Origin of the sequence: Sinomonas atrocyanea, from assembly GCF_001577305.1 — a bacterium.
Classification (GTDB): domain Bacteria; phylum Actinomycetota; class Actinomycetes; order Actinomycetales; family Micrococcaceae; genus Sinomonas; species Sinomonas atrocyanea.
Window position 1 is genome coordinate 3058176 of record NZ_CP014518.1, and the last position, 451840, is coordinate 3510015.

Below are 451840 nucleotides of genomic sequence, written 5' to 3' on the forward strand. Positions count from 1 at the left end.
GAGCCCGTCCACGAGCCCGGCCTCCAGCCAGCGGCGCACCTCGGCGTGGCTCTCCTCGAACACCCACGGCACCTCGACGCGCACGCCGGCGAGGGTGTTCACGGCGAAGAAGCGGCGGTAGTTCAGGCGGTCGTCCGCCTCGCGCCACGGGACGAGCCGGTAGTGCTGGCGCTCGTGCACGGCCTCCGCCGAATCGCCGTCGGCGTAGGTGCCCGGAGCGAGCGGGTAGGAATGCTCGTAGTACCAGAGCCGCTCGCCCTCGACCTTGAGCAGGCCGAGGTCCTCGGCCGAGCCGAGGACGGGCAGGAGCACCTTCCCGTCCCCGGCGTCCCAGTCCACATCGAAGGCCTCGGCGTAGCGGGAGCCGCGGCCCTCGCGGAGCAGGTCCCACCACCAGGGGGTCTCCTCGGGGACCTCGACGCCGAGGTGGTTCGGCACGATGTCCACGAGGATCCCCATCCCCGCCCCGTGCGCTGCGGCCGCGACCCGCTCGAGCGCCTCGCGCCCGCCCCGCTCCCGGTCCACCCGGGAGGGGTCCGAGACGTCGTAGCCGTGCTCGGAGGCGCCCACCGACTCCAGCAGCGGGGAGAGGTAGAGCCAGTTCACGCCGAGGGAGGCCAGGTACGGCACGAGCCGCGCGGCGTCGTCCAGCGTGAACTCGGGGCGGATCTGGAGGCGGTAGGTCGAGGCGGGGATCTTCACGGGACTCCTTCGCGTGGCCGGGGCTACTGGCCGGCGGTGCTGATGGACGGCTGGTTCGTGGTGGCGGAGCCGGCCTGGGCGGCCAGGGACGCCGCCACGGAGTGGTCCACTTCCTCCTCGTGGTTCTCGTGGGCCCGCAGGACGGCGAGGCTCTTGGCGGGCACGGTGAGGATCTCCTCCGCCTTGATCTCCTGCTCCCCCGCGGACTGGCCCGAGGTGTCCAGCATCACGTCCCACCCGGGCGCGTACTCCTGCCCGGGGAGGCAGAAGTCCACGTCGGAGTCGTCGGCGTTGAAGTACAGCAGGAAGTGCGCGTCCGCGATGGACTGGCCGTACATGTCCTGTCCGTGGATGCCGTGCCCGTTGAGGAACACGCCCACACTGCGGCCCAGGGCCTCGTCCCAGTCCTCGGGGACCATGGGCAGGCCCTCGGTCCCGAGCCACTCGATGTCCGGCAGCGGCTGCCCCTCGCCGCGGCGCACCGGCCGGCCGTCGAAGAAGCGGCTGCGGCGGAACGTCGGGTGCTCGGCGCGCAGCCGGGTCACGGCGGCCGTGAACTCCACGAGCGGGTTGTCCGCGTTGGCCCAGTCGATCCAGGAGAGCTCGTTGTCCTGGCAGTAGACGTTGTTGTTGCCCTGCTGGGTGCGGCCCAGCTCGTCGCCGTGGGCGATCATGGGCACGCCTTGGGAGAGCAGGAGCGTGGCGATGAAGTTGCGCTGCTGGCGGGCACGCATCTCGAGCACGGCCGGGTCGTCCGTGGGGCCCTCGGCCCCGCAGTTCCAGGAGCGGTTGTGGCTCTCGCCGTCGTTGTTGTCCTCGCCGTTGGCCTCGTTGTGCTTCTCGTTGTAGGAGACGAGGTCGCGCAGGGTGAAGCCATCGTGCGCCGTGACGAAGTTGACCGAGGCCACGGGCCGCCGGCCGCTGTTCTCGTACAGGTCCGCGGAGCCGGTGAGACGGGAGGCGAACTCGCCCAGAGTGGAGGGTTCTCCACGCCAGAAGTCGCGGACGGTGTCGCGGTACTTGCCGTTCCACTCCGTCCACTGCGGCGGGAAGTTGCCCACCTGGTAGCCGCCGGGGCCCACATCCCAGGGCTCGGCGATGAGCTTGACCTGGGAGACCACCGGGTCCTGCTGAATGAGCTCGAAGAAGGTGGAGAGCTTGTCCACGTCGTAGAACTCGCGGGCCAGGGTCGCGGCGAGGTCGAACCGGAAGCCGTCTACGTGCATCTCGGTGACCCAGTACCGCAGCGAGTCCATGATGAGCTGCAGCGAGTGGGGGTGGCGGACGTTGAGGGAGTTGCCCGTGCCCGTGTAGTCCATGTAGTACTGCAGGTCGTCCTCGACCAGGCGGTAGTACGCGCCGTTGTCGATGCCGCGGAAGGACAGGGTGGGGCCCAGGTGGTTGCCCTCGGCGGTGTGGTTGTAGACCACGTCGAGGATCACCTCGATGCCGGCGCGGTGCAGGGTGCGCACCATGGCCTTGAACTCCTGCACCTGCTGGCCGGTGTCCCCGCTCGAGGCGTACCCGGCGTGCGGGGCGAAGAAGCCGATGGTGTTGTAGCCCCAGTAGTTGTGCAGGCCCTTGTCCTGCAGCGTGGAATCGTCCACGAACTGGTGCACGGGCATGAGCTCGATGGCGGTCACCCCGAGCTTGGTGAGGTGATTGACGACGGCGGGGTGGGCCACGCCGGCGTAGGTTCCCCGCAGCTCCTCGGGAACCTCGGGATGCTGCTCGGTGAGCCCCTTCACGTGCGCCTCGTAGACCACGGTGCGGTGGTACGGCACGCGCAGCTGGGAGTCGCCCTGCCAGTCGAAGAAGGGGCTCGTGACCACGCCGAGCATCATGTGCGGCGCGGAGTCCTCATCGTTGCGGCTGTTCGGGTCGCCGAAGTTGTAGGAGAACAGCGGCTGGGCCCAGTCCGGCTGGCCCATGACGGCCTTGGCGTACGGGTCAAGGAGCAGCTTGTTGGGGTTGCAGCGCTGCCCGGTGCCGGGGTCGTAGCCGCCGTGGACGCGGTAGCCGTACAGCTGGCCGGGCTGGACGTGCGGCAGGTAGCAGTGCCACACGAACCCGTCCACCTCGGTCAGCTCGAAGCGCTGCTCGTTGCGCTCCTCGTCGAAGAGGCACAGCTCGACCTTCTCGGCAGCCTCGCTGAAGATCGCGAAGTTCGTGCCGGTGCCGTCGAACGTGGCGCCGAGGGGGTAGGCCGTACCCGGCCAGATGTCCTTCTCCATGGTGCAAGCTCCTTGCTGTGCGGCCCTCTTGGGGCCGGGTGGGGGCATCCCCCGCGAGTCTAGGCGACCTTTATCCGGGGGCGGCGCGTGTGACACATCTTCAGGCGATGGCCTCGCGGAAGGCCTCCTCGGCGGCCCGGCGCCGCACGCGGTCCAGGACCCGGCGCAGGAGCCGGGAGACCTGCATCTGGCTGACCCCGATCACCGTGGCGATCTCGCTCTGGCTCATCTCGTCCACGAAGCGCAGCACGAGGAGGCGCTGCTCCTGGGCCGTGAGGCCCGCGAGCAGGCTCCGGAGCACCTCGCGCGTCTCGACCTGCTCGTAGCCCTCCTCGACCGTGGAGAGCACTGACCAGGCGTGGGCGGGCTGGCCGTCGTCCGGGTCCACCGGCTGGATGGGCACCGCGGAGAGGGCAGCATTGGCGGACTGGGCCTCGGCGACCCGCTCGGCGCTGGTGCCCGTCTCGCGGGCCAGTTCGGCGTCGGTGGGCTCGTGGCCGAGCTCCTGGGAGAGCCGGCGGCGGGCGGCGTTGACCTCGAGCCGCAGCTCCTGCACCTGGCGCGGGGGCCGTACCGCCCAGGAGGTGTCGCGGATGTGGTGCTTGATCACGCCGGTGATGGTGGGCACGGCGTAGGCGGCGAACCCGCTGCCGTGGCTCTCCTCGTAGCGGTTGGCAGCCATGACGAGCCCCATCCGGGCCACCTGCCGGAGGTCCTCGGGGTCGTGGCCCGGGTAGCGGTGGCGGGCGGCGACGGCGTCGGCGACCGCGAGGTGCTCGAGCGCGAGGTGGGCCGGGTTCACGAGGCCACCAGCCCGGCGTCGTGCGATCCGGGGAACGGCAGCGGAATGAGGCCGGCGTCGAGGCGGAAGCCGCAGCGGCAGCGCCAGTCCAGCGGTGCGCCCTCCCCCGAGGGGTCGGAGGTGCCGGCGGACGCGGCGAGCCGCATGGGCTCCTGGCAGTGGGTGGGTGCGCCGGACGGGGTGGCCGCCGGCTCGGCGGGAGCGAGGGGATCGAGCAGCATGCGCCTCTCCTTAAAGCTAGACCTTCGTGTTAGTAGCTAGCCTAGCTAGTTATATATGAGCAGAAGGGTGAAGTCGAGTCGCAGGGGGAAAGAGTTAATGACGCTATGATGGATTGCTAGATGATCTAGCTATCTCGGGAGGGTGGAGATGCAGACGCGCCATGCAGCGGGCTATTGGTACCAGCAGGACACCGCGCAGAAGACGCGCGCGGTCCGCGTGCTCAACGCGCTGCGCGACTACAAGGCCGCCGAGTCGGCGATGCGCCGGCGCACCCGGGACTCGATGTCCATGGGCGAGACCGACCTCCTGGCGCTCCGCTACCTCCTCGAGGCGGACTCCCGCGGGCAGCAGCTCAGCCCCAAGGATCTTGCCGTGCGCCTGGGCATCACCTCCGCGTCGATGACGAGCCTCATCGACCGGCTGGTCCGCAGCGGCCACGTCCGCCGCGAGCCCCATCCCACGGACCGCCGGGCCCTCGTGCTCCGCCCCACCCCCGGCTCGGACGAGGAGGTCCGCAAGACCCTCGGGGCCATGCACGAGCGGATGATCGCCGCCGCCGGCGCCCTCAGCGAGGACGAGGCGGAGACGGTGATCGGCTTCCTCGAGGGCATCCGCGCGGCGGTGGACCAGATCGAGCCCGCCAAGCACGCCTGACGCGGCGCGGGCGGGGCGGGCCGGCCGCATAATTATGACGAGTGATTGCTTCTCCGAAGGGACTCGAACAGAATCAGAAAGCGGCCTCGCGTTCGACTGATCCAGGCCGCGGGGGTCGAGCAGCGTGCCCGGACCGATGTATCCCGTGTCGAGGAGGACGCGTCCATGCCGCACCGGTGGCCTCGGAAGGCCCAAGAGCTGCTCAGTGACTTCGTCGAGCGGGCCCAGGAGCTGCTGCGCGTCCAGGGCCATATGAACAACCTCATGGGCGCGATCGTGTCGATGACCGAGGACCTCAGCCTGCCGTCCGTGCTCGAGAGCGTGGCGGAGTCCGCGGCGGACATCGTGGGAGCACGCTCGGCGGCCATCGGCGTGATCGACGACAGGGGCGTGCTCAGCGACTTCATCACGGTGGGCCCGGACGAGGACGCCGCCCGCCTGATCGGGCACGGTGCCCTCAACGAGCCCGTGGGGGACGCCCAGCCCGACCGGCTCAGGGACCTGGGGCAGCACCCGCTCGCCGACGGCACGCCCGAGGACGAGCCGCCACTGCACTTCCTCGGCGTCCCGATCCGGGTCCGGGACACTGCCTTCGGGAACCTCTACCTCATTGAGAAGGCGGACGGGGAGGCCTTCACGGCCGAGGACGAGGAGCTGGCCTCCACCCTGGCCGCCGCCGCCGGCGTGGCGATCCAGAACGCCCGCCTCTACGAGGAGAGCCGCCGGAGCCAGCACTGGCTCGAGGCCGGCATCGAGACCTCCGAATCCCTCATCATGGAGAATTCCCCCACCTCCACGGACGACCTCGCCCTCGTCGCCGAGCACGCCCTGGCGGCCTCCGACTGCCTCCTCGCCGTCATCGCCCACTCCGAGGACGGGGCGCTCAGGGTCAGGGCCGCCGTCGGCGCCGTGGCACTGACCTCCGGCGAGGGCCTCCGCCTCTCCGAGACCCTGCGTAACGCGGCCGAGGAGTCCCGTCCAGCCGTGCTGCGCGACCCCGAGGAGGTCTTCGGCCCGGGGGCCGCGGAAAAGCTCGGGCAGGTTCTGGCGATCCCGCTGGGCCACCGCCCCGCCGAGGACAACATGCTGCTGCTGCTGGCTCACCAGGCCGGCGGGAGGGCCTTCTCCCAGGCCGACCATGACTACGGGGCCGCCTTCGGCTCCCACGTGGGGCTGGCCCTCGAGCTCAACGTCGCCCACCGGCAGCGCGAAGAGGCCCTGCTCTCCGTAGACCGCGACCGGATCGCACAGGACCTGCACGATCTGGTCATCCAGCGTCTCTTCGCGGCCGGCCTGAGCGTGCAGAGCCTTCGCCACTTCACCACCGGGGCCGCCGCCGAGGCCCGCATCGACAGGCTGACCGAGGAGCTCGACGACAGCATCCGCGAGCTCCGCTCCACCATCTACTCGCTCCAGGCCCAGCACAGCGGCCGGGACGACCTGGGCCAGGCGCTGTTCAAGGCCGTCCACGAACCCCTGCGGGACAGCTCAATCACCCCGACGGTCAATGTCGAAGGGCGCATGAGCAGCCTCCCCTCCCCCATTGCCCGCCAGATCCTCGCGGTGGTGACCGAAGCGGTGAGCAACGCCGCGAAGCACTCCGGCGCAGACCACGTGACCGTGGCCATCACGGTGGCCGAGGCCGGGGTGAGAGTGGTCGTCGAGGACGACGGGCAGGGATTCACCAGCCCGGACCGGACCAGCGGGCTGGCCAACATCCGGCGCAGGGCAGCTTCCCTGGGCGGGACCAGCAGCATCGAGAGCAGCCCGGGCCACGGGACGAAGGTCATCTGGTCCACCATCCCCGAGTAGCTCCCCCACCGTCCCTCACACCGGCCGTAAAGGCCCCGCAAAGAACAGGGCAGTACGCGTCAGGAAAGGGTCAAGGACCCCTCCAGGGCCCCGGGCCCGGCGGTTCACTGGTGCCGCAGGGCCGCAGGGTGCGGCCTGCGGAAGGGGCATTGTCATGGCCGATCTGGCCGTCGTGGCGATCTTTCTGGTGCTCGCGGGCCTCATGGCCTGGTCCGTGTCCGCGCTCGCGAAGCTGGTGGACAGGACGTGAGCGGCGAGGTCGTCTCGTGGACGCTGCTGGGCCTGCTGGCCCTGGGCCTGTGCGTCTACCTCCTGGACCAGCTGTTCCGTCCGGGCGGGAGGTAGGCCGTGCAGTTCAGCATCCTGACCTTCCTCACCCTGGTGGCGGTCCTGGCCGTCGCGCTCGCGGCGGTGCACCGGCCGCTGGGCGCCTACCTCGCCGCGGTCGCGGACAGCCCGCGCCACCTCCGGCTCGAGCGGTGGATCTACCGGGCCTCCGGGGTCGCCCCGGAGGGCGAGCAGACCTGGAAAGCCTACGCGCGCAGCGTCGTGGCCTTCTCGGCGGCCGGCGTGGCCCTGCTCTACGCCGCCCAGCGCCTCCAGCCGCTGCTCTCCGGCGCCCAGCTGGCCGGCGTGGACCCGTGGGTCGCGATGAACACCGCGGTTTCCTTCGTCACGAACACGAACTGGCAGGCCTACGCGCCGGAGTCCACCCTCGGGCCCGTGGTGCAGATGGCGTTCCTCGCCGTGCAGAACTTCGTCTCGGCGGCGGCAGGGATCGCCGTGGCCTTCGCGCTCGTGCGCGGCTTCGTCCGGAAGGGTGCCGATTCGCTCGGGAACTTCTGGGTGGACCTGACCCGGATCACGGTCAGGGTCCTGCTCCCCCTCGCTGTGGCCGCCGCCGTCGTGCTCGTCATCGCCGGCGTGGTCCAGGGCTTCTGGCCCACCGAGGTGCACAACCCGCTCACCGGCGCGGCGCAGACCATCCCGGGCGGCCCGGTCGCAAGCCAGGAGGCCATCAAGGAGCTCGGCACGAACGGGGGCGGCTACTTCAACGCGAACTCGGCCCATCCGTTCGAGAACCCCAACGCCGTCACCAATGTCTTCGAGGTCTTCCTGCTCCTCGCGATCCCGTTCTCGCTCCCGTACACGTTCGGGCGGATGGTCGGGAGCCGGAAGCAGGGCTACACGGTCCTGACGGTGATGGGCTCGCTGTGGCTCCTCGCGACCGGGCTCATGGCCTGGGCCGTCGCCGCCTGGCCGACCTCCGGCGAGGGCCTGGAGCAGCGCTTCGGCCCGGCCGCGAGCGGGATCTTCGCGACCGCGACGACCCTGACCTCGACCGGTGCGGTGGACGCCGCGCACGACTCTCTGCCGCCGCTGGCCGGGGGCATGGCGATGTTCGACATGATGCTCGGCGAGGTCGCCCCGGGCGGGGTGGGCTCGGGCCTGTACGGCATGCTGGTCCTCGCCGTCGTCGCGGTGTTCCTCGGCGGCCTGATGGTGGGCCGCACCCCTGAGTACCTGGGCAAGAAGGTCCAGGCCCGGCACATGACGCTCGCGGCCCTGTACCTGCTGGTGACGCCGGTCCTCGTGCTCGTGCTCACCGGGGCCGCGGTCCTCGTCCCCTCCGTGGTGGCCGCCGCCCCGGCCCAGGGCCCGCACCAGTTCAGCGAGCTGCTGTACGCGTTCACGTCGGGGGCGAACAACAACGGCTCGGCCTTCGCCGGCCTGAATGCCTCGGACCCGCTCATCTCCACGCTCATGGACGTGGCCATGTGGGTGGGACGCGTGCTGCCCATGGTCCTGGTCCTGGCTCTGGCCGGGAGCTTCGCGGCGCAGGAGCCGATCCCGCCCTCGCCCGGAACCCTGGCCACCTACGGGCCGCTCTTCGCCGGCCTGCTCGGCACCGTCACCGTCCTGTTCACGGCCCTGAACTACTTCCCGGCGCTCGCGCTCGGACCCATCGCAGAGGGAACCATCCGATGACCACCACCCAGACCCCGGTCCACACGCCCTCACCGCGCGTCACGGAGCTGTCCGGGCACGCCTACAAGCGCCGCAGGGCGTTCGACCGGCGCCTCATCCTCGCCGCGGTCCCCGAGTCCTTCGCCAAACTGGACCCGCGGGAGATGCGCCACTCGCCGGTCATGTTCACGGTGCTCATCGGCACGGTGGCCTCGGCCGTGGCCTGCGCAGTGCAGATCGTCCAGGCGAGCCCCGACGTCGTGTTCAGCATCGTTGTCACGCTCTGGCTGCTCCTGACCGTCCTGTTCGCGAACTTCTCCGAGGCCCTCGCCGAGGGCCGCGGCAAGGCCCAGGCGGACAGCCTGCGCGCCGGACGCGAGGGGCTCATCGCCCGCCGGCTCCGTGGCCCGGCCGAAGAGGCCGTCCCCGCCCCGGACCTGCGCAAGGGAGACCTCGTGGTCTGCGAGGCAGGGGACGTGATCCCCTCCGACGGGGAGATCACCGAGGGCCTCGCGATGGTCGACGAGTCCGCGATCACGGGCGAGTCCGCCCCGGTGATCCGCGAGTCCGGCGGCGACCGCTCGGCGGTGACGGGCGGGACCAAGGTCATCTCGGACCGCATCGTCGTCCGGATCACCGCGGACCCCGGGCAGACGTTCATCGACCGCATGATCGCCCTCGTCGAGGGCGCCGAGCGGCAGAAGACCCCGAACGAGATCGCCCTCCACGTGCTCCTGGTCGCCCTGACCATCGTGTTCCTCGTCGTCACCGTAGCCCTCGTGCCGTTCGCCAACCTCGCCGGCGCGGTCCCCTCCCCCGTGGTCCTCGTGGCCCTGCTCGTGTGCCTGATCCCCACCACGATCGGCGCGCTCGTGCCCGCCATCGGCATCGCGGGGATGGACCGGCTGGTCCGGCACAATGTGCTCGCCACGAGCGGCCGAGCCGTGGAGACCGCCGGGGACATCACCACGCTCCTGCTGGACAAGACCGGCACCATCACCTTCGGCAACCGCCGCGCCGTGGACTTCCTCCCCGCCCCGGGCGTGCCCGTGGGAGAGTTCATCGAGGCCGCGCGGCTGTCCTCCCTCGCGGACGAGACCCCGGAGGGCCGCTCGATCGTGGACCTCGCCGCCGAGCGCGGCGCAGCCGGCCCGACCCTGGACGAGCTCCACCACCGGCGCGGCGGCCACGTGATAGCTGTCGAGTTCACCGCCATGACCCGCATGAGCGGCCTCGACGACGGCCCCCGCCGCTACCGCAAGGGCGCCGCCTCCGCGGTGGCGGCCTGGGTCCGCGAGCTCGGCGGCGACCTGCCGCCCGGGGTGCGCGACGACGTCGATTCGATCGCGGGCGGCGGCGGCACCCCGCTCGTGGTGGCGACGGACGACGGCGGGCGGCCCCGTGTGCTGGGCACCGTCCACCTCGCCGACGTGGTCAAGCCCGGCATCGCCGACCGCTTCGCCGCCCTGCGCCGGATGGGCATCCGGACGGTCATGATCACCGGCGACAACCGGCTCACCGCCGCCGCGATCGCCCGGGAAGCCGGCGTGGACGACTATCTGGCGGAGGCCACGCCCGAGGACAAGCTCACCCGCATCAGGGCCGAGCAGAAGGCCGGCCAGCTCGTGGCCATGACCGGCGACGGCACCAACGACGCGCCGGCCCTCGCGGCCGCGGACGTGGGCGTCGCGATGAACTCCGGGACCCAGGCGGCCAAGGAGGCCGCCAACATGGTGGACCTCGACTCGGACCCGACCAAGCTCATCGACGTCGTGGCGATCGGCAAGCAGCTGCTCATCACCCGCGGATCGCTGACCACCTTCTCGGTGGCCAATGACGTCGCGAAGTACTTCGCGATCATCCCGGCCCTGTTCGTGGCAGCATTCCCCGGACTGGGCGTGCTGAACATCATGGGCCTGGCCAGCCCGAAGAGCGCCATCCTCGCCGCGGTCGTCTTCAACGCGGTCATCATTGTGCTGCTCGTGCCGCTCGCCCTGCGCGGGGTGCGCTACCGGGCGGTGAGCGCCCAGCAGGCCCTGCGCCGGAACCTGCTCGTCTACGGCGTGGGCGGCATCATCGCCCCCTTCATCGGCATCAAGATCATCGACCTGCTCCTGGCCGTCGTGCCGGGGCTGCACTAGGAGGACCCAGGTGAACGCCTACCTCAGACAGCTCGGCACCTCCTTCCGGTTCCTCGCTGTGGCCACGGTGCTGCTCGGCGTGCTCTACCCGCTCGCGGTGGTCGGCGCCGGCCAGGCGGTGGCGCCGGCCCAGGCCAACGGCTCGATTGCCCGGCTCGGAGGCCAGCCGGCCGCCTCGGCGCTCCTCGCCCAGGCCGTGCCCGAGAAGGAGAGCCGGCTCTTCTTCCCGCGGCCCTCCGCGGTGAAGTGGGACCCGGCGGCCTCCGGCGCCTCGAACCTCGGCCCCTCCGATCCGGCCCTGGCGAAGGCAGCAGCCCAGGCCCGTGCCGCGGTTGCGGCGCGGGAGGGGGTGCCGGCGTCGGCCGTCCCGCTCGACGCCGTCACCGCCTCGGCGAGCGGACTGGACCCGGACATCTCCCCGGCCTACGCCCAGCTGCAGCTCCCCCGCGTGGTGCGCGCCACCGGGCTCAGCACCGCTGCGGTGCAGCAGCTCATCGCGGAAGCCACCACCACCCCGGCCCTCGGGCTGCTCGGCCAGCCGGCCGTGAACACCACCACGCTCAACCTCGCCCTCGCCGCGCGGCTCACGTAGCGCGCGAGGATGCTGCGGTCGGGCCGGAAGACATAGAAGAATCGGGAGCATGGACCGCGGCAGCCTCCGCATCTTCCTCGGCGCGGCGCCCGGGGTCGGGAAGACGTACGCGATGCTCGAGGAGGCCCACCGCCTCGCCGCCGCCGGCACCGACGTGGTGGTCGGGGTCGTCATGGACCACGGCCGGGAGCAGACGGCGGCGCTCACCGCGGGGCTCGAGCAGGTGCCGCTGCGGAGCGTCGAGTACCGGGGCACGAGCCTGCCGGAGATGGACGTGGACGCCGTCCTCGAGCGGGCCCCGCACACCGTCCTCGTGGACGAGTACGCCCACACCAACGCCCCGGGCAGCCGGCACGCGAAGCGGTGGGAGGACGTGGACGAGCTCCTCGCGGCGGGGATCGACGTCCTCACCACGGTCAACGTCCAGCACCTGGCCTCGCTCAACGATGTGGTCGAGTCGATCACGGGCACGCGGCAGCAGGAGGTCATCCCGGACGCGATCGTGCGGGCCGCGGACCAGATCGAGCTCGTGGACATCCCGCCCGAGCTGCTGCGCCAGCGGCTCGGCTCGGGCCTCGTCTACGCCCCGGACAAGATCGACGCCGCCCTGGCCAACTACTTCCGCCTCGGCAACCTCGCGGCCCTGCGGGAGATCGCCCTCATCTGGCTCGCCGACCGCGTCGAGGAGGGCCTGGCGGCCTACCGCGAGCGGCACCACATCGAGGACACGTGGCCTGCCCGGGAGAGGGTCGTCGTCGCCCTCACCGGCGGTCCGGAGGGCGAGGCGCTCATCCGCCGCGCGGCCCGGATCCTTTCGCGGGTGAGCGGAGGCGACCTCCTCGCCGTCCACGTGCGCACCCCGGACGGCCTCGCGGAGGGATCCGAGCAGGACCTGGCCGCCCAGCGGAGCCTCGTGGAGGGCCTGGGCGGCAGCTTCCAACAGCTCGCGGGGGACGACATCGCCGCGAGCCTGCTCGACTTCGCCCGCAGCGTCAACGCGACCCAGATCGTGGTGGGCGTCTCGCGCCACACCCGCCTCCAGCAGCTCCTCGGCCGCGGCGGGGTGGGGGCCGCCGTCGTGCGCGACTCCGGCGAGATCGACGTGCACATGGTCACCCACTCCCTCGCCGGGCGGGCGCCCCGGCGCAGGCTGACCCCGTTGCTGGGGCGTCCGCGCACGGTCGCCGGGTACGTGCTCGCGTTCGCCGTGCCGATCGCGATGACCGCGGCGCTCGCACCGTTCCCCGAGATCAACCTCACCACGCAGGCGCTCGCGCACCTGTGCGCGGTCGTTCTTGTGGCGTTCATCGGGGGGCTGTGGCCGGCGGTGGTCGCCGCGGTCTTCGACTCCCTCCTGCTCAACTACTTCGTCACCCCGCCGGTGGGGAACCTCACGATCGCCGACCCGCAGAACTTCTTCGCCCTGGCCGTATTCCTCGCGGTTGCCGTCGCGTTCTCCCTGGTGGTTGGGGTCTCCTCGCGCCGCTCCCGGGACGCCGCCGTGGCGCGGGCGGAGGCGGGCACGCTCACCGAGCTCGCCCGCGGCTCGCTGGCCCGGGACCAGGGCCCGGCGGACTTCCTCGAGCAGCTGCGGCACGAGTTCCAGCTCGCGTCGGTGAGCCTGCTGGCGGCGGACGACGGCGGGTGGACGGTCCGCGCGGATGCCGGCCCGGGTGCCCCGCCAGACCCGGACGGCGCGGACGGGGCGGACCGGATCGGCCCCGGGCTCACCCTCGCGTGGCGCGGCCGGCCGCTCAGCGGCGGCGAGCGGCGCCTGCTGGCCGCGTTCGAGGCGCACCTGGCGGCCCTGCTCGAGCGCCAAGAGCTCGCCACGAGCCTGCGCGAGACGGTCCGGCTCGGCGAGGCCAACCGGATCCGAACCTCGATCCTGCGGGCCGTCTCGCATGACCTGCGCACCCCGCTCGCGGGCATCCGCCTCGCCGTGACGGCCCTCGAGCGGCAGTCCGCCGCGATGAGCGCCGAGGAGCGCGCGGAGATGCTCGCCGCCATCGGCTCCTACGCCGGCCGTCTCGACAGCCTCGTGGCGAACCTGCTGGACATGTCCCGGATCGACAGCGAGGCCTTGTCCGTGCTCCACGAGCCGGTCGCCTGGCGGGAGGTCGTGGCGGAGGTGCTGGCGGAGTTCCCGGCCGGGGCGGTGCGGGTGGACCTTGCGCCGAACCTCCCCGCAATCGATGCCGACCGCGGCCTGCTCGAGCGGGCGCTGGCGAACGTGGTGGAGAACGCCCTCAAGTACGCCCCGGGCAGCGACATCGTGGTAGTCGCGACGGCGGGGGGTCTGCTCGCCCCCGGCATCGGGGACCGCCCGGTGAGCGAGCTGCGCGTGGTGGACCACGGCACCGGCGTGCCCCCCGAGCGCGTCATGGCCATGTTCCAGCCGTTCCAGCGGCTCGGCGACGAGGGGAAGGGGCCAGGGATCGGCCTGGGGCTCGCGGTCGCGAAGGGCTTCGTCGAGGCGATGGGCGGGGTGCTCGCCGCGGAGCCGACCCCGGGCGGCGGGCTGACGATGGTGATCCGTATGCCCCTCTACGCGGGGCCGCACGACGAGGAAGGGGACTGAGGTGAAGAGGGTGCTCGTGGTCGACGACGAGCCGCAGCTGCTGCGCGCCCTGCAGATCAACCTGCGCGCCGAGGGCTACAGCGTGACGGTCGCGGCGAACGGGACCGAGGCCCTGCGCCTGGCCGCCTCGCGACCGCCGGACGTACTCGTGCTGGACCTGGGCCTTCCGGACCTCGACGGGGCCGAGGTGATCCGCGGGATCCGGGGTGGTCCGACATGCCGATCGTGGTCCTCTCCGCCCGGCATGGCTCCGCGGACAAGGTGGAGGCGCTGGACGCCGGGGCGGACGACTACGTGACCAAGCCGTTCGGGCTCGACGAGCTGCTCGCCCGGCTGCGCGCCGTCGAGCGTCGCTCCGCCCACCCCTCCCCGCCGGGGTGGTGGACGCCGGCGACCTCGTGATCGACCTCGGTGCGGCGACCGTGACCCGGGCCGGCGAGCGCGTGCACCTCACCCCGCGCGAGTGGGGCGTCCTGCAGATGCTCGTGGCCCACCGGGGCCGGCTCGTCACCCAGCGGCAGCTGCTCCAGACGGTCTGGGGGCCGGCCTACACGGAGGAGACGCAGTACCTGCGCGTCTACATGGGCCAGCTGCGCCGCAAGCTTGAGACCGACCCGGCCCACCCCCGCCACCTCATCACCGAGGCCGGGCGTGGGTACCGCTTCGAGGTGCCGGCGGCGGGCGAGAGGCCGTCCGAGGACCGGTGAGGATACCGTTGCACTATGGAGATGCGTCTCGAAGTGGTGCAGGTGCCGGTCGCGGACGTCGAGCGGTCCAAGGCGTTCTACGTCGAGAAGCTCGGCTTCGTCCTCGACCACGATGTGGAGCACATCCCGGGCATGCGGGTCGTGCAGCTGACACCGCCCGGCTCCGCGGCCTCGATCGTCATCGGCACGGGCATGACCGGCATGGTCCCCGGCAGCCTCGAAGGACTGCAGCTCGTGGTGCCGGACCTCGCGGCGGTCCGCGCGGAGCTCCTCCGCCGCGGCGCTGAGGTCAGCGAGGTCCAGGACATGGGCGGCGTGCAGTTCGCACACCTGGTCGACCCCGACGGCAACCGTTGGGTCCTCCAGGGCGCCACGCCTCCCGCGGTGAGGGCCGCCCGCCGGGAGTGATCCGCCGCCCCGGGCCCAGGCTGGGGGACTCCCCCAGCTGCGACGGGTACTATGACCGGGCCCTGACCCGGAAGGAGCGCCCGTGCCCAAGCCGTTCGGCGAGCTGTTCGAATTCGCCGGCCCCGGCGCCTTCCGCATCCGCGGCGCGGGCAAGGGCCCCGGCGAGTTCGTCCTGGTCCACGGGATCGGCGCCTCCGCCGCCTACTTCCGCCCGCTCGCCGAGCGGCTCTCCGCCGCCGGCCGGGTCCACGTCATCGAGCTGCCCGGCCACGGCAAGAAGCTCGAGCCCAAGCGCCCCCTGTCGATGGGCGAGTTCGCCCGGGCCACCTGGCGGGTCCTCGAGCGCATGTGCGGCGAGAGCCCCATGCTCGTGGGGCACTCGATGGGCACCCAGGTAGTCGTGGAGATGGCGCTCCAGCGGCCAGACGTCCGCAAGGCCGCGCTCCTGGCCCCCACCGTCAACGAGCGCGAGCGCACGGTGCCCCGCCAGGCGCTCCGCCTCTTCCAGGACGGGCTCATCGAGCCGTGGGGCCTCAAGGCGATCCTCGCCAGGGACTACGCCCTGTGCGGTCCGCGCTGGTGGGCCCTCACCCTCGGCGAGATGATGGCCCACCGCATGGAGGAGCGCATCAGCCACGTCGAGGCGGACCTCCTGCTCATCGCCGGCGAGAAGGACCCCACCTCTCCGCCCTCGTGGTCGCGGGCGCTCGAGCGCGCGGCGCCGCACGCGCGCACCGCCGTGATCCCGGGCGCCCCGCACTCGCTCATGTACCGGGACGCGGACCAGGTGGCGCGGCTGCTGCTCGAGCATGCCGCCGCGCCGGTGGGCTCTTAGCCGGACCTCAAGGGGCGAGCGCGAGCCGGCGGCTGAGCCAGTCCAAGGCCGGCCCCAAGGCGGCGGAAGCCACCCGCCACGAGTGGCCCACCGCCGGAATGCTCTCGGCCTGGACGGTCATTCCGGCACCGGTGGCCGCGGTGGCGACCCTGTGCATGCAGGCGGTGAACTCGGAGTCCTCGGCGCCTGCAGCGAAATAGGCCCAGCTGTGGTGGTAGTGGCGCTTCTTGAGCTGGTGGAGGGGCGTGCGGGCGTCGAAAGCAGCGGTATCCCCGGCGAAGGACTCCTGGATAGTCGCGGCCCGGCTGGGGCCGAGGGCGGGTTCGGCCTCACCGCTGAAATCGAGGGCATTGGAATAGGTGCCCGGATGGAGGGTGGCCATCTGGATGGCGCAGGTGCCGCCGAAGGAGAAGCCCCCGATCGCCCAGCGTTCATGGTCGGTGGTGGCGTCCAGATTGGCGGCGATCCACGCCGGGACATCCGTGGCGAGGTAGGTGTCGGCGCGGGCGATCCGCGAGTCCATGCACATGGTGTTGGCGGTAGCCGTGCCGTTGGCGTCGACCACGACCGTGATGGGGGCCAGTCCCCGGTGGGCCGCCGCGAAGGCGTCGAGCACGGGCTGGAGGCGGCCGGCCGTGAGCCAGTCGGACGGCGAGCCGGGCTGGCCCGAGATGAGCACGAGCACGGGCAGCACCGGGTGCCGCGGGACGCTGTGCGCGGGGGGCAGGTAGATGTAGGCCCTCCGGGCGGTGAAGCCCGAGACCATGCCCCGGATGTGCGCGGACTTGACCCGGCCGTGCTCGGGCATGTCCGGCGGCGGCGCCCATCGGGCCAAGGCCAAGGGTGGGCTCGACGCAGACTCGCCCTCGTGGGAGGCGTTCGTCAGCGGGGCGATATCCGCAGTGCTGGCCCCCGTGACGTCTCCGAGGGTGCGGTAGAAGCCGTAGTACGCGTTGACCTGGAGGGACGCAGCGGCCAGGACGAGGGTTGCCGCAACGGGAGCCAGAACGCGACGGGGCCAACGCCCGCCGCGGAGCCCAGCGCCCGCGAGGATGAGGGCACACGCCGCTGCGGCAATCCAGGCCAGCACCGGCAGGGGCAGCGGATGCGTGCTCAGGCCCGAGGCGACCGTCCACTGCCCCACGGCCCACGCCGTGCCTCCCGCGAGGAGGGCAGCCAGCAGCGGGACCAGCGCCCCTCGGCGCCATCTGCGTGCCAGGAGGAAGACACCGGCCGGGATCGCGAGCAAGACGGCCACCGTCGGCACGGGGCCCTCCACCAGGTCCAGCGCGCTGAGCGGTCCCATGGGCTGTCCTTCCCTCCTGGGCCCCCGCGGTGGTGGTCACGAGTGAATCCGACGGCACGTTGCCCGGGCGTTACCGGGGGGCATCCGACCCGGCGGCCGCCGCGTTCCCGCAGACGACGGCGGCGCCTCGCCGCGCCGGGGCTGTCCCGCCGGCCGCACGGGGCCTAGCCTGTGGCGTATGTCAGCCGCTCCCGTGCCCTACGTCCTGTTCCCCGGCAACGCCCGCGAGGCCCTCGGCTTCTACCACGGCGTCTTCGGCGGCGACCTCGCCCTCTACACGCGCGCCCAGTTCGGCCGCACCGACGAGACGGGCGAGGCGATTGCCCACGGCGAGCTGACCGGCGTCGTCCACCTCTGCGGTGCCGACGCCGACGCCGGGGTCCCGGGCGTGCGGACGGAGGGCCTCATGCTCTCGCTCCTGGGGACTGCGGACGAGCCGACGCTGCGGGCCTGGTTCGACGGCCTGGCCGAGGGCGGCTGCGTGGTCGAGGCGCTGGAGGAGCGTCCGTGGGGCGCCTCGGACGGGCAGGTTGTGGACCGGTTCGGCCTCCACTGGCTGATCGGCTTCGAGCCCTCGTAGGCGCACCGGTGGACCTGGTCCTGCCGCTCGACGACCCGACGGCCGATCTGGAGACGGCCGGCGGCAAGGGCGCCTCGCTGGCCCGGATGGCCCGCGCCGGGCTCCCGGTGCCCAGCGGGTTCTGCGTGACCACGGCGGCCTACCGGGCGTTCGTCGCGGGCTTCCGCGACCAGATCGACCCCGGCGACCCGCACCGCACGGCGGCGCTGTTCGCCGAACACCCGCTGCCAGCCGGGCTCGCCGAGGAGATCCGGGCCGCCTACGGCAGCCTCGGCGAGGACGTCCCGGTCGCGGTGCGCTCCTCGGCCACGGCCGAGGACCTGCCCGGGATGTCCTTCGCCGGGCAGCAGGAATCCTACCTCAACGTCCGCGGCGGGGCCCTGCTCGCGGCCGTGCGGAAGTGCTGGGCCTCGCTGTGGAACCCTCGCGCCGTGGCATACCGCGACCAGCACGGAGTGCCCCACGACGCGGTGGCGCTGGCCGTCGTGGTGCAGGAGCTCGTCGACGCGGACGCGTCCGGGGTGCTGTTCACCGCGGACCCCGTGACCGGCAGCGAGGAGGAGACCCTCATCAACGCCTCGTGGGGGCTGGGCGAGTCGGTGGTCGGCGGGCACGTCATCCCGGACAGCGTCGTCGTCCGCCGCGGCGCCGTGGCGGACGCCACGATCGGTGACAAGGCCGTCATGACCGTGCGCACCGCGCACGGGACCGAGGAGCGGCCCGTGCCGGAGGAGCGGCGCCGCGAGGCCGTCCTCTCTCCCCCGCAGGCGCTCGAGCTGGCCGCGCTCGGGGCGCGGGTGCGGGACCTCTACGGGGTGCCGATGGACGTCGAGTGGGTGCGCCGCGCGGGGCAGTTCGCGATCGTCCAGGCCCGGCCCATCACCGTGCTCGGCCCGGCGCTCGGGGAATGGAACGACACTGCCAAGGGCGAGTACCTGTGGACCTGCGGGAATCTCGGGGAGGCGATCCCGGACGTCATGACCCCGATCACCTGGTCCTTCGTGAAGCTCTTCATCCACGAGGCCATGTCCGCCTCGGCCATCCCCGGTTTCGACCTCGTGGGCAACATCGGCGGCCGGTTCTACCTCAACCTGACCCCCATCTACTCCATGGTAAAGGCCCTGCACGTGAAGGGCTGGGCCAGCACGGTCGCCAACGTGTTCGGGCGCATCCCGGAGGGCCTCGACGTGCCGACCGTGAAGGTCCTCGACTGGCCCACCTTGAAGCGCATGGTGCCCGGGGCGATCCGGGTGCGGCGCCGGGCCCGCGCCAACCTCGTCCAGATGCGCCCGTTCCTGGCCGAGTCGCGCGGCCGCTGTACCGACCTGCGCGCCCGCATCGTAGCCTCCGGCACGGCCGCCGAGCTGGCCGCCCTGTACCGGGAGGAGATCGGGCCGCTCTTCGTCACGGCAGCCCGGATGCTCGAGGCCGCGGGCCGGCAGGGTGGCGGGACGCTGCTCTACACGCGGGAGCGGCTGCGCAAGCTCATGGGCAGCACGGACGCCGAGGCGATGCTGACCGGGGTCAATGCCGACGGCGGGCTGGCCAGCCTCGGCCTGCTGGTCGGCCTGACGCGGCTGGCCCGCGGCGAGATCGGACGGGACGAATTCGCCCGGGAGTATGGGCACCGCGGCCCGCACGAGTGCGAGCTCTCGGCGCCGCGGCCGGGCGAGGACCCCGGCTGGATCGACGCCCAGCTCGCCGGCCTCCACGACCTCCAGCTCAGCACGGACGCCCTGCTCGCCCGCCAGCGGCAGGCCCGGGACGCGGCGTGGCAGCGCTTCGCCGCGCGCTACCCGCGCCGGGAGGCCGCGCTGCGCGAGCAGGTGCGCCGCTGGAACGGGATTGTCCGCGACCGCGAGGCCACCCGCTCGGAGTCGGTGCGCACGTTCTGGGTGGTGCGCGAGTTCGTGCTGCGGGCCGGCGAGCTCACGGGCCGCGGCGACGACCTCTGGCACCTCTACCTCGAGGAACTCCTCGACGTGCTCGATGGGAAGGCCGCCGCGCTCGCCAGGGTGCCTGCGCGGCGCGCCGCCTATGAGCGGTACGCCGCCCTGCCGCCCTATCCGAGGCTCATCGTGGGCCGGTTCGACCCGGTGCGCTGGGCCGCGAGCCCGGAGCGGCGCACCGACCTCTACGACGCCCGCGGTGCCACCGTCCCCGTCGAGGAGGGCATCACCGGCTTCCCGGGCGCCCCCGGGGTGGTGGAGGGCACCGCCCGGGTGATTGCGCGCCCGGAGGACGGCGCGCGGCTGCGAGCCGGCGAGATCCTCGTGACTACGCTGACCAACGTGGGCTGGACGCCGATGTTCCCGCGGGCCGCCGCCGTCGTGACGGACCTGGGCGCGCCGCTCTCGCACGCCTCGATCGTGGCACGCGAGCTCGGCATCCCCGCCGTGGTCGGCACCGGCAACGCGACCATGCTGATTCACGACGGCGACCGCCTCCGCGTCGACGGCGAGCGCGGCACCGTCGAGGTGCTGCAGTGAGGCAGGGGCGCGGCCCGGAGCGGAAGGGCGAGCGGCTTGTCCGCCCGTAGCCCCGTGGCGACACTGGTGGAGTGAGGCAGCCGCGGTGCCCTGTAGTGATCGGCCGCCGGGCCGAGCTGGACGCGCTCCGAGATGCGCTGGAAGGAGCGCTGCGGGGCGACGGACGGTGTGCGGTGCTGCGCGGTGAGCCGGGCGTCGGAAAGTCCCGGCTGGTCCGGGAAGCGGTCGGCTGGGCCGCGGATCTAGGTGTGTCGACCGCAACCGGGCGTGCTGTGCCGGGATCCGGTTCGTCTCCCTACCGCCCCCTTGCCGAAGCACTCACGCAATTGTCGCGTCTGGTGCCCCTGCCCGATGACAGCTCCCTGGGGCCGTGGCTCGCGCTGCTGCGGCCGCTGCTGCCGACGCCCCCGCGCGCCTCCCCACCGCGCGTGGAGGTGCCGCCGGATCTTCGCGCCGAGGCGCTGCTGCGGGTCGTGGAGCGGGTCGGCGGCCCGGGCCTTGTCCTGGTCCTGGAAGACCTCCATTGGGCGGACCCCGAGACCGTGTCCGTCGTGGAGTACCTGGCCGGCAATCTCAGGGGTCAGCGGCTCCTGCTGGTGCTGACCATGAGGGACAGCCCGGCCTCGGCCGCGCTGGAGCTGGCTGGAAGGCTGCGGGGCAGCGCGGACGTGGTGTCCCTGGCGCTGGAGCGCCTGAGCGGGGACGAGTGTGCCGAGATGGTCCGGGCGTGTCGCCCCGATGCCGATCCCGAGACGACGACGAGGGTACAGGAGACGTCAGAGGGGATCCCACTCCTGGTCGAGGACCTCCTCGCCTCACCGGGCGTGCCCGCCGGATTCGCCGCCACGGTCGAGGGCCGCCTCGCCGAGCTCGCCCGGACCGAGCGAGAGGTCGTCGAGGCCGCCGCCGTCCTCGGGCGCCACTTCGACTGGGATCTGCTCCCGGCGATGACGTGCCAGCCCGAGGCCGCAGTGGTCCGCGCGCTCGAAGCAGCGGTGGGCAGCATGCTCATGACGGTGGAGGGCCAGTCGATGGCATTCCGCCACGCCCTCACCCGCGAAGCCGTCCTGGATCGGGTCATCCCGCCCCGCCAGCGGGAACTGGCAAGGGCCGCCCTGGCTGCCCTGGACCGCGCGGAAAGGCCCAGGCAGGGCCGTCGCGAGCTGGCCACGGAGCTGGCGCTGCGGGCCGGCGACCGCCATCGGGCAGGGAGGCTGCTCGCAGAATCCGGGCGGGAATCACTCGCCTGGGGAGCGCTGTCCACCGCCGCCGCAGCGCTGCAGCGCGCCGCCGAACTACTTGACGGGTCTGCAGCGGGGACCAGGGCGGAGCTGGATCTCGTGGAGTCCCTGGCCCTGGCGGGACGGGTCGACGAAGCCGCTCGGGCAGGCGGCCGCCTCCTCGCCCGACTCAGTACGGATCCGCAGGCCTCACACCTCCGGGTGGAGGCTCATCTTCGCCTGGCCCAGGCCGGCGTAGCGTCCTCCCGCTGGCAGATGGCCCGTTATCACCTCGATCTGGCAGCCCGTGATCCGGGCGGCCTCGAGGCCGTGCTGGACCACGGAGCGTGGGCGGCGGTGCTCGAGGCCGACCTCGCGATGTCATCAGGCGACTACGGGGCCGCGACGGCGCTCGCCGAACGGGCGCTCGCCACCGACGGCGTGGCACCTGCCATCAGGTGCCACGCCTACGAGATCCTCGGACGCGCCCGCCGCTCGGCCGATCTGCCCGCGGCCCGCGAAGCGTTCGAAGCTGCACTGCTCACCGCAGAGGCCGCCGACCTTCCGCTGTGGCGCCTGCGCGCCCTGCACGAGCTCGGCACGATCGACCTCTTCGACCATGCAGGCGTCGATCTGCTGCTCCAGGCCCGCCGCGCCGCCGCTGACATGGGAGCGGTCAGCACCGCCGCAGTCCTGGATCTGCAGCTCTCCGCCGCCTTCACCTGCCGCTGGGACCTCGACTCGTGCGACCGCCACGCGTCCTCGGCCATCTCGATCGCCGAGCCCCTCGGGCTGGCACAGGTGCGTGCGAAGGCGCTCGCCATGCTCGCCGGGAGCGCGAGCATGCGGGCAGACGTTGCGTCCACCGAAAGGTACGCGGCCCTGACGCGGGCCGCCGCGCCCCAGGATGCGATGCTGGAGGGCTTCGGGTGGAGTGCGCGCGGGATGGCCCTGCTCCTCAGCGGCAAGGACCGGGAGGCCTTGGGCCCGTGGGGGCACGGGATCATGATCCTGGCCCGGCTGCCCCACGCCGAACCAGCCTCGATGCGGGCGCTCTGGCCCCTCGTCCTCGCCGCCTGCGGGGACCGCCGCGCCCAGGAGGCAATCCAGGAGGCGCGCCGACTCGATGTGGTGTCCTTCGGCCTGAACCGCGCGCTCGTCGGCTACGCAGAGGCGGTGCTGGCCGGAGGCCGCGGCGAAGCGCACCGGGCACAGGAGTTGGCAGCAGCGGCCGACAGGGAGTGGACCAACTGCGAAGGCTGGGCTGACCTCGCCCGGCTCCTCGCCGCTCCGACCGCCCGAGCCGGCGGCTGGGGGGATCCAGTCCAGTGGCTCCGGGGCGCGCCGGAACGCTTCGGGGCCCGCGGGCTCGATGGGATGAGCCGCCGCTGCGGCGAACTCCTCGAGGCCTTCGAGCCGAACCCCTGGGCCGACGTGGGCGTGACCCCGCGGGAGGCGGACGTCTTCCGGCTGATTTCCTTGGGGCTGCCGAACCGGGACATTGCCTCGCAGCTGCGCCTCTCGCCCCGGACGGTCGAGAAGCACGTCGAATCGCTCCTCCGCAAGGCTGGTGCCAGATCCCGCACCGAACTCGTCGCCCGCTTGGCCAGCGGCCAGCCCCCATCGACACCGACCACGTAGCCGGGCCCAGCACTACGTGGTACTCCCGATGCCCGTGCGGATCCCTGAGCGCACGCTGGATGCATCCACCGGAAGATCAGCGAGAAGGGAACCCGAGATGAGCATCCAGACGGCCTTCGAAGCGAAGAGCCTCGAATCCCCCGATGAGACGCACACCATGGAGCACGGCACGCTCGAAGTCGTGAACCTCCAGGGCGCTACCATCGCCCGGGCCGTGTTCCAGCCGGGATGGACCTGGTCCGGGGACATCGCCCCCACTGTCGGCACCGCCTCGTGCCAGGTGTCCCACACCGGCTACGTCGTCTCCGGACGCTTCCACGTGCGCATGGACGACGGCCGCGAGTACGACTTCGGCCCCGGTGACGCCCACGTTGTCGCCCCCGGCCACGACGCCTGGGTGGTCGGCGAGGAGCCTTGCACCATCATCGACTTCGCCGCGACCGGCGGGGCCGCGTCGGGCTACGTAGGGCGCTGCCCCTGCGGGGTGGAGTTCCGCGTCGCAGGCGCCGATCAGCTCGACCACCTGGTGGCCGCCGTCCGCGAGCACGCCCGCGGCACGCACAACCACGAGCTCACCCCTGAGGAGGTCCTGGCCGACATCTCTGCAGCCTGACCACGGAGAGCGCGGCACCGTCGAGGTGCTGCAGTGACGCAGGGGCGCGGCCGGGCCGGACTCAGGCAGGCCTGAAGACCGCGGCGAGGACGTCGCGTACGTTGGCGACGTCGATAGCCCCGTCGGTCTCCCGGGTGAGCAGCTTGCCCAGCCGCCGGGGCGAGACTACATGGACGCCGCGCGTGGCAAAGAAGCCGCCGATCAGCGGCCAATCGGCCTCGACGAAGCAGAGCGCGCCCGTGACCGCCACGTCCGGGAGGTGGGGACGCAGGACGTCGATCTGATTCAGCACCCCGTCGACCAGCTTCGTGCAGTGTCGGCGGCCGACGACGAGCGTCTCGGTGCGCGGCCTCAGGAAGCCGCCCTCGACCTTGAGCTCGGGGCGGCCCTTGTAGCGCTTGGCGTCGATGACCCAGATCCCGCTGGGGGTGATGGCGATGTGGTCGATGTTGGCCTTCGAGCCCGGGATGCGGCGGTCGTGGAGGACAACGATTCCCTGGCCGGCGAAGGAATCGAGCCGGGCGCCGAGGCGTTGCTCGCCGACGGCGCCGGTCTCCCAGGCCTTGGTGCTCTGCCGCTCGTCGGAGAGGGCGACGGCGAGGCCGCCGAGCCGCCCCCATTTCTCGCGGAGCCGCTGCTCGTCCTTGGCCTTGCGGCGCTCGTACTCGCGCCGGGCCGAGGCGCCGGCAACCCCGGACTGGGCGGGTGGCGGCCGCGTGGGTTTCTCCGCGTGCGCTAAACATTCCAGACAGCGGACTGTTTTCGTTTCGCTCTCGTACACGGCCTGTGTGCCGGCCGGAATTGAGGTGCCGCAGAGCCGGCATATTCCGGCGTAGCGCAGTCTCATCTGCTTCATAGTGACGAGGACCCCCGCGGGAAGGATCTGGCCTTCTCCATGAGTGTGCCTCTGCGAGTGCGTGCCACAGATCCCCCATCTCTGATGAGCGTCAGCCTAACGTTCCCTGGCGAGGCGCAAGGACCTCGCGAGCGGAAATTTGCGGCATTGTCGGCTGGACCTCGGGCGGCTAACGTTTACCCAGCCGGTCTTATCGCACTGATCCGGCTTGGGGCTCTGGGGGACTCTTGAAAACGATGTCAGCGCGCATTCGCGCACTTTTTGCCGTGCTCGCTGGAATCGCGCTTCTGGGCGCCGGACTCCTCGGCGGTGCCGCGCCGGCTTCGGCAGCCGATCCCGTCCCCAGCTGGTGGATCATCACGGGCACTCTCTCTCCCGGCAGTACCAACGGCTCCGGAACCATCCCGTACCACGTAACGCTCGGTGCCACCGTCACCTACACGGATCCGCGCTGCGTCCCCATCTCCGTCAGCTACCACCCCAACGGCGTGGTGAACACGACGATCGGAGCCTCGACGTACGCCTCGCCGCCGCTGTCGCAATGGCCGACAACGACGGTCAGCGACACGGCGACGACGTGCCACGACTCCGCCGGCAATCCGATCACCGGCGTAACGGGAGCACGCACCCGCACCTACGGCGACTGGACCCTGGACTACTCCTGCCAGCTGTCCGGCCTGGCCGTAGCCGCCACGCTGAGCGACCCCGATGCGGGCCTGACGGATGCGACCGGGCTGGTCCGCCTCGGCGACCCCACCTACCTCTACGGCCCCGCGATTGTGCCGGACTACCAGGGCGCGCTCCCTGCCTCGTGCCAGCCCTACCCGGCACCCACGCTGGCCCTCTCCACCCTGCCCGATCCGTACGGGGCGCCCGCCGGCGCGACGGTCACCCTGACCGGCACCGGCTACGTCCCCGGGTCAGCTGCGACCATCACCTTCGACACCACCCCCTCGAACACCGTCCCCGTCGGCTCGCCGACTGTGCGTGCGGACGGCACGTTCGCCGCCGACATCACCATTCCCGCCAATGCCTACCAAGGACACCACCGGGTGACGGTCAACTCGCCCGGGAGCCTCACACGGACCGTGATCCTGAACGTGACCGCCGAGCTGAGCTCCTCGCCCACCTCGGGAGGGTTCGGCTCGACCCTCGCTGTGACAGGCAGGGGCTTCCAAGCCGGAGAGCCAATCTCCGTCGACCTCGAAGCCGAGACCTCGGCCTACGGCCTAGTGCTCGGCGAGGTCACCGCGCGTGCCGACGGCACCTTCACCTACACCACCGATGTCCTCCCCCGGGACCTGCCCATCGGCCCGGCCCGACTGCACGCCATCGGCCGCTACAGCCAAGCGGCCGTGCCCTTCACCGTCCTGCCGCCGAACGACGGCCAGGCCATGGACACGAAGGCGGCCGCCTGGGGGCTCGGCGCCTCCACGGGCCCCGTCAGCATCGCCGCCGACGGCTGGGAGTCCCGCACCTACCAGCGCGGCGCCGTCTTCTACGGACTCTACAGAGGCACTAAGAGCCTGATTGCCTCGCGCGGTGCGATCCGCAGCGAATGGCTCGCGGTCACCCCAGAGTCCGGCGGCATCCGCTTCCCTGAGAGCGGCGTCCTCGGCTACCCCACCACCGACGAGGTCAGCGGACTCAAGGACGGGGGCGTGTACCAGCTGTACGAGGGCGGGGCCATCGTCTGGTCGCCCGCCACCGGCGCCCACACCTCCACCGGCGCCATCCGCGCCCGCTACGCCCAACTCGGCTACGAGAACGGCGTCCTCGGCTATCCCACCAGCGACGAGGCCGGAGGGCTCAAGGACGGCGGCATCTACCAGCTGTACCAGGGCGGAGCCATCGTCTGGTCCGCCACCGGAGCGCATGCGTCCCTCGGGGGAATCCGCACCGAGTGGGGCCGCCTCGGGTACGAGAACGGGACCATGGGCTACCCCACCGGCGAGGAGACAGGCGGCCTGTGGAGCGGCGGTGTCTACCAGATGTACCAGGGCGGGGCCATCGTCTGGTCCCCCGCCACCGGCGCCCACGAATCCACCGGCGCCATCCGCACCCGCTACAGCCAGCTCGGCTACGAGACCGGCATCATGGGCTACCCCACCAGCGACGAGATCGGCGGTCTCAAGGGCGGCGGCGTCTACCAGATGTACCAAGGCGGGGCGATCGTCTGGTCCCCGGCCACGGGCGCCCACGCGTCCTCCGGACCGATCCGCACCCGGTACGGCCAGCTCGGCTTCGAGAACGGCCGCCTCGGCTACCCGACCAGCAACATCTACTCCGTTCCCAACGGCACAGCCCAGAACTTCCAGAGCGGCAAAATCACCTACGCCAACGGGTCCATCACCGTCTCGTAGCCACAGAGCTTCTGCAGAAACACCGCTCTTCGACAGAAATTGGGGGAAACACATGAAAAGAATGCTCGCGCCTGTCGCGATCCTGGTATCGGCTGCCGCTGCGCTCACCGGATGCGGAGGGGCAACCGCGACGTCCGCAAGCACGGCCCTGCCGTCATCAGCGTCGGCGTCGTCGGCGCCCGCGGCCCCCGCGCCCACCCCAACCCCGACACCGACACCGACGCCCACTACGAAGGCGTACACGAACGAGGAACTCGCCACGGTCATCGAGGGGCTGAAGGACAGCCAGGGCCGCGCGCTGACGGTGATCCCCGCTGCCCAGATCAACCAGGGCATGATCGTCGCGAAGCAGGCGATCAAGGCCGCCGTGATCACGCCCTCTGTCTGCGCGGCGCTCGCCAACAGCAACGCCCAGATCCCGGAGGGGGCGACCTACGCGGCCGGCCAGAGTATCTCCGTCGCGGACCACACAGTGACCGTCATAACGGCCGTGTCCGCCAAGGACCCCGCGCAGCTGGCCGGCCAGACGAAGCAGTCGGCCGACGCGCTGGGGCAGTGCTCGACCTTCAGGATGGACATCAGCGGCCAGACGGTCATCACCCAGGTCCGGCGGCTCACCGAGGCGACCCACGGGGACCGTTCGGTGGGGTCGCTGATCATCCAGACGCTGCCCACCGGGCAGAAGCAGACCACGCTGACGGTCACGGGGGTCAAGGGCAATCTCGGTGCCACCGCCATCAAGACCGGGGCGAATGTCACGGCCGATTCGGCCGCCGAGCTGATCCCCCTGGTGAACGCCGTCCTCGGCTGACGCCCCCGCCGCGCCGCGGCAGGGCCGCCGTCAGGCGAAGAGTCCCTCCCCGAGGTACCCGTCGCCGTCCTTCACGCCCGGGGGAACGAAGAAGTAGCCGCCGCCGAAGGGCTGGATGTAGTCGGTCATCGGCTCGTCGATGAGGCGGGTCTGCGTGGCCTCGAACTGGGCCTGGATGTCCTGCTGGAAGCTCGCGAAGATCAGGCCGGCCTGCATGTTGCCGTTGAGGTCGATCCCCATCTCGTAGTTGTAGCCCCGGCGCAGCATCCGGGAGCCCGCGGTCTCCGGGGTGCGCGGGTTGGCGAGGCGGATGTGGGCGTCGCGGCGGATCGTCTTCCCGTCGGGGTCCGAGGCGTAGTCCGGTGTGTCGGTCTCGTTCTGCTGGCCCAGGGGTGCGCCCGAGGCGCGGTGCCGGCCGATCATGCCGTCCTGTTCGCCCAGGCCCACGCGGTCCCAGAACTCCACGAGCATGCGGATGATCCTGACCACCATGAACGTGCCACCCTCGGCCCAGGCGGGCTGCCCGGTGCCGCCGCGGACCCAGACGAGCTGCTCGGCCTCGGCGGGGTTGACGATCCCGTCCTTGTAGCCGAAGAGGTTGCGCGGCGCCCCGGCGGGCCGGGGCGCGCTGTGGAAGCCGTTGACCTTCCATTGCAGCTGCAGCTGCCCGCGGGTGGCCTTCATGATGTCCCGCAGCGCGTAGTGGACCATGTCCGCCGAGTCGGCGCACAGCTGGAGGATCAGGTCGCCTCCGGTCCACGCCTCGTCGATGGCGTCGTTGGGGAAGACCTTCATCTCGGTCAGGCCCCGGGGCTTCTTGGACGCGAGCCCGTAGGCCGGGTTGTCGAAGAGGCTGCTGGCGAGCCCGAGCGTGAGGGTGAAGTTCGCCGCGGGGACGTCCTCCCCCATGACGCCGGAGTTGACCGGCGGGGCCCCGTCGACGCCGGTCTGCTCGACCGCGGGGAGCGTATCGGCCGCCTTGTGGCCGCCGCCGAGGAGGCGGGCCTTGACGGTGAGCCGCTGCAGGAGAGCCTTGAGCTCGGCCCGGTCGGCAGCCAGCACGCGGAACGCGGCGAAGCACGAGGCCTGTTGCTGCGCGGCGGGCCGGTAGATCCCGGCCTGGTGGTCACCGTGGAAGTCCACGGTGTCGGAGGGCGCCTGCTCGGCGGCTGTGGGGGCTGCGCAGGAGGCAAGCATGCCGGCTGCGGCCGCTCCCCCGGCTCCGACAAGGAAGGTGCGGCGTTGGAGGTCCACGGTGGTTCTTTCGCTTGGGGTGACGGCCGACGGCGGGGGGCCGGCTCAGTCGTCGATGCCGGGTCAGTCGTCGGTCGAGAACAGCGCTGGGGCCAGGGCGAGCGACTCGAGGGCGCGGCCGATCGCGCCATTGACCCGCTGCCGCTGCGCCAACGGGACCTGGCTGTAGGGGGTCCAGGTTCCGCCGGACTTGGTGGCGTCGATCGCGGCGGCCAGGGAGCCCAGCTGCTGGTCGAGGGCCGCGGGGTATCCGGACCTGAGGCGCTCGAGGAGGCCACGGAGGGTGGCGAGGACCTCTTGGGTGGCCTCGACGTCGGCGCGGGTCAGGGCCAGTGCCATGCCGGAGCCCTGGTCCCCGAGGCCCGAGAGGTGGTCCCGCACCGAGTCCTCGAGGATCTCGTGGAGCCGCAGCGGCATGTCCGCCGGGTCCACGGCGGTCTCCGGAAGGTGGGCCTCGAGGGCATCGAGGTCGGCCAGCAGCTTGGCCACGACGGGCACGAGCTCGCCGGGGCCCTGGCCGTGCCAGAGGCCGTACTCGATGCGCCGCAGCCCTGTGAACCGAGGGCTTGCCGCGCCTCCCTGGAGGCCTCGCGACCCGGGGGCGATGGCGTTGCCGAGGTCGCCGAAGCTGCCGTAGGCGGCGCCCACCCGCTGCCACGTCTGCTGGGCCTCGAGCCAGGTCGCCCTGGCGGCGCCGAGGTCCGCGTTCGCAATCTGGGCCCGCAGCCCCGCGGCCTGCGCGCGTAGCTCCTTCAGGCGCGCGGCGACGTAAACGTGGTAGGCGGCGACGGCGTCGGACATCGTGCTGGGCGGCGCGGCTGCAGGCAAGGGTCACCTCGGCGGGTCGGGATCGGACGCCCGGGCACCCCGAGCAAGGTAAACCTAACCTTACCCAGAATTAGGATGCAAGTTCATGATGTAATTCCCGCCACGACATCTCTCTTGACAATGCAAAACGGTTTGCGCCAGACTGTGATACACAACATACAAAACGTTTTGGAAGCGAGGTGGAAGCGATGGCCAAGGTCGGAATCCGCGACGTGTCGAGGGCAGCCGGCGTGTCCGTCACGACCGTCTCGCACGCGCTCAGCGAGACGCACCAGTCCCGCGTGAACCCCGAAACCCGCGAGCACGTCCAGCAGGTTGCGGCACGCCTGGGCTATGCGCCGAACCGGATCGCCGTCGCCCTGCGCAACCAGCGGTCCCAGCTGCTGGGCTTCGTCAGTGACGAGATCGCGAGCACACCCTTCGCAGGGGAACTGGTTCTGGGCGCCCAGGACGCCGCCTACGAGCGGGGATGGCTTCTCATGCTCGTCGACAGCGGCCGGAACCCGGAGCTGGAGGAGAAGCAGGTCAACACCCTGCTCCAGCATCAGGTGGACGGAATCGTCATCGCGAAGATGTACCACCAGGAGGCCAGTGTTCCCGCCGCCGTGGCGGGGATTCCGGCGGTGCTGCTGGATGCCTTCGACCCCGAGGGCACGCTCTCCTCGGTCGTGCCCGACGAAGTCGGCGCGGCCAGCACCGCCGTCCAGGAGCTGATCGATGCCGGCCACCGGCGGATCGGCTTCATCAACAACAGCGACGACATCCCGGCGGCATTCGGGCGCCTCGAAGGGTACCGCGCGGCGCTCGCCGCCGCGGGGATCGGGTTCGACCCGGATCTCGTGACGCGCCAGGCCCCCGAGGTGCCCGGCGGCCGGGCCGGTGCCGAGAAGCTCCTCGGGCTTGCTGAACCGCCCACTGCGCTGTTCTGCTTCCACGACCGGCAGGCCTTCGGCGCCTACGAGGTCGCAGCCCGGCTGGGACTGCGGATCCCGGACGACCTCTCGGTGGTGAGCATCGACAACTTCGAGATCATCGCCGACGGGCTGTGGCCGGGCCTGACCTCCGTGGCCCTTCCGCACTACGAGATGGGACGCTGGGCCGTCACCCGCCTCCTGGACGAGATCGAGCATCCCGAGGAGGCCGGCGAACCGGTCCATCTCGACTTCGAATGCCCGATTGTCCGGCGGGGGTCGGTGGCCCCGCCCCACTCGAGTTCGCCCGGCCCCGAGGCCTCTTCCTAGGTCCGAGCCGGTTCACCCAGTCGGGGTGCGGCTGCTGCAACAGCCGCACCCCGGTCGGAACCATCCGTCCCCTTCCCATCCATCCACGGAATCGAAAAGGAAAAAGCGCATGAAGACAGCGCTCAGGCGGCTCCTCGCTGCCAGTGTAGCGGCGGCCGCGATCGGCGGAAGCCTGGCCGCGTGCGGCAAGAGCACCACCGGCTCTGGCGATGGAGCCAACGGCACGCTCACCCTCTGGACCCACAACGCGGGCAATGCTGCCGAGCTCGCGGCCGACCAGTCGGTCGTCGACGCGTTCAACAAGAGCCAGAGCAAGGTCCAGATCAAGGTCCAGGCATTTCCCCAGGACTCGTACAACAACTCGGTGGTGGCTGCCGCCGCCGCCCACAAGCTGCCCTGCCTTCTGGACATCGACGAGCCCAACGTCCCCAACTGGGCGTGGTCGAAGTACCTGCAGCCGCTCAACCTGAGCGCCGACCTGTCCAAGAACCTGCCCTCGACCGTCGGCAAGTGGAGCGGGCAGACCTACTCGGTGGGCCTCTACGATGTCTCGCTGGCGATGCTCGCCCGCGCCTCGGACCTCAAGGCTGCCGGAGTGCGCGTCCCGACAACGGACAAGCCCTGGACCAAGGACGAGTTCAGCGCCGCACTCGCCTCGCTGAAGAAGCTCGGCAAGTGGGACCACCCGCTCGACCTCGGCACGGGAGGCACCGGCGAGTGGCTCCCCTACGCCTACTCGCCGTTCCTCCAGTCGTTCGGCGGAGACCTCGTCAACCGCACCGACTACCAGAGCGCGGACGGCGCCCTCAATGGCGACAAGGCAGTCGCGTGGGCCCAGTGGTTCCACGGCCTCGTCAGCAGCGGCTACATGGCACAGAAGAGCGGCCAGGACCCGACGAAGGACTTCCTCAACGGCAAGAGCGCGATCCTCTATACCGGCTCGTGGGCTGCCGACCAGGCGCGCAAGGCCCTCGGGAAGGACCTTGTGGTGCTCCCGCCGCCGGACCTCGGCACGGGCCCGAAGGTGGGCGGCGGTTCCTGGCAGTGGGGCGTCACGGCCGGCTGCCAGAACTCGCAGGCCGCGATGGACTTCCTGTCCTTCATGCTCAAGCCCGAGAACGTCGCCAAGGTCGCCCAGGCCACCGGGACCATCCCCGCGACCGAGGAAGCCTCGGCGCTCGATCCGGCGTACGCGCCGGGCGGGGAAGACAGCATCTTCCGCCAGTTCTCCAAGAGCTACGCCGTGATGCGCCCCGAGACGCCGGCCTACCCGTACATCGCGACTGAGTTCGGCAAGACCGTCCAGGACATCCTCTCCGGCGGTGACCCCAAGTCCGCGCTGGACAAGGCCACCAAGGACATCAACGACAACATCAAGTCCAACAACGGCTACAAGAGCTGACCACCAGGGGGCGCCGCCCACGGCGGCCCCCCCCTGGGCCTCCCTGCTCGCAACTCGTCACGACTGGAACTCCCATGACTGCCAACCACCTTCTCGACCGCGTCCCTCACCGGTCCGGATCCCGCAAGCCTTCCCCGCCTGGACAGGTCCAGGACGCCAGGGCCCGCTCCCGCAGCATTGGCCGCAGCCGCCGCCGGGAGGAGCGCGTCGGGTGGGCCATGCTGGGGCCCGCCGTCCTCCTCCTGATCGTCTTCGTCTTCGTCCCGGCGCTGCTCGCCTTCGGGCTCGCCTTCACGAACGCGCGGCTCCTGGCCCCGTACGCGCCATCGTTCGTGGGCCTGGACAACTTCGTGCGCCTCTTCCAGGACGAGACGTTCTGGCACTCGCTGGCCAACGTCGCCTACTTCGCGGTCGTCGTCGTGCCGGTGCAGTCCGGCCTTGCCCTCGCGATGGCGCTCCTGGTCAATGTGAAGGTGCGCGGCGTCAACTTCTTCCGCACCCTGTACTTCCTGCCCGTGGTGACCTCGATGGTCGTCGTCTCGCTCCTGTGGCTCTTCATCTACCGCCAGGACGGCCTGCTGAACGAGATCATCGACAGGGCCACCTTCGGGCTGGTCCACGGCCCGGACTGGCTCAACAACACCGCCACGGCCATGCCCGCCATCATCCTGATGTCGGTCTGGCAGGCCGCCGGCTTCCATATGATCATCTGGCTCTCAGGCCTGCAGACCATCCCGGCGGACCTCTACGAGGCCGCGGCGATCGACGGCGTGGGCGGGTGGCAGCGCTTCCGGTACATCACCTGGCCCAGCCTGCGCCCCACCCGGAACCTGATCCTCATCACCATCACGATCCAAGCGCTGAGCCTCTTCACGCAGGTCAACGTCATGACCCAGGGCGGCCCCCTGGAATCGACGAGCACGATCGTCTACCAGGCCGTCCAGACCGGGTTCCAGCAGCAGGAGACGTCCTACGCCTCGGCGATCTCGCTCGTCTTCTTCGTCCTGGTGCTCCTCGTCTCCGGCGTCCAGCGCTACCTCACCCGAGAGAAGTCCTGACCATGGCCACCGTCCAGCCCCCTGCCCGCTCCCCGCTGGCCCCACTCCGCCTCCGCAAGCCCGCAGCCCGCGGGCTGCGGCCTGGAACAGGCCTTGGCGGGTGGCTCGTCCGCATCGCCCTCGGCATCGTCTTCAGCTTCCCGCTGCTGTTCATGTTCGTGTCCTCGCTCAAGCCCGACCAGCAGATCTTCGGCGACCTGTCCTCGATCGCGGCGTTCCTGCCTGTCGGCCACCTTTCGCTCGACAACTACTCGGCTGTCTTCGACCGGGTCCCCGCCGCGCGCTTCCTGGTCAACTCGATCGGCATCTCCGTGGTGACGGTGGTGCTCGGGGTGATCATCAACTCGATGGCCGCGTTCGCGCTGTCCCGCATGCGGGTCCGCGGAAAGGCGATCATCCTCACCCTCATCATCGCCACGCTCATCGTGCCCTTCGAAACCCTTGCCCTGCCGCTCGTGTGGTGGGTCAACCAGCTCCCCTGGCTCCAGCTCGACGGATTCAACCTCACCCTCACCACCGGCTGGCTCGACACCTACCGCGTGCAGATCCTCCCCTTCGTCGCCAACGCCTTCTCCATCTACCTCTTCCACCAGTACTTCGAGTCCATCCCGAAGGAACTCGACGAGGCGGCCCGCATGGACGGCGCAGGCTGGTTCACGATCTACCGCCGGGTGGTCATGCCGCTCTCCGGGCCGGCGATCGCCACGGTGGCCATCCTGACGTTCCTCCCGGCGTGGAACTCGTACCTGTGGCCCCTCATGGTGGTGCAGAGTGAGGAGCTCCGCCCCGTGATGATCGGGGTGCAGTACTTCTTCCAGCTCAACGTCTCCTGGGGCCAGGTCATGGCGTACACCTCGATCATCACGCTCCCGGTGGTGGCGCTGTTCGTGGCCTTCCAGCGCGCCTTCGTGAACAGCATTGCCGCCAGCGGGGTCAAGGGATGAACGTCCTTGTCATCGGAGAGAGCCTCGTCGACATCATCCACGCGCCGTCGGGCACCGAGGAGCACCCCGGCGGTTCGCCGGCGAACGTCGCCCTCGGCCTCGCACGGCTCGGGGTCCGGACATCGTTTCTGACGGCGCTGGGCACGGATCGGCGTGGGCAGGCCGTCGCGGACCACCTCGCCGGGGCCGGAGTGGCAGTCCTTGCCGAGTCCTGGTCGGCCCCCGCCACCTCGACTGCCTCGGCGTACATCGCGGACGACGGCGCCGCCCGCTACGCGTTCGACCTCGCCTGGGCGCTCCCCGCGGATATCCGGCTTCCCGTCGCCGACCATGTCCACATCGGGTCGGTGGCGGCGTTCCTCGCACCAGGCGCCCAAAGGGTCGAGGAGATCGTCAGGGCACTGCCCGCCGGAGCGACGGTGAGCTTCGATCCCAACATCCGTCCCGGCCTCGTCGGCGATCAGCGCGAGGCCCAGGAGCGCTTCGAGCGGCTTGCGGCCCTCGCCGACATCGTCAAGCTCAGCGACGATGACGCCGGTTTCCTGTACCCGGGGCTCCCGGCCCGCGAGGCGCTGGGCACCATCGCCGCGCTCGGGCCACGGGTGGTCGCGCTCACCGCCGGCGCCGCCGGTTCGCTGCTGGCGTCACCGCGGGGAACGGCCGACGCCGCCGCGGTGCCTGCCACGGTCGCGGACACCGTAGGCGCGGGCGACAGCTTCATGGCGGCCCTCCTCTTCGCCCTGCTCGGCCCGGGGCGCCCGCTCCTCGACACGCTCAGCGACGCCGCGCTCGCCTCGGCCGGAGCCTTCGCCGCCCGTGCAGCCGCCATCACGGTCTCCCGCACCGGTGCCGAGCCACCGCTCCTCGCCGAGATGGCCGCCGGATCCGTGTCCCCGTCGCACACCCTGCTACAGAACTGACCCATCATGACTTCGATCGCCTCCGCGCCCACGCGCGACCGCTACCGTCCGCGCCTGCACTACACGCCGGCCAGGAATTGGATGAACGATCCGAACGGCCTCATCTTCCACCGCGGCGTGTACCACCTCTTCTACCAGCACAATCCCTTCGGTGCGGACTGGGGCAACATGTCCTGGGGCCACGCAACCTCCACCGACCTGCACACCTGGGCCGAGCAGCCCGTTGCGATCCCCTGCGACGACGAAGAAGCCATCTTCTCCGGAAGCGCTGTGGTGGACGAACGCAACACCTCGGGATTCGGCGATGGCTCTGCAGCACCCATGGTCGCCGTCTACACCAGCGCCTACGGCAAGGAGTCGTCCCGCCCCGGCATCCAGGCCCAGTCCCTCGCCTACAGCCTCGACGAAGGACGGACCTGGACCAAGTACGCCGGCAACCCGGTGCTGGACCGCGGCTCCTCAGACTTCCGCGACCCCAAAGTCTTCTGGTACGAGGGTCCTGCCGGGGCCTACTGGGTCATGGCCGCCGTCGAGGCCGCAGAGCAGCGCGTGCTCCTGTACAAGTCGGCCGACCTCATCCACTGGGAGTACCTCAGCGACTTCGCAGCAGACGGACCTCCTGAGAGCGTCTGGGAATGTCCCGACCTGTTCGAACTGCCCCTTGACGGCGACCCCGAGCGCACCGTGTGGGCGCTCATCGTCAGCGTCAATCCCGGCGGTGTGGCCGGCGGCTCCGGCACCCGGTACTTCCTTGGGTCCTTCGACGGCGTGCGCTTCACCGAACAGTCCACGCAGCCCTCCACGGCGCCTCCCCGCGAGCCGTCACTGCGGGGCTCCTGGCTCGACTGGGGCCGCGACTACTACGCGGCTGTCTCCTTCGGCGGCCTCCCGCACCGCCGCGTCATGATGGGCTGGATGAACAACTGGGACTATGCGGCCGCGACGCCCACAGGCGTCTGGCGGAGCGCCATGTCGCTTCCCCGGGAGATCACGGTGCGGACGGTCAATGGGCATCCTCGCCTCATCCAGACCCCCATCGTCCCGCCAGCAGCCCAGACCACCGATGCCACGGAGGTCCTCGGCGCCGCCGGATCGGGCCGACGCGCCGCCCTCGCAACGCCCGCCCACGGGAAGGTCCACCGCGTGAGCATCAGCGCCACCGCCCCAGCGGCCGGAACGTTCGGACTGCGGATCGGAGGCCCCGGCGCTGAGGGCGCGCGACTGACCGTGGACCCTGCGGCGGGTGAGATCCGGCTCGATCGCCGCGGTTCGGGGCGGGTGGACTTCCACCAGGACTTCCCCTCCATCGAACGCGCTCCGCTCGAGGCTGGCGAGCGGATGGACCTCGAGGTCTACATCGACGCCTGCTCCCTCGAGGTCTTCATCCAGGGCGGCCTGGCGACCATCACGGACCTCGTCTTCCCCCACGGGCGGGACACCGAGATCGAGCTCTTCGCGGACCCCTCAGTCGTCCTGGCCACGGTGGAGGTCGCGGTCCTGGGTTGACACCGAGGGGACCGCGGCGCCGCGCCTCGTCCCTTCTGCCCCTCCCACGCTCAGCGGACGATCTTGAAGTTGAAGGCCGGGCCGCCCAGGGCGCCCCAGAGCCGGAGCCAGACCGGGAGCATCATCTCGGTGCCGCGGGCGGCGGTGATGTCGCCGAGGTCGATCACGTCGCGGTGGCCCAGCTCGGCCAGGAGGCCGGCCACGGCGGCCTTCGCCCCGGCGTCGTTCCCGGCGACGAACACGGTGCCCGGCTCGGGGAGCTGCTCAGGGTGGGCCATGAGCGAGGCGTTGACGGTGTTGAGGGTCTTCACCACGTGGGCCGCGGGGTAGGCGCGCTGGATCTGCTCGCCGAGCGAGTCGGTGTCCTTGACGAACAGGGTGGGCGGCATGCCGTGGCTGAAGTCCAGGGGGTTGGCGACGTCCATGAGGACCTTGCCCGCGAGCTGGTGCGCCCCGGCGAGCTCGAGGACGTCGAGGGAGGCCGCCCCGTTGCTGGCGTTGACCACGAGGCGGGCGGCAGCGGCGGCGTCGGCAAACGTGGCGACGCCCACGGCGCGGTTCCGCGCCGCCCAGTCGCCGAACTCGCCCTCGCCGGTGCGGGCGAGCGTGTCCTTCGGGTCGCGCGTGCCGATCGTGACGGTGTGTCCGAGCTCGGCGAAGCGCGCGGCGAGCGTGCGCCCCACGATGCCGGTGCCGAGGACTGCGATGTCCATGAGGTGTCCCTTCGGAGGAGGTTTCTGGGCTGTGGAAGGTGGGGGCTTCTAGCTGACCTGCGCGCCGCCGTCGACGTCAAGGACCGCGCCGGTCACGAACGTGTTGGCCATGAGGAACAGGGCCGCCGCGGCCACGTCCTCGGGGAGGCCGGCGCGCCCCGCGGGGACGCTGGCGGCGTAGCCGTCGAGCATGCCCTGGCGCATGTCCGCGGGCATCCCGGCGTAGGCGGGGGTGTCGACCAGTCCGGGGGCGATGACGTTGACCCGGATGGGGGCGAGGTCCACGGCGTTGGCCTTGCCGAACGCCTCGAGGGCCGCGTTGATGGCCGCCATCATGGGCCGGCCGGGGGCGTGCTTGCGGCTCGCCGCTCCCCCGACCAGCGTGATCGAGCCTTCCGGAGCGATCCGGCCGGCGGCGGCCCGCACGGCCTCGTAGTAGCCCCAGAACTTGGTGTCCATGTAGGGCCGGGCGGCCTCGGCGGGCAGGTCGCGGACGGTGCCCATCGCGCCGGGGCCGGCCGAGAGGACGAGGTGGTCGAACGCGCCGATCCGGCCGAAGAGGGACTCGACCGAGCTGCCCGAGGTCAGGTCGACGCCCTCGAGCGCGGCGCTGGCGGGCAGGCCCACGCCCTCCGTGGTGCGGGCGGCGGCGGTGACGCGGGCGCCGGCGGCGAGGGAATGCTCGACGACGGCGCGGCCGATCCCCGAGGTGCCGCCGATGACGACGACGTGCTGGCCGGCAAGGTTCTGGGCGCTCATGGCAGCCTCCAAAGTGTTCGGCGTGGATGTGACGGATCGTTCCGTTCCAAGATTGTGACGGATCGTTCCGTCTGTCAAACTGGAAGCCGGAATCGCGGGACGAGATGAAAGCGAGGTGGGCCCGGATGGCTCGCAGGACGGCCGAGGAGAACCGGCGCAACATCCTCGACGTGGCCACGCGCCTGTTCTACCGGCAGGGCATCCGGGCAGTCGGGATGGACGCGGTGGTGAAGGAGTGCGGGGTCGGCAACGCCACGGTCTACCGCCAGTTCCCCACGAAGGACGCCCTCGCCACCGCCTACGTGGAGGGCCGCGCCGACGCCTGGTTCGAGCGCATGGAACAGGCGGCGAGCGAGCACCCCGATCCGCGGCACAAGCTGCTCGCGGTCTTCGAGGTCCTCGCCGAGGACACCGCGGGGGCCGGGTACCGCGGCTGCCCCATGCTGAACACCAACACCGAGTTCCCCGACGGCGGCCACCCGGCGCACCTGACGGCGGTGGCGCACAAGCAGCAGGTGCGGGACTGGTTCCGCTCCCTCGCAGCCGAGGCGGGGACGTCCGAGCCCGACCGGCTCGCCGACGATCTGCTGATCGTCCTCAACGGCGCCTACGCCACGGCCGCCGTCCTCGACGGCGCGGCCTACGGCGGCCGCGCCCTCGACCTGGCCTGGCGCCTCATCGAGGCGGGCTGCCCCGCGGACTGACCCGCCGCCGTCGTGCACGGCCGGCTCCGGAACGGCTCAGCCCCGCGGGCCGCCCAGGTCCTCGGCCTCGCGCACGTACCGTTCGAGGGCCTGCGCGAGCGGGTGCGCGCCGTGGGCCGGCAGGACGAGCTCGAGGGAGACCTCCGGCGAGTCCGCCACGGCGATGTACCGCACGTCCGGGTGGGGGTGCTGGCGTGCCGTGGCGGGCAGGACACCGATGCCGCGCCCGGCCGCGACCATCTCGATCCACTCGTCGTAGTTGCGGCTGCTGACCGCCACCTCGGGCCGCTGGCCGGCGGGCCACATCTCCGGCCCCACGGTGCCGCTGACGGCATTGACCACGAGCGGGTAGGCGGGCAGTTCCGCCCACCGCAGCCGGCGCCGCCGGGCGAGGGGGTGCTCGCGGGCGACGGCGACCACGCGGGCCTCCGTAGCCAGCTCCACGGTGCGCAGCGACGGGAGCGTCCCGGTCCCGCCGTACACGATCGCCGCGTCCGTGCTGCCGTCCGCGACCCCGCCCCACCGGTCGTCCCGGCGCACGAGCTGCACCTGCGCTCCCGTCGCCGCGGCGAGCCCGTCGATCAGGTGCCGGGCGAGCTCGCTGGGCAGCAGCCAGGTGAACCCGAGCCGGAGGACGTCCGCCTCCTTCACCGCCCGCAGCGCCGCATCGAGGCGCGGCAGGACCGCGGCGAGCTCGCCGCGGAGCCGGTCCCCCGCCGTCGTGAGCGCCACGCTGCGGGTGGTCCGGTCCACGAGGCGCGCCCCGAGGGAGCGCTCGATCCGGGCGACGGCGCGGGTGAGCGACGGCTGGCTGACACCCTCGAGGGCGGCGGCCCGCGTGAAGTGCCCCTCCTCGGCCAGGGCCATGAAGAGTCTCAGGTCGCGCAGGCCAGGATCCATGCACTTATTGTATGAATCGGACGGGAACGGCATTTCACTCCGAGGTCTGGGAAGCCTAGCGTCGATCCGGCATTGGACCGGAGGGCATCACGGCGTGCGGGCCGCCCCGGATCCGCAGAGGACGCACGCCGGAAAGCCGTATGCCTCCGTGCTCAGCAACGATGTGCTCCGCTCCACCACCACTCCCCTGGGCGGCCCGGCCTATCCCCAGGGCCCCTACCGGTTCGTCAGCCGGGAGTACCTGAACATCACCTATCGCACGGACCCGGAGGCCCTGCGGGCGATCGTGCCCGAGCCGCTCGAGGTCGCGGACCCGCTGGTCCGCTTCGAGGTGATCCGCATGCCGGACAGCTCGGGGCTCGGCGACTACACCGAGTCGGGACAGGTCCTGCGGGTGCGGCACGAGGGCCGGGACGTGGACTACATCCACAGCATGTACCTCGACAACGGCCCGGCGATCTCCCTCGGCCGCGAGGGCAGCGCCTACCCGAAGAAGCTCGGCAGGCCCCGCCTGTTCACCGACTCGGACACGCTCGTGGGAACCCTCGACTACGGCAGCCTGCGCGTGGCCACGGCCACGATGGGCTTCAAGCACGCGCCCATGGACCCCGAGGAGGCCCGGGCCGAGATCGCCGTCCCGACCCTGATGCTCAAGCTCATGCCCGGCTACGACGGCACGCCCCGCATCGCCGAGCTCGTGCAGACCCAGATCGAGGACCTCACCATCCGCGGGGCCTGGACGGGGCCGGCGCGGCTCGAGCTCTTCGCCCACGCCATGGCGCCGCTCGCCGACCTGCCGGTGCGGGAGATCGTCTCCGCGAGCCACATCCTGACCGACCTCACCCTGCCGCGCGCCGAGCTCGTGCACGACTACCTGGCCGCGTGACCGCTTCCCGGCCCGTGACCACCTCCCAGCCCGTGAACACCACCCAGAACGAGGACCCCCGCATGACCGCACAGACCCCCGCCCCCTTCTCGGACGTCGTCCGCCTCGACCTGGCCGGCCGCACAGCCCTGGTCACCGGGGCCGGCAGCGGGATCGGCCGCGCCATCGCGCTGCGCCTGCCCCGCGCCGGGGCCCACGTGAAGGCCCTGGACATCTCCGCCCCCGCGCTCGAGGAGGTCACCGGGATCACCGGCGGCTCGAGCCACGTCGTCGATCTCTCCGACCTGGACGCGCTCGGGCGCGTCGACCTGGACGCGGACGTGGTGGTCAACTGCGCCGGCATCCAGCACGTCGCCCCCATCACCGAGTTCCCCGAGGAGAAGTTCTCGCTCATCCTGCGGATCATGCTCGAGGCGCCGTTCCGCATCATCAAGGCCGCGCTGCCGGGCATGTACGAGCGCGGCTGGGGCCGGATCATCAACATCTCCTCGGTCCACGGGCTGCGGGCCTCGGAGTTCAAGAGTGCCTACGTTGCGGCCAAGCACGGCCTCGAGGGCCTCTCCAAGGTCGTGGCGCTCGAAGCGGCCGCCCACGGTGTCACCTCCAACTGCGTCAACCCCGGCTACGTCCGCACGCCGCTGGTCGACAAGCAGATCGAGGCGCAGGCCGCGGCCCATGACATCTCCGAGGACGAGGTCCTCAGCGGCGTGATGCTCGCCTCCGCGGCGCTCAAGCGGCTCGTGGAGCCCGAGGAGATTGCCGAGATGGCCGCCTTCCTCTGCAGCCCCATGGCCGCGTCGATGACCGGCACCTCCCTCGTGGCCGACGGCGGCTGGAGCGCCCGCTGACCCCATAACCCGCTGCGGGCTGGCGCCTACGGGCCCGGTCGGGCGAAGGCGGCCTCCGGTGCTGACGGCACGGGTGCCATCCCGAAGCTGCTCGGCAGAGCGCTGCGGAAGGCCTGGCCGGTGGCGCCGTCCTCGGTGGCCGCCCAGTCCACCGTCGGATTGCCGGGCTGGTTCTCCTGCTTGATCCACTCGAACCAGACGGCCAGCCTCAGCCGGGGGAACCGCGCCCGCAGCTGCGGCTCGAAGAGCTGGTCCCACCAGGCCTTCTTGATGCTCAGGGCCGAGGCGCCGTCGGGATGTGAAAGGTTGTAGAAGGCGCCCGTCTCGCAGATGGCGAAGGGCTTGCTGTGCCCGTCCGCGTAGAGGCTGTAGAAGTCTGGCACCGCGGTTTCGTCCACAGAGGCGCTCCGATAGGTGCCGGTGATCTTCCCGATGAGCTTGCCCGGCTCGGGCACCGTGTTCTTGCCCCACGGGTAGGCGGTGCCGAAGTGGTAGACGGAGAGGCCCACCCAGTCCACGGCGTCGTCCCCGGGCCAGTAGGGGCTGTACGGGTCGTCCTCCTGGGTGAGGCGCCCGTCCTTGTCGGTGTCCAGGGCTGTGAAGTCTGCGGTCCCGGGTTTCGCCTCGTACGCTCCTCCCTCGAAGGGGTAGCCGCCGCCCTCGTTGGGGGCCCAGATCGTCCCGGAGCCCGCGGAGCCGTGGACGGCGGCCGCAACCTGCCGGAACTTCTCGATGTACTCCGCCGGCCTCTGCCCCCACGGGTACCAGGAGCCGTTCATCTCCTGCCCGAACCGGACGAGGACGGGCACCCCGAGGCCGTTCCACGCCTGGAGCGACCGGGTGAGCTCTGCCAGCGCCGCTGGCGTCACCGCACCGAGCCCTCCCCGCGGTTCGAGCGTCAGCATGAGCGACGAGCGGCGCTGGGCGAGCTCGTGCGCCTGGGCGTCGATGGACGCCTTGTCTGCGGGCTGGAGGGGGAAGTCGATGTAGAACCCGTAGAGGGCGGGCGCCTGGCCCAGCCGGGCGGCGTAGCCCCCCACCGTGTCGCGCGCGCTGTCCAGCTGGACGCCGAAGTAGGTCTGGGGGCTGCTCTGCGGCGGCGCGGGGGCGCTCTGCCCGTGGGCCACCGTCGCGATGATCCCGGCGGCCAGTGCGAGCGCTGCCATCGCCAGCTTGAGGCGGACGGGCAGGCTCGGCGGCATGCTAGTGCCTCGCTTGGGTCTTCAGGACGATGAGGGCGACCGCCAGTGCGGCCTCCACGACGATGACCGCGGCGAGGACCAGCGCCATGCCGCCCAGGACGGCGCCGGCGCGGAGGGCGGCCGCCAGCGGCAGGAGGACGTACGCCGTCACGACCGCCAGCGCCCCGAGGACCATCAGGAGGCGGCCCGTCAGGGCAGCGAACCGGACTCGGGCGACGGCGGGCGCCGGCTCCTCCGCACGGGGCACGGCCCCCGTCCGGGGGGCGGTGCCGTCCGCCGCGAGGGTGGAGGCGTGCCCCTCTGGTGCGGTCCTGTCATCGACGAGGGTCGTTGCGCTCATGGCCTAGCCTTTCCTGGTCTGGGCGGCATCCGCCTCGAGGGTTTTGGGGGTGGGGACCCAGCTGACGCGCCGTGTCCCACGGGCCCAGGCCAGCACGGCCCACAGCGCCGCGGAGCTCTCGATCAGTCCCGCGATCGGAGCAGCCACCACGGCCCTGGCGATCTCGGTCTTCCGGGTGGACCCGTCCAGGCCGGAATCGGCGAGGTTGTGCCACGCTCCGACGAAGACCGAGCCGATCCACATCATCCCGACCAGGGAGAGCCACGCGCTGGCCGGCCCTGGCAGGGGCGCGGCCTGATTGAGGTAAATCGAGGCGACCGTCTTCGTGAGGAAGGCCGGAAGGACAGCGAAGGACAGGACCGAGACCACACATCCCATGGCAAAGGAGGCGATCCGGTAGCGCGTGCCCCAGAGCAGGGCGAATCTCGTCGTCGCGGAGAGCGCCCCGAACCGGCTGCTGCGCTTGAGGTCCGCGAGGCCCTGCAGCACTCCGAAGACCCAGCGGTACCGCTGCTTGAAGGCACTGCGTACTGAAAAGGGCGGTTGCTCCAGCATGACGCAGCCGTGCCACCCGAAGATGTCCCCTCCGTACCGGGTGAACGCCTTCATGCCGAACACGTAGTCCTCGGCGATGAACGGCTCGCCGTCCAGGCATCCGATATCCCAGCCGATTTCATTCTCGAGGGATTCCTCGATCACCAGATTCGATCCGTGGAGGTGGAGCGGAGTTCCCGCCTCCATCACGTGACGGCATTCGTAGCAGCCAATCGGCCGGTTCGCTTCCATAGAGCGGCACATCGGCGAGGCCTGGAGGTAATCGAGGGGATAGAAGATAGGGCCCTCGAGAATGCTGCTGGGAGTTTCGGCGAGGCACCCCATGAGCTTGCGCAGTTCCCCGGGGACCATCACGCTCTCCTCGTCGTAATGGACAATGAACGTCCTGCCCGGCTTCCTGTTCCACAGCGCACGCCGTTGCTCGACCGCGTAGTGCAGCCCTCGGGCCTTCATCTGCGTCCCCGCCGGAGTCTGGTACTCGGAGGGGATGACGAGGACATCGACCTCCACCGGGGCGTGGGCGAAGGCCTTCAGCAGCCGCTCGCCCTGTGCTTCGGATTCGGTGACGACCTCCACGGAGAGGAACCGCCCATAGAACTCGGGGGCCTCGTCCGCGAGCGCGATCACGTTGTCGATGCCCCGTTCGATGACCTCGAAGCTGCCGGCCGCACCTCGGGTGGTGATCTGGATCTTCACGAAGGGCACCGCCACGGAACGGAGATTCTCCGTGGTGACGGACTCGAGCCGCCGGTACTTCTTCCAGTGGAGCAGGAAGCTCCTCCAATACGAGAACATCCGCCAGCCGATGAACGACACGGCGGCGAAAAGGAGAATTCCGACGCCAGTGAGAATGTCGTCGAAGAACGAGGCCATGGATCCCCCCAGATCATTAGAGCGCGGACCAACGGCCCTCCGGGCATGGACGGAATGTCCGAATGGAAATGCCCGGAGGCGAAGCCGTTTCTTGACTTTCGAGACCGTTGCTTGACTCTAAGCTGCGCAATCGGAGTGATTCACCAGTAGCCCTTACCCGATATTCGCGGGGCGTTACTGGTGCGTTACTGGGCGCCGGCGGACACGGGTACGCGGGCGGCCGCGGGAGGGGTACGGTGCCTGTACGCAACGGGCCGGCGGCGTGCACCGCCGACTACTTACCGAGGGCTCGGTATCGGTTCCATGGGGGCAGCGAAGGTCCTCGAAGCTGTCCTCCCCGGCCGACGTCGGGGAAGAAAGAGCGATGAGCGCCAAACCGGCCTGGGCCATCGAAGACCTCGCCGACCAGTTGCCCTAGCAGCCGCGACCCCTGCCGATCGCCTCCTTCGGCGCCTCTCAACACGCCGGCCCCGGGCACCTACACTTCCCCCTGGAAGTGCCGATCAGCGCTGGTCGGAATGCAGGGGGCTCATCATGATGCTTGTCGACGGGATCCGCGCGTTGAGGGCTGTCTCTGCCCTCGTGGTGGGGTGCGTCGTCCTCGCGGGATGCGGCTCCGGCCAGAGCACCCCGCCGGCCAGGACCGACCCTCCGGGGCAGAACATGACGCTCAGGTCCAAGCGGCCCGATCCGAGCAGCACAGACGCGCACCCGCTGGCGAACCTGCTGAGCGACCCGGTCTTCGCCTCGCTCCCTCCCGGCTCGACCAAGACCGGCGAGCAGAAGACCCCTGCGCACAACGACCCGGTCGTCTTCGGATCCGGCGGAACCTTCGGAGCCAGCTACGAGGTCGACTTCACTTCCACGGCACCTGCATCGGACGTCCTTTCGGACCTCGACAGGCGCGCCCGGGCGGCAGGCTGGGACGCCGTGGCCAAGGACCGCGACGGGAGGACTGCCCAGTGGGCGAAGGCATACCCGGACGGGAGCGGTGCCCGCCTCATGATCTATCCGAACAACCCCGAGAACGCACCCGGTCCGGGCCACTACTCCCTGACCGGCTCGATCTGAGAACCGACAGCGCGGCGGCAGTCGCCGGCCGCGCTCGAAGGCACGTAAGCCCCTCCGGCGTCCTCGTCCGGTCGCAAGCCCGGAGGAGGACGATCGTTGCCACGAACGCTGTAGGCATGGGGTGATCCCGTGGGGCGGGTCCGCGGAAGCCCCCCATGAACGAAACTCCCGCGACCCCGCCACCCTCCGCCAGAGCCAGCGGATCCAATACCGTCCTACCCAATGCGCGACAAGTCAGTCAATTGATTATCCAGAGAATGTCATCTCCGTTTGGGTCGAACCGCCGGCGCGAGGAATGCCTGGGTCCACGGGCGAATCGGCCCGCGGGCTGCTCGAGCACCGTCTCCCGCGGCACGTTTGGCAGTCGCGGAATCGGGCAACGACCGCACTGGCGGGCCGGTGCCCGCCGGCGACGGTGCGGAAGAGCCGCTGTCACTCGGACGGAACCCTCGAGGGGGATCCCATGGGTGCCGAGACCCAGCACGAACCAGCCGGACCGGTGTACGAGGACATCCTCCGCCAGATCGCCCGCGCCAAGACCCACGTATCGTCGCCCACGCCCTCCTTCCGGTCATCATGGCAGCGAGCGCAATCAGCGGCAAAGGGCTAGCGGGGGCAGGGTATGCACCGCTTGCCGGGCACTGCTCGCAAGAGGATTCTTCAGCGGACGACAGTTCGGCCTCGTGGGAAGAATGCCCTCACAGGCAGGAGCAGCCCAAGCAGTGACAGGGCAATGAAGACGACCTGGTGGATGTGGTCCTTGCCCGGCGGCAGTTCGAAGACCAGATGGATGGTCCAGAAAACGGGGTAGAACCAGAGCGCGATCCAGGCCCAGCGCTCGCGCCGGCGGTACGGGATCACCGCGAGGAGGCCGCCGAGCAGGCCCAGTCCGATCGAGGCGAGTCCGTCGGCGCGGTAGAGCAACTCGTCGGCGCCCATCGGCGCGATGGCGATCACTACGCCGAAGCCCATGATGCCGAGGCTCACGACTCCCAGACCGATCCAGCCGATCCGCAAAGGCCACCGCCGCTCACCCACCTGGTTCACCCTACGCTTCGTCCCAACGCGGGATGTCGCCGGGGCCCAGGCGCCGTAGACCAGATGGGAACCTCCACCGCATGCAGGCCCACGCCCGGACCAAGCTCAGCCTCCTGCACAATCTCCACATCTAGGACCGCATCGACCCTGGAAGCTGAGGGGACCCCCGGCATGCGACGGCCCCGACCTTTGCCGAAAGGCCGCCGGTGTCTGCTGTGCGTTCCCGGGTCAGGTGCTGGTGAGCTGTCCGAGGATGAGGTCGAGCTTGCGGCTGAGGGCCGCTTTCAGGTCGAAGCCGGCGGGCTCTTCGAGGAGCCATCGGTTCTGCGTGTCGAAGTAGACCGCGGCGAGGATCTCGGCAACATCCTGGGCCGAGATCCCCTTGAGGAGCTCCCCGGTGGCCGCGCCGTCGTCAAGCGCGGCAGTGAGCGCTGGCGGGATGGGCTGGGGGACGACCATCTGCCCGCGCAGCATCCGGGTCAGCTGGCGTTCACGCTCGTTGACCTCGGCCAGCACGTCGTAGAGGCGGTGCAGCCGCTCGCGCATCGAGCCGGCGCCCAGGACGTCGGCGGCCGCCGCCTCCTGCCTGCGCCGTTCTCCCCAGGCGAGGACGAAGTCCCGCTTGGCCGGGTAGTGGTTCAGCACGGTCTGGCGGGCGACGTCCGCGCGCTCGGCGATCTGGTCGATCGTTGTTGACTCGAAGCCCTGCGCCTCGAACAGCGACAGGGCCGCTTCCAGCAGCCGGGCCCGCATCCTCAGACGCTGCCGCTCGCGCCGGCCCAAGACTGCTTCCGCCATGGGACCGAGTCTGCCACGAAGTCCAGCCTGGAGTATATTTCTAGTCTCCAGACTAGAAATATACTGCCGAAGGAGCTATCCCATGCCCGCAACTGACGACCATCGTGTCGCCCTCGTGACGGGAGCCTCGCGGGGCATCGGCCGCGCGGTTGCCGAGCGCCTCGCCGCAGACGGCTGTTCCCTCGCCCTGGGCTACGGACAGGACGCGGGCGCGGCGGAGGAGGTCGTGGCAGCGGTCGAGGGGCTGGGGTCGCGCGCGGTCCCAGTGCAAGCGGACGTCACCGACCCGGCGGCCGTCGCGGCGCTGTTCGACGCCGCCGAAGAGGCCTTCGGCGGCGTCGACGTCGTCGTCCACGCAGCAGCCCGCATGTCGCTCTCGCCCCTGGCAGAATTCGACCTCGAAGAATTGGAGCGGATGCTGAGGACCAACGTGCTCGGCACCTTCGTCGTGAGCCAGCAGGCTGCCCGAAGGGTCCGCTGCGGCGGCGCGGTCGTGAACTTCTCCTCCTCCGTCATCGGCCGCGTCCTGCCCGGCTACACCGGCTACGCGGCCAGCAAGGCCGCCGTCGAGGCGATGACCTTCGTCCTCGCCCACGAGCTCCGCGGCCGGGACATCACCGTCAACGCCATCGCCCCCGGGCCGACGGCCACCGACATGTTCCTCGAGGGCAAGAGCCCCGAGCAGGTCGAGTTCTTCGCGAACGCCTCGCCCCTGGAGCGCCTCGGCACACCGGAGGACATCGCCAACGCGGTCGCGTTCCTCGTCGGCCCGTCCGGACACTGGATCAACGGTCAGGCCCTCCGCGCAAACGGCGGACTCAACTGACCGCATCCCCTAGGTGTGGGCGCCCTTGGGGGTGATTCAGAGACCGAGTTCGAGTCGGGCTTGTTCCCAGAGCTCGGGTGTGTGGGCCACGAGAAGGCCCGCCCCCCTCCGCCAGGAGCAGGGCGCCAGGCGCATGGTCCCACGGAAGCGTGCGCCAGTACTCGGGCTCGTGGACCGGCGGCCTCCTCGGGCACTCGCTGCCGTTCGCAGAAGGGTGCTGCACGAGTCGCTCTCTGGCCCCCCTCGGGTCTCAGGCTACCCGCCGGCCCCGACGGTCGACGCCGGGACGTCGCCTGCCGCGCCCGGCCGCGGTTTCACCTACTGGCGAGTTGGGTAATCTCCGCCCAATCGGGCCCGCTGGCGCCGCTCAGGCTGCCTTCTTCCGTCCGTTCGCGAGAAACGAGGTGGGATGGCCGAGCATCGCCGCGACGGTGGGGAGCAGGACCTGGTGGGGGGCCGGTACCGGCTGCTCGAGGTGATCGGGCGGGGGTCGACGGCGGTGGTGCACCGGGCGCGCGACGAGTCCCTGGGCCGGGAGGTCGCCGTCAAGGTGATGCAGCCCGGGGCCATGGACGAGGCGGAGCTGCGGCGCAGCGACACGGAGGTGAAGCTCCTCGCCCAGCTCAGCCACCCCGGCCTGGTCACGCTCCTCGACGCCGGGACGGAGCGCACCGCCGGCGGCGCCGCGCGCGTCTACCTCGTCATGGAGCTGGTCACCGGAGCGGACCTGCGCGAGCACCTCCGGCACGGGCCGCTCGAGTCCTCGGCCGTGGCGGAGATCGGCCACGACCTGTGCGAGGCCCTCGCCTACGTCCACGCCCGCGGCGTGGTGCACCGGGACATCAAGCCGGCCAACATCCTCCTGCTGGACCACCCGGAGGAGGCCGCGCGGTTCCACGCCAAGCTCACCGACTTCGGCATCGCCTGGATCCCCGACTCCGAGCTGACGCTCGAGGACGCGGTCTCTGGCACCCCGGCCTTCCTCAGCCCGGAACAGGTCCGCGGCGACCATGCGGGCCCGGAGAGCGACGTCTACTCGCTGGGCCTCGTGCTGCTCCAGTGCCTCACCGGGCGGCTCGCCTTCCCCGGGCCGCCGCTCGAGAGCGCCGTCCGGCGGCTCACCCTCCCGGCGCCCATCCCGGACGACGTCGATCCCCTGTGGCGTCAGCTTCTGGCCGGGATGACGGCCATGGACCCGGCCGCGCGCCCCAGCGCGGCGGAGGCGGCGGCGGCCCTGCAGCGGCTGGCCGCCCTCGGCACCCTCGCGGGTCCGCTGCCCGAGCTCGCGGAGGCGGAGGAGGCGCTGCGCCTGGCAGAGGTGCGCAGCTACGCGGCGCCGGCCAGCGCTCAGTCCGCCGCCTTCGACCGCATCACCCGCCTGGCCTCCCGCGTCCTGGGCGTCCCGATGGCCACCGTGAGCATCGTGGACGCGGACAGGATCTGGTTCCTCTCCACCCACGGCCTCGAGGCGGACCACGTGGACCGGCACCCGGGCCTGTGCGCCTCCGCGGTGCTGCAGGATGACCTCTGGGTGCTCCCCGACGCCGCCGCGGATCCCCTCGCGGTGGCCAACCCGCTCGTGTGCGGGGACCTCGGCGTGCGGTTCTACGCCGCCGTCCCCCTCAAGACCCCCGCCGGGGCGAACATCGGCACGCTGTCCGTCCTGGACCGGGTGCCGCGCACCCTCTCGAGGTCCCACGCGGCGACGCTGCGCGACCTGGCCGGCCTCGTCATGGACCAGCTCGTGCTGCGCCGGGCCACGCTCGAGGCGAGCTCCCCCGCCGTCGTGCCTGCCGCCGTCGTGCCTCCCGCCGTCGTCCCCGCGCCGCAACCGGTACGCACGCCGGAACCGATGCCCGCAGAACAGGCGCCCCTCGTGGGTCTCCCCAACGCGGGCTGACCCCGGGAACCCCGCCCTGGGACTAAAGGCCCTCCAGAGCCGCGGGCATCTCGTGGATCGTTGTCAGTGAACGGTCTTGGGAGGTTCAGGAGGAGAGCCATGAAGGACGTGCCCGCACGCCTGCCCCGCCACCACTGGGCCTCCGCGCCCAGCGACCCGTGGCACGGCCTGCCCCCGCTGCCCCCGGATGCGGACCCGATCGATCCGTACGCCCACCGCCGCCAGGAGCAGCTCCTCGACGACCTGATCCGGGCCGGCCTCAGCGAGGAGCAGGCGCTCGCGCAGCTCGCCCGCCTCGAGGCCGGGGACCTCTGGAGCGGGTAGGCGCGGCGCCTCAGTCCTCCGCGTCGAGCCGCTCCGGCGCCGCCTCGAGCACCACGGCACTGCGGGCGGGGACCGTGTAGACCTCGTTGGCGGCTGCGGTCTCCCCCACGAGGTGGTCGGCGCACGTGGTGAGCACGGTGGTCCACTTGTGCGGGAAGACGCCGCCGGGGATGTGGTAGTCCACGTCGTTGTCCGCGGCGTTGAGGATCACCAGGAAGTCCGAGTCCCCCGGGGCGCCGTGCCGGCCCACGGCGGGCACGGCGTTGCCGTTGAGGAAGAAGGCGAGGGACTTCGCCCAGTCCTCGTCCCAGTCGGCCTGGCCCATCGAGGACCCGTCGGCGTCGATCCACGCGATGTCCGGCAGCGGGTCGCCCTCGGCCGGGTCCACCGGGCAGCCGTCGAAGAAGGCCCGGCGGCGGAACACGGGATGGTCGGCGCGCAGGCGCAGCAGGCGCCGGGTGAAGTCGGCCAGGTCGGTGTCGGCGTGCTCCCAGTCGATCCACGTGGTGGCGTTGTCCTGGCAGTAGGCGTTGTTGTTCCCGCCCTGGGTCCGGCCCAGCTCGTCGCCGTGGGAGAGCATGGGCACGCCTTGGGAGAGCACGAGGGTGAGCAGGATGTTGCGCTGCTGGCGGGCGCGCAGCTCGAGCACCCCGGGATCGTCGGTGGGCCCTTCGACGCCGCAGTTCCACGAGCGGTTGTCGTCGGCGCCGTCGCGGCCGCCCTCGCCGTTGGCCTCGTTGTGCTTGCCGTTGTAGGAGACCAGGTCGCGCAGGGTGAAGCCGTCGTGTGCGGTGACGAAGTTGATCGAGGCGCTGGGCCTGCGCCCGAGCTCCTCGTACAGGTCCGCGGAGCCGGCCACGCGCATGGACAGCTCGCGCAGCGTCCCGGGCTCGCCGCGCCAGAAGTCGCGCACGCAGTCGCGGAACTTGCCGTTCCACTCGGTCCACTGCGGCGGGAAGTTGCCCACCTGGTACCCGCCGGGGCCCACGTCCCACGGCTCGGCGATGAGCTTGGTGCGGGACAGGATGGGGTCCGCGGCCATGAGCTCGAAGAACGGCGAGACCATGTCCACGTTCCCCTCCTCGCGGGCCAGGGTGGCGGCGAGGTCGAACCGGAACCCGTCCACGTGCATCTCGGTGACCCAGTACCGCAGCGAGTCCAGGACCAGCTGGAGGGTGAGCGGGTGGCCCACGTTGAGGGAGTTCCCGGTGCCGGTGTAGTCCATGTAGTAGAACTCGTTGCCGGGCACGAGGTGGTAGTAGGCGGCGTTGTCGATCCCCCGGTAGCTCAGCTGGGGCCCGAGGTGGTTGCCCTCGGCGGTGTGGTTGTAGACCACGTCGAGGAACACCTCGATCCCGGCGCGGTGGTAGGCCTTGACGAGCTCCTTGAACTCGTAGATCTGCTGCCCGTGGTCCCCGGAGGAGGAGTAGAACGAGTGCGGGGCGAAGAAGCCGATCGTGTTGTAGCCCCAGTAGTTGACCAGGCCCTTGTCCAGCAGGGTGGAGTCGTTGACGAACTGGTGGACCGGCATGAGCTCCACGGCGGTGACGCCGAGCTCGGCGAGGTGACGCACGACGGCGGGGTGGGCGGCTCCCGCGTACGTCCCCCGGAGCGCTTCGGGAACCTCGGGGTGCAGCTGGGTGAGGCCCTTGAGGTGCGCCTCGTAGATGACCGTCTCGTTGTACGGGGTGCGCGGGTGGGTGTCCCCCTCCCAGTCGTACTCGCCGTGGTCCACCACCACGGAGAGCATGCTGTGGCCGAGGGAGTCCGAGGTGTCCATGGTGGCGGGGTCGCCGAAGACGTAGGCGTGCATCTGCTGGCCCCACTCGTTGCGGCCGGAGACGGCGAGGGAGTGCGGGTCCAGGAGCAGCTTGGAGGGGTTGAACCGCAGCCCGCGGGCCGGGTCCCAGGGCCCGTGGACGCGGTAGCCGTAGTGCTGGCCGGCGGCGCACGCGGGCACGGTGCCCTCCCAGCGCACGGCCTGCCCCGCGGCGGTGGTGCCGGTGCGGGCGAGGTCGAAGCAGCGCTGCTCCCACGTCTCGTGGTCCACGAGGCAGACCTCCACGCGCTCGGCCTCCGGGGCGGTGGCGAGGGCAAAGTCGGTGCCGGCTGCCGTGGGCCGGGCGCCCCAGTAGGCGTCCTGGGTGTTTGGCTCCATTCGCTGAGGGTAGCGGAGAATCGGCGGCGCGGAGGTGAAGGGTCGCAGGTCCTTGGTCCGCCCCCGGCGCGCGGCTAGGGTGGGGACACCGTGAGCCGTCCATCTGGGAGGAGGCGCACGCATGGATCTGTCCTTCGACGAGGTCGAGGCGCCGCCGGCTCGGCGCACCTGGCTCTGGCTGGGAGTGGGGTGCGTGGGCGTGCTCCTGCTCGTGCTGTTCCTCGTGGCGCCGGCGGCCGCCGCCGTGGCGGGGCTGATCCTGCTCTCGGCGATCCCGCTCGCCGTGCTCGCGGGCACGCAGCGGACGACGGCGCCGCTCGCCGCCGCGGGCGCCGTGGCCCTCGTGGCACTCGGCGGCTCCGCCGTGGCCCTCGCGGTCGAGTCGTACAACGCCGACCGCGCACTCAGGACGGTCACGGCCCACACCCGGCCCGCAGACCCTCCCCCGAGCGACCAGCCCGCCGTCGCGCCGGCTCCCCGCCCGCACACCGCCCCGGCTCCCCCGCCGCGGCCGAAGGCGGCGCCGCGGGCTCCCCAACGCGAGCCGCTCGCGCCCCTCGTGCCGCCGGTGAGGCCGGCCGTCCCGGCGGCGCCGGTGCCCGCCGCTCCCCCGCCGGCAGTGACCGCTGCGCCGACGCCCGCCGCGCCGGTGCCCTCGCCGCCCACGCAGCCGGCCGCCCCGGTCACGCCGCAGATCGTCGACGTGTCCGCGACCGTGGCATGGGGGCGGCTGTCCACCGAGGCCCGCGCGCAGCTGTGCCTGGCGGCGCTCAGGCAGGCCCTCTCGGTCCCGCCGGGCCAGTGCCGCTGACGCGGCGCGTCACACTTCGGCCAGTCCGTTCTCCCCTGTCCGCCGCGGCCCGTCACGGCCTAGCCTTGTCCCGAGGCAACCACTGGCGACGGGAGGCCGGGCGATGGGTTTCAGGCTCCTTGCCCTCGGCGACAAGGTGACGTTCCACGACACGGGGCGGCGCCCGTTCAACGTCCGGGCCGTGTCGCCGGACGGCAGCGTGGTGATCCTCTCCCGCCCCGTGGGGCGCGGGGACGCGGCTGAGTACACGATGATCGACTGGCACCATGAGATGCGCGGCACGGACGGCACCACCGGCGCCGGGATCCGGATCGCCTCCCAGGCCCACCAGCGCCTGCACCGGTTCTTCACCGAGCGGGCCTCGCTCCGCGACGGCGACGTGCCGGCCACCCAGTCCATCCTCGCCTTTGGCGACTGGACGCCGGTGCGGATCGCCACCGTGAACGGCCGCCCCGAGCCCGGAGTGCACCAGGCCACCTCCGAGCACGGGTGAGGTGCAGGAGGCGGCCTGGGGCACTGCAACTAATTCCGCCCGTAGTCCCCTGTAGGGCAGCGGTATGCCGTGCAGGGCAAGGCTAACAGGAGCGGTTCAGTCCGTGGGACCTGAGCAGAAGCAAGACCCCGTCATTTACGAGACTTAGGGCGGTCGATTCGCGCCCAGAAACCCGGATGACCACGGATGCGCGTCGCCCCCACGATGCGAAGGGTCAGGGACACCGGAGCCCCTAGGCGTCCTGTATCCACTTCTTGAAAGGTCCCGCTCGCTTGCCCCTGCCGGGAAGACGGCCGAGTGAACCCAAGCCAACCTCCAAGCTATGTGCCATGGCCAGTACAGGGTTAGCCAAGAACTCGGCGATGCCCGCTCAAGACCAGTTCATCCACCAAGAAACTAGCTTTTCCGCCTCGCGGTACTGGTTGAACTGCTCATCCACGAATCTCTTTGCCTCACCCTTCAAAATATCTCGCGTGCTCGGGTCCTGGAGGTCCATGATCGCCTGCGCGAGACCGACGTGGTCGCCGGGATCAACCGTCCGACCCGTCTCCCCATCCTTAACCAACTCTGGAATTCCCGAAAGATAAGAAGAAACTACCGGAACGCCTAAGGTCATAGCTTCCATGAGGGCAACGGGAATACCGTCTATGTCCCCGTCCGGTGACCGCACCGAAGGAAGCACGAAAACCTGGGATGCTGCAACGGTGGAGAGCACCTTCGAGTGAGGGAGCGAGCCATGCCATTCAAAGAACTCACCCACCCCTGCATCACTAGCCTGCGCTCGCAATTCGCTTTCCAGTGGCCCAGCGCCGATGATGGACCATTTGAAGACCAAGCCCCTGTCCTTCAGCACAGTAGCGGCCCGTATCGCCACATCGACACCCTTCTTACGAACTAGGCGGCCAACGGTCACGATCTTGAACGTTCCGGAAGCGATCGATGTGTCTTGACTACCCCTGGGAATGATACCGCAATGCACAATTCCACTCGGCCGGACCTCAGTCGACAAGAAGAGAGCGCGACCCACCGCTTCACTCGCGGCAAATACTCCATCAACCAGCCTCACAATATCCAACGTACGCTTTGCACTCGGAGGCACGCTTGCGTCCGCAGCGTGCGTTGTGGCCGTCCAGACACGACTGGGAACACCTAGGTCGGCGAGATAGGCAGAAACGTCTAAAGCCCTGCCCAAAAAATGCACATGGACGGCCAGATCCCGCGTACCAAGATTCCGAAGGATACGGGAAAGGACGACAGCATGCCAGACAGCGTACGCCTGTCTGATCATTCGAGCGGCTGAAAAACCCTCAGACAAAAAACGAGTGCGAACTCGGCGGTTAGCTAATGCCTTGGGCACCAGGAGCATCGCGACGATACGCTCGAACTTCGAAACGGAAGCATTGAGGTGAACAACGCGTTCGGAAGAGAGTCCCTCATCTGCTCCGCGCAACGAATAGAGGAAGACATCGTTGCCAGAGGACGCAACCGCTGCGGCTTCATTCACAACGAACGTCTGCGTCCGAGCCGGATACTCTTGGCATACGTATAAGACCTTCAAAGCGCGCTCCCTTTCTCTCGTGAAAAAATCAAAACGCATTGAGCATCGTGGGCGACCCTGGCTCTACAGGCCATCTTGAGACCGCGCGTGGAAGCCTCCGACACTCAATCAGATGACTCTGCAACCTATCCTCTATCGAAACCGCCCAGATTTCGATATTGATCCCGGCCATTCTCCTGTCACCATCAGAGGCGATACTCTAGCGCTCCGGTTCAGGGCGCATAGAACTCGGTGAGTCGTGTCCGTCAAACCTTTCCGGATTGCGGACCCACTCACCGCGAAGTCCGACACCTTTGTGCGGCTTAAAACTTTCCACTGATCCCCGATTGGCTGAAATGCAGATCGTGAGAACAATAGGAAGCGCTACGTACGGACTGTTCAGTCCACTGACAGAGAAACCGTTGGCAAAAGCGATGGCAAAAATGGTCCATGTGACGCGGACCCCCGCACCGCTCCGTCGCAGGCTAAATAGTACGACAAATACTGTCAGAAACAACCCAAACAAGCCAGCATCATATACCACGCGCATGATAAATGCATGAAGTACGACGGAGTAGCAGGTGCCGTCTCCGGTCGACGAAAACAAGCTCGAGTAATACTCCATCGCTGCGCAACCGCCGCTACTGAGAGGCGTGATAGGCGATGTGCCCCAGAGCCAATCTAAAAGATTCCAGTTTGCGGTTTCCCCTAAGAATACAGATAGGAAGTTCAGTCTATCTACGCCACCAGACTCCGCCCGCGCAGCGAAAACATCACTAACGAAGTAAACGATCACGGGCACCACGATCACCAGCAACAAACGCACGGCAACGCGTGCCCTGGCGACATTGATCACCGCGTAAATGATCAAGAGTCCAAACTCCACCGCCCCGCTGCGGGATCCAGATGACATCACCAAGGCACCGAGAGCTAACAGAGTCCAGACCTGCTGGCGTCCTGTCAAACGGGACAGCAGCCCGGCTGCAAGTGCGCAGTACAATGCCAACTCGAAGTTGTTTTCGGTCAGCAGACCAGACCTCTGACTCGGACCAAGGATCGCAATGGTTAATATCGTCTTGACAAGACCTAGGCTTATTAGCACCCACATCACTTTAATCATTGGAAGCAACGGGCCCCAGCTGCGATGCAGCGCAATGACAAATGCGATCAGGTAAAGCAGCCATCGATAGGCTTGGAGAAAATCGGGCACCGGGGAATCATTCGCCACCGCCGCCGCGACCCTCGTCACAAGGTAGGCGACCAGAAAAAGAATGATCATCGTGTGGCGAATGCGCCCAACCCAGACGCTAACACATATAAAGGATATCAGCCACGCATCTAACAACTCATTGACCGGCAGAGGCGAATATCCTCCGAGCGAAAAAACGCTTGCGCATCCCGAGACGACTAGAATCGCGTATAGCGACTTCCTCAGCAGCCCTGGTACCTCGGCGCCGTAACTCGATATATCGGTCACGTATTCATCTCCCACACTCGAGCACCATGGATGAAGCTCCCAGATCCGTCCCGCGGGATTCAGCCGGGCATGCTCCCGACCCCGATACAGAACTGCGCCTAAGGTTCGCTCCGACGCAACCTTGGTCCGACCTCCAGGGGACGCTAACCACGACGTGCGCTCCAAATAAGAGCAAGTCCGTTTCCGCCAGCCTCTGTAGCTGCGCCCTTCGAACGATACGCCCGACGAGCGAACAAGCCACCAAGAGCGGCCGACCCGAGTGAAGCGATTAGCAGCGCTGTCGCCGCTCCAAGGAGACCCCACACCCGATACGTCAGAACAACCAACAGCAAATACACTACGGATACAGCTAATTCCGTCTTGGCAGCGATGCCATCCTGTCCTTTGAACCGGAGGACCTCATTGAGAACTTTTCTAGAGCCCATTGCACCGCCGGCCACGCAAAGTAGGGCTGCAACGACCCTCACGTCATTGAACTGACCGCCGAACAGAAGCGTGATGGCCCAAGGAGCCAGCGGGGCTATGAGTAGGCCGCCCACGAAAGGAGCCAAGACAGCCGCCACCACGCTCTTAACCGCTCCTGGCGAGGAACTCAGCCTCGCGGGAACTACCGTAGCCAGCACCTGGCCAAGCAACTTCGGCAGGTTAGCGAGGGACAGGCCTGCCACGTAGTACCCAAGCGCTGAATTAGACCCGAGTGAGACTACTAAGAGCTGGTCAAGCCTAAAGCTCTCTAACGGCGAGTGAAGCGACAAGAGGCCGCGAAGACCTCGACGCCGAATCGATGATGCCGATCTCACCCTCACCGATGATGGGCTGACGCGGGATGACGCCGCTTTCACTAACAAATAGCCCACTATCGCCCCCACCAATGCAGACAGGTACCACGCGTACATAACCGTCTCTACCGTGAAGGTTCGCAAGATCAGCAGAACCCCCAAAACCAGCGAGTATAGTCCCGGCGGCAGAAATTGCAGCAGCGCTGTCGACGCGTACCGCCGACAGCCCGCAAGCACCCCCATTTGGACCGGTATCACCGCGAACAGGAACGATGAAACGCCCCCGCCGACCACGACCACGGGAGGCATGCCAGCCCATCCGAGGACTAGCGCGGCCGCAGTGCATACGACCAAGCTGATGGGCAGCATTGCCTGCATCGCGTTGCTTGATGTCGCCAGAACATTAGCTCCGCGCGAAACGTGAAGATTCACCAAGCTGGACCCTGAGTTCGCAATCACGAACGACGCGAGCGTGACGACTAACATGGCCGACGCGATCTGGCCACGCCCGAGCGGACCAAGCAATCTAGCTATAAGCAATCCCGACACGAATAGGGCGCACTGGGTTAGCCCAATGCCCACAAAAAGTCGCGTCAACGCGCGCCACATGCTAGCCGCCCCCCACAGGGTGTGGCCGCAGGACTGCCGTCACATACCGCGCGTCCAGACAGAAATAACACCCTACCCCGTTTCTGCAATGAATCTGGCTAATCGATCCCAGCTCAGCTCCTTTTGTGCGAACTTCATCGCGCGCAAACCCGACGCTTTCGTATCAGAAGGATGCCAGAGGGCGCGCTCAAGCGCACCTCTCAACGTGTCGACATCAACCGAGTCGAGAACCTCTCCCGAATCTGCTTCCAAGAGATACTGTCCAGCAGCCACATGCTCACTGACAATCACATGGCACCCTCCCACCATAGCCTCGGCGATCGTAAGTCCGAAGTTTTCGTTTTCAGATGGAAGAACGAAGGTTCCGGACCGACGATAAAGCCAAGCCTTTTGCCTCGAGTCCACAGGCCCGACGAACAGGACACTGTCGAGTACGCCGAGAGATTCGGCAAGGCTACTTAGCTCGGCGTGGGTGATCTCTCCATCGGGGCCCGCGAAGACGAGAAGCGATTTCTCGGGTCGCTTGGCGGCGGCCCACGCCCGCAACAGTAGCTCCGGCCTCTTCTTCAGAGCGAAGCGACCCAAATAGAGCACAGCTTCAGACCGAGAAGGTAGACGGTCAGCTAACGCCGTTATGGGCAATTCTTCCGTTGACAGTTCAGCCCCTAGAGGTATAACCACCGCCTGGTCTTCGGCTACCAGATCCCGAGCGCGCTGAGCTTCGGACGGCGCACTGAAGTGAACATAGGACGCATGTCGAAGAACCCGCTTCCCGATAACGCTGTTGAAGATAAGCTTCCTCTTCTTTGACTTGCTCCGTTCGTACGTCTCCAGCGCTCCGTGCAGTTGTACGCCATAGGGTTTCCGAAATGCCCTACATGCAAGGTAGACAAAAAATTGATGTACTGCGTACTGACCGTGAATATGCACTAGGTCGGCACCTCGCACTGCGGACCAGATGCCGATGCAGAGCAACCAGCTGTTTCGGAGAAAGAAAGGTCGCGATGCCGGAAAGGCACGCACATTCGCGCCGGTGCCCCTAATTGCACTAGGCTTCAAACGATCCCCCTTATCGTTTGCGAGATCAGTAGTGTATATCCTTGCATCGACCCCCAGCTCGTTCAATCGCCTGTTCAATGCGAGCGAGCCCACCGAGGGACCGCCGAATTCTTCAGACACGCTTGAAATAACTTGAAGTACCTTTTTTTGGCTAACCTCTGGTCCCGAAACGGTTCTCTGCGTCTTGCCCAACATTAAGCCCCAACCCAACCTAACCTGACAGTGTGCGAGCGATAGTTCATTTCGAAGCTTCTTGGGACCCCTACACCCAAGGTGCTCCGCTATATAACTGCCGAAGCGTCCCTCCGCCGGATCTCAGACATCTTTACACCGATCTGCCAATAATAGAACGACAACGCCGCCGCATAGTGAAAGCCACTGGTGCCGTCAAGGAAGCCTCGCCGAATTATGTACGAGTAGATGAAGAATATCAGCGGCTTAGCAGGTAGCTTGGCTGCAATTCTCCCAAGTGTCGAACGGTTTTCAACCGCCTCCGCGTCTCGGTCGACCAGCATGTGGGCTTCCCAGTCGCTATAACGATTATGTCGAGCGAAATAGTCGTAGAGCCCGTCCCGATCGTCATGTCCTAGAGGCTTAGAGAGCTGGAGCAATCGTCCCGAAAGCACGCGGGGTTGATAGTGCCCCTCAACTTCCCACATGTGTTCTACATGAAGGTCATTCGGGCGTGGCCATTGGCATCTGCTACGCCGCATGCCGATCCGCTTACGGACCTGATGTCCATGAGCGAGTCGTTTCCCCATCCAGTAGTACTGCAATGGGACCTCGAATGCCGATGCCGTCGGGTCGACCAGGACAGCCGCTATTTCTTCGACGAGATCATCTGGGAAGAACTCATCAGCGTCTAGATAAACCACCCAGTCGTTTTGCGCTGCGCTTAGCGACCATTCCTTCTTCTTGGGGTACGCGCCGTCCCACAGATATTCGACGACCGTTGCTCCAGCCCGGCGGGCGACTTCTTGGGTTTTATCTGTGCTACCCGAATCGACAACGATTACTTCATCGAATGGTTTAGCGCTTTCCACTGCGCGCTGGACACTAGCCTCTTCATTCTTCGTGAGAATCAGAACTGTTGCTGGAATCTTAGTCATTCGAGGTCCTCGAATCGTTTTCACCTTTGAATGAGAACCGTTCAGTGCTCATCAAATCCGGATTCTGACGAACAATGGTGTTTGCCGGGATAGTAGCTTTGGGTCCTATCACGCAGTTTGGCGCAACAACGCTCGACCTCCCAATCGTCGTGCCGCCTAACAACATCGCTCGAGAAGCGATCCAAGCGCCGTCTTCAATCCGAACTGGGCTTGTTATGAGAGCCATATCCCTTCGCATTGCGTGGCTCCCGGTGGAGATGAAGGCCTCCTGTGAGATGGCTACATCATCGCCGATTTGCACCTTGTTCTGATTGTGGATCCAGACGCCCTCGCCGATCCAGCAGCGGTCGCCGATTTCGAGGTGCCAGGGGAATCGCACCCGTGTGCGCGGCCGATAAATAACTCCGTCCCCAATACGCGCCCCGAATAGCCTCAGGGTGGCCACCCGAAGGATCGACGAGACCTGCAATGGATTGGTAACCAAGATTAGTTCGGTTAAACCCCATAGGTATACGAGCCACCTAGGCCGATCCCAGGCCAGCCGCTCCCCCGGCGCCTCGCTGAGATTGACAACCGGCACCAAATCTTCGGCACCACTCTCGGAAAAACTTACCCCCATCACGATTCTCCTCGTCGTTACATGACTGTGGCCTCGGGTAGTATCCCACAGGTGACAGAACCACTCTCAGCGGTGCTGGTCATCGCGCTCAACTACGCCCCTGAGCCGACCGGAAACGCTCCCTACACCACAAAGTTGGTGGAAGGGCTCTGTAACCAGGGCCACGACGTAAGGGTCCTGACGGGCTACCCCCACTACCCGTGGTGGAAGGTCCAGGAGGGCTATACCGGCTTGTCACGGGTCGAGTTTGTGAACGATGTGCCGGTGCGACGCGTCCGCCATACGGTCCCGGCTGTGCCCAAAACGATCTCGAGACTGCTCATGGAGTTCACCTTCGGGCTTCATGCTGTTTCGGTCCGTTGGGGTGAGCCCGATGTCGTCCTCGTCGTGAGCCCCGCCCTGTTTTCGTCCGGCTTGGCAGTGCTGAGGGCCCGTCTGCAGGGCAAGCGTGTGGCCATCTGGGTCCAGGATCTCTACAGCCGCGGCCTCGAGGAGACGGCCGGCAGACGAAGCCTCATGTCGAGGGCGATGCGCAAGGTCGAATCCGCGATCCTCGCGGCGTGCGGGAGCGTCACGGTCATCCACGACAGGTTCAAGGCCTACGTGGTGAACGAATTGCGGGTCCCGGAGACCAAGGTGCACGTGGTCAGGAACTGGTCGCATGTCCGTCTTCCCTCCAAGTTTGACCGCGCACGAGCACGCAGAAGCCTCGGGTGGGTGGACGACGAAGTCATCGCCCTCCACGCGGGCAATATGGGAGTGAAGCAGGGCCTCGAGAACGTGGTCGAAGCTGCTCGACTGGCCAGCGCGCTCGGCAGCCAGGTGAAGTTCGTGCTGCTAGGAGACGGGAATCGCCGGGCGGCCCTCGAAGAAGCAGGTGCTGGCATTCCCAACCTCACGTTCCTCCGTCCGATGGATGATGCAGGCTACTCGGCGGCGCTTCGCGCAGCTGATGTGCTCCTGGTGAATGAGCTGGCAGACGTGCGTGAGATGTCCGTGCCCAGCAAGCTCACGTCCTATTTCGCTACCGGGCTCCCAGTCGTGGCCGCCACCCATGAGGAGAGCGCTACCTCCGACGAGATCCGTCTCTCCGAAGGCGGAGTCCGCGTCGACCCAGAGCGGCCGTCTGTGCTGCTGCGGGCGATCGAAACGCTCGGTACCGATCTAGAGCGCGCCGCGAAGCTCGGCGCGAACGGCCAGAGCTACGCGTCGCGCATGCTCTCGGCCGAGGCGGCGATCACAGCGCATGAGCGCGTGCTCCTGTCTCAAGCGTGAAGCGTCCGTCTCAAAAAACCCATTTGGCTCGTCTGCCACTGCAGGCTCCGGCGCGGCACTGTAAACTCAGCTTGGCCGTTCGCGGCTTCACTACAGGGGAACCATATGGGGGGACACATGCCTAAGAAGGCGCTCATCACCGGCATCACGGGCCAGGACGGCTCGTACCTCGCCGAACTCCTCCTGGCCAAGGGCTACGAGGTCCACGGGCTCATCCGCAGGGCCTCGACCTTCAACACAGCCCGAGTGGACCACCTGTACGTCGACCCGCACGATCCCGAGGCCCGCCTCTTCCTCCACTACGGAGACCTCTCCGACGGCGCACGGCTCGTGACGCTTCTGGCGGACATCCGCCCCGACGAGGTCTACAACCTCGCGGCCCAGTCGCACGTCCGCGTCTCCTTCGACGAGCCCGAGCACACCGGCGACACCACCGGCATGGGCTCCATCCGGCTGCTCGAAGCCGTGCGCATGGCCGGGATTCAGACCCGCTTCTACCAGGCCTCCTCGTCCGAGATGTTCGGCGCGACCCCGCCCCCCCAGGACGAGGAGACCCCCTTCTACCCCCGCTCCCCCTATGGTGCGGCCAAGGTGTACAGCTACTGGGTGACCCGGAACTACCGCGAGGCCTACGGCATGTACGCGGTCAACGGCATCCTCTTCAACCACGAGTCCCCGCGCCGCGGCGAGACCTTCGTGACCCGCAAGATCACCCGTGCGGTGGCCGCGATCAAGGCCGGCGTCCAGTCGGAGCTGTACATGGGGAACCTCGACGCGGTCCGCGACTGGGGCTACGCCGCGGAGTACGTCGAGGGCATGTGGCGCATGCTGCAGGCGGACGAGCCCGAGGACTTCGTCCTCGCCACCGGCGCCGGCTACACCGTCCGAGACTTCCTGGAGTACGCCTTCGGGCACGCCGGCCTCAACTGGGAGGACCATGTCCGCTTCGACGAGCGCTACCTGCGCCCCACCGAAGTCGACGCCCTCATCGGCGACTACTCCAAGGCCGAGCAGAAGCTCGGCTGGACCCCGACCGTCAAGACGCCCGAGCTCGCCCGCCTCATGGTGGACGCCGACGTCGAGGCCCTCAAGCACGCCGGCGGCAAGTGGATCGACAGCGTCAACCTCGACAGCTGGAAGGCCCTCGTCTGATGCCGGAGACCTCCTACGCCCCAAGCGCCCTCGACCGCTCCGCGACCTTCTACGTCGCCGGGCACCGGGGCCTGGTCGGCTCGGCCATCTGGCGCCGGCTCGAGGACGAGGGGTTCAGCAACCTCGTGGGGCGCGCCTCGTCCGAGCTTGACCTCAAGGACCGCGGGGCCGTCTTCGACTTCTTCGCCGCCGAGAAGCCCCGCTATGTGGCCCTCGCCGCAGCCAAGGTGGGCGGGATCCTCGCCAACAACACCTACCCGGTCGACTTCCTCAGCGAGAACCTGCGCATTCAGACCAACGTCATGGACGCGGCCCTCGAGCACGGCGTGGAGCGCCTGCTCTTCCTCGGCTCGTCCTGCATCTACCCGAAGCTCGCCCCGCAGCCCCTCAAGGAGGAGTACCTCCTCACCGGGCACCTGGAGCCCACCAACGACGCCTACGCGATCGCCAAGATCGCCGGCATCCTCCAGGTCCAGGCCGTCCGTCGCCAGTACGGCCTGCCGTGGATCTCCGCCATGCCGACCAACCTCTACGGCCCGGGCGACAACTTCTCGTCCACGGGCTCGCATGTGCTGCCCGCACTGATCCGCCGATACGAGGAGGCGCGCCTCAGCGGCGCCGAGAGCGTCACCAACTGGGGCACGGGATCACCCCTGCGGGAGTTCCTGCACGTCGACGACATGGCAAAGGCCTGCCTCTACCTCCTCGAGAACTACGACGGTCCAGAGCAGGTCAACGTGGGGGTGGGAACTGACGTCACCATCAAGGAGCTCGCCCAGACCGTTGCCGACGCCGTGGGCTACCAGGGCGCGATCGAGTGGGACACCACGAAGCCTGACGGAACACCCCGCAAGCTCATGGATGTCAGCAAGCTCACCGCCCTGGGCTGGAAGGCCAGCATAGGCCTCGACGAGGGCATCCGGCGCACCGTCGAGTGGTTCCGCGAGCACCAGGACGACTTCCGCAAATAATGGGCGGCTACGCACCGCAGGTCTGATTCGGGGGGGAACATGAGGATCAGCGTCATCGGAACCGGCTACCTCGGCGCCACGCACGCCGCCTGCATGGCCGAGCTCGGCTTTGAGGTGCTCGGCGTGGACATCGATCTGGCAAAGATCGAGGCACTCGCGAACGGCGTGCTGCCGTTCCACGAACCGGGGCTCCCTGAGCTCCTGCGCAAACACGTGGCCTCCGGGCGGCTGCGCTTCACCACCTCCTTCGAGGAGGCGGGAGTCTGGGCCGACGTCCACTTCATCGGCGTCGGCACCCCGCAGCGCGCCGGCAAGCACGCCGCGGACCTCACGTTCGTCGACGCCGCCGTACGGTCCTTGGCCGAGAGCATCACGAAGGATGCGCTGATCGTCGGCAAGTCCACGGTTCCGGTGGGCACAGCGCGACGCCTGCGCGAACTGATCGACCGGCACGCCGACGGGGCCCGTCGGATCGGTCTCGCCTGGAACCCCGAGTTCCTGCGCGAGGGCTTCGCCGTGCGTGACACGCTCTCGCCCGACCGGCTCGTCTTCGGGGTGGACAGCACCGAGGACGAGGAGCTGCTCCGCGCCGTCTACGCCGACGCGCTCGCCGCGGACACCCCGCTCATCGTCACCGACTTCGAGACGGCCGAGCTCGTCAAGGTGGCCGCGAACGCCTTCCTGGCCACCAAGATCTCCTTCATCAACGCCTTCTCCGAGATCACCGAGATGGTGGGCGGCGACATCCGCACCCTCGCCGACGCCATCGGCTACGATGCGCGGATCGGCCGGCGCTTCCTCAACGCCGGGGTGGGCTTCGGCGGCGGCTGCCTGCCGAAAGACATCCGGGCGCTCCAGGCGCGGGCCAGCGAACTCGGGCTCGACCGCACCATGCGGTTCCTGTCCGAGGTGGACCTGATCAACCTGCGTCGCCGCGACCGGGTCGTCCACCTCGCTGAGACCATGCTCGGCCCGCTGCTGGGGAAGAAGGTCGCCGTGCTCGGCGTCGCCTTCAAGCCCGACAGCGACGACGTGCGCGACTCCCCGGCCCTCGACATCGCTGTGCGCCTCTTCAACAGCGGCGCCGACGTGGCCGTCTACGACCCCGAGGGCAATGCCAACGCCGCCAAGCGCTTCCCGCGGCTCGGCTACGTAGACTCCCTCGAGGCGGCCGTGACCGACGCGGACCTCGTGCTGCTCCTCACCGAGTGGAACGAGTTCCGCCAGCTCACGCCCGCAGACATGATGCCCCTCACCGAGGGGCGCAAGATCATCGACGGCCGCAACGTCCTGGACCCGGCCGAGTGGGAGCACGCCGGCTGGGACTTCGCGGCCCTGGGCAAGCGCTTTGTGCCGGTGAGCGATCTGGCTGAGGCCTTCGCGGAATGACCGCCCGAGAGACGGCAGCCCGCTCCACCTCCGCGGCGATTCCGCGCACAATGACGCGGTTCAACCTGCTGGGCTGGGCCGATCTAGCCTGCATCGTCTGGGCCACCGTCGGTGCGCAGATGCTCCGCTTCGGCGCCGACGACACCTCGATCCAGGTCAGCCACACGTGGCACGCCCCCTACGCGCTGGTGACCGTGGTGGTGACCGCGGCCTGGTGGCTGGTCCTCGCGGCGGGAGGGACACGGGAGGCCACCATACTGGGCCACGGCCCCGAGGAGTACAAGCGAGTGCTCACCTCCTCGCTGTGGCTCTTCGGCGCGATCGCCATCCTCTCCTACGTCTTCGGCCTGGACACGGCCCGCGGCTACGTGGCCGTGGCGCTCCCGCTCGGCATCGTCTCCCTGCTGGTCGCCCGCTGGGTGCTCCGGGCCGTCCTGGTCCAGTCGCGCAGCGACGGCCGCAACCTGCGCCGCGTCCTCGTCCTCGGCGCCCCCAGCAGCGCGCGCCACCTCGCGCGGCAGCTCGCCAGCAGTCCGGGAGCGGGCTACCGAGCGGCCGCTGCCTATCTGCCGGGGTTCCCGGGGGTGGTCCTCACCGGGGTGGGCCATGAGATCCCCGTGCTGGGCCATCAGGACGACGTCTCCGACATCCTCAGCGCCGTCGCGGAATCCGGCGTGGACACCGTGGCCATCTCTGGATCCGCGCTCGCACCCGAGGAGCTCCGCAAACTGGGCTGGGAGCTCGCGGCCCGCAACGTGGGCATGATCCTGGCGCCGGCGCTCACGGACGTGGCCGGCCCGCGCATCCACATGCAGCCGGTGGGCGGCCTGCCCCTCATCCACGTCACCACCCCCAAGCTCGAGGGCGGCAAGGCCGCGCTCAAGCGCACCCTGGACATCGTCGCCTCGGTCGCCCTCCTCGCGGTCCTCGGCCTGCCCATGCTGGCCGTCGCCGCCGCCGTGAAGCTGGACAGCCCCGGACCGGCACTCTTCCGTCAGACCCGGATTGGCCGCGCTGGCGTCTCCTTCAAGATGCTCAAGTTCCGCTCCATGGTGGTGGACGCCGAGGCCCGGCTCTCCGAGCTCCGCAGCCTCAATGAAGGCGCCGGTCTGCTGTTCAAGATGAAGCATGATCCGCGGGTCACGCAGCTCGGCCGCATCCTGCGCAGGTTCTCCATCGACGAGCTCCCGCAGCTCATCAATGTGCTCCGCGGCGAGATGAGCCTCGTGGGCCCGCGGCCGCCGCTGCCCGCCGAGGTGGCCGGCTACGACGACTTCGCCCACCGCCGCCTGCTCGTCAAGCCCGGCGTGACCGGCCTCTGGCAGGTCTCCGGCCGCAGCGACCTGAGCTGGGAAGAAGCCATCCGCCTCGACCTCTCCTACGTGGAGAACTGGTCCCTGGCCCAGGACCTCGTGATCCTGCTCCGCACGGCCCGCGCCGTGCTCGGCAAGACCGGCGCCTACTAGGCTCCCGCGGCGGCCGACGGCTCCGAGGCGCCGCTGCCCGTCTGCCCCAGGCCGAGGCTCCCGAGCAGCGCGCCGAGCGCCTTCCGGCCCGCCTCGGGCGAGTAGGCGGCCTCCCAGCGGCGGCGGGCGGCAGCCACGGCGTCGTACGCCGGCAGCGCCGCGGCGGCGGCCGTGATCACCTCGGCGAGGTGGCCGGGATCGCCCGCCCGCGCCACCCACGGGTGGTCCGGGCCCACCACCTCCGGCAGCGACCCCGCGTCGCTCACCACCACGGGCACGCCCGAGGCCATCGCGGTCACCGCCGGGAAGCAGAAGCCCCGGGGCTGGACGGCCGGGCAGACCAGCAGGTCCACGGACCCGAGGAACTCGTCCGCCGGCATGTTGTGCACGCTCTGGACCATCGCGCCCAGGGACCTGAGCCGGCCCTCCACCACCACCCGCTCGCGGGCGTCGGCGTAGCGCGTGGGCCCCGTGATGCGGAGCCGGTACCCTTCAGGTGCCCAGCGCCTCAGCTCCCTGAGCGTGTCCGCGAGGACCAGCACCCCGTCCCGCTCCGAGACCGGCCCCATGAAGCCGATCCGCAGCGGGCCGGCGCCGCGCCCGTGGCGGGCGAGTTCAAGGGCGGGGACCGAGGGGGCGAGCACGCGTGCGTCCCTCAGCCGCTCGGCGTCGGCCGCGGAGGGGACGATGGTGGCGAGCGCGCGGGCGCGCGCCGCCGCCCTCCGGACGCTCTTCAGGGGGCCGGGGGCGGCAGTGTCGAAAGCGAGGACCCGCCGCTGCATCCCGGCCGTCGCGAGGGCGGGCAGCGTCCCCTCGCACCACAGCACGCCATCTGGGTTCGCCCGGCGCCACCGGAGCAGGTCGAGCGCGTACTGGGCAGGGTGGGCGGAGGCCAGCGTGTGGACGGGAAGGCCGAGCGCGGAGGCGCGGGCCACGAGGGGGCTGCGTTCCGGCGGACCGACCACGAGGACGTCCTCGCCGAGTGCCGAGAGGCCCTCCGCGACCGAGGCCATCAGGCCCTCCCCGCCGCCGCGCCTGATCCCCGCGGCAATGACATGCCTGGCCGTCATCTCCCCCATTGCTCCTTGCCCGTCCGTAGCGTCTGGATTCAAGGCTAGAGGCGCCTCGGCACGGCCCCGCGGCGGCACGCCGGGTGCGACTCTGTGGCCTGCACGACTCCCGCTGCCCCCGCGCTACCGGTGCAGGTTCAGGAGTATGAACAGCACCACGGCCACCACGGCGACCCCCAGCAGGACGGTCTGCGCCGTGTTGATCCGGCGCTCGTTCCTCAGCAGCCATTGCCGGCGCCGATACTTGCTCTTCCAACCCATTCCACAGCCCCCCTCTTCCTCTGCCGCGGCAACGGAGAGCCCCGGCAGACGCTCTGTGCAGCACCACTCTGACAGTCCTCGGCACGAAACCAAAACAATTGCAAGTCAAATGACGCGGCGCCGCTCGAGGGCCCCCGATTCCGCGGAAATCCGGGCCTGAATGGGGCCTTAAGGCCCTGTGAAGGACCACCGCCAGCGGATAGCGCATGACAGCGCAGAGCATCCGTAGGAGCCTTGGGGCATGAGGGGCACCGCCGTGATCGTCGGGGCCGGGATCGCGGGGCTCGCCGCGGCCCGGTCGCTCACCGCGGGCGGCTGGAACGTGGAGGTCCGCGAGCGCCACCCGCAGCTCTCCACCGCCGGGACGCTCCTGGGCCTGTGGCCGGCCGCGTGGGCCGCGCTCGAGCGCCTCGGCGTCGCGTCCGCCCTCGAGACCGTCAGCCTCAGCTCGGGCGAGCTGCTCCGCCCCGACGGGCGCGTGCTGGTCCGCCTGGCCCTCCCGGGGGCCACCCGCGGCGTGGGGCGGATGGACCTGCTCGAGACCCTCCTCGCCGGGCTGCCCGAGGGCACCGTCCGGTGGGCCTCCCCCGCCTCCTCCCCCGCCGCGCTGCCGGACGCGGACGTGGTGGTGGCGGCCGACGGCGTCCACTCGGCCCTGCGCGCCCGCGCCTTCCCCGCCGCCCGGCTCCGGGACGCCCACGTGGTGGCGTTCCGCGGCGTGGCCCCGCTCGAGACCCGGGAGGGGTTCGAGGCGTGGGGCGCCGGGCTGATCTTCGGCCGCGCCCCCTTCCCGGGCGGCGGCAGCAACTGGTACGCCGGCGTCCGCGCCGACCTCGCCGGCACCCGCGGGAACGATCCGCTCGAGGTCCTCGGCGCGCTCTACCGGGACTGGACCCCGCGCGTCCACGAGGTGCTCGCCACCCTCACCCCCGAGGCGGTGGACCGGCGCCGCATCGAGGACCTGGCCCCGCTGAAGAGCTACGTGGCCGGGAACCTCGTGCTCGTGGGCGACGCCGCCCATGCCATGGCCCCGCACCTGGGCCGCGGCGGCGGCGAGTCCCTCATGGACGGCCTCGCCCTCGCCGACGCCCTCGTGGCCGCCCCGAGCGTCACCGCGGGCCTCGCCCGGTACGACGCCGCGCGGCGCCGCCCGTCCCAGCGCGCCGTGGCCGGCTCACGGCTCATGAACCGGATCTCCAACCAGCTGCGCCACCCCTGGCTCCGCGACACCCTCGTCACCGCCGCCGGCAAGGCGGCAGCGCGGCGCCGCCACACGCCGTCGTCCGCAGGGTGAGACAGCCCCGCCCAGGCGCGCGGGACCCCTCCGTTGGACATGTACAATCCACGTAGCCCGGTCCGCCGGCCCTGCACCCGGCCGGCCGACCGGGCTTCCACTTCGCACCTTTCGAACGAACATTGGGGGCTCCATGGAAGCATCGTCGCTTCGGCAGACCACGGGGAGAGGGCTCCTCGGCAAGGGCGGCATCGCAGCACTCGTGCTGGGCCTGCTCCTCGCACTCACCACCACCGGCGTCGCGCCGCAGACGGCCTCGGCCGGCGGGTACAGCGCGATCGACGCCAAGTACCAGGCCGTGGGCGGCTCCCGCCTCCTCGGCGCGGCGCGCGGTCCCGAGGTCCGCACCAGCACGGGCGCGCACCGCGACTACGCCCGCGGCGCCATCTACTGGTCCTCGCGGACCGGGGCGCACCCGAACGCGGGGCCATCCGCAGCGCCTACGCCGCGCGGGGCTGGGAGCTGGGCTACCTCGGCTACCCGACCACGGACGAGTACAACTACGCCGGCGGCCGTGCCCAGAACTTCCAGAACGGCTACATCACCTGGTCGCCCCGCGGCGGCACCGCCGTGGTGGTCAACGGACGCGTCATCCCGGGCGGGTTCTGCTCGCCCAGCCAGCTCTGGATGAAGGGCGTGGCCTCCAACGGCCGCACCTACACCTGCGGCAGCAAGGGCCGCGACGCCAGCGGCCACTACCACTGGAACGTCTAGCACCTGGCGCCCGGCGCGCCCCTGGCGCAGGGGTACGCCAGCAACGAACGGGGTCCGCGAACGCTTCGCGGGCCCCGTTCGCCGCGCAATGATGGAGTGCATGACCGAGCCAGAGCCCGAGATGCCCGAGATGCCCAAGGTCTTCCAGATCTCCCTGCCCGAGGAGAACATCGAGGGCCGCTTCGCCGACTTCGCCAACCTCTGGCACACGCCCAACGTGTTCGTGCTGGACTTCGTGGCCCTCACCCAGCCCCCGCAGGTGGGCGAGACCGAGGACGGCGACCACGCCGAGGTGATCCCCGGCCGCGTGGTGAGCCGCATCCGCATCCCCCCGGAGCAGGTGTTCGAGCTCGCCGCGGCCCTCACGCGCCAGCTCGGCGTCTGGGAGAGCGAGACCGGCCGCAAGCCCCCGGCCAAGCCGCTCTACGACTCCCAGGGCCGCCAGATCCACATCGACGACGAGGGCGTGGAAGGCCCCGAATGAGGCCCGCCCTCGCGCGGTCCCTCGCTTTCATCCCCGTTCTGCTGCTGCTCGCCTCCTGTTCGGCGCTGGGGACGCACGACGCCGGCTCCTCGCCGAGCGCTGTCCCCTCCCCCGGGTCCTCGACGGCGACAGTCCCCGCGGCGCCGACCGTGGTGAGCGTCCTGGGCGACTCCCACTCGGGCTTCCCCTACTCGTGGTACCGGCTCTCCGTGGGCGACTCCCTCGTGCCCGGGACCTCCCCCGGCGTCCTCTCCTCCCACCCCGGGCGCACCTCCGTGGAGCTGCGCGCCTGGGTCGGCGAGGCCACCGCCCGGGGCGGAGTGGTGCTCGTCCAGGCCGGAACCAACGACATCCTGCGCGACGGCTCCCCGCCCGCCGCGGCCGCGGGCGGGGTCGAGCTCCTGGTCCGGGACGTGCTGGCCCGGCACGTGCGGCCCATCCTCGTCTCGGTGCCGCCCTCGGCGGCGCACCCGGCCTCGACCGTGCAGCTGAACGCGATCCTGCGGGCCTGGGCGGCCGTGCACGCGGTGCCGTGGCTGGACGTCACCACCTCCGTGACCGCCCCGGACGGCACCTGGCTGCCGGGCCTCTCGAGCGACGGCGTGCACGCGAACGAGGCCGGCGGGGCGCTCATGGCCCTCGCCGTACGGGACCAGCTGCCGGGGCTGCTCAGGCGCTAGCGGACCGTTGGGTAGGATCTGCTGTCCGTGGGCACTTCACATCTGCGGGGCCGAGGTCCGGGGGTGGTGGCGGCAGCCATGGCGGCTGTCCTCGCCGCGGTCCTGACGGCGCCGGCCGCCGGGGCGCTGCCCGCGCCGAGCTCGCTGGCCGGGCCGCTCGCCGTGCCTGCCGGGTGCCCGGGCCTGCTGACCCTCGTCTGCCCGCCGAGCCAGCAGTCTCCCGCACCGAGCCCCTCCACGGCACCCCAGCCGGGATCCGGGGGAACCCCGGCGCCGAGCCCCGCCCCCGCCGGGGGCACCGCGCCCACCGTGGCGCCCGCGCCGGCTGCGCCCCAGCCGGCGGCCCCCGCGGCCCCGGCGCCGGCACCCTCCGCGCCGGGCCCCTCGGCGCCGGCCGCCCCCGGCACCGCCCTGCCCGAGCCCGGCGGTTCCGCTGCGACGCCGCCGGCGGCAGCACCGCCGTCGTCCGCGCCACGGACCACCCCGAGCCTGAGCGGCTCCCCCGGGCCCTCGGCGTCCGCCGCCGCGGCCCTCCAGCCGGCCGGCGGCGCGGCGGGACCCTCCGCCGACACCTCGGGACTCCCGGCGCCCCTCCTCCTCCTCGGCCTGGGGCTGCTCCTCACCTCGGCCTCGGCGCTGGGGCTGCGCCGCAACGCGCGCACCCGGGCCGCCCTGCGGGAGGGCGCCGAGGGTTAGGCGCCCCGAACGCGGTCCGAGTTTCCGGGGGGCCGCAGTGCGGGTTCGCGTAATGCGCCTCCCTTGGGATGATGGGACCGAAGGGATCGGCAACGGCCCGTGCGGAAGGACGCCCAGTAATGACACCTGCTCGCGAGACCCACCCCCAGGAGATCCGGCCCTGGCCGGCGCTGTGGGCGCTGGTCATCGGCTTCTTCATGATCCTGATCGACACCACGATCGTCTCGGTCGCGAACCCCTCGATCCAGGCCGGGCTCTCCACGACCACCGACAACGTCATCTGGGTCACCAGCGCCTACCTGCTCACCTACGCGGTCCCGCTGCTCGTCACGGGGCGGCTCGGCGACAGGTTCGGGCCGAAGAACATCTACCTGATCGGCCTCGTGGTCTTCACGCTGGCCTCGCTGTGGTGCGGCCTGTCCGACCTCCTGCCGGGCAGCGGCATCGCGAACCTGATCATCGCCCGCGCGGTGCAGGGCCTCGGAGCGGCGCTCATGACCCCGCAGACCATGGCCGTCATCACCCGCACCTTCGCGCCGGAGAAGCGCGGGGGCGCCATGGCCCTGTGGGGCGCGACGGCGGGCTTCGCCACGCTCGTGGGCCCGGTCCTGGGAGGGCTGCTCGTGGACACCCTCGGGTGGGAGTGGATCTTCTTCATCAACGTCCCGGTCGGGGTGGTGGCCTTCGTGATGGCGGCGGCCCTGGTGCCCCGGCTCGAGACGCACAGCCACACGTTCGACTGGCTCGGGGTGCTGCTCTCGGCCGCCGGCATGTTCTTCCTCGTCTTCGGCCTGCAGGAGTCCAACACCTACGACTGGAACGGCTGGGTGTGGGCCTCCGTCGTCGCCGGCGTTGCCTTCCTCGTGCTGTTCGTCATCTGGCAGGCGCTGAACAAGAAGGAGCCGCTGCTGCCCCTCGGGCTGTTCAAGGACAGGAACTTCTCGCTCGCGAACGCCGCGATCTCCGCCGTGGGCTTCTCGATCACCGCGATGTTCATCCCGGTCGTGTACTTCTTCCAGGCCGTGCGCGGGATGACCCCGCTCGAGTCGGCCCTGATGGGAACGCCCTCGGCAGTCCTGACCATGGTGCTCGCCCCGGTCGCCGGCCGCCTCACCGACAGGGTGCACCCCCGCTACCTCGTGGTGCCCGGCGTCGTCCTGGTGGGGGCCGGCATGTGGCTCTACTCGGTGATGATCTCGCCCATCATCGCGTGGCCCCTGCTGCTCATCCCCTCCTTCGTGATGGGCCTGGGCAGCGCGTTCATGTGGGGGCCCACCGCGACCACCGCGAACCGGAACCTGCCGCTGCGGGCCGCGGGCGCGGGCTCGGGGGTGTTCAACACGACCCGGCAGGTCGGGGCCGTGATCGGCTCGGCAGCCCTCGCGGCGCTCATGACCGGCCGCATCAGCGCCGAGATCCAGGCCGCCCTCCCGCCGGGGAGCAAGGGCGCGGGCGGCCAGCTGGGCAAGTCGAACTCCACGGTCCTGCCCCCGTTCCTCCACGACGCGTTCACGCACGCCATGAGCCAGACGCTCGTCCTGCCCGCGTCCGTGGTGCTGGTCGCCGCGGTGTGCGCGCTCTTCTTCGCCACGCCGCACCACCTCCGTGGCCAGGACGATGCATCGGCCCAAGCGCCGGCCGGGCACGACACCGGGCGCGCCGAGCGCGGGTCCTCGGTTCACGGCTGAGGGGCCGCGGCCCCCTTTGAGCTGACACTCAGACGAGCGACCTAGACTCATAGCGCAGTGCCCCGGCCACCCCCCATGGTCCGGGGCACTGCTTTGTTCCTGCCTATCGGCTGCCCTGATGACCACTTGAGTCACGCCCCGGCCAGCGGTTTCAGGCCCTTTGGCTCCTTTCAGCGCCGTGTACGCGCCCTCACCATTGCCAGTGAGACTGCCCGAACGGCCGCGCTGACACCAGGGCGGCGCGGGAGCCTCCGGATCTGGTTGATCCCTTCCTCTGCAGATCCAGGCCACCCAGACCTGAAAGGGCCTCCTATGTCGCGGAACCATCGACTCGGCGCCCGGTTGGCCGCGCTCGGCGCGGCGCTGATGCTGCTGGCAGGGTGCAGCAGCACGCCCGGCCCGACGGGGACCAGCCCGCCCAGCCCGTCGGTAGGCACCTCGAGCCCGTCAGCGACCACCACGCCCAGCCCGTCGGTAGGCACCTCGAGTCCGACGGCGACCACCACGGCCAGCCCGTCGTCAACCGCCGCCTGCACCGCTGCCAACGCCTTCGGTGACGCCCTCGCCAGCTTCAAGGACGACCTCCAAGCCGGTGCGGCGGTGGCGGATGTCCGAACCGCGCGCGACCAGATGGTCAAGGCCCTCACCGCCCTGAACGCAGCGCCGGGCGATGCCACCCAAGCCCACCTCGACGCGCTCAAGGCCGCTGAGACCCGTCTTGACACGGCCGTGAAAGGCATTTCCGACGACGACATGTTGGCGCAGGCGCTCGGTTCCCTCAACCAAGACGCGAGCACCGTCCAGGCCGCACTGAGCGACGTCCTCGCGGACATCAGCTGCTAGCCAGACGCGCGCATCCGGCCGCGAGCCTCAGTTGATGATGTCGCCCCGCTCGCCGGTGCGGAGCACCGATAGCCGTTCCCGCCATGCCTGCAGCTGCTCCGGTGTCAGCCGCGCCCACTCGGTAATCTCGCCGACGATACGCAGCGGGTCGCTGCTTCGGTACGACCGGGTGGGGTTGCCCGGGAACTTCTTGTCGGTCACGTTCGGGTCGTCCTCGAACGCTCCGGTGGGCTCGACGGCATACACCCGTGGAATCGCAGCTCCCCCTGCGAGCTCCGCGGCGATCTCGGCCGCGAGGCCGGCTCCGTCGGCGAGCGCGGTGAAGTAGACGTGGTTCATCACGACCTCGGGGCGGTAGTTGGATCGGTAGCCGGCCGTCAGCAGGTCGCCCACCTTCAGGTCGGCGACCGTGCCGTGGAAGAACGGGCCCTCATCGAGCGGTGTGGACACCTGGTCTCCCTGCTGGCTTGAGCTGGATCAGCTTCGCGAGTTCGTACGCCGTGTGGCGGTCATCGTCGTTGGCGACGAAGACCCGGCCGATCAGCAGGGCTGCACTGTGGGGCACATCGATCCGGGTCATGCCCGGTGGCGTATCGCCGTGCCATGCGGGTTCGCAGAGGAGGAAGTCGCGGGTGGCGGTTCCGGTGGTGCGTGTCCCCACGTACGCGAAGTTGGCACCGCTGGTCGGGTCGGTGAACTGCACGCTGTAATAGCGCTGTTCCATCTCGGGCACGTGCAGCACCTGTGGTCCGGCGCTGACATCCAACCAGCCGCCACAGTAGAGGACGCTGTCGGTGCCGGTCGCGATGACGCTGCCGGACAGAGCGGACTGGGACGGGCTCTCCGGCACGGCATAAAGGGTGTTCACCGGGATCGGCCCTCCGCCCAGCCCGCGCCGGACAAAAGTCCGTTTGAAGCCGCCCACCGTGATCCGCGGCCAGAAGTAGATGAAGACGAACGTGCCAATCACCCAGATGGCCACAGCCGTCGCAGCCAGCAGAACAATGGAGCTCAGACCGCCGGCCGCGATCCGCCGGTAGGTCACCCAGGCGAAGATCGCGAGGATGGCGATCGTCACTGGCGTGGCGTATTTCAGGATCAGGCGATTCATCGCTCCACCCGAACGACCGGCGGGACCTCGTAGCGGCCGTCCACGATGGCCGCTCCGGGGAGGTAGGCGCGGAGCATGAGCTTGAACCGGCCAGAGGGCGTCGCCACCCAGTTCTGCGCCGCGCCGGATGGCTCATGCGGCTGGAGCAGGATGTCGACTGAGCCATCGGCGTTCGCCACGAGACCGGAGTGGTCGTTCACGCTTGGCCGTCCCGTGGGGGCGTTGACCATATAGCCGACCGTGTCGGTCGCCGTCAGCGACCAGAAGGCGTCAGTCGGTGGAAGCTGGCCTGCCGGGAAGTGGAGGCGGTACGCATGCTCGCCACTGAGACGGTTCCCCCGGTCATCCGTGGTCGCCGTCCAGTAGGCGGCCTCTTCGAACACGTTGACCACCGGGAGCGCCTTCTGCAGGGCCGCACGAACCAGCAGTCCGTTGCCGGGATGGCCGGCTCTGCGGATCGCGCTCCAGCCGTTGACGGTCTCCGTCTCGGTCCTGGCCACGGCGTTCAGGACCAGGACGGTGGTCAGGTACGCGAAGGTCAGGCCCATGATCAGACCCTGCACTATGCCGGAACCCGCGACCCAGGCCAGGAGGCCGCTCACGATGACGCCCTCATCACAGCGCTCCAGTTGCGAACAGCAGGACAACGGTACGGAACCCACGGCTTCCCCATCTGAGGATCCATGAGCAAGAATCTAGCCTCATTCCCGGCCGGCGGCGCGCCTAGGTGATCTCCCTGAGCAGGGCCTGCAGGCGGTCGAGCGCGGCGTGCGCCTGAGTGGGCAGGTTCTGGGTGATGGCACGGGCGCTGGGGTCGAGCGGCTCTCCCGCGAGCACTGGCACGGCTGCGGGTGCTGCGCCGTCCCCAGTGGCGCCGGCCGCCGTCCGCGCGAGGTCGGCCACCTTCCCGATTTCGGCGGCGAGCTCGACATCGGGCTGGCGCAGCCTGGAAGCGGCGTCGCTGAGGGAGCGCGCCGTCGCGACGATGTTCGCCACGAGGGTGAGGCGGCGCCGGATGGCTCGGGGCCGGTTCTCCCAGATCTGGTACCGGGTGAGAGGCTCGCCGACGAGGACGAGCCGGCGCAGCTGATTGTCGGCGGCGATGACGCGCTCGTCGACGGCATTGGCGCTGACGGAGGCCGGGTCGAGGGCGCGATCGTGCAGCGTGCCGAGCAGGTCGGCGACTGCCGCGAGGACAGAGCCCTGGACCACCTTGATCGTGTCGCGGGTGCTGACCGGCGTGACGAGGAGGGCGACGGCGATGCCGACCGCCGCCCCCGCGGCAGTCTCGTCGAGGCGCAGCAGCAGGAGCTCGTCAGAGAACTGGCCGAGGAGGGCGTACAGCTCGCTGAGCATGATCGTGAGGAAGAAGATCATGTATGCGTAGGAGATGCGCATGAGGTAGTTGCCGCAGAAGATGCTCGCCACGATCACGGCGAGTGCGGCGAAGAGGTTCCCGTTGGTGAGACGGGCGACGACGACGCCGGCGACGAGGCCGCCCAGGGTTCCCGCCACGCGCAGCAGCGATTTGCGGGTGGTGTCGAAGCGGGTGCCGGTTCCTGCGAAGGACACGAACGCGGCGATGACCGCCCAGTAGTAGCGCTGCCCGCTGATGAGGCTTCCGACGAGGATTGCGAGGGTTCCGGCGACCGCGACCTGCACTGCCTGCCTGGTGGCGAACTGCAGCCGGGTGAGTGGGTTCCACGCTGCGCCCCGGGGATCGACCTCGGACGCGACGCTGGGGATTCCGGGCAGCTGCCCGAGGACGAGCCCGGCCGCGGGCACGAACTGCGGCTCGTTCTCCTGCACGGTGCGGCTCAGCACCGGCCGGTTGGGCACCGACGTGACAATGCTGATGCCGCGGTGCAGGTCGGCGGCCGCTGCCTGCACGCTGAGGGGCGCGGCGGAGGCCAGCTCCGGGAGGGCCGGTGCGGCTTCGCGGGCGCGGGCGGGATTTGGGGTGGCGAGCGCGCCCAAGGCCTCCACGGCAGCGGCCCGGATCGCCGGGGCGGCGTCGGTCGCGGCGAGCCGCCTGGTTCCAAGAGTGAGGCGGTCGAGACCGAGCTGCAGTTCGAGCAGCCGCGCACGCAGCGTGGACGCCGTCCATCCCTCGGGGAGCGCCGGAGCGTGAGCGGCCCAGCCGTCGCTCATCAGCGCCGCCTCTGTGGCCCTCGCTCGCGCGCGGAAGATCGCCAACGAGGCGCGGTCCGCCCCCGGGCTGCCCGGATCAGCCTCGAGCAGCGCGATGCAGGCCCGTGCGAGGCCGCGCTGGCGGGCGCTCATGCTTCGGAAGACGGCGGCGAGGGTGCGGCGCGGATGCCGGCGGAAGACGGTGCAGCTCAGCAGCAGTACCACCGCCGTCGCGACGATGATGGCCACGAGCATCGCGGGGAGTGCCGGCAGCGTGGTCTTGAGGAAGGACGCGAAGAAGTAGCCGTTCCACAGCATGAAGCCGTAGAAGAAGTAGCCCAGCCCGAACCGGCGCATCCACACGGCCAGGAACATCACGACGACGAAGCCGACGAGCGAGGCCGGCTGGCTCGGTGCGAGCAGCGTGCCGGCCGTGATGCCCGCGCCCATGGCCAGCGGGAAGTACGCGGCCGTGATCGCGTTGGCCCGGATGCGGTGGTCGACGAGTGCGTTGGTGCCGATCATCGCCACCACGCTGCTGAGCAGCATGAACACGACGGTCCCCTGGGCACCCGCGTGGAGCAGCAGGGCGAGCCCGTAGCCGACGACCATGCACACCGCGACGTTGCCGGCCCCGGCCAGGCCGAGCTGGAGCCTCCCGAGCCCCGGGTCCGAGGCCACGGCGATGTCAGCGACCCGGCGCAGAAGGCCTGGTCGGGAGACCTTCGCGACCTCTCGTGCCTCCGGCGACGTACGCGTCCCGCCCAAAGGACTTACGCCGCGTGGTCGGAGTGGGTTGCCCAGCGCGAATGGCCCGAGGCGCGCCGCTCCGGGCGCCCTGCCTGTGCCTGGGCAGCATGGGCCTTGGCGGCGCGGGCCCCGAGGCGGAGCCCATCGTCACTGATCGGCACCCCGGCCCACTGCTGCGCGTGGGACGGTATGAACACGTCTCCAGCGGGGAATGCCCTCCTGCGCTGCCGCCCGGAGGCGACTGCCCAGACAACCTCGATGTATCCGTCCGTTGCGCCGACCGCGTAGCCATGCACTTCCCGGCTGCCGTCATGGGCGACGACCCTCTGCCCGCCGCTCTGCACCCGACCGGCCCCGGACTTGGTGTCCCTATCAAGCTGTCGCATTTCTGACCTCCACTGCCTACTCCTCATACCCCTGCGACGGCGCATCCATTCAGTGTGCTGCCCCGCTGTGTGGGGTCCAGCGTCTCCGGTCGTGGTCAGGGTCCGTCTGGCGTTTTGGTGGGGTCAGGCGGCCATCTTGCGGCGCATGCGGTCCAGGAGCCGGCGCAGCAGGCGCGAGACCTGCATCTGGGACACCCCCAGCTCCGCGGCGATCTCAGACTGGCTCATCTCGTCCACGAACCGCAGCTTCACCAGCAGCCGATCCTGCTCGCTCGCACCCTCCAGCGCGCACGCGACCATCTGCCGCAGCTCCACCTGCTCGAACCCCGCCTCGACCACCGGGACCAGGTGCGCCGTGCGCTCCCCCTCGCCCTCGCCCGAGGAATCCAGCGGCTCGATCGCCGCCGGGCTCATCGCCGCATCCACCGAGCGGGCCTCCGCGACCTGCTCCGGGCTGGCCCCCGTCGCCTCCCCCAGCTCCGCCAGGGACGGCTCCCGGCCCAGCTCCTGCACCAGCCGGCCACGGGCCTCCTTGACCCCCAGCCGCAGCTCCTGCAGCGACCGCGGCGGGCGCACCACCCAGGACTGGTCCCGCAGATAGCGCTTGATCGTCCCGGCAATCGTGGGCACCGCGAACTGCACGAACCCGTGCCCGGCACCCTCCCGGTACCGCTGCGCCGCCATCACCAGCCCCATCCGCGCCACCTGCCGGATGTCCTCGAAGTCATGCCCGGGCACCCGGTGCCGCCGCGCCAGCGCATCCGCCAAACCCAGATGCTCCACCACCAACGCCCCCGCGCCACCGGACGAGGCACCCTCGCGGCCCCCGGCGAGGACCGTCAGGGGACTCCTCGACTCCATCACAGCTGACTCACTCACAGCGACCTACCCTCTCTGCACCGCCCAGCGGCGGTGCCCGGCGTTGATGCTGGCTACCTCGAAGTCTTCAACGAGACAGACCTGTCTGTTCCGTCACGAGGAGTATGCACCGAGACAGACCTGTCTGTCCAGAGGGCTAGGATGGGCCCATGATGGGTGGAGATGCGGGGCAGGCGGGCAGAGGTGCCGTGCGGAAGCCGGCCAAGGAGCGGATCCTCGAGACCGCCTATGGGCTCTTCGCCAGAGGCGGCGTCCGCGCAGTGGGGATCGACGAGATCATCGCCCACTCCGGGGTCGCCAAGGCGACGTTCTACCGGTGCTTCCCCTCGAAGGACGCCCTCGTCCTGGCGTACATGGACCGCTGGTACCAGGTGCGCCACGATGCCATCGAGGATGCGATCACCCATGCCCACGCGCCTGAGGACGCCCTTCTCGCGGCCTTCAACGTGCTCGACGACTGGTTCAGCCGCGGCGCCGCCGAGGTCAACACCTTCCTCCACGTCGTGATCGAGTTCGGCCCGGAGCATCCCCTCGGTCAGGCCGCCATGGCGCACCTCGCGAACATCCGCGGACGCCTCGCCGCCCTCGCCGAGGGTGCCGGGCTCGAGGACCCGGTGGGCTTCGCCTGGTCCTTCCACATCCTCACCAAGGGCGCCATGGTCGCCTCCATCGAAGGAGACCAGCGCGCCGCTCTCCGCGCGCGGGCCCTCGCGCGGGCACTCATCGACCTCCACCGCCCCGACACGCCCGGGCGTCCGCAGTCGCAGCAAGAGGAAGACGACGAGGTCAAGGTCCTTCGGAAGCACGGCCGCGGCTGAGCGCTCCCCCACGCCGGGAGGCGGCGCTGGCCCGGACGCCGCCCCAAGGTTCGGCATGTATCATCGGGGCGCAAGGTGCCGTTCGTTAGCTGAGGCTCCTTCGCGGACACAAGCCAGCGACCCCCAACGTCGAGAGACGCCACAGGTCAGGACAGGCTGCCCCGGGCTAAGGGGCAACCCCGATTGGCTCTCCGGGTCCTCCCCGGGGTCACGACGCGAAGTGCCAAAGGTCTTACGAGGAAGGGCCCGGCCTCTCTGGCTGGCCGCCTGAAGGCACGCGACCCGCGTCCGGAGGAGGTGGCCGACCGTGTCCAGCGGTGACAGTAGTCCCTCCCCGCATACCTGCTGAGCCGCGCTCAGCCCCTCCGCCAATGCCGCGCGCCCACGTCGCGGCCGCGCTGATCCAAGCCCGGCCCGGCGTGTCCGGGCGCGCCCGCTTCACGATCCCCGGCCACCGCCGGGAGGAAGCAGGTCCCCATGACCCCGATGCCGCACGCCCCCGCGCCCACCCGCCCCGCGACCGAGATGCCCGCTCCCTCCGACTCGGCAGTGCTCGACGCGGCCCATGTCGGCGACATCCACGGAGCCTTCGGCACCATCCGCCTCGACGGCCCCTCCTCGCACTCGACCTGGAAGAGGCGCCTCAAGACGCTCCTGGCGATCGCCGGGCCCGGCCTGATCGTCATGGTCGGCGACAACGACGCCGGCGCCTTCGGCACCTACACCCAGGCCGGGCAGAACTACGGCACCTCCCTGCTGTGGACGCTCCTGCTCCTGGTCCCCGTCCTCTACGTGAACCAGGAGATGGTGCTGCGCCTCGGCGTCGTCACCGGCGTGGGTCACGCGCGCCTTATCCTCGAGCGCTTCGGGAAGTTCTGGGGCGCCTTCAGCGCGATCGACCTGTTCATCCTCAACGCTCTGACCATCGTCACCGAGTTCATCGGCATCTCGATCGGTCTCGACTACCTCGGGGTGCCCAAGGTCCCGGGCGTGCTGGTCTCAGCGCTGGTGGTCGTCGCCGCCGCCAGCACCGGCTCGTTCCGGCGCTTCGAGCGGGTCTGCATGGCCCTCGTGGCCGGCTCGCTCCTGCTCGTGCCGGTGTTCTTCATGGCCCGCCCTGACTACGGGCAGATGGCGCACGACTTCGTGGTGCCCGGCATCCCGGCAGGCTCCGACATCGCGGACGTCACCCTGCTCATCATCGCGATCGTGGGCACGACCATCGCCCCGTGGCAGCTGTTCTTCCAGCAGTCCTACGTGATCGACAAGCGCATCACGCCCCGGTACATGAAGTACGAGCGGGTGGACCTGTGGCTCGGAATCGCCATCGTGGTGCTCGGCGCGGCCGCGATCATCGGCTTCACGGCCGCGACCTTCGCGCACGGGCCCGAGGCCGGCCACTTCACCGACGCCGGCGGGGTGGCCCGGGGCCTGGGCTCGCACGTGGGCCGGCTCGCCGGGATCCTGTTCGCCGTCGCCCTCATCGACGCCTCCGTGATCGGGGCGGCGGCCGTGGGCCTCTCCACCTCCTACGCTCTCGGCGACGTCCTGGGCCTCAAGCACTCTCTGCACCGCAAGCCCAGCGACGCCAAGGGCTTCTACGCCGCCTTCGCGGGCATCATCGCCCTCTCCGCCGTGATCGTCATCATCCCCGGCAGCCCCCTCGGGCTCCTCACCGTGGGCGTGCAGGTCCTCGCGGGCGTGCTGCTGCCCTCCGCCACTGTGTTCCTGCTCCTGCTGTGCAACGACCGGCAGGTCATGGGCCCCTGGGTCAACGGCCGGGCCATGAACGTCTTCACCTCCGCGGTGATCGCCGTCCTGGTGATCCTCTCCGTGGTCCTCACCGCCGCGGTGCTGTTCCCGGACATCAGCGGCGCCGCGATCCTGCAGATCCTGGGCGGCGGGGCGCTCCTTGCCCTGCTCGCGGCGGCAGGGATCGCCGTCGTGCGCCTCCGCGCCGCGGCGAGCGGGAAGGCGGCCCCGGCCGCCCCCGTGGACCGTTCCCAGCGGGCCGCCTGGCGGATGCCGCCGCTGGCGCTGCTGGAGCGGCCCCGGCTGTCCGTGGCCCGGCGTGCGGGACTGAGCGTGCTGCGCGTGTACCTGCTCGTGGCGATGGTGCTCGTGATCGTCCGGGTGGTCCAGCTCGCCGTCGCCGCAGGCTAGACGGCCGGCCTCAGGCGCGCCGGAGCCGGCGCAGCACGAGGGCCAGGCCCACGAAGGCCAGGGCATTCGCGACCAGGATCACGGTCACCGCGGCGGCCGGGCTGGCAGCGTAGGCGGCGCCGAGGATGCCGCCGGCGGCGAGCAGGCCGAGGCCGCGGACGAGGGCGAGCCAGCCGAACGCCACCGCGCGGGAGTGCGAGGGGACCAGCTCGGTGACCACGGCCTTGACGGTGGAGTCCAGCACGCCGTTGACAATCCCCCACACCGCAGCGCCCGTCCAGACCAGCGGGGCGCTGGCGCCGAAGGAGATCGCGGCGACGGCGGCCGCGGCGGGGACGGCGAGGAGCACGAGCGGGCCACGGCGGTCGTAGAGCCGCCCCACCACGAGCCCGCTGAGCCCGTCCACGGCCATCGCAACGGCGAAGACCACCGGGACGAGGGCGTCGCCGAGGAGCCAGGTGGTCTGGGCGCGGAAGGCCATGAGCGGGAACGGCGCGACGCCGCAGGAGAGAACCGCCACCGCGGCCGTGTACTGCCAGAACCTAGCCGGCAGGTGGGCCCGGGCCATGCCCTTGGCGTCCGGGCCGCGGGCGGGGGCGGGAGCACCGCCGTCGTGCTCGTAGACGGCTGGGTCCGGCACGCGGGTGCGCAGCCAGGCGAGCATCGCCAGGACGAGCACCCCGGGGACGGCGAGCACGCCGAAGGCGAGCCGGTAGTCGCCCTCGTTCCAGGCCAGGACGGCTGCCAGGAGCAGGGGCCCGAGCATGGCGCCCGTCTGGTCCAGCGCCTGGTGGACGCCGAAGGCGCTGCCGCGGCCGGTCCTGGTCGAGGCGTGGGAGAGGAGCGTGTCCTTGGCCGGGGAGCGGACGGCCTTGCCGAGCCGCTCGGTGCCGTACAGCAGCAGCGCCGGGGCGATCAGGCCCGTGGCCCCGATGAGCGGGACGCTCAGGACGGTGAGGGCGTAGCCGGTGATGGTCCATGCCCAGTAGTGCTGGGTGCGGCGCACCGCCAGGCCGGAGAGCACGCGCAGGCCGTAGCCGATGAACTCCCCCGCCCCGGCCACCAGGCCCACCACGGTGGCGCTGGCGCCGAGCGTGCCCAGGTAGGGGCCGATGATGCTGCGGGCGCCCTCGTAGACCATGTCCGCCAGCAGGCTCACCACCCCGAAGGCGAGGACGAAGTGCCAGGGGCGCAGCAGGGGCGCGCGCTCCTGGGCGGCGGGGCTGCCGTTCGCCATGCGGGGATCTCCTTGGGGGCGGGGAAGCGGGGCTGGCCGAGGCCGGAGGTCAGACTACCGCGCGGACCCGAGCGCGCGCTGCGCTCACCGGCGGGGATTCACCCGCGCAACACGGGGTCCGTGCTAACGGCCGGCCCCTCCCTGCCGACCTGTCTAGAGGGGGGATCAATATCCACTCCCAGACCAAGGAGGAAAACCTTGTCGTTCTTCACCGCGCTCGTCACGAGCAAGCTTGCAGCCGGGGCGCTGGCCGCCGGCACCCTGGCGGTGGGCGGCACCGCCGCAGCCGCCTACGCCGGCGGCCTGCCCGAGCCGCTCCAGCAGGGCGCACATTCCCTCATCGGCGCCCCCGCTCCCAGCACGCTGACCGGCCGCACGCTGAGGGTCGGGGCGGCGACCGCCGCCCCGACCGACACGGCGTCTCCCAGCTCGTCGGCGAACGGCACGGCGACCGCGTCGCCGACGGACACCGCAGCCCCCGCCCCCTCCCCTACCGAGACGGCCGAGCCTGCCGGCGCGGCGGAGCCGACCGAGACGGCCGAGCCTGCCGAACCGGCCACCGAGGCGGCCCACCCTGCCCCGACCGGAGCGGCCCTGGCCGGCCAGTGCAACGCCTATGCCCACGGCGGCCTCGGCGGCGCCGACCTGAGCGCCGAGTGCGAGGGCGTCGCTGCCCCGGGCAATTCGGCCGCCCACCGCCAGGATGGCGAGGCCGAGCACGGTGCGGGCGCCGCTGCCGGGGCTGCTGCCGCGGCGGCCCAGGCCGCGCAGGAGGCGGCAGCCCACCAGCAGGAAGCCGCACAGGAAGCCGCAGCCCACCAGCAGGAAGCCGCACAGGAGGCGGCTTCGCACCAGCAAGAGGCTGCACAGGAGGCGGCTTCGCACCGCGCCTCTGAGGGCGGCAGCCACCACTGACCTCGGGAGAGCGCAGAAAGGGGGAGGTCGCCAGCCTGGCGGTCTCCCCCCTCTCGCTCGGTCAGCGCCACGTGTGCAGGGCTGCCAGCTTCCGGCGGAACAAACCCCTAGGGAGTCAGGAGCGGTCGGCGGAGCCCTGCCCTGTGGGCCGGCCGGGGCACATGCTGGGGCGGTTCGGTCCGGTGTGCCCGGCCGAGCTTCGCCAGGGCCGAGGAGACGCAGGTCTGGGCGGTCTTCTGGGCCACCGCCATCTCGTGGGCGATCTGCCGGTTCGTCAGCCCGCGGTGCAGCAGCTCGAGCACCCGGGATTCCTGGGGGCTCAGGTCGAGGCCCCGGCGCATGACGGCCTCCTCGATCGCGCCCTCGAGGGCCCACTCCTCGTCCTCGGGATCGAAGAGGAGCTCCCCCGCGGCGGCGCGGCCGATCGCCGCGCCGAGGTCCCCGCCGGAGATCTGCTCCGGCAGGCAGCCGCACGCCCCGGCGAGGACGGCCTCCCGGCGGGCCCTCGCGTCCCGGTCCCCGGCCACGATCACGCAGGTGATCGCCGGGTCCGCCGAGCGCACCTGCAGGCAGACCTCGCCGCCTGTTCCGTCGCCGAGGCGGGAATCCAGCACCGCCACGTCCGGCCGCAGCGCGAGGATCTGGGCACAGGCCTCGTCCGCAGAGCCGGCCTCTCCCACAACGGCCATCCCCTGCGCCTCGAGCAGACGCCTGCGCGTATGCCGGGCCGATTCGCGGCCGCTGAGGAGGTAGACCCGAATCGGCACGCCGTCCGTTCCGCTGCGCCCCATCTGCCTGCTCCCTTCCTTGCCTCCTGATTCAAGTGGACGGCCAACGGGAGCTGCGAAGTAGGGGCAATCGTCCCGGGGTCGGGCCTCGGCGGCGTCCGGCGGCGTCCGGGCGGCGGATTCTTCCCCGGAATGCGCCCTCTCGTAGAGTTGAGGGGTCCCTAGCGCGAGCCGAGGAAAGGCGGGTGGGAGCGTGCGCGCAGCATTCCGGCTCTCCCGCGCCGCCGTGGTCACCGCCGCCACCGTCCTGCTCGCCGTCGCCGCCCACACGGCGGCCGGCGGAGCCGTCCCGGACCCGCTGATCCTGCTCGGGCTGCTGGCCCTGACGCTGCTGCCCACGGCGTGGCTCTCGGGCAAGCGCCTCACCCCCGCCACGGTGCTCGGTCTCCTGGGCACCGGGCAGTTCGTCCTGCACTCGGCCTTCGACGGCCTCTCCGAGTCCGCGGCCTCCCTGCAGCTCTCCCCTGCCGCCGGGCACGTCCACGTCCTCGGCGCGGCCTCGCCGGGCGCCCCGGTCGGCCACGTCCACGGGTACAGCCCGGAAATGCTCGCCGCGCACGCGCTCGCGACCCTCGCTGTCGGCCTCCTGATCGCCAGGGGCGAGGCAGCCCTGTGGGCGCTGCTGGCGTGGCTGAGTCCCCTCGTCCGCCTGCTCCTGGTCCGCGCGCTCGCGCCCGCCGCCGCTCTTCCGGCCTACGCCCCGAAGGCGTTCCCGAAGATCTGGCGCGGCCTGCGGCTTCCAGCCCTCCGCGGCCCACCGGCGTCCGCCGCCGCCTGCTGAGGCGGCCTCCGGACACCCGCACACCCGGCGGGCAGCCCATGCCTGCCCGCCTCCGCCCCGGCGCGAGCGCGCCCGGGCGGGCCAAGACGAAGGCCAGGAACACCCATGAAGAGCTCCTTCCGCCGCGCCCTCACGGTCGCGGCCACCACCGCAGCGACCGCCGCACTGATCGGCACCGGCGCCGCGGCCGCCAACGCCCATGTCTCCGTCAGCCCGGACGACACCGGCGCCGGCGGGTTCTCGCACCTCACCTTCAACATCCCCAACGAGTCCCCGACCGCCAAGACCACGAAGGTCGAGGTCAAGCTCCCCACCGACACCCCGTTCACCTCGGTCTCGGTCAAGCCGGTCGAGGGCTGGAGCGCCCAGGTGGTCACCACCACCCTGCCCAAGCCGGTCACCGTGGCCGGCGCAACCGTCACGAAGGCCCCCACCGAGGTGGTCTGGACGGCCGACGCCGCCCACGAGATCGGCCCCAACGAGTACCAGGCCTTCTCCCTCTCCGTCGGCCGGCTCCCCGCCGCCGGCACCACCGTGGTCCTGCCCGCGACCCAGACGTACACCGACGGAAAGGTCGTCACCTGGGACCAGAAGGCGGAGGCGGGCAGGGAGGAGCCGGAGCACCCCGCGCCGTCGTTCACCACCACCGCGGCCGACGACGCCGCCCCGAGCCCATCGGCATCACCGCAGACCGCTGCCCCGGCCTCCCAGACCACGGACGCCACCGCAGCCTGGGGCCTCGGGCTCGGCGTGCTCGGCGCCGTCCTCGGTGCCGCCGCCCTCGGGCTCGTCCTGGCCGGCCGCCGCCGGGCCGCGAAGTAAGGGGGACGAGCCATGCGCACCACTGCACGTGCCCGCCTCCTGCGCACCGCCGCGAGCGTCCTCGTCGCCGCGGCCGCCCTCCTCCCGGCCCCAGCGGCCCAGGCGCACGACGTCATCGAGTCGACCAACCCGGCCGACGGGTCCACTGTGGCGACCCTGCCGGCGTCGGTGGTCCTGACGTTCGACCACACGCCCATCGGGGTGGGCACCGAGATCCTCGTCAAGGACCCCACCGGGACCAACCAGGCGGACGGGCCGGCGAAGATCGTGGACACCAGCGTCACCCAGCCCCTCAAGTCCGGCGCCCCCGCCGGGAAGTACACCGTGGTGTGGCGCGTGGTCTCGGCGGACTCCCACCCCATCGAGGGCACCTTCACGTTCACGGCCAAGGCCGCTGGCGGCGCTGCGGCTGCGGCCTCGGGGGCCCAAAGCGCGGGGGCCCAGAGCACGGGGGCCGCGCAGTCGGCCCCTGCGCAGGCCGCCCCCGCGTCGGGCTCTTCTGCCTCCGGCTCCTCCGGCGGCGCGATGGCGCTGTGGCTGGGCATTGGCGCGGCCGTCCTGGTGCTGGTGGCGCTGGCGGCGTTCTTCGTCCGGCGGGCCCTCAGGCCCGGCCTGGAGGAGTAGCCTCCGCCCGACACCCCGGGAACCCGGCCTCGGGTTCCTGGGGTGCCCCGGCCGGTCACGCCGAGCGCAGCTCGGCCTCGAGGCGTTCCACGTCTGCGCGGTGGCACAGCTCGGTGGCCGGGGTCATCACGGCCGCGCTCCCGGCAGCCACGGCGGCCCTGAAGGCCTCCCCGGCGGGGCGTCCCTGCGCCATCCGCAGGACGAATGCTGCCATGAAGCTGTCCCCGGCGCCGACGGTGCTGACCACCGGCACGCTGGGGACCCGCAGGCGCAGGACGCCGGAGCTCGACGCCAGGGCGGCGCCCCGCGCGCCCAGGGTGAGGGCGACGTACTCGGCTGACCCTCCGGAGACCAGCGCGGCGGCCGCGTCCATCTGGTCCTGTTCGCTCTCGAGGGCCCCGCCCGCGTGCTCCGCGAGCTCGCGCAGGCTGGGCTTGACCAGGAACACGCCCTCACTGAGGGCCCTGCCGAGGGCGGAGCCGGAGGCGTCGACGAGGCAGCGCGCACCGTTCTCCCGCGCGAGGCGGGCCACCCGGGCATAGAAGTCGTCCGGCACCCCCGGCGGCAGGCTCCCGCTGGCCACCACGTACCCGCCCCGTGGGACCGTGTGCGCCACGAGATCGAGGCAGCTGACCCACTCGGCCTCGCTGAGTTCAGGGCCCTCCAGCACGAACCGGTACTGCCGGCCGCTCGAGGTCTCGTCCACGGTGAAGTTCTGGCGCGTGCTGCCCCGGATGGGCACCACGAGGCTGGGGACGCGCTCGGCCTCGACGAGACGGCGGTAGGCCTCCCCGGTGGGGCCGCCCGCGGTGAACAGGGCCACGCTGCGCCCTCCGAGCCGCTGGATCACCCGGGCCACGTTCACGCCGCCCCCGCCCGGGTCCACCCGGCTGGCACCGCACCGGAGCTTGTGGCTGCTCTCCACCTTCGCCGTCGCGGTGCTGATGTCCAGGGCCGGGTTGACCGTCAGCGTCAGGATCTGCCTCGCCCCGGAGGGCTGTGCCCCTTCCATGGCCACAGCTTACGGACCTCCGCAAGGGTGCGTACTGGGCCAGTGGCGGCCGCCGGCGAGGGTACGTACACCTTCTGGGAATCCCCGTGGAATAGCCTGAGCGCAGCCTGAAAAGACGGGTACGGATTACTCGGGCGCCCCATGGGTCCCAATTTTTACGCTCCTTCTACCACGCTGCCGGCACCCGGCCAGCGGCGGCAGGGTAGGGGGGAACCCGCTCATGGAGCCCAGTGGAAGACCCAGCATGCGCGGCGCCCTGCGCCACGTGCTCCGGAGGCCGCCGCGGGCACTCGCAGCGCTCCTGGCCGGGGCCCTCGCCGGTGCGGCACTGCTGACCGGCCCCGCAGCCTCGGCCGACGTCGGGACCATTGCCCACGACACCCTCCGCACCGGGTGGGACAGCGATGAGAGCGCCCTCTCGCCCGCAGGGGTGGCCTCCCCCAACTTCGGCAAGCTGTTCTCCGCCGCGGTGGACGGGCAGGTGTACGCGCAGCCGCTCGTGGTCGGCCAGACGGTCGTCGCGGCCACGGAGAACAACGCCGTCTACGGCCTCGACGCCGCGACCGGCGCGGTCAAGTGGACCCGCTCCGTGGGCCCCGCCTGGCCCGCCGCCGCCATCGGCTGCGGGGACCTGGTGCCCAACATCGGCATCACCTCGACCCCTGTCTACGACGCGGCCACGAGCAGCGTGTTCCTCACCGCGAAGACGAACGACGCCGGGAACGCGCAGCTGCCCCACTGGTACATGCACTCGATCGACGTCACCACCGGCGCCGAGCGGGCCGGCTTCCCGGTGATGATCGACGGCGCCCCGACCAACGATCCGACCCGGCCCTTCAACGCCTTCACGGCCATGCAGCGGCCAGGCCTGCTGCTCATGGGCGGGGTGGTGTACGCCGGCTTCGCGAGCCACTGCGACCACAGCCCGTTCGTGGGCTATGTGGTCGGGGTCTCGACGGCGGGCAAGCAGACCACGATGTGGGCCACCGAGACGCGGATCAGCAATGCCGAGGGCGGCATCTGGCAGTCCGGCGGCGGGCTGGTCTCCGACGGGCCGGGGCGGATCCTGTTCTCGACCGGCAACGGGATCGCCCCACAGAAGTCCCCAGGGACGTCCCCGCCGTCGACCCTCGCGGAGTCCGTGGTGCGGCTGCAGGTCGGCACGGACGGCAACCTGACGGCGAAGGACTTCTTCAGCCCGGCCGCGAACGTGAAGATGAACCAGGATGATGCGGACCTGGGCTCCGGGGCGCCGATCGCGATCCCGGACGGCTACGGCACCTCCGCGCACCCGCACCTGATGGTGCAGACTGGCAAGGACGGGCACATCTACCTGCTCGACCGGGACGCGCTGGGCGGCATGGCCCAAGGGGTCAACGGCACCGACGCGGTCGTGGACACGGCCGGGCCCTACAACGGGGTGTGGGGGCGCTCGGCGTTCCTCGGCACCACGCAGGGCGGGTATGTCTACCAGGTCGAGAACAAGGGCTACCTGCGGGCGTCGAAGCTGGTCCCCAACAGCTCGGGCGGGGTCAAGCTCGCCTCGGTGGGCACCTCCACCGGCACGTTCGGCTACACGTCCGGCTCGCCGGTGGTCACGTCCTCGGGCACGGACGGCTCCTCCGCCCTGGTCTGGGTCATCTACACGGACAACAACACCGGGGCCAACGCCCAGCTGCGCGCGTACCGGGCCATCCCGGACAGCACGGGCAAGCTCGCGCAGGTCTTCAGCGCCCCGATCGGCACGGCCTCGAAGTTCACCTCACCCGCCACCAACTCCGGGAAGGTGTACGTGGGCACCCGGGACGGTCACGTGCTGGGCTTCGGCATCCCGACCAAGGCGGCGGTCGGGTCGACCAGCGGCGACCTGGGCCAGGTCGCGGTCGGCGCGAGCTCCACGACGACCGTGACCATCACGGCAACGCGCGCGGTGACGATCAGCTCGGTCACCACGAGCGCCCCGTTCGGGATCGGGTCCGTGGCCCTCCCGAAGGCCCTGGCCTCCGGCGCGAGCCTCGGCATCCCCGTGACGTTCGCCCCCACGACCACCGGGGAGTCAGACGGCACCCTGACCGTGAAGACCTCGGACGGCGAGACCGTCCTGCTGGGGGTTCACGGGATCGGCACCAAGGACGGCCTCGGCGCCACGCCGACGTCGCTCGCCTTCAGCAACGTGCCGACCGGCACGGTCAGCCAGCAGACCGTCAACATCGTCAACACGGGCACGACGGCGGTGTCGGTCACCGGAGTGACCCTGCCCGCCGATGCGAGCCTCGTCACGGATCCGACCACGGTGCCCGCGATCGGGTCCACGATCCAGCCGCTCGCCTCGGTCCCGGTCTCGATCGCCTTCAAGCCGACCGTCGCTGCGTCGATCACGGACTCCATCACCGTCACGAGCAACCTCGGCGGGGTGACCGTGCCCATCGCGGCGACCTCCATCTCGGGGGCGTCCCACCTGCAGGTGCCCGCGTCCCTCGACTTCGGCGATGTGGCTGTCGGGACCTCGTCCACGCGCTCGTTCCAGATCCAGAACACCGGCAACATCCCGATGACGATCACCAAGGCGAAGGCCCCGCAGGGCGTGTTCACCACCACGACCCCCGTCTCCGAGGGCCTGACCATTCCTCCGGGCGACTCGGTCTTCCAGAGCGTGACCTTCACGCCCACCGCCTTCGGGCAGGCCGGGACCGCGGACACCTACTACCTCATCACGGCCGACGACGGCTCCGGCGCCCAGGAGGTCATGCTCACCGGCAACGGCATCGACGATCCCGTCGCCGCCTACGCGGCGAAGATCGGCGCCGGCCGGTGGGCCTCACCGCTCGGCCAGGCCCTCACCGCCGAATACAGCGTGGGCACCGGCACGTGCCAGGACTACACCTCCGGCATCATCTGCTGGTCCCCGACCACCGGCGCGCACGAGGTGCACGGGGCCATCTACACCCGCTACGCCGCGGCGGGCGGCCCGAGGGGCTACCTCGGCTTCCCGACCACGGACGAGACCAAGACGCCGGACGGCATCGGGGCGTACAACCACTTCTCCGGTTCCAGCGGCGGGTCGATCTACTGGACCTCGGCGCTCGGGGCCCATGAGGTCCACGGTGCGATCCGGGCGCGGTGGGCTGCGAGCGGGTGGGAGAAGGGCCCCTTGGGCTACCCGACCACCGATGAGCTGGGCACCCCGGACGGGGTGGGCCGGTACAACCACTTCAACGGTTCCGGCGGCGCCTCCATCTACTGGTCGCCGAAGACCGGCGCGCACTCGATCCAGGGCGCGATCCGGGCCAAGTGGGCAGAGAAGGGCTGGGAGCGCGGCCCCTTGGGCTACCCGACCACGGACGAGAGCAAGACCCCCGATGGCGTCGGCAGGTACAACCACTTCAACGGCTCCGGCGGCGCCTCGATCTTCTGGTCGCCGACCACGGGGGCGCACTCGATCCGCGGGGCGATCCGGGCCGAATGGGCAGCATCGGGTTGGGAGCACGGCCCGCTGGGCTACCCGATCACCGACGAGAAGGGCACCCCGGACGGCTCGGGCCGCTACAACCACTTCTCCAAGGGAGCCTCGATCTACTGGACCCCATGGACCGGAGCGCACTCGGTGCTCGGCGCGATCCGGGCGACGTGGGCCTCGATGGGCTGGGAGCGCAGCTGGCTCGGCTACCCGACCTCGGACGAGTACTCCGTCCCGGTGGGGCGCGCGGAGGACTTCGAGAGCGGCAGCCTGACCTGGAGCGCCTCCACCGGAAGGGTGAACGCCGCCGGCTGAGCAAAGGTGGCGGCGCAGCTCAGGACAGATTGGACGTCCTCCTGCTGCGCCGCCACCGGACGGCGTCCCGCAGCGCCCACGCCAGGCGGTCCCCGGCGAGGCTGGCCAGGACGTAGCCGCAGGCTCCGGCCCTGAAAGAGGCGGTGATCTCACCGGGGCGGTCCCGGAGCGAGAGCATGACGCACGCGATCATGGGCGCCGCCTCCGTGATCGCCCGGCAAACCTCGATCATGCTCTCTCCGACGAGGCCCAAGGAGAGCAGGCACACGTCCGGGGCCGCGGCGGCGACGGCCCGCACGGTCGCCGCCGCAGCCGGGGAGCGCCCCACGACCTCGAAGCCCTGGTCCTCGAGCAGGTCGCCGAGCGTCTCCCGTGTGAGGGCATGATCCTCGACGATGAACACCTTCAGCCGCAGATCTGCCGGCAGATCCAGTTCCGGGCGCATACGGCCCCCGTCCATCTCGACGATCGACTCTGTCGCAGCCCCCGGGTGCTTGGGGTCCAGCGTCTCCCCAAACCATCGAGCGGCTCAGGGCCGAACGTCCCCCTGATGATCTTCGGAAATTCCCATTCCAAAGATGGGCTTTGGAGGGAAAATGGAATGAGCGCAATGGCCTCGAGCAGCCGGGACCCCCTCGCGCAACGAACAGAGAACCGCGGGCAGCGCCGCCCCGGACCAAGGAAGACCGCCATGCTTCCCCGCAGCAGACAGCCCAGCACCGCCCTCCACGTCAGCAACGCCTCCCGTTGGCCCGAGCACGAGCACGACTTCCCAGCGCGCCCGGCCGGCTTCACTCCTGCACCGCACGACCAGCGGACGCGCCTGCTGCGCGAACTGAGACAGGCCGGGCTCGGCGACACCGAGGCCCAGGCCGAGGCGGACAGGCTCCTGGCGGGAGACATCTGGAGCGGCTGACCACGAAGCCGGCCCTGCTTGGGCCTTTCTGGCGCGGGTAAGGGTGGGACGCCAGCCCATCGCGCCAGGAGGACCCATGACTGACTCTCCCCACCTGCGGCAGGTCGACGACGACGTGCTCGCCAAATACCTGCACAGCCATCTCATCGCCGGCACGTCGGGCACACGGCTCTTCGAGGATGCCGCGAAGGCGTGGGAGGGCACTTTCTACGCGTCTGCCCTGGACAGGCTCGCGAAAGAGGTCAGCGAGGACGCGGAGGAGCTCGGCCGGATGGTGCAGGCCCTCGGGCTGGAGCCTCCGGCCCACCGGAAGGCGGCGGGCTGGGCGGCGGAGCAGGCCGCGAAGATCGACCCGCTCAATCCCACCCATGCGGCCTCGGGACGGGCCGGGCAGCTCCAGCTCGAGTCGCTCCTCACCGCCGCGACCGGAAAGTGCCTCCTGTGGAAGGCGCTCCTCCTCCTCATCGACGAGGGGCTGCCTGTCGACGCGACCAGGCTCCAGCAGCTGCAGGACCGCGCGCTGCACCAGATCAGCACCCTCTCCGAGATCCTGCGCTCGGTGACGGCGGCCAACTTCCGGGCCAAGGGGTTGACCCAGCACTAGGCCGTCCCACTGCAGCGATAGGTCACACCCCCACCGTACGGGTGTCGCTCGACGCGGGCGTCTGCTCCTTCTGCCACGGCCAGCGGCCCGTGATCTCCAGTTCCAGGGAGAAGCTGAGGAAGGTCCGGATCACCACGATCACGGCCAGGACGGCGACGCTCAGCAGAGTGGGAGTGACCGCGACCGTGCGGATGATATCCGCCGCGACCAGGAGCTCGAGGCCCAGGAGGATCGAGCGACCCAGCAGCTGCCGATAGGAGCGGTAGAAGGTAAGGCGGTCATCCCGTTGCCGGCGAATGGCCAAGGGAATGGACACGAGGGCTCCGATGACCACCGTCGCCACCCCTGCAACGTCCACCCATTGGCCCGCGATTTCAATCGCTGCCTTCACGTCCATCTGCGTTCCTCCCCGACCATGTTCTCCCGGTTCACGCCAGGTCCTTGCCCTGGCGGCGCGCACGCTGGTCCTTGAGAATGATGCTCATCTGACCGTCGCCCTCGAGCGCGACCAGCTCCACTTCCTCCAGGCTCGCCATGCCCTGGAGGCGGACCTCCTGCATGATTTCGTCCACGGTGATGTTCTCGGAGCGCATGGCGCGGCGGTTCAGCTTCCCCTTGCTGTAGAGCACCAGCGGGGGCGGGGAAAGGAACTTCTGCACCAGGGGGAACCGGTATCCGAGCCAGTCCAGGACCGCGGCCCAGCCGATGATGACCGCCACGAGGAGCAGCCCGTCCGGGAGCGAGGTGTACTGTCCGGCCATCGCGTTCTGCGCTGCGTCCGCGATGAGGACGATCACCAGCAGGTCGGTGACCCCCACCCCACCCCTCTGGCGGCGGAGCACCAGCCGGAGGAGCGCGTAGAGGCAGAGGTAGACCAGGCTGCCCCGGAGGAAGATCTCCAGCAGCGCGGTGTGCGGGACGAGAAGGTCCTTCCAGTCCACGTCGGTGAGCCATCGCATATCCATGTTGAGTCCATCGCGTACCGAGGGCGCCGACTGGGACGGCGCGAGGTGCTAGTCCGACGCTTCGGTGACCGTCCCGTAGGCGGTCGCCTGGTCGATGACGGCCTGGACGCCGTCCGGGATGGAGCGGATGCGCACGCCGTAGAGCCCCTCCGCCGCGGACTGCTCCATCACCGGGCGGACGGCCTCGACCACCGCTGGATCCTTGCCGTGCAGATAGCGGGCATACCTTCTCGGCAGATCGGTCATGGTGCCTCCCTCGTGTGAACCGGTCAATAGAGACGATGTCTCTTCCTAGGGGCCCTACCCTGCAACGGCTGCCTCGAACAGAAACGCCGACCCCGGTGACGGGAGAAGATCCGCTTCGGCTACCCGTCCGCGCCGAAGAGGGAGTCGAGGCGCTCCGCGCCCCGCACGTCCTGGAAGGCCCTGCGGTCGAGCGCGGCTCCCCTCCTCAGGACGCTGATCTCGCCAGTCGGCTCCAGGACCACGCAGGCCACATCGGCCGGGTCGGCGATGCCGGCGAGGCGCAGGCGCGGCCAGAGGTCCCCTTCCACCAGATGGCTGCGCCTGAGGTTGCCGTGCAGGACCTCGGGGCCGGCCATGAGCAGCAGCGGCGGGCTGTCGAGCACGCGCCGGGGACGGGTCCGGCGCTGGATCTGGCCGGCGATGGCGTGCATCAGGAAGAGCGTCACGAGCGCCACGGCACCCCCCGCCACGTCCGGCGTGTAGCCGAGCGCAGCACGCCCCACGACGGACCCGGCCGCGACCGCACTCGCCAGGCCGTAGCTCGAGACCCGGGCCAGGGGCCCCTGTCCCAGGATCCGGACCAAGATGATGAAGGCCCAGTAGATGAGGGTCGTGGAGGCCACCACCTCAAGGGCCTCCACCGGGGTGAGCGACAGCTCGCGCAGCATCGTCGTCCTCCTTCTGGCAGGGCGCTCCTCGCCCGTCCACCTCTGCTGTAGCTACCCGGACGGACGGAGGGAACACGCACCGGTCTGTGCCCTAAGCCCCTACTGGGCGTCCCGCACCGCGCCTAGCCTCGGCAGCATGGATCCCCTGCTGCCGTCCCGCGGCCCTTCCGGACGGGTGGCCCCGTGGGAACGCCAGAGGGGCTGACGGCGGCGGAGGCCGGCCGGCGTCTCGCCGAGACCGGCAGGAACGAAATCCCCCAGCAGCGTCTGGGGTGGCCGCGGCGGCTCGGCGCGAAGTTCTGGGCCCCCGTTCCGTGGATGCTCGAGGCCACGGCGCTGCTCGAGCTCGTCCTGGGCCGATGGACGGATGCGGCGCTGGTGGCCGCGGTGCTCGGGCTCAACGCCGGGATCGGGTTCGTCCAGGAGGGCCGCGCCCAGGACGCCCTGGCCCTGCTGCGCACCAGGCTCGAGGTCAACGCCCGCGTGCTCAGGGACGGCGCCTGGTCCTCGGCCCCCGCAGCCTCCCTGGTCCCGGGGGACGTCGTCCATGTGCGGATGGGCGACTTCGTCCCGGCCGATGCCCGGGTGCTCGAGGGCGAAGTGCTGGCAGACCAGGCCAGCCTGACGGGGGAATCGGTCCCCCTCGAGCGCGGCCCGGGGGCCGTGCTGTACTCGGGGACCGTGGTTGCCCGGGGCGAGGCCACGGCGCGGGTCGAGGCGACCGGGCCGCGGACGTTCTTCGGCAGGACCGCCCAACTCGTGGGGTCGTCGGCGCCGCTGGAGCACCTCGGCGGCCTGGTGCTGAGGATGGTCCGCGTGTTCATCGCGATCGACCTGGTGATCGCCGCCGCCGGGACCGCGTACCTGGCTTGGAGCGGCGCCGGCCCGGACGCGGTGCTGTCCTTCGCGGTAGTCCTCCTGCTCGCCTCGGTGCCGGTCGCCATGCCCGCGGCGTTCACCCTGGCGGGAGCGCTCGGGGCCCGTCGGCTCGCCCGCGCCGGCATCCTCACCACACGCCTCTCGGTGCTCCAGGACGCGGCGTCGATGCAGGTCCTCTGCGTCGACAAGACGGGAACCCTCACGCGCAATCAGCTCGCCGTCGCCGAGGCGCTCGGGATCGACGGCGCTAGCCCCGCCGAGACGATCCGCCTCGCCGCGGCGGCCTCTGACGCCGCCACGCAGGACCCGATCGACCTGGCGATCCTTGCCGGGGCGGCCCCTGCCGAGGATCTGGGGTGGAGGCGTACGGCGTTCGTCCCGTTCGACCCCGCCACGAAGAGGTCACAGGCGAGTTGGATCGCCGAGGACGGGGCCGCCGTCGACGTCGCGAAGGGGGCCCCTGCCGTCATCTCGGCACTGACCGGCCATCAGGAGGCTGCCGCGCTGGCACGGCTGGCGGCGAGCGGTGCACGGGTGCTCGGCGTCGCGCTGCGGACGGACGACGGCGGGTGGAGGCACCGGGGGCTGGTCGCCCTTGCCGATACACCCCGGGAGGAGGCCGCGGACATGCTGGGCCGCCTGGGCGACCTCGGGGTGCGGGCGATCATGGTCACCGGCGACAGCGCGGCCACAGCGGCCGCCGTCGCGCAGCGCCTCGGCATGCGCGGATCGGTCATCACCCCGGAGCGGCTCGCCGCCGAGCCGCCGGCCTTCCCGGCGTGGCCGCGGTGGCCCAGGTCCTTCCCGAGCACAAGCACGAGCTCGTCCGCAGGCTCCAGGAGGCCGGCACCGTGGTGGGGATGACGGGGGACGGCGTGAACGATGCCCCCGCGCTGAGGCAGGCAGAGGTCGGCATCGCCGTGGAGGGCGCCACCGATGTGGCGAAGGCCGCCGCCGGCGCCGTCCTGACCCGAGGGGGCCTCGGAGACATCGTGGAGCTCGTCGAGGAGAGCCGGCGGATCCACCAGCGCTCACTCACCTACGCGCTGAACGTGAGCGTCAAGAAGATCGAGGTCCCGCTGCTGCTGGCGCTCGGCGTCTTCGCGTGGAAGTCGTTCGTCTTCACCCCGCTGCTGATGGCCCTGCTCCTGCTCGCCAACGACGTGGTCAGCATGGCCGTCACCGGCGACGCCGTCCGCCCTTCCCCGCGCCCGGACACGTGGAGCGCGAGGAAGATCGTCCTGGCGGCCGTCGCAGTCGCGGCGCCCATGCTCGCCGCCTCGGCTGCCGTCCTCGTCCTGGCCCACGGGCCCTGGCTGCATGCACCCGTCGGCACCCTGCGCACTGTGGTCTTCGTGACCCTCGTGCTCAGCAGCCAGGCCACGGTCTACATCGTCCGCACCGCGAGGCCCGCGTGGAAGGACACCCCGTCGCCATGGCTGCTGGGCGCCACGGCTGTGGATGTCGCCCTGGCGGCCGCCCTGGCGCTCACCGGCGCCCTGATGCGCCCGGTGGCCCCCGGCGTCCTGGCCGTCCTCGCCGGTGCGGTCCTCCTCGGCGCCCTGGCCGCGGACGCCGTCAAGGTCCGGGTCTTCCGGCACCTAGGCCTGCACACCGCTGCACGCCCACAATCGGTGTGACAGGCCAGGTCGGCCCCCGGTGGGAGGAGCAGTTCGGATGGAGAGCTACAGGATCGTGGTCGGGGTGGACGGGTCCCCCGCCTCGGGGAAGGCGCTCGACTGGGCGATCGAGGAGGCCCGGCTCCGCGGCGGGAGCCTGCGCGTCATCACGGCGTGGCACTATCCGGTCCTCGGCGATGCCGCCGGCGCCGGCCCTGATGTGGACGTGTTCCGGCAGAGCGCGGCCGATGACCAGGCCGCGCTGCTCTCCGCGGCAGGCGGCGAGCGCAGCGGGCTCAGCGCGGAGGTGATCGAGGGCAGCGCCGTGCAGGTCCTCCTCGATGCGGCCCGAGATGCGGACCTGCTGGTCGTCGGGTCACGCGGGCACGGCGGCTTCGCCGGGCTGCTGCTGGGCTCCGTGTCCGCCCAGCTCGCCCACCACGCGCCCTGTCCGGTGCTCGTGGTGCGGGAGAACGAGGGCGGGCGCGGGACCTCGTCCTGAGCACGCCCTCACCACAACGGCCGCGGGCCAGCGGCGTGGCAGCCGCCGGCCCGCGGCCGTGCAGAAGGTGCTGGGGTTCAGCGCCCGAAGAGGCGAGAGAAGAACGCCGACATCGCGCTGGGCTCGTTCTCGTGGCCCTGGCAGCGCTGGGAGTTCGGGACTCCCCGCATCACCTGCTGGACGTGCTGGCCGCAGCCGGCCCAGGTGACTTTTCCGCATTTCCTGCAGGTGACCTGACGGCACATGGTTGTTCTCCTTCTCTAGTTGCTCTACTTGGTGATGGCCTGGATGGCCACATAGACGGCCACGAGCAGGACGAGGCCCGCGAATCCGCGCTTGAGGACGTGCTCGGGAAGCCGGCGCCCGAAGCGCCCTGCCACGAGCGAGGCGACCATGGCGGCGAGGGCGAAGGCGCCGATCACTGCCCAGTCGAAGTGCATCTCGCCCAGGTGGGCGGCGAGGCCCGCGAGCGAGTTGATGACGATGATCACGAGAGAGGTCCCCACGGTCATCGCCATGGGCAGCCCGAGCACGAGGGCCAGGGCGGGGACGATGAGGAACCCTCCGCCTACCCCGAGGAGCCCCGTGAGGAACCCGACCACGGCGCCGGTGGCGATCGCCTTGGGCAGGCAGGACCGCCAGTTGACCCCACCCGTGGGGAGTGCGCAGGATCCGCCCACGGCCTCGGTCTTCCGGAGCATCCGGAGGCCGGCCACGATCATGATCACGGAGAAGGCGAGCAGGAGGATCTTCTGGTCCATCATCCGGTTGACCGCCGCGCCGAGGTACGCGGTGGCGGTGCCGGCGGCCCCGATGATCAGGGCCAGGCGCCAGTTCACACCCCGCCGGACCCTCGGAAGGACGGCAACGGCGGAGGACGCACCGACCACCACGAGGGAGCCGGGGATGGCGGCCGCGAGCGGCACGCCGACCCCGTACACGAGGGCGGGAACGGCGAGGATCGACCCGCCGCCGCCGACGAGCCCGAGGAGCCCGCCGACGACGGCGCCGAACGCCAGCGCGGTGAGGATCACCGGCTGTCCCCGAGCTGCTGGAGCGCCTGGTGGGCGGTGGGCTCGCTCGCGGAGCGGTTCCACGGCATCTTCGAGAGCATCGCGCCCATGGCGCAGCTGTTGGTCGCGGCGGAGAAGGTCAGGCCCGCGCCGATCCCGCCGGCCACGAGCCGGAGCTTGGGCGAGATGAACCGGCCGCCCAGGATGCTGGCCAGCACGAGCGAGCCGGCGGTCATCCGCACCTGCCGCTCGAGCGCCCAGGTCTGGGCGCCGCGGACGACGTCGCCTCCGGCGGCGGCGAAGGCCGGGACGCCGCCCTCGAGGACGCTGGCGCCGGCGAGGCCGACGGCGGCGAGCCGCTTGCGGGCCTGCTCCGCCCGGGCCCCGGACTGGCAGACCAGGACGACGCGCGTGCCCATCCGGCTGGCGAACTCCTCGGCATGCTCGCTCAGGAGAGGCAGCGGCACGTGGTAGGAGCCGCGGATGTGGAGCGAATCGAACTCGGCGCCGCTGCGGACGTCCACGACCATGAGGTCGTCATGGCGGGCGGCCCACTCCTTGAGGGTGGCGGGTGCGACGGTGGCGGGCATGGTTGCGGTGCTGTCGGTCATTGCTTCTTTCGTTCTGAGTTGCTGGGTGCCTCGGTTGGAGGCGCGGTGAAGGGGCGGGTCAGGCGGTGGGCAGGCCGGCGGACCGCCAGGCGAGCATGCCGCCGACCATGGTCTGGGCGGAGTAGCCGGCTGCGGTGAGCTGGTCGGCCGCGGCGGCGCTGCGCCGGCCGCTGCGGCAGACGGCGATCACCGGACGCGAGCGGTCGAGCTCGTCCAGGCGGGCGCCCAGGTCGCCGAGCGGGATATGCCGGGCGCCGGGGATCATGCCGTCGGCAAGCTCTGCTGCCTCGCGCACGTCGACGATCTGGGTGTCGCCGCCGAGCCTCTCGGCGGTCTGCTGTGGGGTGATGTCCATGGGTCTGTCCTCTCGATGGGGAAGGGTGTGTGTCAGCGGCAGGGTTGGGAGGCCGCGCGCGGGGCGCGGAGGGTCAGTGCGTAGAGGCCGAATGCCGCGAAGACCGCGACGAGCCCCACGCCGACAAGCCCGGTGTCCATGCCCGCCAGCGCGGCCAGCGGGCCGCTGTGGACCTCGAGCAGCTGGGCGGCGGCCGAGGCCAGGCCGGCGGCGCCGACCACGAAGGCGACGGCGACCGACACCGCCGTGACGGCCAGGTTGTAGGCGGCCTTGCGGACCTCGTCCTCCGCGGCCCACCGGTAGATCCGGTTCATGGCGATGCCGTCTGCGCTGTCGAAGAGCGTCATCCCGGCGGTGAAGAGCAGCGGCAGGGCGAGGGCCGCGGCCGGCGGCACTCCGGGGCGGAGCGAGCCCGCCGCAAGCAGCCCCACCGAGGCTGCGGTGTCGAGCCCGAGCCCGAACAGCAGCCCGGTCGGGTACATCTTCCACGGAGCATCCACGAGGCGGCCCAGCGGGCCCAGCACGCGGAAGACGACGCCGCGGGAATCGAGGTGGCGTTCCAGCTCGGCCGGGTCCACGGCGCCGCCGCGCGCCCTCCGCAGGAGCGAGCCCATCCCCCGCAGGGCGGGGACGTTGAGCGCGCCTGCCAGGAGGAGGAACGCCCCGGAGACGGCGGCGCCCCACAGGGAGGCGCCCTGCCGCAGCGGGGACCCCTCGTCCGAGAGCCCCTCGGCGAACGTCCCGAAGCCGGCCAGCACGAGTGCGACGGCGCCGACGACCACGGTCGAGTGCCCCAGCGCGAACCAGAAGCCGGCCGAGACGGGAGGCCGTCCGGCGGCGATCAGGCGGCGGGTGGCGTTGTCGATCGCGGCGATGTGGTCGGCGTCGAACGCGTGCCGGATCCCGAGTGCGTAGGCGCCCACCCCGAGCCCGGCCACGAGGGCCGCGCCGCCGGCTCCGGCGTGGAGGGCGGGCAGCGCGACCGCGGCCAGGAGTCCCCACCCGGCGACGTGCAGGGCGAGGACCACCAGGCCCATCCGGGCCAGGGGCGCCCGGGTCCCGCTCGTGCGCTGTGCAGGAGTCGGCATGGTCTTCCTCTCGATGGTCGTCCTGGCGGTGGCGGAAGGGGCTAGGCCGCGATGGGGAGGCCGGCCGCGGCGGCGCGGTCGAAGGCGTCGTCGACCTGGACGACGTCGTGGCCGGCGCGCTCGAGCAGGCTGGCCGCCACGCCCGAGCGGTAGCCCGAGCCGCAGTGCACCCAGAGTCTTCCGGCGGGGACCTCGTCGAGGCGGGTCAGGAGCTCGTGCAGCGGGATGTTCACGGCGCCCTCGATGCGCGACGCCTCGTACTCGTCGGCGCGGCGGACGTCGAGGATCACCTCGTCCGGGCGCCGCTCGGCCAGCATGCCCTCCCAGTCCACGCGGGGGTACGAGGACACGGCCGCCTCCGGGGCAAGGGCCCGCGGGTCCTCGCCGAGGGCGGCGTCCGGGGAGTCGATGCCGATCCGGGACAGGTCGCGGATGGCGTTCTCGACGTCCTCGCGGGAGCCCACGAGCGTGAGCTTCCTGTCGTAGGGGAAGAGCCAGCCGAGGTAGGTGCTGAAGCTGTTGCCGTTGCCGTACTCGAAGCTGATGGTGCCCTTGAGGTGCTCCGAGGCGTAGGCGACCCGGTTGCGCAGGTCGACCACCCACTCGCCGGCCTCGAGCCGCGTGCGCAGCTCCTTGGGGTCGAGGGACTCGGGCACGCCCAGGTCCGGCTCGCCGGGTCCGGCGGAGTTGCCGGGGCCCATGTGCACGTAGTAGCTGGGGTAGGCGGTGAGGTTGGCGATGAGGTCGCTGACGAAGTGCTCCTCGTCGGCGTCCGTGTAGACGTGGTTGGTCTCGAACTGCTCGCCGAGGGTGGAGCCGCCGGCGCCCGTCGCGGGGCCGGAGGAGCAGAACGAGCCGAAGCCGTGCGTCGGGTAGAGCTCCGCGGCGGCGTCCGCCTCCTTGGCCAGGCGGCGCGCGGAGGCGTACTGGTCGTGGGTGAGGCCGACCATGTGCTCGCGGCCCAGGAGGTCGGTGCGCCCCACGGAGCCGTAGAGCACGCTGCCGCCCGAGAAGACTGCCTGCTGGTCGCCGTGCGAGACGACGAAGGAGAGGTGGTTGTGGGTGTGGCCGGGGGTCGCCACGGCCTTGACGGCCAGCTCGCCGACCTCGACCGTCTCGCCGTCCGCGATGGGGGTCCGCTCGAAGGCGACCTCGTCGGCGGCGTTCACGAGGTAGGCGACCCCGTGCTTGCGGGCGTAGACCAGCCCGCCGGTGAGGTAGTCGTTGTGGATGTGGGTCTCGGCAACGTGCGTGATCTCGACGCCTGCCGCGGAGGCGGCGGCCTCGACGCGGTCGATGTCCCGCTGGGCGTCGATCACGAGCGCGTGCTTCCCATCGTGCACGAGGTAGCTGCGGTCGCCGAGCTGCGGGGTGTCGATGACGATGACGTCCATGATTCGTTCCTCCCTGAAGTCCGAAAGGCCGTTTCCGACCCACTTCCAAAATACCCAGGGGGGTATCCGAAGTCAAACGACGGGACGGGAGCCCAGCAGTGCCACGGCCGGGCCCTGGACGACGAGTTCCACCTGCGCGCCCAGTTCAGGCAAGGGTGAGGAAGAGGCGGCGCAGCTCCTCCATGGTCAGGCCACCGCCCTCGCCCCCGCCGGGAGCCGCGGGGGTGCTCGCGCACTCGCTCATGGCCGCGGAGATCAGCTCGAAGCCGGCCTTGTCCAGGGCGCCGCGTACGGCGGCGAGCTGGGTGATCACGGCCCGGCAGTTCGCCCCCGATTCCACCGCGTCGATGACGGCCTTCAGCTGCCCGTGGGCGCGCTTGAGCCGATTCGCGAGCCGACGCAGCTCGACGGACTGCGGCAGGTCCTGCGGAGCAGACCCCTCGACCGAGACGCCCTTCATGGTGGATCCCCTTCCCGTGCAGGTGCCGGCCAGTGCGGCACCTCTCACAGGATAATACCCACCGGGGTATACCGATCAACCCCCGGGAGGGCCGGTCAGTGCGAGGCGGGCCGGATGAGGTTCTGCGGCGGGGCATCGAAGGCGCCGTGGTCGTAGAACCCGAGGACCTTCTGCATGTAGGTCGCCCACTGAGGGCCGGCAATGTAGGCGCCGTCGATGACGGGGTAGTACTTGCCGTTGACGGTGACGTTGCGCCCCAGGCGGGCGTCGCTACCGTTGAAGGGGTCGCCGAAGAACGACGCCGTCGCGAGGCCCCTCGTGTACCCGACGACCCAGGTCTGGTTGTTGTACTGGTTGGTACCGGTCTTGGCGGCGTCGGGGACCCCGAGCTTCTGCGGGATGAGCAGGCCGGAGCCCTTCTTGATCACGTCCTCGAGCACGTTGGTGGCCGCCTTCGCCGCATCCGGCTTCAGGGCGCCGGCCTGGCAGGACGGCGCCTGGCCGCCGATCTTCTGCCCCTTGGCGTCGTCGACCTCGGTGATGGACATCGGCGCGCAGTAGGTGCCGTCCGCGGCGAAGGTCGCGAACGCGTCTGCCATGGTCAGCGGGGCCACGTTGGAGGCGCCGAGGATGTTGCCGAGCACCGAGAGGTCCAGCTTCTTGCCACCGCCTGCACCGTCGTGCAGGCCCATGGCGTCTGCCGCCCGCTGGATGTCGCAGAAGTCGTCCAGGGCCGCGGCCGAGGCGAACGTTGCGGTGTTGATCGACTGGTAGATGCCCTCGCGCACGGTCATGGGGCGGTACCAGCCGGGCTCGTCGTTCTGGAGGTCCACCGATCCGGCCACGGCCGAGTCGAAGGACCCGCTCACACGCCCGCAGGTCGTCTTCCACGGGTACCCGGGCGGGTACCGCCGCTGGGCCGCGTTCACGATCTGGTCGGTGGGCTTGCCCTCGTCGAGCCATGCCGCCAGGGTTGCGGGCTTCATCGTCGAGCCCGGCTGCATGCCTCCGACGCCGCCGAGCTGGTTGCCGGACGGGTCGGTGCGGTCCACGTTGAAGTTGTAGGACGTGAGGAAGCCCGTGCCCTGGCCCGCGAGCACCCGGGAGTTCTGCGCCATCGCCAGGACCTTGCCGCTGCCCGGCTGCACGGTGACGAGCGAGGCGCCCCATTTGTCCGGATTCGCCCCCGCGGTCGCATCGACCTGGGTCTGGGCCGGCCCCTGCAGGCGCGGGTCGAGGGTGGTCCTGATCGTGAGGCCTCCGCGATCCACGCGCCGCTCGCGGTCCGCCGGGGTCGCCCCATAGGCCGGGTCATTGAGGATCTGGTGGAGCACGTAGTCGCAGAAGTAGGGGGCCTGGGCCGCGTAGGCACAGCCCTGCTTCGGCGGATTCAGCTTCAGCTTCAGCGGGGCCTTGACGGCGTCGTCGTGCTGCGCCTTGGTGATGTACCCGTGCTCGAGCATCGCGTCGAGGACCAGGTTGCGCCGGCCGACGGCCCGGTCGGGATAGGCCACCGGGTCGTAGTAGCCGGGCCCGTTGACGAGCCCGGCAAGGAGGGCCGACTGGGTGAGCGTGAGGTCCTTGGCATCCTCGGAGAAGAAGTACTGGCTGGCCGCCTGGACCCCGTAGGCGTTGCCGCTGAAGGAGACGATGTTCAGGTAGCCCTGGAGGATCTTGTCCTTGGACTCCTTCTTCTCCAGGGAGATGGCGAGCTTCATCTCGCGCAGCTTGTCGCCCACGCCCTTCTGGCCGTTGAGGACCACGTCGGAACCTTGGCCCTGGGCGACGAGGTCCTCGTTGAGCACGTTGGTGACGTACTGCTGCGTCAGCGTCGACGCTCCTTGGTGGGCGCCGCCCACGTCCGAGGCGAACGCACGGAGGATGCCCATGGGGTCGATGCCGCCGTGCTCGTAGAACCGGTAGTCCTCGATGGCGACGATCGCGTCGCGCATGCTCTGGGAGACCTTCTCGAGCGGCACATTGGTGCGGTTCTCGCTGAACACGCTGCCGATCACGGAACCGTCCGCCGCGAGGATCCTCGTGACCTGCGCCGGCGGGGTGACCTCGAGGTCACTCGGCAGGCTGTCGAAGAACTGCACCGAGCCGTTCGTGGCGCTTCCCGCCAGGGCCACGGCGGGTGACATGAGGCCCGCGGTCAGGACCCCACACAGAAGGCTCACGGCCAGGAAGGACAGGATCCTTCCGACGCCGAGCGATGTGGATCGGAGCACTTTCCTGCCAGAAGCCATGGGCGCATGCTAGCGGCTCCCCATGTGAGGAACGCTGGGCGTTTCCGGTGTGCTGCCCCGCTGTGTGGGGTCCAGCGTCTCCGGTCGTGGTCAGGCTCCGTCTGGCGTCTTGGTGGGGTCAGGCGGCCATCTTGCGGCGCATGCGGTCCAGAAGCCGGCGCAGCAGGCGCGAGACCTGCATCTGGGACACCCCCAGCTCCGCGGCGATCTCAGACTGGCTCATCTCGTCCACGAACCGCAGCTTCACCAGCAGCCGGTCCTGCTCGCTCGCACCCTCCAGCGCGCACGCGACCATCTGCCGCAGCTCCACCTGCTCGAACCCCGCCTCGACCACCGGGACCAGGTGCGCCGTGCGCTCCCCCTCGCCCTCGCCCGAGGAATCCAGCGGCTCGATCGCCGCCGGGCTCATCGCCGCATCCACCGAGCGGGCCTCCGCGACCTGCTCCGGGCTGGCCCCGGTCGCCTCCCCCAGCTCCGCCAGGGACGGCTCCCGGCCCAGCTCCTGCACCAGCCGGCCACGGGCCTCCTTGACCCCCAGCCGCAGCTCCTGCAGCGACCGCGGCGGGCGCACCACCCAGGACTGGTCCCGCAGATAGCGCTTGATCGTCCCGGCAATCGTGGGCACCGCGAACTGCACGAACCCGTGCCCGGCACCCTCCCGGTACCGCTGCGCCGCCATCACCAGCCCCATCCGCGCCACCTGCCGGATGTCCTCGAAGTCATGCCCGGGCACCCGGTGCCGCCGCGCCAGCGCATCCGCCAGCCCCAAGTGCTCCACCACCAACGCCCCCGCCACACCGGACCCCGCACCCTCGCCGGCAGCGCCCTCGGACGCACGTCCCGCCTGGGCGGCGTCCTCCGCCAGGTCCCCGGCGAGGAGCCTCAGGGATCCCTTGGACTCGATCACAGCTGACTCACTCACAGCGACCTACCCTCCTCTGCACCGCCCAGCGGCCGCGCCCGGCGTTGATGCTGGCTACCTCGAAGTCTTCAACGAGACAGACCTGTCTGTTCCGCTGAGAAGAGTTATATAGGTAGACAGACCTGTCTGTCCAGCGTGCTACGATTCTGAGCATGGTCGGTCCTGATGACGGCCGGGCCCCTGAGGCCGCGGCACGCAAACCTGCCCGCGAGCGGATCCTTGAGACCGCCTATGGGCTCTTCGCACGACGGGGCGTGAGAGACGTCGGCATCGACGAGATCATCGCCCACTCCGGGGTCGCCAAGGCGACGTTCTACCGGCACTTCCCCTCAAAGGAAGCCCTCGTGCTCGCCTACATGGACCGCTGGTACCAGGTGCGCGAGGACGCGATCGAGGAGGCCATCGCGCACGCGCACAACCCCGACGACGCGATCCTGGCGGCGTTCACGGTGCTGGACGACTGGTTCAGCCGAGGCGCCGCCGAGGTCAACACGTTCCTCCACGTGGTGATCGAGTTCGGGCCGGGCCACCTTCTCGGCCGGGCGGCGATGAGGCACCTCACCGACATCCGCGAGCGCCTCTGCGCCCTGGCCGAGGCGGCCGGGCTCGAGGACCCGGTCGGGTTCGCCTGGTCCTTCCACATCCTCACCAAGGGCGCCATGGTCGCCTCCATCGAGGGGGACCAGCGCGCTGCGGCCCGCGCCCGCAAGCTCGCGCGGGCACTCATCGACCTGCACCGGCCGGACACCCTTGGGACCCCCACCCAAGATCGCGAGGACGTCAAGCGCCAGCTCGACCTCCGCCGCCGCGAGAAGGCCCACCAGAACTAGGACCCCCGTCCGGCCGGACCCCGGCCTCTCCCCGGCACCCAGGCCTGCCCAGCGGCCTGGGCGCCGTTTCGGTTGTGCGCCCACCGGGAAACCTACGTCCCACGATGTCAGGAAGTTGGCAGTGGGAGGGGGCGGGCATGCATCTACAAGTCGCAGTCGCGGCGATGGGTCTGGTCCTTGCGGCCCCGCGGCGGCCCAGGCAGTCCTCGAGGGCACGGATCCTCTCGGCCGCCCAAGGCCTTTTCGCGACCCGGGGCATCCGCGCCGTCGGGGTGGACGAGCTCATCGCGCGCTCGGGGGTCGCGAAGTCCACGTTCTACCGGCAGTTCCGCAGCAAGGACAGGCTCGTCCTGGCCTGCCTCGAGGCCTGGGGCCGTGCCCGGGCAGGCATGGTGCGGACCGCCCGGGACAGCCACGGCAGCGGAAGGGAAGCCCTGCTCGGGGTCTTCGACGACCTCGACGACCTGATCCTCCGCGGGGACCCGCCCGGCCCGCTGGAGCGGGTGATCGTGGAAATGGGCGCCGAGCATCCCCTGAGCCGGGTTGCCGCCGAGCAGCTCGACCCCTCGCTCGCCCACCTGGAGGAGATCGCGGCGGAGGCCGGGCTCGACGACCCCGCCTCGGCGGCGCGCACCTTCCAGACGCTCATCTGCGGGAGCTTCGTGGCCGCCGCGGAGGGCGACCAGCACGCGGCCGCCCGCGCCAGGGACCTCGCAGCCGCGGTGCTGCTGGCCCCGGCGGGCGACGGCTTCGCTGCCAGCAGCCCGGATTCGGCGGCCCTCTGACGCCCTCAGCCCTGTCCCGGGCGGCGCGGGGGCTCCGCGGATCCGAGCCGCGAGAGGGCCTCCCGCACCGCGGGGGCCAGCGCGCCCGCACCGAACGGACCTGACTCGGCCGCCATGCGCCCGGCCGATCCGTGCACGAAGGCCGCGAGCGCCGCCGCCTCCACCGGTCGGAGGCCCCGGGCCGTGGCGAGGAGCGCACCGAGGATCCCCGTGAGCGTGTCGCCGCTGCCCGCCGTCGCCAGGTACGGGTGCCCCTCCCCCTGCACCCACGCCGTGCCGTCCGGGGCGGCGCAGACCGTCGCCGGCCCCTTGAGCAGCACGGTCACCCCCAGCTGGGCCGAGGCCTCGCGCGCCCACCGCACCGGCTCGGCCTCGATCGCCTCGCGGGACGGACCCTCCAGCAGCCGCTCGAGCTCCCCCGCGTGCGGGGTGATCACCACGTGCTCACCGGCCAGCCGGTCCAGGAGCTCGGGCAGCGCGTCGAGCGCGGACGCGTCCACCACCGCGGGGAGCCCCGACTCGAGGGCCACCGCCAGCGCGCGGCGCTGCCCGGCGTCGTCCGCGATCCCCGGCCCGGCCGCCCAGGCCTGCACCCGCCCCGACGGCTCCGACGAGCCCACCACCTCCGGGTGGGCGGCGAGCACGAGCCGGCGCACGGCGTCGGGCGCCACGAGCCGCACCATCCCCACGCCCATGGCGAGCGCACCGGCCGTGGCGAGGACCGCGGCCCCCGGATACGGCTCGGAGCCGGCCACGAGGCCCAGCACCCCCGGGAGTACTTGTGCCAGTCGTCGCGGGGGGCGGGGAGCAGCGCGGCGGCCGATGCTGAGTCGAGGGAGCGCACGTCCGGGTCCGGCAGGTGCGGTCCGAGGCCGATGTCGACGACCTCCACGCGCCCGGCCAAGGCCCGCCCGCGGCCTGCGAGCAGCCCCGTCTTGAGCGCGCCGAAGGTCACCGTGAGATCCGCCGGCCACACCTCGGGACCGGCGGTGCCGGTGTCCGCGTCGAGACCCGAGGGGAGGTCGCAGGCCACCACGAGGGCGTCCGGCCTGGGCAGCGGAGGCGCGTACTCGCCCGAGAAGCCGGTGCCGAGCACCGCGTCGACCACGATCTCCGCAGCCTCGAGCCGTTCTGTGATGCGCCCTCCGGCCCGTGTGAACTCCGCGAGGGCCGCCGGGTGCGCCGTGCCGCCCGCGAGCACGGCCGTGGCGCGCGCCCCGCGGCGGCCCAGCTCGGCGAGGGCCAACAGCGCATCGCCGCCGTTGTTGCCCTTCCCCACGAGCGCCGCCACGCGTGCCCCGGCGACGCTGCCGCCCTCCCGCCGGATCAGGCGCACGACGGCGAGCGCCAGCCCGTGCGCTGCCCTCGCCATCAGGTCGGGGCCGCGCCCGGCGTCGAGGAGCGGCGCCTCTGCGGCGCGGATCTGGGTTCCGGTGAAGGCCTCCGTCATGGGGCGATTGTAATGAGCCCAAGTGGGAGTGGCGGTCCACTCCCTCGACTGTAGAATGAATGAGGCATTACTGGTTTCACTCTAGTAACGCAAGGATCGACACGCCCTGCAGCGCGGGGCAATCAATGGGGGCATTGATGGGGGATTTTCTTGACCGCGGGGCACGTCTATCTGCGGGAGTCGCAGCGGCCGTGATCCTGGCCTCGGCAGTGGCAGCCGCCCTGTCCGAGGAGATCGGGATCATCGTCTGGGCCGCCAGCGGGCTTCTCGGGCTCGTGTACGGCCTGGCCGTGGTCTGGTCGGTCAGGCGGCAGTCTCCGGCACGCGCCGCCGCGCGGGCCGCTTCCAGCGCTCCTGCTGCCTCCAGCGTTCCCGCCGCGGCCCGCGCCTCCGCACAGGCAGTGGCCGCGGCCGAGCAGCTCCTTGCCGCGGCAGCCTCCGATGCTGCCGGCACCCCGGCTCCCGCCCGTCCGGCGCCTGCTCCCTCGTCCTCGGGCCGCCTCGCGGGAGGCTTCCCGACCTCGGCGGGCCACTCGGGCGTCGTCGCCCAGCCCGCATCCGCCTGACCTCTCCCAGCCCTTCCCCGCTACCGGGCGCGCAGCAGCGCGACGAGTTCCTCGGCCTGGGCGAGGTTGCGCGCGAGCTTGTCGCGGCGGCGCTCTGCTTCCTGCAGCAGCGCGGCGACATCCGGGGCGCTCCCCTCATCTGAGGGCCCCAGCAGCAGGCGGAGGAGTTCCGCCATCTCCTCGAGGCTGTAGCCCATCGGCTTCATGCGCTTGATGAGCGTCAGGCGCTCGACGTCGTCCTCTTCGTAGACCCGGAAGCCGCCCTGGGTCCGCATCCGCGCGGGGAGGAGGCCGACGTCGTCGTAGTGGCGGATCGTGCGCAGGGACAGCCCCGTGCGCTCCGCGAGCTCACCGATATGCACCCCAACACTGTAGCCGGATTGCAGGTCTACCCTAACGTTAGGGTAGAGTTCCGGCATCCCCCGACGATGCCCCTGAGGAGATCCATGCCTGCCCTGACCCCCGCGACCGAAACTCCGGAGGAGGCCCAGTCCGTCCTCCGGGCGCTGCGCACCCCCGGCCGCCTGAAGACCGAGGTCCTCGGCGGCCTCGTGGTGGCCCTGGCCCTCATCCCCGAGGCGCTCGCCTTCTCGATCATCGCCGGCGTCGACCCGCGGGTCGGGCTGTTCGCCGCCTTCACCATGGCGGTGACGATCGCCATCGTCGGCGGCCGCCCGGCGATGATCTCTGCCGCGACCGGCTCGGTCGCCCTCGTCATCGCGCCGCTGGTCCGGTCCCACGGCCTGGACTACCTGATCGCCGCAGTGATCCTCGGCGGCGCCCTCCAGATCGCCCTGGGCCTGCTCGGCGTCGCCCGGCTCATGCGCTTCGTGCCCCGCTCGGTCATGGTCGGCTTCGTGAACGCCCTCGCGATCCTGATCTTCTCGGCGCAGGTGCCCGAGCTCATCGGCGTGCCGTGGGCCGTGTACCCGCTCGCCGCCGCGGGCCTGCTGATCGTGTTCGGGCTGCCCCGGCTGACCCGCGCGGTGCCGGCGCCGCTCGTCGCGATCATCCTCCTGACGGTCGCCGTCGTGGTCCTGGGGCTCGATGTCCCTGCCGTCGGCGACAAGGGCCAGCTGCCCCACAGCCTGCCGACCCTGTTCCTCCCGCACGTCCCCCTGACGCTCGAGACCCTGCAGATCATCGGCCCCTACGCCCTGGGCGTCGCCGTCGTCGGCCTGCTCGAAACGCTCATGACCGCCAAGTTCGTCGACGACATCACGGACACCGGCTCCTCGAAGACCCGCGAGGCGTGGGGCCAGGGCATCGCGAACATCGTGACCGGGCTCCTCGGCGGCATGGGCGGGTGCGCGATGATCGGCCAGACCATGATCAACGTCAAGGCCGCCGGCGCCCGCACGCGCCTCTCGACCTTCCTCGCCGGGGCGATCCTGCTCGTCCTCGTCGTACCCCTCGGCGGCATCGTCGCGCTCATCCCCATGGCCGCCCTCGTCGCAGTGATGATCTTCGTCTCGGTCGCCACGTTCGACTGGCACAGCATCCGGCCGTCCACGCTGCGCACCATGCCCAAGAGCGAGACGGCCGTCATGGTGGTGACCGTGGCAGTGGTGGTGGCGACGAACAACCTCGCGATCGGCGTGTGCGCGGGGGTGCTGGTCGCCATGGTCCTCTTCGCCCGCCGCGTGGCGCACTTCGCGACCATCCGCCGGGAGATCGTTGACCGGGACGGGGCCGAGACGGCGGTCTACACGGTGGACGGGGAGCTCTTCTTCGCCTCGTCCAACGACCTCTACACCCAGTTCCGCTACGCCCACGACCCGGAGCGCGTGGAGATCGACCTGCACCGCTCGCACCTCTGGGACGCCTCGACCATCGCCGCCTTGGACGCGGTCACCGAGAAGTACCGGAACCACGGCATCGAGGCCAGGATCATCGGCCTGAACGAGGCCTCGCGCGCCATGCACGAACGCCTCAGCGGCCAGCTCGCCTCGGCCCACTGACTACTGGCGGGCTGACTCCTGGCGGGCCGGGCTCGCCGGATCAGCGCTCGGCGACCACCATCGCCGTGGCGATCCCACCGTCGTGGCTCATGCTCAGGTGCCAGGTCCGCACGCCGCGCTCCTCGGCGACAGCGAGGACGGTGCCCTTGACCTGGATCTCGGGGCCGGCAGGGCCCAGGCCGATCCAGCAGTCCTGCCAGTTCATGCCCGCCGGGGCGCCGAGGACCTTGGCCACGGCCTCCTTCGCGGCGAACCGCGCGGCCAGGGAGCGCACGTGCAGCTCGCGCTCCGCGGGCACGAACAGCCGGTCCCGCAGGCCCGGGGTCCGCTCCAGCTGACGCTCAAACCGTGCGATGTCCACGACGTCCACGCCGATGCCGATGATAGCCATGCGGCTACTCTAGCGGGGCCGCGTCGCTGACCATCACGCAGTTCCGCCCGGCCGACTTCGCGCCGTACAGCGCGGTGTCCGCGCTCGCGATGAGGGCGCCGAGGTCGTCTCCGTGCACCGAGCTGTCCGCCACGCCGAAGCTCGCCGTCGGCACGGTGTACCCGTCCAGGAGGATGCGCTGGGCCGAGAGGACGAACTGGATGCGCTCGGCCACGGCCACGCCGTCCGCCGCGGAGGAGTCGGCCAGCGCCATGATGAACTCCTCGCCGCCGAACCGGCCCACGAGGTCCCGCGAGCGCACGGACTGCCGGCAGGCCACGCCGAACGCCCGGATCACCTCGTCGCCGGTGAGGTGGCCGAAGTCGTCATTGATCGACTTGAACTTGTCCAGGTCCGCCATGATCACGGTCACCTCGCTGCCCTGCTCGTGCGCCCTGCTGAGCATCTCGCCTGCGCGGCGCATGAACTCGGTGCGGTTCAGCAGCCCCGTGAGGGCATCCTTCGTGGCGAGCTGCTGGAAGTGGGCCGTGCGGGTGGCGCTGTTGAGCGCGGCCAGGCTCGTCGCGGCCGCCACGATGAGCGCGATCGCCGCCAGCAGCGAGAAGCCCTGGCCGAACACCGCCCTGAAGGCCGGGTTCACGCCGCCCAGGGCCGCGAGCGCGATCGCGCGGACCAGGTCGTACACGCCGGTGACCGCGGCGATCACCGCGAAGTTCCGGGCCGTCCGCCATGGCACCGTGCGCTGGAGCCGCAGCTCGATGAAGATGGCCGCGCAGAACCCGCCGGAGAGCAGCAGGAGCACCACGGCGCCCCACAGGTCCGGGTCGAGGAAGCGGCCGGCGAATCCGATGAGCCCGGCGGCCAGGACCGCGAGCACCAGGGACACGGCAGGCGTCTCCGGATCGCGTAGGCGGCGCACGCCGGCCCACATCGACGCCACGCCCACCACCATGAGCCCTTGGCCGATGAGGCTGACCACCCCCATGCCGCCGTCGTTGAGGATGCCGGCGGCCGCGAGTGTCGCAAGGGCGAGGCACCACCACCGGGCGGGGGCCGTGGGATTCGCCCGGTATGTGTCGAAGTAGAACAGCACGAGCACGCACAGCGAGACGACCGCCATCACGACGGTGAGCGTGCCCAGGTCCAGAGCGCCCCCCACAGTGTTCCTCCCCGTGCCCGTCAGCGGGCACATCTGTGGCCCAGCGTACCGGCCCGGACGCGGCGCCCGGGGTATGCTCCCAACGTGGCGCCGCCCGGGCGCAGGAGTAATGAAATGAGAGGAGCGGCGTGGATCCCCAGCAGAGCCCCGATGGGACCGACTCTGGCATCAGCTCGCTCTCCTTCGACGAGTCCGGGGTGCTCCGCCTCGTGTGGGATCGCGGGGTCGATATCGACGCACCCCAGGCCGAGGCCGCCATGGCCCGCGTCAACGAGACCGCCGGCCCGGACCGCGTCCCGCTCCTGATCGACATGGCCACGACCTCCTCCGTGAGCCGCTCGGCCCGGGCCGTGTTCGCGCGCCCGTGCGCCGCGGCCGCGATCGCCCTGCTCGGGGCCTCCGCCGTGGACCGCGTCCTCGCCAACTTCTTCCTCGGCGTCTACAAGGCGCCCTGCCCCACCAAGTTCTTCACTGACGAGGCCCGTGCCCGGGCGTGGCTCGCGGAGGCCGCCGATGGCCGCTGAGCCGACGGATGACAGGCTCGAGAAGCTGATCGACCTGATCGTGCGGCTCTCGGCGGGAGACCTCTCCCGGCGGATGGAGACCTCCCCCGCGCGCGACTCCATCGATGCCGTCACCACGGGCATCAACCTGCTCGCCGAGGAGCTGGAGACCCTCTACGACCAGCTCGAGGCCCGCATCGCAACCCGCACCGAGCAGCTCGAGCGAGCCCAGGACGAGCTGCGCCGCCTCGTCGACACCGACGAGCTGACCGGGCTCGCGAGCCGGCGGCTCGTGCGCGAGCGGATCGACGCCGCCCTGCAGACGGCCGACGACGGCGGGCTGGCCGCCGTCGTCATCCTCGCCCTGCGCGGGTTCCGGCTCATCAACGACACCTTCGGCCACTCGGCGGGCGACGCCGTGCTCATCGAGGTGGCCCAGCGGCTGCAGGCCGCGATGGGCGGCGCCGAGGGCGGGGGCCATCTGGTGGGCCGGCTGGGCGGCGACGAGTTCGCGGTGCTCGTGACGGGGCAGGACGCCGAGGGCGTGCTCTGGACCGCGCGGGCCGTCCTCGACACGCTCAAGGAGAGGGTGCTGGTCAACGGCATCCAGGTCAGCCTGCGCGGCAACGTGGGCATCCGGTACGCCGAGCGCCACCTTGCGGTCGAGGAGATGCTCCGCGACGCCGACGCCGCGCTCGAGGCCGGCAAGGCCAAGGGCCACGGCGGCATCAGCGTGTTCACTCCCGCCATGCACGAAGTCGTGGCCCAGCGCGTCCGCGTCGCCTCCGAGCTGCGGGCCGCGTTCTCCAACGGGGAGATCGAGGTCTTCTACCAGCCGATCGTGGGGCTCGCCGACGGCACGCTCGCCGGAGCCGAAGCGCTCGTGCGCTGGCGCCACCCCGTCCGGGGGCTGCAGCCGCCCGCCGCATTCCTCGACATCGCCGAGGACGCAGGGCTCATGGTCGAGCTCGGCCGGTGCGTGCTGACCCAAGTGGTCCAGGCCGCTGGAGACTGGGCGCGCGACCCGGGCCTGCCCGAGCACTTCAGCCTGCACGTGAACATCTCGCCCGCCGAGCTCGCGCACGGGGACCTCACGGCCCACATCCGCAGGCTGCTGGACGAGGCCGGGCTGCCCGGGCCGCGCCTGACCGTGGAGATCACGGAGTCCGCGATCATCAGCGGCGGCCCCGACACACGACTGACCCTGCGCTCCCTCGGCGAGCTCGGCGTCCCCATCGAGATCGACGACTTCGGCACCGGCTACTCCTCCATCAGCTACCTCCGGACGCTTCCCGCGGTGCGGGCCAAGATCGACAAGTCCCTCGTGGACACCCTCGCGAGCGATCCGACCCAGGTCGCGTTCGTCGACGCGATCGTGCGCCTCATCCACGCGGCCGGGCTCACCGTGGTCGCCGAGGGCATCGAGGGCGAGGCCCAGGCCCGGCTCCTGCGCGAGCTGGGCTGCGAGTACGGCCAGGGCTACCTGTTCGCCCGGCCCATGCCCGCCTCCGAGCTGGGCCTGCTCCTGCGGTCCCTGCAGGAAGGAGGCCACGGTGCCGCTCGCTGACAGCATCCGGCTCGTCTCCCGCGTGGCCATCCTCTCGGGCCGGGTCCCCCGCAGCCCCTCCACCGCGTGGGAGCGGTTCTGGGCCGGCATCGCCGAGGGAACCCTGCCCGAGGACGTCCTCTGGGAGGGCGACCCGCGCTCCGAGGCCACCGAGCACGTGGCCCGCGGGATCGACCACCTCGACACGTCCCTGCCCGTGGTCGACGTGGGCTGCGGGTCCGGGTGGCTCTCCGCCGCCCTCGCCGGGGCCTTCCCCCGGGTGCTCGGCCTCGACGCCTCCGCGGCCGCCGTCGACCTCGCCGGGAGGCACCACGGGGAGCCGGGGCGCATCGACTTCCTCACTGCCGACGCGACTGATCCCGAGACCAGCGAGCGGCTCCACGGGCAGCTCGGGGACGCCAACGCCGTCGTGCGCGGGGTGCTCCACGTGCTTACCCCGGCCAAGCAGCGGGCCCTCGCCGCGGGCCTGCGCACGCTCGTGGGGACGCGCGGACGGGTGTACCTCGTCGAGACGAACGTGCCCGGGAACGGGCTCGGCTACCTGCGCGCGCTCGGGGCGAGCGGAGAGTCCATCCCCGCACCGCTCGCCCAGGCCATCCGCACGCTCCCGCAGCCGGGCCACTTCGGCCCCGCCGAGCGGGCGCGGGCCTTCCCCGAGGAGCAGTGGCGGCTCGAGACGGAGGGGTCCACCGCCCTGGCGCTCGCGCTGCCCGCGGACGGCAGCCACCTCCGCGTCCCTGCCTACTGGGCCGTCGCCTCGGCCCGATAGCCTGCCAGCATGGGGAGATGGTTCCAGAGGCTCGTCGGCCTCCTGATCGTCGCGGCCGTGACCGGCGCCGCGCTGCTGCTGTGGTGGGGGGTGGCCGCGAGCCAGCCGCCGCCACTCTGGCGGCCCGCCCAGGTCTCGATCGGCGGGGTATGGAACGTCTTCTACGACGCCCACGCGCCGCAGTGGCGCGTCGTCGCCATGGCAGCGGCAGCGGCGATCCTGCTCGGGGCGGGCGTCGCGCTCCTGGACCGAGCCATTGCCACCCGCTCGCGCCGGGCCTCCGCGCACGTGCGCGCGAGGCCGCTCGCGCCCAGGACCATCATGGCCGCCACCCGCGGCGTGTTCGCCGGGTCCGTGACCGTCACCGTGCTCATCCCGGCGCACAACGAGGAGGCCTCGCTGCCCGCGACCCTCGCCTCGCTCGACGCACAGGCCCACCGGCCGCACCGGGTGATCGTGGTCGCCGACAACTGCACCGACCGCACCGCGGAGATCGCGCGGGACGCCGGCGCCGAAGTCTTCGCGACCCGGGGCAACACGGACAAGAAGGGCGGGGCCCTCAACCAGGCGCTGCGCACCCTGCTCCCCGGCCTCGGCGACAACGACGCGGTGATGGCGATGGACGCCGACACCAAGCTCGGCAGCGAGTTCCTCGCCGAGGCCGTGCGGCGGTTCACCGACGACCGCGCCCTCGTGGCCGTGGGCGGGCTCTTCTACGGCGAGGAGGGGCACGGGCTGATCGGCCAGTTCCAGCGCAACGAGTACATCCGCTACTCGCGCGAGATCCGCCGGCGGCGAGGGCGCGTGTTCGTCCTGACCGGCACCGCGTCCGTGTTCCGGCCCGTGGCGCTGCGCGCCGTCGCCGACGCCCGCGGCACCCAGCTCCCGGGGCGGCACGGCGACGTGTACGACACCGCCGCGCTCACGGAGGACAACGAGCTCACGATTGCGCTCAAGTCCCTCGGGGCGCTCATGGTCTCCCCGCCCGAGTGCGCCGCGGAGACCGAGCTCATGCCCACGTGGCGGATGCTCTGGGCGCAGCGGCTGCGCTGGCAGCGCGGGGCGCTCGAGAACCTCGGCGCCTACGGGGTCACCCCCCAGACCGCGCGGTACTGGTTCCAGCAGCTCGGGATCGGGTACAGCGTGATCGCCCTCGGGACCTACCTGGCCCTCATCGCCCTGATGGCCCTGTCCATGGACACCTGGATCTGGTTCCCGTTCTGGCTCGGGCTCGGGTTCTGGTTCACGCTTGAGCGGCTCGTCACCGCGTGGGGCGGAGGCTGGCGCGCCCGCCTCCTCGCGGCCTGCCTGTTCCCCGAGCTCTTCTTCGACATGTTCCTCAACGTCGTGTACCTCAAGGGCATCGCGGACATCACCGCCGGGCGCAAGGCCGCGTGGAAGCACCTGGTGCGCGATGCCGGGGCCGAGGCTGTCCCTTCCGTGCCCGGCCGCCCCGCCGGCCCCGGTGCCGATGAGGCCGCGCGGTGAGCCCTGTCCGCGTGCCGCTGGGGATCCTCTTCGACGAGTCGATCCTGCAGAGCCCGTTCGTCAACGTGCTCGCGACGTTCGTGGCCCTCAACACGCTCATGTACGCGGTCCTCGCGGTGGCCCGTGTGCTCCCGCGCCCCCGCCTGCGCTGGCGGCGCCGGTACCAGCGCGCCGAGACCCGCAGCATCTATCCCGATGGACGCCGGTAGCGCCCGGCCGCTGAGCCCCGGGGGCCGTGCGCGCTCCGCCGTCCGCTCCTGCCCACTCTGGGGGCGCGCGGGACCCGCAGGACCGGTGTGTCGCGGCCGACACGCGGGGGCAGCCGGGCCAAAGAGGGCAGGAACGGACGGCCCCACTGGCCCTCCACAACGTCCGGCCCCGGCAGGTCGTCCACATGGGACCCGGGCCCGGTGCCCCGGCCCGTCCTGAGCGGATGGCATTGCACCATGGATGCCCTCGAGTACCTCAGATCGCTCGGCGGCGTGGCCCGCACGGCCGCGCTCCTCCGGGCAGGAGCCAGCAAGCGCGAGGTCGCCGCTCTCGCGGCCCTCGGCGTCAAACCAGCACGCGGCATCATTGCCCTTCCGGACTGCAACCCGGACTACCTCTTCGCACTCGTCCACAATGGGCTGCTCACGTGCGGATCCGCGGCCAGAGCGCACGGGCTGTGGATCAGGGACGTGCCCCTGCGCCGGCACCTGGCAGTGGCGCACTCCCGTGTCACGGTCTTCACGGCGCACCGCACCCTCCGGTTCCCCGCCCACGGCACCCTGCCCATTGCCTCGCTGGAGGACACCGTCCTCCACGCACTGGGCTGCCTCCCGCTCTCCGAGGCCGTGTCCATGGCGGAGTGCGCGATCAGGGGCGGCCAGGTCGACCGCGGCATGCTCGAGGACCTCCTCCGGGGACCCCGCAGCGCCCGGGCACGCCGTGCGCTCTCCCTGGCCACGGCCACTGCTGAATCCCAGCCCGAGGTGGAGGCAAGGCTCCTGTTCGTCGCCAGGGGCTGGCGGGTCCAGGTGCAGGCACGCATCCCGGGCGTGGGCCGCGTGGACCTCCTGATCGAGGGCCTGGTGATCGTGGAGATCGACGGGCACGCGTTCCATGCGGACCGCGCAGCGTTCGTCGAAGACCGGCGCCGGCAGAATGAGGCCCTGCGGCAGGGGTACCCGACGCTGCGGTATCCGCCAGAGGTCGTCTGGCGCGACCCCGACCGGCTTCTGCGCGACGTTGAGGAGCTCCTCAGGATCTGGGGTCCTCGCCGTTTCGGCGGGTAGGCCGCTTCCCCCGTCCGTCCCTGCGCACTTTGGCCCGCCCGGCCCGGCGTGGCGGCGGCGACACGCCGTCTCCTGCGCACCCGCCGACGGCCGTAGTGGGCAGGAAGGCACAGCCCTCCGAACGCAGCGCACGCGCACCGGCCCCTCCCGGGACTCTGCGCCCGGGGCATAGGGTGGCCCGCATGAGTGCAGACCAGAACTGGGCCGCGGACATCCTGCTCGACGGCTTCGGGCGGGTCGAGGAGTCGGTGGAGCATGCGCTCCTGGGCCTCTCCCCCGAACAGCTCCTGCAGCGCCCCGGCCCCCACGCCAACCACATCGCCTGGCTCGTGTGGCACCTCACCCGCGTCGAGGACGACCACATCGCCGCCCTCGCCCACGTCCTCGGGGGCCACGAGCCGCCCAAGGCCCGCGCCCGCGAGGTCCCGCCGGGACAGCTGTGGCCCCAGTGGCGTGACCGGTTCGCCCTGCCCTATGGCGAGTGGGCGACCGGCTATGGGCAGTCGAGCGACGAGGTCGGGAACTTCCCGGCGGTGGACTCCGAGGTGCTCCGCGGGTACCACGACGCCGTCCATGCCCGGGTCACCGAGGTCATCAGGGGCCTGCAGCCCGAGGACCTCGGCCGCGTCGTCGACGAGCGCTGGTCCCCGCCGGTCACCGCCGCCGTGCGCCTCGTGAGCCTGCTCAACGACGCGACCCAGCACGTGGGCCAGGCCGCCTACGTCCGCGGCATCGTCCTCGGCTGACCCGACCAAAGTCCCTCGCGCGCCCACTGCCGCGGGCGTACCGTCGTGACCGAGGGGGTTGCACATGGCGGCACTCGGCAGGCGACGGCTCACCGTCATCATCGTGGCCGCGGTGGTGCTTGTCCTCGCGGCGACCGCGGTCGCGATCGTCCTGACCCGCTCGACCTCGCAGCCGACGCCGGCCGCGCCCACCGTGTCGGCCTCCCCCACGGTCCCCGGCTCCGGGACCGCGTCCGCCGCCCCCACGGGTTCCGCAGCCCCGAGCCCCACGTCCGGGCGCCCGACGACGCCCGGCGCCCCCTCCACGTCGCCCGCGCCCACCAAGAAGCCCACCGCCACCGCCGGGCCGCCCCTGCCCCCGATGGCGCTGCCGCCGAACCTCCGGGGGCAGGACCTCGAGCGGATCCCCACCCAGGAGAAGGTCGTGGCCCTGACGTTCGACGCGGGTGGCAACGACGCAGGGCTTGCCTCCATCCTCTCGACCCTCGCGGCGCAGCACGTCCCCGCGACGTTCTTCCTCACGGGGGCGTGGGCCAAGGCGCACCCGGCCGACGTCGCGCAGATCGCCGCGGGCGGGCACCGGGTCGGCAACCACTCGATGACCCATCCGGACATGACCACGCTGACGGATGCGCAGATCGCCGCCGAGCTGTCCGCGGCGCAGGCGGCCATCCGGGCCGCCGGCGTGGATCCCCGGCCGTTCTTCCGCTTCCCCTCCGGCGCCCGCGACGCCCGCACCATCGCCGCCGTCAACGCGAGCGGCTACGCGGCGATCCGCTGGACCGTCGACTCCCTCGGCTGGCAGGGCACCGTGGGCGGCGTCCGCGGGGCGCCCTCGGTGATCCAGCGGGTCATGAACGCGATCCAGCCGGGCGAGATCGTGCTCATGCACGTCGGCTCCAACCCGGATGACGGCTCGACCCTCGACGCCGCCGCACTCCCCGGCATCATCGACCAGATGCACACCGAGGGCTACACCTTCGTCACGCTCGACGCGCTGATCTGACCAGGGCGCCCTCGGCGGACGACGACGGCCGGTCACCTCCCAGCGGAAGGTGACCGGCCGTCGTCGTACGTCAGACCCTGCGTACCCGAAACGGGGTGGCTACTCGACGGTGACGGACTTGGCGAGGTTGCGCGGCTGGTCCACGTCGTAGCCCTTCGCCGAGGCCAGCTCGGCGGCGAAGATCTGCAGCGGGACCGTGGTCAGCAGCGGCATGAGCAGGGTGGGCGTCTCGGGCACATAGAAGACGTGCTCGGCGTAGGCGCGCACGGCCTCGTCTCCCTCCTCCGCGATCACGAGGGTGCGGGCGCCGCGGGCGCGGACCTCCTGGATGTTGGAGACCACCTTGGCGTGCAGCGAGTCGCGGCCGCGCGGGGACGGGACCACCACGAACACGGGCTGGCCCTCGTCGATCAGCGCGATCGGGCCGTGCTTGAGCTCGCCCGCGGCGAAGCCCTCGGCGTGGATGTACGCGATCTCCTTGAGCTTGAGCGCGCCCTCGAGCGCCACCGGGTAGCCCACGTGGCGGCCGAGGAACAGCACGGACTTCTCGTCCTTCATGCTGCGGGCGAGCTCGCGGAGCGGGCCGGCGCCGTCCAGGACGGTCTGGATCTTCTCGGGGATCTTGTTCAGGTCCGCGAGGACGTCCCGGATCTGGCCGGAGAAGATGTTCCCGCGCAGCTGGGCCAGGTACAGGCCGAGCAGGTAGGCCGCGGTGATCTGGGCCAGGAACGCCTTGGTCGAGGCGACGGCGATCTCGGGGCCGGCGTGCGTGTAGAGGACGGCGTCGGACTCGCGCGGGATCGTGGAGCCGTTCGTGTTGCAGATCGAGACGGTCTTGGCGCCCTGCTCGCGGGCATAGCGCACGGCCATGAGGGTGTCCATGGTCTCGCCGGACTGGCTGATGGACACGACCAGGGTGTTGGCGTCCACGATCGGCTCGCGGTAGCGGAACTCGTGCGCGAGCTCGACCTCGGTGGGGATCCGGCACCACTTCTCGATCGCGTACTTGGCCACGAGGCCGGCGTAGGCCGCGGTGCCGCACGCGAGGACGATGATCTTGTTGACCTTCTTGAGCTCTTCCGGGTCGATGCGCAGCTCGTCGAGGACGAGCTTGCCGGACTCGTCGGAGCGGCCCAGGAGGGTGTCGTGCACCGCGGCGGGCTGGTCGTTGATCTCCTTCTCCATGAAGGAGCTGAACCCGCCCTTCTCGGCCGAGGCGGCGTCCCAGGAGACCTCGAACTCCTTGCCGGCCGCGGGGGCGCCGAAGAAGTCGGTCACCACGAAGGACTCCGGGGTGATCGTGACGATCTGGTCCTGGCCGAGCTCGACGGCGCGGCGGGTGTAGTCGATGAAGCCGGAGACGTCGGAGCCGAGGAAGTTCTCCCCGTCGCCGAGGCCGACGACGAGCGGCGAGTTCCGCCGGGCCGCCACCACGACGCCGGGCTGCTCCGCGTGCACGGCCAGCAGGGTGAACGCACCCTCGAGCCGCTGGCAGGCGAGCTGCATCGCGCGGGTGATGTCGCCGTCGGCCTCGCCGCGGTAGTAGTCGCCGATCAGGGCCGCGGCGACCTCGGTGTCCGTCTCGGAGAGGAACGGGACGCCCTTGGCGGCCAGCTCGGCCTTGAGGGTCGCGTAGTTCTCGATGATGCCGTTGTGGATGACGGCGAGGCGGCCGCCGTCGGCCAGGTGCGGATGGGCGTTGGCGTCCGTGGGCCCGCCGTGGGTGGCCCAGCGCGTGTGCCCGATGCCGGTAACGCTCTCCGGGAGGGGTCGCTCGGCGAGCTCGTGCTCGAGGTTCTTCAGCTTCCCGGCCTTCTTCCGGGACTCGATGGCCCCGTCCGCGACGACGGCCACGCCCGCGGAGTCGTAGCCGCGGTACTCGAGGCGCCGCAGGCCTTCGATCACGACATCAAGGGCACTGTGACTGCTGTTGCCGTCCGCGGCTTCGAGCGCGCGGGCGGTACCGACATAGCCGACGATTCCACACATGCGGACCATCCTACCGGCGCGCTCGGACACCCCGGCAGTTCGCGCGGCGCCGTCCCAGTTGACAGAATGCACGGGTGAGTCTGCAGAGAAGCGAGTCGGCCGGCGATGGCGCGTCCCCGTTCGTCGAGCTCGAGCGCGCCACGTGGGCCCGCCTCGCGGACCGCATGGAGCAGCCCCTCAACCAGGACGACATCGACCGCATCCGCGGGCTCGGCGATCCCCTCGACCTCAGGGAGATCCGGGACGTCTACCTGCCGCTGAGCCGGCTGCTCTCCCTCTATGTGGAGGCCTCCGGCGAGCTGCACACGGCCACGCAGACGTTCCTCGGCGAGTCGACCCAGCGCACACCGTTCGTGATCGGCGTGGCCGGGTCCGTGGCCGTGGGGAAGTCCACCATTGCGCGTGTGCTGCGCGAGATGCTGCAGCGCTGGCCGTCGACGCCGAACGTGCAGCTCGTCACCACCGACGGCTTCCTCTATCCCCTCGCCGAGCTGACCCGCCGCGGGGTCCTGGACCGCAAGGGGTTCCCGGAGTCCTACGACCGGCGGGCGCTCCTCCGCTTCGTCGCCGAGATCAAGTCCGGCGCCGAGGAGGTGCGGGCGCCCTGGTACTCGCACCTGACGTACGACATCGTGCCCGGCCGGGAGGTCGTGGTCCGCCGGCCCGACGTGCTGATCGTGGAGGGGCTCAACGTCCTGGCCCCCGCGCGGCCCCGCGGCGACGGCACCACCGGCCTGGCGCTGAGCGACTTCTTCGACTTCTCCCTCTACGTCGACGCCAAGACGAGCTACATCGAGCACTGGTACGTGGAACGGTTCCTCAAGCTGCGCTCGGGCGCGTTCGCCCAGCCCGAGAGCTACTTCCACCGCTACGCCTCGCTCTCCGACGAGGAGGCCGTCACCACGGCCCGGAGCATCTGGAAGCGCATCAACGAGCCCAACCTCATCCAGAACGTCCTGCCGACCCGGGGACGCGCCCAGCTCGTGCTCACCAAGGACGCCGACCACTCCATCCGGAGGATGCTGCTGCGCAAGGTGTGAGCCGGCACATTATGAGCCGGCACAGTGTGGGCCGGCACGGTGTGAGCCGGGCCCTTTCAGCTTGCATTGAGGAGGGTCGCATAACCTACACCCCATGTCCCCTGGCAGCAACAAGTACTTCGACACGTCCACGACCCTGGGCAGGATCCTCGCGTTCGTCGCCGTGAGCGGGCTGTGCGGGGTACTCGTGGCCGGGCTCATGACCCCCGCCGTCGCCCTCACCGGGAACGCGGCGAGCGGCGCCACACAGACGCTGAGCACCTCGGTGCCCGCGAACCTGACGGAGGTCCAGCCGGGCCAGGCGTCGAAGATCGTCGCGGCGGACGGGTCGGTGATCGCAACCCTCTTCAGCGAGAACCGCACCGACGTTCCGCTGGACCAGATGTCCCCGAACATCAAGAACGCGATCGTCGCCATCGAGGACTACCGGTTCTACCAGCACGGCGGCGTGGACCCGCTGGGCATCCTCCGCGCCCTCGTCACCGACGCCGGCGGCGGCCGCCAGGGCGCCTCGACGCTCACCCAGCAGTACGTCACAAACGCCCTCAACGAGCAGCTCATCGCCCAGGGGCAGAGCGCAGACATCGTGCTCAACGGGCAGAAGAGCGTGAGCGACAAGCTGCGCGAGATGGAGCTCTCGATCGGCCTCGAGCAGAAGTTCTCGAAGGACCAGATCCTGGCCGGCTACCTCAACATCGTCCCGTTCAACGCGAACGCCTACGGGATCCAGGCCGCGAGCCAGTACTTCTTCTCCGAGGACGCCAAGGACCTGACCCTCGCCCAGGGCGCGCTCCTCGCCGGCCTCGTCAACGGCCCCGCATACTTCGACCCCTCCCAGCACCCGGACCGGGCCAAGGACCGCCGCAACCTCGTGCTCGACGCCATGCTCCAGCACGGCTACATCACCAAGAGCCAGCACGACGACGCGGTCAAGTCCCCCATCGAGCTGAAGCTGAACCCGCCCAGGCAGGGCTGCCCCTACTCGACGGCGCCCTACTTCTGCGACTACGTGCTCCACCAGATCCTCAACGACCCTGCCTACGGCAAGGACCCCACGGCCAGGATGCAGAAGGTCATGCTCGGCGGCCTGACCATCAAGACCACCCTGGATCCGCGCCTCCAGGGCCCGGCCCAGGCGCAGGTGGACGCGACCGCGGGGTCCAACCCGGACAAGTGGGGCTCCTCGCTCGTGACGGTCCAGCCGGGGACCGGGGACGTCCTCGCCATGGCCCAGAACAGCCGGATGGTGGACGGCCAGGGCACCGGGTTCGTCACGTCCTACAACTTCAACGTCGACTCGACGGACGCGAACGGCGCCGACCTCGGCGGCGCGGGCGGCTACCAGCCGGGTTCCACGATGAAGCCGGTGACCCTCGCGGCGTGGCTGAACGAGGGCAAGCCCACCAACCAGGTCGTGGACGCCACCCGGCGCCGCTACGGGCCGGACTTCCCCTGGAAGTCCACCTGCCGGCCGGTCCACGGCGTCTTCGACAGCACCGTCCCGGGCTCCATCGACCTGCAGAACGACTCCGAGGGCTACTACCGCCCCATGACGGTGCGCGCCGGCATCTACAACTCGATCAACACCGCCACGTTCGCCTCGGCCGCGGACCTGAACGACTTCTGCGACATCCAGCGGGCGGCGGACGCGATGGGGATGCACGACGGCGCGGGGTCGGGGAAGAAGCTCGACCTGTCCACGCTCGGCAACCTCCTCGGCGGCACCAACGTGGCCCCGATGACCATGGCGAGCGCCTTCGCCACCTTCGCGAGCGGCGGAACGTACTGCGCGCCCGTGTCCATCACCGAGGTGGACGACGTCAAGGGCCAGAAGATCGGCGGCCAGACCAGCCAGTGCCAGCAGGGCGCCCTGAGCAAGGACGTGGCGGCCGCGGCCACGAACGTCCTCCAGGACGTGGCGACCAAGGGCTCCGGCCTGCTCATCCCCCAGAAGCTGGATGTCCCGGACGCCATGAAGACCGGCACGAACAACGAGAACAGCCAGACGTGGGTGGTGGGCTACACGCGGGGGCTCGCGACGGCGTCGTACTTCGGCGAGGCCCTCGACGGGCCGGCCGCCCGGACCGGCCGCGACGTGACCGTGAACGGGAAGTTCTACCCGGTGGTCGACGGCGCGTACATCGCGGGCCCGCAGTGGGCCACCTACATGCAGCAGGTGGCCGGGTACTACGACCACGGCGACTTCGACACCCCGCCGCAGAGCCTCATCACCGGCGACGGCGGGAGCAGCACCGGCAACGACAACGGCACCGGAGCGACCGACGGCGCCACCGGCGGCACCGGGAGGGGGAACCAGGGCGACACTGGGAACGGGACCCAGACCGGGGCCGGCACCCAGACTGGCACCGGCACACCGACCGGCACCGGCACCCCGACGGGCCACGGCCACGGGAACGGCAACGGCTGACCCGCCAATGTTTGGCCCGGCCCGCGCCGGGGAGGGTGCCCTGAGGACAACCGCACCGACAGGCAGGAGGAGTCCTCATGAAGGCAGTGGTCTTCAAGGCACCGCGGGAACTGGCCGTGGAGCAGGTCGATGATCCGAGGATCGAGGAGCCGCTCGATGCGGTGATCCGGATCACCACCGCAAACATCTGCGGCTCGGACCTGCACCCCTACGAGGGTCGCGCCGAGCTCGACTCCGGGATGGTCCTCGGCCACGAGAACATGGGCATCGTCGAGGAGGTGGGGCCCGCGGTCAACCGGATCAAGGTCGGCGACCGGGTGTCCGTGCCGTTCAACCTCGCCTGCGGCACGTGCCGCAACTGCAACGACGGCTGGACCTCGGCGTGCCTGCGGGCCAACCCCTCGGGGGACCCGGGCGCCGGCTACGGCTACCCGAAGATGGGGCCCTACTGGGGCGGGCAGGCAGAGCTGCTGAGGGTCCCGTGGGCGGACTTCAACCTGCTCCGCCTGCCGGCCGGCAACGAGCACGAGAACGACTACGCGATGCTCTCGGACATCTTCCCCACCGGGTACCACGGGGCCACGATGGCCCAGGTCTCCCCCGGGAAGACCGTCGCGGTGTTCGGCGCCGGGCCCGTGGGCCTCATGGCGGCGTACAGCTCGCTGCTCAAGGGCGCCGCGCGGGTGTTCGTGGTGGACAAGGAGCCGGACCGGCTCGACCTCGCCGCGCGCATCGGCGCCACGCCGGTGGACTTCTCCGAGACGGATCCGGGCCTCGCGATCATGGACGCCACCGACGGCTTCGGGGTGGACTGCGGCGTCGAGGCGGTGGGCTACCAGGCCCACGATCCCAGCGGCGAGGAGCACCCCGAGATGGTGCTGGACAACCTCATCGAAGTGGTGCGCGCCACCGGCCACATCGGCGTGGTGGGCGTCTACGTCCCCGAGGACCCGGGCGCCGCCTACGGCCTCGCGAAGCAGGGCCGGCTCCCCTTCGAGTACGGGCAGGCCTTCACCAAGGGCATCAGCCTCGCGGGCGGCCAGTGCCCGGTGAAGCGCTACAACCGCGAGCTCCGCGACCTCATCACCGCCGACCGCGCGGCGCCCTCCTGGATCGTCTCCCACGAGGTGCCCCTGGACGACGCCGTGGACGCCTATGCCAAGTTCGACGCGCGCGAGGACGGCTACACCAAGGTGCTGCTCCACCCGTAGGGCCGTCTAGGCTGGTCTTCATGCTCAGTGGATTCAAGTCCTTCATCATGAAGGGCAACGTCATTGACCTTGCCGTCGCCGTGATCATGGGCGCCGCGTTCAGTTCGGTGGTGGACGCCCTCGTCAAGAGCGTCCTCATGCCCGCCATCTCGGTGCTCGTGGGCCAGCCGAACTTCGACAATTTCCTCGTGGTCGGCCCGGTGAAGTTCGGGGTCCTGCTCACCGCGATCGTGAACTTCCTGCTCATCGCCGCGTCGATCTACTTCGTGATCATCGTCCCCATGAACAAGATGATCGAGCACCGCAACCGCAAGCTCGGCATCAAGGAGAAGTCGGCAGAGACCCCCGTCGACCCGCAGATCGCGCTGCTGACCGAGATCCGCGATGCGCTGAAGGCCCCCGACCGCGAGCTCTGACCTGTCCCGCGCACCACGCCGGCCCCTCGCCTCCCGAAGGCGGGGGGCCGGCGTCGTGCTCGCCTCAGGGGACCAGGAGCTCGACGATCCCGTACGCGCCGGTGTCGAGGACGCGGCCGGGCCGGAAGCCCCCGGCCTGACCGAGGGCGAGGTGCTCGGCGGCCGAGCGCTGGCGGCCCTCGGTCTGGGCGAGCATCATGACGTCCGAGATCGAGACTGGGAACTCGGCGGTGTTGCGTTCCTGGAGCCACTCGAGGACCAGCACCCGGGCGCCCGGGGCGGCCGCGGCCCGGACGGTGCGCAGGATCTGGCGGCACTGGTCGTCGTCCCAGTCGTGGAGCACGTCCTTGAGCAGGTACACGTCCGCAGCTGCCTCGAAGCCGGCGAAGATGTCCCCCTCGACCGCGCGGACCCGGCTGCCCACGCCCCGGCCCGCGAGGTACTCCCCCGAGGCCGCGAGGGGGCCCGCCTGGTCCACCAGCACGCCCCTGAGCGCCGGGCGGGCGGAGAGGACGGAGGCGAGCATGGCGCCCACGCCCCCGCCCACATCACACACCGTGCCCCGCTCGGGCCACGGGTACGCGGCCACGATGAGGGGCGCCGCCAGGAGGGTGAGCTCGTGCATGGTGCGGGCGAAGCCGGCCTCCTCGTCCGGGTGCTCGGCAAGGTGGTCCCAGAGGCTCCTGCCCGTGGCGGCGTTGAAGGCCGGCCGCCCGTCCGCAAGGCTCTCGGGCAGGCGCAGCCAGCCGGCCAGCACGGCGTCCGAGGTGGCGTACCGGACCCAGCCGGCCATCGAGCGCGGATGGCCCTCGAGCAGGAGCCGGCCGGTGGCGGTGAGGCCGAAGGCGCCGCGGCGGTCGAGGGTCAGGAGCCCGTAGACTGCGAGGCCGCGGAGGACCCGGTGCGCGGTGTCCGCGTCGAGGCCGAGCTCCTGGGCCACCTGGTCGGCGGTGCGGCGCCCCGCGGCGAGGGGCTCGACGAGCCGGGTGCGGACGGCCGCCCGCATGAGCGCAATGGCCGCGACCCCGCCGGAGACCTCGAGGAAGCGCGCCTGCGGCGGCTGGAGGGCGGCGCCGGCCCGGGTGAGGGCTTGGCTGAGGCGCTGGACGGCCCGGACGGCGGCTGGCGGGGGCGTGCGCATGAGGCGAGCGTACCGTTCTGCTCACGTTGGCGGCCGGGCCCGGCGTGTCGGGACGGGACACGCCGCTCCGCGGGCCCCGCAGACCTGCACAGTGAGCAGGACGGTACGCCGCCGGCCGCCTACTCCCCCACGGACCGGTCGATCGACTCGCGCAGGAGGTCCGCGTGGCCGTTGTGCCGCGCGTACTCCTCCACCATGTGGGTGAGGATCCACCGCAGCGAGAACTGGGTGCGCCCGTCCGGCGGGGCATGGAGGCTACCGAGGGCGTCGGGGCCCTCGGCGAGGAGCCGGTCCGTCACCGCGCGGGAGCGGGCAACGCTCGCGGCCCAGAGTGCCCGGAGCGCATCGCCGGGATCCTGGGCGGCGCTGTGCCAGTCCCAGTCCCGGTCCGCGGTCCAGTCCACGCTGGCCCACGGCTCCGGCTCGGGCGCTCCGCGCGCGACCTCGGTGAACCAGTGGTCCTCCACGAGGGCCAGGTGCTTGAGCAGGCCGCCCAGAGACATGGTGGAGGGCGGGAGCGTGGTCCGCAGCTGATCGTCGGTCAGGCCCCGGGTCTTCCACTCGAGCGTGGCGCGGTGGAAGTCCAGGAAGCCGAGGAGCGTGTCCGCTTCGGTGGCATCGAGCGGCGGCTCGGGCCGGCCGTGGTCGTCGAGGTCAGTCACGCGAGCGAGCGTACCGGGTGCCGCACCGCTCCGCTCCCCGGCGCGGCCGGCTACGCGAGGGCGAGCTGGTTCTGGACCACCTCGGCCAGGCGCCCGGCGACGGCCTGGGCGGTCTCCTCGTCCGCGGCCTCGACCATGACCCGGACCACGGGCTCGGTGCCCGAGGGGCGCAGGAGCACGCGGCCGGTCTCCCCGAGCTCGGCCTCGGCATCGGCCACGGCGGCGGCCACGCCCGGGTCCGCGGAGACGCGGGCCTTGTCCACGCCCTTGACGTTGATGAGGACCTGCGGGAGCCGGGTCATCACGGCCGCGAGCTCCTTGAGCGTCTTGCCCGTGCGGGCCACCTGGGCCGCGATCTGCAGGCCCGTGAGCACGCCGTCGCCGGTGGTGGCGAAGTCGGAGAAGATCACGTGCCCGGACTGCTCGCCGCCGAGGGAGTACCCGCCGGCGCGCATCTCCTCGAGCACGTAGCGGTCCCCCACCGCGGTCTCGCGGATGGTGATGCCCGCATCGCGCAGGGCGATCTTGAGGCCGAGGTTGCTCATGACGGTGGCCACGAGCACGTCGTCCCGCAGCTTGCCGGCGTCCTTGAGGGCGAGGCCGAGGATCGCCATGATCTGGTCGCCGTCCACCACGGTGCCCTCGTGGTCCACGGCGAGGCAGCGGTCGGCGTCGCCGTCGTGCGCCACGCCCAGATCGGCCCCGTGCTCCACGACCGCGGCCTGGAGCTTCTCGAGGTGGGTGGAGCCCACGCCGTCGTTGATGTTGAGCCCGTCAGGGTCGGCGCCGATCACCACGACCTCGGCGCCGGCGTCCTTGAAGACCTGCGGCGAGCAGCCGGACGCGGCACCGTTGGCGCAGTCGAGCACCACGGTGAGCCCGTCGAGGCGGTGCGGGAGGGTGGTGAGCAGGTGGACGATGTAGCGGTCCTCCGCGTCGGAGAAGCGCTGGATGCGGCCCACGCCGGCGCCGGTGGGACGGTGCGGCTCGTCGGCCAGGAGGGCCTCGATCTGGTCCTCGACCTCGTCGGGGAGCTTCTGCCCGCCGCGAGCGAAGAACTTGATGCCGTTGTCCGGGGCCGGGTTGTGGCTCGCGGAGATCATCACCCCGAAGTCGGCACCGAGGTCCGCCACGAGGTAGGCGGCCGCGGGGGTCGGGAGCACACCGGCGTCGTACACGTCCACACCCGCACTCGCGAGGCCGGCCTCGACGGCCGCCCCGAGGAACTCGCCGGAGGCTCGGGGGTCGCGGGCGACGACGGCGCGCGGCCGGGTGCCGTCCGGCACCTGCCGGTGGCCGAGGACGACGGCGGCCGCCTGGGAGAGCTTGAGGGCGAGCTGGGCGTCGAGGAGGCCGTTGGCCAGCCCGCGCACGCCGTCAGTACCGAAGAGCCTAGTCACTCGCCCTAGTTTACTGGGCGCGGGGAACCTCGGCCGCAGCCGGACGGCCGAAGGGCCCTTCCTGGCCGTCGCCGGGGCCGCCCAGAATGGGCCCATGCGCAGATCCGGCCGCCTGACCCCGCTCGGCGTCCTGCGGGACGCGCGGCGGGTGCTGCGGGGCGGCCTCCCTGCCATCGAGGCCCGCCAGCGGGAGCGCCTGGCGGCCCTGCTGCAGCACGCCCGGGCGCATTCGGCCTTCTATGCCCGGCTGTATGCGGGCCTCCCGCAGGATGCGGGCCTGGGGTCGCTCCCGCCGGTGGCCAAGGCCGAGCTGATGGCCCACTTCGACGAGTGGGTGACCGACCCGCAGGTCACCAAGGACGCGCTCGAGCGCTTCACCGCGCGGCAGGACACCATCGGCTCGGACTTCCTCGGCCGCTACGTCGTCTTCACCACGTCGGGGTCCACCGGCGAGCCCACGCTGCTCGTGCAGGACCGGCGCGCCGTCGCCGTGATGAACGGGCTGGCCTACGCCCGGCCGCCCTACGTCCATCCCCGGGTGCTGGTGCGGATGATGGCCAAGGGCATCCGGGCGGCCCTCGTCTTCGCGACCGGCGGCCACTTCCTCACGACGGTCATGTACGCGCGCCGGGTGCGCTCGGTGCCGTTCCGCCGCCGCTATGTGCGCTTCTTCTCCGTGCTCGAGCCGCTGGCGCAGCTGGTGCAGGAGCTGAATGGCTTCCGGCCGGCGATGGTGGCGTCGTACGCGAGCGGGCTCGAGGTGCTGGCCGAGGAACAGGCCGCCGGCCGGCTGCGGATTGCCCCCGCGATCGTGGCGAGCGGCGGGGAGCAGCTGCTGCCAGCCGTGCGGCGGCGCATCGAGGACGTGTTCGGCTGCCCCCTGATGGAGCTGTACAGCGCCTCGGAGGCAACCCCGCTCACGCTGCCGTGCCGCTGGGGCGAGCAGCACCTGAATGCGGACTGGTTCATCCTCGAGCCCATCGACGCTGCCAGCAACTCGGTGCCGCCCGGGGTCCTCTCCCACTCTGTGCTGCTGACCAACTTGGCCAACTTCGTCCAGCCGATCATCCGCTACGAGCTCGGCGACTCCGTCCGCCTCGGAGCCGAACCATGCCACTGCGGGAGCCCGCTGCCCACCGTCCGGATCGAGGGGCGGACGGATGAGGTCCTCCGGCTCGAGGGGCCGGCAGGGACCGTGGCCCTGCTGCCCATGGCCCTGGGCACCGTGGTGGAGGAGACCCCCGGCGTGCACCGATTCCAGGTGCTGCAGACGGGCCCGGCCGCGCTGGCCGTCCGCGTCGAGGCCCTGCCCGGGCACGAGGCGCGCGCCGTCGAGGCCGCGGTGCTCCGGCGCCTGCGCGCCCACCTCGACGGCCAGGGGCTCCCGGGCGTCACCCTGGCCGTGGACCCCGAGCCGATCCTCGTGAACCCCAAGGGCGGAAAGCTGCGGCATGTGCTCCACGCCCCGGCCGGCCGCGGGCAGTAGCCCGAGCATGCGGCGGCGGGAGGGGCCCAAGGTTCCCTCCCGCCGTCGTGCGTCACGCCGCGCCGGGCCCGGCGTCAGGCGAGGCAGCCGTTTCAGGCGAACTGGGATCGCAGCAGCACTTGTCATTCTCCAGCGAGTACGTGTTCTGAAGGCCGCCTGCCACTTGCTCACTACCCGACTGCAAACCCGACTACTTGACTTCCCACAAGCACGTAGAGCCGGTCTCCAACGTCCCCCTACGCTGCTCGCATGAACATCGCGTATGGGGGCCGCCGAACGGTAGGGCCAGCATGATCGCCCTGGACGCCGTCCCGGCGAAGGCGTCGACGAAGAGGACGCTCGGACGGGAACGCTGGGAGACGGCGGGCCTGCTGGCGGGTACCGCTGTGCTGTACCTCTGGAACCTCGGCATCAACGGGTGGGCCAATGCCTTCTACACTGCGGCGGCCTACTCGGGCGCGGACAATGTCACGGCGTTCTTCTTCGGTTCCTCGGATCCGGCCAACGCGATCTCGGTGGACAAGCCGCCGCTGGCACTCTGGGTGATGAGCCTCAGCGTCAAGGCATTCGGGCTGAATTCTTGGAGCCTCCTCGCTCCCGAGGCACTGATGGGCGTGGGGACAGTGTGGCTCATCTACCGGATGGCGGCCCACTACCTCGGCCATCGCTGGGGCCTCCTCGCGGGAGCCCTGATGGCGCTCATGCCCGCGGCAACGGCTGTCTTCCGTTACAACAACCCCGATGCCCTGCTCACCCTGCTGATGACCGCAGCGGCGGCGGCAACGCTTCGTGCCATCCGGACCGGCCGTCAGCGCCATCTTGCCCTCGCAGGCATACTCCTCGGCGCCGGATTCCTCACCAAGCAGCTGCAGGTTGCCCTGGTCGTGCCTGCCCTGCTGGTCGCCGTGATCGGTCTCGGCTCAGGACCGCGTGGTCGGAGAATGCGCGGGGCGGCCCTCGCCGCAGGGGCCGCCTTGGGCACTGCAGGGGCATGGCTTGCGGTTCTTGCCCTGACTCCGGCGGCCTCGCGTCCTTTCATCGGCGGGACGCGCACCAACAGCTTCTGGGAACTGACGTTCGGCTACAACGGCCTCGATCGCCTGACGGGGCTCGACGCGGAGCGTGCGCAGGTATTCGCATCCGTGGACAAGGCCGAGCTGCCCACCGGTCCTCTCCGGTTCCTCACCCCCCAGATGTCGGGCCAGATCGTCTGGGTGCTTCCCCTCGCGCTGGCTGGCATCCTGATGGCCGCCTTCCTGTGGAGGAGTGCACCCGCGCACTCCCGCGCGTTCCTCGCAGTGAATGTGCTGTGGTTCGTCTGCTCCATCACCGTCGTGGCTTTCATGTCAGGAATTGTGCACGGCTACTACGTGATGCCCGCAATTCCGCCGGCGGCGTGCCTTGCAGCTTTGGCATTGAAGAAGCTGGTGGAGAGGAGAGCGTCCCTTCGATATCGATCATTGTTGGCGGGGAGCCTGGCTCTTACATTGTTACTCGATTACGTGGTTGCCATTCAGGGAGCAAATTCCTTCCCGTGGTTTCCGCCGATTGTTCTCGTGACCGGCTCGCTGGCGTCCGTGTTGGCAATACTTCCTCCCCGACGGAATACGGCCGTACCAGGCATGGCACTCACGCTCTCCCTGATCCTCCTCGGTCCGACACTGTGGTCCGGGTTCACCGTTGGCACCGCCCATGAGGGCGCCGGGTTGGCGGGAGGGCCCGCTGTGGGGGGTCATCGTCCCGATGATCCATCCAGCTCCCCCATGCAGAGCCAGGACGAGCCGCAGCTCGACGCCCTGAAATTCGGCGACTTCATTGAACCCTCTGCCGTGGAAGCTGTGACCCGCGAGCCTTCGGATGTCACGTGGGCGGCAGCCGTCATCGGTTCTTCGAGCGCTGCGAAATATGAGATCGCTGCCCGTCGGAGCGTGCTGGCACTGGGAGGATTCGATGGCACCGACCCGTCCCCCACGCTCGAGGATTTCAAGAATCGCGTCACCTCAGGGGAGATCGGGCAGCTGATCGTGGGCACGGTCCCCCCGGCCACCACGCTCGGCTTGGGCGAGGCTGCGCGAATCCTGGCCTGGGTCCAGGCCAACTACACCTGCAGGCCAGCCGGCCACGCGTGCTTGTACCGCCTCGGTGGTCCCCCAGCGTGAAAGACGGAAGGCCCGCCCCACAGGTAGTGGGACGGGCCTCCGGAAGGGCTGAGATCAGCGCTTCGAGTACTGCGGAGCGCGGCGGGCCTTCTTGAGACCAGCCTTCTTGCGCTCGACCACGCGGGCGTCACGGGTCAGGAAGCCGGCCTTCTTCAGGGCCGGACGGTTGTTCTCGACGTCGATCTCGTTAAGCGCGCGCGAGACACCGAGGCGCACAGCACCGGCCTGGCCCGAGGGGCCACCGCCGTGGATGCGGACGATCACGTCGTAGGCGCCCTCGAGGTCGAGGAGCTTGAACGGGTCGTTCACCTCCTGCTGGTGCAGCTTGTTCGGGAAGTAGTTCTCGAGCGTGCGGCCGTTGATGGTCCACTGGCCGGAGCCGGGAACGACGCGGACGCGGGCCACGGCCTCCTTGCGGCGGCCAACGGCTGCACCGGCAACCGTGAGAGCCGGGCGCTCGCGCTTGGCGGTCTCGGCCGCAGCCGGGGCGCTCTCGGACGTGTAGCTGGTGAGGTTCTCCTCAGCCGCGGTGTTCAGCTCTTCGTTCTGAGCCACAGTGTTCTCCTTGATGAATTCTTGAGTAGTGGCCAGGACTACTGGGCAACCTGGTTGATCTCGAAGGTCTTGGGCTGCTGGGCAGCGTGCGGGTGGTTCGGGCCCGCGTAGACCTTGAGCTTGGACAGCTGCTGGGCAGCAAGCTTGTTCTTGGGGAGCATGCCCTTCACGGCCTTCTCCACGGCGCGGACCGGGTTCTTCTCGAGGAGCTCGGCGTAGGTCACGCTGGTGAGGCCGCCCGGGAAGCCCGAGTGGCGGTAGGCGCGCTTCTGCTGGAGCTTGGCGCCGGTGAGGGCCACCTTGTCCGCGTTGATGATGATGACGAAATCGCCCATGTCCATGTGGGACGCAAAGGTCGGCTTGTGCTTCCCGCGCAGCAGCGTTGCGGTCTGGCTGGCAAGACGACCCAGAACGACGTCGGTGGCGTCGATGACGTGCCACTGACGGTCGGCGTCGCCGGGCTTCGGAGTGTACGTACGCACAGTTATTGCCTTCGTTTCTTGGTCTGGTGGGGTGCCGGTGAGATACACCCCGTGCTTCGGTGCGCTACCGGACCAGAGGTGAGGGCTCCCAGACCAGTTATCCCTTGCATCTCGAATGCGCCCGGAAGCCGGCGTCCTGCAACTGGACACTCCCGAGGCGCGTTCCATCGAGTCAGGACACGCACAACGACTATCAAGAGTAGCCCGGCGCGGCGCGCCGGGTCAAAGCGGGGGCCCAGGAGGGCACCCGAAGGGGGCCCGGACCAGTGTACGCACCCCCCTGATTGGACATGTCCAGTACGCAAGTAGTCCGAAGGGGCCCGACTGAGTACCACCCACGCGTCCCTCCACGTGGCCGCCGGGTACCACCGTGAGCGTCAGCCCGGTATTCGGGCACTGTTATAAGGCTGAGATTCACGTATCAATGCTTATGGTGCCAGCCTCCAGGAGGTGGGAGATTTGTGGCACGGGCAGGAATACCGGGGGTGGCCCGCCACAAAGACCCCTTTGACAAATTGCTCCACCTCACGAAAAGGACATTGCCATGGAAAAGCTCTTTGTTTCCGTTCTCACTTTCTGGAACGGCATTGTGAACGGCGAGAAGGAAAAGGGTGCGACCGCCACGGAGTACGCGGTGCTCGTCTCGTTCATCGCGCTGATCATCATCGGGGGGGTGACGATCTTCGGCAACGCGCTCAGCGGCTGGTTCGGCACCCTGGCTGGCAAGGTCGCGCAGTAGCAGGGCCTCTGCGGGCCGGCTGGTCATCCGGCCGGCCCGCAGCCATACCCACCACGGACCAGGAGCCTGAGATGCCGAGAAGACCCCGCCGGAACCGCGAGCGTGGCGCCGCCGCCGTTGAATTCGCGATCGTCGTGCCGCTGCTGCTCGCGCTCGTGCTCGGCATCGTCGAGTTCTCCCGCATCTACAACGTCCAGATCATGGTGACGAACGCGGCGCGCGAAGGTGCCAGGACCATGGCCATCAAGAACGACACGGGGCTCGCCACTACGGCCGTCAACAACTCCGTCACCAACGTCACCCTGTCGAGCATCCAGATCACACCCGGTACGGGCGCCTGCACCAACGGCGCCGAAGCCAACGCCACGGTGACATCGAGCGTGGCGCTGATGACCGGGCCCTGGTTCAACATCGGCTCGAGCATCACCGTCACCGGACAAGGAGCCATGCGATGCGGCGGCTGATCTCTCGTCTGTTTCCCCCGGCGCGCGAGCGAGAGGAGGGCGCCACGATCGCATTCGTTGTCGTGATCCTCGTGGTGATGCTGGGAGCCGGCGCTATTGCCGTCGACTTCGGCCAGCTCGCCGCCGAGCGGGCCCAGCTCCAGAACGGAGCTGACGCCGCAGCCCTCGCCGTCGCGAGCACGTGCGCCAAGTCGCCAGGCACCTGTGCGTCCGGTTCCTCGGCCCTCAGCACTCTGTACGGGAATGCAAATGCCAACGACGGCGCGACGACCATTGCTCCGCCGACTATCGACTTCACGGCTCGCACGGTAACAGCCAACGCTTCGACGCTCACGAGCAGCGGCTCCTCGAGCATGACCCTCAGCTTCGCGCGGTTCCTCGGCATCAACACCGGCAGCGCCAAAGCGTCCGCCACCGCCGCATGGGTTCCCATCGGTAAGGGAACTGGCTTTCCCCTGACCTTTTCGAGCGCGTGCTTCGACATTTCAGCCACGTCCCAGACCGGCGCTGTGCAGCAATTCCAGTACAAGCCCGGCATGTACTGCACCAGCCCCTCTGGCCAGCAGATTCCCGGCGGCTGGGGCTGGCTGGACAGCTCCAACTGCCAGATCAGCACTCAGTCAGGAAGCACCAGCGTCGGCAGCGACCCGGGCAACAACCTGCCACTCGGGTGTTCCACGATCCTGCAGGGTTGGGTCGACACCATCCAGGCCGGCGGCGAGGTCGACGTCGTATTCCCCATCTTCACGAGCTCGACGCAGAACGGCACCAACGGCTCCTATGCCATCAGTGGATACGCCACGCTCAAGATCATCGGCTGGAAACTCGCGGGCGGCGCGAACAAGACCCCTGGGTCCTTCCAGAACACCGCTGGGGCTCTCACTGCGCTGGGCCTGCCCGCGATCTATGCCTGCAGCGGCGGCACTGACCGTTGCGTCATCGCTCAGTTCATCCGCTTCGACGTCGCGGATCCGACCCCCGGTCCCACGCCTGGACAGGACTACGGAACGTCAAGCATCACGCTCACCAAGTAACCGCTACGAAGGGAAATCGTTGTGAGAACCCGCCTACTGGGAGGCGTGGCTGCTCTGATTGTCGCAATCATCGGCACCGTGCTCCTCCTCACCTACGTCAACGGCGCAGACCGCCGCGCCCTCGCCGACGTGCAGACGCAGGACGTCTACGTCGTCCAGAAGTCCATCCCCGCCGGGGCCACGGCAGACGCCGTCACCGCCGCGGTGGCCCTCAAGCCCCTCCCCAAGGCCACGATCCCGGCGGACACGGTCACCGACCTGAACGCCCTCAAGGGGAAGGTCACCTCCGTGGCCCTCGAGCCCGGCGAGCAGCTCCTCTCCAGCCGGCTCGTCGATCCGGCCTTGCTCGGCACGCCGGGCCGCGCCCAGGTCCCCTCCGGCATGCAGGAGCTGACCGTCCGCCTCCCGATCGAGCGCGTCATTGGGGGCGCTCTCGCTCCGGGCGACACGGTCGGCGTCCTGCTCTCCCTCCCCAAGGAGGACAACGCGCCGGCCCAGACCGAGCTCGCCTACCACAAGGTCCTGGTGACCGCGGTCCAGCTCTCGAGCGGCGCCAATGCCAGCGAGGCTGCGGCCGGCTCGCAGCAGAGCGGCGGCAGCAGCGGCGGCGGCCTCAACAGCAGCACTAAGAGCTCCTCGCAGCCTGCCGGCGACTACCTCATCACCCTCGCACGACCTGCCGCAGACGCCGAGCGGATCGTCTACGCGACCGAGTTCGGCAAGGTCTACCTGACCAAGGAGCCGGCGGCCGCCCAGGAGAACACCTCGGGCGTCGTGGACCGGACGAAGGTATTCCGATGAGCCGCTTCGCACTGATCACGCAGGATCCCGACTTCGACCACCGAGTCAGGCTCGCCACCGCGGGGCTCCCGGGCTCCATCCAGGTGTTCCACGCGAACTTCCTGCCCTCGTCGATCGACGACGTCTTCGACCAGCTCGTGGGAGAGCCCCTCGAGGTGCTCGTCCTCGGGCCGGATCTCAGGGCCGAGGACGTGGTGAACTTCGCCGCAGCCGTGGACGTGCGCTTCCCCCACGTGAGCATCGCCTACGCGGCCGAGCCCACCGGGGACCTCGTCGCGGCGGCGATGCGCTCCGGAATCCGCGAATTCATCGATCCCACCGCCACGGCGGACGCCCTGAGGGCACGTCTCGAAGACGCCGCCGCGGCGGCGACCTACCGCCTCTCTGCCGGCCCCGCGCTCGATGCGGCGCCCACCGGTCAGGGCCGCGGAAGGGTCATCGCGGTGATGTCGCCGAAGGGCGGCGTCGGAAAGACGACGATTGCCACCAACATCGCTGTGGGCCTCGCCAGGTCCGCCCCGATGTCCGTGGTGATCGTGGACCTCGACCTCCAGTTCGGCGATGTGGCAAGCGGCCTCATGCTGGATCCCGAGCGCAGCGTGCTGGACGCCGTCAACGGCCCGAAGGACTCGCTGTCCCTGAAGACGTACCTCGCCCACCACTCGACCGATCTCTACGCGCTGTGCGCCCCCCGCAACCCGGCAGATGCCGAGCGCATCACCGCCGACCAGGTGGGCGAGCTCGTCGGCCGGCTCGCGTCGGAGTTCCAGTACGTGGTGGTCGACACCTCTCCCGGGCTCGGCGACCACGTGCTCGCCGTCCTCGACGAGGCCAGCGACGCGGTGTGGGTCTGCGGCATGGACATCCCCAGCGTCCGCGGCCTCAAGACCGGCCTCGAGGTCCTCTCGGAACTGCACCTGCTCCCCGAGCACCGCCATCTCGTGCTCAACATGGCGGACAAGAGGTCCGGCCTCTCCGTCCAGGATGTCGAGGCCACTCTGGGCCTCCCCGTGGATGTGGTGCTCGCGCGCTCCAGGGCCCTCCCGATGGCCACCAACCGCGGAGTCCCTGCCCTGCAGGACGGGCCGCGGGACAGGACCGTCAAGGCGCTCGAACGCCTCGTCGAACGGTTCAAGCCCACGTGGAGCGAGTCGAATCGGCGGGCCGTGCACAAGAGGGTGGTGTTCCAGTGAGCCTCGTCGACCGCCTCCGGGCAGCCAAGGACCTGCCCGCTGAGCCCATCCCTGACGCCGCGGCCCCGCCGACAGTGGAGGACGCTGAACAGCCTGCGAGCCTGGGCATGCGCCTCGAAGCCCATGCGGCCGCAGAGGCCGAGGCCCGCCTTGCCACGGCTCCCACCCACGGGAGCATCGCCTCGAGCCAGGCCCTCCGCGAGCTCAAGGAGAAGTCCACCGAAGAGCTCTTCGAACGGGTCGGCGGGAGAATCACCGACTCCTCGCTGAGCGAGGGAGACCTGCAGGACCTGGTCAAGAGCGAGCTGCGGGCCGTCCTGACGGACCAGCCGGTGCCCCTCACCTCGACGGAACGTGAGCGGCTGCTGAGCGAGATCATGGACGACGTCCTCGGTCTCGGCCCCATCCAGCGCTACATCGACGACCCCAGCGTCACCGAGGTCATGGTCAACCGTCAGGATCAGGTGTACATCGAGCGGCATGGCCGGCTCTATGCCACGGAGACGGTCTTCACCTCGGAGGAGCAGCTGCGCCGGGTCATCGACCGGATCGTCACCCGGGTAGGACGCCGCGTGGACGAGTCCTCGCCGCTCGTCGATGCCCGCCTGGCCGACGGCTCGCGCGTCAACGCCATCATCCCGCCCCTCGCGGTCAACGGCTCGGCGCTCACCATCCGCAAGTTCTCGCGTGAGGCCCTCAGCGTCGAGAAGCTCCAGGAACTGGGCACCCTCACCCCGGAGATGTCGGAGCTGCTCAGGGCCTGCGTCGAGGCGAGGATGAACATCATCGTCTCCGGCGGAACCGGTACCGGAAAGACAACCCTGCTCAATGTTCTCTCGGGCTTCATCCCGGCCACCGAACGGATTGTGACCATCGAGGACGCCGTGGAACTCCAGCTCCAGCAGGAGCACGTGGTCCGGCTCGAGAGCCGGCCGCCCAACATCGAGGGCCACGGCGCCATCTCGATCCGCGACCTCGTGCGGAACTCGCTGCGCATGCGGCCCGATCGGATCGTGGTCGGCGAGGTCCGCGGCGGCGAGACCCTGGACATGCTGCAGGCCATGAACACGGGCCACGACGGGTCACTCTCTACGGTCCACGCCAACTCGCCGCGCGACGCAATCGCCCGCCTCGAAACGCTCGTCCTGATGGCCGGCATGGACCTCCCGCTGCGGGCCATCCGCGAGCAAGTCGCTTCGGCGGTGAACCTCATCGTCCAGCTGGCCCGCCTCCGGGACGGCACCCGCCGGGTGACGCACGTGACCGAGGTGCAGGGCATGGAGGGCGACGTCGTCACGCTCCAGGACGCGTTCGTGTTCGACTACGCGGCCGGCATCGACGCCAACGGCCGCTTCCTCGGCCGGCCGATCTCCACCGGGGTGCGCCCACGCTTCACCGAGCGGTTCGCCGATCTGGGCATCAGAGTCAGCCCGACCCTGTTCGGCCCCCACACAGGGCGGAGGTGAGGACGTGCAGACTCCAGCAGTCCTCATTGCGGGGCTCCTGTGCCTCTACAGCGCCCTCGGCGCCGCGGTGTTCTTCCTCCTCAAGTCCCGGCGCGGCGTCCCCCTTGAACGTCGTCGGCCGGGAGCCCAGAGCTCCGCCTCCGCCCTGACCAAGATGACGGAGAGCGCCGTAGGGGCTCTCAACCAGACTCTCGGCGGCCGCCGCCTCCGGCTCGTCCCTGCGGACAAGTTCGAGCAGGCGGGGGTGAAGATCCGGGCGGCCGACTTCCTCCTGATGTGCGGGGCCGGGGTGCTGGGCGGCGCCGTCTTCGGCTTCCTCCTCGGCGGCGTGGGGCTCGCACTCCTCCTCGCCATCCTCGCGCCGGCTGGGCTCTTCCTCTGGCTAAACCTCAAGGCCTCCCGCCGGCAGGCGAAGTTCGGCGAGCAGCTCCCGGACGCCCTCCAGGGCCTCGCCGGCAGCCTCCGCGCAGGACACAGCCTCCTCCACGCGATCGACGGTGGGGCCGACGACGCCGAGTCGCCGATGCGCGAGGAGCTGCAGCGGGTGATCAACGAGACCCGCATCGGTCGCGACCTCATCGACTCGCTCCTCGACACGGCAGCCAGGATGAAGAGCGAGGACTTCCTCTGGGCGGCTCAGGCCATCGAGACCCAGCGGGAGGTAGGCGGCAATCTCGCGGAGGTCCTCGAGAACGTCAACGAGACCATCCGCGAACGGGCACAGCTGGGCCGCATGGTGAAGTCGCTGAGCGCGGAGGGCCGGACCTCGGCCATTGTCCTCGTGGCCCTGCCCATCGTGATGCTGATCCTGCTCTGCTTCATGAACCCCTTCTATGCGAGCACCTTCTTTGCGAGCGTCCTCGGGTGGATCATGCTGGGCGCCGCGGCGCTCCTGCTCTGCCTCGGCTCGTTCTGGCTCAGCCGACTCATCAAGCCGAAGTACTGAGGGAGGCCATCATGCCGTTCATCATGCTCGCCGCGATCCTCGCGATCGTCGCACCCGCCGCATACCTGACCTGGTCGCTCGCGTCCACAGACCGCTCGGCCCGCAGGGCCATCGCTCAGAACCTCGGCCTCATCAAGGCGAACCAGCCCAAGCAGCTCTCGATGGGAGGCGCGCTCCGCGCAGCGTCCCGGCGCATTACGCCGAGCGGCTACGCAGCCTGGTTGGACAAGAAGCTGGCCGGGGCGGGGCGGCCCAAAGAGTGGCCCCTGGAGAAGGTCATCGCCGTCAAGCCCATCCTGGGCGCCTTCGGCCTGACGCTGGGGATTCTCCTCTTCATGCGCAGTCCAGGGCCGCAGATGGCTGCGCTCACCGTCGGCGCGACAGCTCTGACCTACTTCCTGCCGGACATCCTCCTGCGCAACGTGGCCCAGAAGCGCCGCGAGTCCATGCAATTGGCCCTGCCGAACATGCTCGACCAGATGCTCATTTCCGTCGAGGCAGGCGTCGGCTTCGAGTCGGCCATGACCAAGGCGGCGGAGAACAGCAGCGGCCCGCTCGCCGACGAATTCATCCGCACCCTGCAGGACATCCAGGTGGGCCGCTCGCGGCGTGAGGCGTACCTGGATCTCGCAGTCCGGGCAGCCTTCCCTGAGCTGCGGTCGTTTATCCGGGCCGTGGTCCAGGCCGACCAGTACGGCATCGCGATCGCCAACGTCCTGCGGGCCCAGGCCAAGGAGATGCGGATCAAGCGTCGCCAGCGCGCCGAGGAGCACGCCATGAAGATCCCGGTGAAGATCCTCTTCCCACTGATCTTCTCGATCCTGCCGGCCCTGTTCATCATCATCCTCGGGCCCACGGTCCTCAACATCATCCACATGTTCTCGTGACCGGAAGGAGCCCCAGATGAGCGCGAGCGAGGGAACCGCCCTGAGCGAGCCTGTCGGCGACTCGGAGCGCGGCGCCACGGCCACGGAATACGCGGTGCTGATCGCCTTCATGGTCCTCGCCATCATCGCGGGAGTGACGATCTTCGGGGCCTGGCTGGGCGGCTACTACGCCAGCATGGGCCAGGAACTCCGCGACGTCCTCCGCTGAGCTCGCCCCCGCGGTCCATGCAGCTGGCCCGCGGGGGCGCCCACACCGGGTCCCCTCCCGATGCCCAGAATCGGGAGGGGACCCCTTCACTCGACTCTCAGGAGATGCCATGAGCAGCGACATCGGCGTCCAGACTCCCCCCGTCCATCCCGTCGACTGGGCCTGGTACCGCGAATTCGGCGGCGCGGCGGCCGTGCCGCCCTCGGTCCGGGCACGGAACCGCCGGATCGGCCGCCGGGCGCTGGCCAAGGCCGGCGCACTCGCCGTCGTGGTCGGCGGGATCGTGCTCGGGTCCGGCCTGCTGTGGGTCCGAGGGTCGCTCTCCGGACGCCCGGTCCTGCTCATCGCCCTCTGCGGCACCGCAGGCCTGGCGCTCTACACGCGGGCTGTGGTCAGCCGGGCGCTGACGGCGCGGCGCCGCAACGTGGCCGCTGCCGCCAGGGCAGCGCGGGAAGACAGGATCTTCGGCATCCCGTATGTGGCCGCCGTTCAGGTCGCACGCCCGGGCTTCCCGGTCCCAGCCCTGCGTCCCGCCCGGACCACTGCGGCGCTCCTGGACCTGCTCCTCGCGCTTCCCGGTCCGTCCGTCTTCCACCGGATCGGTCTGCCGGGCGGCAGTACGGCTGACCACGCCGTGGCGTGCGGGAACGCCGTGTTCCTCCTCGACTCGATCCAGCTGCACGGCGGGACGTGGCAGTGGGCGCCGGGCGCCCGGGACGCTCTTGTCCGTGCCGACCGGGCAGCCCAGCCACTCCCGCTTCCGCTGCACGAGGCGGCCGACGAACTGCGCCTGATCCTTGACCCGGACGTCGAGGTCATCCCGATCGTGGTGGTCCATGGCGCGAGGACCGCAGCCGGGCGGGCGAGCCTGTCGCAGCACGGAGTCCATCTGCTCACCGCTTCCGCGGCCCTAGAGCGCCTCGGCAACACCTGCGCGTACGGCTTCGCCGGTACCGCTCCCCTCCCCGGCCCGCAGGAGGCGCTCCAGAACCTGCTCGTCTAACCCGCCGGACCCGCGCGGTCCCTCCAGACCGGGGTTCCCTCCTGATGCCCAGAGTCGGGAGGGAACTCCGCAATGCCGTCTGAGCCGTTGCCTGCCCGCCCACCCGGCGCTTACGCTGAAGGTCACCTCTGGGACATCTGGGCAGGCTACCCCGAGGCCGCGCTCTTCTGGACGGAGAAGACATGGGCCGCGACACCCAGACCCCTGCCGGCGCCACGGCGATGCTGCTGCCATGAGGGCCGTCATGGTCGCCCTCATCTCCTACGGGACCGCGATCAACGGTCTGCTCCTCGGGCTCTGGCTGGCCGCGAAATGGCCCGCCCCGCGCCTGAAGCACTTCGCAATGATGGGCTGGGTGTTCCTCGGCCTGAATATCGGGATGCAGATCCTCATCGCGTAGGAATCCGCCTCCGGATCCTCAGCTGCCCGAAATTTCCTCCCGCAGCGCCCGCGTCAGGTCCGCCCGCGCGGCCATCTCCGCCCCCGACTCCGGGTACCCGACCTCCTCGAGCACGAGCGGGTGCGCCGGCGCGAGCCGCGTCTTGGCATCGCGCACCCGGGCGAGCATCCGCTCGTGGAGCCACCCCACGGACTCGAGCCCCTCCCCCACGCGCAGCGCGGAGCCGATGAGCGCCCGGACCATGTTGTGGCAGAAGGCGTCGGCGCGCACCCGGGCGACCACCACGCCGTCGGCCGTCCGCTCGAACGCGAACTCCTGCAGGGTGCGCACCGTGGTCGACCCCTCCCGCGGCTTGCAGAAGGCGAGGAAGTCCTGCAGGCCCAGCAGCTGGTCCGCGGCGGCGTTCATCCGCCCCACGTCCACCCCAGCTCGGTGCCAGAGCGTGATCCCACGCAGCAGCGGGTCCCAGTTCTCCGGCCGGTCCGCGATCCGGTACGAGTAGCGCCGCCACAGCGCCGAGAAGCGCGCGTCGAACCCGGCGGGAGGCACGACGGCGCTGCGCACCTCGAGCGCGCCCGTCTCCTTCCCGAGCACCCGGCTCAGCGCCCCGCGCAGCCGCCGCACGAGCACCTCCTCGGGCTCCTCAGACGAGCGGCGTACTAGCCCGTCCCACTCCGCGGGCGCCAGGTCCAGGTGCACCACCTGCCCCCGGGCGTGTACCCCGGCATCCGTGCGCCCGGCGACCACCACGCGGATCGGCCGGCGCAGGATCAGGGCGAGTGCCTCCTCGAGGGCCCCCTGCGCCGTGCGGAGCCCTGGCTGCACCGCCCACCCGCTGAACGGGGTGCCGTCGTACGCAAGATCGAGGCGCACGCGCACTGTGGAGGGCTCGGAAGTCATGCCTGCCAGTCTAAGGATTCGCACAGGAACGCCGCCGCCGAAGCGCAGGAACCCCGCGCCAGTCGGGTCCATGTGCTCGCCACGCGTCCCTCGCACCGGCGTGGCATCGTGCCCACGCTACCGGCCTCCGTCCTCCTTCGGCAGGGTGGAGCCGGGGCTGGGGGCGCATCTGGTGTGGTGCCCTGCGCGATCCTCGCCGCGGGCCTGTGCCGTCCTGGGGTCGCCGGGAGCGGCGCTCTTCTCGGGCTCACGACCCGCTGTCATTGGACAGCCGCGAGAGGGTGTGGGGCCCGCACTCGAGGATAGACGGGAGAAACCTTGTCGCAGCAGCTGTGCCCTCTGCACGCAAGCACCGTTCGAGCTGCCCGGCGAGCCCGGCGAGTCGGGAGGCTCCGACCATCGCAGAGGAGGTCCTCAGGCTGAGGGCGGCGTCGTGTGCGGCAGCGTAGTCGTCCTGTCCGAGGGCGGCGATGAGGCTGTCACGGCGGCGCGGCCAGAGGCGTACGAAGGCGCGTGAGAACGACGCCGCCGTCTCGGGGCCGACGTCCTCGGCGAGGATCTGCAGGGCCGCGGGGTTAATGAGTGGCTGGACGCCGCCTGCCCTCTCGGACACTATGCCCGGCGCGGTCACGACGGTCTCCTTCGTGCTCATGTCCTACCGCCCCGACAACGTTGCGATGGTGTTGATGACAGCGGGTCCGAGGATCGCGATGAACAGCACCGGGAAGATGAAGAAGAGCAACGGGAAGAGCACCTTGACGGGAAGCTTCATCGCTTGTTCCTCGGCGCGCTGACGGCGTTTGACGCGCATGGCCTTGGCCTGGATGTGGAGCACCCGGGCGATCGCGATGCCGTAAGCGTCGGCCTGGACGACGGCCTGGACGAAGCTGCGGACCTCTGCTGCTGTGGTGCGTTCGGCGAGGCCGAGGTAGGCCTCGCGCCGGGACCGGCCGACCTGCATGTCCTGGAGGGTGCGCGCGAGTTCTTCAGCGAGCGGGCCCTTGCCGTTCGAGCTCGCCCGGGCGAGGGCCGCTTCGAAGCCGAGGCCGGCTTCGACCGAGATGAGGAGCTGGTCGAGAGTGTTGGGGAGGTCGCGCTGGATGATCTTCTGCCGTTCCATGCCGCGGCTCAGGAGCATGAGGTCGGGAACCATGTATCCGAAGACCACGAGGAACAGTGCGATGAGCCGGAACGTGGGGGTCGAGCCGAGCGAGAGCAAGAGCAGGCCGGACACTGCGCCCAGGATGGCGAGGGCCGGCTTCGCGGCGAGGAGGCGTCCGAGAGGGAGGGACGCCGGTCGGCCCGCGTGCATGAGGAGCCTATCGAGGCGGCGGACGTAGGCTGCGGGAGTGAGCCGGCGCGTGATCGCCTCGAGGAGGGCGCTCAGGCCCGGGCTCGTCTGCGGAGCCGTGGCGGCGGGGGCGATGCCGCGGCCGAGGTTCGTCCGGATTGCGCGGAACCCGGCACGGTCGACCGAGAGGAGGGACCAGCATAGGGCAGCGAGGGAGGCGCCGACGACAGCGGCTGCGAGAAGGGGGATGGCCATTGCTGCTTCCTAGAACTGGATGGTGATGATCTTCTTCAGCCAGAACCCGCCGATGCCCATGAGCACCGCGGAGGCGGCGATCATCGCCCAGCCGAGCGGGTCTGTGAACATGGGGGTCATGTAGCTGGGGTTGACCAGCATGAGCATGACGACGATGCCGATGGGCAGCGCCATGAGTATGTACGCGGAGAACTTGCCTTCCGCGGCCAGGGCCGAGATATGGCCTTTGATCTCGCTTCGCTCGCGGATGGTCTCGTTGACCTGGTCAAGGACGTCGGCGAGGTTGCCACCGACCTCCCGGTTGATCTGGATGGCCTGCGCGACCCAGACGAAGTCCTCGTTCCGCATGCGCGTGGAGGTGTCCTGCAGAGAGGCGAGCAGGTCGCGGCCCAGCGCGGTCTCGTGCACGAGGCGGCGCATCTCGTTCGCCGTCGGCTCCGGGCTCTCGGCTGCGGCCGCGTCGATCGCCCTCAGGATGCTGTGGCCCGCGCGCAGGCCCCCTGCGAGCAGGTTCAGGGTGTCCGGGAGCTGGGTGTCGAACCGCTTGCGGCGCTTGCCGATCCGGGAGCGCACGAGCAGGTGCGGGGCGACCGGCGCGAGGAGCGCGAGCAGGATGCCGATCCCGAGGCTGCCGCCGAGGAGACCGAGGGCGATGCCCATGGCTGCGCCTGCGATCACCCAGATGAGCAGGTCGGCCTGGCGGACGCGCAGCCCGGCGAGGTCGAGTGACTCGGGAGACACGACGCGGAAGCGCCGCACCGAGATCCATCCCTGGAGGGCGTCCGCGAACCCGGCTGCGGCCCGCCCGAAGCCCGATTCGTTCGATGCGGTGGGAGGACGGCGCCGGGAGGCCGGGAGGGCGCGATGCCCCGGGCGCAGGGCCATGAGGGCTGAGATGAGGCCGGCGGCGAGGAGGAGGCCGCACCCGAGCATCACTTCCATGGCTGCTCCTGGGGCTGGGCGGCCGAGGCGAACACACTGGGGCGGACGTGGATGCCGAGGTCCTCGAAACGCTCGAGGAACCGCGGGCGCACTCCCGTGGCGATGGGCTTGCCGAGGAAGCGGCCGTGTGCGTCGACTCCCGCGCCGTAGTCGAAGACGAACGCGTCCTGGAGCGTGACGATCTCGCCCTCCATCCCCTGGACCTCGGTGACGTGGGTGATGCGGCGGGTGCCGTCGCGCAGGCGGGAGATCTGCACGATGAGGTTCACGGCCGAGGCGATCTGCTCGCGGATGGCGCGCAGGGGCAGGTCCATGCCGGCCATGAGCACGAGGGTCTCGAGGCGGGCGATCGCGTCGCGGGGGGAGTTCGAGTGCACGGTCGAGAGTGAGCCGTCGTGGCCGGTGTTCATGGCCTGGAGCATGTCCAGGGACTCCCCTCCGCGGACCTCGCCGACCACGATCCGGTCGGGCCGCATGCGCAGGGAGTTGCGCACGAGGTCGCGGATGGTGATCTCACCCTTGCCCTCGGTGTTCTGCGGCCGGCTCTCGAGCCGGACCACGTGCTCCTGCTGGATCTGCAGCTCCACGGCGTCCTCGATGGTGACAATGCGCTCGTCGTCCGGGATGAAGGAGGAGAGCACGTTCAGCAGGGTCGTCTTTCCCGTGCCGGTGCCTCCCGAGACAATGATGTTCAGCTTGGCCTTGACGCACGCCTGAAGGAGTTCGGCCATCTCGAGCGTGAGGCTCCCGAAGCCGATGAGGTCCCGCACCGTGAGCGGGACCTTTCCGAACTTGCGGATGGTGAGCGAGGAACCACCGACGGCCAGAGGAGGGATCACGGCGTTGACGCGGGAGCCGTCGGCCAGGCGCGCGTCCACGAGGGGCGAGGACTCGTCGATGCGGCGCCCCACGCGGGAGACGATCCGCTCGATGACCGTGCGCAGCTGCTGCTCCGAGCGGAATTGCTGGTCCGCGAGCACGAGGCGGCCCTTGCGCTCGATGTAGATCTGGTCGTGGCGGTTGACCATGATCTCGGTGACCTCGTCGTCGTCCAGGAGTCGCTGGAGCGGACCGTAGCCGAGGACGTCGTCCTCGATGTCGCGCAGCAGGCGCGTCCGCTCGGTCGCACTGAGCGGGACGCGCTCGGCGTCAATGACCTCGGTGAGCTCGTCCCGGGCGGCGGAGCGCAGCTCCTCCTCGGTGGCCCCCGAGTCGCCGAAGCGTGAGCCCATCCGCTCGAACAGGGCCTCGGCCGCGCGCTGCTTGAGGCCAGCGAGGGCGTCCGAGGCGGGCGGCAGGGCGGCGCCCGCCGGGGCCCCGGGCGCCGCGGCGGGAACGATGTGCGCGTCGGGGTCCACGGCACTGAAGGCCGCAGCCGGGGCGGCGGGGGCCGGGTGGCCCTCGGCCAGGCTGATGCGTTCGGAGAGCTTCATGAGACCACAACCCTTCGGTGGAGACGGCGGCGTGCTTTGGCAGTGCCGTCGGGAGTGAACCGGTCGACGACATAGCCGAGAGCGGTCGTCGCCTTGTCACGACGGCTCGACTGGAGGACAGGGACCCCGCGGTTGGTCGAGTAGGAGACCCAGCGCGAGCGGGGGACGCTCACGTCGACCGGGACCCCGACGGTTGCCTCGACGTCACGCACGCTCAGGTCAGCCTTCGCGTCGGCCATGTTGATCACGAGGTGGCGCGTCTCGGGGAGGAGCCCGAGGCGGCCCAGGACATCGAGGCTCGAGCGCAGGCCGCGCACGCCCGGGACATCCATACCGGTGACCCACACGCCGTCGGTGCACTCCTCGAGCGCCGAGAGCGTGCACTCGCCCAGTCCCGGCGCGGTGTCCACGATGACGTATTCGAACTGGTCGGCGAGCTGGCGGACGAGGCGCGCAACCTGCTCCGGCGTGATGTGGTCCGCCTCGACGGGGTCGCGGGGCGCGCACAGGGCGTAGATCCCGGCCGGGTGGAGCGTGAGGAACGCCTTGAGCACGAGCGAGTCCTGGGCCGCCGCGCGGGAGACGGCGTCCGTGACGGTGTGCTCGGGATCGAGATCAAGGCCTGAGGCGACATCGCCGAACTGGAGGTCGAGGTCGATGATCACGACGTTCATGGGCGAGACCTTGCCGAGGCCGACGGCGATGTTCGTCGCGAGCGTCGTCTTGCCGACGCCGCCCTTGGGCGAGAAGACGCCGATGACGCGGCCCCGATGATCCTTGGCGGGGCGGGCACATTCGATTCGCGGCGTCGGCCCTCCGAGGTCTGCACAGAGCGCTGGAGGACAACCCGCAGCTGGTCCGGCTCGACGTTGGCGGACACCACGTCGCGGATGCCGGCCCGCATGGCCTGGAGCATGAGCTCCGCGTCCGCTTCCGCTGCCAGCAGGATGGAGACGTCGGGGAAGCGGACGTCGAAGACCGTTGCGAGGCGCAGCGCGCCGTCGAGGGGTACGCCGGGCCCGAGGACGACGACGGCGGGCTGCACCCCGCCGAGCAGGTCGAAGATCTGCTCGGGCTGCTCGGGGAGTTCCGCGGTGGGGACCGTGTGCACGCCGCCCGGGAGGGCGCCCTCGACCGCTGCCCGCATGCGCTCCGCGAAGTCGGGGCTCGGGGTGATCAGCACGAAGCGGCTCATTGGTACACCTTCGATCGGTCGATCGGGTTGGGAGGCGTCTGCGGGAGGTTGGGCTGTTCCTTGCTCAGCCAGATGGTGCCCCACTGGGCCGCGAAGACGATCTTCGTGGCCTGGGCGTCGTTGACCGCGACGGTCAGCGTGATGCTGCCCGTGGCCGGCTTGGAGCTGTCCGGGCTCTGCGGCTCACCCTGCACCGAGATGACGAGGACCGAGTGGTAAACGAGGGCCGTGGACTCCGGACCGCCGGCGGGGACGGCGCCGTGGTCGAAGGAGAGGAAGACACCCACGGTGTCGCCCGCCTGGAGCTTGCCGCCCACCGCCCGGTCCGCGCTGATCGAGAACGCAACCTGCTGGAGGCCCGCCGGCACCGCCACCGAGCCGGGTGCGGTCAGCGTGCTCGGGTCCGCGAGGTGGTCCGAGAGCAGCTGCTCGCCCGGCTGCATCGCGACCGAGACGACCTTGCCGGACATCCCGTCGAGGGAGTGCAGCGCCGTCGGCGCGACCGCACTGGCTGGGAGCGGCTTCAGCTGCACCGAGTCCGCGATCCCGGCGGCGGGGGCGCCCTGCGGGATCGGCTTGGTGACCACCAGGACGTCGGTGGGCTTCATTCCGGCCTGCGCGCGGGCGTCGGCGCCGTTGGCGTATGCGATCACCAGCACGACGCCGAGGATGGCCGCGACGAGGGCGGCGGCGCCGGCAACGAGTCTGGACTTCACGGTGCTCCTGAGTTCGGTAGTTCGGTGGGGCGGTCAGTTGGTGAGCTTGACGATCGTCGCGCCGAAGCTCGTGGAAGGGCCGAGCTGGTAGACGCTGTCGAGGTCGACGTAGTTGATGAACTGGCCGATGATGCCGCGGCAGTTGCCCGTACAGGCCAGGGCCGAGGAACCGTTGGGGTTCTGGTTGTTGTAGACCGCAGGGCTGTTGCTGCCGAAGTTCCAGCCGATGACACTGAAGGCCGCGAAGCCTGCGAGCGTGTAGACCGCACCACTGCCGGTCCCGGTCACCGCGGTGAAGACCGGCAGGAGGACCACGATCTGCTGGCCGGCCTGGAGCGTGTTCACCCAGTTCTGCATGATCGTGGTGCAGTTCGGGGGCGGGCTGTTGCCCGGGGCGCTGCCGCCCTCGGACGATGCGATGTCGATCGTCGCACCGCACTGGTTCGGATTCTGCACGAGCCAGCCGAACCCTCCTGGGACCACTGCCCCGGAGGGGCCGTAGTTGCAGCTCGGGTTGGCGCCGGAGCCGTGGTCCTGGAGCAGCTGGTAGGCCCCGCCGACCATGCCCTGCACCTGGCACACGGAGAAGGCGAGCGGGAACGGGGCGATGCCCTTGCTGGGGCTGCCCCACGCCGCCGTCGCGGTCGCTCCCAGCGTCGCGCTCGTGATGCCGAGCGTCTGGGCCAGGAACAGCGAGACCGAGCCCGCCTGCATGCCGGGCTGGAGCGGCTGCGTGACGGCGGTGACAGTCTGGGCCGTGGTGTTGACGGCGAGGGACCCGATGCCGGCCTGCGCCTGGTACATGTTGGACTGGGTGAGCGAGGCGGCAAGCGTGGAAGTGCTTGAGCATTGTGGGTCGCTGAGCGACGCGCCGCACTTCTGTGCGACCGCGATAGCCGCAGCATCCGCGCCGCTTTGGAGCTGCGCGCGCTTGGCGTAGAGCATCCCGCCATCGACCGCGAGGGCGCCTGCGGCCAGCAGCACGACCAGGAGCAAGGCCGTCACCACGGCGACAGCCCCTCGCTCGCGGTCCGCCCCGCCGTCGTACGTCGCGATCACCCGCCGCACAGCATGACCCCCTTTCCCTGCAGAGGGAAGGTGCCGAAGAAGCCGGTGCCGGAGAACGTGTAGTTCACGGTGAAGGCCACCTGCGTTCCCGACGTGCACGTCGCCGGCGAGACGGCGAATGACGACGAGGGGAGTTGGCCGAGCGGGGACGCCGCGTTCTGCGCCGCGGCGACCGCCGCTGTCTGGCTGTTCTGCAGGACCATCACGCGCGCCCCGGCGCGGGCCGCGTACGTGAGCGTCTGCTGGGCGCTGAAGATCCGGCCGAAGTCGATGATGCCGAGCACCAGCAGAAGCAGGGCCGGCAGGACGAGTGCGAACTCGACTGCAGCGGCTCCGCGTTCGGGGTGCTGTGCACGCATGGGGACTCCTCTTGGTTCGGGTGAACGGGGTGGACACGAAGAAACCGCCCGGAGCCGGCATGGGACGGGTCCGGGCGGCCTCAGCAGATCACGCGGTCGTGGGAACCTGCCCGGCGACGTTGTTGAACATCGCCTGGAGATTGCCACCAAGAAGGCTGACGGCAACGATGATGACGACGGCGATGAGGGCGACCATGATGCCGTACTCGACAGCGGTAGCACCCTTTTCGCCCGAGAAGAGGCGGCGCATCTTCGGACGGCTCACGCGGTCGTGGGAACCTGGTTGGCAACGTTGTTGAACATCGTCTTGAGGTTGCCACCGAGCAGGGTCACGGCCACGATGATGACGACGGCGATGAGGGCGACCATGATGCCGTACTCAACGGCGGTGGCACCCTTCTCGTCGGAGAGGAAGCGCTCCTTGGCCTTGATACCCAGGACGTGCAGGGAAGCGATGAGAGAAAGCATTGTCTGGCTCCTGTTTTGGGGGTGGTTCCGCTGGCGGTTACCAGCTCCACGATCAACGCTAGGCGCCCCGCCACCGGTGGGCTCCGGACCTCGGGAAAAGCTTGGGAGGACTTGGGGGAATGCTCGGCGAAGTGGTTCCCAGCATCCCTCGGCGGTCCCATCCGCGTGTCAGCACCGGGCTTTCGATGCGAAAAACTGCGGCGCCGGGAGCGCCGGTGGACCTGCCCGGAGCCCTTGCGCCGCTGGGCCCCGGCCCGGGCTCAGGGAATTTCACGGATCGGCCCTTGCCCCGCGTTCCGTACCGGTGCGCTCGCCCGGGGCCCAGGGGCACCCTCATCCCGACTGGGGGCGTCCAGCCCCCCTTCCGAGCCTCCGAGCAGGCCGTCCTCGGGGGCAGGCGCCCGGAAGCTTCGGAGGCATCCCACGCCAGCGGCATACCTGCGCCGACCGGGCGCTGCTGCGCTGCTCGAGAGGACGCCGCCGATCGTCGGTCCCACGATGCCCGAGGAGCCGGAGACATTGCAGGCTCGCGGAGACCGCGGCCGAAGATGCACCCGACGGGTCCGGCGAGGGAGCTGAAGCCGACCTTGGGCCACGGCTGAGGAGGCCGACGCTTTGACGCCGCCGGGTCCGACCACCGACCCATCGCTGCGGGCCCTGACAGGAATCCGGCAGGAAGGCCATGCGCGGGCCGGCCCCTTGCGGATGACGATGCCCAGCTCCGGGCGACTCGGATCCCTCGCCGAGCACTGGCCGGTGCTGATGGACGTGGAACTCAGGGCGCCTGCCTCCCGGCCCTCGTCCAGGGAGGTCATCGCCTCACATTGGCCCGAGATCAGCCGGGAGCGGCCGCCTCACGGTATGGCGTCCGGGGTAGCTGGGCCTATGGGAAGGATCGGGGAGCCGAAGTCAGTGATCGTGTAGCGGCCGCATCGGATGGTGCTGGACGGGGCGGTCTGGGCCACGGGAGGCAGGACGAACTGGGTGGCCTCCGAGTCGGTCAGCACGAAGGACACCCGTACGCTCGAGTAGTCCGCCCGGTCGGTGAGCCACGGGTACTCTCCGAAGTGGCTGTCCACCTGGACGAGCTGGCCAGGCTCGGGAAGGAAGGCCTTGGGGGCACGGATGGCCCAGAACCTTCCCGCACCGATCTCATGGCTTGCGCTCACCCAGGTGCCGACGCAGCGGACATCAGGATCGACGACCGCGGTCGACCGGCTCAGCGCTACCGTCGCCGCTGCCGAGGCACCCAGGCAAGCGACGACGACGCCCACGAGAAGGCCCTTGACCGTCCCCTTGGGAAGGCGTCGGATCAGCGCCGAACCGTGCGCGAAGAGCCTTGGTGCCAACACCAGAGTGCACACGGGAGCGAAATACATCGGCTGAAGGTATCGGATCCAGAATTGGCCCAGCACGACCACTCCGCCGAGGACCGCCAACGGCGCCACCCATCCCAGTCCGCTGATGAGAGCGGCGCCAGCATCACGCACCGCGAGGGACCTGCGGAAGACGATCGCGGAGATGAGGATCAGAGAGACGATGAGTGTCAGCCACACCGCTCCCGCGATGGTCGACGCCCGCTCTGCCAGCATGACTGGGTAGAAGATGGCGGTGAGCCCGGCCACCCCCGGCTTGGCGTATGAGGGGCCGTCCTTGAGGATGAGGGACGCGAAGAGGATTCTTGCCAGAAGACCAAGCCCACTGCCGGCGGCCAAGAGCACGCCGACAAACGCAAATCGGCGCCAGCTGATCACTCGCCGCCACGCGATGAGCCCGAGCACGACAGCGACTGGGAGCACCTCCCACGCCAGGAACAGGGGGTTCGTCAAACTCGAGAGCGCGCCGACGCCCACGAGAGCCAGCTCGAGCCAACGCCAACGGCTCCGAGCTCCGGGCGCGACGAGTCGTGCAGCGAGCCCCGTCGTGGCGACCGAGGCGAGCAGCGTCATGCTGTAGTACGTCGTGGTCGCGAGAAGCGATGCGAGCTCGAAGGTATTGCGGCCAGGGGAGTCCTCCAGGAGCGCCAGGCCCGTGGCCGTCCCGAAGGCGGCAAGCGCACCCACGACCCGGTGGACTCGCGGCCGGTCGTGCTGGACGACACCGCTCACGAATCTGAGCACTCCGTAGAACAGGGTCAGGTTGACGGCTGCGTTGAGCGCGAAGGTGGCCTTGATCCCGAGCCCCAGCGCGGAGAGGGCGAAGTACAGCCCCATCTCTGGGATGAACAGCACAGCCGAGAGGGCCCAATCCTGCGGCTGCCCCGACTGGATCGACCCGCGAACGAGCGCTGGCAGCACCGAGTCTCCGTCGTAGTACAGCATCGACGACCGGTCGGTGGCATCGATGTGCCACACAGTCAGCAGCGCGAACGCGACCGCCACCATCAGACCGATGCACTCGGCGACTCCACCGCGCACGGCGGCCCGGGAAGGGCCTTCGGTCCGGACGCCCACGGCGCCCCTGGGCTTCGGCCACGTCAGGCTGATCATTCCATCCCCCGATTCAACACGTCCGGATGCCCGGGAGGGGGCCGGCACTGTTACTGGAGCGATCATTCCAAGGGAAGAGGGGCCGGGAGCCGATCCGCTGGGAATCCTTGGGCATTGCTTGGCAGAATCTCGGACGCCAACCCGTTGCCCTGTTCCTTCAGGAGTGGACAGCCCGGGGGGCTCCCGCCCTCGTCCGCCACGAACACCGCGACGGTACGCTCGGGCCGCCTACCTCGCGCTAGCCCAGCGGTCCACCGTCCCCGGAGTCCGCAGCTTCATGCAGGCGGTGGTGCAGGCAGACGCCTACGGCATCGCCATCTCCCACGTGCTCCGGCTCCAGGCTGTTCTTCATCTTCCCCGCGAACCCGGGGCGTCGAGGTTTGCGCGCGGCGTCGTGCGGCTGTGGCCGCAGCGGCGCGAGCGGCTCGCCGCGGGCGGCGATGGCTCTGCTGCCTCAGGCGCTCGCCTGCGGCGACGTCACCATCGCCGTCCTGGCGCGGGGGTTCCCCGCCGAAGTGGCAGGCGCGGCTACCGCCGCTGGCTTCAGTCGCTCGTCGGCCGCAGCCGGTAGCCCACGCCCCTGACCGTCACGAGCCAGCGCGGCGCGCGCGGGTCATCGCCGAGCTTGCGGCGCAGGTTGCCGATGTGGACCTCGACCGCGCGTTCGTCCGCCTCGCTCACGTACGCGTCGTCGCGGAACCGGTCGCCGCGCGCCACGCGCACGAGATCCGCCCGCGTCAGCACCCGGCCGGCCCCGCGCAGGAGCGCCTGCAGCAGGTCGAACTCGCTGCGCGTGAGTTCGAGCTCCGCCCCCGCCACGGACGCTGTGCGGGTATGCGGGTCCAGGGCGAGGGCGCCGTTGCGCAGCAGCACCCAGTCGCCGTGCTGGGGCGGTGTCGGCGCGGGATATGGCCGTGCCGGCTCCGGCTGCCGCGGCGCCTGCTCGGACCGGGGCATCAAACCGTGCGCGTGCGTCTGCGGCGGCCGAGGGGCCGCAGACATGATGCCCGCCGTGCCCGCCACATGCCCCGCAATATGACCCACGCGCGGCCGGCGCAGCATGGCGCCAATCCGGGCGCGCAGCTCGCGCGGACGGAACGGCTTGGTGAGGTAATCGTCCGCCCCGGACTGGAGCGCGAAGAGGGCGTCCGGCTCCTCGTCCCGTCCGGAGACCATCACCACGTAGGCATCGCTGGCCCCCCGGATCCGCCGGAGGACCTCGAAGCCGTCGATGTCCGGCAGCCCGACGTCGAGCGTCACCACCGTGGGGTGCTCGGTGCGTGCCAATTCCGCACCCTCTCGCCCCGTCGACGCTGTCCGCACGTCGAAGCCGGCGTGCCCCAACACGGCCTCGAGGAGGCCGCGCACATCTTCGTCATCCTCCACGACCAACGCAATACCCAGACCGTTCACAGTGACCCTCCATACGACCGGGAAGCGACACGGCCTGTCATTGAGACCATGTCCTTATGTCACAGTATCCGCTATGCGTGATAAACAAGTGAAGGGGGCCGTCTCACGTATCGGGGAGTGAACGTGTCTGTCAAGGAGCTGGCCACCGCCAGCCGGGTCCTCCGCTACGTGGACCGGGCCGGGGCACGCACGCGAGTGGTCCTCTGCCAGCTGCCGCTTTCCGTGGCCGTGGCCGTCATTGCCGTCGCCGCGCCTACTGCCTGGGCGGACGCGGCGGCAGCGCCCCTGTTCGCCGCGGGCATCCTCGCCCAGATGGCGGCCGCGCTGGTGTCGCTGCTCCTGCCGTGGGAGCAGCTGGACGCCGCGGCAGCGCTCTGGGTCCCGGTCCTCGACCTCGTCTCCGTGTGGCTCCTGCGCAACGGCGGGCCGCACGGAGCGCTCACCGGAACCGGCGCCCTCGCCGTGTTCCCCGTCATCTGGATTGCCGGCTCGACGCTCTCGGCCCGCATCGCCCTGCCCACGGCGTTGTTCGGGCCCCTCCTCATCACCCTGCCCACGCTGCTCACGCCCGGGGCAGCAGGCCATCCCGTGTTCAGCGATGCCCTGCTCCTGCCGCCCCTCATGCTCACGGTCGCGGTCGCGATCCGGGCCGCCGGGGCGGGCCTGCGCCTGCAGGAGCGTGCACTGCGCGCGCACCAGGCCAAGCTCAAGGAGCTGCTCGAGGAGGCCGTGGAGAAGGAGGCGCTCCTGGCCACGATCCTCGACGCCGCGAGCGTGGGGATCGTCGCCGTGGACCCGGGCGGGCGGCCCGTGCGCTGGAACGAGGCGTTCCGCTCCCTGCTCGAGGGCGTGGGCTGGGAGTCGCCGGCGGACTTCGACATTGCCGACCGCGCCTTCCCCGTGTTCACGAAGGACCGCCGCGCACGCGTCGAGCCGGACCGCCGCGTCCTCCACCGGGCTGCCCGTGGCGAGTCGATCGACGGTGAGATGGTGTGGCTCGGCTGGGGACCGCGCGCCCGGGCGCTGCAGGTGGTGGCGCGGCCCGTCGACGGCGACCGCGGGGGCGCGGTGGTCTCCTACACCGACGTAACCCAGCTGGCCCAGACGGCCGAGGACAAGGCCGAGCTCGTGCGCACCGTCGCCCACGAGTTCCGATCCCCGCTCACGTCCGTGCTCGGCAACCTCGACCTCGCGCTCGAGGCCGAGCTGCCGGCCGCGGCGCGGTCGCGACTTGAGGTCGCCCAGGGCAACGCCGAGCGCCTCATCGAGCTCGCCCGCGACCTCATGGCCTCCTCCGAGGTCACCCTCCCGATCAGGCCCGCCCGGATCGACCTCTCTGCGGTGCTCGCCGCCCGCGCCGAGGCTGTGCAGACGGCAGCCGACGCCGCGCAGGTGCGGCTCGTCGTCGACCTCCCCCCGCAGCTGTGGGTGCAGGCGGACCCGCTGCGCATCGGGCAGGCGGCCGACAACCTGCTCTCGAACGCGGTGAAGTACTCCCCCGACGGCGGGGTGGTCACCCTGTGCGCCGCGGAGGCGTGCGGCTGGGTGCGGGTCGAGGTCGCGGACACCGGCATCGGGATCTCGGCCGAGGACCGTCCGCACATCTTCGACCGGTTCTTCCGCACCGACGCCGCCCGTGGCCTCGACATCCCTGGCGTGGGACTCGGGCTCTCCTTCACGCGGATGGTCGCCGAGCGCCACGGCGGCCGGCTCGAGGTCGAGAGCGAGCCGGGCACGGGCAGCGTGTTCTCCCTCGTCCTCCCGACGGCCGGCCCCAGCTAGGGCCCCTTTCACCGTTACAGAGGACGGAGCCCGGACGACGAGAAGGGCCCCCGTTCCCTGGAGGGGGAACGGGGGCCCTTCGCAGATCAGGCGTCCCGACGGTGCGGGACGGCCGGGAGCCGACTACTTGGCGTCGTCGGCCTTCTCCTCGGCGGGAGCCTCAGCGGCGTCCTCGGCCCGAGCCTCGGTGACCTCAGCCTCGGCGGGAGCCTCAGCGACGGTCTCCTCGGCAGCGGTCTCCTCGGCCGGAGCCTCGACGGTGGCCTCCGCCTTCGGCGCGCTCTTCTCGGCGGCCTTCTCGGCCTCCTTCACCACAGCCTGCTTCGCCGAGACCGGCTCGAGCACGAGCTCGATGACAGCCATGGGGGCGTTGTCGCCCTTGCGGTTGCCGATCTTGGTGATGCGGGTGTAGCCACCGTTGCGCTCCGACAGCTGCGGGGCGATCTCGGTGAAGAGCTCGTGGATGATGCCCTTGTTGGTGTTCGTGCGCGCCGAGATGGCGGCCTGGACACGGCGGCGCGAGGCGAGGTCGCCGCGCTTCGCGAACGTGATGAGGCGCTCGGCAACCGGGCGGAGGCGCTTGGCCTTCGTCACGGTCGTGGTGATGCGCTTGTGCTCGAAGAGCGCAGCGGCGAGGTTGTTGAGCATGAGGCGCTCGTGCGCCGGGCCACCGCCCAGACGCGGACCCTTGGTGGGTGCAGGCATTGTCGTTTCTCCTGTTGTGGACCGCTACCGGCTCTCACCGGCGGCGGGCAAGTTCTTCTTAGAGCTCGTCGTCGCTGTAAGCGGCTTCGTCCTCGTCGGCGGCAGCGCGCGCAGCGAGGGGATCGAACCCGACCGGCGAGTCCTTGAGCGAGAGGCCCAGCTCGAGGAGCTTGGCCTTGACCTCGTCGATCGACTTGGCACCGAAGTTGCGGATGTCCATCAGGTCCGCCTCGGAACGGGCCACGAGCTCGCCCACCGTGTGGATGCCCTCGCGCTTGAGGCAGTTGTACGAACGGACGGTGAGGTCCAGGTCCTCGATCGGCAGGGCCATGTCCGCAGCGAGCGCGGCGTCCGTCGGGGACGGGCCGATCTCGATGCCCTCGGCGGCGGTGTTCAGCTCGCGGGCGAGGCCGAACAGCTCCACGAGCGTGGTGCCGGCCGACGCGACGGCGTCGCGCGGCTTGATGGCCGGCTTCGTCTCCACATCGACGATGAGCTTGTCGAAGTCGGTGCGCTGCTCGACACGGGTCGCCTCGACGCGGAAGGTCACCTTCAGCACCGGGGAGTAGATCGAGTCGACCGGGATGCGGCCGATCTCCGCGTCCGCGGACTTGTTCTGCGCCGCGGAGACGTACCCGCGGCCGCGCTCGATGGTCAGCTCGAGCTCGAACTTGCCCTTGGAGTTCAGGGTGGCGATGTGCAGATCCGGGTTGTGGATCTCCACGCCGGCCGGCGGGGCGATGTCCGCGGCCGTCACGACGCCGGGGCCCTGCTTGCGCAGGTACGCGACGACGGGCTCGTCCTGGTCGGAGGAGATCGAGAGGCTCTTCAGGTTGAGGATGATCTCGGTGACATCCTCCTTGACCCCCTCAACCGTGGTGAATTCGTGCAGCACGCCGTCAATCCGGATGCTGGTGACGGCAGCCCCGGGGATCGAGGACAGCAGGGTGCGGCGCAGCGAGTTGCCGAGGGTGTAGCCGAAGCCCGGCTCCAGCGGCTCGATGACGAAGCGGGAGCGGTTCTCGGATACTACTTCTTCAGACAGGGTGGGGCGCTGTGCAATGAGCACTGGGTTTTCCTTTCAGGAAGCATCCGCTATATGACGCAACACAGATGGATGGAAAAGGTCTGAACTAAGTAATGAAGCCGGGCGGAACAGGCCGCGGGAGGCGAGCCGCGCCGTCGTGCGTTGTCTGTGACGCACGACGGCGAGGGCTCGCCTCGGGCGGACCGGCCCCGCCGGCCCCGAAACCCTGTTAGACGCGGCGGCGCTTCGGCGGGCGGCAGCCGTTGTGCGCGCTCGGGGTCACGTCCTGGATGGACCCGACCTCGAGGCCAGCGGCCTGCAGCGCGCGGATGGCGGTCTCGCGGCCCGAACCCGGACCCTTCACGAAGACGTCGACCTTGCGGAGGCCGTGCTCCTGGGCACGCTTCGCGGCGGACTCGGCGGCCTGCTGCGCAGCGTACGGGGTGGACTTGCGCGAGCCCTTGAAGCCGACCTCACCGGCCGAAGCCCAGGAGATCACAGCACCGGACGGGTCCGTGATGGACACGATGGTGTTGTTGAAGGTGCTCTTGATGTGCGCCTGACCGAGCGCGATGTTCTTCTTGTCCTTGCGGCGCGGCTTGCGGACCGACGTCGCACGAGTCTTTGGGGGCATGTAGCTTCTCCTACCTAAAGTTTTGGGTGACCGCTATCAGCGGCCGGCCTTCTTCTTGCCTGCGACGGTGCGCTTCGGGCCCTTGCGGGTACGAGCGTTGGTCTTGGTGCGCTGGCCGCGGACCGGGAGGCCCCGGCGGTGGCGCAGACCCTCGTAGCTGCCGATCTCGACCTTGCGGCGGATGTCGGCGGCCACCTCGCGGCGGAGGTCACCCTCAACCTTGTAGTTGCCCTCGATGTAGTCACGCAGCTGGACCAGCTCAGCGTCCGTCAGGTCCTTGACCCGGACATCCGCGCTGATGCCCGTGGCAGCGAGCGTTTCCTTCGCACGGGTGCGACCCACGCCGTAGATGTAAGTGAGCGCGATTTCCAGCCGCTTTTCGCGGGGAATGTCAACGCCAGCGAGACGAGCCATATCGGCGGTTCTCCTTGTGCTATCCGGAGGTCGTAGGCAGGACACCCGCTCCGTTCTCGAGCGGCCCCAGCCTCCGGGCCGGGGGTCAGCTGTCCGGGCCCATTCGTCCCAGCGCAGCTTGTGCTGCCTTCTCTAGTTATTGCGTGGGCGTTGCCCGGCCTGATCCTCTCCCTCGCGGGAGGGGATCAGCCCTGGCGCTGCTTGTGGCGCGGGTTCTCGCAGATCACCATGACCCGCCCATTGCGGCGGATCACCTTGCACTTGTCGCAGATCTGCTTGACGCTCGGCTTGACCTTCATGGCTGTGTCCTTTGCGTGTTCTGCAGGTGGTCAGCATTGACGCCCGGGTGCCCCCGGGCGCGGCTGCTTACTTGTAGCGGTAGACGATCCGGCCGCGAGTCAGGTCGTACGGGCTGAGCTCCACCACGACGCGGTCCTCAGGGAGGATGCGGATGTAGTGCTGGCGCATCTTGCCAGAGATGTGAGCGAGTACGACGTGCTTGTTCGTCAGCTCAACGCGGAACATTGCGTTGGGCAGCGCTTCAGTCACGACGCCCTCGATCTCGATGACACCGTCCTTCTTGGCCATAGCCTCCGCTAACTTTCTCTGCCGCCGGGCGCACGGAGCTCCCCGGCGGACGTGTATGGTTTGACGACTGGCTTCCCGCACGCCCCAAATGGGCATGGAAGGGCCGACAGCCAACACACAACTGTACGCCACGTGGGCGCGGAAGTTAAATCCGCCCATGGTACACGCCGTGCCGTTCCCCGGCTCCGTAGGCCCGGGGCGCCCTCCCCCACCTGCGCTCCTCCCCACCCTTGGGTGCAGTGCTCCCCACCTTTGGGTGCACTGCTCTCCAGCAATCCGAGCAGGGCGGCCCGGCACCAGGCCAGCGCGGTCCGCCACCATCGGTGCATGGACCGGGTACTGAAGGCCCTTCGGGAGAACGACGGGGCGGCGCGCCGCTCGGAGCTGCTGGCGGCGGGCGTGACCCAGCACGATCTCGTGTCGGCCATCCGGACAGGAGCAGTGCTCCGACCCACATCGTGGAGCGGTGCCTCGATCTTGAGATCGATGGGAAGACGCACCAGCAGCCCGAGAGCCGGTACAGCGACTACCTGCGGGACGGGGCAGCCCAGGCCCGCGGCTTTGCCGCCCTGCGGGTCAGCTACGCCGACGTGGTCCACCGGACGGCACAGATGGTGCGCCGCGTGGGCGCTGCCGTCTCGGGCCGCCTGGGCCAGGGCAGCCTCCCCGTCTACTGACGTGCCGCCTACTGCCCCGCACCAGCCTCAGCCTCGGCTTTGGCCTTGATCCCAGCCAACAGCTCCTCCTGGCTGCGCTCCGTGAGCTTGATGACCAGCGAATCGACGGCGGCGTCAGCCCAGTTGGACGGGATGACGTCCGACCGCATGCTCAGGCGGGTCCCGCCGTCCTCAGGTGCCACCGCCACCACGAACACCGGCCCGAGCGCGGCCTTGGACGTGAAGTGCTCGTTGGGGACGAACTCCGTGTACTCGTGGGTCGTCTTGAGCGGGATGCCCAGAATCCGCCACGAGGCGGCGAAGGTTGTTCCGACGCCCTCCGGCGCCACCTCGAGGTCTGAGATCTGGACATCCGGCCCCAGCCACACCGTTGGGTCCTTCACCAGGTCGAACACGCGCTCCACCGGGGCCTGGATGCTGACGGCGCCGGACCAGGTCAGCGTGTGGCCGGGCTTCTTCTCGGGCTGGAGGATGGCCTTCTGTCCGGTCTCCACGAGGCTCTTGATGTTGGCGACCAGGCCCTCGATGTCATCCTCGGCCCATCGGGTGAAGAGCGCCTGGAGCGGCACCCGCACGAGCGGGGTCTCGATGTCGAACCCCTGCTCGACGCTCAGCCTCGTCCCGGCGCCGGCGGGTTCGAGGGAGAAGGTGAGCACAGGGCCGGCCGAGGCCTTCGAGACGATCCGCTGGTTGGGGACCACCTCCCGGTACTCGTGGGTCACGGACATGTGGATGCCGAAAATCCTCGCCGCCCACTTCGCCGACGTGCCCACTCCGTCCGGGGCGAGCTGGACGTCCGTGACATCGCTGTCGCCGGGGAAGGCGAGCATCCACCGCGTCGGGTCACTGAGGAACGTGAAGACGGTGTCCACCGGCGCATTGATCTCCACGGTCTTCACGAGGTTCTCAACCATCGCTTCCATCCCCTCTCGCGGCGCGGATCGCTGCACCCAGTCAACCGACCCAGTGCGGCGCCCGCCCAGAGGAGAAGGTCACGGCACGGGGAATCGCTCCCAGGTCCCGGCCGGGGTGGTCACGGCCGTTGCCGAGCGGACCCCGTCCAGGATGGCCTCCCTGACGGCGTTGGCGGCGGCGACCTGCACGGACATGAGGCCGACGACGCGCCCCGCTTCCGAGGAGCGGTCCAGCTCGATGGCCCGCGTGGACACGCCGAAGACCGTGTCCCCGTCCACGAGGGTGTGGCTCGGGTCCAGGGCGCGGGCCAGGCCCGAGTGCGCGGCCGTGGCCAGGCGCTTGCATTCTGCGGGGGTCAGGGAGGCGTTCGTCGCCACGACCACGAGCGTCGTATTGAGGGGGCCCGGCGCCCCGGACGCCCCGGTGCGTCCGGAGGCGCGTCCGGAGCCACCGCCCTCACCGGCCGAGGCCGCCTCCTGCGCAATCTCGGCCTCCCCCTCGGCCGGGGGCGCCGCCACCACGGCCCCCGGGAACACCGGCACCCCGGCGGCGTTCACCACGGCGAGCGCCCCGACCACGATCCCCTCGGGCAGGACCACCGGCGCACCCCCGGGCGGTCCGGGCACGGGGCCGTCCGGCAGGCGCACCGATGCCATCCCCACGCCGCCCTTGTACAGGGCCCTGCCCACCGCCGCCCCGGTGCCGGCGCCGACGCAGCCGCGGAGCCCGCCGTCGGGCGCGTCCTCGAGCCCCACGCACGCGGCCGCCGCCTCGAAGCCCATCGCAGCGTCGGGCCGCGCGGCGAAGTCCCCGCCCCGGCCGAGGTCGAAGATCACCGCGCCGGCGACGATCGGCACCACGCCGCCCACCACGGGGTGCCCCTGGCCCTGCTGCTCGAGCCACAGCTGCACGCCGCTGGCCGCCGCGAGCCCGTACGCGCTCCCCCCGCACAGGGCGATCGCATCGACGGTCTGCACGAGGGTGGACGGGTCGAGGGCATCGGTCTCAATCGTGCCCGGGCCACCGCCGCGGACATCGACCCCGCCGGCGCTGCCGGGAGGGAGCACGACGGCGGTCACCCCGCTCAGCCATCCGTCGTCCGTGCGCTGGGCGTGGCCGACCCGGAGGCCGGGGACATCGAGAAGGGAATCCATGGGCCCATTCAACGCCCGCTCCTGCCCCCGCTCAACGGCGGGTACCCTACGCCCCGGCGCGGCCGTTGGGTGTGGCGCACGCCACTCATTACGCTAACGCAGTGTGAACTCTTGGATACACGGAACGGAATTTGCTGGGGGTGGGGGCAAATTCCGGTCAGGGCCCCCGCTGGGCCGTGGTCCACTACTACGCGGGGGTTTCACGCCCATACCCCAGATCTTGAAGGAATGCTTGTCAATGTCCCATCCCGCTTGCAGGATTCATCCATGAGCGAGTCGACCTTGGAGCGTCACCAGGGCGCCTCCTCCCCATCCCGTCCCGAGCGCAGGCGCCGCCGCTTCTCCGGCCGCAGCCGCCGCGACTTCTTCGTCTTCCTCGCGTTCGCGCTGCCGAACCTGGTCCTCATCGCCGTGTTCACCTACCGGCCCCTGTTCGCGAACCTCCAGTACTCGTTCCTCGACTGGACCCTCGGGTCCAAGACGGCCCGGAACATCGGCTTCGAGAACTACGCGACGTTCTTCGGCAGCGACGACGCCCCGCGCGTCCTCGGCACCACCGCGATCTTCACGGTGCTCACCGTGGGCCTGTCCATGGTGCTCGGCCTCCTCGTCGCGCTCGCGCTGAACGCCAAGGTCCGTGGCACCACGTTCGCCCGGTCGGCAGTGTTCGCCCCCTACGTCCTCTCGGGCGTGGGCGTGGGCCTGGTGTGGATGTTCATCTTCGACCCCGGCTACGGCGCCCTTGCCTGGTTCCTTCGCACGTTCGGCGTCGCGAGCCCGCAGTGGTTCAACGACCCGCAGCTCGCGCTGACCATGGTGATCATCGTCTACATCTGGAAGAACCTCGGCTACTGCGCGGTCGTGTACCTCGCGGGCCTGCAGTCCCTCCCGGGCGACGTCATGGAGGCCGCCGCGATCGACGGCGCCGGGGCGACCCGCCGTTTCCTGAGCATCAGCCTCCCGCTGCTCTCCCCCACCACGTTCTTCCTGCTCATCACCACGATCCTCTCGAGCCTCCAGGCGTTCGACCTCATCCGCATCATGACCCCGCTCGGCAACGGCACGAGCACGCTCATCTACGAGGCGTACATGCAGGCGTTCGGCTCCTACAACCGGGCCGGCTACTCGGCGTCGATCTCGGTGATCCTGTTCGTGATCCTGCTCGTGATCACGGTCGTGCAGATCCGCTTCGTCGAGAGGAAGGTGCACTACGCATGACCGCCCCCGCACCCGTCACCGTCACGGAGACCGCCGGCGAGCCCGAGCGCCCCCGCCCGTTCTCGTCCCAGAACCTGGTCCGCACCATCGCCGGCGGCTACGTTCCGCTCATCATCGCCACGCTCATCGTGGCGCTGCCCCTGCTGTGGATGGTCGTGAGCTCGTTCAAGACCCCCGGCGAGATCGTCACGACAGACCTCAAGGTCCTCCCCCAGTCGGTCAACCTCGACAACTACAAGACGGCGATGACCACGGTCCCGTTCGCGCGGTTCTTCCTCAATTCGACGATCGTCACGGCGGTCGGAGCGGTCGTGAAGGTGACCCTCGCCATCATGACCGCCTACGCACTCGTGTTCGTGCGCTTCCCGTTCAAGAACATCGTCTTCATCCTGATCCTTGTGGCGCTCATGGTGCCCTCCCAGGTCGCGATCCTGCCCAACTACGTGCTCATCGCGAGCATCGGCGGGAAGAACACCCTGTGGGGCATCATCCTGCCCGGCCTCGGCACGGCGTTCGGCACCTTCCTGCTGCGCCAGCACTTCATGACCCTGCCGGGCTCGATCCTCGAGGCCGCCGAGATCGACGGCGCGGGCCACTGGAAGCGGCTCTGGAGCATCGTGGTGCCGGTCTCGGTGCCCTCGATCGCCACTGTGGCGCTCGTGACGATCGTCTCCGAGTGGAACGACTACATCTGGCCGCTCATCATCACGGACAAGCCCGAGGTCATGACCCTCCCGGTGGGGCTGACCCTCCTGCAGAACTCCGAGAGCGGCACCGGCTCCTGGGGCATCCTCATGGCCGGCGCGGTCCTCGTGATCGTGCCCGTCCTCGTCATCTTCGCCATGCTCCAGCGCTACATCGTCGCCGGCCTCACCCAAGGCTCGGTCACCGGGTAGCGGACCGCTCCATCACCTTCCAGCACCTACGAAAGGCACAAGCAATGGCATTCCGACTCGATCGTCGGCACTTCCTCGGCCTCGCCGGCGCCAGCGCGTCCGTAGCGGCCCTCGCCGCGTGCGGCGGCCCCGACACCTCCGGCAGCAGCGCGAGCTCCGCGGTCGCCGACATCGACTTCAAGGACGTCAAGCCGGCGGCGTCGATCGACTTCTGGTCCAGCCACCCGGGCAAGTCCGAGGACATCGAGAAGCAGCTCGTGGCGAAGTTCGAGGCCGCGAACCCGGGCATCAAGGTCAACCTCGTCACGGCCGGGGCCAACTACGAGGAGATCGCCCAGAAGTTCCAGACCGCGCAGGCCGCGAACTCGGGGCTGCCCGGCGTCGTGCTGCTCTCCGACGTGTGGTGGTTCCGCTACTACATCAACGGCAACATCATCCCGATGGACTCCGCGATCAAGCAGCTGGGCATCAAGCTCAGCGACTACCGCGACTCGCTCGTGCAGGACTACCAGTACGCGAACAAGCAGTGGGCCATGCCGTACGCGCGCTCCACGCCGCTGTTCTACTACAACAAGGACCACTTCAAGGCCGCCGGGCTCCCCGACCGGGCCCCGGCCACGTGGTCCGAGTTCGGCGACTGGGCCCCGAAGATCAAGGCCGCCTCGGGCGCCCAGTACGCGTACATGTACCCGGCGCTGGCCGACTACGCGGGCTGGACCCTGCAGAACAACCTGTGGGGCTGGGGCTCGGGCTGGTCCAAGGGCTGGGACATCACGTGCGACTCGGACGACGCCGTCGCCGCGATGCAGTGGATCCAGGACTCGGTGTACAAGGACAAGTGGGCCGGCGTGTCCTCGAAGGACTCCTCGGCGGACTTCGGCGGCGGCATCGCCTCGGCGACGATCTCCTCGACGGGCTCCCTCGTGGGCGTGCTCAAGACGGCCAAGTTCAACGTGGGCGTCGGCTTCCTCCCCGGCGGCCCCAAGGCGACCAAGCCGGTGTGCCCCACGGGCGGCGCGGGCCTCGGCATCCCCTCCGGGATCTCCAAGGAGCAGCAGCTCGCCGCGGCGATGTTCATCAAGTTCGTGGGCCAGCCGGAGAACGCCGCGGCCTTCTCCGGGGCCACGGGGTACATGCCGGTCAACAAGTCCGCGGACATGACGGCCGTGCTGGCCAAGACCCCGCAGATCCAGACGGCGATCGACCAGCTTGCCGTGACCAAGGTCCAGGACAACGCGCGCGTGTTCCTGCCGGGCGCCGACCAGGAGATGGCCAAGGCCGTCTCGAAGATCGTCACCCAGCAGGCCGACGTGAAGTCCACCATGGGCGACCTGAAGAAGACGCTGCAGGGCATCTACGACAAGGACGTGAAGCCCAAGCTCAAGGCGTAGCGCACCCCGGCCACGCACGACGGCGCCGCCCACCTTCCGAAGGGGGGCGGCGCCGTCGTGCGTCAGGCGGGTCGCGTCACGTCAGGGGCGGACCACGAGCTTGCCGCGCACGTGGCCGCCCTCGAGGGTCCGGTACGCGTCGGCGGCCTGCGCGAGCTCGACGAGGTCCGCGACCTCGACCTTGAGCCTGCCGTCGGCGGCGAGCTGGGCGAGCTCGGCGAGGTCGGCCGCATCGGGGCGCACCCAGACGTACTGGCCGCCGTACTCGTCGCGGGCGGCGGGATCGGTGATGGAGGCGGCGGTGCCGCCCGCGCGCAGCAGCTGCGGGACGGTGTCCAGGGCGCCCTTCCCCACGAAGTCGAGGATCACGTCGAAGCCCTCCGGGGCCAGGGCGCGCGCCGCCTCGACGAGGCCCTCGCCGTACGCGATGGGCTCGGCGCCGAGGGAGCGCAGGTAGTCGTGGTTGCCCTCCGAGGCGGTGCCCACCACACGGGCGCCGGCGAGGACTGCCAGCTGGGTCGCGTAGGAGCCCACGCCGCCCGCGGCCGCGTGGATGAGCACGGTGGACCCGGCGGCGACCCCGGCCCGGCGCACGGTCTGCAGCGCGGTGAGGCCCGCGAGCGGCAGCGCCGCGGCGTCCTCGAAGCTGAGGCCCTCGGGCTTGCGGGCCGCGGTGCGCACGGGCACCTCGACGAGCTCGGCGAGGGTGCCGCCGGAGATGACGTCCTTGCGGGCGTAGGCGAGGATCTCGTCGCCCACCGCGAACTCCGGGGTGTCCAGCCCGGCCTTGACCACGACGCCGGCCACGTCCCAGCCCGGGACCACGGGGAAGACGGCGTCGATCACGCCCTGCAGGTAGCCCTCGCGCACCTTGTAGTCCACGGGGTTCAGGCTCGCGGACTTCACCTGGACGAGCACCGAGTCGGAGCCCGGGTGCGGGTCGGGGAGGTCCTTGAGCTCGAGGACGTCGGCGGATCCGAAGTGGTCGTATGCAATGGCCTTCATACCCGGGCCCAACGCGGTGCTACCGGCGGGTATTCCCCGGCGGGTGGCCGGCGTCCGGCGGAACCAGCGGGAACGTCAGGCCGGGATCGGCACGGGAGTCACGCCCAGGGGCGCGAGCTCGGAGGCGCCGCCGTCCGGGGCGGTGAGCACCCAGATGCCCCCGCTGTGCCGCGCCACGGAGTGCTCCCACTGGGACGCCCGCGAGCCGTCCGTCGTGACGACGGTCCACTCGTCGCCCAGGGTCTTCGTCTCGATCGAGCCGCGCACGAGCATCGGCTCGATCGCGAGGGCCATGCCGGGCTTGATCTTCGCCCCGCGGTGGCCGGTGCGGTAGTTGAGCACGTCCGGCGCCATGTGCATCGCGGAGCCGATGCCGTGGCCCACGTAGTCCTCGAGGATGCCCAGCGGCGCACCCTCCTGCGCGGAGACGAAGTCGTCGATCGCGTCCCCGATCTCGCCCACGTAGGAGGCGCGCGCGAAGGCCGCGATGCCGGCCCACACGGCGGCGCGCGTCACCTCGGACAGGCGAACGTCCTCGGGGTCGCCCTCCCCCACGATCACCGTCCGCGCCGAGTCGGCGTTCCAGCCGCGCACCACGCAGCCGCCGTCGATCGAGAGCACGTCGCCCTCGGCGAGCCGGCGCGGTCCGGGGATGCCGTGCACCACCTCGTCATTGACGGAGACGCAGATGTGCTTGGGGTAGCCGTAGTAGCCGAGGAAGTTGTACTGGGCGCCCGCGGCGTCGACCACCTCGGCGAACGCGGCGTCGAGCTCGTCCGTCGTCACCCCGGGCGCCACGGCCGCCACCGCGGCGTCGAGGGCGCGGCTGAGCAGCACCCCGGCCTCCGCCATGATCCGCAGCTGCCCGTTGTTCTTGTACTCGATCTTCCGCTGGCTGCCCACGATGGGCTCCTCCCTCACAAAGTGCGTGCGGCGCCGCCCGGGGGGAATCCCACCGGACGGCGCCGCACGTCGTACTGCTGAAACCGCCTACGAGGCGGACTTGACGGACTCGATGGCCGCCAGGACCCGCTCGGTGACCTCGTCGATGGCGCCGATGCCGTCGACTTTGGTCAGCGTGCCGCGGTCCGCGTACTGGGACACGACCGCCTCGGTCTGCGTGTGGTAGAGCTCGAGGCGGTGACGGATCACGTCCTCGGTGTCGTCGCTGCGGCCCGTCTCCTTGGCGCGGCCGAGCAGTCGGGCTACCAGCTCGTCGTCGTCCGCGGTCAGCTGGAGCACGACGTCGAGCGACTGCCCCTTCTCGGCCAGGATGCCGTCGAGGTACTCGACCTGCGCGACGGTGCGCGGGTACCCGTCGAGGAGGAATCCGCTGGCCGTGTCGTCCTCCGTGAGGCGGTCGCGGACCATCTTGTTCGTCACCGAGTCGGGGACGAAGTCGCCGGCATCCATGTACTTCTTCGCCTCGACGCCGAGCGGGGTCTGCTCCTTGACGTTGTAGCGGAAGATGTCGCCCGTGGAGATCGCGACGATACCGAGGCGGTCCGAGATTCGTTCCGCCTGGGTACCCTTGCCGGAACCGGGAGGGCCAATAAGGAGCATTCTCGTCATCGCAGTAGTCCTTCGTAGTGTCGCTGTTGGAGCTGCGCATCAATCTGCTTGACCGTCTCCAGGCCGACGCCCACCACGATCAGGATCGACGTGCCGCCGAACGGGAAGTTCTGGTTGGCATTGACGAGCACCAGGGCGATGAGCGGGATCAGAGCCACGATGCCGAGGTACAGGGCACCCGGCAGCGTGATGCGCGAGAGTACGTACTGCAGATAGTCCGCAGTGGGCCGGCCGGCACGGATGCCGGGGATGAACCCGCCGTACTTCTTCATGTTGTCGGAGACCTCTTCAGGGTTGAAGGTGATCGCGACGTAGAAGTAGGTGAAGAACACGATCATCACAAAGTAGATGACCATGTAGACCGGATGGTCCCCGCGGGTGAGGTTGTTGTTGATCCACTCGACCCAGCCGGCCGGAGCCGAGCCGTCGTGCGGGGTGTTGAACTGCGCGACGAGCGCGGGGAGGTACAGCATCGACGAGGCGAAGATGACCGGGATGACGCCCGCCATGTTGACCTTGATCGGGATGTACGTGCTCGTGCCGCCCACGGTCCGGCGGCCGATCATGCGCTTGGCGTACTGCACCGGGATCCGGCGCTGCGACTGCTCGACGAAGATGACCAGCGCCATGGTGACGAGGCCGACCACCAGCACGATGAAGAAGGTGCCCGGGCCCTTGGAGGTCCAGATCGCGCCGAGGGAGGCGGGGAACTGCGCCGCGATCGAGGTGAAGATCAGCAGCGACATGCCGTTGCCGATCCCCTTCTCGGTCACGAGCTCGCCCATCCACATGATGAGGCCGGTGCCGGCGGTCAGGGTGATGACCACGAGGACCGTCGCGATGACGGACGTGTCCGGGATGATCTGCAGCTGGCAGTTCGGGAACAGCTGACCCGAGCGCACGAGCGACACCAGCGTGGTGGCGTTCAGCAGGCCCAGCGCGATCGTCAGGTAGCGCGTGTACTGGGTGAGCTTCGTCTGGCCGGCCTGGCCCTCGTCGTAGAGCTCCTGGAACCGGGGGATCACCACGCGCAGCAGCTGCACGATGATGCTCGCCGTGATGTACGGCATGATGCCCAGGGCGAAGATCGAGACCTGCAGCAGAGCGCCGCCGCTGAACAGGTTCAGCATCTGGTAGATGCCGGTCGCCTGTCCGCTCACACCGGGAGAGAGGCAGGCCTTGACGTTCTGGTAGTTCACGCCCGGGGACGGAATGAACGCCCCGAGCCGGAAAATAGCGATGATGCCCAGCGTGAACAGCAGCTTGCGCCGCAGGTCGGGCGTCCGGAAAGCCCGGCCGATCGCAGAAAGCACGCTTCTCCTCCCCCGTGTCGAGGAATGTAGAGTCGACGCTCCGAGACACGGGTCAGTGCTCCGGAGTCTGAGGTCCAGCTCTTGAGTCTAGCCGCACGGGACCCCGAGCCGATAATCGCCCGGGCCGTCCTGCGACGAGCGGCACCCTCCGTGCGGTGGGCGCGCCTTAACGCGAGGGGCCCCGGCCGGCGTCGTGCGGTGTGCACGACGCCGGCCGGGGCCTTGCGCTTCACGGCGTCAGCCGCGCTCCGTCTCGTCTCAGAGGACGGTCGTGGAGCCGCCGGCTGCGGCGATCTTCTCCTCGGCCGAGGCCGAGAAGGCGTGCGCCGTGACATCGACCTTGACGGTGATGTCGCCGGAGCCGAGGACCTTGACCGGCTCGTTCTTGCGAACGGCGCCCTTGGCCACGAGATCCTCGACCGCGATGGTGCCGCCCTCGGGGAACAGCTCCGAGATGCGGTCCAGGTTCACGACCTGGAACTCGACGCGGAACGGGTTCTTGAAGCCGCGGAGCTTCGGCAGGCGCATGTGCAGCGGAAGCTGCCCGCCCGCGAAGCCGGCCTTGACCTGGTAGCGGGCCTTCGTGCCCTTGGTGCCACGGCCGGCGGTCTTGCCCTTGGAGCCCTCACCGCGACCCACACGGGTCTTCGCGGTCTTGGCGCCGATGGCCGGACGCAGGTGGTGGACCTTGAGGGCCGTGTTCTTCTCGGAGCTCTGCTCCTTGGCCTTCTCTGCCATTACTTCGCCTCCTCAACCTTCACGAGGTGCGGAACCGTGTTGATCATGCCCACGGTCACGGCGTCGGCCTTGCGGGTGACCGTGTGGCCGATCCGCTTGAGGCCGAGCGAACGCAGGGTCTCGCGGTGGTTCTGCTTGGCGCCGATGACGCCCTTGATCTGAGTGATCTCCAACGTGGCGTCGGAGGGAGTCAGGTTCTTCGCCATGACTCATGCACCTGCCTTCGTGTTCTGGAGGTTCCGCACGAGTGCAGCCGGAGCAACCTCGTCCAGCGGCAGGCCACGGCGGGCGGCCACGGCCTGCGGCTCCTCGAGGCTCTTGAGCGCCTCCACCGTCGCGTGGACGATGTTGATGGCGTTCGAGGACCCGAGGGACTTCGACAGCACGTCGTGGATGCCGACGCACTCGAGCACGGCGCGCACCGGACCGCCGGCGATCACACCGGTACCCGGGGCAGCCGGACGGAGCATGACCACACCAGCGGCGGCCTCGCCCTGCACCAGGTGCGGGACGGTGGTGCCGACGCGCGGGACGCGGAAGAAGGACTTCTTGGCCTCCTCCACGCCCTTGGCGATGGCCGCGGGGACCTCCTTGGCCTTGCCGTAGCCGACGCCGACCATGCCGTTGCCGTCGCCCACCACCACGAGGGCGGTGAAGCTGAAGCGACGGCCGCCCTTGACGACCTTGGCGACGCGGTTGATGGTCACCACGCGCTCGATGAACTGGCTCTTCTCGGCGTCGCGGCTGTCGCGGCCGCCACGGCCACCGCGATCGCCACGGCCCTGGCCGCGGCCCTCGCCACGACGACCGCCGCGGCGATCCTCGGTAGCGGGAGCGGAGCCGGCAGCCTCGGTTGCATTCTGCTCGGTCACGTTAACCTTCTCGTTGTTCTCAGCGGTCACAGGGCCAGCCCACCTTCACGTGCGCCGTCCGCGATCGCAGCCACGCGGCCGTGGTACTTGTTGCCACCACGGTCGAACACGACGGCCTCGATGCCCGCAGCCTTCGCACGCTCGGCGATGAGCTCGCCGACGCGCTTGGCCTTGGCGGTCTTGTCACCCTCGAACGAGCGGAGGTCGGCCTCGAGCGTGGAGGCGGAGACCAGCGTGACGCCCTTGCTGTCGTCGACAACCTGGACGAACACGTGCCGCGAGGAGCGGTTCACGACCAGACGGGGACGCTCGGCAGAGCCGACGACCTTCTTGCGGAGGCGGAAGTGGCGACGGGACCGAGCCTGCTGCTTGGACTTGGCGGCGCGCTTCTTGTTGATGCCCAGAGCCATGGTTACTTACCAGCCTTTCCGACCTTGCGGCGGACAACCTCGCCGGCGTAGCGGATGCCCTTGCCCTTGTACGGGTCGGGCTTGCGCAGCTTGCGGATGTTGGCAGCCACCTCACCGACCTGCTGCTTGTCGATGCCGGAGACCGAGAACTTCGTCGGTCCCTCGACGGCGAACGTGATGCCCTCGGGGGCAGTGATGTTCACCGGGTGGGAGAAGCCGAGCGCGAACTCGAGGTCCGAGCCCTTGGCCTGCACGCGGTAACCGGTGCCGACGATCTCGAGCTTCTTCTCGTAGCCCTTGGTCACGCCCTCGATCATGTTGAACAGGAGCGTGCGCGTCAGGCCGTGGAGCGAGCGCGAGAGGCGCTCGTCGTTGGGACGGGTCACCGAGAGGGTGGTGTCGTCGAGGGAGACCTCGATGGGGCTGGCCACAGTGTGGACCAGCTCGCCCTTGGCGCCCTTCACGGTCACGACGGGTCCGTCGATCTTGACCTCAACGTCGGACGGGACGGTGATGGGGAGACGTCCAATGCGGGACATATCTTCTTCTTCCTTCCCTTACCAGACGTATGCGAGGACTTCGCCGCCCACGCCCTTCTTGGAGGCCTGACGGTCAGTCAGGAGCCCCGAAGAGGTAGACAGGATGGCGATGCCGAGGCCGCCCAGGACGTGCGGGAGGTTCGTGGACTTCGCGTACACGCGGAGGCCCGGCTTGGAGATGCGGCGGACACCCGCGATGGAGCGCTCGCGGTTCGGACCGAACTTGAGCGTGAGGGTCAGCTTCTTGCCGACCTCGGCGTCCTCTTCCTTCCAGCCGGCGATGTAGCCCTCGGCCTTCAGGATGTCGGCCACGCGCACCTTCAGCTTCGACGACGGCATCGTGACGTCGTCGTGGTAGGCCGCGTTGGCGTTGCGCAGACGAGTAAGCATGTCTGCGACGGGATCAGTCATAGTCATTGTGGGCTCATGCCCTTCCTCGTGCCGGTTTCCGTTCCGGGCTGTGCGCCCGATGCGGACCTGTCACGTAGCGATTCAGTCTTCGGTCTTGAACGGGAAGCCGAGGTGCTTCAGAAGCGCACGGCCCTCGTCGTCGGTCTTCGCGGTGGTGACAACCGTGATGTCCATGCCACGGAGGCGATCGATCTTGTCCTGATCGATCTCGTGGAACATGACCTGCTCGGTGAGGCCGAACGTGTAGTTGCCGTTGCCGTCGAACTGCTTGCCCGAGAGGCCGCGGAAGTCGCGGATACGGGGCAGCGCGAGGGAGACGAGGCGGTCCACGAATTCCCACATGCGGTCGCCGCGGAGCGTCGCGAAGGCGCCGATGGGCATGCCCTCACGCAGCTTGAACTGGGCGATGGACTTGCGGGCCTTGGTGACCTGCGGCTTCTGGCCCGTGATGAGGGTCAGGTCGCGCACAGCGCCCTCGATGAGCTTGGAGTCCTTCGCGGCGTCGCCGACGCCCATGTTGACGACAACCTTGACCAGGCGCGGGACCTGGTTCACGTTCTCGTACTTGAACTCCTCGAGGAGGGCCTGCTTGATGGTCTCCGCGTACTTCGCCTTGAGGCGAGGAACGACCTTGACCGGAGTCTCGACAGTCTCAGTCATCAGATGTCCTTCCCGGTGGCCTTGGAGTAGCGGATGCGGACGGTCTTCTGCACGCCGTCCTTCTCCACGGTCTCGAGGCGGAAGCCGACCCTAGTGGGCTTCTTGGTCTCGGGGTCCACGAGGGCCACGTTCGAGATGTGGATCGGGGCCTCGACCTGCTCGATGCCGCCGGTCTTGGTACCGCGCTGGGACTGGCCCACCTTGGTGTGCTTGGTCACGCGGTTGATGCCCTCAACCAGGACGCGGTTGTCCTCGGGGAACACCTTCAGGACCTTGCCCTGCTTCCCCTTGTCACCGCCCTTGTCCTGCTTGGTGCCGGTGATGACCTGGACGAGGTCGCCCTTCTTGATCTTTGCGGCCATGAGTCAGAGCACCTCCGGAGCCAGCGAGACGATCTTCATGAACTTCTTGTCGCGCAGCTCGCGGCCGACCGGGCCGAAGATACGGGTGCCACGGGGATCCCCGTCGTTCTTGAGGATGACTGCCGCGTTCTCGTCGAACTTGATGTAGGAGCCGTCCGCGCGGCGGCGCTCCTTCTTGGTGCGGACGATGACGGCCTTGACCACGTCGCCCTTCTTGACGTTGCCGCCAGGGATTGCATCCTTGACGGTGGCGACGATGACATCGCCGATACCTGCGTAGCGGCGGCCCGAACCACCGAGAACGCGGATGGTGAGGATTTCCTTCGCACCCGTGTTGTCGGCGACCTTGAGCCGCGACTCCTGCTGAATCACTTCTACTCCTAACGTCTCGCTGGTTCTCGCACCTGCGGTCCTGCTGCAGAGCGAGCCTTGCGGAACGGTTGATGGGGCGTCTCTCGACCCGCCTGGATGTGGCCAGATCGGGCCTGAATCACCGTGCCGCGCGCATGTGTCCCCTTCCTGCCCGAGGACAGCGCCGGGGCGCTCCCCTTCGGCAGAAGGGCATTATGCGGTGGCACGATGGTTCACGAGGTTTTCGACGGCATGGCGAAGCCAGCCGTACAAGCTCAATATCGTAGCACGGCGCGCGTGTCCAGCCCGAATCCCCCAGGGCTCCCGCGCCGGGTTCCCTGCGCCCTCAGTCCCGTTCTCGCCACGAAGTCCGCCTTCAAGCGACTGCACGGCGAGAAGTGCACTTCTCGCCGACCGCCCGCAGCTGAATCGGCACTTCGACGGGTGGGAAGCCAGCGTCACCTGCGCTACAGGGCGAAAGCTGCACTTCGGGATGGGGGGAGACCACTGGCGACCAGCATCGAGCGGAACCTCGCCGGCTGTTCGAGCTCCGCCCACGTCCAGCGGAGCACCGGATGGCCCAGCGCGAGGAGCCGGTTCTCGCGCTTCTTCTCCCTCTTGATCACCGCGACTGGGCTTTCGCCTCCGTTGAGCTCGGAGTCGAAGTACTTGCCCCACCCGTCGAACTCCCCCACCCGCTCCTTGCCGGAGGGCGTCGGGGCGGCCCCCGTTCCGGGGGGCCACGCGAAGTCAGTCCTGCCGATGAGGCCCTGGGCATCCGCGTATTCGCGCTGCAGAACGGGCTCGGGGAAGCCGAACCGCAGCATGAGCGCCCGGCTTACCGATTCGCCAGGCGACTCGGCTCCAGCCCGTGCAAGCGATGCAACAGCCTCGCAGCGCCGCCGATGGGTGGCGTACCGCAGCGCAGTGATGGCCCCGAGGACAGGTGCCCGGTCGAGCAGAGGCGCTTCAGCGTCGAGGCGGAGCACTCCGTCGGCGACCGTGAGCGCGCGGGCGAACTTGGCGTGCACCATCGTCTCGACAAGTGCCTCCACGATGGGCACCGTGAGATAGCCGGGGACTTCCTGCGGCATCGCAGTCGCGTGGAAGTGGCGTCGGAGAGGCGGAGGCGCCGATCCGAGGGCGCGAACCGAGCGTTCCGTCGCGCCCCGGACCGCGAACGACGACGGCCTGATCCCCAAGCGCGTGGTCGACGAGGTCGCGACGTCGATGGTCGGAGGCACCTTGACGACAGGGATGCCCCTGAGGAACAGCGCCGTCTCACCGCAGAACACTGCGTCTGGATGCGTCCAGGCGTGGGCCGCCACTGCAAGCCGGAAGCGTTCGGCATCGGTCAGGGCCAGCCAGACGTCCGTCGGGTAGTAGCAGCCCCGGCGGACCCTCACGAGGTCACCGGCGGCGAAGGCCCTCCGTGGATCCGAGTCACGGGCCAGCAGATCAAGGATGGCTGTGTCCGAGGCCTGTCCGGGTGCGCTCATAGACCCATGCTGGCCGCCGCCCCGGGGCTATCGACGCCGGGCACTGCTCATGTGGGCGACATGCCCTGCCCACCCCCTGTGGAGGACGAATGCCAGGCGCCCGTGGGGGACCCAGTGCGTGCTCCCGAAGTCCCCAGGTCTCCGTGAAGTCCTGATCGCGCGCGGGCTCGGCCTTGGGGAAGTGCTGGTTCAGCCCATGGCCCCGGCGAGAAGTGCACTTCCCGCATCCAAGTCCGCGCAAGGAGGACTGGACGGCGAGATGCGAACTGTCGGTGGGCGCTTCGGGCCGAAGGCGCACTTCGGGGCCGGACCCGGCGCCGTCAGATGGCGATCCGGCAGCGGGAGGCGGGCGACCGCCGTCGTGCGTCCCGCCGTGCCCCCGCCCCAGGTGCCCCCAAAAGAAACCGCCAACGGCGACGGCCCGCCCCCTCGAGAGGGGACGGGCCGTCGGCACGGGTGCGGGAACCGCGAGGGGCGAAGGGTTACTTGGCCTTCTCGAGGATCTCGACGAGGCGCCACCGCTTGGTGGCGGACAGCGGACGGGTCTCCGCGATGAGAACGAGGTCGCCGATGCCGGCGGTGTTGTTCTCGTCGTGGGCCTTGCGCTTCTCGGTGCGGCGGATGACCTTGCCGTACAGCGAGTGCTTCACGCGGTCCTCGACCTCGACGACGATCGTCTTGTCCATCTTGTCGGACACGACGTAGCCGCGGGCCGTCTTGCGGTGGCCGCGCTGCTCGGCAGCGTTCTCCGTCAGGTTCTTCTCTTCGCTCACTTGGCGTCCTCCTCGGCAGCCTCGGCCGGCTCGGCCTTGGCAGCCTTCTTAGCCGCCTTCTTCGTGTCCTTCGTCTCGGCGACCACGGGGGCGGCCTCGGCACGGATGCCGAGCTCGCGCTCGCGCAGGATCGTGTAGATGCGGGCGATGTCCTTCTTGACCGCACGGAGGCGGCCGTGGTTCTCGAGCTGGCCGGTGGCCGACTGGAAGCGCAGGTTGAACAGCTCTTCCTTGGCCTTCTTGAGCTCCTCGAAGAGGCGCTCGTTGTCCAGCTGGTCGAGCTTCTCAGCCGTCATGTCCTTCGAACCGACTGCCATTCTCATTCACCACCTTCGCGGCGCACGATGCGCGCCTTCAACGGGAGCTTGTGGATGGCGAGGCGCAGGGCCTCGCGCGCCACCTCGTCGGACACACCGGAGAGCTCGAAGAGCACGCGGCCCGGCTTGACGTTGGCGACCCACCACTCCGGCGAGCCCTTACCGGAACCCATGCGGGTCTCGGCGGGCTTCTTGGTCAGCGGACGGTCCGGGTAGATGTTGATCCAGACCTTACCGCCACGCTTGATGTGACGGGTCATGGCGATACGAGCGGACTCGATCTGACGGTTGGTCACGTACGCCGGGGAGAGGGCCTGGATGCCGTACTCGCCGAAGGTGACCTTGGTGCCACCGGTGGCAGCGCCCGAGCGACCCGGGTGGTGCTGCTTGCGGTGCTTCACACGACGCGGGATAAGCATTTAAGCCTCTCCTCCTTCTGCTGCCGGAGCAGCGGCCTCGGCAACCGGAGCCTCGGCGGCCGCGGTGGCGGCCTGCGGCTGGCGGTCGCCAGACGGACGACGGCGGCGCTCGCCACCGGGGCGGCCCGCACGGTCGCCGCGGTCACCACGACCGCGGGACGGAGCGGCGGCAGCCTGGGCAGCCAGCTCCTTGGAGGTCACATCGCCCTTGTAGATCCAGACCTTCACGCCGATGCGGCCGAAGGTGGTCTTGGCCTCGTAGAAGCCGTAGTCGATGTTCGCGCGGAGCGTGTGCAGCGGCACACGGCCCTCGCGGTAGAACTCCGAGCGGGACATCTCGGCGCCGCCGAGACGGCCCGAGCAGGCGATGCGGATGCCCTTGGCACCGGCGCGCTGCGCCGACTGCATGGCCTTCTTCATGGCACGGCGGAACGCGACACGGCTCGAGAGCTGCTCCGCGACACCCTGGGCCACCAGCTGGGCCTCGACCTCGGGGTTCTTGACCTCGAGGATGTTCAGCTGGACCTGCTTGCCGGTGAGCTTCTCGAGCTCGCCGCGGATGCGGTCGGCCTCGGCGCCGCGGCGGCCGATCACGATGCCCGGGCGCGCCGTGTGGATGTCCACGCGGACGCGGTCGCGGGTGCGCTCGATCTCGACCTTGGCGATGCCGGCGCGCTCCATGCCGTTGGTCATGAGCTGGCGGATCTTGACGTCCTCACGGACGAAGTCCTTGTAGCGCTGACCGGGCTTGTTGCTGTCGGCAAACCAGTGCGAGACGTGGTCGGTGGTGATGCCGAGTCGGAACCCGTGGGGGTTGACCTTCTGTCCCATTTACCGGACCTCCTCGTTCTCGGGCGTCGCGACGACCACGGTGATGTGGCTGGTGCGCTTCTTGATGCGGTAGGCGCGGCCCTGGGCGCGCGGCTGGAACCGCTTCATGGTCGGACCCTCGTCGACGAACGCCTCAGAGATGTAGAGGTCGCTCTCGTCGAACGCGACACCGTCGCGGTCGGCGAGGACACGGGCGTTGGCCACCGCGGACGCGAGGACCTTGTACACCGGCTCCGAAGCCGCCTGCTGGGCGAACTTCAGGATCGCCAGAGCCTCATTCGCCTGCTTGCCACGAACAAGGTTGACGACGCGCCGGGCCTTCATCGGCGTTACGCGGATGTGACGCGCAATTGCCTTGGCTTCCATTGCTTTCCTTCTCTTTCTCAGAGCTCAGCGCTGCTGCTGCCTTGCGGCAGGGATCAGCGGCGCTTGCCCTTCTTGTCGTCCTTCACGTGGCCGCGGAAAGTCCGCGTCGGGGCGAATTCGCCGAGCTTGTGCCCGACCATCGACTCGGTGACGAAGACCGGGATGTGCTTGCGTCCGTCGTGCACGGCGATCGTGTGCCCGAGCATGTCGGGGACGATCATCGAGCGGCGGGACCAGGTCTTGATGACGTTCTTGGTGCCCTTCTCGTTTTCCCTGGCGACCTTCACAAAGAGGTGCTGGTCAACGAAAGGACCCTTCTTCAGGCTGCGTGGCATGTGTCCAGGCTCCTATCGCTTGTTCTTGCCAGTACGACGACGACGGACGATGAGCTTGTCGCTCGCCTTGTTCGGGCGGCGGGTGCGGCCCTCGGGCTTGCCGTTCGGGTTGACGGGGTGACGGCCACCGGAGGTCTTGCCCTCACCACCACCGTGCGGGTGGTCCACCGGGTTCATGGCGACACCGCGGACGGTCGGGCGGACGCCCTTCCAGCGCATGCGGCCGGCCTTGCCCCAGTTGATGTTCGACTGCTCGGCGTTGCCGACCTCGCCGACCGTCGCGCGGCAGCGGACGTCGACGTTGCGGACCTCGCCCGAGGGGAGGCGGAGCTGGGCATACTTGCCCTCCTTCGCCACCAGCTGGATCGAGGCACCGGCCGAGCGGGCCATCTTCGCGCCGCCACCGGGGCGGAGCTCGACGGCGTGGATGACCGTACCGACCGGGATGTTCCGCAGCGGCAGGTTGTTGCCGGGCTTGATGTCGGCGTCCGGACCGGACTCGACGATGTCGCCCTGGGAGAGCTTGTTCGGCGCGATGATGTAGCGCTTGGTGCCGTCCACGAAGTGCAGCAGCGCGATGCGCGCGGTGCGGTTCGGGTCGTACTCGATGTGCGCGACCTTGGCGTTGACGCCGTCCTTGTCGTGACGACGGAAGTCGATCAGACGGTACTGGCGCTTGTGCCCACCACCCTTGTGGCGCGTGGTGATCTTGCCGGAGTTGTTGCGGCCGCCCTTCTTGGGGAGGGGGCGAACCAGGGACTTCTCCGGCGTCGAGCGCGTGATCTCTGCGAAGTCGGCCACGCTCGAGCCGCGGCGGCCCGGGGTAGTCGGCTTGTAGTTACGGATTGCCATTTACCTGTTCCTCGTTAAAGTGGTCTCCGCTCAGGCGAGCGGACCGCCGAAGATGTCGATCGTGCTGCCGTCCTTGAGAGTGACGATGGCACGCTTGGTGCTCTTGCGCTCGCCCCAGCCGAACTTGGTGCGCTTGCGCTTGCCCGGGCGGTTGAGCGTGTTGATCGAGTCGACCTTGACCGAGAAGATGCGCTCGATCGCGATCTTGATCTCGGTCTTGTTCGAGCGCGGGTCCACCAGGAAGGTGTACTTGCCCTCGTCGATCAGCCCGTAGCTCTTCTCGGAGACGACCGGCGCGAAGATGACGTCGCGCGGGTCCTTGTAGCTGGATGCGCTCACTTGGAGCCCTCCTCATTCTTGGACTTGGACGCCACGAACGCGTCGAACGCAGCCTTCGTGAAGACCACGTCGTCGGAGACGAGAACGTCGTACGTGTTCAGCTGGTCGGCGTAGATCGCGTGCACCTCGGCGAGGTTGCGGACCGAGAGGGCCGCCAGCTCGTCGGCGCGGTCGATCACGACGAGCAGGTTCTTCCGCTCCGAGAGGGCGCGCAGGGTCTCCATGGCGCCCTTCGTGCTCGGCTTCTCGCCGGAGACGAGGGACTCGACGACGTGGATCCGGCCGTTACGGGCCCGGTCCGAGAGGGCGCCGCGGAGGGCAGCGGCCTTCATCTTCTTGGGGGTGCGCTGGCTGTAGTCACGCGGCACGGGGCCGTGGACGACGCCGCCGCCGGTCATGTGCGGGGCGCGGATCGAGCCCTGGCGGGCGCGGCCGGTGCCCTTCTGCTTGAACGGCTTGCGGCCGGCGCCGGAGACCTCGCCGCGGGTCTTCACCTTGTGCGTGCCCTGGCGTGCAGCGGCCAGCTGGGCGACGACGACCTGGTGCAGGAGCGGGATGTTGGTCTGGACGTCGAAGATCTCGGCGGGGAGATCGACCTTGACAGTAGCGTTAGCCATGAGTTCAGGCTCCCTTCACGGCGGTGCGGACGAGGACGACCGAGCCGCGGGCACCGGGGAGGGCGCCCTTGATGAGGAGCAGCGAGTTCTCGGCATCCACGGCGTGGACGGTGAGGTTCATGGTCGTCTGACGGACGTTGCCCATGCGACCGGCCATGCGGAGGCCCTTGAAGACGCGGCCCGGGGTGGCGCAGGCACCGATGGAACCGGGCTTGCGGTGGTTCTTGTGGGCACCGTGGGAGGCACCGACACCGGAGAAGCCGTGACGCTTCATGACACCGGCGAAGCCCTTGCCCTTGGTGGTGCCGACGATGTCGATCTTCTGACCGGCCTCGAAGGTACCCACGGAGAGCTCCTGGCCCACCTCGTAGGAGTCGGCGTCGGCAGTGCGGACCTCGACGAGGTGGCGGCGCGGCGTCACGCCGGCCTTCTCGAAGTGGCCGGTGAGCGGCTTGTTGACCTTGCGCGGGTCAATCTGGCCGTAGCCGATCTGGACGGCGGTGTAGCCGTCGGTCTCGGCGTTGCGGAGCTGGGTGACGACGTTGGAGTCGGCCTTAACGACAGTGACGGGGATGAGCTTGTTGTTCTCGTCCCAGACCTGGGTCATGCCGAGCTTCGTGCCCAGCAGGCCCTTCACATTGCGGGTAGCGGTCATAGTTCTCTCAGCACCTCCCTCTTAGAGCTTGATTTCGATGTTGACGTCGGCCGGCAGGTCGAGACGCATGAGCGAGTCGACAGCCTTGGGCGTCGGGTCGATGATGTCGATCAGCCGCTTGTGCGTGCGCATTTCGAAGTGCTCGCGGCTGTCCTTGTACTTGTGCGGAGAGCGGATGACGCAGTACACGTTCTTCTCCGTGGGAAGCGGGACGGGGCCCACCACCGTTGCGCCTGCGCGCGTGACCGTCTCAACGATCTTCCGAGCCGAAGTGTCGATGACCTCGTGGTCATACGACTTCAGCCGGATGCGGATCTTCTGTCCCGCCATATCGCCTGACTCGCTTTCGTCGTCTTAGCACTGCACTGTTCTGTTGGCTGTGGCTGCCGAAGCATTCAAGGTCACGACCACCACCGGCAGCACTGCCTGAATCCGGAATCCCGGGTTCCTCAGACAGCCGGCCTCTCCGACCCCCGCGGTCGGGCGTGTCGCGCCACTGGCGCACACGGTCCCCTAGCCTCTGTCGCGAAGGTGGGTCATATTTGGGCTCCAGCCTGGACCCTGCACCCGGCATTATCCGGATCGGGACACGAAGGAGCGCTTGAACAACTCATCTAGTCTGCCAGAGATCTCCGCCAGGCGCCAATCGAGCGCGGGCGGCCCGGCGGCGGCGCCCCATTGCCCTCGGGGACTGTGCTGAGGATCATAGTCCCATGCTCCCTGCGGACCAGTCACCGGCTCCCGGCCCCGACCATGGTCCCACAGGGCCGCTCAGTCCTGCCGCCTCGGCCGTGGAGGCGCTGGCCGGCCGGATCCCCGACGGGTTCACGCTCGGAGTGGCGACGGCGGCATTCCAGATCGAGGGGGCCCTTGAGGAGGACGGCCGCGGCCCGTCCGGCTGGGACGAGTTCGCAACGCGTCCCGGCATGATCGCCCACGGGGACTCCCCCGCCGTCGCGTGCGACCACTACCACCGCAGCGAGGAGGACCTCGCGCTGCTCACCGACCTCGGCGTGGACTCCTACCGCTTCTCGATCGCGTGGCCGCGCGTGCAGCCGGACGGCCGCGGCGCGTGGAACGAGAAGGGCTGGGACTTCTACGACCGCCTCATCGACGACATGCTCGCCGCGGGCCTCTCCCCCATGGCCACGCTGTACCACTGGGACACACCGCTCCCCCTCGAGCACGACGGCGGGTGGCTGAGCCGCGAGACCGCGGAACGGTGCGCTGCCTTCGCCGCAGAGGCCGGGCGCCGCTTCGGCGACCGCGTGGACCGATGGGTGACGCTCAACGAGCCGGTGTCGGTGACCCTGAACGGGTACGCGGTGGGCATCCATGCCCCGGGCAAGCAGCTCCTGTTCGACGCCATGCCGGCCGTGCACCACCAGCTGCTGGCCCACGGCCTGTCCGTCCAGGCCCTCCGCGCGTCCGGCGCCCGGGGAGCGATCGGGGTCACGAACATGCACGCCCCCGTGCACCCGGCGGGCGCGAACCCGCTCGACTGGATCCACGCGCGCGTGGTCGACCTCATGGTCAACCGGCTCTACGCGGACCCGATCCTCCTGGGCCGCTACCCGAAGCCGCCCTTCCTCGCGCGCCGGTTCTTCCACGCGCTGCGCGACCCGCGCCCGGAGGACCTCGCCACGATCCACCAGCCGCTCGACTTCTACGGCGTCAACTACTACTACCCCGCGCGCATCCGCTCCGGGCCCGGGCCGACGCCGGAGGGTGTGAAGCCGACGAAGGCCATGACGAAGGTGCCCTTCCACCTCGCCGACTTCCCCGAGTACGCGAGCACCGGCTTCGGCTGGCCCATCTCCCCGAAGTACTGCGGGGTGGTCCTGTCCGAGCTCAAGAAGCGCTACGGCGACGCGCTCCCCCCGATCTACATCACCGAGAGCGGGGCGAGCTTCCCCGAGCCCGCCCAGGCGGACGGGATGGTGTACGACGACGAGCGGATCGCCTACCTCGCCTCGCACCTCGAGGCGGCGCTCGCCGCCGTCGCGCCGGGCGGGGCCGCCGAGGGCGTCGACCTGCGCGGCTGGTATGTGTGGACGCTCATGGACAACTTCGAATGGGCGGCCGGCTACACGCAGCGGTTCGGGCTCGTGCACACGGACTTCGCCACGCTCGAGCGGACGCCCAAGGCCTCCTACTACTGGCTGCGCCGGCTCGCGCGGGCCAGGCACCGGCCCGCCGTCAGCGCCTGACCGGCTGCGGGCCCGGCTCGGCTACCGGAGCAAGGTGCCCCGGGGCCGGCGCTCCAGCCACCAGACGGCCGCCGCGATGAGGGCGAGTCCGAGAATGCCGAGCAGCGCGTAGACATACGCACGGACAGACCACAGCACGCAGGCGACGACTCCCACGGCGCCCCAGGCGGTGAACCGCCGCTCGCCGAGGACCAGCCCCGCGAGCGTCAGGACTGCGAACGCGATGAGCAGCCAGACCTGCTGGGCGTTGTCGCCGGCTGTCGCCGCAACCCAGATCCCGCTGAGACTGAGGAGTGCGGCGCTCCCTTCGAGCCAGATGCGGGCGGCCCGGACCTGGCGCCCCACGTAGTAGCGCAGGAGCGCTATCACAGCCGCACCGACTGCGTACCATTGGGCCAGCCAGAAGGCGCTCGGTTCCTCGTCCCCGGCGAAGACGGCGCGCTGGACGGCCGCGACGAGGAGTACCACGCCGGCCTCGAGCCCAAGCCGGCGCACCCGGGCCGGGAGTTCCGGCACCACCATGGCGACCAGGGCAGCCGCGAGCACCGGGACCAGCACCACGGCGGGCGGATCCCAGGCGGCCCGGGCAGAGAGCACCAGTGCGGCCGCTGCTACCCCGGCGAGCGACCAGCGCCGTATGGGCTCGGCGGCGAAGCGGGCCGCCGTCTCCAGGCGCCGCCCCGCATCGCCGGGCCACCGTGCCGACCAGCGGAGGGCGAGCCCTATGGCGGCTGGCGTGAGCGTGCCCATGAGCACCTGCGCCGGGACCTGCCATGCAGGGGCAAAGCCCTCCACGAGGTCGTGGGCCACGGACGTCCCCGCAGGAAGTGTCAGGAGCACTCCCAGCGGGAAGGTCGCCGAGAGGACCGCGGGCACTCCGCGCCACACATAGCTCGCCGCGAGGAGCACTGCGGCGCAGGCCCCGATGGCCACGCCGCTGACCCACAGGCGCTCGGGCACCGACGCCAGCACCGCGGCCGCGCCGAAGGCGCCCGCGGCTGCCGACCATGGCCATGCGCCGAGGCTGCCCGCCTGCAGCCCGTGCTCCGGCCGCCCGTGCTCCCACCGGGCCATGCCGACGATGTGCAGCAGCGCTACTGCCACGAGCACGAGTGCCACCGCAGTGCCCCCGAGCAGGGGTTCGACGAGGACCTGCCCCGGCTGGAAGCGCAGCAGCGGCCCGAGTGCCACAACGCCGAAGAGGAGGGCGGCGGCACCGAGATAGCCGGCTGCCGGGTGCGCGCGGAGGGTTCCAAGAACGCTCACGACGACGAGGGCGGCCTCGAGCAGCACGACCCACCGGCCGCCCTCGGCCCCTTGCCGTGCGGTGAAGAGGTAGGCAAACGGCAGAGCAAGCTGGCCGACAAGCCCGCTCCAATAGGCAGCCTCCTGGAAGGGAAGGCGGGCGGCTGCGTCCCTGAGGAGCTGCCGCACCAGATGCTGGGCAGCGAGGCCTGCGGCGAGGACAACGCTGACCCAGGTGGGCGACGCGGTGGCATCCTGCGCCACCAGTGCGGCGAGCGCCACCGGGAGGGCCCTCGCAGCCACGAGATGGGCGCCCTTCGAGGCGGTCTGCGGCGCGAGATACACCATCGCCGCCGAGAACACCGCGAACAGCGCGGCGAGGAGCTCGAGCAGCCGCAGGTCGGGCGCCGCGAGCAGACCGGTGAGGACGAGGGCAGCCGGAGCCACAGCCACGGATCCACGCCGGAAGCGCAGGACTGCTCCGGTCAAGGCCGCGGACACCGCGAGCGCCAGGACCAGAACCGAACCGACCGTGCTGACCGTGTCGGGGGTAGCGGTACCGACCCCGAGCGCGGCACCCGCCGTTCCGGGAACCGCGGCAGCCAGGACCACGGTGGCATCGCCCAGCGCCCATGGGAGCGGTTGGCCCGTGCGCCGTCCGCGGAGCTCGACGGCGAGCGGGACGAAGACTTGGACGATGATCACGGCGACCATGGCATCCGCAAGGGTGACCGGCTGCCCGGCGACTGTCGGGGACCAGCCGTGGAGCTGGAGTTCCCAGAAGATTCCGGCGGCGAGCAAGGTGGCTGCCGTCCGGGCCAGCCAGATGTAGCTCCAGCGGCGCAGACGTGCGGCCGCACGCCATGCCGAGGCGCCCAGCACGGCCGTCGCGAGCACGAGGACCGAATTCAGGATGGGCAGCACGGGAAGGGCCAGACTGCCCCGGGCGAAGGCGTACAGCTCGAGGGCGAGGAGGCCCAGAAGAGTTGCCGGTGCCACCTCGCCCACCGAGAGCCGGCCCGCGCGGGGCGGCCGGACGAGGTACAGGCCGACGGCCAGCGCAGCGATCCCGGCGCACAGGACGGACACGGCGGGGCCTAAGAGCGGAGAGACTGCGACGGGGCCGCCTATCCGCGGTCCGGGAGCCGTTCCCTGCGAGAAGCGCATGTCCGCCACACCGACCACAGCGACCGAGATGAGCGCGCAGGCGCCCAGCATCCAGACCATGGCCCTGGGCAGGAATTCCCTCTGCCCCACCGCCCCCAGCACGCCCGTCACCGCCAGCTGCACGGCTGCGGCCGTCGCAATGCCGAACGCGACCGCTGTGACCCGCGCGGGGGAGGGCACGGCGGTACCTGCGAGCACGGCTGCGACCACAGCGGCCGCCGTGGGGATGGAGGCGAGCCGCGCCGCCGCCACGAAATGCACGCGCTCCCAGACGCGGCCGACGTCGTCGGGCTCATGCTCTGCGAGCCGCCACCATCCGGCGCTGGGCCACGCGGCCCGAGCGGCGAAGTAGGAGAATCCGAGCATCAGGAGCCATGCCAGCGGCCACGCCTCGAGGCGCACCAACAAGGCCTCGACGAACGCCACGACGGGCAGCCATTCCGCCTGGCGTCCCCACCGCCAGGCCACCAGCTGCGCAGTCACTGCGAGGAGCGCGGCAGCGGCAAAGGCCGGTTCCCGCGTGAGCGGGCCGCCCGAGGCCGATGCCACCGCGACGAGCCCGGCCTGCAGCACTGTGGCGATCACCTGCTCCGCGCGATCGATGCGCGGGGGCAGCCCGAGTGACCCTGCACGGGCACTGCCAAGGGCCGCTGCCGCGAGGGTCATCGCAGCGATCGCGGCCGACGCGGCGACCGCCCCCGCCGCCGTCGCGGGCCACCGCTCCGAGCCGAAGGCGAAGCCCGCATCGACCGCTTGGGCTGCCCCCACGCCGGCAGCCACCGCTGCCGCCGCCCGGGCCCCCCACCATGACAGACGTCTGGTGAGGCGGCCGTCCGCCAGGAAGGACTGTGCCGCGAGATAGATTCCCATCGCCAACGTCAGGAGCGGGTACTGGCCCCTCTCCAGCGTCCCCGCAGCTACGGTTGCGGCCACGAACGTCGAGGGAACCACCCATGGATGCAGGCGCGCCACGGGCTGGAGGAAGAGGGGCGGAACCCAGCGCGGCGCCGTGGCGGACACGACCGCGAGCAGCGCTGCGGCCGCGATCAGGGCCGCGAAGTCCGCCGCAAGGGCTCCCCCGAGGACCTCGGTGCCCGACCATGCCGCGGAGAACAGGAACGTGAGGCTGAGGAACACCAGCACTCGGCTCTCGAGGCGCAGCGCGGCGAAGCCGAACGCGACCAGCCCGACGGCGCTCGTGATGAGCCACGAGAGGCTCGCATCGTGCAGGACCACGATGTCCAGGCCCAAGCCCGTCACGGGCAGGAGCGCGAGGCCCGTGCCGGCGAACGCGACGGCAGCCGGCCGCAGGCGCACGAACTTCGCATGGACCACGAGTCCCGCGGTGTAGAACAGCGCGGTCACCCCGGCGAGTCCGGCGAGCCGCAGGGACTCCGCCACACTGCTGGACAGGAAGAGCCCAGCCGCGGCGACGATCAGGAGAGCGGCCGCGTAGAGGGCGATATTGGCACTTTGGACGCCGCGCCGTTCCCGGCGCCGGGCGGCCTCCTCGGCGACCTGATCCGCGCTCGCCCCCTCGGGCGCGCTCGTTGCCCGCAGCCGGCCTTGCACAGGTGAGGACTCAGGCGCCCCCGTGTCCGGACCGACTGGCCACTGGCGGCGGATCGTTGTGAGCCACGTCGCGGAGGCGACGCCCTCGGCTGGCGGAGTCTTGGGCCCGGGTTCGGCGGCGGCGCCATGCTTCACGGGCGCACCCGCGGGGGCCGGATCCACTTCCGGGGACTGGGCTCGAACCGCTGCCGGTGCCTCCGGTCGCGCGGCGGCGTCCGGCGGCGCCGCGGGGCCGTGCACCGCATACTCCCACCCGGCCCGGTGCCCTTCGAAATAGCCCGCGCGGTGCCCTTCGGCGTATCCGGCGGCGTACCCGGCAGATTGTCCCGCCGTGTAGCCCTCTGCTCGGCCGGCCGCGTACTCCCCGGAAGGGGAGGCGCCGCCTGCCGGGTCCGCCTCCCCCGGCGCTCCGTGCCCTGCTTCCCTCGCGCCCACGGCTGCCTCCACGGCTCCGCCGCCCGTCGGGCGGGAGTCCATCGTTCGACAAGGCCGACTGTAGGGATCGGCGACGATGGCCCACCAGAGGCGAAAGGACCCCGCCGCACAGAGTGCGACGGGGTCCTTCCAGATCCGGCCCTCAGGCCAGCAGTTCCGCGAGGAACTACTTGATGATCTTGGTCACGCGGCCCGAGCCAACGGTGCGGCCACCCTCGCGGATGGCGAAGCCGAGGCCCTCTTCCATGGCGATGGGCTGGATGAGCTGAACGGTCATCTCAGTGTTGTCGCCGGGCATGACCATCTCGGTGCCCTCGGGGAGGGTGATGACGCCGGTCACGTCCGTGGTACGGAAGTAGAACTGCGGGCGGTAGTTCGAGTAGAACGGGTTGTGACGGCCGCCCTCGTCCTTGGAGAGGATGTAGACGTTCGCCTCGAAGTCGGTGTGCGGGGTGATGGAACCCGGCTTCACGACGACCTGGCCACGCTCGACGTCCTCGCGCTTGATGCCGCGGAGCAGGAGGCCACAGTTCTCGCCGGCCCACGCCTCGTCGAGCTGCTTGTGGAACATCTCGATACCGGTGACCGTGGTCTTCTGGACCGGGCGGATACCGACGATCTCGACCTCGGAGTTGAGGGCGAGGGTGCCACGCTCGGCGCGGCCGGTCACGACCGTGCCACGGCCGGTGATCGTGAAGACGTCCTCGATCGGCATGAGGAACGGCTTGTCGCGGTCACGGACCGGGTCCGGGATGTTCTCGTCGACGGCCTCCATGAGGTCCTCAACCGACTTGACCCACTTCGGGTCGCCCTCGAGAGCCTTGAGGCCCGAGACGCGGATGACCGGAGCGTTGTCGCCATCGAAGCCCTGCGAGGACAGGAGCTCACGGACCTCCATCTCGACGAGATCGAGGAGCTCCTCGTCGTCGACCATGTCGGCCTTGTTCAGCGCGACCAGCAGGTACGGCACGCCGACCTGGCGGGCGAGCAGAACGTGCTCGCGGGTCTGAGCCATCGGACCATCAGTCGCCGCAACCACGAGGATGGCGCCGTCCATCTGCGCCGCACCCGTGATCATGTTCTTGATGTAGTCAGCGTGGCCCGGAGCGTCGACGTGAGCGTAGTGGCGCTTCTCCGTCTGGTACTCGATGTGGGAGATGTTGATGGTGATGCCGCGCTGGCGCTCCTCAGGAGCGGAGTCGATCTGCGCGAAGTCGCGCTTCTCGTTGAGGTCGGGGTACTTGTCGGCAAGCACCTTCGAGATGGCAGCAGTCAGCGTCGTCTTGCCGTGGTCAACGTGGCCGATGGTGCCGATGTTGACGTGCGGCTTAGTCCGCTCGAACTTTGCCTTCGCCACTTGTTCCTCCTAGAACTGGATTCAGAAGACTGCTTCCAGCCGCGCCTTTCGCAACTGAAACTTGTGCAAGTCTACTGTGGGCTGTGTTTTTTCGTGAAATCACGCGGAAGTCGGCTCCCGCGCGGAGGGCGACCCGCCGCCGTCGTGCGTGCCGGCCCCTGGGGACCGGTGCCGGCGGCGGCGGGCCGCGATCGGTGAACTACTCGCCGCGCGACTTCTGGATGATCTCGTCGGCGACGGCCTTCGGGACCTCGGAGTAGCTGTCGAACTGCATCGAGTAGACAGCACGTCCCTGGGTCTTCGAGCGAAGGTCGCCGATGTAGCCGAACATCTCGGACAGCGGCACGAGGGCGCGGATGACCTTGACGCCGACAGCGTCCTCCATGGCCTGGATCTGGCCACGGCGGGAGTTCAGGTCGCCGATGACGTCGCCCATGTACTCCTCGGGCGTACGGACCTCGACGGCCATGAGCGGCTCGAGGAGCACCGGGTTGGCGCGGCGTGCGCCCTCCTTGAACACCTGCGAACCGGCGATCTTGAACGCCATCTCCGAGGAGTCGACGTCGTGGTAGGCACCGTCGGTGAGCGACGCCTTCACGCCCACCATCGGGTAGCCCGCCAGGATGCCGAACTGCATGGCGTCCTGGATGCCCGCGTCCACGCTCGGGATGTACTCGCGCGGGACGCGACCGCCGGTGACGGCGTTCACGAACTCGTAGAACGTGCCCTCCGCCGTGTCGAGCGGCTCGAACGTGACCTGCACCTTCGCGAACTGGCCGGAACCGCCAGTCTGCTTCTTGTGCGTGTAGTCGACCTTCTCGACCTTCTTCTTGATGGTCTCGCGGTAGGCCACCTGCGGCTTGCCCACGTTGGCCTCGACCTTGAACTCGCGGCGCATGCGGTCCACCAGGATGTCAAGGTGGAGCTCGCCCATGCCGCCGATCTCGGTCTGGCCGGTCTCCTCGTTGAGGGAGACGGTGAACGTCGGGTCCTCAGCGGAGAGCTTCTGGATGGCGGTGGAGAGCTTCTCCTGGTCGCCCTTGGTCTTCGGCTCGATGGCCACGAAGATCACGGGCTCGGGGAAGGTCATCGACTCGAGGACGATCGGGTTCGCCATGTCGCACAGCGTGTCGCCGGTCGTGGTGTCCTTGAGGCCGATCACCGCGTAGATGTGGCCAGCGTGGAGCTCCTCGACGGGGTTCTCCTTGTTGGCGTGCATCTGGAAGAGCTTGCCGAGGCGCTCCTTCTTGCCCTTCGTCGAGTTCAGCACCTGCATGCCCGAGGTCGCCTTGCCCGAGTACACGCGGATGAAGTTGAGCTGGCCGAAGAACGGGTGCGAAGCGATCTTGAACGCCAGAGCGGAGAACGGCTCCTCCTCGCTCGGCTTGCGGGTCATCTCGACCGTCTCGTCCTTCGGGTCGTGACCGATCATGGCGGGCACGTCGAGCGGGGACGGGAGGTAGTCGATGACCGCGTCGAGCATCGGCTGGACGCCGCGGTTCTTGAACGCAGAGCCACAGAACACGGGGTAGATCTCCGAGTTGACCGTGAGCTTGCGGATACCGGCCTTGAGCTCCTCGAGGGTGAGCTCCTCGCCCTCGAGGTACTTCTCCATGAGCTCCTCGGAGGCCTCAGCGACGGCCTCGACGAGCTCGTGGCGGTACTGCTCGGCCTTCTCCTGCATGTCCGCGGGGATCTCGCGGGTCTCGTAGGAGGCACCCATGGTCACGTCGCCCTTGGCGTCGCCAGGCCAGACGAGGGCCTTCATGGTGAGCAGGTCCACGACGCCGATGAAGTCGCTCTCGGAGCCGATGGGCAGCTGCATGACGAGCGGCTTGGCACCGAGGCGCTTCACGATGGTGTCGACCGTGAAGTAGAAGTCGGCGCCGAGCTTGTCCATCTTGTTGACGAAGCAGATGCGCGGGACGTCGTACTTGTCGGCCTGGCGCCACACCGTCTCGGACTGCGGCTCGACGCCCTCCTTGCCGTCGAAGACGGCGACGGCGCCGTCGAGCACGCGCAGGGAGCGCTCGACCTCTACCGTGAAGTCCACGTGGCCGGGCGTGTCGATGATGTTGATCTGGTTGTTGTTCCAGAAGCAGGACACGGCGGCAGACGTGATGGTGATGCCGCGCTCCTTCTCCTGCTCCATCCAGTCGGTCGTCGAGGCGCCGTCGTGCGTCTCGCCGATCTTGTGCGTCATGCCCGTGTAGAAGAGAATGCGCTCGGTCGTGGTGGTCTTGCCGGCATCGATGTGCGCCATGATGCCGATGTTGCGGACCCTGCTGAGGTCGGTAAGCACGTCGAGTGCCACGGTGTCTCCCTGTTTGTCCTAAATGGCTGCACGTTCGCCGCCGGCCCTCGTGGGGCCGGCGGCGAACCCTGGCATTACCAGCGGTAGTGGGCGAAGGCCTTGTTGGACTCGGCCATCTTGTGCGTGTCCTCGCGGCGCTTCACAGCGGCACCGAGGCCGTTCGAGGCGTCCAAGATCTCGTTCTGGAGACGCTCGGTCATCGTCTTCTCGCGGCGGGCCTTCGAGTAGCCGACGAGCCAGCGGAGGGCCAGCGCGGTGGCGCGGCCGGGCTTGACCTCGACCGGGACCTGGTAGGTCGCGCCGCCGACGCGGCGGGAGCGGACCTCGAGGGTCGGGCGGACGTTGTCCATGGCCTTCTTGAGCGCCGCGACGGGGTCGTTGCCCGTCTTCTGGCGGGCGCCCTCGAGGGCACCGTAGACGATGCGCTCGGCCGTGGACTTCTTGCCGTCCACGAGGACCTTGTTGATGAGCTGCGTCACGAGCGGCGAACCGTAGACCGGGTCGACGACGAGAGGACGCTTCGGGGCAGGGCCCTTACGAGGCATTACTTCTTCTCCTTCTTGGCGCCGTAGCGGCTGCGGGCCTGCTGGCGGTTCTTGACACCCTGGGTGTCGAGGGCACCGCGGACGATCTTGTAGCGGACACCGGGAAGGTCCTTCACGCGGCCGCCGCGCACGAGCACGATCGAGTGCTCCTGGAGGTTGTGGCCGACGCCGGGGATGTAGGCCGTGACCTCGACGCCGCCGTTGAGGCGGACGCGCGCGACCTTGCGGAGCGCGGAGTTCGGCTTCTTCGGGGTCGTGGTGTACACACGGGTGCACACGCCACGACGCATGGGGCTGCCCTTGAGGGCAGGGGCCTTGGTCTTGGAGACCTTCGGCGTGCGGCCCTTCCGGACCAGCTGCTGAATAGTAGGCACTATCGCTCCGTCTTGTACTTGCGTACGTCGTTGAACTTCCGCCCACGTCTGCCCGTGATGGAGGGATTCGGTGGACGCTCTCGGTTGCTTCGCACTTCTGCGGCAACCGACCGTAGGCGTGCAAAAGTGTGGCATTCGTTGCGCACCAACCCCGCAACCCGGAAACAGGCTCCGTCGTCGCTGGGCCCCAGAGGGCTTTCCCGACGGCCTTCATCCACTGCCACACAGAAACAATCGAAGAAAGCCTATCACGGAGCGGGGGCAGGGCCGAATCGCCCCTCCCCCGCCTCCCGTCCCACCCGCCGAGGTCACCCCGTGGACGCGCGAGATCGGGCCTCCGGTCCCTGCCCGAGACGCACGAGGGCGGCTCCAGGCGGGCGGCCCGTGCTGGGACGCCGGACGGCCGGCACCCTGAGGGGTGCCGGCCGTCCGGTCTGGACCGTGCTGCGGATCAGCGGTAGTCGCCGCCCAGGTCGTAGTCGTCCAGCGGAATCGCGTGGAACTCCTGGACCCCGTCGCCGTTCAGCGGATCGTAGGCGAAGTCGCTGAAGGCGCTCGGACCGGTGAAGAGCGTCGCCTTGGCCTCCTCGGTGGGCTCGACCGTGATGTCGGTGTACCGGGGAAGACCCGTACCGGCCGGGATGAGCTTACCGATGATGACGTTCTCCTTGAGGCCCAGCAGCGGGTCGCTCTTGCCCTCCATGGCCGCCTGCGTGAGCACGCGGGTGGTCTCCTGGAAGGACGCGGCCGAGAGCCAGGACTCCGTGGCCAGCGAGGCCTTGGTGATGCCCATGAGCTCGGGACGGCCCGACGCCGGCCGCTTGCCCTCGGAGACCACGCGGCGGTTCTCGTCTCGGTAGCGGCGGCCCTCCGCGAGCTCGCCCGGCAGCAGGTCCGTGTCGCCCGACTCGATGACCGTGACGCGGCGCAGCATCTGGCGGACGATGACCTCCACGTGCTTGTCGTGGATGCCGATGCCCTGGCTGCGGTACACGCCCTGGACCTCGTCGACGAGGAACTTCTGCGCCTCGCGCGGGCCCTGGATGCGCAGGACCTGCTTCGGGTCGACCGGGCCGTTGACGAGCTTCTGCCCGACGGTGACGCGGTCGCCGTCCTCGACGAGGAGACGCGCACGGCGGGAGACCGGGTAGGCGATCTCCTCGGTGCCGTCGTCCGGGGTGAGGACGATGCGCAGCTGCTTCTCGGTGTCCTCGATCGCCACGCGGCCTGCGGCCTCGGAGATCGGGGCCACACCCTTGGGGGTGCGGGCCTCGAAGAGCTCCTGGATACGGGGCAGACCCTGCGTGATGTCCTCGCCGCCGGACGCCGAGACGGCGCCACCGGTGTGGAACGTACGCATGGTGAGCTGCGTGCCGGGCTCGCCGATGGACTGCGCGGCGATGATGCCGACGGCCTCGCCGATGTCCACGAGCTTGCCGGAGGCCAGCGAGCGGCCGTAGCACTTGGCGCAGGTCCCGACCGCGGACTCGCACGTGAGGACCGAGCGGACCCGGATCTCCGTGATGCCCGCGTTGATGAGCTGGTTGATCAGCACATCGCCCAGGTCGGCGCCGGCCTCGGCGAGGACGGTGCCCTTGGAGTCCGTGACGTCCACCGCGAGCGTGCGGGTGTAGGCCGTGTTCTCGACGTTCTCCTCGCGGGTGAGCTCGCCGTTGTGGTCGGCGACCGCGATCGTGACCATGAGGCCGCGCTCGGTGCCGCAGTCCTCCTCGCGCACGATCACGTCCTGCGAGACGTCGACGAGACGACGCGTCAGGTAGCCCGAGTTGGCGGTACGGAGGGCCGTGTCCGCCAGACCCTTGCGGGCACCGTGCGTGGCGATGAAGTACTCGAGCACCGACAGGCCCTCGCGGTACGAGGACTTGATCGGGCGCGGGATGATCTCGCCCTTCGGGTTCGCCACGAGGCCGCGGATACCGGCGATCTGGCGGACCTGCATCCAGTTGCCTCGGGCACCGGAGGAGACCATGCGATTGATGGTGTTCATCTTCGGCATGGACTCGCGCATGACCGACGCGATCTCGGTGGTCGCCTTGTCCCAGATCTCGATGAGCTCGGAGCGGCGCTCCTCGTCGTCGATGAGACCACGGTCGTACTGGCTCTGGATCTTCGCCGCGCGGTCCTCGTAGCCGGCCAGGATCTCCGGCTTGGCCTCGGGGACGGCGATATCGGAGATCGCGACCGTGACACCCGAACGCGTGGCCCAGTGGAAGCCGGCGTCCTTGAGGTTGTCCAGGGTCTGCGCCACGACGACCTTCGGGTAGCGCTCGGCGAGATCGTTGACGATCTTCGAGAGCTGGCCCTTGTCCGCCACGGCCTCGACCCAGGGGTAGTCCTCGGGCAGGGTCTGGTTGAACACGACCTGGCCCAGCGAGGTGTCCACGAGCGCCGGCGTGCCGGGCTCCCAGCCCTCGGGCGCGGGACGGTCCTTCGAGGGCACAAAGCCCTCGAGCCGGATCTTCACCTGCGCGTTGAGGTGCAGCTCGCGCGCATCGTGCGCCATGATCGCCTCGGCCACCGAGGAGAACACCCGACCCTCGCCGGCCGCACCCTCACGCTTGGTGGTGAGGTGGTACAGGCCGATGATCATGTCCTGCGAGGGCAGGGTGACGGGACGGCCGTCCGACGGCTTGAGGATGTTGTTCGAGGAGAGCATCAGGATGCGCGCCTCCGCCTGGGCCTCGGGGCTCAGCGGCAGGTGCACAGCCATCTGGTCGCCGTCGAAGTCGGCGTTGAACGCCGCGCAGACGAGCGGGTGCAGCTGGATGGCCTTGCCCTCGACGAGCTGCGGCTCGAACGCCTGGATGCCGAGGCGGTGCAGGGTGGGTGCACGGTTGAGCAGCACCGGGTGCTCGGTGATGATCTCCTCGAGCACGTCCCAGACCTGCGGGCGGTACCGCTCCACCATGCGCTTGGCGCTCTTGATGTTCTGCGCGTGGTTGAGGTCCACGAGCCGCTTCATGACGAACGGCTTGAACAGCTCGAGTGCCATCTGCTTCGGCAGGCCGCACTGGTGCAGCTTCAGCTGCGGGCCGACGACGATGACCGAACGGCCCGAGTAGTCGACGCGCTTGCCGAGCAGGTTCTGGCGGAACCGGCCCTGCTTGCCCTTGAGCATGTCCGAGAGCGACTTGAGCGGGCGGTTGCCCGGACCCGTCACCGGACGGCCACGGCGGCCGTTGTCGAACAGCGAGTCCACGGCCTCCTGGAGCATGCGCTTCTCGTTGTTGACGATGATCTCCGGCGCACCGAGGTCAAGCAGGCGCTTGAGGCGGTTGTTGCGGTTGATCACGCGGCGGTACAGGTCGTTCAGGTCGGAGGTCGCGAAGCGGCCGCCGTCGAGCTGCACCATCGGGCGCAGCTCCGGCGGGATCACCGGGACGGCGTCCAGGACCATGCCGGTCGGCTTGTTCTCCGTGGTGAGGAACGCGTTGACGACCTTGAGGCGCTTGAGCGCACGGGTCTTCCGCTGGCCCTTGCCGTTCTGGATGATGTCGCGGAGCGATTCGGCCTCCGCCTCCAGATCGAAGGACTGGAGGCGCTTCTGGATCGCCTCGGCGCCCATCGAGCCCTCGAAGTACATCCCGTAGCGGTCACGGAGCTCGCGGTAGAGAGCCTCGTCGCCCTCGAGGTCGGCGACCTTGAGGTTCTTGAAGCGGTCCCACACGGCCTCGAGGCGCTCGATGTCGGCGTCCGCACGCTTGCGGATCGTGGCCATCGTCTTGTCGGCGAGGTCGCGGGCCTTCTTCTTGTCCGCGGCCTTGGCGCCCTCGGCCTCGAGCTTGCCGAGCTCGCCCTCGAGGTCGCGGGCAACAGCGGCGATGTCGGAGTCGCGGTTGTCGACGAGGCGCTTGCGCTCGAGGTCGTGCTCAGCCTGGAGGTTGGGCAGCTGCTCGTGGCGGCGCTCCTCGTCGACCCGGGTGATCATGTAGGCCGCGAAGTAGATGACCTTCTCGAGGTCCTTCGGGGCCAGGTCGAGCAGGTAGCCGAGGCGCGACGGGACGCCCTTGAAGTACCAGATGTGCGTCACGGGCGCGGCGAGCTCGATGTGGCCCATGCGCTCGCGGCGGACCTTGGCACGGGTGACCTCGACGCCGCAGCGCTCGCAGATGATGCCCTTGAAGCGGACGCGCTTGTACTTGCCGCAGTAGCACTCCCAGTCCCGCGACGGGCCGAAGATCTTCTCGCAGAAGAGGCCGTCCTTCTCGGGCTTGAGGGTGCGGTAGTTGATGGTTTCCGGCTTCTTCACTTCGCCGTGCGACCAGGTGCGGATGTCATCCGCGGTCGCCAGGCCGATCTGCATGAGGCCGAAGGAGGATTCGTTGGACAATGTGGTCCCTTATCTCTCGTGTCTCGAAAGTCTTGCTGCTGCCGGTGCCGGTGGAGGGTCAGACCTCTTCGACGGAGCTGGGCTCGTCGCGGGAGAGGTCGATGCCCAGTTCCTCCGCGGCAGTGAAGACTGCATCATCGGCGTCGCGCATCTCGATCGTCTGGCCGTCGGCGGAGAGGACCTCCACGTTCAGGCACAGCGACTGCATTTCCTTGATGAGGACCTTGAAGGACTCGGGGACGCCCGGCTCGGGGATGTTCTCGCCCTTGACGATCGCCTCGTAGACCTTCACACGGCCGTGGATGTCATCCGACTTGATCGTCAGGAGCTCCTGGAGCGTGTACGCCGCACCGTAGGCCTCGAGGGCCCACACTTCCATCTCGCCGAAGCGCTGGCCGCCGAACTGCGCCTTACCACCGAGCGGCTGCTGGGTGATCATCGAGTACGGGCCAGTGGAACGCGCGTGGATCTTGTCGTCCACGAGGTGGTGCAGCTTCAGGATGTACATGTAGCCGACCGAGACCGGGTCCGGGAACGGCTCGCCGGAGCGGCCGTCGAACAGCTGGGCCTTGCCGGAGGCGCCGATGAGGCGCTCGCCGTCACGCGTGACGTTGGTGGAGTCGAGCAGGCCCGAGATCTCCTCCTCGCGGGCACCGTCGAACACCGGCGTGGCCAGGTTCTGGTTGGGGCCCGTCTCGCGCGGCATGTTCGGCAGGTTCTTGATCCACTCGGGCTCGCCCTCGACCTTCCAGCCGGTCTTGGCGATCCAGCCCAGGTGCAGCTCGAGGACCTGGCCGACGTTCATGCGGCCGGGGACGCCGAGCGGGTTCAGGACGACATCCACCGGGGTCCCGTCGGCGAGGAACGGCATGTCCTCGACCGGCAGGATCTTGGAGATGACGCCCTTGTTGCCGTGGCGGCCGGCGAGCTTGTCGCCGTCGGTGATCTTGCGCTTGGCGGCCACGTACACGCGGACGAGCTGGTTCACGCCCGGGGGCAGCTCGTCGTCGTTGTCGCGGTCGAACACGCGCACGCCGATGACCGTGCCGGACTCGCCGTGGGGGACCTTGAGGGACGTGTCGCGCACCTCGCGCGACTTCTCGCCGAAGATCGCGCGCAGCAGGCGCTCCTCCGGGGTCAGCTCGGTCTCGCCCTTCGGGGTGACCTTGCCGACCAGGATGTCGCCGGCCTCGACCTCGGCGCCGATGTGGATGATGCCGCGCTCGTCGAGCTGGGCAAGCACCTCCTCGGACACGTTGGGGATGTCGCGCGTGATCTCCTCGGCACCCAGCTTGGTGTCGCGGGCATCGATCTCGTGCTCCTCGATGTGGATCGAGGACAGGACGTCCTCGGCCACGATCCGCTGGCTGAGGATGATCGCGTCCTCGAAGTTGTGGCCCTCCCACGACATGAACGCGACGAGGAGGTTCCGGCCGAGGGCGAGCTCGCCCTGGTCGGTGGCCGGCCCGTCGGCGATGATGCCGCCGAGCTCGAGGCGGTCGCCCTCGTTGACGAGCACACGGTGGTTGTAGCAGTTGCCCTGGTTGGAGCGGGAGAACTTGCCGATGCGGTAGTTCGTCTCCGTGCCGTCGTCGTTGAGCATCACCACGAGGTCCGCGGAGACCTCGGTGACGACGCCCGCCTTCTTGGCCACGACGACGTCGCCCGCGTCCACCGCGGCCGAGCGCTCCATGCCGGTGCCGACGAACGGCGCCTCGGAGCGGACGAGCGGCACGGCCTGGCGCTGCATGTTCGCACCCATGAGGGCGCGGTTGGCGTCGTCGTGCTCGAGGAACGGGATGAGGGCCGTCGCGACCGACACCATCTGGCGCGGGGAGACGTCCATGTACTCGACCTCGTCGGCCGGGACGAGCGTGGGCTCGCCGCCGCCGCCGCGCTGGCGGACCAGGACCATCTCCTCGGCGAAGGAGCCGTCCTCGTTCAGCGGCGAGTTCGCCTGGGCGATCTGCACCTCGGCCTCGTCGTCGGCCGTGAGGTAGTCGACCTGGTCCGAGACGATCCCGTTGGACACCTTGCGGTACGGGGTCTCGATGAAGCCGAACGGGTTGATGCGCCCGTAGGACGCGAGCGAGCCGATGAGGCCGATGTTCGGGCCTTCAGGGGTCTCGATGGGGCACATGCGGCCGTAGTGCGACGGGTGCACGTCGCGGACCTCCATGCCCGCGCGGTCGCGGGACAGGCCGCCGGGGCCGAGCGCCGAGAGGCGGCGCTTGTGGGTCAGGCCCGAGAGCGGGTTGTTCTGGTCCATGAACTGCGAGAGCTGGGAGGTTCCGAAGAACTCCTTGATCGCAGCGACGACCGGACGGATGTTGATCAGGGTCTGCGGCGTGATCGCCTCGACGTCCTGCGTGGTCATGCGCTCGCGGACCACGCGCTCCATGCGGGACAGGCCGGTGCGGACCTGGTTCTCGATGAGCTCGCCGACCGCGCGGATGCGGCGGTTGCCGAAGTGGTCGATGTCGTCGACCTCGACGCGGACGTCGATCTCCTCGCCGTCGCGGGTGCCCTTGATCGACTTCTCGCCGGCGTGGAGCGCCACGAGGAACTTGATCATGGCGACGATGTCCTCGATGTGGAGGATGGACGCCGTCGGGTCCGAGAGCGGGCGGTCGATGCCGAGCTTGCGGTTGATCTTGTAGCGGCCGACCTTCGCGAGGTCGTAGCGCTTGACGTTGAAGTACAGGTTGTCAAGCAGGGACTGCGCGGCGTCGACCGTCGGCGGCTCGCCCGGACGGAGCTTGCGGTAGATGTCGAGGAGGGCGTCCTCGCGGGTCTCCGTGGTGTCCTTCTCGAGGGTCGCGCGGATCGAGTCGTACTCGCCGAACTCCTCGAGGATCTGGCCCTCGGTCCACCCGAGCGCCTTGAGCAGGACGGTCACGGACTGCTTGCGCTTGCGGTCGAGGCGCACGCCGACCTGGTCGCGCTTGTCGATTTCGAGCTCGAACCAGGCGCCGCGCGAGGGGATGATCTTCGCCGTGAAGATGTCCTTGTCGCTCGTCTTGTCCGCGGTGCGCTCGAAGTACGCGCCCGGGGAGCGGACGAGCTGGGAGACAACGACACGCTCGGTGCCGTTGACGACGAACGTGCCCTTGTCCGTCATGAGCGGGAAGTCGCCCATGAACACGGTCTGCTGCTTGATCTCGCCCGTGTTGTTGTTCATGAACTCGGCCTTGACGTACAGCGGGGCCGAGTAGGTGGCGTCGCGGTCCTTGCACTCCGCCATGGTGAACTTCGGATCGGCGAACTCCGGGTCCGAGAAGCTCAGGGACATGGTGCCCTGGAAGTCCTCGATCGGGGAGATCTCCTCGAAGATGTCCGAGAGGCCGGACGTCGTCGCCACACTGTCGTCGCCCTTCGCCTGGGCCTCGGCCACGCGGGCCTGCCAGCGCTCGTTGCCGACGAGCCAGTCGAAGCTCTCGGTCTGGAGGGCGAGGAGATTCGGAACATCCAGCGGTTCGTGAATCTTGGCGAATGAGAGCCGGCGGTTTGCACCGTCGGTGGTAGCGGTTTGGGTTTCAGAGGTGCTCGAGGCGACCAAGAGGGATCCTTCCACAGACCTTCAGGATTGTCCGCACCCTCCCCCGACGGGGCCTTGGCCCGCAGAACCTCATGGTTGACCGCGTGACCGTCCCGAGAGCCCACCGCTATATGAAGGCACCACCGGTTAACAGCTGTTAAAAGGGAGAACGCAAAGATTTACCATACCGCAGATGGGCGCACGTGTCTACCGCACACCGCGCGTCGGGTCAAGTGTCCCGCTGGCATCGCCTGGAATCACCCTCGATTCGGCCGCCGTACGAACAGGTCGCGAACCACACTGTACACCCGGCATCCGCCGGCGTCCGGTGGGCGGCCTCTGGCGCTGCCGGGGACCCATGGCTGTAGCCTGATGGACACCACAGGGCTCCGGGGCGCATCCCGGGGACCCGCAGGCACGTCAGATCCGGGAGCGAAGCACCATGAGCAACGACGACGTCGTCATCCTCTCCGCAGCTCGCACGCCGCTGGGCCGCCTCAACGGCCAGCTCGTCTCCTTCACCGCGGTGGAGCTCGGGACCCACGCGATCAGGGCCGCGATCGGTCGCGCCGGAATCGGCGCCGAGGCCGTGGACGCCGTGATCATGGGCCAGGTGCTCCAGGCGGGCGCCGGGCAGAACCCCGCGAGGCAGAGCGCGATCGCGGCGGGCATCGGCTGGGACGTGCCGTGCGTGACCATCAACAAGGTCTGCCTCTCCGGTCTCACCGCCGTGATCGACGCGGCCCGGATGATCCGCGCCGGGGACGCGACCGTGGTGGTGGCCGGCGGCCAGGAGTCGATGTCCCGTGCCCCGCACGTGCTCCCCGGCTCCCGCCAGGGCTGGACCTACGGCACGGTCGGCGCCCTCGACGTCGCCGCCCACGACGGCCTGACGGATGCGTTCGACGGGCAGTCGATGGGCCTGTCCACCGAGATGCGGAACCTGGCCCTCGGCATCGGCCGAGACGCCCAGGACGAGGTCGCCGCCGCCTCCCACGTGCGCGCCGCGGTCGCCCAGAAGGAGGGCGTGTTCGACGACGAGATCGCCCCGATCGAGGTCAAGCAGCGCAAGGGGGACCCGATCCTCCTGTCCGCGGACGAGGGGGTCAGGCCCAACACCTCCCGCGAGACCCTCGCCCCGCTGCGGCCCGCGTTCGCGACCGATGGCACCATCACCGCGGGCAACTCCTCGCCGCTCTCCGACGGCGCCGCGGCCCTGGTCCTGACCAGCCGCGCCTACGCCGAGGAGCACGGTCTTGATTGGCTCGCCGTGGTGGGCAGGCCGGGGCAGGTGGCCGGCCCCGACAACTCGCTCCACTCGCAGCCGTCCCACGCCATCTCGCAGGCCCTCTCCCGCGCTCAGTGGAGCACCGCGGACCTCGACTTCATCGAGATCAACGAGGCCTTCGGCTCGGTGGCCGTCCAGTCGCTCAAGGACCTCGACTACCCGCTCGAGAAGTGCAACATCCACGGCGGCGCGATCGCCCTCGGCCACCCGATCGGCGCCTCGGGCGCCCGGCTCGCCGGCCACGCCGCGCACGAGCTCGCCCGGCGCGGCTCCGGCAAGGCCGCGGTGGCCCTCTGCGGCGGCGGCGGGCAGGGCGAGGCCCTGCTCCTCTACCGGGACTGAGGGGCAGCCATGACGCACGACGGCGCGGGGCCGGCTCCCGCGGCAGGCGAGGGGCCGGCGTCGGCCGCCTCAGGCGACGGCCACGCGAGGTTCCTCGCCGACGCCGCCGCCCACGGGATCGACGTCCAGGTGGCCGAGCGCGGGCGCGCCCGCAGCCTCGAGGAGGCGGCGGCGAACCTCGGGATCGAGCCGCGGGACATCGTGAAGTCGCTCGTAGTCAAGCACCCCGACGGCTCGTTCCTGTTCGCGCTCATCCCGGGCGACCGGCAGATCTCCTGGCCCAAGCTCCGGGGACTGCTCGGGGTCAACCGGCTCTCGATGCCGCCCGCTGACGTGGCCCTTGCGGCGACCGGGTACGAGCGCGGCACCATCACGCCCCTGGGGTCCTCGACGCCGTGGCCGGTGTGGGCCGACGCGTCGATCTCGGGGCGCATCTCCCTCGGGGCCGGGGCGCACGGGCTGAGCGCGTTCGTGGACGCCTCGGAGCTGCTCGCGGCGCTGGGGGCGACGATCGCCGACATCAGCGAGCCCGCCTGACCCACACACGCCGGTGGCAGTCCACGTTTCGCCCAGGCGTGCGCCTTCCGTGGACTACAGGACGAGAAGTGAACTTCCGCAGCTCGCTCGTGCGAGACGTGAACTGTTGCACCACGGTGCGTGCGCAGAGGCCCCCCGGGGGGGGACCTCGCACTCCCCCGGAGGGACCTCGCACTCCCCCGGGTGACCTCGGCGGGGTGAGGGGCGGAGACGCGGAAGGGCCCCGCGGTCCGTGTGGACTGCGGGGCCCTTCGTCCAGAGCCGGGGCTCCGGATCAAGCGGGGAAAACCTACTTGAGGGTGACCGTGGCGCCGGCGGCCTCGAGGGTCTCCTTGGCCTTGTCGGCAGCCTCCTTGGTCGCGCCCTCGAGGACGGCCTTGGGGGCCGAGTCGACGAGGTCCTTGGCCTCCTTCAGGCCGAGGGAGGTCAGGGCGCGCACCTCCTTGATGACCGCGATCTTCTTGTCGCCAGCGGCCTCGAGGATGACGTCGAAGGAGGTCTTCTCCTCCTCGGCAGCGGCCTCGCCGCCGGCAGCGGGGCCCGCGACGGCCACGGCAGCAGCGGTGACCTCGAAGACCTCCTCGAACTTCTTCACGAACTCGGAGAGCTCGATGATGGAGAGCTCCTTGAAGGCCTCGATCAGCTCGTCCTGGGTGAGCTTCGCCATGGTTGGCGTCCTTTCACTTGGGTGGCGTCCGCCCGCAGTGGGCGGGGCGCCGAGAATATGGGGGTGGGGGAAGAGAATCAGTTCTCTTCGGCAGCGGCCGGGGCGGCCTCGGCGGCAGCCGGAGCCTCCTCAGCAGCGGGGGCCTCGGACTCGGCAGCGGGAGCCTCGGCGGCAGCCGGAGCGCCGCCCTCCTCCTCGAGCTTGAGACGCAGGGCGTCGATGATGCGCGCAGCCGCGGCCATGGGCGCCTTGAGGACACCCGCAACCCGTGCGAGCTGCAGCTCGCGGGACTCCAGGGCCGCCAGTGCGGCGACCTCGCTCGCGTCGAGCGCCTTGCCCTCGAAGAAGCCGGTCTTGATGACCAGCTGCTTGTTGTCCTTGGCAAAGTCGGTCAGGCTCTTGGCGGCCGCAACGGCGTCACCCTTGATGAACGCGATCGCGGTGGGGCCGGCAAGCTGGCCGTCGAACGCGTCGACACCCGCTTCCTTGGCAGCGATGGCGGTCAGGGAGTTCTTGACGACCGAGAACTTGTTGTCGGTGCCGAGCGCACGACGCAGCTTCTTGAGCTGGGCGACGGAGAGCCCACGGTATTCGGTCAGGACTGCAGCGTTCGACTCCTGGAAATCCTTGGTGATCTCCTCGACAGCTGCCACCTTGGTAGGCGTTGCCATAACCCTCCTTCCGGGGAACAGAAGCCGGTGGGGGCGGGCCCGTGAAACGTCAAACGCCCCGCGCAAGTGCACGGGGCGTGGTCTGCGCGGCCTGGGGCCGCGAGCATTCGCTCAGTTCACCTGCGCAGGCCGCCCCACGAAATCGGGGACCTTCGGTGGAGGTGCGGGCCGCTTCTCGGCACACACGATCCAACGACCGGCGGTCTTTGGTGCTTCAACTGTACGGGACGATCCTCGGCCCGGCCAAATCGGTGGATGCACGACGCCGGCCGCGCACCCATCGCGGCCCCGCCCGCCTACGTCAGCAGAGACCGCAGCGACTGGATGGTGTCGGCAGCCGCGGGGTCCTTGTCCTCCCGGTACCGCTTCACGCGCGCGAACCGCAGTGCGACGCCGCCGGGGTAGCGGCTCGACCGCTGCACGCCGTCGATGGCGATCTCGACGACCGTGGTGGGCTCGACGAAGACCGTGTGGCCGTCGCGGCGCGCCTCGATGTCCAGGAACCGTTCGGTCTGCCACCGCAGGAGCTCGTCCGTGAGGCCCTTGAACGTCTTCCCGACCATCACGAGGCTGCCGGGCTCGCCGAACTCGCCGCTCGGATCGTAGGCGCCGAGATGAAGGTTCGAGAGCCAGCCCTGCCGGCGGCCGCTGCCCCACTCTGCGGCGAGCACCACGAGGTCGTACGTCGCCACCGGCTTGACCTTGATCCAGCTCGAGCCCCGGCGCCCGGCAGAGTAGAGGGAGCCGATGGCCTTCACCACCACCCCTTCGTGGCCGGCGGCGAGCGCTTCCCGGGAGATCCGTTCGGCCGTGTCCGGGTCGGCGGTGACCTCGCCCGGGACGATGAGGCCCGGCGCGACCCTCGCCAGCTCGGCGCGGCGCACGGCCAGGGGCTCGTCGAGGAGGTCACGCCCGTCGACGTGCAGCACGTCGAAGAACCAGGGGTGCAGGACGGCATCGCGCGCCCGCTCGGCGCCGAAGCGGGACATGGTCTCCTGGAACGGCCTGGGCGCCCCGCCCTCATCGAGGGTGAGCGTCTCGCCGTCGAGGATGGCCTCGCGCACGGGCAGCGCACGCACCACGTGGACGACCTCGGGCACCCGGTGGGTGACGTCGGCCAGGCTCCGGGTGAAGACGCGCACGTCGTCGCCTGAGCGGTGGACCTGGATCCGGGCGCCGTCGAGCTTGAACTCGACCGAGGCCTCCCCGGTGGCGGCCAGGGCCTCGGCGGGCGTCGCCGCCGAGGCGGCGAGCATGGGCAGCACCGGCCGGCCGACGAGGAGGCCGACGCCGCGCAGGTCCTCCTCGGTCCCCATGAGCGCGATCCGCGCCGTCTCCCCCAGATCGCCCGAGAGCATCGCCGCGCGCCGGACCAGCGCGGCCGGCCAGCCCCCGGCGCTCGCGAGAGCGTCCACGAGCACGCCCTCGAGGGCCCCCGTGCGCAGCTCGCCGAGCAGCACGCCGACGATGAACCGCTGCTCGCGTTCCGTGGCGCGCCGCAGGAACGCTGCCAGCAGCCCGGTGCGCACCGCCTCGGACCCCGCCCCCGATGTCGCGGCGAGGCGGTCGAGCAGTGCGTCGAAGCCTTCCACCGTGATCGAGGGCTGGGCTGCGGGCGGTGCCTCGCCGCGGGTGCGGGAGAGCCCGCGCCAGCCGACGCCGACGCGGCCCTGGCGCGGCTTCCCGACGAGCATGGCGACGGCGGTGCCGACCTCGCGTGGGGACTCCTCGGCGATGCGGCGCAGGAGTCCCGCGAGCGCCTCGACCTTGGCCTTCCGGGAACGGGTGGACGCGACCGCGTCGGCGGTGGAGACTAGCTCGGCGAGCAGCATGGGCCCAGTCTCGCACTCGGGGGCGCAGGGACATGACCCCTCAACGCAGGGACATGACCCCTCAACGCAGGGACATGACGCCTCAACGGGATTGGACTGCGCGGCTGCGGCCCATGAGGGCCGCCAGCACGAGGGCCACGAGCGCCGTGGCGACGAGGAGCAGCAGACCGATCGCGTACGAATGCTGCTGTGCGTTGTACGTGGCTCCCATGACGAGCGGCGGGAAGTACCCGCCGAGCCCCCCTGCCGCGCTGACGACCCCGGTGACCGCGCCGACCGTCCCCGCAGGAGCCTGCCTGCCGACCCAGGCGAAGACGCCACCGGTGCCGAGGCCGAGCGCCGCAGCCATGGCCAGGAAGGTCAGCCCCGTGGGGACCTCGGGGGGCGGCTGCATGTTCACGACGAAGGCCAGGACCGCGACACCGGCGAGCGATACGAGCACCACCGACCTCGGCCCGATGCGGTCGGCGATGATGCCGCCGATCGGCCGCGCGATGACAGCGGCGAGTGCGAAGCCTGCCGTGCGCGTCCCGGCGGCCGTGAGGTCGAAGCTGTAGATGTCCCTCAGGTAGGTGGGCAGATAGGTGCTGAACGAGACGAAGCCGCCGAAGACCACGGCGTAGAGGAAGCAGAGCTGCCAGGTGACGGGCATCCTGGCGGCGGCGACGAGCTTGCCGAAGCTGCCGTGCGTGACCGGGGTCCATGTCGGGGACTCGCGCATGAAGAAGAAGACGATCGCCGCCGTGACCACGAGGAGGACGGCGATGATGACGTGCGTGGGCCAGTAGCCGAAGGCCGTGACCAGTCGGGGAGTCAGGAAGGCCGAGAGCGCGGTGCCGCCCATGCCCATCCCGAAGATGCCGGTCGCGAACCCCTGCCGGGTCTTCGGGTACCACGCTGCCGAGAACGGGATTCCGGCGGTGAACACCGTTCCTGCGACGCCGAGGAAGAATCCGACGCCGAGCAGGAGCCCGTATGACTTCAGGCTGCCCGCGAGCGCGACGAGCAGGACGAGAGGTGCGGTCAGCACGAGGATGAGGATCAGGAGGCGCCGGCCGCCGAATTTGTCGGTCAGGACGCCGACGGGCACGCGGCCGACCGCGCCGACGAGCACTGGCATGGCGACGAGCGCGCCCGTCTGCGCCGCGTTGAGCCCTAGGTCATGCGCGTAGCGGGTGCCGAGGGGCGCGATCACCGTCCAGCCCCAGAAGCCCACCACCGAGGCGAGGGTGGCCAGGGTCAGGTTGCGGGCTGCGCCGGGCCGTGCCGTGTCCTGGGCGGCGGCACCGGCCGTGGGGCGGGGAGAGGGATCTCGTGTGCTCACTGTTCCTCCTGGCGTCTGGCGGCCCGGGCCTGGGCTCAGCGGTCCCGGTCGCGGGTGCCGGTGGTCTCCCAGCCTCGCCGGGTGCGGCGGGCGCCGGGCGACACACCCTCGTCGCGGGTGCGGTAGACGATGTAGGGCCGGAACAGGTAGTGGAACGGGGCCGTGAGCGCGTGGACGAGCCGGGTGAACGGCCACAGGGCGAAGAGCGCCATGCCCACGAGGGTGTGCCACTTGAACTCCATCGGCGCCGCCGCCATGGAGGCGACGTCGGGCTGGAACACGAACAGCGACCGGAACCAGGGGCTCACAGTCTCCCGGTAGTCGAAGGCGGCCGAGCCGGGCTGGGCCGCCGAGACGAGCGTGGTCCACACCCCGAGGGCGATCGCGCCGACGAGGAAGACGTACATCGCCTTGTCGTTGCGGGTGGTCGCCATGAACACCGGCCCCGTGCGGCGCCGCCGGACGATGAGCAGCACGATGCCCGCCAGCGTGGAGACTCCCGCAATGAGGCCCACGGAGAGCGCGAGCGCGTGGTAGAGCGCCTCGGACATGCCGACGGCCTGGGTCCAGGCCTTGGGGATCACCAGCCCCACGAAGTGCCCCGCGATGACGAAGACCAGCCCGTAGTGGAAGAGCGGGGATCCGATCCGCAGCAGCCGGGACTCGTACAGCTGCGAGGAGCGGGTGGTCCAGCCGAACTGGTCGTACCGGTACCGCCAGATGCTGCCGCCCACCAGGATGAGCACCATGAGGTACGGGGCAACGCCCCAGAGCAGGACGTCCATCAGCGCGCTCCTTCCGCAAGTTCCCGCGGCGCCCCGGACCGTCGCTCGGCGAGCGGCAGCAGGCGCGGGTCGAACGGTTCGAGGCCAACCTGCTCGACGGGCGGCGGCCCGGCGAGCGCCATCGCCTCTGCCCGACTGGTCGGCGAGGGGCCGGGCAGGGTCGCGCAGATGGCCTCGAGGACAGGGGCGTACACGGGCGAGTCGGCGGCGAGTTCGATCCGCAGCAGCTCGACGCTGGCCCGGTACTCCTGGAGGAGATCACGGCCGGCGGCGAAGTCCACGCGCGCGGTGAACTCCAGGACGAGGGGCAGGAAGTCCGGCAGCTCGCCGCCCAGGTTCACAAGCCAGCCGCTCTCCCGATAGCGCTGCTTGAACTTCCCGAGCGTCTCGCCGCGACGCCTCGTGTCGCCGTCCGTCCAATAGGACAGATGGAGGGCGTGCCTGCGCGAGAGGTCGAAGGTATCGACGTAGCGGCGACAGGCGACCGCCTCGCCGTCGTCCGCGATCTGCGCCGCGGTCCCCTCGAGGAGCCGCGGCAGCGGTCCGGGAAGCTCGGCGAGCGCCGCGCGCACCGTAGGCAGCATCCCGCGGACGCGGGGACCCGGGTAGTCGAGCAGCGCAGCGGCCGCCGCGTACAGGACGCGGCGGTGAGAGTCACTCGCTCGCACTGCCGTCCCCCTTCGGCGGGAAGATGCCTTCCGGGACACCGCGGCCGTCCCAGTTGAGCAGGTTCACGCGGCCGCGCAGGGACCCGGGCTGGACCTCGCTGTCGGTGGTCTGGCGCTCCTTGAGCGCATAGAACGTCTCGACGGCGACCGGCACAGGCTTGCCGCTGCCCTCGCCGAAGGCGTCCGAGGGGTACATGCCGGGCCCGTCCTCGAAGTCGAGGGAGCACCCCATCTCCTCGAGGCCGTGCGCCTGCTCCACGTGCGCGGTCGGAATGACGTAGCGCTCGTTGTACTTCGCGATCGCCATGAGCCGGTACATCTCCTGGACGGTCTTCCCCTCCATGCCGATGTTCGCGGCGATCGACTCGTCAGCCCCGGTTCCGAGCGAGATCCCCCGCATGTAGGCCCTCATGCCGGCGAGTCGACGCAGGACGCCGTCGATAACCTCCGTGTCCCCGGCGGTGAACAGTTCGGCGAGGTAGGCCGAAGGGATCCGCAGCGCGTCGATCGCGCCGAAGAGGGTGCCGGCGGCCTCGGCGTCGTGCCCCTGGCTCGAGAGCAGGTCGACGATCGGGGAGAGCGGGGGGATGTACCAGACCATCGGCATGGTGCGGTACTCGGGGTGCAGGGGAAGGGCCACCCGGTAGACCTTGGCCAGCTTGTAGATCGGGGACCGCCGCGCCGCGTCCATCCAGTCCTCCGGGATCCCGGCGTGGCGCGCGGCCGCGATGACCTCCGGGTCGTTGGGGTCGAGGAGCAGGTCGAGCTGGGCCTGGTACAGGTCCTTCGGATCGGGGGTCGAGGCCGCCGCCGTGACGGCATCGGCGTCGTACAGGAAGATCCCCAAGTACCGCAGACGGCCCACGCACGTCTCCGAGCACACGGTGGGCAGGCCGATCTCGATGCGGGGATAGCAGAAGGTGCACTTCTCGGCCTTGCCGCTCTTGTGGTTGAAGTACATCTTCTTGTAGGGGCATCCCGTGATGCACTGGCGCCAGCCGCGGCAGCGGTCCTGGTCGACGAGCACGATCCCGTCCTCGGCCCGCTTGTAGATCGCGCCCGAGGGGCACGAGGCCATGCACGAGGGGTTCAGGCAGTGCTCGCAGATGCGCGGCAGGTAGAACATGAAGGTCTTCTCGAACTCGAACCTGATCTTCTCGTTCGACTCAGTGCGCAGCTTGGCGACGATGGGATCGAGCTCTCCGTTCTGCATGGACCCACCGAGGTCGTCGTCCCAGTTGGCGCTCCACGTGATCTTCGTGTCCTCGCCAGTGATGAGGGACTTGGGGCGCGCCACGGGAAAGTCGTCGCCGAGGGGCGCCTCGATGAGCGTCTTGTAGTCATAGGTCCAGGGTTCGTAGTAGTCCGCGAGCTCGGGCTGGACTGGACTCGCGAAGATGCCGAGGAGCTTCTTCACGCGGCCACCGCCCTTGAGGCGGAGGCGCCCACGCCGGTTCAGCTCCCACCCGCCGCGCCATCGCTCCTGGTCCTCGTACCTGCGCGGATAGCCCTGTCCGGGCCTCGTCTCGACATTGTTGAACCAGACGTACTCCGTGCCGGCGCGGTTGGTCCACGCCTGCTTGCACGTCACCGAGCACGTGTGGCACCCGATGCACTTGTCCAGGTTCATCACCATCCCGACTTGGGCCATGATCCTCATGACGCCCTCCCCTGCGTGCGGCGGCGAGTACCCATCAGTACGTGACCTCCTGGGATCGCTTGCGGATAGTGCTGACCATGTCCCGCTGGTTGCCAGTCGGGCCAAGGTAGTTGAACGCGTAGGCGAGCTGGGCGTAGCCGCCGATGAGGTGGGTCGGCTTGACGAGGAGGCGGGTGGCCGAGTTGTGGATGCCACCGCGCCGGCCCGTGGCCTCCGACTTCGGCACGTCAATCGTGCGCTCCTGGGCGTGGTACACGTACACGACGCCGGTCGGCATGCGGTGGCTCACGATGGCCCGGCCGACGAACACCCCGTTGGCGTTGACGCACTCGATCCAGTCATTGTCCTCGACGCCGACCGCGGCGGCGTCGTCGGCGCTCATCCAGCAGGTGGGGCCACCGCGCGAGAGCGAGAGCATGAACAGGTTGTCCTGGTACTCGGAGTGGATCGACCACTTGCTGTGCGGCGTGAGGAACCTGACGGTGACCTCCATGCCGTCCTGTCCGAGCCGCGGCTCCCCGAACAGCCGATGCATGTCCAGTGGCGGGCGGTAGATGGGCAGGGCCTCGCCGAGGTCCCTCATCCAATCGTGGTCGAGGAAGAAGTGCATCCGGCCCGTGAGCGTGTGCCAGGGCTTGAGTCGCTCGACGTTGATGGTGAACGGCGCGTACCGGCGCCCGCCGGTCTCGGACCCGGACCACTCCGGCGACGTGATGACCGGGACCGGGGCCGCCTGGGTGTCCGCGAACCGGATGGCCTTCTCTTCGGACCCCTCAGCGAGGTCCGCGAGCCGGCGCCCGGTGCGGCGTTCGAGCTCCTTGAACCCCTGGACCGCGAGCGCGCCGTTCGTGGTCCCGGAGAAGGTCAGGATCGCCTCGGCGAGCTTCGCATCGGTGTCGATCGCCGGCAGGCCGGCCGCAACTCCGTGGGACATGACCCCGTTGGCCCGGGCGAGCCGGTTGAGGGCGTGGTCCAGCTCGAACGTGACCCCTTTGACCGTGAACCCCTTCTCCGCGGCGAGCGGGCCGATGGCCGCGATCTTCTGCCCGATCGCGGTGTAGTCGCGCTCCACGACGCTCACCTGGGGCATGGTCACGCCGGGCACGGCTGGCACGCCCGGGTCACGCCAATCGCGCACCACGCCGCCGGGCTGCGCGATCTGTCCGGGTGTGTCGTGCTGGAGCGGGACGGTGACGAGGTCGCGCCGCGTTCCGAGGTGTGTGCGTGCCAGGCGGGAGAACTCCTGGGCGAGCTGGTGGAACATGTCGAAGTCCGTCTTCGTCTCCCATGGCGGATCGATCGCAGGGCTGAAGGCGTGGACGTAGGGATGCATGTCCGTCGAGGAGAGGTCGTGCTTCTCGTACCACGTCGCGGCCGGGAAGACGATGTCGGAGAGGAGCGTCGTCGAGGTCATGCGGAAGTCTGCCGACATGAGCAGATCGAGCTTGCCCTCCGGCGTCTCCTCCCGCCAGGCCACGTCCCTCGGGTGCGGCATCTGCGACTCGAGCGCAGTGCCCATCACGCTGTGGTGGGTGCCGAGGAGGTTCTTGAGGAAGTACTCATTGCCCTTCGCGGACGAGCCCAGGAGGTTCGAGCGCCAGAGCACGAGCGTGCGGGGCCAGTTCTCCGGGGCATCGACGTCATCGATCGCTGAGTGCAGGGAGCCGCCCTTGAGCTGCGCCGCGACATAGGCGGCCTCGGACTCCGCCGCGCCGGCCTCGACGGCCGCCCGCGCCTCGTCGGCGATGTCCAGCGGGTTGCGGTCGAACTGCGGGTAGAAGGGCATCCAGCCGAGTCTGGCGGACTGCGCGATCGCGTCCGCGGTGTGCATTCCGTCGAGGTTCCCCTCGGCCAGCGGAGAGGCGAGGGACGCGGCCGAGTACCCGTCATTGCGCCACTGGCCGGTGTGCATGTACCAGTACGACGTTCCCGTCATGGTGCGCGGCGGCCGCGACCAGTCGAGCGCGTTCGCGAGGGAGACCCAGCCGGTGAGCGGCCTCGTCTTCTCCTGGCCCACATAGTGCGCCCAGCCGCCCCCGTTGCGGCCCATCGAGCCCGTGAGCAGCAGGAGCGAGAGGATCGAGCGGTAGGTCACGTCTCCGTGGAACCACTGGCAGATGCCCGCCCCCATGATCACCATCGAGCGGCCGTTGGAGTCCTCGGCATTCTTCGCGAACTCACGTGCAACCCGCAGGCACTGGGCCATGGGCACGTTGGTGATGCCTTCCTGCCACGCGGGGGTGTAGGGCACCGAGGCGTCGCCATAGCCTGTGGGCCACTCCCCCGGCAGGCCGGGACGCGCTACGCCGTACTGGGCGAGCATGAGGTCGAAGACGGTGGTGACCGTCTTGCCGGCCACCGTCCGCACGGGAACGCCGCGGCGCAGGACGGACCCCGAGCCGTCTGCCGCCTCGAAGCACGGGAACATCACCTCGGCGACTTCCGACGGCGGAGCCACCCCGCCGCCGTCGGCCGCGGACAGCAGCGGGTCGACGCTGCCGAGATCGAGGTTCCACCGGCCCTCGTCGGCGGAGTTGTAGCGGAAGCCGATCGAACCGTTGGGCACCACGGGCTCCCCGGTGCCGGCATCGAGCAGGACGGTCTTCCAGGCCGAATCGGCCTCGTGTTCATGCCCGGGCAGGTCCGCGGCAGTAAGGAACTTGCCGGGCACAAGGCCAGTGCCGTCCTGGGAGTCGACGAGGGTGATGAGGAAGGGCAGGTCGGTGTACCGCTTGGCGAAGTCGGTGAAGAACGGCACCTCACGGTCGAGATAGAACTCCTTGAGGATCACGTGCCCCATGGCCATGGCGAGCGCCGCATCTGTGCCTGCCTGCGGGGCCATCCACTCGTCGGCGAACTTCGTGTTGTCCGCGTAGTCAGGGCTGACCACCACCACCTTGGTACCGCGGTAGCGGACTTCCGTCATCCAGTGCGCGTCCGGGGTGCGGGTGACCGGGACGTTCGAGCCCCACATCATGAGGTAGGTGGAGTCCCACCAGTCCCCCGATTCCGGGACGTCGGTCTGGTCCCCGAACACCTGCGGGCTCGCGACCGGCAGGTCCGCATACCAGTCGTAGAAGCTCGTCATGACGCCGCCGATGAGCTGGATGAACCGGGTGCCGACGCAGTGGCTCACGATCGACATGGCCGGGATCGGCGAGAATCCCGAACAGCGGTCGGGCCCGTAGGCCTTGATCGTATGGACGTGGGCGGCGGCGGCGATCTCGATGGCTTCGTTCCAGCTCGCTCGCACGAGGCCGCCCTTGCCGCGGGCCTTCTGGTAGCGGCGGCGCCGCTCCGGGTCTGAGACGATGTCCGCCCATGCGGCCACCGGGTCTCGCAGCCGCTGCTTGGCCTCGCGGTACATCTCGAGCAGCGGCCCGCGCACGTAGGGGTAGCGGACGCGGGTCGGCGAGTACGTGTACCAGGAGAACGCCGCACCCCGGGGGCAGCCCCTCGGCTCGTATTCCGGCCGGTCCGGCCCCACGGAGGGGTAGTCGGTCTGCTGCGATTCCCAGGTGATGATGCCGTCCTTGACGTACACCTTCCACGAGCACGAGCCGGTGCAGTTCACCCCGTGGGTCGAACGGACCACCTTGTCGTGGCTCCACCTGTCGCGGTAGAACACGTCTCCCGCGCGCCCGCCTTCGCGGAACACCGCGCGCCCGTCGTCTGTCTCCTCCCATCGGGTGAAGAAGCGCCCCATCGCGAGCATCGCATCGGAGGCACTGCCATCGAGTCCTGGTCGGATCGGTCCGGCTGCCATGGGCCACACTCTAGGGATGCGCCGATCGGAGCGGGAAGGGGACACGGCCTAGAACATGAAAATATGCTCTATTGATGCGAATTTCTTCTCGCCTGGTGGCCGCCCAGTGAAGCGACGTCCTCGTGCCGCCGCACGTCCTCGACCGCGGCCGCTACGTTGCGCGTGAAGAGGACGAGCCATGCCAGCACGACGCCGGCGATCACGAGCTCCATCGCGGTCATGTTGTAGTACCCGAGCGGCCACCAGAGCATGACCGAGACCACGGCCGCGCCCAGCAGCGCGTAGCCCGCCGCGTAGAACGTCCGGCTCAGCCCCGGGACCCACGCCGGCGTCCGGACGAGGAGCAGCGTGAAGGCGGCTGCCATGGAGGTCGCCATGGTGTTGTGCGCCGCCATGAACACGTCCACGGGGATGAGGCCGGTGCACACGAGGAACGCCCCCATCAGCACGAGGCACGCGAGCAGCGGCCGCTCGCGTGTGGCGGGCGTGGCCAGGCCGGCCCGGCGCCGGTGTGCGTCGAGGGCGCGCAGGTCGCGTGTCATGTACTCGGCCAGGAGCGCGATCACGACCCCTGCCGTCACGAGCGTCGCGTTGAAGGCCAGCGCCACCCCGTAGTCCGCGGCCCCGAGCACGCTGAAGTTGACTTCCCACCAGTTGGAGCGGGTCGTCGTCACCATCGACGTGAGGATCCCCGCGCCCAGGAAGGTCGCGAGCAGGTTGGAGAGCACGTAGCTGTCCATGCGCGAGCCCGACTGGTACGCCGCGTAGGCCGCGAGGGCAGCCGACACGGCAGTCAGGAGGGACGCCGCGAACGCGTCCAGCGTCAGCCCGGTGAACGCGCGCTGGAAGATCTGGAAGCTGGCCCAGGCCACCATGAAGGAGATGGCCGCATGCACGAAGGCGAGCGCCACCGTGCCCAGCAGCCGCCGCCACAGGGGACGGCCGGCGAGCCAGCGCCGGTCCGGATCGGCGTACGAGCGCCGGTACGCGACCGGGAACACGATCAGCGCCGCTGCCCCCGCCACGAGCCCGGCGACCTCCCCGACGCCGTGGTCGCCCGAGAGGGCAGGCCTGCGCCCGGCGAAGGCGACGAGCGCCACGACGAGCCCGGCCAGCGCGGCCACGAGGCCGGTGGCGAGCGCCCGCGCCTCCACGGCGGTCGCCGTGGGCTCGGGCCGCAGCCGTTCGCGCGGCGGGCGCTGCGCGGACTCCGCGCCGCGGCGGTTCACCGCAGGCTCCGGTACCACTCGCCATCGTGGCCCGCGGGGCGGAAGCCGATCGCCTCGTTGATGGCTAGCATGTGCGCGTTCTCCTCGGCATTGAAGGTCACGACCTTGGCCGCCTGAGGGTACCTGGCGCGGTACTGCGCCAGGTTCGCGAGCTTGATCCACATCCCGAGGGACCGGCCGCGGTGCCCCGCCCGAACGAGGGTGTCGTCCTGGTCGGCCACGTCCTCCTTGCCGCGCCGGACCCACAGGGCCGTGTACGCGGCGAACTCCCCCGTGGCCCGGTGACGGGCCACGGCGTACAGCGGCACCGTGCCGGCCTCCGCGAGCATCGCCTCGAGCGCGGCGACGCGCTCGGCATCCCAGACCGCGGCGTCCGTCCACGACTCCCCCTGGGGCGCGTCCACGGACATGCGCGCGAACAGCTCCGCCATCCCCGCCCGGTGCTCGGGCGGGACCCCCTCCCAGGTCATGAGTTCGTACTCCGTCGAGGCCTTCGCCGAGGCCGCCGCCGCGAGGGCCGGCCACCCGCCGTCGTGCGCCGCGAGGTCCAGCGCGCTGAAGCGCACCACCTGGTTCAGCGAGAACCCGGCCGCGCGGGCGAAGCGCACCGGCCTCTCGGCTGCCCGCAGGGCGCCGGTGCCGGTCGAGGGCACCACCGCGCCGTCCTCGGCCGGGGAGCCGCCGGAGCCGGCCGGACCGGAGGCGGGGACGGGATGCTCGGTGAACGCGTCCGCGACGGTGCGGCCCCGCCGTCGTGCCTCCTCGAGGGCCGCGTCCAGCAGCGCGCGCCCCAGCCCCCGCCCCGAGAAGTCGTCCAGGACCTCGGCGCGCACCATCGCACGGTCCAGGTCCTCCTTGAGCGAGACCCGGCACCAGGCGCGCCCGGCCATCCGTCCCCCCGCACGGGCGAAGAACAGCGCCGTCTCGTCGTACGGCGAATCCCGCCAGACCCGCAACCGGTACTCCGGCGGCGAGCAGCGGTCCTCGTGCCCCCAGATCTGCCGCTGCACGGCGTCGGTGAGGCGCGAGAACTCCAGGAACTCCTCGGCCTCCGGCCCCTCGAGCCTCGAGGGCAGGCGCAGCCGCTCGATACGGTAGCCAGCGCTCATGTGCGCCAGTCTAGCCGCGCCCGCGCGTGCGGGCGGGAACGCACGAGGGCCCCCTTCCACGGGCGGGAAGGGGGCCCTCGTCAGCGGTGCGAGTGGGGCTGATCAGCCCTCGATGATCACCTTGGTGGCGTTCGGGTCGACCTGGACGCCGGGGCCGAACGTCGTGGCGACGGTGGCCTTCTGGATGTAGCGGCCCTTCGACGCGGACGGCTTGAGGCGGAGCACCTCGTCGAGCGCGGCCGCGTAGTTCTCGGCGAGCTGGCGCGCGTCGAACGAGGTCTTGCCGATGATGAAGTGCAGGTTCGAGTGCTTGTCGACGCGGAAGTCGATCTTGCCGCCCTTGATCTCGTTCACGGCCTTGGCCACGTCCGGGGTCACGGTGCCGGTCTTCGGGTTCGGCATGAGGTTGCGCGGGCCGAGGATCTTGCCGAGGCGGCCGACCTTGCCCATGAGCTCCGGGGTGGCCACGGCGGCGTCGAAGTCCGTCCAGCCGCCCTGGATGCGCTCGATCAGGTCGTCCGAGCCGACCACGTCGGCGCCGGCGGCCTCGGCCGCCGCTGCCTTGTCGCCGGTCGCGAACACGACGACGCGGGCGGTCTTGCCCGTGCCGTGCGGGAGGATGACCGTGCCGCGGACCATCTGGTCCGCCTTGCGCGGATCGACGCCGAGGCGGAACGCGACCTCAACCGTCGCGTCCGTCTTCGACGGGTTGATCTCCTTGGCCAGGGCGACGCCCTCGGCCGGGGAGTACACCTTGCCGGCCTCGATCTTCTCGGCCGCTGCCTGGTATGCCTTGCTGCGCTTTGCCATGCTGCTCTTGATCTCCTTGTGCAGGTGTGGTCATTGTGGGCCGCGCTCGGCCCTGCCACGGACGACGGCGGGACTCGCCGTGCGTCGTTGATGAATGGGGGTGAGGTCTTAGCCCTCGACGGTGATGCCCATGGAGCGGGCGGTGCCGGCGATGATCTTCTTCGCGGCCTCGACGTCGTTGGCGTTGAGGTCCTCGAGCTTGGTCTTGGCAATCTCCTCGACCTGGGCGTCGGAGAGCTTGGCGACCTTCACGGTGTGCGGGGTCGCGGAGCCCTTCTGGACGCCCGCAGCCTTCTTGATCAGCTCAGCGGCCGGCGGGGTCTTGGTGATGAAGGTGAAGGAGCGGTCCTCGTAGACCGTGATCTCCACCGGGATGACGTTGCCACGCTGGGATTCCGTCGCAGCGTTGTACGCCTTGCAGAACTCCATGATGTTGACACCGTGCTGGCCGAGCGCAGGACCGATCGGCGGGGCCGGGTTGGCGGCGCCTGCCTGGATCTGCAGCTTGATGAGGCCGGTGACCTTCTTCTTGGGAGCCAATGTAGGGTCCTTTTCTTCCTTACGCTTCCTGGAGCAGCAGGAGCGCCGCCCAGGTGGTGACCGCCATGGCGAGGCAGTCGACCGCCCCGGCACCGGTAGGCATCCGGTCCCGGGGCGAAGTCTTCAATTGTACAGACGTGGCGTCGGTGCGGCGTCCTAGATCTTCGCGACCTGGTTGAACGCGAGCGTCACGGGGGTCTCGCGCTCGAAGATCGAGACGAGGACCACGAGGGTCTGCGACTCGGGCTTGATCTCCGAGATGGTCGCCGGGAGGGTCTCGAACGGGCCCTCCTTGACGATGACGGACTCGCCGACCTCGAAGTCCACGGCGACCGGCGCGGCCTGGGCCTTCTGGCCGGCCTTGCCTGCGGCCTTCGCCTCGGCAGCCTGCTCCTGCTCGAACACCGGGGCGAGCATCGAGAAGACCTCGTCGAGGGTCAGCGGGACCGGGTTGTGGGCGTTGCCCACGAAGCCGGTGACGCCCGGGGTGTGGCGGACGGCGCCCCACGAGGCGTCGGTCAGGTCCATGCGCACCAGCACGTAGCCCGGGATGCGGACCCGGTTCACGATCTTGCGCTGGGCGTTCTTGATCTCGACGACTTCCTCCATCGGGACCTGGATCTCGAAGATGTAGTCTTCCATGTCCAGCGTCTGGATGCGGGTCTCGAGGTTCGACTTCACGCGGTTCTCGTAGCCCGCGTAGGAGTGGATGACGTACCAGTCGCCCGGCTGGCGGCGCAGCTTGGCACGGAAGTCCTCGGCGGCCTTGGCGGCGGCAGCGGCCGGGTCGATCTCCTCGGCGGCCTCCGCGCCCTCGGCGACGTCCTCGCCCGTGGAGGCGGCGTCGTCGTGCGCGGTCTCCTCGGCGACCGGAGCCTCCTCGGCCTCGGCCTCCTCAGCCGGAGCTTCCTCGGCCTCAGCTTCCTCAGCCGGAGCCTGCTCAGCCTCGTCGGAGACAACCTCGTCGTCGCCGGCCTCGTCAGGGGAAGCGGCAGGGGCAACGGGCGCAGCGGCGTCGGAGAAGGCCGGCTCGAATGCCGACTCCTCGTGCTCGGTCCCGCGATCCTCGAGCTCGTGCTCAGACACTTAGTCTCCTGCTTTCCTCGTGCGACTTACTCGTTGCGACTTAAATGGCTCATCCGCACACCCTGCCCCGTCCCGGTCTCCCGGTTCCGGGCCAGAGGTCTGCGGACCCAGGCCTAGTTGGTGGTGGACGTCCCGCCGAAGACCCAGCCGATGCCGATCCCGAAGAGGAAGTCGAGGACGAACACGACCACCATCATCACTATGACGAACCCCAGCACCACGAGCGTGTAGTTCACCAGCTCCTGACGGGTCGGCGTGACGACCTTGCGGAGCTCGCCGATCACCTGCCGGACAAAGAGCGCGATCCGGCCGAAGAAGCCAAGCTTCCTGGCCTGCTTGGGGCGGCCCGAACTGCTTGAAGCTGTTTCGGTCAACCGATTCCTCGCTCACTCGCTCTGCCCGCAGGACTTCCCCGCCGGATCCGTTCTGTGGGTGCTGGAACAGCCCGGACAAAGCCGGGCTGTGTTCCTGCGCAGGGCAGACAGGACTCGAACCTGCAACCTGCGGTTTTGGAGACCGCTGCGCTACCAATTGCGCCACTGCCCTTCGGTGGAAACCACCTGACGGCGGAATCGCCGTGGACTACCTTACCAAGGATCCTGCGGGGCCGCGCCCAGCAGCGTCCCGGCAGAGGAGACCACGCGCCGCTTCCGGCGCCGAGGATCAAGTCTACGCACAATCCCCGCCGGCGTCGAACTGGGACGGGGGCGGCCGGGGGCGGCAGGGCCCGAGCGCCTAGAGTAGGTACCACCAGCCTCCCGAGAAGAAGGATTGCCCCATGACCTCCGCCCGCGTCTCCCAGCGCATCGGATCCATCGCAGAATCCGCCACCCTGGCCGTCGACGCGAAGGCGAAGGCCCTCAAGGCCGCGGGGCGCCCCGTCATCGGCTTCGGCGCCGGCGAGCCCGACTTCCCGACCCCGCAGTACATCGTGGACGCCGCCATCGAGGCCGCCCGCCAGCCGCGCTTCCACCGGTACTCCCCCGCCGGCGGCCTGCCCGAGCTCAAGGCCGCCATCGCCGCGAAGACCAAGCGGGATTCCGGCTACGAGGCCGAGGCGTCCCAGGTGCTGGTCACCAACGGCGGCAAGCAGGCCGTCTACAACACGTTCGCGACCCTGCTCGACCCGGGCGACGAGGTGCTGCTCCCCACTCCGTACTGGACCACCTACCCCGAGTCCATCCGCCTCGCCGGCGGCGTCCCGGTCGAGGTCTTCGCCGGGCCCGAGCAGGGCTACCTCGTCACCGTGGACCAGCTCGAGGCCGCGCTCACCGAGCGCACCAAGATCCTGCTGTTCGTCTCGCCGTCCAACCCCACCGGCGCGGTGTACTCCCCCGAGCAGGTCAAGGAGATCGGCCAGTGGGCTGCCGCGAAGGGCCTGTGGGTGGTCACCGACGAGATCTACGAGCACCTCACCTACGACGGCGTGCCGTTCACCTCGATCGCGACCGCGGTCCCCGAGCTCGGGGACCGGGTCGTGATCCTCAACGGCGTGGCCAAGACGTACGCGATGACCGGCTGGCGCGTGGGCTGGATGATCGGCCCGGCCGATGTCATCAAGGCGGCTACGAACCTCCAGTCGCACGCCACGAGCAACGTCGCGAACGTCTCCCAGATGGCGGCCCTCGCCGCCGTGTCGGGCCCGCTGGACGCCGTGGAGGAGATGAAGGTCGCCTTCGACCGCCGGCGCAAGACGATGGTGAGCATGCTCTCGGCCATCGAGGGCGTGAACTGCCCGACGCCCAAGGGCGCCTTCTACGTCTACCCCGACGTCCGCGGGATCCTCGGCAAGGAGATCGCCGGCATCCGCCCGGCCACCTCGGCCGAGCTCGCGGCGCTCATCCTCGACAAGGCCGAGGTGGCGATCGTCCCCGGCGAGGCCTTCGGGCCGAGCGGGTTCGTGCGCCTCTCCTACGCGCTCGGCGACGACGACCTCGCCGAGGGTGTGGGCCGCATCCAGGAACTCCTCGGGACGGCCAAGTAGGGCTCGTCCCCTCCTGAAGCACGCCGTCGTCCGTCTGAGAGTCACCTTCTGAAAGTCACCTTCTGAGAGGCAGCTTCTGCGGGTCCACCCACAGGACGTGACCCCCAGAAGGTGACACCCAAACCCCACCCACAGGAGCTGACCCCCAGAAGATGACACCCAAACCCCACCCACAGGAGGCGACCCCCAGAAGGTGACCCCCAGGACGTGACCCCCAGGAGGTGACACCCAGACGGGGCGGGGCTACCAGATGCGGCGGTCTGCGGCCCAGCGCGAGAGCTCGTGCCGATTGGTGAGCTGGAGCTTGCGCAGCACCGCGGAGACGTGGGTCTCGACCGTCTTGACCGAGATGAACAGCTCCTTCGCGGTCTCCTTGTAGGAGTAGCCGCGGGCGATGAGCCGCATGACGTCGAGCTCGCGGGCGGAGAGCTTGTCGAGCTCGTCGTCGGCCACAGACTGGGTGCCGAACGCGTCGAGGACGAAGCCCGCGAGGCGGGGCGAGAACACGGCGTCCCCGTCCGCGACGCGCAGCACGGCGTCGGTGATCTCGCGGCCCGAGGCGGTCTTGGTGACGTAGCCGCGGGCCCCGGCGCGGATCACGGAGACCACGTCCTCGGCCGCATCGGAGACGCTGAGCGCGAGGAAGCGCACCGTCTGCAGGAGCGGCGCGCACCGCGTGAGCACCTCGCGCCCTCCCCCGCCGAGGCCGCCCGGAAGGTGGACGTCCAGGAGGACGACGCGGGGACGGAGCTGCTCGATCGCCTCGACGGCACCCTCGACCGTCCCGGCCTCGCCCACCACGCGCACGCGCTCGTCGAGGTCGGCCTTCAGCCCCGACCGGAAGATGGTGTGGTCGTCCACGATGACGACGTCCACCGGCTCCCGCCCCGATTCCGTGCTCATGTCTCCTCCGTCCTCGGCAGCCGCAGCCGCACCTCGGTGCCGTCCGGTCCGCTCACGATCGCCGCCTCGCCCCCGTGCCGGCGCATGCGCCCGACGATCGACTCCCGCACGCCCAGCCTGTCCTCCGGCACGGCCTCGAGGTCGAAGCCGGGGCCCCGGTCCTTGATGAAGACCTCCGTGGCGTCGCTGCCCGTCTCCGCATAGACCGAGACGGGGCCCGCGCCGTGGCGGACCGCGTTGAGCATCGCCTCGCGGGCGGCCTGCAGGAGGGCGTCCTGGCGGTCGCGGGCCGACGTGCCGCCGGTCCGGGTGGCCTCGGGCTCGCCGACGGTGACGACGTCGATCGGGACGCCGTGCAGGTCCTCGACCTCGCCCGCGAGCGCGGCGATCCTATCCGCGAAGGTGCCCTCGCCGCTGCGGGCATCCCGGTAGAGCCATTCGCGCAGCTCGCGTTCCTGGGCGCGGGCGAGGCGCGTCACGTCCGCCTCGCTGCCGGCGCGGCGCTGGATGAGGGCCAGGGTCTGCAGGACCGAGTCGTGCAGGTGCGCGGCGATCTCGGCCCGCTCCTCCTCCCGCACCCGCGCGGCCCGCTCCGCACCCAGCTCACGCCAGAACTTCAGGCCCCACGGCAGCAGCACGAGGGCCACCCCGGCGAGCACGGCGAACGAGGCCAGCAGCGCCATGCCCAGCACATTCCACTGGCTGCCCGACACGGCCAGGGTCACGCCTGCCACGACCAGGGCGATCCCCGCTCCGAGGCGCAGCCAGCCCGTCCAGCGCTCGGCGCCGGCGCCGCGGACGAGCCTCTCGCGCCGCGCCTCGTCCAGCTGCATCCAGGCCAGCGCCACGCCGCCGAGGATGGCGGCAACGGGCACGATCGTGTCCAGCGGCACCTGGACCCCGATGAGGGACCCGCCCAGCGCCACCGCCCCGAGGAGGAGGACGACGCCGAGCAGCACCTCGCGCGCGTACCGCGCCGCGTGCGGGGCCTGGCGGGGGGCCGCCGGCGGGAGGACCGGCTCGGACACCGCGGGCGCGATGTGCGACGCCGGGCGGCGCGCGGCCCGGCGGGCCGCCTCGGCCGCGGTGGGCACCATGACCCACAGCCAGCCGTACAGGACGATCCCCGCGCCGCCGAGGACCGCGGCGACGGCCATGATCCAGCGGACCACGTCGGTGCGCATCCCCAGGTGCCGTGCGAGCCCGGAGCACACCCCTGCGATGAGGCGGTCGTCTCCTCGTACGAGGGGAGGGCGCACGGGCACGGCGTTCATGGATCCATCCAAGCACTCCTCGGTGCCCTCAGGGGCGCCGCGGCCCCCTTCCCGGGGTCCGTTCAGGGTCCGTTCAGGGTCTCCCCCCATGGGGGCGCGCGGGGCCGGGCGGAAGGATGGGGGCATGAGCACCGATCGGTCCCCCGGCGAGCAGCCGGACCCCCTCCCGCAGCCCGGGCTTCCGCAGCCCGGCCCCGAAGCGCGGCCCACCGCGGAGGGCACCGGCTCTGCGCCCCGCCCCCTCCCGCCCCGCGGGGGCGACTTCTTCGGCTGGATCCGCGGGCTCGGCCTCGTCCGCGGCCGCGACCGCTGGATGGGCGGGGTCGCGAGCGGCCTGGCGCACCGGTGGGGCATCGACCCCATCCTGGTCCGCGGCCTCTTCATCGTCGCCGCGATCTTCCTGGGCGTCGGCGTCCTCGCCTACGGCCTCCTCTGGCTGCTCCTGCCCGAGCCCGACGGCCGCATCCATGCGCAGGAGGCAGCGCACGGGCGCTGGACGGCGGGCATGACGGGCGGCCTCATCGTCACGGTGATCGGCCTCGGCGGGGCCCGGGCGGGGTTCTGGTTCGGAGACCACGGGATCGGCGGGGCGTTCTGGGGCCTGTTCTGGGTCGCCGTCGTGGGCTTCGGGATCTACAGCATCGTGCGCGGGAGCCGGAGGCACACCGCCTCCCGGACGGCCGAGGCGCACCGGCCCGGCGGGACGGTGCCGCCGGCACCGCCGCACCCGGCGGCCGACGCGCGCCAGGACAGCCCCTTCGCTGCAGGCGTACCGAGCGCCGGTGACACCGCCTACACGAAGCCGGGGACACCGCCGTCGTACGCCGATACGTACTCGCCGCAGCCCGGCCCCGCCTACTCCGCGGCCCCCCACTACGCCGCTCCCCACTACGGCCCCTATGTCCCGGCCCCGACCGTGGTGCACCCGCCGCGGCGGCCGCGCGCCTCCGGCCCCTACGTGCTCGTGGTGCTCGGTGCGGCGGCCCTCGCGGCGGGCTCCCTCGGCGCCGTCATCGCCACCGGGGCGGTGCCGCTCGCGATGGGGACGATCTGGACCGCCATCGCGGTGGTCCTCGGCCTCGGCATCCTCGTCGCCGGCCTCCGCGGCCGCCGGGCCGGGGTCCTGACGCTGTTCGCGATCGTCGCGCTCGTCGGCAGCGCCGCCTCGCAGGGGGCCGACCGGCTCGCGAGCGTCCGCTCGAGCCAGGTCGCCTTCGCCCCCGCGAGCCTGCAGGAGGCGGCGAGGGGCTACGACGTCGCGATGGCGAGGGGCAGCCTCGACCTGTCCGGCCTCGACACCGCGCGCCCGCTCCCGTCGGAGACGCTGGTCCCCGTCAAGGCCACGATGAGCGACCTCACGATCACGGTCCCGAAGGACGTCCCCGTCGAGGTGCGCACCTCCACGACGCTCGCGGACGTCACCGCGAACGGCCGGCGCGCCACCGGCCTCAGCCGGCACGACACCACCACCTACAACTCCGGCACGTCCGGGCCCGCGCTCGTCGTCGAACTCGACGCCACCCTGAGCTCGGTCACTGTCAACGAGGAGCGCTGAGATGAGCACCCAGCAGCAGATGCGGCCGGAGGCCACCGGCCCGGCCGTCGGAACGATCGTGTGGGGAGCAGTGGTGATCGTCCTGGGAGCCCTCATGTTCGCCAACCGGCTCGGCTGGCTGACCGTCGATCCCGGATACGCCGCCGCGGGCGTCCTGCTCCTGGCCGGGCTCGGCCTCGTGGTCGGCGGCGTGCTCGCCGCGCGGCGGCGGAGGGCCCTCCCGGACGACGGCGCAGCGGTCGCCCCGGGCGGTGCCGAGCCCTCCCAGCCCGCACCGGGACCCCGTCCGAGCCCGTACGAGGACCTTGGGCCTCGCGGCGACGGCTCAGAGCGCACAGACTGAAGACCCGCAGCATCCCATCAACCCTTCACACCCTAGGGAGAGACCATGGACAAGTTCTTCGACGCGCTCCGCTCGATGGGGCTCAGGCGCGGCCCAAGGCGGATCGTCGGCGGCGTGCTCGGCGGCATCGCCGACAGGCTCAACGTCGACCCCGCCTTCGTGCGGATCGTCTTCGTCATCCTCTGCCTCCTCCCGGGGCCCGCGGTCCTCGTCTACCTTGCGGCGTGGATCGTGGTCCCCGACCAGGACGGGAGGATCATCCTCGAGGACTGGGTCCGGCCCAGGGGCATCGGCCCCGGCGGCCCCGGCCGAGGGCCCGTGGGCCCCGGCGCGGGCGGTCCCGGCGCAGGCGGTCCCGGCGCAGGCGGTCCTGCCGCGTGAGCTGATCCAGCAGCGTGAGCTGATCCGGCAGCGTGAGCTGATCCAGCGGCGGCCGCTCCATCCTGGAGCGGCCGCCGCTGCATCCTGGAGCGGCCGCCGCTGCCCTGGCCGCCGCTGCCCTGGCCGCCGAGAGGTGTCCGGGGAGCGCGCGCCGGCCCGGGCCGAAGGCCTCTGGGAGCCCTGCATCCGCCTGCCGACACTGGAGGCAGTGGGCCGGACCCACGGCTCGGAGGGACAGCATCATGAGCACGGAACAGACCCACGGGCCCGCGGGAGCCCCCTTCCCCGGCCGTCCATCGGGACAGTCGGGCGCAGACTTCTTCACGTGGGTCCGTGCCCTCGGCCTCTCCCGCGGGCCGGACCGGTGGGCGGGAGGCGTGGCGAGCGGCCTCGCCCACCGCTGGGGCGTGGATCCGATCCTGGTGCGCGGCCTGTTCGTCCTCGCGTCGGTCTTCCTCGGCGTCGGACTGCTCGTCTACGGGGTCCTGTGGCTCCTGCTCCCCGAGCCGGACGGCCGCATCTACCTCCAGCAGGCGATGCGGGGCCAATGGACCGGGGGCATGACCGGCGCCCTCATCGCCGTCGTCGTGGGCCTCGGCGGGACCCGCACGGGACTGGCGTTCGAGGCCGGCGGCGACGGCCCGCTCTGGGGGACGGTGTGGGCCCTGTTCTGGCTGGCTGTCGCGGTGCTCGTCGTGACGAGCATCGCCCGGTCGCACCGCTCGCGCAGGGCGCCCGAAGCGCGGTCCACGGCAGGGACGCCGGGGGCGCCCATGGCGTCTGCCGGAGACATGTCCGGGAGCCCCGCGCCGCACCCCGCGGCACCCCCACCGCTCTACCCGCCCCCGCCGCTGTACCCCACCGCTCCGGGCCCCGCCCCGGGTGAACCGGCGCCGTCGGCCGCGGCCCTTCCGCCGCCCGCCCTGCCGCGCCCGTACCGACTCGGGCCCGGTGGCCCCTTCACCACCGTGGTCGTCGGCCTGGCCGTCATCGTCGGCGGGCTCCTGCTGGCGTTCCAGCTCAGCGGCCACCCGCTCGTCGACCCGGCCTCGGGCGCGATCTGGGCCGCCGGCGCCGCCATCATCGGCCTGGGCATCATCGTGGCCGGCCTCCGCGGGCGCTCGGCCGGGATCCTCTCCTTCTTCGCCGTCGCCGCTCTGGCCACCGCCGCCGTCACACAGCCCGCATACCAGTTGAGCCGCTCACCGGGACCCGTCGACCTCTCCCCCACCACCCTGTCCCAGGCGACATCGGGCTATTCGGTCACCGCGGCATCGGGGCAGCTGGACCTGCGGGGGCTCGACGTCGCCGGCCCCCTGTCGGCCACCGCCGTCGTCCCGGTGGAGGCCACCATGAGCCAGCTGACGGTCACGGTCCCCAAGAACATCCCCGTGCGGGTGGAGGCGGACGCGACGATGGGCAATGTCCACTTCGGCTCGAAGTCGGTCGCCGGGCTCACGGCCCAGGACTCCGAGACCTTCAACGCGGGACAGCCGGGCTCCACGCTCGTCGTCCGCATCCACGCCACCATGAGCAACGTCGAGATCCGGCAGGAGCAATGAGATGAGCACTGACTTCGGCGCCCAGGGCGCCCGCGAGGGCGCCCCCGAACGTGGCCCGAGCGTCAGCACGATCGTGTGGGGCGCCGTCGTGGTGGCTGCCGCGGCACTCCTCGTGGCCAGCCGGCTCGGCTGGTTCACCGTCGATCCCGGAGTCGTCACCGTCGCGCTCCTCCTCGTCGCGGGCGTGGGACTCGTCATCGGCGGCGTCGTCGCGGCCAGCCGGAACCGGCGCGGCTCCGGCGGCCACACACCATCCTGACCCCCCTGCGGGGTGCCGGACCGAGCACCCGTTCGGCGGCCGTTCCGTCATGGAACGGCCGCCGCTGCGTGTGGTGTGCATCACCAACAGGCCGCGACTACAATCGGCGTGGGCTCAACGGGGCGCCTCAAGCACACCACCGACGGCCCGCCGCCCCACGGCCCGGCCGCACCCTACGGGAAGGCCCCCTGCATGAAGATCGGCATCCTCACCTCCGGCGGCGACTGCCCCGGCCTCAACGCCGTCATCCGTGGGGCGGTGCTCAAGGGCATCGCCGTGCACGGCCAGGAGTTCGTGGGCTACCGGGACGGCTGGCGCGGGGTCGTCGAGGGGGACGTCATCGAGCTGCCGCGCACCTCGGTCCGCGGCATCGCCAAGCAGGGCGGCACGATCCTGGGGACCTCCCGCACCAACCCGTTCGAGAACAACGGCGGCCCCGAGGTGATCAAGGCCCACATGGAGCGGCTCGGGATCGACGCCATCATCGCGATCGGCGGCGAGGGCACGCTGGCGGCTGCGCGGCGCCTCACGGACGCGGGCCTGAAGATCGTCGGCGTCCCCAAGACCGTCGACAACGACCTCGACGCCACCGACTACACGTTCGGCTTCGACACCGCCGTGGAGATCGCCACCGAGGCGATCGACCGGCTCCGCACCACGGGCGAGTCCCACCACCGCTGCATGATCGCCGAGGTCATGGGCCGCCACGTCGGCTGGATCGCCCTGCACTCCGGGATGGCCTCCGGCGCCCACGCGATCCTCATCCCCGAGCACAAGGTCACCATGGACCAGATCGCCACGTGGGTGAAGCTGGCCCGGGACCGCGGTAGGGCCCCGCTCGTGGTCGTCGCCGAGGGGTTCGTGCTCGAGGGCATGGACGCCCCCCACTCGGAGCGCGGCCTCGACACCTTCGGCCGCCCGCGCCTGGGCGGCATCGCCGAGCAGCTCGCGCCCGAGATCGAGGCGCGCACCGGCATCGAGACGCGGGCGACGATCCTGGGCCACATCCAGCGCGGCGGCGTCCCCACCGCGTTCGACCGCGTCCTCGCCACGCGCCTGGGCATGGCCGCGATCGACTCCGTGGTGGAGGGCCGCTGGGGCACCATGGTCTCGCTGCACGGCACGGAGATCGCCCACGTGGGCTTCGAGGAGGCCCTCGGCCGGCTCAAGGTCGTGCCCCAGCACCGCTACGACGAGGCCGCCGTCCTGTTCGGCTGACGGGCGGCCCGTGGTGTCTCCGACCTTCTCCGCCGGCAGCCGGGGCATCGTCCGGCTGGCCTGGGCGCGCCGGCTCGGCCTCCCCGATCTGAGCTTCGCGGACGACGGCGGCACCCTCCTCGGGTGCCACGACGGCGCGTCCGAGCTGGTCGCCGTCGCGCTCTTCGGCCAGCTCGCCCTCGTCGGCCCCACCGGGCCGGTGGAGGCGGCGGCCGAGCTCGATGCCGAGGAGCTCCTCGGCGGCGGAGCGCTGCTGCGGGCCGCCGGTCCGCGCGCGCACGGGCTGCGCTCCGCGGTGCTCGGCTTCGCCGACGACCTGCCGCTCGAACAGCCGGACACGGAGCCGCAGGTCTCGCGCGGGGCGCCGGAGGCGATCGAGCTCGAGATGCGCTGCCCGCCGGACGACGTCACGTCGGCGGGACTGACCGAGCGCGACCACCGGTTCACGATCATGCTCCCGGAGGGCCCCGCCGCCTGCGCGGCCTACTCGGTCCGGGACGGTCTCCTGGCCGACCTCGGGGTGCTCGTGGCGCCCCCGCTGCGCGGCAGGGGGCTCGGACGGCTGGCCGCCTCCGTCGCCGCCCACGAGGCGCTCGCGGACGGCCTCATCGTGCAGGCCGCCGTCCCGTCCCACGCCCTCGCCGCGCTGCGCCTGGCCGATTCCCTCGGGATCCAGGCGCAGGGACGGTACGCGGCGGTCTCGCTCCCGCCCCGCTGACCGCCCCGCCGCGACGTCACCCCGCGCAGGAACGCGAGATCACCCCGTGGGAGGGAGGAAGGTCAGCGGCGGGACTCGGCCACCGTGTCCTCCGCGGCAGCCGGCCTCCCGACCGCCGGGGGGACCTTCACGAAGAACAGCGCCACCGCCAGGCCGACCACGCCGAGCGCGGCGGGCAGGAGCACGGACTGCCCCATGGCCGCGGAGAAGCCGGCCTGCAGGAACGCCGGAAGGTGGCCGGAGGCGAGCTCGCCGGTCGGGGCGGCGTGGCCGCCGGTGGGGAGCTCGGCCGAGAGCCTGGCCTCCATGAGCGCCGCGATCGCCGCCGAGCCCAGCACGGCGCCCACCTGGCGGGTGGTGTTGTAGATGCCGGACCCGGCGCCGGCCAGCTGCGGCGGGAGGCCGCGCGTGGCCAGGGTGGCGAGCGGCCCCCAGATCCCGGCGTTCGCGACGCCGACCACTGCGCTCGGGATGAGCAGGAGCCAGATGGGCTGCTCGGGCGTCATGAGCACGGCGTAGAGGACGAGCCCGACGGCGAAGACGAGCATGCCGCCGATGTTCATGGCCTTCGCATGGCCGCGGTCCACCAGCCTGCCGGCGAACGGCGCGAGCGCGCCGGAGAACACGGCGAGCGGGATGCTCATCAGCGCGGACTGCGTGGGCGTCATCCCGCGCACGAGCTGGTAGTAGAAGATCGTCGGCAGTCCGAACGAGGTGACGGCGAAGCCGACTGTGGAGATCCCCAGGTTCGCGATCGAGAAGTTCCGGTCGCGGAAGAGCCCCAGCGGCACGAGCGGCTCGGCCTTGTTCACGGCCTGCCAGAGGACGAACAGTGCCATCACCACGACGCCCGCGATGATGAGCGACCACACCGTGAGGGGACCGCTGATGGTGCCCCACGAGTAGGTCTGCCCCTCCTGGATGCCGAAGACGACGAGGAACATGCCCGCCCCGCTGAGGACCACGCCGAGCCAGTCGAAGCGGTGCGAATGCGTGGGGAGCGTCGGGACGAGCCGGGCGGCCAGGATGAAGCCGACGACCCCGACGGGCACATTGATGTAGAACACCCACTCCCAGCCGAAGCCGTCCACGAGGATGCCGCCGAGGATCGGGCCCACCAGCATCGCCACACCGGCGGTAGAGCCCCACACGCTCATCGCTGCACCCCGGCGCTCAGGCGGGAAGATGCGGGTGATGACCGCCATGGTCTGTGGGGTCATGAAGGACGCGCCGAGCCCCTGCACCACGCGCGCGGCGATGAGCGAGGCGATGCTCCCGGACAGGCCGCACCACAGCGAGGACAGGGTGAAGACGACGAGCCCGATCAGGTACACCCGCTTCGGGCCGAACCTGTCGCCGAGCCTGCCGGTGATGAGCAGCGGCACGGCGTACGCGAGCAGGTAGGCGCTCGTGACCCAGATGACGGCATTGATGTCCGCCCCGAGCGCCCGCATGATGGCCGGGTTGGCCACCGAGACGATCGTCGTGTCGATGAGGATCATGAAGAAGCCGATGACGAGTGCCCACAGCGCAGCCCATGGCCGCTGGATGTCTACCACCGGACAAGGGTCTCACTTCCGGCAATCGCCGGCGCTCGGCGGCCGGCCGCCTGTGGTGAGCCTCACGGTTACCAGGTGTAGTTGTTGGTCCGCGCAGTGCCGCCCCGTCCGTCATCGAGCGTCGCCCAACCAGCGGACCAAGGGTTGATGGCGTTGTGCCCGAGATAGCAGCCGGAGTTCTGGTTGAAGTAACCGTTGGCATCCGTCGTTGCGTGGAAGCTCGCGAACACGTGGTCGCCTCCGGCATTGTTCCAGCACTGGACGAAGACCGACGCATTGGGGTGGAAGTTCCGCGCCGTGATGTCAAAGTAATAGCAGGCGTTGGACGCGCACTGCGGGTCGCTTGTCACGCGCGGCCCCTGCGCGAGGCTCGCGCTCGGCGATGCCGTGCGAGCGGAATCGGACTTGCTCGAGCAGTTCGTCGGCTCGCCCTGCACGCAGGCCCTGACGGTGATCGAGTGCGCCTCGTCGGGCCCGTTGCCCACGGTGGCGGCGCCGTCGTTGGCCACGGCGTTGCCGTCGATCGTCACGCTGACGGTGCTGGGCCGGCCGTTGTCGTATCCGCCGGTGTTCCAGGTCATCTTCACGCGGATGCCATCGGTCGCGGCATTGGCCACGGGGGTCTTGGGCTGGCCGTAGGGATTGGCCGAGGCGCGGTTGCTGCTCGGCCCAGGCCCGGCCGAGTTCACGGCTCGGACCAGGAAGGAGTAGGTCGTGCCGTTCTGCAGGCCGCTGACGGTCTTGTCCGACGCGAGTGAGCTCCAGCTGCTGCCCCCGTCGATCGAGTATTGGTAGCCGGAGACGGGGTCACCGTTGGCCGTGGCAGGGCTGAAGGCGAGCTGGACTTGGCCGCCGTTGCCGGTGGTGTTCGCCGGCGCCGCGCTCAGGTTCGACACCGCGCCGGGCCGCCCGTACGGGGTCACCGGGTTGCTGCGGGCACCCTGCGGCGACGCGCCCACGTTGTTGTGGGCCACGAGGGCGAAGGTGTAGGTCGAGGAGGTGTCGAGGCCGGTGACCTGCTGCTGGGTCCCCTGGACACCGGAGACCGTCTTGGCGAGGGACCCGCCGCGGTACACGAGCACGTCGTAGGACGTCACGGGCTCGCCGTTGCTCTTGAGCGGCTCCGAGGCCCAGGCCACGTCGACGACGCCGCCGTTGACGGCCGACGTCGAGCGGGTCGCCGTGGGTGCCGCAGGTGCGAGGGGGGCGCCGGCCGGCTTCGCGGCGGCCGAGAGCGTGGACCAGTCCGACGGGTCCTTCGCCCCGTTCTTGGCCTGGATGCGCGCGCGGTACTCCACGCCGTTGGTGAGGCCCGTCCATGTCAGCTGCGTGACGGCCCCGACGGTGCGCCGCTGGATGCCCTCCTCGGAGGAGAGCTCGATCGTGTAGCTCTGGATCGCGGTGCCCTCGTTCGCGGGCGCGGTCCAGGTCATGGAGATGCTCTTGTCGCCGCGAGACAGCACGGGAGGCCCGGGCTGGGAGGGCTTGGCGTCCGGGGTGATGGGTGCCGAGGCGGGGCTCGGTGCGGAGTCGCCGACGGCGTTGGTCGCCACGACCGTGAAGGTGTACTCAGTGCCGTTGGTGAGCCCCGTGACGGTGCAGGTGGTCGTCGGGCAGGTCTGGCTGCCGCCCGCGTAGTTGACCTTGTAGGCGCTGATCTCGGCGCCGTTGTTCGACGGCGGGGCCCAGTGCAGCACCACCTGCCGGCTCGACATGCCGTCCACGACGGGGGCGCTCGGTGCATCCGGCTTGTCGCGGACCGTCACGGTGAAGGTGCCCTCGACCTCGCGCTCGGTGTCCCCGGTCGCGTCGCCGACGCGGTAGGTGCCGGTCAGCTGGCCGTGGAATCCGGCGGCGGGGGTCACGATCACGTGGTCGCCCTCGACCCTCGCATCGCCGCCGCCGCTGCCGACACCCGCGCGGACCAGCGTGAGCGCTTTGCCGGGGAACGGGTTGGCATCGTTGGCGAGGACGGGGATGTCGACGGGCTTGCCGGCCTGGGCCTCCGGGACCGCATCGGGATTGGCGACGGCGAGCGGCCGGGTCGAGCGGACCACCCGCACCTCGACCGTGCCCTCGGCCTTCCCTCCGCGCCCATCGTCGACCTGGATGCCGACCGTTCCCGAGGTGCCGCGCTGGGCGGAGGTCACCTTGGCCTTGAGGACGGAGCCGTCGAGGGTGACGTCGACGCCCTCGGGAGCGGCGCCGGTGACCTTGAAGGAGGCGCGGTCGATGTCGCCCGGGTCGGGATCGGTCGTTGCGGCGCGGAGGTCGAGCTGCGCGGCGTCCTCGCCCTGGGCCGCCTCGAGGATGCTCGTGGCGAAGGTGGGCGCCGTGTTGGGCTTGTCTGCGGTCGGCTCGACGTCGATCGGAATGGTCAGGACGCTCTTGAGCCCGTCCGAGTCGTCGGGGCCGGAGCCGTCGGTGACCTCGAAGGTGATCGAGGCGCGGCCGCCGTAGTCCTTGCGGGCCGTGTACCGCAGGGTGCCGGCGTCCTTGACGAGGCCGGAGCCGTCGGCGGCGACCGCGGAGACGGCGCCCTCCCCCGTGATCCGCGGGCTCCTGCCGGGCCTCACGGTGACGTAGTCGGCGAGCTTGAGCTCGAGCGGCTCCCCGGCCTTGGAGTGCGCGGGATCGAGCGTCTTGAGCACCGGCCGCTGGTCGCGCAGGCCGGGCACCCAGATGATCGCTGTCGCCTGCAGCCCGTCCACGTCCGTGACGGTGTACGGGATGGCCTGGGGCGCCTCGGTGAGCGCGACGTTCACCCGGCCCCCGTCCACGGTGGTGCCCGGGGCTGCGGCGCTCGGCGGAATGGTGACCTTCAGGTCGCTGGCGACGCCGTCGGGGTCCTCGTCGTTCTTGAGGACGTCCACCGCGAACGTCTTCTTGCCGGCCACGTCCATGGGGTTGACCCGGTCGTCGCGGACGATCGGGGCCTTGAGCGGGGCGTTCGGGTCGACCGTGACGATGATGTTGCCGACGGCCCGGCCGCCGCGGCCGTCGTCGACCGTGTAGCGGACCGTGACCGTGCCGGGCGCCGACGGCGGGGTGACGACGACGCGGCCCTCGTCCACCCTGGCGGTGGTCCCCTGCGGCAGCTCGAAGCCGTCGGCGACGAGGCGCACGGTGTCGCCGTCGGGGTCGGTGTCGTTGGCGAGCGCGTCGACGGAGACCGGACGCCCGGGCCGGACGGAGACCTTGTCGTCGCCCGGGATGGGCTTCTGGTTGGTGTTCGGGACCGCGGCGACGCCGACCAGGACGGTCGCCACGCCGCGGCCGCCGAACCTGTCCTCGACCACGTAGGTGAAGGTGTCCTTGCCGCTGGCGTCGTTGGCCGCCGTGTACTCGATGTACCCGTCCTTGACGATGGCGGTGCCGAGAGCGGGGGGCTTCTCGATGCCCGTGATGGTCACGGAGTCGCCGTCGGGATCGACGCCGTCGAGCGGGACGGCCACCTTCGCGGCATGGCCGGCGAGCACGCGGGCGGTGAGGTTCTTGGGGACGGGCATGCCGTTCTGCGCCGGGTCCGCGGGCCGGATCGTGATGGTGACCTTGGCCGAGTCCTTCTGGCCGGCCGGGTCGACGACCTGGTAGATGCCGTACACGGTCCCGGGGTTCGGCCCGGCCGAGAAGCGCAGCTTGTCCTGGTCGACGAAGAGGTGGCCCGAGGCCGGGTCCGGGACCTCGACGAGCTTGGGGTCGAGCGTGATGGGTGCCCCGTTGGGGTGCGAGTCGTTGGCGAGCACGGGGATCGTCACCGTGTCGCCCGCCCGGACCACCACCGAGTCCGGCTTCGCGACCGGCGGGTCGAGCTTGGCGGGCGGCGGCACCGGTGTCACGGTCACGGTCGAGCTGGCCGTCTTGTCTCCGTTGGAGACCACGTAGCCGAAGGAGAGCGGCTCCTTGAGCCCCCTCGTGTCCGTGATCCGCAGGATCGCGTGGTCGATGACCGAGACGGTGACCGGCGCGTCCTGCGGCAGCGAGATCGACTGGACGACGAGCACGCCGCCGCCCGGGTCGGTGTCGTTCGCGAGGGGGTCGACGAGCACGTTGCCGCCGGAAGGAAGGAGGGCGACGTCGCGCACCGCGACGGGCGCGCCGTCGTCGGCCGTCTTCGCCTCGACATCGATCCGGACGAGCCCCTGCGCGGTGGCCGATCCGTTCGAGGCGAGGTAGACGGCGTAGTACACCTTCGGCTCGGCGGCCTTCGCGGAGAACGTGCCGTCCTCGGAGTTCATGACGACGTCGAGTCCCGGGACGGGCTCGACCTTGAGCAGGCGCAGCCCGGTCCCCGACGGGTCGATGTCGTTGGCAAGCGGGGAGACGACGATGGGCTCGTCCACGCCGGTGCGGACATGGTCCGGCGTGGTCTGCGGCGGCAGGGACCCCCGCGAGCGGACGTCCGCCGTGATCGTCGCCTCGGTGACGTCGCGCCCGTCGGAGACCCTGACGGTGATCTCCTTCTTGCCGAGCGAGGTGCCGCCGTCCGTGAACGTGATGGTGCCGTCGGGCTGGGAGCGCACGGAGTCGCCGGCGCCGGACGTTGCAGCCCCCGCGAGGAACATCTCGTCGCCGTCGGGGTCCACGAAGTCGCCGAGGATGTTCTGCGAGACGGAGGTGCCCTGCTCGACCGCGATGGTGTTGGCCCGCATCTGGCGCGGCGGCGTGTTCGTCGCATTGTCGCGGACCGCGAGGGTGACCTTCGCCGTGGCGGTGCCGCCGCGGCCGTCGGAGACCTCGTACTCGAAGGCGTCGTTGCCCTTCGCGTCCGCGGCCACGACGATCTGCAGGGCCGCGCCGTTGAAGATCGGCTGGACGGCGCCGATGCGCGCGGCCTGTCCGGTGGGGCGCACGGTGAGGACGTCGCCGTCCGGGTCGGAGTCGTTGAGGAGCACGGGCAGGATCACCGTGCGGCCCGGCCGGACCCCGAAGTCGTCCGGCATGGCCGTGGGCGGCTTGTTCTCCTCGTCCCGCTTGGGCAGCTCCTTCTGGAGCATGATCTCGGCGGAGTCCTCCTTGTCGCCGTTCTTGACGGTCTTCTGGGGGACGATCTCCTGCCAGTTGTTGACGAGCTGCATCTGCTCGGTGACGAGCCAGACGTTGCCGCCGTGGACGTCGTTGAGGACCACCACGTCCCGGTTGGTGCGGAACACGAGTTCGGAGTCGGGCCGCGCCGAGGGGATGTCCTTGATCTCGGGCTGGCCCCCGCCGCACTGGCGCAGGTAGATGCCGGTTCCGGCCCAGGCGGAGTGGACGCAGCCGCCCTGCTGCACCGGCCGGGCGGGGAGCCCGGCACGGCCCGCTGCCGCCTCGAGCACGCGCGGGTCGCCGCCTCCCAGTGGGACGGTGACGAGCGCCTTGGCGGTGGCCACCGCCACCGCGTCGGCCGAGGGCCCGGTGTCCTGCAGCTGGGCGTTGCGGAAGTCGTCGCGCGTGATGCGCTGGCCGTTGGGGAGGAAGAGGGTGCCCGCACCGGTGTCGAGCACGACGACGTCCTCCCCGACCGCTGCGACCTGCACCTTCGCTGAGGTGGAGAGCCCGTCGAGCTTCGTGAAGGTCGGGTCACCGTTCTCGGGCACGCGGACGATCTCGGTGCGGGCGGCCGACACCGCGACGACCTCGTTCTGCGCGGATACCGTCGCCACGGCACCGGGGAGGTCCTGGACGGTTGGCTCGGTGTTCTGGGGGGTGAAGCCGCTGAGCCGGTCGAGCGGGAGGGCCCAGAGCCGGCCGGTGCCGGGGTCGGCGAGCGCGGCCGTCGTCGTGCCGAACGCGGAGGTGCCGGTGCCCGCGAACGGGAGGTCACCGGCCAGGCGCACGTCGGCGACGTCGACGGGGCTCAGCGTTGCGACTCCCTTGTCCTGGACGGCGACGGAGCGGCCCTGCTGCACCACGTCGAAGCTGCCCGAGCGGGCGGAGACGCCGCCGTCGAGCACCTTCGAGGAGAAGTTGAGGTGGCCCACCATGTTCACGGAGCCGTTCGTGACCCAGACGCCGCCGTCGTTCAGGTCGGCGGACACGGAGGTGAATCCCGGGTACAGGATTGCCGCGGCTGCGAGCAGGGCCGCGGCCACCCCCATCGCCGTCGATACAACAAGCCTTGTCGCCCGATGGCGCAGCCCCCCGGCTCGTCGCACTGGCCTTCTCCCGTCGATTCGCCGCACCCGCGGGCAGCATTATCGGCGGCCCGGTCCCCTTGCGGTCCAGATGCCGCAGCCCTCCCCGAGAGGGCAGTCGGCACCCCGAGGTTACCAAAGGCCCTTGCGCGCTGCCGAGGCCGTGGGGAGAACTCCCCATGCAGCGGGATGCCTCTGGGTCAGTCCAGGGGCGACGTCGGGGTCCCGCAGGGCGACCTCGCGGTCGCTAGCCTGCGGTGCCGAACCTGTCGACGAGGTCCGACCGGCCGAACATATGGGCCGCCTGCCGGGCGGTGGGGCTCCCCGCATCGGGATCCGCCCCGAGCTCGAGGAGGACCTCCACGACGTCGGCGTGGCCCTTGAACACGGCCCCCGCGAGGGGGGTCTGGCCGCGGTCGTTGGCGACCGCGACGTCGGCCCCGTGCGCGCCGAGGAGGCGGACGGACTCGGCGTGGCCGTGGTAGGCGGCCAGCATGACGAGCGTGTCCCCGGCCTGGTTCGCCAGGGTCGCGGGGGCGCCGGCCTCGAGGTACGCGCGGAGCACGGGGGTGTCCCCGGCTCGGGCGGCGTCGAACAGCTTCCCGGCGAGGGCGATGACGTCCTCGGGCATCCCGGAGGCCCCGGGGGTCTGGGCGTTCTCGCTCACGCGTTCCTCCTGAGCAGTCCTGTGGGCCTGCCGACGACTTGGCCGGCGTCGGGGGCGACGATGGTCTCCTGGGCGGCCGCATACTCCTCGCCCTCGGCCTCGCCGCGGACCACCAGCGTTGCGCCGGGGTCCACGGAGCGCTTGAGGACGGCGAGCGCGATCGGCCCCATCTCATGGTGGAGGGCCGCCGAGGTCACGGTGCCGACCGGCCGCGCCCCTGCGTCGGTGCCCGCGGGGAAGACTGCGCTGCCGGGCGCGGGCAGCGTGTGCGCGGACCCGTCCAGCTGCAGGAGCGTGAGCCGCCGCGGGGGGTGCCCCAGGTTGTGCACGCGGGCCACGGTCTCCTGGCCCTTGTAGCAGCCCTTCGCGAGGTGGACGGCGGTCCGGAGCAGGTCGAGCTCGTGCGGGATGGTGCGTTCGTCGGTCTCGAGGCCCCAGCGCGGGCGCCAGGCGGCGATGCGCAGCGCCTCGGAGGCCATGGTCCCGGCGAGCCCCACGCCGTCGGCCTCCAGCGCTGCCGCGGCCTCGGCGAGGCGCGAGCGCTCCACCACATGCTCGAACCAGGGCCGCTCGAGCCCCGGATGGTGGGCCTCGTCGACCGCGGCGTAGCTGAAGCCGCCCGGGGCGACGTGCGGCCAGGGGTCCTCCCACGTCAGGCCGCGCCCGCCGGGAGCGAACCGGGCGAGCGCCTCGAGGTGGCGGGTCGCACCGAGCACGCCGCAGCGCGCCGAGACGTCCTCGACCTCGACGCGGAGCATGAACTTCATGGACTCGAGCCACGCCGCGAGGCCCTGGGCCTCACCGGACTCGACGAGGAGCCAGGCCCGCTCGCCGTCGTCCACGATCCGCGCATCGAACTCGATGCGGCCCTGGACGCTGAGCAGGAGCAGCTCGCTGGACTGGCCCGGGCGCAGGCCGGAGACCTGCTGCGAGGACAGGGTGGTCAGCCAGGAGAGCCGGTCGGGGCCGGCGACAGTGACGACGCCACGGTAGGACAGGTCCACTGCGGCGCGGCCGGCGGCGAGCGCACGCTGCTCCCGCACCGGGTCTCCGTAGTGGGCGGCCACGCCCTCGTCGGGGCCGTGCGCGGCCACCGCGCCGGGTTGTGCCATGAGGGGGGAAGCCTGGGTCATATCCATTCCAACGAGATCGGGGCCGATTTCACTCCCGGTGCCGTGCCCCGGCGCCACCGCCCGGTCCGCCACGAGGCACTCGGTCCGGGCGGGGCTACTCGGTCGGGACGCGGCCGGACTCGGGCGGGGACACGCGGTGCAGGATCGCCGACGCGTGCGGCGCGAGGGGCTCGCCGCCGGCGGCGACGTCCCAGCGCCAGAAGAGGTCCGAGTTGACGAGGCCGAAGATGCGCGTGGCCGCCTTGTAGTCGCGGGCATGGGCGCCGCGCAGCACGGCGTCGGTGCTGAGCTGGATCTGCGGGCCCCTGATCTGGCCGTAGTACAGCTCGGCGATGCTGCCGGGGTGCACGATCGTCACGGTGATGTCGAAGCCGTCGCTGCTGTTGCGCAGGGACTCGACCTCGTCCGCCGAGGTGTAGGCCGGGACGATGTCCGGGGGCGTGAGCCCCGGACCGCCGTCGGCATCCTGGACCGGACGGTCCAGCTGCCAGTACCCGACCTCGGTGGCGAGCGGCCTGATGCGCTTGCCGTCCTCGTCCGCGAGCCAGCTCTCGGCCGTGTACTTCAGGTAGGGGAAGCCACTGTGGGCGAACACGACGTGCTGGACGAAGTGCTCGTCGTCGCCCTCGCCCGCGCCGAGCCGGCCGCGGCCCTCCCACTCCCCGATGAGCCACGACAGCGGGACGAGCTCGGGGGTCAGGCCGGACGGGATCTCAATGGGCACGTACTGGCTCCTTGGCCGCGGGCGGGGGCTCTAGCTCAGCGCTGGCCCTTGAACAGCTTCCACACGACGAGGCCGGCGAACCAGGCCATGGAGACGGACGCGACGGCAAGGAGGACGAGGAAGAAGATCTCGAAGGCAGCAACGCTCATAGCTGCCATCGTAGCGCCTCTCGGAGGGCCGCCGAGCGTGAGGGGCGCCACAGCGGCCGGGGCCGCCGGAGGGCTCAGACCACCAGCATCCGGTCGAGGAAGTAGGCGATCGCGCCCACCGCGAAGGCGGGGGCGAGGCCCATCGCCACGAACCCGGCGGCGGCCAGGCGGTCCGGGCGGGCGCTGTTGAGGGCGCGGAAGGCCGCGAGCACCGCGCCGATCACCACGCCCGCGATCGTCGCCGGGAGGACGGCGACGTCGGTCAGGACCAGCCCGGCGAGCGGGGCGGCGAGGCCGGCGAAGACCACCGTGGCCGGGGCGATGATGGTGTCCGGCCAGCGGATCATGCCCAGCAGCAGTGCGACCACGGTGCTGATGGCAGCGACGAGGAGCATCGACCCGGCGCCGGTGAGCCTGGCGGTCGCGATCCACCCCGCGCCGAGGGCGCACAGCAGCACGCCGGCGCTGGCCCCGAAGGCGGACTCGAGCCGGTGGCTCTGGCCCGTCCCCCGGAGGAGCTGCACCACCACGACGGCCATGACGCCCACGGCGATCGCCAGGGGCGTCCACGCGAGGTACTGCGGACCGGGCACGAGGGCCGTCACCGCGGCCGAGGCGATTCCCGCGAGGGAAATGACGGCGCCGTTCGTCTTCTTCGCCGGGATCCCCAGGAAATGGGGCCAGCCGAATCCCACCGCCACGGCCACCACTGCGACGCCCACGAACTGCGCCACGACGCCTCCGAGGCCCGTGCCGACGGCCACCGCAATGCCCGCGATGGCGACGGCTCCGCTCGCCACGGAGCGGGTCCAGCCCCTCACCGTGCCGCCCTCTCGTCTGCGCTAGTCACCCTGCCATCCTGCCTCACGTCGGGTGCAAATGTGACACGGGTACCACGGGCGGGCCCGCTGCGCGCCCTATAATCGGCTCATCGGCGAGATAGGCCGCTGCCCGACGCAGTGCAGACAGATCCTTACGGAGGAACCATGTCGCACATCCTGCTTCTGACGAACGCCACCGGCTCGTCGGTCGACATCCTCCCCGCACTCGAGCTGCTCAACCACCGCGTGCACATCCTCCCGGCCGAGCCGACCGCCCTCTTGGACGCGGACCCTTCCGACGTCATCTTCCTCGATGCGCGCAAGGACCTCGTAGGCTCCCGTTCCCTGACGCAGCTGCTGCGGGCCACGGGGCTCAGCGCCCCCCTCATCCTCGTCCTCACCGAGGGCGGCATGGCCGCCGTCTCCCCCGCGTGGAGCGTCGACGACATCGTGCTCGACTCCGCGGGCCCCGCCGAGGTCGAGGCGAGGATCCGCCTTGCCACCTCCCGCGCCGCAACCGTGGAGGAGCCCGAGACCGAGATCCGGGCGGCCGGCGTCGTGATCGATGAGGCGAGCTACACGGCGAAGGTCAACGGCGAGGCGCTCAACCTGACGTTCAAGGAGTTCGAACTGCTCAAGTACCTCGCGCAGCATCCCGGCCGGGTCTTCACCCGCCAGCAGCTGCTCACCGAGGTGTGGGGCTACGACTACTACGGCGGCACCCGGACGGTGGACGTGCATGTGCGGCGGCTCCGCGCGAAGCTCGGCACGGACCACGAGGGCCTCATCGGCACCGTGCGGAACGTCGGCTACCGGCTCACCCTCACCCGCCTGGCCGAGGACGAGCTGAGCGAGGCCTGAGCCGCGGAAACCCGGGGGCGGCGCGGAAACAGCGAAGGCCCCGCACTCACGGTGCGGGGCCAACGCCTCGGTGGAGGACATACGGGTCGAACGTATCAAGGCCACCCCACTGGTGGATCCCCCGTGCCCGCCGGCTTCCCGGCGGCAGACGACGACTCTACCGCACCGCCCGGGGCCCGGCAAACCGTACGGATTCATGCGCCCGTTCGCTAGCCTTGCTCCCATGACCAGCGCATACCCGCAGGATTGGCCAGTCACCGTGGTCGAGGGCCGCATCCCCCAGGCCCTGTGGGCCGAGGCCCGGGCCCTGCTGGAGGCCGCCGAGGACGCCGACGGCAACCCCTCCCTCTCGGAGCAGACGACCGTGCTGATGAAGTCCCCCGAGACGCGGTCGGAGGAGATCCTCACCGTCGCCGTGCACGCCCTGGACGACACGTCCGGGTCGTCGGCGCCCGAGGACCTCGCGGGGATCGCCGGCATCGCCTTCGGGCCCGACGGCGTCGGCGTGGTCGAGCTCGCCGTGCACCCCAACTACCGCAACCAGGGCGTGGGCGTCCGGCTCGTGGAGGCCATCAAGGAGCTGCGCGGCGCCACCGGCCTCGCCGGGCTCAAGGCGTGGTCCCACGGCAACCACGAGGCCGCCGCGGAGCTGGCCACCGCCTACGGGTTCGTCCCCGAGCGCGAGCTGTGGAAGATGGTCCTCGTCCGCCGGCCGCACGAGTCGACGCCGCCCCTGCCCGACGGGGTCCGGATCCGCGCCTTCGAGCCCGGCCGGGACGAGGACGCCTGGCTCGCCGCGAACCGAGCGGCCTTCGCCCACCACCCCGAGCAGGGCCAGCTGCGGCGCAGCGACCTGGAGGCGCGGATGGCCGAAGAGTGGTTCGACCCGCAGGGCTTCTTCCTGGCGGTCGACGACGAGGACCGCATCCTCGGATTCCACTGGACCAAGGTCCATCCGGCCCACGGCGAGCACCGCGCGCTCGGCGAGGTCTACGCCGTCGGCGTGGTCCCCGAGGCCCAGGGCCGCGGGCTCGGGCGCGTCCTGACCCTGCAGGGCATCGACTACCTCCATGCGCTCGGCCTCGGAACCGTCATGCTCTACACCGACGCGGACAACATCCCGGCCGTGGCCATGTACCGGCGCCTGGGCTTCACCGTGTGGGACCGGGACATCCTGTACAGCACGGCTCCGGCCGCAGGGGAAGCGCGCGCCACCCCGGCCGACTAGCTGTACCCGGTCAGCAGGTTGGTTGCAGTCGGCTGGTCGGGGGTTTGCCTCCGAGTGCGCTGTGACAGCGTTCAGTGTTGTAGTGCTCGATCCAGGGCGCAAGGGCTGCTGTCCGCTGCTCGTTGCTGGTGAACGCCTGGCGGTAGGCCCACTCCGTGGCCAGGGTGCGGTTGAGTCTTTCGACTTTGCCGTTCTGCCAGGGGCAGTGGGGGCGGATAAACTTCTGTCTGATCTCCAGTGCGGCGCAGACGCCCTTGAGGTCGTTGGAGTAGCGGTAGGCGAAGGCGTTGTCGGTCATGAGCCGCTCGATCCGGGCGATGCCCTTGGCCGCGAAGTAGGCCGCGGCGCGTTCGAGGAAGCCGGCGCAGGTGGGGCCCTTCTCGTCCGGGAGGATCTCGGAGTAGGCCAGCCGGGAGTGGTCATCGACCAGCGAGTGGACGTAGTCGTAGCCGATCAGTGTCTTCTTGTGCTTGTGGTCCACGGTCGCTTCCCTGCCGAGTGCGCGCCAGCCGCCGCCGTCGGGGATGCGCCCGATCTTCTTCACATCCATATGCACCAGCTCGCCGGGCCGCTGACGCTCGTAGCGGACCGCGGTCTGCTTCGAGGAACGGATCACCTCCCCGGTCATCGGATCGCACTCGCGCAGGCGCGGCACGCCGTGCCGGCGCAGGATCCGCGACACAGTCCTGGCCGGGACGCCGAGTTTCGCCCCGAGCACGTCGGGACCCTGCCGGTGCTCGGCCCGGGCGGCGAGGACCTGCTGCTCGACCTCGGGCGCGGTCCGGGTGGGCATCGAGTGCGGACGTGAGGAGCGGGTTTCCAGGCCGGCCTCGCCCTCGGCCCGGTGCCGGTCGATCCAGGTCTTCACGCACTTGCGGGAGACGCCCATCGCGGCGGCAATGTGGGCCGTCTTCCATCCGGCCCGGTGCCGGTCGACGATCAGCTTTCGGCCATGGACGGTCAGGCGGGCATTACGGTGGGACATGAGAACCTCCGGGTTGGAGTGGGCCTTAGACAAGCCACATCCCACCCGGAGGTTCTCCCTCGTTCAACCAGGCTCGCCGCCACCAACGTCCTGACCGGGTACAACTAGCCCCCGCCCTAGTAGGGTTGGACCAGCACCAGACCGCCCCTTGCGCTCCCGGGAGAACCCATGACTGAAGCCGCCCAGAGCAGCAGCACCGTTGCCGCGCCGTCGCCCGCAGCGGGCACGACGGCGGCCCGCCCCGCCCCCGTCTTCGGCTCCTCCGAGGTGCCCGCCGCCCGGGCCACCGAGGACCGCATCTACATCCCGGAGGCCGAGCCGAGCCTGGCCCCCGAGGGCGAGCACGGACCGGACCGCTTCCTCGACCGCGAGCTCAGCTGGCTCGCGTTCAACGCGCGCGTGCTCGAGCTCGCCGAGGACCCCGACCTGTTCCTGCTCGAGCGGGTCAGCTTCCTGTCCATCTTCGCCTCCAACCTGGACGAGTTCTTCATGGTGCGCGTGGCCGGGCTCAAGCGGCGCATCGCGACCGGCCTCGCGGTGCCCTCTCCTGCCGGTCTCAGCCCGCACGAGGTGCTGGACCAGATCTCCGAGGCGGCCCACGTCCTCCAGGAGCGGCACACCCGGGTCTTCGCCGAGCAGATCCGCCCGGCCCTCGAGGAGTCGGGCATCCGCCTGGTGTCCTGGGGCGACCTCGGCGAGGCCGAGCACGAGCAGCTCAGCGCGATGTTCTCCGAGCAGGTCTTCCCGATCCTGACCCCGCTCGCGGTGGACCCGGCCCACCCCTTCCCCTACATCTCGGGCCTGTCCCTCAACCTCGCGGTGATCGTCCGCAACCCGGTGAGCGAGAAGGAGCTGTTCGCCAGGCTCAAGGTCCCGGACCAGCTCCCGCGCCTGATCTCCGTGGACGGCCCGCGTGCCGGGAGCCGCCGCAGCGCCCGCTTCATCCCGCTCGAGGAGCTCATCGCCGTCCACCTCGACCAGCTCTTCCCCGGCATGGAAGTGCTCGAGCACCACACGTTCCGGGTCACCCGCAACGAGGACCTCGAGGTCGAGGAGGACGACGCCGAGAACCTCCTCCAGGCGCTCGAGAAGGAGCTCCTGCGGCGCCGCTTCGGCCCGCCCGTGCGCCTGGAGGTCACCACGGACATCAGCCCCAACGTCCTCGCGCTGCTGGTGCGCGAGCTCGGGGTCGAGGAGCCGGAGGTGTACTCGCTCCCGGCGCCCCTGGACCTGCGCGGGCTCTCCGTGATCGCCCGGGTCGACCGGCCGGAACTGCACTACCCCAAGCAGCTCGCGCACACCTCGCGGTTCCTGAACGAGTCCGAGACTGCGAAGGCCGCGAACGTGTTCGCCGCGATGCGCCGCCGCGACATCCTCCTGCACCACCCCTACGATTCCTTCTCCACGTCGGTCCAGGCCTTCCTCGAGCAGGCGGCCGCCGATCCGAAGGTGCAGGCGATCAAGCAGACGCTGTACCGCACCTCCGGCGACTCCCCGATCGTGGACGCCCTCATCGACGCCGCCGAGGCCGGCAAGCAGGTCCTGGCCCTCGTGGAGATCAAGGCCCGGTTCGACGAACAGGCCAACATCTCCTGGGCCCGCAAGCTCGAGCAGGCCGGCGTGCACGTGGTGTACGGGATCGTGGGCCTCAAGACCCACTGCAAGCTCTCGCTCGTGGTCCGCCAGGAGAACGACGGCCTGCGCCGCTACTGCCACATCGGCACCGGCAACTACCACCCGCGCACCGCCCGGTACTACGAGGACCTCGGCCTGCTCACGTGCGACGAGCAGGTGGGCGAGGACCTGTCCAAGCTCTTCAACCAGCTCTCCGGCTACGCGCCGAAGTCCACGTTCAAGCGCCTCCTCGTGGCCCCGCGCTCGGTGCGCTCGGGGCTGATCGACCGCATCGAGACGGAGATCCGCAACGCCAGGGCCGGCCTGCGCGCGCGGGTGGTCATCAAGGTCAACTCGATGGTCGACGAGGCGATCATCGACGCGCTCTACCGCGCCTCGCAGGCGGGCGTGAAGGTGGACATCATCGTCCGCGGCATCTGTGCGCTGCGGCCGGGCGTGCCCGGACTGAGCGAGAACATCACCGTCCGCTCGATCCTGGGACGCTTCCTCGAGCACTCCCGCGTCTTCGCGTTCGCCAACGGCGGCAACCCGGTCGTCTACATCGGCTCCGCCGACATGATGCACCGCAACCTGGACCGCCGCGTGGAGGCCCTCGTCCAGCTGCGCAACCGCGAGGACATCGCGGACCTCATCGCCCTCCTCGACCGGTACGTCGCGCCCACCACCGCCTCGTGGCACCTGGACCGGGAGGGCCACTGGACGCGGCACCACGTCGACGAGAGCGGCCGCCCGCTCGAGGACATCCAGTCCTGGCTCCTCGCCTCCCGCGCCCGCCAGCGGGCAGTGAGCATCCGCTGATGTCCGACGCCCCCGTCGTCGACCAGTCCGAACACCCGGGCGAGCTGGTCGCCGTCCGGGCCGCCGGGGCGATCCCGTGGCGGGCCGACGGCGAGGCGCTCAAGGTGCTGCTGATCCACCGCCCCCGCTACGACGACTGGTCCTGGCCCAAGGGCAAGATCGATGCCGGCGAGACCCTCCCCGAGTGCGCCGCCCGGGAGGTCCGCGAGGAGATCGGCGTCGACGCGCGCCTCGGGATCCCCCTGCCCACCGCCCACTACCGGGTGGCGGCCGGCCTCAAGACCGTCCACTACTGGGCCCTGCAGCTCGAGAAGTCCGTCCCGGTGCAGCCGGACGGGGAAGAAGTGGACCAGGTGCACTGGTGCAGCCCGGAGGAGGCCGAGCTGCTCCTGAGCAACCAGTCCGACGTCGCCCCGCTCAAGGCCCTCGTCCGCGCCCATGAGCGGGGCACCCTTGCCACGGTGCCGCTCATCCTCCTGCGGCACGCCAAGGCGAAGCCCCGCAGCTCCTGGACGAAGGCCGAGGGAGACAGGACCCTCGCGGCCAGCGGGGTCCGCCAGGCCCAGGCCGTGGGGCGGCTCCTGACGGTGTGGAAGCCGGTCCGCGTCGTGACGAGCCCGTGGAGGCGCTGTCTCGACACCGTGCTCCCCTACGTGCGCGCCTCCCCGATCAAGGTCAAGATGCGCCTCGTCGACGACCTGACGGAGCACCGCGCGGCGAGGAAGCCGCGGAAGGCTGCGGCCGCCGTCGCACGCCTCTTCGACAAGGGCAAGCCTGCCGTGCTGTGCACGCACCGCCCGGTCCTCCCCGTCCTCCTCGAGGAGTTCCGCGCCCATCTCCGCTCCGGCCTGTCCTCGACGCTGCCCGCCTCCGACCCCTACCTGGCCCCCGGCGAGCTCATCGTGTTCCATGTGCCGGCCGACGGCCGGGGCGACGTCGTGGCGGTCGAGCAGGTGAAGCCCTTCGACGACTGATGCGACTAGGCTGGGAGCCATGATCCCCACCCCCTACGAGGACCTCTTGCGGGACGTGCTCGCGCACGGCGCCCACAAGGGCGACCGCACCGGCACCGGCACCCGCAGCGTGTTCGGCCGGCAGCTGCGCTTCGACCTCGCCGAGGGGTTCCCGCTCGTGACGACGAAGCGGGTGCACTTCAAGTCAGTGGCGCTCGAGCTGCTGTGGTTCCTCCGCGGCGACTCGAATGTGCGCTGGCTCCAGGAGCGGGGGGTGACCATCTGGGACGAGTGGGCGGACGACGCCGGCGAGCTGGGCCCCGTCTACGGCGTCCAGTGGCGCTCGTGGCCCACGCCGGACGGCGGCCACATCGACCAGATCTCCAAGGTCATGGAGTCGCTGCGCACCAACCCGGACTCGCGCCGGCACATCGTCACCGCCTGGAATCCCGCCGAGGTGGACCAGATGGCGCTCCCGCCCTGCCACGCCCTCTTCCAGTTCTACGTCGAGCCCGGCACTGAGGGGCCAGGCGGGACCACGCCGGGCAGGCTCTCCTGCCAGCTGTACCAGCGCAGCGCCGACCTGTTCCTCGGCGTCCCGTTCAACATCGCCTCCTACGCCCTGCTGACCCACCTCGTCGCGGACCAGCTCGGCCTGGGCGTCGGCGAGTTCGTCTGGACCGGCGGCGACTGCCACATCTACGACAACCACCTCGACCAGGTCCAGGAGCAGCTCTCCCGCGAGCCCTACCCGGCTCCGCGCCTCGCGATCGCGCGGACCCCGGCCAGCATCTTCGAGTACCAGTACGAGGACTTCGAGGTGCTCGGCTACCGGCACCACCCCACGATCAAGGCTCCCATCGCCGTATGAGCACCGAGCAGCGCGGCAAAGACGCCAGGATCGGGCTCATCTGGGCCCAGACGCAGCAGGGCGGCGTGATCGGCCGCGACGGATCCATGCCGTGGCACGTCCCCGAGGACATGAAGCACTTCGCCGCGACCACCACCGGCCACCCCGTGGTGATGGGCCGGCGCACGTGGGACTCGATCCCCGAGCGCTTCCGCCCCTTCTCCGGCCGCACCAACATCGTGGTCACCCGCCAGCCCGGCTGGGAGGCGAGCGGCGCCGTCGTCGTCCATTCCCTCGAGGAGGGGCTGCGCGTGGCCCAGGAGTCCGAGGGCGCCGAGCGGGTGTGGGTGATCGGCGGCGGCGAGCTGTTCGAGCAGGCCCTGCCGCTCGCCGACGTCGCGATGGTCACGATCCTCGACCTGGACGTCGACGGCGACACCTTCGCCCCCGATCTGGGTGCCGACTGGCAGCTCGGCTCGGTCCTCCCGGACGACGGCGGGTGGCTCACCTCGTCCACGGGCGTCCCGTACCGCATCGTGGAGTTCCGCCGGAACTAGGCGCAGCTGGCGCGGGCTTCCCCGCCCCATCGAGCCCCTCCGCGTGCGGCGCCCCTCGATGTAGTTAGCTGGTGCCATGACGACGGCGACCCACCCCACCCCCTCCGACGGCACCTCGTCCCGCGACACCTCGGCCGCGGCGCCCGAGCAGATCGGCCTCGGGTTCGCGGAGGTGCTCGCGCTGCTCGCCTTCCACGGCGGCGACTCCGTGGAGGCCACGGCCGCCCTCCTCGGCGTGGACCACTTCGCCCACGTCGAGGACATCATCTCGGCAGGCGCATCCTCCCTCGTCGCGCGCAGCTACGCGCTCGTCGATGCCCGCGGCGAGCTCACGGTCGAGGGGGCGGTGGCGGGCATCGCTGTCGCGCTCGGCGGCGCCGAGCGGCGCATGCTCCTCACCCTCGAGGCCTCCGGATGGACCGACAGGATCGTCCTGCTCGAGGCGCCCGAGGTCGCGATCCTCCTGCGGCCCCGCGCCTACGGCACCTGGTGGGCGCTCCCCCAGCCCGCAGACGTCCCGGGGGCCGAGGCCACCCTCAGCCTCGTCCGCGGCCACCTCGCCGAGCATCCGGCGGGCCGGGTGACCGTCGAGCGGCACCTTGAGGGACAGGGCGTCTCCCTCACCGTCCGGCGGGCGGACGACGGCGGGTGGCTGCTCGGCCAGACCGTGCCCGAGGGCGAGGAGCCGACCGAGTACCCTGCGGACGACGCCGACCTGCTGGTGACGCTCCGGGCCGTCCGCGGCGACCTCCCCTAGGGCACGGGGCCGGATCGCTGGGGCAGCGCGGGGAGGACTCCCCATCGCGCGCCAGCGGGCCGCCCGCCTACGGTGGTGGCTGAGAACAGTGGATGTGAGGGGAAGAGGGGGACGCATGGCCATCCAGCAGGGCGCGAACCCCGAGCAGCTCAGGGCGCTCGGGAAGCAGCTGACGATCAAGTCGACGACCATCCGCAATGCGCAGCGGTCCATCGACCAGCTCACCGCCAGGCTCCCGCAGGTGTGGGCCGGCCAGGACGCCGAGGACTTCGCCCGTGCTTGGGCCCAACTGCACCGGCCCGCGTTCGCGAAGATCGCGGCCGATCTGGCCGACAGCGCGAGGACCCTCGCGGCGAACGCCGACGCCCAGGAGCGCACGAGCGCCGAGCTCAACGGCGGCCAGCGCGGTGGCGCCGACGGCGGCGCAGCCGGTCCGGAAGGATCCGGCACCGCCGCGGGCGGCAAGGACACCCCCTGGCTTCCCGACTGGCTCGAGAACAACCCCTTCTACAACGCCTGGAACGTCTACGGCACCATCAAGGCCTTCCCCAACCTGCGGTTCGGCATCACGGAGCTGGTCCGCCTCGGCCGCGGCCTCGACCTCACGGCGGACTCCGACAAGCTCCTCGTCGGCTTCCGCAACGCCTTCAAGGTCAGCTCGGACATCTTCGACCTGAACTTCAAGGACATCTCGGTGATGGGTGGGCTTGCCGAGAGTTCGAAGTGGGCGAAGGGACTGGACGCCTTCGGCAAGGGCCTCGGCGGCCTCGGGGTGGCCATCGATGGCGTGCAGGCCATCGACCACTTCTCCGACGGAGACTATGGACAGGGCGCCTACTCCCTCGTGAAGGCGGGGCTCGGTGCTGCGTCCTTCCTGCCCCCACCGGCCGGGACGGCGTGCATGGTGGCCAGCGGGGCGCTCGCGCTCTACGACAACGTCCCGGTGATCCACAACGCGGTCAACGCTGTCGGCTCGGGCGTCAAGGACGCCGCGGAGGGCGTCGCGCACGCCGCCGAGAGCGCGTGGGACGGCGCCAAGAGCTTCTTCGGATTCTGAACGACTGAGGGGACCTGACATGATCGAGACCATGACGAACGAGACGAGCCCGACTGCCGACACGCAGTATCCGGAGTCCCTGGGCTTCGGCTTCGCGGAGCTCGTCGCCCTCCTCCAGATGGCGCCGGGCGAGGGCACGGAGGCAAGCGCGGAGGCCCTGCGCCTGACCGAGGAGGTCAAGGACGTGCGCTGCGTCTCCGCTGGCGCCTCATCCCTCGTGGCCCGCGGCCTGGCCACAGCGTCCGAGGACGGCGAACTCTCCATCTCCGGTCCTGTCGCGGCCACCGCGCACACACTCGGCACGGCCCACCGGTGGGTCGAGATCACCCTCCTGGCCCCCGACCGCAACGACCACGTGTTCACCGTCGACGGGGCCGAGTACTCGATCCTGCTCCAGCCGAGGGCCCAGTACAGCTGGTTCGTCATGGCCAGGAACCCCACGCTGGGGCTCGCTGAAGGGGACTTCTCCATCGCCAAGGCGCATCTGGCGAGCCGTGCCCAGGCGGGGGTCTCGTTCCTCAACCGCAGCGACCCGGACCACATGCTGCTCCTGCGGCGTGCGGACGAGCCCGAGCGCTACATCGTCGGGCTCCTCGCGGCCGGCGCAGAGCAGGCGGACGAGTCCGGCCCGCTGGACGAGTCCCAGGTGGTGGCCCGCCTCCGCGAATTCCGGGGCGACGCCGCGTGACGGCCGATCCCGCCCGCGCGGCCCGGGACGAGGCCGCGATCGCCGAGTTCCGCCGCCTCCGCGACGCCGGCGACCGCCGCATCCTGCACCGCTCCGTGGACGGCGAGCTCGTCCTGTACAGGCCCGATGAGCTCGGCTTCCGCCGGAGCGGACCCGCCAACACGATCCGCACCCGTCGCGGGGCCCTGGCGCTCGCGGTCGGCACGGGCATCCTGTGCGCGGTGTGCCTCATCGCGGGTGCCGTCGTGGCCGCGGCAGGCGGACCGGGAGCCGCCATCGCCGTGCCCGGCCTGCTCTTCGGCGCCGTCGCAGCGTGGGCGGCGATCCTTGGCGCCCGCGAACGCCGCGCCGAGGGGGTACGTGCCTCCCGCGGCGTGCCCGAGCCGTCCACCGGGCCCGGTTCCTGATCCTGCCCCGGCCCGCCCGGTGGTCCCCTGGCCGCGGGCGGCGGCGCCCGGCGTCGTCCGCGGCGCAGGGCCGAGGTGAGGCGGACGCCACAGCGGCCCACCGCGCTGCGCTCTAGAATGGTCCCCATGACTTCTTCGGTAGGCTTCGTCGGCTGGCGTGGCATGGTCGGCTCCGTCCTGATGGAGCGCATGCAGGATGAGGGCGACTTCGCCTCGATCGATCCGGTGTTCTTCTCGACGTCCAACGCGGGCGGCGCCGCCCCCGCCTTCGCCGAGGGCGCCGGCGCCCTCCAGGACGCGTACGACCTCGAGGCGCTGAAGAAGCTGCCCATCATCGTCACCGCGCAGGGCGGCGACTACACCAAGCAGGTCCACCCGCAGCTGCGCGCCGCGGGGTGGGACGGCCTCTGGATCGACGCGGCGTCGACGCTGCGGATGAACGAGGACTCGATCATCGTCCTCGACCCGGTGAACCGGAGCGTGATCGACGAGGGCCTCGCCTCGGGCGTGAAGGACTTCGTGGGCGGCAACTGCACCGTCTCCTGCATGCTCATGGGGCTCGGCGGCCTGTTCCGCAACAACCTCGTCGAATGGGGCACGTCGATGACGTACCAGGCCGCCTCCGGCGGCGGGGCGCGGCACATGCGCGAGCTCCTCACCCAGTTCGGCACCCTCAACGGTGCGGTGGCCGCGGAACTGTCCGACCCGGCGTCCGCCATCCTCGAGATCGACCGGAAGGTGCTCGCGGCCCAGCGCGGCGGCGTCGACGCGACCCAGTTCGGGGTGCCGCTCGCGGGCTCGCTCATCCCGTGGATCGACGCCGACCTCGGCAACGGCCAGTCCAAGGAGGAGTGGAAGGCCGGGGTCGAGACCAACAAGATCCTCGGCACCGCTGCCGGGGCCGCGATCGAGCCCGTGATCATGGACGGCCTCTGCGTGCGGATCGGCGCCATGCGCTCGCACTCCCAGGCGCTCACCCTCAAGCTCCGCGAGGACCTCTCCGTGGCGGAGATCGAGCGGATCATCGACGCGGACAACGAGTGGGCGCACGTGGTGCCCAACGAGAAGCAGGCCTCGATGGACCAGCTGACCCCGGTGGCCGCGTCCGGCACCCTCGACATCCCTGTGGGCCGCATCCGCAAGCTCGAGATGGGCCCCCAGTACATCTCCGCCTTCACGGTGGGCGACCAGCTCCTCTGGGGCGCGGCCGAGCCGCTGCGCCGCATGCTCAAGATCGCCACCGGGACGCTCTGACTTTATCGGCCGTCGCCGGCTGGGTTCCGGTTCCGGCGAGGCGACCGGCTGACAAGGGCGGCCCTGGACCGCATGTACGGCCCCGCTCCGGGCCGCTCATGCGGTCAAGGGCCGCCCTTTCCGCTGTGGTGGCTCGCGCATTGTCCTCGGGCCGCTGGCTCCTGCGCGGCCTGGCGGGGTGCCGTGGCTAGGCGGTGCGCCTCCGAGCCCGGGCGATCGCCGCCTCGAGCCGCCGCCGGACCTCTTCCGGCCTCTCGAGGTCGGACCAGCTCAGACGCACAAAGATCCACCCCTGCTCCATGAGCAGGTTCTCGCGGCGGCGCTCGGCCAGCAGGACCTGCGGCGTGGGGGCGTAGTCCATGTACTTCCCCTCGCCGTCGAACTCGATGATGATCCTGAGCTCGATCCACGCGAAGTCCACACGATGTGGGCCTTCGCCCGTCATGAGCCGGAGCTGCGCCACGGGTCGGGCGAAGCCCAGCCGCTCGATCAGCACGCGGGTGCGCGACTCCCCGACCGACTCCGTCTTGGGTTCCAATGCCTCGAGCACAGCGAGGGCCTGCCGCCGCCCCCGCGGTGAGCCGTTCACGATGGCCTCACGGATTTCCTCCCGGGACACTCCGCTGAGAAGCGCGCTGTCCCCGACGACCACAGCCTCCTCGAATGGCAGCAGCCGCGCGCAGTCTGCCGCGGTCCGGGGCTTCGAAGTCACCCTGAGCCGGCGACCACGGCGGATCGCGACAACCACATCCTTCTCGTCCAGGTCGAGTCGGTGGGAGCGCGTGTCGGCGCCCCGACTCGTCGTGGAGCCCGCGTATTCCGTGGCCACATGCACGAGCGGACCGGAGTTCCACACCGAAAGCCCATGGATGATCGCCGCGCTGCCCAGACAGTAGACGGATGCCCCGCCGGTCCCCTCGACGTGGGCGTCGATCCGGGCGGCGTCCTTCTCCCACGGCGGCAGGGCGGCCCATCGCCGCGCGAGGATGTACGCCCCGCGGCGAAGCCGCACGAGCGCCCCGGCCCGGACGGCCTGCGTCAGCAGACGATCGTCAAGCCCAGCATTCCGGAGGGTCGCGGTGGAGGCCACCTCCGTGCGCGGCCACTTCGGGGCGATCAGCAGTTCTGCAGCGCGCTTGTCCATGGGCCGATCCTCGCCCGCTGGCGACGAGCGGGGCAACGCGCCCCGGCTCAGCTGTGGATAACCGCGCGGTCCCGGACGCGGAGGGAGTGCGGCAGGCGTGCTGAGCGATGAGATGGGCTGCCCTGCCCCGCACCAGCGGCCGGGGTCGGGGCCGCTCGTGCGGGTCGGGGCCGCTCGTGCGGGCGGGGCCGCTCCACCCCGACGACCGCCCCGCCCCCGGCGGGATGGACGGTGAGGCGCGGGCGGCCTGACGCGGAGGCGCGGGCGGCCCGGCGGTGCGGCGCCCGGGGCCTGACGCGGCTACCCAGCCCAGTAGGACTCGATGCGGGCCACCGCCCTGGCCAGCGCCGCCGAGGCTGCCGGGCCGAGGTCCTCGAACAGCTCCGGCTCCACCCGGGGTGCCGTGGGCCGGCCGCCCTTGGTCCACGTTCCCACCGCCCGGCCGCCCACCGTGACCATGGCCTTGAAGAGTCCGTTCGTGCCGGGGACCAGCCGCTGCAGATACGGGTCCGGGATCGCCACGGAACGGTCCGGGTAGCCGATCGCCAGCTCGTCGAAGCCGGGCACCGCGGCCACGGCGCGGGCCCCGGTCCGGGAGCCTGCGAGCGCGGCGACCTCCTGGCTGCAGAAGAGGGTGCGGCCGGCGTGCTCCGCTGCGGCGGCCCGGGAAGCCGCCGCTCGGAAGGGACCGCGCACCCGCCCGACCGGCTGCCCGATCCACCAGGCGAAGTCCCGCTCGTCCACCGGCCCGTGCGAGGCGATGTACCGCTCAGCGAGGTGCTCGAGCGCGTCGTCCCCCGCGAGGCCGGGGCCGGGCGGCAGCCACTCGTCGGCGAGCCGGAACTCCTGCTGCCGTCCGCGCAGGGGCCCCTGCACTAGCACCATGCGGTGACTGAGGATCGAGATCAGGTGGATGCCGCGCTGGGCGCCGCTGGGCTGCCCGGCCGCCTCGAAGGCCTCGAACAGTTCGGCCCGGGTCAGGCCCACGCCGCCCGCAAGCCTGTCCTCTGCGACCTTGCGGACCACGGCGACGTCCTCCTCGCTGATCCCGAGGTTCCGGTGGCGCGACGAGGCCGCACGCATGACGCGCTCGTGCGCGAGACCGACGAACGTCCGTGCGTCCTCCGCCGCCACGGTGAACAACGTGCCCCGCATGGTCCAGGTGCGCACGATCGAGCCGTTCGCCAGCGCGCCGGCCACCTCGGACGCTGCGCAGGTCCTCGTCCTGAGGCCGATCGCCAGGAGCCCTGACTGGAGATCCTGGCTCTGCAGGGCTCCCATCCGGCGCACCGCGGCGGCCGGATCGGCCGCCGGCGCGAGCAGGTCCCCTGCCGAGCCGAGCGGAAGCAGCCCCTGCGCGGCGAGCCTGAGGCGCGCCACCGCCGTCGTGCGCAGCCCGTGCGGCACCCCGGAAGACTCCATGCGTCCATGATCGCCCGGGGTGCGGACAGGAGGAGTCCTCTGCGCGCCCGCATTCTGAGGGTCACCTTCTGGGAGTCACATCGGGTGACTCCCAGAAGGTGACCTTCAGAAGGTGACCTCCAGAAGATGACCTCCAGAAGGTGACTTTCAGACGGGGCGGGGTCAGCGCTCGAGGAGCAGCGCGTCGCCCTGTCCCCCGCCGCCGCACAGCGCCACGGCGGCGCGTCCGGAACCGCGGCGCAGCAGCTCGTGCACGGCCGTGACCACCACGCGCGCGCCGGAGGCGCCGATCGGGTGCCCGATCGCGATCGCCCCGCCGTTGACGTTCACGCGGTCCATCGGCACACCCAGCAGGCCCGCGGAGTGCGCGGCGACCGAGGCGAACGCCTCGTTGATCTCCACGAGGTCCAGCTCGTCCGCGGACCAGCCCTCCCGCTCGAGCGCGGCGGAGATGGCCTTGGCCGGCTTGTCCGGGAGCGTGGTGTCCGGCCCGGCGATCTGGCCGTGCGCACGCACGACGGCGAGCACCTCCAGCCCGCGGCGCTCGGCTTCGGCGCGGGTCGTCAGCACGAGCGCCGAGGCCCCGTCGGAGATGGGCGAGGCGTTCCCCGCGGTGACGGTCCCGTCCGGGGAGAAGGCGGGCCGCAGCTTCGCGAGGGTCTTGGGGGTCGAGCCGGGCCGGATGCCCTCGTCCTCGGCCACCTCGAGCACCGCGCCCTTGCGCTGCGGGACCTTGACGGGCACGATCTCTTCCGCCCACAGCCCGGCGGCGGCCGCGGCGCCGGCCCGGACGTGGGAGGCCGACGCGACGGCGTCCGCCTCGTCCCGGGTGAGCCCGAGGGCGGCGTTGGCCCGGTCGGTCGCGAGCCCCATGGCCTCGTGGTCGAACGCGTCGGTGAGGCCGTCGTGGGCGGTGGCGTCGATGAGCTCCATCGAGCCGTAGGCGGTCCCGGCCCGGGTGCCGGCCAGCAGGCGCGGGGCCTGGCTCATGGACTCCTGGCCGCCGGCCACGACGATCCGCGCGTCGCCGAGCCGCAGCATGCGGGCGGCCTCGATCACGGCGGAGAGCCCGGAGAGGCAGACCTTGTTGACCGTGGCCGCGGGCGCGGTGAGCGGGATGCCGGCCGCGGCGGCGGACTGCCGGGCGGGGTTCTGGCCCGCTCCGGCCTGCAGGACCTGGCCCATGACCACGGCGTCGACGTCCTCGGCGGCGACTCCGGCGCGCCCGAGCGCCCCGGCGATCGCGGTGCCGCCGAGCTCCACCGCCGTCAGCGCGGCGAGCTGGCCGAGCAGCTTCCCCTGGGGCGAGCGGGCGGCGCCGACGATGACCACGTCCTCGGGTCGGGCTGGGCGGCTCTGCGTGTTCTCGTTCATCGTGCTCCTTCCGCCGCGGCGAGGGCGCGCAGCTCGTGCTTGAGGGTCTTGCCGGTGGAGGTCTTGGGCAGTTCGTCGGTGAAGTGGATCTCGCGAGGGACCTTGAACCCGGCGAGGAGACCGCGGACGTGTCCGGAGAGCTCCTCGGCGGTCAGCGCCGAGCCGCTGGCCCGGACCACGAACGCCACGGGCCGCTCGCCCCAGCGCGGGTCCGGCATGCCGATCACGGCGGCATCGAGCACGTCGGGATGGGACACGACGGCCTGCTCGACCTCGATCGTGGAGATGTTCTCGCCGCCGGAGATCACGATGTCCTTGGCGCGGTCCTTGAGCTGGATGTACCCGTCGGGGTGCATGACACCGAGGTCGCCGGTGTGGAACCAGCCGCCCGCGAACGCGCGCTCAGTGGCGTCGGGGTCCTTGAAGTAGCCGAGCATGACGTTGTTGCCGCGCAGCACGATCTCGCCGAGCGTCGCCCCGTCCGCGGGCACGTCCCGCAACTCGCCCGGGGTCCCGACCTCGACGATCCGCGCCGCCTCGGCCTGGACCATGCCCACGCCCTGCCGGGAGAGCCTGGCCGCCCTCTCGTCCGCGTCCAGGGCGCCCCACGCGTCCTGGTACTCGCAGATCGTGTAGGGCCCGTACACCTCGGTGAGCCCGTACACGTGCACCACGCGCACGCCCAGGTCACCGAGCCGCCGGATGATCGTGGGCGAGGGCGGGGCGCCCGCCGTCGTGATCCGCAGCGGGGCGGCTCCCCGGCCCGAGAGCGGGTGCGCCTGCTCGGCGTCGGCGATGATCGAGCAGACGGTGGGGGCCCCGCACAGGTGGGTCACGCCGTCGTCGAGCGCGGCCCAGACCGGCTCGGGCCGGACGGCGCGCAGGCACACGTGGGTGCCTGCCGCAACGGTGACGGCCCAGGGCGTGCACCAGCCGTTGCAGTGGAACATCGGCAGAGTCCACAGGTAGCGGGTGGCGCCGTCGAAGCCCTGGTGGTGCGCCTCCCCGAGGGCGTTGAGGTAGGCGCCGCGGTGCGAGTAGAGCACGCCCTTGGGCCTGCCCGTGGTGCCCGACGTGTAGTTGAGGGTGATGGGCGCCTGCTCGTCGTCGACGCCCCACGGCAGGTCCGGCCCGTCCGGTGCGCCCGCGAGGAGGTCGGCGTACAGCTCGCGCCCGCCGCTGCCGTCCTCACCTGCCCGGCGCACGACGCCGGCCGCCTCCTCGTGCGCGCCCGGCACCTCGGCGTCGGGCACCACGACGACCGGCACCTCGGCGGCCGGCCCGCCCAGGCCCGCGACGCCGTCGACGGTCGGGAGCAGTTCCGTGTCCGCGAACAGGAGCACCGCCTCGGAGTGCTCGAGGATGTACTTCACCTCGTGGGCGGCGAGGCGCGTGTTGAGCGCCACGAGGACGCCGCCGGCGAGCGGCACCGCGAAGTGCGCGATGAGCAGCTCCGGGACGTTGGGGGCGAGGAACGCGACCCGGTCGCCGGGCTGGATCCGTGCCCGGAGAGCCTGGGCGAGGCGCTGCGCCTCGGCGCCGAACTCGGCGTAGGTGTAGCGGCGGGCGCCGTGCTCGATCGCGGTCCTGGCGGGGAAGACTGCGGCGGACCGCTCGAGGAAGCGCAGGGGGCTCAGCGCTGAGTAGTTGGCCTGCATCGGTGTCCTCCTCCGGATCAGGCGAACGCGCCCACGCCGGTGACGTCCCGGCCGATCAGAAGGGCCTGGACGCTCTCGGTGCCCTCGTACGTGTGGATCGACTCGATGTCCATCATGTGCCGCACCACGTGGTTCTCAAGCAGGATGCCGTTGCCGCCGAGCAGGTCGCGCGCGGTCTGGGCGATGAAGCGGGCCTTGCGGGTGTTGTGGTACTTCGCCATGGACGCCTGCGTGGGCCGCATCTGGCCCGCGGCGTCGAGCCGGGCGAGGTGGACGCAGTGCAGCTGCATGCTCGTCAGCTCGGCGAGCATCTGGGAGAGCCGGTCCTGGACGAGCTGGAACTTAGCGAGCGGCTTGCCGAACTGGACGCGCTGGCCGGCGTAGTTCACGGCGGCCTCGTAGGCCGCGGTCGCGTGGCCGAGCGCGGACCAGGCCACGCCGAGGCGGGTCGCGACGAGGACCTTCGAGGTGTCCTTGAACGTCTTCGCCCCCGGGAGGACGTTGTCCTGGGGGATGCGCACGCCCTCCAGGCGGATGCGGGCCTGGTGGATCGCGCGCAGCGATCCCTTGCCCTCGATGACCTCGGCCTCATAGCCGGGGGTGTCCTGCTCGACGAGGAAGCCGCGCACGTTGCCGTCCTCGTCCCGGGCCCACACCACGGTCACGCCGCCGGAGGCGCCGTTGCCGATCCACTTCTTCTCACCGTCCAGGACCCAGTGGTCGCCGTCGAGGCGCGCGGTGGTCTCGAGGCTCACCGAGTCCGAGCCATGGTCCGGCTCGGTGAGCGCGAACGCGCCGAGCTCCTCGCCGCGGGCGAGGGGCCCGAGCCAGCGCTCCTTCTGCTCCGCCGAGCCGTGGTAGGCGATCGAGCGGAGGGCCAGGCCGCCCTGGACGGCCACGACCGTGCCCAGGGAGCCGTCGGCGCGGGAGATCTCCATGTTCACGAGCCCGGCGGCGAGCGGGCTCATGGGCTCCAGGCCCGGGACCTCGATGCCGTCGGCGAGCAGGTTCAGCTCCCCCATGCGCTTGACGAGGTGCAGCGGGTACTCGGCGCGGTCCCAGTACTCGTTCATCTGGGGCAGGGCCTCGTCGCTGAACGCGCGGGCACGGGCCCAGTGGGCCCGGTCCTCGTCGCTGAGGGTGCCGAAGGCGGAGAACACCGCGTAGTAGTCGGTGTCGAGGGCTGCGGAGACGTCGTAGTCGGGCATGGGGGTCCTTCGAGTCAGGGCGTGGATCAGGGGCGGATCAGCGGGCGGGTGTGGCCAGCAGCGGGGTGAGGCCGCCGGCGGGGTAGTTGGCGCCGAGGACCATGCACCGGTCGATGTCCTCGGCGGAGTCGACGATGCCCTCGGCCAGCATGAGCTCGACTTCCTCGGTGAGGGCGGCGCGGACGCGCTCGAGGATCCGGGCGCCGTCGACGGGCTCCCGGGCGGCGCCGGCGCGGGCGGGGGCCGCCGTCGGCAGGAGGGCGGCCGCCTCGGGTGCGAGCCCGCCGTCGTCCGCGAGGAGGCGGCGCACGCCGGCCTCCGCGAGGGCGGCGAGCCACGGCGAGAGCGGGAACCGCCCCGGGTAGGCGCGGTGCATCGTGGCACAGATGTGCTGCTGCACGGCGGTGCCGATGTAGTCGATGAGGGTCAGCGGGGTCATCGGCAGGCCCCACGGGGCGAGGGCGCGGTCGACGGCGAGCGGGTCGCCTCCCGCGGCCGCGGTCGCCTCGACCTCGGCCAGGACCTCGGCGAAGAGCCGGGTCAGGAGGCGGTTGACCACGAAGCCCGGCGCGTCCGCGACGGGCACGGCGGTCTTGCCGAGCGCCGCCGCGAGCTGCGCGGCGGCGGACACCGCGTCCTCGGAGGCCACCGGGGTGCGGACGAGCTCGAGCAGGGGCAGGACCGCAACGGGGTTGAAGAAGTGGAAGCCCACCACGCGTTCGGGGTGCGCGAGGCCCTCGGCCATGGCCTCGACCGAGAGCGAGGACGTGTTCGTCAGCAGGAGGGCGTCCGGTGCGATCGCGGCCTCGGCGGCGGCGAAGACCGAGCGCTTCACCGCGAGCTCCTCGAACACGGCTTCGATCACGGCGTCGCAGCCGGCGAAGTCGGCGGGGTCGGTGGTGCCCGTGATGAGGGCGGCGATCTCGGCGGCCTCGCCGGGGGCGAGCCGGCGCTTGGCCTCGGCACGGTCGAGCCGGGCGCGGATGCCCACGCGGGCGGCCTCGACGCGCTCCGCGGACAGGTCGCTCATCGTCACCGGGACCCTCAGCTGCTGGGCGAAGAGCGTGGCGAGCTGGCTCGCCATGAGCCCTGCGCCGATGACGCCGACGGCGCGGACCCCGCGGGGCGCGGGCGGTGCGGCAGGGGCGGGCGAGGAGGCGGTGGTGTGGGGCACGCCACCATGTAATCGTGAAACTCAGTATCAGGTCAAGTGATACGCAGTGTCAGCCTCGGGTGTCGAGGGCTTCCTGGATCCTCCGGGCGATGTCCGCCGGGGCCGCCGAGCGGGGGAAGACGGCGACGACCATGTCGTCCGGCCGCGGCCCGGGGCGCTCCCCGGCACCGCCGGCGACCTCCGCGCCGCCGGCGGCCGGCCCGGCGTCGTCCGCAGAGGCCGCGGAGGCCTCGGCGGGGGCGACGCCGTAGAGGCGGCGCACGGCGTCCAGCTCGGTCCGCAGCCGGGCGGCGTCGAATCCGGGCTCGCCGCGCATGAGCCCACGCAGGCAGTAGTTGTGGGTGGCGATGACGGTCGAGGCGAAGCGGACCGCGTCGAGGGGTGCGATGCCGGGCACGGCACCGCGGAGGTAGCGCTGGAAGAGCCGTTCGTAGCGGAACGTGGTCACGAGCTCCTTGTCGCGCAGGCCCGGCTCCTGGTTGACCACGCGGTAGCGCAGCTGTGCCAGATCCCCGAGCCCCGCGAAGTGCTCGAACACGAGGCCCGCCGCGCGGCACACCGCCTCCCACGGGTCCTCGTGGGCCTCGGCGAGGAAGGCCTCGGCCTGTTCCAGGAGCGTGTCATGGTCGGCGAAGACCACGTCCTCCTTGGAGCGGAACTGGCGGAAGAACGTGCTCCGGGACAGGCCCGCGGCCGCGGCGATCTGGTCCGCGCTCGTGGCCTCGTAGCCGTGCTCGGCGTAGAGCCGCACGGCGGCCGCGGCGACGTCGAGGCGGCGGCGGGCGGCCTCGCTCACAGCTCGAGCCCGATCAGGAGCGGCTCGTTGTGCAGCTCGATCCCGAAGCGGGCGCGGACGCCGTCGCGCACCTCGCGGGCGAGGGCGAGGAGGTCCTTCGCGGTGGCGTCCCCGCGGTTGGTCAGGGCGAGCGTGTGCTTCGTGGACAGCGAGGCGCGGCCGCCGGCCACGCTGTCCGCCCCGAGGCCGTAGCCCTTGGGGAAGCCGGCGTGCTCGATGAGCCACGCCGCGGAGGTCTTCACGAGCCCCTCGCCGGCCGGGTAGCGCGGGGCCCCCTCGGGCAGGGACGCGGCCTCGGACTCGGCGAGGACGGGGTTGGTGAAGAAGGATCCGGTCGAGTAGGTGTCCCGGTCCGCGGGGTCCAGGACCATGCCCTTGGACGCGCGCAGCCGCAGGACCTCGCGGCGGACGTCGGTCGCGTAGGCGCGCTGGCCCGGCTCGACGCCGAGGGCCCGGGCCAGCTCGGCGTACCGCACGGGGGCGCCCATGCGCCCCAGGGCCAGCTGGAACTCGACCGTGAGGACCACGTACCGGGGCGAGCCGTTGGCGGTGGTCCGCTTGAGCACGGAGTCCCGGTAGCCGAAGGCCAGCTCGGAGGGGACGAAGGTCTTCACGGCGTTCGCCTCGCGGTCCCACGTGCGCACCTGCCAGATGGTCTGCGAGACGTCCTGCCCGTATGCCCCGACGTTCTGCACCGGGGTGGCGCCCGTGGAGCCCGGGATGCCGGAGAGGGCCTCGATCCCGCTCCACGCGTGGTGCACCGCGTGGTCCACGAGCGCGTCCCACGGGTGGCCCGCCTGGACCCTGACGGACACTCCCCCGCAGGTGTCCGCGGAGTTGACCTCGAGCCCCTCGGAGCCGATCTTCAGCACGGTGCCGGGGTAGCCGTCGTCGGAGACGAGGAGGTTCGAGCCGCCGGCGATGATGAGCAGCGGCTCCCCCGCGGAGTCGGCGGTGCGCACGGCGTCGATGATCTCGGCCTCGCTGTGAGCTTCCTCGAAGCGCGCGGCCGGGCCGCCCACGGCGGAGGTGGTCAGGGAGGACAGGAGGGTCTGGCTCACCCGTCCAGCTTAGTCACACGGCAGGCTTGGCCCGGCGGGCGGCCTGTCCCGCGAGGGCCACACTGACGACGACGAAGAGCAGGACGGTCAGCAGCGAGTAGCGCACGCCGGTGAACTCGGCCACGAACCCCAGCAGCGGCGGCCCGCACAGGAACGCGCCGTAGCCGATCGTGGAGACCACGGAGACGCGGGCGGCGGCGTGGACGGGATCGTCCGCGGCGGCGGACATCCCCACCGGGAAGCCGAGCGAGGCGCCGAGGCCCCAGACCACGAGCCCGGCGAACGCGAGCCACAGCGCGGGCGCGAGCACGAACAGGGCCAGCCCGATCAGCGCCAGCACCCCGCACGCCCGCAGCGCCGTCACCCGGCCGTGGCGGTTGAGCACCGGGGTGCCGAGGAAGCGGCCCGTGGCCATCGCGCAGACGAACACGCTGTACCCCACGGCGCCCTCGGCCTGGGAGACGCCGTAGCCGTCCGCGAGCGCGAGCGCGACCCAGTCGCCCGCGGCGCCCTCGGCCAGCGCGAGGCCGAGGACCATCACGCCCAGCAGCACGGTGCGGCGGTCGCGCCAGGCCGCCGCGACCTGGGCGCGGCCGCCCGGGCCCGCGTTTCCGGCGTTTCCGGCGGATCCGCTTCCGTCGGCGCCGCTTCCGTCGGGCCCGGTTCCGCCGGCTTCGGCGGGCGGGGCGAGCACGGACGACGGCGAGGGCTCCCCGGCGGCGGGGATCCCGCCGTCGTGCGCGGTCCCGGCAGCGCGGTCGGCGCGCAGGAAGGTCCCGGCGGTCACGACGGTCCCGGCCACGACCACGCCGGCGGCCCCGAGGTGCCAGGCGAGCGGCACCGCTGCGGCGGCGGCCCACGTGCCCACCACGGCCCCGAGGACGGTGCCCAGGCTGAAGGCGCCGTGCAGCCGGGGCATGATGAACTTCCGCAGCGCCCGCTCGACGGCGGCCCCCTCGACGTTGGACGCGGTGTTCCAGCTCGCCGTCCCGAGGCCGATCACCGCGAACCCCACGGCAGCCGCCACGGGCGAGCGGACCACGGTCGCCCCCAGGCCCAGCGTGAGGAGGCCGGCGCCCACCAGGAGGGAGCCCGCCTGGATGGTGCGGGCGGAGCCGATCCGCAGGACCACAAGGCCCGAGGCCGAGACCGAGGCGAAGGAGGCCAGCGTCATGCACAGCAGGAGCAGGCCGACCCCGGCCGGGCTGAGGCCGAGGTCGGTGCGCAGCGCCGGGACCCGGGAGACCCAGCTCGAGAACGCGACGCCGCTCGCGCCGTACGCGGCGATGACGGCGAGGTGCCAGCGCCGGACCTCGGCGGCCACGGGCGGCGCTGGCGTCCGTGCCGCGGGCAGCCGTGCCACGGGGACGCTCAGGCCAGCCGGACGAGCGCCTGCGCCTTGGTCAGCACCCGCTGGCCGGCGTTGGTGACGGTGAGGTCGATCCGGGCCGTGCGCGCCTCGGGGTCCAGGGCCCCGACGGTCCCGACGACCTCGAGGACCGCGCCGGGCTCCTCGGTGCCGGTCGTGTCCTGGACCGGCACGGGCTTGGTGAAGCGCGTCTGGTAGTCCACCACGGCGCCCGGGTCCCCGGCCCAGTCGACGACGAGCTGGACGGCGGCGCCCATCGTGAACATGCCGTGGGCGATCACGCCCGGCAGCTCGACGGCGACCGCGAAGTCGTTGTTCCAGTGGATCGGGTTGAAGTCCCCCGAGGCCCCGGCGTACCGGACGAGGTCGGCGCGGGTCACGGCGACCTCGCGGCGGCCGATCTCCAGGCCCTTCTCGAGCTGGTCGAACACGGGCATCACGGCAGTGCCGGCCTGCACGCTCTCCTCGGCGCTCACTGGCCCTCTCCCCTCACGAGAATCGACGAGACGGTGGTGGCGACGCTCTCGCCCTCGGCGTCCCCGGAGCCCAGCGCGCGGATCTCGGCGCGGGTGGTGATCATGGCGCCGCCGCCCATCGCGCGGACGGTGTCGACGTGGAGCTCGGCGGTGAGCCGGTCCCCGGCCACGATCGGGCGGTGGTGGGTGAAGCGCTGCTCGGCGTGGACCACCCGGGAGAAGTCGATGCCCGACTCCGGGTCGGCGATGAGCTGGGCGTCCGCCCGCTGGGCCACGATGATCGCGAACGTGGGCGGCGCGACGAGGTCGGCGTGGCCGAGGGCACGCGCGGCGTCGACCTCGTAGTGGGCGGGGTGCCCCGCCTTGACGGCGCGGGCGAACTCGCGGATCTTCTCGCGGGCAACGTCGTACACCTCGGCGGGCGGGTACACGCGACCGGCGAGGTCGGGGTTGATGGCCATAGGGAAAGCCTATCCGGTGGCACCGACGCCCTCCGAGGCTCGCGGTATGATGAATTCATCAATCCATCATCTGGAGGCAGCATGTTCAGCGACCGCGAGGCGCCCCTCTACGAGATCAAGGCGAACCTGTTCAAGGGCCTCGCCCATCCCGCCCGGATCCGCATCCTGGAGATCCTCGCCGGCTCCCCCGGGCAGTCCTGCCCGGTGAGCGAGCTGCTCGAGGGCACCGGACTCGAGGCCTCGCACCTCTCGCAGCACCTTGCGACGCTGCGCCGCCACCGCGTCGTGACGAGCGTCCGCACGGCCAACTCCGTGACGTACTCGCTCGCGCACCCCACGATCGCCGAGCTCCTCGCGATCGCCCGCACCTTCCTCCTCGACACGCTCGCGGAGACCCGCGAGCAGCTCGAGGCCGCCTCCGCCCTCCCCTCGGTCGCGGCGCACGGCGGGGGAACCCGGTGAACGCGCCCGGGGTGCAGCGCTCGGGGCCGGGCGCCCTGGCCAGAGGGCTCGGCACCCTCCGGTCCCTCCTCCCCCAGGCGTCCGACTACACGGGGGTGCGCCGCACCTGGCGCGGGGACCTCGTTGCGGGCCTCACGGTGGGCATCGTGGCCCTCCCGCTCGCGCTCGCCTTCGGGGTGAGCTCGGGGGCAGGCGCCGAGGCTGGGCTCGTGACGGCAATCGTGGCGGGGCTCCTCGCGGCGGTCTTCGGCGGCTCGCATGTGCAGGTCTCCGGCCCGACCGGGGCCATGGTCGTGGTCCTCGCCCCGATCGTGGCGGCCCATGGGGCGGGCGCGGCCGCCCTGCTCTCCGTCCTGGCCGGGATCGTCCTCGTGGCCCTCGGCGCGTCACGGCTCGGCCGGGCGGTCGCCTACATCCCCTGGCCCGTCGTCGAGGGCTTCACGCTCGGGATCGGTGTGATCATCTTCCTCCAGCAGGTTCCCCTCGCCGTGTCCGCCCCCGTCGCCCCCGGACAGAACACGGCGGTGGCGGCGGTCGCCGCCGTGGCCTCCGCCCCGTGGCCCCGCGCCGCGGCGAGCCTCGGCGTCGTCGCGCTCGTCGTCGCCACCACCCTCCTCGTGCCGCGGATCCACCGCAGCCTCCCTGCCAGCCTCCTCGCGATCCTCGCGGCTTCGCTGGGGGCCGGGTTGCTGGGCCTCGAGGTCGAGCGCATCGGCGCCCTGCCGGCCTCGCTCCCGGCCCCGGCCCTGCCCGGCTTCGGCATCTCGGACCTGCCCTCCCTGGCCGGCCCTGCGCTGGCGGTCGCAGCGCTGGCCGCGATCGAGTCGCTCCTCTCGGCGCGGGTCGCCTCCGGGCTCGCCGGTCCCGACGGGCGGACCACCGGACCGTACAACCCCGACCGTGAACTCGTGGGCCAGGGGCTGGCGTCAGTCGCCGCCGGGCTCTTCGGCGGCATGCCGGCCACCGGCGCGATCGCGCGGACGGCAGTGAACGTCCGCTCGGGCGGCAGGTCCCGCACGGCGTCGATCGTCCACGCCCTGGTGCTGCTCGGCATCGTCTACCTGGCAGCCCCGCTCGTCGCCCAGATTCCGCTCGCGGCCCTCGCCGGCGTCCTCATGGTCACGGCCGGGCGCATGGTCTCGGTGGGGACCGCCCGCCGGATCCTCGGCTCGACGCGGCAGGACGCGGTGGCGTTCGTCCTCACGGCCGTCATCACCGTCGCCTTCGACCTCATCGTGGCGATCCAGATCGGGCTCGCCGCTGCGGCCCTGCTCACGCTGCGCCAGTTCGCGAAGCTCGGCAGCGTCCGGCGCGAGCCGATCCCGGGGCCGGCGCACGACGGCGACGAGCACATCGCCGTCTTCCGCCTCGACGGCCTCATGTTCTTCGGCGCGGCGGAGCGGGTGCTCGAGGAGGTCACGCGCACGTCATCGGCCGACGGCGTCGAGGTCGCCGTCCTGCGCCTGTCCCAGCTCCGCTACCTCGACGCGACCGGGGCCCAGACCCTCGTCGAGGCGGTCCGCCGGCTCGAGGCGCGGGGCGTCACGGTGCTCCTCAAGGGGGTGCAGGAGCAGCATCTCGACCTCGTGCGCAGGGTCGGGGTGATCGCCGAGCTGCGGCACCACAGGCATCTCTTCGACTCGCTCGATGACGCCGTGGAGCATGCCCGCAGCCACGTGCGGCGGGCGCGGCTGCCCAGCGCTACTGCTTGAGCCGCCGCTTCGTCTCGCGGACCCGGATGCCGAGCCCGACCATGTGGACGACGAGGCCGACGCCGATCACCGCGATCGAGGGCCACAGGAGCCACGTGACGTGGCCGAGGTTGGCGACGATGCTCAGCACGATCCCGATGCCGAGGAAGGCCATGCCCGAGAACACGACCTTCTTGTAGAGCGGCGAGGCGGTCTCCCAGTAGTCGTTCGGCACGGCGTCCAGTCTAGGCGGGCGCGCGCCCTGCTCAGAACAGCGGGGCCTGCCGGGGCGGGAGGGCGCCCTCGAACGGTCCGAGCTCGATCACCCTGCCGCGGAGCCGGCCCAGGTGGACGACGAAGGCCTCCCCATCCGGTCCGGCCGAGCCGAGCGCGAAGGGGCCGAGGACCGAGGCGAGGGTGAGCGCATGGTCGCCAGGGCGGGGTCGGCGGGATAGGCGCTCCGCGGCGCGGCGGAGAGCAGCCCCGTCCCTGCCGCCGGCGGCTGCCAGCTCTCGCGGACGACGTCGAACCCTCCGATGCCTCCCACCTCGCCGAGCAGCCGGGTCACCTCGGCGGCCCTGGCGTCGAGGAGTACGGCGAGGCGGGGCGCGGGGAGCGCGCCAGTGCGGCTGCATGAGGTAGTCGCGCAGTCCCGCCGGAACGTTCCCGCCGCGGTGGAAGGCGTGGATGAAGCGCGTGTCGTCGCGCTGCTCGGCGGGGCCGTCCCACGCGATGCCGTGGACGAGCCAGGGCCCGCCTTCCATGGCGGAGGCCGTGGCTCCTAGACCGCCGGCTGGACGCCGAACGCCGTGGCGAGCTTCATGATCTTCTCGGCGCGGCCGAGGCGCGGGAGGTCCGAGCCGTCGCGGATCACGCGGCCGTTGGCCTCGAAGTCGCGCATGAAGTCCGTGGCCCAGGCGACATCGGTCGGCGTCGGGGAGATGACCTCGTTGATGACCGTGGTCTGGTCGATGGCGAGGCACAGCTTGCCCGTCATGCCCATCATCACCGTGATGGCGCTCTGCTCGCGCAGGATCGGGTGGTTCGTGCCGACGGTGGGGCCATCGATCGGGCCCGGAAGGTTGCCGACGCGGGAGGCGACGACGAGCTTCGCGCGCGGGTAGGCCATGGCCTCGGGCGTCGCCGCCATACCGGTGTCGCGGCGGAAGTCGCCCGAGCCGAAGGCGAGGCGGAACGCACCCTGGGCCTTGGCGATGCGGTTGGCCTCCTCGATGCCGACCGCCGACTCGACGAGCGCGATCACCGGGGTCTTGCCGTCCATGCGGTGGAAGCTCTCCGTCACCTGGTCGGCCGACTCGGTCTTGGCGAGCATGACGCCGAGCAGGCCGGGAGTGCCGCGCAGCCCGGCGAGGTCGTCGGCCCAGAAGGGGCTCGTGGCGTCGTTGACGCGCACCCAGGCGCGGCCGCCGGCGGTCAGCCAGCGGGTGACGTTCTCGCGGGCCTCGTCCTTGTGCGAGGGGTCCACGGCGTCCTCGATGTCGAGGATGATCGCGTCCGCACGGGACGCTGCCGACTCGTCGAAGAGCTCCGTGCGCATCGCGTTGACGAGCAGCCAGGAGCGGGCGATCTCCGGGCTGATCTCGCGCGCGGGGCGGCCGGGGCGGTCTGCGCCCACGGGACGCGTCGAATCGGCGGAAACAGGTGACGTCATGGGTCCACCGTATCGCTGCGGAGGCCCCGCTGGCACATCCGTGAGCCGGCCTCGCAGGCCAGCCCACCCCGGGTCAGAAGACGCTCAGCTGGTAGCCCGCCGTCCAGCCGCCGCAAGCCTCCCACCAGCGAATTCCGGCGGGCAGACGCGGAACACAGGAGGGCACAGCGTCGGAGCGGCGTCGCTCCTGTGTCCTGGGGCTCCTGTCGACGGGACGGGGCGCCTCGTGGGGTGAGGGGCTGGTGACGGTCTCCTGCTCAGCCATGGGACTCTCCTGACAGATGAACGGTCGAAGAATCGGGCTCCCCAGCCAACCTCGATGCATCCAGTCCACGCCCGCGGCGGCAATTTGTCAAGCGACTTTACTAATAGCGCGGCGGTACGCCTCGCGGCCCTGGCCGCGACACCGCCGGTCCGCAGGTCCGCTACTGCGCGAGGTACACGCGCCGGCCGCTGAGGCGCTCGGGACGGACGCGGACGAACGCGTCGCGCACTCCCCCGGCCCACGGCTCGTCCACCATCTGGCCGAACAGCGTGGTGAGCTCGTGGGCATCCTCGACCACCTCGGCCCGGCCGCTCACGAGGACGGACCATCCCGCCTGGACGGACGGCTGCATGGCGTCCACCTGCAGGGCGACCCCGTCCTGGGGCAGGCTGTTCACCACGGTCCCATCCGGGGAGGTGCGGAAGTGGACGGCACCGCCGTAGACGAGGTATCCGACCGGGTAGACCGCGACACGGCCCTCGTGGACAAAGGCGAATCGCCCTACGCCGGAGGAGCCGAGCAGTGACCAGCACTGCTCGGCATCCAGCTCGTAGTCCTCGTGACGGGCGCCCGGCCCGTACTGGAAGTCCGCGTTGACGTCGGCCATGGCCCCTCCCCGTCGGTGGTCTCCCTAGGCTCCCATGGAGCACCCGGGCGCGGAAGGGCCCTTTGCCCCCTCCTGGACTAGGCCTGCACGCGGACCCAGGCCGTTGCGTCGCCGGGCAGCTTGCCGCCCTCGACCTCGACGCTCGAGAGCAGCACCTCCCCCTCCGGCAGCTCCGTCGGGGCGGCACCGAAGTTCGCCACCACGTGCCAGGCACCGCCGTCCCGAGCCGTACGCGCAAAGTGCAGCACGTCGTCGTCCGCGGCGTCGGCCCACTCGAGGTGCTCCTCGCCGACGAGCTCGTGGCGCAGCGCGAGGGCCCGGCGGTAGAAGGCGAGGGTCGAGCCGGCGTCCTGCTCCTCGACGCTGACGGCGTAGTCCTTGAACCATGCCGGCTGCGGGAGGTGCGAGCCGTTGGCGCCGAAGCCGAACGAGGTGCCCGTGGGCTCCCAGGGAAGCGGGACCCGGCAGCCGTCGCGGCCGATCTCCACGCCGCGGTTGCGGAAGTAGGTGGGGTCCTGCCGGTCCTGCTCCGGAATGCGGCCGACCTCCTGCAGACCGAGCTCCTCGCCCTGGTAGAGGTAGGCCGAGCCGGGCAGGGCGAGCATGAGCAGGGTCGCGGCCTTGGCCCGGCGGAGCCCGAGCGCGGCGTCGACCTCGGCCGGGTCCCCGCCGTCGAGGAGCCAGTCCTTCCCGTCGGTGCCGGCGCCGCCGCGGCCCGTGCCCTTGGGAAGGCCGTAGCGGGTGGCGTGGCGGACCACGTCGTGGTTCGAAAAGACCCACGTCGAGGAGGCGCCGGTCGCGGCGGCCTCGGCGAGGTTCTTCGTGATGACCTCGCGGAACTGGGCGGCGTCGAAGTCGGCCTGGAGGAGGTCGAAGTTGAACGCCTGGCCGAGGCCGTCCGGCGAGGCGTACCGGGCGCGGCGGTCCGCATGGACCCAGGCCTCGGCGACGGCGGCCCGCGGCGGGGTGTACTCGTTGAACACCCTGCGCCATTCGGCGTAGATCGAGTGGACCTCGTCCCGGTCCCAGAGCGGGTGCTCGCCGAGGGCGAAGAGGTCGGCGCGGTGGATGGTCTCGAGGTCGTCGTGGACGGCGTCCATGTCCTTCTTCAGCCCGTGTGCCACGTCCACGCGGAAGCCGTCGACGCCGCGGTCGGACCAGAAGCGCAGGGTCGTCAGGAAGTCCTCGTGCACCTCGGAGTTGTCCCAGTTCAGGTCCGGCTGCTCCTTGGCGAAGAGGTGGAAGTACCACTGCCCGGGCGTGCCGTCGGCCTCGGTGACGCGCTCCCACGCTCCGCCGCCGAAGATGGAGGTCCACTCGTTCGGGGGCAGCTCCCCGTGCTCGCCGCGGCCGTCACGGAAGATGTAGCGGTTGCGGGCCGGGGACCCCGGCGCCGCGGCCAGTGCCTCCTGGAACCACACGTGGCGGTCCGAGGTGTGGTTCGGGACGATGTCCGCGATCACCTTGATGCCGGCGCCGTGGAGCGCGGAGACCATCTCGTCGAAGTCCTCGAGGCTCCCGAGCCGGGGGTCCACGTTGCGGTAGTCGTCCACGTCGTAGCCGCCGTCGGCGAGGGCCGAGGGGTAGAACGGGCTGAGCCAGACGGCGTCGATGCCGAGCTTCGCGAGGTACGGCACGCGCGAGGTGATGCCGCGGATGTCCCCGAGGCCGTCGGCGTTGGAGTCGGCGAAGCTGCGGGGATAGATCTGGTAGACGGCGGCCTGGCGCCACCAGTCGGCGGACGGGTTCGTGCGGTCGGGCTCGTGGGCGGTGGTGGGCACCGGTCCTCCTGTTCCGTGGGTCTGCCGCGGGTGCGCATCACATCCCCGCGTTTTATATTTAGAATCTAAATCAATGCCGGAGTCCATTATTCGGCCGGGGCGAGCGGGAGGTCAAGCGGATGCGGAAGGGACCTGCGGCAGGGCCGCACGTGGTGCGGCTCGCGAATGCCGAGGCAGTCCTGCGGCGGCTGAGGGAGGCCCCGGAAGCGGGCCTCACCGCCACGGAGCTCGTGGATGCCACGGGGCTGAGCCGGGCGACCGTGATCGCCGTCGGCGACGACCTCGTGCGCAGGGGCTGGGCCATCGGCCTCGACCCCGAGCGGGCCGAGGCCGGCCGAGGGCGCCCGCCGCGGACCTTTGCCTTCCGCGCCGACGCCGGAGTGGTCCTCGGGCTCGACATGGGCGCCGGGAAGACGACCGCGCTCGTGGCCGACCTCCGCGGCCGCACCCTCGGCTCGGCCAGCGGGGCCTTCCCCGGGGCGGGCGCCGCAGGGCGCGTGGACACCGTGAGCGCCACCGCGCTCGCCGCCCTCGCCGCGGCCGGCACGCGGCCTGGAAGGGTGCTCGCGGCAGCCGCGGGCGTCGCCGCACCCGTGGACAGGGACGGCCGGATCGCGACCCCCCGGGACTTCTGGGAGCAGTTCGATGTGGGCCTCGCCGAGGGCCTGCGGGCGCGCCACGGGTGGCCCGTGATCCTCGAGAACGACGCGAACCTCGCGGCCCTGGCCGAGCAGTGGCGCGGTGCGGCGCAGGGGGTGGACGACGTCGCCGTCGTGCTCGCCGGGGAGCGTCTGGGCGCGGGACTGCTCGAATCGGGGCGGCTCCTGCGGGGCCGCCACGGCGGCGCCGGCGAGCTGTCCTTCCTGCGCCTCGTCGAGGGCGCCGCGGGGCCCCACGGCATCGGGCAGCTCGCCCGGGCGTGGGGTGCGGAGGCGGCTGCGGGCGGCCTTGCGGGCCTCGCGCCGGCGGAGGTCACCGCGGAGGCGGTCTTCGAAGCGGCGCGCGACGGCGACCCGGGCGCCTTGGGCGTCCTGGCCCGCCTCGCGGAGCACATGAGCCGCGTCGTCGCGGTGCTGGGCACGCTCCTGAATCCAGAGCTCGTGGTCCTGGGCGGCGCGGTGGCGGGCGCGGCCGCGGCCCTGCTGCCGGGAATCCGCCAGGAGCTCCCGCGCCTGACGGACACGCCCCCGCGCGTCGAGGTGTCCGCTCTCGGGGGCGACGCGGTGGCCCTCGGCGCGGTGCGCCGGGCGCTCGACGACGTGGCCGACCGCGCCCTGGCGATCGAGCTCCCCTAGCGGGCAGACCCGGGGGCGGCCCGCCTGCCGCAGGCGGCAGGCCGTCCCGAGGCGGCCTGCCGCCTCAGGCCGGCGCCCCTGAGGGCACGGCGGCGCGGGGAGCCCAGGTGGCGGTGCGGGCCCTAAGCCACGTCACGAGCGGCTTGGTCGCGGCGTGCGCACCGGCCGCCAGCACGAACGAGAGCGGCCCCGCGATCGCTCCGACCTCGAGGAACTGCGAGTGGGCGAGCACGCCGAGCACGCACAGGACGGGGTAGTGCCAGAGGTAGATCTCGTAGCTGATGCGGCCCACGTAGGTCAGCGGGCGCAGCGACAGGAGGCGCTGCAGGGGCCCGTCGCCCCCGCGCACGATCGCGACGATGAGCAGCAGCGTTCCGGCTGCCGCCGCGAGGGTGTGGATGATGGAGAGCGGCACGATCGAGGAGTGGACCACGGAGAACCCGATGAGGGCCACGCCGAGCAGGCCGTGCCAGGCACGCGCCCGGAGGTCGGAGCCGTGGAGGACGAGGGCCAGCGCGCAGCCCGCGAACAGGCCGCTGGCGCGGAGGATGAAGGACATGTGGCCCGTGGTGGCCTCGAGCACGAGCGCCCACGTCCCGAGGCCGACGGCCGCGGCACCCGCGACGGCGATGGCACGCCGCCGGCGCTGGCCGTGCACCGTCCGGGCGCCCTTCACGAGGAGCACGAGCGCGAGCGGCCAGACGAAGTAGAACCACTCCTCGAGCCCGAGCGTCCAGGTGTGGGCATAGGCCGAGAGGCTGTCGGCGCCCGTCTCGGCGCCGACCGGCATGAGGTAGAAGAGCGCCATGAGCGAGCCCCAGGCGGCATTGCCGGTGCCCATGAGGACGGCAATCGGCACGAAGACCACGGCCAGCATGATCAGCAGCGGCGGGTACAGCCGGATGACGCGCCTGAGGTAGAAGCGGCGCAGCGAGATGCCCCCGTGCGCGTCGTGCTCCTCGAGGAGCAGGGTGGTGATCAGGAAGCCGGAGAGGGCGAAGAAGATGTCCACGCCACCGGCACCGCCGAAGTGCACCGGCATGACGGCGTGGTAGACCACGACCAGGATGATGGCGAGGGCGCGGATGCCGTCGAGCGCCGGCACATGGCCCAGGCCCCCCGCGCGGGGCCGGGCCGGCGCTGCTGAACTGACAGTGGCTGTTGCCGTCATGCTTTCCTCTCGTTCGGGTCCGAGAGAGTGTAGCGGAATTGCCTTGGGACCATTTTGAGGATGCTTACCCAGAGGGCCGCGGGAGGAATCAGGATCGGGCCGCCCGGACAGGAAAAAGGACCCCCGGTCTCCCGGGGGTCCTGCTGTAGCGGTGCCGGGACTCGATCCCGGGACCTCACGATTATGAGTCGTGCGCTCTAACCAGCTGAGCTACACCGCCACGACAAGGAAAAAGGCCGCGCCATCCGGCCAACACCGGTTGACGCGGACCCTCCTTGCGAGAGCCCCCCACGGGAATCGATCCCGTGACCTCCATCTTACCAAGATGGCGCTCTACCACTGAGCTAGGGGGGCAACAGACAGATACTTTACCGGAAGAGCGGCGGCCCCACCAAATCGGCTGGGCCCGCCCCGCTCCCCCCGCTCGGGCGGCCGCCGCGGCCGGCCCCGGACCGGGAACGCGGACCGGGAAAAGGGGACGAGCCCGCCCCCGGGTCTCCGGGGACGGGCTCGTCCATCAGGCGCTGTGGATCACCAGGCGCGGCTGCGGCCGCTGTCCTTGCCGTGGCGCGGCTTGCGGTCGCCGAAGCCGCCGCGGCCGGCATACCCGCGGTCGTCGCGGTCGCGTCCGCCGCTGCGGCCACCACGGTCCGGACGGCCGCCGAACCCGCGGTCGCCGCCACGGTCGCCGCGGTCGCTGCGGCCGCGGAAGCCGCCACGCTCGCCACCACGGTCGCCGCCGCGGTCACCGGTGGGGCGGCGGCCCGAGTCGAGCTCGAGCTTGATGAGCTCGCCGCCGATCCGGGTCTTGGACAGGGCCTTCCACTGATCGGAGGAGAGCTCCGCAGGCAGCTCCACGAGGGAGTGGTCCGCCCGGATGTCGATCCCGCCGATCTGGCTCGAGTGGAAGCCGCCCTCGTTCGCGAGTGCGCCCACGATCGAGCCCGGCATGACGCGCTGGCGGCGGCCGACGGCGATGCGGTACGTCGCGTTGCCCTCGGTCACCGACCGGGACGGGCCGCGGGAGCCGAAGCCGTCCTTGTTGCGGTCGCGCTTCTGGAACTCGGGAGTGGAGGGGAGCTCCTTGACGAAGAACGGGGTGTCACCCTGCACCATGACCGCGAGCGCGGCAGCGATCTCCGCCGCCGGCACCTCGTGCTCGTTCTCGTAGGAGGCGATGAGGTCGCGGAACATCGAGACGTCCTCGGACTCGAGCGTCTCGGTGATCCGGTCGGCGAACTTGCTCATGCGCAGCGAGTTGACCGTCTCGGCCGTGGGCAGGTGCATCTGCTCGACCGCCTGGCGCGTGGCCTTCTCGATGGCCCGCAGGAGGTACTTCTCGCGCGGGGTCATGAACAGGATCGCGTCACCCTTGCGGCCGGCGCGGCCGGTGCGGCCGATCCGGTGCACGTAGCTCTCGGTGTCGTGCGGGATGTCGTAGTTCACGACGTGGCTGATGCGCTCGACGTCGAGCCCGCGGGCGGCGACGTCGGTGGCGACGAGGATGTCGATCTTGCCCTCGCGCAGCGCCTCGACCGTGCGCTCGCGCTGGGCCTGGGCGATGTCGCCGTTGATCGCGGCGGCCTGGAAGCCCCGGGCCTTGAGCTTCTCGGCGAGGTCCTCGGTGGCCATCTTCGTGCGGACGAACGCGATGACGCCGTCGAACTCCTCGACCTCGAGGATGCGGGTGAGGGCATCGAGCTTGTGCGCGCCCATGACCTGGACGTAGCGCTGGCGGATGTTCTTCCCAGTGGTGGTCTGGGACTTGACCGTGACCTCTTCCGGCATGTTGAGGTACTGCTTCGACATGCGGCGGATCTGCGAGGGCATGGTCGCCGAGAACAGCGCCACCTGGCGGCCGTCCGGGGTCTCCTGGAAGATGCGCTCGACGTCCTCCGCGAAGCCCATCCGGAGCATCTCGTCGGCCTCGTCCAGGACGAGGTACTGCAGCTCGGAGAGGTCCAGGGACCCCTTCTCGATGTGGTCGATCACGCGGCCGGGGGTGCCGACCACGACCTGGGCGCCGCGGCGGAGGCCCGCGAGCTGGGGGCCGTAGGCCGAGCCGCCGTAGACCGGCAGGACGGTGAAGTCCTCGAGGTGCTTGGCGTAGGAGGTGAAGGCCTCGGCCACCTGGAGCGCGAGCTCGCGGGTCGGGGCGAGCACGAGCGCCTGGGTGGCGCGGGAGGGGCCGTTGAGGTCGTGCAGCTCGGCGAGGCGCGAGAGCGCGGGGACGGCGAACGCGGCGGTCTTGCCGGTGCCGGTCTGGGCCAGGCCCACGACGTCGCGTCCCTCGAGCAGGAGCGGGATCGTCGCCGCCTGGATGGGGGACGGCTTCTCGTAGCCGACGTCGGCGAGGGCCGCGAGGACGCGGCCGTCGATGCCGAGGTCGGTGAAGCGGGGGGTGCCGTCGTCCTCGGAGGAGGGCGCGGCGTCGTCCGCGGTGGTCTCGGCGTCGTCCGCGGTGATCTCGGCGTCCGTCGGGGTGACCTCGCGGGTCTCGGGGGTGATCTCGGCGTCCGTCGGGGTGACCTCGGCGTCGGTGATCACGGGGGTCTCGATGGTTTCAGGCATGCGTGTGTCCTCGCAGTGGGGAGCCTGGGGAGGCTCGTCGTCGGTCAGTTACTCAGGCCCGGCGCTCTCTCAATCCCAGGCAGGGCTCCTACGCTGCATTCGGCACCACATGCACCCGTACAGCGTTTGCTTCAGCCGGACTCCCCTATGCAATTGCCCGCTCCGCGGGCCCCAACACGCACCAGTCCTGCCTCAAGAATTGGGCAGGAGAAGGGAATTCCGGAAAGTGGGGGATGCATCCATCATACAGGACGCACGACGCCGGCCCTCACCTCGGGCGGCCAGGGCGCCGTGAGGTCGGGCACAGTCGGGTCCCGGCCCTACTCGCCGTCGCGCTCCACGGCAGCCACCACGTACTTCCGCAGCGCCGGGGCGAGGCGCAGCCCGCCGTCGGCCTCGGCGTCGAGGAGTGCCTCGGCCATCTCCGCGGTCGGGTCCGCGAGCCAGGCGCCGACGCGCACCCCGTGGTCGGGCACGTGCTCGATCCCGAACTGGGAGCCCGCCTCGACGTCCCCGGACGTGAGGACCCTCAGGTAGGCCCCGGAGAGTCCCGCGCGGGTGAACCACGAGACCCAGCCGTCCTCGCCCATGCGCCGGGCGAAGGTCGCGCACGGGATGCGAGGCATCGTCACCTCGAGCAGCGCTCCCGAGGAGAAGCGCCAGCGTTCGCCGATCACGGCGTTGCTCGCGGTGATCCCCTCGACGCGGAGGTTTTCCCCGAAGAGCCCGGGCGGGATCTCGCGGCCGAGCTCGCGCGCCCAGAGCGCGGCGTCGTCCTCCGAATAGGCGTACACGGCCTTGTCCTCGCCGCCGTGGTTCGCGCGGTCGGCCTGGACGTCCCCGCGCAGGCCGAGGCGCCGGATCCGCACCGGTCCCTCGACCGGCCGTTTGTCGATCCCCGTCACCCCCACAGAGCCGGCATCGGCGAGCAGCTGGTGGACTCGGCAGACGGCGACGACGCGGGCGGTCTTCATGGCCACCAGCGTACCCGCGGCGCCCCGCGCGGGAGCGCTCACGGATCGAAGCGGTAGCCCATGCCGGCCTCGGTGTGCAGGTGCCGGGGGTGGGCGGCATCCTCCTCGAGCTTGCGCCGCAGCTGGGCCAGGTACACGCGCAGGTACTGGGTCTCCTTCGCGTACGCGGGGCCCCACACCTGCGTGAGGATCTCCCGCTGGGTCACGAGCTGCCCCGCGCGCCGCACGAGGAGGGCGAGGATGTTCCACTCGGTGGGCGTGAGGCGGACGTCGGCGCCCCTGACGACCACGCGCCGCGCGGCGAGGTCCACGCTCAGGTCGCCGGTCTGCAGGCGGGGCGCCTCGCCGCTCCGGGCCCCCCGGCGGGCGGCAGCCCGCAGCCGCGCCAGCAGCTCCTCGAGCCCGAACGGCTTGGTCACGTAGTCGTCCGCGCCGGCGTCGAGGGCCTCGACCTTGTCCTCGGAGCCGTGCCGGGCGGAGAGGACGATGATGGGCAGGTCCGTCCAGCCCCGCAGCCGCCGGATCACCTCGATCCCGTCGATGCCGGGCAGGCCGAGGTCCAGCACCACGATGTCCACGCTGCGCTCGGCGGCGATCTCGAGGGCGTCCTCGCCCGTGGGCGCCGTGACGGCCTCGTACCCGTGGACCCGGAGGTTGATCTGCAGGGCCCGGGCGAACCGCGCCTCGTCCTCGACGATGAGGACCGTGGTGCGGCCGGGGGCCTGGGGCGCCTGGCTCATGCGGCCATCCCCGGCGCCCCGGCCCCCGGAGCCCGCACGCCTTGGGAGAGCGGGAGGGAGACGGACATGGTGAGCCCTCCCCCGGGCGTCTCCTCGGCCTCGATGCGCCCGCCCATCGCCTCCACGAAGCCCTTGGCGACGGCGAGGCCGAGCCCCACGCCCCCCTGGGCCGTGACGTCGCCGAGTCGCTGGAACGGTCGGAACACGACGAGGAGGTCCTCGGGCGGGATGCCGGCGCCGTGGTCCACGACCCGGAGCACCCCGCAGGGGCGGCCGCGCTCGTCCTGCATGCCGCTGCGTGCGGTGAGCTCGACGGCGGCCCCCGGGGCGTACCGCAGGGCGTTCTCGACGAGGTTGGCCACGGCCCGCTCGAGCAGCACCGGGTCGGCGTCGACCGCCGGCGCGTTGGCGGGGATGAGGTCGGCCACGCGGTCCTGGCCCGCGAGCCCCCGGGGCAGGACCTCGCGCCAGGTGACCGGGCGCAGGAGCGGGCGGACGGTGTCGGCGGAGATGCGGGACATGTCCAGCAGGTTCCCGACCACGTGGGAGAGGCGGTCCGTGTAGTCCTCGATGGTGCCCAGGAGCTCGGCCTCCTCCTCCGGGGTGAACTCGACGGAGGCCTGGCGCAGGCTGCTCACGCTGAGCTTGATCCCGGCCAGCGGGGTGCGCAGGTCGTGGGAGACGGCCTGGAGGATCGCGGTGCGGATCGTGTTGCCCTCCTCGAGGCGACGGTTGGCCTCCCGGCTGCGGGCCAGCTGGGCGCGCTCGCGCATCGCGACGAGGTACACGCCGAAGGCCTGGAGGGTGCGCCGCTCGCCGTCGTCCAGCGGATGCCCCGCGGCGAGGAGGGTGTAGTAGCCGTCGGGGGCCACGGCGTCGTCCGCCGCGGCGTGCGAGACCGGGGGCGCCTCCCCCGCGGTGGCGAGCACGTCCCAGCCGGCGGCCTGCCCGGATGCGGCAGCGGGGCCGTCCGCGGGGCGCCGGGCGAGCAGCGTGACGGCGCGCAGGCCCAAGGTCGAGCGGACCCGCTCGAGGAACTCCTCCATCCCGCCGGTCGAGCCGAGGATGCCGAGGGCGAGCTCGGTCATGGCGTCCGCCTCCGCTGCCGCGCGCGTGGCCTGCTCGTAACGGCGCGTCGCGGCGCCCACGGCGAGGGCCACCGCGCACGCGACGGCGAGGAAGACGAGGAGGCCGACGACGGCCTCCGGGTGCGCCACGCTCAGGCTGCCCACGGGTTCGGCGGTGAACCAGTTGAGCAGGAGGCTCCCCGCCACGGCCGCGATGACCGCGGGCCACAGCCCGCCCACGAGGGCGACGAGGACCGCGGCGAGCAGCTGCAGGAGCTCGACGGTCGCGACCGCGCGCCCGCCCCGGCCGTCCGCGAGCAGCGGGGTGGCTGCGAGCTGGACCAGCGCGGGCAGGAGCACGGCAAGGACGAGCCCGAGCAGGGTGCGCCGGCGGTCGAGGACGCCGAGCTCCGCGAGCCGGAGCCGGTGCTCGGGCGCCGGGAGGAACGGGATCCGCTGGCTCATGCGGCCATTGTGGCAGGCGGCCCGGCAGGTGCCCGCCTGCCCGGGGGGGTTCCGGGTCAGTTCCGGGTCACCGTGCCCATGAGCGAGGCCACCGGCCGCAGGAACAGCGGCCGCGCGAGGAGCCAGAGGCCGGCGATGAGGAGCACGCCGATGGCGAAGAAGATGAACCCGAGCCAGTCCCCGCCGTCGTGCGCGGCGAACATGTGATTGAGGTTCTTCAGCGCCCCGGTGGTGAGCACGAGCACCACGTGGACGATCACGAAGACCACGAAGAAGCCCATGACCGGGAAGTGCACGGCGCGGGCCCACTCCATGGGGTAGGCCTTGTTGAGGCGGGGGGCCTTGGCGTTCGTGGGCCACACGGCGGACATGCGCAGGCCCGTGAGGATCGCGAGCGGTGCGGCGATGAACACGACCGCGAAGTAGGTCAGCTGCTGGAGCGCGTTGTAGTTGACCCAGCCGTCCTCGAGCGGCCAGTCGAGCGAGGCGTACTGCAGGGCCGCGGACACCGCGTGCGGGAAGACGTCCCACGAGGTCGGCACGAGGCGCACCCAGTGGCCGGTGGCGAACATGAGCACGAAGAACACGATCCCGTTCAGCACCCACAGGGCGTCCAGGCACAGGTGGAGCCACAGGTCGAGGCTGATCTTCTTGGGCTGGCCCTTGGTCTTGAAGAACCCCTTGTTGCTGCGCTTCCAGTAGCCCTGCGGCCGGGTCGTGAAGCGGACCTGCAGGCCCGTGCGCACGATCAGCGTCAGGAACATCATGTTCAGGAAGTGCAGCACGTTCAGCCACGCGGGCAGCCCGTCGGGGGCCCAGCTGGGCAGCGGGGCGTGGCCGGGATAGGTCGCGATGAACTGCGAGACCGCCGCGGTGCTGCGCAGCCACTTCGCGCCGAGCACGACGATCGCGAGCACGACGACGGCGCCGACGCCGACCGCCGTCGGCCGGAACCACGGCGCCCGGGTGAACCCGGACTTCGCAGGTGAGGTCTGCGGCATGGAAGGAGTCCTTGGAGAGTAAAGGGTGGGAGGGAGGGTGAGGAAAGGAGGGCGGGTGAGGAAAGGAGGGCGGGTGAGAGGACCGAACAGGCGGGCGGGGCGGGTCAGAGCCGCGAGATCGCCGCGTCCAGGTCGGCGATGAGGTCCTCGACGTCCTCGATGCCGACGGAGAGGCGCAGGAGGTTGACCGGGACGGCCAGCTCGGTGCCCTTGACGGATGCGTGCGTCATCTCGGACGGGTAGTTCATGAGCGACTCGATGCCGCCGAGGCTCTCGGCGAGCGTGAACAGCCGCGTGGACTCGGCGACCGTGCGCGCCGCGGCCTCGCCGCCCGCGAACTGCACCGAGACCATGCCGCCGAACCGGCGCATCTGCCTCGCCGCGAGCTCGTGGCCCGGGTGCTCGGGCAGGCCCGGGTAGAGCACCCGCTCGATGCCCGGGCGGCCCACGAGCCATTCGGCGATCTTCTGCGCGTTGTCCGAATGGCGCTCCATGCGCACCCCGAGCGTCTTGAGGCCGCGGGTGGTGAGGAAGGCGTCCATGGGGCCGGAGACGGCGCCGACCGCGAACTGGACGAAGCCGATCTTCTCCGCGAGCTCGCCGTCGTTGACGACGACGGCCCCGCCGACCACGTCCGAGTGCCCGCCGATGTACTTGGTGGTCGAGTGGACGACCACGTCCGCGCCGAGGGCGAGGGGGTTCTGCAGGTACGGGGACGCGAAGGTGTTGTCGACGACAAGGAGGGCCCCGGCGTCGTGCGCGAGCTCGGCGAGGGCGGCGATGTCGGTGACCTTCATCATCGGGTTCGAGGGGGTCTCGACCCACACGAGGCGGGCGCCGCCCTCGGCGACGGCGGCGCGCACGCCGTCGAGGTCCGACATGTCGACGGGCTTGTTGGCGATCCCCCACGGGGCGAGGACCCGGGAGATGAGGCGGTAGGTGCCGCCGTAGGCGTCGTTGCCGAGCACGATCCTGTCCCCCGGCGAGCACAGGGCGCGGATGAGGGCGTCCTCGGCGGCCAGGCCCGAGCCGAAGGAGTAGGCGTGGGAGCCGCCCTCGAGTGCCGCGAGCTGCTCCTGCAGCGCGTCCCGGGTCGGGTTGCCGCCGCGGCCGTACTCGTAGCCGGAGCGCAGGCCGCCGATCCCGTCCTGGGCATAGGTGGAGGAGAAGTGCAGCGGTGGGACGACGGCGCCCGTCCGCGGCTCGAACTCCTGGCCGGCGTGGACGGCCCGCGTGTTGAATCCGGTGGTCTTCTCGCCCTGCTCAGGCATGGGGGTCTCCCTTACTTGTTGAGGTTGGCCAGGAGGTCGTGGCGGGTGAGGATGCCGACGGGCGCACCGACGAAGGTGACCATGACGGCGTCGTCCTCGCTGAGCATCTTGCGCAGCTCCGCCTGGCCCTCGAGGGAGCCGATGACGGGCAGCCGCGGGCCCATGTGCTCGGAGATCTTGTCGGTGAGCATCGCCTCGCCGCGGAACAGCTTGGCGGACAGCGAGCGCTCGTCCACGGCGCCGAGCACTTCGCCCATGACCACCGGGGGCTCGGTCGAGAGGACCGGCAGGTGGCCCACGCCGTACTCGGTCATGATGTCGATGACGTCGCGGACCGTCTCGTTGGGGTGGGTGTGGACGAGGTCCGGGAGGCGGCCGTCCTTGCCCTTGAGCAGGTCTCCGACCGTCTTCTCGTCCTGGCCCGGGAGGAAGCCGTAGGAGCGCATCCAGTCGTCGTTGAAGATCTTGGCGAGGTAGCCGCGCCCGGAGTCGGGCAGGACGACGACGACGACCGCGTCCTCGGGCAGGTCCTTCGCCACACGCAGGGCGGCGGCCACGGCCATGCCGGAGGAGCCGCCGACGAGGAGGCCCTCCTCGCGGGCGAGCCGGCGCGTCATGGCGAAGGACTCGGCGTCGCTGACGGCCAGGACCTCGTCCGGGACGGACTTGTCATAGTTCCCCGGCCACATGTCCTCGCCGACGCCCTCGACGAAGTACGGCCGGCCGGTGCCGCCGGAGTAGACGGAGCCCTCGGGGTCCGCGCCGATGACCTTGACCTGGCCGCCCTCGGAGGCAGGCCGGTCCCGGGAGACCTCCTTGAGGTACCGGCCGGTGCCGGTGATGGTGCCGCCGGTGCCGGCGCCGATGACCACGTGCGTGATCCTGCCGTCGGTGTCGGCCCAGATCTCCGGGCCGGTGGTCTCGTAGTGGCTGGCCGGGGCCCCCGGGTTGGAGAACTGGTCCGGCTTGAACGCGCCGGGGATCTCGCTGACGAGCCGGTCGGAGACGCCGTAGTAGGACTGCGGGGAGTCCGGCGGGACGGCGGTCGGGGTGACGACGACCTCGGCGCCGTAGGCCGCGAGCACGGCGCGCTTCTCCTCGCCGACCTTGTCCGGGACCACGAAGATGCACCGGTAGCCCTTCTGCTGGCCCACCAGGGCGAGGCCCACGCCGGTGTTGCCGCTCGTGGGCTCGACGATGGTGCCGCCGGGGCCGAGCTTGCCGTCCGCCTCCGCCTGCTCGATCATCTTCAGCGCGATGCGGTCCTTGATGGAGCCGCCGGGGTTGAGGTACTCGAGTTTGACCAGGACCGTCGCCTTGATGCCTTCGGTGACCTTGTTCAGCTGGACGAGGGGCGTGTGCCCGATGAGTTCGACGACGGACTTGGCGTACTTCACGACCCCCACTGTAGCCTCTGGGCCCGGACGCGCAGAGGCGGGCGACTCGGGGGTTCACGCACAGCCCGGAGTTTCGAACGGCGCTCCTTTCCCGATTGACTTATTCGAACATGTTTTCGAGAATTGGAGCATGTCCCTCGCCCTCAGCTCCGATCCCGCGGCGGCCGCCGCGGGGCAGCTGCGCGAGCTCCAGGAACGCATCCACACCCTGCAGGGCCGGCGGAACCGCCAGGGCTCGCACCCCGTGCTCCCGTGCCTGGCACCCCTGTTCCCCGCGGGGCTCCGCGGCGGGGCCGCCTACTCCCTCGACACCCACCTCTCCGTCGCGATGGCCCTGCTGGCCGCCCCGTCCGCCGAGGGGCAGTGGTGCGGCGTGGCCGGGATCCCGGACTTCGGCGCGGAGGCGGCCGCCGGGTTCGGGATCGCCCTCGACCGCCTCGTGCTCGTGCCGGACCCGGGGGCAGACTGGCTCGCCACGGTCGGGGCCCTCGTCGACGTGCTGCCGCTGGTCCTGGTCCGCCCGCCCTCGGCGGCGCGGGCCGGCGAGGCCTCCCGGCTCGCCTCGCGGCTGCGCGAGCGGTCCGGCGTGCTGCTGGTCCTGGGCCCCTGGCCCCAGAGCGAGGCCACGCTGAGCCTGACGGGGTCCAGCTGGGAGGGCCTCGGCCGGGGCCACGGGCATCTGGCGCGCCACCTCGTGGAGCTCCGGGCGAACCACCGCGGGCGCGTCCGCACCGCGACCGTGGACCTCGCCTCCCCCGAGACCTTGGCCCTCCCGGTCCGCGTCCCCCGCCAGGGAGCGGGGAGCCGGCCGTGAGCTCGGCAACGGGCCCTGCCCAGCCGCCCCGGGCGCTCGTGCTGTGGTTCCCGGACTGGCCCCTCGTGGCCGCGCACCTGGCCGGGGAGGTGCCGGACCAGGCCGCGGCGGCCGTGATCGAGAAGGGCCTCGTGTCCGTGTGCTCCGCCCCGGCGCGGGCCGCCGGCGTGGCCCGGGGCCTGCGGGTGCGCGAGGCGCAGGCGCGCTGCCCCGAGCTCGTCAAGGTTCCCGCGGACCCGGAGCGCTCGGCCCGGGAGTTCGAACCCGTGGTGCGGGCCCTCGAGACCGCCGTCCCGGGCGTGCAGGTGCTCCGCCCCGGCCTGTGCGCCCTCAGGGCACCGGGCGCGGCCCGCTACTACGGCAGCGAGCAGGGTGCCGGGGGCGCCGCCCTCGAGGCCGTCTCCCGGCTGGGGCTCGAGGCCCGGGCGGGGATCGCGGACTCGGTCTTCGCCGCGGAACAGGCCGCGCGGGGCACCCAGGAGCTCTCTCCCCTGCGGATCGTGGAGCCGGGCGCCTCGGCCCGGTTCCTCGCGCCCCTGCCCGTCGCGGCCCTCGGCGATGCGAAGATCGCCTCCCTCCTGACGCGGCTGGGCCTGCGCACCCTCGAGGACTTCGCGGCGCTGCCCGCCGCCGAGGTCCGCTCCCGATTCGGCGCCGAGGGCCTCGCCGCCCATGCCCGGGCACGGGGCCGGGACCCCCGGCCCGTCCTGCCCCGGGTCCCGCCGGAGCCGCTCGACCGCTCGGCGGACTTCGAGCCCGGGCTCGAGCGCATCGACCAGATCGCGTTCGCCCTCCGCCCGGTCGCCGAGGACCTCGTCGCCGGGCTCGTGCGCGCGGGGCTCGCCTGCACGCAGCTGCGGGTGCAGATCACCGACGACGCCGGGGGCCGCTCCGAGCGCTCGTGGGGGCACCCGCACCAGTTCGGGCCCGGCGACGCGGTCGACCGGGTCCGCTGGCAGCTGCAGTCCGGCGGCCCCGAGGGCGCGGCCCGGCACCGCACCCCGTGGCGCTCCACGGGCGAGGCGCTGGCGGCCCCGGTGGTCCAGATCCGCCTGGCCCCGGAGCGGGTGGACCTCCTCGGGCGGCGCACCCAGACGCTGTTCGGCGGCGTGGACGAGCGGCTCGACCACGGCCTGCACCGCCTCCAGACGATGCTGGGGCACGGATCGGTGCTGCAGCCGGCCGCGGCCGGCGGCCGGCTCCTGGCAGAGCGCTGCCTTCTCGTGCCCTGGGGCGAGGAGGCCCCGGCCGGGACCTCGGACCTCGCCTCCCGGCCGTGGCCGGGGGCCGTCCCGCCGCCCCTGCCCGCCACGGTCTTCCCCGAACCCCTGCCCGTCGCGCTGTTCGGCGACGATGCGCGCCCCCTCGAGGTGGACGACCGCGGGCACCTCGCCTCCGCGCCGGCCTGGTTCTCCCCGGACCCGGGCACGGCCCGGCGCGCTGTGCGCAGCTGGGCAGGGCCCTGGCCGCTGCGCGAGAGGTGGTGGGACGTGGAAGGGAGCCGGCGGGCGGAACGCTTCCAGATCCTCGACAGCGAGGGAGAGGCCTGGCTGCTGCTGGGCGAGGACGGCCGATGGTGGGCCGAGGCCCGGTACGACTGAGGCCGGTACGACCAGAGCCGGCGACGACTGAGAACTGAGGGAGGAACCGATGGGGTGGACCAATCCGCCGATCCCCTGGCGGCAGCTCCACGACATCCTCGACGGCAAGGAGGTCACCGCGGACGAGCTCCGCGGACGCACCGGAGCCGGCCGGGCCCCGGTCGAGCACGACGGCGGGGACAGCCCGGCCTGGTCCCGCAAGCGCGGCCCCTACATCCCCCTCCCCGCGCTCTCCGGCGGACCCCGCGCCGGGGGCGGGGACGGAACCGACGCCCAGGCTGCGGGCGCGCACGACGGCGGCCGGTCGCCGTCGTCGGTCGGCTCGCCCGCGGCCGTGCCCTACGCGGAGCTGCACGTCCACTCGCACTACAGCTTCCTCGACGGGGCATCCTCGCCGGAGGAGCTCGTGGAGGAGGCCGTGCGGCTGGGCCTGTCCGCGATCGCCATCACGGACCACGACGGCTTCTACGGGGCGGTGCGCCTCGCCGAGGCCGCCGAGGCCTACGGGCTGGCCACCGTGTTCGGCGCCGAGCTCTCGCTGGGCCTGTCCGCCCCGCAGAACGGGCGGCCTGACCCGGAGGGCGAGCACCTGCTCGTCCTGGCCCGCGGTGAGGAGGGGTACCACCGGCTGGCCGGGGCCATCACCGCCGGGCAGCTCGCCCGGGAGGCGGAGAAGGGCCGGCCCGTGTTCGTCCTCGAAGACCTCGCCGAGCGCCTGCGCGGGCACTGCGTGGTACTCAGCGGGTGCCGCAAGGGCGTGGTCCGCAGGGCCCTCGTCGACCACGGGGAGGCGGCCGCCGAGCGCGCCGTCCGGACGCTCGTGGAGCTGTTCGGCCACGACGGGGTCGCCGTGGAGCTCTACGACCAGGGCAGCCCGCTCGACACCGACCACAACGACGTCCTCGCCGCCCTCGCCGCCCGCCTGGACCTGCCGTGCGTGGCCACGAACGCGGTGCACTTCGCCGCACCGTCCCGGCACCCCCTCGCGACGGCGCTCGCGGCGGTGCGCGCCCGGCGCAGCCTCGACGAGCTCGACGGCTGGCTGCCCGCCACCGACGGCGCGCACCTGCGCAGCGGGGCCGAGATGGCGCACCGGTTCGCGCGCTATCCCGGCGCGGTGGAGAACACCGTGCGCCTCGCCGGAGCGCTGGCCTTCCCCCTGCGCTCCGCCCGCCCGAGGCTGCCGAAGCAGGAGGTCCCGGAGGGCAGCACGCCGATGTCCCACCTGCGGGACCTCGTGGAGCTCGGCCTCGCGGACCGGTACGGCGTCCCGGGACCCGGCTGGCGGGGGCCCGTGCCGCCCGAGGAGGTCCGCGAGCGCCTCGAGAAGGAGCTCGCGGTGATCGAGAAGAAGGACTTCCCGGGCTACTTCCTCATCGTGCACGAGATCGTCCAGTTCGCCCGCAGCCGGGGCATCCTCTGCCAGGGCCGCGGCTCGGCGGCCAACTCGGCCGTGTGCTACCTGCTGGGGATCACGGCGGTGGACAGCATCGCGTACCGGCTGCCGTTCGAGCGGTTCCTCTCGAGCCTGCGCGAGGAGGAGCCGGACATCGACGTCGACTTCGACTCGGACCGGCGCGAGGAGGTCATCCAGCACGTGTACGCGAAGTACGGCCGCGCCAACGCCGCCCAGGTCGCCAACGTGATCAGCTACCGGCCCAAGAACGCGGTGCGGGACGCGGCCAAGGCCCTGGGCTACGGCCCCGGACAGCAGGACGCCTGGTCCAAGCGGCTCGAGCGGTGGGACGCCCTCTCGGCCGCCGGGTCCGACGACGCCGACGGCATCCCGCCACGCGTCGTGGCCCTCGCCGAGCAGTTCCTCGGCTACCCGCGCCACCTGGGCATCCACTCCGGCGGCATGGTGCTCACGGAGCGGCCGGTGGGCGAGGTGGTGCCGATCGAGCACGCACGCATGGAGAACCGGACGGTCCTGCAGTGGGACAAGGACGACTGCGAGTGGATGGGCCTGGTCAAGTTCGACCTGCTCGGCCTCGGGATGCTCGCGGCCCTCCAGTACTGCTTCGACCTGGTCGAGGAGCACTTCGGGGTGCGCTGGCGGATCGAGGACCTCCCCAAGGAGGAGCCCGCCGTCTATGACATGCTGTGCCGCGCCGACTCGGTGGGCGTGTTCCAGGTCGAGTCGAGGGCGCAGATGAGCACGCTCCCGCGGCTGCGGCCCCGGTGCTTCTACGACCTCGTGGTGGAGATCGCCCTCATCCGGCCCGGGCCGATCCAGGGCGGCGCGGTCCACCCCTACATCCGCCGGCGTGCGGGCGAGGAGCCGGTGACCTACCCGCACCCGCTGCTCGAGCCGGTGCTCGAGCGCACCTTGGGGGTGCCCCTGTTCCAGGAGCAGCTCATGCAGATGGCCATGGCGATCGGCGGCTGCACGGCCGAGGACGCCGACCTGCTGCGCCGGGCGATGGGCTCCAAGCGAGGGGTCGAGAAGATCGGGAGCCTGAAGGAGAAGCTCTTCGCCGGCATGGCCGCGAACGGGCTGACGCCCGAGGAGTCGAAGGCGATCTACACCCAGATCGCAGCGTTCGCCGACTTCGGCTTCGCCGAGTCCCACTCCATCAGCTTCGCGGTGCTCGTGTACGCGAGCTCGTGGCTCAAGCTGCACTACCCCGGCGCCTTCCTCGCCGCGCTCCTGCGGGCCCAGCCCATGGGCTTCTACTCGCCTCAGACCCTGGTGGCGGACGCGCGCCGGCACGGCGTCACGGTGCTCCGCCCGGACATCCTCCGCTCCCGCGCGGACGCGTGCCTCGAGCCGCATGATGGGACGCATGATGGGGCGGACGACGCCGGCCGGGAGGCTCCGGCGGCGGGCTCACCGCACGCCCCGGGGCCGGGGGCCTCGACGCAGGCCCCGGCAAGCCCGGGCCTGGAGACGTGCCTGGACCGGGTCCAGCCCCCGATCGGCCCCTTCGACCCCCAGGCCCCGGATGAGGGGGCCGCCCACCGGCGGGACGGGAGCCGCGCGGTACGGCTCGGGCTCTCCAGCGTGCGCGGCATCGGCCAGGACCTCGCCGAGAGGATCGTCGCAGAGCGCGAGGCCGGGGGCCCCTTCCGGGAGCTGGCCGAGCTGTCCCGGCGCACCGGGCTCACGGCGGAGCAGCTCGAGGCGCTCTCCTCGGCCGGGGCCCTGGACTCGCTCGGCCTCACCCGGCGCGAGGCCCTGTGGCAGTCGGGGGCAGCAGCCCTCGAGCGGCCGGGCCAGCTCCCCGGGTCCCAGCCCTACGTCCAGCCGCCGCTCCTGCCCGAACTGGCCGCGGAGGACGCCGTGGCCTACGACCTGTGGGCCACCGGCGTCGCCACCGACGACCACCCGCTGCGCCACGCCCGCGGCCGCCTCGACGCGCGCGGCGTCCTGCAGATCAGCCAGCTGGAGACCGCGGCGCCGGGAGGCCGGATCGAGGTGGCCGGGATCGTGACCCACCGGCAGCGGCCGCAGACCGCACAGGGCATCACCTTCATGAACATCGAGGACGAGACGGGGATCCTCAATGTGGTGTGCAGCATCGGGGTCTGGACCCGCTACCGGCGGACCGCACAGGCCGCGCCCGCCATGGTCATCCGCGGGATGCTCGAGCGCTCGAAGGAGGGCGTGACGAACCTGGTCGCGGACCGGCTCGAGGCACTGCCCCTGAAGGCGAAGACGGCCAGCCGCGACTTCAGGTGAGCCCCTCCCGCCCTGCCGGGACGGGACCGCTACCCGGCCTGCGGCCTGCGGGTCTCCCACAGCCCGAGGACGTTGCCCTCCGTGTCCTTGAAGTACGCGGTGAAGCCCATCTCCCCCACGGGCATGCGCGGGAGGACCGTGGAGCCGCCAAGGGACTCGATCTTCGCCAGGGCAGCGTCGATGTCCTCGACGTCGATGGTGACCACCGGCGCGGACGAGGGCGCCTGGGCGCCGCGGGCGAACATCCCGCCGTTGATCGAGCCGGCCTCTGCAGGCCTGCCCTGCTCGTCCAGCGGCGTGGTCCCCACCAGGGTGTACTCCATCTCCGGCAACGGGTTGATCTCCCATCCGAACGCTTCGGCGAAGAACCGGCGCCCCCGCTCCACGTCGTCGAGGGGGATCTCGAAATGGACAACTCCTCCAGCCATGGCGCTGCAGTCCTCTCCTGCTCGTGGAACCCTCAGGCAGTCGGATTCTCGCCCCGCGCGCGTGCAGCCGCTAGGGCAGAAGGACACCCCTGTCAGCTTCTGTCGGCGCCCCGTGGCATGATGCTCCGGTGACTCTCGCTCCCCCGCCCCCTCGGACCGCGGCCCCCGCCGCGGCGCCTCCGGAGGCAGGCTCGGCTCCACGGTGCGCGGACGCCGAGGGCACCTGGGAGGCTCCGGAGCACTACTCCCTGGCCGCGACCTGGTTCCCCCTCCAGCGCGGGGACGGCGACCCCAGCTTCGCGCCCCATCCGGGCGGGCTCTGGGCCGCCTTCGCGACTCCTGAAGGCCCCGTCTCCCTCCTCGCCACCCACCAGCGCGCCCCCGGCCGCCCCGGAACGGTGACGGTGCGCGCGTGGGGCGACGGAGCGGCGTCGGCCGTCGCCTTGGCGCCGGCGATGCTGGGCCTGCACGACGACTGGTCCGCGTTCGACGACGCGGCCTTCCTCGCCGGGCTCCCCCGCCTGGTCCGGGAGACGAGACGGCGCCACCCCGGATTCAGGCTGCCCGCCACGGGACGGATGGTGGAGGCCCTCGTGCCCACCATCCTCGAGCAGAAGGTCACGACCCTCGAGGCCCGCCGCGCCTACCGGTACCTCGTGCGCCGCTACGGCACGCCCGCGCCCGGCGCCGGGCAGTTCGCCCCGGCCGGCCTCATGGTCGCCCCGGACGCACGGGCCTGGCTCGGGATCCCCTCCTGGGAGTGGCACCGGGCCGGCGTCGGCCCGCAGCGCTCGGACACCGTGATGCGGGCACTGCGCTCCGCCGCGGGGATCGAGCGCCTCGCAGCGCGCACCGCGGCCGAGGCCTCGGCGGCCCTGCAGAGCATCCCCGGCATCGGCGTGTGGACCGCCGCCGAAGTCACCCAGCGCACGCATGCAGACCCCGATTCGATCTCGGTGGGCGACTACCACCTCGCGCACTTCGTCGGCTACGCCCTCACCGGCGAGCGCACCGATGACCACGGCATGCTGCGCCTCCTCGAGCCGTGGCGCGGCCACCGGCAGCGGATCGTCCGGCTCCTCGGCCTGTCGGGGGTGCGTGCCCCGCGCTATGGGGCGAGGATCACGATCCAGGATCACCGCCGGCACTGAGGGGCGACCCTAGACTGTGCCCATGCCCTTGGCCGTCGTCGGAGCCCTGCTGCTCGTCCTCGGCGCCGCCGCTGCGGCCGTGGGCATCCTGCCATGGCCCGCGGTCGGCGCCCTGACCGAGCGCGTCGGCCCCATTCTCGCCTTCGTCGCCTCCATCACCGTGGTGACCGAACTCCTCAACGCCGCCGGGCTGTTCGAGTGGATGGCCTCCTACTTCCGGCGCTGGGGCCGCGGGCGCGTGTGGGTGCTGTGGCTGCTCGTGGTCGGCCTGTCCCTGGCCGCCACCGTGTTCCTCTCCCTCGACACGACGGCGGTGCTGCTGACCCCGATCGTGGTGGTCCTCGCGCGGCGCTGCGGCCTGCCGCCGCTGCCCTTCGCGCTCACCACAGTGTGGCTGGCGAACACCGGCTCGCTGCTGCTGCCCGTCTCCAACCTCACCAACCTCCTCGCCCTGCACGCGCTCGGCTCCGTCTCCCCGGGGGAGTTCGCCGCACGCATGGCGCTGCCCGCGCTGTGGTGCGCGGCCGTGCCGGTCGCGGCGGTGGCCCTCGTGTTCCGCCGCGAGCTGGCGGGGCGCTACAACAGCGTCCGGCTGGGCCGCGTCCAGTCCGATCCGGACGAGGCCCAGGGCGCCCAGGCGTCCACGAGGGACCCCGTGCTGCTCGGCCTCGGCGCCGGCGTCCTCGCGCTCCTCCTCCCGGCCCTCGTGACCGGGGTGCCCGTGTGGATCCCGGCGACGGCGGCCGCGCTCGTCCTCCTCGTCGCCTTCGGCATCCGGCGCCGCACGGTGCTGCGGTGGGCGCTCGTGCCCTGGCAGCTGCTCGTCTTCGCGGCGGGCCTGTTCCTCGTGATGGAGGCGCTGCAGTACGTCGGCGCTCGCGAGCTCGCCGCCGCGGTGCTCGGCACCGGCGATGGCCCCGGCAGCCTCGTGCGGGTCGCGGCCGCGGGGGCCGTGGGCGCCAACGTGGTCAACAACCTGCCCGCGTATCTGGCCTTCGAGCAGGCAGCAGGCGGCCCGGCGCGGCTCGTGGCCCTGCTCGTCGGGGTGAACGCGGGCCCGCTCGTGGCCCCGTGGGCGTCCCTCGCGACGCTCATCTGGCACGAGCAGCTGCGGCGGCTCGGCGTGGGCATCTCGTGGTGGGGGTACGCCGCGGCCGGCGCCGTACTGGTCCCGCTGATGGTGGTCCCGGCGGCCCTGCTCGCGGCCCTCGGGTAACCCGGGCCCGCGGCGTGAGAGGATCGGCGCATGGTCACCCGCGCAGAGCTTGACGGAGTGCTCGAGGCCGGCGGCCGGCTGATCGGCTCCGACGGCACGGACCTCGGCTCGATCGACCAGATCGTGCTGGACACCTCCGGGTCCTGGCCCGCCTTCGTGTCCGTCCGCGCCGGCTTCTTCGGGATCACCCAGCGGTTCGTCCCGCTGGACGGAGCGAGTGTGGACGGCTCCGCCGTACGCATCGCGTTCGACGCCGACGCCGTCCGGTCCGCGCCGCGCGTCGCCTCCGACCGCGGCGGCCTCAGCAGGGACCAGGCGGCCCAGCTCCGGGAGCACTACGGACTCCCTGCTGACGCTGGCAACTCCGGCACCGCCGAGGTCACCTCTTCGGACGCCGAGGTCGGGTCCCCGGACGCCGGGCCAGAGCACCCTGCTCCCCCACAACCCGGGCCGCCGCCTCCGCCTTCACCATCATCTGGGGTGCCCCCGCACCCGCAGCCCCCGCACGAGCCGGGACCTCCGCACCGCCCGCACGAGCCGGGGCCACCGCACCACCCGCGACCGCCGCACCCACCGGGACCGCCGCCCCAGCCATGACCTCGGCAGTCGGTGCTGCCCCGAGGCCGGGGAGCCCTCCCCATCGTGGGCCCGCGGCGCGCCCGCTAGGGTGAGGGGGCAGAGCGGGTGCGGCCGGACACGGCCGCGGCGAGGCACGTGAGGGGGGATCCACGTGGGGGAAAAGGTCGGCGCCGACGTCGAGGCGCTGCGGGGCGCGGCCCGCGCGATGCTTGCACGCGCGGGACGCCTCGAGCAGACGTCCCGGGACGTGGACCGTCTCGTGCGCCTGGACGGGATCTGGGCCGGTCAGGACGCCGAGGCGTTCGGGGCGGCGTGGTTCGGCTCCGCGAGGCCCCAGCTGCTCCTGGTGGCCACCGCGGTGAAGTCCGCCGGGGAGACCATGCTCCGCAACGCGGATGCGCAGGAGGCGACGAGCAGCGAACTCGGCAGCGCGGGCCAGGGCGGACACGGCGAGGGCGGGCAGGGCGGCACCCGGCCGCCCTCGGGCGCGCCGGCACCCGATCCGGTCAGCTCCGACGCCGGCCCCACCGCAGACCACTCCACGCCCCGCTTCCCCGACCCGGGCGCCGCCGACCTGACCACGAGACAGCTGGACGATCTCAAGGGCCGGCTGCACGATGCGGCCACCGATGGCGGCCTCGGAGACTTCTTCGGCGGAAACGAGGGGGACATCGCCGCACTCCGCGCCGCGCTGGCCGCGCTCCGCCCGGCTGAGCTCGACCAATTCCTGCGCAGCTGCTCGGACGTCGAGCTCCGCAGGCTCGGACAGACCGTGGCAGGCGGCAACGGCGGCCTCTTCGACTGGGACGGCACCAGCGCCTTCGACCGCCAGTCCCTTCTGGACACCATGCTCGCCAAGGCCTCCCCCGGACAGGTGGCCCGGGTCGGAAGCCTCATCCCCTGGGCCCAGCCGGACGCCCAGGCGATGGGCGACCAGGCCCGGGGCCAGGGCGGCGACGCCAGCAACCGCTGGATGACCCCTGCAGGGCCGGTGGTCTCAGCCCACCCTCAGGGGCCCGAGGACATCCGCCAAGGTGGGTACGGCACGTGCGTGGTCGATTCCGCCGCGGGAGCACTCGTCACCGCGGATCCGAACTGGGCCCGCGACCACGTGGCAGACAACGGCAACGGCACGGTGTCCGTCAAGCTCTACGATGGCGGCCACGAGCGATGGGTCACGGTCTCCGCGTCGCTCCCCGATGACGGCCAGGGCGGCCAGAAGGGTGCCAAGCCGGGTCCCGGCGGCAACTGGAACGCCTACGTCGAGAAGGCGCTCGCCCAGGTGTACACCGACGACGACGGCCGCGACGGCCCGGGGGACGCGGTCTACGGACCGGGGCACTACCGGGCGATCGAGGGAAACTACGGCCCGGACGTACTGAAGTACCTCACGCCGTCCTCCACCGCCCAGGACCACGACCCGGCCACACTCTGGGATGCGGTGCGCGACCGCCGCCCCGCCATCGTCTCCACGTTCGGCACCAAGCCGGACGGTGCCCCCAGCGGCTACATCGCCGGGCACGAGTTCTTCGCCACCGGCATGGACGGCGACAAGGTGGTGCTCCAGAATCCCTGGGGCCCGTCGGAGACGAAGCTCGTCATCACGAGGGACCAGTACGCGGCGTACTTCCAGAACGCGACGGTGGTGAGCCGATGAGGGCGCGCACCCGGAACGCCGCGTCCGGGCGGCCCACCGGCCCGTCCCTCCTCGCGGGCGCAGCCGCCGCGGCCCTCGCCGTCGCCGTCCTCGCCGGGTGCGGGTCGGCCGCGCCCGCGTCCCCGCCCCCGCAGTCCTCCGCGAAAGGAACCACCGTGGCCGCATGCCAGCACACCGGCGCCTACAAGCTGGTCCCGTCCGTCAACGGCTCGTATCCGCTGCTGCCGGTCTCGCCCCGGGGCGCCGACGCGACGCCCCGGGTCCGCCTCGTCTCGGCCAGGCCGGCGGCGGACCCCGCCACGGTGGACCTCTCGCTCATCGCCGACGATCCCGCCTTGGGCGGTCCGAAGGAGTTCCCCGGGCTGACCGTCGGCGAGACGGCCGAGTACGCCGGCTACACCGTCCGGGTGACCGCAATCTGCGAGGGAGAGGTCTGGTTCGACCTCACGGCACGGCCCTAGGCCGGCGAGGCCTCCCCGAGCCCCAGCCGCGCGACCGCCTCTTCGCGCATCTGGACCTTGCGGACCTTCCCGGAGACGGTCATGGGGAACGAGTCGCGGATGTCCACGTAGCGCGGCACCTTGTAGTGCGCCAACTCGCCCTTGCAGTACTCCGCGATGTCCTCGGCGGTGAGCGGCTGCGCGCCGGGCCGGAGGATGATGCACGCCATGAGCTCCTCGCCGTAGGTCGGGTCGGGAACCCCGATGACCTGGACGTCCTGGATGTCCGGGTGCCGGTAGAGGAACTCCTCGATCTCGCGCGGGTAGACGTTCTCGCCCCCGCGGATCACCATGTCCTTGATCCGCCCCTCGATCATCACGTAGCCGTCCTCGTCCATCCGGGCGAGGTCGCCCGTGTGCATCCAGCCGTCCGCGTCGATGGCCTCGGCCGTCTTGTCGGGCTGGTCCCAGTAGCCGGCCATCACGGCGTAGCCGCGGGTGCACAGCTCGCCGATGGCCCCGCGTTCCACGGTCTCGCCGGTCGCCGGGTCCACCACCTTGCTCTCGAGGTTGGGCATGGTCCGTCCGACGGTGCCCGTGCGCTGGGCGAGGGAGTCCCCCGCACGGGTCATGGTGGAGACCGGGGAGGTCTCGGTCATGCCGTAGCAGATGGCCACCCCCTCCATGTGCATGTCGGAGATGACCCGCTCCATGACCTCGACCGGGCACGTCGAGCCGGCCATGACCCCGGTGCGGAGCGTGCCGAGCCGGTAGGAGCCGAAGTCGGGCAGCGCGAGCTCGGCGATGAACATGGTCGGGACGCCGTAGAGGGAGGTGCCGCCGAAGTCCTGGACGGCCCGCAGGGCGGCGTCGGGCTTGAAGCCGCGGCCGGGCAGGATCGTGGCACAGCCGTGCGAGTACGCCGCGAGGTTGCCGATGACCATGCCGAAGCAGTGGTAGAACGGCACCGGGATGACCACCCGGTCCTCGGGCGTGTAGCCGAGCAGCTCGCCGATCGCGAACCCGTTGTTGAGGATGTTCCGGTGCGTGAGCGTGGCGCCCTTGGGGAACCCCGTGGTGCCGGACGTGTACTGGATGTTGATCGGGTCCTCCGCGGAGAGCATCGCCGCCCGCTCCTCGACGGCCGACGCCGGCACCTCGCCCGCGCGGGCCACGAGGGCCTCCCAGGTGGTCTCCTCGCCCGACGCCGGCACGCCGGGCTCGAACACGGCCTCGCCCGGGGCGGGGGGCGCCGGCAGGAACACGAGCTCGCGCAGGTCGGGGCATTCGGCGAGCGCGGTGCGGGCCATGGCGACGTACTCGCTCGTGCGGTCGCTGGGCGCGACGACGAGCATGCGCATGCCGTTCTGCCGGACCACGAACTGCAGCTCGTGGGCGCGGTAGGCCGGGTTGACGTTGACGAGGATGGCGCCGATGGCCGCGGTCGCGTACTGGATCACCGTCCACTCGGCGCAGTTCGGGCTCCAGATGCCCACACGGTCGCCCTTCGCGACGCCCGCGGCGAGGAGCCCGCGGGCGGCGGCATCGACGTCGTGCGCGAGCTCCGCGTAGGTCCAGCGGCGGGCGGCGTCGGCGCGGCCGTCTCCCGCCGCCTCCACGAGGGCCTCCCGGTCAGCGTGCTGCCCGACCGCGCGGGCGAAGTTGGCGCCGATGGTCTCTTCGAGCAGGGACATCGTCGTCTCGCCTGCCGTGTAGGAGCTCTGCATGGATGAAAGCTACCAACTCGGTAGGCTGGCGACCATGACTGATCCCGTGCGCCTGAAGGCGACCTTCATCCCCAACGAGGGCGAGTTCTTCCGCGTCAAGCTCGCCCTCGACATCGCGATCGAGGAGGTCCAGCGCGAGCCCGGCTGCCTCCAGTACGAGATCACCGACGAGTCGGAGGACCGGCTCGTGCTCTCCGAGCTCTGGGCCTCCGAGGAGGACCTCGAGAGGCACTCGAAGGGTGTGGCCGTGCAGGACCTCAACGAGTCGCTCAGCGCCCTGCTGGCCGAGCCGATCACCATCGAGCGCCTGTAGGAGCCCGGACGCAGCAACGGCGCCGCCCCCAGCTGCTGGGAGCGGCGCCGTTCGCGCGCAGGGGGCGCGGTGCGTCAGTTCTGCGGGCCCTGGGCCTGCGCCTCGGCGACCTTCTTGTGGACGTCCTCCATGTCGAGGTCCTTCACCGCGGTGATGACCTGCTCGAGCGCGGAGGCGGGCAGGGCGCCGGGCTGCGAGAAGACGAGGACCTTCTCGCGGAACGCCATGAGGGTCGGGATCGAGGTGATGTTCGCCTGGGCGGCGAGCATCTGCTCGGCCTCAGTGTCCACCTTGGCGAACACCACGTCCGGGTGCTTCTCCGAGGCGGCCTCGTAGGTCGGGGCGAACTGGCGGCACGGGCCGCACCACGACGCCCAGAAGTCCACCAGGACGATGTCGTTCTTCTCGATGACCTCGGCGAAGTCCTCGCCGGTGACGTTCTTCGTTGCCATGCCGCGCTCCTTGCTCTCTGTGCGGGTGACCCTGCGGGGTCGGTCTGAAAGTCTCAACGATACCCAGGGGGGTTTCATTCCCGGGGTACGGGCTCCCGGCCTCCTTCCCCGTGGGCCGGGACTCAAACAGCCGCGGGCTCGTGCGCCTGGATGTACTTCCGGCCGCCCAGGGCGATGCCGATCGAGATGACGAGGGCGGCGGCGGAGGCGTAGAACGGCACGGGGGCCCCGTAGGTCTCGCCGAGCCACGTGGCGATGAAGGGGGCGAGGGCGCCGCCCATCCAGCGGACAAAGTTGTAGCCGGCGCTCGCCACGGGCCGCGGCGCGTCGGAGACGCCCATCGCGAGCTCGGTGTAGACGGTGTTGTTGATGCCCAGCAGCGCCCCGGCGACGATCGTCAGGACCACGACTGCGGGGACCGCGTGGGCGGCCGCCGAGAGGGCCATGCCCACCAGGACCACAGCCAGCCCGGCGAGCGTGCCGGCCAGGACCTTCACGTCCCCGAAGCGGGCCTGCAGCTGCGGGGCCACGAAGACCGAGAAGAGCGCGAGGGCCACGCCCCAGCCGAAGAACACCGCGCCGATCCCGTAGGCGCCCATGCCGAGGATGAACGGCACGAAGGCGAGCACGGTGTAGAAGCCGAAGTTGTAGAAGAACGCGCTGCCGGCCACCGAGCGCAGGCCGGCGTGGCCGAGGGCCTGGAGGGGATCGCGGAACCGGGTCTTCTTCGCCGACGGCTGGGTCTTCGGGAGGGTCGCAAGGATCGCGATGAACGCAATGGCCATGAGCGTCGCGGTGCCGAAGAACGGCATGCGCCACTGCCACCCGCCCAGGAGCGCCCCGGCGAGCGGGCCGAGCGAGAGGCCGAGGCCGAGGGCGGCCTCATAGAGGATGATCGCCGTGGACGTCCCGCCGGAGGCGACGCCGACGATCACGGCGAGCGCGGTCGCGACGAACAGGGAGTTGCCGAGGCCCCAGCCGGCGCGCCAGCCGATGAGCTCGGCGACGCTCTGGCTCGTGCCGGACAGGCTCGCGAACGTCACGATGAGCGCGAGGCCGATCAGCAGGGTCTTCTTCCCGCCGATCCGGGAGGAGACCCAGCCGGTGACGAGCATCATCACGGCCGTGACGAGGAAGTAGCTCGTGAACAGCAGCGAGACCTGGCTCGGGCTCGCGTCGAGATTCTGGGCGATCGCGGGAAGGATCGGGTCCACGAGGCCGATGCCCATGAAGGCGAAGACGGACGCGGCGGCCGTGGCCCAGACGGCCTTGGGCTGGCGGAAGAACGAGGCCTTCTCGGCCTCGAGCGTCTCGTGCGGAGCCGGGCCGTGCTGGGGCGCGGGGGCGGATTCGCGGTGGGATTCGGGCTGGACGCCGGTGTCGGCGGTCATGCGGGCGGCTCCTGGTTCATCACGTACTGGTTGATCTTGTCCATCACGGGCAGCGCGGCCGCGAGGGCCGCGCGCTCGTCGTCGTCGAGCGTTGCGAGGGCGGCGGCCATCCGCTCGGTGCGGCGCGCGTTGGCGCACTGCGCGGTCGCGTCGCCCTCGGGGGTCCGGCGCACGACGACGGCCCTCGCGTCGTGCGGGTCGCTGCACCGCTCGAGGAGGCCGGCCTTCTCGAGCCGGGCCACCTGCTCGGTGGCCGTGGGCACCCGGACGCCGAGGTTCTTGGCGATGGCCCCCATGCGCAGCCCCTCGCCGGCGACCATGTTCAGGACGCTCAGCTGGGCGGCTGAGAGCTCGGAGAGCTCGTCGAGCCGGCGGGCCATGTAGGTGCCGTAGCGGATCGCGTCCCTGAAGCCCTCGGCCAGCCGGGCAAGCTCCTCGTTCATACTTAGGTACCCTAATAGTTAGGCACCCTAATGTCAAAGGGGCGCCGCCGTGATCTGCTCGACCCAGGGGCGCCCTCCCCCGTAGCATGGCGCGCGGAAGGGCCGGCACGGCCCGTGGAGGGGGACGGTGGCCAGATTCCTGTTCGTGACGTGGGACGGCGGCGGCAATAAGGTCCCGGCTGTGGCCCTCGCCGAGGAGCTCGCGCTGCGGGGCCACGCGGTCAGCGTGCTCGGCGATGCCGCCCAGGCCGCCGACTTCGCCGCCCCGGGCGTGCGCTTCGCGTCCTTCTCCACGACCCGGACGTTCCCCTCCGGGTCCACGCCCCTGGACATGGTGCGGATCGCCTCCGATCCGCCGATGCGGCGCGACGTGCTGGCGGACCTCGCCGCGCACCCGGCCGACGTGATCGTGGTGGACGTGGCCCTGTTCGGGGTCATGGACGCGCTGCGGCGGGCGGGCCGCGAGTACGTGGTCCTCGAGCACACGCTGGACGGGGTGCTGCGGCGGGTGCTCCCCTCCCTCGACGCCGTGCTCCGGGTGCGGGGCCTGCGCGTCCTGCGCCTGCTCAACGCCGGCCGGCCGGTCCTGGCGCCGACGATCCCCGAGCTGGACCGGGGCCACGGCGACGTGGTGCACCTCGGGCCCATGGTCCGCGCCGTCCCGGCCCGGCCCGCCGCGCCCACCGTGGTCCTCTCCCTGAGCACCGCCCCGTATCCGGCCCTCGTCCCGACCTGGCAGAGGGTGCTCGATGCCGTGGACGGCCTCCCCGCCCGGGTCGTGGCGACCCTGGGCTCCGGGCTCGCCGCCGGTGCGCTGCGGGTGCCCGCCGGCGTCGAGGTGCACGGCTGGCGCCCGCATGCCGAGCTCCTGCCCGAGGCCTCCCTCGTGGTCAGCCACGGCGGCCACGGCACGGCGGTGGCCGCGCTGGCCCACGGGGTCCCGCTGCTCGTCCTGCCGCTGGACCGGGCCACCGACCAGCCGTGGGTCGGCGCGGCGGTCCAGCGGGCCGGCGTCGGGCGCCGCCTGTCCCGGACGGCCCGGCCGGCGAAGATCCGCGCGGCAGTGGAGCAGCTCCTCGCGGACGGCCCCCACCGCGAGGCGGCCGCCCGGATGGGCGAGCGCGCCCGTGCGCTCGACGGGCGCGCCCGGGGTGCCGAGGTGCTGGAGATGGTTGCCCGGCGCGGCCTGCGGGAATGAGCACAGGGACAGGGACCGCACTGCCGAAGGAGCAACCATGCGCATCGCCATCGTCGGAGCCACCGGGAACGTCGGCACCGCGCTGCTGAGGACGCTGGCCGCGGGCGGCCACGAGCTGATCGGCGTCGCCCGCCGCGCCCCGGATCCCCGGGCCGAGCCCTACCGCAGCGCCTCCTGGCACCAGATCGACATCGGCTCGCCGGATGCGGTCCCGGCGCTGCGGAGCGCCTTCGGCGGGTGCGACGCCGTGGTGCACCTGGGGTGGATCATCCAGCCCAATCACCACCAGGACGATCTCCACCGGGTCAACGTGGAGGGGAGCTGGCAGGTCTTCGAGGCCGCGGCCGAGGCCGGGGTGAGGCACCTCGTCTACGCCTCCTCCGTGGGGGCGTACAGTCCCGGGCCCAAGGACGAGCGCGTCGACGAGTCGTGGCCCACCGGCGGGCTCCACACCTCGCACTACAGCCGGCAGAAGGCCGCGGTGGAGCGGCTGCTCGACCGCTTCGAGGCGGACCATCCGGACATCACCGTCGCACGGCTGCGTCCGGGGCTGATCTTCCAGTCGGGGCAGGCCTCCGAGGTGGGGCGCTACTTCCTGGGCCGCTTCATCCCCCAGCAGATCGCGCGCTCGCGGGTGCCGGTGCTGCCCATGCCGCCCACGATGGTCTTCCAGGCGGTCCACGCCGAGGACGTCGCCGACGCCTACGCCAAGGTGCTGGCCGCCCACGCCCGCGGCGCCTTCAACGTGGCCGCCGAGCCCGTCCTGGACCCAACCACCTTCCCGCCGGTCCTGGGCGCCAAGAAGTCGGTGCCGCTGCCGGCCGCGGCGCTGCGCGCCCTCGTGTGGCTCTCGTGGAAGCTGCGGATCCAGCGCACCGACCCGGGCTGGATCGACATGGCCGTGCAGGTGCCGATCATGGACACCTCGCGCATCCGCTCCGCGCTCGGCTGGGAGCCGCGGCGCTCCTCGCAGGAGGCCGTCACCGCGGTCCTCGGCGGCATGCAGGAGGCGGCCGGCGTGCAGGCCTCCGCGGCGCTGCGGCCCGGAGACCAGGCTGCGGAGAACTGACGGCGCTCGCCGGCCAGACGCCAGAAGGGCCCGGCCTCATCGAGAAGATGAAGCCGGGCCCTTCGTTCGGTGGCAGATGAGGGATTCGAACCCCCGTAGGCAATGCCAGCTGATTTACAGTCAGCCCCCTTTGGCCGCTCGGGTAATCTGCCGAACGCCACGCCGTGGTCCACAGCCAAGCCGTGTTCCGCGGTGCGAGCAAGACAACCTTACAGAACATTGGCCCACGCGTCGAATCCGCCGCGGGGCCGGGGAATCAGGCCGTCTCGGCGGCGGGTGCGCCATCGCCGTCGGCCGTCTGCGCCGCCTCCTCGGAGGCGATGGCGCGGGCAACCTGGGCCTCGAAGAACGCCGCCTGCTCATCGGTGATCTGCCTCAGCGCGACGGCCCGAGCGAGGTCCGCATGCACGGCGTCGAGCCGTGCGGAGGCCGCGGGGGCCGGAGACATGGCGATGCCGGCGGCGAGCGTCGCGGCGGCGACCACTCCCCCGGCTGCTGCGGCCGCCCGGCCGGCGATTGACTTCTTCGGTGCTGCATCGTCCGGCGCCTTCGCCGGAACGCCGTCTTCGGAACGTGGCGCGTTCTCCGCCATGGATCCTCCCTCGCGAGCCTTCAGTGGTACCAACGCTCGCAGTTTCCCTTGCGATCCGACTGGGGTTCGGCTGTGAGTGAACTGTGGGCATTCCGCGGTGCCGCCCGGATATTACCCGGGCCCGCCGGGGCCCAAGCGGCTAGGCTGGGGGGCAGCATCCAGACCCGTCCAGACGGAGGTTACCCATGGCAGATTCGACGTTCGACGTTGTCAGCAAGGTCGACAAGCAGGAGGTCGCCAACGCCCTCAACCAGGCGCAGAAGGAGATCGCCCAGCGCTACGACTTCAAGGGCGTGGGCGCCGAGATCGACTTCAGCGGCGAGAAGATCCTCATGAAGGCCAACGCCGAGGAGCGCGTCAAGGCCGTCCTGGACGTCTTCGAGTCCAAGCTCGTCAAGCGGGGCATCTCCCTGAAGTCGCTCGATGCCGGCGACCCGTTCGCCTCGGGCAAGGAGTACCGCATCGAGGCCTCCATCAAGGAGGGCATCTCGCAGGAGCACGCGAAGAAGATCTCCAAGCTCATCCGGGATGAGGCGCCCAAGAGCGTCAAGGCCCAGATCCAGGGCGACGAGCTCCGGGTCTCCTCGAAGTCCCGCGACGACCTCCAGTCCACCATCTCCCTGCTCAAGGGCTACGAGGACGTCGACCTCCAGTTCGTGAACTTCCGCTAGGCCCCGCGGGCCGTCCACGCCACAGCGTGGAGCACGACGCCGGCCGCCCACCCCGCGCGGGGTGGGCGGCCGGCGTCGTGCTCGCCGCCTTCTCAGCCCAGGCCGGGCCAGCGGGCCAAGTCGGCGGGGACGTCGATGTCGTCGTCGCTGCCGAGGTCGGCGCACTCGACCGTGTCGATCGCGTCGAGGTGGTCCCGGAGGTACTCCCGGGCTCCGGTGTCCCCCTGCGCCCGGCGTGCGGCCGCCGCGGCGTGGGAGGGGTCGAGGACCACGGGGTGGCCCGGACGCCCCCGGTACGCGGCCCTCGTGATCCGCCCGGGGCGGTGGGCTTGGAGCAGCCGGGAAAGGACCTCAGGCCTGACGCCGGGCTGGTCGACCAGCACGACCGCCACCGGAAGCCCGGGTTCCAGCTCCAGCGCGCGCTCGACTCCTGCCCGCCAGGCGCGGGACATCCCCTCCTCCCATCCGCTCACCTGCACGGTCACGAGCTCCCCGCCGCGGTCGGGCTGCTGCACCGACGCCGCGATCTCGGCCGCCCGCGGCCCGAGGACCAGGAGGGGGCGGCCGCCCGCCGCGGCGGCGGCCCGGACGGCCCGGGCCGCCAGCGTCTCCCCCTCGAGCCGCAGCAGGGCCTTGGGGCCGCGGCCCAGCCGCCTCCCGAGGCCGGCCGCGAGCACGACGACGCAGGGGCTGCTCACCGGGGCGCTTGCCGTTCCTGCAGGATCCTGTGCACCCCTCCAGTGTCGGTGATCTCACCGGCCCCGATCATCCGGTGCACGTCGTCGAAGCAGTGCTCCGGGACCACCGCCACCTCGGTGCCGTCGCAGTCCACGATGGCTCCGTTGCGGAGCTGGTCCCCTTCGCGCAGATGGGTCAGCGCGTCCGCCCGCACGATCCGCACCGGCGCCGCCGCGAGGACGGACTGGTTGCGGGAGTTGCCCGCCCGCAGTTCGTTGAAGAGGAGGTTGAGGATGATCGCGACGATCGCGGCGGCGCTGATCCCGGATCCCAGGATCGTCTGGGCCCAGGCCGGGAAGTCCCGGTAGAAGTGGGGCGCGGCCACCGGGATCAGGCCGAAGGCGAACGCGACGGCCACCACGACCAGGTTCATCGAGTTCCGGTAGTCCACCTTGGCCAGGGTGCGCACCCCCGAGGAGGCCACGGTGCCGAAGAGCACGATCGAGGCTCCGCCGAGGACCGGGGCCGGGATGGCCGCGACCACCTGGCCGATGGCGGGGAACATGCCCAGCACGGCCATGATGATCCCGGCCGCGGCGACCACGAAGCGGCTGCGGATGCCGGTCACGGCGACGAGGCCCACGTTGGCCGCGAAGGCCGTCTGCGTGAACGAGTTCAGCAGCGGGGCGCAGGCGGAGGAGAACATGTCCGCGCGCAGGCCGTTGGCGACGCGGCGGGCGTCGACCTTCGCGCCGACGATCTCGCCGACGGCGAGGATGTCCGCCGTCGTCTCGGTCATGGTCACGAGGACCACGATGAGCATCGAGATGATGGAGGCCACCTCGAAGGTCGGCGGCCCGAAGGCCAGGGGGGTGGGGAAGGTGATCGGGGCGTCGCGGCCCACGCCCGAGAAGTCCACCATGCCCAGCGCGGCGGCCACGCCGGTGCCGAGGATGAAGGACAGCAGGATCGACAGGCGCGAGATCATCCCGACGCCCACCTTGGACAGCAGGAGCACGATGAGCAGCGTGGTGCCTGCGAGGGCGAGGCTGCGCAGGTCGGCGGCCCCGTCGGTGCCGTGCCCGGCGGCCCAGGAGATCGCCACGGGGAGCAGCGAGATCCCGATGACGGTGATGACGGTGCCGGTGACGACCGGCGGGAAGAAGCGGATGATGCGCGAGAACGCACCCGCCGTCAGGAAGCCCACCGCCGAGGAGACGATGACCGCCCCGAAGATGGCGGTGAGATCGTGGCCCCCGGCCAGGATCGCGAGCATGGGCGCGACTCCGGCGAAGGAGACGCCCTGGACGAGCGGCAGGCGCGAGCCGATGAACGGGGCGCCGACGCTCTGCACGATGGTCGCGATGCCGCCCATGAGCAGGCAGGAGCTGATGAGCAGGGCGGTCTTCTCCCCGGAGAGCCCGGCGGCCTGGCCGATGATGAGCGGGACGGCGACGATCGCGCCGTACATGGTGAGGACGTGCTGGAAGCCGTAGGCGCCGGTGCGCCCCAGCGGGAGCCTCTCGTCCTCGGGGCCCGGGGCGTGGCCCGTGCGTGCTGCACGTCCCCAGCGGCCGGCCCGGGCCTGGGCCTTGGTACCAGTGTCTGTTGTGGTCGGTGACATGGAAGGAGCCTCCTTCAGTGCGCGGGCGGTGCCCGGCGCGCAAGGTTGGGCGATCCTCTGTTGTTCCCGGCCGGCCCCGCGGGGCGCTCGTCGGGAAGTGTCCAGATCTTGGTGGGTTCCGGCAGCCGCCGTCCGCGGTGGGCGGCGGCCCGGGTGATGCGGGGAAGGGGAATCAGTACTCGGTGCGGCTGGTGTTGGCAGCCCAGGCTTCGAACGGTGCGGTCCGGCGCTCCACGGCGATGTGGCGCACCGGCAGGGCCCGGTCCCGCTCCTCGGGGCTGCGGGCGAAGAACTCGTAGAACTCCGCATCGTCGAACCCGCCGGCTGCCGCGTCGTGGCGGTCCGCGGCGAAGTAGACCGCGTCGAGCCGCGCCCACAGCGACGCGGACAGGCACAGCGGGCACGGCTCGCAGCTGGTGTAGAGCACCGACCCGGTGAGGTCGAAGGTGCCCAGCGCGCTGCATGCGGTGCGGATCGCCATGACCTCGGCGTGCGCCGTCGGGTCGTTGTCCGCGGTCACGCGGTTGACGGCGAAGAATTCGCGCCCGTCCGGCGTGACGACGACGGCGCCGAACGGCCCTCCGTCGGCGGCCGCGTTCCGGGCAGCGAGGTCGATGGCGCGCTCGAGGAAGTCCTGCGTGCGGAGGGTGCCTTGGGGAGTGGTCGACATGATGCTCACGTCCTATGCGTCATGGGAGGACCCAAGGGAACGGTTCATGTCCATCGGCGGGTCCACCCGGCTGTCAGATCATGCCCGGTAGATAGCCCCTGCAACCGGGGCCCGCCATTGGCTGAGACCACCGTAGGGCAGCGGACCGTGAGGCGCAACACATCTTCGGAAATACTTTTCCATTTTGCCCTGGGCTCGCCCGGAAGCCGTTGCAGTCGGCGCAGCCTTTCCGCTACGGTGTGACCCAGCCCATGGCGGGTCCTGACTGGACTATCTACCGGGCGAGCAACCACGCCACCGTGCTGGACTGCCGCCAGAGAGCTCCCGGTACCTCCTTCCGACGTACCGGTGCTCCGCCCCCGCGGCGGCCCAGAGCCACCGAGGAGTTGACCGCCGTGACCTTCCCTTCAGCATGCCCCTGCCCCGCCCGGCGGCGGTGACCGTGCTCGAGCGCCTCCAGGACTTCGCCCCGGCCATGGCCGACCCCCAGGAGTGGGCGATCGCCACCGTCGTCGCCGTCTCGGACTCGGTCCCGCGGCCGCCCGGGACCTCCATGGCCGTCCGACGCGACGGGCTCGCCGTCGGCTCCGTGTCCGGAGGCTGCGTCGAAGCCGCCGTGGTGGACGCCTGCCTGACGGTCCTGGAGACCGGCACCGCCGACGTCGTCGAGTTCGGCTACGGCGACGACGACGGCCTCGGCGTCGGCCTGACCTGCGGGGGCAGCCTCCAGGTCCTGGTCCAGCCGATGACGGACCTCCGCGGAGCGCTCCCGTCCCTGGTCGCCGCCGTGGAGACCCTCCCCATCCGGGCAGCCGCGCTCCTCCGCGCCCTCCCGGGAGCGGCCGTCGGCCTGCCGGCGCCCGTGCTCCTGGACCCCGCCGACCCGCTGCCGGCAGCCGTGACGGACATGCTGCCGGAACGGTCTGTGCAGGAGCTGCGGTCGGCGCTGAAGGCCGGAGGCACCCGGATCGTGCCCGTGCACGGCGGGGAGGAGGGCGGGTGCCCCGTCCTCGGGCGCCTGCTCGTCGAGTCGCACCGCCCGCCGCCCCGGCTGATCGTCTACGGCGCCAACGACTGCGCTGCGGCGCTGGCCGCGGCCGCCCGGCCCCTCGGCTGGCAGGTCACGGTCTGCGATGCCCGGCCGCTGTTCTCCACTGCCGCCCGCCATCCCGGCGCCCACGAGGTGGTGACCGAGACGCCGGCCGTGCACCTGCAGGCCGAGCACGCGGCGGGGCGCCTCGACGCGCGCACGGCCGTCGCCGTCCTCGGCCACGACCCCCGGTTCGACCTCGCCGTCCTGGACCTGGCCCTGCGGATGGACCTGGCCTACGTGGGAGCCATGGGATCCCGCACCACGCACGGGCGCCGGGCGGAGGACCTGCTCCGCGGTGGCCTCCCCGAGGCCCTGCTGCGCCGGCTCCACTCCCCCATCGGCCTGGACATCGGCGCGCTGACCCCCGAGGAGGTCGCCGTGGCGATCCTCGCGGAGGTCATTGCCGCCCGGCGCGGAGGGGACGGCGCGGTGCGGCCCCTGCGGGACACCGCCGGGCCCGTCCATGCGTCCCGCGGCATGGAGACAGCTCCCGATTCCTGGAAGGTGCAGACGAGATGGACATGACCAGCGTCGAGGAAGTGCTGATGAGCGCAGATCCCGACCAGTGGCTGCCCGGCGACTCGTGGCTCGCCGGCGGGACGGTGCTGCTCTCCTACGGGACCGACATCACCCGCGGCCGCCCGCGGCGGCTCCTGGACCTCACCGGGGCGGGATGGCAGCCGGTGCTCTGGCACGCCGACGGGAATCCCGAGGACGCCGGGCACCAGGACGCCGGGCAGGACGCCCCGCCGGTCCCCGCGCTCGAGCTGGCGGCGACCTGCCGGGTCGCCGAGGTGTACGCGCTGCCCGAGGCCGCAGACCTGCCGCTGCCCCGGGACCTGCTGCCCGGGCTCGACCTCTTCCGGCCCTGCTGCGACTCCTTCGTCGCCTCCTACAAGATCTGGAACGTCTCGACGGTCGGCGGCAACGTGGCGACGGCTCTGCCGGCCGGGCCCATGACCTCGCTGCTGGCCGGCCTCGATGCGGTCGCCGTCCTGCTCGGCCCCGCGGGTGCGCGCCGCGAGCTGCCGGTCGCCGACCTCGTCCTCGGAGAGACCCGCACGGCGCTGCGCGACGGCGAGCTCATCCGCTGCTTCCGCATCCCGCTGGCCGCCCTGCGCCAGCCCTCGGCCTTCCGGCGGATCTCGCTGACCGATCGGGGACGGTCCGCGGCCCTGCTCATCGGCCGGCGCACCGGCCCCGGCCGCGTCCGCATCGTCGTGACCGCCTCCACGCGCCGCCCCCTCGTGGTCGACCTCGGAGGGGCGGAGCAGCCGCCGGCCACCGGCGAGGGGTGGCGTTCGGCCATCGACGCGGCGGTGGCGGACGAGGGCTGGCACGACGACGTCCACGGCACCCCCGACTGGCGGCGCGCCATGACCCACCGGCTCGGCGAGGAGATCCTTGCGGAGCTGCTGCCCGGCGCGCCCGCGGCCGCGCGGCGCACCACCGGCGACATCACCATGGAAGGGACCGCCCGATGACGACCGTACCCAGCGCGGCCGGCGAGACGCCGTCCCCGTCGCCCCGGGAGGGCGAGGCCCTCGTCGACGGGCGCCCCGTTCCCGTCCGGCCGGAACCGGGGCAGTGCCTGCGCACGTGGCTCCGCGACAACGGCGCCCTCGGGGTGAAGAAGGGCTGCGACGCCGGGGACTGCGGCGCCTGTACCGTCCACGTGGATGGCGCCCCCGTCCACAGCTGCATCTACCCCGCCCACCGGGCATCCGGGCGGACCGTGACGACCGTCCAGGGCCTCGGGACCCCCGAGCACCTGCACCCGACGCAGGAGGCCTTCCTGCGGGCCGGCGGATTCCAGTGCGGCTTCTGCACGGCCGGCATGATCATGACCGCCTGCACCTTCACCGACCGGGAGCTGGCGGACCTGCCCCGCAGCCTCAAGGGCAACCTCTGCCGGTGCACCGGCTACCGCTCCATCGAGGACGCCGTCCGCGGCCGCGTGAACGTGGACGAGGGCTTCGGCGGCGTCGGCTCGAGCACCGGGGCTCCCCAGGGCCCCGGGGTGGTCACGGGCACGGCGCGCTACACGATGGACATCGACCCGGCGGACCTGCCGGGCGCGCTGCTGCACGCCGCCGTGGTGCGCTCCCCGCATGCCCACGCGCGGGTGCTGGGCATCGACTCCTCCCGCGCGCTCCGCGAGCCCGGCGTCGTCGCCGTCCTCACCCACGAGGACGCCCCCGCCGTCCGGTTCTCCTCCGCGCAGCACGAGCTGTACACCGACGACCCCGACGACACCCGGATCCTCGACGACGTGGTGCGCCACGTGGGCCAGCGCGTGGCCCTCGTCGTGGCCGAGACGCCACGGGCCGCCGACCGGGCCGCACGGCTCGTGGAGGTCCGCTACGAGGTGCTCCCGGCGGTCCTGGATCCCGAGCAGGCGGATGCCCCGGGCGCTCCCGCCCTCCACGCCGGGCGCGAGCCCGAGGAGTCCCGCATCGCCGATCCCGGGCGGAACATCCTCGCCGAGGCCCACGGGGAGATCGGAAACCTGGAGGACGGGCTCGCGGCCGCGGCGGTGACCCATGAGGGCACCTACCGCACCCACCGGCTCTCCCACGTGGCCCTCGAGACCCACGGCTCCATCGCATGGACCGACGGCGAGGGCCGGCTCGTGGTGCGCTCCAGCACCCAGGTCCCCTTCCTCGTCCGCCGCACGCTGGCCCGCATCCTCGGCCTGCCCCAGGAGCGGGTCCGGGTCTTCTGCGAGCGCGTGGGCGGCGGCTTCGGCGGCAAGCAGGAAGTGCTCACCGAGGACCTGGCCGCGCTGGCCACGCTGGCCACCGGCCGCCCGGTCAAGCTGGAGCTCTCCCGCAGCGAGGTGTTCTCCGCCACCACCGTGCGCCACCCCTTCCGGATCCGCGTGCGGGCCGGCGCCGACGCCGAGGGACGCCTCACCGCGCTGGGCGTGGACGTCCGCGTGGACACGGGCGCCTACGGCAACCACGGGCCGGGGGTGATGTTCCACGGGTGCGGGGAGTCGCTGTCGGTCTACCGCGCCCCGAACAAGAAGGTCGACGCCTGTGTGGTCTACACCAACAACGTCCCCTCCGGCGCGTTCCGCGGGTACGGGCTGAGCCAGATGATCTTCGCCGTCGAGTCCGCCATGTCCGAGCTCGCCGCCCAGCTGCACCTGGACCCGCTCGAGTTCCGCCGCCGCAACGTCGTCGGCGTCGAAGACCCCATGATCTCCATGCACGAGCAACCCGAGGAGGACGTCCACTTCGGCAGCTACGGGCTGGACCAGTGCATCGACCTGGTGCGCGATGCACTGGCGCGCGGCCGCGACCGCGAGGCAGCCGCGGAGACCGCCGGGCACGCCGACCCGCTCGGGCCGGAGTGGAAGGTCGGCGAAGGCACGGCGATCGCCATGATCGACACCGTGCCGCCGCGCGGCCACCATGCGCACGCCCGGGTCCGCCTCCTGCCGGGCGGACGGTACGAGGCCCGCGTGGGCACGGCGGAGTTCGGCAACGGCACCTCCACGGTGCACGCGCAGCTCGTGGCCACCGCCCTGGGGACCACGACGGACCGTGTGGTCCTGCGCCAGTCCGACTCCGACCTCCTCGAGCACGACACGGGGGCGTTCGGGTCCACGGGCACCGTGGTGGCCGGCCAGGCCACCGATGCCGCCGCGCGGGAGCTGGCCGACACGCTCCGCGCGGCCGCCGCCGCACGCACCGGCAGCGACGCGGCCCAGTGCGAGATCGCGGGTCCGGTGGTGCGCACCCCGCACGGGGGCGTGGAGCTCGATGCGCTGCTCGGCGACGTCGCCGAGGGCAGCGACGAGGAGCGCTACGTCGGGCGGGGCCACTGGGGCGGAACCCCGCGGTCGGTGTCCTTCAACGTCCACGGCTTCCGCGTGGCGGTGAACACCGGCACGGGCGAGCTGCGCATCCTGCAGTCGGTCCAGGCCGCTGATGCCGGGAAGGTCATGAACCCGCACCAGTGCCGCGGCCAGGTCGAGGGCGGCATCGCCCAGGCCATCGGCGCGGTGCTGCACGAGCAGATCCGGATCGATGCCACCGGCCGGGTCACCACCGACATCCTGCGCCAGTACCACGTGCCGGCCTTCGCCGACATCCCCCGCAGCGAGGTGTACTTCGCCGACACGGAGGACTCCCTTGGACCCCGGGGGGCGAAGTCCATGAGCGAGTCCCCCTTCAACCCGGTGGCCCCGGCGATGGCCAACGCCATCCGGGACGCCATCGGCATCCGCTTCACCGCCACGCCGATCGCCCGCGACACCCTCCACGCCGCGCTGTGCGCCCGCGATGAGGACCCGGCCCCGTGATCGGCATGGACCGCGAGGAGCTCCTCGCCGTCATCGAACAGCACGGTGCCACGGCCCCCGGGCTGGCTCCCCGCACCCCCGGGGACGGGCGCGCGGACACCCGGCGCGTCGAGCTGGTCAATCCGACCTGCGGCGACCGGGTGGACCTCGCCCTGACGGTCGACGGCGGGAAGGCCGTGCTCCGCGGCACCGCCAGCGGATGCGCCCTCTCGCGGGCCGCTGCCTCGCTGCTCGCCGCCACCCTCCGCTCGATGGTGCCGCAGGAGGCCGCGATGCTGCTCGACGTCCTGGTGGCCGCCCGGGCGGCCGGCAGGCCGCTGGACCGGGCGGCCCTCCCCGACCTCGGCCACTCTGCCCCGGAGTCCTGCGCGGAGGCCCTGCTGGCCCTCGCCGAGCTCGCCGTCGCTCCGCTCAGGCGGCGGTGCATCCTCCTGCCGTGGACTGCAGCCAGGACCCTCCTGGAGACCGGATCGACGCCGGCCTGAGGCCCTCACCCTCCCCGCAGGGGCGGACGACGGCGGCCGCTCGCCCCGCGCGGGGTGTGCGGCCGGCGTCGTCCGCGCCACTACGGCGTGGGATGCTCCGCGTCGTAGCGCGCGAAGCCCGGCTGCGCCACGTGCAGCACCCAGACGAGCGCGATGCACGCCAGGGCGCCGACCACGATCGAGGTGCCCTCGCCGAGCCACGAGGCCATGCCGCCGGAGAACACGTCGCCGAGGCGCGGCCCGCCGCCCACCACCACGGTGAACACGCCGCCCTGCAGGCGCCCGCGCAGGGCATCCGGGGTGGCGGCCTGGAGGATGGTGGAGCGCAGGGCGGCGCTCACGGAGTCGGCCGCGCCCGCGGCGACCATGCAGAGGATCGCGGGCAGCACCCACCACGTCGGGCCGCCCGGCGAGGTGCGCCCGGCGGAGAGCACTACGGTCCCGAGCGCGAGGATGCTCGCGCCCCACGCCACCACGGACCACTGGACGCCGCGGCCCTGCCAGCGCAGCCGCGCGACCGGACCCGAGAACAGGCCGCCGAGGAAGGTGCCGGCGGCGATCCCGGCCAGCAGGGCGCCCGCGGTGGCCGCCCCGCCGCCGAGGGCGAGGACCGCGACGGCCGGGAGCACGGCGCGCGGCATGGCGAAGACCATCGCGCACATGTCGATGAGGAACGTCATCCGGATGTTGGGCCGGGTTCCGAGGAACTGGAACCCCTCCGCGACCGAGCGGATCCCGGCCCGGCGCACCGCGCCCTCGGGCGGCAGCGGCGGCAGGCGGAACAGCGCCCACATCGCCACGGTGAAGCTGAGCACATCGAACGTGTACGTCCACCCGTAGTCCACCGATGCCACGAGTGCGCCGGCGAGCAGCGGCCCGGCGGCGCCGCCGAGGCCGAAGGTGATCATGTTCAGGGCGTTGGCCGCCGCGAGCTTCTCGGGGCGGATGAGCCGCGGGATGATCGCGCTGCGCGCCGGCATGTTCAGGCCCGTGCCGAGGGCCTGGATCCCCACGAGCAGGTAGATGAGCAGGACGTTCTCGAGGCGCAGCCACGCCTGCAGCGCGATGAGCGCGCTCGTGCCCCACAGCAGCCAGGACGAGGCGATCGCGACCGTGCGGCGGTCATTGGCGTCCACGATCGCGCCGCCGTACAGGCCCGCGAACACGAACGGGACGAGGGCCACGAGCCCCAGCAGCCCCACGTTGAAGCTCGAGCGGGTGAGGTCGTAGACCTGCAGGCTCACGGCGGTGACCGTCAGCTGCGACCCCAGGATGCTCAGCAGCTGGCCGAACCAGAGGCGCCGGAACTCGAGACTCTCTGTGAGGGGGCTGGTGTCGGCCAGATAGTTGCGCACCGCAACAGCCTAGCCGCGGGCGCGGCCGGCTACGGAAGCCGGATCCGCCGCGCCACCTCGTGCGGGGTGCGGAATCGGTGGTCGCGCTCAACCTCGTGCACCAGCTCGGTCATCGCGGCGTTCACGGGCGCGTCCGCGCCGAGGGCCCGGGCCCGCGCCACGATCGCGCCGTTGAGGTGGTCGATCTCGGTGGCCAGTCCGCGCTGGACGCTCTGCAGCGTCGAGCCGAGGACCGGCTCCCGGCCGAGCCGGCGCCCCATGAGCCGCAGCAGCGTGCTCCCGACCGGTGCGGGAGCCGACCCGAGGACGCCGAGGGCGAGCGGCGTCATCCCCTCCAGGGAGCCGAACGCGATGCCCGCGCGGCGGCCCGTGCGGATGGCCTCCCGCATGCTCGCGAGGATGATCCGCCGCAGCCGCGGCTCGGCCAGGGTCTCCTGCACGCTCAGGCCGGTGATGGCCGGCATGGCATTGATCTGGTTCACCACGAGCTTGGTCCACTGGCACCCGGCGAAGTTGGCCACGGCCCGGCTCGGGAGCGCCGTGGAGAGCACCCGTGCGGCCTCGGCGGCCTCGGCCGTGGGCGGCGCGGTCCCCGAGCCCAGGTAGAGCGTCCCCGGGACGAGCACCCGGGCCTCGCCGGGCACCGGGCAGTCCGCGCTGAAGAAGGCGATGGCCCCGATGGCCGGGCCGGTGTGGGCGCTGCGGGCCCCGTCGGCGCCGTCGAGCCCGTTCTGGACCACGACGAGCGGGACACCCGCGAGCGCCGGTTCATTGGCGCGGAGCGCCCCGAGCTCGTCCTGGGCCTTGACGCACAGGAGCGCGAGTTCGGGGGCGGCCGTGAGCCGCTCGCCGGCGGCCACCCGCGCGCGGTGCTCGCCCCACCTGCCGGTGAGCCGGATCCCGTCGGCCGCGATGGCCGCGAGCCGTTCGCCGCGGGCGGTCACCTCGACGCGGTGCCCGGCGCGGTCGAGGAGGGCCGCGAGGGTCCCGCCGATCGCGCCCGCGCCGATGACCGCGACGTCCACGGTGGGCGCGGGCGCCGGGTCAGCGGCCGAGCTCGTGGCCGGCCATCCGCTCGAGGCGGACGATCCGGTCCGCCATGGGCGGGTGGGTGGCGAACAGCCGGGTGAGTCCCGCGCCTCCGCGGAAGGGGTTGGCGATCATCAGGTGCGAGGTGTTGACCAGCTTCTGGTCGTCCGCGGGCAGCGGCGCGAGGCGCACGCCGCCCTCGATCTTGCGCAGGGCGGAGGCCAGGGCGAGCGGGTCGCCAGTGAGCTGGGAGCCGTCCTCGTCGGCGTCGTACTCGCGCGTCCGGGAGATCGCGAGCTGGATGAGCGAGGCAGCGAAGGGGGCGAGCAGGCTCAGGATGAGCAGGGCGAAGGGGTTCGCGTTCCGCTCGCGGTCCCCGCCGCCGCCGAAGAACATGGCGAACTGGGCCACGGAGGTGATGACGCCGGCCACCGCGGCCGCGATCGAGGAGGTGAGGATGTCCCGGTTGTAGACGTGCATGAGCTCGTGGCCCAGCACGCCCCGCAGCTCGCGGGCGTCCAGCAGGCGCAGGATGCCCTCGGTGCAGCACACCGCGGCGTTCTGCGGATTGCGGCCCGTGGCGAACGCGTTCGGCGACTCGGTCGGCGAGATGTAGATGCGGGGCATGGGCTGGTTGGCGCGCTGGGAGAGCTCGCGCACGATCTGGTACAGGCCCGGCGCCTGCTGCTCGGTCACGGGGTAGGCCTGCATGGAGCGCAGCGCGATCTTGTCGCTGTTCCAGTAGCTGTAGAACGTCATGATCAGGCCGAGGCCGGCGAAGATCAGCACCGGCGAGCCGCTGCGCGACCAGACGCCCACCAGGCCGCCGATGCCCAGCAGGACCGCCCAGAGCACGCCGAAGAGCGCCGCCGTCTTGAGCCCGTTGTAATGGTTGTGCACGGTTACCTCCGCCTTCTCAACGATTCAGCCATGCGCCTTGGTTCCGCTTTCTGGCGGGGATTTTCGGGCGGCGGCCGCCTCATCGAGCAGCTCGTCGAGGAGCGTGAGGAAGGCCGGGTGGGACAGGATGCGGAAGTGGCCCACCACCGGCAGGCAGATGTTGCGCGCGCCCTCGAGCCACGTCCCGCCGATCACGATCGGATCGACCTCGGCGCTGATGGACACGATGGCCGCGTTCGCCGCCCGCTCGGCGGCGAGCGCGAGGATCACGGGGTCCGTGCTGCGGAAGGCGCGCAGGGCCGGCGTCGGCCCCAGGCGCGAGAAGGGGTGGCCGCTGTACGGGGTCGAGATGGAGATCATGCCGCGCACGAGGGACGGCTCGGTGACGAGGAGCTCCTTGCCGATCAGGCCGCCCTTGGAGTGCGCCACGATCAGCACGTCGGCGAGCCCGAGGTCGCGGAGGCGGTCGGCGACGAGCGCCGCCGAGTCCGGCACGGTGCGGAGGTTCCAGCCCAGCTCCTCGACCACGGCGACCTCGTGGCCGCGCTCCTCGAGCCGGGTCCGGAGCGGGTCGAGGAACGCCGCCGGCTCGTAGATGCCGGGGATGAGCACGACGGCGGGCGGGCGGCCCCCGCGAGGAGGCTCCGACGTCGTGCGCACGGTCGGGGTGCCGGCGGGGCCTATGGCGACGCGCCGGCCGCCGCGGGCCCGGAAGGCCGCCGCCTGGCGGGCTGTGGCGTAGGCGGCGTCGAGGGCGATGCCGCCGGCGACCCAGGTCGCCCGCACGCCGGCCCGCCGCGCCGCCTGCACTGCCTCCGAGGCCCTGCTCATGCGTCCCCCCGCGCCGCTTCGGCCCGCAGGCAGTCCGCCACGGGCGCGGCCCCCCGGTACATGAGCACGTGCGCCTGGCCCGGGACCACGCGCAGGTGCGCGTTGCGGGCGGACCGGGCGAGACGCTCGAGCCAGCGCAGCGGGCTGATGCGGTCGCGGGCGCCCCGCATGAGCAGCACGGGCGCGCTGACGAGGGGGATCCTCTGCTCGATGCGGTGCCGCATCATCCCGCGCAGGACGGTGAAGTACCAGAGCGGGCCGCAGCGGAAGTAGTCCCGGATGATGGTCGCCGCCACGACCGGGGGCTCGGTCGCCGTGTCCCAGGCCAGGCGCAGGCCCTGGCGCACCACACTGTGGGCGCCGGCGTCAGTGGTCGGCCCGAGCAGGGCGACCAGTTGCGACGCGGGCCGCTGGAGGGACATCTCGACAACGATCTGCGCCCCCATCGAGTGCCCCACGAGGACGGGCGCCCGGACGCCGAGCTGGTCCAGCGCGGCCCAGACGCAGGCGGCGAAGTCTTCGATCGAGAGCCCGCGGCGCGGCTTCGGCGTCCGCCCGAAGCCCGGGAGCTCGATGGCGTGCACGCGGTCCCGCAGCGCGAGCTCCTCGGCGAGGGGGCGGAAGTAGGCCGGCGATACCCCGATGCCGTGCACCAGGACGTAGTCCCGCGGGCCCTCCCCGCCCGAGAGCACGCCCAGCTCGTGGCCCCCGGCGGCCAGCCGGCGCTCTTGGAACTGTCCCATGTGCCTCCTCGGTCCGGACGGACTCCAGCCTACCGATGCCCTGCCGATGCCGGTGAGCTTAGGCTGGCCTTATTGTGAGTTGCTAAAAATAAGTGCTCTAATGGGGCCATGGAACCGAGCACGGAGCACAGCGGATGGGCCTCGGCCCTGCGCGCTCACGGCCGCCGGGTGACCAGGCAGCGCCTCGCGGTGCTCGACGCCGTCGAGTCCCACCCGCACTCCTCGGCCGAGGCCATCCTCGCCGCGGCACGAGAGGACCTGCCGGAGATCACCCCGCAGTCCGTCTACGTGGTCCTCGGCGACCTGACCGACCTCGGGATGCTGCGCCGCTTCGAGCCGCCGCACTCCCCCGCGCTCTACGAGACCCGGGTCGGCGACAACCACCACCACGCGATCTGCTCGGCCTGCGGGCGCGTCGAGGACGTCGACTGCGCCGTGGGCCACGCCCCGTGCCTGACGCCCTCGGACACGCACGGGATGACGATCATGATCGCGGACGTCACTTACGTCGGGGTCTGCGCCGAGTGCGCAGCGAAGCCCGCCCCCGAGCCGGCGGCCTGACCGCCCACGAGCCTTCCTCCCACGGAACCAGTACAGCGCACTACGCGCGGAACAGAAGGAGAGATATGACGGTCAACTACTCGACCACCCAGTCCGGCGCCCCGGTCGTCTCGGACGCCCACGCCCAGTCGGTCGGCGCCGACGGCGCGATCATCCTCACCGACCACTACCTGGTCGAGAAGCTCGCCCAGTTCAACCGCGAGCGCGTCCCGGAGCGCGTGGTCCACGCCAAGGGCGGCGGGGCGTTCGGCGTCTTCAAGACCACCGAGGACGTCTCGAAGTACACCAAGGCGGCCCTGTTCCAGCCGGACACCGAGACCGAGATGCTCATCCGCTTCTCCTCCGTGGCGGGCGAGAACGGCTCCCCGGACACGTGGCGCGACCCGCGCGGCTTCGCGATCAAGTTCTACACCTCCGAGGGCAACTACGACCTCGTGGGCAACAACACCCCGGTGTTCTTCATCCGCGACGGCATCAAGTTCCCCGACTTCATCCACTCGCAGAAGCGCCTCCCGGGCAGCCACCTGCGCGACTCGGACATGCAGTGGGACTTCTGGACCCTCTCCCCCGAGTCCGCCCACCAGGTCACCTGGCTCATGGGCGACCGCGGCCTGCCCAAGACCTGGCGCCACATGCAGGGCTACGGCTCGCACACCTACCAGTGGATCAACGCCGAGGGCGAGCGGTTCTGGGTCAAGTACCACTTCCACACGAACCAGGGCGTCGAGAACCTCACGGGCGAGGAGGCCGAGCGCATCGCCGGCGAGAACGCCGACTACTACATCCAGGACCTGTACGAGAGCATCGAGGAGGGCAGCTTCCCGAGCTGGGACCTCTTCGTGCAGGTCATGCCCTACGAGGACGCCAAGACCTACCGCTACAACCCGTTCGACCTGACGAAGACGTGGTCCAAGAAGGACTACCCGCTCATCAAGGTCGGCACGATGGAGCTCAACCGCAACCCGGAGAACTACTTCGCGCAGATCGAGCAGGCCGCCTTCGCGCCGTCGAACTTCGTGCCGGGCATCGCGGCCTCGCCGGACAAGATGCTCCAGGCGCGCATCTTCTCCTACGCGGACGCGCACCGCTACCGCGTGGGCACCAACCACGCGCAGCTGCCGGTCAACGCGCCCAAGAGCGAGGTGCGCAACTACAGCCAGGACGGCTCCGGGCGCATCCACTTCAACTCCCCGAGCACCCCGGTCTACGCGCCGAACTCGGCCGGCGGCCCCGCCGCCGTCGAGCCCGCCACGGTGGGCGGCGGCTGGGAGAACGACGGCGAGCTCACCCTCGCCGCCCACTCCCTCCACGCCGAGGACGGCGACTTCGTGCAGCCGGGCATCCTCTACCGCGAGGTGTTCGACGACGCCGAGCGCGCCCGCTTCCTCACCACGATCGCCGGCGCCGTCAGCGGCGTGAAGCGCGAGGACATCAAGGAGCGCGCGATCCAGTACTGGACGAACGTGGACGCCGGGCTCGGCGCCAAGCTCCGCGCAGAGCTGGGCAAGTAGCAGCCCGGCCCGCAGCGGCCCGGCGCTCAGCAGCGTCCTGACGGACGACGGCGGGGTCCCCACCCGGGTGGGGACCCCGCCGTCGTCGTTGTGGCGCCGCGGTGTACCCGGAAGGCCGGAACGGCGACGAGATGCGTACCCGAAACGGGTGGGCTAGGAGGCGACCCGGTGGGCGGCCCGGTCGAGGTGCGCGATGAACCCGTCGGCCAGCACGTCGAACGAGTCGAGCGCGGCGCGCCGGTCGCCCGTGAGGACGAAGTCGTACAGGAGCCCCATGACGGCCCCCACATACGTGCGTGCCATGGAGCGGGCGGCGCGCGGCGGGAGGCCCCGGCCGCGCAGCCACCGGGCCAGCAGCCCGCACCAGTGCTCGAAGGACTGCGCCGACGGCCGGCGCGGATCGTCCGCCACCACGTCCTGGACCGAGGCCTCGAACTCGAGCCGCTGCAGGTGCCGGCCGCGGTGGTCCAGGCCCAGCTCGAACGCCGTGCGGGCCAGGGCCACCACGTCCTCCGGCGAGTCGGACGCCGGCCTGAGGGTGGTCAGCGGCTCGAGGCGGCGCATGATCCCGCGGATGATCTCCGTGACCAGCTGCTCCCGGTTGCCGAAGTGGTACACGAGCACATAGCTGCTGATGCCCAGCGCATCTGCGAGGCTGCGGAACGTGAGGTCCGCCAGCGTCGAGCCGAGCAGGTGGTCGAGGATCTGGTCGAGCAGCTCGTACTTCCGCTCTGGCCGTGGGGGTCTCGCCATGGCCCCATCCTAGACTCCGACCATCAAGGATGTTGACAGTATCTGCAATGCACACCGCTGTCTGGGCAAACTCCCAGACAGCGGACGTGCACTACGGCTGCGGCTCCGAGACGGCCGCGCGCTCCGTGGCGAAGCGCTCGTTGAGGCGCGAGTGGCGCTGTCCGTAGGCGAAGTAGATGACCAGGCCCACCACGAGCCAGCCGGCAAAGTAGATCCACGTCTCGACCGCGAGGTTGGTCATGAGGTACAGGCACAGCACGGCGGACACGATGGGGAGCACCTTGCCGAAGGGCACGCGGAACGCGGCCTTGAGGTCGGGGCGCTTGCGCCGCAGCACCACGACGCCGAGGCTGACCACCACGAACGCCGAGAGGGTGCCGATGTTGATCATCTCCTCGAGCACGTCCACCTTGGTCAGGCCGGCGACGAGCGCCACGGCGCTCCCGCAGATGATCTGCAGGCGCGCCGGGGTGGCGCGCTTCTCGCTCGTGACGGACAGGGCCCGCGGGAGCAGGCCGTCCCGGCTCATCGCCAGGATCACGCGGGCCAGGCCCATGAGCAGGACCATGATCACGGTCGTGAGACCCACGAGGGAGCCGAACGCGATGACCTTGGCGGCATCGGTGTTGCCGACGGCCTCGAAGGCGGTGGTCAGGGTCGGGGCCTCCGCCTTGGCCAGGACCGTGTACGGGACCATGCCGGTCAGCGCGAGCGAGACGAGGATGTAGAGCAGGGTCACCACGGCGAGGCCGCCGAAGATGCCGCGCGGGAGGGTCTTCTGCGGGTTCTTGACCTCCTCGGCGCTCGTGGCCACCACATCGAAGCCGATGAAGGCGAAGAAGACGAGGGCGGCCCCGCCGAAGACGCCGAACAGGCCGTACTGCGCGGGCGCTGCACCCGTGAGGAACGAGAAGAAGGACTGCTTGAGCACCTCGGTGCCGCCGGAGCCCGACGCGGGCACGGCCGGCGGGACGAACGGGCTGTAGTTCTCGGCCTTGACGTAGAAGAACCCGACCACGATCACGAAGAGCACGACGGCGATCTTGATCACCGTGATGACGTTGCCCACGCGGGCCGAGAGCTTGGTGCCGAGGATGAGGAGCACGGTGAAGATCGCGACGATGAGGAACGGGCCCCACACGAGCTCGACCGGGCCGAGCTGGATGCTCGGCGGGACGTCGAGGCCCGCGAGCGAGAAGACCTTGCTGAGGTAGATCCCCCAGTACTTGGCGATCACGGCGGCGGCCGTGAACAGCTCGAGGATGAGGTTCCAACCGATGATCCAGGCCAGCAGCTCGCCCATCGTGGCATAGGTGAACACGTAGGCGGACCCCGCCACGGGCATCGCGGTGGCGAACTCGGCGTAGCACATGATCGCGAGCGCGCAGGCGACGGCGGCGATCGCGAAGGAGACCGTGACGGCCGGCCCCGCGAAGCTCGCCGCGGCCTTGGCCCCGACGGAGAAGATGCCGGCACCGACGGCGACGGCGACCCCCATGATCATGAGGTCCCACGTGCTCAGCGATCGCTTGAGCCGGCGCCCGGACTCCTGCGAAGCCGCGATCGTGGCCTCGATCGGCTTCGTGCGGAGGATCTGCATCCCACACTCCTGGTCTTCAGTGACGAACAAACCCATCCACTGTACGGGTCCAGCCTGTGAGACCTTCAGAAGGTCTCACGATGTGAGACCGGGGGCCCGGGCTCAGGCGTCCGGGGCGCCCTTGCGCGAGATCCGCACCATGTCCTCGCGCGGGACCACCTTCACGCGCTCGCGCCGCACCTGGCTGCCGCCGCCCGCGGCGCCGGCGGCAGCACCGGCGTCGTCCGTGTCCGCGGCCCACGCCTCGCCGAGGGCCCGCTCGTGGGCGTCCAGCTCGTTCCAGCCCTCCCAGGTCGTGTACTCGACGCCGCGCTCCTCGAGCAGGGCGATGACCGCGTGCTCGTCCGGGTTCTCGGCGGCGGGGAGGGAGTCGCGGTCCTCGAGGAGGCAGCCGATCGTCTCGAGGGCGTCGCCCTTGGTGTGGCCGATCAGCCCCACCGGCCCGCGCTTGATCCACCCCGTCGTGTAGAGGCCGGCCATCGGGGTCCCGTCCTCGTCGAGGACGCGGCCGCCCTCGTTGGGGATCACGCCGCGGCGCGCATCGTACTCGATCTCGGCGAGCTCCGAGCCGCGGTAGCCGATGGCCCGGTACACGGCCTGGACGGGGTAGTCCTCGAACTGGCCGGTGCCGCGGACGTTGCCAGTGCCGTCGAGCTCCATGCGCTCGAACCGGATCCCGGCCACGTGACCGGGGGTCTCGGGCGAGTCGTAGATCTCCACGGGGCTCTGCAGGAAGTGCAGGTGCAGGCGGCGGGAGGCACCGGTGTCCTGGTCCTCCGCGATCCAGTTCGCGAGGGTGTTGACCATCGTCTTGACCTGGTTGTTGGTCTTGATGGCCTCGTCGGAGGCGTCGTCGAACTCGAAGTCCTCCGGGTACAGCACGATGTCCACGTCCCGGGAGTGGGAGAGCTCGCGCAGCTCGAGCGGGGTGAACTTCACCTGCGCCGGGCCGCGGCGGCCGAACACGTGCACGTCCGTGACGGGGCTGGACTTGAGGGCGCGGTAGACGTTGTCCGGGATCTCCGTGACGAGCAGGTCGTCGGCGTGCTTGGAGAGCATGCGGGCAACGTCGAGGGCCACGTTGCCGTTGCCGATCACCGCCACCTCTTTGGCCGTGAGCGGCCAGTCCCGCGGCACGTCCGGGTGCCCGTCGTACCAGGAGACGAAGTCGGCGCCGCCGAACGAGCCCTCCAGCTCCACGCCCGGGATGTCGAGCGGGGCGTCCTTGAGCGCACCGGTGGCGAAGATGACCGCGTCGTAGAAGCCGCGGATGTCCGCGAGCGTGAGGTCGCGGCCGTACGTCACGTTGCCGATGAAGCGGATGTCGCCGCGGTCCAGCACCTTGTGCAGCGCGTTGACGATGCCCTTGATGCGCGGGTGGTCCGGGGCCACGCCGTAGCGGATGAGGCCGTACGGGGCCGGGTACTGGTCGAAGAGGTCGATGCTGACCTCGACGTCGCCGCCCCTGACCTCGTTGGACTTGGTCAGGATGTCCGCAGCGTAGACGCCGGCTGGACCGGCGCCGATGATGGCAACACGCAGCGGGCGGGCGGGGGCTTCGGACACGTCGGATTCCTTCCGGTGGTCGGCGCGCGGGTGGGGCGCGCCCAGCCCCCTATTGTAGTTCTCGTGCAGACCGGGACGCTTCTGGGACTCGGGCCCGGCGTCATCGTCTCCGTCGTCGTCCTCGCCGCCGCCGCCGCGGCCGTGCACCGCTGGGCGCTCGGCGGCGGGTGGCTCCCCCCGCTCACGGCGAGCCTGCGCGCGGTCGGCCAGCTCGCCGTCGTCGCCCTCCTCGTCTCCCAGCTCGGGCGCAGCCCGTGGCTCGCCCTCGGATTCGCCGCGCTCATGTTCGCTGTCGCGACCGCCACGACCGGCCGGCGCGTGGACCCCGCCCGCTGGTGGTGGGCCGCCGCGCCGATCGCCGCCGGGGTGCTGCCCGCCTCGGCCGCGCTGCTGGCCACCGGGGTCCTGCCGTTCGAGGGCCTCGCCCTCATCGCGCTCGTGGGCCAGCAGGTGGGCGGGGCGATGACGACGGCGAGCCTCGCCGGCCGCCGGGTCTCCGCCGAGCTCGCGGGGCGGCGCGGCGAGGTCGAGGCCGCGGTGGCCCTCGGGTTCGAGTGGCGCGCGGCGCGGCTGCTCGTCGCCCGGCACACCGCGAGGGAGTCCCTCGTGCCGCCCCTCGACCAGACGCGCACCGTGGGCACCGTGACCCTGCCCGGGGCGTTCGTGGGCATGGTGCTGGGCGGCGCGAGCCCCGTCGACGCCGCGATCGTGCAGCTCGTGGTGCTCGTCTCGCTGCTCGCGGTCGACGCGCTGGCCGCGGCCGTCGCCCTGTGGCTGTGCACGGCCCGCGGCTGGGGGCAGGTGCGGGAATAACCCTGCGCGCGGCGGCGTTGCCTGCACCCGTGACCTCTGAGCCGACAGCAGCCGCCCCCGCCCCCGTGAGAACCGCCGCCGATCGCGCCCGCCCGGGCGGGGCCACCGGCCTCCTCTACGGCATCGGGGCCTACGGGCTGTGGGGTCTGCTTCCGCTCTACTTCATGACGCTCGCCCCCGCCGGGCCGGTCGAGATCGTCGCGGACCGCGTCCTCTTCTCCCTCGTCGTGTGCCTCGTGCTCATCGCGGCGACCCGGTCCTGGCGCGCGCTCGCCGACGTGTTCCGCAGCGGCAGGACGTTCTGGGCGCTGGCCCTCGCGGCCGGGCTCATCGCGGTCAACTGGCTCACGTACACGTTCGGCGTGCTGAGCGGGCAGACCATCGAGGCCGCGCTCGGGTACTTCATCAATCCGCTCGTGTCCGTGCTCCTCGGGGTGCTGGTGCTCAAGGAGCGGCTGCGTCCGCTGCAGTGGGCGGCCGTGGGCACGGGCGCAGTCGCGGTGGTGGTCCTCACCGTGGCGTACGGGCGCGTGCCGTGGATCGCCCTGATCCTCGCGTTCAGCTTCGGGTTCTACGGGCTCGTCAAGAACCGCGTCGGCGCCAAGGTGGATGCCGTGACGAGCCTGACCATGGAGACGATCGTGCTCACCCCGTTCGCCCTCGGGGTGGTCGGGTGGCTCGGGGCGGCCGGGACCCTGACCCTCACCGGACACGGCGCCGGGCACTTCTGGCTGCTCGCCGCGAGCGGCATCATCACCGCGGTCCCCCTCCTGTTCTTCGGCGCCGCCGCCCGACGCCTCCCCATGACGACCATCGGGCTCCTGCAGTACCTCGCCCCGCTGCTGCAGTTCACCATGGCCGTGACCGTCCTCGGCGAGCACATGGCCCCCGAGCGCTGGGTCGGCTTCGGGATCGTCTGGGCCGCCCTGGCCGTGCTGACCGTGGACATGCTGCTCGTCTCCGGCAGGCGCCGCGCGGCCCTGCGCCGGGCCGGCCTGGACGCGGCGCACCGCCCCGCCTGACCCGTTCCGGGTACGCATCTCGCGGAGTTTTCGGCGTTGAGGGTACGCATCTCGCCGGGTTTTCGGCGTTTCGGGTACGCATTGCAGTTCGGATCGACGCACGACGCCGGGTGCCCGGCGCGCGCGGGCCGGGCAGCCGCCGTCGTGCTTACCCGAAACGGCAAAACCGCCACGAGATCCGTACCCGAAACGGCAGAACCGCGACGAGATGCGTACCCGAAACCTGGGGAGGGGCGGGGCGGGGCGCGACGTCAGCCCAGGGGGTGGGACTCCGCCCGCTCGTAGTCGCGCGGCACCACGACCATGGGCACCGGCAGGGCCCGCAGGACCTTGTTCGCCGTCGAGCCGAGGAAGAGCTGGTTCTTCTGCGCGAGCCGGCTCGAACCGATGATCACGAGCTCGCCCTCGAGCCACTCCAGGCTGTCCACCGCCTCCTCGAAGGTGCGGCCATGGGCCACCTCAACGCTCGCCTCGTGCCCGGCGGGGAGGCGGCGGGCGGCGGCGGCCAGGACGGTGTTCGCGTGGCGGTGGGCGGCGTTGATGTTCTCCCCGGAGTCGCCCCGCTCGTCGAGCTCGACGAGGGAGACGAAGCGGAGCGGCACGTTGCGCCGGCCGGCGGCGATGAGTGCGACGTCGACCGCGGCGTCGGCACCCTGCCTGCGACCGATGAACGCAGTGATGCGCTCCACGGGCTCCGTGCGGTGGTAGCCGCGCGGTGCGAGCGCCACTGGCACGGGCGAGGCGTGCAGGAGGGCGTTGGCGACGGAACCGACCGTGTACCGCTTGAACAGCCCGTTGCTCGCCGCACCGACCACGATCAGCGCGGCCTCGAATTCGACCGCGGCCTCGATGAGGGTCGCCGCGAAGGAGTGGCCGTGGCGCACGTGGAAGGCGGCCTCGACATCTGCGGGCACGAGCGCGAGGGCCTGACGCTGGGCCGTGAGGGTCCGCTGCTCCTCCGGGTGGACCCGCGGCCCGTCGGGGTTCGCCGCGATGTAGGGGGCGTCCTCCCCGAGCACGAGCATGAGGTCCAGCGTGGCGTCCTGCGCGCGGGCGATCGCGACGGCCAGGGCCACCGCGTCCGCACCCCGCTGGTCCGGCTGGTATCCGACGACATAGCGCATGGGCCACCCCTCACAGGTCGCGTGACAGCAGAGAACGAGGGCGCCCGGAATCCCGGGCGCCCTCGTCCGGTCTGCAGCTTGGTACCGCAGACTCTACCGGCAGGCTGGCGCGTTGGGGGCCGTCTCGCCAGAGGGTCGCCGAATACGTGCCGCTACGCGACAGAGCGGATGGCGGCCTCGAGCACGTCGAGCCCGTCGGCAAGCAGCTCGTCCGAGATCACGAGCGGCGGCAGGAGGCGGATGACGTTCCCGTAGGTGCCGCAGGTGAGGATGATGACGCCTTCCTTGAGGCAGTAGTCGGCGATCTTCTTCGTCGCCGCGGCGTCCGGGACCTTCGCGGCGCCGCTGCCGGCCTTGACGAACTCGAGCGCGAGCATCCCGCCGCGACCGCGGACCTCGCCGATGATGCCCGCCTCGCCGAGCTCGGCCTGGAGCTTGCCGAGGCGCTCCTTGACCGTGGCCTCGATCTCGCGGGCGCGGCCCCGGAGGTCCTGGGTCTCCATCGTGTCGATCGCGGCGAGCGCCGCGGCGCACGCGACCGGGTTGCCGCCGTAGGTGCCGCCGAGGCCGCCGCCGTGGACGGCGTCGAGCAGCTCCGCGCGGCCGGTCACGGCCGAGAGCGGCATGCCGCCGGCGATGCCCTTGGCCGTGGTGATGAGGTCCGGGACCACGCCCTCGTGCTGGACGGCGAACCATTCGCCGGTGCGCGCGAACCCGGACTGGACCTCGTCCGCGATGAAGACGATGCCGTTCTCCTTGGCGAACTCCGCCAGGCGCGGCAGGAAGCCGTCCGCGGGGACGATGAAGCCGCCCTCGCCCTGGATGGGCTCGATGATGATGGCCGCGATCTGGTCGGCGCCGATCTGCTTGCTCATCATGAGGATGGCGCGCTCGGCCGCCTCCTTGCCCGTGATCTGCGGGTTCTCCTCGCGGAACGGGTAGCTCATCGGCGCGCGGTAGACCTCGCCGGCGAACGGGCCGAAGCCGTGCTTGTACGGCATGGCCTTCGCTGTGAGGCCCATGGTGAGGTTGGTGCGGCCGTGGTAGGCGTGGTCGAACGCGACCACGGCGCTGCGGCCGGTGGCGATGCGGGCGATCTTGATCGCGTTCTCGACGGCCTCGGCGCCGGAGTTGAACAGCACGGTCCGCTTGGCGTGCTCGCCCGGCGTGAGCTGGTTGAGCTTCTCGGCCACGGCGACGTAGCCCTCGTACGGGGACACCATGAAGCAGGTGTGGGTGAAGTGCTCGACCTGCTCCTTGACGGCGCCGACCACCGCGGCGTCGGAGGCACCGACGGTGGTCACGGCGATGCCGGAGCCGAGGTCGATGAAGGAGTTGCCGTCGACGTCGTGGATGATGCCGCCGTCGGCGTCCGCGACGTAGACGGGGACGGACGAGGCGACACCCGCGGCGACGGCCTGGGCGCGGCGGGCGGCGAGCTCGAGGGAGCGGGGGCCGGGGAAGTCCGCGAGGACCTTGCGCTTCTGCTCGAGGCGGTACTGGATGTCCATGACAGGGGTTCCTTTCGTCGGTCCCAACCTAGTGCGAGACACACCACACGATGAATGGCCGATCGCACGAGGCTTGACCTTGCCTCTCGTGCGATCGGCCAGCCCGCTCCCTTATCATGAAAGGCATGGCTTCGACCCTCGCCGACCTCCTCGCGCATCCCGACCTCGGCCTGCGGCTCGCAGGCTCGGCCACCGCGACGCTGCGCGAGGAGATCCGCTGGGTCGCCGTGACGGAGCTCGAGAATCCGGCCCCGTTCCTCACCGGCGGCGAGCTCGTCCTCACCACGGGCGTCCGCCAGCGCACCGCGGCCGAGCAGCGGCGGTTCGTGCGCGTCCTCCAGCGCGCCGGGGCGCTCGGGATCGGCTTCGGAGTGGCGCTCGGGCATGACTCGATTCCGCCCGCGCTCATCGCCGAGGCCAACCGGTGGGGCGTCCCCGTGGTCGAGGTGCCCTACCGCACCCCCTTCATGGCCATCGGCAAGCTCGTCGCGGACTCCCACTCCGCAGACCACTACGCGAGCCTCGAGCGCCTCATCGCCGCCCACCAAGTCCTCGCCCGCTCCCTGCTGACCGGCGGGGGCCTGCAGGAACTGCTCAGGCACCTCGGCTCGATGCTCGGCACCGAGCTGATCCTGACGCAGTTCACCGCGCAGCTCTACGCCTCCAGCCCCGAGGCCGGGATGCCCTCCATGGACCGGTGGGTGCCCTTCCCCATCCCCACCGGCCGCCGGGACGCGTGCACCCTCTGGGCAAAGAAGCCCTTCGAGGACACCGGCATCATCTCGTACGCCCAGAACCTCATCAGCATCGAGCTCAGCAACCTCATGAAGCAGCGCCAGGCCCAGCGGGCCCTCACCGGGCAGGTGGTGAACGACGTCGTGCGCGGAACCCTCGATGTGGACGAGGCCTCGCGCCGCCTCGCCGGCACGGGGATCAACTCGACGAAGCGCAACGTGGTGCTCCTCGCCGAGTCGGCCGCCCACCACCGCAACCTCCGCGGCACCACCCTCCCAGCCGCGCTCGACGGCGCGGTCACCGCGACGCTCGACCGGGACCTCGTCGTCGTGGTGGAGGACGACGGCGCCCGCGCACCCGCGCTGGGCCGCGCACTCTACGATCACCTCACCGAGGCGGGAATCCACGCGACCGTCGGGATCGGCGGCTCCTACACCAAGCCCAACGGGCTGCGGTGGAGCTACTTCGAGGCCAAGGAAGCCGCCGGGCGCGGGCTCGACGTCAACGAGCCCGAGCGCCTGAGCATCACGTCCCTGCTGCTCGCGAGCGAGGACGTGCCGCTCGCGGACATGGCCGGAGAGGCCATCGGCCCGCTGGTCCGGTTCGACCGCCAGCACGGCGCCGAGCTCGTGCACACGCTCGAGACGTACCTGAACCTCAACGGCTCGGTGGCGCAGGTGGCCGAGCAGCTGAACCTCCACCGGAACACGGTGCGCTACCGGCTCGGGCAGATCGCGGAGCTCACCGGGTACGACCCGGCCGTGACCGCCGACCGGGTGCAGCTCTACCTCGCCCTCGCGGTCAAGAAGGTCGCCAAGGCTTGACCCCGTCTGGGAGTCACCTCCTGGGAGTCAGCTCCTGCGGGACACCCCCGGGAGGTGACCTTCAGGACGTGACCTCCAGAAGGTGACCTCCAGAAGGTGACCTTCAGGAGGTGACTCCCAGAAGGTGACTTTCAGGAGGTGACTTTCAGGAGGTGACACCCAGAAGGTGACTTTCAGAATCAGCGGGAGACGGGGGCGCCGTTCGAGATCGCGACCATCTCCTCGCGGGGGACGACCTTGACGCGCTCGCGCGCGACCTCGCCCTTGTGCGTGACCGCCGGTTCGGCGGCGGCGCCGAGAGCCTTCTCGTGCGCGTCGAGGGCGAGCCAGCCCTCCCAGGTCGTGTACTCGACGCCGCGGGCCTCGAGCAGCTCCAGAACCGCAGCCTCGCTCGGCTGCTCGGCGGCGGGGAGCTCCTCGCGCGCGTCGAGGAGGTGGCCGATCGTCTCGAGCGCATCGCCCTTGGTGTGGCCGATCAGGCCCACCGGCCCGCGCTTGATCCACCCCGTCGTGTAGACGCCCGGCACGAACTCGCCGTCCGCGCCGAGGACGCGGCCGCCGTCGTTCGGGACGACGCCCCGGCGGTGGTCGAACTCGAGCGCGGGCAGCGCCGAGCCGAAGTACCCGATCGCGCGGTAGACGGCCTGGACCGGGTAGTCCACGAACTCGCCGGTCCCGCGGACGTTGCCGGTGCCGTCGAGCTCCTGGCGCTCGAACCGGATCCCGGCAACGCGGCCCGGGGCCTCCGGCGAGTCGACGACCTCGACCGGGCTCTGGAGGAAGTGCAGGTGCAGGCGGCGGGAGGCCGTGAACTCCGAGGGGTCCTCGGGCTGCTCGGCGATCCAGTTGGTGAGCGTGCCCACCATGGTCTTGACCTGGTTGTTGGTCTGGATCTCGCGGTCGGAGGCCTCGTCGAACTCGAAGTCCTCCGGGTACAGCACGATGTCGACGTCGTGCGAGTGGGAGAGCTCGCGCAGCTCGAGCGGGGTGAACTTCACCTGCGCCGGCCCGCGGCGGCCGAACACGTGCACGTCCGTGACGGGGCTGGACTTGAGGGCGCGGTAGACGTTGTCCGGGATCTCGGTCACGAGCAGCTCGTCGGCGTGCTTGGACAGGACCCGGGCCACGTCGAGGGCCACGTTGCCGTTGCCGATCACCGCGATCTCCTTGGCCTCCAGCGGCCACTCGCGCGGCACGTCCGGGTGGCCGTCGTACCAGGAGACGAAGTCGGCGGCGCCGAAGGAGCCCTCCAGCTCGATGCCGGGGATGTTCAGGTCCGCGTCCTTGATGGCGCCGGTGGCGAAGATCACGGCGTCGTAGTGGCGCTGGAGGTCCGCCAGGCCCAGGTCCGTGCCGTAGTCGACGTTGCCGAAGAAGCGGATGTCGCCGCGGTCCAGGACCTTGTGCAGGGCGTTGACGATGCCCTTGATGCGCGGGTGGTCCGGCGCCACGCCGTAGCGGATGAGGCCGTACGGGGCCGGGTAGCGGTCGAAGAGGTCGATGCTGAGCGTCAGCTCGCCGGAGGCGACGGGGGCGCTCTTGGTGAGCAGGTCTGCGGCGTAGACGCCCGCCGGGCCGGAGCCGATGATGGCGATGCGCAGCGGGCGCTGCTGGGAGTTCGTCACGAGGGTTTCCTTCTGGCTTCTTCTTCGGGTCTCTAGCGGTTCGTGGAGAGCGAGGCGTGGGCGATGTCCGACGGCGCGTACGGGCTCACGCGGACGACGTCGCCGATCACGATCACGGCGGGATTCGCGACGCCGACGGCACGGGCCCGATCAACGATCGTACCCAGTGTGCCGATGGTGACGCGCTGCTCGGGGGTCCAGCCGCGCTCGACGATCGCGACCGGCGTCGACTCCCCGAGGCCGCGCGCACGCAGGGCCGCGGCGGACTGGGCGAGGCGGCGCACGCCCATGAGCAGCACGATGGTGTGGTCGGGCCGCGCGGGGAGCTCGGCGAGCTCGTCGTGGCCCGTGGCGACGCTGAAGCCGGTCGCGAGGCCCCGGTGGGTGACCGGGATGCCGGCGGCGGCGGGCACGGACACGGCGCTCGTGACGCCGGGGACCACCTCGACGTCGACGCCGTGGCGCCGGCAGAACTCGGCCTCCTCGCCGCCGCGGCCCAGGACGTAGGGGTCGCCGCCCTTGAGCCGGACCACGACGTGGCCCGCCTGCGCCTCGCGGACGAGGATCTCGTTGATCTCTTCCTGGGTGGCGGTATGCGCGCCCGGGGCCTTCCCGACCTCGATCACCCGGGGCCCGCCCGCGGCCGGATCGCCGAGTTCGTCGAGGAGCCCGCGCGGGCCGAGCCGGTCCGCCACGACCACGTCCGCCTCGGCGAGCAGGGTCCGTCCCCGGACGGTGATGAGCCCCGTGTCGCCGGGGCCGCCGCCCACGAGCGCGACCCGGCCGACGCCCTGGCGGCGCCGGCGCAGCGGGAGCTTGCCGGTGCGCAGCGCGAGCACCACGGCGTCCTTGAGCGCCTTGGCCCGGCGCGGGTCTCCCCCGGCGTTCACGGCGACCGTCACGTCGTCCACCCGGGCGGTTGCCGGCGTCCACGCGGCGGAGGACTCGTGGTCGGCGGCGTTGACGCACCAGATGCGGCGCTCCTCGGCCTCGGCGGCGACGCGCGCGTCCACCGCCGGCACGCCGGTCGCCGTCTGGACGAACCACGCGCCCTCGAGGTCGGCCGTCTCGTAGCCGCGGCGCACCCAGGCGACGAGCCCCGCCTCAGCCAGGCGCACGACGTCGGCCGCCGCCTCGGGCGCCACGACGGTCACCTTCGCGCCGGCGTCGAGCAGGCCCTGGGCCCTGCGGGCGGCGACCTTCCCGCCGCCTACGACGAGCACGTCCCGGCCGAGCAGGCGCAGCGTGGTGGGGTACAGGTCGATGCCGCTCATCGCGTGCCTCCGGTGAGAAGTCCGCGGCGCTGGAGCATGCGCCGCTCGATGGGTCCGAACACGGACAGTTCAATGAGGATGCCGACCGCGAGGATCGTCAGGATCGCGCTCATGACCACGCCCATGTCGCTGAGCGTGCGGCCCTGGTCCAGGAGCGAACCGAGCCCGAACCCGAGCGTGCCGCCCACGGCGATGATCTCGGCGGCCATGAGGGAGCGCCACGAGAACGCCCAGCCCTGCTTGAGCCCGGCCACGTACCCGGGCAGGGCGGCGGGCAGGATGATCTGGAGCGCGAGCTCGGCCCTGGAGGCGCCGAGGACCTTCGCGACGGAGCGGTACTGGGGCGGGACCTGGTCGATCCCGGAGATGAGCCCGTTGACGATCGAGGGGATGGCGCCCATGAGCACCACGAAGTACACGGTCGCGTCCGTGAGACCGAACCAGATGACCGCGGCGGGCACCCACGCGACGGACGGCAGGACCTGCAGGCCCGAGATGAGCGGCCCGAAGGCCCGGCGCAGGGTCTTCACCTGGCCCAGGAGCAGCCCGAGGGGGGTCGCGACGACGACGCTCACCGCGAAGCCGAGCAGGCCGCGCTGGAGCGAGGTCCACACGGCCTCCTGCGCCTTGCCCTCGCTCCACAGCTGCCCGAGCGAGGCCGCGACGTCGAGCGGGCCCGGGACCAGGTCCCGGCGCTTGAGCCCGAGCGTGACGTAGAGCTGCCAGGCGAGGACGAGGACCACGACGGCGACGAGGGGCAGGAGCACGCGGGAGAGGTCCCGGCTGCGCCGCACGGTGTCCGACTGGAGCTCGTCGAGGCCCGCCTCGATGGCGGCGAGCTCGGCGTCGAGGGAGGCCGTCTCGGTGAGGGTGGGGTTACTTGGCATGGCGGGCGATCTCCTGCCGGAGGCGGGTGGTGAGCTCGTTGGCGAGGGTGGCGGAAGCGCCGGCGTCGTGCTTCACGGCGTCCGGGACCGGCCACTCCGCGACGACGCGGCCCGGCCGCGAGGAGAGCAGCAGGATCCGCTGCCCCAGGCGCACGGCCTCGCGGACGTTGTGGGTGACGAAGATGATGGTCCGGCCGGTCTCGCGCCAGATCCGGGTGAGCTCCTCGTGGAGGAGGTCGCGGGTGATGGCATCCAGCGCGGCGAAGGGCTCGTCCATGAGCAGGACCTGGCGGTCCTGGGACAGGGCCCGGGCGAGGGCCACGCGCTGGCGCATGCCGCCCGAGAGCTCGTGCGGGCGCCGGTCCGCGGCGTCGCCGAGGCGCACGAGCTCGAGGAGTTCGACCGCGCGCGCCCGCCGCTCGCCCTTGGGCACGCCCCGCAGGCGCAGGGCGAGCTCGATGTTCCCGCGGGCGGTGAGCCAGGGGTAGAGGGCAGCGTCCTGGAACATGAACGCGGCGCCGTCCGCCGGGACCTCGAGCGCGCCCGCGGTGGGACGGTCAAGGCCGGCAATGATGTTCAGGAGCGTGGACTTGCCGCAGCCCGAGGCGCCCAGGAGCGCGACGAACTCGCCCTGGCCGATCGAGGCGGTCACGCCCTCCAGCACCGGGGCGCCGGTGCCGAAGCGCTTGCCGAGGTTCTCGAGCACGACGGTCATGTCGGGTCCTCTCCTTCTCAGTCCTGGCCCAGGCCGGCGGCGCTGGCCCTGCCGCGGCCGGCGCTCTGGGCGAGGACGGTGTTCAGGGCCCGCAGGTCGAAGAGGCCGTGGAGGTCCGCCGGCTTGGTGACGCCCGCGGTGACGCCGTCGGCGAGGAGCTTGGGGTAGGCGCCTGCGAGCGGGTCGGTGGTGAAGGTGATGTTGGCCAGGGCCCGCCCGATCGCGTCCGCGGGGAGGGCGGCGCCGGCCGCCTTCTGCAGCGCCGCGTTGATGGTCGAGGCCTTCTCGGCGGCGGACGCGCGGCCCAGCCAGTCGACGGCGGCGACGTGGCCGCGCAGCAGGGCCTCGACGGTCTGCGGATGCTGCGCGGCGAACGCCTTGTTCACCACGAGGATCGTGGTCGGGAACAGGCCGGGCTTCCCCGTGCCCGTGCCGTTCCACAGGTCCTTCTCGTCCACGAGGACCTTGGCCCCGGCCTGCAGCACGAGGCGGGAGGCCCACGGCTCGGGCAGCCACGCGCCGTCGATCTTGCCGTCCTGGAAGAGCTTGAGGGTCGCGGCGTTGTCGGTCGGGTTGACCGTCACGTCCCCGCCGCCGTTCGGCGTGGTCTTCAGGCCCTTGGACGCGAGGTAGGCGCGCAGGGCCACGTCCTGGGTGCCGCCGAGCTGGGGCGTGGCGAGGACGGTGCCCCGCAGCTGCGCCGGGTCCGTGATGCCGGGCCTGACCACAAGCTGGGCGCCGCCGGCGGCCGCCCCGGCGATCACCGAGAGGGACTCGCCGTGGCTCTGCACGAAGGAGTTGATGGCCGGGTTCGGGCCGAGGTACGCCGCATCGATCGCGCCGGCGTTGAGCGCCTCCACGGCGGCGGGGCCGGCGTTGAACACCTGGGTGGTCAGGGAGTCGGTGCCGGCGGCCTTCAGCGCCTTCGCCAGGAGGCCGTCCTGGACGCCCACGAGCGCGGGGGCGTGCGTCACGTTGGCGAAGTAGCCGAGCCGCAGCTGCGGTGCGGGGGCCCCGGCGGCGACGGCCGGCGTCGTGCGCGGCTCCCCGCCGGTCACCGCGGCGGCGACCGCGGTGGCTCCGCCGAGGAGGCCGACGACGAGGGCGGCGCCGATCCCGAGCGCGAGGCCGCGGCGGCGCTTCGGTGGCCCCGCGTCGGCCGTGATGCGGATGGTCCCGGGGCTCGTGGTGGTCTCGCTCATGGGAGGAAGTCCTTGGTCTCGCAGGTCGTCAGGTCTCGGATGGGGCCTATCGACGGGCCCGACATCGGGGCATTCGCGCCGCCGTGCGGGTAGGGGTCTGCGGGATCATGCGTTCAAGCATGGACGAGGCGCGGGGGGCCGCCCAAGGGTGGGTTCACGGGCGGTCACGGGGCGTCACGGGGAGTCATGTGGGTGGGCCGGCCGCGGCAATTCCGACCGGGTTTCGGGCGTCAGCCGGCGCGGACGCCGGCGTGTCCTGGCCGACGCGCCGCTGCCGGCCGGGAATGCCGGTCGGAAGCGAGCAAAGAGCAGCCGCCCTGTCCGGCCGCGATGCAGCGGCAGGACAGGGCGGCTCGGCCCGCTGTGGGCGTCAGCAGCCGGGTGTCAGCGCAGGTCGAACCGGTCGGCCTCCATGACCTTGGTCCAGGCGGCAACGAAGTCGTCCACGAACTTCTGGCCCGCGTCGCTGCTCGCGTACACCTCGGAGAGGGCCCGCAGCTGGGAATTGGAGCCGAAGACGAGGTCCGCGGCCGTGGCGGTCCACTTCACCTGGCCGGTGGCGGCGTCGGCGATCTCGTAGACGTTCTCCTCGGTCTCCGAGGCCTTCCACCGGCTGCCCGGGGAGAGCAGGTTGACGAAGAAGTCGGTGGTGAGCGCACCGGGCCGGTCCGTGAGCACGCCGTGGGACGAGCCGCCCACATTGCCGCCGAGCACGCGCAGGCCGCCCACGAGCACCGTCATCTCGGGCGCGGAGAGGCCCAGCATGTAGGCCTTCTCCACGAGGAGCTTCTCCGCGGGGGTCTTCTCCCCCGGCCGCAGGTAGTTGCGGAACCCGTCCGCCCGCGGCTCGAGGTAGCCCACGGACTGGACGTCCGTCTGCTCCTGCGTGGCGTCGGTGCGTCCGGGCCGGAACGGGACGGTCGCCTCGAAGCCGGCGTCCCGCGCGGCCTTCTCGACTGCCGCGGCGCCGCCGAGCACGATCAGGTCCGCGAGGGAGACCTTCTTCCCACCCGTCTGGGCGCCGTTGAACTTCTCCTGCACGCCCTCGAAGGCCTTCAGCGCGGAGTCGAGCTGCTCGGGCTCGTTGGCCTCCCAGCCGCGCTGGGGCTCGAGACGGAGGCGGGCGCCGTTCGCGCCCCCGCGCCCGTCCGTCCTGCGGAAGGTCGATGCCGAGGCCCAGGCCGTGCGCAGGAGCGTCTCCGCCGGGAGCGCCTCGAGGAGCTGGGCCTTGAGCGCGGCGATGTCCGCCTCGTCCACCAGCTCGTGGTCCACGGCGGGGACCGGGTCCTGCCAGACCTGCGGCTCGGGCACCCAGGGGCCGAGCATGTGCGGGCCCACGGGGCCCATGTCGCGGTGCAGGAGCTTGTACCAGGCCTTCGCGAACGCCTGCGCGAACTCGTCCGGGTGCTCGAGGAAGCGGCGGGCGATCTTCTCGTAGGTCGGGTCCACCCGCAGCGCGAGGTCCGTGGTGAGCATGGTGGGCCGGTGCTTCTTCTCCGGGTCGAACGCGTCCGGGATGATCTCCGGGGCGTCCTTCGCCACCCACTGCCACGCCCCGGCGGGGCTCTTGGTCAGCTCCCACTCGTAGCCGAAGAGGATCTCGAAGAACCGGTTGCTCCACTCGGTCGGCCGGTCGGTCCAGGTGACCTCGAGGCCCGAGGTGATGGTGTCGGAGCCCTTGCCGCTGCCGTAGGTGCTCAGCCAGCCCAGGCCCTGGGCCTCGAGGTCGGCGCCCTCCGGCTCGGGGCCCACGTGCGCGTCCGCGGGGGCCGCGCCGTGGGTCTTGCCGAACGTGTGGCCTCCTGCGATGAGGGCGAGGGTCTCCTCGTCGTTCATCGCCATGCGGCCGAAGGTCTCGCGGATGAACACCGCCGCGGCCGCCGGGTCCGGGTTGCCCTGGGGCCCTCGGGGTTGACGTAGATGAGGCCCATCTCCGTCGCGCCGACCACGGGCACCATCTCGTCCTTGCTGACGTAGCGGTCGGGGCCGAGCCAGGTGTCCTCCGAGCCCCAGAAGATCTCCTCCGGCTCCCACACGTCCTCGCGGCCGAACGCGAACCCGAACGTCGTAAAGCCCATGGACTCGAGGGCCACATTGCCGGCGTAGACGAGCAGGTCCGCCCAGGAGATCTTCTGGCCGTACTTCTGCTTGACCGGCCAGAGCAGGCGGCGGGCCTTGTCCAGGTTGGCGTTGTCGGGCCAGCTGTTCAGCGGTGCGAAGCGCTGGCTGCCGTCCCCGGCGCCCCCGCGGCCGTCGAACACGCGGTACGTGCCGGCGTCGTGCCAGCTGAGCCGGATCATGAGGCCGCCGTAGTGGCCGAAGTCGGCCGGCCACCAGTCCTGCGGCGTCGTCAGGACCTCCACGATGTCCCGCTTGAGCGCCTCGAGGTCGAGCTTGGCGAACTCCTCGCGGTAGTCGAAGCCAGCACCGAGCGGGTTGCCCGCGGGGTGGTGGGGGTGGAGCACCGTCAGGTCGAGCTGGTTCGGCCACCAGTCGGTGTTCTTCCGCGGCTGGTCGGTCTTGGGCGTCGGCGCATCGATCGCCGGGTTCTCGCTCTCGCTGCCGCTCGCCGTCGCGCCCGCCTGGGCCGCAGCATTGTCATGCATCACCGGGCATCCGCCCTGCTGGTTGTCGGTCATCTGCTTCCTTCCTCTCCCGAGGCAGGCCTCGGATTCGGGGCAAACCGGTCATACTGTGGGCCTTCTACTGCAGGCGACAGGTCGGCTCCGGCGCACGGACTGCTGGGGTGCGGCCGCGATGCCGTCCTGTTCGCTCCCGACGCTAGCAGCGCCGGGTGAACCCCGCCTGTCACACGTCCACTGGCCGGACGGCAGGGCGGAGGCGCGGCGTCGGCCATCGGAAGATGCGCGCCGTCAGCCGAGCGCCTGCTCGAGCCACTGCGTGTAGCGGTCCGGTTCGAGCAGCACCGCCGCATGGCCGGCTGAGCCCATGGAGATGACCCGGACCGGCCGGCCCAGCAGCCGCTGCAGCCGGGGGATGTCCCGGGCTCCCTGGGTGCGGTCGTTCTCCGCGCGGAGCACGGCGACGTCCCCCTGCCAGCCGGCGAATCGGTCTGGACGCACCAGCAGGCGCCGCGCCACGTCGGCGGCGACGGCGAAGTGGGACACGACGTCGGCCCGGGTCAGGTCGTGCCCGAGGGTCCGACGCAGGATCGCGGCCCCCTCGGCGCGAGGGCTGCGCTCAGAGGACAGCAGCCCGCTCAGGGCGCGGACGAGGAGGCGGGTGAGCAGGGGACGCGGCAGCACGCGGACCACCGCGATGAGCAGCGCGAGCACCGGCAGCCAGCGCCTGCCGTAGTCCGCCGGGCCGCTGCTGGAGAGCACCAGCCGCCGGATCCGCTCGGGGTGGGCTGCCAGGAACGCCTGGGCGAGCATCCCGCCGTAGGACTGGCCGACCAGGTCGCAGCCGTCGATCCCCTCGGCGGCGAGGATCGCGCAGAGCCCCGCGTCCATCGCGGCGAAGCTGGTCACGGGCGGGTAGTCCGGGGCCACCACGGTGTGGGCGGCGGCCAGCCGCTCGAGGGACACTGCCCCGAGGGCCGCCCGCCGCAGGCCGCCGGTGAGCCAGAGCACGGCAGGGCCGCGGCCCAGGCGGGCGTAGTGCCAGCGCACGGCGCCGACCGTCAGCTCACGGCCGTAGGCGTCGGTGAAGCGCCACGACCGGAGCAGGACGTCGGCGCCAGCGGCAGCCTGGCCACTGGCGGGCTCCCGGCGGTCACCCCTCATAGGAGCATGGTCCTCTGAGGCGGCCCTCCGCGCACAGCGCCGAAGGTCACCCTGGGCGCGCACACGAGTGTGCGACTGACGCGGGTGCTCACTCATTGCACCCGCGTCAGCCGCACACTCATGGCATCGACGCCTCCTGCTCCGCCGCGACCGGACGGAGCCGGGACCCTAGATCCAGTACCGCTCGTCCTCGGTGTCCCCCGGGTGCTGCCGGACCATGCCAGCGGCGAGGGTGTTGCCGTCCTGCGGGTCGATGACGAGGAACGCCCCGGTGCGGCGGTGGGCCGCGTAGGGCTCGAGGGGCAGCGGGGCGGCCAGGCGGACCTGGACCTCGCCGATGTCGTTGAGTCCCAGCTCGGACGCGGGCGCCACCTCGAACGAGTCGAGGTCCAGCTTCCCGGTCACGGCGCGCACGAGGCCGCGCACCGTGGAGGTGCCGTGCTTGACGAGCACCTTGGCGCCCTCGCGCAGCGGCTTGGAGGACAGCCACGCCACCGAGCCGTACAGGTCCGCGCTGCTCTCCGGCAGGGTCCCGGCGGCGGCGATCGTGTCGCCGCGGGCCACGTCGAACTCGTCCGCGAGGCGCAGCGCGACGGACAGGGGCGCCCCGGCCTCCTCGAGCGAGCGGCCGGCGACGTCGATCCCCACCACGGTCGTCTCGCGCGCGGCCTGGCCCGGGGTCACCACGGAGACCCGGTCGCCCACGCGCACCACGCCCTCCGTGACCTGCCCGGCGTAGGCCCGGTAGTCGCGGAACTCGGCCTCGTCCAGGCCCGGCGCGAGCGCGCCCTGCGGGCGGATCACGGTCTGGACGGGGAAGCGGAAGGGCTCCGCAGGAGCAGAACCAGAGTCGTCGAGCTCGTCGGTGCTCGGCAGGGACTCGAGCAGCTCGAGGAGCGTCGGCCCGGCGTACCAGGCGGTGCGGTCGGAGCGGTCCACGATGTTGTCGCCCTCGAGGGCGGAGACCGGGACGGCCACGGCGTCACGGAGGCCGAGCTCGGAGGCCAGCCGCGCGACGTCGTCCGCGATCGCCGTGAAGACCGGCTCGGAGAAGTCCACGAGGTCGATCTTGTTCACCGCGACCACCACGTGCGGCACGCGCAGGAGCGCGGCGACCGAGAGGTGCCGGCGGGTCTGCTCGAGCACGCCCTTGCGCGCGTCGATGAGCAGCACCACGGCGTCCGCGGTCGAGGCGCCGGTGACCGTGTTCTTGGTGTACTGCACGTGGCCCGGGCAGTCGGCGAGGATGAACGTGCGCCGGTCGGTCGCGAAGTAGCGGTAGGCGACGTCGATCGTGATGCCCTGCTCGCGCTCGGCGCGCAGCCCGTCGGTGAGGAGCGCGAGGTCGAGCCCGCCCTTCTCGCCGCCGAAGCCGCGGGCCTCGGAGGTGCGCGCCACGGCGTCGAGTTGGTCGGCGAGGATCGCCTTGGAGTCGTGCAGGAGGCGGCCCACGAGGGTGGACTTGCCGTCGTCGACGCTCCCGGCGGTCGCGAAGCGGAAGAGGGTGCCCTCGGTCAGCGTGGTGGTCTCGGCAGGCTCGGCCAGCGTGCTCATCAGAAGTACCCGTCCTTCTTGCGGTCTTCCATCGCCGCTTCGGAAATGCGATCGTCGGCGCGGGTGGCCCCGCGCTCGGTGAGGGTGGACGCGGCAACCTCGCGCACCACGTCCGCCACGGTGTAGGCGTCGGAGAGCACGGCGCCGGTGCAGGACATGTCCCCCACCGTCCGGTACCGCACGGTGCGCACGACGACGTCCTCCCCCTCGCGCGGCCGGCTCACCTCCCCCACGGCGCGCCACATGCCGTCGCGGACGAACACGTCGCGCTCGTGCGCGTAGTAGATGCTCGGCAGCTCGATCTGCTCGCGCTCGATGTACCGCCAGATGTCCAGCTCGGTCCAGTTGCTGATGGGGAACGCCCGCACGTGCTGGCCCACCGTGTGTCGGCCGTTGTAGAGGTTCCACAGCTCGGGGCGCTGGTTGCGCGGGTCCCACTGGCCGAACTCGTCGCGCAGGGACAGGATGCGCTCCTTGGCGCGGGCCTTGTCCTCGTCGCGGCGGCCGCCGCCGAAGACGGCGTCGAACTTGTTGCGCTCGATCGCGTCCAGGAGCGGCACGGTCTGCAGCGGGTTGCGGGTGCCGTCGGCGCGCTCGGCGAGCTCCCCGCGGTCGATGAACTCCTGCACGGAGCCGACCACGAGCTTCAGGCCCAGGCGCGCCACGGTGCGGTCGCGGAAGTCGAGGACCTCGGGGAAGTTGTGGCCCGTGTCCACGTGGAGCACGGGGAAGGGGATCTTCCCGGGCCAGAACGCCTTGGCGGCCAGGTGCAGCATGACCACGGAGTCCTTGCCGCCCGAGAAGAGCATCGCGGGGCGCTCGAACTCGGCGACGACCTCGCGGATGATGTGGATCGACTCGGCCTCGAGGGCGTCGAGGAGCGCGAGGGAGCCCTGGCCTCGGGTGGGCTCGACCAGTGTGTCGGTGGGAGTGCTCATACGTGGAGTCCGCATTCTGTCTTGTCGGTGCCGGACCAGCGGCCGGCTCGGGGGTCCTCTCCGGGGGCGACCGGGCGCGTGCACGGCGCACAGCCGATGGAGGGGTACCCCTGGGCAAGGAGGGGATTGACGGGCAGGAGGTTGTCCTCGGAGTACTGCACCAGCGCCTCGAAGGACCACGGGGCCACCGGGTTGACCTTCACGAGGCCGTTCTTCTCGTCCCACGTCACGAGCGGGGTACTGCTGCGGGTCGGGGCCTCGTCGCGGCGCACCCCGGTGAACCACAGCTCGTAGCCCGCGAGCGAGGCGTGCAGCGGCTCGACCTTCCGCAGGGCGCAGCAGCGGCCCGGATCGCGGGAGAAGAGGTCCTTGCCCTCGGCGGCGTCCTGCTCGGCGACGGTCTGCTTCGGCGTGACATCGACGATCCGCACGCGGAGGTTCTCGGCGACCTCGTTCCGCGTGGCGTACGTCTCGGGGAAGTGGTAGCCGGTGTCGAGGAAGAGGACGTCCACGCCCGGGAGCTGGTCGGCCACCAGGGCCGGCAGGACGGCGTCGGCCATCGAGCAGGCAACGGCGGTGGCCTCCACCGCGAAGTTCCGCGCCACCCAGCCGATCACCTCCTGGGCGGAGGCGTCCCAGCCGAGCTCGGCGGCGCCGGCCTCGGCGAGGGCCTTGAGCTCGTCCTGCGAGCGCTTCGTCGTGGCCGTCACTGGAGTGCCTCCTCGTCTGCGGCGTGGGCCCATTCGGCGAAGGTCTGCCCCTCGTCGGCGCGCTCGGCGAGGTAGCGCCGGGTGACGCGCTCGACGTAGTCGGGCAGGCCCTCGGCGGTGACCTTGAGCCCGCGGACGGTGCGGCCGGTGCCGGCCTCCTCGCGGGAGTCGGAGGCGAGGCCGCCGCCGAGGTGCACCTGGAAGCCCGGGGTCTGGCCGCCGTTGCCGTCGGGCAGGAGCTGGCCCTTGAGCCCGATGTCCGCCGTCTGGATGCGGGCACACGAGTTGGGGCAGCCGTTCACGTGCAGGGTCAGCGGCCGCAGGAGCTCGTTGGCCGGGATGCGCTGCTCGAGCTCGGCGATGGCGGCGGTCGCGGTGTCCTTGGTGTCCACGATCGCGAGCTTGCAGAACTCGATGCCGGTGCAGGCGATGGTGGAGCGGCGCCAGGGACTCGGGTCTGCGTAGAGGCCGAGCTCCTCGAGGCCGGCCACGAGCGAGTCGACGCGGCCCTCCTCGACGTCGAGCACCACGATCTTCTGGTGCGGGGTGGTGCGCAGGCGGGCCGAGCCGTGGGCCTCGATGAGGTCGGCGAGCCGCACGAGGGTCTCGCCGGAGACGCGGCCCACGGTCGGGGTGGCGCCGATGTAGAAGCGGCCGTCCTTCTGCCGGTGGACGCCCACGTGGTCGCCGGGGGTGGAGGGCTTCTCGGCGGCGGGGCCGTCGGGCAGGGGCGCCTCGAGGTACTCGGTCTCGAGGACCTGCCGGAACTTCTCGGCGCCCCAGTCCGCCACGAGGTACTTCAGGCGCGCCCGGTTGCGCAGGCGGCGGTAGCCGTAGTCGCGGAAGATGCTCGTGACGCCGACCCACACCTCGGCCGCGCGCGAGGGCTCGACGAAGGCGCCGAGGCGGACGGCGAGGTGCGCAGAGGTGGAGAGCCCGCCGCCGACCCACAGGTCGTAGCCGGGGCCCAGCTCAGGGTGCACCACGCCGACGAGGGCGAAATCGTTGATCTCGTGGACCACATCCTGGGACGGGTGGCCCGTGATGGCGGTCTTGTACTTGCGGGGCAGATTCGCGAAGGACTCGTCGCCGATGTAGCGGTCCGCGATCTCGCGGATCTGCGGGGTGGGGTCGAGGATCTCGTCCGCGGCGATGCCGGCGACCGGGGAGCCGAGGATCACGCGCGGCACGTCGCCGCAGGCCTCGGTGGTGTGCAGCCCCACGGCCTCGAGGCGGCGCCAGATCTCCGGCACGCTCTCAATCTCGACCCAGTGCAGCTGGATGTTCTGCCGGTCGGTGATGTCCGCGGTGCCGCGGGCAAAGTCGCGGGAGATCCCGCCGATCACGCGCAGCTGCTCGGTGGTGAGCGCGCCGCCGTCGATCCGTACGCGCATCATGAAGTAGCGGTCCTCGAGCTCGTGCGGCTCGAGCGTGGCGGTCTTGCCGCCGTCGATCCCGGGCTTGCGCTGGGTGTAGAGGCCCCACCAGCGGAAGCGGCCGTGCAGGTCGGTCGGGTCGATCGAGTCGAACCCGCCGGCGGCGTAGATCGACTCGATCCGCTCGCGGACGCTGAGCCCGCCGTCCTCCTGCTTCCAGGCCTCGTTCGGGTTGAGCGGGGCGGTGCCGTCCACCTTCCACTGCCCGTTCGGCTTGGCGGCACGCGGGCGTGCTGGGCGCGCGGCGTCGGTGCGCGGGTGCGTGGCGGTCTCTGTCATGCGTTCGAGGGTACGGAGCCCGCTGCCCGGGCTCCACGGCGCTGCAATGCAGGGTCACCCGGGGACGCATTTCGTCGCACAGGGCCCGATCTCGGGGGCGCCCCTTGACTCCTCCCCGCCTCCCGCCCCACCCCTCCCCCGCCTTGTGTTTCGGGTACGCATCTCGTCGCGCTTTCGGCGGTTCGGGTACGCATCTCGTCGCGCCTTCGGCGTTCCGGGTACGCGGGCTCGCGGCTCGCTGTCCGCTCTGGAGCCGTCCGCTGCTCATGGCCCGGGCCCTCTGGTGGCGCGCACGACGCCGGCCGCGTCGTCGCGCGCGGCCGGGGAACCCGCCGTCGTGCGTACCAGAAAGCCGGAAACGGCGACGAGATGCGTACCCGAAACGCTCAGGAGGCGACGAGATGCGTACCCGGAACGCCGAGGGGGTCAGTGGGAGAACGACGTCCACGGGTGTGTGGCGCCGTACCGCCGCAGCCACAGCGCCAGGCCCGCACAGACCAGGTACCCGGCGCCGACGGAGAGCCAGCCGACGTCGTACGAGCCGGTCGCGTCGGCGAGGACGCCCATGATCAGCGGCCCGAGCGAGAACCCCGTGTACATGCCCGCGGCGAGCACGCCGGACGCCACGCCCACCCGTTCCGGGGGCACCACCACGAGCACGGCCGCGTTCATGATCACGTTCGCGCCCAGCACCGTCGCCCCGTGCAGCGCGACCCCGGCCCAGACGAGCCACGGCTGGTGCAGGGCGCCGGCGCCGAGCAGGCACGCCACGCCCACGATCGCCCCGAGGGCCAGGGCGAACAGCAGCCCGGACGGCCGGGCGCCGCCGGCCATCCTGCGCCCCCACACGATCCGCGAGGACACGCCCACGATGCCGGAGACACCCGCCGCTGCGCCCGCCAGCACGAGCGGGAAGCCCAGCTCGCGCACCGCGTAGAGCGGCAGGTACACGTTGGTGGCCTGCATCCCCAGGCCCGAGAAGAAGGCGAACCCGGCGAAGAGCCACACCGAGAACGGCAGGGATCCGCCCTGCCCGCGCCGGGCGCGGGACCTCGGCTTCGCGGGCTCCGAGGGAACCTGCGTGAACCCGTAGGCGAGCAGGCCGAGCGCAACAACCGCGGCCAACCCGAATGCGCCCTGCCACCCGAGCCAGAGCGCCACCGCGGGGAAGAACAGACCGGAGAAGAGCTGGCTCGCCTGGACGCCGGACTGCTTGATCCCGATCCACCCGGCGCGCTTGTGCGGGGGCACCGAGGTCACGATGACGCGGTTGGTGGTCGGGTTCGAGATCGACTGCGCAGGGCCGGCGATGATGACCGCGGCGAGGAGCACCCAGAAGCTGTGCGCGAGGGCCGCGATGACGAGCGCCACGACGGTCCCGCCGAAGATCAGCACGAGCTGCGTGCGCGTTCCCGCCCGGTCGCTCAGGCGCCCGAGGGAGAAGCTGCTCACGGCCGCCGAGGCGAACACGGCCCCGGCGAGGAGGCCGAACTGGGACTGGCTCATCCCCAGCGACGCGAGGATGAGCGGACTCACGGCGCTGAGGCCGTAGTTCAGCAGCGGACCCACGCCCATCGCCGCGACGAGGACCACGAGGAGCCCTGCGCTCGCCCTCCGGGGTGCGTGCTCGGCAGCGGCGCTCATTCGGCGGGCGCCGCCGGGGCGGGCGCCTGGGCGGCCCGCGCGGCGAGCGCGGCGTCGTAGCGGTCCAGGGCGATCCGAGCGATGACGGGCGCCGGCAGCAGCGGCGCGGCGACGGCGTCGGCCCCGGCCTTCGCGAGCTGGTCGTGGAAGAACCCCGGCGCGAGGAGGTAGGAGGCGATGACGACCCGCGCGGCGTCGCCCGCCCCGTCCGTCTCCTCGGCCCGCAGCTCGGCGACGGCCTCCGGCACGCTCGGCGAGGCGCTCGCGCCGTACCCGGGCAGCACGCGGTTCGGGACGCGATGGCGGAGCATGTCGGCAAGGCGTTCGACGTCGGCCGCCGCCTGCGGATTCGACGACCCGGCGGCGGCGAGCACCACGGCGTCATCCGCGCGCAGTCCCGCCTCGGCGAGGCGCTCGGCGAGGAGGTCCGCGAGGCGCTCGTCGGGCCCGAGGGGGCCCGCGGCGAGCGTGCCGGGCCGCGACGCCACCGCACGGGCGATGTCCACCTTCACGTGGTAGCCGACGCTGAGGAGGAGGGGCACGACGACGGCGCCCGCCCCCGCGGGCAGCCCGGCCACCACTTCCGGCAGCTCGGGGCCGTGCACGTCGACGTACGCGTCCACCACGGTCAGGCCCGGCCGGGCTGCCCGGATCTCCTCGACGACGGCAAGGATCGCGGCCCGGCCCCCGGCGTTGCTGGTTCCGTGGGCGCATGCCACGAGGATGTCCTGGCTCATGTGCCGAGCGTACCGGCCGTCAGTTCACGCGGCGGAAACCCGCGGGCCCCGCCCGACTAGGATGAAGCACATGAACGAGATGTTCCTGGAGAAGTTCCGCGCGCTTGTCCCGAAGTACCTCGAGGATCCCTGGAAGCCCGAGGACGGAATCTCCGAGAAGGAGCTCGAGGAGGCCCTCGAAGAACATGCGTTCACCGTCCCGCAGGTGCTGCGTGAGTTCTACCTCGCGCTGGGCAACTCCGAGCTCATGGAGGCCTACCACTACTTCTGGGACCCCGAAGAGCTCGAGATCGACGACGAGGGCTTCCTCATGTTCCTCGAAGACGAGGACGAGCAGTTCACCTGGGGCTTCCGCGCGGGCGACCTGCGCGTCCCGGACCCGATCGTGTACCGGAAGAACAACGCCCGGGGCGAGTGGGTCTCGGAGGACGGCACGTTCTCCGAGTTCACGTTCGACATGTTCGAGTGGGTCTTCAGCGAGGACGACGAGGAAGACGAAGAGGGCTGACCTGCCCCTCTTTCAAACTGATTGACGGGTATCGCTGGACTTTTTACAGATCTGTCATATGCTTGTCAGTGGGTTCACTTCTTAGCCTCCAGTGAATCCGGGTGCGAACGGAAACGGTCCCGGGAATCGGCGTTAGCCGAGTCCCGGGACCACCCGTTTAACCGTTCCTCCCCCGGTCCGAGGTCACCTCTCCCTCCGTGCGGGGTCACCTCCCACCCAACCCGAGGTCACCTCTGCCTCAGCGCGGGGTCACCTCCCACCCGACCCGAGGTCACCTCTCCCTCCGTGCGGGGTCACCTCCCACCCGACCCGAGGTCACCTCTCCCTCTGCGCGGGGCCACCACGTCCCGCTCCCCACGCTGCCCCTTTGCCGAATGCCTGTGGATAACTTCCGACGCTCCAGCCCGGACCCTGCCACTATGGGGCCATGGATCCTGTCAAAGCCCGCGAGACCCTGCTCGCAGCCCCCTTCACGGCTGCCGAGGCCGAGCGACATGGTCTCGACTACTCCCAACTGCTTCAGGAGAACGTCCGGCATATCAGCCGTGAGCTCTACGTCCCCGACGACAACACCGCCCAGCTCCGGGACCGCGTACGAGCGCACCTCGCGGTGACACCGCAGGCGTGGGCATCGCATCAAACTGCGGCAGCCCTTCACGGGCTGTGGCTGCCGGATGACGCTGCGGACCACTCCCTGCTCCACTTGAGCAAGCCCACGGACGTGCCCCGCGTGCGCAGAACCGGCGTCGTCGGCCACAGGGTGCGCGTCAAGGCAGGCGAGATTGTCGAGCTGAGTGCAGGAGTCAGAGTCAGCTCGCCGGCGAGGACCTGGCTCGACCTTGGAAACGAACTCGGCCCCGTGGGGCTGGTGATCCTTGGAGACGAGCTGCTTCGCATTCCCAGGCCCGGGCTTGAGGGCCGCGCTGTTCCTCACGCCACCAAAGGCGCACTTGCAGCCCTGCTCCGGGCACACCCCAACATGCCGGGCGTCGCGAAGTGCCGAGCCGCTCTCGCCGACATGCGGGTCGGGGCCGACTCGCCTCAAGAGACGCTCCTCCGCCTCAGCCTGCTCGCCCATGGATTCCCGGAACCCGAGCTGCAGATTGCTCTGCGGCCAAACGATCCCTTCTCGCCGAGCGCCGATATGGGGTATCCGTCGGTCAAGGTGGCGATTCAGTACGACGGCAGTCATCACCTAAGCGAGGAACAGCGCTGGCGCGATGCACGGCGGGACGCCGCCTTCCGCGCAGCCGGGTGGATCGTGCTCATCGTCAGATCCGAGGATTGCCAGAACGACTTCGCTAGCGTTCGAGCCGCTCTCAGGGGCCACCTCGCAGGCCGCGCCGCATGACCTAACCTCGGACAGCTGGAGAGATGACCCCGCGTCACCCGAGAGATGACCCCGCGTCACCCGAGAGATGACCCCGCGTCACCCAAGAGCTGACCTCGGACAACTGGAGAGATGACCTCGCGTCACCTGAGAGATGACCCCGCGTCGCCCAAGAGATGACCTCGCGTCGCCCGGGAGGTGACCCCGCGTCAGTTGGCCGTCGTTCGTCGTCGGTCGGCCCTCGGGGGCGGGGGGAGGGCGAGGTCAGGCCCGGCGCTCCACCACCGCGTCCGCGAACGCGGCCAACGAGTCCTTCACGACCCCCTCGGGCAGCGGCCGGAGCGCGGCCTTGGCCGCGTCGGCCCATTCCCGGGCGACGGCCCACGACTGCTCGGTCACCGGGTGCGACGCGATCGCGTCGACCGCCGCGGCGAGCGCGTCGTCGCCGGAGAGGTCCGCGTCCACGAAGCCGAGCACGCGCTGGGCGGAGGCATCGCCGTCGGCCGCGGCGCGGCGGAGCAGCAGCACGGGCAGGGTCGGGACGCCCTCGCGCAGGTCCGTCCCGGCGATCTTGCCCGAGGTGACCTTGCCGCCGGTGACATCGATGACATCGTCGGCCAGCTGGAACGCGACCCCCACCTTCTCGCCGTAGTCCACGAGGACGGACTCGTACTCGGACGGGGCGCCGGAGAAGATCACGCCGAACTGGCCGGAGGCGGCGATGAGCGAGCCGGTCTTGTCCGACAGCACGGAGATGTAGTGCTGCAGCGGGTCCTCGCCGTCGCGCGGGCCCACGGTCTCGTGCAGCTGCCCGAGGCAGAGCCGCTCGAAGGTGCGCGCCTGGATGGCCAGCGCGCGCCCGCCGAGGTCGGAGACGAGGATCGAGGCGCGGGCGAAGATGAGGTCGCCGGCGAGGATCGCCACGGTGTTGCCCCAGACCTCGTGGGCGGTGGGGGCGCCGCGGCGGTACGGCGCGGAGTCCATGACGTCGTCGTGGTACAGCGTCGCGAGGTGCGTGAGCTCGACGACCGCCGCCGCCTGGAGCACCTCGGCGCGCTCGGAGTCGCCCAGATGGGCGGCGAGGATGGTCAGCAGCGGGCGGATGCGCTTGCCGCCCGCCTCCATGAGGTGCTTGCTCGTCGCGTCGGCCAGCGGGTCGGAGTTGGAGATGGCCTCCCGCAGGACCCGCTCGACGCGCGCCATGCTCGTGCTGATCGCAGGGCCCAGCTCAGCGTCCTCGGCAATGGCGGCGAAGCCGGCAGGCAGCTGCATGCCCGCGGCGATCGCCGTGGTCGTGGGAGGCGGCTCGGAGGACTCGGGGCGGCCGTGCCCCGCGTGCGTCCAGCGGCTGTCTGCAGAATCAGTCACGGGGTCAAGCCTAGCTTTCGGGGCGCGCTGCGGGCGCCGGGCTCGGTGGAACGGTGTTCGATGTCGCGGGCACGAGCGCCTCGAGCACCCGGATCGCCGCGTCCGGCAGGCTCGTCCCGGGCCGGTCGGTGAGGTTGGCGAGCAGCCGCACCACGAGGCGCATGAGCGGCGGCACCGGCATGCCGGTGGCGAGCGCCGCCCGCATCACGGCCGGGTGGCCGATCAGCGCCGCGAACCCGCGGCCGAGCGTGAAATGGCTCCCCCACTCGCGCCGCACCCGGTCCGCGTACGCGCCGAGGCGACGGTCGACGTCGGCCTCCGCCGGCCGCGCCCGGCCCGCCGCGCGCTGAGCTGCTGCGGCGTCGACGAGGTACTGGGCGGCGAACCGCCCGGACTCCATGGCGTAGGAGATGCCCTCGCCGTTGAACGGGCTGACCATGCCTCCGGCGTCGCCGAGGAGGGCCATGCCGGGGACCACGTGCGGGGTCCGGTTGAAGCCCATGGGCAGCGCGGCGCCGCGGATCGGGCCGACCTGGTTCTCCTCGCTGAAGCCCCACTCCCCCGGCATCCCGGCGGTCCATTCGCGCAGCACCTGGCGGTAGTCGAGCCTGCCGAACTCCTTCGAGGAGTTGAGGATGCCCAGGCCCACGTTGCACGTGCCGTCGCCCACGCCGAACACCCAGCCGTACCCGGGCAGGGGCTTGCCGTCCGCCCCGGGCAGCTCGAGCCAGCCCTCCATCCAGTCGTCCTCGTGGCGGGGGCTTTCGAAGTACGTGCGGTAGGCGACCCCGAGCGGGCGGTCGTCGCGCTTGGCGAGCCCGCGGGAGACGGCGGCGCGGGTCGAGTTGCCGTCGGCGGCGAGCACCACGTCGGCGTGGAAGTCACGCGTCTCGCCGGTCTTCTTGCCAGCCTCGTCGAGGAGGTGGGCGCGGGCACCCACCACCCGGCCGGCGTCGTCCGTGAGGACCTCCGCGACCGAGTGCCCCTCGAGGATCTGCGCCCCGGCGGAGCGGGCGTGGGCGGCGAGGGCCTCGTCGAAGCCGAGCCGGGTGCGGACGAGCCCGTAGTCGGGGAAGCCGTCGAGGTCGGGCCACGGGAGCTCGAGGGTGCGGCCGCCGGCGATGAGGCGCAGGCCGCGGTTGCGGCGCCAGCCGTCCTCGGCGGCATGCGGGAGCCCGAGCAGCTGGATCTCGCGCACGGCGCGGGGCGTGAGTCCGTCCCCGCACACCTTCTCGCGCGGGAAGCGGGTCTTCTCGAGCACGGTCACGGGCACGCCGGAGCGTGCGAGGTAGTGGGCTGCGGTCGAGCCGGCCGGCCCGGCGCCGACGATCAGGACGTCCACGGTGGATCCGGCGGCGTCAGCGGGACGCGGAGCGGCGTGCCCGCCGGACCTGGGCGGGCGGCGCCGCCGGCGACCCGGTCGCGGCCTCGGGCTTGTACGCGCGGTGCACGGCCACGATCCCGCCGGAGAGGTTGCGGTACGTCACGTCCGTCCACCCGGCCGCGGACAGCCACGCGGCCAGGTTGTCCTGGTCCGGCCAGGCGCGGATCGACTCGGCGAGGTACACGTAGGCGTCCGGGTTGGAGGACGCCCGGCGGGCGATCTCGGGCAGGGCGCGCATGAGGTACTCGACGTACATGGTGCGCCAGAGGGGGTTGACCGGGGAGGAGAACTCGGCGATGACGAGCCGGCCGCCGGGCTTGGTCACGCGCAGCATCTCGGCGAGGGCCTTGCGGGGGTCGCTCACATTGCGCAGCCCGAAGCTGATGGTCACGGCGTCGAAGGAGCCGTCCGCGAAGGGCAGGTTGGTCGCGTCGCCGGCGATGAAGTCGATGTCGGGGCGGCGGCGCTTGCCCACCCGGAGCATGCCGAGGGAGAAGTCGCAGGCCACGACGTCGATCCCCGCGTCCGCGTAGGGCTCCGAGGAGGTGCCGGTCCCGGCGGCGAGGTCGAGGACCCGCTGGCCGGGACTGGCATCGACCGCATCGAGCACGATCTTCCGCCAGCGGCGCGTCTGGCCGAGGGAGAGGAGGTCGTTCATGACGTCGTACCGGGGTGCGACCTCGTCGAACATGGTGGCGACCTCGTCGGGCCGCTTCTCAAGGGATGCCCTGCTGCCTGCGCTGCTCACCCACACCATTCTGCCAAACTTCAGAACCGCAGCAGGACCTTCGACGAGCCGGTGCGGCGGTCCCCTGCCACGCGGAAGGCCTCGGCGGCGTCTTCGGCGGCGAACTCGTGGGTGAGCAGGGGCCCGACGTCGAGCCCCTCGGCGAGGTACGCCAGGGCTGTCGCGATCTCGTCGACGAAGCGGAACGTCCCCCGATAGTCCACCTCGCGGAACACGAGCGCGCCGAGCGAGACCGCGATGTCCCCGGCGGGCAGGTTGCCGACCTGGACCACCGTGCCGCCCCGCCGGACGGAACGCAGGACGGCGCTGACGGCCCCGGGCGCGCCGGAGGCCTCGAAGACGACGTCGGCCTCGGGCAGCGCAGCGCCCCCGGCGAGGTCCACCGTCTCGTGGGCGCCCATCCTCTCGGCGACCCCGAGCGAGGCGGGGGCGAGGTCCGCCGCGATCACGCGGGCGGCCCCGGCCCGGCGCGCGGCGGCGACGACGAGCGCGCCGATCGGCCCGGCGCCGTTGACCAGGACCGTGCGGCCGCGGACGTCGCCGGCCCGCTTGACGGCGTGGATCGCGACCCCGAGGGGCTCGGCGACGGCGGCCAGGCGCGTGCTCACGCCCTCGGGCACGGCGCGCAGCTGGTCCGCCGGGACCACGGTGCGGGCCGAGAAGGCGCCCTGGGTGTGGGGCCAGGACGCGGCGGAGCCGAGGTAGCGCACCGATTCGCACAGGTTGGGCCGGCCCTGGGTGCAGTGCCGGCAGTGGCCGCACACCGTGGCGGGGTGGACGGCCACGCGCTGGCCCACGTCGAAGCCCGTCACCGCCTCGCCGAGGGCCTCGATGTGCCCGGCGACCTCGTGGCCGAGCACGAGGGGGTCACGCAGGATGCTCAGGCCCGAGGCGCCGTGCCGGAGGTAGGAGAGGTCGCTGCCGCAGATGCCCCCGTACTCGACCGCCACGACCGCGTCCCGGGGCCCCGGCCGCGGCTCCGGCACCGGATCGAGGCGCAGGTCCCCGGCGGCGTGGACCACGACGGCAATGCTCACGGGACCTCCTGTGCATGTACGGCGGACGGCGGTCAGGATAGCTGCGGCGCGCGCGCCCCGTCCATGGCGCCGCGGCCCGGCCCGGCGGTCTGCTCCGAGAGGTCCGGCCACGTCCAGGGCCCCGCGGCCCGCGCCGGGACGGCGGCCGCCGACCGCGTAGGCTTGACCCATCATGAAGCACCCCTTGCGCGCCCTCACGGTCACTCTGGGCCCGGCCGCCCTCGGCGCCACCGACCTCGCGGCAGGCCTCACCGACGCGGAGGTGCACTGCTGGATCCGCCGCGGCGAGGGCCAGATCGGGTTCGGCGAGGCGGCCCGCTTCACGGCCACCGGCGCCGACCGCTTCATCGATGCCGAGGCGTGGTGGAAGCAGCTCACGCTCGAGGCCGAGGTGGTGGACCGCGTGGGCCACCCGGGCACCGGCCTGCTCGCGTTCGGCAGCTTCGCCTTCTCCCGCACGTCCCACTTCCTCTCCCGCCTCGTGGTCCCAGAGCTCGTGATCGGCATCCGCGACGGCGCCGCCTGGGCCACGCTGGTGACCAGCGACGGGACGGAGCCCACCGACGCGGGGGTGCAGGCCGCCGTCGTGCGCGTCCTCGGCACCGCCGGCGGTGCGGGCGGCGATGGACGCACGACGGCGCGCGCGGACTCGGGCGCGGACAGCGCCGGCCGCGGGCCGGTCACCCTCTCCCCCGGATCGCTGGGCGAGCAGCGGTGGATGGACGCCGTGGCCGCCGGGGTGGAGCGGATCGCGGCCGGCGACCTCGAGAAGCTCGTGCTCGCCCGGGACATCGTGGTGCACCGAGGCAGCGGGATCGAGCGGCACGAGGTGCTGCGCCGGCTCGCGGCGTCCTACCGGGACACGTGGGTGTACGGGGTGGACGGGCTCGTGGGCGCCACCCCGGAGATGCTCATCCAGGTCGAGGGGCGCACCGCGCAGGCGCGGGTCCTCGCGGGCACGATCGACCGGCGCGACGCCAACGGCCAGGGCCTCGAGTACGCGGAGCGCGTGCTCGCCGGCTCGCCCAAGCAGCGCCACGAGCACGAGATCGCCATCCAGTCCCTGACCACGGCGCTCGCGCCCTTCTCCGAGGCCATGAACGCCCACGACGAGCCGTTCATCCTCGAGCTGCCCAACGTGTACCACCTCGCCTCAGACGTCAAGGCCGAGCTCGTCGACGTCGAGGGGCACATCCCGACCTCGCTCGCGCTCGTCAACGCGCTGCACCCGACCGCCGCGGTCTGCGGCACCCCGACCTCGATCGCCGGCGCGCTCATCCGCGAGCTCGAGGCGCTGGACCGCGGGCCCTACGCGGGGCCGGTCGGCTGGCTCGACGCCGCAGGGAACGGCGAGTGGGGCATCGCCCTGCGGGGCGGGGTCATCGAGACGCCGACCTCGATGCGCCTGTACGCCGGGTGCGGGATCGTGGAGGCGTCCCAGCCGACCGCCGAGCTGGCTGAGACGTGGGCCAAGTTCCGCCCGATGCTCGAGGCCCTGGGCGTCGAGCGCTGATGCGGGGCCCCTCAGCCCAACGCCAGAGACCCCGCAACCGAACGCCAGAGACCCCGCAACCTCCTGATGGTGTTGCGGGGTCTCTGGCCGTGCTTTGCGGGGTCTCTCGCGCTAGAGGACCTTCCCGAGGAAGGCCTGGGTGCGCTCGTGCTGCGGGTTGGCGATGACGTCCCGCGGGTTGCCGGACTCGACCACGACGCCGCCGTCCATGAAGGTCAGGGTGTCGCCGACCTCGCGGGCGAAGCCGATCTCGTGCGTGACCACGATCATGGTCATGCCCGAGGCCGCCAGGTCCTTCATGACGTTCAGGACGTCGCCGACGAGTTCCGGGTCCAGGGCCGAGGTGGGCTCGTCGAACAGCATGAGCTCCGGCTCCATCGCCAGGGCCCGTGCAATAGCCACGCGCTGCTGCTGGCCGCCGGAGAGCTGGGCCGGGTAGTGGCCGGCCCGGTCGGAGAGCCCGACCTGGTCGAGGAGCTCGAGGGCGCGCTTCTTGGCCGTGGCCTTGTTCTGGCCCTTGACCTGGATCGGCGCCTCGATGACGTTCTCCAGGGCGGTCTTGTGCCCGAACAGGTTGAACCGCTGGAACACCATGCCGATGTTGCGGCGCTGGCGGGCGACCTCCTTGAGCGTGAGCTCGTGCAGCTTGCCGCCGTGCTCGCGGTACCCGATGAGCTCGCCGTTGACCCTGATCCGGCCGGCGCTGATCGTCTCGAGGTGGTTGATGCAGCGCAGGAGCGTGGACTTGCCGGAGCCGGAGGGGCCGATCAGCACCGCCACCTCGCCCTGCTTGACCGTCATGTCGATCCCGCGGAGCACGTGGTGGTGGCCGAAGTACTTGTGCACGCCTTCGACGCGCACGATCTCCTGGGTCCCGGGGGCGACGCGGTGCGTGCCCTCGGCAGCTGCTGCGCTCATCGTCCGCTCTCCTCGATGTCCTTGCCGGCCACGGTCGGGCCGCCGGGCATGGTGTCCGACGCCGGCCCCAGCCCTGCCGCCGCGGCCTTGGCCGCCGCTGCGTTCACGGGGGCGGGGACGAGGTTGTCCACGCCCTTGCCGTAGTACTTCTCGATGTAGTGCTGCCCCACCATGAGGATGCTCGTCACGAGCAGGTACCACGTCGCCGCCACCATGAGCAGCGGGATCGGCAGGTAGGTGCGGTTGGCCAGGGTGTTCGTGACGAAGGTGAGGTCCAGCGTGAACGGGACGGCCAGGACCAGCGAGGTGGTCTTGAGCATGCCGATCGTCTCGTTGCCGGTGGGCGGCACGATCACCCGCATGGCCTGCGGCAGCACGATCCGCCACATGATCTTGGTCCCGCGCATGCCGAGAGCCTCCGCCGCCTCGCTCTGGCCCCGGTCCACGGACTTCAGGCCCGCGCGGAAGATCTCCGCGAGGTAGGCGGACTCGTTCAGGCCCAGGCCGAGCACTGCGGCCCAGAAGGCGTTCAGGAGGTCCTGCGTGGTGAAGCTGAACAGCTCGGGCCCGAAGGGGACCCCCACCGCGATCTTCGGGTACAGCACCGAGACGAGGCCCCAGAAGATGAGCTGGGTGTACACCGGGGTGCCGCGGAAGAACCACACCCAGAACCAGGACGACCAGCGGAAGATCGGGTTGTCCGACTGGCGCATGAACGCCAGCAGGACCGCGAGCACGATCGCCAGGACCATCGAGAGCACGGTGAGCAGGAGCGTCCACCCGACGCCCCGGACCACGTTCACGTCGAGGATGTACAGGACGTAGGTGTCCCAGTGGAAGTTCTCGTTCGTCGCCAGGCTCTGGACGGCGAGGAGCACGATCACGAGGATGACGGCGGCCCCCACCCACCGCCAGGGGTGGCGCACCGGGACCGCCTTGATGAGCTCCGGTGCGCCGCCCTTGGACGTCTGGACTGTCTCAGTCCGATGCGTGGTCATGTCAATCACGAGGAGGGAGTCGGGTTGACTTCAGACTTGGTGACCGCGCCCTCGGAGTTGTTCCACGTGTCGAGGATCTTCTTGTAGGTGCCGTCGGCGATGAGCTTGGTCATGACCTTCTGGACCAGGTCGGCGAGCGCCGTGTCGCTCTTGGCGATCGCGATGCCCTGGGGCGCGGAGTCGTAGGTGTCGCCGATCTTCTCGACGGCGCCCTTGGTCTGCTGGACGGCGTAGCCGATGATCGGCGAGTCGGCCGCCATGGCGTCGATGCTGCCGTTGACGAGGCGGGTGTTGAGGTCCGTCTGGGCCTTGAGCGAGACGATGTTGATCGCCGGCTTGCCCGCCGCGGTGCACTTGGCGTTGCGGTCCTTGAGGTCCGGGTCCTCCTGCACGGTTCCGGTCTGGACGCCGATGGTCTTGCCGCACACGTCATCGAGGGAGAACTTCTTCGGGTTGCCCTTCTGGACGGCCCAGGCGGTGCCGGCGTTGAAGTAGCTCACGAAGTTGACGGCGGCGAGGCGCTCCTTGTTGATCGTGAAGGAGCTGATGCCGAGGTCGTACTTGGGGCCGAGGGCCGGGAGGATGCCGGTGAAGTCCGCGGTCTGCACATCGGTCTTGAGGCCCAGAGTGGCGCCGATGGCCTTGGCGAGGTCCACGTCGTAGCCCATCGGCGTGTGGTTGTCCGAGCCGCCGAGGAACTCAGCCGGGGCGTACGAGGTGTCGGAGCCGACCACGAGCGTGCCCTTCGACTTGAGCGCGGCCGGGACCTGCGAGGCGAGGGAGTCGTCCTTGGTCACCGTGCTCGGGTCGAACGACGCCGACGCCGAGCCCGAGGGCTTGCTCGCCCCGCCGCCGGTCTCGGAGGCGTTGGTGCAGGCCGTGAGGGCAAGGGCACCGACGGCGAGCACGGCTGCGCCCTTGGCCGCGAGCTTCGCGGAGAAAGTCATATCTCTACCTTTACTTTTCAGGTACGTGTCGAGAGTGCTAAGCGACGTCCCATCCTACCCCTGTGGGAGGGTCGGTGAGATGTGCATCACAGACAACTAATGTTCATCATTGGACAATATTTCCGCCCCTGGGCGCAAGCCCGCAGCGCAGGGTCGTTTCCGGAATCCCAGACGCGCGTGCCCAAGGTCACGAACGGACGCCCACCGCATCCTCGACGGCGGCCCGGATCCTCGCGTGCAGCCCCCGCAGCCCGGCCCGGTCGAGGCGCGCCTCGATGATCTCGCGCCCGGCCCGCCGGGGACCCGAGAGCGCTGCGGCGGCCTCCGCGCTCGTGCGCACGAGGGTGTGCCGCACTCCGTACGCGGCCGCGAGGGCGCGGAGGTCGGCGTGGTGCGGCGTGCCGAAGAGCCGCTCGACGGCGGCCGCGGCGCCCGGGCGGGCGTCCGGGTCGCCGCCCACGCGGCCGTGCTCGAGGACGCCGAAGATGGCGCCGCCGGCGTCGTTGAGCACGACGGCGCGCAGGTCCGGTTCCGCTTCCCCGTCGCCGATGAGCAGGCCGCCCGCGTCGTGCAGGAGCGTGAGGTCGCCGAGGAAGAGCGTGGTCGCGGTGCGCCTGCCGAGCCACAGGCCCGTCGCCGTCGAGATGGCTCCGTCGATACCGGCGAGCCCGCGGTTGGCGAACACGCGGGCCAGCGGCTGGGTGGGCGGGGACGCGGCGAGGTCAACGTCCCTGATCCCATTGGAGGATCCGAGCATGAGCTGGCCGTGCGAGGTCTCCCAGACGAGCTGGGCGAGGCGCGGGCCGGTGAGCACGGCGCCCGGGCCGGCGATGATCCGGTCCACGGCCTCCTGCGCGGCGGCGCCCGCGAGCAGCCACGCGTCGAGCCAGCCCTCGGCGCCGCGGCCGGCGAAGCCGGAGAGCACGTCGAGGTCGTCGATGAGCCGCTCGGGGCGCCGCCCCTCGCGGAACCATGCGGCGGGGCGGGCGTGGTAGAGCGCGGTCTGGACGCCCTCGCGCGCGAGGAGTGCCGTCACCGGCCGGGAGAGCGTGGGGCGCCCGAACAGCACCACGCGCTCGATGAGCGCGCCCGGATGGCCCTCGAGCAGGAGGCGGTAGGGGCCCACGGCATGGCCGCCGAAGCGGGCGTTGGACGTCGGCTCCGCCAGCAGGGGCAGGCCGTGGGCGGCCGCGAAGGCCTCGGCGAGCGGGCCGGCGCCGTGCCCGGCGAGGACCACCGTGCGCCGCGGCGGCAGGCCGCCGAGCGCCGCGACCGGCGGCCTGCGGTACGCGTACGGCTGCACCGGCGGGGCGTCCCATCCGCCGTGCGGCGGCTCCCAGCCGTCCTCCGGCACGAGCGGCTCGCGGAAGCACAGGTTCAGCTGCACGGGGCCGGCGGGCACCCCCTCGAGCGCGCCGGTCGCCGCGGAGAGCGCGGTCCGGACCGGGGACGACGGCGAGGCCCCCGCCTCCACCGTGGCGGCGAACCGGACGTGCTCGCCGAACAGGTCGAACTGCTCTGTGGTCTGGTTGGCCCCGGTCCCGTGCAGCTCCTCGGGTCGGTCCGCCGAGAGGACGATCAGCGGGACCTCGGCATGGTTCGCCTCCATGACGGCGGGCACGAGGTTGCCCACGGCCGAGCCGCTCGTGGTGACGACCGCCGTCGGCCGCCCCGAGGAGAGGGCGGCGCCGAGCGCCGTGAAGCCGCCCGCCCGCTCGTCGATCCGGACCACGAGCTCGAGGTGCCCTCGCCCCTCGGCCTCGGCGAGCGCGTACGCGAGCGGTGCGCTCCGGGAGCCGGGGCAGACGACGACGCAGCGGACGCCGCCCGCGAGCAGCGCCGAGACTGCCTCGCGGGCGGCGTCGAGGGAACTGAGGGGACTCACATCCCCATCGTAGGGTTTTGGCCGCGCGGGGCCACCGGGCTACCTGGCGTGGACCGCCGGGAGGACCTGGACCACCGAGGGGCGCGGCGCGACGACCCGAGGTCACCTTCACCCGCACCCGGGGTCACCTTCACCCGCACCCGGGGTCACCTTCACCCGCACCCGGGGTCACCTTCACCCGTACCCGGGGTCACCTTCCATAGACCTGACCCCGCGTCGACCGAGAAGTGACCCCGGATCCCTCGAGAGATGACCCCGCGTCGGTCGAGAAGTGACCCCGGGTGCGTTGAGAGGTGACCCCGCGTCGGTCGAGACGTGACCCAGCCCTAGTGCCCGGCGGCCAGGTGTGCATAGCACCGGCGGAGACGGTCGAGCCACCACTGCCGGCGCTCCCGGGGGGCGGCGTACCGCTCGAGCAGCTCGGGGTCCGGCACAGCACGCTCGGCGAGGCGGTCAGCGGGCAGGAAGCCGCCGTCCGGCACGAGGGCCGGGGACACGACGTCGTGCGCGAGGAGCGCCCCGGTGCCGAGCCCGCACGCGTACGGCAGGGACGGCAGCGCGGCCGCGAGCGCCACACCGGCCGCGAGCCCCACGGAGGTGTCCAGGGCCGAGCTGACCACCGCGGGCAGCCCCGCCTCGCGCACGATCTCCAAGGCCCGGCGCACGCCCCCGAGCGGCGCGGCCTTGACGATGATGAGGTCCGCGGCGCGGGCGCGGGCCACGCGCAGGGGGTCCTCGGCCTTGCGCACGGCCTCGTCTGCGGCGATCCGCACGGGCGTGCCGCGCGCCTCCAGGAGGGCCCGCACCTCGGCGAGGCCGTTGATCCCCGGCACGGGCTGCTCGGCGTACTCGAGGCTGAACTCGCCGAGCCGCACGAGCGCCTCGACGGCCTCCGGCACGGTCCAGCCCGCGTTCGCGTCGACGCGCAGGTCCGCCTCGGGCAGCGCACGGCGCACTGCGGCGACCCGGGCGATGTCGTCGGCGAGCGCCTGCCCGCGCTCGGCGACCTTGACCTTGACCGCCTGCACCGGCCCGAACGCCGCGAGCACCTCGGGCACCTGGCCGGCGGGAACCGCGGGCACCGTGGCGTTGACCGGCACCCGGTCGCGCACCGGCTCGGGGAAGCCCTCCCAGGCTGCCTCGAGGCCGGAGGCGAGCCAGCGGGAGGCCTCAGCGTCGTCGTACTCGAGGAACGGCGAGAACTCGCCCCATCCGGCCGGCCCGCGGACCAGGAGCGCCTCCCGCTCGGTCACGCCGCGGAACTTGACCCGCATCGGCAGGCGCACGACGGCGGCACCCGCCTCGAGCTCGGCGAGGTCCGGCAGGGCGGGGCGCGGGGCAGTGATCACGTGCCCACTGTACGCACGGCCCCGTCGAGCAGGACCCACGAGGCGAGGCCGGCGAGCACGATCACCGCGGCGAACGAGGCGAGCCACACGGCCGAGGGCACGCCGGTCTTGCGGGAGAGGATGTAGGCGTCGGAGCTGGCGAGCTCGCGCCGGCGGGTCGTGTGGACGGTGACCACGTTCCACCAGTCGCGGGCGGCGCCGAGCACGAGGGCGAGGCCCACCGCGAGGGTGATGTGGACCTGGGTGTCAGGCGGGACGGCCACCACGATCACGGCAACGGCGAGGATCGCCCCGAGGAGGATGAGCACGCCCTGGAGGTTGCGGATGAAGAGGAACACGAGCGCGAGCAGCACCACGGCCAGGGAGAGCGCGGCGCGGCCGAACCCGGCGGCGGAGGCCCAGACGAGCGCTGCCCCGACCACCGCCGGGGAGGGGTAGCCCCAGAAGCCGAACCACACGGCCCTCCCCCGGCCCACCCCGTGCGTGGTGCCGCCCTGGTCCATGCGCAGCGTGATGCCGGTGACGCGCATGCCGGTGGCGAGCCCGGCGAAGGCGTGCCCGAGCTCGTGCACGATCGTGACGAACCGTCCGAAGAACCGCCACAGGAACGGCACGACGCACAGGGCGGCCGCGGCGGCGAGCAGCAGGGCCAGCTCCGACGCCGGCACGGCGAGGGGCTGGGTGCGGGCGAACCCGCCCACGAAGCCGTCCAGGAACGCCTGCCACCAGTCCTTGATCACGCCTCCCGAGGGTAGCCGAGACCGCTGGGAGCACGCCGGGCCCAGCCGCCGGGCGATTCTGCTCACCGTCACCGCGGCCCCTCCGCGACACGCGCACGGCACGCCGCAGGACGCCCGCTGGGACTCCAAGCATGAGCAGCATCGCGCGTGGAGTGCGGGCCTCGGCCGCCCCTCGCGAGCGCCCCTGGAAGTTTTGGCCCGCCCCCAGCCGGGTATGGGACGCTGGGTGTCATGCCCGCCCCGATCCGAGCCCCCGAGATGACGCAGGCAGCGCCCCCCGGCGCCCCCGCAGAGGACCCCGACCTGGCCCTGGGCCGGCCGCGGCTGGCCCCGCTCATGCTCGCCTCGCTCGCCGCGGTCGCGGCCCTGCTGGGCACGTACCTGTTCTTCGTGCGGACCACCACCGGCCAGTACATCGACGAGTCGGCGCTGGTGGAGGCCACCCAGCTCTACGGCGCCGCCAGCAAGGCGTCCCTGCGCTTCCTGGACTACCTCCCGCTCATCTCGGTGGGGCTCGGCGCCATAGGCCTCGGATACGCCGCCCTCGTACGACGCCGATGGGCCGCCTCGCTCATAGCCCTCGCCGCCGCGGGGGGAGCCAACCTCGCCACGCAGGTCCTCAAGAACGACGTCCTCACCCGCCCGTACCGGGGCATCGAGACCTTCGCCGGGAACTCCCTGCCCTCCGGCCACACGACGCTCGCGGCCTCGGCGGCGGCCGCCGTGTTCCTGGTGGCCTCCCCGCGCTGGCGCCCCCTGGTCGCGTTCGCCGGCGGGACGTATGCCGTGGGCACGGGGATCGCAACGCTCGTGAACCAGTGGCACCGGCCGGCGGACGTGGTGGCGGCGTTCCTCGTGGTGGCCGCCGTGATGTCTCCCGCGGCGTGGCTCCTCCTGCGCCGGGGCGGCAGCTGGAACACGTGGGAGGGGTTCGGCAGCCACCCGGCGTCCTGGCGGCTGTGGGTGGCGCTGCCGACGCTGATCGGCCTCGTCGCCGCGGCGGTGGCGGTCGTGGCCCTCGTCCGCATCGCGCCGGGCCTGGGCAGCGAGGTCAGCACCACGAACTACTTCTGGGCGGGGTGCGCCTTCATCGTCATCAGCGGCTACCTCGTCGCGAGTGCCGCCTCCTGGCTCCTCGCGAGCGCCGTCCAGCGGCGCTGACCCGGCGCGCCACCGGACCCTGACCGACAGCCTCGCCCGGCCGCCCTACGAGCCCTGCGCGGGACTGCGCTGCGCGCGCGGGATGCTCCACGCGAGGACCCCGGCCGCCGCGAGCCCCAGCGCCCCCGCGGCCGCCACCCCGATCCCCAGGCTCGCCGCCGCCGTCACGGCCGAGAGGAGCACCGGGCCCAGCGTGCTGCCGGAGTCCGCCATGAGGCGCCACAGCCCGAGGAACTGGGCCCGGCCGTGCGCGGGCGAGAAGTCGGCCCCGAGGGTCATGATCATGCCAGAGCCGATGCCGTTCCCGAGACCGAGGAGGCAGGAGACCAGCAGGAACGGCCAGAAGGAGGTGCTCAGGGGCATCGCGACGAGCGCCGCGCCCATGATGAGCATGGAGGGCAGCGCCACGGCCAGCCGCCCGCGCAGGTCCATGAGGCGGCCGCCCGGGTAGAAGAGCAGCAGGTCCACCCCGCCGGCGATGCCGTAGACGAGCGAGGCCGTCGGGGCGTCCATGCCCAGGTGCTCCGCCCAGAGCGGGATCACGGCCTGGCGCGACTGGCGGACGGCGGAGACGAACAGCACGCCCAGTCCCACCGTGGCCAGGACCTCCCAGTGGGTCGCCGCGATGCGCCCGAGGCGCGGCTGCACGGCGCGGCCCGGCCCGGCGGCGTCGTCCTCGAGGTCCGGCATGAACCAGGCCACGACCGCGGCCCCCGTGTACACGGCGGCGCCCACCCAGTACGCCCCGCGCAGGCCCCATACCTGCATCGCGGCGGCGCCGAGGAAGGGCCCGAGGAAGAGGCCCACGCGCAGCGTGCCGCCGAGGGTCGAGAGGGCGCGGGCACGGAATCCGGGCGGCACCGCCTCCGTGAGGTACTTCTGCCGCGCGAGGTTCGTCACGCTCGAGGCCATGCCCAGTGCGAGGAGCGCGGGCATGAACTGCCACAGCTCGCGCGAGAGCGCCGCGACCACGAGGGCCACGGCCCCGGTGGCCTGGGCGCCGATGATCGCCCAGCGTTCGCCGAAGCGGATCGTCAGGAGGGATGCGGGCAGGTTGAAGACGAGCGAGCCGAGGCCGATCAGCGTGACGGTGAGCGCGGCGACGGCCACGGACCCGCCGAGGTCCCGTGCCGAGAGCGCCACGACGGGCAGCACGGCGCCCTCGCCGAGGGAGAAGAGCACCGAGGGGCCGAAGGCCGGCACCGCGATGGACAGCAGGGAGAACTGATCGTTGCCTTCTCGAACCACTCCCCCACTCTAGGTCCCGCCGGGCCACCGCCGGCGGCACACGCCCGGGGCGCGGTGGGCGCCCGCTACCGCTGGTAGCCGGAGACGATCGCCGCGGCGATCTCGCGGTAGGCCTGGCGGGTCGCGGGGCGGAGCTGGTCGAGGGCCACGAGGTCGCCGTCGGCCATCGAGCGGTCATGCGGGACCGTCACGAGGGCGCGGCACATCCCCGAGAGCGTCGCCTCGATGGCGGCCTTGTCCACGCGCGCCGAGACCCCGTCCTTGTCCGTCACGACCACGATCGCCCCCTGCGCGAGGCGGTCGTAGCCGTGGGCCGACAGCCAGCGCAGGGTGTCCCGGGCGCGCTTGGCGCCGCTGACCGCGTACCCGGCGACCACCACGATGTTGTCCGCGTCCTCGAGGATGCCGCGCATCGCGGGCCTGCTCACGCCCGTCCCGCAGTCCGTGAGCGTGACGGCGAAGTGCCGCGCCACGAGAGCGTGCACCCGCCGGTAGTCCTCGGCGGTGAGGGAGTCGGAGAGCTCGGGGTCCTGCTCGCCGGCCAGCAGGTGCAGGCTGCCGGCCTGATGGAGGTAGCGCAGCAGCTCCGACCGGGTCTGCACCGACTCGAAGTCCCGCAGCAGGGCCGTGATGGATCGCCGCCGCTCCGACTCGTAGGAGCCCTCCCCCAGCGCGCGCTCCACGAGGTCTCCGGCGTCCGGGTTGGCATCGATGGCACACGGCGGCTCCGGGCGCAGCTCGGCAAGCGTGAGCCCCACCCCGACCGTCGTGGAGGTCTTGCCGATCCCGCCCTTGAGCGAGAGGAACGCGGTGTTCCAGGTCCCCTCGAGCCGGCGGCCGATCTGCTTCTCGAGCAGCTCAGCCTGCCGGTCCTGCTCGGAGGGCCCCAGGTTGATCGCGCCGCCGCTGATCCGGTACAGGAGTCCGCGGAGGCCCCCCGACGGCGGCATGGGAGCGGTGCGGATGAACCCCGCGGGCGATTCCACCGGTTCGGCCGGGAGCCGGGCCGGTGCCGGGGGCCTGGTCGGCACCGCCCTGGTCGGCACCGTCCTGGTCGGCACCGTCCTGGTCGGCACCGTCCTGGTAGGCGCGGTCCTGGTGGGCGCGGTCCTCGGGCGCGCCGGGCTGGAGGGTGCCGGGCTGGTGGGTGCGGGCTCGCTCTGCGGGGGGCTGCTCGGTGCGGGCCGGACCGCCGGAACTGCGGCGGTCGCGGCGTCCGCTGGCACCGGCGCGCTGCGGCGGGCAGGCCGGGGCGGCGGCTCCGGAGCCTGGTCGACGCCCCGAGGCTGTGCCGGGGGCATCCGGGGCGGGGGCGGGGCGGACGCCGGGACGGGCTGCGTGCTCGCCGGGGGTGCGGACGACGGCGCCGGGCGGCCCTCGCGGGCCTCACCGACGTCGCTGGCTTCTCGGGCCTCGCCGGATTCTCTGGGCTCGCCGGTCTCGCGGGCCGGCGGCTGGGGCGTCGGAGACTCGGCCGGCACCGAGGATTCCCGCGCCGAGGACTCGGACGGCGCGGGAGGCGGCGCGGCGCGCCGGGCCTCCTCTGCCTCACGGAGCCGCCGTGCCTCGCGTCGCGTCATGGGCGCGGACGAGGACGGCTGCCCTCCGTCGGGCTGAGTCTCGGTCATGCTGGCCCCTTGCGTCTGACGCGGTCTGGCGCTGGCTCGGTCCGGCGGCCCGGCCGCCCCCCTCGGGCTGGTCAGCCCAGGCTGGCGGCCTTGAGGCGCCGGATGAACAGCCGGGACTGCTCGGGCCCGTACGGGAGGATCGGAACCGCCTTGGTGGCGTCGTCCGGTGTTTCCCGCGTGGCCTGCAGCGCCGAGCGGACCGCCGTGGCCATCGTATCGGCCATGGTGCGCACCAGGGCATCGCTGCACAGGCCGCCGTGCCCGGGCACGAGGGTCGTGTACCGGTTCCGGAGGGCGGAGATGTGGCGCAGGGCGTCTGCCCACTCCTCCGGGTACGAGTCCCCGAACTCCGGGTAGGAGCCCTCCTCCACGAGGTCGCCCGAGAACAGGGTGGACTGGGTCCCGACGAGGAGGTCCCCGTCCGTGTGCCCCCGGCCCAGGTAGAACAGCGTGACCGAGGCCCCGCCCAGGTCCACGAGGACCGGCTGGTCGCGCACGATCGCCGTGGGCACCACGATCTGCGTGTTCTCGCCCTCGCCTGCGGCCATCTCCGGCTCCGACTCGGCCACCGCGGGGCGGTGCGCCTCGCCGTTCTCCGCGATCTCTGCCGCGGCGTTCTCGTGCGCGTAGAACTCCACGGCGCCGGCGGCGGCGAAGACGGCGTTGCCGAAGTAGTGGTCGTAGTGGGCGTGCGTGTTGACGACGACGAGCGGCAGCTCGGTCTTCTCACGCACCTTGGCGAGGATCTCGGCGCCCTGGCGCGGCCCCTGGCCGGTATCCACGACGAGTGCCCGGTCCTCGCCCACGACCAGGCCGACGTTGAGCCGCAGTGGCTCCGTGGCGAGGACGTAGGTGTTCGCTCCGAGATCTCGCCAGTCAGCCATGGGGGTGATGCCGTCCTTCCGTAGGGCGTTCGAGGATGTGCTCGATTCTGCCATGGCCGCTACAGGTCCGCGAGGACGCCGCCGGGCTGCTCGACCGCGTCGGCCACGAACCGCAGGAACCCGCCGGCGGTGCCCCCGTCGCAGACCCGGTGGTCGAACGTGAGCGTCAGCTGGACGACCTTGCGGACCGCCAGCGTCCCGTCGACCGCCCAGGGCCGGTCGATGATCCGGCCCACGCCGAGGATCGCGGCCTCAGGGTGGTTGATGATCGCCGCGCTGCCGTCCACACCGAACACGCCGTAGTTGTTCAGGGTGAACGTCCCGCCGGTGAGGTCGGCGGGCGAGGCCTTGCCGTCGCGTGCGAGGGCCGTGAGGCGGCGGAGCTCGCCGTCGAGCTGGCGGGCGCTCATCGTGTGGGCGCCGCGGATGGCGGGGACCACGAGCCCTCGGTTCGTCTGGGCGGCGAAGCCGAGGTTGACGCCGTCGAACTGGAGGATCTGCTGGCCGCCGTCGCCGGTGCCCTCGATGCGGGTGTTGAGCTCCGGGAACTTCGCGAGGCCCGCGAGCACGAAGCGCGCGATGAATGCCAGCAGGCTCGGCGCCGATTCGGGGTCGCGGCGCTTGAGGTCGGCCCGCAGGCGCACCAGCTCGGTGGCATCGGCGTCGACCCAGACCGTGGCCTCGGGGATCTCGGTGCGGGAGCGGACCATGGCCTGGGCGACCGCCTTGCGCACGCCCGCGACCGGGGTCCTGGCGGCCACGCCCAGCCCGGTGCGCGCGTCCACCTCCGCCGTCGAGGGCACCCCCTGGGATGCCGAAGTCACCCCTGGGGACGCCGAGGTCGCCCCCTGGGATGCCGACGTCACCCCGGCCGACTCCACATCGCGGCGCATGATGAGCCCGTGGGGGCCCGTCCCGGAGACGAGGGAGAGCGGCACGTTGAGGTCCCGGGCCAGCCTGCGGACGATCGGCGAGACGACGCGCACGGCCTGCTCCGGCGCCGTCGTGCGCGGCGGGGCCGCGGTGACGGAAGCGGGAGCCGACGACGCCGCGGCCGCCTTGCGCCGCCGGGTGCGCCCGCCAGCCGTTCCCGCGGGGGTGCCGTAGCCGATGAGCACGTTCCCGGAGCCGGAGGCCTGGCTCGGCTGGCTCGGCGGGCGCGCCCCGGCACGCTCCTCGGTGCGGTACTCCTCGCCGGCCGACGCCCCGACCTCGCGCGCCCCAGGGGTGGCCTCGCGCGCCGCCCCACGGGTGGCCTCGCGGTCCCCGGGGGTGACCTCGGCGATGGTGATGAGGGGGGTGCCGACGTCGATCGTCGACCCCGCCTCGCCGTGCAGCTGGGCGACGGTGCCCGCGAACGGCGTGGGCACCTCGACGACCGCCTTTGCCGTCTCGACCTCGGCCACGGGCTGGTCCACGGCCACGGTGTCCCCGACGGCCACGAGCCAGCGCACGAGCTCGGCTTCGGTCAGGCCCTCGCCGAGGTCGGGGAGCAGGAACGTCTTCTGTCCAGTGCCGCTCTGGGCGGTCAGCGCGGTCGCCATGTCAGTCCTCCCACTGCAGGTCGTCGAGTGCGTCGAGGATGCGGTCGACGCTGGGCAGGTAGTAGTGCTCGAGCTTGGGCGGCGGGAACGGGATGTCGAACCCGGTCACGCGGCGCACCGGGGCCGCGAGCGAGTGGAAGCAGCGCTCCTGGACCCGCGCGACGATCTCGGAGGCCACCGAGGCGAAGCCCGGCGCCTCGGCGACCACCACGGCGCGGCCGGTCTTGCGCACCGACGCGGCGACGGTCTCGTCGTCGAACGGCACGAGGGTGCGCACATCGACGACCTCGACCGACCGCCCCTCGGCGGCCGCGGCCTCGGCGGCCGCGAGTGCGGTCGGCACCGAGGGCCCGTACGTGATGATCGTCGCGTCGGTGCCCGGCCGGGCCACCACGGCGGCGCCGTCCACGCTCAGCCGCCGCCCGCCGTCGTGCGTCCCTGCGGGGGTGCCGCGAGGGGTGCCGTCCGGGGAGCCGGCGGCGTCGAACTCGGCGCGCAGGGCGGCGAGGTCCACGAGGTCCTTGGACCAGTAGAGCTTCTTGGGCTCCATGAAGACCACGGGGTCGTCGCTGGCGATGGCCTCGCGGAGCATGCGGTACGCGTCCTGGACCGTGGCGGGGGTGAAGACCTTCAGCCCCGGGGTGTGCGCGTAGTACGCCTCCGAGGAGTCGCAGTGGTGCTCCACGCCGCCGATCCCGCCGGCGTAGGGGATGCGGATCACGAGCGGCAGGCGGACCGCCCCGCGCGTGCGGTTGTGCATCTTCGCGATGTGGCTCGCGATCTGCTCGAACGCGGGGTAGGCGAACGCGTCGAACTGCATCTCGATCACGGGGCGCAGGCCGTTCATCGCCATGCCGAGCGACATGCCGGCGATGCCGGACTCGGCCAGCGGGGTGTCGAAGCAGCGCTGCTCGCCGAACTCCTTCTGGAGCCCGTCGGTGATGCGGAAGACCCCGCCGAGGGTGCCGACGTCCTCGCCGAACACGACGACGTTCTCATCGGCGCGCATGGCGTCCGCCATGGCGGTGGTCAGGGCCTTGGCGAACGTGAGGGCCTCGGGTGCTGGGGTGCCGGCCGCGCGGGCGGCGGCGGCTTCGGCGACCGTGCTCATGCTCGGCGCTCCTCTCCGGTGGTCTCGTCGGCGGACTGCTCGCGGGCCTGCTCCTCGGCGAGGGACGCGGCCTGCTCGCGCAGCTGCGGGGTGGGCTCGGTGAACACGTAGCGGAACAGGTCCTGCGGGTCGGGCTGCGCCTCGGCCCCCAGGCCGTCGCGGAGCTGGCGGGCCACCTCCTCGGCGTCGGCGGCGAACGCGGCCTCCGTCTCCTCGGCGAGCACGCCCTCGGAGCGCAGGTACTCCCGCATCCGCTTGAGCGGGTCCTTCTCGGCCCAGGCCGCCACCTCGGCGTCCTGGCGGTAGCGCGTGGCGTCGTCGGCGTTGGTGTGGGCCTGCATGCGGTAGGTGTAGGCCTCGACGAGGAGCGGCCCCGAGCCGGCGCGCGCGAGGCGGACGGCGCGGTCCAGGACGGCGAGGAGGGCCACGGCGTCGTTCCCGTCCACCCGCTCGCCGGCCATCCCGTAGCCCACGGCCTTGTGCGCGATCGAGGGCGCGACCGTCTGGTGCGCGAGCGGCACGGAGATGGCGTACTGGTTGTTCTGCACGAAGAACACGACCGGGAGGTTGAAGACGGCCGCGAAGTTGAGCGCCTCGTGGAAGTCGCCCTCGCTCGTGGCGCCGTCGCCGCACATCGCGAGGACCACAGTGTCCTCGCCGCGCAGCTTGGCCGCGTGCGCCACGCCCACGGCGTGCAGCAGCTGGGTGGTCAGCGGCGTGGACTGGATGCCGACCTTGTGCGCGTGCGGGTCGTAGCCGCCGTGCCAGTCGCCGCGGAAGAGCGTCATCGTCTCGACGGGGTCGACGCCGCGGGTCATGACGGCGACCGCGTCGCGGTAGGTGGGGAACATCCAGTCGCCCGCGCCGAGGCACAGCGCGGCGGCGACCTGGCAGGCCTCCTGGCCATGGCTCGAGGGGTAGACCGCCATGCGGCCCTGGCGCACGAGCGCGGAGTTCTGGTCGTTGACGCGCCGGCCGATCACGAGGCGGCGGTAGGCCTCGAGGAGGTCCTCGGCGGGGGGGATCGGGTACTCGTGGCCCGGAGCGGAACCGCGCTCGTCCTCGGGACGGAGGCTCCCGGCCTCGTCGAGGATCTGGATCTGCGGCACGCGGCCGTGCACCGGGAGCATGTAGTCCTCGATGCTGATCCCGAAGCTGCGGATGGCCTCCTGTGCCTCGGCGGGAAGGGTCATGGCTCCTCCTTGGTACGGCGCTGGACTTCCCCTCAAGTATCCGCTTCGGTAGCCATTCGTATGCAGCAAAGGCGTCAATCGTGGAATACTGGTGTCGATTTGCTTGCTACTGAAGACGAATCGTCAGGATGAGCTGCGTCACAGGAGGTTGTGATGGACGATCTGCAGGCCGGCCGCGAGGCTCCACGGCCGGCGGCCCAGCCGAGGGAGCTCGACACCGTGGACCGCGCCATCCTCGACCAGCTCACCGAGGACGCGCGACGGTCCGTGACCACGATCGCCGAGAACGTGCACATCTCGCGCGCTCACGCCTACAACCGGCTCGCGCGGCTCCAGTCGGACGGTGTCATCACGAAGTACACGGCACTCGTCGACCCCCTCAAGGCCGGGCTGCGCTCGAGCGCCTACGTGACCCTGAAGGTGCGGCAGCAGACGTGGCGCGACCTCCGCGAACGGCTGCGCGCCATCCCCGAGGTGCACCACATCGCGCTCGTCGGCGGGGACTTCGACGTGATCATCCTCGTGCGCGCTGTGGACAACACGGACCTGCGCCGGGTCGTGTTCGACCAGCTGCAGAGCATGCCCGGCGTCCTCGACACCCAGACCTTCCTCGTCTTCGAGGACCTGGACACCCGCTGACCCGGCCCTCTCCCCCGCCCCCCGTTTCGGGTACGCATCTCGTCGCCCTTTTCGGCTCTCGGGTACGCATCTCGTCGCCCTTTTCGGCTTTCGGGTACGCATCTCGTCGCCCTTTTCGGCTTTCTGGTACAGATCTCGTCGCCCCTGTTGGGCTTTCTGGTACAGGCCGGTACGCACGACGGCGGGTTCCCGACCCGCGCGGGCCGGGAACCCGCCGTCGTGCGCACCCGCAACGGCGAAAAGCCGACGAGATGCGTACCCGAAACGGCAAGAACGCGACGAGATGCGTACCCGAAACGGCCGGGGCGGGGGGGCGCCGGGGTCAGTGGTGGAAGGCGCTCCCGTGCTCCGGGTCCGGGAACGGGGTGTCCGCGGAGTCGAGGAACGCCACCGCGGTGCGCAGGTCCTCGAGGAAGCTCTCCGCGAGGTCCCGGGTAAAGCCGTTGCGCACCACGATCCGCTGCACGGTCAGGTCGGCGAGCCCGTCCGGCATCGGATACGCCGGCACGAGCCAGCCGTTCATCCGCAGCCGGTCGGAGAGGTGGTGCAGGTTCCAGTTCTGGGTGTGTTCCGGCGCGAGGCTCCAGGCGAAGACCGGGATGTCGGAGCCGTCGTTCCACAGCTCGAACGGGTCCATGGCCCCGATCTCCCGGGCCAGGTACCCCGCGACGTCCCGGGACGCAGCGTGCACGGCCCGGTACCCCTCGAACCCCAGCCGGAGGAACAGGTAGTACTGCAGGAGCACCTGCGCGCCGGGGCGGGAGAAGTTGAGCGCGAACGTGGGCATGTCCCCGCCGAGGTAGCTCACGTGGAACACGAGGTCCTCGGGCAGGGCGGCGGCGTCCCGCCACACCACCCACCCGAGGCCGGGGTACACGAGCCCGTACTTGTGCCCGGACGTGTTGATCGAGGCGACCCGGGGCAGCCGGAAGTCCCACTCGAGCTCGGGGGCGAGGAACGGGGCGACCATCGCCCCCGAGGCCCCGTCCACATGGATCGGCACATCGAGGCCCGTGGCGGCCTGTACCTCGTCCAGCGCCTGGGAGATCTCGGCGACCGGCTCGTACATCCCGGTATAGGTGACGCCCATGATGGCCACGACGCCGATCGTGTTCTCGTCCACGTACTCCGAGAGCCCGTGCCCGTCGAGGACGGGGTGCTCGTGCGAGATGGGCACGTAGCGGGCCTCGACGTCCCAGTAGTTGCAGAACTTCTCCCAGCACACCTGCACCGCCGAGCTCATCACGAGATTGGGCCGCGCGGCTGGCTTCCCCGCGGCGCGGCGGGCGTGCTGCCACCGGCGCTTGAGCGCGAGCCCGGCCAGCATGCACGCCTCGGAGGAGCCGATCGTCGAGGTGCCGACGGCGTGCTCGGGCTCGGGCGCGTTCCACAGGTCCGCGAGCATGCGCCAGCAGCGGTGCTCGATCTCGGCCGTCTTGGGGTACTCGTCCTTGTCGATCATGTTCTTGTCGACGGTCTCGGCGTAGAGCCGGGCGGCCTCGGGCTCCATCCACGTGCCCACGAAGGTCGCGAGGTTGAGGCGGGCGTTGCCGTCGAGCATCGCGTCGTCGTGGACCACCTGGTAGGCCGTGCCGGGCAGGCTCTCCCCCGCGGGCAGTGTGAAGCGCGGGAATTCGGTGGCCTCGCCGGGCCGGCTGAAGAGCGGGTTCAGCTCGACGTTCGAGGCGGGCTCCCGGCGCCCTCGCCGTCCCCACCCGTCGGAGGCGGGATGGAAGGTGGAACGGGAGGCAGGCACGTGGGCACTCCTGACGTCGCGTCGGGCCGCAGGACCGGCCGGGCCGGCGGACACCCCCACGCTACCGGCGGCCGCAGGGGGCGTCGAGGACCCTGCGGCATGGGATGGTTAGAGGAGAACGCTTCAGGAGGGCCCATGGCGAACGACGGCGGCACGGCCGGACCCTCGTCGCGCCCTCCGTGGGTCGCCGTGCTCGTCGCGGCGTGCGTCGTGGTCGGAGTGGGCGTGGTCGTGGCCATCGCGGCCCTGTTCATGGGGCCGTCCCCCCAGCCCCCCGCGCCGGGCCCGACGCCGGGCACGGCCGGCGCGGCGGCGCCGTCGTCCGCCCCAAGCCAGGCGTACGCGCTCAACGACCCGCTGCCCTTCACCGCACGGCCGGTGTGGCACGCCGGGCCGAGTGCCGAGTACCGCCTCACCGCGGCCCCGGACGAGCTGCGCTACGTCTCCGACGCCGGCTGCCGGCTCTCCTTCCGGGCGGGGCCGCTGCAGGCCGGCGGATCGGCGTCGCCCTCGCGCACGACGGCGGCCCCCTCCTCGGCGTCCGCCTCGCCGACGCTGCTCTCGCCCGACCCCCAGACGGCGGCCACGCGCGGAGCGCTGGCTGACGCCATCGCGGCCGAGCGGAAGGCCTCGTCCTCCGTGGAGGTCACCGAGCAGGGGCTCGTGGTCGTGACGACCCTCGGCTCGGAGGACGGGCCGCTGGTGGACATGGCGGGGGCCGCGCTCAAGGTCGCGCACGCCGACGGCACCGTCACGTACATGCGTCTGGCCGTACGCGCGGTGCCGTCCGCCCAGTCGTCCGTGGCGATCGCGGCCGAGTGCCCGAAGCCGGAGCAGGCCGCCACGGCGATGAACCACGCGAGCGTGCACGCGTACCTCGCCGATCGGTGAGGCGCGGTGCGCGGGCGGTGGGCAACCGGTGAGCCCTCCTCCGTCTGGGAGTCACCTCCTGAAGGTCAGGACCTGTGAGTCACCTCCTGCGGGTTCGCTGGGGAGGCGACCCACAGGAGGTGACCTCCAGAAGGTGACTCTCAGAAGGTGACCTTCAGAAGGTGACCCACAGGAGGTGACCCTCAGACGGGCGGGGCGGCCGCAGGCCAGTCAGCGGCCGGCGAAGACCGGCTTCCGCTTCTCCTGGAAGGCCTTGAACCCCTCGGCGTAGTCCTCGGACCCGCACAGGGCCGCCTGGGCCTTGTTCTCGGCGTCCATCGACTCCCAGAGGCCGAGCCTGCGGTCACGGACCTGCGCCACGAGCTCCTTGGAGGCCACGAACGCCCCCGTGGCGCCCGCCGCGACCCGGGACACGATCGCCCGGGTGGCGGGCAGCAGCTCCTCGGCGGGGAAGGACCGCGAGAACATGCCCGAGCGCACGGCGTCGGCGCCGCTCATGAGCTCGGCCGTGTAGACGAGGTCCAGGGCCCGGTGCATGCCGAGCCGCTCGGTGAAGTACCAGTGGCCGCCCGAGTCGAGGGTGGCGCCGAGGTTCGCGAAGGGCGATCCGATCTTGGCGTTGTCCGCCACGTACACCACGTCCGTGGCCAGCAGGAGCCCCAGCCCGACGCCGAGGGTGGCCCCCTGCGCGGCGGCGAACGTGGGCGCGGGGAACGCGGCCATCTTCTGCATGAGCGGGGTGACGAGGCCGCCGAGGTAGCCGAGCACGTCGTCGCTGGCCGGGTCCACGGCGGAGATGTCGCGGCCGGCGCAGAACGCCCGGCCCTCGCCGCGCAGGAGCAGCGCCCGCACCTCGCCGCGGGAGGCGGCGGCAGCGGCGTCGTCGTACGCGTCGGAGAGCTCGCGGAGGGCGGCCTCGTCGAGGGCGTTGAGCTTGGCGGGGGCGTCGAGGACTACGTCGGCGACGCCGTCGGCGACGGAGAGGGAGATCATGCGGGCTCCTAGGCGTCGAAGTCGACGGACACGCGGTCCGAGGTCGGCCGGGACTGGCACGTGAGGACGTAGCCGCGCTCCACCTCGTCGGGCTCGAGTGCGTAGTTCTCGGCCATGTCCACGGTGCCGGAGACGAGCTTGGCCCGGCAGGTGCCGCAGACGCCGCCGGCGCACGCGAAGGGCACGTCGGGGCGCACGCGCAGGGCCGCGTTGAGGACCGTCTCATTCGCGGAGACGGGCGAGGCCACCACACCCGTGAGGCCGTCGAGCGTGAACTCGATCTCGACGTTGGCGCCCGAGGGGTCCTCCACGACCGGGCGGCCGATGTTCCCCTCGAGGTTCGTGGGGGTGCCGGTGGTGAAGAGCTCGTAGCGGACCTTCTCCGGCTCGACGCCGCGGGCGGCCAGGGTGTCGCGGACGAGCTGGACGAGCTCGAACGGCCCGCACAGGAACCACTCGTCGACGTCGTCGGCGTGGATCACCGTGTTGAGCAGCGTGGTGAGCTTCTCGGCGTCGACCCGGCCCGAGAGCAGCGGGGAGATGCGCTGCTCTCGCGAGAGGACGTGGTGGAGCGCGAACCGGGACGGGTAGCGGTCCTTGAGGTCGGCGAGCTCCTCGACGAACATGACGTCCATCGCGGCCTTGTTGGCGTACACGAGGTCGAACCGGACGTGCTCGTCGGCGGCCAGGACGGTGCGCGCGATCGCCATGATCGGGGTGATGCCGGAGCCCGCAGCCACGGCCACGAACGTGTGCTCGCGCTCGGTGTCGATGCTGCTGGGGTCGTTGAGGCCCGTCATCCGGTGCTTGGAGATGAACGCCCCGGCGGGGCTCATGACGTCCAGCGTCGCGCCCGCCTCGAGGCTCTCGTTGGCCCAGGTCGAGAAGACGCCGCCGAGGTCCCGCTTGATGGCGACCTTGATCTCGCTCGAACCGTCCTCGAACCGGCGCGGCGCGGCGCAGATCGAGTAGGAGCGGCGCACCTCGCGCGGGGCCCCGGACTCGTCGGGGAACTGCGCGCGCAGGGCCACGTACTGGCCCGGGATGTAGTCGTACTCGTCGGCGAGCGCGGCGGGGACGGCGAACGTCACCTCGATGGAGTCGTTGGTGAGCCTGCGCACCCCGCTCACCTCGAGCGGGTGGAAGGACGCACGACGCCGGGCGGTCCCCTCCGTGCCGTCGGCGGCGGCCTCGTCCGGCTCGGCCGCAGTTTCGTTCAGCTGGTCAGTCATCTAGAGCACCTTGAAGTAGTCGAAGGGTTCGTGGCAGTCCTGGCACACGTAGAGGGCCTTGCAGGACGTGGAGCCGAAGCGGGACATCTCGCGGGTGTTGAGCGAGTGGCACTGGGGGCACTTGACCGTGAGCCCGAGCCGGATGGGGCCGGAGTGGCCGGCCTTGCCCGTGGGCGGTGCGATGCCGTACTCCTCGAGCTTGGCCTTGCCCGCCTCGCTCATCCAGTCCGTGGTCCACGCCGGGGAGAGCACGAGGTCCACGTGGACCTTCTCGTGCCCGGCCTTGGCGAACACCGTGGCGAGGTCCGCGCGGATCGCGTCCATCGCGGGGCAGCCGGAGTAGGTCGGGGTGATCGTGAGGCGCACGGTGCCGTCCGCCTCGAGGTGCCCGTCCCGGAGGATGCCGAGGTCCTCGATGGTGAGCACGGGGATCTCCGGGTCGGTCACGGTCGCGGCGAGCGCGCGGACCTCGTCATCGGTGGTGATCATGGGTGTTCCTTCGTGGGCGTGTGCCGTCCCGGGCCTTACCAGGTGGCGCCGGGGTGCTTGCGGGCGAGCACCTGCATCTCGGCGAGGATGTAGCCGAGGTGCTCGGTGTGCTCGCCGCGCCGACCGCCGCCGCGGGCGCGCGGCACGTCGGGGAGGTCCAGGGTGGCCTCGGCGAGGACCTCGGCGAGGTGGGCGTCGAAGGTCTCGCGCAGGCTCGAGGGGCGCACGCCGGCATCGCCGACCGCGTCGATCAGGGCGTCGTCGTCGAACAGCTCGTCGACGTAGGGCCAGACGAGCTCGAGCGCTGCCTGCATGCGGTCGTGCGACTCCTCGGTCCCGTCGCCGAGGCGCACGGTCCACTGGATCGCGTGGTCGCGGTGGTAGTCGACCTCCTTTAGCGCCTTGGCGGCGATCGCGGCGAGGGTCGCGTCGGTGGAGTCCACGAGCTTCGAGTAGAGGAGGTACTGGTAGACGGACATGACGAGCTGGCGGGCGATCGTCACGCCGAAGTCGCCGTTGGGCTGCTCGACCATCCAGGCGCAGCGGAACTCCTCCTCCTCGCGCCAGTACGCGAGGTCGTCCTCGGTCCTGTCCCACGCGTGGCCCGCGTACGTCAGGAACGAGCGCGCGTGGCCGAGGGTGTCGAGCGCGATGTTGCCGAGGGCGATGTCCTCCTCCAGCTCCGGGCCGCGGGAGATCCAGTGGCTCAGGCGCTGGGCGAGGATGAGCGCGTCGTCGCCGAGGCGCAGGGCGTACTGGGCGACGTCCTCGGTGGGCTTCTCCGGGGAGACGGCGATGTCCTCGGGGCGCAGTGCGTTGCCCGGGGTGACGCGGGTGGCCGACGCCGCGGCGTCGCCGAAGCTGTCGAGGGCGTGGTCGGTGTGGGCAGCGGCCGCGTGGGCGGGGGTCGGAGCGGTCACAGGTGCTTCACGCCCTCGCTCTTGGTGTAGTACGTCGCGTGCCGGTAGTCCTTGCCCTGGGGCGACTCGAAGTAGGCGCCCTTCGAGTCCGGGTCGGAGGAGGCGATGGCCTCGGAGGGGACGACCCAGATGGACACGCCCTCGTTGCGGCGGGTGTAGAGGTCCCGCGCGTTGCGCAGCGCCATCGCCGCGTCCGGGGCGTGCAGCGACCCCGCGTGGACGTGGGAGAGCCCGCGGCTGGACCGCACGAAGACCTCCCAGAGGGGCCAGATGTTGCTCTGCTCGCTCACTTAAGCTGCTCCGATCTCTTCTGCGGCACGCTTCGCGGCCTGCTTCTTCGCGTACGCGCGGGCCGCCTCGCGGACCCAGGTGCCGTTCTCGTGGGCCTCGCGGCGGCGGGCCATGCGCTGGGCGTTGCACGGGCCGCGGCCCGCGATGACGTCCTTGAACTCCTGCCAGTCGAGCTCCATGTGGATCCACCGGCCGGTCTCCTCGTCGTAGCGGAGCTCAGGGTCGGGGAGGGTCAGTCCGAGGACCTTGACCTGCTCGGCGATCATGCCGACGAACCGCTGGCGCAGCTCGTCGTTGGAGAAGCGCTTGATGTTCCATGCCATGGACTGCTTCGAGTTGGGCGAGTCGTCGTCGGGCGGCCCGAACATCATCAGCGCGGGGGCGTAGAAGCGGTCGACGGCGTCCTGCGCCATCTGCTTCTGGGCGGGGGTGCCGTTGGAGAGCTCGAGGAGGATCTCGAAGCCCTGGCGCTGGTGGAAGGACTCCTCCTTGCAGATGCGCACCATGGCCCGCCCGTAGGGGCCGTAGCTGGCCCGGCACAGCGGCACCTGGTTGGCGATCGCCGCACCGTCCACGAGCCAGCCGATGGCGCCCATGTCGGCCCAGGTGCGGGCCGGGTAGTTGAAGATCGAGGAGTACTTGGCCTTGCCGTCCAGCAGCTGCTGGTTGAGGACGTCACGCGGGGTGCCGAGCGTCTCCGCGGCCGAGTACAGGTACAGCCCGTGGCCGGCCTCGTCCTGGACCTTGGCCATGAGGATCGCCTTGCGCTTGAGGCTCGGGGCCCGGGTGATCCAGTTGGCCTCGGGCTGCATGCCGATGATCTCGGAGTGCGCGTGCTGGGACACCTGCCGCACGAGCGTCCTGCGGTACGCCGCCGGCATCCAGTCGCGCGGCTCGATGCGCGAGTCTTCGGCGATCACCCGATCGAAGTACGCCTGTCCCGCGATGTCCTCAGCGGACGGGGCGTCCTCGCCCTGTCCAGCCTGGGGCTGGGGCACGGACTGCAGGTTCGCAGCTGCCATGTCTCCTCCTCAAGAAATAATTACCGACCGTTCGTTCAGAATATGGGAGGTCGAACACTGGCGTCAAGGTACGCACTCCCTGCTCCCGCCGACGGCACAGCACCCGAATTCCCGCGGCGACGTACTGGTCTTCCCGCGACCCCCTGTCCGGGCCCGCGCGCCCGGCGCCAGCGTGGTGGCATGATGCCGACGACCAGCGATCCGGCCCTCCGCGCCGAGCCGGGCCCGAGGCGGCCGCATTCCCCGCGCCACGGCCGCCGCGGACGCGCGGTCCTCCTCATCGCGCTGGTCCTCGTCATCGCCGCCGGCGGCGCCGCCTTCGCGTACCTGGGGACGCTCGCGGCGACGTTCGACGCGTCGACGCAGAAGATCGCGGCAGCCTTCCCGCAGGATTCCGACCGCCCCGCGGCCACCCCGGCCGCGGACGGCAGGACGCCGATGAACATCCTGCTGGTCGGCAGCGACAGCCGCGGGGCCACGGCCTCCCCGGCCGAGTCCGGCGCGTCGTCCGACCAGCGCTCGGACACGATGCTGCTCGTGCACCTCCCGGCCGATCGGAAGAAGGCGTACATCATCTCGATCACGCGCGACACCTGGGTCCCCATCCCCGGGCACGGGAGTGCAAAGGTCAACGCGGCGCTCGCCTTCGGCGGCGTCCCGCTCATGGTCCAGACCGTCGAGTCCCTGCTCCACCAGCGCATCGACCATGTGGTCCTCGTCGACTTCGAGGGCTTCAAGGGCCTCACGGACGCCGTCGGCGGTGTCAGGGTCAATGTCCCGGCGCCCTTCACCGCGGGCCAGACCTCGGGCTACCGCTTCGGCGCCGGGCCCCAGACACTGGACGGGGACCAGGCCCTCGCCTTCGTCCGCGAGCGCTACGCGTTCCCCGACGGCGACTACCAGCGGGTCCGCGACCAGCAGATCTTCCTCAAGGCGCTCCTGGCCCCGCTCGCCAGGCCCGAGACCATCGCGAACCCCCTCACGGTGAGCCGGATGGTGGGCCAGTTCGCGCCCTACCTCACCGTGGACAGGGGCCTGGACGCGCGGGCCGTGGCGGCGCTCGCCCTCGAGGTGAAGGACCTCCGGCCCGCGGACATCGTGAGCTTCACCCTTCCGACGTCCGGGACCGGCACCTCCGCCGACGGCCAGTCCATCGTCGAGCTCGACCAAGGGGCCGCGGACGCCCTCGCCTCGGCCATGGCCCACGGCACGGTTGCCGAGTACCTGGCTGACCGGAACCTCCAGGGCAGCTGAGCCCCCGCCCCCCTGCGGGAGGCACAGGCGCCAGCCCCACTCAGGTGCCGCCGGGCGCCCGGTGCTAGCGTGATCCGGTGACGAGCGCCGACCGCCTGCGAATCCTGACCGTCTGCACCGGCAATGTCTGCCGCTCTCCGCTGGCTGAGCGCCTCCTCCAGACCGGGTTCGACGAGATCTGCCCGGACGCGGTGGAGGTCCGCAGCGCGGGAACCCATGCTCTGGTCGGGGCCGACGCCGAGCCCGGATCCCGGGCCATCGCCTCCGCTCTCGGGGCCTCGCTCGCCGGGTTCTCCGCCCGCCAGCTCACGACGCCGATGCTCACCGGGGCGGACCTGGTCCTGGCCATGTCCACCGAACACCGGGCGGTGATCCTCCAGCTCGCGCCGTCCGCCTTCCGTAAGACGTTCACGCTGCGCGAGTTCGCCCGGGTCCTCTCGGGCGCGGCGCTCGAGAAGGCCGAGGCAGCCAGCACGGCCTCAGTGCGGGAAGCATGGCTGGCCACGATCGCCGAGGCCGCGGGGCGCCGTCAGGCGGGGCCCGCTCCCGACGACGACATCACCGACCCGTTCCGTGAGGGCCCGGAGGTCTACCGGCGGATGGCGGAGGAGCTGGTGCCCGCGGTCGATGCAATCCTCACCGCCGGGGACTCTGTGCGCAGACGGAAGCACGCCGGAAGTCCCTGACTTCCGGCGTGCTGTGCCGTGGTGCTGTTCCGGGCGTGTCCCGGACGCGGCCTCAGAGGCCGCGGCGCCGGGAGCCGTAGGACTCGCGCACGCGGGCAGGAAGCCACACGCCGTCGTCCGCCGCGGATTCGTCAGCATCGGTGGAGTGCGCGCCCGGATCCTCGCCGTAGCCCGGCTGCGCCCACCCGGAGTGGCCGCGCGGCCCATCCGGCTGGTCGTGCTCGGCGGCGAGGCCCAGACGGTCCTGCCCCGGAGACGGCGCTCCGAAGCCGTGCGCCCCCTGGCTGTCCTCGTCGAACGGGCGGTCCCACCGCGACCCCGCGGCGTCGTCCGTCATCGACTGCCCGCTGCCCGACCAGTCCTCGGCCGACCCCGCGGACCCTCGCCGGCTCCGTGCCTCGCGGGGCTGCGCTGCGGGCTCGAGCGTCCGGTCCTCTGCGGGCGGCTCGCCGTAGCCGTATCGGCCGTAGTAGCCGCGGGCGCGCGCGTCGGCGCCCTTCGCGGGAATGCCGTTGAGGATGAGCCCGAGGACGCGGCCCTTGACGCGCTGCAGGTTGCCCAGCGCATGGGAGAGCTCGTCCACCTTGGTCCGGTTGGCCCGCACCAGCACGAGGGTGCCGTCCGCGGCGCGGGAGAGGACGGCGGCGTCAGTGAACGGGAGCAGCGGGGGCGCGTCCACGAGCACGAGCGCGTCCTGCGACAGGGTGGCCAGCAGGTTCCGCATGGCCTGGGACCCGAGGAGCTCGGAGGGGTTCGGCGGGATGTGCCCGGCGGCGAGGACGCGGACCAGGTCGTTGCGGTGCCACGTCTGCATCACGTCGTCGATGCGGGCACGTCCGGAGAGGATGTCGGTGACGCCGACGTCGCCGACGATGTCGAAGACGTTGTGGACGTTGGGGCGGCGCAGGTCCGCGTCGACCACGATGACGGGCTCCGCATCGGCCGCCAGGGTGGAGGCCAGGTTGGCGATCACCGTCGACTTGCCTTCGGAGGGCAGCGAGCTCGTGACGAGCACGATCCTGGGCTGGTGGTCCACGTCGATGAAGCGCAGGTTGGTGCGGAGCTCGCGCAGCGCCTCGCTCATGAACTGGTGGCCGCCGGTCCCCTCGAGGACGCTCGAGCCCTTCACCAGCACATCGTCGAGCGGAAGCGTTCCGATCACGGGGTAGCCGAAGCGCTCGGCCTCCTCGGAGGTACGGATCCGGCGGTCAACACGGTCGCGGATGAAGGCGTACGCGAGGCCCAGGAGCAGGCCTCCGACCACGCCGACGCCCAGCGCGAGGGTGAGCTTGGGCGAGACCGGCTCGGTGGGGACCATCGCGGTGACGAGCGGCACGACCTTCACGGCCGGGTTGCCCTTGGCGTTGGAATTGGCGTCCTTCTCGAGGTCGCTGACCTGGCTGGCCAGGGCCTTCACCCAGTCGTTGGCCACCTTCTGGGACTGGACCGGATCCTTGTCCCTCGCATCGATGCGGATCTCGGTGCCGTCCGTGGGCACCGTGACCGCCACGTTCCCGAGGAGGTCCTGGGCGGTCGTGGGCAGGCTGAGGTCGCTGATCACGCGGTCCGCGACCGACGCGGACTCGGCGACGGCCTTGTAGGACTTCGCCTTCGACTTGGCCAGGCTGTCCCCGGCGAGGGACCAGGAGAGGTTGTCGGCACCGGAGCTGATCACCATGCCGCTCGCCTCGGCCGAATAGATGCGCGGCTGGATGAGGTACCAGCCGAACGCGGCCACGGTGGACACCAGGACGAGCGCCACGATGCCCTTCCAGAACCGCCGTGCGATCCGCAGATAGTCCGTCAGTGACATCCCTTGTTCGGCGCTGAGGCCAGTGCCCTGCTCCACCCGCGTGTACCTCCCCAATGGTCATGGCGCTGGCGTGCGCACAGTCACGGAAATGGTACCGCACGAGCGGGTAGCCCCGCCGAGGACTGTCGGCGCCGCCAGCTAGGGTGGGGCCATGACTGAAGCCACCGTGCCGGAAGCCCCTGTCGCGAAGAAGGTGCCCTCGACGCGCGAGCACCACGGCGACGCCTTTGTGGACCCGTATGAATGGCTGCGCCAGAAGGACAACCCGGAGGTGGTCGCACACCTCGCAGCGGAGAACGCCTACACCGACGCCGTGACCGCCGGCCAGCAGCCCCTCCGCGATGCGATCTTCGAGGAGATCAAGCGCCGCACCCAGGAGACCGACCTCTCGGTGCCTGCCCGCAAGGACGGCTGGTGGTACTACGCGCGCACCGTGGAGGGCCAGCAGTACCCGATCTACTGCCGGGTCCGGGCGGACTCCGCCGGCGGACCGGCCCGCGGCGCCGTGGACGAGGGCACCCTGGACGCGTGGACGCCGCCGGCGGTGGTGCCCGGCACCGCGGTCCCCGGCGAGCAGGTGCTGCTGGATGGGAACGCCGAGGCCGAGGGCCACCCCTTCTTCGCGCTCGGCGGGGCGGCGGTCTCCCGCGACGGCACCCTGTACGCCTACTCGGTGGACACGGCCGGGGACGAGACCTTCACCCTGCGCGTGAAGGACCTCCGCACCGGGGAGCACCTGCCCGAGGTCATCGAGGGCGTGTTCTACGGCCTCGAGTTCGATCCTGACGGCTCGCGGCTGTTCTACATGGTCGCGGACGATTCGTGGCGGCCCTACCAGGTGCGCGTGCACGTGCTCGGCACGCCGCCGGAGCAGGACACGGTCCTGTACCAGGAGGACGATGTCGCGCAGTGGACCGGGATCGACCTCTCCTCGGACCGCCGCTGGCTCCTCGTGGGGATCGGCAACTCGGAGTACTCCGAGACCCGCATCCTCGACCTGGCCGATCCCGACGCCGCGCTCCGGCTCGTACTGGGCCGCGAGGAGCGCATCCTGCACTCGGCCGAGCCGTTCGAGCATGGGGGCCGCACGAGGCTGCTGCTCCTGCACGACGGGCGTCCGCAAGGGCCCGAGGGCTCGGCGCCGAACAGCATGCTCTCCCTCGTGGACCTGTCCGAGACGTCCAAGCCCCTCTCCGAACAGCGCTGGTCGACCCTCGTTCCGCATGACGAGCAGGTCAAGGTGGAGGGGGCGGACGTCTCCGCGACGCATCTCATCGTCACGCTGCGCAGGGACACCGTCACCACCGTCCGCTTCGCACCCCTTGCGGACGCCGTCGAGGCCGCGGACGCCGGCCGCACGCCGTCGTTCGTCGAGCCGCAGTTCGGCGAGGAGCTCTACACGGCGGGCGGCGGCGTCACCGAGCACGGCGCCCCGGTGGCCCGGCTGAGCTTCACCTCCTACGTCACTCCCCCGTGCGTCTACGACTACGTGCTGGCCACCGGCGAGCTGCTCCTGCGCAAGGAGACCCCCGTGCTCGGCGGGTATGACCCGGGCCAGTATGTGGCCGAGCGAGCCTGGGCGACGGCCGACGACGGCACTCGGGTCCCGCTGTCCGTGGTGCGGCGGGCGTCGGTCGAGCGGGACGGGACGAACCCGGCCCTCGTCTACGGGTACGGCTCGTACGAGGTGAGCATGGACCCGGCCTTCGCCATCGCCCGACTCAGCCTGCTGGACCGGGGCATCGTCTTCGTCGTCGCCCACGTGCGCGGCGGCGGCGAGCTGGGCCGGCACTGGTACGAGGACGGCAAGAAGCTGCACAAGCGGAACACGTTCACCGACTTCGTGGCCGCCACGGACTGGGTCGCGTCCTCCGGATGGGCGGACCCGGCACGGATCGCCTGCATGGGCGGCTCCGCCGGCGGCCTCCTCATCGGCGCGGTGCTGAACCTGGCCCCGGAGAAGTACGCCGCCGCGGTCGCGCAAGTGCCGTTCGTGGACGCCCTCACCACGATCCTCGACCCCGAGCTGCCGCTGTCGGCCCTCGAGTGGGAGGAGTGGGGCAACCCGATCGAGGACGCCGAGGTCTACGCCTACATGAAGTCCTACACCCCGTACGAGAACATCCGCCGGGCCCCGTATCCGAAGGTGGCCGCCGTGACGAGCTTCAACGACACGCGGGTGCTGTACGTCGAGCCGGCCAAGTGGGTGCAGGCACTGCGCGCGGCCACCACGTCGGGGCAGCCGATCGTGCTCAAGACCGAGATGGACGCCGGGCACGGCGGCGCGTCGGGACGCTACGAAGCGTGGAAGGAACGAGCCTGGGACTACGCGTTCATCGCGGACGCCCTCGGCGCCCGCGAGCTCCTCCCGCGATGATCCTGAAAGTCACCTCCTGAAGGCCACCTCCTGAAGGCCACCTCCTGGAGTCACATCAGGTGACCTCCAGAAGGTGGCCCCAGGTGGGCGTCGAGGACCTCAGGCGTTCGCGTCCGCGGTCTCCGCGTCGGTGTCCTCGGACGCGGGGGCCAGCGAGCCCTCGCGGCGCTTGACCAGAAGCCAGCCGAGCCAGAGGAGCAGCGCGATCACGGGGACGCTGAGGACCGTGTACAGGCCGATGGGGTACACCTCGCCGGTGGCCTTGTCCGTCATGGTGTCGAACGCGATGAGCACGGTGATCGCGGCCAGGGCGCCCAGGCCGAGCCAGCTCGTCCACGGCGAACCGGGCATGGGCAGGGTCGAGGCGGAGCCGCCCCGCTTCCTGCGCAGCATGAGCTGGCAGGCGAAGATGGAGCCCCAGGTGAAGATCACGCCGATCGAGGCAGTGTTGAGGGCGAGGTCGAAGGCGTGGGTCCCGCCAGCCCAGATGTTCACCAGGATGCCCACGAGGTAGACCGCGGCGATCGCGAGGATCGCGGCGTACGGCACCCGCCGCGAGGACATGCGGGTGAGCCAGTGCGGGGCGTGGCCGTTGTCCGCCATCGTGCGGAAGATCCGGCCGATCGAGTAGAGGCCGGTGTTGCACGAGCTGAGTGCGGCGGTGATGACCACGAGGTTCATGACGTCGCCGATCCAGCCCGCGCCGAGCTGGTCGAAGACAGTGACGAAGGGGCTGACCCCGGCCTTGTACTGGCCCGACGGGAGGAGCATGGCCAGCAGGAGCACGGACCCGACGTAGAAGACCACGATGCGCAGCACCACGGCGCGGATGGCGCGCGGCACCTCGCGCTGGGGGTCCTCCATCTCCCCGGCGGTGATGCCCACCAGCTCGATCGCGTTGTAGGCGAAGATCACGGCGTTGAGCACCAGGACCATGGCGAAGACGCCGTGCGGGAACATCCCCCCGTCGCCCGCCAGGAGGTTCGCGGGTGCGGCGCGGGTGGCGCCGATCTGGGTGTTGAGGACCACCATGACGGTCCCGGCGATGAGGAAGAGGCTGATGGCTCCGACCTTGAGCACGGACGCCCAGAACTCGAACTCGCCGAACGCCCTGACGCTCAGGAGATTCACGGCCACCAGCAGCACCAGGGCGCACACCGCCGAGACCTCGACGGGGACGTTGGGGAAGAAGTACTGGAAGTACAGGCCGATCGCGAGGAGTTCGGCGATGCCCGTCATGGCCCAGTTCACGAAGTACATCCAGCCGGAGAGGTACGCGCCCTTGGGGCCGAACATCTCCCCCGCGTAGCTCACGAACGAGCCCGAGGTCTGCCGGTACATGACCAGTTCGCCGAGCGCGCGCATGAGCAGGTACGCGATCGCGCCGGCGATCGCGTAGGAGAAGACGAGCGCGGGGCCGGTCGAGGCGAGGCGGCCGCCGGCTCCCATGAACAGGCCGACGCCGATGGCGCCGCCCATCGCGATCATCTGCACATGGCGGCGGGTGAGGGACTTCTGGTAGCCCTCCGCGGAGACGGCGGCGGGCGAGGAATGGTCGTGCACTGGCAAAGCGGTCCTTCGAGAGGCGTGCCCGCGCCGGCCGGCCCGGGCCGCCGTCCAGTGTAAGCACCCGCGGCGTGCCCCAGATCTGCGCTGTGGCGCAGGTCTCGTGTGGCGCGCGCCTCACCCACCGCGGTGACCTCGCGCTCCCACGGCGCGACCTGGTGCTCCCCCCCGGGTGAGCTCGCGGATCGGGCTAGCGGGGCACGGCGGCGCGGACGACGGCGGCCGTCGCCTCCGCGATCGCCCTCTCCTCGTCGGTGGGAACCACCAGCAGCTGGATGGCGGAATCGGGGGACGAGACCGTCCGGGGCTCCTTCGAGCGGACGGCGTTGAGGCCCTCGTCGAGCAGCACGCCGAGGGCGCCGAGGCGGGCGGCCACGCGGGCCCGGAACGCGGCGGAGTTCTCCCCGATCCCGGCGGTGAACACGATGGCCTTCGCCCCGCCGACCGCGACGTGGTAGCCGCCGATGTACTTCGCGAGCCGGTACGACGCCACGTCGAGGGCCACCTGCGCGCGCCGGTCCCCGCTCTCGGCGGCCTCCACGACGGTGCGCATGTCGTTCGAGCCCGCGAGCGCCTTGAGTCCGGACTCGCGGTTGAGGAGGTCGTCGATCTCGTCCGCACCGTGGCCCTGCCGGGCGAGGAACACGAGGATCGAGGGGTCGAGGTCGCCGGAGCGCGTGCCCATGACGAGGCCCTCGAGCGGGGTGAACCCCATGGACGTGTCGATGCTCTCCCCGCCCTGCACGGCTGTGGCGGACACGCCGTTGCCGAGGTGGAGCACCACGCCGTCGAACTCCTCCGGGGCGATCCCCAGGAGCTCGGCCGCACGCCCGGCGACGTACTGGTGCGAGGTGCCGTGGAAGCCGTAGCGGCGGATCCCATGGTGCGTGTACAGCCAGTTGGGCACGGCGTAGCGCCATGCGTGCTCGGGGATGGTGCGGTGGTAGGCCGTGTCGAAGACGGCCACCTGCGGCATCTCGGGCCACTTGGAGGCGATGGCGCGCAGGCCCAGCACGTTGGCGGGGTTGTGGAGCGGTGCGAGCGGATTGAGCCGCTCGATGGCGCGGGTGATCTCGTTGTTCACGAGGACCGGCTCCGAGAACCGCTCGCCCCCGTGGACCACGCGGTGCCCCACGGCGTCGACCGTGCGGTCGCCGAGCACGCGGTGCAGCTCGGCATCGACCTGGCCGAGCGCCTCGGCATGGTCCGCAGGACCGCCGTCGAACCCGATCCGCTCGATCAGCCCCTCGGCGAGGACCGCGGGCTCCGGCTCCCGGCCGCCGTCGGCCTCCCCGACGTCGCGGAGCTGGTACTTCAGGGAGGACGAGCCGGAGTTGATGACGAGGACGAGCACGCGGGACTCCTTCGGACGGGGCAGGACGGGGCGGACCTGGACTGGGGCTAGACGGCCTGGGCGGCGGGCTGGGCGGCGGCGCGGACGCTCTGGGCCTGGATGGCGGTGATGGCGACGGTGTTGACGATGTCCTCGACGGTGCAGCCGCGGGAGAGGTCGTTGACCGGCTTGCGCAGCCCCTGCAGGACGGGGCCGACGGCGACGGCCCCGGAGGACTGCTGGACCGCCTTGTAGGTGTTGTTGCCCGTGTTCAGGTCCGGGAAGATGAACACGGTCGCCTGCCCGGCGACGTCGGACCCGGGCAGCTTCGAGGCCGCGATGGAGGCGTCCACGGCGGCGTCGTACTGGATGGGCCCCTCCACGGCCAGGTCCGGGCGGTGGCCGCGGACCAGCTCGGTGGCGCGGCGGACCTTGTCCACGGCCTCCCCCGACCCCGAGAGCCCGGTCGAGTAGGAGAGCATCGCAACCCTCGGCTCGACGCCGAACTCGGCGGCCGTCTCCGCCGACGCCAGCGCGATGTCCGCGAGCTGCTCCTCGTTCGGCTCCGGGTTCACGGCGCAGTCCCCGTAGACGAGCACGCGGTCCGCCATGAGCATGAGGAACACCGAGGAGACGATCTTGACGCCGGGCTTGGTCTTGACGAATTCCAGCGCCGGCCGGATGGTGTGGGCTGTCGTGTGCGCGGCGCCGGAGACCATGCCGTCCTTGATCCCGAGCTGGACCATCATGGTGCCGAAGTAGCTCACATCGAGCATGACCTCGAGGGCCTTGGCGAGGTCGACGCCGCGGTGGGCGCGCAGCCGGGCGTACTCCTCGGCGAACCGCTCGCGCAGCGGCGACGAGGCCGGGTCCACCACGTCGATGCCCTCGAGCGGGACGCCGTTGGCGGCCGCGATCTCCCGGACCTGGCTCTCGTTGCCCAGGAGCGTCAGGTCGCACACGTCGCGGCGGTGGAGGATGTCCGCCGCCCGCAGGATGCGCACGTCCGTGCCCTCGGGCAGCACGATCCGCGTGCGCTGCGCGCGCGCCCGGCCGATGAGCTCGTGCAGGAAGCGCAGGGGCGTCATCGTGTCGGGGCGGGGCAGGTTGAGCCGCTCGACGAGCTCGTCGTCGTCCACGTGCCGGGCCCACGCCCCCAGGGCGGAGGCGACCTTGCGGCGGTGGCCTGTCCAGATCTCGCTGCGGACCTCGGAGACGGCGCGGGCGGCGCGGTAGGTGTCGCCCTCGTAGGCGAAGACCGGGAAGGGGGCCTGCGCGAGCAGCGGCAGGATGTGCGCATCCGGTGCGAGGCCGCCGGTGAGGATCATCGCCGCCGGCACGGGGAACTCGGGGGAGAACGTCGAGGCGAGGGCACCGACCATGACGTCGGCGCGGTCGCCGGGGACGATCACCAGGTCGCCGTTCTCGAGCGCGCCGATGAAGTTCGCCACGCTCATGGCCGCGACCTTCACGCCGCTGACCTCACGCTCCATGTCCGCGCTCCCGGCGATCTGCCGCAGCGCGAGCGCCCCCGAGACTTCCCCGGTGGTGGGCCGGGAGATCTCAGCGAGCTCGGGCAGCACGTACACCGGCCGGTGGGAGACCCCGGGCCGGATGGCGGCCCTGATCGCGTCCATCGCCTCGGGCTCGGCGCGGTTGACCATCATCACGAGGAGGCTGCAGCGGGCGGCATACAGCTCCTTGCGCGCCACGTCGACGGCGTCGGCGATCTCCTCCGGGGTGCGGTCCCGGCCGCTCACGACGGCGAGCATGGGGCAGCCGAGGTCATTGGAGAGGCGGGCGTTGAGGGCGAACTCGACAGCCGAGTCCTGCCCGGTCAGGTCGGTGCCCTCGACGATCACGATGTCCACACGGGAGGCGATCTCCGCAAAGACCTCGACGCAGCGCGCGTCGATCTCCTCGCGCTGGCCCTCGGCGAGGAGCCGACGGACCTCGCGGGCGGAGAGCCCGCCGCGGCACACCGCCGGGTCGAGGCCGAACCGCGAGCGCATGAGGGCCACCATGGGGTCGTCGTCCGGCTGCTCGGCCATCGCCACCGGCTTGAAGAATCCGATGCTCCCCGTGCGCGCGTGGAGGGCCTCGGCCACCCCGAGGGCGATGAGCGACTTCCCCGAGCCCGGGGTGGTGGCGCTGACGTAGATGCCTCGTGACATGTGGGCTCCTGTTCGGGTGCCGCCGGCCTGGTCAGGACCAGTCTTGCAGGTCGTCGGCACCCGCGCCCTGCCCCTCGGCGGCGGGTCTCGGGCGGTGTGCTCCTTGACACGTCCGGGGGTCATGGGATTACCTAATGAACATTCGGTAAAGAATTGCGAGAAGGTGCCCCATGAGCGAAGCTGCTCCCGCCCACACGCTGGCCCACCCGATCCTCACGGACGACTACGCGACGGAATGGATGGGCCTGTCGGTCCTCGACCTCGGGGACGGCACGGCCACCGTGTCCACGACACTGCGGCGGGAGATGCTCAACGGCTTCGGCATCGCCCACGGCGGGATGCTCTTCGCCATCGCCGACTCTGCCTTCGCCCTCGCGTGCAACCCGCACACGCCCGAGGAGGGCCACAACACCATCACGGTCGCCGCCGGCGTCGACGTGAACTTCCTCGCCCCCGCCCACGAGGGCGAGCTCATCACGGCCGTCGCCGCCCGCCGGGCCAACGCCGGCCGCAGCGGCCTCTACGACATCCAGGTCTTCGCCTCCCCCGCGGACACCCCCCACACGGCGGAGGCCCCCGGCCGCCTCGTGGTCGAGTTCCGCGGCCGGTCCCGGACCATCCCCCAGCGCTAGCCGGGCCGCTCGGCCCGGCGGCAGAGCACGACGGCGCGTGGCCGCCGTCGTGCGCCGCGGACCGCCGCTCCCCCCGCACCGACCCCGCCCCTCCCCAGCCGACAACGAAGTGAGCACCGCAGTGACCCAGACCGCATCCGCCCCCGAGACACCCACCGCCTCAGCCTTCGGCCCCGCCGTCCTCGACGCCGAGGAGACGATGAGCCGCGACGAGATCGAGGCCCTGCAGCTGACCCGCCTCAAGGAGACGGTCAAGTACGCCTACGAGCGCGTGCCCCACTACACGCGCAAGTTCGACGAGGCCGGGGTCCGCCCCGAGGACCTCAAGGAGCTCGACGACCTCGCCAAGTTCCCGTACACCACGAAGGAGGACCTCCGCGAGGAGTACCCGTTCGGCATGTTCGCCGTGCCGATGAACCAGGTCACCCGCATCCACGCCTCCTCCGGCACCACGGGCCGCCCCACCGTGGTCGGGTACACGAAGCAGGACCTCGACACCTGGGCCACGATCGTGGCGCGCTGCTTCCGCGCGGCCGGCGTGCGCCCCGGGATGAAGGTCCACAACGCCTACGGCTACGGCCTCTTCACCGGCGGCCTCGGCGCGCACTCGGGCATCGAGAAGCTCGGCGCCACGGTCATCCCGATGTCCGGCGGCCAGACAGAGAAGCAGATCCAGCTCATCGAGGACTTCGCCCCGGACGCCATCTGCTGCACGCCGACCTACCTGCTCACCATCGGCGACGCGATGCTGCACAAGGGCCTCGACCCCCGCAAGACCTCGCTCAAGTACGCCGTGCTCGGCGCCGAGCCATGGACCAACGAGATGCGCGCCGAGCTCGAGGAGATGTTCGGCCTCAAGGCCTCGGACATCTACGGCCTCTCCGAGGTCATGGGCCCGGGCGTGGCGGGCGAGTCCGTCGAGACCCAGGACGGCTCGCACATCTGGGAGGACCACTTCCGCCCAGAGATCGTGGACCCGTTCGACCTGACGAAGACCAAGGCCGACGGCGAGACGGGCGAGCTCGTCTTCACGTCCCTGACCAAGCAGGCCCTGCCGATCATCCGGTACCGCACCAAGGACCTCTCCACCCTGCTGCCGGGCACCGCCCGGCCGGGGCACCGCCGCATGGGCCGCATCTCGGGCCGCACGGACGACATGATCATCCTGCGCGGGGTGAACCTGTTCCCCTCGCAGATCGAGGAGATCGCCCTGCGCATCCCGGAGCTGAGCCCGCACTTCCAGCTCGTCCTGACCCGCCCCGAGGGCCGCCGCATGGACGAGCTCACCGTCAGGATCGAGCCGCGCGACGGCACCACGCCTGAGCAGCGCGACGCGGCCGGCGCAACGCTGCGCCAGCAGATCAAGATCCACATCGGCTCCTCGTGCCGGATCGACGTCGTGGAGCCCGGCTCGCTCGAGCGCTCCAACGGCAAGCTCCGCCGCATCTACGACCTGCGCGAGAAGCAGGCCTGAGCCACACCGTCCGACGGGGCCGCCGGTGCAGCCGGCGGCCCCGTTCCCTTCCCTAGACTGGATCCCATGCCTTCAGCACCTGCCGCCGCCTCCGGCGCCCCCTCCTCCACGGGCCGCCGGGGCCGCCCCGGCTACGACCAGCAGACGGTGCTCAACGTCGCCGTGGAGGTCTTCAACCGGCACGGCTACGATGCGACGAGCATGGGCATCCTCGCGGAGAACCTGGGCATCTCCAAGTCCGCGATCTACCACCACGTCCCCTCGAAGGAGGACCTCCTCTCCCTCGCGCTCGAGCAGGCCCTCGGCGGGCTGGAGTCCGTGTGGGAGGCCCCGGAGTCGCAGTCGGGCCGGGCCGAGGAACGCCTCGAGTTCGTGGTCCGCTCGACCGTGCGCGTGCTCACGGAGCGGCTGCCGTTCGTGACGCTCCTGCTGCGCCTGCGCGGGAACACGGAGACCGAGCGGGCCGCCCTCGAGCGGCGCCGCAGCTTCGACCGCAAGGTCGCCGAGCTCATCGCCGAGGCCCGGGCGGAGGGGAGCATCCGCACGGACATCGATCCGCGCACGGCGTCCCGCCTGCTGTTCGGCACGATCAACTCGATCGTCGAGTGGTACCGCCCCGGCGGGGCGCTCACCCCCGCGAAGCTGGCCGACGACGTCGTGGCCGTGCTCTTCGACGGGCTGCACACCCGCAGCTGACGCGGCCCCTCGCCCGGCAGGGGTGAACACTTGCTGAACTGATGGGGAAGCCCGGGCGAAACCGGGAACTTCCGACGGAGGCCGGCCCTAAGGTCGGTGCGGGAACCACCCGCACCGCCAGGGGACCACCATCCACCGTGAGAAAGTCACAGCCCATGCCCAAGTTCAGCATCCGCGCCGCGGCAGCGACGAGCGCCGTGGCGCTCGCCGCCGCAGCGGCGGGAGGCGTCGCCGCCGCCCTGCCCGCCCAGGCCGCGTCCACGACCACCACGCCCATCAAGCACGTCGTCGTCATCTTCGGGGAGAACGTCTCGTTCGACCACTACTTCGCGACCTACCCGAAGGCCGCCAACGCCCCCGGTGAGAAGGTCCAGGGAACCGGCGCCCCGGCGTCGTCCTTCACCGCCGCGCCCAGCACGCCGAAGAAGGTCGACACCCTCGCCAGCGCGGGCCTGCTCGCGCCGAACAACCCGAACTCGGTCCAGCCGTTCCGCCTCAGCCCGGCCCAGGCCGGCACCTGCGACCAGGACCACGCCTACAAGCCCGAGCAGCAGGCCTACAACGGCGGCCTCATGGACAAGTTCGTCCAGTACACGAGCACGGACGCCTGCGGCGCGCCGCTCTACGGCCGCAACGGCCTGACCATGGGCTACTACGACGGCAACACCGTCACCGGCATGTGGAACTACGCCCAGCACTTCGCGATGAGCGACAACAGCTACGACGACGAGTTCGGCCCGTCGACCCCCGGCGCCCTGAACCTGGTCTCGGGCCAGACGCACGGCGTGGTGAGCGTTGATCCGTTCACCGGGCAGCAGACCGCGGCGCCGGACGCCTACACGGTCAAGTCGCCGAACACCCAGGGTGTGGGCACCGTGACGGGCGACCCCGACCCGGCCTTCGACGACTGCTCCGACAACAGCCACTCCAAGTCCAACGCCCTCGCCGCCATGCAGGGCACCAACGTGGGCGACCTCCTCAACGCCAAGGGCGTCTCCTGGGGCTGGTTCCAGGGCGGCTTCCGCCCCCAGGGCACCGCGACGATCAAGGGCACCGACTACGCGCAGTGCACCACGAAGCACTCGTCCGTGGCCGGGGTCTCCTCGATCGACTACAGCCCGCACCACGAGCCGTTCCAGTACTACGCCTCCACCGCGAATCCGCACCACGTCGCCCCCGCGAGCGAGGCCGAGATCGGCCACAGCGGCCCGGCGAACCACCAGTACGACATGACCGACTTCGACAAGGTCGTGAACACGGACAGCATGCCCGCGGTCTCCTTCCTCAAGGCCCCGATGTACCAGGACGGGCACGCCGGCTACTCGGACCCGATCGACGAGCAGCAGTTCGTGGTGAACGAGATCAACGCGATCCAGAAGTCGAAGAACTGGGACTCGACCGCCGTGGTCCTCGCCTACGACGACTCCGACGGCTGGTACGACCACGTCGCGGCCCAGGTGAAGAACGCCTCCAACGACCCGGCGAACGACGCCGCGTGGTGCCAGAACGCTGCGGCCGCGGGGACCCCTGTCCTCGGCGGCTACCAGGACCGCTGCGGCCCCGGCCAGCGCCTGCCCCTGCTCGTGGTCTCCCCCTACGCGAAGAGCAACTTCGTGGACCACACCCAGACCCAGCAGTCCTCGATCCTGCGCTTCATCGAGGACAACTGGGGCCTCGGCCAGCTCGGTGACGGGTCCTTCGACGCCACCGCGGGGTCGCTGGGCGGCATGTTCAACTTCAACGCCCCGCCGCGCCGGGACGGCCTGATCCTCGATCCGGCCAGCGGATCGGTGGTCCCGGGCGCGTACTGCGCCGGCAACGAGGGCCAGCACCTCGGCCAGGGCGGTTCCTGCCGCTGACCCCCGACGCTGCCCCACCTGGACGGGGCCCCACGGCGCGCAACGCGCCGGGGGCCCCGTTGCCATCCCGGGCCCCACCGGCCACGCTTGCCCTATGGCCATCAGGATTTCCCGCGAGCTCAAGCGGCTCCTCCCCCAGCTCCGCTACGAGCCCACGCCCAAGCGGCTGCGGGCGCGCCTCGGCGACGTCCTCGTGCTCGACTCGCGGCGCGCCGTCGTGCTCTGGGAGCCGGGGCGGCACCTGCCGCTCCACGCGGTGCCGGCGGACGATGTCGCGGCGCGCCTCGAGCCGCTCCACGCGGCTCCCGCGCCGGTGCCGGAGGCGCCGGAGGCCTCGGGGCCGCCGAGCTCGCCCGACCCGTTCTCAGCCCACACGGCCGACGGCGAGGCGCTCGCCGTCGTCGTCGGCGGGATCAGGCTGCCGGGCGCGGCGTTCCGGCTCGCCGACCCCGACCTCGCCGGCTACGTGGCCTTCGACACGGATGCGTTCGCGTGGTTCGAGGAGGACGAGCCGGTGATCGGCCACGCGCGGGACCCGTTCAGCCGGATCGACATGCGGGCCAGCCGTGCGCACGCCCGCGTCCTGCTCGACGGCGTGGTCCTCGCCGAGTCGAGCGAGACCGTGCGCCTCTTCGAGGGGCAGCTGCCGCCCCGGACCTACTTCCGCCGCGAGGACGTCCACTGGGACCGGCTCGCCGAGGATCCGCTGCGGACGGTCTGCCCCTACAAGGGGGTCGCGGAGTACTGGACGGCGCCCGGCCTGGGCGAGACGCGGCCCGTGGCCTGGAGCTACGGGGCCACGACGCCGAGTTTCCCGGAGATGGCCCAGATCCGCGGCCTGGTCGCCTTCTTCGACGAGCGCGTGGACGTCGAGGTGGACGGCGAACGGACCGCCCGGCCGCGGAGCCCGTGGTCGTGATAATCCGCAGCCTGGATGCAATTTTTTCCCGGATGAACTTGTCTGCGCCCTCCGGGCCTGCCTACACTCGAGAGCGTGACCTGCATCTCAATGGCGCGATGCAGGTTTTTCTCTGCCCTCGTTCGGGAGCCCCTCCTCGGGCCGCCGCTGACCCATGAGATCCGCTGATCGGGGACTGACCCCGCGCCGGGCGTTCCTGGCGCTCGCCCTGGCCGGCGCGGCGTCCGGTGCGGCCGCAGCGCTGGGCGCGTGCACGCCGTCGTCCACCCCACGGCCGTCCGCGGCCGGGAGCGCGGCCGCGCCGACCCCGGGCGCCGCATCGGCCCCGACGGTGGCTGGCACCGTCACCGGCGGACTGGACACCCCGTGGTCCATCGCCTTCCTGCCCGGAGGCTCGGCGCTGGTGTCCGAACGCGGCACCGGCCGCATCCTCGAAGTGCCCGCGGGCGGCGGGGAGCCCCGCGAGGCTGGCCGGATCGCCGTGCGCACCGACACCAGCGAGGGCGGCCTTCTCGGCCTCGAGCTCTCGCCGCGGTTCGCAGACGATTCCACGGTCTTCGCGTACTACACGGCCGCGGGCGGCAACCGGGTCGTGGCGCTGCGCTGGGACGGGCGCTCGGTGGGCGGCGAGCGGGTGCTCGTCGACGGGATCCCCGCCGGGACGTTCCACAACGGCGGCCGGATCAAGGTGGGCCCGGACGGGCTGCTGTACATCGGCACCGGGGACGCGACCCGGCAGCCCAACTCCCAGGACCTCGGCAGCCTGGGCGGGAAGGTCCTGCGCGTGGCGCTCGACGGTTCGCCGGCGCCGGGGAACCCGTTCGGGACCCGGATCTACACCTACGGCCACCGCAACGTCCAGGGCCTCGCCTGGGATTCCGGCGGGCGGCTCTGGGCCAGCGAGCTCGGGCCCGACCGCGACGACGAGCTCAACCTGCTCACGCCGGGCGCGCAGTACGGGTGGCCCAGCGTGACGGGCGCCCACAGCGTCAACGGCAGCATCCCGGCCGTGCACGTGTGGCCGAACACGGCGGACGCGTCACCGAGCGCTCTCGCCATCGTGGACGACATCGCCTATGTGGCCTGCCTTCGAGGCGAGCGCCTGTGGCGGCTCCCGCTCCCCGCGCCGGGCGCACCGGTGCCGGGCGGCGGGACGCTGCCGGGGGCGGCCGAGTACTTCCGGGGCCAGTACGGCCGGCTCCGGGACGTGGTCCGGGTCCCCGGGCGCCGGGAGCTGTGGATCGCGACGAACGAGGGCAAGGGCTCGCGGATTCTCGCCGTCGCGGTCTAGCACCCCCCTCCTACCCCGACGCGGGGTCACCTCCCACCCGACGCGAGGTCACCCCCCACCCGACGCGGGGTCACCTCTTCACGAACGCGGAGTCACCTCCCACCCGACGCGAGGTCACCCCCCACCCGACGCGGAGTCACCTCCCGAGGAAGCACTCAAGCTTCTTCGAGAGGTGACCCCATGATGGGAAAGACCTGACCCCGCGATGCGGCAGAGGTGACCCCGCGATGTGGCGAAGGCAGGGCGCTCAGTCGGGCTGGGCGGCCCTGGCCTCCTTGACCCGGGCCGCGACCACACCATGGAGCGGGTGCGCAGCGGACAGGCCCGTGATCTCCTCCACGAGGGCCTCGTCGGTGGACCCGCCAGCGAGCATGGCCTGGAGGCGCTGGGCCTCCTCGTCGTCGGGCGCGTCGAAGGCGAGGGCAGCGCCCATCGCCTCCAGGAGCGCGTCGGCAGGCATGCCGCGCTCGGCGAGCTCGGCGGCTGGGCCGACGAACCGCTCGTGCCGGGACAGCTTGCGCAGCGGCGCCCGGCCCACGCGCTCCACCGGGTCCGGCAGCTCGGGGTTGGCGAACCGGCCGAGGATCTTCTCGACGTACGCCTGCTGCTGCTCGGGCGCGAAGCCGTACTTCGCCACGAGCAGGGACTTGGTCTCGGCGAGGACCGCCTCGACCTTGGCCCGGACCTCCGGCATCGCGAGGGCATCCGAGATCTTCTCGGCCCCCGCGCGCCGCCCGAAGTACGCCGCGGAGGCGTGCCCGGTGTTGACCGTGAAGAGCTTGCGCTCGATGTACGGGCCGAGCGAGTCGACCCAGGTCACGCCGGGGATGTCCGGCACTTCGTCGCCGAAGGGCCCCTGCTCAATTGCCCATTCGAAGTACGGCTCCACGCGCACGTCGAGGCCGCCGGAAGGGTCCTGGGTCGGCACGATGCGGTCCACCGCGGTGTTGGCGAACACGGCGCGCGCGTCCACGGCCGCGTCGTCGAGCCCCTCGCCCGCCGCCGCGGCGCGGACCTCCGCCTCGAGGATGTCCGTGGCATTGATCGCGTTCTCGCAGGCCATGACGGCGAGCGGGCCCGCGCCGGCGGGACGGGCGGCGATGCCGCGCGCAATCGCCGGTGCGACGAACTTGAGGATGGTCGGGCCCACCGCCGTGGTGACGATCTCGGCCTCCGCGATGCGGTCGACGAGCTCGGCCTCGTTCGTGGCCGAGTTCACCGCCGCGTAGCCGTCCACCACGTGGTCGACGCCGCCCTGGCCCACCTCGTGCACGGTGTACGAGGGGGTGGCGTTGATCGCGTCGATGAGCGGCGCCGCCACGTCGGCGAACACGAGCCGGTAGCCGGCGTTGTGGAGCAGCAGCCCCACGAAGCCGCGGCCGATGTTCCCCGCGCCGAAGTGGACCGCCGTGCCCCGGGATCCTGCCGATGCCTCGCTCACGCGTTCACCTTTCCGAAGATGTCCAGGACCTCGTCGGCAGTCGTCGCGGCCTCGAGTCGGGCCACCTGCTCCTTGTCGCCGAAGACCTTGGCGATCTTGGCGAGAATGCCGAGGTGTTCCTTGCCCTTGCCGGCGATGCCGACGACGAACTTCACCGGCTTGCCCTTCCAGTCGACGGGCTCGTCGTAGCGGACGAACGTCACGGCCGAGGCCTGGATGTGGTCCTTGGCCTCGTTGGTGCCGTGCGGGATGGCCAGGAAGTTGCCCATGTATGTGGAGACCGAGCTCTCGCGCTCGTGCATCGAGGCCACGTAGGCGTCGTCGACGGCGCCCGCCTCCTTGAGCAGCCGGCCGGCCTCGTCGATCGCCCCGGCCATGTCCGCGACGGAGCCCGTGAGGACGATTGATTCGCGGCGCAGCACGTTCGGCGTCTCCGCGTGGCGGTGCGGCACCGGGACGTGGGAGGCCGCGGCCTCGGACTCGGAGGCGGGCTCGGCCTTGGCGGCGACGCCCTCGAACGGCACGTCCTCGGTGGCCTCCTGCTCGTCGAGGAGCGCGACGATCTCGTCGTACTTGGGGCTGCCCATGAAGTTGTCGACCGTGACGATCTGGGCGCTCGGGGTCTTCTGCTCCGCCCTCAGGGCCAAGTCCTGGTGGACCACCACCATGTCGTAGGTGTCCGTGAGGTTCGCGATGGCCTGGTTGACCACTGTGACGTCCTTGTGGCCCGCGGCGCGGATCTTGTTGCGCAGCACCGAGGCACCCATCGCGGAGGAGCCCATGCCGGCGTCGCACGCGAAGACGATCTTCTTGATCTCGGTCACGGTGGCGACTCCGCCGGCAGCACCGCCCCGGAGCATGCTCGAGGCCATGGACTTCTTGCCCTTCATGCCCTCCATCTGGGAGGTGGCCGCGGCCAGATCACCCTCGCCCTTGTCCTTGGACGTCCGCAGGATCACCGAGGCGATGACGAAGGAGACGGCGCTGGCGAGCAGCACCGACAGGATCACGCCGAAGTAGCTGTCCTTCGACGTCTGCGCCAGCACGGCGATGATCGACCCCGGGGCGGCCGGGGCGACGAGCCCGGAATGGGTGACCGCGAGGGTCGCGATGCCGGTCATGCCGCCAGCCATCGTGGCGAGGATGAGGATCGGCTTCATCAGAACGTACGGGAAGTAGATCTCGTGGATGCCGCCGATGAAGTGGATGAGCGCGGCACCGGGGGCCGAGGCCTTGGCCGCGCCGCGGCCGAAGAACATGTAGGCCAGCAGGATCCCGAGGCCGGGGCCGGGGTTGGCTTCGAGCAGGAACAGGATCGACTTGCCCTGCTCGAGGGACTGCTGGGTGCCGAGCGGGGTGAGGACGCCGTGGTTGATGGCGTTGTTGAGGAACAGAACCTTGGCCGGCTCGATGAAGATCGAGGTGAGCGGGAGCAGACCGTTGCTGACGAGGAACTCGACGACCCGGCCCGCCTGCTCAGTGAACCACGTCACGACGGGGCTGATCGCGTAGAACCCGAACAGGGCAAGAATGGCGCCCCAGATGCCGGCGGCGAAGTTGTTGACAAGCATCTCGAAGCCCGGCTTGATCTTGCCGTCCCAGATGGCGTCGATCTTCTTCATCGTCCAGCCGCCCAGGGGGCCCATGATCATGGCGCCGATGAACATCGGGATGCCGGCGCCGATAATCACGCCCATGGTGCCGATGGCCCCGACCACACCGCCGCGGACATCGTAGACGGCCTTGCCGCCGGTGTAGGCGATGAGAAGAGGGAGGAGGTAGGTGATCATCGGTCCGACGAGGCCCACGTAAGGCTTGCCGTCGGGGCCGTTGCCGAAGCCGCCGAGGGCCCCGACGGGGAGCCAGCCCTTCTCGATGAAGAGGGCCGTGATGAGCCCCCAGGCGATGAAGGCGCCGATATTGGGCATGATCATGCCCGAGAGGAACGTGCCGAACTTCTGCACCCCGGCCCGGGCCGTGTGCAGTCGCGACGGCGCTGCTGTGGTCGACATGGTGATCCTGCTTTCTGTTCAGGACGCAGCACGCGGCTGCTGGGATCGGGGTCAGCTCGTCCGGTCAGTGCGGCGTCCGGGCGGCGCGTCGGGCGCGCTCGAGAGCCGGTGAAGCCATTCGAGGAAGAGCTTCATCTCGGTGCCGGACAGCTGGTCCGGGTGCGAGGACTGGAGCGTGGCGTTGAGGGCGATGGCGGCAGCCACGTAGCTGGGCTGCCCGTCCTGGCCGGCCGGCGCTCCCGCGCGGGGGATGTCTACGAGGGTGGGGTCCGTGAGCACCGAGCGCAGCACGGCGTCCCGGGTCTGGACCGAGAGGGCGGAGGCAGACACCGGCCGGCCGGGTCCGTCCGACGACGTGTCCCCGCTGCCCGCGGTGGTGTCCGCGATGAGCATGAGGGTCACACCGATATTGGAGGCGAGGACGGCGCGCGCGGCCTCCACGGGACGGACGGCGAGCTGCCCGGCGACGGCGAGCCTCGTGAGCTCGGCTTCGAGGAGGCGTTCGGCCTCCACGACCACCCCTGGGCGGCGGCTCGGCCCGGCGTTGCCGAACATGAGCAGGTACAGCTGGGCATGGGTGACGCCGAACTGCACGTGCACGTCCCAGAGCCGCTTGACGTCCTCGATGGGCGCGTCCGTGCGCTCGATGCTGCCCTCGCTCCGGATGAACTCCTCGAAGCCGCGCGCGACGACTGCCTCCATGAGGCCGTCCTTGTCCCCGAAGTGGTGGTACAGGGTGGGCGCGGTGACCCCCGCCCTCTCGGTGATCTGGCGGGTGGAGACGGTGTTCCCGTCGGAGGCCGCCACGAGTTCCATGGCTGCCTGGAGGATGCGCTCCCGGGGCGAGGGTGCGGCGGCGCGCTGCTGCAGCTTCTCCGCTGCGGCATCTCCGGCCACCTCGACCGCCCCTTTGCGCATGGCCGCTACGGTAGTCGATATAGCAGCGCTATACAAGGGGCGGCTGTGATCCCCGCCATGCCGCCCTTGCTACCGTGGGCGCATGGACTCCCCCAGCCCCGAGGAGGCGGCGCGCAGGGCCGCCGTCATGCGTCACCACGAGCCGGTGGACGGCGAGGATCCGTGGGTCGGGCCGCCGCCGCCCGCCGTCCCGATCCGCGTGGTGGCGTACGACGCCGCGTGGCCGGCGCAGTTCCACGAGGTCGCCGCCGGGATCCGCGCCGACCCCGCGGAGGTGCCGCAGGTGAACCTGCATGTGTTCGCCCCCGGCTGTCCTGAGGCGGAGCGGCACCGTATGTTCCGCGCCGCGGGGTGGATTGATGACCCGCAGGCCACATCGTCACGCTGAGGAGCACACGCCATGGCCTCCACCTTCGTCTACATCGCCTGCGCCGGCGGCGGCGCCGTCGACACGCTCTCCCTCGACGCGGTCTCCGGCCGGCTCGAGCTCGTCTCGCGCGCCGAGGGCCTGCCGAAGGTCACCGCGCTCACCCTCGACCCCGCCGGCACGCTGTACGCCGGCGTGAACGGGGAGCCGCGGCGCACGGTGGCCCTCGCGCTCGACCCCGCGAGCGGCGCGGCCTCGCCCGCCGGCGTGCGCGAGGTCCCTGCCACGACGTGCTTCCTGTCGCTGCGCCCCGACCGCGAGGTGCTCTTCAGCGCGTCGTACCACGAGGGGCTCATGGCGGCCTACGCGGTCCCGGGCCCGGACGGTTCCGCCGGCCCGGTCACCGAGTACCGCTCGGGGCCCAACACCCATTCGGCTGTCCCGAGCCCGGACGGCCGCTTCGTCTACGCGGCATCCCTCGGGGCGGACCGCATCTCGTGGTTCCCGATCGACTCCGGGACCGCCGGCGGCGGGGTGGTCCGGCCTGCCGGCCACGTGGACGCCGCCCCGGGCTCGGGGCCCCGCTTCCTGCGCCACAGCGCGGACGGCCGGCGCGTGTACGTGAGCCACGAGCGCACCGGGACCGTGGACGTGTACGCGCGCGACGCCGGGACGGGCGCCCTCGAGCTGATGCAGCGGACCTCGGCCGTGGAGGGCCTGGACCTGGAGCCCGGGCCGATCCGCTCGCCCCGGACCCCTGACCCGGGCCCCGGCGTGGTGTGGTGCGCAGACCTCCGCCTGACGCCGGACGAGCGGTTCGTGTACGTCACGGAGCGCTCCACGAGCACGATCGCCGCGTTCTCCGTGGCCCACGACGGCCGCCTGTCCTTCCTGCGGCGGACCGAGACCGAGGCGCAGCCGCGCGGGATCGGGATCGACCCCTCGGGCAGCTGGCTCCTGGCGTGCGGGGAGAGGTCCGGCCACGTCACCTCCTACGCCATCGGCCAGGACGGCCGGCTGGACCCCGTGGGGCGGGCCGAGACAGCGGCGGGCCCGCTGTGGATCGAATGCTGGAGGCCCGCACGGGCCGACTAGTGTTGGACCATGGGTGAGGGGACCACTGTCGGGCCACCTGGGGAACGCGCCCCCGCTGCGACCGGCGGGCTGACCGCCGAGGAGGTCGCCGAGCGGGTCGCGTCCGGCGCCACGAACGATGTCCCGACGCGCCCGGGCCGCAGCACGTGGGAGATCGTCCGCGCGAACGTCTTCACCCGCATCAACGCGATCTTCGCGGTGCTCGCGGCGATCATCTTCGCCACCGGCCACCTGCTGGACGGGCTGTTCGCCGGCCTCATCGTGGCCAACTCGATCGTGGGCATCGTCCAGGAGCTGCGCGCCAAGCGCACCCTGGACCGGCTCGCGATCGTGGGACAGGCGCACCCCCACGTGCGCCGGGACGGCACCACCGTGCAGCTGCCGCCGCACGGCATTGTGCTCGACGACGTGATCGAGCTCGGGCCCGGCGACCAGGCCGTCGTGGACGGCGAGGTGCTCTGGGCGCAGGGCCTCGAGCTCGACGAGTCCCTGCTCACCGGCGAGGCCGACCCGATCCCGAAAACGCCGGGCAGCCCTGTCCTCTCCGGCTCCTACGTCTCCGCCGGCACGGGGCTGTACCGGGCCACCAAGGTGGGCCGTGAGGCGTACGCCGCCCAGCTTGAGGCCGAGGCGAGCAAGTTCACCCTGGTCGACTCCGAGCTGCGCAGCGGCATCAATACAATCCTCAAGGTCATCACGTGGCTGCTCGTGCCGGCGGGCCTCCTCTCGGTCTACAACCAGCTCACGGGCCGGCAGGCGCTGCCGGACGCCCTCCGCGGCATGGTCGCGGCCCTCGTGCCCATGGTCCCCGAGGGTCTCATCCTCATGACCACGATCGCGTTCGCCGTGGGAGTGGTGCGGCTCGGGCGGCGGAACTGCCTCGTCAACGAGCTGCCGGCGATCGAGGGGCTGGCCCGCGTGGACGTGGTCTGTGCGGACAAGACCGGCACCCTGACGGAGAACGCGATGGAGCTCGCCGAGGTGCGCGGCCTCGCGCCGGGTGGTGCGGCACCGAGGCACGACGCCGGCCCGCACCTCCCCGAGCATCGGCTCGCCCTCGCGGCCCTCGCCGCCGCGGACCAGCGCCCGAACGCGAGCATGCAGGCCATCCGGGACGCCTTCCCGGACTCCCCCGGCTGGGCGACGGCCCAGACCCTGCCGTTCTCCTCGGCGCGCAAGTACGGCGGCGTCGCGTTCGAGGGCCACGGGGCGTGGCTGCTCGGGGCTCCGGACGTGCTGCTCCCGGCCGGCTCGCCCGCGCGGGCCGAGGCCGAGGAGATCGGGGCGCGGGGGCTGCGGGTGCTCCTGCTGGCCCGCGCGGCGCGGCTCCCCGAGGCGTCCCCCCAGCCGGGAGGCGACGCCGCAGGCGGAACCCGGCCGGGCGGCGTCGTGCGCGGGGTCGAGCCCGAGGCGCTCGTGGTGCTCGAGCAGAAGGTGCGCGAGGACGTGCGCCCCACGCTCGACTACTTCGGGGCGCAGCACGTCACGGTCAAAGTCATCTCCGGCGACAACGCGGCCTCGGTCGGGGCGGTCGCGGGCCAGCTCTCGCTGCCGGGCGCGGAGGCGCCGGTGGACGCGCGGACGCTGCCCGAGGACGGCGAGGCCCTCGCGGATGCAGTCGAGGAGCGGACCGTGTTCGGCCGGGTGGGCCCGGCGCAGAAGCGCGCCATGGTCCGGGCCCTGCAGGACCGCGGGCACACCGTGGCCATGACGGGCGACGGCGTCAACGACGTCCTCGCGCTCAAGGACGCGGACATCGGGGTCGCGATGGGCGCCGGCAGCCCGGCGGCACGGGCCGTCGCGCAGATCGTGCTGCTCGACAACCGGTTCGCGACACTCCCGCACGTGGTCGGCGAGGGGCGGCGCGTGATCGGGAACATCGAGCGGGTCGCGAACCTGTTCCTGACCAAGACGGTGTACTCGGTGCTCCTCGCGCTCCTGGTCGGCGTGCCCGGGCTGATCGGCTTCGAGGCGCTGCCGTACCCGTTCCTGCCCCGCCACGTCACCATCACCGGCTGGTTCACGATCGGCCTGCCGGCGTTCGTCCTCTCGCTCGCGCCGAACCACGACCGCGCGCGCCCCGGCTTCGTCGGGAGGGTCCTGCGGATGGCGATCCCGGCCGGGATGGTCATCGCGGCGGCCTCGTTCACGTCCTACCTGCTGGTCCGCCCCGCGGTGGCCGACGGCGGGACCACCCAGGTGCAGGCCAGCACCTCCGCGCTCATCACGCTCATCGCGATCGCGCTCTGGGTGCTGGCGATCGTCGCCCGGCCCTACGCGTGGTGGAAGGTGCTGCTCGTGGCAGCCATGATGGCCGCCTCCTACGCGATGTTCGCCATGCCGCTCACCCGAGAGCTGTTCGAGCTCGACCCGGGCAATGCCGGGCACACGTGGACGGCGCTGGCCTGCGCGGGCGCCGGAATCGTGCTGGTCGAGCTCGCGTGGTGGGTGGACGGCTGGCTGCGGAGGGTACGGACCACGCGCGCGTAGCGGTCCTGGGCAGCGGGCGCGGGAGGGTCAGGACCACGCCTCGGGGTTGACGGGGTGGTCCGGGGTCCGGCCCTCGGCCATCGCGATGGCGTTCAGGGCGCTGAGCCGGGACATCTCAGCACGGACGGAGACCGTGGCGCTTCCGATGTGCGGCAGCAGGACGGTGTTGGGCAGGTCCGCGAGTCCGGGCGCGAGCCGGGGCTCGTCCTCGAAGACGTCCAGGCCGGCGCCGGCGATCGTCCCGCTGCGCAGGGCCCGCACGAGCGCGGCCTCGTCGACCACGGGCCCGCGGGCCGTGTTGATGAGGATCGCCGAGGGCTTCATGCGCCCCAGGACGTCCGCGTCCACGAGGTGGCGGGTGCCCTCGGTGAGGGGGACGTGGAGGGAGAGGTAGTCGCTCTCGGCGACGAGCCCGTCCCAGGAGACCTTGCGGACCCTACCGGCGAACTCGCCCAGCTCGCTCTCGTCCACCGGACGGTCGGCGGGCGGCCGGGGGGCGAACAGCACCTCCATGCCGAAGGCGAGCGCGCGCCGCGCCGTGGCCCGGGCTATGCGGCCGAATCCGGCGAGTCCTAGCGTGCGTCCGGAGACGTCGGCGCCGAGCATGAGCTCGGGCTCCCACCCGTGGAACCGCCCCTCGCGCACCATCCGGTCCGCCTCGATGACCCGGCGCCCGGTGCCCAGGATCAGCAGCATGGCGATGTCCGCGGTGGCGTCCGTCAGGACCCCGGGCGTGTTGCCGACCATGATTCCGCGCCCGGTCGCGGCCGCGATGTCGATGTTGTTGTAGCCGACCGCGAAGTTGGAGATCCCCTTGACCTTCGCCCGTGCCAGCAGCGGTGCATCGATGCGGTCCCGCAGCTGCGTCAGGACCACGTCGAACTCCCCGCTCGCGCACCGCGCCGCGAGGTCCTCATAGGTCGGCGGCTCCTCGAGCACGGTCACCTCGGCGGCGCCGTCCAGGAGGGAGGGGCCGGGTTCGGGGATCGGGGTGGTGACGAGGATCCTGGACCGGGTCACAGGGCCTCCCGGCACGAGGGTACCCCGTCGCCCGGGATGACCCACTCGAAGGCCTTGGCCTTGGACCGGGCGCCCTGGGCTGCCTTGGAACGGTTCGGCTCGCCGAGCTCGCCCAGGAGCGTCTCCGAGAGTCCGACGACGCCCGCGAAGGCCTCGGGGTCCAGCCAGCCCGGGCGGGTGGCGAAGAGGAGGTCCTCGCTCGAAGTGTTCCCGCTGGCGCCGGGGGCGAACGGGCAGCCGCCGAGGCCGCCGAGCGCCCCGTCGACGACCGCGGCTCCCGCCGCAGCCGCGGCGAGGGAGTTCGCCACGCCCTGTCCCCAGGTGTCGTGCCCGTGGAAGACGATCCGCCGCTGGGGGGTCTCGGCAGCCACCCGCGAGACCAGATCCGCGACCTCGCCGGGGAAGGCCTGGCCGAGGGTGTCGCAGACCACGATGTCCTCGGCGCCGGCCGTGCGGGCGTCCTCGGCGATGCGGAGCACCCGCTCGGGGGCCACCGGCCCCTCGAAGGGGCAGGTGAAGGAGGTGGCGATGCACAGCTGGATGCGTCCCCCAGCGTCCAGGGTGCGGGCAATCGCGTCCGGCATCGTGGCCAGGCTCTGCTCGGTGGTCCGTCCGATGTTCGCCTCGTTGTGCGCGTCCGAGGCGGAGAAGCAGTACTGGATGTTGCGGGCGCCCGCGGCCAGGGCCTTCTCGACGTGCCGCGGAGTGGCGGCCCAGATCCAGCACCTCTCGAGTTCCTCGGCCGTGAGGCCGGCGATGACCTCGAGGGTATTGGCCATGGGCGGCACGAGGTCCGGCCGGGCCATCGAGCCGATCTCGAGCTCGGGCACCCCGAGGCGGAGCAGGTCCCGCGCGAGGCGGACCTTGAACTCGGTCGGGAGCAGCTTCCCGGTCAGCTGCAGGCCGTCCCGCAGCGTCACGTCACGCAATGTGGTTCGGGTGTGGGGGCTGGTCACAGGAGGGCTCCTTCCCCGGCCGCGACGGCCTGGATCTGCTCGGGGGTCATGCCGAGGATGTCGGTGAGGACTTCGCGGGTGTGTTGGCCGAGGTCGGGGCCGAGGCTGCGGATGGGCAGCGAGGTCCCGCCGATGACGGGGACGATGCCGGGGAAGCCGACGTTCTCGATCACGTCCTCGCCGGTGGAGACGGGCAGGCGCTGGACCATGTTCCGCGCCTTGTACTGCTCGTCGCGGCAGATGTCCGCGGCGGTGTAGATCGGCCCGCTCGGGACCCCGGCCTCCTCGAGGATGGCCAGGGCCTCCGCCTGGGGGTGCTGCGCGGCCCAGTCCCCGATCGCGGCGTCCAGCTCCTCGCGGCGGGCCCAGCGGACCTCATTGCTGGCCAGCGCCGGGTCCTCGGCGAGGTCCGGCCGGCCGATCACCCGCATGTAGCGCTGGAAGATCGAATCGCCGTTGCCCGCGACGACGATGCTCGCCCCGTCCTGGCACACGTACGCGTTCGAGGGCGCGATCCCGTCCATCCGGCCGCCGGTGCGCTCGCGCCGGACGCCGAAGGCCTCGTAGTCCGGCACGAGGGACTCCATCATCGACAGCATCGCCTCGTTCAGGGCCACATCGATCACCCGTTCCCCCAGCGGCACACCGGGCTGGGCCGCGCCCCGGCGCACCTCGCGCTGGAACAGGGCCATCACCGAGCCGAAGGCCGCGTACAGGCCGGCGATCGAGTCCCCGATCGAGACGCCCACCCGCACCGGCGGCCGGTCGGGGTCCCCGACCAGCTCCCGGAAGCCCCCGACCGCCTCGGCGACCGCGGCGAACCCGGGCCGCGGCGACAGCGGGCCCGTCTGCCCGAACGCCGAGATGCGCGTGATGACCAGGTCCGGGTTGGCCGCGTTGAGCGCCTCCGGGCCGATCCCCCACTTCTCCAGCGTCCCGGGCCGGAAGTTCTCCAGCAGCACGTCGCAGTGCTTGGCCAGCTCGAGCACGAGCCGGCGGCCCTCCTCGGTCTTCAGGTCCAGCACGACCGACTTCTTGTTCCGGTTGATCGTGCGGTACAGCATGGACGTCGTCCCGGCATGGAGCCGCCAGCTGCGCAGCTCGTCCCCCGTCCGGGGCCGCTCGACCTTGATGACCTCGGCACCGAAGTCGGCCAGCAGCCGCCCCGCCGTCGGCGCAGCGATGTAGTTGCCGAGCTCGAGGACCCGGACCCCGGCCAGCGGGGCGATCTGGTGGTCTTCGTGCATGATGCTCCCTCTGGGCAGGCTTCCGTCATCGATGAGGGTCGATGCCTTTCACCTACATTATGGGCTCTTGCCCACAAAGTGGGCAAGAGCCGGCGCGCCCGAGGCTATCGGGGAAGGCGGCCGCCGATGAGGCGCGTGGCCTGCTCGGCCGCCGCCACGAGGGGCTCGATCCAGGCCTGGCACTTCTCGGCCGTGACCCTCAGCGAGGGGCCGCTCACACTCAAGGCCCCAGCGAGGTCGCCCATCGACGTGAAGACGGGGGCAGCCAGGCCGGTGGCACCCTCATCACGCTCGTCGGAGGTGATCGCGTAGCCGTCCCGCCGGGTCTGGTCGACATCGGAGCGCAGCCGGTCCGGGTCGGTGATCGTGTGCTCGGTGAGCCGCTCGAGGGTCGAGGAGAGCACGGCCGCCTCGGCGTCGGGATTCCAGGCCAGCAGGACGCGTCCGGCCGAGCCGGCATGCAGGGGCAGGAGCTTGCCCACGTGCATCTCGCGGCGCAGGGCGTGCCGGGTCTCGGCCATGGCCACGCAGACTCGCACGTTCTCCTCGAGCCGGAACAGCGTGACCGTCTCCCCCGTGAGGTCCCTGAGCCCCTCGAGGACGGGCTTGATGATCTCGAGCTCGTCGAGTCCCCGCGTCGCGGGCGCGGCCCAGTAGGCGAACTTCACCCCGATGCGCACCCGGTCGCCCTCGCGGTCCAGGAACTCCTCCGCGACGAGGTTCGCCACGAGCCGCTGGACGGTCGAGGTCGGGTACCCGGTGGCGGCCCGGATTTCCGAGAGGGTCAGCGCCGGGCGCGAGAGGGTGAAGGAGTCCAGGATGCCCCGGATCTTCCCCAGGACGAGCAGAGGCTTGACCCCGCTGGAGAGTTCGCGGGCGCCGTCCCGGCGCGCCACCGGGGCGGCCAGCTCCTCGTCGTCCCAGCCCTCCGGGCCCGATGCACTCGCTGCTGGCCTCTGCGCGTTCACTGCGGCCCCTCCCGTGGGTCGATGCGGCTCCTGAAGCGCGAGTCTAGGCCGCCGCGGACGGAGCAGCGATTCGGCGGACGCGCCGACCCTACCCATCAGATGTGACGTGGGCTATATTCAGGGGTGTTGCGAATCACATAGTGGTTTGCGAACCACTTAGTAGGCCCGAGGACATCGCCCCGACGGCCCGCCCCGACGGCCTTCCCAAGGAGAGAACCATGGCTTCACTGCCTTCGACGAGCGCGATGACGAGCAGCAGGATCAGCGACCACCTGGACCGCCTGCCCATCGGCCGGGTCCACTGGAAGGTCGTCGTGGCCGTCGGCCTCGGGCTCTTCTTCGACATGTACGAGGTGTTCCTCTCCGGGTCGATGAGCGTGGCCCTCGGCAAGGACTTCCGGCTCTCGGGGGTCGAGCTCAAGCTGCTGCTGGCCTCGGCGTTCCTCGGCATGTTCCTCGGCGCTGCCTTCCTCGGCCGCCTCGCCGACCGCCTGGGGCGCCGGCGCGCCTTCCTGTTCAACCTCGTCTGGTACTCCGTCTGGTCCCTCATCGGGGCCTTCTCCCCGAATGCAGTCTTCCTCGTGTTCGCGCGCTTCATGGCGGGCATCGGCGTGGGCGCGGAGTACCCGGTCGCGGACGCCTACCTCTCCGACGTCCTGCCCAAGGACAAGCGCGGCCGGATGGCGACCTGGGCGTACACGAGCTCCTTCGTCGCCGTCCCCGTGGTCGGCTTCCTCGCCCTGTGGCTCAACACGGCTCCCCTGGCCGGGATCTCCGGCTGGCGCTGGCTGCTCGGCCTCGGCGGCATCGGCGCCGTCGTCGTGCTCTTCCTGCGCCGGTCCCTGCCCGAGTCCCCGCGGTGGCTCAACAGCGTGGGCCGCACCCAGGAGGCTGCCCAGGCCCTCGAGGTGTTCGCCCGCGGGGCCGGCACCAGCATCAGCGAGCTCGAGAAGGCTGCTCCGCCCCAGGCTGAGGCCGGCTCCCGCCGCGGCACCGACCAGGACGAGCGCCGGAGCCTCACCCGCCTCATGAAGGCCCCCTACCGGAACCGCCTGACCATGCTCGTGATCTTCCACCTGTTCCAGACCTTCGGCTACTACGGCTTCGGGACCCTCGCCGCCCTCGTCCTGGTGGCGAGCGGGCACAGCGTCACGAGTTCGCTGCTCTTCACCGCGCTCTCGTTCCTCGGGTACCCGATCGGCTCGCTCATCTCCACCCCGCTCGTGGCGAAGTTCGAGCGCAAGTACCTGCTCATCGCCTCGATCCTCGCGCTCGGGGTGAGCGGCGTCGGGTTCGCCGTGTCCGGCAACGACGTCCTCATCGTGGCCTTCGGCTTCCTGACCACCATGATCAGCAACGTCTTCTCGAACGTCTTCCACATCTACCAGGCGGAGATCTTCCCCACCGCCCTCCGCGCTACCGCTGTGGGGTGGACCTACTCCCTCTCCAGGCTCTCGAGCGGTGCCCTCCCCTTCGTCCTGCTCCCGGTGCTCGACAGCTTCGGCGCGCTCGCGATGTTCGGCGTCGTCGCCGTCGCGCTCCTGATCATCGCCACGGCGGTCGCCGTGTTCGGGCCGCTCACCACCCGGCGCAGCCTCGCCGAGATCAACCCGGTCTAGCTGGACACGGCCCCGACGCCCCCGGCCCCCTGGGCCCAGCCGAGCGCGGATCCCCCATAGGGCAGGGGGCCGTTCGGGTACTCGAGCTGGGTGCCGCCCAGGACCAGTGGCGGCGGAACGAACTCCAGCACACCGTAGGCGCTGTGGGCCTGCCGCGTCTCCACCGGGAGGCCCACGGCCTGTGCGGGCGCGGCCGGCCGGTCGGCCCGGAGCAGCTCCTCCGCCGTCGCGGCCAGGCTCAGGCGCGCGGTGCCGGCGATCCCCCGGCCGCGCGCCGCGAGCAGGGCCACGGCAGCGGCGGCCATGCCCATCCCGGTCGCGTGGTCGAGCGCCTGGACCGGCAGCGCGCCCGGCCGCCACGCGCCGTCGTCCGGCCGGCTGCCCGGGCCGCCGCACAGGTGCGCGACCCCGCACGCGGCCTGGACGATGCTGTCGAAGCCGCGCGCGTCGGCCCAGGGGCTATCCCAGCCCCACGCGTTGAGGGTCACCACGGCCAGGTGCGCGAATGACTCCCGGAGGGCCGCGGCGTCGAGTCCGAACCGCGCGAGGGCGCCCTGCCGGTAGCCGAGGAAGACCACGTCCGCCGCGGCGGCGAGGTCACGGATGCGGCCGAGCTGGAAGGGATCGCGCAGGTCGACGACCGCGCTGCGCTTGGCGAAGCCCGTGTCGAGGTGGGCGTCGAGCAGCTCGGGGTGCTGCGGCGGGTCGATGCGCAGCACGTCGGCGCCGAGCGCGCCGAGGAGCCGGGTGGCGCTCGGGCCCGCGATGACGCGGGTGAGGTCGAGGACCCGGACGCCCGCGAGCGGCAGGCCGCCCGGCTCCGCCGCGGGCGGACGGCGGCCGGCGGCGTCCTCGAGCGACCACCGGATCCAGGGCTCGACTGCCGCAGCACGCCCCGGCGGGGATTCCTGCCATTCCTGCCGCGTCCGCACCGCCGCGGCCACTCCCCCGGCGCCCCGCACCGCCTCCTCGACCTCGTGCGCCGTGCGCTCGAGCACGGCGCCGTCGAGCTGCTCGGGATCCTCGAGCCCGAGCGCCTCCAGCAGCCGCCGGGCATGGTGCGGATAGTTCGCGTGCAGCCGCACCCACCCGTCGCGGGCGCGGCGGAACCCGGACATCGGCGCCCAGATGTCCGGCGGCGTGCCGTCCACGCGCAGGTGCCGGATCGAGTCGAAGGAGGCCGCGGCGAGCGCGGACGACGTCGTCACGCGCCGTCCGCTCGCGGCGGCGCCTCCGGCCTCGGCGTCGGCAGCGGCCAACGCGTCGAGGGCCGCGATGAGCGCGCCGAGCGACCCGAGCGCGAGGCCTTCGACGTCCAGCGCCCCGGCCCACCACCAGCGCGGGCCGGACCACCATCCGTCGGTGTCCGGGACGGCGCCCGTCGCGGGGGCGAGGTGGCGGCGCAGGGCGAGCAGGCCGCCGCCTTCGGGGGCGGTCCCCGTCTCGGGGGCGGAACCCGTCTCGCTCATCGGGGCCTCCCCTCGCGCTGCGACGCGGCTGCGGCGGGGCTGAGATCGTCCACCGAGAGCCTCCTCGTGGGCTGGTCCGGGAACGGGAAGCTGCAGGAGACGGCGAGGTCGCTGCCGACGTGCAGGAGCGTGCCGGGGTCGATCATGCGCCAGCGGGGATCGTCCGTCATCGGCTCGGTGGCCACGAGCACGTGGTCGCCGAGGTCCTCGGCGCGGGCGGAGATGCGGGCGCTGCGGGCATGGAGCCGGCGGGCGCGGCCCGGGGCCCGGGTGCGGTCCTCGAGGACGTGCAGCTCGTGGGTGTCCGGGTAGCGCACAGCCCAGAGGTCCGTGGCCGTGGTGATGATGCAGTTGAGGCTCAGGACGGGCACGTTCTCCGCCAGCCACGTCACGGCGGCCGCGATGCCGGCGCCAACGTCCCCGGCCGCGCCGCGGGTCTCGGCCGTGATGAGGGCGAACAGGCGTTCGCTGTCCGTCTGCCCCTGCACGAGCGCCCGGGTGCCCACGTCCTCAAGCCTGCGGTCGAGGGCGGCGACGTCGGCGAAGGCGCCGTTGTGCGCGAAGAGCCTGCCGTCCTGCTCGAACGGATGCGTATTCACGTAGGTGTGGGCTCCGAGGCTCGCGTAGCGCACGTGGGCGAGGAACGTGGTGCTCTCGAGCCGCCGGGCCTCCCGGGCGAACGCCCGGTCCTCCCAGGCGGCGATCGGCTGCTTGTCCACCCTGGGCCGGCCGTGGCTGGTGAACGTGCCGATCCCGGTGCCGTCCGGCTCGCGCAGGCTCTGGACCTTGAGGCTGTCCGGGGCGTCCAGGAGCCAGAAGGTCGCCGCGACCGGGCTGCGGCCCGCATGCAGTCCGAACAGCCGGCACACGCTTCCTCCATCGGGGACGCCCATCCTCAGTGCACACGGTACCGCGCCCCGCCCCGGACGCAACGGTGGGCCGGGTACGGAACCCGGCCCACCGCCGTCGTGCGCTGCAGCAGCGCGCTACATGTTGTACTCGACCGTCCCGCCCTCGTGCAGGCAGAGGATGTTCCCATCCGGATCCGCGAACCAGCAGGCGCGCTCGCCGGCCACGGAGTAGATGTGGTGCTCGTCCGTTGTGAGGTTGGGGAGGTCGTAGTCCTCGAAGTGCACGCCGTGCCCCTCGAGTTCCGCCATGGAGCCCTCGAGGTCGTCGACCTCGAACGTCAGGGCGGTGTGGCCCGTGTGGACGGCGTTGGCGTCCACCATCAGGCCCAGCGATGCGGATCCGTCCAGACCGAGGATCATCATCCCGGTCGGGTCCTTGCCGCGGACAGGGAGCCCCAGCGCTCCCTCGTAGAAGTCCTTCGCGCGAGCCTCGTCGGCCACGGTCAGGATAGTGGTTGCCGGTCGTGTCGCCAGCGTCATGGCACACCTCCACGAGGGGAACTGACGCGCCCAGTTTAAGCCCGGAGGGCGGGGTGCGCACCCCGCCCTCCGCGACGGATCAGGCCTTCCTCGGCCACTCCTTCTCGACCAGGGTGAGCACGTCGTAGTTCGCGATCAGCTCGTTGTCCTGGTTGGTCAGGACGGCGTCCCAGCGGACCTCGCCGTACTCGTCCGTGACGCGCGGGGTGATCTGCTTGGCCGTGAGGGTCACCCGGATCGAGTCGCCGGCCGGGACCGGCTGGAGGAAGCGCAGGTTGTCCAGGCCGTAGTTCAGCAGCACGGGCCCAGGCTCGGGCGAGACGAACAGCCCCGCGGCCCAGCTCACGAGGAGGTAGCCGTGCGCCACGATGCCGGGGAAGACGCCGGCCGCGCGGGCGGCCTCGTCATCCATGTGGGCGTAGAACGTGTCGCCCGTCTCGGCCGCGAACTTCGCGATGTCCTCGAGGGTGATCTGCCGCAGCTCGGACCGCATGGCGTCGCCCAGGCGCAGCTCGGCCAGCGACTTGCGGAACGGGTGCGTCGAGGGGTCCGCCGGGTCGGCGAGGTTGCGGTCGGCGCCGGTGTGCCACACGCCCGTGACGGCAGTGAGCATGTTGGGCGAGCCCTGGATCGCGGTGCGCTGCATGTGGTGCTTGACCGAGCGGATGCCGCCGAGCTCCTCGCCGCCGCCGGCGCGGCCCGGGCCGCCGTGGACGAGGTGCGGGACCGGGGAGCCGTGGCCGGTCGAGGTCCTGGCGTCCTCGCGGTTGAGCATGAGCACGCGGCCGTGGTGCGCGGCGATCCCGGTCACGAGCGTGCGGGCCGTCTCCGGGTCGTTGGTGCAGACCGAGGCGACGAGCGAGCCGGAGCCCAGCGCGGCGAGCCGGATCGCCTCCTCGAGCGAGGAGTAGCCGACCACCGAGGAGACCGGGCCGAACGCCTCGGTGCCATGCAGGGCCGGCGCCTGGACGTCCTCCCAGGTCAGGACCACCGGGGACATGAACGCTCCGTCGGCCACGACGGCCTTCTCGCCGCTCGCGGTGACGACCTCGGGCGCCTCGAGGGAGCCGAACGCGATCTTGCCGCCGGCGGCCACGAGGGACTCGACCGCTCCGCGGACGTCCTTGAGCTGTTCCACCGAGGCGAGGGCGCCCATCGTGACCCCCTCGGCGCGCGGATCGCCGACCACGACGCGCTCCGTCACCCGCGCGCCGATGGCGGCGACGACGTCGTCCACGAGCTCGGCCGGGACGATGCTGCGGCGCACCGCGGTGCACTTCTGGCCGGCCTTGACGGTCATCTCGGTGACCACGGACTTGACGAAGGCGTCGAACTCCGGGGTGCCCGGGACGGCGTCGGGACCGAGGATCGCGGCATTGAGCGAGTCCGTCTCGGAGGTGAAGCGGACGCCGCCGTGGACCACGTTCGGGTGGGACTTCAGCAGGTTCGCCGTGGCCGCGGAGCCGGTGAAGGAGACCATGTCGCGGTAGTCGAGCTCGTCCAGGAGCGTGCGGGCCGAGCCGGAGATGAGCTGGATCGAGCCCGCCGGGAGGATCCCGGAGTCGACCATGAGGCGGACCATCGCCTCGGTCACGTACCCGGTCGGGGTGGCGGGCTTGACGATCGTGGGCACGCCGGCCACGAACGCGGGCGCGAACTTCTCGAGCATGCCCCACACGGGGAAGTTGAACGCGTTGATCTGCACGGCCACGCCCGGGATGCGGGTGTAGATGTGCTCACCGGCGAACGAGCCGTCCTTCGAGAGCACCTCCATGGGGCCGTCCACGATCACGTTGCTGTTGGGCAGCTCGCGCCGGCCCTTCGAGCCGAACGTGAAGAGGACGCCGATGCCGCCGTCGACGTCCACCATCGAGTCGATCTTCGTGGCGCCGGTCTTGTAGGAGAGCTCGTAGAGCTCGTCGCGGTGGCCGTTGAGGAACTGGGCGAGCTCCTTGAGCTTGAGCGCGCGCTCGTGGATGGTGAGCCGGCCGAGCTCGGCCTGGCCCACGGTACGGCCGTGCTCGACCATCGCGCCGAGGTCGAGTCCGTCCGCGCTCACGACGGCGAGCAACTCGCCCGTGCTGGCGTCGCGCACCTCGGCGGCCTTGCTGGCCTCGTCCGGAGTCCACCAGCCGTCGCGAATGTAGCTGGGGACGACGGCGACGCGAGTGGAGTCTGGGGCGGTGGTCTCGGTGGCAGTGGTCATCGTCGACAGTTCCTTCCGATGGGGGCCTGCACGGCTGGCAGAAATTACTGACCGGCCGTTCGGTAATGGGACCAGAATACACGGAAGCGCGGGGCGGCACGAGGGCCGCACCATCAGCGCCCTTGGTCCCTTCTGCCACAGCAGCACCGCTTCTAGGATGGCGGCCATCAGGTGGTCCCCCGGGGCCACATCGACCGCTTGGAGCGCAGCTGTCGGGGGGCGCACGGCCCGGAGCGTTGGGCCGCGACTCCGCGGCGGTCATGCCCCCGGACCATCGGAGCCCAGATGCCCCTTTCACTGAAGCTTCCCCGCCGTACCCTCGCCGCCGGCGCAGCGCTCCTCGTGGCGGGCGCCGGCGCTGTGTCTGCCGCCCCCGCGACGGCCGCGCCTCCGCCTTCCGTCCCCGCTGCCTCCTCGACCCCTCACGTCAGCTACGTCAATCTGGGCGACTCCTATGCGGCGGGCTGGGGCGCGGATGCCCCCGCGGCCTCCGTGAACCCCGACGTCGGATGGGGCAACTGCCTCGTCGGCGGCCGCCCGGACGAGGTCACCCTGCTCTCCGAGCTCAAGAACGTCTCCCTGGCCGGCGACTTCGCGTGCACAGGAGCCACGGTGGGGACGAACACCACGGGCCGGCCGACGATTGGGGAGGAGATCGCCGCCGCCAGCGCGGCGCGGAAGCTCACCACCACCACCAACCTCGTCACGGTCAGCGCCGGCGGCAACGACATCGACTTCGGCACGATCATCGGGGTCTGTGCCCGCGGCACCCTCGGGGACTGCCAGCAGGCTGCCGCTGCCGCACTCCTCAAGGCACAGCAGATCGACGTCGCGGGAACCGTCGCGGCGATCCATGCTGCGGCGAAGCATGCAGTGGTCGCGTGGGTCGGCTACCCCCATCTGTTCGCGGCAATGGCGGTGGGGTCATGTCTCCTGCGGCGGCGTCGGTCTTCAACCAGGGCACCGACGCGCTCAACGCCGAACTCGCCGGCCTTGTCGGGGAGGCGGGCCGCACCGAGGGCGTCAGGACCCAGTACGTCGACGTGACGCCGAACTTCAGCGGCCACGAGATCGGGTCGGCAGACTCCTGGTTCAACCTCAGCTTCACGGACCCCCAGCTCGAACCCTTCAACTTCCACCCGACGGCCGAGGGATACCTGGAGGGCTACTATCCCGCGATGGCGAGCCAGATCAGTATCGCCAGGCCCGCCGTCTGACCACTCCTCGCGGGCAGCTCGCGGCCGGGCTGCGGCTCAACCCCTCCGGCCGAGCCGGAGCTCGAGCCCGTTGCGGACCATGGGCCACTCCGAAGCGATCACCGAGTAGACCACGGTGTCCCGCAGCGACCCGTCGGGCATGAGCTGATGGCTGCGGAGCACACCGTCCTGCTTGGCCCCGAGCCGCTCGATCGCCGCCCGGGACTGCCGGTTCATCCAGTGCGTGCGGAACTCGACCGCGATGCAGCCGAGGGCCTCGAACGCATGGCCCAGGAGCAGGAGCTTGGACTCCGCGTTGGTGCCCGAGCCGTGCGCGCTCGCCGCGTTCCAGGTCGAGCCGATCTCCACGCGGCGGTTCGCGGCGTCGGCGTTCATGTACGTGGTCATCCCGATGACCCGGCCATCGGAGGTACGGCGGGCGGCGAACGGGAGCATCGACCCGGCGTCGCGCAGTGCCAGCCGCCGCTCGATCTCCGCGGCCATTCCCTCTGGCCGCGGCACGGACGTGTACCAGAGGCGCCACAGCTCCCCGTCCCGAACCGCGTCCTCGAGCTCCTCGCGGTGGTCCTGGGAGAGCGGCTCGAGTGTCACGAGGCGGCCGCGCAGCGTCACGGGGTCGAGGAAGGGCATGCGCCGAGGATACCGGGCCCGCGCAGGGCGTCGTGGTGGCCGCCTCAGGTGGCGGTCGGGGCGAGCTTGGCCCGGATGGCCGCGATGTCCGCGGCGGTGAGGCCGTGGTCGAGGAGGAAGCGCTCGACGTCGAGCCCGGCCGCGAACGCCGCGAGGGCCTCCTGCCGCTCGGCGATCATCGGGGCCAGCTCGGCGTCGTCGTGCCACCGCTCGTAGGGGTGCTTGACCGGGCTGACCCGGTGCCACTCGTTGATGCCGCGGACGCTCGCCTCGTACTGGGCGGCGACGGCCTCCGGAGCTGCGGCCGGGTCCGCGAGCTGCAGCAGCATGGTGACGATGATGCCTGTGCGGTCGCGGCCCGCCGAGCAGTGCAGGACGACGCCGGCGGGCGCCTCCGCGATCGCGCGGAACACGGCGGCGATGAGGTCCGGGAAGAGGCGCACCGTGCCCGGGTAGCCCTTGGGGTGGCTGAGGTACGGGATGAGCTCGGCCGCGAACTGGGCAGCGTGCTCGGGATGGGCGGGGTCCTCGGTGGGCGTGCTCACGATCGTGATGCCGTCCATGGCCTCCGGCCGCACGTCGGGATCGGTGGGGCGGCGGCGCTGCTCGTCCGGGTTCCGCAGGTCGATCACGGTGCGGACGCCGTCGGTGCGCATCTGCCGCCACCCGCGTTCGGTGAGCCATTCGCGCCGGCCCATCCGGTACACCGAGCCAAGGACCCGCCGGGCGTTGACGGCGCCCTCCCAGGCCACCGCGTCGCTCATGCGGACCGGCCGGGGCGCCGGGCCGCCGCGCGCGGGACAGCGGCGGGGCCGGCGGAACGGGGGAAGCTCATGGCACCATCTTCCCGCACAGCCCTCCCTCCGTTGTGGAGTCACCTCCGCACCCATGAGGAGTCACATGCGCTGCGTCGAGGAGTCACCTCCGCACCCACGAGGAGTCGCATGCGCTGCGTCGAGGAGTCACCTCCGCACCCACGAGGAGTCGCATGCGCTGCGTCGAGGAGTCACCTCCGCACCCATGAGGAGTCGCTTGCGAGAACGCGACTCCTCAACCCGACGGACGTGACTCCCCAACACCGCGGAGGTGACTCCTCACCATTGCGGACCTGGCTCCTCAACGGAGGCGGGGGTCGCGGGGCGGTCAGGTCCAGTCGTAGAAGCCCTTGCCGCTCTTGCGCCCGAGCTCTCCGGCGGCGACCTTGTCGCGCAGGATCTGGGGCGGGGCGAAGCGGTCGCCGAGGGTGGAGGCCAGGTACTCGGCGATGCCGAGCCGGACGTCCAGGCCCACGATGTCGGTGGTCTTCAGCGGGCCCGTGGGGTGCTTGTAGCCCAGGACCATGGCGTTGTCGATGTCCTCCGCGGACGCGACGCCCTCCTCGACCATGCGCATCGCCTCGAGCGCGATTGCCACGCCGAGGCGCGAGGACGCGAACCCGGGGGCGTCCTTGACCACCACGGCCGTCTTGCCGAGCCCGGCGACCCAGCCGCGCGCGGCGGCCTCGGTCTCCGGGGAGGTCTTCTCGGCGATGACCACCTCGATCAGGGTCGAGGCCGGGACCGGGTTGAAGAAGTGCAGGCCCAGGAACCGCTCGGGCCGGGCGAGGGACTCGGCGAGCTTCGAGACGGACAGCGAGGAGGTGTTGGTGGCCAGGAACGCGCCCGGAGCGAGCTCGGCCTCGACCGCGGTCAGCGCCGAGACCTTCAGGGCCGGGTCCTCGGGGACGGCCTCGACCACGAGGTCCCGGGCGCCGAAGTCGGCGTAGTCCACGCTCGTGGAGAAGGACTCGAGGATCTCATCGAGGTTGCCCTCGGCCGCGCCGCGCTCGATCGACTTCGCCACCGACGCCTCGACCCGTTCCCGGGCCCCCTGGGCGGCCTGCTCGTCGCGCTCGACGACGACCACGTCCGCCCCGCCCATGAGGAACGCGTGCGCGATCCCGGCGCCCATGCGGCCGCCGCCGAGCACGCCCACGCGGGCGGGCAGGCCCTCGGCCAGGTTGATCTTTCCCATTACTGCTTCTTCTTTCGGTCGAGGAATGCCTGCATGCGGTCGAACTTGGCCTGGGACTCGAACAGCATCCCCTGGGCCAGGGTGTCGATGAGGGGGTGGACCTCCCGCGGGCTGTGGAAGACGGCCTTGGAGATCCGCACGGCCAGCGGGTCCTGGGCGCCGATCCGGTCCGCGAGCCGGTGCGCGGCCGGGATCAGGTCCTCGGGCTCCACGAGTTCGGTGATGAGCCCGGCCGCGAGGCATTCGGGGCCCTTGAGGACTCGCCCGGCCAGGAGGATCTCCTTGGCCAGCGGCTCGCCGACGAGTTCGCGCAGCCGCCAGGTCGCCCCGGCGGCGGCCATGATCCCCAGCCCGGTCTCGGGGTTGCCCACCCGTAGGGACTCGGTGCCGATCCGGAAGTCTGCCGCGTAGGCCAGCTCCGCCCCGCCGCCGAGGGCATAGCCCTCCAGCGCGGCGATGACGGGCATGGGGAGCCTGGCGACGCGGTCGAAGACGCCCGAGTTGATCCCCGCCAGCGCATCGTCCCGCCGCCGCTGGCGCAGCTGGGCGATGTCCGCGCCGGAGGCGAAGACCCCCTTCGCACCCGTGGCGGGGTCCGCCGGGGTGCCCGAGAGGATCAGGACCTTCGGGTGGGCCTCGAGATGCGCGCAGACGGCGTGCAGCTCGTCCACCATCGCCGCGTCGATCGCATTGCGCACCGCCGGACGGTGCAGCCGCGCGTGCAGCCGGTCCGCGGCCTCCTCGACCACGAGCGTGGCGAAGCCTGACGCGTCCAGGCGCGCCCCGCCGTCGTGCGTCGCCTCAGCGGACCGCGCGGACGACGCCGGCCCCTCCCCCGCCGCGGTCGGCGCGCCGCCGTCCGCGCTCGCCGCAGCCTCGATGCCGTCCGCCACCTAGACCCCCTCGATCAGGAGGGCGGTGCCCTGGCCCACGCCCACGCACATCGTGGCCAGGCCGAGCTTCCGGCCCGCGCCCGCGCCGAGTTCGCGGTCCATGCGGCCCAGGAGCGTCACGACCAGGCGGGACCCGGAGGAGCCGAGCGGGTGGCCGAGGGCGATCGCTCCGCCGTCGGCGTTGACGATGTCCTCATCCAGCTTCAGCTCGCGCATCACGGCCAGCGACTGGGAGGCGAAGGCCTCGTTCAGCTCCACCGCCCCGAGGTCCGCCACGGAGACGCCCTGGCGCTCGAGGACCTTGCGGGTGGCCGGGACCGGGCCGATGCCCATGATCTCCGGCGCCACCCCGGCGGAGGCGCCGTCGAGGATGCGGGCCCGCGGGGCCAGGCCGAACCGCTCGATGGCGGCCTCCGAGGCCACCACGATGGCCGAGGCGCCGTCGTTGAGCGAGGACGCATTGCCCGCCGTCACCACGGAGCCGCCCTTCACGACCGGGCGCAGCTTCGCGAGGACGTCCATCGAGGTGCCCGGGCGCGGGCCCTCGTCCGTGTCCACCACGGTCGTCGCGCCCTTGCGGCCCGTGACCGTCACCGGCACGATCTCCTCGGCGAACCGCCCGGCCTCGATCGCGGCCAGGGCGCGCTCGTGGGAGCGGACCGCGAACGCGTCGCAGTCCTCGCGCGAGGTGTCGAAGACGCGGGCCACCTCCTCGGCCGTCTCCGGCATCGAGAACGTAGCCTTCCCGTCCCGGGAGAGCTCGCCCGAGAGGAAGGCGGGGTTGGTGAAGCGCCACCCGATCGAGGTGTCGAACACCGCCCCGGGCTTGGCGAACGCCGCGGCGGGCTTCTCCATCACCCACGGGGCGCGCGACATCGACTCGACGCCACCGGCCACCACGAGGTCCGCAGCCCCGGCCTTGACCATGTGCGAGGCCATGATGATCGCGGACAGGCCCGAGGCGCACAGCCGGTTCACGGTGATCCCCGGCACGCTGTCCGGGAACCCGGCCAGCAGCCACGCCATGCGGGCCACGTTCCGGTTCTCCTCGCCCGCGCCGTTGGCATTGCCCAGGATCACCTCGTCCACGAGCGCGGGATCGATGCCCGCCCGCTCCACCGCGGCCCGCACCGTCAGCGCCGCCAGATCGTCCGGACGCACCGAGGACAGCGCGCCCCCGTACCGCCCCACCGGGGTCCGCGCCCCGCCGACCAGAAAAGCCTCAGCCATGTGCACTCCCTCATGCCTCGTTACGCGCAGGATCCGGCCGGGAGCCTTCCGTCCACGAAATAGTTACCGACCGTTCGTTCTATAAAGGTTCTCACCCGGCCACCCTCGGGTCAACCTACCGCCGCTCCGCCCACCACACCCCCGCGGCCCCCGCCGCCCCGCCCGCCGGCGCCGAATCAGCGCCGCTGCAGCGCCCCTGCAGAGGGGTGGAACCCCGCAGGGGCCCAGATCGTTCTGAGAGTTGATGCTCCACTCGCCCTCCACGTCGCCCGCCAGGCCGCGGCGTTTCACCCGGTACACGCCCACGGACGCCCTCGCGATCGTGCTCTACCTCGGCCTGCCGTTCGCCCTGGTGTTCCTGCCGTTCGATCGGCTGGCCTGGCTGACCCGGGACCCGCTGGTGGGCACCTACCTGCTCAACCTCGCGCTCTACGCGGCCGTCTTCGTCGCCGCCATGGTGGCCGCGCGGCACTACGTGGTCCGGGACGCCCGCATCCTCGCGACCAGGCCATGGTTCACGCTGGGAATCCTTCCCCTGCTGCTCGTGGCCATGCTCATCGTGACGGTGATCGTGGTCTCGCTCGCGGGCGGGGTCGAGGTGTCGGTCAACCAGACCGGGCTCGAGGACATGACGGCCCATGTCCCCTGGTACCTCACGGCGCCCCTGCTCGTGCTGATCGGCCCCTTCGTCGAGGAGTACATCTTCCGGCACCTGCTGATCGGGAAGCTGAGCCAGTACATCAACCGATGGATCTGCTACGCGGCATCGGTGGTACTGTTCGCAGCGCTGCACATCGCGGGCCGCGAGGCGATCACCCTCCAGGCCCTCGCGCCGTACCTGGGGCTGGGCCTCGTGCTCGTCTTCGCGTACGCGTGGACGGCCAACAACCTCATGTTCAGCTACTCACTGCACGCCCTCAAGAACCTCCTGTCCGTGGTGCTCATGTACACCGTGGACATCAGTTCGCTCACTCGCTAGGACTATGGACAGACGCAGACTCCTGATCCCCCTCGTCATCGTCGTGGCGCTGATCGCCGCCGTGGTGGTCGGCGGCCCGCTCGTGTACGCAGCGGTCAGGCCGGCGACGCAGGACCCGTTCAGCATCGCGGCGGCGACCGGACCCGCGGCCAGCACGACGCCGCGCCCCGCCTCGGCGGACAACGGCACCTGGAGCGTGGCCCCGGGCTCGCAGGCCGGGTACACGGTCAACGAGGTGCTCAACGGCAAGGCGCTCGCGGTCGTGGGCCGCACGGACAAGGTGACCGGGTCGGCGTCGGTGGCCGGCGGAAAGCTCACCGCAGGGACCGTCACCGTGGATGCCGGCAGCATCGCCACCGACAACACCGGCCGTGACAACTACTTCCGCTTCACCGTGATCTCCGCGGGCAAGTACCCGCAGGCCACGTTCACGCTGGGGGCGCCCGTGGCCCTTCCGGACCTGGGCGGCCAGCCCGTGGACGTGATCGTGCCCGGCACGCTCTCCCTCGCGGGCGAGACCCGTAGCGTGAGCGCGGACGTGAAGGTGGTGCGCGACGGCGACCGCATCGCCGCCGCCGGCTCCATCCCGATCGCGGTGAGGGACTTCGGGATCGACCCGCCGAACCTCGGCTTCGTCAAGGTCGAGGACCACGCGAAGGTCGAGTTCCGGGTGAACCTGGCCCAGAACGGCTGATCGCCAGCCGCCGGCCGGGCCCCGCCGGGCCGCCGAGCCCGCCGAACCACCGGGACAGGGCGCGGTCGTGGCTCGCGATCACGAGGGTGCCGCGGTACCCGGCCAGGGCCTCCTCGAGCTCGTCGACGAGCAGCGGCGCGAGGTGGTTGGTCGGCTCGTCGAGCAGCAGCAGTTCCGGGCGTCCCGCGAGGATCCTCGCGAGGGCGAGCCGGCGGTACTGCCCGGCCGAGAGCGAGCCCACGGGCACGAAGAAGTCCCCCACCCGGAACAGTCCGGTGTGCATGAGGGCCTCGGCGTGGTCGTCGAGGTCGCCGTGCAGCCCCGCGGCGTAGGCCGCGAGGAGCCGCGTCTGCGGGTCCGGCGGGGGCGGGATCTCCTGGGGCAGGAGGGACACCGCGGCCGGCCCCCCGGCGCCGCCCGGGGCCCGGGCGACCGAGGCCCCGCCCGTGCAGGGCACGAGTCCGGCGAGCACCCCGAGCAGGGTCGACTTCCCGGCGCCGTTCGGGCCGGTGACCAGGAGCCGTTCGCCCGGGGCGAGGGCCAGGTCGAGCGGCGCGAGCCGGCCCGGCACTGCGGCGCCGGACAGCGTGATGGAGGCCCCGGCGTCGGCCGTGAAGGCCGAGGCGAGGTGCAGGGGCCGCGGCGGAGGGAGGACCGGCGCCGCCTCGAGCCTGCGCAGCCGCTCGCGGGCGGAGCGCACCTGGCTCTCGATCGCGGCGGAGACCCGCTGGCCGAAGTAGTTGTAGCCGGACTTGTCGTTGTCGGTCCTGCGGCCGTAGGCGACCCTGTCCGCCACCGCGGCGGCCTTGCCCCGCTCGTGCTCCTTCGCCGCGACCCAGGCGGCGTAGGCGCGCTCCCACTCGCGCCGCTCCCGGGCCTTCTCCGCGCGGTACCCCGCGTACCCGTTGCCGTACCGGCGCACCGACCGGGTGTCGGCGTCGACCTCGACGATCACGCGGGCAAAGCGGTCGAGGAAGTCCCGGTCGTGGGACACGGCGACCACGATCCCGGGGCGCGCGGCGATCTCGGCCTCGAGCCAGGCGAGCGCCTCGGCGTCGAGGTGGTTCGTGGGCTCGTCGAGGAGCAGGATCGGGGCCGGGTCCGCGAGCGCGAGGGCCAGCGCGATCCGCTCAGCCTCCCCGCCGGAGAGGCTTCCCAGCGTGCGGTCCTCCCCCGTCCGCGCGAGGTGGCCCACCCCGAGGCGCTCGAGGGCGATCGCGAGGGACACCTCGGCGCGCACGACGGCGTTCGCCGCCTCGTCGAGGTCGGCCTCCTCGGCGCTGGGGTCGGCGCCCGGCTCCGCCTCCGCAGCCCGGGCCGCCGCCTCGGCCAGGAGGGCGCCCACCCGCGCGGCGGAATCCTGCGTCTGGGCGAGGCGGGAGGCCCGGCCGTGGATCGCGACCGTTCCGGCCTCGGGCTGCTCCTGGCCTGCCATGAGCCGCAGGAGGGTGGACTTGCCCGCGCCGTTCTCGCCCACCACGGCGATGCGCTCGCCGTCCGTGACGGTGAGGTCCACGCGGTCGAGGAGGAGCCGGTCTCCGTATCCGTGGCTCACGCCGCTGAGGGAAAGGTGGACCGCCGCGCGCCGGATCGTCCCGGGGCGGGCACGCAGTTCGGGGCGGCTGTTCTGGAATCGGCTGAGGGGTGCATGCATCGCTGTCTCGCTTCGCGGCTCGCGGGCGCGGGTGTGCCCGGGCGGATGGGGGCTGGGGCGGGAATCAGCGGAGCATGCCCCAAGCCTCCCGGGCGGCGGACGGGGTGTCAAGGGCGCCCTCGGGCCCGGGGACGTCCCGCCGCTACAGGCCGGCCTTGCTGAAGACCTGGTCGACGAGTGCCACCAGCGCCTCGGCCGCCGGCTGCACCTCGGCGTCCGTCCTGCGGATGTCGTTCGCCTCGACGGACAGCGTCCCCCGCCGCGCGCCGACCGCGATGTGCCTCTCGCCGGTGCCGTCCGGGAGCTCGTAGACCACCGCGTAGCCGGCGTCCCCCCGGGGCACTGAGGCCAGCGGCCTGAGCGAGGACCAGGAGCGGGTCTGGGAGACCCCCATGACGTTCTCCGTGACCGACCGGCAGGTCCGCAGCGCCTGGGCCCGCGCGTCGAAGGGATAGGGCTGCGCGACGGACCCGGCCATGCTGACGGCGAGCAGGGTGATGAACGACTTCTGGGCCGGGCTGCCCGAGTACTGCGCCTGGACCATCGAGGAACCTGCGAGGGCGCCGAGGTACGCGGCGTCATCGTAGGTGCACGCCGGCTCGGTGGGGCGCGCGGAGGAGGTGGCCGGCGCCGGGACGAGCTGAGCGTTGACCAGCGGCGCGCTCCCGTCAGGGCCGGGCACGCCCCGGATCAGGGCGGCCAGCTGCTCCGGCGTCCGGGAGTTCGGCGCCGGGGTGCGCACGGTGGGCGGGTGGTTGGCGGCCTGGTCGATGATCTTCCGGGCGATCCCGGCCAGGGCGTCCAGCGCGGGCTGGGCGTCGGCGTCCTGCGCGACGCTGAGCGAGAGGGAGATCGACAGGGTGCCCGCCAGCACGTGGAGGGCCGTCCCGCCCAGGTCGCCCGGTCCGCCGGGCGAGGTCTTCTGGAGCACCGCGAAGGCCCGCTCCCCCACCTTCGGGGCGGGGAGCATCCGGAGGCTGTAGGAAGAGGCAGTGCTCCCCTGGTCGATCTTCAGACTGAACTGGCTGCAGTGGGAGGCGATGCTGTCCGTGTAGTGGAAGTCGGAGGAGGCGAGCGCGTCCCCGGGCGCACTCCTGACGATCACGATCGCGGTCGTCGTCGGCCCTCCGGAACCGGCCGACGCCGTGGCGTCGGAGCCGCCGAACGCCGGCATCGCGCCCTGGGCGAAGGCCACGTTCGCGTCGCGGGCGATATCGAACGGGTTCTTGGTCGCGAAGGGCTGGCACTCGGCGGGAGTCGCCGTGGACGTGATCGACGGCCAGGCGTTGGCCGTGGCACCGATCCGGAAGCTGCGCGAGTCGGAGGCGCCGTAGGGGCGCACCGTCACCGCGTTGACGATCGCCATGAGCTCGTCATCGGTGAAGACCTTGGTCGGCGGGCCCGCGGGCGCCCCCGCTGCCTGCGACTGGCTGGCCGTCGGCGCGGCCGGCGGTGCGGACGCGCCGGAGGAGCATCCGGCGGCAGCAAGGACCACCATCGCCGCGGCCACGGCCAGACGGCTCAGGCGGCGTGCTCCGCGCCGCCCGTGGGAGAGGACCCGCCTCGCGCCTCGCGTTCCTGACATCGTGCCCTCCTCACCGCCGGGCTTCCAGCGTGACGGCCGCCCACAGCGCGGCCTAGAGGAATTCGCCCCGAGGGGGCACCGGGCAGCAGCGGACACGTTCTGTCCTCTTCGAGCCTCACTGGCCCTTCCGCGCCAGGACCGCGCTGCCTAGCGTGGGGCCATGGCTTACTCCTTCCAAGTGGTCATCGACAGCCGAGACCCGCATGCCCAGGCGGACTGGTGGGCCGAGACCCTCGGCTGGACGGTCGAGCCCAGCGACGAGGACTTCATCCGGCGCATGATCGCCGAGGGCTACGCGACCGAGGCCGAGACGACGACGCACCACGGCGTCCTCGTGTGGGCGTCCGCGCAGGCCATCTGCCCGCCCGACCAGGTCGGGGACCGGGGCCGGCAGCGGTTCCTGTTCCAGGCCGTCCCCGAGGACAAGACCGTCAAGAACCGGGTGCACTAGGACGTGCGCCTCCGCGGCGACGACAAGGACGAGGTCCGGGCCCGGCTCGAGGCCCGGGGGGCCAGGTTCCTGTGGGAGGGCCACTAGGGCCCCCATGGGTGGTACACCATGGCCGATCCCGAGGGGAACGAGTTCTGCATCACGTGAGCGGCCCGGGCGGGGTCTTCCCGGCCCGGCTCCCCGGTGGCTAGTACCCGAGCGACTGTGCCGAGGCCCGCAGCGCCTCGGCCGAGCGCCCGAGCCGCGCCAGCTCGCCGTCGTCCATCGGGACCTCGAGGACGCGCCGCACACCGCCCGCGCCCACCACCGAGGGCAGGCTCAGCGCCACCCCGTGGAGGCCGTACTGGCCGGACAGCACCGAGGAGACCGGCAGCACGGCGTCCTCGCGGCCCAGGACCGCTTCGACGATGCGGGCCGCGGAGAGCCCGATGGCGTAGTTCGTGGCGCCCTTGCCCTCAATCACCCGGTACGCGGCCGTGCGGACGTTGTGTGCGAGCGCCTCGAGGGATTCGGGGGTGAAGGCCAGGGAGCCGTCGTCGGCCCTCCAATCCCGCAGGGGGACGCCGCCGATGGTCGCGCAGGCCCAGAGGGGGAATTCCGTGTCGCCGTGCTCGCCGACGATGTAGGCGTGCACGGACGAGCGGGAGACCCCGATGCGCTCGCCGAGGAGCCAGCGCAGGCGGGAGGTGTCCAGCACCGTACCGGAGGCGAACACGCGGCCGGCAGGGAGGCCGGAGATCCGCTGCGCGATGACCGTGAGCACGTCGCACGGGTTCGTGACGAGGACGTAGACGGCCTCGGGCGCCTGCTCGGTGAGCCGCGGCATGAGGTTCTCGAGGATACGGGCATTCGTCCCGGCGAGCTCGAGCCGCGTCTGGCCGGGCCGCTGCTTCGCTCCCGCGGTGATCACCACGATGTCCGCTCCCGCCGCGAGCGCCAGGTCCGTCCCGCCGGTGATGCTCGAGGCTCCGGTGAACTGGGTCCCGTGGGCGAGGTCGAGGACCTCGGCCTCGACCTTCGCCTGGTCGATGTCGTAGAGGACCACCTCGCGCGCCGAGCCGCGGATGAGGGCCGCATAGGCCACCGAGCTCCCCACCGCGCCGGCGCCGACCACCACGAGCTTGCCTGCCTGAGCCGCCATGGAGTCTTCCTATGCCACCCCGGCCCGCGAGTGCAAGCCTCTCCACTCATCTGGACCGGGCGGAAAGGCCTGCGGGCGGCGTCAGGCGTCGAACCGCTCGGGCCTGAACGTTGCCAGCATCGGATGTGGCCGGCCGGTGATGAGCTCGCTGGCAATCAGTTCGCCGGCGATGAGGGCCAGTGTGGCCCCGGAGTGGGTGAATGCCGTGTAGCACCCCGGGATCTTCCGAAGCTCCCCGAAGACGGGCTCGCCGTCGCCGGGGATCGGCTTGAGTCCCAGCTTCCACGATCCTGCCTTCAGCTTCGGAGTCCCCACGAGCAGCCGCGAGGCCTCCTCGAGCAGTTCGTCGACCACGGGCTCGGGAATGGAATACTCCCCGGCGGCGTCGCGGACAATGTGCTCCTCGTACCAATCGTGGTCGATCGCGATGGTGCTGCCCGGGTTGGGACGGATTGCGGCCCGGGGCGTGTTGAGGACGGCCCGGACGCCGTGGTCGAAGGGTTCAGTGACGACGAGCATCGAGACGGGCGAGCCGTTGTCGATCTGCACCCCGAGTGGAGCCACGACGTCCGGGGTGTGCGCACCGCAGGCGACGACTACGGCGTCCGCTCGGACGGTGCCGAGGGCCGGCGCCGCCACGCCGGCGGCGCGGCCGTCCTCGATGATCACCTCGGCCGGACCTGCCTGGGCCTGGAGGACGCCGCCGCGGCGCGTGAACTCGGCCATGAGGTGATCGATGAGGTGCGGAAGGCTCACCCAGCCCTCCCCGGGGTTGTAGACGGAGGTCTCGGCGAGCGCCTCGGCATTGAGACCCGGGGTGACGTCGCCGATGGTGTCCGGCCCCACGAGGTGCGAGTCGTAGGCGTGGGAACGCTCGTACTGGTGCCGCGCGGCGGCTGAGGCCCCGTCGCCGTCGCTGTCCCAGAAGACCCCGCCGCCGAACTGGAGCCATTCACGGGAGGGATCCTGGGCGAAGAGGGTGCGGTAGCGGTCGATGCCCGCCATGCGCAGCGCGTGGTACTCGACGCTCCTGGTCCCGGCCGAGTTGAGCCAGGAGAGCGAGCGGCCCGAGGCCCCGGAGGCGAGCGCCCCCTCGGTGACCAGGGTGACGGCCGCACCGGAGCGGAGCAGGTGGACCGCGGCGGAGACGCCGATGACGCCGCCGCCGATGACTGCGATGTGGCGGGAGTTCTGGTTCTCGGGCATGTCGTTCTTCCTCTGGTGTCTCAGATGTGTGCGAGCGAGCGGACGGGAGTGCCTGCATGCAGGCCCCGGATGATCCGCAGGGTCTGGAGGGCTTCGGTCGGTTCGACGGGTGGGGGTGCGCCGCGATGCAGGGCGTCGGCGAGCAGGCGGTAGAAGGCGGGGTAGTCGCCGGGGGCGAGGCCTACGTCGACGGTCGTGGTGCCGTCCGAGAGCCGGGCGGGTTCCCTTGATGGGACAGCGCCGTAGCCGTGCCTGGCGGGGTCCCCTCCGGCTGCGAGCGCGGCTTCCTGACCGTCCAGGCCCCATGATGTGAACCCGGCCCGGCTACCGAGGACGTGGAACCGCGGCCCCTGCGCCGGGGCGACGCCGTTCATCCAGAGGCGGCTCACGACGCCGGAGGCGTGCCGCAGTTCTGTGAAGCTGTCCTCGTCGCCCCCTGCCCCCGAGGAATGCCTTCTGAGGTCCGCCCTCGCCGTGTCGACGGGGCCGAAGAGCCGGAGCGCCTGGTCGATGAGGTGGCTGCCGAGGTCAGTGAGCAGACCGCCGCCCTCATCGATCCCGGCGGCGTCGCGCCAGTTGCCGAAGCCTTCGGGACGCCACCATTCGAAGCGGGACTCGAACGTATGGACCTCGCCGAGCCTGCCCGAACCGACGAGGTCGGCGACCGTCAGGAAATCCCCGTCCCAGCGCCGGTTCTGGAACACCGTCAGGACGACGCCGGCGGCGGCCGCGGCGTCGATCATCGCTTGGGCGTCCTCGACCGACGGTGCGAAGGGCTTGTCGACCACGACGTGGAAGCCGCGGCCGACGGCGGCGATCACCTGGTCCCGGTGGAGCGCAGGCGGAGTACCGAGGACCACGAGATCGAGCTCCAGACTGCCGTCGTCGATGCTCCTGAGGAGCCCGGCGTAATCCGGCACGATGAGGGCCCTCGGGAAGCGCCGGCGGGCGGACACCGTCCTGGCCGGGTTTCCGGTCACGACGGCGTCCACGCTGAAGTCCGGATTGGCCGCGAGGAGGGGGCCGTGGAACACCCCGCCGGAGACGCCGAAGCCGACGATAGCCGTTCTGATCGGGCTCCTCGGGCCGACCTGTCCCATCACAGCACCTCCGAGAGGAAACGCTGCAGACGGGCCGAGCGGGGGCGGTCGAAGATGTCCTCCGGAGTGCCGGTCTCGACGACCTGCCCCTCATCCATGAAGACCACCTGATTCGCGGCCCTCCGCGCGAACCCCATCTCGTGCGTCACGACGACCATCGTCATGCCGCGCCTGCTAAGGCTTGCCATGAGATTGAGCACCCCGTTGACGAGTTCGGGGTCAAGCGCGGACGTCGCCTCGTCGAAGAGCATGACCTGGGGTTCCATCGCGAGCGCACGGGCGATCGCGACCCGCTGCTGCTGTCCGCCGGAAAGGTCTTTGGGCCTGTGGTCCGCCCGGTCCCGCAGCCCCACTTCGTCCAGACGTGCCCTCGCCAGATCGATGGCCTCCTTCTTCGAAAGACGCTTGACCTTCCACGGCGAGAGCGCCACGTTCTCGAGAGCGCTGTGGTCCGGAAAGAGGTTGAAGTGCTGGAAGACCATGCCGATCTTCCGGCGCAACTGGTCCGGGTGCTGGCCGAGGGTCGAGGCTCCATCGAGGAGCACATCTCCCGACTTCGGCTCATGCAACCGGTTGATGCCGCGCAGGAGCGTCGACTTGCCCGAGCCCGATGGCCCGATCACGCAGGTCGTCGTTCCGGGCTCGACTCGGAGGCTGATGCTGCGGACCACGTCCACCTCCCCATAGGCGAGGGTGAGGTCCCGGAGGTCGAGCCCGGCGCCCCTGTAGGCGGGGGCCACGGGAGCCGATGGTGTGGCAGGCGATGGCGATGCTTCGGTGTTCATGGTGGTGTCCCTGGTCCATGGGCGGGCTGCCGCGGGGATGGTCATGGGCGTGCATCCTCTGCTGGAGCGCCGACCGTCTCGAGCTCGGCGACTTCTCGGAGTCCGGAGATGGGCGCGACAGCTTTGCGCCGCCCGGTGCGGAAACGCTGGTCGATGAAGTTCACCAGGTGGGTGAGCGGGACGGTGACGATGAGGTAGAAGAGCCCTGCGAGGACCAGCGGGGAGAGGTTCCCGCTCAGGACCGCGGCGTCCTGGCCGACGCGGAAGAGCTCGCGTTCGGAGACAAGCAGCCCCAGGAAGTAGACGAGGCTGGAGTCCTTGACGATCGAGATGAACTGGTTGACGAGCGCGGGGAGCACGCGTCGAACACCTTGGGGCACGACCACCAGGCGCATGGCCGGCCCGTAGCCCATCCCGAGGGCGCGGCAGGCCTCAAGCTGGCCCTTGTCGACAGCTTGGATGCCGGCCCGGAAGATCTCCCCGATATACGCGCCCGAGATGAGGCTCAGCGCGATGATGCCGAGCGGGTAGGGGCTGGGCCCGAAGATCTGCTGGCTCAGACGCGCGAAGCCCTGGCCGATGAGGAGGATGGTCAGGATGGCCGGGAGTCCGCGGAACAGGTCGGTGTAGACACGGGCGGGCCATCGCAGCCAGGCCAAGGGCGAGATGCCCATGAGGGCGACGAGCATCCCGGCGATGCAGCCAATAACGGTGGCCGCGATCGATATGACGAGGGTGTTCACGAGGCCGACCTGCAGCAGCTGGGGCAGGACATCGGCCATCGCCTGGAAGTCGAAGAAGGTCTTGGCGAGGGTGTCGAACAGATCCATCGTGGTGCTTTCTGCTCGGTTACTGGTCGGAAGCGGGCAGGTACTGCTTCGGCATGGGCGAACCCGGGAACCACTTCTGGTAGAGGCGCTTCCATGTGCCGTCGGCCATCGCAGCCTTGAGCGCCTTGTTCAGCGCGTCCTTGAGGGCAGGCTTGTTCTTGGCAATGGCGAAGCCTGCAGGGGCGTCGAAGGACGGAATGTCGGCCGCGTCGACGAGACCGAACTTCGAGACGTAGTCCTTGGCAGCCTCGTAGTCGAGGAAGTGGGCGTCGATCGTGCCCGAGTTGAGGGCCGAGACCGCGGCGTTGTTGTCCGGGAAGCGGACGAGGTTCGAGTCGGGGAAGTTCTTCATGGCGTAGGTCTCCTGCAGGGTGCCCTGCACGACACCGAGACGCTTGCCCTTGATCGCATCGGCACTCGTGACTCCCGACGCCTTCGTCGTGAGCACGGTGAGGTATCCGGCGAGGTAGCCGTCAGAGAAGTCGACAGTCTGCTTGCGCTTGTCCGTGATGCCGATGGCGGCGACGCCGACGTCGAATTGCCCGTTCGCGACGGCGGGAAGGATCGCGGAGAAGTCCTGGCCGGTGAAGACGACATTGTCGATGCCGGCCCGGTGCGCGACGTCAGTGAAGAGCTCGACGTCGAAGCCGGTGAACTTCCCGGACGAGTCAGTGAACGTGTAGGGCTTGGAGTCGCCGACGCTCGCGACACGGAACTGCCCGGGGGTGATGAGGCCGTAGGGGTTTGACGCCGCAGCCGTGGATGACGCGCTGCTCGAGCCGCCGCAGGCTGACAGGGAGAGGGCGAGTGCGGCCGCTGCCGCCAGTGCCGCTGCTTTGATGCTCCGCATGAGGGGACTTCCGTTCTGGTAGTGAGACCGGTCTCAGCCAAGGAAGTTGAGACCGGTCTCAACTTCGGGGATGATGTGACTGTACTTACGCCACCGTGTGGCGTCAATCTCTTTTTCCCGATGGGATGGGCATGTGACGAAACGAGAGCAAGGGGTCCGCGAGGCAACGGTCGCCGATGTGGCGCGGGCCGCGGGAGTGTCCAAGGCGCAGGCTGCGAGGGCGCTCGGCGGCTACGGGGCAGTCAGCGAGCAGGTGCTCTCCGTCGTGGTCTCGGCGGCCGAGGAGCTCGGGTACAGGCCCAACCAGCTCGCCCGGAGCATGACCACGGGGCGGTCCAACTCGATTGGGGTCGTGGTCGGGGACATCGAGAACGCCCACTTCGGGCTGGCGCTTCGCGGAATTTCCGACGAGGTGCGGGAGGCTGGGTACACGGTGGTCCTCGTGAACACGGACGAAGACCTGACTGCCGAGGTCGGCGCCGTCCAAGAACTGCTGCAGCAGCGGGTGGCCGGCCTCATCGTCGCACCCTGCTCAAGCACCGAGGCCGCCCACCTGGAGTCTGCGCACGACCACAACCGCACTGTCGTCCTGTTCGACCGCGGCGTCCGCGGATGGGCCCTCGACACCGTCCGCGTCGACTTCGCGGAAGCGGCCCTCCAGGTGGGGCGGCTGCTGCTGGACGCTGGGCACCGTCGGATCGGCTACATCTCGAGCCTCCGCGTGGAGGAACCGTACGAACAGGGTACGGATCTCGGCCTCTCCCCTGTCGCCGACCGCGTGGGCGGAATCGAGCGGGCGTTCAGAGAGGCCGGGGCGGAGTGGGACCGGAGCCTGGTGAAGCTCAATGCCGCATCCGATGACGCGCTCGCCGCCGCCTGCGCGGACCTGCTCGACCGCCCTGGGCCGGCGACCGCCGTCGTCTGCTCGGACAGCCGGATTGCCCTGGGCGTGCTCGGCCAGATCAAGCGCCGCGGGCTTCGGGTGCCCCAGGACATCTCGGTGGTCGCCTACGACGACTTTCCGTGGACCGAGCTGGTGGAGCCGCCTCTGACCGTCGTGTCACAGCCGGTCTACGACATGGGACGGGAAGCAGCCCGGGCGTTGCTGCGTCGGCTCGGCCATCGGGTTCCTGCGGAACAGCTGCCGCTGAGGGCCCACCTCGTCGAGCGGGCGTCGGTGGGGCCGGCCGCGGGATCGCCCGCGGCCTAGACCTCGGGGGCCCCGAGGCGTCTCGGCGCAGCCCCTGCCCGCCCCTCGGGGCTCCCCTTCTCGCGACGCCGACTAGACTCCCTTCACGTGACCACCAGTTCCGCGAATGAGCAGCCCGCCCTGCCCGAGAAGGTCTCTGACGTCTTCGACCCCACGCGCTGGCGCGCGGTCGAGGGTTTCGATTTCGAGGATCTGACCTACCACCGGCAGGTCGAGCGGGACTCGAGGGGCGCCGTCGTCCGCGACCTGCCCACGGTGCGGATCGCGTTCAACCGGCCCGAGGTCCGCAACGCGTTCCGGCCCGGCACGGTGGACGAGCTCTACCGCGCCATGGACCACGCCCGCATGACCCCCGACGTCGCCACCGTGCTCCTCACCGGCAACGGCCCCTCCCCGAAGGACGGCGGCCATGCGTTCTGCTCGGGTGGCGACCAGCGCATCCGCGGGCGCGCCGGCTACCAGTACGCCTCCGGCGAGACGGCCGAGACGATCGACCCGGCCCGCGCGGGACGCCTCCACATCCTCGAGGTGCAGCGGCTCATGCGGACCATGCCCAAGGTGGTCATCGCGGTGGTCAACGGCTGGGCTGCCGGCGGCGGCCACTCGCTCCACGTCGTCTCCGACCTCACGATCGCCTCGCGCGAGCACGGGAAGTTCAAGCAGACTGACGCGACCGTCGGCTCGTTCGACGCCGGGTACGGCTCGGCGCTGCTGGCGCGCCAGATCGGGCAGAAGCGGGCCCGGGAGATCTTCTTCCTCGCCCGCGAGTACTCGGCGGAGGACATGGTCGCGATGGGCGCGGTGAACGAGGCGGTGGAGCACGGCCGCCTCGAGGAGGTCGCGCTCGAGTACGCGGCGGACATCGCTCGCCAGTCCCCCCAGGCCGTCCGGATGCTCAAGTTCGCGTTCAACCTCGCGGACGACGGCCTCGCGGGCCAGCAGGTGTTCGCGGGCGAGGCCACGCGGCTTGCGTACATGACGGACGAGGCCGTGGAGGGGCGGGACGCGTTCCTGCAGAAGCGCGACCCGGACTGGTCGAGCTTCCCGTACTACTTCTGACTCCTCAGCCCGGCGGAGGTGACTCCTCGGCCCGGCGGACCTGACCCTTCAACGAGAGGCGCACCCACACCGTGAACCTGGACCCCGTGCTCTCAGCCCTCGCCGCCGCGCTCGCGGGCGAGGGCCCAGCAGTCGAGTTCGGGCCCGGCGGCTCGGGCCAGGCCGCGCGCGCCGACGGGTCGGCGCTGCCCGAGGGCACGGCGGTGGTGGTGCGCACGTCGGGCTCGACCGGGCAGCCGAAGGCCACCGCCCTCACCGTCGACGCCCTCGCGGCGTCCTCGGCTGCCACGGCGATGAGGCTCAGGGGCGAGGGGCAATGGCTGCTCGCGCTGCCCCTCGACTACGTCGCAGGCGTGCAGGTCCTCGTCCGGTCCCTGTTCGCGGGGACGCGACCGTGGGCCATGGACCTCACGGCCGGGTTCACGCCGGAGGCCTTCGCCGACGCGGCGGAGGCCCTCACCGATCCGATCCGCCTCACCTCCCTCGTGCCGACCCAGCTGCGCCGCCTGCTCGACGACGGCTCTCCCCGCGTGCTTGCTGCCCTGAACCGCTTCAACGCCGTGCTCCTGGGCGGCGCCGCGATGCCCCCCGACCTCCTGGAACGGGCCCGCGAGGCCGGGGTGCACGTCGTGACGACCTACGGCTCGGCCGAGACCTGCGGCGGCTGCGTGTACGACGGCGTGCCGCTGGACGGCGTCGAGGTGGAACTCGTGGACGGCCGGGTGTGGCTCGGCGGCGAGGTCGTGGCCGCCGGGTACGTGGGCGATCCGGAGCGCACGGCCGAGCATTTCCGCACCGACGGTGACGGCCGCCGGTGGTACCTGAGCTCCGACGTGGGCGAGTTCGGGCCCGACGGCCGCCTGAGGATCCTGGGGCGGGCGGACGACGTCGTCATCACCGGCGGCGTCAAGGCCTCCGCCGCTCGGGTGGCGGCAGCAGTCGAGGGCCTGCCGGGAGTGCGCGAGGCGTTCGTGGCCGGCGTCGACGACCCGGAGTGGGGGCAGGCGCTGGTGGCGGCCGTCGTGCTCGCGGTGCCGGAGGATCGGAACGGTCCGGAGGATCGGGAAGAGCCGGGCGAAGGCACGGTGCCGGAGGACGTCCGGGCCGCGGCCGCAGAGCGGCTCGGCAGGCTCGCGCCCAAGTCCTGGCTGGCGCTTGAGGCGCTCCCGCTCCTGCCCAACGGCAAGCCCGACCGCAGGGCCCTCACCGAGCTCCTGGCCGCCAGGCACCGCAGGCGCTAGCCCGGGGCGCCGGCAGCCGGCGTCATCCATCAGCCTCCACCCACCGACCAGCTTCAGAGGAATCAGCACGTGGCAACACCCGCCCAATGGATCTCCGGCTCCCGGCCGCGCACCCTGCCCATGGCCGTCGCGCCCGTGGTGATCGGCACCGCGGCCGCCTACGGGCTCGGAGCGTTCAAGCCGGTCAATGCCGTGCTGGCCGCGCTCGTCGCGGTGCTGCTCCAGGTCGGCGTGAACTACGCCAACGACTACTCCGACGGGATCCGCGGCACCGACGACGACCGCGTGGGACCTTTCCGGCTCACGGGCTCCAAGGCCGCCGCGCCCGCCCAGGTCAAGCGCGCCGCCTTCATCGCGTTCGGGGCGGCCATGCTGTGCGGGCTCGCCCTCGTGGTGGTCTCGCAGACGTGGTGGCTGCTGCTCGTCGGCGTCGGATGCGTCGCGGCGGCCTGGGGCTACACCGGGGGCAAGAACCCGTACGGCTACCTCGGGCTGGGCGACGTGTTCGTGTTCGTGTTCTTCGGCCTCGTGGCCACGCTCGGCACCACGTACACCCAGGCGGGCACCCTCAGCGCGGCCTCGTGGATCGGGGCCGTCGGCACAGGGCTGATCGCCGACGGGCTCCTGATGGCCAACAACGTGCGCGACATCCCGACGGACGAGCTGGCGGGCAAGCGGACCCTGGCCGTGCGGCTGGGCGACTACAGGGCCCGCAGGGCCTACGTGTGGATGCTCGGCATCGCGGTCCTCGGGCCTCTCCTGCTGGTGCCGTGGAACCCGTGGATGCTGGTCATGCTGCTGCTGGTTCCGGCGTGCCTCACTCCGTCGTGGCTCATGCTCGGCGGGAAGAAGGGGCCCCGGCTCATCCCGGTCCTCCAGCAGACGGGCTTCATCAACCTCGGCTACGCCGGGCTGTTCACGGTGGCCGTGGTGCTGAGGACCCTGTTCTAGGCGCCCTGTGGGCGGCACCGACGGCCAGCGAGAAGTGTCGTAGGTGTGTCCTAGCATTGTTCCATGAGCATCGGACGTGAGTTCGAGGAGTCCGCCGGCTCCGCCGAAGGGGGCGGCGCGTGGTGGGCCGCCCTCGAGCTCGAGGCGATTCGCGAGGCTGACGAGGCCGACGCCGCCGCGGGAGGCCCGGTAGAGCCCTCGCCGTGGCTGCTCAGCGTCTGGGAACGTCGCGACGATCCTTCGACGCGGCCACTTCGGCAACCCGGGCCCGATCCCGAACTGCTGGCCATCATTGCCGCCGATGCCGAAGCCGAGGCCGAAGCCGGCGCGGCGGCGGGCGAGCAGCCGGAGGCCGGGCACCGCGGGCCCACGGCCCAGCGCTCCCTCCCCGACGTCGGCCTCCCCTCCCCCGCCGCGATCGTGGCGGATATCGAGGCCGAGGCCGCGCAGGTCCTGATCGCCCGTCTGGAGCGACTCGACCGCGAGGACGCCTCACGTGCCGCCGAACGCCTCCTGACACTCGCCTCGCTCGCGCGGGCGGTCGGTGGCTCGTCGGACGATCCCTTCCGCCGCCTCGGCGCCGCCTCTATTGCAGCATCCGAGGTCGCGGCCGCCCTGAACCTCTCAGCACGCACGGCAAAGGGCATGGTCACCGAGGCTCTCGAACTCTCCCGGCCCGCCTGGCGCCCCCTGGTCGATGCCATGCACGCAGGGCTCCTCCCGCAGCGCCGCGCCCGGACGGTCCTTGACGCCGCAACGCCGGTTCCGCCGGAACGCCTGGCGGCCTTCGTCGCGGAGGCTGTCGCCGTCGCAGTCCCCACCGGCCCCGACGGCAGCCTCGACGCCGACCGACTGCAGAGCCCGGGAGCTCTTGGGCGGCAGCTCCGGCGGGTGGCCGAGCGGCACGCCGTCGAGCCGCTTGCCCTCCGCAAGGCCAAGGCCCGTGAGCACCGCCGCGTGGACATCGAGCCCGCCGGCGACGCGATGTGCTGGCTCACGGCCTATCTGCCGCTCGAGGACGCCGCTGCGATCGACACCCGCTTGGAGAGCATGGCGCGTTTCCTCCAGAGTGCCTCGGAGGGCCGCACGCTCCCCCAGCTCCGGGCCGACGTGTTCGCGGACCTCCTCACCGCTGCCCTCACCGCTGACGGGCGGCCCGCGGCGGGGCCCCGCGCCCAGATCATCGCCACGGTCCCGCTGGGCACCCTTGAGGGCTCCGGGAGCGCTCCCGGAGAGATCCTCGGCTACGGGCCCCTCGATCCGGACGCAGCCCGCCTCCTGGCCTCGCAGGCGGCCACGTGGACCCGACTGTGGGTCGACCCCGGGACCGGCGCGCCCCTTGCGCTCGGCCGCACACGCTACAGACCGAGCGCTGCGATGCGCCGGCAGCTCGGCGCCCGGGACGTGGTGTGCCGGTTCCCCGGATGCGACAGGCCGTCGACAGCGACCGAAGCCGACCACACCACGGCCTGGGCGAGCGGCGGCGAGACCAGCACAGGGAACCTCGCCCTCCTGTGTCGGGAGCACCATCGGCTCAAGAGCGAGGGTCACTGGAGGGCTCGGCAGATCGGGCGCCCGCAGGCTGGCCCAGCGGCCCCCTCGCACGGCTCACCGACATCGCCCGCGCAGCGCTCCGCGGCACCCCCAGGGACGATCGAATGGACCTCCCCAGCCGGCCGGCGCTACATCACCTACCCCGAGAGCGACCCACCGCCACCGTTCTAGCGTGGGATTAGGAGGCAGTCCCCTGCTCGCCGGAGTCCTGCGCCTTCAGGTCCTCGGTTTTCAGGTCCTCGGCCTTGCGGCCCTCGGTCTTGCGGTCCTCAGTCCTGCGGCCCTGGGACGCAGGCTCGCGTAGGGCCCCGTGGCCCTGGACGTCCGTGTCGCCTTCGGCCCTGTCGCCTTCGGCCTTCCAGCCTTCGGCGCTTGGGTTCTCCTCACCCTCGGCGCTTGGGTTCTCGTCACGCTCGGCGCCCTCGTACTCGGCTTCCTCGTCGGCCCGCTGCGCCTCGTCGAGCGCGTCCTCCACCTCGGCGTCGGCAAGCTCGCGCTTGGAACGCACCTGCTTGCGGCCGCCGAAGACGTCGCGGACTTCGCTCGCGGCCGCATTGCGCTGCCGAGTCAGGAACAGGAAGTTGATGGCGAAGGCGATGAGCACGGCATAGATGGCCGAGAGGACTACCCCGATGCGCAGCACCATGAAGACGGCGAACGGCACAACGAAGAGGACGGCGCGGAGGAGGAAGTACTTGAGGGATGCCACTGGACGAGTTTACTAAAATGGTCCTATGATCCGCGTCCTGCCCTGGCTCATCGTCCTGGTCGCATGGCTCTACGGCATGGTGGACTGCGCGTTGAGTGACCGCCGCGCCGTCCGGGGCGGCATCTCGAAGACGCTCTGGTTCCTCATCTCGGTCCTGCCCGCCGTGGGCACCGTCCTGTGGTTCGTGTTCGGGCGCCCGCGGGGCACCACGCCGCCGCGCGGCAGCAACGGAAAGGGCCGCCGCCCGATGGCACCGGACGACGACCCTGACTTCCTCCGCGGGCTCTGAGCCCGCGATCCTGGAGCGGAGCTCTTCCGCGCCGCTCAGCCGGCGCTGACGCCGCCGTAGGAGTGCAGGCCCGAGAAGTAGATGTTGACCACGGTGAAGTTGAAGATCACGCACAGGTAGCCGACGATCGACAGCCAGGCGGCGCGGGCACCCGTCCAGCCGCGGGTCGCGCGGGCGTGGAGATAGGCCGCGTACACGACCCAGATGACGAAGCTCCAGACCTCCTTGGTGTCCCAGCCCCAGAAGCGGCCCCAGGCCTTCTCGGCCCAGATCGAGCCGAACATCACGGTCAGCGTCCAGCCCACGAAGGCGATGGTGTTGATCCGGTAGGACAGCGCCTCGAGGGTCAGCGAGCTGGGCACCAGGCGCATGAACGACCCGGTGTCGAGGCCGCCGGCGGCGATCTTCGCCTCGCGCCGGCTCTGCAGGAGCTGCAGGACGGCCATCGAGAACGTCAGCGTGAACAGCGCCGAGGAGAGCACGGCGATCGAGACGTGGATGACGAGCCAGTAGCTCTGCAGGGCGGGGACGAGGTGCCCCACCGGGATGTAGAACGCGACCGCCGCGGCCACCATCATGACCACGGCGAGGCCGAGCACGAACGTGCCGAGGAAGCGCAGGTCCCGGCGGATGAGCACCACGAGGAAGACCGCGACGACGAGGAAGGCGCCGGTGGTGCAGAACTCGTACATGTTGCCCCACGGCACGCGGCCGGCCGCGATGCCTCGACTCAGCACGCCCGCGGCGTGGATGACGAGGCCGAGGATGCTCAGCGCGACGCCGACGCGGGCGCCCTTGCGGCGGGAGCGGTACTTGAGGTCGGAGTCAGCCACCTCAACCGTCCCGGCGCCCGCATTCTTCGGCGACGCCGGGGTGGCCGCGCTGCCGCTGCCGCCCCCGGCGCCGGCCAGCACCGACTGCTTGGCCTCGGCCTTCGCGGCAGCCTCCGCCTTCTGTCCGGCCAGCAGGGCGGCGTCACGCTGGCCGACCTTGCCGCTCGTGGCCATGTCCCACGCGAAGGCGAGGAACGCGACGACGTACGTTCCGGCGGCAAGCAGCATGAACAGCTCGCTGTACGCACCGAGAGTGAAATTGATCTGCGGCATCAGGCGTCCTTCTGAGTACTGGCCGAGGTGGTTGTTGTACTGGCCGATGTGTCTGTGGCGGCCGATGTGGATTTCGCGTTCTTAGTCTGCGCCCCGGGGCCGTCGCCGGGAACGTCCCAGGCCTTGGCGAGTGCGGCGCGCACGGCCCGCCCCTCGGCCGCGAGGCCGCCGTGGTCTTCACCACGGGTGAGGAGGCCGTACTCGACCATGGTGCGCCCGTCCTCGTGCTGGCCCACGCGCACCCACAGGCGGCGCCGGGTCAGGAAGAGGGAGCAGATGAGGCCGGCGAGGGAGAACAGGGCGAAGCCGAGGGCCCACTCCTGTCCAGGGTTGCGGTGGATGTCGAGGGCCACGTAGCGCTTGAGGCCGTCGAAGGTGATCGACCCCTGGCCGTTCGGCATGGTGTAGGACTGCCCGGCGCCGAGCACGATGCCCCCGGCAGGCTTGTCGCGCCCATTGACCTGGGTCAGCTTGGCGACGTCGAGCGCGTAGACGTTCTGGGGCTTCCCCTTGTCCAGCCCGAGGTCTCCCACATAGGAGTTGAGGTTGAGCTGGACGTTGAGCGGATCGGGGTCTGCGCTGAAGGCGACGTTGTTGGCGCCCTTCTCAGCCGTGGGGAGGAAGAATCCCACGAACCCGAGCTGGGTGGGCTTGGCGTCGGGGACCTTGATGACGATCGTCGAGGTGTAGACGGAGTCGGTCGGGATGGCCGGGACGGGACCCTGGAACGCGACCTTCCCGTCGCCGCCGCGGACCGTCACCACCGGCGCGTAGCCGTTGCCGACCAGGTACACGTCGGTGGCCCCGATCGAGATCGGGTCGTTGACCTTGAGGTCCTGCTGCCGCTCGGGATCCGAGGGGGAATCCCTCGTGGTCACGTGCGCGGTGAAGTCGAGCGGCTGTCCGAACTGCTTGACCGACTCGCGGTCGTAGCGGACGTCGAACTTGTCCAGGTGGACGGAGTACGGCGCGAGCCAGCTGGACTGGAAGTCGGTGCCGGGGTTGAACGTGTCGTACCCGACGAGGGTGTTGACGAAGGTCTCGCCCTCGATCAGGGTGCGCTGGCCGCTGTAGCCGAACAGGCCGCCGATCGCGACCGAGACGAGCACCCCGACGAGTCCGGAGTGGAAGCAGAGGTTGCCGAGTTCCTTGAGGTAGCCCTTCTCGGCCCCCACGGAGTGGAAGGCCGAGTGGAAGGCGGACGCACGACGGCGGGCACCGCCGTCGTGCGCGTCCGTCGCCTCGGCCTCGGGCGCGGCAGGGCGGAGGTCCACGCGGTAGCCGCGCTTCTTCAGGAGCGCCGCAGCCTGCTCGGCGGCGTCGGCGGCTGCCAGGCCGCGCTCGGCGGGGACCACGAGCGTGCCGTAGACCGGCAGGCGGGAGAGGCGGGCGGGGGTGCGCGGGGGCTTCGAGCGCCAGGACTTCCAGTGGGCGATGGCGCGCGGGACCACGCAGCCGATCAGCGAGATGAACAGCAGCAGGTAGACGGCCGAGAACCAGACGGAGGAGTAGACGTCGAACATCTGGAGCTTGTCCAGGATCGGGCCGTAGTCCGCGTGGTCCTTGAGGTACTGGGTCACGATGGCCGGGTTCGTGGGCCGCTGGGGGAACAGCGACCCGGGGACTGCGGCGACGGCCAGGAGCAGGAGGAGGAAGAGCGCCGTCCGCATGCTCGTCAGCTGGGTCCAGGCCCAGCGGAGCATGCCCACCACGCCCAGGGCGGGCAGTGCGACGTCGGTGCGCGCCGCCTGCCTGCCCTTGCGGCCCTTGGCGGGCTTGGGGCTCTTCTTCTCCTGGTTGTCAGGCTTTGACTTCGTCTCACTCATCAGACGGGCAGCTCCACGGTTCCGATCCAGATCTGCAGCTGGCTGATCCAGTAGGTCCAGACGCCGGAGACCATGAGGACTCCGACGAGGATCAGCAGGCCGCCGCCGGCTCCCTGGAGGGCGCGGCGATGCTTCTTGAAGAACGCCATGGCCCCGAGGCCGCGGCGCAGGCCCAGGGCGATGAGCAGGAACGGCACACCGAGCCCGAGGCAGTAGACGAAGGTCAGCAGGGCGCCCTTGTACGCGCTCGGGCCGTCGGAGAACGCGAGCACCTGCACCGCCGCGAGGGTCGGGCCGATGCACGGGACCCAGCCGAGGCCGAACGTGATGCCGAGGAGCGGGGCGCCCCAGAGCCCGGCGGGCGGCCGGGCGTGGACGCGCGCCTCCCGCTGGAAGATGCCGAGGCCGCCCATGAAGACGATCCCCATGAGCACGACGACGATCCCCAGCACCCTCGTGAGCCATCCGGAGGAGATGGCGAGCCATGAGCCGAGCTGGCCGAACACGGCACCGGTCGCGACGAACACTGCGGTGAAGCCGAGCACGAACAGGCCGATCCCGGCGACCATGCGGCCGCGGCGCTGCTTGGCCAGGTCCACGCCCGTCAGCCCGGTCACGTACCCGAGATAGCCGGGCACGAGCGGGAGGACGCACGGGGAGAGGAAGGAGACGACGCCCGCGAGCAGGGCCACGGGCAGCGCGAGCAGGAGGGAGCCGTTGAGGACGGTATCGCTGAAGATCCCGCCCACTACTCGGCCGCCGCGGACGTGATGAGGGCCTTGAGGGTGCCCTTGTCGAGCTGGCCGAGCACGCGCGAGGCCACGCGGCCCTGCTTGTCGAGCACGATCGTGGTGGGCACGGCGCCGGGCGGGACGGCCCCGGACATCGCGAGGAGGACCTGTCCGTCCTTGTCGTTGAAACTCGGGTAGGTGAGCTTGAAGCTCTGCTCGAAGGCCTGCGCCGTGCCCTGCTCGTCGCGCAGGTTGACGCCGTAGAAGGCCACGCCCTGAGGCTTGAATTCGGTGTGCAGCGCCTCGAGCTCGGGCGCCTCGAGACGGCAGGGGGCGCACGCGGCGAACCAGAAGTTCAGCACCGTCACGTGGCCTGCGAAGTCCTTGGAGCTGACCTTCGTGCCGTCGTAGAGCGTGCCCGTGAAGTCGACCGGCGGCTTGCGGGAGTCCTTCGCATACTCGGTGACCGAGCCATCGCCCGCCACGTAGTTCTTGTTGTCCCCCGCCCGGGCCTGCTGGGCGAGCGGGTCGGAGGCGGCGCAGCCCGAGAGCACGGCGGCAAGTCCGACCGCCGCCGCCGCGGCGAGCAGCCGCCGGCGGGTCGGGCGGCCGGGAACGGCGGGGGCGGATCGGGGGGACAGCTCGGCGCGGGACATCTGGTGCTCCTGGGGCATTCAGGCCCCCGGGGTCGTGGCCGCGCCGGGCAGCAGCCGGGCGGCGGGCTCGGTGTAGCGGACGGCGGTGACGGCGCCCGTGAGGGTGTCGATCGTGAGGGACGTGAGGGAGGCGAGCGTGCACTCGCGCTTGCGGGGATCGTGGGGCAGCGGCCTGCCCTCGGCCTTCAGGCGGGCCATCCAGATGGGCAGCTGGTGCGCCACCAGGATGGCCTCCGCACCGTCGCCGCCCAGCTCGGCGGCCCGGCGCGCGGCGTCCCGTGCGGCATCGAGGACCCGGGCCGCCTGCTCCTCGTAGGGCTCGCCCCAGGAGGGACGGAGCGGGTTCACCAGGTAGGGCCAGTGCTTCGGCTTGAGGAGCTCGCGCGGGGTGACCTTGAGCCCCTCGAAGTGGTTCTCGGCCTCGATGATGCGCGGCTCGGTCCGCACCACGAGGTTGAGGACCTTGGCGCTCGGCTCGGCCGTCTCCTGGGCCCGGGTCAGCGGCGACGCCGCGAGCAGGACCACCCGCGCGCCGTCGAGCGCGCGCTGGGCGAAGTGGGACGCGACCGTGTTGGCCATCTGGCGGCCGAGCTCGGACAGGTGGAAGTCCGGCAGCCGGCCGTAGAGCACACCGGCGGGGTTGTAGACCTCGCCGTGGCGCAGCAGATGGACGGTCGAAGAGGGCATGGCTCCAGTTTCTCAAACGTGGTGGGCGGCCGTGAAATCGCGGGAGAGGGCCCTGCCCGCGATTCTACAAAGGGTAGAACTATCACGCCCACCCTAGAGTTCCCTGTGTAACCCCTGCCACAGGGGGGTTGCGGTCCATGCAGATGCATGTTTTTATTGAGTCAGCGGTTAGTTGACGCTTCAATCAAAACCCCACTCAGGAGGAACCACAGTGACTCTGCCCCACGGCCTCACCCCCGGAACCTGGACCCTCGACGGCGCGCACAGCGAGATCGGCTTCACCGTCCGCCACGCCGGCATCTCCAAGGTGCGCGGCCGCTTCAACGACGCCACCGCCACCGTGTCGGTCGGCTCGACCGCCGCGGACACCACCGCCACCGCCGTCGTCAAGACCGCATCCTTCGACTCCGGCGACGCCAACCGCGACGGCCACGTGAAGGGCGCCGATTTCTTCGACGTCGAGAAGTTCCCCGAGATGACCTTCGAGGCCACCTCCATCGAGGCGAAGGGCGACGAGTTCGACGTCACCGGCAACCTCACCATCAAGGGCGTCACCCAGCCCGTCACCATCGAGACCGAGTTCAACGGCGTCGCCGTCGATCCCTTCGGCGCGACCCGCGCGGGCCTCTCCGGCGAGACGACGATCTCCCGCAAGGACTTCGGGCTGACCTGGAACGCGGTCCTCGAGGCCGGCGGTGTCCTCGTCTCCGACAAGGTCGTGATCACCCTGGACCTCGCGTTCGTCGCGCCCCAGGCCTGATCGATCCTCGCCGGCCGCTCCCGGTCGGCACCCCGGATGGCTCCGCAGCGTTCAGCCCCTCGTGGAGCCGTCCACCACAGTGACCTCGAGCGGCATGCGGTGAGCCCTGCGGAGGCGCCCGGCCAGGAGGTTGCGCAGTCCGCGGGCCACCAGCGTCGGGCCCCGCAGGTCCCGGAACTCGGCGGCCTCGGTGGTGACCAGGCGGAGCAGGGGGCGCGCGGCGTCGTCGGGGGTCTGTCCCCACAGGCCCACGACGACCTGCAGCGCCCCCAGCCGCTGCTCGTAGCCGCGCTGGGAGGAGACGTGGCCCAGCAGGTCCGTCATGACGAGGCCGGGATTCAGCCCGTGGACCCGGACCCCGGTGCCTTTCGTCTCCAGCTGCAGCGTCTCGGTGAACTGGCGGACCCAGCGCTTGCTCGACGCGTAGGCGTTCTGCTGCGCCACCGGTCCGCGGTCGCCCTGTCCGTAGAGGTTGACGAGGTCGCCGTGGCCCTGGGCGAGGAATACCGGGAGGGCGGTGCGGGCCCCGTGGAAGGTGCCGAGGATATTGGTGCGGACCACGCGCTCGAAGTCGTCCGGCGGGGTGGAGGCGGTGGGCCCGTAGATGCCCGCGGTCCCCGCGTTGTTCACCCAGATGTCCACGGTGCCGTAGCCGAGTGCCTCGTCCCGGAGCGCCTCGACGTCGGCCAGAGAGCCCGTATCGCAGCGGCGCCCGTGCACCGCAAGGCCTTCCGCCTGGAGCAGGTCCCTGGCAGCCCGAACGTGGGCCTCCGATCTGGAGGCGATCACCACGGTGGCGCCGTGCCGGCCCAGCAGCCGTGCCATGGCGAGCCCGAGGCCCCGGGTCGACCCGGTCACCACGGCCACGCGGCCCTCCAGATCGGCCCGTGCATCCGTGCTTCCGGCCCGAGCGCCCATGGTCCCTCCGTCATTGCGCCAGCGGGAAGACGTTCCCCGACGGCGGCCGCGGAGCTCGTCGGCTGCGGTGTCCACAGCGCAGGCAAGCGGGCGGCCGCCGCGGGCTCCGGTGCGCCTCAGTGCGAGGGGATCGTCCGGTGGTGTGCCTCCATGGCCGGACGGATGGCTGCCGCGGTCACGCCGGCCGCCACGATCCCGGCGATCCAGGACGTCCACGCCGCACCGGTGTGGTCGGAGTAGGCGCCCATCCAAGGCGAGGCGAAGAGCAGCACGCCCACGGCGCACTGCGCGTACTCGAGCCACGGGGTACCGGGCATCGACAGGTTCAGCACGGCCGCGACGACCAGCAGGAGGCCGAAGACCACCATGAGGGTCGTCGAGGTGCTTGTCTGAGCGGTCCACAGGACCGCGACCGCGGCGTAGAGGCCGCAGACGCCCGCGACGTAGTCTTCCCACCGCGTCCATCTGTTCATTGCTCTTCCTTTCCCTTCTTCCTTCCCGGGGCGGAAGCCCCTCGGGATCTGCCCCGGCTTCCGGGGCAGATGCTGTGGATGCCCGTCCAGCGGCGGGTGCTCTCGGGTGCGGCCTTCGGGGCTCACCAGACGGCGTCGCCGCGGAGGACGGCGTCGCTGCCGCCGTCGACGTAGACGATCTGGCCGCAGAGGTGGGTGTTCTCCTCGCCGCCGAGCCACGCCAGCGCACGGGCCACGACGATCGGCTCGGCGATGCCGTTCAGGGGCATCGGCACCCTCTCCAGCAGCGCGCGGCGCTGCTCCGCCGTCGAGATCATCGCGGCGGCCATGGGTGTGGCGATGATCCCCGGAGCCACGGCGTTGAGGGGGATCCCCGCCCCCGCCCAGTCCGCCGATGCCGCCCGGCGGCGGACCCAGCGCGAGAGCGCGAGCTTCGTCGAGGAGTAGATCAGGCCGGTGGTCTCGGCGGCCTTGGCGAGAACCTCTGCGCGGGCCAGCGCCGCCGGCTCGTCCTCGGCCGTGAGCAGCGAGACCAGTTCCGCATCGCTCGGCAGGAGCGCCGCCATCGAGGAGACCAGCACGGCCCTGGGCGACGGCGAGCCGGACAGCAGGGGGCGGAGTCCCTCGAGCGTGGCGAGCGCTCCGAAGAAGTCCACAGCAACAGTGGCCGGCGTGGGGGCTGCAAGCCCCGCAATGGCATACACGGAGTCGACCCGGCCGCCGCTGAGGTGGCGCACGCCCTCGACCATGGCGTCACGGCCGTCGGCTCCCGAGAGGTCGGCGACCACCTCGGCGTCACGGACGTCGACGCCGATGACGTTCTCGCCCCGCTGTCCGAGCAGCTCACGGGTGGACCTGCCGATGCCCGACGCCGACCCCGTCACCACTGCTGTCCGAGGCATGATCCGCTCCTTCTGGCGCGAGGATCCCCGTGTCCCACTCTCGGGCCCTCCGCGGGGGCGGGCCAGAGTCGAAGGGCCTGACGGGCCCCTGCTGCGGCGCCGGACCTGCGAGCGCCGTGCGAGTGGCCTAAGGCCCTACCTGCTGCGCGGGCGCAGACCTACCCTCGGTGCCATCAGGCCAGCGATCGAGGAGGCAGACGTGAGCGCTGAGGTCACGATCATCGGCAGCGGACGGATGGCACGGGGGCTGGCGCAGATGGCTCTGCGCGCCGGCCGCGCAGTCCAGATCCTGGGCCGGGATGGCAGCCAGACCCGCGACCTCGTTGAGTCCCTGGGGGCGGGCGCCAGCGGCGGAATCATCGGCGCCCCGGTCGAGGGGGGCCTCGTGGTCCTGGCCGTCCCGTACAGGGAAGTCGCGAACGTGGTGCGCGAGCTCGGCGACGGGGTGGACGGGCGCGTCGTCGTGGATATCGCGAACCCCGTGGACGTCTCGACCTTCGACCGGCTGCTCACGCCGGCGGGAACGTCGTCGGCCGAGGAGGTCGCCGTGATGGTCCGGGGCCGGGCGGAGGTGGTCAAGGCCTTCAACACGGTCTTCGCCTCGACCTTGGAGTCCGGCTCGGTGGGAGGCCAGCATCTGGATGTCTTCATTGCGGGCGATTCCGAGACGGCCAAGGAGAAGGTGAGCGCCCTGGTCGCCAAGTCCGGGATGCGGCCGATCGATGCGGGGCCCCTGCGCCGATCGCGTGAGCTGGAGGCCTTCATGCTCCTCGTCTTCGGCCTCCAGGTGAGCCCGGCCCATGAGAACTTCAATTGGGACACCTCCCTGCGGATCTTCCCCTAGGCGGTCGCGGGTAGGTCGGCCCGCGCGGGACGATCTGCGCGGCGGACGGTTGAGACTCGCGACGGTGGGTAGCTGACGTGGGTACCCCGGAATGAGGAACCCCGGGGGGTTCGCTGACGCAGATGAAGGGAACCCGACCATGGCACACGAGCCGCTCGAACTGGCCTTTGCCTTCTTCGAAGCGTCCCAGAGGGAGGGCACCAGCTCCGCCGAAATCGCAGGATGCCTCGAACAGGCCCGCACTACGGCACTGTTGAGCATCGCAGAAAGCCTTGCCGTCATCGCGGCGGCAACGGTGGACGAACCGGCCCACTGACCGCCGGCCCGACGCGGGCCGGAGGCGCAGTGCGTCCGCCGCGCGCGGCACGCCCTCACTGGCGACAGGAGGGGTGCCGGGCCGGTGCCCTCTGGCGATACAGTGGGGTCAACGCGGCGGGGGCGCGTGGACGCTCCCCCGTCGGGCCACCTTCAACGATTGGACCCGCATGAGCACGCCCCCTGTCCCCCCGAACGGCGCCGAGCAGCACCACGGGGATCAGAAGCCCGGGCCCGAGCAGGCCGGGCCAGGACAGGCGGGGCCCGGCGACCAGGGAGGCCCGGCCGCCAGGCCCGCCCCCCGGTACGGGCAGTACGCCCCCGGGTTCGGGGAGGGGCAGCAGCCCCCCGCCTACGGACAGCAGCAGCCGCCCGCCTACGGGCAGCAGCCCGGCTACGGACAGCAGCAGCCCCCTGCGTACGGGCAGCAGCCCCCTGCGTACGGGCAGCAGCCCGGCTACGGCCAGCAGGGCGGCTACGGCCAGCCGTGGCAGCAGCCCGCCGCCCCCGGCTACGGCGCCCCGGGCTTCGGCGC

At 71.3% G+C, this 451840-nt stretch carries 416 protein-coding genes, 4 tRNA genes, 6 pseudogenes and 1 riboswitch (2 of these 427 only partly in view); of the genes and pseudogenes, 171 read left to right on the plus strand and 255 right to left on the minus strand.

Annotated elements, in window-relative coordinates; genetic code table 11:
- The 4 genes from treY to SA2016_RS21805 all read right to left on the minus strand — a co-directional run.
- Positions 1-702 carry the 5' end (the start) of a malto-oligosyltrehalose synthase gene (gene treY, locus SA2016_RS14070; protein WP_066499181.1) on the minus strand. The gene continues 1704 nt to the left of window position 1, outside the view, so the window shows 702 of its 2406 coding nt (coding positions 1-702); it begins with the start codon at positions 700-702; its stop codon lies beyond the left edge, outside the window.
- Positions 703-725: 23 nt separating this feature from the next.
- Complete coding sequence (gene glgX / locus SA2016_RS14075; protein WP_066499185.1) at positions 726-2936, minus strand: glycogen debranching protein GlgX; 2211 nt, start codon at positions 2934-2936, stop codon at positions 726-728.
- 100 nt (positions 2937-3036) lie between these two features.
- On the minus strand, positions 3037-3738 hold the full coding sequence (locus SA2016_RS14080; RefSeq protein WP_066499187.1) for a sigma-70 family RNA polymerase sigma factor: 702 nt from the start codon (positions 3736-3738) through the stop codon (positions 3037-3039).
- A complete protein-coding gene (locus SA2016_RS21805) occupies positions 3735-3959 on the minus strand; it encodes a hypothetical protein (RefSeq protein WP_066499188.1) in 225 nt (74 codons plus the stop codon). Before SA2016_RS21805 ends, SA2016_RS14080 begins: the two co-directional genes overlap by 4 nt.
- Before the next feature lie 148 nt (positions 3960-4107).
- Between SA2016_RS21805 and SA2016_RS14090 the strand changes: the two genes are divergently transcribed.
- The 10 genes and pseudogenes from SA2016_RS14090 to SA2016_RS14130 all read left to right on the plus strand — a co-directional run bounded on the left by SA2016_RS14090 (position 4108) and on the right by SA2016_RS14130 (position 15658).
- Positions 4108-4614, plus strand: coding sequence for a MarR family winged helix-turn-helix transcriptional regulator (locus tag SA2016_RS14090; protein ID WP_066502590.1), 507 nt, complete (start codon positions 4108-4110; stop codon positions 4612-4614).
- 165 nt (positions 4615-4779) lie between these two features.
- On the plus strand, positions 4780-6426 hold the full coding sequence (locus tag SA2016_RS14095; RefSeq protein ID WP_066499190.1) for a GAF domain-containing sensor histidine kinase: 1647 nt from the start codon (positions 4780-4782) through the stop codon (positions 6424-6426).
- Between the two features lie 246 nt (positions 6427-6672).
- Entirely contained in the window at positions 6673-6771 is a 99-nt protein-coding gene (locus tag SA2016_RS21490; RefSeq protein WP_141305390.1) for a potassium-transporting ATPase subunit F, read from the plus strand.
- Between the two features lie 3 nt (positions 6772-6774).
- Positions 6775-8415 (plus strand): potassium-transporting ATPase subunit KdpA, encoded by a 1641-nt coding sequence (gene kdpA / locus SA2016_RS14100; protein ID WP_084249536.1) that lies wholly within the window; start codon positions 6775-6777, stop codon positions 8413-8415.
- On the plus strand, positions 8412-10535 hold the full coding sequence (gene kdpB / locus SA2016_RS14105) for a potassium-transporting ATPase subunit KdpB (RefSeq protein WP_084249537.1): 2124 nt from the start codon (positions 8412-8414) through the stop codon (positions 10533-10535). The genes kdpA and kdpB overlap by 4 nt, the downstream gene beginning before the upstream one ends.
- A gap of 10 nt (positions 10536-10545) precedes the next feature.
- Positions 10546-11127, plus strand: coding sequence for a K(+)-transporting ATPase subunit C (kdpC, locus tag SA2016_RS14110; RefSeq protein ID WP_066499191.1), 582 nt, complete (start codon positions 10546-10548; stop codon positions 11125-11127).
- Positions 11128-11176: 49 nt separating this feature from the next.
- Entirely contained in the window at positions 11177-13708 is a 2532-nt protein-coding gene (locus SA2016_RS14115) for a DUF4118 domain-containing protein (protein ID WP_066499193.1), read from the plus strand.
- A 1-nt stretch (position 13709) separates the two neighbouring features.
- Positions 13710-14415: pseudogene (locus SA2016_RS14120) on the plus strand (response regulator).
- 15 nt (positions 14416-14430) lie between these two features.
- On the plus strand, positions 14431-14823 hold the full coding sequence (locus SA2016_RS14125) for a VOC family protein (RefSeq protein WP_066499196.1): 393 nt from the start codon (positions 14431-14433) through the stop codon (positions 14821-14823).
- Between the two features lie 82 nt (positions 14824-14905).
- Positions 14906-15658 carry an alpha/beta fold hydrolase gene (locus SA2016_RS14130; protein ID WP_066499200.1) on the plus strand — a complete coding sequence of 251 codons (753 nt, stop codon included), beginning with the start codon at positions 14906-14908 and terminating at the stop codon, positions 15656-15658.
- A gap of 7 nt (positions 15659-15665) precedes the next feature.
- Here SA2016_RS14130 and SA2016_RS14135 read toward each other — a convergent pair whose 3' ends face one another.
- Positions 15666-16964, minus strand: a complete 1299-nt coding sequence (locus SA2016_RS14135) for an alpha/beta hydrolase (RefSeq protein WP_066499202.1) — start codon at positions 16962-16964, stop codon at positions 15666-15668.
- 178 nt (positions 16965-17142) lie between these two features.
- On the opposite strand from SA2016_RS14135, the gene SA2016_RS14140 reads away from it, so the two are divergent.
- The 4 genes from SA2016_RS14140 (at position 17143) to SA2016_RS14155 (ending at position 23507) form a co-directional block, all read left to right on the plus strand.
- Positions 17143-17544, plus strand: coding sequence for a VOC family protein (locus tag SA2016_RS14140; RefSeq protein ID WP_066499204.1), 402 nt, complete (start codon positions 17143-17145; stop codon positions 17542-17544).
- Positions 17545-17552: 8 nt separating this feature from the next.
- Positions 17553-20033: a PEP/pyruvate-binding domain-containing protein gene (locus tag SA2016_RS14145; protein ID WP_066499206.1), complete on the plus strand. Its 2481-nt coding sequence runs from the start codon at positions 17553-17555 to the stop codon at positions 20031-20033.
- 95 nt (positions 20034-20128) lie between these two features.
- Entirely contained in the window at positions 20129-22894 is a 2766-nt protein-coding gene (locus tag SA2016_RS14150; RefSeq protein WP_229710784.1) for an ATP-binding protein, read from the plus strand.
- Positions 22895-22991: 97 nt separating this feature from the next.
- Positions 22992-23507 carry a cupin domain-containing protein gene (locus SA2016_RS14155; protein WP_218030551.1) on the plus strand — a complete coding sequence of 172 codons (516 nt, stop codon included), beginning with the start codon at positions 22992-22994 and terminating at the stop codon, positions 23505-23507.
- 61 nt (positions 23508-23568) lie between these two features.
- Here the strand turns inward: SA2016_RS14155 and SA2016_RS14160 are convergent, their stop codons facing one another.
- Entirely contained in the window at positions 23569-24288 is a 720-nt protein-coding gene (locus SA2016_RS14160; protein WP_229710782.1) for a nuclease-related domain-containing protein, read from the minus strand.
- A 341-nt stretch (positions 24289-24629) separates the two neighbouring features.
- Between SA2016_RS14160 and SA2016_RS14165 the strand changes: the two genes are divergently transcribed.
- Both SA2016_RS14165 and SA2016_RS14170 read left to right on the plus strand, forming a co-directional pair.
- A complete protein-coding gene (locus tag SA2016_RS14165; RefSeq protein ID WP_066499211.1) occupies positions 24630-26726 on the plus strand; it encodes an LGFP repeat-containing protein in 2097 nt (698 codons plus the stop codon).
- Positions 26727-26787: 61 nt separating this feature from the next.
- Positions 26788-27537 carry a hypothetical protein gene (locus SA2016_RS14170; protein WP_066499213.1) on the plus strand — a complete coding sequence of 250 codons (750 nt, stop codon included), beginning with the start codon at positions 26788-26790 and terminating at the stop codon, positions 27535-27537.
- Positions 27538-27567: 30 nt separating this feature from the next.
- Here SA2016_RS14170 and SA2016_RS14175 read toward each other — a convergent pair whose 3' ends face one another.
- Together SA2016_RS14175 and SA2016_RS14180 are read right to left on the minus strand one after the other, a co-directional pair.
- On the minus strand, positions 27568-28791 hold the full coding sequence (locus tag SA2016_RS14175; protein WP_066499214.1) for a Dyp-type peroxidase: 1224 nt from the start codon (positions 28789-28791) through the stop codon (positions 27568-27570).
- Positions 28792-28854: 63 nt separating this feature from the next.
- A complete protein-coding gene (locus tag SA2016_RS14180; RefSeq protein ID WP_141305391.1) occupies positions 28855-29619 on the minus strand; it encodes an EfeM/EfeO family lipoprotein in 765 nt (254 codons plus the stop codon).
- A 188-nt stretch (positions 29620-29807) separates the two neighbouring features.
- Between SA2016_RS14180 and SA2016_RS14185 the strand changes: the two genes are divergently transcribed.
- The 6 genes from SA2016_RS14185 to SA2016_RS14210 all read left to right on the plus strand — a co-directional run bounded on the left by SA2016_RS14185 (position 29808) and on the right by SA2016_RS14210 (position 36690).
- Positions 29808-30860, plus strand: coding sequence for a LacI family DNA-binding transcriptional regulator (locus SA2016_RS14185; protein ID WP_066499216.1), 1053 nt, complete (start codon positions 29808-29810; stop codon positions 30858-30860).
- A gap of 109 nt (positions 30861-30969) precedes the next feature.
- Positions 30970-32262 carry a sugar ABC transporter substrate-binding protein gene (locus SA2016_RS14190; protein WP_066499220.1) on the plus strand — a complete coding sequence of 431 codons (1293 nt, stop codon included), beginning with the start codon at positions 30970-30972 and terminating at the stop codon, positions 32260-32262.
- A gap of 74 nt (positions 32263-32336) precedes the next feature.
- Positions 32337-33320, plus strand: a complete 984-nt coding sequence (locus SA2016_RS14195) for a carbohydrate ABC transporter permease (RefSeq protein WP_084249540.1) — start codon at positions 32337-32339, stop codon at positions 33318-33320.
- Positions 33321-33472: 152 nt separating this feature from the next.
- Positions 33473-34264, plus strand: a complete 792-nt coding sequence (locus tag SA2016_RS14200) for a carbohydrate ABC transporter permease (RefSeq protein ID WP_229710783.1) — start codon at positions 33473-33475, stop codon at positions 34262-34264.
- Positions 34261-35184, plus strand: coding sequence for a PfkB family carbohydrate kinase (locus tag SA2016_RS14205; protein ID WP_066499221.1), 924 nt, complete (start codon positions 34261-34263; stop codon positions 35182-35184). The genes SA2016_RS14200 and SA2016_RS14205 overlap by 4 nt, the downstream gene beginning before the upstream one ends.
- Positions 35185-35190: 6 nt before the next feature.
- Positions 35191-36690, plus strand: coding sequence for a glycoside hydrolase family 32 protein (locus tag SA2016_RS14210; protein ID WP_066499223.1), 1500 nt, complete (start codon positions 35191-35193; stop codon positions 36688-36690).
- A 50-nt stretch (positions 36691-36740) separates the two neighbouring features.
- Here the strand turns inward: SA2016_RS14210 and SA2016_RS14215 are convergent, their stop codons facing one another.
- Positions 36741-37403, minus strand: coding sequence for an NADPH-dependent F420 reductase (locus SA2016_RS14215; RefSeq protein WP_066499226.1), 663 nt, complete (start codon positions 37401-37403; stop codon positions 36741-36743).
- A gap of 48 nt (positions 37404-37451) precedes the next feature.
- Positions 37452-38162, minus strand: a complete 711-nt coding sequence (locus SA2016_RS14220; RefSeq protein ID WP_066499228.1) for an SDR family oxidoreductase — start codon at positions 38160-38162, stop codon at positions 37452-37454.
- A gap of 125 nt (positions 38163-38287) precedes the next feature.
- Here SA2016_RS14220 and SA2016_RS14225 point away from each other — a divergent pair, with 125 nt between their 5' ends.
- Entirely contained in the window at positions 38288-38866 is a 579-nt protein-coding gene (locus SA2016_RS14225) for a TetR/AcrR family transcriptional regulator (protein ID WP_066499231.1), read from the plus strand.
- A gap of 36 nt (positions 38867-38902) precedes the next feature.
- Here SA2016_RS14225 and SA2016_RS14230 read toward each other — a convergent pair whose 3' ends face one another.
- Positions 38903-39766 (minus strand): LysR family transcriptional regulator, encoded by an 864-nt coding sequence (locus SA2016_RS14230; protein ID WP_066499232.1) that lies wholly within the window; start codon positions 39764-39766, stop codon positions 38903-38905.
- A 148-nt stretch (positions 39767-39914) separates the two neighbouring features.
- Between SA2016_RS14230 and SA2016_RS14235 the strand changes: the two genes are divergently transcribed.
- The gene (locus tag SA2016_RS14235) at positions 39915-40652 is read left to right on the plus strand and encodes an acetoacetate decarboxylase (protein ID WP_066502604.1); all 738 of its coding nucleotides are present in this window, start codon (positions 39915-39917) and stop codon (positions 40650-40652) included.
- A gap of 62 nt (positions 40653-40714) precedes the next feature.
- Positions 40715-41500 carry a 3-hydroxybutyrate dehydrogenase gene (locus tag SA2016_RS14240; protein WP_066502607.1) on the plus strand — a complete coding sequence of 262 codons (786 nt, stop codon included), beginning with the start codon at positions 40715-40717 and terminating at the stop codon, positions 41498-41500.
- A 26-nt stretch (positions 41501-41526) separates the two neighbouring features.
- Here SA2016_RS14240 and SA2016_RS14245 read toward each other — a convergent pair whose 3' ends face one another.
- The 3 genes from SA2016_RS14245 to SA2016_RS14255 are packed head-to-tail and all read right to left on the minus strand — an operon-like array spanning position 41527 to position 44413.
- Positions 41527-42702 carry a glycoside hydrolase family 26 protein gene (locus SA2016_RS14245; protein ID WP_066499233.1) on the minus strand — a complete coding sequence of 392 codons (1176 nt, stop codon included), beginning with the start codon at positions 42700-42702 and terminating at the stop codon, positions 41527-41529.
- A gap of 1 nt (position 42703) precedes the next feature.
- Positions 42704-43042, minus strand: a complete 339-nt coding sequence (locus tag SA2016_RS14250) for a hypothetical protein (RefSeq protein WP_066499235.1) — start codon at positions 43040-43042, stop codon at positions 42704-42706.
- A 3-nt stretch (positions 43043-43045) separates the two neighbouring features.
- Positions 43046-44413 (minus strand): glycosyltransferase family 2 protein, encoded by a 1368-nt coding sequence (locus SA2016_RS14255; RefSeq protein WP_169803079.1) that lies wholly within the window; start codon positions 44411-44413, stop codon positions 43046-43048.
- 591 nt (positions 44414-45004) lie between these two features.
- On the opposite strand from SA2016_RS14255, the gene SA2016_RS14260 reads away from it, so the two are divergent.
- The gene (locus tag SA2016_RS14260) at positions 45005-45541 is read left to right on the plus strand and encodes a hypothetical protein (RefSeq protein WP_066499239.1); all 537 of its coding nucleotides are present in this window, start codon (positions 45005-45007) and stop codon (positions 45539-45541) included.
- 660 nt (positions 45542-46201) lie between these two features.
- Here SA2016_RS14260 and SA2016_RS14265 read toward each other — a convergent pair.
- Both SA2016_RS14265 and SA2016_RS14270 read right to left on the minus strand, forming a co-directional pair.
- The gene (locus tag SA2016_RS14265; RefSeq protein ID WP_218030553.1) at positions 46202-46528 is read right to left on the minus strand and encodes a hypothetical protein; all 327 of its coding nucleotides are present in this window, start codon (positions 46526-46528) and stop codon (positions 46202-46204) included.
- Between the two features lie 279 nt (positions 46529-46807).
- Positions 46808-47377 carry a TetR/AcrR family transcriptional regulator gene (locus SA2016_RS14270; RefSeq protein WP_084249543.1) on the minus strand — a complete coding sequence of 190 codons (570 nt, stop codon included), beginning with the start codon at positions 47375-47377 and terminating at the stop codon, positions 46808-46810.
- An 82-nt stretch (positions 47378-47459) separates the two neighbouring features.
- Here SA2016_RS14270 and SA2016_RS14275 point away from each other — a divergent pair, with 82 nt between their 5' ends.
- The 3 genes from SA2016_RS14275 (at position 47460) to SA2016_RS14285 (ending at position 50427) form a co-directional block, all read left to right on the plus strand.
- Positions 47460-48203, plus strand: a complete 744-nt coding sequence (locus tag SA2016_RS14275; protein WP_066499243.1) for an SDR family oxidoreductase — start codon at positions 47460-47462, stop codon at positions 48201-48203.
- A 409-nt stretch (positions 48204-48612) separates the two neighbouring features.
- Positions 48613-50103, plus strand: a complete 1491-nt coding sequence (locus SA2016_RS14280) for a protein kinase domain-containing protein (protein ID WP_084249544.1) — start codon at positions 48613-48615, stop codon at positions 50101-50103.
- Positions 50104-50202: 99 nt separating this feature from the next.
- A complete protein-coding gene (locus SA2016_RS14285) occupies positions 50203-50427 on the plus strand; it encodes a hypothetical protein (RefSeq protein WP_066499244.1) in 225 nt (74 codons plus the stop codon).
- Between the two features lie 10 nt (positions 50428-50437).
- On the opposite strand, the gene glgX (SA2016_RS14290) is transcribed toward SA2016_RS14285, so the two are convergent.
- Complete coding sequence (glgX, locus tag SA2016_RS14290; protein WP_066499245.1) at positions 50438-52585, minus strand: glycogen debranching protein GlgX; 2148 nt, start codon at positions 52583-52585, stop codon at positions 50438-50440.
- 121 nt (positions 52586-52706) lie between these two features.
- Here glgX (SA2016_RS14290) and SA2016_RS14295 point away from each other — a divergent pair, with 121 nt between their 5' ends.
- Together SA2016_RS14295 and SA2016_RS14300 are read left to right on the plus strand one after the other, a co-directional pair.
- Positions 52707-53396, plus strand: coding sequence for a hypothetical protein (locus SA2016_RS14295; RefSeq protein WP_066499248.1), 690 nt, complete (start codon positions 52707-52709; stop codon positions 53394-53396).
- Between the two features lie 103 nt (positions 53397-53499).
- Positions 53500-53889 carry a hypothetical protein gene (locus SA2016_RS14300; RefSeq protein ID WP_066499250.1) on the plus strand — a complete coding sequence of 130 codons (390 nt, stop codon included), beginning with the start codon at positions 53500-53502 and terminating at the stop codon, positions 53887-53889.
- Between the two features lie 370 nt (positions 53890-54259).
- Here the strand turns inward: SA2016_RS14300 and SA2016_RS20960 are convergent, their stop codons facing one another.
- The 6 genes from SA2016_RS20960 to SA2016_RS22515 all read right to left on the minus strand — a co-directional run bounded on the left by SA2016_RS20960 (position 54260) and on the right by SA2016_RS22515 (position 61078).
- Entirely contained in the window at positions 54260-55393 is a 1134-nt protein-coding gene (locus SA2016_RS20960; protein ID WP_169803080.1) for a glycosyltransferase, read from the minus strand.
- Positions 55394-55646: 253 nt separating this feature from the next.
- A complete protein-coding gene (locus SA2016_RS21495; RefSeq protein WP_141305735.1) occupies positions 55647-56918 on the minus strand; it encodes a hypothetical protein in 1272 nt (423 codons plus the stop codon).
- Between the two features lie 128 nt (positions 56919-57046).
- On the minus strand, positions 57047-57982 hold the full coding sequence (locus tag SA2016_RS21500) for an MATE family efflux transporter (protein WP_157089133.1): 936 nt from the start codon (positions 57980-57982) through the stop codon (positions 57047-57049).
- A gap of 381 nt (positions 57983-58363) precedes the next feature.
- Positions 58364-59470: a glycosyltransferase gene (locus SA2016_RS20965; RefSeq protein WP_169803081.1), complete on the minus strand. Its 1107-nt coding sequence runs from the start codon at positions 59468-59470 to the stop codon at positions 58364-58366.
- 161 nt (positions 59471-59631) lie between these two features.
- The gene (locus SA2016_RS20970) at positions 59632-60459 is read right to left on the minus strand and encodes a glycosyltransferase family 2 protein (protein ID WP_084249547.1); all 828 of its coding nucleotides are present in this window, start codon (positions 60457-60459) and stop codon (positions 59632-59634) included.
- Positions 60452-61078, minus strand: coding sequence for an LbetaH domain-containing protein (locus tag SA2016_RS22515; protein ID WP_084249548.1), 627 nt, complete (start codon positions 61076-61078; stop codon positions 60452-60454). Before SA2016_RS22515 ends, SA2016_RS20970 begins: the two co-directional genes overlap by 8 nt.
- Positions 61079-61129: 51 nt before the next feature.
- Between SA2016_RS22515 and SA2016_RS14315 the strand changes: the two genes are divergently transcribed.
- The 5 genes from SA2016_RS14315 to SA2016_RS14335 all read left to right on the plus strand — a co-directional run bounded on the left by SA2016_RS14315 (position 61130) and on the right by SA2016_RS14335 (position 67331).
- Positions 61130-62353: a glycosyltransferase family 4 protein gene (locus SA2016_RS14315; protein WP_229710961.1), complete on the plus strand. Its 1224-nt coding sequence runs from the start codon at positions 61130-61132 to the stop codon at positions 62351-62353.
- A gap of 117 nt (positions 62354-62470) precedes the next feature.
- Positions 62471-63505 carry a GDP-mannose 4,6-dehydratase gene (gene gmd / locus SA2016_RS14320; RefSeq protein WP_066499257.1) on the plus strand — a complete coding sequence of 345 codons (1035 nt, stop codon included), beginning with the start codon at positions 62471-62473 and terminating at the stop codon, positions 63503-63505.
- On the plus strand, positions 63505-64476 hold the full coding sequence (locus tag SA2016_RS14325) for a GDP-L-fucose synthase family protein (RefSeq protein WP_066499264.1): 972 nt from the start codon (positions 63505-63507) through the stop codon (positions 64474-64476). The genes gmd and SA2016_RS14325 overlap by 1 nt, the downstream gene beginning before the upstream one ends.
- Before the next feature lie 39 nt (positions 64477-64515).
- Positions 64516-65865 (plus strand): UDP-glucose dehydrogenase family protein, encoded by a 1350-nt coding sequence (locus SA2016_RS14330; RefSeq protein WP_066499267.1) that lies wholly within the window; start codon positions 64516-64518, stop codon positions 65863-65865.
- Complete coding sequence (locus SA2016_RS14335; protein WP_141305733.1) at positions 65862-67331, plus strand: sugar transferase; 1470 nt, start codon at positions 65862-65864, stop codon at positions 67329-67331. The genes SA2016_RS14330 and SA2016_RS14335 overlap by 4 nt, the downstream gene beginning before the upstream one ends.
- Here the strand turns inward: SA2016_RS14335 and SA2016_RS14340 are convergent.
- Positions 67328-68401, minus strand: coding sequence for a glycosyltransferase (locus tag SA2016_RS14340; protein WP_141305732.1), 1074 nt, complete (start codon positions 68399-68401; stop codon positions 67328-67330). The two genes, SA2016_RS14335 and SA2016_RS14340, sit on opposite strands and share 4 nt — an antisense overlap.
- A 123-nt stretch (positions 68402-68524) precedes the next feature.
- Positions 68525-68662 (minus strand): hypothetical protein, encoded by a 138-nt coding sequence (locus SA2016_RS21505; protein ID WP_157089134.1) that lies wholly within the window; start codon positions 68660-68662, stop codon positions 68525-68527.
- Between the two features lie 241 nt (positions 68663-68903).
- On the opposite strand from SA2016_RS21505, the gene SA2016_RS14345 reads away from it, so the two are divergent.
- From SA2016_RS14345 to SA2016_RS14370, 8 genes and pseudogenes are all read left to right on the plus strand, one after another.
- The gene (locus SA2016_RS14345; protein ID WP_066499272.1) at positions 68904-69956 is read left to right on the plus strand and encodes an FAD-dependent monooxygenase; all 1053 of its coding nucleotides are present in this window, start codon (positions 68904-68906) and stop codon (positions 69954-69956) included.
- Between the two features lie 133 nt (positions 69957-70089).
- A pseudogene (locus SA2016_RS22660) lies at positions 70090-70371 on the plus strand (hypothetical protein); the annotation flags it as partial.
- Between the two features lie 47 nt (positions 70372-70418).
- Positions 70419-70670 carry an LGFP repeat-containing protein gene (locus SA2016_RS22665; protein ID WP_371326663.1) on the plus strand — a complete coding sequence of 84 codons (252 nt, stop codon included), beginning with the start codon at positions 70419-70421 and terminating at the stop codon, positions 70668-70670.
- A gap of 100 nt (positions 70671-70770) precedes the next feature.
- Positions 70771-71154 (plus strand): DUF3467 domain-containing protein, encoded by a 384-nt coding sequence (locus SA2016_RS14350; RefSeq protein WP_084249550.1) that lies wholly within the window; start codon positions 70771-70773, stop codon positions 71152-71154.
- Positions 71151-71834: an SGNH/GDSL hydrolase family protein gene (locus SA2016_RS14355; protein ID WP_066499273.1), complete on the plus strand. Its 684-nt coding sequence runs from the start codon at positions 71151-71153 to the stop codon at positions 71832-71834. The genes SA2016_RS14350 and SA2016_RS14355 overlap by 4 nt, the downstream gene beginning before the upstream one ends.
- 27 nt (positions 71835-71861) lie before the next feature.
- Positions 71862-72530 (plus strand): hypothetical protein, encoded by a 669-nt coding sequence (locus SA2016_RS21925; RefSeq protein ID WP_157089135.1) that lies wholly within the window; start codon positions 71862-71864, stop codon positions 72528-72530.
- Positions 72531-72649: 119 nt separating this feature from the next.
- Positions 72650-74218 (plus strand): MFS transporter, encoded by a 1569-nt coding sequence (locus SA2016_RS14365; protein WP_066499279.1) that lies wholly within the window; start codon positions 72650-72652, stop codon positions 74216-74218.
- 312 nt (positions 74219-74530) lie between these two features.
- Complete coding sequence (locus SA2016_RS14370) at positions 74531-75061, plus strand: hypothetical protein (protein WP_066499280.1); 531 nt, start codon at positions 74531-74533, stop codon at positions 75059-75061.
- Positions 75062-75088: 27 nt separating this feature from the next.
- Here SA2016_RS14370 and arr read toward each other — a convergent pair whose 3' ends face one another.
- The 6 genes from arr to SA2016_RS14400 form a co-directional block, all read right to left on the minus strand.
- Positions 75089-75511 carry an NAD(+)--rifampin ADP-ribosyltransferase gene (arr, locus tag SA2016_RS14375; RefSeq protein WP_066499282.1) on the minus strand — a complete coding sequence of 141 codons (423 nt, stop codon included), beginning with the start codon at positions 75509-75511 and terminating at the stop codon, positions 75089-75091.
- The gene (locus tag SA2016_RS14380; RefSeq protein ID WP_066499285.1) at positions 75492-76172 is read right to left on the minus strand and encodes a DUF1254 domain-containing protein; all 681 of its coding nucleotides are present in this window, start codon (positions 76170-76172) and stop codon (positions 75492-75494) included. The genes arr and SA2016_RS14380 overlap by 20 nt, the downstream gene beginning before the upstream one ends.
- Positions 76169-76720 carry a DUF1214 domain-containing protein gene (locus SA2016_RS14385; RefSeq protein ID WP_066502619.1) on the minus strand — a complete coding sequence of 184 codons (552 nt, stop codon included), beginning with the start codon at positions 76718-76720 and terminating at the stop codon, positions 76169-76171. The genes SA2016_RS14380 and SA2016_RS14385 overlap by 4 nt, the downstream gene beginning before the upstream one ends.
- Before the next feature lie 175 nt (positions 76721-76895).
- Positions 76896-78983 (minus strand): FUSC family protein, encoded by a 2088-nt coding sequence (locus tag SA2016_RS14390; protein ID WP_066499288.1) that lies wholly within the window; start codon positions 78981-78983, stop codon positions 76896-76898.
- Positions 78984-79075: 92 nt separating this feature from the next.
- Complete coding sequence (locus tag SA2016_RS14395; protein WP_066499291.1) at positions 79076-79438, minus strand: hypothetical protein; 363 nt, start codon at positions 79436-79438, stop codon at positions 79076-79078.
- A gap of 123 nt (positions 79439-79561) precedes the next feature.
- Positions 79562-80317, minus strand: a complete 756-nt coding sequence (locus tag SA2016_RS14400; protein WP_157089136.1) for a sigma-70 family RNA polymerase sigma factor — start codon at positions 80315-80317, stop codon at positions 79562-79564.
- Between the two features lie 188 nt (positions 80318-80505).
- Between SA2016_RS14400 and SA2016_RS14405 the strand changes: the two genes are divergently transcribed.
- Entirely contained in the window at positions 80506-81135 is a 630-nt protein-coding gene (locus SA2016_RS14405; protein WP_257125772.1) for a TetR/AcrR family transcriptional regulator, read from the plus strand.
- A gap of 74 nt (positions 81136-81209) precedes the next feature.
- Positions 81210-81384: riboswitch (M-box (ykoK) riboswitch) on the plus strand.
- Positions 81385-81612: 228 nt separating this feature from the next.
- Entirely contained in the window at positions 81613-83298 is a 1686-nt protein-coding gene (locus tag SA2016_RS14410; RefSeq protein ID WP_244932829.1) for an NRAMP family divalent metal transporter, read from the plus strand.
- Positions 83299-83308: 10 nt separating this feature from the next.
- Here the strand turns inward: SA2016_RS14410 and SA2016_RS14415 are convergent, their stop codons facing one another.
- Positions 83309-84535 carry an MFS transporter gene (locus tag SA2016_RS14415; RefSeq protein ID WP_066499295.1) on the minus strand — a complete coding sequence of 409 codons (1227 nt, stop codon included), beginning with the start codon at positions 84533-84535 and terminating at the stop codon, positions 83309-83311.
- Between the two features lie 198 nt (positions 84536-84733).
- Between SA2016_RS14415 and SA2016_RS21510 the strand changes: the two genes are divergently transcribed.
- A complete protein-coding gene (locus SA2016_RS21510) occupies positions 84734-85450 on the plus strand; it encodes a hypothetical protein (protein ID WP_066499298.1) in 717 nt (238 codons plus the stop codon).
- A 107-nt stretch (positions 85451-85557) separates the two neighbouring features.
- On the opposite strand, the gene SA2016_RS14425 is transcribed toward SA2016_RS21510, so the two are convergent.
- Positions 85558-86241, minus strand: a complete 684-nt coding sequence (locus SA2016_RS14425) for a response regulator transcription factor (protein WP_066499300.1) — start codon at positions 86239-86241, stop codon at positions 85558-85560.
- 190 nt (positions 86242-86431) lie between these two features.
- Here SA2016_RS14425 and SA2016_RS14430 point away from each other — a divergent pair, with 190 nt between their 5' ends.
- The 3 genes from SA2016_RS14430 to SA2016_RS14440 all read left to right on the plus strand — a co-directional run bounded on the left by SA2016_RS14430 (position 86432) and on the right by SA2016_RS14440 (position 88465).
- Complete coding sequence (locus SA2016_RS14430) at positions 86432-87019, plus strand: hypothetical protein (RefSeq protein ID WP_066499302.1); 588 nt, start codon at positions 86432-86434, stop codon at positions 87017-87019.
- A 105-nt stretch (positions 87020-87124) separates the two neighbouring features.
- The gene (locus SA2016_RS14435; protein ID WP_066499304.1) at positions 87125-87841 is read left to right on the plus strand and encodes a YcnI family copper-binding membrane protein; all 717 of its coding nucleotides are present in this window, start codon (positions 87125-87127) and stop codon (positions 87839-87841) included.
- Between the two features lie 12 nt (positions 87842-87853).
- Positions 87854-88465, plus strand: a complete 612-nt coding sequence (locus SA2016_RS14440; RefSeq protein WP_066499305.1) for a copper resistance CopC family protein — start codon at positions 87854-87856, stop codon at positions 88463-88465.
- 55 nt (positions 88466-88520) lie between these two features.
- Here SA2016_RS14440 and SA2016_RS14445 read toward each other — a convergent pair whose 3' ends face one another.
- Complete coding sequence (locus SA2016_RS14445) at positions 88521-89477, minus strand: 1-phosphofructokinase family hexose kinase (protein ID WP_066502625.1); 957 nt, start codon at positions 89475-89477, stop codon at positions 88521-88523.
- A gap of 244 nt (positions 89478-89721) precedes the next feature.
- Between SA2016_RS14445 and SA2016_RS14450 the strand changes: the two genes are divergently transcribed.
- The gene (locus tag SA2016_RS14450) at positions 89722-93249 is read left to right on the plus strand and encodes an ASH domain-containing protein (RefSeq protein WP_066499306.1); all 3528 of its coding nucleotides are present in this window, start codon (positions 89722-89724) and stop codon (positions 93247-93249) included.
- A 19-nt stretch (positions 93250-93268) separates the two neighbouring features.
- On the opposite strand, the gene SA2016_RS14455 is transcribed toward SA2016_RS14450, so the two are convergent.
- Positions 93269-93694 (minus strand): response regulator, encoded by a 426-nt coding sequence (locus tag SA2016_RS14455; protein ID WP_066499314.1) that lies wholly within the window; start codon positions 93692-93694, stop codon positions 93269-93271.
- Positions 93695-93940: 246 nt separating this feature from the next.
- On the opposite strand from SA2016_RS14455, the gene SA2016_RS14460 reads away from it, so the two are divergent.
- Both SA2016_RS14460 and SA2016_RS14465 read left to right on the plus strand, forming a co-directional pair.
- Entirely contained in the window at positions 93941-94165 is a 225-nt protein-coding gene (locus tag SA2016_RS14460) for a hypothetical protein (RefSeq protein WP_066499315.1), read from the plus strand.
- 76 nt (positions 94166-94241) lie between these two features.
- Positions 94242-94769, plus strand: coding sequence for a hypothetical protein (locus tag SA2016_RS14465; RefSeq protein ID WP_066499316.1), 528 nt, complete (start codon positions 94242-94244; stop codon positions 94767-94769).
- Positions 94770-94791: 22 nt separating this feature from the next.
- Here the strand turns inward: SA2016_RS14465 and SA2016_RS14470 are convergent, their stop codons facing one another.
- From SA2016_RS14470 to SA2016_RS14485, 4 genes are all read right to left on the minus strand, one after another.
- Positions 94792-95166 carry a DUF1622 domain-containing protein gene (locus SA2016_RS14470; protein WP_066499318.1) on the minus strand — a complete coding sequence of 125 codons (375 nt, stop codon included), beginning with the start codon at positions 95164-95166 and terminating at the stop codon, positions 94792-94794.
- A 31-nt stretch (positions 95167-95197) separates the two neighbouring features.
- The gene (locus tag SA2016_RS14475; RefSeq protein WP_141305742.1) at positions 95198-95734 is read right to left on the minus strand and encodes a DUF421 domain-containing protein; all 537 of its coding nucleotides are present in this window, start codon (positions 95732-95734) and stop codon (positions 95198-95200) included.
- 48 nt (positions 95735-95782) lie between these two features.
- Entirely contained in the window at positions 95783-95980 is a 198-nt protein-coding gene (locus tag SA2016_RS14480) for a hypothetical protein (protein ID WP_066499323.1), read from the minus strand.
- A gap of 119 nt (positions 95981-96099) precedes the next feature.
- Positions 96100-96648 (minus strand): DUF421 domain-containing protein, encoded by a 549-nt coding sequence (locus tag SA2016_RS14485; protein WP_066499326.1) that lies wholly within the window; start codon positions 96646-96648, stop codon positions 96100-96102.
- A 183-nt stretch (positions 96649-96831) separates the two neighbouring features.
- On the opposite strand from SA2016_RS14485, the gene SA2016_RS14490 reads away from it, so the two are divergent.
- From SA2016_RS14490 to SA2016_RS14500, 3 genes are read left to right on the plus strand one after another with little or no spacing between them, the layout of a single operon-like run.
- The gene (locus SA2016_RS14490; protein ID WP_066499328.1) at positions 96832-98391 is read left to right on the plus strand and encodes an HAD-IC family P-type ATPase; all 1560 of its coding nucleotides are present in this window, start codon (positions 96832-96834) and stop codon (positions 98389-98391) included.
- Positions 98307-99167: an HAD-IC family P-type ATPase gene (locus SA2016_RS14495; protein WP_066499330.1), complete on the plus strand. Its 861-nt coding sequence runs from the start codon at positions 98307-98309 to the stop codon at positions 99165-99167. Before SA2016_RS14490 ends, SA2016_RS14495 begins: the two co-directional genes overlap by 85 nt.
- Positions 99168-99204: 37 nt before the next feature.
- Positions 99205-99648 carry a universal stress protein gene (locus SA2016_RS14500; RefSeq protein WP_066499331.1) on the plus strand — a complete coding sequence of 148 codons (444 nt, stop codon included), beginning with the start codon at positions 99205-99207 and terminating at the stop codon, positions 99646-99648.
- A 77-nt stretch (positions 99649-99725) separates the two neighbouring features.
- Here SA2016_RS14500 and SA2016_RS22725 read toward each other — a convergent pair whose 3' ends face one another.
- From SA2016_RS22725 to SA2016_RS14540, 9 genes are all read right to left on the minus strand, one after another.
- On the minus strand, positions 99726-99893 hold the full coding sequence (locus SA2016_RS22725) for a DUF8730 family Cys-rich protein (RefSeq protein WP_503413207.1): 168 nt from the start codon (positions 99891-99893) through the stop codon (positions 99726-99728).
- A 24-nt stretch (positions 99894-99917) separates the two neighbouring features.
- Positions 99918-100682 (minus strand): sulfite exporter TauE/SafE family protein, encoded by a 765-nt coding sequence (locus SA2016_RS14505; RefSeq protein ID WP_066499334.1) that lies wholly within the window; start codon positions 100680-100682, stop codon positions 99918-99920.
- Positions 100679-101272: a rhodanese-like domain-containing protein gene (locus tag SA2016_RS14510; protein WP_066499336.1), complete on the minus strand. Its 594-nt coding sequence runs from the start codon at positions 101270-101272 to the stop codon at positions 100679-100681. Before SA2016_RS14510 ends, SA2016_RS14505 begins: the two co-directional genes overlap by 4 nt.
- Positions 101273-101330: 58 nt before the next feature.
- Positions 101331-101627, minus strand: coding sequence for a rhodanese-like domain-containing protein (locus tag SA2016_RS14515; RefSeq protein ID WP_066499337.1), 297 nt, complete (start codon positions 101625-101627; stop codon positions 101331-101333).
- Positions 101628-101659: 32 nt separating this feature from the next.
- A complete protein-coding gene (locus SA2016_RS14520) occupies positions 101660-102715 on the minus strand; it encodes a HoxN/HupN/NixA family nickel/cobalt transporter (RefSeq protein WP_141305743.1) in 1056 nt (351 codons plus the stop codon).
- Positions 102716-102756: 41 nt separating this feature from the next.
- Positions 102757-104109, minus strand: a complete 1353-nt coding sequence (locus tag SA2016_RS14525) for an MBL fold metallo-hydrolase (RefSeq protein WP_066499339.1) — start codon at positions 104107-104109, stop codon at positions 102757-102759.
- A 145-nt stretch (positions 104110-104254) separates the two neighbouring features.
- The gene (locus tag SA2016_RS14530) at positions 104255-104569 is read right to left on the minus strand and encodes a metal-sensitive transcriptional regulator (protein WP_066499341.1); all 315 of its coding nucleotides are present in this window, start codon (positions 104567-104569) and stop codon (positions 104255-104257) included.
- A gap of 95 nt (positions 104570-104664) precedes the next feature.
- On the minus strand, positions 104665-106818 hold the full coding sequence (locus tag SA2016_RS14535) for a transglycosylase domain-containing protein (protein ID WP_066499344.1): 2154 nt from the start codon (positions 106816-106818) through the stop codon (positions 104665-104667).
- Between the two features lie 118 nt (positions 106819-106936).
- Positions 106937-107740 (minus strand): sigma-70 family RNA polymerase sigma factor, encoded by an 804-nt coding sequence (locus SA2016_RS14540; RefSeq protein ID WP_084249556.1) that lies wholly within the window; start codon positions 107738-107740, stop codon positions 106937-106939.
- A gap of 152 nt (positions 107741-107892) precedes the next feature.
- Here SA2016_RS14540 and SA2016_RS14545 point away from each other — a divergent pair, with 152 nt between their 5' ends.
- Both SA2016_RS14545 and SA2016_RS14550 read left to right on the plus strand, forming a co-directional pair.
- On the plus strand, positions 107893-108570 hold the full coding sequence (locus SA2016_RS14545) for a TetR/AcrR family transcriptional regulator (RefSeq protein ID WP_084249557.1): 678 nt from the start codon (positions 107893-107895) through the stop codon (positions 108568-108570).
- Positions 108571-108707: 137 nt separating this feature from the next.
- Positions 108708-109355, plus strand: a complete 648-nt coding sequence (locus SA2016_RS14550) for a TetR/AcrR family transcriptional regulator (RefSeq protein ID WP_169803082.1) — start codon at positions 108708-108710, stop codon at positions 109353-109355.
- A 5-nt stretch (positions 109356-109360) separates the two neighbouring features.
- On the opposite strand, the gene SA2016_RS14555 is transcribed toward SA2016_RS14550, so the two are convergent.
- Together SA2016_RS14555 and SA2016_RS22520 are read right to left on the minus strand one after the other, a co-directional pair.
- On the minus strand, positions 109361-110329 hold the full coding sequence (locus SA2016_RS14555) for an NAD(P)H-hydrate dehydratase (protein WP_306505432.1): 969 nt from the start codon (positions 110327-110329) through the stop codon (positions 109361-109363).
- Between the two features lie 14 nt (positions 110330-110343).
- Positions 110344-110805, minus strand: a pseudogene (locus tag SA2016_RS22520) (NAD(P)H-hydrate epimerase); the annotation flags it as partial.
- A gap of 209 nt (positions 110806-111014) precedes the next feature.
- Here SA2016_RS22520 and SA2016_RS14560 point away from each other — a divergent pair.
- Positions 111015-111371 carry a hypothetical protein gene (locus SA2016_RS14560; RefSeq protein ID WP_084249559.1) on the plus strand — a complete coding sequence of 119 codons (357 nt, stop codon included), beginning with the start codon at positions 111015-111017 and terminating at the stop codon, positions 111369-111371.
- Between the two features lie 20 nt (positions 111372-111391).
- Here SA2016_RS14560 and SA2016_RS14565 read toward each other — a convergent pair whose 3' ends face one another.
- On the minus strand, positions 111392-111790 hold the full coding sequence (locus tag SA2016_RS14565; protein WP_066499351.1) for a MerR family transcriptional regulator: 399 nt from the start codon (positions 111788-111790) through the stop codon (positions 111392-111394).
- A 27-nt stretch (positions 111791-111817) separates the two neighbouring features.
- Between SA2016_RS14565 and SA2016_RS14570 the strand changes: the two genes are divergently transcribed.
- Positions 111818-113332: a SulP family inorganic anion transporter gene (locus SA2016_RS14570; RefSeq protein ID WP_229710656.1), complete on the plus strand. Its 1515-nt coding sequence runs from the start codon at positions 111818-111820 to the stop codon at positions 113330-113332.
- A gap of 40 nt (positions 113333-113372) precedes the next feature.
- Here SA2016_RS14570 and SA2016_RS14575 read toward each other — a convergent pair whose 3' ends face one another.
- Together SA2016_RS14575 and SA2016_RS14580 are read right to left on the minus strand one after the other, a co-directional pair.
- Positions 113373-113723, minus strand: a complete 351-nt coding sequence (locus SA2016_RS14575; RefSeq protein ID WP_066499358.1) for a holo-ACP synthase — start codon at positions 113721-113723, stop codon at positions 113373-113375.
- A gap of 4 nt (positions 113724-113727) precedes the next feature.
- Positions 113728-114882 carry a GGDEF domain-containing protein gene (locus SA2016_RS14580; RefSeq protein ID WP_066499361.1) on the minus strand — a complete coding sequence of 385 codons (1155 nt, stop codon included), beginning with the start codon at positions 114880-114882 and terminating at the stop codon, positions 113728-113730.
- Between the two features lie 128 nt (positions 114883-115010).
- On the opposite strand from SA2016_RS14580, the gene SA2016_RS14585 reads away from it, so the two are divergent.
- The 8 genes from SA2016_RS14585 (at position 115011) to SA2016_RS14620 (ending at position 122238) form a co-directional block, all read left to right on the plus strand.
- Complete coding sequence (locus tag SA2016_RS14585; RefSeq protein ID WP_066499363.1) at positions 115011-115406, plus strand: DUF7793 family protein; 396 nt, start codon at positions 115011-115013, stop codon at positions 115404-115406.
- Positions 115396-116952, plus strand: coding sequence for a putative bifunctional diguanylate cyclase/phosphodiesterase (locus SA2016_RS14590; RefSeq protein WP_066499367.1), 1557 nt, complete (start codon positions 115396-115398; stop codon positions 116950-116952). The genes SA2016_RS14585 and SA2016_RS14590 overlap by 11 nt, the downstream gene beginning before the upstream one ends.
- On the plus strand, positions 116939-117721 hold the full coding sequence (locus SA2016_RS14595) for a class I SAM-dependent methyltransferase (RefSeq protein ID WP_066499369.1): 783 nt from the start codon (positions 116939-116941) through the stop codon (positions 117719-117721). The genes SA2016_RS14590 and SA2016_RS14595 overlap by 14 nt, the downstream gene beginning before the upstream one ends.
- Before the next feature lie 9 nt (positions 117722-117730).
- On the plus strand, positions 117731-119209 hold the full coding sequence (locus SA2016_RS14600; RefSeq protein ID WP_066499371.1) for a glycosyltransferase family 2 protein: 1479 nt from the start codon (positions 117731-117733) through the stop codon (positions 119207-119209).
- Positions 119206-119418, plus strand: a complete 213-nt coding sequence (locus tag SA2016_RS14605; protein ID WP_084249561.1) for a hypothetical protein — start codon at positions 119206-119208, stop codon at positions 119416-119418. Before SA2016_RS14600 ends, SA2016_RS14605 begins: the two co-directional genes overlap by 4 nt.
- 237 nt (positions 119419-119655) lie before the next feature.
- Positions 119656-120486: an endonuclease domain-containing protein gene (locus SA2016_RS14610; protein ID WP_066499373.1), complete on the plus strand. Its 831-nt coding sequence runs from the start codon at positions 119656-119658 to the stop codon at positions 120484-120486.
- 182 nt (positions 120487-120668) lie between these two features.
- Positions 120669-121232 (plus strand): mycothiol transferase, encoded by a 564-nt coding sequence (locus SA2016_RS14615; protein WP_066499375.1) that lies wholly within the window; start codon positions 120669-120671, stop codon positions 121230-121232.
- 64 nt (positions 121233-121296) lie between these two features.
- Positions 121297-122238 carry a polysaccharide deacetylase family protein gene (locus tag SA2016_RS14620; protein ID WP_066499377.1) on the plus strand — a complete coding sequence of 314 codons (942 nt, stop codon included), beginning with the start codon at positions 121297-121299 and terminating at the stop codon, positions 122236-122238.
- Between the two features lie 99 nt (positions 122239-122337).
- On the opposite strand, the gene glmS is transcribed toward SA2016_RS14620, so the two are convergent.
- Positions 122338-124227 carry a glutamine--fructose-6-phosphate transaminase (isomerizing) gene (gene glmS, locus SA2016_RS14625; RefSeq protein WP_066499381.1) on the minus strand — a complete coding sequence of 630 codons (1890 nt, stop codon included), beginning with the start codon at positions 124225-124227 and terminating at the stop codon, positions 122338-122340.
- A 74-nt stretch (positions 124228-124301) separates the two neighbouring features.
- Between glmS and coaA the strand changes: the two genes are divergently transcribed.
- From coaA to mscL, 4 genes are all read left to right on the plus strand, one after another.
- Entirely contained in the window at positions 124302-125267 is a 966-nt protein-coding gene (coaA, locus tag SA2016_RS14630; protein WP_066499384.1) for a type I pantothenate kinase, read from the plus strand.
- Positions 125268-125361: 94 nt separating this feature from the next.
- The gene (locus tag SA2016_RS14635) at positions 125362-127695 is read left to right on the plus strand and encodes a transglycosylase domain-containing protein (RefSeq protein ID WP_084249562.1); all 2334 of its coding nucleotides are present in this window, start codon (positions 125362-125364) and stop codon (positions 127693-127695) included.
- 77 nt (positions 127696-127772) lie between these two features.
- Entirely contained in the window at positions 127773-128906 is a 1134-nt protein-coding gene (locus tag SA2016_RS14640; RefSeq protein ID WP_066499388.1) for a glutathione-independent formaldehyde dehydrogenase, read from the plus strand.
- Positions 128907-128926: 20 nt separating this feature from the next.
- The gene (mscL, locus tag SA2016_RS14645; RefSeq protein ID WP_066499392.1) at positions 128927-129322 is read left to right on the plus strand and encodes a large conductance mechanosensitive channel protein MscL; all 396 of its coding nucleotides are present in this window, start codon (positions 128927-128929) and stop codon (positions 129320-129322) included.
- Positions 129323-129386: 64 nt separating this feature from the next.
- Here the strand turns inward: mscL and SA2016_RS14650 are convergent, their stop codons facing one another.
- From SA2016_RS14650 to glmM, 3 genes are all read right to left on the minus strand, one after another.
- Positions 129387-130463: a methyltransferase gene (locus tag SA2016_RS14650; protein WP_066499395.1), complete on the minus strand. Its 1077-nt coding sequence runs from the start codon at positions 130461-130463 to the stop codon at positions 129387-129389.
- A 119-nt stretch (positions 130464-130582) separates the two neighbouring features.
- Positions 130583-131125, minus strand: coding sequence for a DinB family protein (locus SA2016_RS14655; RefSeq protein WP_066499398.1), 543 nt, complete (start codon positions 131123-131125; stop codon positions 130583-130585).
- Positions 131126-131175: 50 nt separating this feature from the next.
- Complete coding sequence (gene glmM / locus SA2016_RS14660) at positions 131176-132525, minus strand: phosphoglucosamine mutase (protein WP_066499399.1); 1350 nt, start codon at positions 132523-132525, stop codon at positions 131176-131178.
- Positions 132526-132619: 94 nt separating this feature from the next.
- Between glmM and SA2016_RS14665 the strand changes: the two genes are divergently transcribed.
- Both SA2016_RS14665 and SA2016_RS14670 read left to right on the plus strand, forming a co-directional pair.
- A complete protein-coding gene (locus tag SA2016_RS14665) occupies positions 132620-134011 on the plus strand; it encodes a phenylacetate--CoA ligase family protein (protein WP_066499400.1) in 1392 nt (463 codons plus the stop codon).
- Between the two features lie 290 nt (positions 134012-134301).
- On the plus strand, positions 134302-136170 hold the full coding sequence (locus SA2016_RS14670; RefSeq protein ID WP_066499410.1) for an ArnT family glycosyltransferase: 1869 nt from the start codon (positions 134302-134304) through the stop codon (positions 136168-136170).
- A 54-nt stretch (positions 136171-136224) separates the two neighbouring features.
- Here the strand turns inward: SA2016_RS14670 and rpsI are convergent, their stop codons facing one another.
- Together rpsI and rplM are read right to left on the minus strand one after the other, a co-directional pair.
- Complete coding sequence (gene rpsI, locus SA2016_RS14675) at positions 136225-136725, minus strand: 30S ribosomal protein S9 (protein WP_066499413.1); 501 nt, start codon at positions 136723-136725, stop codon at positions 136225-136227.
- Positions 136726-136763: 38 nt separating this feature from the next.
- Positions 136764-137207, minus strand: coding sequence for a 50S ribosomal protein L13 (rplM, locus tag SA2016_RS14680; RefSeq protein ID WP_066499416.1), 444 nt, complete (start codon positions 137205-137207; stop codon positions 136764-136766).
- A gap of 544 nt (positions 137208-137751) precedes the next feature.
- Between rplM and SA2016_RS14685 the strand changes: the two genes are divergently transcribed.
- The 11 genes from SA2016_RS14685 (at position 137752) to SA2016_RS21515 (ending at position 146348) form a co-directional block, all read left to right on the plus strand.
- On the plus strand, positions 137752-137946 hold the full coding sequence (locus SA2016_RS14685; protein WP_066499419.1) for a Flp family type IVb pilin: 195 nt from the start codon (positions 137752-137754) through the stop codon (positions 137944-137946).
- 71 nt (positions 137947-138017) lie between these two features.
- Positions 138018-138410, plus strand: coding sequence for a TadE family protein (locus SA2016_RS14690; RefSeq protein WP_066499421.1), 393 nt, complete (start codon positions 138018-138020; stop codon positions 138408-138410).
- The gene (locus SA2016_RS14695; RefSeq protein ID WP_066499423.1) at positions 138398-139444 is read left to right on the plus strand and encodes a pilus assembly protein TadG-related protein; all 1047 of its coding nucleotides are present in this window, start codon (positions 138398-138400) and stop codon (positions 139442-139444) included. Before SA2016_RS14690 ends, SA2016_RS14695 begins: the two co-directional genes overlap by 13 nt.
- Positions 139445-139489: 45 nt before the next feature.
- Complete coding sequence (gene cpaB, locus SA2016_RS14700; RefSeq protein WP_229710663.1) at positions 139490-140245, plus strand: Flp pilus assembly protein CpaB; 756 nt, start codon at positions 139490-139492, stop codon at positions 140243-140245.
- Positions 140242-141438 carry a CpaE/TadZ family protein gene (locus SA2016_RS14705; protein ID WP_066499425.1) on the plus strand — a complete coding sequence of 399 codons (1197 nt, stop codon included), beginning with the start codon at positions 140242-140244 and terminating at the stop codon, positions 141436-141438. The genes cpaB (SA2016_RS14700) and SA2016_RS14705 overlap by 4 nt, the downstream gene beginning before the upstream one ends.
- Positions 141435-142904, plus strand: coding sequence for a TadA family conjugal transfer-associated ATPase (locus SA2016_RS14710; RefSeq protein WP_371326631.1), 1470 nt, complete (start codon positions 141435-141437; stop codon positions 142902-142904). Before SA2016_RS14705 ends, SA2016_RS14710 begins: the two co-directional genes overlap by 4 nt.
- A 4-nt stretch (positions 142905-142908) precedes the next feature.
- Positions 142909-143850: a type II secretion system F family protein gene (locus SA2016_RS14715; RefSeq protein ID WP_066499430.1), complete on the plus strand. Its 942-nt coding sequence runs from the start codon at positions 142909-142911 to the stop codon at positions 143848-143850.
- A gap of 11 nt (positions 143851-143861) precedes the next feature.
- Positions 143862-144737 (plus strand): type II secretion system F family protein, encoded by an 876-nt coding sequence (locus tag SA2016_RS14720; protein ID WP_066499433.1) that lies wholly within the window; start codon positions 143862-143864, stop codon positions 144735-144737.
- Between the two features lie 16 nt (positions 144738-144753).
- Complete coding sequence (locus SA2016_RS14725; protein ID WP_066499436.1) at positions 144754-144945, plus strand: Flp family type IVb pilin; 192 nt, start codon at positions 144754-144756, stop codon at positions 144943-144945.
- 109 nt (positions 144946-145054) lie between these two features.
- Positions 145055-145948, plus strand: a complete 894-nt coding sequence (locus tag SA2016_RS14730; RefSeq protein ID WP_066499438.1) for a hypothetical protein — start codon at positions 145055-145057, stop codon at positions 145946-145948.
- A gap of 232 nt (positions 145949-146180) precedes the next feature.
- Positions 146181-146348, plus strand: a complete 168-nt coding sequence (locus tag SA2016_RS21515) for a hypothetical protein (protein WP_157089137.1) — start codon at positions 146181-146183, stop codon at positions 146346-146348.
- A gap of 18 nt (positions 146349-146366) precedes the next feature.
- Here SA2016_RS21515 and SA2016_RS14735 read toward each other — a convergent pair whose 3' ends face one another.
- The 13 genes and pseudogenes from SA2016_RS14735 to SA2016_RS14795 form a co-directional block, all read right to left on the minus strand.
- Complete coding sequence (locus SA2016_RS14735) at positions 146367-147248, minus strand: tRNA pseudouridine synthase A (RefSeq protein ID WP_066499440.1); 882 nt, start codon at positions 147246-147248, stop codon at positions 146367-146369.
- A gap of 247 nt (positions 147249-147495) precedes the next feature.
- Positions 147496-147900: an Hpt domain-containing protein gene (locus SA2016_RS14740; protein ID WP_066499442.1), complete on the minus strand. Its 405-nt coding sequence runs from the start codon at positions 147898-147900 to the stop codon at positions 147496-147498.
- Between the two features lie 3 nt (positions 147901-147903).
- Positions 147904-148794: a type II secretion system F family protein gene (locus SA2016_RS14745; protein WP_066499444.1), complete on the minus strand. Its 891-nt coding sequence runs from the start codon at positions 148792-148794 to the stop codon at positions 147904-147906.
- A gap of 9 nt (positions 148795-148803) precedes the next feature.
- Complete coding sequence (locus SA2016_RS14750) at positions 148804-149736, minus strand: type II secretion system F family protein (RefSeq protein ID WP_066499446.1); 933 nt, start codon at positions 149734-149736, stop codon at positions 148804-148806.
- Positions 149727-151169 (minus strand): TadA family conjugal transfer-associated ATPase, encoded by a 1443-nt coding sequence (locus SA2016_RS14755; RefSeq protein WP_066499447.1) that lies wholly within the window; start codon positions 151167-151169, stop codon positions 149727-149729. The genes SA2016_RS14750 and SA2016_RS14755 overlap by 10 nt, the downstream gene beginning before the upstream one ends.
- Positions 151166-152364: pseudogene (locus tag SA2016_RS14760) on the minus strand (CpaE/TadZ family protein). Before SA2016_RS14760 ends, SA2016_RS14755 begins: the two are co-directional and overlap by 4 nt.
- On the minus strand, positions 152361-153080 hold the full coding sequence (gene cpaB, locus SA2016_RS14765) for a Flp pilus assembly protein CpaB (protein WP_066499448.1): 720 nt from the start codon (positions 153078-153080) through the stop codon (positions 152361-152363). Before cpaB (SA2016_RS14765) ends, SA2016_RS14760 begins: the two are co-directional and overlap by 4 nt.
- 33 nt (positions 153081-153113) lie before the next feature.
- Positions 153114-154148 carry a pilus assembly protein TadG-related protein gene (locus SA2016_RS14770; protein WP_084249564.1) on the minus strand — a complete coding sequence of 345 codons (1035 nt, stop codon included), beginning with the start codon at positions 154146-154148 and terminating at the stop codon, positions 153114-153116.
- A complete protein-coding gene (locus SA2016_RS14775; RefSeq protein WP_066499450.1) occupies positions 154136-154507 on the minus strand; it encodes a TadE/TadG family type IV pilus assembly protein in 372 nt (123 codons plus the stop codon). Before SA2016_RS14775 ends, SA2016_RS14770 begins: the two co-directional genes overlap by 13 nt.
- Before the next feature lie 88 nt (positions 154508-154595).
- Positions 154596-154772: a Flp family type IVb pilin gene (locus tag SA2016_RS14780; protein WP_229710666.1), complete on the minus strand. Its 177-nt coding sequence runs from the start codon at positions 154770-154772 to the stop codon at positions 154596-154598.
- The gene (locus SA2016_RS14785; protein WP_066499452.1) at positions 154769-154975 is read right to left on the minus strand and encodes a Flp family type IVb pilin; all 207 of its coding nucleotides are present in this window, start codon (positions 154973-154975) and stop codon (positions 154769-154771) included. Before SA2016_RS14785 ends, SA2016_RS14780 begins: the two co-directional genes overlap by 4 nt.
- A gap of 854 nt (positions 154976-155829) precedes the next feature.
- Positions 155830-157428: a hypothetical protein gene (locus tag SA2016_RS14790; protein WP_141305421.1), complete on the minus strand. Its 1599-nt coding sequence runs from the start codon at positions 157426-157428 to the stop codon at positions 155830-155832.
- 579 nt (positions 157429-158007) lie between these two features.
- A complete protein-coding gene (locus SA2016_RS14795) occupies positions 158008-158877 on the minus strand; it encodes a response regulator transcription factor (protein WP_066499461.1) in 870 nt (289 codons plus the stop codon).
- A gap of 123 nt (positions 158878-159000) precedes the next feature.
- Here SA2016_RS14795 and SA2016_RS14800 point away from each other — a divergent pair, with 123 nt between their 5' ends.
- Positions 159001-160659 (plus strand): sensor histidine kinase, encoded by a 1659-nt coding sequence (locus SA2016_RS14800; RefSeq protein ID WP_141305422.1) that lies wholly within the window; start codon positions 159001-159003, stop codon positions 160657-160659.
- A 123-nt stretch (positions 160660-160782) separates the two neighbouring features.
- Here SA2016_RS14800 and rplQ read toward each other — a convergent pair whose 3' ends face one another.
- From rplQ to infA, 6 genes are all read right to left on the minus strand, one after another.
- Positions 160783-161364 carry a 50S ribosomal protein L17 gene (rplQ, locus tag SA2016_RS14805; RefSeq protein ID WP_066499466.1) on the minus strand — a complete coding sequence of 194 codons (582 nt, stop codon included), beginning with the start codon at positions 161362-161364 and terminating at the stop codon, positions 160783-160785.
- A gap of 58 nt (positions 161365-161422) precedes the next feature.
- On the minus strand, positions 161423-162433 hold the full coding sequence (locus tag SA2016_RS14810; RefSeq protein WP_066499468.1) for a DNA-directed RNA polymerase subunit alpha: 1011 nt from the start codon (positions 162431-162433) through the stop codon (positions 161423-161425).
- Positions 162434-162620: 187 nt separating this feature from the next.
- The gene (rpsK, locus tag SA2016_RS14815; RefSeq protein ID WP_043120112.1) at positions 162621-163025 is read right to left on the minus strand and encodes a 30S ribosomal protein S11; all 405 of its coding nucleotides are present in this window, start codon (positions 163023-163025) and stop codon (positions 162621-162623) included.
- Positions 163026-163061: 36 nt separating this feature from the next.
- Positions 163062-163439 carry a 30S ribosomal protein S13 gene (gene rpsM, locus SA2016_RS14820; protein ID WP_066499470.1) on the minus strand — a complete coding sequence of 126 codons (378 nt, stop codon included), beginning with the start codon at positions 163437-163439 and terminating at the stop codon, positions 163062-163064.
- A gap of 185 nt (positions 163440-163624) precedes the next feature.
- Positions 163625-163738 (minus strand): 50S ribosomal protein L36, encoded by a 114-nt coding sequence (rpmJ, locus tag SA2016_RS14825; RefSeq protein ID WP_011775570.1) that lies wholly within the window; start codon positions 163736-163738, stop codon positions 163625-163627.
- 67 nt (positions 163739-163805) lie between these two features.
- The gene (gene infA / locus SA2016_RS14830; RefSeq protein WP_011775571.1) at positions 163806-164027 is read right to left on the minus strand and encodes a translation initiation factor IF-1; all 222 of its coding nucleotides are present in this window, start codon (positions 164025-164027) and stop codon (positions 163806-163808) included.
- 458 nt (positions 164028-164485) lie between these two features.
- Here infA and SA2016_RS14835 point away from each other — a divergent pair, with 458 nt between their 5' ends.
- Complete coding sequence (locus tag SA2016_RS14835; RefSeq protein ID WP_066499472.1) at positions 164486-164704, plus strand: putative endonuclease domain-containing protein; 219 nt, start codon at positions 164486-164488, stop codon at positions 164702-164704.
- A gap of 8 nt (positions 164705-164712) precedes the next feature.
- On the opposite strand, the gene SA2016_RS14840 is transcribed toward SA2016_RS14835, so the two are convergent.
- Together SA2016_RS14840 and SA2016_RS14845 are read right to left on the minus strand one after the other, a co-directional pair.
- A complete protein-coding gene (locus tag SA2016_RS14840) occupies positions 164713-165618 on the minus strand; it encodes an SRPBCC family protein (protein WP_066499474.1) in 906 nt (301 codons plus the stop codon).
- A gap of 78 nt (positions 165619-165696) precedes the next feature.
- Positions 165697-166773, minus strand: coding sequence for a P1 family peptidase (locus SA2016_RS14845; protein WP_066499476.1), 1077 nt, complete (start codon positions 166771-166773; stop codon positions 165697-165699).
- A 267-nt stretch (positions 166774-167040) separates the two neighbouring features.
- Between SA2016_RS14845 and SA2016_RS14850 the strand changes: the two genes are divergently transcribed.
- The 3 genes from SA2016_RS14850 to SA2016_RS14860 are packed head-to-tail and all read left to right on the plus strand — an operon-like array spanning position 167041 to position 170278.
- Complete coding sequence (locus tag SA2016_RS14850) at positions 167041-167991, plus strand: carbohydrate ABC transporter permease (protein ID WP_084249566.1); 951 nt, start codon at positions 167041-167043, stop codon at positions 167989-167991.
- Positions 167988-168887, plus strand: coding sequence for a carbohydrate ABC transporter permease (locus SA2016_RS14855; RefSeq protein WP_066499477.1), 900 nt, complete (start codon positions 167988-167990; stop codon positions 168885-168887). Before SA2016_RS14850 ends, SA2016_RS14855 begins: the two co-directional genes overlap by 4 nt.
- A gap of 44 nt (positions 168888-168931) precedes the next feature.
- Positions 168932-170278: an ABC transporter substrate-binding protein gene (locus SA2016_RS14860; RefSeq protein WP_066499479.1), complete on the plus strand. Its 1347-nt coding sequence runs from the start codon at positions 168932-168934 to the stop codon at positions 170276-170278.
- 81 nt (positions 170279-170359) lie between these two features.
- Here the strand turns inward: SA2016_RS14860 and SA2016_RS14865 are convergent, their stop codons facing one another.
- The 25 genes from SA2016_RS14865 to rpsJ all read right to left on the minus strand — a co-directional run bounded on the left by SA2016_RS14865 (position 170360) and on the right by rpsJ (position 185844).
- Positions 170360-171283, minus strand: coding sequence for an NADP-dependent oxidoreductase (locus tag SA2016_RS14865; protein WP_066499481.1), 924 nt, complete (start codon positions 171281-171283; stop codon positions 170360-170362).
- A gap of 75 nt (positions 171284-171358) precedes the next feature.
- On the minus strand, positions 171359-172186 hold the full coding sequence (map, locus tag SA2016_RS14870; protein ID WP_371326632.1) for a type I methionyl aminopeptidase: 828 nt from the start codon (positions 172184-172186) through the stop codon (positions 171359-171361).
- A gap of 87 nt (positions 172187-172273) precedes the next feature.
- Complete coding sequence (locus SA2016_RS14875; protein WP_066499487.1) at positions 172274-172855, minus strand: adenylate kinase; 582 nt, start codon at positions 172853-172855, stop codon at positions 172274-172276.
- The gene (gene secY, locus SA2016_RS14880; RefSeq protein WP_066499488.1) at positions 172852-174168 is read right to left on the minus strand and encodes a preprotein translocase subunit SecY; all 1317 of its coding nucleotides are present in this window, start codon (positions 174166-174168) and stop codon (positions 172852-172854) included. The genes SA2016_RS14875 and secY overlap by 4 nt, the downstream gene beginning before the upstream one ends.
- 258 nt (positions 174169-174426) lie before the next feature.
- On the minus strand, positions 174427-174906 hold the full coding sequence (gene rplO, locus SA2016_RS14885; RefSeq protein WP_066499489.1) for a 50S ribosomal protein L15: 480 nt from the start codon (positions 174904-174906) through the stop codon (positions 174427-174429).
- Positions 174906-175112 (minus strand): 50S ribosomal protein L30, encoded by a 207-nt coding sequence (gene rpmD, locus SA2016_RS14890; RefSeq protein WP_066499491.1) that lies wholly within the window; start codon positions 175110-175112, stop codon positions 174906-174908. Before rpmD ends, rplO begins: the two co-directional genes overlap by 1 nt.
- A 3-nt stretch (positions 175113-175115) precedes the next feature.
- Positions 175116-175778 carry a 30S ribosomal protein S5 gene (gene rpsE / locus SA2016_RS14895; protein WP_174835348.1) on the minus strand — a complete coding sequence of 221 codons (663 nt, stop codon included), beginning with the start codon at positions 175776-175778 and terminating at the stop codon, positions 175116-175118.
- 26 nt (positions 175779-175804) lie between these two features.
- On the minus strand, positions 175805-176188 hold the full coding sequence (gene rplR, locus SA2016_RS14900) for a 50S ribosomal protein L18 (protein WP_066499495.1): 384 nt from the start codon (positions 176186-176188) through the stop codon (positions 175805-175807).
- A gap of 2 nt (positions 176189-176190) precedes the next feature.
- On the minus strand, positions 176191-176727 hold the full coding sequence (gene rplF / locus SA2016_RS14905; protein WP_066499501.1) for a 50S ribosomal protein L6: 537 nt from the start codon (positions 176725-176727) through the stop codon (positions 176191-176193).
- 18 nt (positions 176728-176745) lie between these two features.
- Positions 176746-177144: a 30S ribosomal protein S8 gene (gene rpsH / locus SA2016_RS14910; RefSeq protein ID WP_066499502.1), complete on the minus strand. Its 399-nt coding sequence runs from the start codon at positions 177142-177144 to the stop codon at positions 176746-176748.
- Between the two features lie 75 nt (positions 177145-177219).
- Complete coding sequence (rplE, locus tag SA2016_RS14915; protein ID WP_066499504.1) at positions 177220-177798, minus strand: 50S ribosomal protein L5; 579 nt, start codon at positions 177796-177798, stop codon at positions 177220-177222.
- Entirely contained in the window at positions 177798-178160 is a 363-nt protein-coding gene (gene rplX, locus SA2016_RS14920) for a 50S ribosomal protein L24 (protein WP_066499514.1), read from the minus strand. Before rplX ends, rplE begins: the two co-directional genes overlap by 1 nt.
- A gap of 3 nt (positions 178161-178163) precedes the next feature.
- The gene (gene rplN, locus SA2016_RS14925; protein WP_003803789.1) at positions 178164-178532 is read right to left on the minus strand and encodes a 50S ribosomal protein L14; all 369 of its coding nucleotides are present in this window, start codon (positions 178530-178532) and stop codon (positions 178164-178166) included.
- 446 nt (positions 178533-178978) lie between these two features.
- Entirely contained in the window at positions 178979-180010 is a 1032-nt protein-coding gene (locus tag SA2016_RS14930; protein WP_066499515.1) for a hypothetical protein, read from the minus strand.
- Positions 180011-180492: 482 nt separating this feature from the next.
- Positions 180493-180783 (minus strand): 30S ribosomal protein S17, encoded by a 291-nt coding sequence (gene rpsQ, locus SA2016_RS14935; protein ID WP_066499517.1) that lies wholly within the window; start codon positions 180781-180783, stop codon positions 180493-180495.
- Entirely contained in the window at positions 180780-181100 is a 321-nt protein-coding gene (gene rpmC, locus SA2016_RS22525) for a 50S ribosomal protein L29 (protein WP_066499519.1), read from the minus strand. The genes rpsQ and rpmC overlap by 4 nt, the downstream gene beginning before the upstream one ends.
- Positions 181101-181102: 2 nt before the next feature.
- Positions 181103-181519 carry a 50S ribosomal protein L16 gene (gene rplP / locus SA2016_RS14945; RefSeq protein ID WP_066499525.1) on the minus strand — a complete coding sequence of 139 codons (417 nt, stop codon included), beginning with the start codon at positions 181517-181519 and terminating at the stop codon, positions 181103-181105.
- Positions 181520-182350 carry a 30S ribosomal protein S3 gene (gene rpsC / locus SA2016_RS14950; protein ID WP_066499527.1) on the minus strand — a complete coding sequence of 277 codons (831 nt, stop codon included), beginning with the start codon at positions 182348-182350 and terminating at the stop codon, positions 181520-181522. It abuts the gene before it with no gap.
- Entirely contained in the window at positions 182351-182716 is a 366-nt protein-coding gene (rplV, locus tag SA2016_RS14955; RefSeq protein WP_066499533.1) for a 50S ribosomal protein L22, read from the minus strand.
- A gap of 53 nt (positions 182717-182769) precedes the next feature.
- Positions 182770-183051 (minus strand): 30S ribosomal protein S19, encoded by a 282-nt coding sequence (gene rpsS / locus SA2016_RS14960; RefSeq protein ID WP_066499535.1) that lies wholly within the window; start codon positions 183049-183051, stop codon positions 182770-182772.
- Between the two features lie 12 nt (positions 183052-183063).
- Entirely contained in the window at positions 183064-183903 is an 840-nt protein-coding gene (rplB, locus tag SA2016_RS14965) for a 50S ribosomal protein L2 (RefSeq protein WP_066499537.1), read from the minus strand.
- Between the two features lie 30 nt (positions 183904-183933).
- Positions 183934-184242, minus strand: a complete 309-nt coding sequence (gene rplW, locus SA2016_RS14970) for a 50S ribosomal protein L23 (protein WP_066499543.1) — start codon at positions 184240-184242, stop codon at positions 183934-183936.
- Positions 184239-184859 carry a 50S ribosomal protein L4 gene (gene rplD, locus SA2016_RS14975; protein WP_066499545.1) on the minus strand — a complete coding sequence of 207 codons (621 nt, stop codon included), beginning with the start codon at positions 184857-184859 and terminating at the stop codon, positions 184239-184241. Before rplD ends, rplW begins: the two co-directional genes overlap by 4 nt.
- A gap of 4 nt (positions 184860-184863) precedes the next feature.
- Complete coding sequence (gene rplC, locus SA2016_RS14980; RefSeq protein WP_066499546.1) at positions 184864-185514, minus strand: 50S ribosomal protein L3; 651 nt, start codon at positions 185512-185514, stop codon at positions 184864-184866.
- Positions 185515-185535: 21 nt separating this feature from the next.
- The gene (gene rpsJ / locus SA2016_RS14985; protein ID WP_043119398.1) at positions 185536-185844 is read right to left on the minus strand and encodes a 30S ribosomal protein S10; all 309 of its coding nucleotides are present in this window, start codon (positions 185842-185844) and stop codon (positions 185536-185538) included.
- Positions 185845-186227: 383 nt separating this feature from the next.
- On the opposite strand from rpsJ, the gene SA2016_RS14990 reads away from it, so the two are divergent.
- Positions 186228-187724, plus strand: coding sequence for a GH1 family beta-glucosidase (locus SA2016_RS14990; protein WP_084249567.1), 1497 nt, complete (start codon positions 186228-186230; stop codon positions 187722-187724).
- A gap of 21 nt (positions 187725-187745) precedes the next feature.
- Here SA2016_RS14990 and SA2016_RS14995 read toward each other — a convergent pair whose 3' ends face one another.
- The 7 genes from SA2016_RS14995 to rpoB form a co-directional block, all read right to left on the minus strand.
- Positions 187746-191708: a hypothetical protein gene (locus tag SA2016_RS14995; RefSeq protein WP_066499548.1), complete on the minus strand. Its 3963-nt coding sequence runs from the start codon at positions 191706-191708 to the stop codon at positions 187746-187748.
- Between the two features lie 601 nt (positions 191709-192309).
- The gene (gene tuf / locus SA2016_RS15000) at positions 192310-193500 is read right to left on the minus strand and encodes an elongation factor Tu (protein ID WP_066499550.1); all 1191 of its coding nucleotides are present in this window, start codon (positions 193498-193500) and stop codon (positions 192310-192312) included.
- Positions 193501-193699: 199 nt separating this feature from the next.
- Positions 193700-195814, minus strand: a complete 2115-nt coding sequence (fusA, locus tag SA2016_RS15005; RefSeq protein ID WP_066499552.1) for an elongation factor G — start codon at positions 195812-195814, stop codon at positions 193700-193702.
- 74 nt (positions 195815-195888) lie between these two features.
- Complete coding sequence (rpsG, locus tag SA2016_RS15010; protein ID WP_066499554.1) at positions 195889-196359, minus strand: 30S ribosomal protein S7; 471 nt, start codon at positions 196357-196359, stop codon at positions 195889-195891.
- Positions 196359-196733, minus strand: a complete 375-nt coding sequence (gene rpsL, locus SA2016_RS15015) for a 30S ribosomal protein S12 (RefSeq protein ID WP_043119407.1) — start codon at positions 196731-196733, stop codon at positions 196359-196361. The genes rpsG and rpsL overlap by 1 nt, the downstream gene beginning before the upstream one ends.
- A gap of 451 nt (positions 196734-197184) precedes the next feature.
- Positions 197185-201084 carry a DNA-directed RNA polymerase subunit beta' gene (locus SA2016_RS15020; RefSeq protein WP_066499556.1) on the minus strand — a complete coding sequence of 1300 codons (3900 nt, stop codon included), beginning with the start codon at positions 201082-201084 and terminating at the stop codon, positions 197185-197187.
- A gap of 58 nt (positions 201085-201142) precedes the next feature.
- Entirely contained in the window at positions 201143-204643 is a 3501-nt protein-coding gene (gene rpoB, locus SA2016_RS15025; RefSeq protein WP_066499558.1) for a DNA-directed RNA polymerase subunit beta, read from the minus strand.
- A gap of 421 nt (positions 204644-205064) precedes the next feature.
- On the opposite strand from rpoB, the gene SA2016_RS15030 reads away from it, so the two are divergent.
- Together SA2016_RS15030 and SA2016_RS15035 are read left to right on the plus strand one after the other, a co-directional pair.
- Positions 205065-206252 (plus strand): acetyl-CoA C-acetyltransferase, encoded by a 1188-nt coding sequence (locus tag SA2016_RS15030; RefSeq protein WP_066499564.1) that lies wholly within the window; start codon positions 205065-205067, stop codon positions 206250-206252.
- A gap of 9 nt (positions 206253-206261) precedes the next feature.
- The gene (locus SA2016_RS15035) at positions 206262-206789 is read left to right on the plus strand and encodes an aminoacyl-tRNA deacylase (RefSeq protein WP_066499566.1); all 528 of its coding nucleotides are present in this window, start codon (positions 206262-206264) and stop codon (positions 206787-206789) included.
- A gap of 289 nt (positions 206790-207078) precedes the next feature.
- On the opposite strand, the gene rplL is transcribed toward SA2016_RS15035, so the two are convergent.
- From rplL to SA2016_RS15110, 15 genes are all read right to left on the minus strand, one after another.
- A complete protein-coding gene (gene rplL / locus SA2016_RS15040) occupies positions 207079-207456 on the minus strand; it encodes a 50S ribosomal protein L7/L12 (RefSeq protein ID WP_066499568.1) in 378 nt (125 codons plus the stop codon).
- A gap of 77 nt (positions 207457-207533) precedes the next feature.
- Positions 207534-208127 (minus strand): 50S ribosomal protein L10, encoded by a 594-nt coding sequence (gene rplJ / locus SA2016_RS15045; protein ID WP_066499569.1) that lies wholly within the window; start codon positions 208125-208127, stop codon positions 207534-207536.
- A 296-nt stretch (positions 208128-208423) separates the two neighbouring features.
- Entirely contained in the window at positions 208424-209959 is a 1536-nt protein-coding gene (locus tag SA2016_RS15050; RefSeq protein WP_066499570.1) for an ATP-dependent DNA ligase, read from the minus strand.
- Between the two features lie 82 nt (positions 209960-210041).
- Positions 210042-211283, minus strand: a complete 1242-nt coding sequence (locus SA2016_RS15055; RefSeq protein ID WP_066499572.1) for an MFS transporter — start codon at positions 211281-211283, stop codon at positions 210042-210044.
- Between the two features lie 35 nt (positions 211284-211318).
- On the minus strand, positions 211319-212068 hold the full coding sequence (gene narI, locus SA2016_RS15060) for a respiratory nitrate reductase subunit gamma (RefSeq protein ID WP_066499574.1): 750 nt from the start codon (positions 212066-212068) through the stop codon (positions 211319-211321).
- On the minus strand, positions 212068-212736 hold the full coding sequence (gene narJ / locus SA2016_RS15065) for a nitrate reductase molybdenum cofactor assembly chaperone (protein WP_066499580.1): 669 nt from the start codon (positions 212734-212736) through the stop codon (positions 212068-212070). The genes narI and narJ overlap by 1 nt, the downstream gene beginning before the upstream one ends.
- Complete coding sequence (gene narH / locus SA2016_RS15070) at positions 212723-214396, minus strand: nitrate reductase subunit beta (RefSeq protein ID WP_066499583.1); 1674 nt, start codon at positions 214394-214396, stop codon at positions 212723-212725. Before narH ends, narJ begins: the two co-directional genes overlap by 14 nt.
- A gap of 34 nt (positions 214397-214430) precedes the next feature.
- Positions 214431-218162 carry a nitrate reductase subunit alpha gene (locus SA2016_RS15075; RefSeq protein WP_066499585.1) on the minus strand — a complete coding sequence of 1244 codons (3732 nt, stop codon included), beginning with the start codon at positions 218160-218162 and terminating at the stop codon, positions 214431-214433.
- A gap of 68 nt (positions 218163-218230) precedes the next feature.
- Positions 218231-219391, minus strand: coding sequence for a hypothetical protein (locus SA2016_RS15080; RefSeq protein WP_066499588.1), 1161 nt, complete (start codon positions 219389-219391; stop codon positions 218231-218233).
- Complete coding sequence (locus SA2016_RS15085) at positions 219388-220500, minus strand: GNAT family N-acetyltransferase (protein WP_066499591.1); 1113 nt, start codon at positions 220498-220500, stop codon at positions 219388-219390. The genes SA2016_RS15080 and SA2016_RS15085 overlap by 4 nt, the downstream gene beginning before the upstream one ends.
- A gap of 102 nt (positions 220501-220602) precedes the next feature.
- Positions 220603-221310 carry a 50S ribosomal protein L1 gene (rplA, locus tag SA2016_RS15090; RefSeq protein WP_066499593.1) on the minus strand — a complete coding sequence of 236 codons (708 nt, stop codon included), beginning with the start codon at positions 221308-221310 and terminating at the stop codon, positions 220603-220605.
- 108 nt (positions 221311-221418) lie between these two features.
- On the minus strand, positions 221419-221850 hold the full coding sequence (rplK, locus tag SA2016_RS15095) for a 50S ribosomal protein L11 (protein WP_066499596.1): 432 nt from the start codon (positions 221848-221850) through the stop codon (positions 221419-221421).
- 156 nt (positions 221851-222006) lie between these two features.
- Entirely contained in the window at positions 222007-222936 is a 930-nt protein-coding gene (gene nusG, locus SA2016_RS15100) for a transcription termination/antitermination protein NusG (RefSeq protein ID WP_066499598.1), read from the minus strand.
- Positions 222937-223049: 113 nt separating this feature from the next.
- Complete coding sequence (gene secE / locus SA2016_RS15105; protein ID WP_066499600.1) at positions 223050-223310, minus strand: preprotein translocase subunit SecE; 261 nt, start codon at positions 223308-223310, stop codon at positions 223050-223052.
- 99 nt (positions 223311-223409) lie between these two features.
- Positions 223410-223482: transfer RNA gene (locus tag SA2016_RS15110), tRNA-Trp, on the minus strand.
- A gap of 232 nt (positions 223483-223714) precedes the next feature.
- Here SA2016_RS15110 and SA2016_RS15115 point away from each other — a divergent pair.
- Positions 223715-224920: a pyridoxal phosphate-dependent aminotransferase gene (locus SA2016_RS15115; protein WP_066499608.1), complete on the plus strand. Its 1206-nt coding sequence runs from the start codon at positions 223715-223717 to the stop codon at positions 224918-224920.
- Between the two features lie 243 nt (positions 224921-225163).
- Here SA2016_RS15115 and SA2016_RS15120 read toward each other — a convergent pair whose 3' ends face one another.
- Positions 225164-225823 (minus strand): LuxR C-terminal-related transcriptional regulator, encoded by a 660-nt coding sequence (locus SA2016_RS15120; protein ID WP_066499609.1) that lies wholly within the window; start codon positions 225821-225823, stop codon positions 225164-225166.
- Positions 225820-227097: an ATP-binding protein gene (locus tag SA2016_RS15125; protein ID WP_066499611.1), complete on the minus strand. Its 1278-nt coding sequence runs from the start codon at positions 227095-227097 to the stop codon at positions 225820-225822. The genes SA2016_RS15120 and SA2016_RS15125 overlap by 4 nt, the downstream gene beginning before the upstream one ends.
- A 124-nt stretch (positions 227098-227221) precedes the next feature.
- On the opposite strand from SA2016_RS15125, the gene SA2016_RS15130 reads away from it, so the two are divergent.
- The 7 genes from SA2016_RS15130 to SA2016_RS15160 all read left to right on the plus strand — a co-directional run bounded on the left by SA2016_RS15130 (position 227222) and on the right by SA2016_RS15160 (position 233133).
- The gene (locus tag SA2016_RS15130) at positions 227222-228652 is read left to right on the plus strand and encodes a PspC domain-containing protein (RefSeq protein ID WP_066499614.1); all 1431 of its coding nucleotides are present in this window, start codon (positions 227222-227224) and stop codon (positions 228650-228652) included.
- 1 nt (position 228653) lies between these two features.
- Positions 228654-228995 (plus strand): hypothetical protein, encoded by a 342-nt coding sequence (locus tag SA2016_RS15135; protein ID WP_066499620.1) that lies wholly within the window; start codon positions 228654-228656, stop codon positions 228993-228995.
- 45 nt (positions 228996-229040) lie between these two features.
- A complete protein-coding gene (locus SA2016_RS15140) occupies positions 229041-229376 on the plus strand; it encodes a PspC domain-containing protein (protein ID WP_084249570.1) in 336 nt (111 codons plus the stop codon).
- A gap of 242 nt (positions 229377-229618) precedes the next feature.
- Positions 229619-230938, plus strand: a complete 1320-nt coding sequence (locus tag SA2016_RS15145; RefSeq protein ID WP_066499627.1) for a PspC domain-containing protein — start codon at positions 229619-229621, stop codon at positions 230936-230938.
- Between the two features lies 1 nt (position 230939).
- On the plus strand, positions 230940-231197 hold the full coding sequence (locus SA2016_RS15150; protein WP_066499628.1) for a hypothetical protein: 258 nt from the start codon (positions 230940-230942) through the stop codon (positions 231195-231197).
- A 192-nt stretch (positions 231198-231389) separates the two neighbouring features.
- Positions 231390-232415, plus strand: a complete 1026-nt coding sequence (locus SA2016_RS15155) for a 6-phosphofructokinase (protein ID WP_066499635.1) — start codon at positions 231390-231392, stop codon at positions 232413-232415.
- Between the two features lie 10 nt (positions 232416-232425).
- A complete protein-coding gene (locus SA2016_RS15160) occupies positions 232426-233133 on the plus strand; it encodes a GNAT family N-acetyltransferase (protein WP_229710932.1) in 708 nt (235 codons plus the stop codon).
- A 62-nt stretch (positions 233134-233195) separates the two neighbouring features.
- Here SA2016_RS15160 and SA2016_RS15165 read toward each other — a convergent pair whose 3' ends face one another.
- The 6 genes from SA2016_RS15165 to SA2016_RS15190 form a co-directional block, all read right to left on the minus strand.
- A complete protein-coding gene (locus SA2016_RS15165; protein ID WP_066499636.1) occupies positions 233196-234692 on the minus strand; it encodes a DHA2 family efflux MFS transporter permease subunit in 1497 nt (498 codons plus the stop codon).
- 68 nt (positions 234693-234760) lie between these two features.
- Complete coding sequence (locus SA2016_RS15170; protein ID WP_141305745.1) at positions 234761-240766, minus strand: Ig-like domain-containing protein; 6006 nt, start codon at positions 240764-240766, stop codon at positions 234761-234763.
- Positions 240767-241055: 289 nt separating this feature from the next.
- Positions 241056-241439: an ankyrin repeat domain-containing protein gene (locus SA2016_RS15175; protein WP_066502656.1), complete on the minus strand. Its 384-nt coding sequence runs from the start codon at positions 241437-241439 to the stop codon at positions 241056-241058.
- 32 nt (positions 241440-241471) lie between these two features.
- A complete protein-coding gene (gene ygfZ / locus SA2016_RS15180) occupies positions 241472-242608 on the minus strand; it encodes a CAF17-like 4Fe-4S cluster assembly/insertion protein YgfZ (protein ID WP_174835469.1) in 1137 nt (378 codons plus the stop codon).
- 94 nt (positions 242609-242702) lie between these two features.
- A complete protein-coding gene (locus tag SA2016_RS15185) occupies positions 242703-243332 on the minus strand; it encodes a heme-binding beta-barrel domain-containing protein (RefSeq protein ID WP_066499639.1) in 630 nt (209 codons plus the stop codon).
- 223 nt (positions 243333-243555) lie between these two features.
- Positions 243556-244302, minus strand: coding sequence for a permease (locus SA2016_RS15190; protein WP_066499641.1), 747 nt, complete (start codon positions 244300-244302; stop codon positions 243556-243558).
- Positions 244303-244467: 165 nt separating this feature from the next.
- Between SA2016_RS15190 and SA2016_RS15195 the strand changes: the two genes are divergently transcribed.
- Both SA2016_RS15195 and mshD read left to right on the plus strand, forming a co-directional pair.
- A complete protein-coding gene (locus SA2016_RS15195) occupies positions 244468-245163 on the plus strand; it encodes a winged helix-turn-helix transcriptional regulator (protein ID WP_066499643.1) in 696 nt (231 codons plus the stop codon).
- A gap of 223 nt (positions 245164-245386) precedes the next feature.
- Positions 245387-246391, plus strand: coding sequence for a mycothiol synthase (gene mshD / locus SA2016_RS15200; RefSeq protein WP_066499645.1), 1005 nt, complete (start codon positions 245387-245389; stop codon positions 246389-246391).
- Positions 246392-246401: 10 nt separating this feature from the next.
- Here the strand turns inward: mshD and SA2016_RS15205 are convergent, their stop codons facing one another.
- Positions 246402-247376, minus strand: a complete 975-nt coding sequence (locus SA2016_RS15205) for an IS481 family transposase (RefSeq protein ID WP_066495015.1) — start codon at positions 247374-247376, stop codon at positions 246402-246404.
- Positions 247377-247544: 168 nt separating this feature from the next.
- Here SA2016_RS15205 and SA2016_RS15210 point away from each other — a divergent pair, with 168 nt between their 5' ends.
- The 9 genes from SA2016_RS15210 (at position 247545) to asd (ending at position 256332) form a co-directional block, all read left to right on the plus strand.
- Positions 247545-249809, plus strand: a complete 2265-nt coding sequence (locus tag SA2016_RS15210) for an RNA degradosome polyphosphate kinase (RefSeq protein ID WP_066499651.1) — start codon at positions 247545-247547, stop codon at positions 249807-249809.
- The gene (locus SA2016_RS15215; RefSeq protein WP_066502658.1) at positions 249806-250783 is read left to right on the plus strand and encodes an NUDIX hydrolase; all 978 of its coding nucleotides are present in this window, start codon (positions 249806-249808) and stop codon (positions 250781-250783) included. The genes SA2016_RS15210 and SA2016_RS15215 overlap by 4 nt, the downstream gene beginning before the upstream one ends.
- 19 nt (positions 250784-250802) lie before the next feature.
- A complete protein-coding gene (locus SA2016_RS15220) occupies positions 250803-251633 on the plus strand; it encodes a thymidylate synthase (protein ID WP_174835427.1) in 831 nt (276 codons plus the stop codon).
- The gene (locus SA2016_RS15225; RefSeq protein ID WP_066499661.1) at positions 251630-252169 is read left to right on the plus strand and encodes a dihydrofolate reductase; all 540 of its coding nucleotides are present in this window, start codon (positions 251630-251632) and stop codon (positions 252167-252169) included. The genes SA2016_RS15220 and SA2016_RS15225 overlap by 4 nt, the downstream gene beginning before the upstream one ends.
- A 76-nt stretch (positions 252170-252245) precedes the next feature.
- A complete protein-coding gene (locus SA2016_RS15230) occupies positions 252246-252926 on the plus strand; it encodes a hypothetical protein (protein WP_066499662.1) in 681 nt (226 codons plus the stop codon).
- A gap of 115 nt (positions 252927-253041) precedes the next feature.
- Positions 253042-253983, plus strand: a complete 942-nt coding sequence (locus tag SA2016_RS15235; protein ID WP_066499664.1) for a WXG100 family type VII secretion target — start codon at positions 253042-253044, stop codon at positions 253981-253983.
- A 19-nt stretch (positions 253984-254002) separates the two neighbouring features.
- Positions 254003-254671 (plus strand): hypothetical protein, encoded by a 669-nt coding sequence (locus SA2016_RS15240; RefSeq protein ID WP_066499667.1) that lies wholly within the window; start codon positions 254003-254005, stop codon positions 254669-254671.
- Positions 254668-255078, plus strand: a complete 411-nt coding sequence (locus SA2016_RS15245) for a hypothetical protein (protein WP_066499670.1) — start codon at positions 254668-254670, stop codon at positions 255076-255078. Before SA2016_RS15240 ends, SA2016_RS15245 begins: the two co-directional genes overlap by 4 nt.
- A gap of 126 nt (positions 255079-255204) precedes the next feature.
- Positions 255205-256332, plus strand: a complete 1128-nt coding sequence (gene asd / locus SA2016_RS15250) for an aspartate-semialdehyde dehydrogenase (RefSeq protein WP_084249571.1) — start codon at positions 255205-255207, stop codon at positions 256330-256332.
- A gap of 187 nt (positions 256333-256519) precedes the next feature.
- On the opposite strand, the gene SA2016_RS15255 is transcribed toward asd, so the two are convergent.
- The 11 genes from SA2016_RS15255 to SA2016_RS15305 all read right to left on the minus strand — a co-directional run bounded on the left by SA2016_RS15255 (position 256520) and on the right by SA2016_RS15305 (position 268475).
- Positions 256520-257476 (minus strand): type IV toxin-antitoxin system AbiEi family antitoxin domain-containing protein, encoded by a 957-nt coding sequence (locus SA2016_RS15255; RefSeq protein WP_066499674.1) that lies wholly within the window; start codon positions 257474-257476, stop codon positions 256520-256522.
- A gap of 300 nt (positions 257477-257776) precedes the next feature.
- Positions 257777-258898, minus strand: coding sequence for a winged helix DNA-binding domain-containing protein (locus SA2016_RS15260; RefSeq protein ID WP_084249572.1), 1122 nt, complete (start codon positions 258896-258898; stop codon positions 257777-257779).
- A 162-nt stretch (positions 258899-259060) separates the two neighbouring features.
- A complete protein-coding gene (locus SA2016_RS15265; protein WP_066499677.1) occupies positions 259061-260272 on the minus strand; it encodes an acetyl-CoA C-acetyltransferase in 1212 nt (403 codons plus the stop codon).
- Complete coding sequence (locus SA2016_RS15270; protein WP_066499678.1) at positions 260269-261930, minus strand: AMP-binding protein; 1662 nt, start codon at positions 261928-261930, stop codon at positions 260269-260271. Before SA2016_RS15270 ends, SA2016_RS15265 begins: the two co-directional genes overlap by 4 nt.
- A gap of 17 nt (positions 261931-261947) precedes the next feature.
- The gene (locus SA2016_RS15275; RefSeq protein WP_066499681.1) at positions 261948-263138 is read right to left on the minus strand and encodes an acyl-CoA dehydrogenase family protein; all 1191 of its coding nucleotides are present in this window, start codon (positions 263136-263138) and stop codon (positions 261948-261950) included.
- Between the two features lie 37 nt (positions 263139-263175).
- A complete protein-coding gene (locus tag SA2016_RS15280; protein ID WP_066499684.1) occupies positions 263176-264312 on the minus strand; it encodes a 3-hydroxyacyl-CoA dehydrogenase in 1137 nt (378 codons plus the stop codon).
- A 49-nt stretch (positions 264313-264361) separates the two neighbouring features.
- Positions 264362-265108, minus strand: coding sequence for a TetR/AcrR family transcriptional regulator (locus SA2016_RS15285; RefSeq protein WP_066499687.1), 747 nt, complete (start codon positions 265106-265108; stop codon positions 264362-264364).
- Positions 265105-266169: a UDP-N-acetylmuramate dehydrogenase gene (locus tag SA2016_RS15290; protein ID WP_066499690.1), complete on the minus strand. Its 1065-nt coding sequence runs from the start codon at positions 266167-266169 to the stop codon at positions 265105-265107. Before SA2016_RS15290 ends, SA2016_RS15285 begins: the two co-directional genes overlap by 4 nt.
- A gap of 13 nt (positions 266170-266182) precedes the next feature.
- Entirely contained in the window at positions 266183-267532 is a 1350-nt protein-coding gene (locus SA2016_RS15295) for an MFS transporter (RefSeq protein ID WP_066499699.1), read from the minus strand.
- 8 nt (positions 267533-267540) lie between these two features.
- Positions 267541-267975, minus strand: coding sequence for a MaoC family dehydratase (locus SA2016_RS15300; protein ID WP_066502660.1), 435 nt, complete (start codon positions 267973-267975; stop codon positions 267541-267543).
- A gap of 35 nt (positions 267976-268010) precedes the next feature.
- Positions 268011-268475, minus strand: a complete 465-nt coding sequence (locus tag SA2016_RS15305) for an FAS1-like dehydratase domain-containing protein (RefSeq protein ID WP_066499701.1) — start codon at positions 268473-268475, stop codon at positions 268011-268013.
- An 81-nt stretch (positions 268476-268556) separates the two neighbouring features.
- On the opposite strand from SA2016_RS15305, the gene SA2016_RS15310 reads away from it, so the two are divergent.
- Positions 268557-268937 carry an ArsR/SmtB family transcription factor gene (locus SA2016_RS15310; protein ID WP_066499704.1) on the plus strand — a complete coding sequence of 127 codons (381 nt, stop codon included), beginning with the start codon at positions 268557-268559 and terminating at the stop codon, positions 268935-268937.
- On the plus strand, positions 268934-270649 hold the full coding sequence (locus SA2016_RS15315; RefSeq protein ID WP_229710886.1) for a SulP family inorganic anion transporter: 1716 nt from the start codon (positions 268934-268936) through the stop codon (positions 270647-270649). Before SA2016_RS15310 ends, SA2016_RS15315 begins: the two co-directional genes overlap by 4 nt.
- On the opposite strand, the gene SA2016_RS15320 is transcribed toward SA2016_RS15315, so the two are convergent.
- The 5 genes from SA2016_RS15320 to SA2016_RS15335 form a co-directional block, all read right to left on the minus strand.
- The gene (locus SA2016_RS15320; protein ID WP_066499706.1) at positions 270639-270863 is read right to left on the minus strand and encodes a hypothetical protein; all 225 of its coding nucleotides are present in this window, start codon (positions 270861-270863) and stop codon (positions 270639-270641) included. The two genes, SA2016_RS15315 and SA2016_RS15320, sit on opposite strands and share 11 nt — an antisense overlap.
- A 31-nt stretch (positions 270864-270894) precedes the next feature.
- The gene (locus SA2016_RS21000; protein WP_084249573.1) at positions 270895-271392 is read right to left on the minus strand and encodes a hypothetical protein; all 498 of its coding nucleotides are present in this window, start codon (positions 271390-271392) and stop codon (positions 270895-270897) included.
- A 17-nt stretch (positions 271393-271409) separates the two neighbouring features.
- Positions 271410-272300: an HpcH/HpaI aldolase/citrate lyase family protein gene (locus SA2016_RS15325; protein WP_066499707.1), complete on the minus strand. Its 891-nt coding sequence runs from the start codon at positions 272298-272300 to the stop codon at positions 271410-271412.
- A gap of 425 nt (positions 272301-272725) precedes the next feature.
- On the minus strand, positions 272726-273172 hold the full coding sequence (locus tag SA2016_RS15330) for a pyridoxamine 5'-phosphate oxidase family protein (protein ID WP_066499709.1): 447 nt from the start codon (positions 273170-273172) through the stop codon (positions 272726-272728).
- Between the two features lie 77 nt (positions 273173-273249).
- Complete coding sequence (locus SA2016_RS15335) at positions 273250-274953, minus strand: glycoside hydrolase family 13 protein (protein ID WP_066499711.1); 1704 nt, start codon at positions 274951-274953, stop codon at positions 273250-273252.
- Positions 274954-275072: 119 nt separating this feature from the next.
- On the opposite strand from SA2016_RS15335, the gene SA2016_RS15340 reads away from it, so the two are divergent.
- A complete protein-coding gene (locus tag SA2016_RS15340; RefSeq protein ID WP_066499714.1) occupies positions 275073-276248 on the plus strand; it encodes an ROK family protein in 1176 nt (391 codons plus the stop codon).
- Positions 276249-276312: 64 nt separating this feature from the next.
- On the opposite strand, the gene SA2016_RS15345 is transcribed toward SA2016_RS15340, so the two are convergent.
- The 10 genes from SA2016_RS15345 to SA2016_RS15390 all read right to left on the minus strand — a co-directional run bounded on the left by SA2016_RS15345 (position 276313) and on the right by SA2016_RS15390 (position 286905).
- Positions 276313-277419, minus strand: coding sequence for an acyltransferase family protein (locus SA2016_RS15345; protein WP_084249575.1), 1107 nt, complete (start codon positions 277417-277419; stop codon positions 276313-276315).
- A 146-nt stretch (positions 277420-277565) separates the two neighbouring features.
- A tRNA-Met gene (locus SA2016_RS15350) sits at positions 277566-277639 on the minus strand.
- 62 nt (positions 277640-277701) lie between these two features.
- Positions 277702-277773: transfer RNA gene (locus SA2016_RS15355), tRNA-Thr, on the minus strand.
- Positions 277774-277950: 177 nt separating this feature from the next.
- Complete coding sequence (locus SA2016_RS15360) at positions 277951-279990, minus strand: DEAD/DEAH box helicase (RefSeq protein WP_084249576.1); 2040 nt, start codon at positions 279988-279990, stop codon at positions 277951-277953.
- A 320-nt stretch (positions 279991-280310) separates the two neighbouring features.
- Positions 280311-280964 carry an MOSC domain-containing protein gene (locus SA2016_RS15365; protein ID WP_066499719.1) on the minus strand — a complete coding sequence of 218 codons (654 nt, stop codon included), beginning with the start codon at positions 280962-280964 and terminating at the stop codon, positions 280311-280313.
- 38 nt (positions 280965-281002) lie between these two features.
- Positions 281003-281704: a response regulator gene (locus SA2016_RS15370; RefSeq protein ID WP_066499720.1), complete on the minus strand. Its 702-nt coding sequence runs from the start codon at positions 281702-281704 to the stop codon at positions 281003-281005.
- On the minus strand, positions 281701-283236 hold the full coding sequence (locus SA2016_RS15375) for a sensor histidine kinase (RefSeq protein WP_066499723.1): 1536 nt from the start codon (positions 283234-283236) through the stop codon (positions 281701-281703). Before SA2016_RS15375 ends, SA2016_RS15370 begins: the two co-directional genes overlap by 4 nt.
- 56 nt (positions 283237-283292) lie before the next feature.
- Entirely contained in the window at positions 283293-284237 is a 945-nt protein-coding gene (locus tag SA2016_RS15380) for a cytochrome b/b6 domain-containing protein (RefSeq protein ID WP_066499725.1), read from the minus strand.
- Between the two features lie 104 nt (positions 284238-284341).
- Entirely contained in the window at positions 284342-285508 is a 1167-nt protein-coding gene (locus SA2016_RS15385) for a cystathionine gamma-synthase (protein ID WP_066499727.1), read from the minus strand.
- An 11-nt stretch (positions 285509-285519) separates the two neighbouring features.
- Complete coding sequence (locus SA2016_RS15390; protein ID WP_066502669.1) at positions 285520-286905, minus strand: cystathionine beta-synthase; 1386 nt, start codon at positions 286903-286905, stop codon at positions 285520-285522.
- A gap of 130 nt (positions 286906-287035) precedes the next feature.
- Between SA2016_RS15390 and imuA' the strand changes: the two genes are divergently transcribed.
- Genes imuA' through SA2016_RS15405 form a run of 3 tightly spaced genes read left to right on the plus strand, consistent with a single transcriptional unit; the run spans position 287036 to position 293002 of the window.
- Entirely contained in the window at positions 287036-287719 is a 684-nt protein-coding gene (gene imuA' / locus SA2016_RS21520) for a DnaE2-dependent mutagenesis accessory factor ImuA' (protein WP_066499730.1), read from the plus strand.
- Positions 287716-289320, plus strand: coding sequence for a DNA polymerase Y family protein (locus SA2016_RS15400; RefSeq protein WP_066499732.1), 1605 nt, complete (start codon positions 287716-287718; stop codon positions 289318-289320). Before imuA' ends, SA2016_RS15400 begins: the two co-directional genes overlap by 4 nt.
- Before the next feature lie 49 nt (positions 289321-289369).
- Positions 289370-293002, plus strand: a complete 3633-nt coding sequence (locus SA2016_RS15405; RefSeq protein WP_066499734.1) for an error-prone DNA polymerase — start codon at positions 289370-289372, stop codon at positions 293000-293002.
- Between the two features lie 29 nt (positions 293003-293031).
- Here SA2016_RS15405 and SA2016_RS15410 read toward each other — a convergent pair whose 3' ends face one another.
- Positions 293032-293430 carry a VOC family protein gene (locus SA2016_RS15410; RefSeq protein WP_066499736.1) on the minus strand — a complete coding sequence of 133 codons (399 nt, stop codon included), beginning with the start codon at positions 293428-293430 and terminating at the stop codon, positions 293032-293034.
- Positions 293431-293558: 128 nt separating this feature from the next.
- Here SA2016_RS15410 and SA2016_RS15415 point away from each other — a divergent pair, with 128 nt between their 5' ends.
- From SA2016_RS15415 to SA2016_RS15435, 5 genes are all read left to right on the plus strand, one after another.
- Entirely contained in the window at positions 293559-294581 is a 1023-nt protein-coding gene (locus SA2016_RS15415; RefSeq protein ID WP_066499737.1) for a DNA-3-methyladenine glycosylase family protein, read from the plus strand.
- A gap of 22 nt (positions 294582-294603) precedes the next feature.
- Positions 294604-295797, plus strand: coding sequence for an SLC13 family permease (locus tag SA2016_RS15420; protein ID WP_066502673.1), 1194 nt, complete (start codon positions 294604-294606; stop codon positions 295795-295797).
- Between the two features lie 30 nt (positions 295798-295827).
- Positions 295828-296394 carry a PRC-barrel domain-containing protein gene (locus SA2016_RS21525; RefSeq protein ID WP_066499738.1) on the plus strand — a complete coding sequence of 189 codons (567 nt, stop codon included), beginning with the start codon at positions 295828-295830 and terminating at the stop codon, positions 296392-296394.
- Between the two features lie 133 nt (positions 296395-296527).
- Complete coding sequence (locus tag SA2016_RS15430) at positions 296528-298033, plus strand: WXG100 family type VII secretion target (protein ID WP_229710887.1); 1506 nt, start codon at positions 296528-296530, stop codon at positions 298031-298033.
- Positions 298030-298494: a hypothetical protein gene (locus tag SA2016_RS15435; protein WP_229710888.1), complete on the plus strand. Its 465-nt coding sequence runs from the start codon at positions 298030-298032 to the stop codon at positions 298492-298494. The genes SA2016_RS15430 and SA2016_RS15435 overlap by 4 nt, the downstream gene beginning before the upstream one ends.
- Here SA2016_RS15435 and SA2016_RS15440 read toward each other — a convergent pair.
- On the minus strand, positions 298491-300200 hold the full coding sequence (locus SA2016_RS15440) for an AMP-binding protein (RefSeq protein WP_066499740.1): 1710 nt from the start codon (positions 300198-300200) through the stop codon (positions 298491-298493). The genes SA2016_RS15435 and SA2016_RS15440 overlap by 4 nt on opposite strands.
- Positions 300201-300234: 34 nt before the next feature.
- On the opposite strand from SA2016_RS15440, the gene SA2016_RS15445 reads away from it, so the two are divergent.
- A complete protein-coding gene (locus SA2016_RS15445) occupies positions 300235-300513 on the plus strand; it encodes a putative quinol monooxygenase (protein ID WP_066499743.1) in 279 nt (92 codons plus the stop codon).
- A 74-nt stretch (positions 300514-300587) separates the two neighbouring features.
- Here SA2016_RS15445 and trxA read toward each other — a convergent pair whose 3' ends face one another.
- From trxA to SA2016_RS15460, 3 genes are all read right to left on the minus strand, one after another.
- The gene (gene trxA / locus SA2016_RS15450) at positions 300588-300965 is read right to left on the minus strand and encodes a thioredoxin (protein ID WP_066499745.1); all 378 of its coding nucleotides are present in this window, start codon (positions 300963-300965) and stop codon (positions 300588-300590) included.
- Positions 300966-301087: 122 nt separating this feature from the next.
- Positions 301088-302356, minus strand: a complete 1269-nt coding sequence (locus tag SA2016_RS15455) for an MFS transporter (protein ID WP_084249578.1) — start codon at positions 302354-302356, stop codon at positions 301088-301090.
- Positions 302353-302799 (minus strand): MarR family winged helix-turn-helix transcriptional regulator, encoded by a 447-nt coding sequence (locus tag SA2016_RS15460; RefSeq protein WP_066499746.1) that lies wholly within the window; start codon positions 302797-302799, stop codon positions 302353-302355. Before SA2016_RS15460 ends, SA2016_RS15455 begins: the two co-directional genes overlap by 4 nt.
- Before the next feature lie 127 nt (positions 302800-302926).
- Between SA2016_RS15460 and SA2016_RS15465 the strand changes: the two genes are divergently transcribed.
- Complete coding sequence (locus SA2016_RS15465) at positions 302927-303997, plus strand: glycosyltransferase (RefSeq protein ID WP_066499747.1); 1071 nt, start codon at positions 302927-302929, stop codon at positions 303995-303997.
- A gap of 37 nt (positions 303998-304034) precedes the next feature.
- Positions 304035-305066 carry an NAD-dependent epimerase/dehydratase family protein gene (locus SA2016_RS15470; protein ID WP_066499749.1) on the plus strand — a complete coding sequence of 344 codons (1032 nt, stop codon included), beginning with the start codon at positions 304035-304037 and terminating at the stop codon, positions 305064-305066.
- Between the two features lie 70 nt (positions 305067-305136).
- Here the strand turns inward: SA2016_RS15470 and SA2016_RS15475 are convergent.
- A tRNA-Tyr gene (locus SA2016_RS15475) sits at positions 305137-305218 on the minus strand.
- A gap of 104 nt (positions 305219-305322) precedes the next feature.
- Positions 305323-305658 carry a hypothetical protein gene (locus SA2016_RS22325; RefSeq protein WP_229710981.1) on the minus strand — a complete coding sequence of 112 codons (336 nt, stop codon included), beginning with the start codon at positions 305656-305658 and terminating at the stop codon, positions 305323-305325.
- 185 nt (positions 305659-305843) lie between these two features.
- On the opposite strand from SA2016_RS22325, the gene SA2016_RS15485 reads away from it, so the two are divergent.
- Positions 305844-306329 (plus strand): YajQ family cyclic di-GMP-binding protein, encoded by a 486-nt coding sequence (locus SA2016_RS15485; protein WP_066499751.1) that lies wholly within the window; start codon positions 305844-305846, stop codon positions 306327-306329.
- A 92-nt stretch (positions 306330-306421) separates the two neighbouring features.
- Here SA2016_RS15485 and SA2016_RS15490 read toward each other — a convergent pair whose 3' ends face one another.
- The 3 genes from SA2016_RS15490 to SA2016_RS15500 form a co-directional block, all read right to left on the minus strand.
- On the minus strand, positions 306422-307027 hold the full coding sequence (locus SA2016_RS15490) for a nucleotidyltransferase family protein (protein WP_066499753.1): 606 nt from the start codon (positions 307025-307027) through the stop codon (positions 306422-306424).
- On the minus strand, positions 307024-308631 hold the full coding sequence (locus SA2016_RS15495; RefSeq protein WP_066499756.1) for a nucleobase:cation symporter-2 family protein: 1608 nt from the start codon (positions 308629-308631) through the stop codon (positions 307024-307026). The genes SA2016_RS15490 and SA2016_RS15495 overlap by 4 nt, the downstream gene beginning before the upstream one ends.
- A gap of 172 nt (positions 308632-308803) precedes the next feature.
- A complete protein-coding gene (locus SA2016_RS15500; RefSeq protein WP_066499758.1) occupies positions 308804-309301 on the minus strand; it encodes a nucleoside deaminase in 498 nt (165 codons plus the stop codon).
- Positions 309302-309713: 412 nt separating this feature from the next.
- On the opposite strand from SA2016_RS15500, the gene SA2016_RS15505 reads away from it, so the two are divergent.
- Genes SA2016_RS15505 through SA2016_RS15520 form a run of 4 tightly spaced genes read left to right on the plus strand, consistent with a single transcriptional unit; the run spans position 309714 to position 315191 of the window.
- The gene (locus SA2016_RS15505; protein WP_066499761.1) at positions 309714-310919 is read left to right on the plus strand and encodes an XdhC family protein; all 1206 of its coding nucleotides are present in this window, start codon (positions 309714-309716) and stop codon (positions 310917-310919) included.
- Positions 310910-311878, plus strand: coding sequence for an FAD binding domain-containing protein (locus tag SA2016_RS15510; RefSeq protein ID WP_084249579.1), 969 nt, complete (start codon positions 310910-310912; stop codon positions 311876-311878). Before SA2016_RS15505 ends, SA2016_RS15510 begins: the two co-directional genes overlap by 10 nt.
- A complete protein-coding gene (locus SA2016_RS15515; protein ID WP_066499762.1) occupies positions 311875-314706 on the plus strand; it encodes a molybdopterin-dependent oxidoreductase in 2832 nt (943 codons plus the stop codon). Before SA2016_RS15510 ends, SA2016_RS15515 begins: the two co-directional genes overlap by 4 nt.
- Positions 314707-314711: 5 nt before the next feature.
- Entirely contained in the window at positions 314712-315191 is a 480-nt protein-coding gene (locus tag SA2016_RS15520; RefSeq protein WP_229710983.1) for an iron-sulfur cluster assembly scaffold protein, read from the plus strand.
- Between the two features lie 80 nt (positions 315192-315271).
- On the opposite strand, the gene SA2016_RS15525 is transcribed toward SA2016_RS15520, so the two are convergent.
- The 5 genes from SA2016_RS15525 to SA2016_RS15545 are packed head-to-tail and all read right to left on the minus strand — an operon-like array spanning position 315272 to position 320049.
- A complete protein-coding gene (locus SA2016_RS15525) occupies positions 315272-316546 on the minus strand; it encodes an MFS transporter (RefSeq protein ID WP_066499764.1) in 1275 nt (424 codons plus the stop codon).
- Between the two features lie 29 nt (positions 316547-316575).
- Positions 316576-317571 carry a ketopantoate reductase family protein gene (locus tag SA2016_RS15530; protein ID WP_066499766.1) on the minus strand — a complete coding sequence of 332 codons (996 nt, stop codon included), beginning with the start codon at positions 317569-317571 and terminating at the stop codon, positions 316576-316578.
- 19 nt (positions 317572-317590) lie between these two features.
- Positions 317591-318475, minus strand: coding sequence for a zinc metalloprotease HtpX (gene htpX, locus SA2016_RS15535; protein ID WP_066499767.1), 885 nt, complete (start codon positions 318473-318475; stop codon positions 317591-317593).
- A gap of 24 nt (positions 318476-318499) precedes the next feature.
- The gene (locus SA2016_RS15540; RefSeq protein ID WP_066499769.1) at positions 318500-319306 is read right to left on the minus strand and encodes an esterase/lipase family protein; all 807 of its coding nucleotides are present in this window, start codon (positions 319304-319306) and stop codon (positions 318500-318502) included.
- Positions 319303-320049, minus strand: a complete 747-nt coding sequence (locus SA2016_RS15545) for an alpha/beta fold hydrolase (protein WP_066499772.1) — start codon at positions 320047-320049, stop codon at positions 319303-319305. Before SA2016_RS15545 ends, SA2016_RS15540 begins: the two co-directional genes overlap by 4 nt.
- A 108-nt stretch (positions 320050-320157) precedes the next feature.
- Here SA2016_RS15545 and SA2016_RS15550 point away from each other — a divergent pair, with 108 nt between their 5' ends.
- Entirely contained in the window at positions 320158-320610 is a 453-nt protein-coding gene (locus SA2016_RS15550; RefSeq protein WP_066499773.1) for a Fur family transcriptional regulator, read from the plus strand.
- 65 nt (positions 320611-320675) lie between these two features.
- Complete coding sequence (locus tag SA2016_RS15555) at positions 320676-322121, plus strand: catalase (protein ID WP_066499775.1); 1446 nt, start codon at positions 320676-320678, stop codon at positions 322119-322121.
- A gap of 153 nt (positions 322122-322274) precedes the next feature.
- Here the strand turns inward: SA2016_RS15555 and SA2016_RS15560 are convergent, their stop codons facing one another.
- The 3 genes from SA2016_RS15560 to SA2016_RS15570 all read right to left on the minus strand — a co-directional run bounded on the left by SA2016_RS15560 (position 322275) and on the right by SA2016_RS15570 (position 326040).
- The gene (locus SA2016_RS15560) at positions 322275-322874 is read right to left on the minus strand and encodes a TetR/AcrR family transcriptional regulator (RefSeq protein WP_066499777.1); all 600 of its coding nucleotides are present in this window, start codon (positions 322872-322874) and stop codon (positions 322275-322277) included.
- A gap of 91 nt (positions 322875-322965) precedes the next feature.
- Positions 322966-324474 (minus strand): APC family permease, encoded by a 1509-nt coding sequence (locus SA2016_RS15565; protein WP_066499787.1) that lies wholly within the window; start codon positions 324472-324474, stop codon positions 322966-322968.
- A gap of 102 nt (positions 324475-324576) precedes the next feature.
- Positions 324577-326040 carry an FAD-dependent oxidoreductase gene (locus SA2016_RS15570; protein ID WP_066499789.1) on the minus strand — a complete coding sequence of 488 codons (1464 nt, stop codon included), beginning with the start codon at positions 326038-326040 and terminating at the stop codon, positions 324577-324579.
- A gap of 63 nt (positions 326041-326103) precedes the next feature.
- On the opposite strand from SA2016_RS15570, the gene SA2016_RS15575 reads away from it, so the two are divergent.
- Positions 326104-326853: an ABC transporter permease gene (locus SA2016_RS15575; protein ID WP_066499792.1), complete on the plus strand. Its 750-nt coding sequence runs from the start codon at positions 326104-326106 to the stop codon at positions 326851-326853.
- A gap of 65 nt (positions 326854-326918) precedes the next feature.
- The gene (gene rarD / locus SA2016_RS15580) at positions 326919-327875 is read left to right on the plus strand and encodes an EamA family transporter RarD (protein ID WP_229710865.1); all 957 of its coding nucleotides are present in this window, start codon (positions 326919-326921) and stop codon (positions 327873-327875) included.
- Between the two features lie 251 nt (positions 327876-328126).
- On the opposite strand, the gene SA2016_RS15585 is transcribed toward rarD, so the two are convergent.
- Both SA2016_RS15585 and gabT read right to left on the minus strand, forming a co-directional pair.
- Entirely contained in the window at positions 328127-328999 is an 873-nt protein-coding gene (locus tag SA2016_RS15585; RefSeq protein WP_066499801.1) for a universal stress protein, read from the minus strand.
- Between the two features lie 152 nt (positions 329000-329151).
- A complete protein-coding gene (gene gabT / locus SA2016_RS15590) occupies positions 329152-330510 on the minus strand; it encodes a 4-aminobutyrate--2-oxoglutarate transaminase (RefSeq protein ID WP_066499803.1) in 1359 nt (452 codons plus the stop codon).
- Between the two features lie 125 nt (positions 330511-330635).
- On the opposite strand from gabT, the gene SA2016_RS15595 reads away from it, so the two are divergent.
- Complete coding sequence (locus SA2016_RS15595; RefSeq protein ID WP_066499805.1) at positions 330636-332069, plus strand: PucR family transcriptional regulator; 1434 nt, start codon at positions 330636-330638, stop codon at positions 332067-332069.
- Between the two features lie 179 nt (positions 332070-332248).
- Here the strand turns inward: SA2016_RS15595 and SA2016_RS15600 are convergent, their stop codons facing one another.
- From SA2016_RS15600 to SA2016_RS15660, 13 genes and pseudogenes are all read right to left on the minus strand, one after another.
- The gene (locus tag SA2016_RS15600; RefSeq protein WP_066499807.1) at positions 332249-333694 is read right to left on the minus strand and encodes an FAD-dependent oxidoreductase; all 1446 of its coding nucleotides are present in this window, start codon (positions 333692-333694) and stop codon (positions 332249-332251) included.
- 32 nt (positions 333695-333726) lie between these two features.
- On the minus strand, positions 333727-334968 hold the full coding sequence (cobA, locus tag SA2016_RS15605; protein ID WP_066499809.1) for a uroporphyrinogen-III C-methyltransferase: 1242 nt from the start codon (positions 334966-334968) through the stop codon (positions 333727-333729).
- A complete protein-coding gene (locus tag SA2016_RS15610; protein WP_066499810.1) occupies positions 334965-335855 on the minus strand; it encodes an ABC transporter permease in 891 nt (296 codons plus the stop codon). The genes cobA and SA2016_RS15610 overlap by 4 nt, the downstream gene beginning before the upstream one ends.
- Positions 335845-336570, minus strand: a complete 726-nt coding sequence (locus SA2016_RS15615) for an ABC transporter ATP-binding protein (protein WP_066499811.1) — start codon at positions 336568-336570, stop codon at positions 335845-335847. The genes SA2016_RS15610 and SA2016_RS15615 overlap by 11 nt, the downstream gene beginning before the upstream one ends.
- Before the next feature lie 17 nt (positions 336571-336587).
- Complete coding sequence (locus SA2016_RS15620; RefSeq protein WP_066499814.1) at positions 336588-337772, minus strand: ABC transporter substrate-binding protein; 1185 nt, start codon at positions 337770-337772, stop codon at positions 336588-336590.
- 384 nt (positions 337773-338156) lie between these two features.
- Positions 338157-340378 (minus strand): annotated as a pseudogene (gene katG, locus SA2016_RS15625) (catalase/peroxidase HPI).
- Between the two features lie 267 nt (positions 340379-340645).
- A complete protein-coding gene (locus tag SA2016_RS15630; RefSeq protein ID WP_066499815.1) occupies positions 340646-341518 on the minus strand; it encodes an alpha/beta fold hydrolase in 873 nt (290 codons plus the stop codon).
- Between the two features lie 168 nt (positions 341519-341686).
- Complete coding sequence (locus SA2016_RS15635; protein WP_066499818.1) at positions 341687-343072, minus strand: sulfate adenylyltransferase subunit 1; 1386 nt, start codon at positions 343070-343072, stop codon at positions 341687-341689.
- Positions 343072-344010, minus strand: a complete 939-nt coding sequence (gene cysD / locus SA2016_RS15640) for a sulfate adenylyltransferase subunit CysD (protein ID WP_066499819.1) — start codon at positions 344008-344010, stop codon at positions 343072-343074. The genes SA2016_RS15635 and cysD overlap by 1 nt, the downstream gene beginning before the upstream one ends.
- Positions 344007-344753, minus strand: a complete 747-nt coding sequence (locus SA2016_RS15645) for a phosphoadenylyl-sulfate reductase (protein WP_066499821.1) — start codon at positions 344751-344753, stop codon at positions 344007-344009. Before SA2016_RS15645 ends, cysD begins: the two co-directional genes overlap by 4 nt.
- Positions 344717-346435 carry a nitrite/sulfite reductase gene (locus SA2016_RS15650; RefSeq protein WP_066499823.1) on the minus strand — a complete coding sequence of 573 codons (1719 nt, stop codon included), beginning with the start codon at positions 346433-346435 and terminating at the stop codon, positions 344717-344719. The genes SA2016_RS15645 and SA2016_RS15650 overlap by 37 nt, the downstream gene beginning before the upstream one ends.
- A gap of 426 nt (positions 346436-346861) precedes the next feature.
- A complete protein-coding gene (locus SA2016_RS15655) occupies positions 346862-348079 on the minus strand; it encodes an MFS transporter (protein ID WP_066499825.1) in 1218 nt (405 codons plus the stop codon).
- Positions 348076-348816, minus strand: a complete 741-nt coding sequence (locus tag SA2016_RS15660) for a sirohydrochlorin chelatase (RefSeq protein WP_066499827.1) — start codon at positions 348814-348816, stop codon at positions 348076-348078. Before SA2016_RS15660 ends, SA2016_RS15655 begins: the two co-directional genes overlap by 4 nt.
- 70 nt (positions 348817-348886) lie before the next feature.
- Between SA2016_RS15660 and SA2016_RS15665 the strand changes: the two genes are divergently transcribed.
- A complete protein-coding gene (locus SA2016_RS15665; RefSeq protein ID WP_066499830.1) occupies positions 348887-349324 on the plus strand; it encodes a hypothetical protein in 438 nt (145 codons plus the stop codon).
- Positions 349325-349751: 427 nt separating this feature from the next.
- Positions 349752-350675 (plus strand): hypothetical protein, encoded by a 924-nt coding sequence (locus SA2016_RS15670; protein WP_066499832.1) that lies wholly within the window; start codon positions 349752-349754, stop codon positions 350673-350675.
- A 243-nt stretch (positions 350676-350918) separates the two neighbouring features.
- Here the strand turns inward: SA2016_RS15670 and SA2016_RS15675 are convergent, their stop codons facing one another.
- Genes SA2016_RS15675 through SA2016_RS15690 form a run of 4 tightly spaced genes read right to left on the minus strand, consistent with a single transcriptional unit; the run spans position 350919 to position 355191 of the window.
- The gene (locus SA2016_RS15675) at positions 350919-352022 is read right to left on the minus strand and encodes a polyprenyl synthetase family protein (protein WP_066499835.1); all 1104 of its coding nucleotides are present in this window, start codon (positions 352020-352022) and stop codon (positions 350919-350921) included.
- Between the two features lie 10 nt (positions 352023-352032).
- Positions 352033-353364 carry a geranylgeranyl reductase family protein gene (locus SA2016_RS15680; RefSeq protein ID WP_066499840.1) on the minus strand — a complete coding sequence of 444 codons (1332 nt, stop codon included), beginning with the start codon at positions 353362-353364 and terminating at the stop codon, positions 352033-352035.
- Positions 353365-353380: 16 nt separating this feature from the next.
- Entirely contained in the window at positions 353381-354154 is a 774-nt protein-coding gene (locus SA2016_RS15685) for a demethylmenaquinone methyltransferase (RefSeq protein ID WP_371326633.1), read from the minus strand.
- 20 nt (positions 354155-354174) lie between these two features.
- Positions 354175-355191: an L-idonate 5-dehydrogenase gene (locus SA2016_RS15690; RefSeq protein WP_244932804.1), complete on the minus strand. Its 1017-nt coding sequence runs from the start codon at positions 355189-355191 to the stop codon at positions 354175-354177.
- A 172-nt stretch (positions 355192-355363) separates the two neighbouring features.
- Here SA2016_RS15690 and SA2016_RS15695 point away from each other — a divergent pair, with 172 nt between their 5' ends.
- A complete protein-coding gene (locus tag SA2016_RS15695; RefSeq protein WP_066499843.1) occupies positions 355364-356704 on the plus strand; it encodes an isochorismate synthase in 1341 nt (446 codons plus the stop codon).
- Between the two features lie 111 nt (positions 356705-356815).
- Here the strand turns inward: SA2016_RS15695 and SA2016_RS15700 are convergent, their stop codons facing one another.
- The 6 genes from SA2016_RS15700 to SA2016_RS15725 form a co-directional block, all read right to left on the minus strand.
- Positions 356816-357622: an amino acid ABC transporter ATP-binding protein gene (locus SA2016_RS15700; protein ID WP_276508650.1), complete on the minus strand. Its 807-nt coding sequence runs from the start codon at positions 357620-357622 to the stop codon at positions 356816-356818.
- Positions 357619-358620 (minus strand): amino acid ABC transporter permease, encoded by a 1002-nt coding sequence (locus tag SA2016_RS15705; protein ID WP_084249582.1) that lies wholly within the window; start codon positions 358618-358620, stop codon positions 357619-357621. The genes SA2016_RS15700 and SA2016_RS15705 overlap by 4 nt, the downstream gene beginning before the upstream one ends.
- A gap of 5 nt (positions 358621-358625) precedes the next feature.
- Positions 358626-359567: an ABC transporter substrate-binding protein gene (locus SA2016_RS15710; protein ID WP_066499844.1), complete on the minus strand. Its 942-nt coding sequence runs from the start codon at positions 359565-359567 to the stop codon at positions 358626-358628.
- Between the two features lie 187 nt (positions 359568-359754).
- Positions 359755-361452 (minus strand): 2-succinyl-5-enolpyruvyl-6-hydroxy-3-cyclohexene-1-carboxylic-acid synthase, encoded by a 1698-nt coding sequence (gene menD, locus SA2016_RS15715; protein ID WP_066499847.1) that lies wholly within the window; start codon positions 361450-361452, stop codon positions 359755-359757.
- A gap of 326 nt (positions 361453-361778) precedes the next feature.
- Positions 361779-362726, minus strand: coding sequence for an o-succinylbenzoate synthase (locus SA2016_RS15720; protein ID WP_066502684.1), 948 nt, complete (start codon positions 362724-362726; stop codon positions 361779-361781).
- A 71-nt stretch (positions 362727-362797) separates the two neighbouring features.
- On the minus strand, positions 362798-363541 hold the full coding sequence (locus SA2016_RS15725; RefSeq protein ID WP_066499848.1) for a M50 family metallopeptidase: 744 nt from the start codon (positions 363539-363541) through the stop codon (positions 362798-362800).
- Between the two features lie 231 nt (positions 363542-363772).
- Between SA2016_RS15725 and SA2016_RS15730 the strand changes: the two genes are divergently transcribed.
- The gene (locus SA2016_RS15730) at positions 363773-364702 is read left to right on the plus strand and encodes a phosphatase PAP2 family protein (RefSeq protein WP_229711021.1); all 930 of its coding nucleotides are present in this window, start codon (positions 363773-363775) and stop codon (positions 364700-364702) included.
- A 45-nt stretch (positions 364703-364747) separates the two neighbouring features.
- Here the strand turns inward: SA2016_RS15730 and SA2016_RS15735 are convergent, their stop codons facing one another.
- Positions 364748-365950, minus strand: coding sequence for an MFS transporter (locus SA2016_RS15735; RefSeq protein WP_066499849.1), 1203 nt, complete (start codon positions 365948-365950; stop codon positions 364748-364750).
- 65 nt (positions 365951-366015) lie between these two features.
- Positions 366016-366900 carry a MinD/ParA family ATP-binding protein gene (locus SA2016_RS15740; RefSeq protein ID WP_066499851.1) on the minus strand — a complete coding sequence of 295 codons (885 nt, stop codon included), beginning with the start codon at positions 366898-366900 and terminating at the stop codon, positions 366016-366018.
- 13 nt (positions 366901-366913) lie between these two features.
- Here SA2016_RS15740 and SA2016_RS15745 point away from each other — a divergent pair, with 13 nt between their 5' ends.
- Positions 366914-367567, plus strand: a complete 654-nt coding sequence (locus tag SA2016_RS15745) for a hypothetical protein (RefSeq protein WP_141305750.1) — start codon at positions 366914-366916, stop codon at positions 367565-367567.
- Between the two features lie 82 nt (positions 367568-367649).
- On the opposite strand, the gene SA2016_RS15750 is transcribed toward SA2016_RS15745, so the two are convergent.
- The 4 genes from SA2016_RS15750 to pdhA are packed head-to-tail and all read right to left on the minus strand — an operon-like array spanning position 367650 to position 372310.
- On the minus strand, positions 367650-368462 hold the full coding sequence (locus SA2016_RS15750) for an MBL fold metallo-hydrolase (protein ID WP_066499856.1): 813 nt from the start codon (positions 368460-368462) through the stop codon (positions 367650-367652).
- A gap of 59 nt (positions 368463-368521) precedes the next feature.
- On the minus strand, positions 368522-370006 hold the full coding sequence (locus SA2016_RS15755; protein WP_066499858.1) for a dihydrolipoamide acetyltransferase family protein: 1485 nt from the start codon (positions 370004-370006) through the stop codon (positions 368522-368524).
- A gap of 1 nt (position 370007) precedes the next feature.
- On the minus strand, positions 370008-371117 hold the full coding sequence (locus tag SA2016_RS15760; RefSeq protein WP_066499860.1) for an alpha-ketoacid dehydrogenase subunit beta: 1110 nt from the start codon (positions 371115-371117) through the stop codon (positions 370008-370010).
- Positions 371114-372310: a pyruvate dehydrogenase (acetyl-transferring) E1 component subunit alpha gene (gene pdhA, locus SA2016_RS15765; protein ID WP_066499862.1), complete on the minus strand. Its 1197-nt coding sequence runs from the start codon at positions 372308-372310 to the stop codon at positions 371114-371116. Before pdhA ends, SA2016_RS15760 begins: the two co-directional genes overlap by 4 nt.
- 153 nt (positions 372311-372463) lie before the next feature.
- On the opposite strand from pdhA, the gene SA2016_RS15770 reads away from it, so the two are divergent.
- Positions 372464-372949: an Lrp/AsnC family transcriptional regulator gene (locus tag SA2016_RS15770; protein ID WP_066499864.1), complete on the plus strand. Its 486-nt coding sequence runs from the start codon at positions 372464-372466 to the stop codon at positions 372947-372949.
- Positions 372950-373271: 322 nt separating this feature from the next.
- On the opposite strand, the gene gad is transcribed toward SA2016_RS15770, so the two are convergent.
- A complete protein-coding gene (gene gad / locus SA2016_RS15775; RefSeq protein ID WP_066502688.1) occupies positions 373272-374621 on the minus strand; it encodes a glutamate decarboxylase in 1350 nt (449 codons plus the stop codon).
- Positions 374622-374840: 219 nt separating this feature from the next.
- Here gad and SA2016_RS15780 point away from each other — a divergent pair, with 219 nt between their 5' ends.
- A complete protein-coding gene (locus SA2016_RS15780; protein ID WP_066499866.1) occupies positions 374841-375596 on the plus strand; it encodes a hypothetical protein in 756 nt (251 codons plus the stop codon).
- Positions 375597-375806: 210 nt separating this feature from the next.
- Here SA2016_RS15780 and SA2016_RS15785 read toward each other — a convergent pair whose 3' ends face one another.
- The 6 genes from SA2016_RS15785 to paaA are packed head-to-tail and all read right to left on the minus strand — an operon-like array spanning position 375807 to position 380543.
- Entirely contained in the window at positions 375807-376589 is a 783-nt protein-coding gene (locus SA2016_RS15785) for an enoyl-CoA hydratase/isomerase family protein (RefSeq protein ID WP_066499874.1), read from the minus strand.
- A gap of 8 nt (positions 376590-376597) precedes the next feature.
- Positions 376598-377821 (minus strand): 1,2-phenylacetyl-CoA epoxidase subunit PaaE, encoded by a 1224-nt coding sequence (gene paaE, locus SA2016_RS15790; protein WP_066499882.1) that lies wholly within the window; start codon positions 377819-377821, stop codon positions 376598-376600.
- Positions 377822-378310 carry a 1,2-phenylacetyl-CoA epoxidase subunit PaaD gene (paaD, locus tag SA2016_RS15795; protein ID WP_066499883.1) on the minus strand — a complete coding sequence of 163 codons (489 nt, stop codon included), beginning with the start codon at positions 378308-378310 and terminating at the stop codon, positions 377822-377824.
- A 35-nt stretch (positions 378311-378345) separates the two neighbouring features.
- A complete protein-coding gene (paaC, locus tag SA2016_RS15800; protein WP_066499885.1) occupies positions 378346-379230 on the minus strand; it encodes a 1,2-phenylacetyl-CoA epoxidase subunit PaaC in 885 nt (294 codons plus the stop codon).
- Complete coding sequence (gene paaB, locus SA2016_RS15805) at positions 379227-379520, minus strand: 1,2-phenylacetyl-CoA epoxidase subunit PaaB (RefSeq protein WP_066499886.1); 294 nt, start codon at positions 379518-379520, stop codon at positions 379227-379229. Before paaB ends, paaC begins: the two co-directional genes overlap by 4 nt.
- Positions 379521-380543, minus strand: coding sequence for a 1,2-phenylacetyl-CoA epoxidase subunit PaaA (gene paaA, locus SA2016_RS15810; RefSeq protein WP_066499888.1), 1023 nt, complete (start codon positions 380541-380543; stop codon positions 379521-379523).
- Between the two features lie 180 nt (positions 380544-380723).
- On the opposite strand from paaA, the gene SA2016_RS15815 reads away from it, so the two are divergent.
- Complete coding sequence (locus tag SA2016_RS15815; RefSeq protein ID WP_229710744.1) at positions 380724-381797, plus strand: LCP family protein; 1074 nt, start codon at positions 380724-380726, stop codon at positions 381795-381797.
- A gap of 77 nt (positions 381798-381874) precedes the next feature.
- Positions 381875-382483, plus strand: coding sequence for an arsenate reductase/protein-tyrosine-phosphatase family protein (locus SA2016_RS15820; protein ID WP_066499892.1), 609 nt, complete (start codon positions 381875-381877; stop codon positions 382481-382483).
- A gap of 52 nt (positions 382484-382535) precedes the next feature.
- On the opposite strand, the gene SA2016_RS15825 is transcribed toward SA2016_RS15820, so the two are convergent.
- The gene (locus SA2016_RS15825) at positions 382536-384296 is read right to left on the minus strand and encodes a tyrosine-protein kinase domain-containing protein (RefSeq protein ID WP_141305708.1); all 1761 of its coding nucleotides are present in this window, start codon (positions 384294-384296) and stop codon (positions 382536-382538) included.
- Between the two features lie 151 nt (positions 384297-384447).
- Between SA2016_RS15825 and SA2016_RS15830 the strand changes: the two genes are divergently transcribed.
- Complete coding sequence (locus SA2016_RS15830) at positions 384448-386673, plus strand: S9 family peptidase (protein ID WP_066499894.1); 2226 nt, start codon at positions 384448-384450, stop codon at positions 386671-386673.
- Between the two features lie 99 nt (positions 386674-386772).
- Here SA2016_RS15830 and SA2016_RS15835 read toward each other — a convergent pair whose 3' ends face one another.
- The 3 genes from SA2016_RS15835 to pta all read right to left on the minus strand — a co-directional run bounded on the left by SA2016_RS15835 (position 386773) and on the right by pta (position 391746).
- A complete protein-coding gene (locus SA2016_RS15835; protein WP_229710743.1) occupies positions 386773-388236 on the minus strand; it encodes an amino acid permease in 1464 nt (487 codons plus the stop codon).
- A gap of 193 nt (positions 388237-388429) precedes the next feature.
- Positions 388430-389593 (minus strand): acetate/propionate family kinase, encoded by a 1164-nt coding sequence (locus SA2016_RS15840; protein ID WP_066499896.1) that lies wholly within the window; start codon positions 389591-389593, stop codon positions 388430-388432.
- Positions 389594-389640: 47 nt separating this feature from the next.
- A complete protein-coding gene (pta, locus tag SA2016_RS15845) occupies positions 389641-391746 on the minus strand; it encodes a phosphate acetyltransferase (RefSeq protein WP_066499898.1) in 2106 nt (701 codons plus the stop codon).
- Between the two features lie 170 nt (positions 391747-391916).
- Here pta and SA2016_RS15850 point away from each other — a divergent pair, with 170 nt between their 5' ends.
- From SA2016_RS15850 to SA2016_RS15875, 6 genes are all read left to right on the plus strand, one after another.
- Complete coding sequence (locus tag SA2016_RS15850) at positions 391917-392378, plus strand: hotdog fold thioesterase (RefSeq protein WP_066499904.1); 462 nt, start codon at positions 391917-391919, stop codon at positions 392376-392378.
- Between the two features lie 199 nt (positions 392379-392577).
- Positions 392578-393852: a phenylacetate--CoA ligase PaaK gene (gene paaK, locus SA2016_RS15855; RefSeq protein WP_084249797.1), complete on the plus strand. Its 1275-nt coding sequence runs from the start codon at positions 392578-392580 to the stop codon at positions 393850-393852.
- Positions 393853-393918: 66 nt separating this feature from the next.
- The gene (locus tag SA2016_RS15860) at positions 393919-394548 is read left to right on the plus strand and encodes a TetR/AcrR family transcriptional regulator (RefSeq protein ID WP_066499909.1); all 630 of its coding nucleotides are present in this window, start codon (positions 393919-393921) and stop codon (positions 394546-394548) included.
- Positions 394549-394703: 155 nt separating this feature from the next.
- Positions 394704-396407, plus strand: coding sequence for a phospholipase C (locus SA2016_RS15865; protein ID WP_084249584.1), 1704 nt, complete (start codon positions 394704-394706; stop codon positions 396405-396407).
- Between the two features lie 94 nt (positions 396408-396501).
- The gene (locus SA2016_RS15870) at positions 396502-397326 is read left to right on the plus strand and encodes a DUF427 domain-containing protein (protein ID WP_066499911.1); all 825 of its coding nucleotides are present in this window, start codon (positions 396502-396504) and stop codon (positions 397324-397326) included.
- A gap of 154 nt (positions 397327-397480) precedes the next feature.
- Positions 397481-398617 (plus strand): PQQ-dependent sugar dehydrogenase, encoded by a 1137-nt coding sequence (locus SA2016_RS15875; RefSeq protein ID WP_084249585.1) that lies wholly within the window; start codon positions 397481-397483, stop codon positions 398615-398617.
- A 247-nt stretch (positions 398618-398864) separates the two neighbouring features.
- On the opposite strand, the gene SA2016_RS15880 is transcribed toward SA2016_RS15875, so the two are convergent.
- Genes SA2016_RS15880 through SA2016_RS15890 form a run of 3 tightly spaced genes read right to left on the minus strand, consistent with a single transcriptional unit; the run spans position 398865 to position 402988 of the window.
- Positions 398865-400058, minus strand: a complete 1194-nt coding sequence (locus SA2016_RS15880; protein ID WP_066499917.1) for a mannitol-1-phosphate 5-dehydrogenase — start codon at positions 400056-400058, stop codon at positions 398865-398867.
- On the minus strand, positions 400055-402070 hold the full coding sequence (locus SA2016_RS15885) for a PTS mannitol transporter subunit IICBA (protein ID WP_066499918.1): 2016 nt from the start codon (positions 402068-402070) through the stop codon (positions 400055-400057). The genes SA2016_RS15880 and SA2016_RS15885 overlap by 4 nt, the downstream gene beginning before the upstream one ends.
- A 51-nt stretch (positions 402071-402121) precedes the next feature.
- Positions 402122-402988, minus strand: coding sequence for a TetR/AcrR family transcriptional regulator (locus SA2016_RS15890; RefSeq protein ID WP_084249586.1), 867 nt, complete (start codon positions 402986-402988; stop codon positions 402122-402124).
- Positions 402989-403070: 82 nt separating this feature from the next.
- Here SA2016_RS15890 and SA2016_RS15895 point away from each other — a divergent pair, with 82 nt between their 5' ends.
- The 3 genes from SA2016_RS15895 to SA2016_RS15905 are packed head-to-tail and all read left to right on the plus strand — an operon-like array spanning position 403071 to position 406940.
- The gene (locus SA2016_RS15895; RefSeq protein WP_066499930.1) at positions 403071-403376 is read left to right on the plus strand and encodes a GrpB family protein; all 306 of its coding nucleotides are present in this window, start codon (positions 403071-403073) and stop codon (positions 403374-403376) included.
- 12 nt (positions 403377-403388) lie between these two features.
- Complete coding sequence (locus SA2016_RS15900) at positions 403389-404450, plus strand: lactonase family protein (RefSeq protein WP_066499932.1); 1062 nt, start codon at positions 403389-403391, stop codon at positions 404448-404450.
- Between the two features lie 9 nt (positions 404451-404459).
- Complete coding sequence (locus SA2016_RS15905; protein ID WP_066499935.1) at positions 404460-406940, plus strand: HAD-IC family P-type ATPase; 2481 nt, start codon at positions 404460-404462, stop codon at positions 406938-406940.
- A gap of 27 nt (positions 406941-406967) precedes the next feature.
- Here SA2016_RS15905 and SA2016_RS15910 read toward each other — a convergent pair whose 3' ends face one another.
- From SA2016_RS15910 to SA2016_RS15925, 4 genes are all read right to left on the minus strand, one after another.
- Complete coding sequence (locus SA2016_RS15910) at positions 406968-407960, minus strand: 2-hydroxyacid dehydrogenase (protein ID WP_066499936.1); 993 nt, start codon at positions 407958-407960, stop codon at positions 406968-406970.
- A complete protein-coding gene (locus SA2016_RS15915) occupies positions 407957-408916 on the minus strand; it encodes a hydroxymethylglutaryl-CoA lyase-like TIM-barrel protein (protein ID WP_066499937.1) in 960 nt (319 codons plus the stop codon). The genes SA2016_RS15910 and SA2016_RS15915 overlap by 4 nt, the downstream gene beginning before the upstream one ends.
- Positions 408913-410163, minus strand: a complete 1251-nt coding sequence (locus SA2016_RS15920) for a CaiB/BaiF CoA transferase family protein (RefSeq protein WP_066499938.1) — start codon at positions 410161-410163, stop codon at positions 408913-408915. The genes SA2016_RS15915 and SA2016_RS15920 overlap by 4 nt, the downstream gene beginning before the upstream one ends.
- Positions 410164-410267: 104 nt before the next feature.
- Entirely contained in the window at positions 410268-411131 is an 864-nt protein-coding gene (locus SA2016_RS15925; RefSeq protein ID WP_229710742.1) for an IclR family transcriptional regulator, read from the minus strand.
- A 218-nt stretch (positions 411132-411349) separates the two neighbouring features.
- On the opposite strand from SA2016_RS15925, the gene SA2016_RS15930 reads away from it, so the two are divergent.
- Positions 411350-412750, plus strand: a complete 1401-nt coding sequence (locus SA2016_RS15930) for an MFS transporter (RefSeq protein ID WP_084249588.1) — start codon at positions 411350-411352, stop codon at positions 412748-412750.
- Here SA2016_RS15930 and SA2016_RS15935 read toward each other — a convergent pair.
- From SA2016_RS15935 to paaZ, 4 genes are all read right to left on the minus strand, one after another.
- Positions 412747-414219 (minus strand): CoA transferase, encoded by a 1473-nt coding sequence (locus tag SA2016_RS15935; protein WP_066499939.1) that lies wholly within the window; start codon positions 414217-414219, stop codon positions 412747-412749. The two genes, SA2016_RS15930 and SA2016_RS15935, sit on opposite strands and share 4 nt — an antisense overlap.
- Complete coding sequence (locus SA2016_RS15940) at positions 414216-415088, minus strand: class II glutamine amidotransferase (protein WP_066499941.1); 873 nt, start codon at positions 415086-415088, stop codon at positions 414216-414218. Before SA2016_RS15940 ends, SA2016_RS15935 begins: the two co-directional genes overlap by 4 nt.
- A 117-nt stretch (positions 415089-415205) precedes the next feature.
- Positions 415206-415610, minus strand: coding sequence for a VOC family protein (locus tag SA2016_RS15945; protein WP_066499944.1), 405 nt, complete (start codon positions 415608-415610; stop codon positions 415206-415208).
- 79 nt (positions 415611-415689) lie between these two features.
- Complete coding sequence (gene paaZ, locus SA2016_RS15950) at positions 415690-417816, minus strand: phenylacetic acid degradation bifunctional protein PaaZ (protein WP_066499946.1); 2127 nt, start codon at positions 417814-417816, stop codon at positions 415690-415692.
- Between the two features lie 285 nt (positions 417817-418101).
- On the opposite strand from paaZ, the gene SA2016_RS21010 reads away from it, so the two are divergent.
- Together SA2016_RS21010 and SA2016_RS21530 are read left to right on the plus strand one after the other, a co-directional pair.
- Complete coding sequence (locus SA2016_RS21010; RefSeq protein WP_157089138.1) at positions 418102-418863, plus strand: GDSL-type esterase/lipase family protein; 762 nt, start codon at positions 418102-418104, stop codon at positions 418861-418863.
- Positions 418860-419033, plus strand: coding sequence for a hypothetical protein (locus SA2016_RS21530; RefSeq protein ID WP_157089139.1), 174 nt, complete (start codon positions 418860-418862; stop codon positions 419031-419033). The genes SA2016_RS21010 and SA2016_RS21530 overlap by 4 nt, the downstream gene beginning before the upstream one ends.
- Before the next feature lie 36 nt (positions 419034-419069).
- Here SA2016_RS21530 and SA2016_RS15965 read toward each other — a convergent pair whose 3' ends face one another.
- The 5 genes from SA2016_RS15965 to SA2016_RS15985 all read right to left on the minus strand — a co-directional run bounded on the left by SA2016_RS15965 (position 419070) and on the right by SA2016_RS15985 (position 423799).
- Positions 419070-419663, minus strand: a complete 594-nt coding sequence (locus tag SA2016_RS15965; protein ID WP_066499956.1) for a GNAT family N-acetyltransferase — start codon at positions 419661-419663, stop codon at positions 419070-419072.
- 44 nt (positions 419664-419707) lie between these two features.
- Positions 419708-420427, minus strand: coding sequence for a tyrosine-protein phosphatase (locus SA2016_RS15970; RefSeq protein ID WP_066499958.1), 720 nt, complete (start codon positions 420425-420427; stop codon positions 419708-419710).
- Between the two features lie 379 nt (positions 420428-420806).
- Positions 420807-421676 (minus strand): 3-hydroxyacyl-CoA dehydrogenase family protein, encoded by an 870-nt coding sequence (locus SA2016_RS15975; protein WP_066499960.1) that lies wholly within the window; start codon positions 421674-421676, stop codon positions 420807-420809.
- Positions 421676-422452: an enoyl-CoA hydratase/isomerase family protein gene (locus SA2016_RS15980; protein ID WP_066502707.1), complete on the minus strand. Its 777-nt coding sequence runs from the start codon at positions 422450-422452 to the stop codon at positions 421676-421678. The genes SA2016_RS15975 and SA2016_RS15980 overlap by 1 nt, the downstream gene beginning before the upstream one ends.
- Positions 422453-422569: 117 nt before the next feature.
- Positions 422570-423799: an acetyl-CoA C-acyltransferase gene (locus tag SA2016_RS15985; protein WP_066499961.1), complete on the minus strand. Its 1230-nt coding sequence runs from the start codon at positions 423797-423799 to the stop codon at positions 422570-422572.
- A 244-nt stretch (positions 423800-424043) separates the two neighbouring features.
- Between SA2016_RS15985 and SA2016_RS15990 the strand changes: the two genes are divergently transcribed.
- Positions 424044-424778 (plus strand): CPBP family intramembrane glutamic endopeptidase, encoded by a 735-nt coding sequence (locus SA2016_RS15990; protein ID WP_066499962.1) that lies wholly within the window; start codon positions 424044-424046, stop codon positions 424776-424778.
- Between the two features lie 4 nt (positions 424779-424782).
- On the plus strand, positions 424783-425472 hold the full coding sequence (locus tag SA2016_RS15995; protein WP_066499963.1) for a YceI family protein: 690 nt from the start codon (positions 424783-424785) through the stop codon (positions 425470-425472).
- On the opposite strand, the gene SA2016_RS16000 is transcribed toward SA2016_RS15995, so the two are convergent.
- Both SA2016_RS16000 and SA2016_RS16005 read right to left on the minus strand, forming a co-directional pair.
- Positions 425414-427027, minus strand: a complete 1614-nt coding sequence (locus tag SA2016_RS16000) for an ATP-binding cassette domain-containing protein (protein ID WP_244932798.1) — start codon at positions 427025-427027, stop codon at positions 425414-425416. The two genes, SA2016_RS15995 and SA2016_RS16000, sit on opposite strands and share 59 nt — an antisense overlap.
- A 241-nt stretch (positions 427028-427268) precedes the next feature.
- Positions 427269-428711, minus strand: a complete 1443-nt coding sequence (locus SA2016_RS16005) for a hypothetical protein (RefSeq protein ID WP_141305427.1) — start codon at positions 428709-428711, stop codon at positions 427269-427271.
- Between the two features lie 160 nt (positions 428712-428871).
- Here SA2016_RS16005 and SA2016_RS16010 point away from each other — a divergent pair.
- Positions 428872-429309: pseudogene (locus SA2016_RS16010) on the plus strand (VOC family protein).
- A gap of 40 nt (positions 429310-429349) precedes the next feature.
- On the opposite strand, the gene SA2016_RS16015 reads toward SA2016_RS16010, so the two are convergent.
- The 6 genes from SA2016_RS16015 to SA2016_RS16040 form a co-directional block, all read right to left on the minus strand.
- On the minus strand, positions 429350-430303 hold the full coding sequence (locus SA2016_RS16015; protein ID WP_066499968.1) for an L-lactate dehydrogenase: 954 nt from the start codon (positions 430301-430303) through the stop codon (positions 429350-429352).
- A gap of 81 nt (positions 430304-430384) precedes the next feature.
- The gene (locus SA2016_RS16020) at positions 430385-431509 is read right to left on the minus strand and encodes an NAD(P)/FAD-dependent oxidoreductase (RefSeq protein WP_066499969.1); all 1125 of its coding nucleotides are present in this window, start codon (positions 431507-431509) and stop codon (positions 430385-430387) included.
- A gap of 20 nt (positions 431510-431529) precedes the next feature.
- Positions 431530-432609 carry a Gfo/Idh/MocA family protein gene (locus tag SA2016_RS16025; RefSeq protein WP_066499970.1) on the minus strand — a complete coding sequence of 360 codons (1080 nt, stop codon included), beginning with the start codon at positions 432607-432609 and terminating at the stop codon, positions 431530-431532.
- On the minus strand, positions 432609-433394 hold the full coding sequence (locus tag SA2016_RS16030) for an amino acid ABC transporter ATP-binding protein (RefSeq protein WP_066502708.1): 786 nt from the start codon (positions 433392-433394) through the stop codon (positions 432609-432611). Before SA2016_RS16030 ends, SA2016_RS16025 begins: the two co-directional genes overlap by 1 nt.
- A 41-nt stretch (positions 433395-433435) precedes the next feature.
- The gene (locus SA2016_RS16035) at positions 433436-434224 is read right to left on the minus strand and encodes an amino acid ABC transporter permease (RefSeq protein ID WP_066499971.1); all 789 of its coding nucleotides are present in this window, start codon (positions 434222-434224) and stop codon (positions 433436-433438) included.
- Positions 434225-434243: 19 nt separating this feature from the next.
- A complete protein-coding gene (locus SA2016_RS16040) occupies positions 434244-435074 on the minus strand; it encodes an ABC transporter substrate-binding protein (RefSeq protein ID WP_066499973.1) in 831 nt (276 codons plus the stop codon).
- 133 nt (positions 435075-435207) lie between these two features.
- Here SA2016_RS16040 and SA2016_RS16045 point away from each other — a divergent pair, with 133 nt between their 5' ends.
- The 5 genes from SA2016_RS16045 (at position 435208) to SA2016_RS16065 (ending at position 441260) form a co-directional block, all read left to right on the plus strand.
- Positions 435208-436284, plus strand: coding sequence for a LacI family DNA-binding transcriptional regulator (locus SA2016_RS16045; RefSeq protein ID WP_066499974.1), 1077 nt, complete (start codon positions 435208-435210; stop codon positions 436282-436284).
- An 87-nt stretch (positions 436285-436371) separates the two neighbouring features.
- Positions 436372-437343 carry a 1,4-dihydroxy-2-naphthoyl-CoA synthase gene (locus SA2016_RS16050; RefSeq protein WP_066499977.1) on the plus strand — a complete coding sequence of 324 codons (972 nt, stop codon included), beginning with the start codon at positions 436372-436374 and terminating at the stop codon, positions 437341-437343.
- 71 nt (positions 437344-437414) lie between these two features.
- Positions 437415-438584, plus strand: a complete 1170-nt coding sequence (locus SA2016_RS16055; protein WP_066499980.1) for an AMP-binding protein — start codon at positions 437415-437417, stop codon at positions 438582-438584.
- 69 nt (positions 438585-438653) lie between these two features.
- Positions 438654-439535 carry a 1,4-dihydroxy-2-naphthoate polyprenyltransferase gene (locus SA2016_RS16060; RefSeq protein ID WP_066499986.1) on the plus strand — a complete coding sequence of 294 codons (882 nt, stop codon included), beginning with the start codon at positions 438654-438656 and terminating at the stop codon, positions 439533-439535.
- A 63-nt stretch (positions 439536-439598) separates the two neighbouring features.
- Entirely contained in the window at positions 439599-441260 is a 1662-nt protein-coding gene (locus tag SA2016_RS16065) for an HNH endonuclease signature motif containing protein (protein WP_066499989.1), read from the plus strand.
- A 7-nt stretch (positions 441261-441267) separates the two neighbouring features.
- Here SA2016_RS16065 and SA2016_RS21015 read toward each other — a convergent pair whose 3' ends face one another.
- The gene (locus SA2016_RS21015; protein ID WP_084249590.1) at positions 441268-441798 is read right to left on the minus strand and encodes a DUF4229 domain-containing protein; all 531 of its coding nucleotides are present in this window, start codon (positions 441796-441798) and stop codon (positions 441268-441270) included.
- A 25-nt stretch (positions 441799-441823) separates the two neighbouring features.
- Here SA2016_RS21015 and SA2016_RS16075 point away from each other — a divergent pair, with 25 nt between their 5' ends.
- Positions 441824-442087, plus strand: coding sequence for a PLD nuclease N-terminal domain-containing protein (locus tag SA2016_RS16075; protein ID WP_066499992.1), 264 nt, complete (start codon positions 441824-441826; stop codon positions 442085-442087).
- Between the two features lie 35 nt (positions 442088-442122).
- Here the strand turns inward: SA2016_RS16075 and ccsB are convergent, their stop codons facing one another.
- Genes ccsB through SA2016_RS16100 form a run of 5 tightly spaced genes read right to left on the minus strand, consistent with a single transcriptional unit; the run spans position 442123 to position 447093 of the window.
- Positions 442123-443193: a c-type cytochrome biogenesis protein CcsB gene (gene ccsB, locus SA2016_RS16080; RefSeq protein ID WP_066499994.1), complete on the minus strand. Its 1071-nt coding sequence runs from the start codon at positions 443191-443193 to the stop codon at positions 442123-442125.
- Entirely contained in the window at positions 443193-445019 is a 1827-nt protein-coding gene (resB, locus tag SA2016_RS16085) for a cytochrome c biogenesis protein ResB (RefSeq protein ID WP_066499997.1), read from the minus strand. Before resB ends, ccsB begins: the two co-directional genes overlap by 1 nt.
- Entirely contained in the window at positions 445019-445768 is a 750-nt protein-coding gene (locus tag SA2016_RS16090) for a cytochrome c biogenesis CcdA family protein (protein ID WP_066500000.1), read from the minus strand. The genes resB and SA2016_RS16090 overlap by 1 nt, the downstream gene beginning before the upstream one ends.
- Positions 445768-446406 carry a TlpA family protein disulfide reductase gene (locus SA2016_RS16095; protein WP_084249591.1) on the minus strand — a complete coding sequence of 213 codons (639 nt, stop codon included), beginning with the start codon at positions 446404-446406 and terminating at the stop codon, positions 445768-445770. The genes SA2016_RS16090 and SA2016_RS16095 overlap by 1 nt, the downstream gene beginning before the upstream one ends.
- Before the next feature lie 18 nt (positions 446407-446424).
- Positions 446425-447093: a histidine phosphatase family protein gene (locus SA2016_RS16100; RefSeq protein ID WP_066500003.1), complete on the minus strand. Its 669-nt coding sequence runs from the start codon at positions 447091-447093 to the stop codon at positions 446425-446427.
- A gap of 211 nt (positions 447094-447304) precedes the next feature.
- On the opposite strand from SA2016_RS16100, the gene SA2016_RS16105 reads away from it, so the two are divergent.
- Positions 447305-447853 (plus strand): YceI family protein, encoded by a 549-nt coding sequence (locus SA2016_RS16105; RefSeq protein ID WP_066500006.1) that lies wholly within the window; start codon positions 447305-447307, stop codon positions 447851-447853.
- 51 nt (positions 447854-447904) lie between these two features.
- On the opposite strand, the gene SA2016_RS16110 is transcribed toward SA2016_RS16105, so the two are convergent.
- From SA2016_RS16110 to SA2016_RS16120, 3 genes are all read right to left on the minus strand, one after another.
- Positions 447905-448771 carry an SDR family NAD(P)-dependent oxidoreductase gene (locus tag SA2016_RS16110; RefSeq protein ID WP_066500008.1) on the minus strand — a complete coding sequence of 289 codons (867 nt, stop codon included), beginning with the start codon at positions 448769-448771 and terminating at the stop codon, positions 447905-447907.
- Between the two features lie 116 nt (positions 448772-448887).
- Positions 448888-449244 carry an SPW repeat protein gene (locus SA2016_RS16115; protein WP_066500011.1) on the minus strand — a complete coding sequence of 119 codons (357 nt, stop codon included), beginning with the start codon at positions 449242-449244 and terminating at the stop codon, positions 448888-448890.
- Positions 449245-449366: 122 nt separating this feature from the next.
- On the minus strand, positions 449367-450146 hold the full coding sequence (locus SA2016_RS16120) for an SDR family oxidoreductase (protein ID WP_066500013.1): 780 nt from the start codon (positions 450144-450146) through the stop codon (positions 449367-449369).
- A gap of 199 nt (positions 450147-450345) precedes the next feature.
- On the opposite strand from SA2016_RS16120, the gene SA2016_RS16125 reads away from it, so the two are divergent.
- The 3 genes from SA2016_RS16125 to SA2016_RS21930 all read left to right on the plus strand — a co-directional run.
- Entirely contained in the window at positions 450346-450990 is a 645-nt protein-coding gene (locus SA2016_RS16125) for an NADPH-dependent F420 reductase (RefSeq protein WP_218030570.1), read from the plus strand.
- A 139-nt stretch (positions 450991-451129) separates the two neighbouring features.
- Positions 451130-451306: a hypothetical protein gene (locus tag SA2016_RS21535; protein WP_157089140.1), complete on the plus strand. Its 177-nt coding sequence runs from the start codon at positions 451130-451132 to the stop codon at positions 451304-451306.
- A gap of 169 nt (positions 451307-451475) precedes the next feature.
- A protein-coding gene (locus tag SA2016_RS21930; protein WP_066500015.1) for a hypothetical protein crosses the window boundary here: on the plus strand, positions 451476-451840 show its beginning. Its footprint extends 505 nt past the window's final position; only the first 365 of its 870 coding nucleotides appear in the window; it begins with the start codon at positions 451476-451478; its stop codon lies beyond the right edge, outside the window.

What these genes read in the sequence shown, in the direction of transcription:
- glgX (WP_066499185.1), bottom strand. Translation starts at nt 2,936, where the DNA reads ATGGAGAAGGACATCTGGCCGGGTACGGCCTACCCCCTCGGCGCCACG.
- SA2016_RS21805 (WP_066499188.1), bottom strand. Translation starts at nt 3,959, where the DNA reads ATGCTGCTCGATCCCCTCGCTCCCGCCGAGCCGGCGGCCACCCCGTCC.
- SA2016_RS14090 (WP_066502590.1), top strand. Translation starts at nt 4,108, where the DNA reads ATGCAGACGCGCCATGCAGCGGGCTATTGGTACCAGCAGGACACCGCG.
- SA2016_RS14095 (WP_066499190.1), top strand. Translation starts at nt 4,780, where the DNA reads ATGCCGCACCGGTGGCCTCGGAAGGCCCAAGAGCTGCTCAGTGACTTC.
- kdpB (WP_084249537.1), top strand. Translation starts at nt 8,412, where the DNA reads ATGACCACCACCCAGACCCCGGTCCACACGCCCTCACCGCGCGTCACG.
- SA2016_RS14115 (WP_066499193.1), top strand. Translation starts at nt 11,177, where the DNA reads ATGGACCGCGGCAGCCTCCGCATCTTCCTCGGCGCGGCGCCCGGGGTC.
- SA2016_RS14125 (WP_066499196.1), top strand. Translation starts at nt 14,431, where the DNA reads ATGGAGATGCGTCTCGAAGTGGTGCAGGTGCCGGTCGCGGACGTCGAG.
- SA2016_RS14135 (WP_066499202.1), bottom strand. Translation starts at nt 16,964, where the DNA reads ATGGGACCGCTCAGCGCGCTGGACCTGGTGGAGGGCCCCGTGCCGACG.
- SA2016_RS14140 (WP_066499204.1), top strand. Translation starts at nt 17,143, where the DNA reads ATGTCAGCCGCTCCCGTGCCCTACGTCCTGTTCCCCGGCAACGCCCGC.
- SA2016_RS14155 (WP_218030551.1), top strand. Translation starts at nt 22,992, where the DNA reads ATGAGCATCCAGACGGCCTTCGAAGCGAAGAGCCTCGAATCCCCCGAT.
- SA2016_RS14170 (WP_066499213.1), top strand. Translation starts at nt 26,788, where the DNA reads ATGCTCGCGCCTGTCGCGATCCTGGTATCGGCTGCCGCTGCGCTCACC.
- SA2016_RS14185 (WP_066499216.1), top strand. Translation starts at nt 29,808, where the DNA reads ATGGCCAAGGTCGGAATCCGCGACGTGTCGAGGGCAGCCGGCGTGTCC.
- SA2016_RS14190 (WP_066499220.1), top strand. Translation starts at nt 30,970, where the DNA reads ATGAAGACAGCGCTCAGGCGGCTCCTCGCTGCCAGTGTAGCGGCGGCC.
- SA2016_RS14195 (WP_084249540.1), top strand. Translation starts at nt 32,337, where the DNA reads ATGACTGCCAACCACCTTCTCGACCGCGTCCCTCACCGGTCCGGATCC.
- SA2016_RS14200 (WP_229710783.1), top strand. Translation starts at nt 33,473, where the DNA reads ATGTTCGTGTCCTCGCTCAAGCCCGACCAGCAGATCTTCGGCGACCTG.
- SA2016_RS14205 (WP_066499221.1), top strand. Translation starts at nt 34,261, where the DNA reads ATGAACGTCCTTGTCATCGGAGAGAGCCTCGTCGACATCATCCACGCG.
- SA2016_RS14210 (WP_066499223.1), top strand. Translation starts at nt 35,191, where the DNA reads ATGACTTCGATCGCCTCCGCGCCCACGCGCGACCGCTACCGTCCGCGC.
- SA2016_RS14215 (WP_066499226.1), bottom strand. Translation starts at nt 37,403, where the DNA reads ATGGACATCGCAGTCCTCGGCACCGGCATCGTGGGGCGCACGCTCGCC.
- SA2016_RS14220 (WP_066499228.1), bottom strand. Translation starts at nt 38,162, where the DNA reads ATGAGCGCCCAGAACCTTGCCGGCCAGCACGTCGTCGTCATCGGCGGC.
- SA2016_RS14225 (WP_066499231.1), top strand. Translation starts at nt 38,288, where the DNA reads ATGGCTCGCAGGACGGCCGAGGAGAACCGGCGCAACATCCTCGACGTG.
- SA2016_RS14230 (WP_066499232.1), bottom strand. Translation starts at nt 39,766, where the DNA reads ATGGATCCTGGCCTGCGCGACCTGAGACTCTTCATGGCCCTGGCCGAG.
- SA2016_RS14240 (WP_066502607.1), top strand. Translation starts at nt 40,715, where the DNA reads ATGACCGCACAGACCCCCGCCCCCTTCTCGGACGTCGTCCGCCTCGAC.
- SA2016_RS14245 (WP_066499233.1), bottom strand. Translation starts at nt 42,702, where the DNA reads ATGCCGCCGAGCCTGCCCGTCCGCCTCAAGCTGGCGATGGCAGCGCTC.
- SA2016_RS14250 (WP_066499235.1), bottom strand. Translation starts at nt 43,042, where the DNA reads ATGAGCGCAACGACCCTCGTCGATGACAGGACCGCACCAGAGGGGCAC.
- SA2016_RS14260 (WP_066499239.1), top strand. Translation starts at nt 45,005, where the DNA reads ATGATGCTTGTCGACGGGATCCGCGCGTTGAGGGCTGTCTCTGCCCTC.
- SA2016_RS14270 (WP_084249543.1), bottom strand. Translation starts at nt 47,377, where the DNA reads ATGGCGGAAGCAGTCTTGGGCCGGCGCGAGCGGCAGCGTCTGAGGATG.
- SA2016_RS14275 (WP_066499243.1), top strand. Translation starts at nt 47,460, where the DNA reads ATGCCCGCAACTGACGACCATCGTGTCGCCCTCGTGACGGGAGCCTCG.
- SA2016_RS14280 (WP_084249544.1), top strand. Translation starts at nt 48,613, where the DNA reads ATGGCCGAGCATCGCCGCGACGGTGGGGAGCAGGACCTGGTGGGGGGC.
- SA2016_RS14285 (WP_066499244.1), top strand. Translation starts at nt 50,203, where the DNA reads ATGAAGGACGTGCCCGCACGCCTGCCCCGCCACCACTGGGCCTCCGCG.
- glgX (WP_066499245.1), bottom strand. Translation starts at nt 52,585, where the DNA reads ATGGAGCCAAACACCCAGGACGCCTACTGGGGCGCCCGGCCCACGGCA.
- SA2016_RS14295 (WP_066499248.1), top strand. Translation starts at nt 52,707, where the DNA reads ATGGATCTGTCCTTCGACGAGGTCGAGGCGCCGCCGGCTCGGCGCACC.
- SA2016_RS14300 (WP_066499250.1), top strand. Translation starts at nt 53,500, where the DNA reads ATGGGTTTCAGGCTCCTTGCCCTCGGCGACAAGGTGACGTTCCACGAC.
- SA2016_RS20970 (WP_084249547.1), bottom strand. Translation starts at nt 60,459, where the DNA reads ATGACTAAGATTCCAGCAACAGTTCTGATTCTCACGAAGAATGAAGAG.
- SA2016_RS22515 (WP_084249548.1), bottom strand. Translation starts at nt 61,078, where the DNA reads ATGGGGGTAAGTTTTTCCGAGAGTGGTGCCGAAGATTTGGTGCCGGTT.
- gmd (WP_066499257.1), top strand. Translation starts at nt 62,471, where the DNA reads ATGCCTAAGAAGGCGCTCATCACCGGCATCACGGGCCAGGACGGCTCG.
- SA2016_RS14325 (WP_066499264.1), top strand. Translation starts at nt 63,505, where the DNA reads ATGCCGGAGACCTCCTACGCCCCAAGCGCCCTCGACCGCTCCGCGACC.
- SA2016_RS14330 (WP_066499267.1), top strand. Translation starts at nt 64,516, where the DNA reads ATGAGGATCAGCGTCATCGGAACCGGCTACCTCGGCGCCACGCACGCC.
- SA2016_RS14335 (WP_141305733.1), top strand. Translation starts at nt 65,862, where the DNA reads ATGACCGCCCGAGAGACGGCAGCCCGCTCCACCTCCGCGGCGATTCCG.
- SA2016_RS14340 (WP_141305732.1), bottom strand. Translation starts at nt 68,401, where the DNA reads ATGACGGCCAGGCATGTCATTGCCGCGGGGATCAGGCGCGGCGGCGGG.
- SA2016_RS21505 (WP_157089134.1), bottom strand. Translation starts at nt 68,662, where the DNA reads ATGGGTTGGAAGAGCAAGTATCGGCGCCGGCAATGGCTGCTGAGGAAC.
- SA2016_RS14345 (WP_066499272.1), top strand. Translation starts at nt 68,904, where the DNA reads ATGAGGGGCACCGCCGTGATCGTCGGGGCCGGGATCGCGGGGCTCGCC.
- SA2016_RS14350 (WP_084249550.1), top strand. Translation starts at nt 70,771, where the DNA reads ATGACCGAGCCAGAGCCCGAGATGCCCGAGATGCCCAAGGTCTTCCAG.
- SA2016_RS14355 (WP_066499273.1), top strand. Translation starts at nt 71,151, where the DNA reads ATGAGGCCCGCCCTCGCGCGGTCCCTCGCTTTCATCCCCGTTCTGCTG.
- SA2016_RS14365 (WP_066499279.1), top strand. Translation starts at nt 72,650, where the DNA reads ATGACACCTGCTCGCGAGACCCACCCCCAGGAGATCCGGCCCTGGCCG.
- SA2016_RS14370 (WP_066499280.1), top strand. Translation starts at nt 74,531, where the DNA reads ATGTCGCGGAACCATCGACTCGGCGCCCGGTTGGCCGCGCTCGGCGCG.
- SA2016_RS14380 (WP_066499285.1), bottom strand. Translation starts at nt 76,172, where the DNA reads ATGAATCGCCTGATCCTGAAATACGCCACGCCAGTGACGATCGCCATC.
- SA2016_RS14385 (WP_066502619.1), bottom strand. Translation starts at nt 76,720, where the DNA reads ATGGGCCTGACCTTCGCGTACCTGACCACCGTCCTGGTCCTGAACGCC.
- SA2016_RS14395 (WP_066499291.1), bottom strand. Translation starts at nt 79,438, where the DNA reads ATGCGACAGCTTGATAGGGACACCAAGTCCGGGGCCGGTCGGGTGCAG.
- SA2016_RS14410 (WP_244932829.1), top strand. Translation starts at nt 81,613, where the DNA reads ATGACCCCGATGCCGCACGCCCCCGCGCCCACCCGCCCCGCGACCGAG.
- SA2016_RS14415 (WP_066499295.1), bottom strand. Translation starts at nt 84,535, where the DNA reads ATGGCGAACGGCAGCCCCGCCGCCCAGGAGCGCGCGCCCCTGCTGCGC.
- SA2016_RS14425 (WP_066499300.1), bottom strand. Translation starts at nt 86,241, where the DNA reads ATGGGGCGCAGCGGAACGGACGGCGTGCCGATTCGGGTCTACCTCCTC.
- SA2016_RS14435 (WP_066499304.1), top strand. Translation starts at nt 87,125, where the DNA reads ATGAAGAGCTCCTTCCGCCGCGCCCTCACGGTCGCGGCCACCACCGCA.
- SA2016_RS14440 (WP_066499305.1), top strand. Translation starts at nt 87,854, where the DNA reads ATGCGCACCACTGCACGTGCCCGCCTCCTGCGCACCGCCGCGAGCGTC.
- SA2016_RS14445 (WP_066502625.1), bottom strand. Translation starts at nt 89,477, where the DNA reads ATGGAAGGGGCACAGCCCTCCGGGGCGAGGCAGATCCTGACGCTGACG.
- SA2016_RS14450 (WP_066499306.1), top strand. Translation starts at nt 89,722, where the DNA reads ATGCGCGGCGCCCTGCGCCACGTGCTCCGGAGGCCGCCGCGGGCACTC.
- SA2016_RS14455 (WP_066499314.1), bottom strand. Translation starts at nt 93,694, where the DNA reads ATGCGCCCGGAACTGGATCTGCCGGCAGATCTGCGGCTGAAGGTGTTC.
- SA2016_RS14460 (WP_066499315.1), top strand. Translation starts at nt 93,941, where the DNA reads ATGCTTCCCCGCAGCAGACAGCCCAGCACCGCCCTCCACGTCAGCAAC.
- SA2016_RS14465 (WP_066499316.1), top strand. Translation starts at nt 94,242, where the DNA reads ATGACTGACTCTCCCCACCTGCGGCAGGTCGACGACGACGTGCTCGCC.
- SA2016_RS14470 (WP_066499318.1), bottom strand. Translation starts at nt 95,166, where the DNA reads ATGGACGTGAAGGCAGCGATTGAAATCGCGGGCCAATGGGTGGACGTT.
- SA2016_RS14475 (WP_141305742.1), bottom strand. Translation starts at nt 95,734, where the DNA reads ATGGATATGCGATGGCTCACCGACGTGGACTGGAAGGACCTTCTCGTC.
- SA2016_RS14480 (WP_066499323.1), bottom strand. Translation starts at nt 95,980, where the DNA reads ATGACCGATCTGCCGAGAAGGTATGCCCGCTATCTGCACGGCAAGGAT.
- SA2016_RS14485 (WP_066499326.1), bottom strand. Translation starts at nt 96,648, where the DNA reads ATGCTGCGCGAGCTGTCGCTCACCCCGGTGGAGGCCCTTGAGGTGGTG.
- SA2016_RS14500 (WP_066499331.1), top strand. Translation starts at nt 99,205, where the DNA reads ATGGAGAGCTACAGGATCGTGGTCGGGGTGGACGGGTCCCCCGCCTCG.
- SA2016_RS22725 (WP_503413207.1), bottom strand. Translation starts at nt 99,893, where the DNA reads ATGTGCCGTCAGGTCACCTGCAGGAAATGCGGAAAAGTCACCTGGGCC.
- SA2016_RS14510 (WP_066499336.1), bottom strand. Translation starts at nt 101,272, where the DNA reads ATGACCGACAGCACCGCAACCATGCCCGCCACCGTCGCACCCGCCACC.
- SA2016_RS14515 (WP_066499337.1), bottom strand. Translation starts at nt 101,627, where the DNA reads ATGGACATCACCCCACAGCAGACCGCCGAGAGGCTCGGCGGCGACACC.
- SA2016_RS14520 (WP_141305743.1), bottom strand. Translation starts at nt 102,715, where the DNA reads ATGCCGACTCCTGCACAGCGCACGAGCGGGACCCGGGCGCCCCTGGCC.
- SA2016_RS14525 (WP_066499339.1), bottom strand. Translation starts at nt 104,109, where the DNA reads ATGGACGTCATCGTCATCGACACCCCGCAGCTCGGCGACCGCAGCTAC.
- SA2016_RS14530 (WP_066499341.1), bottom strand. Translation starts at nt 104,569, where the DNA reads ATGAAGGGCGTCTCGGTCGAGGGGTCTGCTCCGCAGGACCTGCCGCAG.
- SA2016_RS14535 (WP_066499344.1), bottom strand. Translation starts at nt 106,818, where the DNA reads ATGGCTTCTGGCAGGAAAGTGCTCCGATCCACATCGCTCGGCGTCGGA.
- SA2016_RS14545 (WP_084249557.1), top strand. Translation starts at nt 107,893, where the DNA reads ATGGTCGGTCCTGATGACGGCCGGGCCCCTGAGGCCGCGGCACGCAAA.
- SA2016_RS14550 (WP_169803082.1), top strand. Translation starts at nt 108,708, where the DNA reads ATGCATCTACAAGTCGCAGTCGCGGCGATGGGTCTGGTCCTTGCGGCC.
- SA2016_RS14565 (WP_066499351.1), bottom strand. Translation starts at nt 111,790, where the DNA reads ATGCCGGAACTCTACCCTAACGTTAGGGTAGACCTGCAATCCGGCTAC.
- SA2016_RS14570 (WP_229710656.1), top strand. Translation starts at nt 111,818, where the DNA reads ATGCCTGCCCTGACCCCCGCGACCGAAACTCCGGAGGAGGCCCAGTCC.
- SA2016_RS14575 (WP_066499358.1), bottom strand. Translation starts at nt 113,723, where the DNA reads ATGGCTATCATCGGCATCGGCGTGGACGTCGTGGACATCGCACGGTTT.
- SA2016_RS14590 (WP_066499367.1), top strand. Translation starts at nt 115,396, where the DNA reads ATGGCCGCTGAGCCGACGGATGACAGGCTCGAGAAGCTGATCGACCTG.
- SA2016_RS14600 (WP_066499371.1), top strand. Translation starts at nt 117,731, where the DNA reads ATGGGGAGATGGTTCCAGAGGCTCGTCGGCCTCCTGATCGTCGCGGCC.
- SA2016_RS14610 (WP_066499373.1), top strand. Translation starts at nt 119,656, where the DNA reads ATGGATGCCCTCGAGTACCTCAGATCGCTCGGCGGCGTGGCCCGCACG.
- SA2016_RS14615 (WP_066499375.1), top strand. Translation starts at nt 120,669, where the DNA reads ATGAGTGCAGACCAGAACTGGGCCGCGGACATCCTGCTCGACGGCTTC.
- SA2016_RS14620 (WP_066499377.1), top strand. Translation starts at nt 121,297, where the DNA reads ATGGCGGCACTCGGCAGGCGACGGCTCACCGTCATCATCGTGGCCGCG.
- glmS (WP_066499381.1), bottom strand. Translation starts at nt 124,227, where the DNA reads ATGTGTGGAATCGTCGGCTATGTCGGTACCGCCCGCGCGCTCGAAGCC.
- SA2016_RS14635 (WP_084249562.1), top strand. Translation starts at nt 125,362, where the DNA reads ATGTCCCCTGGCAGCAACAAGTACTTCGACACGTCCACGACCCTGGGC.
- SA2016_RS14640 (WP_066499388.1), top strand. Translation starts at nt 127,773, where the DNA reads ATGAAGGCAGTGGTCTTCAAGGCACCGCGGGAACTGGCCGTGGAGCAG.
- mscL (WP_066499392.1), top strand. Translation starts at nt 128,927, where the DNA reads ATGCTCAGTGGATTCAAGTCCTTCATCATGAAGGGCAACGTCATTGAC.
- SA2016_RS14650 (WP_066499395.1), bottom strand. Translation starts at nt 130,463, where the DNA reads ATGCGCACGCCCCCGCCAGCCGCCGTCCGGGCCGTCCAGCGCCTCAGC.
- SA2016_RS14665 (WP_066499400.1), top strand. Translation starts at nt 132,620, where the DNA reads ATGCGCAGATCCGGCCGCCTGACCCCGCTCGGCGTCCTGCGGGACGCG.
- SA2016_RS14670 (WP_066499410.1), top strand. Translation starts at nt 134,302, where the DNA reads ATGATCGCCCTGGACGCCGTCCCGGCGAAGGCGTCGACGAAGAGGACG.
- SA2016_RS14685 (WP_066499419.1), top strand. Translation starts at nt 137,752, where the DNA reads ATGGAAAAGCTCTTTGTTTCCGTTCTCACTTTCTGGAACGGCATTGTG.
- SA2016_RS14690 (WP_066499421.1), top strand. Translation starts at nt 138,018, where the DNA reads ATGCCGAGAAGACCCCGCCGGAACCGCGAGCGTGGCGCCGCCGCCGTT.
- SA2016_RS14695 (WP_066499423.1), top strand. Translation starts at nt 138,398, where the DNA reads ATGCGGCGGCTGATCTCTCGTCTGTTTCCCCCGGCGCGCGAGCGAGAG.
- SA2016_RS14705 (WP_066499425.1), top strand. Translation starts at nt 140,242, where the DNA reads ATGAGCCGCTTCGCACTGATCACGCAGGATCCCGACTTCGACCACCGA.
- SA2016_RS14720 (WP_066499433.1), top strand. Translation starts at nt 143,862, where the DNA reads ATGCCGTTCATCATGCTCGCCGCGATCCTCGCGATCGTCGCACCCGCC.
- SA2016_RS14725 (WP_066499436.1), top strand. Translation starts at nt 144,754, where the DNA reads ATGAGCGCGAGCGAGGGAACCGCCCTGAGCGAGCCTGTCGGCGACTCG.
- SA2016_RS14730 (WP_066499438.1), top strand. Translation starts at nt 145,055, where the DNA reads ATGAGCAGCGACATCGGCGTCCAGACTCCCCCCGTCCATCCCGTCGAC.
- SA2016_RS21515 (WP_157089137.1), top strand. Translation starts at nt 146,181, where the DNA reads ATGAGGGCCGTCATGGTCGCCCTCATCTCCTACGGGACCGCGATCAAC.
- SA2016_RS14735 (WP_066499440.1), bottom strand. Translation starts at nt 147,248, where the DNA reads ATGACTTCCGAGCCCTCCACAGTGCGCGTGCGCCTCGATCTTGCGTAC.
- SA2016_RS14740 (WP_066499442.1), bottom strand. Translation starts at nt 147,900, where the DNA reads ATGAGCACGAAGGAGACCGTCGTGACCGCGCCGGGCATAGTGTCCGAG.
- SA2016_RS14745 (WP_066499444.1), bottom strand. Translation starts at nt 148,794, where the DNA reads ATGGCCATCCCCCTTCTCGCAGCCGCTGTCGTCGGCGCCTCCCTCGCT.
- SA2016_RS14750 (WP_066499446.1), bottom strand. Translation starts at nt 149,736, where the DNA reads ATGGAAGTGATGCTCGGGTGCGGCCTCCTCCTCGCCGCCGGCCTCATC.
- SA2016_RS14755 (WP_066499447.1), bottom strand. Translation starts at nt 151,169, where the DNA reads ATGAAGCTCTCCGAACGCATCAGCCTGGCCGAGGGCCACCCGGCCCCC.
- SA2016_RS14775 (WP_066499450.1), bottom strand. Translation starts at nt 154,507, where the DNA reads ATGCGTGCACAGCACCCCGAACGCGGAGCCGCTGCAGTCGAGTTCGCA.
- SA2016_RS14785 (WP_066499452.1), bottom strand. Translation starts at nt 154,975, where the DNA reads ATGCTTTCTCTCATCGCTTCCCTGCACGTCCTGGGTATCAAGGCCAAG.
- rplQ (WP_066499466.1), bottom strand. Translation starts at nt 161,364, where the DNA reads ATGCCTGCACCCACCAAGGGTCCGCGTCTGGGCGGTGGCCCGGCGCAC.
- rpsK (WP_043120112.1), bottom strand. Translation starts at nt 163,025, where the DNA reads ATGCCCCCAAAGACTCGTGCGACGTCGGTCCGCAAGCCGCGCCGCAAG.
- rpsM (WP_066499470.1), bottom strand. Translation starts at nt 163,439, where the DNA reads ATGGCTCGTCTCGCTGGCGTTGACATTCCCCGCGAAAAGCGGCTGGAA.
- rpmJ (WP_011775570.1), bottom strand. Translation starts at nt 163,738, where the DNA reads ATGAAGGTCAAGCCGAGCGTCAAGCAGATCTGCGACAAGTGCAAGGTG.
- infA (WP_011775571.1), bottom strand. Translation starts at nt 164,027, where the DNA reads ATGGCCAAGAAGGACGGTGTCATCGAGATCGAGGGCGTCGTGACTGAA.
- SA2016_RS14840 (WP_066499474.1), bottom strand. Translation starts at nt 165,618, where the DNA reads ATGGTTGAGAACCTCGTGAAGACCGTGGAGATCAATGCGCCGGTGGAC.
- SA2016_RS14845 (WP_066499476.1), bottom strand. Translation starts at nt 166,773, where the DNA reads ATGGATTCCCTTCTCGATGTCCCCGGCCTCCGGGTCGGCCACGCCCAG.
- SA2016_RS14850 (WP_084249566.1), top strand. Translation starts at nt 167,041, where the DNA reads ATGAGCGAGTCGACCTTGGAGCGTCACCAGGGCGCCTCCTCCCCATCC.
- SA2016_RS14855 (WP_066499477.1), top strand. Translation starts at nt 167,988, where the DNA reads ATGACCGCCCCCGCACCCGTCACCGTCACGGAGACCGCCGGCGAGCCC.
- SA2016_RS14860 (WP_066499479.1), top strand. Translation starts at nt 168,932, where the DNA reads ATGGCATTCCGACTCGATCGTCGGCACTTCCTCGGCCTCGCCGGCGCC.
- SA2016_RS14865 (WP_066499481.1), bottom strand. Translation starts at nt 171,283, where the DNA reads ATGAAGGCCATTGCATACGACCACTTCGGATCCGCCGACGTCCTCGAG.
- SA2016_RS14875 (WP_066499487.1), bottom strand. Translation starts at nt 172,855, where the DNA reads ATGACGAGAATGCTCCTTATTGGCCCTCCCGGTTCCGGCAAGGGTACC.
- rplO (WP_066499489.1), bottom strand. Translation starts at nt 174,906, where the DNA reads ATGGCAGAGAAGGCCAAGGAGCAGAGCTCCGAGAAGAACACGGCCCTC.
- rpmD (WP_066499491.1), bottom strand. Translation starts at nt 175,112, where the DNA reads ATGGCGAAGAACCTGACTCCCTCCGACGCCACGTTGGAGATCACTCAG.
- rplR (WP_066499495.1), bottom strand. Translation starts at nt 176,188, where the DNA reads ATGGCTCTGGGCATCAACAAGAAGCGCGCCGCCAAGTCCAAGCAGCAG.
- rplF (WP_066499501.1), bottom strand. Translation starts at nt 176,727, where the DNA reads ATGTCCCGCATTGGACGTCTCCCCATCACCGTCCCGTCCGACGTTGAG.
- rpsH (WP_066499502.1), bottom strand. Translation starts at nt 177,144, where the DNA reads ATGACTATGACTGATCCCGTCGCAGACATGCTTACTCGTCTGCGCAAC.
- rplE (WP_066499504.1), bottom strand. Translation starts at nt 177,798, where the DNA reads ATGACTGAGACTGTCGAGACTCCGGTCAAGGTCGTTCCTCGCCTCAAG.
- rplX (WP_066499514.1), bottom strand. Translation starts at nt 178,160, where the DNA reads ATGGCCGCAAAGATCAAGAAGGGCGACCTCGTCCAGGTCATCACCGGC.
- SA2016_RS14930 (WP_066499515.1), bottom strand. Translation starts at nt 180,010, where the DNA reads ATGAGCGCACCCGGACAGGCCTCGGACACAGCCATCCTTGATCTGCTG.
- rpmC (WP_066499519.1), bottom strand. Translation starts at nt 181,100, where the DNA reads ATGGCAGTCGGTTCGAAGGACATGACGGCTGAGAAGCTCGACCAGCTG.
- rplP (WP_066499525.1), bottom strand. Translation starts at nt 181,519, where the DNA reads ATGCTTATCCCGCGTCGTGTGAAGCACCGCAAGCAGCACCACCCGGGT.
- rpsC (WP_066499527.1), bottom strand. Translation starts at nt 182,350, where the DNA reads ATGGGACAGAAGGTCAACCCCCACGGGTTCCGACTCGGCATCACCACC.
- rplV (WP_066499533.1), bottom strand. Translation starts at nt 182,716, where the DNA reads ATGGAAGCCAAGGCAATTGCGCGTCACATCCGCGTAACGCCGATGAAG.
- rpsS (WP_066499535.1), bottom strand. Translation starts at nt 183,051, where the DNA reads ATGCCACGCAGCCTGAAGAAGGGTCCTTTCGTTGACCAGCACCTCTTT.
- rplB (WP_066499537.1), bottom strand. Translation starts at nt 183,903, where the DNA reads ATGGCAATCCGTAACTACAAGCCGACTACCCCGGGCCGCCGCGGCTCG.
- rplD (WP_066499545.1), bottom strand. Translation starts at nt 184,859, where the DNA reads ATGGCTAACGCTACTGTCAAGGTCGATCTCCCCGCCGAGATCTTCGAC.
- rplC (WP_066499546.1), bottom strand. Translation starts at nt 185,514, where the DNA reads ATGACCGCTACCCGCAATGTGAAGGGCCTGCTGGGCACGAAGCTCGGC.
- rpsJ (WP_043119398.1), bottom strand. Translation starts at nt 185,844, where the DNA reads ATGGCGGGACAGAAGATCCGCATCCGGCTGAAGTCGTATGACCACGAG.
- SA2016_RS14990 (WP_084249567.1), top strand. Translation starts at nt 186,228, where the DNA reads ATGCTCCCTGCGGACCAGTCACCGGCTCCCGGCCCCGACCATGGTCCC.
- rpsG (WP_066499554.1), bottom strand. Translation starts at nt 196,359, where the DNA reads ATGCCTCGTAAGGGCCCTGCCCCGAAGCGTCCTCTCGTCGTCGACCCG.
- SA2016_RS15030 (WP_066499564.1), top strand. Translation starts at nt 205,065, where the DNA reads ATGAGCAACGACGACGTCGTCATCCTCTCCGCAGCTCGCACGCCGCTG.
- SA2016_RS15035 (WP_066499566.1), top strand. Translation starts at nt 206,262, where the DNA reads ATGACGCACGACGGCGCGGGGCCGGCTCCCGCGGCAGGCGAGGGGCCG.
- rplL (WP_066499568.1), bottom strand. Translation starts at nt 207,456, where the DNA reads ATGGCGAAGCTCACCCAGGACGAGCTGATCGAGGCCTTCAAGGAGCTC.
- rplJ (WP_066499569.1), bottom strand. Translation starts at nt 208,127, where the DNA reads ATGGCAACGCCTACCAAGGTGGCAGCTGTCGAGGAGATCACCAAGGAT.
- SA2016_RS15050 (WP_066499570.1), bottom strand. Translation starts at nt 209,959, where the DNA reads ATGCTGCTCGCCGAGCTAGTCTCCACCGCCGACGCGGTCGCGTCCACC.
- narI (WP_066499574.1), bottom strand. Translation starts at nt 212,068, where the DNA reads ATGGACGTCCTGCTCTGGGGCGTTGCCCCGTACCTCATGGTGCTCATC.
- narH (WP_066499583.1), bottom strand. Translation starts at nt 214,396, where the DNA reads ATGAGGATCATGGCCCAAGTCGGGATGGTGATGAACCTGGACAAGTGC.
- SA2016_RS15075 (WP_066499585.1), bottom strand. Translation starts at nt 218,162, where the DNA reads ATGGCAGCCGGACCGATCCGACCAGGACTCGATGGCAGTGCCTCCGAT.
- SA2016_RS15085 (WP_066499591.1), bottom strand. Translation starts at nt 220,500, where the DNA reads ATGAGCGCTGGCTACCGTATCGAGCGGCTGCGCCTGCCCTCGAGGCTC.
- rplA (WP_066499593.1), bottom strand. Translation starts at nt 221,310, where the DNA reads ATGGCAAAGCGCAGCAAGGCATACCAGGCAGCGGCCGAGAAGATCGAG.
- SA2016_RS15115 (WP_066499608.1), top strand. Translation starts at nt 223,715, where the DNA reads ATGACCTCCGCCCGCGTCTCCCAGCGCATCGGATCCATCGCAGAATCC.
- SA2016_RS15120 (WP_066499609.1), bottom strand. Translation starts at nt 225,823, where the DNA reads ATGAGCACGGAATCGGGGCGGGAGCCGGTGGACGTCGTCATCGTGGAC.
- SA2016_RS15125 (WP_066499611.1), bottom strand. Translation starts at nt 227,097, where the DNA reads ATGAACGCCGTGCCCGTGCGCCCTCCCCTCGTACGAGGAGACGACCGC.
- SA2016_RS15130 (WP_066499614.1), top strand. Translation starts at nt 227,222, where the DNA reads ATGAGCACCGATCGGTCCCCCGGCGAGCAGCCGGACCCCCTCCCGCAG.
- SA2016_RS15135 (WP_066499620.1), top strand. Translation starts at nt 228,654, where the DNA reads ATGAGCACCCAGCAGCAGATGCGGCCGGAGGCCACCGGCCCGGCCGTC.
- SA2016_RS15140 (WP_084249570.1), top strand. Translation starts at nt 229,041, where the DNA reads ATGGACAAGTTCTTCGACGCGCTCCGCTCGATGGGGCTCAGGCGCGGC.
- SA2016_RS15145 (WP_066499627.1), top strand. Translation starts at nt 229,619, where the DNA reads ATGAGCACGGAACAGACCCACGGGCCCGCGGGAGCCCCCTTCCCCGGC.
- SA2016_RS15150 (WP_066499628.1), top strand. Translation starts at nt 230,940, where the DNA reads ATGAGCACTGACTTCGGCGCCCAGGGCGCCCGCGAGGGCGCCCCCGAA.
- SA2016_RS15155 (WP_066499635.1), top strand. Translation starts at nt 231,390, where the DNA reads ATGAAGATCGGCATCCTCACCTCCGGCGGCGACTGCCCCGGCCTCAAC.
- SA2016_RS15175 (WP_066502656.1), bottom strand. Translation starts at nt 241,439, where the DNA reads ATGCCCGAGGACGTCATCGCCCTCGCCGGGAAGCTGTTCGACGCCGCC.
- ygfZ (WP_174835469.1), bottom strand. Translation starts at nt 242,608, where the DNA reads ATGACCCAGGCTTCCCCCCTCATGGCACAACCCGGCGCGGTGGCCGCG.
- SA2016_RS15195 (WP_066499643.1), top strand. Translation starts at nt 244,468, where the DNA reads ATGTCGCACATCCTGCTTCTGACGAACGCCACCGGCTCGTCGGTCGAC.
- mshD (WP_066499645.1), top strand. Translation starts at nt 245,387, where the DNA reads ATGACCAGCGCATACCCGCAGGATTGGCCAGTCACCGTGGTCGAGGGC.
- SA2016_RS15205 (WP_066495015.1), bottom strand. Translation starts at nt 247,376, where the DNA reads ATGTCCCACCGTAATGCCCGCCTGACCGTCCATGGCCGAAAGCTGATC.
- SA2016_RS15210 (WP_066499651.1), top strand. Translation starts at nt 247,545, where the DNA reads ATGACTGAAGCCGCCCAGAGCAGCAGCACCGTTGCCGCGCCGTCGCCC.
- SA2016_RS15220 (WP_174835427.1), top strand. Translation starts at nt 250,803, where the DNA reads ATGATCCCCACCCCCTACGAGGACCTCTTGCGGGACGTGCTCGCGCAC.
- SA2016_RS15225 (WP_066499661.1), top strand. Translation starts at nt 251,630, where the DNA reads ATGAGCACCGAGCAGCGCGGCAAAGACGCCAGGATCGGGCTCATCTGG.
- SA2016_RS15230 (WP_066499662.1), top strand. Translation starts at nt 252,246, where the DNA reads ATGACGACGGCGACCCACCCCACCCCCTCCGACGGCACCTCGTCCCGC.
- SA2016_RS15235 (WP_066499664.1), top strand. Translation starts at nt 253,042, where the DNA reads ATGGCCATCCAGCAGGGCGCGAACCCCGAGCAGCTCAGGGCGCTCGGG.
- SA2016_RS15240 (WP_066499667.1), top strand. Translation starts at nt 254,003, where the DNA reads ATGATCGAGACCATGACGAACGAGACGAGCCCGACTGCCGACACGCAG.
- asd (WP_084249571.1), top strand. Translation starts at nt 255,205, where the DNA reads ATGACTTCTTCGGTAGGCTTCGTCGGCTGGCGTGGCATGGTCGGCTCC.
- SA2016_RS15255 (WP_066499674.1), bottom strand. Translation starts at nt 257,476, where the DNA reads ATGGACAAGCGCGCTGCAGAACTGCTGATCGCCCCGAAGTGGCCGCGC.
- SA2016_RS15260 (WP_084249572.1), bottom strand. Translation starts at nt 258,898, where the DNA reads ATGGAGTCTTCCGGGGTGCCGCACGGGCTGCGCACGACGGCGGTGGCG.
- SA2016_RS15265 (WP_066499677.1), bottom strand. Translation starts at nt 260,272, where the DNA reads ATGAACGAGAACACGCAGAGCCGCCCAGCCCGACCCGAGGACGTGGTC.
- SA2016_RS15270 (WP_066499678.1), bottom strand. Translation starts at nt 261,930, where the DNA reads ATGCAGGCCAACTACTCAGCGCTGAGCCCCCTGCGCTTCCTCGAGCGG.
- SA2016_RS15275 (WP_066499681.1), bottom strand. Translation starts at nt 263,138, where the DNA reads ATGCCCGACTACGACGTCTCCGCAGCCCTCGACACCGACTACTACGCG.
- SA2016_RS15300 (WP_066502660.1), bottom strand. Translation starts at nt 267,975, where the DNA reads ATGCCCGTGTTCGACCAGCTCGAGAAGGGCCTGGAGATCGGCCGCCGC.
- SA2016_RS15305 (WP_066499701.1), bottom strand. Translation starts at nt 268,475, where the DNA reads ATGGCCATCAACCCCGACCTCGCCGGTCGCGTGTACCCGCCCGCCGAG.
- SA2016_RS15310 (WP_066499704.1), top strand. Translation starts at nt 268,557, where the DNA reads ATGTTCAGCGACCGCGAGGCGCCCCTCTACGAGATCAAGGCGAACCTG.
- SA2016_RS21000 (WP_084249573.1), bottom strand. Translation starts at nt 271,392, where the DNA reads ATGGAAGGCGGGCCCTGGCTCGTCCACGGCATCGCGTGGGACGGCCCC.
- SA2016_RS15325 (WP_066499707.1), bottom strand. Translation starts at nt 272,300, where the DNA reads ATGACGTCACCTGTTTCCGCCGATTCGACGCGTCCCGTGGGCGCAGAC.
- SA2016_RS15330 (WP_066499709.1), bottom strand. Translation starts at nt 273,172, where the DNA reads ATGGCCGACGTCAACGCGGACTTCCAGTACGGGCCGGGCGCCCGTCAC.
- SA2016_RS15340 (WP_066499714.1), top strand. Translation starts at nt 275,073, where the DNA reads ATGCGGAAGGGACCTGCGGCAGGGCCGCACGTGGTGCGGCTCGCGAAT.
- SA2016_RS15345 (WP_084249575.1), bottom strand. Translation starts at nt 277,419, where the DNA reads ATGACGGCAACAGCCACTGTCAGTTCAGCAGCGCCGGCCCGGCCCCGC.
- SA2016_RS15360 (WP_084249576.1), bottom strand. Translation starts at nt 279,990, where the DNA reads ATGCCTGAAACCATCGAGACCCCCGTGATCACCGACGCCGAGGTCACC.
- SA2016_RS15365 (WP_066499719.1), bottom strand. Translation starts at nt 280,964, where the DNA reads ATGAAGACCGCCCGCGTCGTCGCCGTCTGCCGAGTCCACCAGCTGCTC.
- SA2016_RS15370 (WP_066499720.1), bottom strand. Translation starts at nt 281,704, where the DNA reads ATGAGCCAGGCGCCCCAGGCCCCCGGCCGCACCACGGTCCTCATCGTC.
- SA2016_RS15375 (WP_066499723.1), bottom strand. Translation starts at nt 283,236, where the DNA reads ATGAGCCAGCGGATCCCGTTCCTCCCGGCGCCCGAGCACCGGCTCCGG.
- SA2016_RS15380 (WP_066499725.1), bottom strand. Translation starts at nt 284,237, where the DNA reads ATGCCGCAGACCTCACCTGCGAAGTCCGGGTTCACCCGGGCGCCGTGG.
- SA2016_RS15385 (WP_066499727.1), bottom strand. Translation starts at nt 285,508, where the DNA reads ATGCCTGAGCAGGGCGAGAAGACCACCGGATTCAACACGCGGGCCGTC.
- imuA' (WP_066499730.1), top strand. Translation starts at nt 287,036, where the DNA reads ATGTCCCTCGCCCTCAGCTCCGATCCCGCGGCGGCCGCCGCGGGGCAG.
- SA2016_RS15405 (WP_066499734.1), top strand. Translation starts at nt 289,370, where the DNA reads ATGGGGTGGACCAATCCGCCGATCCCCTGGCGGCAGCTCCACGACATC.
- SA2016_RS15410 (WP_066499736.1), bottom strand. Translation starts at nt 293,430, where the DNA reads ATGGCTGGAGGAGTTGTCCATTTCGAGATCCCCCTCGACGACGTGGAG.
- SA2016_RS15420 (WP_066502673.1), top strand. Translation starts at nt 294,604, where the DNA reads ATGCCCTTGGCCGTCGTCGGAGCCCTGCTGCTCGTCCTCGGCGCCGCC.
- SA2016_RS21525 (WP_066499738.1), top strand. Translation starts at nt 295,828, where the DNA reads ATGGTCACCCGCGCAGAGCTTGACGGAGTGCTCGAGGCCGGCGGCCGG.
- SA2016_RS15435 (WP_229710888.1), top strand. Translation starts at nt 298,030, where the DNA reads ATGAGGGCGCGCACCCGGAACGCCGCGTCCGGGCGGCCCACCGGCCCG.
- SA2016_RS15440 (WP_066499740.1), bottom strand. Translation starts at nt 300,200, where the DNA reads ATGCAGAGCTCCTACACGGCAGGCGAGACGACGATGTCCCTGCTCGAA.
- SA2016_RS15445 (WP_066499743.1), top strand. Translation starts at nt 300,235, where the DNA reads ATGACTGATCCCGTGCGCCTGAAGGCGACCTTCATCCCCAACGAGGGC.
- trxA (WP_066499745.1), bottom strand. Translation starts at nt 300,965, where the DNA reads ATGGCAACGAAGAACGTCACCGGCGAGGACTTCGCCGAGGTCATCGAG.
- SA2016_RS15455 (WP_084249578.1), bottom strand. Translation starts at nt 302,356, where the DNA reads ATGACCGCCGACACCGGCGTCCAGCCCGAATCCCACCGCGAATCCGCC.
- SA2016_RS15460 (WP_066499746.1), bottom strand. Translation starts at nt 302,799, where the DNA reads ATGAACGAGGAGCTTGCCCGGCTGGCCGAGGGCTTCAGGGACGCGATC.
- SA2016_RS15470 (WP_066499749.1), top strand. Translation starts at nt 304,035, where the DNA reads ATGCGCATCGCCATCGTCGGAGCCACCGGGAACGTCGGCACCGCGCTG.
- SA2016_RS22325 (WP_229710981.1), bottom strand. Translation starts at nt 305,658, where the DNA reads ATGGCGGAGAACGCGCCACGTTCCGAAGACGGCGTTCCGGCGAAGGCG.
- SA2016_RS15485 (WP_066499751.1), top strand. Translation starts at nt 305,844, where the DNA reads ATGGCAGATTCGACGTTCGACGTTGTCAGCAAGGTCGACAAGCAGGAG.
- SA2016_RS15495 (WP_066499756.1), bottom strand. Translation starts at nt 308,631, where the DNA reads ATGTCACCGACCACAACAGACACTGGTACCAAGGCCCAGGCCCGGGCC.
- SA2016_RS15500 (WP_066499758.1), bottom strand. Translation starts at nt 309,301, where the DNA reads ATGTCGACCACTCCCCAAGGCACCCTCCGCACGCAGGACTTCCTCGAG.
- SA2016_RS15505 (WP_066499761.1), top strand. Translation starts at nt 309,714, where the DNA reads ATGCCCCTGCCCCGCCCGGCGGCGGTGACCGTGCTCGAGCGCCTCCAG.
- SA2016_RS15510 (WP_084249579.1), top strand. Translation starts at nt 310,910, where the DNA reads ATGGACATGACCAGCGTCGAGGAAGTGCTGATGAGCGCAGATCCCGAC.
- SA2016_RS15515 (WP_066499762.1), top strand. Translation starts at nt 311,875, where the DNA reads ATGACGACCGTACCCAGCGCGGCCGGCGAGACGCCGTCCCCGTCGCCC.
- SA2016_RS15520 (WP_229710983.1), top strand. Translation starts at nt 314,712, where the DNA reads ATGGACCGCGAGGAGCTCCTCGCCGTCATCGAACAGCACGGTGCCACG.
- SA2016_RS15540 (WP_066499769.1), bottom strand. Translation starts at nt 319,306, where the DNA reads ATGAGCAGGGCCTCGGAGGCAGTGCAGGCGGCGCGGCGGGCCGGCGTG.
- SA2016_RS15545 (WP_066499772.1), bottom strand. Translation starts at nt 320,049, where the DNA reads ATGGGACAGTTCCAAGAGCGCCGGCTGGCCGCCGGGGGCCACGAGCTG.
- SA2016_RS15550 (WP_066499773.1), top strand. Translation starts at nt 320,158, where the DNA reads ATGGAACCGAGCACGGAGCACAGCGGATGGGCCTCGGCCCTGCGCGCT.
- SA2016_RS15555 (WP_066499775.1), top strand. Translation starts at nt 320,676, where the DNA reads ATGACGGTCAACTACTCGACCACCCAGTCCGGCGCCCCGGTCGTCTCG.
- SA2016_RS15560 (WP_066499777.1), bottom strand. Translation starts at nt 322,874, where the DNA reads ATGGCGAGACCCCCACGGCCAGAGCGGAAGTACGAGCTGCTCGACCAG.
- SA2016_RS15565 (WP_066499787.1), bottom strand. Translation starts at nt 324,474, where the DNA reads ATGCAGATCCTCCGCACGAAGCCGATCGAGGCCACGATCGCGGCTTCG.
- SA2016_RS15585 (WP_066499801.1), bottom strand. Translation starts at nt 328,999, where the DNA reads ATGCGCTATGTCGTCGGATACCAGCCGGACCAGCGGGGTGCGGACGCG.
- gabT (WP_066499803.1), bottom strand. Translation starts at nt 330,510, where the DNA reads ATGGACATCCAGTACCGCCTCGAGCAGAAGCGCAAGGTCCTCGCGGAC.
- SA2016_RS15595 (WP_066499805.1), top strand. Translation starts at nt 330,636, where the DNA reads ATGGCTTCGACCCTCGCCGACCTCCTCGCGCATCCCGACCTCGGCCTG.
- cobA (WP_066499809.1), bottom strand. Translation starts at nt 334,968, where the DNA reads ATGAGCGGCATCGACCTGTACCCCACCACGCTGCGCCTGCTCGGCCGG.
- SA2016_RS15610 (WP_066499810.1), bottom strand. Translation starts at nt 335,855, where the DNA reads ATGCCAAGTAACCCCACCCTCACCGAGACGGCCTCCCTCGACGCCGAG.
- SA2016_RS15615 (WP_066499811.1), bottom strand. Translation starts at nt 336,570, where the DNA reads ATGACCGTCGTGCTCGAGAACCTCGGCAAGCGCTTCGGCACCGGCGCC.
- SA2016_RS15620 (WP_066499814.1), bottom strand. Translation starts at nt 337,772, where the DNA reads ATGAGCGAGACCACCACGAGCCCCGGGACCATCCGCATCACGGCCGAC.
- SA2016_RS15630 (WP_066499815.1), bottom strand. Translation starts at nt 341,518, where the DNA reads ATGAGGGGTGACCGCCGGGAGCCCGCCAGTGGCCAGGCTGCCGCTGGC.
- SA2016_RS15635 (WP_066499818.1), bottom strand. Translation starts at nt 343,072, where the DNA reads ATGAGCACGCTGGCCGAGCCTGCCGAGACCACCACGCTGACCGAGGGC.
- cysD (WP_066499819.1), bottom strand. Translation starts at nt 344,010, where the DNA reads ATGAGCACTCCCACCGACACACTGGTCGAGCCCACCCGAGGCCAGGGC.
- SA2016_RS15645 (WP_066499821.1), bottom strand. Translation starts at nt 344,753, where the DNA reads ATGGGCCCACGCCGCAGACGAGGAGGCACTCCAGTGACGGCCACGACG.
- SA2016_RS15650 (WP_066499823.1), bottom strand. Translation starts at nt 346,435, where the DNA reads ATGACAGAGACCGCCACGCACCCGCGCACCGACGCCGCGCGCCCAGCA.
- SA2016_RS15655 (WP_066499825.1), bottom strand. Translation starts at nt 348,079, where the DNA reads ATGAGCGCCGCTGCCGAGCACGCACCCCGGAGGGCGAGCGCAGGGCTC.
- SA2016_RS15660 (WP_066499827.1), bottom strand. Translation starts at nt 348,816, where the DNA reads ATGAGCCAGGACATCCTCGTGGCATGCGCCCACGGAACCAGCAACGCC.
- SA2016_RS15665 (WP_066499830.1), top strand. Translation starts at nt 348,887, where the DNA reads ATGAACGAGATGTTCCTGGAGAAGTTCCGCGCGCTTGTCCCGAAGTAC.
- SA2016_RS15670 (WP_066499832.1), top strand. Translation starts at nt 349,752, where the DNA reads ATGGATCCTGTCAAAGCCCGCGAGACCCTGCTCGCAGCCCCCTTCACG.
- SA2016_RS15695 (WP_066499843.1), top strand. Translation starts at nt 355,364, where the DNA reads ATGAAGCACCCCTTGCGCGCCCTCACGGTCACTCTGGGCCCGGCCGCC.
- SA2016_RS15700 (WP_276508650.1), bottom strand. Translation starts at nt 357,622, where the DNA reads ATGAGCGCAGCAGCTGCCGAGGGCACGCACCGCGTCGCCCCCGGGACC.
- SA2016_RS15705 (WP_084249582.1), bottom strand. Translation starts at nt 358,620, where the DNA reads ATGACCACGCATCGGACTGAGACAGTCCAGACGTCCAAGGGCGGCGCA.
- SA2016_RS15710 (WP_066499844.1), bottom strand. Translation starts at nt 359,567, where the DNA reads ATGACTTTCTCCGCGAAGCTCGCGGCCAAGGGCGCAGCCGTGCTCGCC.
- SA2016_RS15720 (WP_066502684.1), bottom strand. Translation starts at nt 362,726, where the DNA reads ATGCGGGTCAAGTTCCGCGGCGTGACCGAGCGGGAGGCGCTCCTGGTC.
- SA2016_RS15730 (WP_229711021.1), top strand. Translation starts at nt 363,773, where the DNA reads ATGCCCGCCCCGATCCGAGCCCCCGAGATGACGCAGGCAGCGCCCCCC.
- SA2016_RS15740 (WP_066499851.1), bottom strand. Translation starts at nt 366,900, where the DNA reads ATGCCGCCGTCGGGGGGCCTCCGCGGACTCCTGTACCGGATCAGCGGC.
- SA2016_RS15745 (WP_141305750.1), top strand. Translation starts at nt 366,914, where the DNA reads ATGAACCCCGCGGGCGATTCCACCGGTTCGGCCGGGAGCCGGGCCGGT.
- SA2016_RS15750 (WP_066499856.1), bottom strand. Translation starts at nt 368,462, where the DNA reads ATGGCTGACTGGCGAGATCTCGGAGCGAACACCTACGTCCTCGCCACG.
- SA2016_RS15755 (WP_066499858.1), bottom strand. Translation starts at nt 370,006, where the DNA reads ATGGCGACCGCGCTGACCGCCCAGAGCGGCACTGGACAGAAGACGTTC.
- SA2016_RS15760 (WP_066499860.1), bottom strand. Translation starts at nt 371,117, where the DNA reads ATGAGCACGGTCGCCGAAGCCGCCGCCGCCCGCGCGGCCGGCACCCCA.
- pdhA (WP_066499862.1), bottom strand. Translation starts at nt 372,310, where the DNA reads ATGACCCTTCCCGCCGAGGCACAGGAGGCCATCCGCAGCTTCGGGATC.
- SA2016_RS15770 (WP_066499864.1), top strand. Translation starts at nt 372,464, where the DNA reads ATGGACGATCTGCAGGCCGGCCGCGAGGCTCCACGGCCGGCGGCCCAG.
- SA2016_RS15780 (WP_066499866.1), top strand. Translation starts at nt 374,841, where the DNA reads ATGGCGAACGACGGCGGCACGGCCGGACCCTCGTCGCGCCCTCCGTGG.
- SA2016_RS15785 (WP_066499874.1), bottom strand. Translation starts at nt 376,589, where the DNA reads ATGATCTCCCTCTCCGTCGCCGACGGCGTCGCCGACGTAGTCCTCGAC.
- paaE (WP_066499882.1), bottom strand. Translation starts at nt 377,821, where the DNA reads ATGACTGACCAGCTGAACGAAACTGCGGCCGAGCCGGACGAGGCCGCC.
- paaD (WP_066499883.1), bottom strand. Translation starts at nt 378,310, where the DNA reads ATGATCACCACCGATGACGAGGTCCGCGCGCTCGCCGCGACCGTGACC.
- paaA (WP_066499888.1), bottom strand. Translation starts at nt 380,543, where the DNA reads ATGGCAGCTGCGAACCTGCAGTCCGTGCCCCAGCCCCAGGCTGGACAG.
- SA2016_RS15815 (WP_229710744.1), top strand. Translation starts at nt 380,724, where the DNA reads ATGATGCCGACGACCAGCGATCCGGCCCTCCGCGCCGAGCCGGGCCCG.
- SA2016_RS15825 (WP_141305708.1), bottom strand. Translation starts at nt 384,296, where the DNA reads ATGTCACTGACGGACTATCTGCGGATCGCACGGCGGTTCTGGAAGGGC.
- SA2016_RS15830 (WP_066499894.1), top strand. Translation starts at nt 384,448, where the DNA reads ATGACTGAAGCCACCGTGCCGGAAGCCCCTGTCGCGAAGAAGGTGCCC.
- pta (WP_066499898.1), bottom strand. Translation starts at nt 391,746, where the DNA reads ATGTCACGAGGCATCTACGTCAGCGCCACCACCCCGGGCTCGGGGAAG.
- SA2016_RS15850 (WP_066499904.1), top strand. Translation starts at nt 391,917, where the DNA reads ATGAGCGAAGCTGCTCCCGCCCACACGCTGGCCCACCCGATCCTCACG.
- paaK (WP_084249797.1), top strand. Translation starts at nt 392,578, where the DNA reads ATGAGCCGCGACGAGATCGAGGCCCTGCAGCTGACCCGCCTCAAGGAG.
- SA2016_RS15860 (WP_066499909.1), top strand. Translation starts at nt 393,919, where the DNA reads ATGCCTTCAGCACCTGCCGCCGCCTCCGGCGCCCCCTCCTCCACGGGC.
- SA2016_RS15865 (WP_084249584.1), top strand. Translation starts at nt 394,704, where the DNA reads ATGCCCAAGTTCAGCATCCGCGCCGCGGCAGCGACGAGCGCCGTGGCG.
- SA2016_RS15870 (WP_066499911.1), top strand. Translation starts at nt 396,502, where the DNA reads ATGGCCATCAGGATTTCCCGCGAGCTCAAGCGGCTCCTCCCCCAGCTC.
- SA2016_RS15875 (WP_084249585.1), top strand. Translation starts at nt 397,481, where the DNA reads ATGAGATCCGCTGATCGGGGACTGACCCCGCGCCGGGCGTTCCTGGCG.
- SA2016_RS15885 (WP_066499918.1), bottom strand. Translation starts at nt 402,070, where the DNA reads ATGTCGACCACAGCAGCGCCGTCGCGACTGCACACGGCCCGGGCCGGG.
- SA2016_RS15890 (WP_084249586.1), bottom strand. Translation starts at nt 402,988, where the DNA reads ATGCGCAAAGGGGCGGTCGAGGTGGCCGGAGATGCCGCAGCGGAGAAG.
- SA2016_RS15895 (WP_066499930.1), top strand. Translation starts at nt 403,071, where the DNA reads ATGGACTCCCCCAGCCCCGAGGAGGCGGCGCGCAGGGCCGCCGTCATG.
- SA2016_RS15900 (WP_066499932.1), top strand. Translation starts at nt 403,389, where the DNA reads ATGGCCTCCACCTTCGTCTACATCGCCTGCGCCGGCGGCGGCGCCGTC.
- SA2016_RS15905 (WP_066499935.1), top strand. Translation starts at nt 404,460, where the DNA reads ATGGGTGAGGGGACCACTGTCGGGCCACCTGGGGAACGCGCCCCCGCT.
- SA2016_RS15920 (WP_066499938.1), bottom strand. Translation starts at nt 410,163, where the DNA reads ATGCACGAAGACCACCAGATCGCCCCGCTGGCCGGGGTCCGGGTCCTC.
- SA2016_RS15930 (WP_084249588.1), top strand. Translation starts at nt 411,350, where the DNA reads ATGGCTTCACTGCCTTCGACGAGCGCGATGACGAGCAGCAGGATCAGC.
- SA2016_RS15935 (WP_066499939.1), bottom strand. Translation starts at nt 414,219, where the DNA reads ATGAGCGAGACGGGTTCCGCCCCCGAGACGGGGACCGCCCCCGAAGGC.
- SA2016_RS15945 (WP_066499944.1), bottom strand. Translation starts at nt 415,610, where the DNA reads ATGACGCTGGCGACACGACCGGCAACCACTATCCTGACCGTGGCCGAC.
- paaZ (WP_066499946.1), bottom strand. Translation starts at nt 417,816, where the DNA reads ATGACCACTGCCACCGAGACCACCGCCCCAGACTCCACTCGCGTCGCC.
- SA2016_RS21010 (WP_157089138.1), top strand. Translation starts at nt 418,102, where the DNA reads ATGCCCCTTTCACTGAAGCTTCCCCGCCGTACCCTCGCCGCCGGCGCA.
- SA2016_RS15965 (WP_066499956.1), bottom strand. Translation starts at nt 419,663, where the DNA reads ATGCCCTTCCTCGACCCCGTGACGCTGCGCGGCCGCCTCGTGACACTC.
- SA2016_RS15970 (WP_066499958.1), bottom strand. Translation starts at nt 420,427, where the DNA reads ATGAGCGACGCGGTGGCCTGGGAGGGCGCCGTCAACGCCCGGCGGGTC.
- SA2016_RS15975 (WP_066499960.1), bottom strand. Translation starts at nt 421,676, where the DNA reads ATGGGAAAGATCAACCTGGCCGAGGGCCTGCCCGCCCGCGTGGGCGTG.
- SA2016_RS15985 (WP_066499961.1), bottom strand. Translation starts at nt 423,799, where the DNA reads ATGGCTGAGGCTTTTCTGGTCGGCGGGGCGCGGACCCCGGTGGGGCGG.
- SA2016_RS15990 (WP_066499962.1), top strand. Translation starts at nt 424,044, where the DNA reads ATGCTCCACTCGCCCTCCACGTCGCCCGCCAGGCCGCGGCGTTTCACC.
- SA2016_RS15995 (WP_066499963.1), top strand. Translation starts at nt 424,783, where the DNA reads ATGGACAGACGCAGACTCCTGATCCCCCTCGTCATCGTCGTGGCGCTG.
- SA2016_RS16005 (WP_141305427.1), bottom strand. Translation starts at nt 428,711, where the DNA reads ATGTCAGGAACGCGAGGCGCGAGGCGGGTCCTCTCCCACGGGCGGCGC.
- SA2016_RS16015 (WP_066499968.1), bottom strand. Translation starts at nt 430,303, where the DNA reads ATGGCGGCTCAGGCAGGCAAGCTCGTGGTGGTCGGCGCCGGCGCGGTG.
- SA2016_RS16020 (WP_066499969.1), bottom strand. Translation starts at nt 431,509, where the DNA reads ATGCCCGAGAACCAGAACTCCCGCCACATCGCAGTCATCGGCGGCGGC.
- SA2016_RS16025 (WP_066499970.1), bottom strand. Translation starts at nt 432,609, where the DNA reads ATGGGACAGGTCGGCCCGAGGAGCCCGATCAGAACGGCTATCGTCGGC.
- SA2016_RS16030 (WP_066502708.1), bottom strand. Translation starts at nt 433,394, where the DNA reads ATGAACACCGAAGCATCGCCATCGCCTGCCACACCATCGGCTCCCGTG.
- SA2016_RS16035 (WP_066499971.1), bottom strand. Translation starts at nt 434,224, where the DNA reads ATGGATCTGTTCGACACCCTCGCCAAGACCTTCTTCGACTTCCAGGCG.
- SA2016_RS16040 (WP_066499973.1), bottom strand. Translation starts at nt 435,074, where the DNA reads ATGCGGAGCATCAAAGCAGCGGCACTGGCGGCAGCGGCCGCACTCGCC.
- SA2016_RS16065 (WP_066499989.1), top strand. Translation starts at nt 439,599, where the DNA reads ATGAGCATCGGACGTGAGTTCGAGGAGTCCGCCGGCTCCGCCGAAGGG.
- SA2016_RS16075 (WP_066499992.1), top strand. Translation starts at nt 441,824, where the DNA reads ATGATCCGCGTCCTGCCCTGGCTCATCGTCCTGGTCGCATGGCTCTAC.
- ccsB (WP_066499994.1), bottom strand. Translation starts at nt 443,193, where the DNA reads ATGCCGCAGATCAATTTCACTCTCGGTGCGTACAGCGAGCTGTTCATG.
- resB (WP_066499997.1), bottom strand. Translation starts at nt 445,019, where the DNA reads ATGAGTGAGACGAAGTCAAAGCCTGACAACCAGGAGAAGAAGAGCCCC.
- SA2016_RS16095 (WP_084249591.1), bottom strand. Translation starts at nt 446,406, where the DNA reads ATGTCCCGCGCCGAGCTGTCCCCCCGATCCGCCCCCGCCGTTCCCGGC.
- SA2016_RS16100 (WP_066500003.1), bottom strand. Translation starts at nt 447,093, where the DNA reads ATGCCCTCTTCGACCGTCCATCTGCTGCGCCACGGCGAGGTCTACAAC.
- SA2016_RS16110 (WP_066500008.1), bottom strand. Translation starts at nt 448,771, where the DNA reads ATGGGCGCTCGGGCCGGAAGCACGGATGCACGGGCCGATCTGGAGGGC.
- SA2016_RS16115 (WP_066500011.1), bottom strand. Translation starts at nt 449,244, where the DNA reads ATGAACAGATGGACGCGGTGGGAAGACTACGTCGCGGGCGTCTGCGGC.
- SA2016_RS16120 (WP_066500013.1), bottom strand. Translation starts at nt 450,146, where the DNA reads ATGCCTCGGACAGCAGTGGTGACGGGGTCGGCGTCGGGCATCGGCAGG.
- SA2016_RS21535 (WP_157089140.1), top strand. Translation starts at nt 451,130, where the DNA reads ATGGCACACGAGCCGCTCGAACTGGCCTTTGCCTTCTTCGAAGCGTCC.